480 protein-coding genes, 7 tRNA genes, 1 other RNA gene and 3 pseudogenes (2 of these 491 only partly in view) are annotated in these 440,056 nt (G+C 69.5%); 235 read left to right on the forward strand and 256 right to left on the reverse strand.

Annotated features, from left to right (window positions below):
- A protein-coding gene (locus G9C83_RS04360; protein ID WP_167244886.1) for a 2-oxoacid:acceptor oxidoreductase subunit alpha crosses the window boundary here: on the reverse strand, positions 1–1,286 show its 5' portion. Its footprint begins 457 nt before the window's first position; only the first 1,286 of its 1,743 coding nucleotides appear in the window; its start codon is at positions 1,284–1,286; its stop codon lies beyond the left edge, outside the window.
- 255 nt (positions 1,287–1,541) lie between these two features.
- Between G9C83_RS04360 and G9C83_RS04365 the strand changes: the two genes are divergently transcribed.
- Positions 1,542–2,183 carry an FAD-binding oxidoreductase gene (locus G9C83_RS04365; RefSeq protein WP_167244887.1) on the forward strand — a complete coding sequence of 214 codons (642 nt, stop codon included), beginning with the start codon at positions 1,542–1,544 and terminating at the stop codon, positions 2,181–2,183.
- Positions 2,184–2,295: 112 nt separating this feature from the next.
- A complete protein-coding gene (locus tag G9C83_RS15985) occupies positions 2,296–2,814 on the forward strand; it encodes an NUDIX domain-containing protein (RefSeq protein ID WP_167244888.1) in 519 nt (172 codons plus the stop codon).
- Here the strand turns inward: G9C83_RS15985 and mce are convergent.
- From mce to G9C83_RS04400, 6 genes are all read right to left on the reverse strand, one after another.
- A complete protein-coding gene (gene mce, locus G9C83_RS04375) occupies positions 2,811–3,200 on the reverse strand; it encodes a methylmalonyl-CoA epimerase (protein ID WP_167244889.1) in 390 nt (129 codons plus the stop codon). The genes G9C83_RS15985 and mce overlap by 4 nt on opposite strands.
- Before the next feature lie 46 nt (positions 3,201–3,246).
- Positions 3,247–4,203 (reverse strand): oxidoreductase, encoded by a 957-nt coding sequence (locus G9C83_RS04380; RefSeq protein WP_167244890.1) that lies wholly within the window; start codon positions 4,201–4,203, stop codon positions 3,247–3,249.
- 58 nt (positions 4,204–4,261) lie between these two features.
- On the reverse strand, positions 4,262–5,947 hold the full coding sequence (locus G9C83_RS04385) for a methylmalonyl-CoA mutase family protein (protein ID WP_167244891.1): 1,686 nt from the start codon (positions 5,945–5,947) through the stop codon (positions 4,262–4,264).
- An 81-nt stretch (positions 5,948–6,028) separates the two neighbouring features.
- Positions 6,029–6,610 (reverse strand): GNAT family N-acetyltransferase, encoded by a 582-nt coding sequence (locus G9C83_RS04390; RefSeq protein ID WP_167244892.1) that lies wholly within the window; start codon positions 6,608–6,610, stop codon positions 6,029–6,031.
- Between the two features lie 74 nt (positions 6,611–6,684).
- Positions 6,685–7,746, reverse strand: coding sequence for a zinc-dependent alcohol dehydrogenase family protein (locus tag G9C83_RS04395; protein ID WP_167244893.1), 1,062 nt, complete (start codon positions 7,744–7,746; stop codon positions 6,685–6,687).
- A 60-nt stretch (positions 7,747–7,806) separates the two neighbouring features.
- Positions 7,807–8,988 carry an outer membrane lipoprotein carrier protein LolA gene (locus G9C83_RS04400; protein WP_167244894.1) on the reverse strand — a complete coding sequence of 394 codons (1,182 nt, stop codon included), beginning with the start codon at positions 8,986–8,988 and terminating at the stop codon, positions 7,807–7,809.
- A gap of 107 nt (positions 8,989–9,095) precedes the next feature.
- On the opposite strand from G9C83_RS04400, the gene G9C83_RS04405 reads away from it, so the two are divergent.
- Positions 9,096–11,108, forward strand: a complete 2,013-nt coding sequence (locus G9C83_RS04405; protein WP_167244895.1) for an AMP-binding protein — start codon at positions 9,096–9,098, stop codon at positions 11,106–11,108.
- Positions 11,109–11,117: 9 nt separating this feature from the next.
- On the opposite strand, the gene G9C83_RS04410 is transcribed toward G9C83_RS04405, so the two are convergent.
- The 4 genes from G9C83_RS04410 to G9C83_RS04425 form a co-directional block, all read right to left on the reverse strand.
- Positions 11,118–11,783: a GNAT family protein gene (locus tag G9C83_RS04410; protein ID WP_167244896.1), complete on the reverse strand. Its 666-nt coding sequence runs from the start codon at positions 11,781–11,783 to the stop codon at positions 11,118–11,120.
- On the reverse strand, positions 11,783–12,346 hold the full coding sequence (locus G9C83_RS04415; RefSeq protein ID WP_167244897.1) for a GNAT family protein: 564 nt from the start codon (positions 12,344–12,346) through the stop codon (positions 11,783–11,785). The genes G9C83_RS04410 and G9C83_RS04415 overlap by 1 nt, the downstream gene beginning before the upstream one ends.
- Positions 12,347–12,507: 161 nt before the next feature.
- Complete coding sequence (locus G9C83_RS04420; RefSeq protein WP_167244898.1) at positions 12,508–13,191, reverse strand: long-chain fatty acid--CoA ligase; 684 nt, start codon at positions 13,189–13,191, stop codon at positions 12,508–12,510.
- A 40-nt stretch (positions 13,192–13,231) separates the two neighbouring features.
- Positions 13,232–14,281, reverse strand: coding sequence for a phytoene/squalene synthase family protein (locus G9C83_RS04425; protein WP_167244899.1), 1,050 nt, complete (start codon positions 14,279–14,281; stop codon positions 13,232–13,234).
- Positions 14,282–14,449: 168 nt separating this feature from the next.
- On the opposite strand from G9C83_RS04425, the gene G9C83_RS04430 reads away from it, so the two are divergent.
- Together G9C83_RS04430 and G9C83_RS04435 are read left to right on the forward strand one after the other, a co-directional pair.
- Positions 14,450–15,592, forward strand: a complete 1,143-nt coding sequence (locus tag G9C83_RS04430) for an acyl-CoA dehydrogenase (protein ID WP_167244900.1) — start codon at positions 14,450–14,452, stop codon at positions 15,590–15,592.
- Positions 15,593–15,735: 143 nt separating this feature from the next.
- Positions 15,736–15,987: a hypothetical protein gene (locus G9C83_RS04435; RefSeq protein ID WP_167244901.1), complete on the forward strand. Its 252-nt coding sequence runs from the start codon at positions 15,736–15,738 to the stop codon at positions 15,985–15,987.
- A 99-nt stretch (positions 15,988–16,086) separates the two neighbouring features.
- Here G9C83_RS04435 and G9C83_RS16230 read toward each other — a convergent pair whose 3' ends face one another.
- The 4 genes from G9C83_RS16230 to G9C83_RS04455 all read right to left on the reverse strand — a co-directional run bounded on the left by G9C83_RS16230 (position 16,087) and on the right by G9C83_RS04455 (position 19,146).
- Entirely contained in the window at positions 16,087–17,304 is a 1,218-nt protein-coding gene (locus G9C83_RS16230; protein ID WP_167244902.1) for a DUF418 domain-containing protein, read from the reverse strand.
- A gap of 106 nt (positions 17,305–17,410) precedes the next feature.
- Entirely contained in the window at positions 17,411–17,728 is a 318-nt protein-coding gene (locus G9C83_RS04445) for an AzlD domain-containing protein (protein ID WP_167244903.1), read from the reverse strand.
- Positions 17,718–18,461, reverse strand: a complete 744-nt coding sequence (locus tag G9C83_RS04450) for an AzlC family ABC transporter permease (RefSeq protein WP_167244904.1) — start codon at positions 18,459–18,461, stop codon at positions 17,718–17,720. Before G9C83_RS04450 ends, G9C83_RS04445 begins: the two co-directional genes overlap by 11 nt.
- 79 nt (positions 18,462–18,540) lie before the next feature.
- Complete coding sequence (locus G9C83_RS04455; protein WP_167244905.1) at positions 18,541–19,146, reverse strand: hypothetical protein; 606 nt, start codon at positions 19,144–19,146, stop codon at positions 18,541–18,543.
- A gap of 101 nt (positions 19,147–19,247) precedes the next feature.
- Here G9C83_RS04455 and G9C83_RS04460 point away from each other — a divergent pair, with 101 nt between their 5' ends.
- From G9C83_RS04460 to G9C83_RS04470, 3 genes are read left to right on the forward strand one after another with little or no spacing between them, the layout of a single operon-like run.
- Entirely contained in the window at positions 19,248–19,523 is a 276-nt protein-coding gene (locus G9C83_RS04460; protein WP_167244906.1) for a hypothetical protein, read from the forward strand.
- A 48-nt stretch (positions 19,524–19,571) separates the two neighbouring features.
- Positions 19,572–20,741 (forward strand): thiolase domain-containing protein, encoded by a 1,170-nt coding sequence (locus tag G9C83_RS04465; RefSeq protein WP_167244907.1) that lies wholly within the window; start codon positions 19,572–19,574, stop codon positions 20,739–20,741.
- Positions 20,738–21,133: a Zn-ribbon domain-containing OB-fold protein gene (locus tag G9C83_RS04470; protein ID WP_167244908.1), complete on the forward strand. Its 396-nt coding sequence runs from the start codon at positions 20,738–20,740 to the stop codon at positions 21,131–21,133. The genes G9C83_RS04465 and G9C83_RS04470 overlap by 4 nt, the downstream gene beginning before the upstream one ends.
- Here G9C83_RS04470 and G9C83_RS04475 read toward each other — a convergent pair.
- The 3 genes from G9C83_RS04475 to G9C83_RS04485 are packed head-to-tail and all read right to left on the reverse strand — an operon-like array spanning position 21,110 to position 23,487.
- Complete coding sequence (locus tag G9C83_RS04475) at positions 21,110–22,045, reverse strand: alpha/beta hydrolase (RefSeq protein WP_167244909.1); 936 nt, start codon at positions 22,043–22,045, stop codon at positions 21,110–21,112. The two genes, G9C83_RS04470 and G9C83_RS04475, sit on opposite strands and share 24 nt — an antisense overlap.
- A 43-nt stretch (positions 22,046–22,088) precedes the next feature.
- Entirely contained in the window at positions 22,089–23,069 is a 981-nt protein-coding gene (gene meaB, locus G9C83_RS04480) for a methylmalonyl Co-A mutase-associated GTPase MeaB (protein ID WP_167245681.1), read from the reverse strand.
- Between the two features lies 1 nt (position 23,070).
- Positions 23,071–23,487 (reverse strand): cobalamin B12-binding domain-containing protein, encoded by a 417-nt coding sequence (locus tag G9C83_RS04485; protein WP_167244910.1) that lies wholly within the window; start codon positions 23,485–23,487, stop codon positions 23,071–23,073.
- A gap of 164 nt (positions 23,488–23,651) precedes the next feature.
- Here G9C83_RS04485 and G9C83_RS04490 point away from each other — a divergent pair, with 164 nt between their 5' ends.
- On the forward strand, positions 23,652–24,254 hold the full coding sequence (locus G9C83_RS04490; protein ID WP_167244911.1) for a DUF420 domain-containing protein: 603 nt from the start codon (positions 23,652–23,654) through the stop codon (positions 24,252–24,254).
- A 191-nt stretch (positions 24,255–24,445) separates the two neighbouring features.
- Entirely contained in the window at positions 24,446–24,889 is a 444-nt protein-coding gene (locus tag G9C83_RS04495; protein ID WP_167244912.1) for a hypothetical protein, read from the forward strand.
- Between the two features lie 3 nt (positions 24,890–24,892).
- Here G9C83_RS04495 and G9C83_RS04500 read toward each other — a convergent pair whose 3' ends face one another.
- From G9C83_RS04500 to cyoE, 4 genes are read right to left on the reverse strand one after another with little or no spacing between them, the layout of a single operon-like run.
- A complete protein-coding gene (locus G9C83_RS04500) occupies positions 24,893–25,636 on the reverse strand; it encodes an ABC transporter permease (protein ID WP_167244913.1) in 744 nt (247 codons plus the stop codon).
- Positions 25,633–26,541 carry an ABC transporter ATP-binding protein gene (locus G9C83_RS04505; protein ID WP_167244914.1) on the reverse strand — a complete coding sequence of 303 codons (909 nt, stop codon included), beginning with the start codon at positions 26,539–26,541 and terminating at the stop codon, positions 25,633–25,635. The genes G9C83_RS04500 and G9C83_RS04505 overlap by 4 nt, the downstream gene beginning before the upstream one ends.
- A gap of 49 nt (positions 26,542–26,590) precedes the next feature.
- Positions 26,591–27,247: an ABC transporter ATP-binding protein gene (locus G9C83_RS04510; protein WP_347877773.1), complete on the reverse strand. Its 657-nt coding sequence runs from the start codon at positions 27,245–27,247 to the stop codon at positions 26,591–26,593.
- A complete protein-coding gene (cyoE, locus tag G9C83_RS04515) occupies positions 27,248–28,573 on the reverse strand; it encodes a heme o synthase (protein WP_167245683.1) in 1,326 nt (441 codons plus the stop codon).
- Between the two features lie 158 nt (positions 28,574–28,731).
- Here cyoE and coxB point away from each other — a divergent pair, with 158 nt between their 5' ends.
- Positions 28,732–29,508, forward strand: a complete 777-nt coding sequence (gene coxB / locus G9C83_RS04520) for a cytochrome c oxidase subunit II (protein ID WP_167244915.1) — start codon at positions 28,732–28,734, stop codon at positions 29,506–29,508.
- Between the two features lie 56 nt (positions 29,509–29,564).
- Here coxB and G9C83_RS04525 read toward each other — a convergent pair whose 3' ends face one another.
- The gene (locus G9C83_RS04525) at positions 29,565–30,395 is read right to left on the reverse strand and encodes a biotin--[acetyl-CoA-carboxylase] ligase (protein WP_167244916.1); all 831 of its coding nucleotides are present in this window, start codon (positions 30,393–30,395) and stop codon (positions 29,565–29,567) included.
- Between the two features lie 53 nt (positions 30,396–30,448).
- A complete protein-coding gene (locus tag G9C83_RS04530; protein WP_167244917.1) occupies positions 30,449–31,315 on the reverse strand; it encodes a heme-copper oxidase subunit III in 867 nt (288 codons plus the stop codon).
- Positions 31,316–31,414: 99 nt separating this feature from the next.
- Here G9C83_RS04530 and G9C83_RS04535 point away from each other — a divergent pair, with 99 nt between their 5' ends.
- The 7 genes from G9C83_RS04535 to G9C83_RS04565 all read left to right on the forward strand — a co-directional run bounded on the left by G9C83_RS04535 (position 31,415) and on the right by G9C83_RS04565 (position 36,906).
- Complete coding sequence (locus G9C83_RS04535; protein WP_167244918.1) at positions 31,415–32,788, forward strand: hypothetical protein; 1,374 nt, start codon at positions 31,415–31,417, stop codon at positions 32,786–32,788.
- Positions 32,785–33,042: a C2H2-type zinc finger protein gene (locus G9C83_RS04540; protein ID WP_167244919.1), complete on the forward strand. Its 258-nt coding sequence runs from the start codon at positions 32,785–32,787 to the stop codon at positions 33,040–33,042. Before G9C83_RS04535 ends, G9C83_RS04540 begins: the two co-directional genes overlap by 4 nt.
- 43 nt (positions 33,043–33,085) lie before the next feature.
- Positions 33,086–33,448 carry a hypothetical protein gene (locus tag G9C83_RS04545; protein ID WP_167244920.1) on the forward strand — a complete coding sequence of 121 codons (363 nt, stop codon included), beginning with the start codon at positions 33,086–33,088 and terminating at the stop codon, positions 33,446–33,448.
- A gap of 55 nt (positions 33,449–33,503) precedes the next feature.
- Positions 33,504–33,764 carry a DUF6684 family protein gene (locus G9C83_RS04550; RefSeq protein ID WP_167244921.1) on the forward strand — a complete coding sequence of 87 codons (261 nt, stop codon included), beginning with the start codon at positions 33,504–33,506 and terminating at the stop codon, positions 33,762–33,764.
- Between the two features lie 123 nt (positions 33,765–33,887).
- Positions 33,888–35,621 carry a cytochrome c oxidase subunit I gene (ctaD, locus tag G9C83_RS04555; protein WP_208288415.1) on the forward strand — a complete coding sequence of 578 codons (1,734 nt, stop codon included), beginning with the start codon at positions 33,888–33,890 and terminating at the stop codon, positions 35,619–35,621.
- Positions 35,622–35,789: 168 nt separating this feature from the next.
- Positions 35,790–36,080 (forward strand): hypothetical protein, encoded by a 291-nt coding sequence (locus G9C83_RS04560; RefSeq protein WP_167244922.1) that lies wholly within the window; start codon positions 35,790–35,792, stop codon positions 36,078–36,080.
- Positions 36,081–36,129: 49 nt separating this feature from the next.
- A complete protein-coding gene (locus G9C83_RS04565; protein ID WP_167244923.1) occupies positions 36,130–36,906 on the forward strand; it encodes a GNAT family N-acetyltransferase in 777 nt (258 codons plus the stop codon).
- Here G9C83_RS04565 and G9C83_RS04570 read toward each other — a convergent pair.
- The 17 genes from G9C83_RS04570 to G9C83_RS04650 form a co-directional block, all read right to left on the reverse strand.
- Positions 36,903–38,606 (reverse strand): methylmalonyl-CoA mutase family protein, encoded by a 1,704-nt coding sequence (locus G9C83_RS04570; RefSeq protein WP_167244924.1) that lies wholly within the window; start codon positions 38,604–38,606, stop codon positions 36,903–36,905. The two genes, G9C83_RS04565 and G9C83_RS04570, sit on opposite strands and share 4 nt — an antisense overlap.
- A gap of 68 nt (positions 38,607–38,674) precedes the next feature.
- Positions 38,675–39,478: a CBS domain-containing protein gene (locus tag G9C83_RS04575; protein ID WP_167244925.1), complete on the reverse strand. Its 804-nt coding sequence runs from the start codon at positions 39,476–39,478 to the stop codon at positions 38,675–38,677.
- A gap of 32 nt (positions 39,479–39,510) precedes the next feature.
- Positions 39,511–40,920, reverse strand: a complete 1,410-nt coding sequence (locus G9C83_RS04580) for a DHH family phosphoesterase (RefSeq protein ID WP_167244926.1) — start codon at positions 40,918–40,920, stop codon at positions 39,511–39,513.
- 53 nt (positions 40,921–40,973) lie between these two features.
- Positions 40,974–42,458, reverse strand: a complete 1,485-nt coding sequence (locus tag G9C83_RS04585; protein WP_167244927.1) for an NADH-quinone oxidoreductase subunit N — start codon at positions 42,456–42,458, stop codon at positions 40,974–40,976.
- Positions 42,458–44,008, reverse strand: a complete 1,551-nt coding sequence (locus G9C83_RS04590) for a NuoM family protein (protein WP_167244928.1) — start codon at positions 44,006–44,008, stop codon at positions 42,458–42,460. Before G9C83_RS04590 ends, G9C83_RS04585 begins: the two co-directional genes overlap by 1 nt.
- On the reverse strand, positions 44,009–46,087 hold the full coding sequence (gene nuoL, locus G9C83_RS04595; RefSeq protein ID WP_167244929.1) for an NADH-quinone oxidoreductase subunit L: 2,079 nt from the start codon (positions 46,085–46,087) through the stop codon (positions 44,009–44,011).
- 1 nt (position 46,088) lies between these two features.
- Positions 46,089–46,394, reverse strand: coding sequence for an NADH-quinone oxidoreductase subunit NuoK (gene nuoK, locus G9C83_RS04600; RefSeq protein ID WP_167244930.1), 306 nt, complete (start codon positions 46,392–46,394; stop codon positions 46,089–46,091).
- Positions 46,394–46,708, reverse strand: a complete 315-nt coding sequence (locus tag G9C83_RS04605; protein WP_167244931.1) for a proton-conducting membrane transporter — start codon at positions 46,706–46,708, stop codon at positions 46,394–46,396. The genes nuoK and G9C83_RS04605 overlap by 1 nt, the downstream gene beginning before the upstream one ends.
- Positions 46,705–46,974, reverse strand: coding sequence for an NADH-quinone oxidoreductase subunit J (locus G9C83_RS04610; protein ID WP_167244932.1), 270 nt, complete (start codon positions 46,972–46,974; stop codon positions 46,705–46,707). Before G9C83_RS04610 ends, G9C83_RS04605 begins: the two co-directional genes overlap by 4 nt.
- Before the next feature lie 58 nt (positions 46,975–47,032).
- On the reverse strand, positions 47,033–47,494 hold the full coding sequence (locus tag G9C83_RS04615; RefSeq protein ID WP_167244933.1) for an NADH-quinone oxidoreductase subunit I: 462 nt from the start codon (positions 47,492–47,494) through the stop codon (positions 47,033–47,035).
- Positions 47,491–48,543 (reverse strand): NADH-quinone oxidoreductase subunit H, encoded by a 1,053-nt coding sequence (locus tag G9C83_RS04620; RefSeq protein ID WP_167244934.1) that lies wholly within the window; start codon positions 48,541–48,543, stop codon positions 47,491–47,493. Before G9C83_RS04620 ends, G9C83_RS04615 begins: the two co-directional genes overlap by 4 nt.
- On the reverse strand, positions 48,544–50,220 hold the full coding sequence (locus tag G9C83_RS04625) for an NADH-quinone oxidoreductase subunit D (RefSeq protein WP_167244935.1): 1,677 nt from the start codon (positions 50,218–50,220) through the stop codon (positions 48,544–48,546).
- Positions 50,217–50,924, reverse strand: coding sequence for an NADH-quinone oxidoreductase subunit B (locus G9C83_RS04630; protein ID WP_167244936.1), 708 nt, complete (start codon positions 50,922–50,924; stop codon positions 50,217–50,219). Before G9C83_RS04630 ends, G9C83_RS04625 begins: the two co-directional genes overlap by 4 nt.
- On the reverse strand, positions 50,917–51,318 hold the full coding sequence (locus G9C83_RS04635) for an NADH-quinone oxidoreductase subunit A (protein ID WP_167244937.1): 402 nt from the start codon (positions 51,316–51,318) through the stop codon (positions 50,917–50,919). Before G9C83_RS04635 ends, G9C83_RS04630 begins: the two co-directional genes overlap by 8 nt.
- Positions 51,319–51,451: 133 nt before the next feature.
- Positions 51,452–52,063, reverse strand: coding sequence for a 5-(carboxyamino)imidazole ribonucleotide mutase (gene purE, locus G9C83_RS04640; protein ID WP_167244938.1), 612 nt, complete (start codon positions 52,061–52,063; stop codon positions 51,452–51,454).
- Positions 52,060–53,268, reverse strand: coding sequence for a 5-(carboxyamino)imidazole ribonucleotide synthase (locus tag G9C83_RS04645; protein ID WP_347877787.1), 1,209 nt, complete (start codon positions 53,266–53,268; stop codon positions 52,060–52,062). The genes purE and G9C83_RS04645 overlap by 4 nt, the downstream gene beginning before the upstream one ends.
- 12 nt (positions 53,269–53,280) lie before the next feature.
- Positions 53,281–54,993 (reverse strand): flippase activity-associated protein Agl23, encoded by a 1,713-nt coding sequence (locus G9C83_RS04650; RefSeq protein ID WP_167244940.1) that lies wholly within the window; start codon positions 54,991–54,993, stop codon positions 53,281–53,283.
- A gap of 98 nt (positions 54,994–55,091) precedes the next feature.
- On the opposite strand from G9C83_RS04650, the gene ribH reads away from it, so the two are divergent.
- Both ribH and G9C83_RS04660 read left to right on the forward strand, forming a co-directional pair.
- Positions 55,092–55,493 (forward strand): 6,7-dimethyl-8-ribityllumazine synthase, encoded by a 402-nt coding sequence (ribH, locus tag G9C83_RS04655; protein WP_167244941.1) that lies wholly within the window; start codon positions 55,092–55,094, stop codon positions 55,491–55,493.
- Positions 55,494–55,495: 2 nt separating this feature from the next.
- Positions 55,496–56,638, forward strand: coding sequence for a pyridoxal phosphate-dependent aminotransferase (locus G9C83_RS04660; RefSeq protein ID WP_167244942.1), 1,143 nt, complete (start codon positions 55,496–55,498; stop codon positions 56,636–56,638).
- A gap of 126 nt (positions 56,639–56,764) precedes the next feature.
- On the opposite strand, the gene G9C83_RS04665 is transcribed toward G9C83_RS04660, so the two are convergent.
- The 3 genes from G9C83_RS04665 to G9C83_RS15910 all read right to left on the reverse strand — a co-directional run bounded on the left by G9C83_RS04665 (position 56,765) and on the right by G9C83_RS15910 (position 60,278).
- Positions 56,765–58,018: a Glu/Leu/Phe/Val dehydrogenase gene (locus G9C83_RS04665; protein ID WP_167244943.1), complete on the reverse strand. Its 1,254-nt coding sequence runs from the start codon at positions 58,016–58,018 to the stop codon at positions 56,765–56,767.
- Between the two features lie 70 nt (positions 58,019–58,088).
- Positions 58,089–58,946 carry a CoA ester lyase gene (locus G9C83_RS04670; protein ID WP_167244944.1) on the reverse strand — a complete coding sequence of 286 codons (858 nt, stop codon included), beginning with the start codon at positions 58,944–58,946 and terminating at the stop codon, positions 58,089–58,091.
- A 30-nt stretch (positions 58,947–58,976) separates the two neighbouring features.
- Positions 58,977–60,278, reverse strand: a complete 1,302-nt coding sequence (locus tag G9C83_RS15910) for a PGF-CTERM sorting domain-containing protein (RefSeq protein WP_208288417.1) — start codon at positions 60,276–60,278, stop codon at positions 58,977–58,979.
- 111 nt (positions 60,279–60,389) lie between these two features.
- Between G9C83_RS15910 and G9C83_RS04680 the strand changes: the two genes are divergently transcribed.
- From G9C83_RS04680 to G9C83_RS04690, 3 genes are all read left to right on the forward strand, one after another.
- Positions 60,390–60,854: a MaoC family dehydratase gene (locus tag G9C83_RS04680; RefSeq protein ID WP_167244945.1), complete on the forward strand. Its 465-nt coding sequence runs from the start codon at positions 60,390–60,392 to the stop codon at positions 60,852–60,854.
- A gap of 2 nt (positions 60,855–60,856) precedes the next feature.
- Positions 60,857–61,267, forward strand: a complete 411-nt coding sequence (locus tag G9C83_RS04685; protein ID WP_347877774.1) for a DoxX family membrane protein — start codon at positions 60,857–60,859, stop codon at positions 61,265–61,267.
- Between the two features lie 82 nt (positions 61,268–61,349).
- Entirely contained in the window at positions 61,350–61,724 is a 375-nt protein-coding gene (locus G9C83_RS04690) for a CBS domain-containing protein (protein WP_167244946.1), read from the forward strand.
- An 18-nt stretch (positions 61,725–61,742) separates the two neighbouring features.
- Here the strand turns inward: G9C83_RS04690 and G9C83_RS04695 are convergent, their stop codons facing one another.
- Complete coding sequence (locus tag G9C83_RS04695; RefSeq protein ID WP_167244947.1) at positions 61,743–63,521, reverse strand: acyl-CoA carboxylase subunit beta; 1,779 nt, start codon at positions 63,519–63,521, stop codon at positions 61,743–61,745.
- Between the two features lie 258 nt (positions 63,522–63,779).
- Here G9C83_RS04695 and G9C83_RS04700 point away from each other — a divergent pair, with 258 nt between their 5' ends.
- From G9C83_RS04700 to G9C83_RS04710, 3 genes are all read left to right on the forward strand, one after another.
- Positions 63,780–64,352: a peroxidase-related enzyme gene (locus G9C83_RS04700; RefSeq protein WP_167244948.1), complete on the forward strand. Its 573-nt coding sequence runs from the start codon at positions 63,780–63,782 to the stop codon at positions 64,350–64,352.
- A gap of 79 nt (positions 64,353–64,431) precedes the next feature.
- Entirely contained in the window at positions 64,432–65,607 is a 1,176-nt protein-coding gene (locus G9C83_RS16235; RefSeq protein WP_167244949.1) for a calcium-binding protein, read from the forward strand.
- Positions 65,604–68,051, forward strand: a complete 2,448-nt coding sequence (locus G9C83_RS04710; protein ID WP_167244950.1) for a right-handed parallel beta-helix repeat-containing protein — start codon at positions 65,604–65,606, stop codon at positions 68,049–68,051. Before G9C83_RS16235 ends, G9C83_RS04710 begins: the two co-directional genes overlap by 4 nt.
- A 12-nt stretch (positions 68,052–68,063) precedes the next feature.
- On the opposite strand, the gene G9C83_RS04715 is transcribed toward G9C83_RS04710, so the two are convergent.
- Positions 68,064–68,447 (reverse strand): DUF5518 domain-containing protein, encoded by a 384-nt coding sequence (locus tag G9C83_RS04715; protein ID WP_167244951.1) that lies wholly within the window; start codon positions 68,445–68,447, stop codon positions 68,064–68,066.
- A gap of 92 nt (positions 68,448–68,539) precedes the next feature.
- Positions 68,540–68,857, reverse strand: coding sequence for a hypothetical protein (locus tag G9C83_RS04720; protein WP_167244952.1), 318 nt, complete (start codon positions 68,855–68,857; stop codon positions 68,540–68,542).
- A 401-nt stretch (positions 68,858–69,258) separates the two neighbouring features.
- On the opposite strand from G9C83_RS04720, the gene G9C83_RS04725 reads away from it, so the two are divergent.
- The 3 genes from G9C83_RS04725 to G9C83_RS04735 all read left to right on the forward strand — a co-directional run bounded on the left by G9C83_RS04725 (position 69,259) and on the right by G9C83_RS04735 (position 71,179).
- Complete coding sequence (locus G9C83_RS04725) at positions 69,259–69,681, forward strand: type IV pilin (RefSeq protein ID WP_167244953.1); 423 nt, start codon at positions 69,259–69,261, stop codon at positions 69,679–69,681.
- Between the two features lie 252 nt (positions 69,682–69,933).
- A complete protein-coding gene (locus G9C83_RS04730) occupies positions 69,934–70,293 on the forward strand; it encodes a hypothetical protein (protein WP_167244954.1) in 360 nt (119 codons plus the stop codon).
- A 64-nt stretch (positions 70,294–70,357) separates the two neighbouring features.
- On the forward strand, positions 70,358–71,179 hold the full coding sequence (locus G9C83_RS04735; RefSeq protein ID WP_167244955.1) for an AAC(3) family N-acetyltransferase: 822 nt from the start codon (positions 70,358–70,360) through the stop codon (positions 71,177–71,179).
- A 26-nt stretch (positions 71,180–71,205) separates the two neighbouring features.
- Here G9C83_RS04735 and G9C83_RS04740 read toward each other — a convergent pair whose 3' ends face one another.
- The 7 genes and pseudogenes from G9C83_RS04740 to G9C83_RS04770 all read right to left on the reverse strand — a co-directional run bounded on the left by G9C83_RS04740 (position 71,206) and on the right by G9C83_RS04770 (position 77,574).
- Positions 71,206–71,565 (reverse strand): hypothetical protein, encoded by a 360-nt coding sequence (locus G9C83_RS04740; RefSeq protein WP_167244956.1) that lies wholly within the window; start codon positions 71,563–71,565, stop codon positions 71,206–71,208.
- Positions 71,566–71,784: 219 nt separating this feature from the next.
- Positions 71,785–72,549 (reverse strand): plastocyanin/azurin family copper-binding protein, encoded by a 765-nt coding sequence (locus G9C83_RS04745; protein WP_167244957.1) that lies wholly within the window; start codon positions 72,547–72,549, stop codon positions 71,785–71,787.
- Between the two features lie 24 nt (positions 72,550–72,573).
- The gene (locus tag G9C83_RS04750) at positions 72,574–72,882 is read right to left on the reverse strand and encodes a thioredoxin family protein (protein WP_167244958.1); all 309 of its coding nucleotides are present in this window, start codon (positions 72,880–72,882) and stop codon (positions 72,574–72,576) included.
- 133 nt (positions 72,883–73,015) lie between these two features.
- Positions 73,016–73,164: pseudogene (locus G9C83_RS16240) on the reverse strand (SHOCT domain-containing protein); the annotation flags it as partial.
- Between the two features lie 16 nt (positions 73,165–73,180).
- Positions 73,181–74,593 (reverse strand): multicopper oxidase family protein, encoded by a 1,413-nt coding sequence (locus G9C83_RS04760; RefSeq protein WP_167244959.1) that lies wholly within the window; start codon positions 74,591–74,593, stop codon positions 73,181–73,183.
- Positions 74,583–75,731, reverse strand: coding sequence for an MBL fold metallo-hydrolase (locus tag G9C83_RS04765; RefSeq protein WP_167244960.1), 1,149 nt, complete (start codon positions 75,729–75,731; stop codon positions 74,583–74,585). The genes G9C83_RS04760 and G9C83_RS04765 overlap by 11 nt, the downstream gene beginning before the upstream one ends.
- Before the next feature lie 61 nt (positions 75,732–75,792).
- Positions 75,793–77,574 carry a 5'-nucleotidase C-terminal domain-containing protein gene (locus G9C83_RS04770; protein ID WP_167244961.1) on the reverse strand — a complete coding sequence of 594 codons (1,782 nt, stop codon included), beginning with the start codon at positions 77,572–77,574 and terminating at the stop codon, positions 75,793–75,795.
- Positions 77,575–77,857: 283 nt separating this feature from the next.
- On the opposite strand from G9C83_RS04770, the gene G9C83_RS04775 reads away from it, so the two are divergent.
- Positions 77,858–78,643, forward strand: coding sequence for a sulfite exporter TauE/SafE family protein (locus G9C83_RS04775; protein WP_167244962.1), 786 nt, complete (start codon positions 77,858–77,860; stop codon positions 78,641–78,643).
- 10 nt (positions 78,644–78,653) lie between these two features.
- On the opposite strand, the pseudogene G9C83_RS16245 reads toward G9C83_RS04775, so the two are convergent.
- Positions 78,654–78,848 (reverse strand): annotated as a pseudogene (locus G9C83_RS16245) (hypothetical protein); the annotation flags it as partial.
- Positions 78,849–79,253: 405 nt separating this feature from the next.
- Between G9C83_RS16245 and G9C83_RS04785 the strand changes: the two are divergent.
- Both G9C83_RS04785 and G9C83_RS04790 read left to right on the forward strand, forming a co-directional pair.
- Positions 79,254–79,700 (forward strand): type IV pilin, encoded by a 447-nt coding sequence (locus G9C83_RS04785; RefSeq protein ID WP_167244963.1) that lies wholly within the window; start codon positions 79,254–79,256, stop codon positions 79,698–79,700.
- A gap of 69 nt (positions 79,701–79,769) precedes the next feature.
- Positions 79,770–80,213 (forward strand): hypothetical protein, encoded by a 444-nt coding sequence (locus G9C83_RS04790; RefSeq protein ID WP_167244964.1) that lies wholly within the window; start codon positions 79,770–79,772, stop codon positions 80,211–80,213.
- A gap of 173 nt (positions 80,214–80,386) precedes the next feature.
- On the opposite strand, the gene G9C83_RS04795 is transcribed toward G9C83_RS04790, so the two are convergent.
- Positions 80,387–80,461: transfer RNA gene (locus G9C83_RS04795), tRNA-Arg, on the reverse strand.
- Positions 80,462–80,568: 107 nt separating this feature from the next.
- Here G9C83_RS04795 and G9C83_RS04800 point away from each other — a divergent pair.
- The 3 genes from G9C83_RS04800 to G9C83_RS04810 all read left to right on the forward strand — a co-directional run bounded on the left by G9C83_RS04800 (position 80,569) and on the right by G9C83_RS04810 (position 82,618).
- Complete coding sequence (locus tag G9C83_RS04800; protein ID WP_167244965.1) at positions 80,569–81,408, forward strand: geranylgeranylglycerol-phosphate geranylgeranyltransferase; 840 nt, start codon at positions 80,569–80,571, stop codon at positions 81,406–81,408.
- 120 nt (positions 81,409–81,528) lie between these two features.
- A complete protein-coding gene (locus G9C83_RS04805) occupies positions 81,529–82,176 on the forward strand; it encodes an ATPase domain-containing protein (protein WP_167244966.1) in 648 nt (215 codons plus the stop codon).
- A gap of 31 nt (positions 82,177–82,207) precedes the next feature.
- Positions 82,208–82,618 carry a CoA-binding protein gene (locus tag G9C83_RS04810; protein ID WP_167244967.1) on the forward strand — a complete coding sequence of 137 codons (411 nt, stop codon included), beginning with the start codon at positions 82,208–82,210 and terminating at the stop codon, positions 82,616–82,618.
- 6 nt (positions 82,619–82,624) lie between these two features.
- Here G9C83_RS04810 and G9C83_RS04815 read toward each other — a convergent pair whose 3' ends face one another.
- The 4 genes from G9C83_RS04815 to G9C83_RS16250 form a co-directional block, all read right to left on the reverse strand.
- Entirely contained in the window at positions 82,625–83,284 is a 660-nt protein-coding gene (locus G9C83_RS04815; RefSeq protein ID WP_167244968.1) for an AIM24 family protein, read from the reverse strand.
- A gap of 84 nt (positions 83,285–83,368) precedes the next feature.
- The gene (locus G9C83_RS04820) at positions 83,369–84,349 is read right to left on the reverse strand and encodes a PLP-dependent cysteine synthase family protein (protein ID WP_167244969.1); all 981 of its coding nucleotides are present in this window, start codon (positions 84,347–84,349) and stop codon (positions 83,369–83,371) included.
- Positions 84,350–84,376: 27 nt separating this feature from the next.
- A complete protein-coding gene (locus G9C83_RS04825; RefSeq protein WP_167244970.1) occupies positions 84,377–84,652 on the reverse strand; it encodes a DUF5798 family protein in 276 nt (91 codons plus the stop codon).
- Positions 84,653–84,697: 45 nt separating this feature from the next.
- Complete coding sequence (locus tag G9C83_RS16250) at positions 84,698–85,717, reverse strand: hypothetical protein (RefSeq protein ID WP_167244971.1); 1,020 nt, start codon at positions 85,715–85,717, stop codon at positions 84,698–84,700.
- 104 nt (positions 85,718–85,821) lie between these two features.
- On the opposite strand from G9C83_RS16250, the gene ffs reads away from it, so the two are divergent.
- Positions 85,822–86,133: signal recognition particle sRNA (gene ffs / locus G9C83_RS04835), an RNA gene on the forward strand.
- 129 nt (positions 86,134–86,262) lie between these two features.
- Here the strand turns inward: ffs and G9C83_RS04840 are convergent.
- Both G9C83_RS04840 and G9C83_RS04845 read right to left on the reverse strand, forming a co-directional pair.
- Entirely contained in the window at positions 86,263–86,913 is a 651-nt protein-coding gene (locus G9C83_RS04840; protein ID WP_167244972.1) for a hypothetical protein, read from the reverse strand.
- Complete coding sequence (locus G9C83_RS04845) at positions 86,906–87,787, reverse strand: GAF domain-containing protein (protein ID WP_167244973.1); 882 nt, start codon at positions 87,785–87,787, stop codon at positions 86,906–86,908. Before G9C83_RS04845 ends, G9C83_RS04840 begins: the two co-directional genes overlap by 8 nt.
- Positions 87,788–87,954: 167 nt before the next feature.
- Here G9C83_RS04845 and G9C83_RS04850 point away from each other — a divergent pair, with 167 nt between their 5' ends.
- The 4 genes from G9C83_RS04850 to arsN2 are packed head-to-tail and all read left to right on the forward strand — an operon-like array spanning position 87,955 to position 89,883.
- The gene (locus G9C83_RS04850) at positions 87,955–88,326 is read left to right on the forward strand and encodes a metalloregulator ArsR/SmtB family transcription factor (RefSeq protein ID WP_167244974.1); all 372 of its coding nucleotides are present in this window, start codon (positions 87,955–87,957) and stop codon (positions 88,324–88,326) included.
- Positions 88,319–89,116 carry an arsenite methyltransferase gene (gene arsM / locus G9C83_RS04855; RefSeq protein ID WP_167244975.1) on the forward strand — a complete coding sequence of 266 codons (798 nt, stop codon included), beginning with the start codon at positions 88,319–88,321 and terminating at the stop codon, positions 89,114–89,116. Before G9C83_RS04850 ends, arsM begins: the two co-directional genes overlap by 8 nt.
- 31 nt (positions 89,117–89,147) lie before the next feature.
- Entirely contained in the window at positions 89,148–89,438 is a 291-nt protein-coding gene (locus G9C83_RS04860; protein ID WP_167244976.1) for a hypothetical protein, read from the forward strand.
- A 1-nt stretch (position 89,439) separates the two neighbouring features.
- Positions 89,440–89,883, forward strand: coding sequence for an arsenic resistance N-acetyltransferase ArsN2 (gene arsN2 / locus G9C83_RS04865; protein ID WP_167244977.1), 444 nt, complete (start codon positions 89,440–89,442; stop codon positions 89,881–89,883).
- A gap of 18 nt (positions 89,884–89,901) precedes the next feature.
- On the opposite strand, the gene G9C83_RS04870 is transcribed toward arsN2, so the two are convergent.
- The 3 genes from G9C83_RS04870 to G9C83_RS04880 form a co-directional block, all read right to left on the reverse strand.
- Complete coding sequence (locus G9C83_RS04870) at positions 89,902–90,804, reverse strand: mechanosensitive ion channel family protein (protein ID WP_167244978.1); 903 nt, start codon at positions 90,802–90,804, stop codon at positions 89,902–89,904.
- Positions 90,804–91,046, reverse strand: a complete 243-nt coding sequence (locus tag G9C83_RS04875; RefSeq protein ID WP_167244979.1) for a YhbY family RNA-binding protein — start codon at positions 91,044–91,046, stop codon at positions 90,804–90,806. Before G9C83_RS04875 ends, G9C83_RS04870 begins: the two co-directional genes overlap by 1 nt.
- Before the next feature lie 85 nt (positions 91,047–91,131).
- Complete coding sequence (locus tag G9C83_RS04880; protein WP_167244980.1) at positions 91,132–91,407, reverse strand: ribonuclease P protein component 4; 276 nt, start codon at positions 91,405–91,407, stop codon at positions 91,132–91,134.
- Positions 91,408–91,480: 73 nt separating this feature from the next.
- Between G9C83_RS04880 and G9C83_RS04885 the strand changes: the two genes are divergently transcribed.
- Both G9C83_RS04885 and G9C83_RS04890 read left to right on the forward strand, forming a co-directional pair.
- A complete protein-coding gene (locus G9C83_RS04885) occupies positions 91,481–92,530 on the forward strand; it encodes a glycosyltransferase (RefSeq protein WP_167244981.1) in 1,050 nt (349 codons plus the stop codon).
- Position 92,531: 1 nt separating this feature from the next.
- Positions 92,532–93,644 carry a glycosyltransferase gene (locus G9C83_RS04890; protein ID WP_167244982.1) on the forward strand — a complete coding sequence of 371 codons (1,113 nt, stop codon included), beginning with the start codon at positions 92,532–92,534 and terminating at the stop codon, positions 93,642–93,644.
- Here the strand turns inward: G9C83_RS04890 and G9C83_RS04895 are convergent.
- Both G9C83_RS04895 and G9C83_RS04900 read right to left on the reverse strand, forming a co-directional pair.
- Positions 93,641–94,048, reverse strand: a complete 408-nt coding sequence (locus G9C83_RS04895; RefSeq protein ID WP_167244983.1) for a hypothetical protein — start codon at positions 94,046–94,048, stop codon at positions 93,641–93,643. The two genes, G9C83_RS04890 and G9C83_RS04895, sit on opposite strands and share 4 nt — an antisense overlap.
- A 60-nt stretch (positions 94,049–94,108) precedes the next feature.
- The gene (locus G9C83_RS04900; protein ID WP_167244984.1) at positions 94,109–94,924 is read right to left on the reverse strand and encodes a DUF2797 domain-containing protein; all 816 of its coding nucleotides are present in this window, start codon (positions 94,922–94,924) and stop codon (positions 94,109–94,111) included.
- A gap of 123 nt (positions 94,925–95,047) precedes the next feature.
- Here G9C83_RS04900 and G9C83_RS04905 point away from each other — a divergent pair, with 123 nt between their 5' ends.
- From G9C83_RS04905 to G9C83_RS04950, 10 genes are all read left to right on the forward strand, one after another.
- Positions 95,048–95,662 (forward strand): VOC family protein, encoded by a 615-nt coding sequence (locus tag G9C83_RS04905; RefSeq protein WP_167244985.1) that lies wholly within the window; start codon positions 95,048–95,050, stop codon positions 95,660–95,662.
- A gap of 25 nt (positions 95,663–95,687) precedes the next feature.
- Positions 95,688–96,641, forward strand: a complete 954-nt coding sequence (locus G9C83_RS04910; RefSeq protein WP_167244986.1) for a VOC family protein — start codon at positions 95,688–95,690, stop codon at positions 96,639–96,641.
- On the forward strand, positions 96,634–97,272 hold the full coding sequence (locus G9C83_RS04915; protein WP_167244987.1) for an alpha/beta hydrolase: 639 nt from the start codon (positions 96,634–96,636) through the stop codon (positions 97,270–97,272). The genes G9C83_RS04910 and G9C83_RS04915 overlap by 8 nt, the downstream gene beginning before the upstream one ends.
- A gap of 185 nt (positions 97,273–97,457) precedes the next feature.
- The gene (locus tag G9C83_RS04920) at positions 97,458–97,865 is read left to right on the forward strand and encodes a DoxX family protein (protein ID WP_167244988.1); all 408 of its coding nucleotides are present in this window, start codon (positions 97,458–97,460) and stop codon (positions 97,863–97,865) included.
- A 372-nt stretch (positions 97,866–98,237) separates the two neighbouring features.
- A complete protein-coding gene (locus G9C83_RS04925) occupies positions 98,238–99,629 on the forward strand; it encodes an ammonium transporter (protein WP_167244989.1) in 1,392 nt (463 codons plus the stop codon).
- Positions 99,622–99,975 (forward strand): P-II family nitrogen regulator, encoded by a 354-nt coding sequence (locus G9C83_RS04930; protein ID WP_167244990.1) that lies wholly within the window; start codon positions 99,622–99,624, stop codon positions 99,973–99,975. Before G9C83_RS04925 ends, G9C83_RS04930 begins: the two co-directional genes overlap by 8 nt.
- Positions 99,976–100,099: 124 nt before the next feature.
- The gene (locus tag G9C83_RS04935; RefSeq protein ID WP_167244991.1) at positions 100,100–101,356 is read left to right on the forward strand and encodes a branched-chain amino acid ABC transporter permease; all 1,257 of its coding nucleotides are present in this window, start codon (positions 100,100–100,102) and stop codon (positions 101,354–101,356) included.
- Complete coding sequence (locus tag G9C83_RS04940; protein WP_167244992.1) at positions 101,353–102,690, forward strand: branched-chain amino acid ABC transporter permease; 1,338 nt, start codon at positions 101,353–101,355, stop codon at positions 102,688–102,690. The genes G9C83_RS04935 and G9C83_RS04940 overlap by 4 nt, the downstream gene beginning before the upstream one ends.
- Positions 102,683–103,573 (forward strand): ABC transporter ATP-binding protein, encoded by an 891-nt coding sequence (locus tag G9C83_RS04945; RefSeq protein WP_167244993.1) that lies wholly within the window; start codon positions 102,683–102,685, stop codon positions 103,571–103,573. The genes G9C83_RS04940 and G9C83_RS04945 overlap by 8 nt, the downstream gene beginning before the upstream one ends.
- Complete coding sequence (locus tag G9C83_RS04950; RefSeq protein WP_167244994.1) at positions 103,570–104,319, forward strand: ABC transporter ATP-binding protein; 750 nt, start codon at positions 103,570–103,572, stop codon at positions 104,317–104,319. The genes G9C83_RS04945 and G9C83_RS04950 overlap by 4 nt, the downstream gene beginning before the upstream one ends.
- A 1-nt stretch (position 104,320) precedes the next feature.
- On the opposite strand, the gene G9C83_RS04955 is transcribed toward G9C83_RS04950, so the two are convergent.
- From G9C83_RS04955 to G9C83_RS04970, 4 genes are all read right to left on the reverse strand, one after another.
- Positions 104,321–105,349, reverse strand: coding sequence for a DUF4350 domain-containing protein (locus tag G9C83_RS04955; RefSeq protein WP_167244995.1), 1,029 nt, complete (start codon positions 105,347–105,349; stop codon positions 104,321–104,323).
- Positions 105,336–106,253 carry a S49 family peptidase gene (locus G9C83_RS04960; protein WP_347877775.1) on the reverse strand — a complete coding sequence of 306 codons (918 nt, stop codon included), beginning with the start codon at positions 106,251–106,253 and terminating at the stop codon, positions 105,336–105,338. Before G9C83_RS04960 ends, G9C83_RS04955 begins: the two co-directional genes overlap by 14 nt.
- Entirely contained in the window at positions 106,250–106,882 is a 633-nt protein-coding gene (locus G9C83_RS04965; protein ID WP_167244996.1) for an outer membrane lipoprotein-sorting protein, read from the reverse strand. Before G9C83_RS04965 ends, G9C83_RS04960 begins: the two co-directional genes overlap by 4 nt.
- 130 nt (positions 106,883–107,012) lie before the next feature.
- Positions 107,013–108,320 (reverse strand): ABC transporter substrate-binding protein, encoded by a 1,308-nt coding sequence (locus G9C83_RS04970; RefSeq protein ID WP_167244997.1) that lies wholly within the window; start codon positions 108,318–108,320, stop codon positions 107,013–107,015.
- 181 nt (positions 108,321–108,501) lie between these two features.
- Here G9C83_RS04970 and G9C83_RS04975 point away from each other — a divergent pair, with 181 nt between their 5' ends.
- Positions 108,502–109,842, forward strand: a complete 1,341-nt coding sequence (locus G9C83_RS04975; protein WP_167244998.1) for a phosphoribosylamine--glycine ligase — start codon at positions 108,502–108,504, stop codon at positions 109,840–109,842.
- 7 nt (positions 109,843–109,849) lie between these two features.
- Here the strand turns inward: G9C83_RS04975 and G9C83_RS04980 are convergent, their stop codons facing one another.
- Entirely contained in the window at positions 109,850–110,698 is an 849-nt protein-coding gene (locus tag G9C83_RS04980; protein WP_167244999.1) for a hypothetical protein, read from the reverse strand.
- Positions 110,699–110,828: 130 nt separating this feature from the next.
- Here G9C83_RS04980 and G9C83_RS04985 point away from each other — a divergent pair, with 130 nt between their 5' ends.
- From G9C83_RS04985 to G9C83_RS05005, 5 genes are all read left to right on the forward strand, one after another.
- Positions 110,829–112,010 carry a hypothetical protein gene (locus tag G9C83_RS04985; RefSeq protein WP_167245000.1) on the forward strand — a complete coding sequence of 394 codons (1,182 nt, stop codon included), beginning with the start codon at positions 110,829–110,831 and terminating at the stop codon, positions 112,008–112,010.
- 75 nt (positions 112,011–112,085) lie between these two features.
- Positions 112,086–113,036: a hypothetical protein gene (locus G9C83_RS04990; RefSeq protein ID WP_167245001.1), complete on the forward strand. Its 951-nt coding sequence runs from the start codon at positions 112,086–112,088 to the stop codon at positions 113,034–113,036.
- The gene (locus tag G9C83_RS04995) at positions 113,036–113,317 is read left to right on the forward strand and encodes a sulfurtransferase TusA family protein (RefSeq protein ID WP_167245002.1); all 282 of its coding nucleotides are present in this window, start codon (positions 113,036–113,038) and stop codon (positions 113,315–113,317) included. Before G9C83_RS04990 ends, G9C83_RS04995 begins: the two co-directional genes overlap by 1 nt.
- The gene (locus tag G9C83_RS05000; protein ID WP_167245003.1) at positions 113,310–113,996 is read left to right on the forward strand and encodes a hypothetical protein; all 687 of its coding nucleotides are present in this window, start codon (positions 113,310–113,312) and stop codon (positions 113,994–113,996) included. Before G9C83_RS04995 ends, G9C83_RS05000 begins: the two co-directional genes overlap by 8 nt.
- Before the next feature lie 69 nt (positions 113,997–114,065).
- A complete protein-coding gene (locus tag G9C83_RS05005; protein WP_167245004.1) occupies positions 114,066–115,106 on the forward strand; it encodes an ATP-binding protein in 1,041 nt (346 codons plus the stop codon).
- A gap of 23 nt (positions 115,107–115,129) precedes the next feature.
- Here G9C83_RS05005 and G9C83_RS05010 read toward each other — a convergent pair whose 3' ends face one another.
- The 3 genes from G9C83_RS05010 to mvaD form a co-directional block, all read right to left on the reverse strand.
- Complete coding sequence (locus tag G9C83_RS05010; RefSeq protein WP_167245005.1) at positions 115,130–115,669, reverse strand: response regulator; 540 nt, start codon at positions 115,667–115,669, stop codon at positions 115,130–115,132.
- Positions 115,670–115,837: 168 nt separating this feature from the next.
- A complete protein-coding gene (locus G9C83_RS05015) occupies positions 115,838–116,986 on the reverse strand; it encodes an FAD-dependent oxidoreductase (RefSeq protein ID WP_167245006.1) in 1,149 nt (382 codons plus the stop codon).
- Between the two features lie 42 nt (positions 116,987–117,028).
- On the reverse strand, positions 117,029–118,009 hold the full coding sequence (gene mvaD, locus G9C83_RS05020; RefSeq protein WP_167245007.1) for a phosphomevalonate decarboxylase MvaD: 981 nt from the start codon (positions 118,007–118,009) through the stop codon (positions 117,029–117,031).
- Positions 118,010–118,251: 242 nt separating this feature from the next.
- On the opposite strand from mvaD, the gene nth reads away from it, so the two are divergent.
- Positions 118,252–118,935, forward strand: a complete 684-nt coding sequence (nth, locus tag G9C83_RS05025; RefSeq protein ID WP_167245008.1) for an endonuclease III — start codon at positions 118,252–118,254, stop codon at positions 118,933–118,935.
- Between the two features lie 99 nt (positions 118,936–119,034).
- Positions 119,035–119,715, forward strand: a complete 681-nt coding sequence (locus G9C83_RS05030; RefSeq protein WP_167245009.1) for a helix-turn-helix domain-containing protein — start codon at positions 119,035–119,037, stop codon at positions 119,713–119,715.
- On the opposite strand, the gene G9C83_RS05035 is transcribed toward G9C83_RS05030, so the two are convergent.
- Positions 119,716–120,201: a hypothetical protein gene (locus G9C83_RS05035; RefSeq protein ID WP_167245010.1), complete on the reverse strand. Its 486-nt coding sequence runs from the start codon at positions 120,199–120,201 to the stop codon at positions 119,716–119,718.
- A 144-nt stretch (positions 120,202–120,345) separates the two neighbouring features.
- On the opposite strand from G9C83_RS05035, the gene G9C83_RS05040 reads away from it, so the two are divergent.
- The 9 genes from G9C83_RS05040 to G9C83_RS05080 all read left to right on the forward strand — a co-directional run bounded on the left by G9C83_RS05040 (position 120,346) and on the right by G9C83_RS05080 (position 125,953).
- Positions 120,346–120,780, forward strand: coding sequence for a hypothetical protein (locus G9C83_RS05040; protein WP_167245011.1), 435 nt, complete (start codon positions 120,346–120,348; stop codon positions 120,778–120,780).
- Between the two features lie 40 nt (positions 120,781–120,820).
- Positions 120,821–121,690: a hypothetical protein gene (locus tag G9C83_RS05045; protein ID WP_167245012.1), complete on the forward strand. Its 870-nt coding sequence runs from the start codon at positions 120,821–120,823 to the stop codon at positions 121,688–121,690.
- 85 nt (positions 121,691–121,775) lie between these two features.
- Entirely contained in the window at positions 121,776–122,480 is a 705-nt protein-coding gene (locus G9C83_RS05050) for a plastocyanin/azurin family copper-binding protein (RefSeq protein WP_167245013.1), read from the forward strand.
- Position 122,481: 1 nt separating this feature from the next.
- Complete coding sequence (locus G9C83_RS05055; RefSeq protein ID WP_167245014.1) at positions 122,482–122,868, forward strand: hypothetical protein; 387 nt, start codon at positions 122,482–122,484, stop codon at positions 122,866–122,868.
- Between the two features lie 2 nt (positions 122,869–122,870).
- Positions 122,871–123,704 carry a Rieske 2Fe-2S domain-containing protein gene (locus tag G9C83_RS05060; RefSeq protein WP_167245015.1) on the forward strand — a complete coding sequence of 278 codons (834 nt, stop codon included), beginning with the start codon at positions 122,871–122,873 and terminating at the stop codon, positions 123,702–123,704.
- Entirely contained in the window at positions 123,705–124,517 is an 813-nt protein-coding gene (locus G9C83_RS05065) for a cytochrome bc complex cytochrome b subunit (RefSeq protein ID WP_167245016.1), read from the forward strand. It abuts the gene before it with no gap.
- A gap of 4 nt (positions 124,518–124,521) precedes the next feature.
- Positions 124,522–125,283 carry a cytochrome bc complex cytochrome b subunit gene (locus tag G9C83_RS05070; RefSeq protein ID WP_167245017.1) on the forward strand — a complete coding sequence of 254 codons (762 nt, stop codon included), beginning with the start codon at positions 124,522–124,524 and terminating at the stop codon, positions 125,281–125,283.
- A 123-nt stretch (positions 125,284–125,406) separates the two neighbouring features.
- Positions 125,407–125,700 (forward strand): hypothetical protein, encoded by a 294-nt coding sequence (locus tag G9C83_RS05075; RefSeq protein WP_167245018.1) that lies wholly within the window; start codon positions 125,407–125,409, stop codon positions 125,698–125,700.
- Entirely contained in the window at positions 125,693–125,953 is a 261-nt protein-coding gene (locus G9C83_RS05080; RefSeq protein WP_167245019.1) for a hypothetical protein, read from the forward strand. The genes G9C83_RS05075 and G9C83_RS05080 overlap by 8 nt, the downstream gene beginning before the upstream one ends.
- A 168-nt stretch (positions 125,954–126,121) precedes the next feature.
- Here the strand turns inward: G9C83_RS05080 and G9C83_RS05085 are convergent, their stop codons facing one another.
- From G9C83_RS05085 to G9C83_RS05100, 4 genes are all read right to left on the reverse strand, one after another.
- Positions 126,122–126,562 carry a hypothetical protein gene (locus tag G9C83_RS05085; protein ID WP_167245020.1) on the reverse strand — a complete coding sequence of 147 codons (441 nt, stop codon included), beginning with the start codon at positions 126,560–126,562 and terminating at the stop codon, positions 126,122–126,124.
- 45 nt (positions 126,563–126,607) lie between these two features.
- Entirely contained in the window at positions 126,608–127,396 is a 789-nt protein-coding gene (locus G9C83_RS16255; RefSeq protein ID WP_167245021.1) for an NAD(+)/NADH kinase, read from the reverse strand.
- Positions 127,397–127,477: 81 nt separating this feature from the next.
- Positions 127,478–128,779 (reverse strand): M28 family metallopeptidase, encoded by a 1,302-nt coding sequence (locus tag G9C83_RS05095; RefSeq protein WP_167245022.1) that lies wholly within the window; start codon positions 128,777–128,779, stop codon positions 127,478–127,480.
- 84 nt (positions 128,780–128,863) lie between these two features.
- Positions 128,864–129,121, reverse strand: a complete 258-nt coding sequence (locus tag G9C83_RS05100; RefSeq protein WP_167245023.1) for an MTH865 family protein — start codon at positions 129,119–129,121, stop codon at positions 128,864–128,866.
- A gap of 81 nt (positions 129,122–129,202) precedes the next feature.
- On the opposite strand from G9C83_RS05100, the gene G9C83_RS05105 reads away from it, so the two are divergent.
- A complete protein-coding gene (locus G9C83_RS05105; RefSeq protein WP_347877776.1) occupies positions 129,203–129,937 on the forward strand; it encodes a GNAT family N-acetyltransferase in 735 nt (244 codons plus the stop codon).
- 69 nt (positions 129,938–130,006) lie between these two features.
- Complete coding sequence (locus G9C83_RS05110) at positions 130,007–130,552, forward strand: plastocyanin/azurin family copper-binding protein (protein WP_167245024.1); 546 nt, start codon at positions 130,007–130,009, stop codon at positions 130,550–130,552.
- A 6-nt stretch (positions 130,553–130,558) separates the two neighbouring features.
- Here the strand turns inward: G9C83_RS05110 and G9C83_RS05115 are convergent, their stop codons facing one another.
- Positions 130,559–131,638, reverse strand: coding sequence for a Gfo/Idh/MocA family oxidoreductase (locus G9C83_RS05115; protein WP_167245689.1), 1,080 nt, complete (start codon positions 131,636–131,638; stop codon positions 130,559–130,561).
- Positions 131,639–131,744: 106 nt separating this feature from the next.
- Positions 131,745–132,236, reverse strand: coding sequence for an SRPBCC family protein (locus tag G9C83_RS05120; protein ID WP_167245025.1), 492 nt, complete (start codon positions 132,234–132,236; stop codon positions 131,745–131,747).
- 88 nt (positions 132,237–132,324) lie between these two features.
- Between G9C83_RS05120 and G9C83_RS05125 the strand changes: the two genes are divergently transcribed.
- From G9C83_RS05125 to G9C83_RS05195, 15 genes are all read left to right on the forward strand, one after another.
- Complete coding sequence (locus G9C83_RS05125) at positions 132,325–133,044, forward strand: NAD(P)/FAD-dependent oxidoreductase (protein WP_167245026.1); 720 nt, start codon at positions 132,325–132,327, stop codon at positions 133,042–133,044.
- A 38-nt stretch (positions 133,045–133,082) separates the two neighbouring features.
- Positions 133,083–134,234 carry a bifunctional phosphopantothenoylcysteine decarboxylase/phosphopantothenate--cysteine ligase CoaBC gene (gene coaBC, locus G9C83_RS05130; RefSeq protein ID WP_167245027.1) on the forward strand — a complete coding sequence of 384 codons (1,152 nt, stop codon included), beginning with the start codon at positions 133,083–133,085 and terminating at the stop codon, positions 134,232–134,234.
- 141 nt (positions 134,235–134,375) lie between these two features.
- Complete coding sequence (locus tag G9C83_RS05135; protein ID WP_167245028.1) at positions 134,376–135,416, forward strand: monovalent cation/H+ antiporter subunit E; 1,041 nt, start codon at positions 134,376–134,378, stop codon at positions 135,414–135,416.
- A complete protein-coding gene (locus G9C83_RS05140) occupies positions 135,413–135,688 on the forward strand; it encodes a cation:proton antiporter (protein ID WP_167245029.1) in 276 nt (91 codons plus the stop codon). Before G9C83_RS05135 ends, G9C83_RS05140 begins: the two co-directional genes overlap by 4 nt.
- Complete coding sequence (gene mnhG, locus G9C83_RS05145) at positions 135,685–136,005, forward strand: monovalent cation/H(+) antiporter subunit G (RefSeq protein WP_167245030.1); 321 nt, start codon at positions 135,685–135,687, stop codon at positions 136,003–136,005. The genes G9C83_RS05140 and mnhG overlap by 4 nt, the downstream gene beginning before the upstream one ends.
- Positions 136,002–136,532: a DUF4040 domain-containing protein gene (locus tag G9C83_RS05150; RefSeq protein WP_167245031.1), complete on the forward strand. Its 531-nt coding sequence runs from the start codon at positions 136,002–136,004 to the stop codon at positions 136,530–136,532. The genes mnhG and G9C83_RS05150 overlap by 4 nt, the downstream gene beginning before the upstream one ends.
- Positions 136,529–137,011, forward strand: a complete 483-nt coding sequence (locus G9C83_RS05155) for an MnhB domain-containing protein (RefSeq protein ID WP_167245032.1) — start codon at positions 136,529–136,531, stop codon at positions 137,009–137,011. The genes G9C83_RS05150 and G9C83_RS05155 overlap by 4 nt, the downstream gene beginning before the upstream one ends.
- Positions 137,008–137,364, forward strand: coding sequence for a cation:proton antiporter subunit C (locus tag G9C83_RS05160; RefSeq protein ID WP_167245033.1), 357 nt, complete (start codon positions 137,008–137,010; stop codon positions 137,362–137,364). The genes G9C83_RS05155 and G9C83_RS05160 overlap by 4 nt, the downstream gene beginning before the upstream one ends.
- Positions 137,357–138,838 carry a monovalent cation/H+ antiporter subunit D family protein gene (locus tag G9C83_RS05165; RefSeq protein WP_167245034.1) on the forward strand — a complete coding sequence of 494 codons (1,482 nt, stop codon included), beginning with the start codon at positions 137,357–137,359 and terminating at the stop codon, positions 138,836–138,838. The genes G9C83_RS05160 and G9C83_RS05165 overlap by 8 nt, the downstream gene beginning before the upstream one ends.
- Entirely contained in the window at positions 138,835–140,457 is a 1,623-nt protein-coding gene (locus G9C83_RS05170) for a proton-conducting transporter membrane subunit (protein ID WP_167245035.1), read from the forward strand. Before G9C83_RS05165 ends, G9C83_RS05170 begins: the two co-directional genes overlap by 4 nt.
- The gene (locus G9C83_RS05175; RefSeq protein ID WP_167245036.1) at positions 140,457–142,181 is read left to right on the forward strand and encodes a Na(+)/H(+) antiporter subunit D; all 1,725 of its coding nucleotides are present in this window, start codon (positions 140,457–140,459) and stop codon (positions 142,179–142,181) included. Before G9C83_RS05170 ends, G9C83_RS05175 begins: the two co-directional genes overlap by 1 nt.
- Positions 142,182–142,264: 83 nt before the next feature.
- Entirely contained in the window at positions 142,265–142,831 is a 567-nt protein-coding gene (gene hpt, locus G9C83_RS05180) for a hypoxanthine/guanine phosphoribosyltransferase (protein ID WP_167245037.1), read from the forward strand.
- Between the two features lie 61 nt (positions 142,832–142,892).
- Positions 142,893–143,573, forward strand: coding sequence for a type 1 glutamine amidotransferase domain-containing protein (locus G9C83_RS05185; RefSeq protein WP_167245038.1), 681 nt, complete (start codon positions 142,893–142,895; stop codon positions 143,571–143,573).
- A gap of 69 nt (positions 143,574–143,642) precedes the next feature.
- Positions 143,643–143,717, forward strand: a tRNA-Met gene (locus G9C83_RS05190).
- Between the two features lie 112 nt (positions 143,718–143,829).
- Positions 143,830–146,211, forward strand: coding sequence for a DUF2298 domain-containing protein (locus G9C83_RS05195; RefSeq protein WP_167245039.1), 2,382 nt, complete (start codon positions 143,830–143,832; stop codon positions 146,209–146,211).
- Here the strand turns inward: G9C83_RS05195 and G9C83_RS05200 are convergent.
- Complete coding sequence (locus G9C83_RS05200) at positions 146,208–146,474, reverse strand: HAH_0734 family protein (protein ID WP_167245040.1); 267 nt, start codon at positions 146,472–146,474, stop codon at positions 146,208–146,210. The genes G9C83_RS05195 and G9C83_RS05200 overlap by 4 nt on opposite strands.
- A 276-nt stretch (positions 146,475–146,750) precedes the next feature.
- Between G9C83_RS05200 and G9C83_RS05205 the strand changes: the two genes are divergently transcribed.
- The 9 genes from G9C83_RS05205 to G9C83_RS05245 all read left to right on the forward strand — a co-directional run bounded on the left by G9C83_RS05205 (position 146,751) and on the right by G9C83_RS05245 (position 151,761).
- On the forward strand, positions 146,751–147,404 hold the full coding sequence (locus G9C83_RS05205) for an MBL fold metallo-hydrolase (RefSeq protein ID WP_347877777.1): 654 nt from the start codon (positions 146,751–146,753) through the stop codon (positions 147,402–147,404).
- Positions 147,401–147,664: a hypothetical protein gene (locus G9C83_RS05210; RefSeq protein ID WP_167245041.1), complete on the forward strand. Its 264-nt coding sequence runs from the start codon at positions 147,401–147,403 to the stop codon at positions 147,662–147,664. The genes G9C83_RS05205 and G9C83_RS05210 overlap by 4 nt, the downstream gene beginning before the upstream one ends.
- A 42-nt stretch (positions 147,665–147,706) precedes the next feature.
- Entirely contained in the window at positions 147,707–147,988 is a 282-nt protein-coding gene (locus tag G9C83_RS05215) for a 50S ribosomal protein L44e (protein ID WP_167245042.1), read from the forward strand.
- Between the two features lie 2 nt (positions 147,989–147,990).
- Positions 147,991–148,164 carry a 30S ribosomal protein S27e gene (locus tag G9C83_RS05220; RefSeq protein ID WP_159527421.1) on the forward strand — a complete coding sequence of 58 codons (174 nt, stop codon included), beginning with the start codon at positions 147,991–147,993 and terminating at the stop codon, positions 148,162–148,164.
- A complete protein-coding gene (locus G9C83_RS05225; protein ID WP_167245043.1) occupies positions 148,161–148,961 on the forward strand; it encodes a translation initiation factor IF-2 subunit alpha in 801 nt (266 codons plus the stop codon). Before G9C83_RS05220 ends, G9C83_RS05225 begins: the two co-directional genes overlap by 4 nt.
- A complete protein-coding gene (locus G9C83_RS05230; protein WP_059056254.1) occupies positions 148,958–149,140 on the forward strand; it encodes an RNA-protein complex protein Nop10 in 183 nt (60 codons plus the stop codon). Before G9C83_RS05225 ends, G9C83_RS05230 begins: the two co-directional genes overlap by 4 nt.
- A gap of 4 nt (positions 149,141–149,144) precedes the next feature.
- On the forward strand, positions 149,145–149,900 hold the full coding sequence (locus G9C83_RS05235; RefSeq protein ID WP_167245044.1) for a proteasome assembly chaperone family protein: 756 nt from the start codon (positions 149,145–149,147) through the stop codon (positions 149,898–149,900).
- Positions 149,901–150,185: 285 nt separating this feature from the next.
- A complete protein-coding gene (locus G9C83_RS05240) occupies positions 150,186–151,004 on the forward strand; it encodes a plastocyanin/azurin family copper-binding protein (protein ID WP_167245045.1) in 819 nt (272 codons plus the stop codon).
- A gap of 61 nt (positions 151,005–151,065) precedes the next feature.
- Entirely contained in the window at positions 151,066–151,761 is a 696-nt protein-coding gene (locus tag G9C83_RS05245) for a metallophosphoesterase (RefSeq protein ID WP_167245046.1), read from the forward strand.
- Here the strand turns inward: G9C83_RS05245 and G9C83_RS05250 are convergent.
- Positions 151,753–153,045, reverse strand: a complete 1,293-nt coding sequence (locus G9C83_RS05250) for an NAD(P)/FAD-dependent oxidoreductase (protein ID WP_167245047.1) — start codon at positions 153,043–153,045, stop codon at positions 151,753–151,755. The genes G9C83_RS05245 and G9C83_RS05250 overlap by 9 nt on opposite strands.
- Positions 153,046–153,134: 89 nt before the next feature.
- Between G9C83_RS05250 and G9C83_RS05255 the strand changes: the two genes are divergently transcribed.
- Positions 153,135–154,328, forward strand: a complete 1,194-nt coding sequence (locus tag G9C83_RS05255; protein WP_167245048.1) for a threonine synthase — start codon at positions 153,135–153,137, stop codon at positions 154,326–154,328.
- 145 nt (positions 154,329–154,473) lie between these two features.
- On the opposite strand, the gene G9C83_RS05260 is transcribed toward G9C83_RS05255, so the two are convergent.
- From G9C83_RS05260 to G9C83_RS05270, 3 genes are all read right to left on the reverse strand, one after another.
- Positions 154,474–157,224 carry a TRAP transporter permease gene (locus G9C83_RS05260; RefSeq protein ID WP_167245049.1) on the reverse strand — a complete coding sequence of 917 codons (2,751 nt, stop codon included), beginning with the start codon at positions 157,222–157,224 and terminating at the stop codon, positions 154,474–154,476.
- Complete coding sequence (locus tag G9C83_RS05265) at positions 157,221–157,700, reverse strand: DUF1850 domain-containing protein (RefSeq protein ID WP_347877778.1); 480 nt, start codon at positions 157,698–157,700, stop codon at positions 157,221–157,223. Before G9C83_RS05265 ends, G9C83_RS05260 begins: the two co-directional genes overlap by 4 nt.
- 109 nt (positions 157,701–157,809) lie before the next feature.
- Complete coding sequence (locus tag G9C83_RS05270; RefSeq protein WP_167245050.1) at positions 157,810–158,835, reverse strand: TAXI family TRAP transporter solute-binding subunit; 1,026 nt, start codon at positions 158,833–158,835, stop codon at positions 157,810–157,812.
- Between the two features lie 182 nt (positions 158,836–159,017).
- On the opposite strand from G9C83_RS05270, the gene G9C83_RS05275 reads away from it, so the two are divergent.
- Genes G9C83_RS05275 through G9C83_RS05285 form a run of 3 tightly spaced genes read left to right on the forward strand, consistent with a single transcriptional unit; the run spans position 159,018 to position 161,083 of the window.
- The gene (locus G9C83_RS05275; protein WP_167245051.1) at positions 159,018–159,704 is read left to right on the forward strand and encodes a metal-dependent transcriptional regulator; all 687 of its coding nucleotides are present in this window, start codon (positions 159,018–159,020) and stop codon (positions 159,702–159,704) included.
- Complete coding sequence (locus tag G9C83_RS05280) at positions 159,701–160,411, forward strand: TMEM165/GDT1 family protein (protein WP_167245052.1); 711 nt, start codon at positions 159,701–159,703, stop codon at positions 160,409–160,411. Before G9C83_RS05275 ends, G9C83_RS05280 begins: the two co-directional genes overlap by 4 nt.
- Before the next feature lie 39 nt (positions 160,412–160,450).
- A complete protein-coding gene (locus tag G9C83_RS05285; RefSeq protein ID WP_167245053.1) occupies positions 160,451–161,083 on the forward strand; it encodes a LysE family transporter in 633 nt (210 codons plus the stop codon).
- On the opposite strand, the gene G9C83_RS05290 is transcribed toward G9C83_RS05285, so the two are convergent.
- Together G9C83_RS05290 and G9C83_RS05295 are read right to left on the reverse strand one after the other, a co-directional pair.
- Positions 161,084–161,758, reverse strand: a complete 675-nt coding sequence (locus G9C83_RS05290; protein WP_167245054.1) for an HD domain-containing protein — start codon at positions 161,756–161,758, stop codon at positions 161,084–161,086.
- 105 nt (positions 161,759–161,863) lie between these two features.
- Positions 161,864–162,172: a hypothetical protein gene (locus G9C83_RS05295; RefSeq protein ID WP_167245055.1), complete on the reverse strand. Its 309-nt coding sequence runs from the start codon at positions 162,170–162,172 to the stop codon at positions 161,864–161,866.
- 122 nt (positions 162,173–162,294) lie between these two features.
- Here G9C83_RS05295 and G9C83_RS05300 point away from each other — a divergent pair, with 122 nt between their 5' ends.
- Entirely contained in the window at positions 162,295–162,450 is a 156-nt protein-coding gene (locus G9C83_RS05300) for a hypothetical protein (RefSeq protein WP_167245056.1), read from the forward strand.
- 21 nt (positions 162,451–162,471) lie between these two features.
- Here the strand turns inward: G9C83_RS05300 and G9C83_RS05305 are convergent, their stop codons facing one another.
- From G9C83_RS05305 to G9C83_RS05345, 9 genes are all read right to left on the reverse strand, one after another.
- Positions 162,472–164,448, reverse strand: a complete 1,977-nt coding sequence (locus G9C83_RS05305) for a response regulator (RefSeq protein ID WP_167245057.1) — start codon at positions 164,446–164,448, stop codon at positions 162,472–162,474.
- A gap of 94 nt (positions 164,449–164,542) precedes the next feature.
- Positions 164,543–164,644 (reverse strand) — tRNA-Gln (locus G9C83_RS05310).
- 41 nt (positions 164,645–164,685) lie between these two features.
- A complete protein-coding gene (locus G9C83_RS05315) occupies positions 164,686–165,429 on the reverse strand; it encodes an HNH endonuclease signature motif containing protein (protein ID WP_167245058.1) in 744 nt (247 codons plus the stop codon).
- 51 nt (positions 165,430–165,480) lie between these two features.
- Entirely contained in the window at positions 165,481–165,915 is a 435-nt protein-coding gene (locus G9C83_RS05320) for a metal-dependent transcriptional regulator (protein WP_167245059.1), read from the reverse strand.
- A 37-nt stretch (positions 165,916–165,952) separates the two neighbouring features.
- Complete coding sequence (locus G9C83_RS05325; protein ID WP_167245060.1) at positions 165,953–166,447, reverse strand: ferritin-like domain-containing protein; 495 nt, start codon at positions 166,445–166,447, stop codon at positions 165,953–165,955.
- Positions 166,448–166,564: 117 nt separating this feature from the next.
- Positions 166,565–167,788, reverse strand: coding sequence for a Fe-S cluster assembly protein SufD (gene sufD / locus G9C83_RS05330; RefSeq protein WP_167245061.1), 1,224 nt, complete (start codon positions 167,786–167,788; stop codon positions 166,565–166,567).
- Position 167,789: 1 nt separating this feature from the next.
- On the reverse strand, positions 167,790–169,220 hold the full coding sequence (sufB, locus tag G9C83_RS05335; protein WP_167245062.1) for a Fe-S cluster assembly protein SufB: 1,431 nt from the start codon (positions 169,218–169,220) through the stop codon (positions 167,790–167,792).
- A 9-nt stretch (positions 169,221–169,229) separates the two neighbouring features.
- Complete coding sequence (locus G9C83_RS05340; RefSeq protein ID WP_167245063.1) at positions 169,230–170,138, reverse strand: ABC transporter ATP-binding protein; 909 nt, start codon at positions 170,136–170,138, stop codon at positions 169,230–169,232.
- Positions 170,139–170,281: 143 nt separating this feature from the next.
- Positions 170,282–170,875 (reverse strand): DJ-1/PfpI family protein, encoded by a 594-nt coding sequence (locus tag G9C83_RS05345; RefSeq protein ID WP_167245064.1) that lies wholly within the window; start codon positions 170,873–170,875, stop codon positions 170,282–170,284.
- Positions 170,876–170,960: 85 nt separating this feature from the next.
- On the opposite strand from G9C83_RS05345, the gene G9C83_RS05350 reads away from it, so the two are divergent.
- Positions 170,961–171,704, forward strand: coding sequence for an SDR family oxidoreductase (locus G9C83_RS05350; protein ID WP_167245065.1), 744 nt, complete (start codon positions 170,961–170,963; stop codon positions 171,702–171,704).
- Between the two features lie 157 nt (positions 171,705–171,861).
- Positions 171,862–172,974 carry a glutamate-cysteine ligase family protein gene (locus G9C83_RS05355; RefSeq protein WP_167245066.1) on the forward strand — a complete coding sequence of 371 codons (1,113 nt, stop codon included), beginning with the start codon at positions 171,862–171,864 and terminating at the stop codon, positions 172,972–172,974.
- On the opposite strand, the gene G9C83_RS05360 is transcribed toward G9C83_RS05355, so the two are convergent.
- Positions 172,975–175,710, reverse strand: coding sequence for a DNA-directed DNA polymerase (locus G9C83_RS05360; protein WP_167245067.1), 2,736 nt, complete (start codon positions 175,708–175,710; stop codon positions 172,975–172,977). It lies immediately after the preceding gene.
- Between the two features lie 113 nt (positions 175,711–175,823).
- Between G9C83_RS05360 and G9C83_RS05365 the strand changes: the two genes are divergently transcribed.
- The 3 genes from G9C83_RS05365 to G9C83_RS05375 are packed head-to-tail and all read left to right on the forward strand — an operon-like array spanning position 175,824 to position 176,888.
- Complete coding sequence (locus G9C83_RS05365) at positions 175,824–176,006, forward strand: hypothetical protein (protein ID WP_167245068.1); 183 nt, start codon at positions 175,824–175,826, stop codon at positions 176,004–176,006.
- A gap of 38 nt (positions 176,007–176,044) precedes the next feature.
- Complete coding sequence (locus G9C83_RS05370) at positions 176,045–176,422, forward strand: hypothetical protein (protein ID WP_167245069.1); 378 nt, start codon at positions 176,045–176,047, stop codon at positions 176,420–176,422.
- A gap of 40 nt (positions 176,423–176,462) precedes the next feature.
- Positions 176,463–176,888: a hypothetical protein gene (locus G9C83_RS05375; protein WP_167245070.1), complete on the forward strand. Its 426-nt coding sequence runs from the start codon at positions 176,463–176,465 to the stop codon at positions 176,886–176,888.
- Here the strand turns inward: G9C83_RS05375 and rad50 are convergent.
- The 3 genes from rad50 to G9C83_RS05390 form a co-directional block, all read right to left on the reverse strand.
- Positions 176,885–179,548, reverse strand: a complete 2,664-nt coding sequence (rad50, locus tag G9C83_RS05380; RefSeq protein ID WP_167245071.1) for a DNA double-strand break repair ATPase Rad50 — start codon at positions 179,546–179,548, stop codon at positions 176,885–176,887. The genes G9C83_RS05375 and rad50 overlap by 4 nt on opposite strands.
- Complete coding sequence (mre11, locus tag G9C83_RS16010; RefSeq protein WP_167245072.1) at positions 179,545–180,717, reverse strand: DNA double-strand break repair protein Mre11; 1,173 nt, start codon at positions 180,715–180,717, stop codon at positions 179,545–179,547. The genes rad50 and mre11 overlap by 4 nt, the downstream gene beginning before the upstream one ends.
- 115 nt (positions 180,718–180,832) lie before the next feature.
- A complete protein-coding gene (locus tag G9C83_RS05390; RefSeq protein WP_167245073.1) occupies positions 180,833–181,075 on the reverse strand; it encodes a helix-turn-helix domain-containing protein in 243 nt (80 codons plus the stop codon).
- A gap of 126 nt (positions 181,076–181,201) precedes the next feature.
- Here G9C83_RS05390 and G9C83_RS05395 point away from each other — a divergent pair, with 126 nt between their 5' ends.
- Positions 181,202–182,416, forward strand: a complete 1,215-nt coding sequence (locus tag G9C83_RS05395; protein WP_167245074.1) for a proteasome-activating nucleotidase — start codon at positions 181,202–181,204, stop codon at positions 182,414–182,416.
- A 103-nt stretch (positions 182,417–182,519) separates the two neighbouring features.
- Positions 182,520–183,836, forward strand: a complete 1,317-nt coding sequence (locus G9C83_RS05400) for an MFS transporter (RefSeq protein WP_167245075.1) — start codon at positions 182,520–182,522, stop codon at positions 183,834–183,836.
- Here the strand turns inward: G9C83_RS05400 and G9C83_RS05405 are convergent, their stop codons facing one another.
- Positions 183,837–183,974 carry a hypothetical protein gene (locus tag G9C83_RS05405; RefSeq protein WP_167245076.1) on the reverse strand — a complete coding sequence of 46 codons (138 nt, stop codon included), beginning with the start codon at positions 183,972–183,974 and terminating at the stop codon, positions 183,837–183,839.
- Positions 183,975–184,012: 38 nt separating this feature from the next.
- On the reverse strand, positions 184,013–184,207 hold the full coding sequence (locus G9C83_RS05410; RefSeq protein ID WP_167245077.1) for a DUF5800 family protein: 195 nt from the start codon (positions 184,205–184,207) through the stop codon (positions 184,013–184,015).
- Positions 184,208–184,303: 96 nt separating this feature from the next.
- Here G9C83_RS05410 and G9C83_RS05415 point away from each other — a divergent pair, with 96 nt between their 5' ends.
- A complete protein-coding gene (locus tag G9C83_RS05415) occupies positions 184,304–185,149 on the forward strand; it encodes an acyltransferase (protein ID WP_167245078.1) in 846 nt (281 codons plus the stop codon).
- 104 nt (positions 185,150–185,253) lie between these two features.
- On the opposite strand, the gene G9C83_RS05420 is transcribed toward G9C83_RS05415, so the two are convergent.
- Positions 185,254–186,321: a hemolysin family protein gene (locus tag G9C83_RS05420; protein ID WP_167245079.1), complete on the reverse strand. Its 1,068-nt coding sequence runs from the start codon at positions 186,319–186,321 to the stop codon at positions 185,254–185,256.
- Between the two features lie 94 nt (positions 186,322–186,415).
- Here G9C83_RS05420 and G9C83_RS05425 point away from each other — a divergent pair, with 94 nt between their 5' ends.
- Entirely contained in the window at positions 186,416–187,597 is a 1,182-nt protein-coding gene (locus tag G9C83_RS05425; RefSeq protein WP_167245080.1) for a redox-regulated ATPase YchF, read from the forward strand.
- 30 nt (positions 187,598–187,627) lie between these two features.
- Here the strand turns inward: G9C83_RS05425 and G9C83_RS05430 are convergent, their stop codons facing one another.
- The 4 genes from G9C83_RS05430 to G9C83_RS05445 form a co-directional block, all read right to left on the reverse strand.
- Positions 187,628–188,053, reverse strand: coding sequence for a hypothetical protein (locus G9C83_RS05430; RefSeq protein ID WP_167245081.1), 426 nt, complete (start codon positions 188,051–188,053; stop codon positions 187,628–187,630).
- Positions 188,054–188,172: 119 nt separating this feature from the next.
- Positions 188,173–188,955, reverse strand: coding sequence for a class I SAM-dependent methyltransferase (locus G9C83_RS05435; protein WP_167245082.1), 783 nt, complete (start codon positions 188,953–188,955; stop codon positions 188,173–188,175).
- A 48-nt stretch (positions 188,956–189,003) separates the two neighbouring features.
- Complete coding sequence (locus G9C83_RS05440) at positions 189,004–189,855, reverse strand: UbiA family prenyltransferase (RefSeq protein WP_167245083.1); 852 nt, start codon at positions 189,853–189,855, stop codon at positions 189,004–189,006.
- Positions 189,856–189,925: 70 nt separating this feature from the next.
- Positions 189,926–191,047, reverse strand: a complete 1,122-nt coding sequence (locus tag G9C83_RS05445) for a pyridoxal phosphate-dependent aminotransferase (protein ID WP_167245084.1) — start codon at positions 191,045–191,047, stop codon at positions 189,926–189,928.
- Between the two features lie 103 nt (positions 191,048–191,150).
- On the opposite strand from G9C83_RS05445, the gene G9C83_RS05450 reads away from it, so the two are divergent.
- Entirely contained in the window at positions 191,151–192,179 is a 1,029-nt protein-coding gene (locus G9C83_RS05450) for an LLM class flavin-dependent oxidoreductase (RefSeq protein ID WP_167245085.1), read from the forward strand.
- 7 nt (positions 192,180–192,186) lie between these two features.
- Here G9C83_RS05450 and G9C83_RS16015 read toward each other — a convergent pair whose 3' ends face one another.
- On the reverse strand, positions 192,187–193,800 hold the full coding sequence (locus G9C83_RS16015) for a GAF domain-containing protein (protein WP_347877779.1): 1,614 nt from the start codon (positions 193,798–193,800) through the stop codon (positions 192,187–192,189).
- Positions 193,801–193,849: 49 nt separating this feature from the next.
- Complete coding sequence (locus G9C83_RS05460) at positions 193,850–194,662, reverse strand: HD domain-containing protein (RefSeq protein WP_167245086.1); 813 nt, start codon at positions 194,660–194,662, stop codon at positions 193,850–193,852.
- A 185-nt stretch (positions 194,663–194,847) separates the two neighbouring features.
- Here G9C83_RS05460 and G9C83_RS05465 point away from each other — a divergent pair, with 185 nt between their 5' ends.
- From G9C83_RS05465 to G9C83_RS05475, 3 genes are all read left to right on the forward strand, one after another.
- Positions 194,848–195,177, forward strand: a complete 330-nt coding sequence (locus G9C83_RS05465) for a twin-arginine translocase TatA/TatE family subunit (RefSeq protein ID WP_167245087.1) — start codon at positions 194,848–194,850, stop codon at positions 195,175–195,177.
- A 40-nt stretch (positions 195,178–195,217) separates the two neighbouring features.
- Positions 195,218–195,290: transfer RNA gene (locus G9C83_RS05470), tRNA-Arg, on the forward strand.
- 410 nt (positions 195,291–195,700) lie between these two features.
- Positions 195,701–197,026 (forward strand): archaellin/type IV pilin N-terminal domain-containing protein, encoded by a 1,326-nt coding sequence (locus G9C83_RS05475; RefSeq protein ID WP_167245088.1) that lies wholly within the window; start codon positions 195,701–195,703, stop codon positions 197,024–197,026.
- On the opposite strand, the gene G9C83_RS05480 is transcribed toward G9C83_RS05475, so the two are convergent.
- The 9 genes and pseudogenes from G9C83_RS05480 to G9C83_RS05520 form a co-directional block, all read right to left on the reverse strand.
- Positions 197,027–197,755, reverse strand: a complete 729-nt coding sequence (locus G9C83_RS05480) for a hypothetical protein (RefSeq protein ID WP_167245089.1) — start codon at positions 197,753–197,755, stop codon at positions 197,027–197,029.
- Positions 197,748–198,203, reverse strand: a complete 456-nt coding sequence (locus tag G9C83_RS05485; RefSeq protein WP_167245090.1) for a hypothetical protein — start codon at positions 198,201–198,203, stop codon at positions 197,748–197,750. Before G9C83_RS05485 ends, G9C83_RS05480 begins: the two co-directional genes overlap by 8 nt.
- The gene (locus G9C83_RS05490) at positions 198,191–198,799 is read right to left on the reverse strand and encodes a hypothetical protein (protein ID WP_167245091.1); all 609 of its coding nucleotides are present in this window, start codon (positions 198,797–198,799) and stop codon (positions 198,191–198,193) included. The genes G9C83_RS05485 and G9C83_RS05490 overlap by 13 nt, the downstream gene beginning before the upstream one ends.
- A gap of 1 nt (position 198,800) precedes the next feature.
- Positions 198,801–199,241: a hypothetical protein gene (locus G9C83_RS05495; RefSeq protein WP_167245092.1), complete on the reverse strand. Its 441-nt coding sequence runs from the start codon at positions 199,239–199,241 to the stop codon at positions 198,801–198,803.
- A 2-nt stretch (positions 199,242–199,243) separates the two neighbouring features.
- Complete coding sequence (locus G9C83_RS05500; RefSeq protein WP_167245093.1) at positions 199,244–201,259, reverse strand: type II secretion system F family protein; 2,016 nt, start codon at positions 201,257–201,259, stop codon at positions 199,244–199,246.
- 338 nt (positions 201,260–201,597) lie between these two features.
- A pseudogene (locus tag G9C83_RS05505) lies at positions 201,598–204,108 on the reverse strand (type II/IV secretion system ATPase subunit); the annotation flags it as partial.
- A gap of 198 nt (positions 204,109–204,306) precedes the next feature.
- Positions 204,307–204,873, reverse strand: a complete 567-nt coding sequence (gene hpt, locus G9C83_RS05510) for a hypoxanthine/guanine phosphoribosyltransferase (protein WP_167245094.1) — start codon at positions 204,871–204,873, stop codon at positions 204,307–204,309.
- Positions 204,874–204,912: 39 nt separating this feature from the next.
- Entirely contained in the window at positions 204,913–205,980 is a 1,068-nt protein-coding gene (locus tag G9C83_RS05515; RefSeq protein ID WP_167245095.1) for a hypothetical protein, read from the reverse strand.
- On the reverse strand, positions 205,973–207,244 hold the full coding sequence (locus G9C83_RS05520) for a Tat pathway signal protein (RefSeq protein WP_167245096.1): 1,272 nt from the start codon (positions 207,242–207,244) through the stop codon (positions 205,973–205,975). Before G9C83_RS05520 ends, G9C83_RS05515 begins: the two co-directional genes overlap by 8 nt.
- A 101-nt stretch (positions 207,245–207,345) precedes the next feature.
- Here G9C83_RS05520 and G9C83_RS05525 point away from each other — a divergent pair, with 101 nt between their 5' ends.
- Entirely contained in the window at positions 207,346–208,452 is a 1,107-nt protein-coding gene (locus G9C83_RS05525) for a hypothetical protein (RefSeq protein ID WP_167245097.1), read from the forward strand.
- Here the strand turns inward: G9C83_RS05525 and G9C83_RS05530 are convergent.
- Both G9C83_RS05530 and G9C83_RS05535 read right to left on the reverse strand, forming a co-directional pair.
- The gene (locus G9C83_RS05530) at positions 208,449–208,958 is read right to left on the reverse strand and encodes a winged helix-turn-helix transcriptional regulator (RefSeq protein WP_167245098.1); all 510 of its coding nucleotides are present in this window, start codon (positions 208,956–208,958) and stop codon (positions 208,449–208,451) included. The genes G9C83_RS05525 and G9C83_RS05530 overlap by 4 nt on opposite strands.
- Entirely contained in the window at positions 208,955–209,290 is a 336-nt protein-coding gene (locus G9C83_RS05535; protein WP_167245099.1) for a hypothetical protein, read from the reverse strand. The genes G9C83_RS05530 and G9C83_RS05535 overlap by 4 nt, the downstream gene beginning before the upstream one ends.
- Before the next feature lie 109 nt (positions 209,291–209,399).
- On the opposite strand from G9C83_RS05535, the gene G9C83_RS05540 reads away from it, so the two are divergent.
- The 4 genes from G9C83_RS05540 (at position 209,400) to G9C83_RS05555 (ending at position 212,252) form a co-directional block, all read left to right on the forward strand.
- The gene (locus G9C83_RS05540) at positions 209,400–209,804 is read left to right on the forward strand and encodes a CBS domain-containing protein (protein ID WP_167245100.1); all 405 of its coding nucleotides are present in this window, start codon (positions 209,400–209,402) and stop codon (positions 209,802–209,804) included.
- 98 nt (positions 209,805–209,902) lie between these two features.
- Positions 209,903–210,370: a hypothetical protein gene (locus tag G9C83_RS05545; protein WP_208288424.1), complete on the forward strand. Its 468-nt coding sequence runs from the start codon at positions 209,903–209,905 to the stop codon at positions 210,368–210,370.
- 2 nt (positions 210,371–210,372) lie between these two features.
- The gene (locus G9C83_RS05550) at positions 210,373–211,071 is read left to right on the forward strand and encodes a hypothetical protein (RefSeq protein WP_167245101.1); all 699 of its coding nucleotides are present in this window, start codon (positions 210,373–210,375) and stop codon (positions 211,069–211,071) included.
- Positions 211,071–212,252, forward strand: coding sequence for a PQQ-binding-like beta-propeller repeat protein (locus G9C83_RS05555; RefSeq protein WP_167245102.1), 1,182 nt, complete (start codon positions 211,071–211,073; stop codon positions 212,250–212,252). The genes G9C83_RS05550 and G9C83_RS05555 overlap by 1 nt, the downstream gene beginning before the upstream one ends.
- 32 nt (positions 212,253–212,284) lie before the next feature.
- Here G9C83_RS05555 and G9C83_RS05560 read toward each other — a convergent pair whose 3' ends face one another.
- Both G9C83_RS05560 and G9C83_RS05565 read right to left on the reverse strand, forming a co-directional pair.
- On the reverse strand, positions 212,285–213,484 hold the full coding sequence (locus tag G9C83_RS05560) for an MFS transporter (RefSeq protein WP_167245103.1): 1,200 nt from the start codon (positions 213,482–213,484) through the stop codon (positions 212,285–212,287).
- 307 nt (positions 213,485–213,791) lie between these two features.
- Positions 213,792–213,863 (reverse strand) — tRNA-Ala (locus tag G9C83_RS05565).
- Positions 213,864–214,113: 250 nt separating this feature from the next.
- On the opposite strand from G9C83_RS05565, the gene G9C83_RS05570 reads away from it, so the two are divergent.
- Genes G9C83_RS05570 through G9C83_RS05585 form a run of 4 tightly spaced genes read left to right on the forward strand, consistent with a single transcriptional unit; the run spans position 214,114 to position 216,499 of the window.
- Positions 214,114–214,578: a 30S ribosomal protein S15 gene (locus G9C83_RS05570; protein WP_167245104.1), complete on the forward strand. Its 465-nt coding sequence runs from the start codon at positions 214,114–214,116 to the stop codon at positions 214,576–214,578.
- The gene (locus tag G9C83_RS05575) at positions 214,579–215,643 is read left to right on the forward strand and encodes a hypothetical protein (protein WP_167245105.1); all 1,065 of its coding nucleotides are present in this window, start codon (positions 214,579–214,581) and stop codon (positions 215,641–215,643) included.
- Positions 215,640–215,879, forward strand: coding sequence for a KEOPS complex subunit Pcc1 (locus G9C83_RS05580; RefSeq protein ID WP_167245106.1), 240 nt, complete (start codon positions 215,640–215,642; stop codon positions 215,877–215,879). The genes G9C83_RS05575 and G9C83_RS05580 overlap by 4 nt, the downstream gene beginning before the upstream one ends.
- On the forward strand, positions 215,876–216,499 hold the full coding sequence (locus tag G9C83_RS05585; RefSeq protein WP_167245107.1) for a 30S ribosomal protein S3ae: 624 nt from the start codon (positions 215,876–215,878) through the stop codon (positions 216,497–216,499). The genes G9C83_RS05580 and G9C83_RS05585 overlap by 4 nt, the downstream gene beginning before the upstream one ends.
- Before the next feature lie 58 nt (positions 216,500–216,557).
- Here G9C83_RS05585 and G9C83_RS05590 read toward each other — a convergent pair whose 3' ends face one another.
- Positions 216,558–217,004 carry a plastocyanin/azurin family copper-binding protein gene (locus G9C83_RS05590; RefSeq protein ID WP_167245108.1) on the reverse strand — a complete coding sequence of 149 codons (447 nt, stop codon included), beginning with the start codon at positions 217,002–217,004 and terminating at the stop codon, positions 216,558–216,560.
- 134 nt (positions 217,005–217,138) lie between these two features.
- Between G9C83_RS05590 and G9C83_RS05595 the strand changes: the two genes are divergently transcribed.
- From G9C83_RS05595 to G9C83_RS05605, 3 genes are read left to right on the forward strand one after another with little or no spacing between them, the layout of a single operon-like run.
- Positions 217,139–217,828, forward strand: coding sequence for a protein sorting system archaetidylserine synthase (locus tag G9C83_RS05595; RefSeq protein WP_167245109.1), 690 nt, complete (start codon positions 217,139–217,141; stop codon positions 217,826–217,828).
- Positions 217,829–217,851: 23 nt separating this feature from the next.
- Complete coding sequence (locus G9C83_RS05600) at positions 217,852–219,141, forward strand: HEAT repeat domain-containing protein (RefSeq protein WP_167245110.1); 1,290 nt, start codon at positions 217,852–217,854, stop codon at positions 219,139–219,141.
- Between the two features lie 59 nt (positions 219,142–219,200).
- Positions 219,201–220,808, forward strand: a complete 1,608-nt coding sequence (locus G9C83_RS05605; RefSeq protein WP_167245111.1) for a phospholipase D-like domain-containing protein — start codon at positions 219,201–219,203, stop codon at positions 220,806–220,808.
- Here the strand turns inward: G9C83_RS05605 and G9C83_RS05610 are convergent, their stop codons facing one another.
- A complete protein-coding gene (locus tag G9C83_RS05610; RefSeq protein WP_167245112.1) occupies positions 220,809–222,701 on the reverse strand; it encodes a DHH family phosphoesterase in 1,893 nt (630 codons plus the stop codon).
- A 129-nt stretch (positions 222,702–222,830) separates the two neighbouring features.
- On the opposite strand from G9C83_RS05610, the gene G9C83_RS05615 reads away from it, so the two are divergent.
- Positions 222,831–223,313 (forward strand): Mov34/MPN/PAD-1 family protein, encoded by a 483-nt coding sequence (locus G9C83_RS05615; protein WP_167245113.1) that lies wholly within the window; start codon positions 222,831–222,833, stop codon positions 223,311–223,313.
- Positions 223,310–223,738 (forward strand): adenylyltransferase/cytidyltransferase family protein, encoded by a 429-nt coding sequence (locus G9C83_RS05620; RefSeq protein ID WP_167245114.1) that lies wholly within the window; start codon positions 223,310–223,312, stop codon positions 223,736–223,738. Before G9C83_RS05615 ends, G9C83_RS05620 begins: the two co-directional genes overlap by 4 nt.
- Before the next feature lie 12 nt (positions 223,739–223,750).
- Here the strand turns inward: G9C83_RS05620 and G9C83_RS05625 are convergent, their stop codons facing one another.
- On the reverse strand, positions 223,751–223,939 hold the full coding sequence (locus G9C83_RS05625; protein WP_167245115.1) for a hypothetical protein: 189 nt from the start codon (positions 223,937–223,939) through the stop codon (positions 223,751–223,753).
- Positions 223,940–224,015: 76 nt separating this feature from the next.
- Positions 224,016–225,158, reverse strand: coding sequence for an acyl-CoA dehydrogenase family protein (locus G9C83_RS05630; RefSeq protein WP_167245116.1), 1,143 nt, complete (start codon positions 225,156–225,158; stop codon positions 224,016–224,018).
- Between the two features lie 242 nt (positions 225,159–225,400).
- Between G9C83_RS05630 and G9C83_RS05635 the strand changes: the two genes are divergently transcribed.
- The gene (locus G9C83_RS05635) at positions 225,401–226,252 is read left to right on the forward strand and encodes an RIO1 family regulatory kinase/ATPase (RefSeq protein WP_167245117.1); all 852 of its coding nucleotides are present in this window, start codon (positions 225,401–225,403) and stop codon (positions 226,250–226,252) included.
- 276 nt (positions 226,253–226,528) lie between these two features.
- A complete protein-coding gene (locus G9C83_RS05640; protein WP_167245118.1) occupies positions 226,529–228,043 on the forward strand; it encodes an aldehyde dehydrogenase family protein in 1,515 nt (504 codons plus the stop codon).
- Between the two features lie 261 nt (positions 228,044–228,304).
- Here G9C83_RS05640 and G9C83_RS05645 read toward each other — a convergent pair whose 3' ends face one another.
- Genes G9C83_RS05645 through G9C83_RS05660 form a run of 4 tightly spaced genes read right to left on the reverse strand, consistent with a single transcriptional unit; the run spans position 228,305 to position 230,007 of the window.
- The gene (locus tag G9C83_RS05645) at positions 228,305–229,102 is read right to left on the reverse strand and encodes a carbon-nitrogen family hydrolase (RefSeq protein ID WP_167245119.1); all 798 of its coding nucleotides are present in this window, start codon (positions 229,100–229,102) and stop codon (positions 228,305–228,307) included.
- Between the two features lies 1 nt (position 229,103).
- A complete protein-coding gene (locus G9C83_RS05650) occupies positions 229,104–229,517 on the reverse strand; it encodes an SRPBCC family protein (RefSeq protein ID WP_167245120.1) in 414 nt (137 codons plus the stop codon).
- A 37-nt stretch (positions 229,518–229,554) separates the two neighbouring features.
- Positions 229,555–229,782, reverse strand: a complete 228-nt coding sequence (locus G9C83_RS05655) for a hypothetical protein (protein ID WP_167245121.1) — start codon at positions 229,780–229,782, stop codon at positions 229,555–229,557.
- A 39-nt stretch (positions 229,783–229,821) separates the two neighbouring features.
- The gene (locus G9C83_RS05660; protein ID WP_167245122.1) at positions 229,822–230,007 is read right to left on the reverse strand and encodes a hypothetical protein; all 186 of its coding nucleotides are present in this window, start codon (positions 230,005–230,007) and stop codon (positions 229,822–229,824) included.
- Between the two features lie 93 nt (positions 230,008–230,100).
- On the opposite strand from G9C83_RS05660, the gene G9C83_RS05665 reads away from it, so the two are divergent.
- Complete coding sequence (locus G9C83_RS05665; RefSeq protein WP_167245123.1) at positions 230,101–231,276, forward strand: LEA type 2 family protein; 1,176 nt, start codon at positions 230,101–230,103, stop codon at positions 231,274–231,276.
- A gap of 121 nt (positions 231,277–231,397) precedes the next feature.
- Positions 231,398–231,799: a hypothetical protein gene (locus tag G9C83_RS16260; RefSeq protein ID WP_167245694.1), complete on the forward strand. Its 402-nt coding sequence runs from the start codon at positions 231,398–231,400 to the stop codon at positions 231,797–231,799.
- Between the two features lie 9 nt (positions 231,800–231,808).
- Here the strand turns inward: G9C83_RS16260 and G9C83_RS05675 are convergent, their stop codons facing one another.
- A complete protein-coding gene (locus G9C83_RS05675) occupies positions 231,809–232,837 on the reverse strand; it encodes a phosphate uptake regulator PhoU (protein WP_167245124.1) in 1,029 nt (342 codons plus the stop codon).
- Positions 232,838–232,969: 132 nt separating this feature from the next.
- On the opposite strand from G9C83_RS05675, the gene G9C83_RS05680 reads away from it, so the two are divergent.
- A complete protein-coding gene (locus tag G9C83_RS05680) occupies positions 232,970–233,143 on the forward strand; it encodes a DUF5786 family protein (protein ID WP_167245125.1) in 174 nt (57 codons plus the stop codon).
- A 34-nt stretch (positions 233,144–233,177) separates the two neighbouring features.
- Here G9C83_RS05680 and G9C83_RS05685 read toward each other — a convergent pair whose 3' ends face one another.
- Entirely contained in the window at positions 233,178–234,245 is a 1,068-nt protein-coding gene (locus G9C83_RS05685; RefSeq protein ID WP_167245126.1) for an ATP-NAD kinase family protein, read from the reverse strand.
- Between the two features lie 138 nt (positions 234,246–234,383).
- On the opposite strand from G9C83_RS05685, the gene G9C83_RS05690 reads away from it, so the two are divergent.
- Positions 234,384–234,557: a hypothetical protein gene (locus G9C83_RS05690; protein WP_167245127.1), complete on the forward strand. Its 174-nt coding sequence runs from the start codon at positions 234,384–234,386 to the stop codon at positions 234,555–234,557.
- A 122-nt stretch (positions 234,558–234,679) separates the two neighbouring features.
- Here G9C83_RS05690 and G9C83_RS05695 read toward each other — a convergent pair whose 3' ends face one another.
- The 6 genes from G9C83_RS05695 to G9C83_RS05720 form a co-directional block, all read right to left on the reverse strand.
- Positions 234,680–235,357 carry a molybdopterin-binding protein gene (locus G9C83_RS05695; RefSeq protein ID WP_167245128.1) on the reverse strand — a complete coding sequence of 226 codons (678 nt, stop codon included), beginning with the start codon at positions 235,355–235,357 and terminating at the stop codon, positions 234,680–234,682.
- Positions 235,358–235,396: 39 nt separating this feature from the next.
- On the reverse strand, positions 235,397–236,119 hold the full coding sequence (locus G9C83_RS05700) for a DUF5803 family protein (RefSeq protein WP_167245129.1): 723 nt from the start codon (positions 236,117–236,119) through the stop codon (positions 235,397–235,399).
- A complete protein-coding gene (locus tag G9C83_RS05705; protein ID WP_167245130.1) occupies positions 236,116–236,781 on the reverse strand; it encodes a DUF2110 family protein in 666 nt (221 codons plus the stop codon). The genes G9C83_RS05700 and G9C83_RS05705 overlap by 4 nt, the downstream gene beginning before the upstream one ends.
- Positions 236,781–237,299: a transcription factor E gene (gene tfe / locus G9C83_RS05710; protein ID WP_167245131.1), complete on the reverse strand. Its 519-nt coding sequence runs from the start codon at positions 237,297–237,299 to the stop codon at positions 236,781–236,783. Before tfe ends, G9C83_RS05705 begins: the two co-directional genes overlap by 1 nt.
- A gap of 63 nt (positions 237,300–237,362) precedes the next feature.
- Positions 237,363–238,739, reverse strand: a complete 1,377-nt coding sequence (locus G9C83_RS05715) for an FAD-binding oxidoreductase (protein ID WP_167245132.1) — start codon at positions 238,737–238,739, stop codon at positions 237,363–237,365.
- Positions 238,740–238,788: 49 nt separating this feature from the next.
- Entirely contained in the window at positions 238,789–239,769 is a 981-nt protein-coding gene (locus tag G9C83_RS05720; protein WP_167245133.1) for a bile acid:sodium symporter family protein, read from the reverse strand.
- Positions 239,770–239,910: 141 nt separating this feature from the next.
- Between G9C83_RS05720 and G9C83_RS05725 the strand changes: the two genes are divergently transcribed.
- Entirely contained in the window at positions 239,911–241,602 is a 1,692-nt protein-coding gene (locus G9C83_RS05725) for a formate--tetrahydrofolate ligase (protein WP_167245134.1), read from the forward strand.
- Between the two features lie 3 nt (positions 241,603–241,605).
- On the opposite strand, the gene G9C83_RS05730 is transcribed toward G9C83_RS05725, so the two are convergent.
- Together G9C83_RS05730 and fer are read right to left on the reverse strand one after the other, a co-directional pair.
- Positions 241,606–242,148: a tRNA (cytidine(56)-2'-O)-methyltransferase gene (locus G9C83_RS05730; protein WP_167245135.1), complete on the reverse strand. Its 543-nt coding sequence runs from the start codon at positions 242,146–242,148 to the stop codon at positions 241,606–241,608.
- 42 nt (positions 242,149–242,190) lie between these two features.
- Positions 242,191–242,874: a ferredoxin Fer gene (fer, locus tag G9C83_RS05735; protein WP_167245136.1), complete on the reverse strand. Its 684-nt coding sequence runs from the start codon at positions 242,872–242,874 to the stop codon at positions 242,191–242,193.
- A 92-nt stretch (positions 242,875–242,966) separates the two neighbouring features.
- Here fer and G9C83_RS05740 point away from each other — a divergent pair, with 92 nt between their 5' ends.
- The 3 genes from G9C83_RS05740 to G9C83_RS05750 all read left to right on the forward strand — a co-directional run bounded on the left by G9C83_RS05740 (position 242,967) and on the right by G9C83_RS05750 (position 245,541).
- Positions 242,967–243,848 carry an SDR family NAD(P)-dependent oxidoreductase gene (locus G9C83_RS05740; protein ID WP_167245137.1) on the forward strand — a complete coding sequence of 294 codons (882 nt, stop codon included), beginning with the start codon at positions 242,967–242,969 and terminating at the stop codon, positions 243,846–243,848.
- Positions 243,849–243,890: 42 nt separating this feature from the next.
- Positions 243,891–244,832 (forward strand): NAD-dependent epimerase/dehydratase family protein, encoded by a 942-nt coding sequence (locus G9C83_RS05745; RefSeq protein ID WP_167245138.1) that lies wholly within the window; start codon positions 243,891–243,893, stop codon positions 244,830–244,832.
- A gap of 70 nt (positions 244,833–244,902) precedes the next feature.
- Positions 244,903–245,541, forward strand: coding sequence for a recombinase RecA (locus G9C83_RS05750; RefSeq protein WP_167245139.1), 639 nt, complete (start codon positions 244,903–244,905; stop codon positions 245,539–245,541).
- On the opposite strand, the gene G9C83_RS05755 is transcribed toward G9C83_RS05750, so the two are convergent.
- Positions 245,538–245,966, reverse strand: coding sequence for a hypothetical protein (locus tag G9C83_RS05755; protein ID WP_167245140.1), 429 nt, complete (start codon positions 245,964–245,966; stop codon positions 245,538–245,540). The genes G9C83_RS05750 and G9C83_RS05755 overlap by 4 nt on opposite strands.
- 103 nt (positions 245,967–246,069) lie before the next feature.
- Between G9C83_RS05755 and G9C83_RS05760 the strand changes: the two genes are divergently transcribed.
- Positions 246,070–246,471: a hypothetical protein gene (locus G9C83_RS05760; protein ID WP_167245141.1), complete on the forward strand. Its 402-nt coding sequence runs from the start codon at positions 246,070–246,072 to the stop codon at positions 246,469–246,471.
- 90 nt (positions 246,472–246,561) lie between these two features.
- On the opposite strand, the gene G9C83_RS05765 is transcribed toward G9C83_RS05760, so the two are convergent.
- The gene (locus G9C83_RS05765; protein ID WP_167245142.1) at positions 246,562–247,023 is read right to left on the reverse strand and encodes a hypothetical protein; all 462 of its coding nucleotides are present in this window, start codon (positions 247,021–247,023) and stop codon (positions 246,562–246,564) included.
- 190 nt (positions 247,024–247,213) lie between these two features.
- On the opposite strand from G9C83_RS05765, the gene G9C83_RS05770 reads away from it, so the two are divergent.
- The gene (locus G9C83_RS05770; RefSeq protein WP_167245695.1) at positions 247,214–247,957 is read left to right on the forward strand and encodes a universal stress protein; all 744 of its coding nucleotides are present in this window, start codon (positions 247,214–247,216) and stop codon (positions 247,955–247,957) included.
- Between the two features lie 179 nt (positions 247,958–248,136).
- On the opposite strand, the gene G9C83_RS05775 is transcribed toward G9C83_RS05770, so the two are convergent.
- The 5 genes from G9C83_RS05775 to G9C83_RS05795 form a co-directional block, all read right to left on the reverse strand.
- Positions 248,137–248,319, reverse strand: coding sequence for a hypothetical protein (locus tag G9C83_RS05775; protein ID WP_167245143.1), 183 nt, complete (start codon positions 248,317–248,319; stop codon positions 248,137–248,139).
- Between the two features lie 72 nt (positions 248,320–248,391).
- Complete coding sequence (locus G9C83_RS05780; RefSeq protein ID WP_167245144.1) at positions 248,392–249,399, reverse strand: cytochrome b/b6 domain-containing protein; 1,008 nt, start codon at positions 249,397–249,399, stop codon at positions 248,392–248,394.
- The gene (locus G9C83_RS05785) at positions 249,396–249,830 is read right to left on the reverse strand and encodes a hypothetical protein (RefSeq protein WP_167245145.1); all 435 of its coding nucleotides are present in this window, start codon (positions 249,828–249,830) and stop codon (positions 249,396–249,398) included. Before G9C83_RS05785 ends, G9C83_RS05780 begins: the two co-directional genes overlap by 4 nt.
- Positions 249,830–250,504: a 4Fe-4S dicluster domain-containing protein gene (locus tag G9C83_RS05790; protein WP_167245146.1), complete on the reverse strand. Its 675-nt coding sequence runs from the start codon at positions 250,502–250,504 to the stop codon at positions 249,830–249,832. The genes G9C83_RS05785 and G9C83_RS05790 overlap by 1 nt, the downstream gene beginning before the upstream one ends.
- A 3-nt stretch (positions 250,505–250,507) precedes the next feature.
- Positions 250,508–253,690 (reverse strand): formate dehydrogenase subunit alpha, encoded by a 3,183-nt coding sequence (locus tag G9C83_RS05795; RefSeq protein WP_167245147.1) that lies wholly within the window; start codon positions 253,688–253,690, stop codon positions 250,508–250,510.
- A 171-nt stretch (positions 253,691–253,861) separates the two neighbouring features.
- Between G9C83_RS05795 and G9C83_RS05800 the strand changes: the two genes are divergently transcribed.
- Together G9C83_RS05800 and G9C83_RS05805 are read left to right on the forward strand one after the other, a co-directional pair.
- Entirely contained in the window at positions 253,862–255,949 is a 2,088-nt protein-coding gene (locus G9C83_RS05800) for a hydrogenase iron-sulfur subunit (protein WP_167245148.1), read from the forward strand.
- Positions 255,950–255,951: 2 nt separating this feature from the next.
- Entirely contained in the window at positions 255,952–256,575 is a 624-nt protein-coding gene (locus G9C83_RS05805) for a molecular chaperone TorD family protein (protein ID WP_167245149.1), read from the forward strand.
- 16 nt (positions 256,576–256,591) lie between these two features.
- Here G9C83_RS05805 and G9C83_RS05810 read toward each other — a convergent pair whose 3' ends face one another.
- The 5 genes from G9C83_RS05810 to G9C83_RS05830 all read right to left on the reverse strand — a co-directional run bounded on the left by G9C83_RS05810 (position 256,592) and on the right by G9C83_RS05830 (position 260,001).
- The gene (locus tag G9C83_RS05810) at positions 256,592–256,729 is read right to left on the reverse strand and encodes a hypothetical protein (RefSeq protein ID WP_167245150.1); all 138 of its coding nucleotides are present in this window, start codon (positions 256,727–256,729) and stop codon (positions 256,592–256,594) included.
- A 42-nt stretch (positions 256,730–256,771) separates the two neighbouring features.
- Positions 256,772–257,113, reverse strand: a complete 342-nt coding sequence (locus tag G9C83_RS05815; RefSeq protein ID WP_167245151.1) for a hypothetical protein — start codon at positions 257,111–257,113, stop codon at positions 256,772–256,774.
- A gap of 136 nt (positions 257,114–257,249) precedes the next feature.
- Positions 257,250–257,513 carry a hypothetical protein gene (locus tag G9C83_RS05820; RefSeq protein ID WP_167245152.1) on the reverse strand — a complete coding sequence of 88 codons (264 nt, stop codon included), beginning with the start codon at positions 257,511–257,513 and terminating at the stop codon, positions 257,250–257,252.
- A gap of 65 nt (positions 257,514–257,578) precedes the next feature.
- Entirely contained in the window at positions 257,579–258,274 is a 696-nt protein-coding gene (locus tag G9C83_RS05825; RefSeq protein WP_167245153.1) for a hypothetical protein, read from the reverse strand.
- Positions 258,271–260,001 (reverse strand): aldehyde ferredoxin oxidoreductase C-terminal domain-containing protein, encoded by a 1,731-nt coding sequence (locus tag G9C83_RS05830; RefSeq protein ID WP_167245154.1) that lies wholly within the window; start codon positions 259,999–260,001, stop codon positions 258,271–258,273. Before G9C83_RS05830 ends, G9C83_RS05825 begins: the two co-directional genes overlap by 4 nt.
- A gap of 78 nt (positions 260,002–260,079) precedes the next feature.
- Between G9C83_RS05830 and G9C83_RS05835 the strand changes: the two genes are divergently transcribed.
- A complete protein-coding gene (locus G9C83_RS05835) occupies positions 260,080–260,697 on the forward strand; it encodes a molybdenum cofactor guanylyltransferase (RefSeq protein ID WP_167245155.1) in 618 nt (205 codons plus the stop codon).
- Positions 260,698–260,733: 36 nt separating this feature from the next.
- Here G9C83_RS05835 and G9C83_RS05840 read toward each other — a convergent pair whose 3' ends face one another.
- From G9C83_RS05840 to G9C83_RS05865, 6 genes are all read right to left on the reverse strand, one after another.
- A complete protein-coding gene (locus tag G9C83_RS05840) occupies positions 260,734–261,780 on the reverse strand; it encodes a PAS domain-containing sensor histidine kinase (protein ID WP_167245156.1) in 1,047 nt (348 codons plus the stop codon).
- A 135-nt stretch (positions 261,781–261,915) separates the two neighbouring features.
- Positions 261,916–262,641 (reverse strand): selenium cofactor biosynthesis protein YqeC, encoded by a 726-nt coding sequence (yqeC, locus tag G9C83_RS05845; protein WP_167245157.1) that lies wholly within the window; start codon positions 262,639–262,641, stop codon positions 261,916–261,918.
- The gene (locus tag G9C83_RS05850) at positions 262,642–262,959 is read right to left on the reverse strand and encodes a helix-turn-helix transcriptional regulator (RefSeq protein ID WP_167245158.1); all 318 of its coding nucleotides are present in this window, start codon (positions 262,957–262,959) and stop codon (positions 262,642–262,644) included.
- An 80-nt stretch (positions 262,960–263,039) separates the two neighbouring features.
- The gene (locus tag G9C83_RS05855) at positions 263,040–263,756 is read right to left on the reverse strand and encodes a GAF domain-containing protein (protein WP_167245159.1); all 717 of its coding nucleotides are present in this window, start codon (positions 263,754–263,756) and stop codon (positions 263,040–263,042) included.
- A gap of 35 nt (positions 263,757–263,791) precedes the next feature.
- Positions 263,792–264,046: a DUF2250 domain-containing protein gene (locus G9C83_RS05860; protein ID WP_167245160.1), complete on the reverse strand. Its 255-nt coding sequence runs from the start codon at positions 264,044–264,046 to the stop codon at positions 263,792–263,794.
- A gap of 144 nt (positions 264,047–264,190) precedes the next feature.
- Positions 264,191–264,820 (reverse strand): hypothetical protein, encoded by a 630-nt coding sequence (locus tag G9C83_RS05865; protein WP_167245161.1) that lies wholly within the window; start codon positions 264,818–264,820, stop codon positions 264,191–264,193.
- Positions 264,821–265,161: 341 nt separating this feature from the next.
- Between G9C83_RS05865 and G9C83_RS05870 the strand changes: the two genes are divergently transcribed.
- Entirely contained in the window at positions 265,162–266,799 is a 1,638-nt protein-coding gene (locus G9C83_RS05870) for a MarR family transcriptional regulator (RefSeq protein WP_167245162.1), read from the forward strand.
- Positions 266,800–266,829: 30 nt separating this feature from the next.
- Here G9C83_RS05870 and G9C83_RS05875 read toward each other — a convergent pair whose 3' ends face one another.
- Positions 266,830–267,276 carry a universal stress protein gene (locus G9C83_RS05875; RefSeq protein ID WP_167245163.1) on the reverse strand — a complete coding sequence of 149 codons (447 nt, stop codon included), beginning with the start codon at positions 267,274–267,276 and terminating at the stop codon, positions 266,830–266,832.
- Between the two features lie 98 nt (positions 267,277–267,374).
- On the opposite strand from G9C83_RS05875, the gene G9C83_RS05880 reads away from it, so the two are divergent.
- Both G9C83_RS05880 and G9C83_RS05885 read left to right on the forward strand, forming a co-directional pair.
- Entirely contained in the window at positions 267,375–268,079 is a 705-nt protein-coding gene (locus G9C83_RS05880) for a DICT sensory domain-containing protein (protein WP_167245164.1), read from the forward strand.
- A gap of 42 nt (positions 268,080–268,121) precedes the next feature.
- Complete coding sequence (locus tag G9C83_RS05885; RefSeq protein WP_167245165.1) at positions 268,122–269,342, forward strand: amidohydrolase family protein; 1,221 nt, start codon at positions 268,122–268,124, stop codon at positions 269,340–269,342.
- Here the strand turns inward: G9C83_RS05885 and G9C83_RS05890 are convergent, their stop codons facing one another.
- Entirely contained in the window at positions 269,343–269,645 is a 303-nt protein-coding gene (locus G9C83_RS05890) for a hypothetical protein (RefSeq protein WP_167245166.1), read from the reverse strand.
- Positions 269,646–269,701: 56 nt separating this feature from the next.
- Positions 269,702–269,941 (reverse strand): hypothetical protein, encoded by a 240-nt coding sequence (locus G9C83_RS05895; protein ID WP_167245167.1) that lies wholly within the window; start codon positions 269,939–269,941, stop codon positions 269,702–269,704.
- Between the two features lie 263 nt (positions 269,942–270,204).
- On the opposite strand from G9C83_RS05895, the gene G9C83_RS05900 reads away from it, so the two are divergent.
- Positions 270,205–270,495 carry a hypothetical protein gene (locus tag G9C83_RS05900; RefSeq protein ID WP_167245168.1) on the forward strand — a complete coding sequence of 97 codons (291 nt, stop codon included), beginning with the start codon at positions 270,205–270,207 and terminating at the stop codon, positions 270,493–270,495.
- A 38-nt stretch (positions 270,496–270,533) separates the two neighbouring features.
- The gene (locus G9C83_RS05905) at positions 270,534–270,965 is read left to right on the forward strand and encodes a hypothetical protein (RefSeq protein ID WP_167245169.1); all 432 of its coding nucleotides are present in this window, start codon (positions 270,534–270,536) and stop codon (positions 270,963–270,965) included.
- On the opposite strand, the gene G9C83_RS05910 is transcribed toward G9C83_RS05905, so the two are convergent.
- Complete coding sequence (locus tag G9C83_RS05910; RefSeq protein ID WP_167245170.1) at positions 270,966–271,493, reverse strand: response regulator; 528 nt, start codon at positions 271,491–271,493, stop codon at positions 270,966–270,968.
- A gap of 86 nt (positions 271,494–271,579) precedes the next feature.
- On the reverse strand, positions 271,580–272,164 hold the full coding sequence (locus G9C83_RS05915) for a HalX domain-containing protein (RefSeq protein ID WP_167245171.1): 585 nt from the start codon (positions 272,162–272,164) through the stop codon (positions 271,580–271,582).
- Between the two features lie 339 nt (positions 272,165–272,503).
- Here G9C83_RS05915 and G9C83_RS05920 point away from each other — a divergent pair, with 339 nt between their 5' ends.
- Positions 272,504–273,487: a transcription initiation factor IIB gene (locus G9C83_RS05920; protein WP_167245172.1), complete on the forward strand. Its 984-nt coding sequence runs from the start codon at positions 272,504–272,506 to the stop codon at positions 273,485–273,487.
- Positions 273,488–273,603: 116 nt separating this feature from the next.
- On the opposite strand, the gene G9C83_RS05925 is transcribed toward G9C83_RS05920, so the two are convergent.
- Complete coding sequence (locus G9C83_RS05925) at positions 273,604–274,164, reverse strand: DUF1684 domain-containing protein (protein WP_167245173.1); 561 nt, start codon at positions 274,162–274,164, stop codon at positions 273,604–273,606.
- A gap of 87 nt (positions 274,165–274,251) precedes the next feature.
- On the opposite strand from G9C83_RS05925, the gene rtcA reads away from it, so the two are divergent.
- Entirely contained in the window at positions 274,252–275,271 is a 1,020-nt protein-coding gene (rtcA, locus tag G9C83_RS05930) for an RNA 3'-terminal phosphate cyclase (protein WP_167245174.1), read from the forward strand.
- A 6-nt stretch (positions 275,272–275,277) separates the two neighbouring features.
- Here the strand turns inward: rtcA and G9C83_RS05935 are convergent, their stop codons facing one another.
- The 6 genes from G9C83_RS05935 to G9C83_RS05960 form a co-directional block, all read right to left on the reverse strand.
- Positions 275,278–275,748, reverse strand: coding sequence for a carotenoid biosynthesis protein (locus G9C83_RS05935; protein WP_167245175.1), 471 nt, complete (start codon positions 275,746–275,748; stop codon positions 275,278–275,280).
- A gap of 30 nt (positions 275,749–275,778) precedes the next feature.
- Positions 275,779–276,546, reverse strand: coding sequence for an ABC transporter permease (locus G9C83_RS05940; protein WP_167245176.1), 768 nt, complete (start codon positions 276,544–276,546; stop codon positions 275,779–275,781).
- On the reverse strand, positions 276,543–277,529 hold the full coding sequence (locus tag G9C83_RS05945) for an ABC transporter ATP-binding protein (RefSeq protein ID WP_167245177.1): 987 nt from the start codon (positions 277,527–277,529) through the stop codon (positions 276,543–276,545). The genes G9C83_RS05940 and G9C83_RS05945 overlap by 4 nt, the downstream gene beginning before the upstream one ends.
- Positions 277,530–277,602: 73 nt before the next feature.
- On the reverse strand, positions 277,603–280,284 hold the full coding sequence (gene ppc / locus G9C83_RS05950; protein WP_167245178.1) for a phosphoenolpyruvate carboxylase: 2,682 nt from the start codon (positions 280,282–280,284) through the stop codon (positions 277,603–277,605).
- 81 nt (positions 280,285–280,365) lie between these two features.
- Entirely contained in the window at positions 280,366–281,286 is a 921-nt protein-coding gene (locus G9C83_RS05955) for a hypothetical protein (protein WP_167245179.1), read from the reverse strand.
- Positions 281,287–281,331: 45 nt separating this feature from the next.
- Positions 281,332–282,210 carry a DMT family transporter gene (locus tag G9C83_RS05960; protein ID WP_167245180.1) on the reverse strand — a complete coding sequence of 293 codons (879 nt, stop codon included), beginning with the start codon at positions 282,208–282,210 and terminating at the stop codon, positions 281,332–281,334.
- A gap of 78 nt (positions 282,211–282,288) precedes the next feature.
- Here G9C83_RS05960 and G9C83_RS05965 point away from each other — a divergent pair, with 78 nt between their 5' ends.
- Positions 282,289–283,197 carry a ketopantoate reductase family protein gene (locus G9C83_RS05965; RefSeq protein WP_167245181.1) on the forward strand — a complete coding sequence of 303 codons (909 nt, stop codon included), beginning with the start codon at positions 282,289–282,291 and terminating at the stop codon, positions 283,195–283,197.
- 26 nt (positions 283,198–283,223) lie between these two features.
- Here the strand turns inward: G9C83_RS05965 and G9C83_RS05970 are convergent, their stop codons facing one another.
- The 6 genes from G9C83_RS05970 to G9C83_RS05995 all read right to left on the reverse strand — a co-directional run bounded on the left by G9C83_RS05970 (position 283,224) and on the right by G9C83_RS05995 (position 287,463).
- Entirely contained in the window at positions 283,224–284,489 is a 1,266-nt protein-coding gene (locus tag G9C83_RS05970; protein ID WP_167245182.1) for a hypothetical protein, read from the reverse strand.
- A gap of 163 nt (positions 284,490–284,652) precedes the next feature.
- Positions 284,653–285,261 (reverse strand): DUF6663 family protein, encoded by a 609-nt coding sequence (locus G9C83_RS05975; RefSeq protein ID WP_167245183.1) that lies wholly within the window; start codon positions 285,259–285,261, stop codon positions 284,653–284,655.
- Positions 285,262–285,305: 44 nt separating this feature from the next.
- Positions 285,306–286,247 (reverse strand): helix-turn-helix domain-containing protein, encoded by a 942-nt coding sequence (locus tag G9C83_RS05980; protein ID WP_167245184.1) that lies wholly within the window; start codon positions 286,245–286,247, stop codon positions 285,306–285,308.
- A 56-nt stretch (positions 286,248–286,303) separates the two neighbouring features.
- Entirely contained in the window at positions 286,304–286,807 is a 504-nt protein-coding gene (locus G9C83_RS05985) for a metal-dependent hydrolase (protein ID WP_167245185.1), read from the reverse strand.
- 49 nt (positions 286,808–286,856) lie between these two features.
- On the reverse strand, positions 286,857–287,108 hold the full coding sequence (locus tag G9C83_RS05990; protein ID WP_167245186.1) for a hypothetical protein: 252 nt from the start codon (positions 287,106–287,108) through the stop codon (positions 286,857–286,859).
- A gap of 148 nt (positions 287,109–287,256) precedes the next feature.
- On the reverse strand, positions 287,257–287,463 hold the full coding sequence (locus G9C83_RS05995) for a cold shock domain-containing protein (RefSeq protein ID WP_004595330.1): 207 nt from the start codon (positions 287,461–287,463) through the stop codon (positions 287,257–287,259).
- Between the two features lie 128 nt (positions 287,464–287,591).
- On the opposite strand from G9C83_RS05995, the gene G9C83_RS06000 reads away from it, so the two are divergent.
- Together G9C83_RS06000 and G9C83_RS06005 are read left to right on the forward strand one after the other, a co-directional pair.
- Positions 287,592–288,698, forward strand: a complete 1,107-nt coding sequence (locus G9C83_RS06000; RefSeq protein WP_167245187.1) for a Xaa-Pro peptidase family protein — start codon at positions 287,592–287,594, stop codon at positions 288,696–288,698.
- A gap of 87 nt (positions 288,699–288,785) precedes the next feature.
- Entirely contained in the window at positions 288,786–290,222 is a 1,437-nt protein-coding gene (locus G9C83_RS06005; RefSeq protein WP_167245188.1) for an MATE family efflux transporter, read from the forward strand.
- A gap of 127 nt (positions 290,223–290,349) precedes the next feature.
- Here the strand turns inward: G9C83_RS06005 and G9C83_RS06010 are convergent.
- Positions 290,350–290,423 (reverse strand) — tRNA-Thr (locus G9C83_RS06010).
- A gap of 132 nt (positions 290,424–290,555) precedes the next feature.
- On the opposite strand from G9C83_RS06010, the gene G9C83_RS06015 reads away from it, so the two are divergent.
- Genes G9C83_RS06015 through G9C83_RS06030 form a run of 4 tightly spaced genes read left to right on the forward strand, consistent with a single transcriptional unit; the run spans position 290,556 to position 293,318 of the window.
- On the forward strand, positions 290,556–291,014 hold the full coding sequence (locus G9C83_RS06015; RefSeq protein WP_167245189.1) for a YbhB/YbcL family Raf kinase inhibitor-like protein: 459 nt from the start codon (positions 290,556–290,558) through the stop codon (positions 291,012–291,014).
- A gap of 48 nt (positions 291,015–291,062) precedes the next feature.
- The gene (locus G9C83_RS06020) at positions 291,063–291,734 is read left to right on the forward strand and encodes a phosphoglycolate phosphatase (protein ID WP_167245190.1); all 672 of its coding nucleotides are present in this window, start codon (positions 291,063–291,065) and stop codon (positions 291,732–291,734) included.
- Between the two features lie 37 nt (positions 291,735–291,771).
- Positions 291,772–292,791, forward strand: a complete 1,020-nt coding sequence (locus tag G9C83_RS06025; RefSeq protein WP_167245191.1) for a carbohydrate kinase family protein — start codon at positions 291,772–291,774, stop codon at positions 292,789–292,791.
- A 26-nt stretch (positions 292,792–292,817) separates the two neighbouring features.
- Positions 292,818–293,318, forward strand: coding sequence for a hypothetical protein (locus tag G9C83_RS06030; protein ID WP_167245192.1), 501 nt, complete (start codon positions 292,818–292,820; stop codon positions 293,316–293,318).
- A 3-nt stretch (positions 293,319–293,321) separates the two neighbouring features.
- Here the strand turns inward: G9C83_RS06030 and G9C83_RS06035 are convergent, their stop codons facing one another.
- Positions 293,322–294,068, reverse strand: a complete 747-nt coding sequence (locus tag G9C83_RS06035) for a ribonuclease H-like domain-containing protein (protein WP_167245193.1) — start codon at positions 294,066–294,068, stop codon at positions 293,322–293,324.
- Between the two features lie 52 nt (positions 294,069–294,120).
- Positions 294,121–294,765, reverse strand: a complete 645-nt coding sequence (locus G9C83_RS06040; protein WP_167245194.1) for a helix-turn-helix domain-containing protein — start codon at positions 294,763–294,765, stop codon at positions 294,121–294,123.
- A gap of 309 nt (positions 294,766–295,074) precedes the next feature.
- Between G9C83_RS06040 and G9C83_RS06045 the strand changes: the two genes are divergently transcribed.
- The gene (locus tag G9C83_RS06045; protein WP_167245195.1) at positions 295,075–295,836 is read left to right on the forward strand and encodes an enoyl-CoA hydratase-related protein; all 762 of its coding nucleotides are present in this window, start codon (positions 295,075–295,077) and stop codon (positions 295,834–295,836) included.
- A gap of 48 nt (positions 295,837–295,884) precedes the next feature.
- The gene (locus G9C83_RS06050) at positions 295,885–296,307 is read left to right on the forward strand and encodes a hypothetical protein (RefSeq protein ID WP_167245196.1); all 423 of its coding nucleotides are present in this window, start codon (positions 295,885–295,887) and stop codon (positions 296,305–296,307) included.
- On the opposite strand, the gene G9C83_RS06055 is transcribed toward G9C83_RS06050, so the two are convergent.
- Complete coding sequence (locus G9C83_RS06055) at positions 296,308–296,682, reverse strand: hypothetical protein (protein WP_167245197.1); 375 nt, start codon at positions 296,680–296,682, stop codon at positions 296,308–296,310.
- A 105-nt stretch (positions 296,683–296,787) separates the two neighbouring features.
- Between G9C83_RS06055 and G9C83_RS06060 the strand changes: the two genes are divergently transcribed.
- The 6 genes from G9C83_RS06060 to G9C83_RS06080 all read left to right on the forward strand — a co-directional run bounded on the left by G9C83_RS06060 (position 296,788) and on the right by G9C83_RS06080 (position 302,420).
- Positions 296,788–298,083, forward strand: a complete 1,296-nt coding sequence (locus G9C83_RS06060) for a 5'-deoxyadenosine deaminase (RefSeq protein ID WP_167245198.1) — start codon at positions 296,788–296,790, stop codon at positions 298,081–298,083.
- A 62-nt stretch (positions 298,084–298,145) separates the two neighbouring features.
- Positions 298,146–298,271 (forward strand): hypothetical protein, encoded by a 126-nt coding sequence (locus G9C83_RS16130; RefSeq protein ID WP_279587135.1) that lies wholly within the window; start codon positions 298,146–298,148, stop codon positions 298,269–298,271.
- A gap of 139 nt (positions 298,272–298,410) precedes the next feature.
- Complete coding sequence (locus G9C83_RS06065; protein ID WP_167245199.1) at positions 298,411–299,556, forward strand: hypothetical protein; 1,146 nt, start codon at positions 298,411–298,413, stop codon at positions 299,554–299,556.
- Between the two features lie 93 nt (positions 299,557–299,649).
- Positions 299,650–300,903 (forward strand): Glu/Leu/Phe/Val dehydrogenase, encoded by a 1,254-nt coding sequence (locus G9C83_RS06070; protein WP_167245200.1) that lies wholly within the window; start codon positions 299,650–299,652, stop codon positions 300,901–300,903.
- Positions 300,904–300,996: 93 nt separating this feature from the next.
- Complete coding sequence (locus tag G9C83_RS06075; RefSeq protein WP_167245201.1) at positions 300,997–301,665, forward strand: bacterio-opsin activator domain-containing protein; 669 nt, start codon at positions 300,997–300,999, stop codon at positions 301,663–301,665.
- 137 nt (positions 301,666–301,802) lie between these two features.
- The gene (locus G9C83_RS06080) at positions 301,803–302,420 is read left to right on the forward strand and encodes a response regulator (protein ID WP_167245202.1); all 618 of its coding nucleotides are present in this window, start codon (positions 301,803–301,805) and stop codon (positions 302,418–302,420) included.
- Positions 302,421–302,424: 4 nt separating this feature from the next.
- Here the strand turns inward: G9C83_RS06080 and G9C83_RS06085 are convergent, their stop codons facing one another.
- Entirely contained in the window at positions 302,425–302,628 is a 204-nt protein-coding gene (locus tag G9C83_RS06085) for a hypothetical protein (protein WP_167245203.1), read from the reverse strand.
- An 83-nt stretch (positions 302,629–302,711) separates the two neighbouring features.
- On the opposite strand from G9C83_RS06085, the gene G9C83_RS06090 reads away from it, so the two are divergent.
- Positions 302,712–303,365 (forward strand): methyltransferase domain-containing protein, encoded by a 654-nt coding sequence (locus G9C83_RS06090; RefSeq protein WP_167245204.1) that lies wholly within the window; start codon positions 302,712–302,714, stop codon positions 303,363–303,365.
- On the opposite strand, the gene G9C83_RS06095 is transcribed toward G9C83_RS06090, so the two are convergent.
- Positions 303,366–304,652 (reverse strand): NADH:flavin oxidoreductase, encoded by a 1,287-nt coding sequence (locus G9C83_RS06095; RefSeq protein ID WP_167245205.1) that lies wholly within the window; start codon positions 304,650–304,652, stop codon positions 303,366–303,368. It abuts the gene before it with no gap.
- A 106-nt stretch (positions 304,653–304,758) separates the two neighbouring features.
- On the opposite strand from G9C83_RS06095, the gene G9C83_RS06100 reads away from it, so the two are divergent.
- The 3 genes from G9C83_RS06100 to G9C83_RS06110 all read left to right on the forward strand — a co-directional run bounded on the left by G9C83_RS06100 (position 304,759) and on the right by G9C83_RS06110 (position 307,635).
- Entirely contained in the window at positions 304,759–305,181 is a 423-nt protein-coding gene (locus G9C83_RS06100; RefSeq protein ID WP_167245206.1) for a hypothetical protein, read from the forward strand.
- A 61-nt stretch (positions 305,182–305,242) separates the two neighbouring features.
- Positions 305,243–306,616 (forward strand): NAD(P)/FAD-dependent oxidoreductase, encoded by a 1,374-nt coding sequence (locus G9C83_RS06105; protein WP_167245207.1) that lies wholly within the window; start codon positions 305,243–305,245, stop codon positions 306,614–306,616.
- Between the two features lie 47 nt (positions 306,617–306,663).
- Positions 306,664–307,635: an ornithine cyclodeaminase family protein gene (locus G9C83_RS06110; protein WP_167245208.1), complete on the forward strand. Its 972-nt coding sequence runs from the start codon at positions 306,664–306,666 to the stop codon at positions 307,633–307,635.
- Between the two features lie 3 nt (positions 307,636–307,638).
- On the opposite strand, the gene G9C83_RS06115 is transcribed toward G9C83_RS06110, so the two are convergent.
- On the reverse strand, positions 307,639–308,364 hold the full coding sequence (locus G9C83_RS06115) for a helix-turn-helix domain-containing protein (protein WP_167245209.1): 726 nt from the start codon (positions 308,362–308,364) through the stop codon (positions 307,639–307,641).
- A 103-nt stretch (positions 308,365–308,467) separates the two neighbouring features.
- Between G9C83_RS06115 and G9C83_RS06120 the strand changes: the two genes are divergently transcribed.
- Positions 308,468–309,154, forward strand: coding sequence for an AzlC family ABC transporter permease (locus G9C83_RS06120; RefSeq protein WP_167245210.1), 687 nt, complete (start codon positions 308,468–308,470; stop codon positions 309,152–309,154).
- On the forward strand, positions 309,151–309,468 hold the full coding sequence (locus G9C83_RS06125; RefSeq protein WP_167245211.1) for an AzlD domain-containing protein: 318 nt from the start codon (positions 309,151–309,153) through the stop codon (positions 309,466–309,468). Before G9C83_RS06120 ends, G9C83_RS06125 begins: the two co-directional genes overlap by 4 nt.
- Before the next feature lie 24 nt (positions 309,469–309,492).
- Here the strand turns inward: G9C83_RS06125 and G9C83_RS06130 are convergent, their stop codons facing one another.
- Positions 309,493–311,442 (reverse strand): nitrous oxide reductase accessory protein NosL, encoded by a 1,950-nt coding sequence (locus G9C83_RS06130; RefSeq protein ID WP_167245212.1) that lies wholly within the window; start codon positions 311,440–311,442, stop codon positions 309,493–309,495.
- 75 nt (positions 311,443–311,517) lie between these two features.
- On the opposite strand from G9C83_RS06130, the gene G9C83_RS06135 reads away from it, so the two are divergent.
- Genes G9C83_RS06135 through bcp form a run of 3 tightly spaced genes read left to right on the forward strand, consistent with a single transcriptional unit; the run spans position 311,518 to position 313,590 of the window.
- Positions 311,518–312,285, forward strand: a complete 768-nt coding sequence (locus tag G9C83_RS06135) for an ABC transporter ATP-binding protein (RefSeq protein WP_167245213.1) — start codon at positions 311,518–311,520, stop codon at positions 312,283–312,285.
- On the forward strand, positions 312,278–313,087 hold the full coding sequence (locus tag G9C83_RS06140; RefSeq protein WP_167245214.1) for an ABC transporter permease subunit: 810 nt from the start codon (positions 312,278–312,280) through the stop codon (positions 313,085–313,087). Before G9C83_RS06135 ends, G9C83_RS06140 begins: the two co-directional genes overlap by 8 nt.
- A 47-nt stretch (positions 313,088–313,134) precedes the next feature.
- On the forward strand, positions 313,135–313,590 hold the full coding sequence (gene bcp, locus G9C83_RS06145) for a thioredoxin-dependent thiol peroxidase (RefSeq protein ID WP_167245215.1): 456 nt from the start codon (positions 313,135–313,137) through the stop codon (positions 313,588–313,590).
- Here the strand turns inward: bcp and G9C83_RS06150 are convergent.
- From G9C83_RS06150 to G9C83_RS06170, 5 genes are all read right to left on the reverse strand, one after another.
- Positions 313,587–313,949: a tautomerase family protein gene (locus G9C83_RS06150; protein WP_167245216.1), complete on the reverse strand. Its 363-nt coding sequence runs from the start codon at positions 313,947–313,949 to the stop codon at positions 313,587–313,589. The genes bcp and G9C83_RS06150 overlap by 4 nt on opposite strands.
- 86 nt (positions 313,950–314,035) lie before the next feature.
- Complete coding sequence (locus tag G9C83_RS06155) at positions 314,036–314,692, reverse strand: O-methyltransferase (RefSeq protein ID WP_167245217.1); 657 nt, start codon at positions 314,690–314,692, stop codon at positions 314,036–314,038.
- 91 nt (positions 314,693–314,783) lie between these two features.
- Positions 314,784–315,353, reverse strand: coding sequence for a thioredoxin family protein (locus G9C83_RS06160; RefSeq protein ID WP_167245218.1), 570 nt, complete (start codon positions 315,351–315,353; stop codon positions 314,784–314,786).
- Positions 315,354–315,404: 51 nt separating this feature from the next.
- Positions 315,405–316,352 carry an MBL fold metallo-hydrolase gene (locus G9C83_RS06165; protein WP_167245219.1) on the reverse strand — a complete coding sequence of 316 codons (948 nt, stop codon included), beginning with the start codon at positions 316,350–316,352 and terminating at the stop codon, positions 315,405–315,407.
- Positions 316,353–316,383: 31 nt separating this feature from the next.
- A complete protein-coding gene (locus tag G9C83_RS06170; protein WP_167245220.1) occupies positions 316,384–317,001 on the reverse strand; it encodes a uracil-DNA glycosylase family protein in 618 nt (205 codons plus the stop codon).
- 152 nt (positions 317,002–317,153) lie between these two features.
- Here G9C83_RS06170 and G9C83_RS06175 point away from each other — a divergent pair, with 152 nt between their 5' ends.
- Positions 317,154–317,525 (forward strand): helix-turn-helix domain-containing protein, encoded by a 372-nt coding sequence (locus tag G9C83_RS06175; RefSeq protein WP_167245221.1) that lies wholly within the window; start codon positions 317,154–317,156, stop codon positions 317,523–317,525.
- Positions 317,526–317,577: 52 nt separating this feature from the next.
- On the opposite strand, the gene G9C83_RS06180 is transcribed toward G9C83_RS06175, so the two are convergent.
- The 4 genes from G9C83_RS06180 to G9C83_RS06195 form a co-directional block, all read right to left on the reverse strand.
- A complete protein-coding gene (locus tag G9C83_RS06180; protein ID WP_167245222.1) occupies positions 317,578–317,856 on the reverse strand; it encodes a helix-turn-helix domain-containing protein in 279 nt (92 codons plus the stop codon).
- 142 nt (positions 317,857–317,998) lie between these two features.
- Positions 317,999–318,301 (reverse strand): PadR family transcriptional regulator, encoded by a 303-nt coding sequence (locus G9C83_RS06185; RefSeq protein WP_167245223.1) that lies wholly within the window; start codon positions 318,299–318,301, stop codon positions 317,999–318,001.
- 118 nt (positions 318,302–318,419) lie between these two features.
- Positions 318,420–320,993: a copper-translocating P-type ATPase gene (locus G9C83_RS06190; protein WP_167245224.1), complete on the reverse strand. Its 2,574-nt coding sequence runs from the start codon at positions 320,991–320,993 to the stop codon at positions 318,420–318,422.
- Between the two features lie 108 nt (positions 320,994–321,101).
- Positions 321,102–321,518, reverse strand: a complete 417-nt coding sequence (locus G9C83_RS06195) for a DUF4149 domain-containing protein (protein WP_167245225.1) — start codon at positions 321,516–321,518, stop codon at positions 321,102–321,104.
- A 69-nt stretch (positions 321,519–321,587) separates the two neighbouring features.
- Between G9C83_RS06195 and G9C83_RS06200 the strand changes: the two genes are divergently transcribed.
- A complete protein-coding gene (locus G9C83_RS06200; protein WP_167245226.1) occupies positions 321,588–323,231 on the forward strand; it encodes an NAD-binding protein in 1,644 nt (547 codons plus the stop codon).
- Positions 323,232–323,422: 191 nt separating this feature from the next.
- Positions 323,423–324,079: a hypothetical protein gene (locus G9C83_RS06205; RefSeq protein WP_167245227.1), complete on the forward strand. Its 657-nt coding sequence runs from the start codon at positions 323,423–323,425 to the stop codon at positions 324,077–324,079.
- Here the strand turns inward: G9C83_RS06205 and G9C83_RS06210 are convergent.
- The 7 genes from G9C83_RS06210 to G9C83_RS06240 form a co-directional block, all read right to left on the reverse strand.
- Positions 324,076–324,492 (reverse strand): GIY-YIG nuclease family protein, encoded by a 417-nt coding sequence (locus G9C83_RS06210; RefSeq protein ID WP_167245228.1) that lies wholly within the window; start codon positions 324,490–324,492, stop codon positions 324,076–324,078. The two genes, G9C83_RS06205 and G9C83_RS06210, sit on opposite strands and share 4 nt — an antisense overlap.
- Before the next feature lie 4 nt (positions 324,493–324,496).
- Positions 324,497–325,474 (reverse strand): aldo/keto reductase, encoded by a 978-nt coding sequence (locus G9C83_RS06215; RefSeq protein ID WP_167245229.1) that lies wholly within the window; start codon positions 325,472–325,474, stop codon positions 324,497–324,499.
- A 75-nt stretch (positions 325,475–325,549) separates the two neighbouring features.
- Positions 325,550–326,317, reverse strand: a complete 768-nt coding sequence (locus G9C83_RS06220) for an ArsR family transcriptional regulator (protein WP_167245230.1) — start codon at positions 326,315–326,317, stop codon at positions 325,550–325,552.
- Positions 326,318–326,538: 221 nt separating this feature from the next.
- Positions 326,539–327,228: an SOS response-associated peptidase gene (locus G9C83_RS06225; protein ID WP_167245231.1), complete on the reverse strand. Its 690-nt coding sequence runs from the start codon at positions 327,226–327,228 to the stop codon at positions 326,539–326,541.
- Between the two features lie 29 nt (positions 327,229–327,257).
- Positions 327,258–328,103 (reverse strand): class 1 fructose-bisphosphatase, encoded by an 846-nt coding sequence (locus G9C83_RS06230; protein ID WP_167245232.1) that lies wholly within the window; start codon positions 328,101–328,103, stop codon positions 327,258–327,260.
- Positions 328,103–328,894 (reverse strand): class I fructose-bisphosphate aldolase, encoded by a 792-nt coding sequence (locus tag G9C83_RS06235; protein ID WP_167245233.1) that lies wholly within the window; start codon positions 328,892–328,894, stop codon positions 328,103–328,105. Before G9C83_RS06235 ends, G9C83_RS06230 begins: the two co-directional genes overlap by 1 nt.
- Positions 328,895–328,988: 94 nt before the next feature.
- Complete coding sequence (locus tag G9C83_RS06240) at positions 328,989–329,663, reverse strand: helix-hairpin-helix domain-containing protein (protein ID WP_347877780.1); 675 nt, start codon at positions 329,661–329,663, stop codon at positions 328,989–328,991.
- An 84-nt stretch (positions 329,664–329,747) separates the two neighbouring features.
- Between G9C83_RS06240 and G9C83_RS06245 the strand changes: the two genes are divergently transcribed.
- A complete protein-coding gene (locus tag G9C83_RS06245) occupies positions 329,748–330,605 on the forward strand; it encodes a 3-hydroxybutyryl-CoA dehydrogenase (protein ID WP_167245234.1) in 858 nt (285 codons plus the stop codon).
- A 365-nt stretch (positions 330,606–330,970) separates the two neighbouring features.
- On the opposite strand, the gene dnaJ is transcribed toward G9C83_RS06245, so the two are convergent.
- The 4 genes from dnaJ to G9C83_RS06265 all read right to left on the reverse strand — a co-directional run bounded on the left by dnaJ (position 330,971) and on the right by G9C83_RS06265 (position 337,528).
- Positions 330,971–332,122 (reverse strand): molecular chaperone DnaJ, encoded by a 1,152-nt coding sequence (gene dnaJ, locus G9C83_RS06250; protein ID WP_167245235.1) that lies wholly within the window; start codon positions 332,120–332,122, stop codon positions 330,971–330,973.
- 95 nt (positions 332,123–332,217) lie between these two features.
- A complete protein-coding gene (locus G9C83_RS06255) occupies positions 332,218–334,605 on the reverse strand; it encodes a DUF2298 domain-containing protein (protein ID WP_167245236.1) in 2,388 nt (795 codons plus the stop codon).
- Positions 334,606–334,846: 241 nt separating this feature from the next.
- Positions 334,847–336,736 carry a molecular chaperone DnaK gene (dnaK, locus tag G9C83_RS06260; RefSeq protein WP_167245237.1) on the reverse strand — a complete coding sequence of 630 codons (1,890 nt, stop codon included), beginning with the start codon at positions 336,734–336,736 and terminating at the stop codon, positions 334,847–334,849.
- A 174-nt stretch (positions 336,737–336,910) separates the two neighbouring features.
- Positions 336,911–337,528, reverse strand: coding sequence for a nucleotide exchange factor GrpE (locus tag G9C83_RS06265; RefSeq protein WP_167245238.1), 618 nt, complete (start codon positions 337,526–337,528; stop codon positions 336,911–336,913).
- Positions 337,529–337,590: 62 nt separating this feature from the next.
- Here G9C83_RS06265 and G9C83_RS06270 point away from each other — a divergent pair, with 62 nt between their 5' ends.
- A complete protein-coding gene (locus G9C83_RS06270) occupies positions 337,591–339,030 on the forward strand; it encodes a DEAD/DEAH box helicase family protein (RefSeq protein ID WP_347877788.1) in 1,440 nt (479 codons plus the stop codon).
- Here G9C83_RS06270 and G9C83_RS06275 read toward each other — a convergent pair.
- Positions 339,027–339,374 (reverse strand): hypothetical protein, encoded by a 348-nt coding sequence (locus tag G9C83_RS06275; RefSeq protein ID WP_167245240.1) that lies wholly within the window; start codon positions 339,372–339,374, stop codon positions 339,027–339,029. The genes G9C83_RS06270 and G9C83_RS06275 overlap by 4 nt on opposite strands.
- Before the next feature lie 70 nt (positions 339,375–339,444).
- Here G9C83_RS06275 and G9C83_RS06280 point away from each other — a divergent pair, with 70 nt between their 5' ends.
- Complete coding sequence (locus G9C83_RS06280; protein WP_167245241.1) at positions 339,445–340,953, forward strand: DUF790 family protein; 1,509 nt, start codon at positions 339,445–339,447, stop codon at positions 340,951–340,953.
- A 1-nt stretch (position 340,954) separates the two neighbouring features.
- Here the strand turns inward: G9C83_RS06280 and G9C83_RS06285 are convergent, their stop codons facing one another.
- A complete protein-coding gene (locus G9C83_RS06285; RefSeq protein WP_167245242.1) occupies positions 340,955–341,458 on the reverse strand; it encodes a hypothetical protein in 504 nt (167 codons plus the stop codon).
- The gene (locus G9C83_RS06290) at positions 341,455–342,366 is read right to left on the reverse strand and encodes an RsmB/NOP family class I SAM-dependent RNA methyltransferase (protein WP_167245243.1); all 912 of its coding nucleotides are present in this window, start codon (positions 342,364–342,366) and stop codon (positions 341,455–341,457) included. The genes G9C83_RS06285 and G9C83_RS06290 overlap by 4 nt, the downstream gene beginning before the upstream one ends.
- Positions 342,367–342,462: 96 nt before the next feature.
- Between G9C83_RS06290 and G9C83_RS06295 the strand changes: the two genes are divergently transcribed.
- Complete coding sequence (locus G9C83_RS06295) at positions 342,463–343,209, forward strand: proteasome assembly chaperone family protein (protein ID WP_167245244.1); 747 nt, start codon at positions 342,463–342,465, stop codon at positions 343,207–343,209.
- Between the two features lie 224 nt (positions 343,210–343,433).
- On the opposite strand, the gene G9C83_RS06300 is transcribed toward G9C83_RS06295, so the two are convergent.
- The 8 genes from G9C83_RS06300 to G9C83_RS06335 form a co-directional block, all read right to left on the reverse strand.
- Positions 343,434–343,868: a hypothetical protein gene (locus G9C83_RS06300; RefSeq protein WP_167245245.1), complete on the reverse strand. Its 435-nt coding sequence runs from the start codon at positions 343,866–343,868 to the stop codon at positions 343,434–343,436.
- A 298-nt stretch (positions 343,869–344,166) separates the two neighbouring features.
- Positions 344,167–344,487, reverse strand: a complete 321-nt coding sequence (locus tag G9C83_RS06305; RefSeq protein ID WP_167245246.1) for a HalOD1 output domain-containing protein — start codon at positions 344,485–344,487, stop codon at positions 344,167–344,169.
- A 287-nt stretch (positions 344,488–344,774) separates the two neighbouring features.
- A tRNA-Gly gene (locus G9C83_RS06310) sits at positions 344,775–344,846 on the reverse strand.
- Between the two features lie 93 nt (positions 344,847–344,939).
- Entirely contained in the window at positions 344,940–345,566 is a 627-nt protein-coding gene (locus G9C83_RS06315) for a class I SAM-dependent methyltransferase (RefSeq protein ID WP_167245247.1), read from the reverse strand.
- Between the two features lie 4 nt (positions 345,567–345,570).
- Positions 345,571–347,682: a type II secretion system F family protein gene (locus G9C83_RS06320; RefSeq protein ID WP_167245248.1), complete on the reverse strand. Its 2,112-nt coding sequence runs from the start codon at positions 347,680–347,682 to the stop codon at positions 345,571–345,573.
- Between the two features lies 1 nt (position 347,683).
- Positions 347,684–349,333 (reverse strand): type II/IV secretion system ATPase subunit, encoded by a 1,650-nt coding sequence (locus tag G9C83_RS06325; protein ID WP_167245249.1) that lies wholly within the window; start codon positions 349,331–349,333, stop codon positions 347,684–347,686.
- Positions 349,334–349,385: 52 nt separating this feature from the next.
- Positions 349,386–350,312: a D-2-hydroxyacid dehydrogenase gene (gene ddh, locus G9C83_RS06330; RefSeq protein ID WP_167245250.1), complete on the reverse strand. Its 927-nt coding sequence runs from the start codon at positions 350,310–350,312 to the stop codon at positions 349,386–349,388.
- A 49-nt stretch (positions 350,313–350,361) separates the two neighbouring features.
- Entirely contained in the window at positions 350,362–350,589 is a 228-nt protein-coding gene (locus G9C83_RS06335; protein ID WP_167245251.1) for a hypothetical protein, read from the reverse strand.
- Between the two features lie 82 nt (positions 350,590–350,671).
- Here G9C83_RS06335 and G9C83_RS06340 point away from each other — a divergent pair, with 82 nt between their 5' ends.
- Positions 350,672–350,905, forward strand: a complete 234-nt coding sequence (locus tag G9C83_RS06340; protein ID WP_167245252.1) for a hypothetical protein — start codon at positions 350,672–350,674, stop codon at positions 350,903–350,905.
- 1 nt (position 350,906) lies between these two features.
- On the opposite strand, the gene G9C83_RS06345 is transcribed toward G9C83_RS06340, so the two are convergent.
- A complete protein-coding gene (locus tag G9C83_RS06345) occupies positions 350,907–352,121 on the reverse strand; it encodes a GTP-binding protein (RefSeq protein WP_167245253.1) in 1,215 nt (404 codons plus the stop codon).
- A 105-nt stretch (positions 352,122–352,226) separates the two neighbouring features.
- Here G9C83_RS06345 and G9C83_RS06350 point away from each other — a divergent pair, with 105 nt between their 5' ends.
- The 3 genes from G9C83_RS06350 to G9C83_RS06360 all read left to right on the forward strand — a co-directional run bounded on the left by G9C83_RS06350 (position 352,227) and on the right by G9C83_RS06360 (position 355,534).
- Positions 352,227–352,523: a hypothetical protein gene (locus G9C83_RS06350; protein ID WP_167245254.1), complete on the forward strand. Its 297-nt coding sequence runs from the start codon at positions 352,227–352,229 to the stop codon at positions 352,521–352,523.
- A gap of 70 nt (positions 352,524–352,593) precedes the next feature.
- Positions 352,594–353,568 carry a TRC40/GET3/ArsA family transport-energizing ATPase gene (locus tag G9C83_RS06355; RefSeq protein ID WP_167245255.1) on the forward strand — a complete coding sequence of 325 codons (975 nt, stop codon included), beginning with the start codon at positions 352,594–352,596 and terminating at the stop codon, positions 353,566–353,568.
- 109 nt (positions 353,569–353,677) lie between these two features.
- Positions 353,678–355,534 carry a carbon starvation protein A gene (locus tag G9C83_RS06360; RefSeq protein ID WP_167245256.1) on the forward strand — a complete coding sequence of 619 codons (1,857 nt, stop codon included), beginning with the start codon at positions 353,678–353,680 and terminating at the stop codon, positions 355,532–355,534.
- A gap of 87 nt (positions 355,535–355,621) precedes the next feature.
- On the opposite strand, the gene G9C83_RS06365 is transcribed toward G9C83_RS06360, so the two are convergent.
- The 3 genes from G9C83_RS06365 to G9C83_RS06375 form a co-directional block, all read right to left on the reverse strand.
- Entirely contained in the window at positions 355,622–356,236 is a 615-nt protein-coding gene (locus tag G9C83_RS06365) for a hypothetical protein (protein ID WP_167245257.1), read from the reverse strand.
- Complete coding sequence (locus tag G9C83_RS06370; protein ID WP_167245258.1) at positions 356,229–356,609, reverse strand: cupin domain-containing protein; 381 nt, start codon at positions 356,607–356,609, stop codon at positions 356,229–356,231. Before G9C83_RS06370 ends, G9C83_RS06365 begins: the two co-directional genes overlap by 8 nt.
- Before the next feature lie 66 nt (positions 356,610–356,675).
- Positions 356,676–357,461 carry a helix-turn-helix domain-containing protein gene (locus G9C83_RS06375; protein WP_167245259.1) on the reverse strand — a complete coding sequence of 262 codons (786 nt, stop codon included), beginning with the start codon at positions 357,459–357,461 and terminating at the stop codon, positions 356,676–356,678.
- A gap of 116 nt (positions 357,462–357,577) precedes the next feature.
- Between G9C83_RS06375 and G9C83_RS06380 the strand changes: the two genes are divergently transcribed.
- The 10 genes from G9C83_RS06380 to G9C83_RS06425 all read left to right on the forward strand — a co-directional run bounded on the left by G9C83_RS06380 (position 357,578) and on the right by G9C83_RS06425 (position 368,977).
- Positions 357,578–360,109: an MMPL family transporter gene (locus tag G9C83_RS06380; protein ID WP_167245260.1), complete on the forward strand. Its 2,532-nt coding sequence runs from the start codon at positions 357,578–357,580 to the stop codon at positions 360,107–360,109.
- A gap of 105 nt (positions 360,110–360,214) precedes the next feature.
- Positions 360,215–360,436 carry a hypothetical protein gene (locus tag G9C83_RS06385; RefSeq protein ID WP_167245261.1) on the forward strand — a complete coding sequence of 74 codons (222 nt, stop codon included), beginning with the start codon at positions 360,215–360,217 and terminating at the stop codon, positions 360,434–360,436.
- Between the two features lie 59 nt (positions 360,437–360,495).
- Entirely contained in the window at positions 360,496–360,966 is a 471-nt protein-coding gene (locus G9C83_RS06390) for a DUF5793 family protein (protein WP_167245262.1), read from the forward strand.
- Positions 360,967–361,024: 58 nt separating this feature from the next.
- A complete protein-coding gene (locus G9C83_RS06395; protein WP_167245263.1) occupies positions 361,025–362,383 on the forward strand; it encodes a phosphomannomutase in 1,359 nt (452 codons plus the stop codon).
- 75 nt (positions 362,384–362,458) lie between these two features.
- Entirely contained in the window at positions 362,459–363,607 is a 1,149-nt protein-coding gene (locus G9C83_RS06400; protein WP_167245264.1) for a BMP family protein, read from the forward strand.
- A 40-nt stretch (positions 363,608–363,647) separates the two neighbouring features.
- Entirely contained in the window at positions 363,648–365,219 is a 1,572-nt protein-coding gene (locus G9C83_RS06405; protein ID WP_167245265.1) for an ABC transporter ATP-binding protein, read from the forward strand.
- Positions 365,216–366,502, forward strand: a complete 1,287-nt coding sequence (locus G9C83_RS06410) for an ABC transporter permease (RefSeq protein WP_167245266.1) — start codon at positions 365,216–365,218, stop codon at positions 366,500–366,502. The genes G9C83_RS06405 and G9C83_RS06410 overlap by 4 nt, the downstream gene beginning before the upstream one ends.
- Positions 366,495–367,655, forward strand: a complete 1,161-nt coding sequence (locus tag G9C83_RS06415; protein WP_167245267.1) for an ABC transporter permease — start codon at positions 366,495–366,497, stop codon at positions 367,653–367,655. Before G9C83_RS06410 ends, G9C83_RS06415 begins: the two co-directional genes overlap by 8 nt.
- 45 nt (positions 367,656–367,700) lie before the next feature.
- A complete protein-coding gene (gene cdd / locus G9C83_RS06420; protein ID WP_167245268.1) occupies positions 367,701–368,096 on the forward strand; it encodes a cytidine deaminase in 396 nt (131 codons plus the stop codon).
- A gap of 59 nt (positions 368,097–368,155) precedes the next feature.
- Positions 368,156–368,977 (forward strand): nucleoside phosphorylase, encoded by an 822-nt coding sequence (locus G9C83_RS06425; protein ID WP_167245269.1) that lies wholly within the window; start codon positions 368,156–368,158, stop codon positions 368,975–368,977.
- Between the two features lie 13 nt (positions 368,978–368,990).
- Here the strand turns inward: G9C83_RS06425 and G9C83_RS06430 are convergent, their stop codons facing one another.
- Entirely contained in the window at positions 368,991–369,146 is a 156-nt protein-coding gene (locus G9C83_RS06430; protein WP_167245270.1) for a hypothetical protein, read from the reverse strand.
- 83 nt (positions 369,147–369,229) lie between these two features.
- Between G9C83_RS06430 and G9C83_RS06435 the strand changes: the two genes are divergently transcribed.
- Positions 369,230–369,583, forward strand: coding sequence for a hypothetical protein (locus G9C83_RS06435; RefSeq protein ID WP_167245271.1), 354 nt, complete (start codon positions 369,230–369,232; stop codon positions 369,581–369,583).
- Here G9C83_RS06435 and G9C83_RS06440 read toward each other — a convergent pair.
- Both G9C83_RS06440 and G9C83_RS06445 read right to left on the reverse strand, forming a co-directional pair.
- Positions 369,580–370,746, reverse strand: a complete 1,167-nt coding sequence (locus G9C83_RS06440) for an FAD-dependent oxidoreductase (RefSeq protein WP_167245272.1) — start codon at positions 370,744–370,746, stop codon at positions 369,580–369,582. The genes G9C83_RS06435 and G9C83_RS06440 overlap by 4 nt on opposite strands.
- Before the next feature lie 49 nt (positions 370,747–370,795).
- Entirely contained in the window at positions 370,796–371,329 is a 534-nt protein-coding gene (locus G9C83_RS06445) for an Rrf2 family transcriptional regulator (RefSeq protein ID WP_167245273.1), read from the reverse strand.
- A gap of 101 nt (positions 371,330–371,430) precedes the next feature.
- On the opposite strand from G9C83_RS06445, the gene G9C83_RS06450 reads away from it, so the two are divergent.
- Positions 371,431–372,351, forward strand: a complete 921-nt coding sequence (locus tag G9C83_RS06450) for an NAD-dependent epimerase/dehydratase family protein (protein ID WP_167245274.1) — start codon at positions 371,431–371,433, stop codon at positions 372,349–372,351.
- A gap of 1 nt (position 372,352) precedes the next feature.
- Here the strand turns inward: G9C83_RS06450 and G9C83_RS06455 are convergent, their stop codons facing one another.
- A complete protein-coding gene (locus G9C83_RS06455) occupies positions 372,353–372,673 on the reverse strand; it encodes a hypothetical protein (protein ID WP_167245275.1) in 321 nt (106 codons plus the stop codon).
- A gap of 88 nt (positions 372,674–372,761) precedes the next feature.
- On the opposite strand from G9C83_RS06455, the gene rocF reads away from it, so the two are divergent.
- Positions 372,762–373,667 (forward strand): arginase, encoded by a 906-nt coding sequence (gene rocF / locus G9C83_RS06460; RefSeq protein ID WP_167245276.1) that lies wholly within the window; start codon positions 372,762–372,764, stop codon positions 373,665–373,667.
- Here the strand turns inward: rocF and G9C83_RS06465 are convergent.
- The 3 genes from G9C83_RS06465 to gyrB form a co-directional block, all read right to left on the reverse strand.
- Positions 373,664–373,825 (reverse strand): hypothetical protein, encoded by a 162-nt coding sequence (locus G9C83_RS06465; protein ID WP_167245277.1) that lies wholly within the window; start codon positions 373,823–373,825, stop codon positions 373,664–373,666. The two genes, rocF and G9C83_RS06465, sit on opposite strands and share 4 nt — an antisense overlap.
- Positions 373,826–373,943: 118 nt before the next feature.
- Positions 373,944–376,445, reverse strand: coding sequence for a DNA gyrase subunit A (gyrA, locus tag G9C83_RS06470; RefSeq protein WP_167245278.1), 2,502 nt, complete (start codon positions 376,443–376,445; stop codon positions 373,944–373,946).
- Position 376,446: 1 nt separating this feature from the next.
- Complete coding sequence (gene gyrB / locus G9C83_RS06475; RefSeq protein WP_167245279.1) at positions 376,447–378,366, reverse strand: DNA topoisomerase (ATP-hydrolyzing) subunit B; 1,920 nt, start codon at positions 378,364–378,366, stop codon at positions 376,447–376,449.
- 167 nt (positions 378,367–378,533) lie between these two features.
- On the opposite strand from gyrB, the gene G9C83_RS06480 reads away from it, so the two are divergent.
- From G9C83_RS06480 to G9C83_RS06490, 3 genes are all read left to right on the forward strand, one after another.
- A complete protein-coding gene (locus G9C83_RS06480; protein ID WP_167245280.1) occupies positions 378,534–380,936 on the forward strand; it encodes a DNA topoisomerase VI subunit B in 2,403 nt (800 codons plus the stop codon).
- Entirely contained in the window at positions 380,933–382,042 is a 1,110-nt protein-coding gene (locus G9C83_RS06485) for a DNA topoisomerase IV subunit A (RefSeq protein WP_167245281.1), read from the forward strand. Before G9C83_RS06480 ends, G9C83_RS06485 begins: the two co-directional genes overlap by 4 nt.
- Positions 382,043–382,115: 73 nt before the next feature.
- Entirely contained in the window at positions 382,116–383,300 is a 1,185-nt protein-coding gene (locus G9C83_RS06490; RefSeq protein WP_167245282.1) for an MFS transporter, read from the forward strand.
- On the opposite strand, the gene G9C83_RS06495 is transcribed toward G9C83_RS06490, so the two are convergent.
- Positions 383,297–384,076, reverse strand: coding sequence for an HAD-IIA family hydrolase (locus tag G9C83_RS06495; protein WP_167245283.1), 780 nt, complete (start codon positions 384,074–384,076; stop codon positions 383,297–383,299). The two genes, G9C83_RS06490 and G9C83_RS06495, sit on opposite strands and share 4 nt — an antisense overlap.
- Before the next feature lie 39 nt (positions 384,077–384,115).
- Positions 384,116–385,783: an ATP-dependent DNA ligase LigA gene (gene ligA, locus G9C83_RS06500; protein WP_167245284.1), complete on the reverse strand. Its 1,668-nt coding sequence runs from the start codon at positions 385,781–385,783 to the stop codon at positions 384,116–384,118.
- Positions 385,784–385,877: 94 nt separating this feature from the next.
- On the opposite strand from ligA, the gene G9C83_RS06505 reads away from it, so the two are divergent.
- The gene (locus G9C83_RS06505; protein ID WP_167245285.1) at positions 385,878–387,407 is read left to right on the forward strand and encodes a hypothetical protein; all 1,530 of its coding nucleotides are present in this window, start codon (positions 385,878–385,880) and stop codon (positions 387,405–387,407) included.
- Positions 387,408–387,475: 68 nt separating this feature from the next.
- Here G9C83_RS06505 and psmB read toward each other — a convergent pair whose 3' ends face one another.
- Entirely contained in the window at positions 387,476–388,207 is a 732-nt protein-coding gene (psmB, locus tag G9C83_RS06510; protein WP_167245286.1) for an archaeal proteasome endopeptidase complex subunit beta, read from the reverse strand.
- A 96-nt stretch (positions 388,208–388,303) separates the two neighbouring features.
- Positions 388,304–388,477, reverse strand: a complete 174-nt coding sequence (locus tag G9C83_RS06515; RefSeq protein WP_167245287.1) for a hypothetical protein — start codon at positions 388,475–388,477, stop codon at positions 388,304–388,306.
- A 253-nt stretch (positions 388,478–388,730) separates the two neighbouring features.
- Here G9C83_RS06515 and G9C83_RS06520 point away from each other — a divergent pair, with 253 nt between their 5' ends.
- The 4 genes from G9C83_RS06520 to G9C83_RS06535 are packed head-to-tail and all read left to right on the forward strand — an operon-like array spanning position 388,731 to position 391,204.
- Positions 388,731–389,102 (forward strand): DUF555 domain-containing protein, encoded by a 372-nt coding sequence (locus G9C83_RS06520; protein WP_167245288.1) that lies wholly within the window; start codon positions 388,731–388,733, stop codon positions 389,100–389,102.
- A 41-nt stretch (positions 389,103–389,143) separates the two neighbouring features.
- On the forward strand, positions 389,144–389,683 hold the full coding sequence (locus G9C83_RS06525; protein ID WP_167245289.1) for a CBS domain-containing protein: 540 nt from the start codon (positions 389,144–389,146) through the stop codon (positions 389,681–389,683).
- Entirely contained in the window at positions 389,683–390,396 is a 714-nt protein-coding gene (locus G9C83_RS06530) for a hypothetical protein (RefSeq protein ID WP_167245290.1), read from the forward strand. Before G9C83_RS06525 ends, G9C83_RS06530 begins: the two co-directional genes overlap by 1 nt.
- 28 nt (positions 390,397–390,424) lie before the next feature.
- A complete protein-coding gene (locus G9C83_RS06535; protein ID WP_167245291.1) occupies positions 390,425–391,204 on the forward strand; it encodes an inositol monophosphatase family protein in 780 nt (259 codons plus the stop codon).
- Here the strand turns inward: G9C83_RS06535 and G9C83_RS16135 are convergent.
- The 4 genes from G9C83_RS16135 to G9C83_RS06555 form a co-directional block, all read right to left on the reverse strand.
- Positions 391,201–392,118 (reverse strand): NUDIX domain-containing protein, encoded by a 918-nt coding sequence (locus tag G9C83_RS16135; RefSeq protein ID WP_167245292.1) that lies wholly within the window; start codon positions 392,116–392,118, stop codon positions 391,201–391,203. The two genes, G9C83_RS06535 and G9C83_RS16135, sit on opposite strands and share 4 nt — an antisense overlap.
- A 99-nt stretch (positions 392,119–392,217) precedes the next feature.
- Complete coding sequence (purM, locus tag G9C83_RS06545) at positions 392,218–393,198, reverse strand: phosphoribosylformylglycinamidine cyclo-ligase (RefSeq protein WP_167245293.1); 981 nt, start codon at positions 393,196–393,198, stop codon at positions 392,218–392,220.
- A gap of 53 nt (positions 393,199–393,251) precedes the next feature.
- Positions 393,252–393,842, reverse strand: coding sequence for a metalloprotease (locus tag G9C83_RS06550; protein WP_167245294.1), 591 nt, complete (start codon positions 393,840–393,842; stop codon positions 393,252–393,254).
- Positions 393,839–395,341, reverse strand: a complete 1,503-nt coding sequence (locus tag G9C83_RS06555; RefSeq protein ID WP_167245295.1) for a TraB/GumN family protein — start codon at positions 395,339–395,341, stop codon at positions 393,839–393,841. The genes G9C83_RS06550 and G9C83_RS06555 overlap by 4 nt, the downstream gene beginning before the upstream one ends.
- A 108-nt stretch (positions 395,342–395,449) precedes the next feature.
- On the opposite strand from G9C83_RS06555, the gene G9C83_RS06560 reads away from it, so the two are divergent.
- A complete protein-coding gene (locus tag G9C83_RS06560; protein ID WP_167245296.1) occupies positions 395,450–395,905 on the forward strand; it encodes an acyl-CoA thioesterase in 456 nt (151 codons plus the stop codon).
- A 1-nt stretch (position 395,906) separates the two neighbouring features.
- Here the strand turns inward: G9C83_RS06560 and G9C83_RS06565 are convergent, their stop codons facing one another.
- The gene (locus tag G9C83_RS06565) at positions 395,907–396,053 is read right to left on the reverse strand and encodes a hypothetical protein (RefSeq protein ID WP_167245297.1); all 147 of its coding nucleotides are present in this window, start codon (positions 396,051–396,053) and stop codon (positions 395,907–395,909) included.
- Between the two features lie 21 nt (positions 396,054–396,074).
- Positions 396,075–396,500 carry a hypothetical protein gene (locus tag G9C83_RS06570; RefSeq protein ID WP_167245298.1) on the reverse strand — a complete coding sequence of 142 codons (426 nt, stop codon included), beginning with the start codon at positions 396,498–396,500 and terminating at the stop codon, positions 396,075–396,077.
- 222 nt (positions 396,501–396,722) lie between these two features.
- Between G9C83_RS06570 and G9C83_RS06575 the strand changes: the two genes are divergently transcribed.
- On the forward strand, positions 396,723–397,028 hold the full coding sequence (locus tag G9C83_RS06575) for a hypothetical protein (RefSeq protein WP_167245299.1): 306 nt from the start codon (positions 396,723–396,725) through the stop codon (positions 397,026–397,028).
- A gap of 46 nt (positions 397,029–397,074) precedes the next feature.
- The gene (locus G9C83_RS06580) at positions 397,075–397,524 is read left to right on the forward strand and encodes a hypothetical protein (RefSeq protein WP_167245300.1); all 450 of its coding nucleotides are present in this window, start codon (positions 397,075–397,077) and stop codon (positions 397,522–397,524) included.
- Here the strand turns inward: G9C83_RS06580 and G9C83_RS06585 are convergent.
- The 3 genes from G9C83_RS06585 to gatC form a co-directional block, all read right to left on the reverse strand.
- Entirely contained in the window at positions 397,521–398,618 is a 1,098-nt protein-coding gene (locus G9C83_RS06585; RefSeq protein ID WP_167245301.1) for an alpha/beta hydrolase, read from the reverse strand. The two genes, G9C83_RS06580 and G9C83_RS06585, sit on opposite strands and share 4 nt — an antisense overlap.
- Before the next feature lie 170 nt (positions 398,619–398,788).
- Positions 398,789–400,060, reverse strand: a complete 1,272-nt coding sequence (gene gatA, locus G9C83_RS06590) for an Asp-tRNA(Asn)/Glu-tRNA(Gln) amidotransferase subunit GatA (RefSeq protein WP_167245302.1) — start codon at positions 400,058–400,060, stop codon at positions 398,789–398,791.
- A complete protein-coding gene (gene gatC, locus G9C83_RS06595) occupies positions 400,060–400,335 on the reverse strand; it encodes an Asp-tRNA(Asn)/Glu-tRNA(Gln) amidotransferase subunit GatC (RefSeq protein ID WP_167245303.1) in 276 nt (91 codons plus the stop codon). Before gatC ends, gatA begins: the two co-directional genes overlap by 1 nt.
- Positions 400,336–400,493: 158 nt before the next feature.
- On the opposite strand from gatC, the gene G9C83_RS06600 reads away from it, so the two are divergent.
- Complete coding sequence (locus G9C83_RS06600; RefSeq protein ID WP_167245304.1) at positions 400,494–401,477, forward strand: transcription initiation factor IIB; 984 nt, start codon at positions 400,494–400,496, stop codon at positions 401,475–401,477.
- On the opposite strand, the gene G9C83_RS06605 is transcribed toward G9C83_RS06600, so the two are convergent.
- Complete coding sequence (locus G9C83_RS06605) at positions 401,474–401,689, reverse strand: cation transporter (protein WP_167245305.1); 216 nt, start codon at positions 401,687–401,689, stop codon at positions 401,474–401,476. The genes G9C83_RS06600 and G9C83_RS06605 overlap by 4 nt on opposite strands.
- 190 nt (positions 401,690–401,879) lie before the next feature.
- On the opposite strand from G9C83_RS06605, the gene G9C83_RS06610 reads away from it, so the two are divergent.
- A complete protein-coding gene (locus G9C83_RS06610; RefSeq protein WP_167245306.1) occupies positions 401,880–402,350 on the forward strand; it encodes an NUDIX domain-containing protein in 471 nt (156 codons plus the stop codon).
- Positions 402,351–402,415: 65 nt separating this feature from the next.
- Here G9C83_RS06610 and G9C83_RS06615 read toward each other — a convergent pair whose 3' ends face one another.
- Together G9C83_RS06615 and G9C83_RS06620 are read right to left on the reverse strand one after the other, a co-directional pair.
- Positions 402,416–403,528, reverse strand: coding sequence for an asparagine synthetase B (locus tag G9C83_RS06615; protein WP_167245307.1), 1,113 nt, complete (start codon positions 403,526–403,528; stop codon positions 402,416–402,418).
- 1 nt (position 403,529) lies between these two features.
- On the reverse strand, positions 403,530–404,213 hold the full coding sequence (locus G9C83_RS06620) for a PHP domain-containing protein (protein WP_167245308.1): 684 nt from the start codon (positions 404,211–404,213) through the stop codon (positions 403,530–403,532).
- Between the two features lie 226 nt (positions 404,214–404,439).
- On the opposite strand from G9C83_RS06620, the gene purL reads away from it, so the two are divergent.
- Complete coding sequence (purL, locus tag G9C83_RS06625) at positions 404,440–406,554, forward strand: phosphoribosylformylglycinamidine synthase subunit PurL (RefSeq protein WP_167245309.1); 2,115 nt, start codon at positions 404,440–404,442, stop codon at positions 406,552–406,554.
- Here the strand turns inward: purL and G9C83_RS06630 are convergent.
- Both G9C83_RS06630 and G9C83_RS06635 read right to left on the reverse strand, forming a co-directional pair.
- A complete protein-coding gene (locus G9C83_RS06630; RefSeq protein WP_167245310.1) occupies positions 406,551–406,697 on the reverse strand; it encodes a hypothetical protein in 147 nt (48 codons plus the stop codon). The genes purL and G9C83_RS06630 overlap by 4 nt on opposite strands.
- Before the next feature lie 45 nt (positions 406,698–406,742).
- Positions 406,743–407,183, reverse strand: a complete 441-nt coding sequence (locus G9C83_RS06635) for a universal stress protein (RefSeq protein ID WP_167244081.1) — start codon at positions 407,181–407,183, stop codon at positions 406,743–406,745.
- Positions 407,184–407,346: 163 nt separating this feature from the next.
- Here G9C83_RS06635 and G9C83_RS06640 point away from each other — a divergent pair, with 163 nt between their 5' ends.
- The 4 genes from G9C83_RS06640 to G9C83_RS06655 all read left to right on the forward strand — a co-directional run bounded on the left by G9C83_RS06640 (position 407,347) and on the right by G9C83_RS06655 (position 409,358).
- Positions 407,347–407,487, forward strand: coding sequence for a hypothetical protein (locus tag G9C83_RS06640; RefSeq protein WP_167245311.1), 141 nt, complete (start codon positions 407,347–407,349; stop codon positions 407,485–407,487).
- A gap of 179 nt (positions 407,488–407,666) precedes the next feature.
- Entirely contained in the window at positions 407,667–407,942 is a 276-nt protein-coding gene (locus G9C83_RS06645) for a HalOD1 output domain-containing protein (RefSeq protein WP_167245312.1), read from the forward strand.
- Positions 407,943–408,039: 97 nt separating this feature from the next.
- Complete coding sequence (gene hisF / locus G9C83_RS06650; RefSeq protein ID WP_167245313.1) at positions 408,040–408,852, forward strand: imidazole glycerol phosphate synthase subunit HisF; 813 nt, start codon at positions 408,040–408,042, stop codon at positions 408,850–408,852.
- A 101-nt stretch (positions 408,853–408,953) separates the two neighbouring features.
- Positions 408,954–409,358, forward strand: a complete 405-nt coding sequence (locus tag G9C83_RS06655) for a hypothetical protein (RefSeq protein WP_167245314.1) — start codon at positions 408,954–408,956, stop codon at positions 409,356–409,358.
- Here G9C83_RS06655 and G9C83_RS06660 read toward each other — a convergent pair.
- Positions 409,355–409,639 carry a DNA-directed RNA polymerase subunit L gene (locus tag G9C83_RS06660; protein ID WP_167245315.1) on the reverse strand — a complete coding sequence of 95 codons (285 nt, stop codon included), beginning with the start codon at positions 409,637–409,639 and terminating at the stop codon, positions 409,355–409,357. The genes G9C83_RS06655 and G9C83_RS06660 overlap by 4 nt on opposite strands.
- A gap of 92 nt (positions 409,640–409,731) precedes the next feature.
- Between G9C83_RS06660 and G9C83_RS06665 the strand changes: the two genes are divergently transcribed.
- Positions 409,732–411,501 (forward strand): rhomboid family intramembrane serine protease, encoded by a 1,770-nt coding sequence (locus G9C83_RS06665; RefSeq protein WP_167245316.1) that lies wholly within the window; start codon positions 409,732–409,734, stop codon positions 411,499–411,501.
- Here G9C83_RS06665 and G9C83_RS06670 read toward each other — a convergent pair whose 3' ends face one another.
- Positions 411,502–412,110 (reverse strand): METTL5 family protein, encoded by a 609-nt coding sequence (locus tag G9C83_RS06670; RefSeq protein WP_167245317.1) that lies wholly within the window; start codon positions 412,108–412,110, stop codon positions 411,502–411,504.
- A gap of 53 nt (positions 412,111–412,163) precedes the next feature.
- The gene (locus G9C83_RS06675) at positions 412,164–412,550 is read right to left on the reverse strand and encodes a hypothetical protein (RefSeq protein ID WP_167245318.1); all 387 of its coding nucleotides are present in this window, start codon (positions 412,548–412,550) and stop codon (positions 412,164–412,166) included.
- Between the two features lie 113 nt (positions 412,551–412,663).
- Here G9C83_RS06675 and G9C83_RS06680 point away from each other — a divergent pair, with 113 nt between their 5' ends.
- Positions 412,664–414,871, forward strand: coding sequence for a PAS domain S-box protein (locus tag G9C83_RS06680; protein WP_167245319.1), 2,208 nt, complete (start codon positions 412,664–412,666; stop codon positions 414,869–414,871).
- Between the two features lie 4 nt (positions 414,872–414,875).
- Here G9C83_RS06680 and dph2 read toward each other — a convergent pair whose 3' ends face one another.
- Complete coding sequence (gene dph2, locus G9C83_RS06685) at positions 414,876–415,910, reverse strand: diphthamide biosynthesis enzyme Dph2 (RefSeq protein WP_167245320.1); 1,035 nt, start codon at positions 415,908–415,910, stop codon at positions 414,876–414,878.
- A 163-nt stretch (positions 415,911–416,073) separates the two neighbouring features.
- Here dph2 and G9C83_RS06690 point away from each other — a divergent pair, with 163 nt between their 5' ends.
- From G9C83_RS06690 to G9C83_RS06730, 9 genes are all read left to right on the forward strand, one after another.
- The gene (locus G9C83_RS06690) at positions 416,074–417,198 is read left to right on the forward strand and encodes an extracellular solute-binding protein (protein WP_167245321.1); all 1,125 of its coding nucleotides are present in this window, start codon (positions 416,074–416,076) and stop codon (positions 417,196–417,198) included.
- A gap of 4 nt (positions 417,199–417,202) precedes the next feature.
- Entirely contained in the window at positions 417,203–418,336 is a 1,134-nt protein-coding gene (locus G9C83_RS06695; RefSeq protein WP_167245322.1) for an ABC transporter ATP-binding protein, read from the forward strand.
- A complete protein-coding gene (locus tag G9C83_RS06700; protein ID WP_167245323.1) occupies positions 418,336–419,244 on the forward strand; it encodes an ABC transporter permease in 909 nt (302 codons plus the stop codon). Before G9C83_RS06695 ends, G9C83_RS06700 begins: the two co-directional genes overlap by 1 nt.
- Positions 419,237–420,049: an ABC transporter permease gene (locus G9C83_RS06705; protein ID WP_167245324.1), complete on the forward strand. Its 813-nt coding sequence runs from the start codon at positions 419,237–419,239 to the stop codon at positions 420,047–420,049. Before G9C83_RS06700 ends, G9C83_RS06705 begins: the two co-directional genes overlap by 8 nt.
- Positions 420,050–420,099: 50 nt before the next feature.
- Positions 420,100–420,498, forward strand: coding sequence for a YlbF family regulator (locus G9C83_RS06710; protein ID WP_167245325.1), 399 nt, complete (start codon positions 420,100–420,102; stop codon positions 420,496–420,498).
- Between the two features lie 68 nt (positions 420,499–420,566).
- Positions 420,567–421,409: an MBL fold metallo-hydrolase gene (locus G9C83_RS06715; protein WP_167245326.1), complete on the forward strand. Its 843-nt coding sequence runs from the start codon at positions 420,567–420,569 to the stop codon at positions 421,407–421,409.
- Positions 421,410–421,490: 81 nt separating this feature from the next.
- Positions 421,491–422,861: a hypothetical protein gene (locus G9C83_RS06720; RefSeq protein ID WP_208288431.1), complete on the forward strand. Its 1,371-nt coding sequence runs from the start codon at positions 421,491–421,493 to the stop codon at positions 422,859–422,861.
- 57 nt (positions 422,862–422,918) lie between these two features.
- Positions 422,919–423,827 (forward strand): hypothetical protein, encoded by a 909-nt coding sequence (locus G9C83_RS06725; RefSeq protein ID WP_167245328.1) that lies wholly within the window; start codon positions 422,919–422,921, stop codon positions 423,825–423,827.
- Between the two features lie 69 nt (positions 423,828–423,896).
- Positions 423,897–425,207 carry an MFS transporter gene (locus G9C83_RS06730; RefSeq protein WP_167245329.1) on the forward strand — a complete coding sequence of 437 codons (1,311 nt, stop codon included), beginning with the start codon at positions 423,897–423,899 and terminating at the stop codon, positions 425,205–425,207.
- Here the strand turns inward: G9C83_RS06730 and G9C83_RS06735 are convergent.
- Complete coding sequence (locus G9C83_RS06735; protein WP_167245330.1) at positions 425,204–426,274, reverse strand: fe2+ transport protein; 1,071 nt, start codon at positions 426,272–426,274, stop codon at positions 425,204–425,206. The two genes, G9C83_RS06730 and G9C83_RS06735, sit on opposite strands and share 4 nt — an antisense overlap.
- A 79-nt stretch (positions 426,275–426,353) precedes the next feature.
- Here G9C83_RS06735 and G9C83_RS06740 point away from each other — a divergent pair, with 79 nt between their 5' ends.
- Both G9C83_RS06740 and G9C83_RS06745 read left to right on the forward strand, forming a co-directional pair.
- Positions 426,354–427,310, forward strand: coding sequence for a hypothetical protein (locus tag G9C83_RS06740; RefSeq protein WP_167245331.1), 957 nt, complete (start codon positions 426,354–426,356; stop codon positions 427,308–427,310).
- Positions 427,311–427,357: 47 nt separating this feature from the next.
- Positions 427,358–427,663, forward strand: a complete 306-nt coding sequence (locus G9C83_RS06745) for a putative quinol monooxygenase (protein ID WP_167245332.1) — start codon at positions 427,358–427,360, stop codon at positions 427,661–427,663.
- Here the strand turns inward: G9C83_RS06745 and G9C83_RS06750 are convergent, their stop codons facing one another.
- A complete protein-coding gene (locus tag G9C83_RS06750; protein ID WP_167245333.1) occupies positions 427,664–428,950 on the reverse strand; it encodes a Tat pathway signal protein in 1,287 nt (428 codons plus the stop codon).
- Between the two features lie 182 nt (positions 428,951–429,132).
- Here G9C83_RS06750 and G9C83_RS06755 point away from each other — a divergent pair, with 182 nt between their 5' ends.
- On the forward strand, positions 429,133–430,950 hold the full coding sequence (locus G9C83_RS06755; protein WP_167245334.1) for a glycoside hydrolase family 15 protein: 1,818 nt from the start codon (positions 429,133–429,135) through the stop codon (positions 430,948–430,950).
- Between the two features lie 181 nt (positions 430,951–431,131).
- On the opposite strand, the gene G9C83_RS06760 is transcribed toward G9C83_RS06755, so the two are convergent.
- The 3 genes from G9C83_RS06760 to G9C83_RS06770 form a co-directional block, all read right to left on the reverse strand.
- Positions 431,132–432,175 (reverse strand): tyrosine-type recombinase/integrase, encoded by a 1,044-nt coding sequence (locus tag G9C83_RS06760; protein ID WP_167245335.1) that lies wholly within the window; start codon positions 432,173–432,175, stop codon positions 431,132–431,134.
- Entirely contained in the window at positions 432,172–432,546 is a 375-nt protein-coding gene (locus G9C83_RS06765) for a DUF5805 domain-containing protein (protein WP_167245336.1), read from the reverse strand. Before G9C83_RS06765 ends, G9C83_RS06760 begins: the two co-directional genes overlap by 4 nt.
- A 614-nt stretch (positions 432,547–433,160) precedes the next feature.
- Positions 433,161–433,610: a hypothetical protein gene (locus tag G9C83_RS06770; protein WP_167245337.1), complete on the reverse strand. Its 450-nt coding sequence runs from the start codon at positions 433,608–433,610 to the stop codon at positions 433,161–433,163.
- Positions 433,611–433,919: 309 nt separating this feature from the next.
- Here G9C83_RS06770 and G9C83_RS06775 point away from each other — a divergent pair, with 309 nt between their 5' ends.
- The 6 genes from G9C83_RS06775 (at position 433,920) to G9C83_RS06800 (ending at position 439,556) form a co-directional block, all read left to right on the forward strand.
- Positions 433,920–434,336, forward strand: a complete 417-nt coding sequence (locus G9C83_RS06775; protein ID WP_167245338.1) for an SRPBCC family protein — start codon at positions 433,920–433,922, stop codon at positions 434,334–434,336.
- An 82-nt stretch (positions 434,337–434,418) separates the two neighbouring features.
- Positions 434,419–435,786 carry an arylsulfotransferase family protein gene (locus G9C83_RS06780; RefSeq protein WP_167245339.1) on the forward strand — a complete coding sequence of 456 codons (1,368 nt, stop codon included), beginning with the start codon at positions 434,419–434,421 and terminating at the stop codon, positions 435,784–435,786.
- A gap of 150 nt (positions 435,787–435,936) precedes the next feature.
- Positions 435,937–436,089, forward strand: coding sequence for a hypothetical protein (locus tag G9C83_RS06785; protein WP_167245340.1), 153 nt, complete (start codon positions 435,937–435,939; stop codon positions 436,087–436,089).
- Between the two features lie 4 nt (positions 436,090–436,093).
- On the forward strand, positions 436,094–437,077 hold the full coding sequence (locus G9C83_RS16025) for a plastocyanin/azurin family copper-binding protein (protein ID WP_243837910.1): 984 nt from the start codon (positions 436,094–436,096) through the stop codon (positions 437,075–437,077).
- Position 437,078: 1 nt separating this feature from the next.
- On the forward strand, positions 437,079–438,788 hold the full coding sequence (locus tag G9C83_RS06795; protein ID WP_167245341.1) for a cbb3-type cytochrome c oxidase subunit I: 1,710 nt from the start codon (positions 437,079–437,081) through the stop codon (positions 438,786–438,788).
- A gap of 69 nt (positions 438,789–438,857) precedes the next feature.
- Positions 438,858–439,556, forward strand: a complete 699-nt coding sequence (locus G9C83_RS06800; RefSeq protein ID WP_167245342.1) for a hypothetical protein — start codon at positions 438,858–438,860, stop codon at positions 439,554–439,556.
- Between the two features lies 1 nt (position 439,557).
- Here G9C83_RS06800 and G9C83_RS06805 read toward each other — a convergent pair whose 3' ends face one another.
- Positions 439,558–440,056, reverse strand: partial view of a DMT family transporter gene (locus G9C83_RS06805; RefSeq protein ID WP_167245343.1) — the 3' portion only. The gene runs 431 nt beyond the window's last position; 499 of the gene's 930 nt are visible here — the last part of the coding sequence; its start codon lies beyond the right edge, outside the window; the stop codon is at positions 439,558–439,560.

Here is a 440,056-nt window from a genome sequence, read left to right on the forward strand (position 1 = left end):
CCGCCCTCGGTGCCGGGGACCGCACGCGGGCTGATGCCGTCGGCGGTGGCGGCGTGGGGCTTGAACTGGTCTTTCTCGTTCTGCCACGCGGAGATGTCGTCCTCGTCGACGAGCTTCCCGCGGTCGATTTCGACCTCGTCCATGTCGAACTCCTCGGGCTCGTAGGTGCGTTCGGTGACCGCCAGGGAGAGGTCGGCCGTGAGGTACACCGGGACCTGGTACTTCTCGGCGAGGTTGAACGCCTCGACGGTCTTGTGGAAGCACTCCGCGACGGACGTGGGAGCGAGGACGAACCGCGGCACTTCGCCGTGGCCGCCGTACAGCATCATGTTGAGGTCGCCCTGCTCCTGCTTGGTCGGCATCCCCGTGGAGGGGCCCGAGCGCATGACGTTCGTGATGACCAGCGGCGTCTCGCTGGTGGCGACGAGGCCGAACGTCTCGCTCATCAGGTCGATGCCGGGGCCGGAGGTCGCGGTCATCGCGCGAGCGCCGGCGCGGGCGGCGCCGAGCGCCATGTTGATGGCCGCGAGCTCGTCCTCGGCCTGGACGACGTGGCCGCCGAACTGCTCGATGCGGCCGGTGAGGTACTCCATCACGTCGGTCGCGGGCGTGATGGGGTAGCCGGAGTAGAACCGGCAGCCGCCGGCGATGGCGCCCATGCCGATGGCCTCGTCGCCGTTCAGCAGGACGTAGTCGCTGTCCGTGGTCTCCAGCTCGTAGGGCGTGGAGACGTCGTCGTACTCGTCTTCGACGTACTCGAAGCCGAGCCGGGCGGCCTCCTTGTTGTTCTCGACGATGCTCTCGCCCTTGTCGCCGAAGCGCTTCTCCAGGGACTCGTCGAGGTTCTCGATGGGGAACTCGGTGACCGCGCAGACGGCGCCGAGCGCGACGATGTTGCGCATGATGGCGCCGCCGGCGTCCTCGGCCAGCGACTTCAGCGGGACGTCGAGGCCGACGGTGTCGTCGGGCGCCTCGAAGTCCGAGAACTCGGTGCGGTCGCCGTCGTAGATGATGACGGACTCGTCGTGGAGCTCGTCGATGTTCTCGTCGACGGTTCGTTCGGTGAGTGCGATGAGAACGTCGAGTCGGTCGACGACGCTCTGCACCTCGTCGACGGACGTTCGCACCTTGTAGGCGGTGTAGCCGCCGCGGATACGGGACGCGAAGTCCTTCGACGTGAAGACGTGGCGACCCGCGCGGGACAGCGCCTGCGCGAAGATTTTCCCGGTGGACGCGATTCCATCGCCGGCTTCGCCGCCGATGGCCCAGTTCAGGTCGTCGTGCATGTGACTGTGGGTAGCCGTGCCGCCCGCAAAAAGCCTTCTGAAGGCGTTGGGCCGGCCGAAACGGCGGATTCTCGCCCTGAGAGCGGCAGAACTGTGCATACGTCCATGACAGTCTCCTGTCCCGTGACGGACGATGGTTCCACGCGCGCGTTACGCCCGCGTGTCTACCGCGATTTTTGCGAGCGCACGTGTGTGATTCAGTATCACTCGACCGCGGAAGCGAATCCATTTGGGTGCCGGTCTCGAATCCCGGGTATGGACGAGACAGCAGTGACGGTGCGGGCGGTCCGCGACGTCGGCGCGGACACGGTCGCGGTGACCTTCGACAGCCCGTCCGGGTTCGCGGCCGAACCCGGCCAGTTCGTGCAGGTGTTCGGCGAGTTCGAGGGCGAGCGCGAGGGCCGGTTCTACACGCTCTCCTCGCCGGACGTCGCGGAGACGTTCGAGGTGACGGTCGCGGTCGACCCCGAGGGCACGCTCGGGCCGTGGCTCGCGGCTCGCGAGGAGGGCGACGAGGTCGTCGTCTCGGGGCCGTTCGGCGACGACTTCTACGAGGGCGAGGACGCCGTCGTCGTGCTCGCCGGCGGCCCCGGCGTCGGTCCGGCCGTCGCGGTCGGCGAGCGCGCGCTCGCGGACGGCGCGGACGTCACGGTCGTCTACCAGGACGACCAGCCCGTCCACGAGGACCGCCTCGCGGCGCTGTCGAAGGCCGGCGCGCGCGTCGTCGTCGTCGCCGAGGACGTCGGCGGCGCGGTCCGGTCGCTGACGGGCCCGACCGGCAGCGTGCCGTTCGTCTACGGCTTCTCGGAGTTCTGCGAGGACGCCATCGAGGCGCTGGAGGCCGCCGGCTTCGACACGGACGCCGCGAAGGTCGAGAGCTTCGGGCCGGCACCGTAGCCCGGCGACGCTCCTCGCGGGGTCGTGTTCGACCGGCTACGACCCCGCGAGCGGGCGGCAGCGCTTCCTGGAAGCCAAACGAACTAAACGGGAGGGTTTCTAGAGTCGTCCCGTGTCGTCGCCTAGCGGTCGGGACCGAGTCCGGCAGCGGCTCGCCGGTCTCGAACGGGACTACGGGGAATTCGCCGTCGTCGAGGAGGAGACGGTGGTTCCGCGTCCAGTCTACACGGACTGTCTGCAGGCGGCCGAGGCGGGGTCGCTGGGGGGCGCGCGCGTCGTCGTCCGGCGCGACGACGAGGTGTTGCTCGTTCGCTACCGCGACCAGCCCGAGGCGTGGGACTTCCCCGGCGGGTCGACCGAGCGCGGCGAGACCCACGCCGACACTGCGGCGTTCCGCGTACACGACGACGTCGGGCTGGCGTGCACGCTGACGGGCGTCGAGCGCGCAATCGAGCAGTCGTTCGCGCTCGTCGAGGGCGGGGACGGCGTCACTGGCCTGTGGGTGTTCTTCGAGGCGGAGGCCGACGGCGAGGCGGTTTCGCTGTCCGAGGACGTGCTGGAGGCGCGGTGGTTCGACGCGGCGGACCCGCCCGAGGCTATCGGGCCGCACACTCGCGCGATTCTCGGCTAGTGCTGAACGAACTCCACGAGCGCGCCGCCCGTGTCGCGCGGGTGGAGGAACGCGATGTCGTGGCCCCACGCGCCCTCGCGGGGCTCCTCGTCGATTAGCTCGACACCCGCCTCCCGGGCGGTGTCGAGTGCTGCTTCGATGTCCTCGGTCGCGAGCGCGACGTGGTGGATACCCGAGCCCTCGCGGTCGAGGTACCCGCCGATGTCGGTGTCCTCCTGCACTGGTTCGACGAGCTCGAAGTAGCTGCCCTCGCCGAGTTCGAGGAACACGAACCGGAGACCGTCGAAGGACTCCTCGTGGACGGCCGGCGCGTCGAACAGCGTCCCGTACAGTTCCGCGAGGCCGTCCGCGTCGTCGGTCACGACGCCGATGTGGTCGACGTGCATGCGGGAACGTCGCCCTCGGCCGACTATCAAGCCACCGGCGCGCTCGTCAGCTCCTGTCGGGCGCGGGCAGGTCGAGGGCGACGCCGGTGAGCTCCTCGGAGACCGACCAGAGGCGGCGCGCGGTCGCCTCGTCCCGCGAGCGCTCGCTGGACGCCTGCTCCTCGGGGTGGCCGCGAGCGTTCAGCAGGCCGCCCGGCCCGACGTACTCGCCGCCGTCGACCGACGGGTGCGTGGCGGCGTACAGCAGCGGCCACGCGCCTGCTTCCGCGCTCTGCGCGAGCACGGCGTTGACGGCCTTCATCGCGAGCAGGCGCAGCCGCGACCCGGACTGCTGGGGGCCGCGGAGCTGGAGGTTCGTGGCGGCGAACCCGGGGTGGCAGGCGACGCTGGTGACGCTCGCGTCCGCGGCGCGCAGCCGCCGGTCGAGCTCGTACGCGAACAGCACGTTCGCGAGCTTCGACTGGCCGTAGGCCGCCCACTTGTCGTACTCTGACTCGTGCTGGAGGTCGTCGAAGTCGATCTCGCCGCTCTCGTGGGCCATGCTGGACTGCGTGACGACGCGGGTCCGTCCGCTCGTCTGCCGCAGGACATCCAGCAGCCGGCCGGTGAGCGCGAAGTGCCCGAGGTGGTTGACGCCGAACTGCGTCTCGAAGCCGTCCGCGGTCTCCGAGCGCGGAATCGCCATCACGCCCGCGTTGTTCGCGAGCACGTCCAGGGAGTCGTAGGTCGTCTCGTACCAGTCCGCGAACGCCGCCACCGAGTCGAGGTCCGCGAGGTCGAGTTCGCGGACGGTCAGGGACGCGCCCGGGTACTCGGCTTCGATCTCGCGTTTCGCGTCCCGGCCGCGCTCGACGCTCCGGCACGCCATCACGACGTGCGCGCCGTGGGCCGCGAGCGCTCTCGTCGCTTCGAGGCCGATGCCGCTGTTCGCGCCCGTCACGACGACGTTCCGGCCGGCCTGCGAGTCCATGTCGTCGGCGGTCCAGCCGCTGTCGTCGAACATGTGTTCGACACGACGCGCGAGCCCCATAATACGGCGTGTCGCGGCGAGGGCGACCGCCTCAGAGCGCGGCGCCGGGCTGGTGTTCGCCGAACACGTCCCGGAGCGCGTTACAGATCTCGCCGACGCTCGCGTACGCCTTCACCGCCGTCACGATGTACGGCATCAGGTTCTCGTCGCCCTCGGCGGCGTCTTTGAGGTCTGCGAGCGCCTCTTCGACGGCGGCCTCGTCGCGGTCGTCCTTCACGGACTCGACCTGCTCGACTTTCCGGCGCTCGTCCTCCTCCGTGACCTCCTCGATGTCGACCTCGGGCTCGTCGTCCTCGACCTGGAACTCGTTGACGCCGACGATGACGCGCTCGCCCTCCTCGATCTCCTGCTGGCGCTCGAACGCCACGTCCTGAATCTGGCGCTGCACCCACTGGTCCTCGACTGCCTGCCGCATCCCGCCGCGCTGCTCGACCTCGTCGAGAATCCCGCGGGCCTCTTCCTCGACGTCGTCGGTGAGGCTCTCGACGTAGTAGCTGCCTGCGAGCGGGTCGATGGTGTCCGCCGCGCCGGACTCGTGGGCGAGAATCTGCTGGGTTCGCAGCGCGGTCCGGACGGACTCCTCGGTCGGAATCGAGAGCGCCTCGTCCTTCCCGTTCGTGTGGAGGCTCTGCGTGCCGCCCAGGACTGCGGCCATCGCCTGGTACGCCACGCGCACGATGTTGTTGTCGATCTGCTGGGCGGTCAGCGTCGACCCCGCGGTCTGCGTGTGGAACTTCAGCTGCTTGCTCTTGGGGTTCTCCGCGCCGAAGCGCTCCTCCATAATCTTCGCCCACATCCGGCGGGCGGCGCGGAACTTCGCGACCTCCTCGAAGACGTTGTTGTGGGCGTTGAAGAAGAAGGAGAGCTGGGGCGCGAACTCGTCGACGTCCAGCCCCGCGTCGAGAGCGGTCTCGACGTACTCGATGCCGTCGCCGAGCGTGAACGCCACCTCCTGGGCAGCCGTCGCGCCCGCCTCGCGGATGTGGTAGCCCGAGATCGAGATGGTGTTGAACTTCGGCGTCTCCGCCGCGCAGAACTCGAAGATGTCCGTGATGATGCGCATCGACGGCTCCGGCGGGAAGATGTACGTGTTCCGCGCGATGTACTCCTTGAGGATGTCGTTCTGGATGGTCCCCCGCAGCTCCTCGCGGGGGACGCCCTGCTGGTCGCCGACCGCGATGTACATCGCGAGCAGGACCGCGGCGGGCGCGTTGATGGTCATCGACGTGGACACTTCGTCCAGCGGGATGCCGTCGAAGACCTTCTCGAAGTCGCGGAGCGTGTCGATGGCGACCCCGGACTTCCCCACCTCCCCCTGTGCCATCGCGGCGTCGGAGTCGTAGCCCATCTGGGTCGGCAGGTCGAACGCCATCGACAGCCCGGTCTGGCCCTCGTCGAGGAGGTAGTGGAAGCGCTCGTTGGTCTCCTCGGGAGTGCCGAAGCCCGCGTACTGGCGCATCGTCCACAGGCGCCCGCGGTACATCGTCGGGTAGACGCCGCGCGTGTACGGTTCCTCGCCGGGGAACCCGAGGTCCTCGGTGTAGTCGAGGTCCGCGACGTCCTCCGGGGTGTAGAGGGGGTCGACGGACTGCCCGCCGGTGTCCGTCTCGAACGCCTCCTTTCGCTCACCGAAGCGGTCGAGGGTCGGCGAGAGGGAGTCCTCGTCCCAGTCCTCGCGGGCCTCGCGGATCTCCGCGAGGTCCTCGTCGTCGAACATGACTGGACGGACGCGGGACTGCGCCTTAACGTTTGTACGTTCCCGCGGAGGAACGCCGCCGGCGGCGACTGCCTCGACTCGTCACCCGCCCGTGTCGTACTTGTACGTCGCCGAGTCCGGGTCGATGCCGAAGTCCTCCGCGGACTCCTCGGGCTCGGTGTCCTCGTCGTCGTCGCTCTCGTCGGCGGTGAAGCGCTCCACGAGGCGCTCGGGGATGTCGAAGTCGGCGAAGTCGAGGAAGACGGGGACGGCGTCGGGCTGGTACTCCCGGGTGGCGTCGAGGCGGTCCGGGAGCGGCTCGGGGAGCTCCTCGGCGTCCACGCGCTCGAAGCCGAACTGCGCGAGGTACTCCGGCTCGTCGGTGAGCGCGTACGCCGCCTCGAGCCCCTGTTCGCGGGCGTCCTCCACCAAGTACTCGAGGAGGTGCGCGCCCACGCCGCGGCCGCGCCAGTCCTCCCGCACGCCGATGTTCGTGAACTCGCAGACGCCGTCGCCGTCGCCCGAGTGGACGCGGAGGCGCGCGAACCCCGCGCGCTCGTTGGTCTCGCCGTCGATGGCCAGCACGTAGTCCCGCGACCGGAACGCCGGGTCCTCGAACCCGAACTCGTCGAGGCGGTCGAGCAACCACACCTCCTCGTGTTTCTTCGCGTCGCGGGCGTACATACCCGTACCGTTGCACGGGGGGCCGGAAAAGCGTTTGCGGACTGCCCGATTCGAGCCGCGAGGGGGCGTCGCTCTCAGAAGCTGTCCACGACGGGGATGCCCGAGGTCTCGAAGTCGCTCATGCGTTCGAGCTGTTCCGAGACGCCGGCGAGGTCGACGGTCTCGGAGACCACGCGTCCGGGATCGAGCTTCCCGGCTTCGACCATGCTGAACAGCTCGCCGTAGTCGGAGGGCGCCATCCCGTACGACCCGTAGAACTCGATCTCTTCGAGGACCATCGCGTCCGTCGGCAGCGATATCTCGCCGCGCTCCTCGCTGGTCGTCAGCCCGATCTGGACGTGCTGGCCGCGCGTGCCGAGGCTCCGAATCGCGTTCCGGCAGGTCTCCGCGACGCCGAGCGCGTCCACGGAGACGTCCGCGCCGCCGTCCGTGATATCGATTACTTCCCCGGGCACGTCCTCGACGTCGCTGGCGTTCACCGTGGTCTCGGCGCCGAGGTCGCGGGCGTGGTCGAGCGCGTCCTCGTCGAGGTCGACGGCGACGACGCGGCCGCCGAGCGCGTCCGCGACGTGGACCGCGGAGAGCCCGACGCCGCCGCAGCCGTGGACGGCGACCCAGTCGCCGGGCGCGAGGTCCGCGCGGTGGGCGACGCCGTGGAACGCGGTGGTGAACCGGCAGCCCAGCCCCGCCATCTCGGTGGCGTCGACGCCGTCGGGGAGCGCGATGGCGTTGTGGTCGGCGTACGGCACCGCGAACTCCTCGGCGAACGCGCCCTGCGCGATGGGCGTGAACCCGAGCGGGACGCCGTTCTCGCAGACGTTCCCGCGACCCTGGCGGCAGTGGGGGCACGTGCCGTCGCCGAGCGTGAACGGCACCGCAACTCGGTCGCCTTCGCTGACCGAACTCACGTCCTCGCCGACCTCGACGACGGTGCCGGCGGGCTCGTGGCCGAGAATCTGGCCGGTCGGGGACTGCGCGCCGAGCCAGTCCCAGTCGCCCTGCCAGGCGTGCCAGTCGCTCCGGCAGATGCCGCAGGCCTCCGTCTCCACGACGACGCCGGTCGGGTCTGGCTCGGGCCTGTCGACGTCGCGAATCGAGAGCGGTTCGCCGTATGCGTCGAGGACTGCTGCTCGCATAGCAGCCCGTTCGCGTCACTCACAGTAAATGTTTGGTACGAGTTCGCACACGACGTGGGGCTACTCGCAGCCGGCCGACCGCGCGAACTCCACGAGGAGCGACGCCGGGACGCCCTGCCCGCGGACCGTGTACCGGTACTCGCCGCAGTTCCACGACACCGACGTCGTCGGGCCGTACGTCACCGCGCCCTCGCGGTCGCCGATGGCGACCGTCTCGTCGCCGCTCGCCGGGAACGTCCGGTCGTACTTCGCGAGCGTGACCCGCGCGGTCTCGTTGACGTACCGCAGCCCGACGCCGTGGACGTCGCCGGTCGTCTCGGAGGCGTACGTCAGCCGGAACGACGGCGGCACGTCGGGCGACGGTACGGAGACGTCCGTCGCCTCGCGGAGCGCGCCGACGCTCTCGTAGGCGGTCGTCTCGGGCGTCTCCACGCGCTCGACGGTGGTGTTCCCGGACGGGGCGAATTCGAAGGCGCCCTCGTCGAGGTCGGGGTTCACGGAGACGTTCGAGTACGTTCTCGTCACGGAGACCGGTACGCCGTCGTCGACCCACTCGGTTTGCTGTTTCAGCACGACGAAGTGCTCGGTGTCCACCCACAGCGTCTGCTCGTAGTTCGCGCTGTCGTCCTGCGAGGTCACGCGGAGGACGTACGCCTCGCGGCCGTCGACGCGCTCGGTGCCGTCGTACTCCGCGCCGACCGTCGCGTCCGCGGAGGCGTTCGGTCCGCCGGCGACCCCGGGGACGACGGGCAGCGGCTCGATTTCCGGACTGGACGCCTGCTCGGCCGCCGACCGCTGCGTGACGTTCAACGCGGTGAACAGCCGCTCGACTCGCTCGCCGCGGGCGACCCCGTCCCCGGGCATCTCCGAGAGCGGCACGCGCTTCGCGACGTCGTCGCCGCTGTCGTACATCCACATCACGGACCCGTTCGACACCGTCAGGTCGTATCCGGTCTCGCCGGTGACGACGTGCTCGCGGCGCTGCTCGGTTCCGGGGCGGAAGGCGACGTCGGCGACGGTCCGCGTAGTCTCCCCGCCGCGCCGGACGACGCGCGTCTCGGTCGCGGTCACGCCGTCGACGTCGGCGTGCCTGTCGGCGGCGTCCGTGCCGATGGGCCGGCTGGTCGCCTCCGGCGCGGCCACGAGCCAGAGCGCGCCGGCGACTAGGACGGCCGCGACGACGGCCACCACCACGACAGTCGTCACGCCCGCGCGGTCCGCAGAACGACCGCTCGGCGGCATGTATTGACGGAAGCCAGAACTGGCGTTTCTATAACCCTTCCGGTGTCGCAGCCGACACAGGCAAAAACTGCGAAACACCTTTGCCGGGACCGACAGAGGACCAACACATGGACACCCTCGACGAAGTCGACGAAGTCGTTCACAGGCCCTCCGAGGAGTTCGTCGAGTCCACGAACGTCTGGCAGTTCATGCAGGCGTACGACATCGGCGACTACGACGAGCTCGTCGAGCGCACCACCTCGGACCTCGACTGGTTCTGGGGCGAGCTCCCCGACTACCTCGGCCTGGAGTTCTACGAGGGCTTCGACGAGGTTCGGGACGAGCGCGGGGTGCGACGCGCCCCGGAAGGAGCGAGCGGCGCAGCCGCGAGCCGCGACGGCCCGCAGTTCACGGAGTGGTACCCGGGCGCGGAGCTCAACGTCGCGCACAACACCGTCGACCGTCACGCGCGCGTCGACTCCGGGACGCGGAACCACGTCGCCTGCATCTGGGAGGGCGAGGACGGCGAGGTCCGCCAGCAGACCTACCACGACCTCCACCGGCAGGCCAACAGGGTCGCGAACGCGCTGACCGAGCGCGGCGTCGGCGAGGGCGACACGGTCGCCCTCTACATGCCGATGGTGCCCGAGGTCCAGAGCATCCTCTACGGCGTCTTCAAGGTCGGCGCCGTCGCCGTCCCCATCTTCTCGGGGTTCGGCGTCGACGCCACCGCCACCCGCATCGCGGACGCCGAGTGCTCGGTGCTGTTCACGGGCGACGGCTTCTACCGCCGCGGCGACGAAATCACGCTCAAGGAGACCGCCGACGAGGCCGTCGAGCAGGCCGGCCACGTCGAGCACACCATCGTCTACGATAGACTAGGGGCGGATATCCCGTGGGACGACGACCGTGACGAATGGTGGAGTGACGCCGTCGCGACGCGGGACGACGGCTTCGAGACGCGCGCGATGGACGCCAGCGACCCCTGCATGCTCCTCTATTCGTCGGGGACGACGGGGAAGCCGAAGGGAATCGTGCACACGCACGCCGGCACGCTCGTCCAGCCCGCCAAAGAGATCCACTTCGGGTTCGACCGGAAGCCCGGCGACCGCTTCTTCTGGGTGAGCGACATCGGCTGGATGATGGGGCCGTGGACGCTCGTCGGCAACCACGCGTTCGGCGGCACCATCGTGATGTACGAGGGCGCGCCCGACCACCCCGAACCCGATCGCTTCTGGGAGATGATCGACCGCCACGGCGTCACCCAGTTCGGCATCTCCCCGACCGCGATTCGCGCGCTCCGGAAATATGGAGACGACTGGCTCGAGGGCCACGACCTCTCCAGCCTGCGCCTGCTCGGCTCCACGGGCGAGCCGTGGGACCCCGAGAGCTGGCTGTGGTTCTACGAGCACGTCGGCGGCGGCGAAGCTCCGATCATCAACATCTCCGGGGGCACCGAGGTGTTCGGCTGCTTCCTGATGCCGATGCCCATCCAGTCGCTGAAGCCCTGTACCCTGGGCGGTCCCGGCCTCGGCATGGACATCGACGTCGTCGACGAGGACGGCAACTCCGTCAGGGACGAACACGAGCGCGGCTACCTCGTCGCGCGCTCCTCGAACCCCGCGATGACCAAGAGCCTCTGGAGCGGCGACGAGCGCTACCTCGCGGAGTACTGGTCGCGCTTCGAGGACGTCTGGAACCACGGCGACTGGGCGCAGGTCGACGAGGACGGCTTCTGGTTCCTGCACGGCCGCGCGGACGACGCTATCAACGTCGCCGGGCGGAAGGTCGGCCCCGCCGAGGTGGAGGGCGCGCTCATCGACCACGACGCCGTCAATCAGGCCGCCGCGGTCGGCGTCCCCGACGACACCACCGGGGAGGCCGTCGTCGCGTACGTGATTCTGGAGGACGGCGTCAGCCCGAGCGAGGACCTCCGCGCCGGCCTCCGCGAGCAGGTCGGCGCCGAACTCGGGAAGCCGTTCCGCCCGCGCGAGGTGTTGTTCGTCGACGAGTTCCCGAAGACGCAGTCCGGGAAGATCGTCCGCCGCGCCATCGAAGGCGCGTACACGGGCGAGGACGTCGGCGACCGCTCCAGCATCGAGAACCCCGAAGCCATCGAGGCGCTCGGGGACGCGCGGTAGGGCCGCCCCTCACTCCCACTCGCGGCGCAGCAGGTCGTAGCGCACCTCGTCGTAGTAGTCGCCGTCGATGTACCGCGACTCGCGGCGGCGCGCGACCTGCGTGAACCCCATCGCCTCCAGCAGCCCGCGGGAGGCGTCGTTGAACTCGTAGGCGCCCGCGGTGATGCCGTGGACGTCGAAGTTCTCGAAGACGTAGTCGATGCCCGTCTCCGCCATGTCGCGGCCGTACCCCTCACCGTGGTAGTCGGGGAGCAGCCAGTACGACAGCCACACGCGGTCGCTGCCGACGTTCCGCGCGTTGAAGCTCCCGATGGGCGTCGTCTCCCCGTCGTCGGGACTGCCCCGCGGGGCGTCCTCCTCGTCTCGCGGCTCGTCGCCGTCTTCTCGCGGGCTCGGCCCGCTCGAACGGTCCGAGGGACTCCGTCCCTCGCTGCTCGACTGTTCCGCGGCGGTCGCCGCCGCGCCTTCAACGCACGCGACGAACGTCGCGGTGCGCTCGCTCTCGATCCACTCCTCGATTCCCTCCTCCTGCTGGGCGCTCGAGCGGTGGTGAATCGAGCCCAGCGAGTACCGGATTCGGGGGTCCGTCGAGGCCCGCTGGAGGAACTCGGCGTCGTCGCGCTCGACCGTGCGGAAGACGACGCGGTCGCCCTCCGTGACGACTGGCCCGGGCATTATTCCTCCCACTCCTCGCGGAGCAAGCCGTACTGGATGCCGTCGCGGTACTCGCCGTTCACGAACCGGCGCTCGCGGTCGCGGCCCTCGTTCGTGAACCCGACCGCCTCGAACGCCTCGCGGACGTAGTCGTTGCCCTCCAGCACCTCGGCGCCGACCGTGTGGGCGTCGTACGTCCGGAACAGTCCCTTCAGCGCGAGTTCGAGCGCGGGCGCGCCGTGGCCGTCGCCGCGGTGCTCCTCGGGAGTCCACAGTAGGAGCCGCGGGCGGTCGCGGTCGACGTGGTGGGCGTACACGAACGCCACCGGCGTCGTCTCGTCGTCCTCGGGATGGCCGTAGGGCGTGTCCTCGTCGTCGACGCACGCGAGGTAGGCGGCGTTCGAGTCATCCTCGAGTTCTTCCTCGACGAACTCCTCGACTTCCGCCTCGCTCTTCGGCGTCTGCTCGTGGAGGCTCGTCCGCGCGTAGGGGTCCGTGAACAGCCGCTGGAGGAACGCCGCGTCGTCGCGCTCGACGGTCCGCAGCACGAGGTCGTCGCCGACCTCCAGGACGGGGCCGGGCATCACTCGCTCACCCCCTCCGCGTCGTCGTCGCTGCTCGACTCGGCGTCGGCGAAGCGGCGAGTGTCGTCGCCGCCGTAAATCACGAAACGGGGCATGTCTCCCCCATTTCGCCCCCGGATTAAAGCGATTTCGCGAGAGTGGTATCCACTCGCACTCGCCGGCTACAGGTCGACGCTGCCGGGCGATACGACCCGGTCCTCGGGCGCCTCGTCCGCCGCGACCGCGACCGTTCCCGCCCCGCCGGCGGACGGGAGCAGAATCGACGCGCCGGCGAGCAGCGGCGCGAGCACGCCCGCGACGACGGTGCCCGGGTCGGCGAGCGGCGCACGCAGGGCGACCCGGTCGTTCTCGTCGTACGTCTCGGCGACCCGCTCCGCCGCTGCGACCGCGTCGCCGTGCGCCACTCCCGCGAGCAGTTCCGTCTCGGCGGTCACCGTCGGCTCCGGGAACGTCGGATTCTCGCTCCAGACGTCGCGCTCGAAGTACATCCACGACGGGTCCGCGGGCGGCTCCCCCCAGCCGACGCGCTGGCCGCCCGGCGGCAGGTCGTACTCGCCGAGCTCCGCGGTCGGCCCCGCGAGCACTCGCGCCTCGACGACGCGGTCCGGCCCGAACTCCACGGTCGCGCCGAGCAGCGCCGCGCCGAAGAACGTGTGCAGCGCTGCCGGCGCGGGCACGTCGAGAATCGCGACCCCGGCGCCCTCGCGGACGCCGCGGTGGCGCAGCGCGTTCCCCGTCTTGTACGCCCGCGACCGGAACTCGCGGGCGTCGTGGACGCGGCCGGCGCGAAGGACCGGCCGGTCCGGGTCGTCGAGACTCGCGACGACGTCGGCGACAGTCTCCATGCGAGGAGGTCGCGCCGGCAGGGACTAACGCGTTCCGGGTTCAGGCCAGCGGCCGGGTCGAGATGCGTTCGCGCAGCCGCCCGAGCGCCGACCGGTCGAAGTCCCCCGTGACGCGGGTCAACACCGCGTGGACCTCCGCCCGCGAGACCTTCACGTCGCCGTCCGCGACGACGTCCTCCGGCCGGTCGCGGAGCTCCCGCATCGTCCCGACCGCCAGCAGGTACGGGACCGTCCACGCCGCCACCGTGTTCCCGCGGGTCGTCGGCATCGCCTCCAGCCACCGCTGCGCGCCGTCGGCGTACCCCCGCGCGCGGTCGACGACGCGCTCGACGACGTTCCCCACGCCCTCCGCGTTCGACGGGTCCGCGACTGACTCGGGGTCGACGCCCGCCTCGTCTAACCACGACGCCGGCAGGTAGACGTTGTTCTCCTCGTGGTAGTCCGGGCGCACGTCTTTCGCGACGTTCACGAGCTGGAGGAGCAGCGCGAACGACCGCGCGTGCTCGCGCATCGTCGCCGCGTCCTCGCGACCGGCGTCCGCCGCCAGCAGCTCCGTGACGAGCTCGCCGACGGTCCCAGCGACGTACCAGCAGTACTCTTCCAGCTCCTCGACGGACTGGATGCGGAGCCCGCCGTCGTCGGCGTACCGCTCCACGAACGACGCCATCCCCGTCGTCATCTCGCGGACGGTCGGGCGAATCGCGTCCTGCGCGTCCGCGTCGAGGCTCTCGAACGCCCGCAGCACGCGCGCCGCCTCCGCGACGACCGTCCAGTCTGCGTTCGGGTCCTCGGGCAGATGGGGGTCGACGGCAGCGCGGAACTCCTCGGCGGTCGTCTCGCCGTCTGGGTCCAGCACGCGGTCGTACGTCCGCAGGAGCGCGGCCTGCTCGTCCGGCGGTATCGACGTGGCGTCCTCGACCGTGTCGGCCACCCGGCACAGCAGGTAGCCGACGCAGATTCGGGTCGCCATCGGCTCCTCGAGCGCGTCGACTGTCAACGCGAACGTGCGGGAGACGTCCTGCACGGCGTCGTGACACCACGCGCGCTCGTCGGCCGCGGGCTGGGGGTGCTCGGTGTGGCCTCCGACCATCGCTATACCCCCCATTAAGGGAGCACGCGCAAAAAGGGCCGGGGCCCGGACCGCCGCTCCAACCGCCGTTTTCGTCGGTCCTCGGACGACGTAAACAGTGTCCGTCGGGTGGGCTTCCACCGCCACAAGTATGAGAAAAGTAAAGGAACGACGCGGCAAGATTCCCGCATGGACTTCAGCCTCAGCGACGAGCAGCGCCAGATCGAGGAGATGGTCGCGGAGTTCGTCGACGAGGAAGTGATTCCGCGCGCGTCCGAGATCGACCGCGAGGACGAGTTCCCGCGGGACCTCGTCGACGAGATGAGCGACCTCGGCCTGATGGGGATGCCGTTCCCCGAGGCGTACGACGGCGCGGGACTGGACTATCACTCGTACGCCATCGCGCTCGAAGAGATCTCGCGCGGGAGCGGCGGGCTCGGGACGATCGTCGCGGCGCACACGAGCCTCGCGGGGAACATGCTCTACCAGTACGGCGACGACGACCAGAAGTCCGAGTACCTCGCGGCGATGAATCGCGGCGACGACGTCGGCGCGTTCGCGCTCTCGGAGGCCGGCGCCGGCTCGGACGTCCCGTCGATGGAGACTACTGCCGAACGGGACGGCGACGAGTACGTCGTGAACGGCGGGAAGCTCTGGATTTCGAACGGCAGCGTCGCGGACACGGTGACGCTGTTCGCGAAGACCGACCCCGACGCCGGCCACCAGGGCATCTCCTCGTTCGTCGTCCGCCCGGAGGAGGACGACGGCTTCCACGTCGAGGGCACGGAGGACAAACTCGGCGACAAGGGCTGTCCGACCGCGGAACTCCGCTTCGACGACATGCGCGTCCCCGAGGACCGGCTGCTCGGCGAGGAAGGCGACGGCTTCCGGCACGCGCTCGAAACGCTCAACGGCGGTCGCATCACCATCGCCGCGCGCTCCATCGGCCTCGCGCGCGCCGCCCTCGACGACAGCCTGGAGTACGCGCAGGCCCGCGAGCAGTTCGACCAGCCAATCAGCGACTTCCAGGCGATTCAGCACAAGCTCGCGGACATGGACACGAAGATCCAGTCCGCGGAGCTGCTGATGCACCGCGCCGCGGACAAGAAGATGCGCGGCGAGGACTTCATCAAGGACGCCGCGCAGGCCAAACTCTACGCCTCCGAGATCTCCCGAGAGGTCACCAACGAGGGCATCCAGATTCACGGCGGCTACGGCTACACGAAGGACTTCGCCGTCGAGCGCTACTACCGGGACGCGAAGCTCAACGAGATCTACGAGGGCACCAGCGAAGTGCTCCGGAACACGATTGCTCAGCGGCTCCTGAAGTAGCGGTTAGCTGTCGTCGTCTGTACTGTTCCTTTATTCGGCGTCGAGGGTGAGCAACTGCACAGACGAATCAGTCACTGACAGACCGGCGCCCGCGAGTATCAGATACATAGAATATTTCCGGGAGACGGTGAAAGGACGCCCGTATGTCTGATCGGCCCTCCATTCCGCAGGCACGAGCGGTATCGTCGTACATAGCGGACGGCGCACGTATCGCCGCCATCCTGATCATCTGGGGCGTCATCTCCGCCGTGTTCACGTACGGAGTGAGCGATCTGGGGCTGCCGTTCGAGCGAGTCTGGCTCCAGCTCGGTCAGCTATTCGCCGTGACTGGCGTCCTCAACGCCGTTCTGTATCTCCTGTACCGCACCATCGATTATTGGCGGGAAGCCGCGTAACGCCTTCAGCCGCGGCTGAAGCACCGGTCTGCACAGCGGCCCAGCAGTCCGGCTTTTCGCTCTCTGACGTCCGGCTGAACGACGAAACTGCGCCGAGCGTTACTGCTCGTCCCCGTTTCGCAGTCTGAGCGGCTGGCGCTCGCCGTACGTGAGCGTGCGCCAGAGCCACTCCATCGGGCCGTAGCGGTAGCGCCGCAGCCAGAGCACGGAGAGCACGACCTGCACGACCCAGATGGCGGCGACGACGCCGAGCGCCTCCGCACGACTCACGCGCCCGAACAGACCGAGGCCGTGGCCGTAGAAGATGGTGGTGGCGAGCACGCTCTGGAGGATGTAGTTGCTGAACGCGGTGCGGCCGACGGCGGCCAGCGTGCGAGTCAGGACGCCAGCGGGGCGCCACTGGGCGTACAGCATCACGAGGCCGACGTACGCGAGCGCGAGCGGGATGGCCCCCCAGTAGAAGAACTGCTGCCAGAGCAGGCCCGCGGCCGGCGCCCAGTCGTTCGCCTGGATGTACCAGACGCCGGCGAGCGTCGGTGCGAGGCCGAGCACGCCGCCGGCGACGACGAGCCGGCGGTAGAACCGCGGCGAGCGGTCGTTCGTCAGCACGCCCCAGTCGTACAACGCCATCCCAATGAGCATCGACCCGCCGACGCGCCAGCCCGTGGCCCCGAGGTAGCCGGAAGTCTGGCGGCGGAACGACGACGAGACGCGGTGGTCCATCTGTTCGAGCCAGCCGCCGCGGTAGGTCGCCACCTCCGCGCGGAGCGCGGCCTCCGCGGGCTGCCACGTCTGCGCGAACGACGAGAGGTCCGCGAACAGCGCGGCCCACACCTCCGTGGCCGAGGGGACCGCGAGCAGGCCGAGACCGACGCCGACGAGCCAGCGCGGGGACTCGTCGCGCGCGAACACGACCCAGAACGCGGTGACGCCGTACGCGAACAGGATATCGCCGTACCACAGCAGGTAGGCGTGCGCGAGCCCGAAGACGACGAGCCAGCCCGCGCGCCGGAAGTGCAGGCTGAGCGTCCCGATTTCGTCGCGGTCGCGGGTGCGGGTGAAGAGGACGACGCCGGCGCCGAACAGCATCGTGAACAGCGTGATGAACTTCTGCTCGACGAGGACGTGGCCGGCGAACCACGCCCAGTAGTTCGCGCCCGAGAAGTCGCCGTACGCCGTCGGGTTCAGCAGCACGATCTCGGGCATCGAGAACAGCCGGATGTTGATGACCAGGATGCCGAGCAGGGCGAACCCGCGGAGCGCGTCGAGGCCGACGATGCGCTCGGACGGCGGCGTCGGCCCGCTCTCGGAGCTCACCGCTCGCCCTCCCTCCGTGTTCCCCCGCTGCGTCCGTTCTGCTCCCGGCGGCTCATCTGTCGTCTCTCCAGTCTCGGAGTCGACACAAAAAGTGTGCGAATGCGCGCTACAGGACGCTCCGCGCCGCGGCGACGACGCCGACGCCGACCGCCAGCGACACGAGGAGGTTCCCGGTCTTGCGCGCGACGGCGAGCGTCGCGGCGGCGGCGACCCACTCGGGGAGCCCGCCGTCGGCGAGCGCGGGCGTGACGAACGCGACGACGACCGCGCCCGGGAGCACGTCGATGCCGGCTTCCGCGCGCTCGGAGAGGTCGACGTGGCCGAGCAGCCAGAAGCCGCCCGCCTTCGCCGCGTACGTCACCGCGGCCATCGCGAGAATCACACCGACGACGGCGGGGTCGAGCCGGAGCGCTTCAATCCTCATAGGTCACCACCTCCGCCGCGGCGCCGGCGAGCGCGCCGACGAGGATGTACCACTCGCCGGGCACGACGGCGTTCGTCGCGAGCGCAGCGGCGGCCGCGGCGACCCACGGGCGCAGCGACTCTTTGCCCCCCCAGAAGCCCGCGGCGAGCGTGAGGAACAGCGCGGTCGCGACGAAGTCGAGCCCGTACGTCGCGGGGTCGCCGACGAGGTCCCCCGCGGTCGCACCGACGGCCGTGGAGGCGATCCACAGCAGCCAGAGGACGACGCCGCTGCCGAACAGGAACGCGCCGTTGCGGCTCCCCGACCGCAGCGCGCCGATGGACAGCGCCCAGTTCTCGTCCGCGAAGAAGAACACGCTCCCGTACGCCTCCAGCGGGTCGAGCTGGCCGAGCCACGGCCGCAGCGCCGCGCCCATCAGCACGTACCGGAGGTTCACGAGCAGCGTCGTCGAGACGACCGCGACCACCGGAATCGGGTCCGCCCACAGTTCGACCGCGACGAGCTGGGCGGCGCCCGCGACGACGGTCGCGCTCATCACCGCGGCCTCCGCGACGCTCAGGCCCGCGCGGCGCGCGACCACGCCGAAGACGACGCCGTAGCCCGCGACGCCGACGGCGACCGGGAACCCCGTGACGAACCCCTCGCGGAACCCCGCGGCGGTGAACTCCACGGACTGGACGTCATCGTCTGCGTCCCGTTCGCGGCGCTCGGCGGCCGGTTCGGCTTCAGCCAACGCTACCCCTCCGCGTGACAACTCGCATCGTCGGGAACCAGGGCGCCCGGCGTGAAAACGACTCCGGGAACGACTGCGCTCACTGCGACTGACCGGTCCGCCGGCGGGCCGTCCCACGGTTCCGGGAGACGGCGAGCGCGCCCGCGACGAGGACGACGCCGAGCGCGAGCCCCGCGACGGATTCCAGCGATGTGTGCGCGCCGGTCGCGACGCGGCTCCACACCATCGCGCCGGGGACGACGAGCAGCGCCGCGAACCGCCGGTCGACGGTCGCGAGGTAGACGACCGGGACCGCGGCGTACAGCACGTGGCTCGACACGTCCCACAGCGGGACGACGACGGCGTGGACGACCGACGTCGCGACCAGCAGCAGGCAGTACTCCGGCCCGACGGAGTCGAGGTTCTGGCGCGTCCACGCCAGCCAAATGAGGCCGAATCCGACAATCAATCCGACGCTCGCGTAGAAGTCGTCGCCGCCCGGCACGCCGCCCGCCACGAGGCTCGGGCCGCCAGCGTACACGGCGAACGCGAGCGTCCACCCCGCGAGGACGGCGCCCAGTCGGACCGCGAGCGCGCGCTCGCTCCAGTCCCGGGCGCGCCACTCGTAGGCGACGAGCAGCGCGGTCGCTTCGAGGACGAACAGCTCCGGCGCGAACACCGTCGAGTACAGTCCTGCGAGCCCCATCGCTGTACGCGACGCACTCGCCGCGCAGCCAATAGACGTTGTGGACTCCCGCCGACGGCGGACCCGTCGTGTTTTTCCCCTGCCCGGCCGAATCGCCGACGATGACCGAGGAGACCGCCGAGGACGACGGCGTCACCGCCCGCTACTACGAGACCGACACCGAGCGCGTCCTGGCGTTCGAGCGCGACGGGCAGACCGCCGCGGTCGCGCAGAACGTCGAGGGGTACGCGATGCTGAAGGTCCGCCCGAGCGCCGACGGCGACGAACTGGAACGGTACTACGGCTTCGACATGGCCCTCGACCACGCCGCGGAGCTGCTGGGCGTGCGCCCGAACGACCTCCCGGTGCCGGACGCCGCGGCGGACATGGGGATGTAGGTCCGCGGTCCCCCACACCTTTTCACGCTACTCGGCGAACCACCGGGTATGACGAAGGTTCGAGTCGCGGGCGCCGGGATGACGCCGTTCGGCAGTCACCCCGAGCGCACGACCCGCGACCTGTTCGCGGAGGCCGGCACGAGGGCGCTCGACGACGCCGGCGTCGACCGCGGGGACGTCGAGGCCGTTCACTACGGTAACTTCATGGGCGCGCTGAGCGAGCACCAGGGCCACCAGGGACCGCTCGCGGCGGAGGCACTGGGCGTGCAGGCGCCCGCGACGCGCTACGAGAGCGCGTGCGCGTCCAGCGGCGTCGCGCTCCGGCAGGCCGTCCGCGACGTCCGGAACGGCGAGGCGGACGTGCTCGTGGTCGGCGGCGCCGAGCGCATGACGAACCTCGCGACGGCCGAGTCCACGGAGGTGCTCGCCATCGCCGCCGACGAACTCTACGAGGTGCGCGCGGGCGTCACGTTCCCCGGGGCGTACGCGATGATGGCGGCGGCGTACTTCGAGCAGTTCGGCGGTTCGCGCGAGGATCTCGCGCACGTCGCGGTGAAGAACCACGCGAACGCCGTTGGAAACCACCACGCGCAGTACCAGCGCGAGATCACCGTCGAGGAGGTGCTGGACTCGCCGGCGGTCGCGGACCCGCTACATCTCTACGACGCCTGCCCGATCACGGACGGCGCGAGCGCGGTCGTGCTCGTCAGCGAGGACTACGCAGAGGACAACGGCCTCGACGCGGGTGTCGCCATCACGGGCACCGGCCAGGGCGGCGACCGGATGGCGCTCCAGGACCGTGAGGACGCCGCGACGTCGCCCGCTGCGACGGCGGCCGCCGAGGAAGCCTACGGGGACGCCGGCGTCACTAGCGACGACGTGGACGTCGCAGAGGTCCACGACTGCTTCACCATCGCGGAGGTGCTCGCGCTGGAGTCGCTGGGGTTCTTCGAGACCGGCGAGGGCGTCACCGCCGCTCGCGAGGGCGTGACGACCCGGGACGGCGACCTCCCAGTGAACCTCTCGGGCGGCCTCAAGGCGAAGGGTCACCCGGTCGGCGCGACGGGCACGAGCCAGGTCGCGGAGCTCACGAAGCTGCTGCGCGGCGACCACGTCAACAGCGAGCACGTCCCCGACGCCCGCGTCGGCGTCGCGCACAACGCCGGTGGGACCGTGGCGAGTGCCGTGGTCCACGTCCTCGAAGAGGTGGGAGAATGACCGACACGAGCGAGGAGCGCGTGCGCGACGCGGGCTTCGACGACCTGCTGGACGCGCTCGCCGAGGGCGACGGCTACTATCTGGCGTGCGCGAACGGCCACGGCAGCCTGCCGCCGCGGCGCGTCTGCCCGGAGTGCGGGAGCACGGACCTCGACGAGGAGCCGCTGCCGGAGACCGGCGAGGTGGCGACGTACACGCAGGTCCACGTGCCGGCGCCGTCGTTCGCCGACGACGCGCCGTACGTCACCGCGGTCGTGGACTTCGGACCGGTGCGGCTCACGGGCCAGGTGCTCGCGGACTACGAGGACGTGGAGATCGGCACAGAAGTCGCGCCGACCGTCGGTGAGACGGAGACGAACGGCGAGCGCCTAGTGCGTTTCGAGCTTCGGTAGGTCCTCGCGGACCGCGTCGAGGAACACCTCGGGCTGTTCTGCGTGCGGGAGGAGGCGGGTCTCGTCGACGACGACCAGTCGCGCGTCCGCGCTGTCGGCGATGTCCCGGCCCTCCGCGAGCGTCGTGATCGTGGCCTCCCGGCCCCAGACGATCGTGACGGGGCAGTCGCGGGCGGCGAGTTCGGCGCCGAGGTCGACGTCGGGGTCGAGGAAGCCGCCGGCGAACGACGCGGGCGCGAACCGCGCGCCCGCCTGGTGGGCGGTCCGCCACTGGTAGTCGAGGAGGTCGACGGGGACGCGGTCGGGGTAGTAGAAGCCGTCGCGCTCGTCGAAGTACTTCAGCGACGGCTTCGAGGTGAGCGCGTCGAACGCCGCGGCGCCGGCGACGGGCGACCTGAGGAAGCCCCGTACCCACGGGCGCCGCGGACCGGTGTCCGCGGTCGGGCAGACGAGCAACAAGCCGGCGACGTCGGCTTCGTCGGCCGCTATCGACGCCCACGCGCCCGTCAGTGACGACCCGAGGACCACGGGGTCGTCGGCGACGTCGCCGACGAAGTCCGCGACGAACTCCTCGTACAGCGAGGACGTGTACGCGACGGGCGGCCGGTCGGTCCGCCCGAACCCGGGGAGGTCGGGCGCGATCACGTGGTAGTCGTCGGCGAGCTCGTCGAAGACGCCGGAGAACTCGCGGGAGGACGCGGCCGCGTGGACGCCGTGCAGGCAGACCACGTCGGGGTGGTCGCTGTCGCCGGCTTCGGTGTACGCCACGTCGAACCCGCGCCAGCGATAGGTGTCGTGGGTACCCGGGAGCGCGGGCGGGAGGTCGCCCGCCTTCGCGCGGAGGCCGCGGTTGAGGAGGCCCGCGGCCGCGACGGTGCCGGCAGCGCCAGCGAGTAAGCTGCGAAGTCGCATACCAGCGCGTTCGACAGCCAGTCGCTTAGCCGTTGTGACAGAATCAGTCCCGGCGCTCGTCCAGACAGTCCGCGAGCGGCCCGACGACGTCGTCGGCGACGTCGTACGGCGTCGTCTCGCCCGCGTCGATGCGCTCGACGAGCTGGTCCACGCCGCCGCGCGCGTCGAGCTCGTCCTCGATGAGTTCGCTCGCGTCCTCCCGCAGGAGGTTCCGGAGCTCCTCGGCGTGGCGCTGGTAGCGCTTGTCCTCGCGGCGGCCCGACTCGTCGAGCCAGCCCGCGTGCTCGCCGAGCACGTCGAGGAAGTCACTCACTCCTTCGCCGCTGTTCGCGACCGTCTCGACGACCCGCGGCGTCCAGTCGCCGGGCTCGGCGTCGCGCATGTCGAGCATGTTCTTGAGCTCGGTGACGGTCTTGTCCGCGCCGGCGAGGTCGGCCTTGTTCACGACGAACACGTCCCCGATTTCGAGGATGCCCGCCTTCAGCATCTGGACGTCGTCGCCGGATGACGGTGGCACGAGCACCGCGACCGTGTCCGCGGTCTTCACCACGTCGACCTCGTTCTGGCCGGCGCCCACGGTTTCGATGATGATCTTGTCCTTCCCGAACGCGTCGAGGGCCTTCACGGCGTCCGCGGTCGCGGTCGACAGTCCGCCGAGGCTCCCCCGAGCGGACATCGACCGGAAGAACACGTCCATGTCCGTCGCCGTCGAGGCCATCCGGATGCGGTCGCCGAGCACCGCGCCGCCCGTGAACGGCGACGACGGGTCGACGGCGATGACGCCGACGGTGAGCTCCTGGTCGCGGTACGCCGCCGCCATCTTGTCCACGAGCGTCGACTTCCCGGAGCCCGGGCTGCCCGTGATACCGATCACGTCCGCGTTCCCCGTGTGCGGGTAGAGCGCGGCGACGAGGTCGCGGTAGCCCGACGACCGGTTCTCGATTCGCGTGATGGTGCGCGCGAGCGCCCGGTGTTTCCCGGCGAGCAGCTCGTCGACGAGTTCGGGGGCGTCCTGGGCGGCCATCTCAGTCACGCCGCTTGACGTTCCCCCGGATGAACTCGATGGTCTCCTCCATCGGCGTCCCCGGCCCGAAGATGGCGTCCACGCCAGCCTCCCGCAGGCCGTCGCGGTCCTCGTCGGGGATGATGCCGCCGACGATGATGAGGGTGTCCTCGAAGGCGTCGTACTCCTGTAGGCCCTCGACGATCTTCGGGACGAGCGTGTTGTGCGCGCCCGAGAGGATGGAGATGCCGAGCACGTCGACGTCCTCCTGGACCGTCGCCTGCACGATCTCCTCGGGGGCCTTGTGGAGCCCGGAGTAGATGACCTCGAACCCGGCGTCGCGGAACGCCCGCGTGATGACGTGGGCGCCCCGGTCGTGGCCGTCGAGTCCGACTTTGGCCACCAGGCACCGGATGTTCCGCTGGGATTCGTGGCTCATGTTCGAGAAGTTGCCACATACGCGTTTTACTCTAACGGACTTCTATTACAGTTCTGCTTGCGCTATCCAAACTCCGGTTGCACCACGGCGTCGGCGGTGCGCGGGAACCGGCCCGCGCCACAGGAAACGAAAACGGGTTGGTGGGCGCGTCCCAACCACCGCGCATGACTTCCGTCTCCGAGTACGCGCGAGCCCACCCGCGACGCGTCACCGTCGTCCTCTCGGTCGTCGGGTACGCGCTCGTCGCCGCCGCCTTCTCCGGCGTCGTCCCGCTGTTCCCGCCGCTGTCGGACGAGACCGTGCTCCTGTTCTCGGACGCCATCGCCGTCGTGAACACGCTCGCGCTCACCGCCCTGCTCGCCGGCGCGGTGTTCATCCGCCGCGGCGACGTCGACAAGCACCGGGCCGCCATGCTCACCGCGTTCGCGCTCATCTGCGTGTTCCTCGTGCTCTACCTCTGGAAAGTCGGCGGCGGCTTCGAGAAGTCCATCGTCATCGAGGAAGGCCAGCTCCTCGCCGCTTACGCCGGCATCGTCGAGATTCTCTACCTCCTCATGCTCGCCGTCCACATCTTCCTCTCCGTCGTCGCCGTCCCCGTCGTCCTCTACGCGATTACGCTCGGGCTGACGCACACGCCGGCAGAGCTCCGGGAGACCAGTCACGCCAAGTACGGCCGCATCGCGGTCGCCGCGTGGTCGCTGTCGCTGTTTTTGGGTGTCGTCACCTACTGGATGCTCAACCACGTCTACTCCTGGGTCCCGCGCTAGACCTGTTCCCCAGCGACGCTCGTTCCTCTGACGGCTACGCTTCTTCGAAAGCCCCGGCGGGCTCGCGGTCGCTCGTGGACATATCTGCTCGCTGCGCTCGCAGATAGTGGTCCGCGAGACGACCACGCAAACGCGAGCCCGCCGCCCCTTTCATTCCCACCCTGTGTCGGTTGTCGAGTCGGCAGTAATTCGTGTGTGAACGCGGGGGCATCGACAGCTACTTGCGCGGCGAATTGCGAGAGGACGCCAGCATGGACGGCGACGCGGACGACGAGCAGGTGTGGCGGTGCAAGGCCTGCGGCACCCGGCAGCCCGACCCCGAGCCGCCGTGCGAGCGCTGCTGGAACACGACGTTCGTCTCCGGTGAGGGCGCGGACGACGTCGTCCGGCCGACCGCCGAGCCGTCGCCGGACGCGACCGCGCTCCGCGTCGCGCAAGCGCAGTCCGTCGCCTCGCGCACTGGCGCCGTCGCCGCGGTGCTCGCGGTGCCGCTCGGCGTCTCCCAGTGGGTCCTGTCGGGCGCGCTCGCCGGCCTCGCGTTCACGCTGTGGGTCGGCGTCAGCGCCGTCGCCGTCGCGCTCTTTCTCGTCGCCGGCGTCGCCAAAGCCGCCGACAGCACCGGGTTCGTGGAGTAGCGCTCACTCCGTCCACGGAATCGCGAGCGTGCCGACGGCGAACGCGACCACCGCGAGCACGACGACGACGGCCGCGTTCGTCGTCACGTCCCCGCCCGAGTACGTCGCCGCGCGGACGCCCCGCGCGAAGTACGCGAGCGGCGAGAGGTCGACGACGGGCCGGAACCACGCGGGGAACAGCTCCGGCTGGACGAACGTCTCCGAGAGGAAGAGCACGGGCAAGGCGATGCCGTTGCTCGCGGCGATGGCGCCGTCCTGGCCGTCCGCGTAGCTCCCGATGACCGCGCCGACGCCGCAGAACACCACGGACGTGGCGGGCACGAGCACCGCGAGCCACGGCGAGAGCGCGAACGACGCGCCAGTCGCGAGCAGCGCGACCAGCAGTACGGCCGACGCCGCCGCGATGAGCGCGACGTTCACGAGCGTGTGCGCGGCCAGCCACTCCGCGCGCGTCAGCGGTGTCGTCGACAGCTTCTCGAAGCGGTTCCCCTCGCGGTGGCGCGCGACCGTGCTGCCGACCCGCGACAGCGGCGTGAACAGCACGACGGTCGCGAGGTACGCCGGCACGTAGTACGCGGTCGGCTCCGTGAACAGGCCGCCGCTGCCCGAGGTCGTGCGGACGAGGCCGGCGAAGATGACGATGAGCAACACCGGGAAGAAGAACGTGAAGAACACCGCCGTCCGCCGCCGGAGGAACGTCCGGTAGGTCGCCGTCGCTTCCGCACGAATGCGGGCGAGCCGGCTCATCGCCGCACCTCCGCGCCCTCGACGTCGCCGGCGAGCGCGAGGTACGCGTCCTCGAGCGTCGGCTCGCGCCACGACAGCGCCTCGAAGTCGACGCCGGCGTCGTCGAGCGCCGCGACGACCTCGCCGATGGCCTCTGGCGCGACGCCGGAGAAGACGAGCCCCTCTCGTGTACTCTCGGGGTCGAAGCCCGGCACGTCGGGGGACTCCGCGGATCCCTCCGGGAGTTCGACGACGAGTCGCGGTCGGCCGCCGTGCTCGGCGACCAGTTCTCTGGGGGTCCCGGTCGCGGCGACCTTCCCGTCGGCGAGCAGCGCGACGCGGTCGGCGAGGCGCTCGGCCTCGGCCATGTCGTGCGTGGTGAGGAAGATGGTCGTTCCCGAGTCCGCGAGCCCCTCGAACACGCGCCAGAGCGCGCGCCGCCCCGCGGGGTCGACGGCTGTCGTCGGCTCGTCGAGGAACAGCACGTCCGGGGCGTTCACGAGCGCTGCGGCGACGCACGCGCGGCGCTGTTCGCCGCCCGAGAGGTCGCCGTACCACGTCTCCGTGTCGGGGTCGAGGCCGACCTCCGCGAGCACCGCGTCGGGGTCGCGGGCGTCGTCGTAGAGGCCGGCGTAGTAGCCGACCAGTTCGCCCGCGGTGAGGCGGTCCGGCGGGGAGAAGTCCTGCGGGAGCAGGCCGACGCGCTGGTCGTTGGCCTCGCCTGGCTCGTCGCCGAGCAGTTCCACGCTGCCGCTGTCCGGGTTCGTCGTGCCCGTGAGGCAGCGCACGAGCGTCGTCTTGCCCGCGCCGTTCGGTCCGACGAGCGCGAACACCTCGCCCTCGTCGACGGACAGCGAGACGCCGTCGACCGCGGCGGTGTCGCCGTAGGCCTTGTGTACGTCCTCGGCGACGACTGCGGGAGTCATACCTGGGAGTCGGCGGGCGCGGACGTAAAGCACTGCGGAACGCGGCCGGCTACCGGGTCGGCCGCCAGACGAGCAACAGCACGGAGGAGACGAACACCACGGTGGAGAGGCCGTACGGGTCGTTCTGCGCCGCGGACGCGACCGCTGACGCGCTGCCGAACGCGCCCGTGAACACGGTCGCGGCGACCGGCCACGTACAGCTCACGCACGCGAACAGCCCGAGGAAGCCCGCGGCGCCGGTCTTCGCGGCGTCGAGGACGGTCGCTGCGACGAGGTACGCCAGCGTCGCGTACCCGATCACCTTGAACGGCAGCAGGCTGACGGTGAACCCGGCGCCGCTGTAGAGGAGCGCGGGACCCCAGCCCGGGGAGAGCCACGAGACCCGCGCGCCGAGGTCGGCGCCGTGGAACATGTACAGCCCGCCGACGCCGCCGAGCACGAGGAAGTACGCGAGCGCGACGCCGAGCGCGAGCAGGCGCTGTCGTGGCGGCGCGTCGGGCAAATCCACCCGCCAGGCCGCCCAGATGGAGGCGTTGATCCAGACGAACGGGTACGCCAGCACCACGGGGTCGGTCGCGACCGACGACGCCACCGCGAAGTACAACAGCACGACGGCGAGCTCGCCGTTGAGTATCAGTGCGGCGTACAGCAGCGCCTTCCGCGTCGGCACGAACCGGCCCGGCGAGAGCGACACTGACGCCCCCACTCAGACCACCATCGCGTCCACGACGACCGCCACGAGCAGGCAGCCGAGGTAGGCGTTCGACGCGTGGAACGCGCGCATCGCTGCGCTCCGGTCGCGTTCGCGGTGCAGCCGAACTGCGGCGTACAGGAACACGGCGCCGAAGACGACCGTCGTCGCCGCGTACAGCACGCCGAGGCCGGCGAACTCCGAGAGCGCCACCGCGGAGACGAGCGTCGCGCCGAGGTAGTAGACGATGTGCTTCCGGGTGGTGGATTCGCCGCTGACGACCGGCATCAGCGGGAAGCCGCCGCGCTCGTAGTCGTCCTTGTACGCCAGCGCGAGGTTGTAGAAGTGCGCGGGCGTCCACAGGAAGATGACCGCCGCGAGCGCCAGCCCCGCGACGCCCACGTCGCCGGTGACGGCGGCCCAGCCGATGAGCGCGGGGAGCGCGCCCGCGGCGCCGCCGATGACCGTGCTCTGACGGGTGTTCGGCTTCAGCACGAGCGTGTAGACGACGGAGTAGAACACGATGGCGGTGAACCCGAGCGCCGCGGTCAGCGGGTTCACGCTGTAGAACGCGGCCAGCGACGCCGCTGCCAGCGTCACGCCGAACGCGATCGCGTTGCGCTTCGGGATGCGGTCGTTCGCGAGCGGGCGGTCGTCCGTGCGGGACATCTTCCGGTCCTTCTCGCGTTCGAGCACGTGGTTGAAGGTCCCGGACGCGCCGATGGCGAGCACGCCGCCGCCGAGCGTCAGCGCGATCGTCTCGACGCGGAGGCTCGGACCCGCCGCCAGCGCCATGCCGGCCGCGGCGACCAGGCAGAGCAGCCACATCAGCCGCGGCTTCGTCAGCCGGAAGTACGCGTACGCGGTCGCCAGCGGGCCGGACGCGGGGACGCTGTCGTCGCCGTCGTCGCCTTTCGGCTCGCCCTCCCACTCCACGGAGGGCAGGTGGCCGGTCTGGGCTTCCAGCGTCCACGCGAGCGCGGCGACCAGGCCGGCGAAGATGAGCACGCCGAGCGCGAGGTGCGCGCCGCCGAGCGCGGCCGACCCCGGCGACGTCGCCGTGAGCGCGCCGACCGCCACCTGGACGGGGTAGGCGGCGAGTGCGATGGTGACCGCGGCGCGGACGCGGCCGGAAGTCTCCTGGCGCCACGCCAGCACCGCGGCTGCGAGCACGAGCACGCCGGTGATTACGGCGGCCGTGCGGTGGCCCCAGACGACGGCCAGCGAGACTGAGTCGAGGGCGTACCAGCGTCCGTCGCAGGCCGGCCACGACTGGCACGCCGCGGCCGCGTCCGTCAGTGCGGACGTCGCGCCGACGACGAGCAGCGTGTAGACGCCCATTGCGGCCGCCGCGAGCACCGCCGTGAACCGGTCGGGGATGTTTCGAGTCACGAACGTCTCTCTTCGGGGGGTTACAACGGCTCCCACTTAGCCTGTCCGACTCGCCGACGCCCCGATTCAGCACCTATTTATGGAACCACTCCGAACCACACGACAACATGAGAGGCAAGCGGCTCGCAACCGTTCTCGTCGCCGCCGTCGGCTTCCTCGCCGCGTTCGCGGACCCGGTCGCTGCCCAGCAGTACCAGTCGGTGACCGAGAGTCTCATCCGGAGCCTGAACCGGACGATGCTCGCGGCTGCGCTCCCCATCACCCTGCTCGTCGAGGGCATCCTCGTCTACACGGTGTGGAAGTTCCGGAACAACGACGAAGCGAAGCCGACCAAGGAGAACCGCCGGCTCGAAATCACGTGGACAGTCGCCACCGCCGTCGTCCTCCTGTTCGTCGGCGTCGCGGCGTACGGCGTGATGGCTCAGCCGACCGTCACCGCCACGCAGGCCGACGCCCAGGAAGCGATGGCCGAGGACGACACGGTCGTCGTCGACGCCGTCGGCGTCCAGTGGTTCTGGAACTACGAGTACCCCGAGGAGAACCTCACGGTGAGCTCCGGCACGGCCACCGGTGACGTCGACTACGGCAACCAACCGATGGTGGTCCCGGAGGACACGAAGCTCGTGATACGCACGGAGTCCGCGGACGTGATTCACGCGTTCCACGCGCCCGAAATCGGCCTGAAGGCCGACGCGGTTCCGGGTCAGACCAACTACCTCATCACGGAGGTCAACGAGAAGGGTACCTACCAGCTCTACTGCGCGGAGTTCTGCGGACAGGGCCACTCGGAGATGCTCGGTGAGATCATCGTCGTGGAGGAGGACAAGTACCAGGAGTGGGTCGAGGACCCGGAGAACACGAGCGTCGGCTCCGGCGACAACTGACCGCTCGCAGTTTCTCGCAGTCCACTCGTTCTCGTCGCTGTCTCGCCGCCCCGTAGCTACGCGCGCCGCAGCCGGCTGCACTCGCCTTCGGTCACGTCTACGCGTCCATCGGCCGTCTCGACGACGAGCGCGCCGCGGGACGTGACGCCCGTCGCCTCGCCGACGACAGTCCCGCCGTCGCGGGTCTCGACGCGGACGCGCTTGCCGAGCGTCGCGGAGCGCTCCCGCCACGCGTCCAGCGCGTCCGCGAACCCGTCGTCGGTCGCCACCGTCTCGACCCACGCGAGCAGCCGCTCGTGCAGCGTCGCCGCCACGTCGGTCGCGTCCACGTCGCCGGTCTCTGCCCGGAGTGTCGTCACGTCGCGGTCAACGTCGAGGTCGCCCGGGTCGAGGTCCGCGTTCACGCCGATACCGAGCACCGCGAACGACAGCTCGGCGTCCGCGGGGTCCGTGCCCGGCAGCACCTCGTCGACCGGCTTCCCGGCGACCGGCACTTCGTCGACGACGGCTTCGGTGAGCACGCCGCAGAGCTTCCGCGCGTCGCCGCCGACGACCACGTCGTTCGGCCACTTCAGGTCGACGTCCACGCCGGATTCCTCGGCCGTCTCGGCGGCCGCGAGCCCGCCAGCGAACGTGAGGCGGCCGACGTGGCTCGCGTCGAAACTCGGGCGGACGAGCGTACTCGACCAGACGCCGCCCGGCGGGGACGCCCACGTGTTCCCGGTGCGGCCGCGGCCCGCCGTCTGCTCGTCGGCGACGACGAACGTGCCGTGGGCCGCGCCGTCTCTCCCCTCCGCGCGTGCGATGTCGTTCGTGCTCGGGACCGACTCGCGGTGGACGACGGGCGCGTCCACGAGCGAGCGCAGTCTGTCGGCGTCGACGGTCACGACTCGGCGTTCGCGGCGGACGGCGAAAAAGGACTGCGGTCAGCAGCGGGCGGTTAGAAGCTGACGACGGCGCCCGCGTACAGCACGACGACGAGGAAGATCCAGACGGCGTCGACGAAGTGCCAGTACATCGAGACGGTGGTGACCGAGGTGTCCCGCTCGTGGGAGTACTGGCCCTTGAACGCGCGCACGGTGACGATGGCCAGGAGCACCGCGCCCAGCGAGACGTGGAGGCCGTGGAGGCCGGTCAGCCCGAAGAACGCGCTCTCGAAGACGCCGCCCGAGAGCGTCAGCCCCTCGTGGACGATGAACTCGTAGTACTCGTAGATCTGGCCGCCGATGAACACGACGCCGAGTACGAGCGTCGTGACGAGCAGACCGAGGAACCGCGAGCGGTTCCCCTTCCGCAGCGCGACGTGCGCGAAGTGCATCGTGATACTCGACACCACCAGGATGGCGGTGTTCGCGAGAACGAGCACTCCGAGGAACCCGTCGGGGACGGCGCCGACGGCCTCCGACCACTGGGCGCCAGCGCGGACGAAGAAGTAGTAGACGAACCCGGCGCCGAACGTCGCTATCTCGGTGCCGAGGAACAGTAGCATCCCCCAGCGCAGGGCCTTCCCGCCGGAGCTCTCCCGGCTCCAGAAGTGCTTGACGAAGGCGTGGTAGACCCAGCCGTACAGGCCCGCGAGGAAGACGAAGACGCTCCCCACGAAGACGGCCGGCCCGACCATCGGGCCGACGAATCCAAGCGTGTCGTTCTGTCCCAGGACGTACAGGGCGGCGCCGATGTAGAAGCCCGCGGCGCCGATAGCGGTGACGAACGGCCACCAGCTGGCCTCGCCGAACCCCTTCGGCCAGTCCTCCACGGCCGGCAGGTGGTGGCCGTGGTCCTCGGTCGAGTCGTCCGTGACGGTCATACCAGCGAGTTGCGGGGCGAATACTAAAAACCCATCCAACTCCGTCCGCGCCGGCGCCGTACCGCAATCCTCAGGAGGGGCCGCTGCGAACGCCCGGACATGTCTCGTCGCGGCGCGCGCGCCGTCGGTGGCGTCGTCGGCCTGCTCGCGGTCTGCGGGGTCGCCGTCGCGCACGGCGGCAGCCTCCGAGACGCCAGCGGCCAGGAGCTCGCGGTGCCGACGTGGCTGTTCCTCTCGACGGGCGGCGCCGTCGTCGGCGCGTCGTTCCTGCTCGCGAGCTTCGTCACCGACCGCCGGTTCGTCGCCGCCGTCCACGAGTGGCGCCGCCGCCTCCCGGCACCGCGGCGCGCGCTCGCGTGGGTCGGCCACGCCGTCGGCCTCGCCGGGTTCGGATTCATCCTGCTCACCGGGTTCGTCGGGCCGACGGAGCCGCTGCGGAACGGCGCCATCGTCCTCGTCTGGGTGGGCTGGTGGGCGGCGTTCGCGATGTCCACGTACCTCGTCGGGAACTCGTGGCCCGCGATAAACCCGTTCCGCACGCTGACAGCGCCGCTCGCGCGCGTGCTCGGCGACCGGAGCGTGTCGCTGGCGCCGGGCCGCGCCGCGTGGGCGTCGACGGCGTTCCTGCTCGCGCTCGTCTGGTTCGAGGTGGTCAGCCCGCTCGCCGACGAGCCGCGGCTGCTCGCGGCGGCCGCCGTCGGCTACCTCGCGCTCTCCACTGCCGGCGTCCTCGCGGTCGGCCACGACCAGTGGTTCGCGGAAGTCGCCCCGCTCTCGCGGCTGTTCTCGATGTACGGCTCGGTCGCGCCAATCCAGCGCGCGGACGACGGCCTCGAACTCCGACTGCCCGCGATGCGCCTGACCGACGGCGTCGTCACCACGGACGGCGGGGTCGCGTTCGTCGTCGCGCTCGTCTGGGGGACGACCTACGACGGGTTCGTCGGCACGCCCGCGTGGGCGTCGTTCGCTCGCGCGGCCGTCGACGCCGGCGTTCCCCCACAGCTCCTCTACCCGGCCGCGCTGCTCGTCGGCTTCCTCGCGTTCCATCGGCTGTACTGGTGGGCCGCGCGGAAGGCCCGCGACTTCGCGCCGACGTACACCGAGACAGCGGTGCTCGCGCGCCGGTTCGCGCCGTCGCTGCTCGCCATCGCCGCCGGCTACCACCTCGCGCACTACCTCGTGTACGCGCTGTCGCTGTCCCCGTCGCTGTTCGGCGCGCTGCTCGCGCCGTTGGACCCGCCGGTCGCGCGCACACTCGTACTCCCGTCGTGGCTCTCCGGCGTCGGCGTCGCGACGGTGCTGCTCGGGCACCTGTTCGCCATCTGGGTCGCCCACGCCACCGCCTACGACGAGCTCCCGGGCCGCCTGCAGGCGATCCGCAGCCAGTACGCGCTCACGCTCGTGATGGTGTTCTACACGATGACCAGCCTCTGGATAATCGGCCAGCCCGCCGCCGAACCACCGTTCCTATGACCGGGAAGACTGACGCCCCCGCGGACGCGCCCCGGTGTTCGTACTGCGGCGAGCCGTTCCCCAGCGAGCGCCTGCGCGCGCTCCACCGCGGCCTCGAACACTACGACAGCCTCGGCGACGACGAGCGAGCCGCCTACGAGGACGCCTACCACAGCGAGACCGAGGACATCCGCTCGTTCCGCCTGCGCGCGCTCGTCGTCCTCGTCGCGCTGTACTTCGGCTTCCTGATGACGTACGCCGTGGTCGCCGTCTGAGCGGAAGCGATGGCTTTCTTACCCGTCGTCCCTAACCCCGGGTATGGTCGAGCAAACGGAGCAGGGACTGAGCGACCAGTACCCCCGCGCCAGCCCCTGGCCGATCCCGCTCGTGTTGGGCCTCGTCATCTCCGAACTCGGTATCCTCTTCGACGGCTTCCTCCCCGTCGCCGTCGGCGGGCTGGTGCTGCTCGCGGGCAGCATCGTCGGCATCGTCCGGGAGTCCGGGTTCGCCGCGACGCTGCACCGGCCCGCGTTCGCGGTCGCCGCCGTCTTCGCCGGCCTCGGCGCCGGCCTCTACGCCGGCACGACTGCGACCGCTCGCGCCGCCGCGCTCTCCGGCACCGGCGTCGTCGTCGCCGCTGGCGCAGTCGCCCTGTTCCTCTACGAGACCGGTCGCCTCTGACGGGGCCGCGCTGAATCCTCAAGCTATATTTGTCCGCCGCTCCGACTGTGGGGCAATGAGCTCCACCATCTTCGACAAGGACACCCTCCTCGACCTGACGGTCAACATCGTCCCGCTGGCCATCCTCGGGTTCTTCTTCGTCGGTTTCATCCTCGTGAACCCGTGGGGGGAGAGCGGCATCTCCCTGGAGCGGGTGCTCCAGTTCGGCATCGTCGGCGTGACCTTCATCGGCCTCGCCCACATCACGTACGTCTCCGCCAAACGCATCGAGGCCGGCGACGAGGACGCCGAGCACGACGCCGACGAGCAGCACTGACCGCCCACCGATTCCTGTCGACGTTCCGTCCGTAACTCCGGCGTCACCTCCACTGGTTCTCGGGGCGCGCGTTCGCGCGCCCAATCCTAAGCTTTCTTTACGGTCCGGAACTGACTATCGTCCATGGCCTCGTCATCACTGGTGCTAACCGTGCTGATGGGCGTGCTTCTCGTCGCGGTCGCCGCGTCCCTCGCTCGTCTCGAGGACTGGCGGTCGTACACGCCTCTCAGCGACGTGGGCGGTGCGCTCGGGGAGCGCACCGAACACGGCCACGAAGAGAAGCCGGGCGGCATCGTCCGGTGGCTCACGACAGTCGACCACAAGGACATCGGCATCCTGTACGGCACGTACGGCGCCCTCGCGTTCGTCTGGGGCGGCCTCGCCGTGCTCCTGATGCGCATCGAGCTCGCCGCGCCCGGCAGCGACATCATCAGCGCCTCGTTCTACAACGGCCTGCTGACCAGCCACGGCATCACGATGCTGTTCCTGTTCGGCACGCCGATGATCGCGGCGTTCGGGAACTACTTCATCCCGCTGCTGATCGGCGCCGACGACATGGCGTTCCCGCGCATCAACGCCATCGCGTTCTGGCTGCTGCCGCCGGGCGCCATCCTCGTCTGGTCGGGCTTCCTGCTGCCGAGCGTCGCGACCGCCCAGACCGCGTGGACGATGTACACGCCGCTGTCCATCGAGATGGCCAGCCCCGCGGTCGACATGATGCTGCTCGGCCTCCACCTCACGGGGGTCTCGGCGACGATGGGCGCGATCAACTTCATCGCGACCATCTTCACCGAGCGCGGCGACGACGTCGGCTGGCCGAACCTCGACATCTTCTCGTGGACGATGCTGACGCAGTCGGGGCTGATTCTGTTCGCGTTCCCGCTGCTCGGCAGCGCGCTCATCATGCTGCTGCTCGACCGGAACTTCGGGACGACGTTCTTCACCGTGTCGGGCGGTGACCCCATCCTCTGGCAGCACCTATTCTGGTTCTTCGGCCACCCCGAGGTGTACATCCTCGTGCTGCCGCCGATGGGGCTCGTCAGCCTCATCCTCCCGAAGTTCTCGGGGCGGAAGCTGTTCGGGTTCAAGTTCGTCGTCTACTCCACGCTCGCGATCGGCGTCCTCTCGTTCGGCGTGTGGGCCCACCACATGTTCACCACCGGCATCGACCCCCGCCTCCGGGCGAGCTTCATGGCGGTGTCACTCGCGATTGCGATACCGTCGGCGGTGAAGGTGTTCAACTGGATCACCACCATGTGGAACGGCAAGCTCCGGCTCACCGCGCCGATGCTGTTCTGCATCGGCTTCGTCCAGAACTTCATCATCGGCGGCGTCACCGGCATCTTCCTCGCCGCCATCCCCGTCGACCTCATCCTCCACGACACCTACTACGTCGTCGGCCACTTCCACTTCATCGTCTACGGCGCCATCGGGTTCGCGCTGTTCGCGGGCACCTACTACTGGTTCCCGATGGTCACCGGCCGCATGTACCAGAAGGGCCTCGCGCACGCTCACTTCTGGCTCGGTCTCGTCGGCTCGAACCTCACCTTCCTCGCGATGCTGTGGCTCGGCTACGGCGGCATGCCGCGGCGGTACGCCACCTACCTGCCGCGGTTCCTCACCGCTCACCAGCTCGCGACCGTAGGCGCGTTCCTCATCGCAATCAGTACCCTGTTCTGGGTGTGGAACATGGTCGTCTCCTGGAAGGAGGGGGAGCGCGTCGACTCCGCGGACCCGTGGAACCTCGAGAACACCGACCAGCTCACGAACGACTGGGAGTGGTACGAGACCCAGCGCGACGCTCCGCTCCCGGCGACGGACGGCGGCGAACCCGAGGACGGCCAGTCAGCGGACTGACCCGGTCGCCGGCTCTTTTCGTTACGCGAAGACGAGCACGAAGCCCGTCAGGAACATCAGGAAGGCGATGGCGGCCAGCACGACGAGCATGAGCTCCTTGTCTTCCATACTGTGTCGGTTGGCGCGCAGACCGCAAAAGGCTACCCACTCCGCCGCCTACGGTCGCGCGTGAGCGAACGCGACACGCGCGGCCGGCGAGTGGTGCTGTGGATGTACGTCTCGGCGGTCGCCGTCTCCGGGCTGTTCGGCTACGTTCTCGGCGTCATCGTCTACGGGAACGGCGGTCCCGCCGGCCCGCTCGTCGAAGGGTCGGGCGACGCCGCCGCCGGCTCCGTCGGTCCGATTACGTTCCAGCTGACCGGCCCGAACCTCGCGCTGTTCGGGATGGTCTCGGTCGGGCTCCTGCTCGGCGTCGGCGTGCTCGCCATCGCGTACGTCTCCGAGCGCGCGGACGCTTGACTCGGACTCGCGAGTAGGTATTAGTGGGTGGCGAACGACTACCACGGACATGGACGTCCGCGAGGCAACCCACGACGACGCGAGTGGCATCCGCCGTGTGGCGGAGGCATCCCTCGAAGCGACGTACGCCGGCCAGCTCGGCGACGACATCGTCGACGCGGCCGCCGAGGAGTGGTACGGCGGCGACCGCCTCGACGACCGCCTCGACGCCGACGACGTCGTCTACCTCGTGGTCGTCGACGGCGACGAAGTGGTCGCGTTCTCGGAGAGCGAACTCGACGTCCGCCAGCCCGAGGGCGACGCCAGCGGTTCTTCGGCCGGCGTCGCGGCCATCCAGTGGCTGCACGTCCATCCCGACCACCGCGGCCGCGGGTTCGGCGGCCGGCTGCTCGAACGCACGGAGGCCGCGCTGTTCGAGCGCACTGCGAACCGCGTGGAGGGTCGCGTGCTCGCGGCCAACGAGGAGGGCAACGAGTTCTACCAGGCCAGCGGCTACGCGCGCACCGGCGAACGCACGCTCGACATCGGCGGCGACTCGTACACCGAGCACCTCTACGTGAAGCTCCCTGAGGGCAACGCCGCCGAACTCACCGAAGAACACGAGGTCGAGGACGGCACCGTCTTCGTGGCCTACGACGAGCGCGAGCGCGGCTCCAGAGCGCCGTTCTACGCGGCCTACCGGACGCAGGACCGCCAGCGCCGCTACGGGTTCTACTGCGCGGCCTGCGGGTCACTGGACACGTCGATGAACTCGATGGGGCGCATCCAGTGCGAGTCCTGTGACAACAAGCGGAAGGCGACCCGCTGGGACTCCTCGTACCTCTAAGCGACCGCCGCGGTCTCCTGGTAGCCGCCGAACTCGTCCTCGAACACCTGCATGATCTCGCCCATCGTCGCGTACGCCTTCACCGCGTCGACGATGTACGGGACGGTGTTCTCGTCGCTGCGGACGGCTTCCCGGAGGTCCTCCAGCGCGGCCTCGACGGCGTCGTCGTCGCGCTCGGCTTTGACGTCCTCTAGCCGGCCGAGCTGGCGCTCGCGGGTGGCGTCCTCGTCGACGTGGAGCGTCTCCGGGCTGGTGTCCTCCTCGACCTCGTATTTGTTGACGCCGACGACCGTCTCCTCGCCGTCGTCGACGCGGGACTGGTACTCGTAGGCGGCCTCCTGGATTTCGCGGTGGAAGTACCCCTCCTCGATGCCCGCGAGCACGCCGTCCCGGATCGAGCCGTCGCCCATCGCCTCGATCTCGTCGATGTACGCCATCGCGTCCTCCTCGACCTCGTCGGTGAGCGCCTCGATGGCGAAGCTCCCGCCGAGCGGGTCGACGATGTCGGCGGCGCCGGACTCCTCGGCGATGATCTGCTGGGTGCGCAGCGCCACGCGGACGGCGTCCTCGCTGGGGAGCGCGTGCGCCTCGTCGAAGGAGTTCGTGTGCACGCTCTGGGAACCGCCGAGCACCGCCGCCAGCGCCTGGAGGGTGACGCGGGCGATGTTGTTCTTCGGCTGCTGGGCGGTCAGGCTCTGGCCCGCGGTCTGCGTGTGGAACTTCAGGCGCTTGGAGGCCTCCGCCTCGGCGTCGTAGCGCTCGTCCATCACGCGCGCGTAGATGCGACGGGCGGCGCGGAACTTCGCTATCTCCTCGAAGATGGAGTTGTGGGCGTTGAAGAAGAAGGAGAGCTGGGGCGCGAACTCGTCGACGTCGAGCCCGCGGTCGAGGGCGTCCTCGACGTACGCGAACCCGTCCGCGAGCGTGAACGCGAGCTCCTGGACCGCGGTCGAGCCCGCCTCCCGGATGTGGTAGCCCGAGACCGAGATAGGGTGGAACTTCGGCGTCTCCGCGGCGCAGTACTCCACGACGTCCGTCACCAGATCGAGGCTCGGCTGCGGCGGGACGACCCACTCCTTCTGCGCGATGAACTCCTTGAGCATGTCGTTCTGGAGGGTGCCCCGGAGCTCCTCGCGGGGGACGCCCTGCCGGTCGGCGAGCGCGAGGTACATCGCGTAGATTACGGGCGCGCTCGGGTTGATGGTGAAGCTCGTGGAGACCTCTGCGAGGTCGATGCCGTCGAAGAGGATCTCCATGTCGCGGAGCGTGTCGACGGCGACGCCCTCCTTGCCGACCTCGCCGAGGCTCATCGGGTCGTCGCTGTCCAGGCCCATCAGGGAGGGCATGTCGAACGCCGTCGAGAGGCCGGTCTGGCCCTCGTCGATGAGGTAGTGGAAGCGCTCGTTGGTCTCCTCGGCGGTGCCGAAGCCCGCGAACTGCCGCATCGTCCACGTGCGGCCGCGGTAGCCCGTGGGGTAGACGCCGCGCGTGTACGGGAACTCCCCGGGGAACCCGAGGTCCTCGGTGTAGTCGAGGTCCGCGACGTCCTCTGGGGTGTACAGGCGGTCGACTTCCACGTTGGAGACGGTCGCGAACCGCTCCTTGCGCTCGCCGTACGCGTCCAGTACGGGGTCGAGGCTGTCGTCCTCCCAGTCTTCCCGGGCCTCGCGGATGGCGGCGAGCTCCTCGTCGTCGTACATGCCACCAAATCTTGCCGGGAGAATAATGAAGGAACCGGTTGGACGCGTGACCGAACGCGGCTACCGGCTCACTGCAGGCGCTCGATGGTCTCGACGAGCGGGTGGTGGGCGTAGTCCACGACGTCGATGTCCGAAATCGACTCCAGACCTTCCTTGTCCGCGGTGCGGGCCATCCCGAGGTCGACGCGGCGCTCTAAGGCGATGACGTACGCGTCCATCTCCTCGACGCCGGCGCGCTCGGCCGCCATCACGCGGTGGTGGCCGTCCGCCAGCAGCGTCTCGACGCCGCCGTTGTCGATGACCACTAGCGGCTCCGCGAGCCCGCGCTCGAGTTCGTACTTGCGACCCTCCAGCTCGTCGGCGTACACTTTCCCCTGGGTCGGTACCAGTCCGTCGAGCCCGACGGTGCGGCGCTCCTCGGTCGCCTCGATGCCGTGAATCGTCTCCAGCGTGCGCTTGAGCTTCCCGACTTTCTCCGGGGTGGCGCGCTCGATCTGCGAGCGGATGACGTCGGAGTTCGAGATGATGCCGACGAGGTTGCCCGCGTCGTCGACGACGGGCAGCTTCTGGATGCCCGACCGCAGGATGACGCGGGCCGCGTCGGTCACCTTCATCTCGGGGTGGGCGACGATGAGGTCGCCGCTCATCACCTTGAACACCAGCTCCTCGGGGTCGGCGAGCAACAGGTCGCGCGCGGAGACGAACCCCTCGACGCGCCGGCCCTCGGTCACCGGGAAACCGTTGTGCTCGCTCTCCGAGATGCGGCACGCGACGTCCCGCACGGTGTCGTCCGGGGAGACCGTCGCGACGTCCCGGGTCATGTAGTCGCCGACCGTGGGCTTCGCGCCGTTGTGGTCGAGGGCGGAGTCCATCACGTCCCCGTAGCGCGGCGACCGGGAAAAACTCACCCCCCGCGGATCTCGTCGAAGAAGCGCGTCGCCACCACGTCCTCGACCATCTCCGTGAGCGTGTGCTCGGCGTCCTCGCCGACCTCGTCGAACAGCCCGAGCGGGAGCTGTGCGCCCGCCATGTCGGCGTGGCCGCCCGCGCTCCCCTGGTCGGCGAACGCCGACCGTAGCGCCGCGCCGAGGTCGACGTCGTTGCCACGTGCCCGGGCGGAGACGTAGATGGTGCCCCCCGTGAACCCGTAGACGAACGTCACCGTCACGCCGCGCATCGCGAGCAGCTGGTCGGCGGCCTGCGCGAGCGTGTCGCGGTCCGCGATGGAGCCGACGCAGGACGCCAGCACGGAGCCGTCGAGCTCGCGGTTGCGGATGGCGCGCGCGATGGTGTCCAGGGTGTCCGCGCTCACCGACGGGCTCTCGATGCGCTCCAGGACGTCCGTGTCCGCGCGGCCGAGCAGCCACGCACCCGCCTCGAAGTCCTGGGTCGTGATCTCCCGCGAGAAGTCCTTCGTGTCCACGCGGATGCCGTACAACAGCGCCGTCGCGACCGCCGTCTCGATCTCCAGTCCGAGCCCGCGGACGTACTCCACGAGGATGGTGCTGGCCGCGCCGAGCTCCTCGCGGATGTCCACGAACGACGCCTCCACGTCGCCGCTCGGCGGGTGGTGGTCGACGACGATGTCTACCTCCGTCTCGGGGTCGAGCTGGTCGTTGACGCCGGGCGCGGAGTGGTCGACGAGCGCGATCGCGTCGTGGTCGAGTTCGTCGCCGACCTCCACGTCGGTCACGTCCAGATCGAGGAGGTTGACGAACGCGCGGTTCTCCTGGTGGGAGATCTCCCCGAAGTAACACGCCTCCGTCTCCACGCCGAACTCGTCGGCGATGCGCGCCAGCCCGACGGCCGTCGCGATGGCGTCCGGGTCGGGGTTGTCGTGCATGAACACGCCCAGCGTCCCGTCGATGTCCTGGAGAGTCGCGCGCAACTCCTGGAGGCGCTCGGAGCTGCCCTCGCTCGCGACGTCGTCGACGTGGTCGAGGACCGCCGCGCCCGGGTTGATGACGCGGTCCGCGAGTCCCTCTAGGGCCTCGCGGTCGTCGCTGGTCGCGTCGTACCCGAGGAACGCCACGAGCTCGGCGTCCGGGTACACCTCGCGGGCGGCCGCCGCGGCGAGCCGGTTGGTCGACGCGCTGTCGCTGGCCGCGACGACCACGTCGACGTCGCGGTCCAGGCCGCCGATCGCGTCGGCGTCCGTGACGTCCCGCAGCTCGGCGGCGACCTTCTCGTTGCGTAGCGACTCCACGCGGCTCGCGTCCCCGTCGAGGACGAACAGCTCGCCGGGTCGATCAGCGAGGTCGTCCACGAGTGCGTGGCCCGTCGTGCCGCAGCCGAGCACGAGCCGAGAAACCATTCGTCTACCCAGTTACCTCGCCGATCCGCTAAAAGGTACCGCTGTCCCGCCCGCTACAGCGCGAACAGGACGTCGGCGGCGTGGACCGCGGTCTGCGCGACCGGGTCGAACGCCACCAGCAGGACGACCGTCGCGACCGCCGCCGCGACGACGGCGGTGTAGAGGCCGGTCGGCGTCCCGCGCAGCGTCAGGTCGTCGCTCGGATCCTCGATCCAGATGGCTTTGACGACCCGCGAGTAGTAGTACAGCGACAGCGCGCTGTTGATGGCCGCGATGGCCGCGAGCCACGCGAAGCCGGCCTGGACGGTCCCCGCGAACAGCAGGTACTTCGAGAGGAACCCGCCGCCGACCGGGAGGCCGGCGAGGCTGAACATGAACACGGTCATCGCGACACACGCCACGGGGGCGCGGGTCGCGAGGCCGTTGTAGTCCTCGAACGTCCGGCCGACGTCCCAGTACTCGACGAGCGCGACGAACAGGAACGCGCCCGTGTTCATGAAGCCGTAGACGAGCAGGTGGGTCATCGACGCGCCGAGCACCCACGAGTTCGCGTCGGTCGCGCCGCTCTGGAGCGCCGCGAGCCCCATCAGGACGTAGCCCGCGTGGCCGATGGAGGAGTACGCGAGCATCCGCTTGACCTCGTCCTGGGTGGCGGCCGCGAAGTTACCGAGCGTCATCGTCAGCACCGCCAGCACCGCGAACAGCAGCGACCAGTCGATGGCCACCGCCGCGATCACCTCCAGCGGGAACGCGGTCGTGAACACGCGGAACGCGACCGCGAACCCGGCGGCCTTCGACGCCGACGACAGGAACGCGCTGATCGGCGCGGGCGCGCCCTCGTAGGCCTCCGGCGCCCAGAAGTGGAACGGCACGGAGGCGGTCTTGAACGCGAACCCGCCGGCGACCATCAGTACGCCGAGGCCGAGCACGCCGCCGAACTCGTTGCCGGCGATGGAGGCCGCGATGTCCTCCAGCAGGAGCGTGCCCGTGGTCGCGTACACGAGGCTGATACCGTACGCCAGCACCGCCGAGGACAGCGCGCCGATGAGGAAGTACTTCAGGCCGGCTTCGACGCTGCCGCGGTCGGTCTTCAGGAACGACACGAGCGCGTACGACGGGAGGCTGGAGAGCTCCAGCGCGACGAACGCGGTCACGAGGCTGTTGGCCGACGCCATCAGCGCCATGCCGGTCGCCGCGAGCATCACCAGCGAGTAGTACTCCGCGACGTGCTCCTCGTCCTTGACGTAGTCGTAGCTCGCGACGACCACGAGCGTGGCGACGCTGCCGACGATGAACGCGAAGAACAGGCTCATCGCGTCCACGACGAGCGCGCCGTCGAACTGCACGTAGCGGTAGTCGCCGGTGCCCGACGCGAGGAACCACGCGGCCACGCCTGCCGCGGTGGCGGCGCCGAGCGCGCTCACGCCCGCGAGCAGGCCGTTCTTCCGCACGTCGGGCGCGACGATGTCGATGCCGAACAGCACGATGGCCGTCGCCGCGAGCACCAGCTGGGGCGTCAGCGGCGGCATCTCCACCATCAGAGCTCACCTCCGGTGAGGAAGGCGGTTGCCTCCGGCAGCTGCTCGACCATCGGGTTGACCGCGTCCTGAATCATTCCGTAGAACACCTCGGGAACCGTCCCGAGCACGACGACCAGCACCACCAGCACGACGATGGCGACCGCGTCGTGGGGCGCCGCGGGCACGATGTCGTAGTCCGTGTCCGCGCCGAACGGCCCGAAGAGGACGCGCTGCATCGCGAACAGCAGGTAGCCCGCGACGATGACGATGCCGAACATCGCCAGCGCCGTGAACAGCTGGGCGTACGGGAACGTCGCCTGAATCCCGCCGAGGAAGATGAACAGCTCGCCCGCGAAGCCCGCCATCAGCGGCAGGCCCATGTAGCCGAACGCGGCGGCGACGAACACCGCCGCGGTCACCGGCATCTTGTCCGCGATACCGGAGAGGTCGCCGACCATGCGCGTGTGGGCGACGTTGTAGATGACGCCGACACACATGAACATCAGCCCCGAGATGAGGCCGTGGGCGACCATCTGGAAGGTCGCGCCGCCGAGCCCGTAGTGGTTGTACGCCACGAGCCCGAGCAGCACGTACCCCATCGAGGACACCGAGGAGTACGCGACGATGCGCTTGAGGTCCTGCTGGGCGAGCGCGAGCATCGCGCCGTAGATGACCGACACGACGGCGACGGCGGCGATGAGCACCGCGAAGTCCCGCGCGACGCCCGGCAGCAGCGTGAAGTTGAACCGCAGCAGCGCGTACGTCCCCATCTTCAGGAGCACCCCGGCCAGCATCACGGACGCCGGCGTCGGGGCCTGCACGTGGGCGTCCGGCAGCCACGTGTGCAGGGGGACCATCGGGACCTTCACCGCGAACCCGATGAACATCGCGAAGAACGCGACGACCTTCAGCGTCTCCGCGCCGAGGCCGTACGTCGTCTGGAAGTTACCGGCTTCGAGCGCCGCGGCGACCGTCGGCAGGTCCATCGACTGGATCGGGAGCGCGAACACGAGCGCCACGAACCCGATGAACATCAGGAGGCTGGCGACGTTCGTGTACACGAAGAACTTGATCGCGGCGTACTTCCGCCGCGGGCCGCCCCAGATGCCGATGAGGAAGTACATCGGCACGAGGACGAACTCCCAGAACACGAACCAGACGAAGAAGTCCAGCGCGGTGAACACGCCGAGCAGGCTCCCCAGCATGAACAGCATCAGGGAGTAGAACTGGCTCTGGCGCTCCTGGATCGGCGTCCACGCGCTCAGGATGGCCAGCGACGTCAGCAGCGTCGACAGCACGACCAGCGGCATGCTGATGCCGTCGAGGCCGACGTGCCAGTTGAGCGCGTACGGACCGACGCTGATCCACCGCGCGGTCGTCTCGAACGCGAGCGACCCGCTCTCGAAGAGCGCGTTGCCGCTCCCGTCGAACTGCGCGTACATCCAGAGGCTCCCCGCGGTGGGGAGCAGGCTCAGGGCGAACGCCAGCTTGCCCGCGATTCGGTCGGGCGCGAGCATGACGGCGAACGCCGAGAGGAACGTGACGGCGATGAGTGCTTCAATCAACATTCAGAACCACCCCCCAAGGAGGCCGAAGGCCACCAGGAGCACGACCAGGCTCAGCGACAGCAGGAACGCGTAGTGCGTCACGAGGCCGTCCTGGATCCGCTTGATGCGGCCGCCGGCGAACAGGCTCACGCTGCTGACGCCGTTGACGACGCCGTCGATGATGCCCTGGTCGAACGTGTCGGCGGCGCGGGCGAGCGGCAGCGTGACGCTCTCCGCGAGCCACACCTGGTACTCGTCCTGGTAGTAGTTGTTGTACAGCACGGTCTTCGCGCCGCCGAGCTTCTCGGTGTGCTCGGTCGGCGAGTCGACGTTGTACAGCGCCCACGCGAGGCCGGCGCCGCCGAACGCGAGCGCCAGCGAGACGGCGGCCGGAATCAGCGCGCCGATGTCGGCCGCGTGGTAGCCGGAGAAGTCCTCCAGCAGGTGGTGGTAGTGCTCGTACCCGAGGTTCGCGAACTGACTGCTCTCGGGGATCACCAGCCACTGGTGGAGGTAGTCGATGTGGAGGCCCGTGAGTTCGGCGACCGGCGCCATGTTCACGAGGCCGATGACGGTCGCGAGGATGCCGAGCACGACGAGCGGGAGCTTGACGTTCCAGCGCACGCCGTGGGGGTCGCGGGCGGTGTCGCTGCGGGCGTCGCCGTGGAAGGTGAGGAACACCATCCGGAACGTGTAGAAGCCCGTGAAGAACACCGCGAGCAGCCCCATCGCCCAGCCGGCGAGCAGGATCTGGTTGCCGCCGACGCCGTAGATGAGCGCCTCGTAGAGGATCTCGTCTTTCGACCAGAAGCCCGAGAACGGCACGATGCCGGCCAGCGCGAGGCTGCCGGCGAGGAACGTGTAGTAGGTCACGGGCATCTTCTCCTTGAGGCCGCCCATGTCCCACATGTCCTCGTTGTGATGCATCGCGATGATGACCGACCCGGCGCCGAGGAACAGCAGCGCCTTGAAGAACGCGTGGGTCATCAGGTGGAAGGTCGCGGCGATGTAGCCGCCGGTGCCGAGCCCGAGCATCATGTAGCCGTACTGGCTGATCGTCGAGTACGCCAGCACCTGCTTGAGCTCGTCTTTCACGACGCCCATCGACGCGGCGAACAGCGCGGTGAACCCGCCGATCAGCGCGATGATCGCGAGGACGGTCGGGAGCAGCGCGTAGAAGCCGTACATGCGCGCGACGAGGTAGACGCCGGCCGCCACCATCGTCGCGGCGTGGATGAGCGCGGAGACGGGCGTCGGGCCCTCCATCGCGTCCGGCAGCCACGTGTGCAGCGGGAACTGCGCGGACTTCCCGACGACGCCGCCGAGCACGAGCAGCCCGAGAATCGCGAACCACGTCTGGGCGCCCAGGCCGACCACGTCGAGGAAGCTCCCGACCTGCTCGGGCATCGATCCCTCGCCGCCCGCCGCGGCGAGCGCCTGCTCGGCGAGGTGCGGGAAGCTCTCGACGCCGTCACCGACCGCGACGAAGCGCGCGGTGCCGAACGTCGCGAGGACGCCGACGACGCCGATGAGGAAGAAGTAGTCCCCGAAGCGCGTCACGAGGAACGCCTTCTTCGCGGCGCTCGGCGGGCCGGGCTCGCGGAAGTGGAACCCGATGAGCAGGAACGAGCAGAGCCCGACCAGCTCGAAGAACATGAACGCCATCAGGAGGTTGTCCGCGACGACGAACGACAGCATCGAGAACGTGAACAGGCCGAGGCCGGCGTAGTACCGCGGGAGGCCGGTCTCGCCCTCATCGTTCATGTACCCGAGGCTGAACACGTGCACGAGGACGGCGACCAGGGAGACGATGACCAGCATCATCGCGGACAGCGGGTCCACGAGGATGCCGAAGTGCAGACTGAACGTCTCCTGACCGACGACCCACGTGTAGATGTCCTGCGCGTAGTAGTCGCCGCCGCTGACCGTCAGGAACGCCCAGAGGGACAACAGCAGCGACCCGGCGGTCGCGAGGATGCCGGGAATCGCGCCGCCCTTCGGCAGCAGGCGGGGCGCGAAGTGGCCAACGAGCAGCGCCACGAGGAACGCGGCGAACGGCAGCAGCGGAATCGCGGGCGTGAAGTCCATTGCTCCTACCATCTTACCACCTCATCGTCGTGGCGTTCCGCACGTCGACTTCGTCGAAGTTACGGTACAACACGAGCACGATGCCGAGGCCGATCGCGACCTCGGCGGCCGCCAGCGCCATCACGAACAGGCTGAACACCTGGCCCGTGACGTTGCCGTAGAAGTGCGAGAACGCCACGAGGTTGATGTTCGCGGCGTTCAGCATCAGCTCGACGCTGATGAGGAACATGAGCGCGTTCTCGCGCGTGAGGATGCCGAACACGCCCGTGCAGAACACGGCCGCGGACAGCAGGAGGTAGTACTCGACGGCGACCGCCATTACTCGCCGTCACCTCCTTCGGAGTCGCGGGTCGCCAGCAGCACGGACCCTTCGAGGGCCGCGTCCAGCAGCAGCGCGACGATGATGAACGCGGCGAGGAACCCCTCGCTGCCGGCGGTGTTCTCGCCAGCGACGTCCAGCAGCCCCATCAGCGCGTAGCCGATCGAGGCCGTGATGTTCACGTCCGCGCCGAACCCGACGGCGCCCCCGAACCCGGCGTTGAGGAACACCGCCGCGAACACGACGAACAGCGCCACCGCGACGATGCCCGTCACGAACGTCGACGGGTCGCGGAGCTGCGGTCGCGTCGTCATATGTTGGTCACCTCGCCGATACCTCCCGTTTGACGCGTGAGCATCACTGCGAACGTGATGAGGATGAGGACGCCGCCGACGTAGACGAGAATCTGCATCGCGGCGACGAACTCCGCCTGTAACATCACGTAGTGCACGGCGAAGCTCATCAGTGAGCCGCCGAGCAGCAGCGCGGAGTGCCACACGTCCCGCACCAGGACAGCGCCGAGACTGCACGCTACTGTGAGCAGCGCGAACAGTCCGAACGCGATTGTTGCTGTCGTCATTTCAGTCACCTTGTGGTTCGCAAATACGCCCTTTGTAGGTTTCGAGACGGGCGCGCGACTACTGGTAGTCGACCTCGCCTTCGCCTTCGCCGACCCACGCGCCCCTGTCGGGCTCGCGGGACGCCAGCGGGTCGAGGTCGTTGTACCACGGCACGTTCTTCAGCTGTTCTTTGTTGAACACGAGGTCGTGTTTCGTGTCCCCGGTGAACTCGAAGTTCTCCGTGAGGAGGATCGCGTCCACCGGACAGACCTCCTCGCAGAGCCGGCAGTAGATGCACTGGCCGACGTGGAGGTTGTACTGCTCGCCGTTGCGCTGCTTGTCCGTGACGATCTGGATGGTGTCGTTCGGGCAGACGTTCTCGCACTGGCGACACCAGATGCAGCGCTCCTGGCTGAACTTGTGGATTCCGCGGAAGCGCGGGCTGACTTCGGGCGCTTCCTCCGGGTACTCGACGGTGAACGTGTCGCCGTCGAGTGCGTGTTTCATCGTCGTTGCCATCCCTTTGAGTAGTCCAATCATAGTCCGGTCACCCCGAGGATTACCGCAGTGAGCACGAGATTAGCGAACGAAAGGACCAGCAGGCCCTTCCAGCCGATCTCGATGATCTGGTCGATGCGCACGCGCGGGACCGCCGAGCGGCACCACTGCGTGAAGATGAACACCGCCCAGATCTTGATCGTGAACCAGACGAACCCGGGGAGGAACGGCCCCGAGGGCCCGCCGAGGAACAGCGTCGTCGCGATGGCGCCGCCGAGGAAGATGTGGATGAACTCCCCGAGGTAGAACAGCACGAAGTACACCGAGGAGTACTCCGTCTGGTAGCCGCCGACGATCTCGGTCGGCGCCTCGGGCGTGTCGAACGGGTTCCGCCCGATCTCGGCGAGGTTCGCGATCATGAACAGCACGAACGCGAACGGGTTCACGAACGCGAACCACGCCGGAATCCGGATGCCGGCGACGGTCACCAGTTCCGCGGTCTGGACCGCGACGATCTCGCTCATCTGCAGCGACCCCGTGAACAGCACGACGGAGGCCGCGGTGACGACGAGCGGGATCTCGTAGGCGATGTTCTGCGCGACGGCGCGCAGGCCGCCGAGGAGGCTGTACTTGTTGTTCGACGCGTACCCGCCCATCAGGAGGCCGAGGCTCGCGATCGACGCGATCGCGAACACGAACACGAGTCCGGTCTCGGGGTCCGCGAGGTGGATGCCGCTGCCCATCGGAATCACGGCGAACGCGAGCAGCGCCGACCCCGCGAGCACGAGCGGCGCGATGTCGAACGCGGGCCTGTCGGCCTCCTCGGGGATGATGAGTTCCTTCGAGAGCAGGCGGACGGCGTCGACGATGATGGTCCCGAGCCCCATCGGGCCGATGCGGTTGACGGAGATGCGGTCGGTGAACGCCGCGGTGATCTTCCGCTTCGCCCACGGGCCCGCGAACGCCGTCATCGTCAGCATGATGGTGCCGACGAGCGCGGCCGCCAGCAGCATCGACAGCAGCTCCCCGGCGAGCCCGCCGATGCCCAGGATGTCGTTGATGGTGTCCGGGAGCGGCGTTGCGGTCGACATCTATCGGTCCACCTCCCCGAGAATCACGTCGAGGCTGCCCAGCGTCGCGATGAGGTCGGGGACGTACTCCCCGGTGGACATCTCCTTGAGCGCGGAGAGGTTGCTGAACGCCGGGCTGCGGATCTTGAAGCGCCCGGGCTTGTCGGTGCCGTCGGCGCGGATGTAGATGCCGAGTTCGCCCTTCGCGCCCTCGACGGAGCGGTAGGTCTCCTTGCCGGCCTCCGGCTTGAGGGTGCGGGGGACGTTGGCCTGAATCTCGCGGTCGTCCTCCGGCCAGTCCTCCAGCAGGTCGACGCACTGCTCGATGATGCGGGCGGACTCCTCGATCTCCCGCATGCGGACGAGCAGGCGAGCGAAGTTGTCGCCCCCGTCCTCCGTGACGACGTCCCACTCCAGCTCCTCGTAGTAGCCGTAGGGGTCGTCGCGCCGGATGTCGTAGTCGATGCCGGAGCCGCGGGCGACCGGGCCCGTGACGCCGTAGTCCTTCGCGACTTCGGGGGCGAGGTAGCCGGTGTCGACGCACCGCGACTGGAAGATCTCGTTGGACGTGATGAGGTCGTGGTACTCGTCGAGCTTCGCCGGGAGGTCGTCGAGGAAGTCCCGGACGTTCTCGAAGAACTCCTCGCGGGGCTCGGGGACGTCCCAGACGACCCCGCCCAGCCGGAGGTAGTTGAACATCATCCGCTGGCCGGTGAGGTCCTCCAGGAGGTTCTGGACGATCTCCCGGTCCCGCATCCCGTACATGAAGATGGCGGTGAAGTCGCCGTAGAGGTCCAGCGCGAACGTCGCGGTGGCGAGCAGGTGGCAGGCGATGCGGCAGAGCTCCGAGCCCATCGTCCGGAGCACCTGCGCGTACTCGGGCACCTCGATGTCCGCGAGGTCCTCGGCGGCGCGCGCGTACGCCCACTCGTTGATGATGCCGCCCGGGCCGTAGTCCCAGCGGTCCGGATACGGCATGATCTGGTAGCGGTACGTGCCGTTCTGGGCCATCTGCTCCTCGCAGCGGTGGAGGTAGCCGATGTCGGGGTTGACGTCCGCGACCGTCTCGCCGTCCAGCACCGTCTCGACGTGGAGGACGCCGTGCGTGGCGGGGTGGTGGGGGCCGATGTTGAGGAACATCGTGTCCGAGTCCTCGCCGCCGCGGTAGTCCTCCTCTAGGGGATTCTTGTTCTCGTCGAACGTGACGATCTGGGGCTTGTTCTGGTTGTAGTCCTGCCCGAGCGGGTGGCCCTGCCACGTCTCCGGGAGCAGGATGCGTTCGAGGTTCGGGTGGTCCTCGTACTGGACGCCGACGAGGTCGTAGGCCTCCCGCTCGTGCCAGTCGGCCGTGCGGAACACCGGTTCGGCGCTCTCGCTGACCGGGTTCTCGCGGGGCGTCGGCACGACGACGCTGACCTCGTTGGTCGGGTCGTCGTACTGTTTGAGGTGGTAGATGCTCTCGAAGCGGTCCTCGTGCTCTTCGGCGGTGAGACACGAGAGGTGGTCGAACCCGGCGTCGTCCTTCAGCGTCTGGAGGACGTCCTGGACGGCGTCCGCGCGGACGACGTACGCGGGCGCGTTCAGGTGGTCCTCGCGGTCGAGGACGTGGTCGCCGAGCAGGTCCGCGATGGCGTCGCCGTCGACGTCGCCGGCCTCCGTCGTCGGCGGCTGGACGTTGCGTTTGTCGTACGTGCTCATGGTGAATCAGCCCAGTTGTAGCGCATGACGAGGGTCTCCTCGTCGATCTCGTCGGCGAGCTCCTGGACGAACTCGTCGCGGTCGAGGTCGCCGAACTCCTCGAGCTCGTAGGGTTTCACCGTCACCGGCGCCGCTTCGCCGTTGGCGATGCGCTCCTGGAGCTTCGCGACGCCGTAGACGAGCGCCTCCGGCCGCGGCGGGCAGCCCGGAATCTGGATGTCGACCGGGATGACCTCCTCGGCGCCCTTCACGACGTTGTACCCCTCCTGGAACGGGCCGCCGGAGGCCGTGCAGTTGCCCATGCCGACGACGAACTTCGGCTCGGGCATCTGGTCGTAGACGCGCTTCATGCGCGGGGCGAACTTCGAGACGATGGTCCCCGGCACGATGATGACGTCGGCCTGCCGCGGCGACGCGCGGGGGACGCCCGCGTGGAAGCGGTCGAGGTCGTGCTTGACCGAGTACGTGTGCATCATCTCGATGCTGCAGCACGCGATACCGAACTGCAGCATGAACATGCTCGACCCCCGGACCCAGTTCATGAACTTGTCGAACTTCGTGAGGATGAACGGCGTCGAGCCGAACGCCTCCCGGAGCTTCGAGTTGAACCGGCTGTCGACGCCCTCCCCCATTCGGGCGTCGCGGGTCTCGGTTAGCGGCTCGCTGGCTCCCGTAATGCTGTCGCGTGGTTGGTCACTACTCATGTGTTTTTGCTTGGTACCGCGGTGCCCGCACCCACTGGACGACGCCCTTCCGCCACGCCCACGCGAGCCCGACGACGAGCACGCCGATGAAGACGAGCATCGGCAGCAGCGCGCGAGTCAGGCCGGCGGACTGGACGGCGTCCTGGTAGATAACGGTCCACGGGAAGATGAGAACGGTTTCGATGTCGAACACGAGGAACAGCAGCGCGACCATGTAGTACTGGATGTTGAACTGGACGCGCGCGTTCTTCGTGGGAACTTCGCCACTCTCGTAGGTGGCTCGCTTCCCTTGTTCGGGTACGGTCGGGCGCAGTAGCGAGGACACCATCATCATCGAGACCGGGATGAGGATGCCCACGAGCGCCAACATACCGATGGCGATCCATGGATTCATAGGAGTGTCTCCGTGACGAGCGAGAGTTTGGACCGCACGCCCATAAACGTTGATTTATGCTCGCACGCCCGCACGCGCTGAAATTCCCGAGTTTCAGCCCGACTACGGCAATCGCGGTCGCGGAGGTGAGCGCCTACTCTCGGGTAGCGCGGAACCCCGGCGTCCCGCGTTCGTGGAGTTCGCGAGAGACGCCGGCGACGCCGTCGCTCTGCTCGGCGTGGAGGTCCCGGAGCCGCTGGGCGAGGTCGTCGTCGCTGGTCGCGAGGAACTGCGCGGCCGAGAGGCCGGCGTTGTAGGACTTCCCGGCGTCGACGGCCGTGATCGGCGCACCGGTGGGCATCCCGATGACGGAGTCGACGGACTTCTCCTGGACGGGGACGCCGACGACCGGAATCGGGTACGCCAACGAGGCGGTCATGTTCGGGAGGTCCGCGGACTTCCCGCCGGCGCCGGCGACGATGACGTCGAGGCCGCGGTCGGCGGCGGTCTGCGCGTACGCGTACATGAGGTCCGGCGTCCGGTGGGCGGAGACGACCCACGACTCGAAGGAGTACCCCGACGGCGGGTCGTCGTAGTCGGTGACTTCTTCGAAGCCGAGGTCGGTGAGCGCGTCGTGAGCGCCCGCCATCACGTCGAGGTCGCTGTCGCTGCCCATGACGATGCCCACGTCCGGGGTCTCCTCGCTGGGGCGGTCGCGGTCGGCTTCCGATTCGAACAGGTCGACGAGGTCTTGGACTGTGGTCATTGGTCTGGAGTGAAGGAGAGCGCGTCGCGGGCGGCACGCGCACGCATCAGGAGTTCGCCGCGGTCGTCGCCGCCGACGGTGACGTGCCCCATCTTCCGGAGCGGCCGCACGTCGCGCTTGCCGTACCAGTGGAGCGCGACGCGGTCGTCGCGGAGCGCGCTCGGCACGCCGTCCAGCTCGGCGGGGCGCTCCTCGGCGTCCGGGTCGCCGAGCACGTTCGCCATCACGGTCGGCTGGCGGAGCCCTGTGTCCCCGAGCGGGAGCCCGCAGAGCGCGCGGGCGAACTGCTCGAACTGCGAGGTGTGACAGCCCTCGATGGTGTAGTGCCCGGAGTTGTGCGGCCGTGGCGCCACCTCGTTGACGAGAATTCGGCCGTCGGCCTCGAACAGCTCGACGCCGAAGACGCCGCGGCCGTCGAGTGCGTCGAGGACGTCCCGGGCCACTTCGGTCGCCTCCTCGCGGACGCTCTCGCCGGTGCGCGCGGGCACCACGGACTCGCGGAGAATCTCGGCCTCGTGGACGTTCTCCGCGACGGGGAACGTCGCCGTCTCGCCGTCGCCGCTGGCGGCGATGACCGACAGCTCCCGGTCGAAGTCGACGAGCTCCTCGGCGACCATGTCCCCGATGCCGTCGAACGTCTCCCGGGCCTCCGCGACCGATTCGACGGGCGCGTTCCCGCGGCCGTCGTAGCCGCCGGTGCGCATCTTCAACATCAGCGGCCGACCGAGGTCGTCGAACGCGGCTTCGAGGCCGTCGGCGTCGTCGACCGCGCGGAACGCCGGCACCGGGATGTCGGCGTCGGCGTACGCGCGGTCCTGCACGAGCTTGTCCTGGATCGTCTCCAGCGTCCTCGGGGAGGGGTGGACGGGCACGCCGGTCTCCTCGCTGACGTCGGCGAGCGCCGCGGGGTCCGCGAGCTCGATCTCGTACGTGAGTACGTCCGCGCGTTCGGCGAGCTCGCGGACGGCCTCGTCGTCGTCGAACTCGGCGACGATCTGGTCGGCGGCCGGCGGGCACGCCGGGCAGTCCGGCGTGGGGTCGAGGACGACGACCTCGACGCCCAGCGGGCTCGCGGCCTCGGCGAGCATCCGGCCGAGCTGGCCGCCGCCGACGACCCCGACTGTCGCTCCGGGAACGGGTACCGTCATCACCCGCGACTTCCGCCTACACCTGCATAAGAATTGCCGAACTCGACCGCCTCGTATCCACGTTCGTGGTCAATCCGTGGCGGGTTCGGCGAACCCCTCGGCCTCGGTGTCCACGAACACGACGACGACCGTGTTCCGCGCGGTGAGCTCGTACGTCCACCCCTCGTACTCGTCGCCGAGCTGCTCCCGGACGTCCTCGTAGTGTTCCGCTCGCGTTATCACGACCGGCGCGTCCGTCGTCGCGACGCTGACCGTGTCGTTCTCGGCGGCCGTTTCGGGCGCGGTGAGCCGCGTCGTCGAGTCTGTCACCGCGCCCGCGCGCTCGGTGTACCACGGCAGCGGCAGCCGATTGAACCAGTCCGTCCCCGAGACGCTCGCCGGGTCGGTGGGGTCGTAGTCGGTCGCGACGTGGAAGTGGCTCCCGTAGTAGAGCACGTCGGTGCCGTCGTTCGCGGGCGCGATTCGCTCGACGCGGTCGAGCGTCGCCCGCATGTCGCTGCCCGGCTGGCCGAACTGTACGAGCTCGTTGTCCTGGTCCTGGGGCATCAGGTACGACGTCTCCGCCGTGACCGCGCCCATCTGCGCGACCGCCGCGAGCAGCACGAGCGCGGCGAGCGCGACGCCCACGCGGTCGTCGCTCCGGTAGGCCGAGCGGCCGCGGTCCGCGACGACGCGCACGCCGACCGCTGCGGGAACCGCCATCGGGACGACCGCGTGCACGACCGACCAGTGCCCGGAGATGTCCGTCACGGCGGGGTAGACGATGACGGATGCGATCGCCCAGTAGGCCGCGAACAGCACGAAGTCACGGGGCTCGTCGGCGACGTAGCGCTCCGCGAGGAAGCCGACGACGGCGGCCGCGACGAGCATCAGCGACGCCGCGCCGAGCGTCCGCACCGCGTCCACGAGGAACGCGACGTAGCTGTGCTCGCGGGAGACGCTGCCGCTCGTGCCCCACGTCCCCCAGAACTCCCCCCACGCGCCGGCCGTGCCCGCCGCAATCACTTCGGGGAGCCGCGTCGGATCTCCGAACGCAGCGTAAAACTCCGGTCGCGGCGCGTAGAAGACGACGGTGACGACGAGGAACGCGAGCGCGCCGCCCGCGACGGCGCGCCGCCACGCGAGCAGGCCGCTGCCCACGCTACGGATGCTGTCGTGGAGTTCGCTCTCCCACGACGCGCTGCGCTCGCGGGCCGTGAACAGCCGCTCGTCGAGGAGGAGCGCGCTCGCACCGGCGAACATCCCGACGTAGACGAGCGCGTTCTCCTTCGTGGTGAACGCCAGCCCGAGCACCGCGCCCGCGGCGACGAGGTAGCCGCCGCGGCGGGTGTCGAGCGCGCGCACCGCGAGCCCGAGCGCCGCGAGGCTGAACGCCGCGACGAGCACGTCGTTGCGCATGAACCGCGAGTAGTAGACGAGCACGGGGTTGAGCGCGAGCAGGGCGGCCAGCGCGGCGACTTCCACGTCGTCGAGGCGCGTGCGGAACAGCCACGCCGTCGCGGGCAGCAGGCCGCCGACGAGCGCGACCGGCGCGCGGGCCACGGCGTCACTGGCGCCGAAGACGCCGAACAGCCACTCGTCGACGTGGAAGAGGAACGGGCCGTGGACGATGGCGCGGTACGACCACTCGCCGGACGCGGCGTACTGGAGCACCCAGTAGCCGACGCGCGCCTCGTCCCAGTGGAAGATTCGGTCGCCGAGCGCGACGAACCGCAGCGCGAGCGCGAGCAACACCGCGGCGGCGACGGCTGCGGCGACCCGGCGGCGTCCGTGGGAGGGCATCTCGTTCGCCAAACGGAACGGGGTGCATACAAACCTGTGGGTTCGCGGGAACAGCCCGGAACGGTAGGCCTTTATCCGCCCCGGGAGTGCCAACGAACATGGTAGCGCTCGGGCTCGTCGTTGCGGAGTTCAACCGCAGCGTCACCGAACAGATGGAGTCGGCCGCCCGCGAGACGGCCGCCGACGCGGGCGCCGACGTCGTCGACGTGGTGTCCGTGCCAGGGGCGTACGACGCCCCGCTGGCCGCCGACCGGCTCGCGCGCCGCGACGACGTCGACGCCGTCGCGGTCGTCGGCGCCATCGTCACGGGCGACACCGACCACGACCAGGTCATCGCGCACGCGACCGCCCAGAAGCTCACCGACGTCAGCCTCGACCGCGACACGCCGGTCGCGTTCGGCGTGGCGGGGCCGGGGATGTCGGGGGCGGAGGCGCGCGAACGCGTCGAGAAGGGAGCGGAAGCGGTAGACAGTGCGATTCACCTCGCGGAGGAACTCTAAACATGGACTTCACCGACAGGGTACGACGAGTGGAACCGAGCGCGACGCTCGCGGTCAGCAACCTCGCGAACGAACTCGAAGCCGAGGGCGCGGACGTCATCGACCTCTCGGTCGGCGAACCCGACTTCGACACGCCGCAGAACGTCAAGGACGCCGCCGAGGAGGCGCTGGAAGCCGGCGAGACGGGGTACACGTCCTCGAACGGCATCCCGGCGCTCCGGGAGGCCGTCGCGGCGAAGCTCCGGGACGACGGCATCGACTACGAGGCCGGCAACGTCATCGTGACGCCGGGCGCGAAGCAGGCGCTGTTCGAGACGTTCCAGGCGCTCGCCGACGACGGCGACGAGGTCGTGCTGCTGGACCCGGCGTGGGTGTCCTACGAGGCGATGGCGAAGATCGCCGGCGCGGAGCTCTCCCGCGTGGACCTCGCGCCCCACGACTTCCAGCTGGAGCCGGCGCTCGACGACCTCGAAGCCACCGTCTCCGACGACACGGAGCTGCTGGTCGTGAACTCGCCGAGCAACCCCTCGGGGTCGGTGTACTCCCGGGAGGCGATGGAGGCCGTCCGCGACCTCGCCGTCGAGCACGACGTGACGGTCATCTCGGACGAGATCTACCAGCACATCAACTACGGCCGCGAGCACGTCAGCCTCGCCGCCCTCGACGGGATGTTCGAGCGCACCGTCACCATCAACGGCTTCTCGAAGGCGTACGCGATGACGGGCTGGCGGCTGGGCTATCTCGCGGGGCCCGAGGAGCTGATCGACCAGGCGGGGAAGGTCCACTCCCACTCCGTCTCGTCGGCGACGAACTTCGTCCAGCACGCGGGCGTCGAAGCCCTCCAGAACACCGACGAGTCCGTCGAGGAGATGGTCGAGGCGTTCGAATCCCGTAAAGAGCGCCTGCTCGAACTGTTCGCCGAGCACGGCACGGACGTCCCCGAGCCGGACGGCGCGTTCTACGTGATGGTGCCCGTCGACGAGGACGACGAGCAGTGGTGCAAGGACGCGCTCCGCGACGCCAACGTCGCGACCGTCCCGGGGAGCGCGTTCGGCACGCCGGGCTACGCGCGCATCTCGTACGCGGCGAGCACCGAGCGGCTCGAAGAAGCCGTCGAGCGCCTCGCCGACGAAGGCTACCTGTAGCCCGCTCTGGTTCTCAGTTCTCGTCGACGCTGCCCTCGCGGGCAGCCGCGTCCCCGTCGACGACGGTCGAAGTGTACGTCTGCAGAGGAGAACGGAGGATGTCGGGTCGTGGCGTTCGTCAGTCCGTTACGGCCACGTGCCGCTGCCCTCGTAGGCGTCGACGACGCGCCGGACGGCGACGACGTACGCGGCGGTGCGGAGGTTCGGGACGTCGCTGTCCTCGTAAGCGTCGATCATCGCGTCGAAGGCGTCCGTGATGACCGCCTCCAGCTCCTCGTTGACGCGCTGTTCGGTCCACTGGAAGCGCTGGCGGTTCTGCACCCACTCGAAGTACGAGACGGTGACGCCGCCCGCGTTCGCGAGGATGTCCGGGACGACGTGGACGTTCTTCTCGGTGAGCACGTCGTCGGCGTCCGGCGTGAGCGGACCGTTCGCGGCCTCGACGACGACGTCGGCCTGGACGTCCTCGGCGAGGTCGGCGTCGATCGCGTTCTCCAGGGCGGCGGGTACGAGCAGGTCGACGTCGAGCGTGAGCAGGTCGTCGTTGCCGAACTCCTCGGCGGCGCCGTCGTAGCCGGCGACGCTGCCGGTGTCGCGCTTGAAGTCCTTGACGTGGCGCGTGTCGAACCCCTCGGGGTCGTAGATGGCGCCCGAGGAGTCCGAGACGGCGACGACGTCCGCGCCGAGGTCCTCGATGAGGTTGGCCGCCACGGAGCCCGCGTTCCCGTACCCCTGCACGGCGACAGTCGCGTCCGCCAGGTCCTTGCCGAGGTAGTCGAACACCTCGCGCGCGGCGAACATCGTCGAGCGCCCGGTCGCCTCGACGCGGCCCTTGCTGCCGCCGTTCTCCAGCGCCTTCCCCGTGATGACGCCCGGCGCAGTGGTGTTCTCGAGGGTCTCGTAGGTGTCTTTGATCCAGTTCATCTCCCGCTGGCCCGTGTTCACGTCGGGCGCGGGCACGTCCTTGTCCTCGCCGATGAGCGGGCGGATCTCCGCCGCGAACGACCGCGTGATGCGTTCGAGCTCGCTCTCGGAGTAGTCGCTGGGGTCCAGTTCGATGCCGCCCTTCCCGCCGCCGTACGGGATGTCGACGACGGCGGTCTTGTACACCATCCAGCCCGAGAGCGCCTTCACCTCGGCGCGGTCGACGCCCGGGTGGTAGCGGATGCCGCCCTTGTACGGCCCGCGGTCGCCGTTGAACTGCGACCGGTAGGCGTTGAACGTCTCGACGGAGCCGTCGTCCATCTCCACGGAGAGGGTCATTTCCAGCACTCGCTCGGGTTGTTTGAGGCGTTCGAGGACGTCGTCCCGGACGTCGAGGTGCTCGCTCGCGTCGTCGAGCTGCTCCTGTAGGCTCTCGAACGGGTTGGTTTCGGCCATTAGTGGAGTCGTCTCCGTCGCTCAGCAAAAGCGTGGCGGAACCCTTATCATGATATGCCCGTCGGCGCCGTCAATCGTTACTGTCCGCGGCGCGCGCTCGCGCCAGTATCCGCTCGGCCTGCGCGACCAGCGGCGCGTCCACCATCTCGCCGTCCACGCGGAACACGCCGCGACCCTCCTCGTCGGCTTCTTCTCTCGCTGTCAGCACGCGCTCGGCCCACTCGACGTCCTCGGCGGCGGGCGTGAACGCGTCGTTGACGACTGGGACCTGCCCCGGGTGTATCGCCATCTTCCCGTCGTAGCCGAGCTGCGCGGCGAACGCGGTCTCCTCGGCGAGCCCCTCGGTGTCCTCGATGTCCGTGTACACCGTGTCTATCGCGTCCACGCCCGCTGCTGCCGCGGCGAGCACGACCTCCTCGCGCGCGTGGAGAACCTCTAACCCCTCGTCGGTCCGCGTCGCACCGACGTCCGCGGAGAGGTCCTCCGCGCCGAACAGGAGCGCGTCCGTCGGCCCGGCGTCCGCGATCTCCTCGGCGTGCAGGACGCCGCGCGCGGACTCCACGAGCGCCAGCACCGGTACGTCGTAGCCGCGCTCGTCGAGCAGTCGGCCGAGCGTGTCCACGTTCTCCGCGGAGCGCGCCTTCGGGAGCATCACCGCGTCCAGCCGCGGGTTCTCGCCCGCGATCACGGTCTCTACGTCGGCGCCTGCGCCCGCTCCAACCGGGTTCACGCGCACGCAGACCTCGCAGCCCGGGTCGAACTCTGGGCCCGAGAGCACCGACTGGACCGCCGTCCGCGCCTCCGTCTTCTGCGCCGGCGCCACCGCGTCCTCGAGGTCGAAGACGACGACGTCGGCGCCCGTCCCCGGCGCCTTCCTGAGTAACTCCGGCCGGTCGCCCGGTGAGAACAGCACGCTGCGTCGAGCCATGCCGGGGGGTCGCCCCGGCCGCTTGTATGTCTATCGGCGCACGAGCAGCGCGGCCGCGGCGGCGAGCGCGACGACAGCCGCAACCGTGCCGAATCCGGGCGACTCCGACGGCGTCGAGTTCGCCGTGGTCGCCGGCGCGTCGGTCTGCGTCTGCGTCGGCGTCGGTTCCGCCGTCTCCGTCGCTGTCGGCTCCGCCGTCGCGGTGGCGGTCGTCGTGGTCTCCTCGGTCACGTCCAGCGACGCGGTCACCGCCCCGCCGTCGGTCTGCGGGTTGACGTCGATGCCGACCGAGTAGTCGCCCGCGTCGGGGTTCTGGACGCCCTCGTAGACGACCACGACCTGGTCGCCCTCCTGGAGTTCGTAGTCCCCGTCGAACCCGAACGTCAGCGTCTCGCCGTCGTCGCTCCCGCTGACCTCGCCGAGCGACGCCGCGTACGTCTGGTCGACCGTAGTGTTCGCCGCGTCGTCACCGCGGTCGATGCCGACCGTGACGACGTCGCCCTGGTCGACGTTGCTCACGTCGGTTCCGGTCCCGCTGTAGTTGACTTCGAGCCCGGTCCACGAGGAGTCGCCCAGCTCGGCGTCGACGACGGCTATCGCCGCGTGCGTCGCCGTCTCGTTCGCGGTGTCGGGGCTCGCGCCCACGTACGGCTGGCCGCCTCGCACGAGGCTCACGCCCGAGTCCGAGCCAAACGTCGCGTCGTCAGCGTCGTCCTGCGTGGTTGCGGTCGTGGTCGCCGTGGTCTGCGTAGTGGTCTGGGCCGCAGTCGTCGTGGTCGGCGTCTGCGTGGTGGTCGCTGTCGTGGTCGTCGTGGTGTCCGACTCGATGGACAGCGTCGCGGTGTCGGTCTCGTCGGCGCTCTGGTAGTTCGCGTGTAGCGTCACGTCGTAGTCACCTGCACTCGGGTTCTGGGCGTTCCCGTAGACGACGACGAGTTCGTCGTTCTGCTGGAGGTTGTAGTTGCCGCCGAGGCCGACGTCCAGCGTGTGGCCGTTGTTGTCGGCGCTGACGCTGCTGAGGTCGTCGGAGACGTTGACGTCGATTGTGTCGCCGGGCGAATCGTCACCACGGTCGATGCCAATCTTCGTGACGTCGTTCTGCCCGACGTTGCTCACGTCGGTCGCCTGGTACTCGACCTGGAAGCTCGACCACGACCCACCGACGGCGTTCCCGTCGACGACCACGCTCGCGGTGTGCTCCGCGGTCTCTCCGGGGCTGTTCGGTGAGGCCGTTATCGAGCCAGCCGATGCTGCTGTCGTCACGCCCGCGAAAACCGCGGCCGTGACGACGACGGCTGCCAGTGCCCCTGCACGCAGGTACTGTCCTGACATGTCCGGGTCGACTCACGGAGACGGAAAAACGGTGGTGGCCGAACACCGTCCTAAAAGCCTGACGGCCGCGATTTCGGCGGATTTAAGGATGACGGCCGCGGGCTCTCGTCCATGGCGGGACGCTACTACGAGGAACTCGAGGTCGGCGAGACCATCGAGCACGACAAGCGCCGCACCGTCTCCGAGGCGGACAACCAGCAGTTCTGCGACATGACGATGAACCAGCAGCCGCTGCACCTCGACGCCGAGTTCGCCGCCGACACCCAGTTCGGCGAGCGAATCGTCAACGGCCTCTACACGCTCAGCCTCGCGGTCGGCCTCACCATCCCGGACACCACCGACGGCACCATCGTCGCGAACCTCTCGTACGACGACGTCGAGCACCCGTCGCCCGTGTTCCACGGCGACACTATCCGCGCGCAGTCGACGGTCGCGGACAAGCGCGAGACCAGCGACGGCGAGCGCGGCGTCGTCACGTTCCACGTCGAGGCGTTCGCGGTCAACCGCGACGACGAACTCGTCTGCGAGTTCGACCGCACCGCGCTCCACCACAAGCGCGAGTACGCCGAAGACTGACCGTGCCCGCCAGCGACCGCGCGCGGCGACTCGCCGCTCGCTCGCCGGACCCGGGGACGCTCGCGCGCTGGGGGCTCGGCGCCATGTTGCTCGCGGCGGGCGTCCACAAGCTCCTCGACCCCGGCGCGTGGGCGGTGTACGTCACCGACTGGCTGGCGCCGTGGCTCGTCGTCTCCCCGGTCGCGTTCATGCTCGCGAACGGCGTGCTCGAAGTCTGGTTCGCCGCGCTGCTGCTCGCGGACCGCTACACCGCGTTCGCGGCGCTGGTCGCCGCCGTCTCGCTGCTGGCGACTATCGGCTACCTCGCCGTCGTCTGGGCGACGACGGGACGGTTTGGAGACGTCCTCGCGCGCGACATCGGGCTCGCGGGGCTCGCGCTGGCCGTGCTCGTCGACGCGCTGCGGCGCGAGTGAGCAGGCGCGCGCCGACCGCGGGCCGCGCGCAGGGGGGCTCGGAGGGGGAACTATCTTGGTCGCGGGGTTCGTGGCGTGTGATATGTCTTCTTCCGACAGGCTGACAGTCGAGGACGTGATGTCCACGCCGCTGGAGACGATTAGCGCCGACGCGACGGTGATGGAGGCGGCCCAGCGCATGCGCGCGGAGGACATCAGCGCGCTCGTCGTGACGACGACGCCGCGCGCGATCGTCAGCAGCACGGACGTCCTCGACGCCGTCGCGGAGGGCGAGGACGTCGCCGAACTGCGAGTACGGGACGTGATGACGACCGACGTCGAGACCGCGGCGCCGGACCTCTACATGGAGGAGGTCGCCGCGATGATGACCACGTACGGCATCAAACACCTCCCGGTCGTCGACGACGACTACGTCGGGATGATTTCCTCGACGGACGTCACCGCGCACCTGTCGTAGCCGGTGGACTGCGGGCGGTCAGAGAATCGTGCCGTGTTTCTTCGACGGCCGGTCCTTCTCGACGTCCTCGTAGAAGTCGAAGCGCGCCGCGAGCTCCGCGCGCAGGTCGGACGGCGGGACGATTTCGTCGATGACCGTCTCGCTCGCCATCCGGTGGACGTCGATGTCGCGGCGGTACTCCTCGCGGAGTTCCTGTTCGCGCTGCGCGCGTTCCTCGGGGTCGTCGATGGCGTCGAGCTTGTTCGCGTAGACGGCGTTGATGGCTGCTTCCGGCCCCATGATGCCGATCTCGCCGGAGGGGAGCGCGATGGTGGACTCGGGGTCGTAGGCCGGCCCGGACATGGCGTAGATGCCGGCGCCGTAGGCCTTCCGCACGACCACGGACTGCTTCGGGACGGTGGCCTCGCTGGTGGCGTAGATCATCTTCTTGCCCTTCTCCAGGATGGCGTCTTTCTCCACTTGCGAGCCCGCCATGAAGCCGGGCGTGTCACAGAGGTACAGCAGGGGGATGTTGTACGCGTCGGACTTCCAGACGAACTCCGCGGCCTTCTCGGCGGCGTCCGGGAAGATTGCGCCCGCGCGCTCGGTCGGCTGGTTCGCGACGATACCCACAGTGCGGCCGTCGATGCGCGCGTACCCCGTGAGAATCTCCGGGCCGAACTCCGGCTTCAGTTCGAAGAACGAGCCCGCGTCCACGACGCGCTCGATGAGGTCGCGCATGTCGTACGCGCGGTTCGGCGACTCCGGAATCAGACCGTCGATGCCCTCGGTCGGTTTCGCGGGCGGCTTCGCGGGCTGGTTCGGCGGTTTCTCGTCGCTGTTGTCCGGGAGGTACTGAACCAGGTTCGCGACGAGTTCGCGGGCGTGCTCCTCGTCGCGCGCGACGAGGTCCGCGCTCCCGGACTCGCGGGCGTGGACGTCCGGGCCGCCGAGGTCCTGCATCTCGATCTCCTCGCCGGTGACCATCTTCACCATCCGGGGGCTCGCGATGGCCATCGCGGACATCCCCTCGACCATCACGGTGAAGTCCGCGAATACGGGCGTGTACGCGGCGCCCGCGATGCAGGGTCCGTACAGCACGCAAATCTGGGGGACGCGCCCGGAGAGCCGCGAGTGGTTGAAGTAGTACTTCCCGATGCCCTCGCGGTTCGCGAAGAACCCGGACTGCTGGTCGATGCGGCCCCCGGAGGAGTCCATCAGGTACAGCACCGGCTTGCCGGTCTTGAGCGCGCGCTCCTGCATCCGGAGGAACTTCTCGACGCCGCGCTCGGCCATCGACCCGGCCTTCACGGTGAAGTCGTTCGCCATGAAGTGGACGTCCCGTCCCTCGAAGTCCGCCGCGCCCGTGATGAGGCCGTCTGCGGGCAGGCGGTTGTCCGGGTCGGCCTCGTCGACGTCCGGGCTGTCGGGGTGCCAGGAGTCGAAGTTCGCGAACTTCCCGTCCTCGAACAGGAGGTCGCCGGCGCCGTCCCCGCCATCCTCCCCGAACCAGAGGTCGAGGCGGTCGCGGACGAACAGCTTGTCCTGCTCGCTCAACCGCTCCTTGTACTTCTCGGGGCCGCCTTCGAGGATGTCCGCGATCTCCTCGCGGAGCTTCTCCTCGCGCTCGGTCGGACCGAGGTCGCGGTCGGACTCACGGTCCTCGTCCGTGGAGGGCTCGGGCGCTTCGTGGACGGCTGCGGGCTCGTCGTCGTCACCGAGGTACACTTCCACCTCGTCGGCGACGTGCTCGGCGAGCGCGGCGGCGACCGCCTGCGCCTCCTCGTCGGTCGCGCCGGCACCGATTCGTACCTTCATGGTCTTTCGTGAGTCGCAGTGCGACAAACCGTTTTCCGTTGCGAGCCGCGACGGCCACAAGAATTACGCCGCCTCTCCGCGGACAGATGTCACATGGGCCCCGTGGAACTCCTGCTCGCGCTGCTACTCGCGGTCGTGTTCGCGGCGTTCGCGTACCTCCTCCCGGGCATCGTCGACACGCTGCACTCGTAGCGTCTCCGACGAGGAGGGTGCGAGCGACCCCGCACACCTATTGTTCCGGCCGTCGCGTGCGTACGCATGAGCGAGGACGCGATGCGACGGTTCCCCGTCCCGGACGCCGACGACCTCCCCGAGGACCTCCGCGAGCGAATCGCCGAGGAGACCGAGCGCGCCGGCTTCACGCCGAACGTCTTCGAGGCGTACGCGTACAAGCCCAGCCACTTCCGGGCGTTCTTCGCGTTCCACGACGCGCTCGTCGAGGACACGGCGCTCGCCCGCGAGGAGGTCGAGATGATCACGGTCGCCGTCAGCGGCGCCAACGACTGCCTCTACTGCGTGGTCGCGCACGGCGCGCTCTGCCGCGTCTACGCGGAGGCGCCGAAGCTCGCCGACCAGCTCGCCACCAACCACCGCAGCGCGGACGTCTCCGAGGAGCACCGCGCGATGCTGGACTTCGCCGTGAAGCTCACCGAATCCCCCGAAGCAGTCGGCGACGAGGACGTCCAGGCGCTCCGGGACGCCGGCTTCTCACAGGAGGAGATCTGGGACGTCGCCTCGGTCGCGGCGTTCTTCAACCTCTCGAACCGGATGGCGGTCGTCGCGGACATGCGCCCGAACGACGAGTTCTACGGGATGGGGCGCGGGGAGTGACCTCGGAGCCGGCGGTTGGTAGGATACGCCTACCGCGCGTACCCGTATCTTCAAGTGCGTTACCGCGCGAGAGAGGGACGTGTCTCGGTTATCGACAGCGCTGGCCGTCGCGGTCGCCCTCGTCGCCGTCGCCGCGGCGGCGAGCCCGGTGACCGCGTTCGCGGCCGGCGGCGCCGACGCCGCGACCGTCGAGTCCGGCGTCCTCTCCGTCGACGTGACGGGCGCGGGCGCCGCGACCGAGGTCGACGGCGTCTACTACGTCTGGGCGGACGAGACGGCGACGGTCCGCGTGACCGTCGGCGACTACCTGGACGACTCCGACACCTACTACGCGGACTACGACGTGCGACTGACCCGGAACCGCGACGCCGACTACAGCCAGCCCCGCGAGAACTCGATGGACGTGACGACCGTGACGCTCGGCGAACTGGAGACCACGGACGCCGAGCTCACGCTCGACCCCGACGAGCACGACCTCGACAGGCGGGGATACACGCTGTACGCGAGCATGTACAGCCAGCAGGCCGGCGACGACCCTCGCCGCGACGACCAGGCAATCCCCATCAGGGTCATCGCCAAGGGCGGCGACCTCGACGCGGACGGGCTCTCGAACGCCAACGAGCTCTCGCTGGGCACCGACTTCCGGGACGCGGACACGGACGGCGACGAACTCGAGGACGGCTACGAGGTCCACCAGTTCGGCACGGACCCCCTCGACCCCGACACCGACGACGACGGCGTCCGGGACGACGAGGAGGTCCGCGCGGGCACGAACTACGCGGACCGCGACACGGACGCCGACAGCCTCGACGACCTGTCGGAGATCGCCGGGAACACGTCCGCGACCAAGGCGGACGCCGACCTCGACGGCCTGCCGGACGCGCTCGAACTCGAACTCGGGACCGACCCGAACGACCGCGACACTGACGGCGACGGGCTCACCGACCTGACCGAGTACCGCGACACGGGGACCGACCCGCTCGACGCGGACACCGACGGCGACGGCCTCGAAGACGGCATCGAGCTGCGGCGGTACGGCACCGACCCGACCGCGAGAGACACCGACGCCGACGGCGTCCCGGACGGCGAGGAAGTGCTGCGCGGCACCGACCCGACGTCGCCGAACACTGACGACGCCACCGAGCGCGTCGACGGCGCCGGCGGCCTCGGTGACGCCGCGCTCGCGGACGGCACCGGCGCGCTCGACTGGACGCTGCACTACCCGACCGCGCACCTCCTGCGCGCGCTCACATGACGCTCCGACAGCTGTTCGTCGGCGCGCTCGTCGTACTCGCGGCCGTCGCCGTCGTCGGCGCGGTCGGACCGACGGCCGCGGACTCGCCGACGTACGTCGAGAGCGACGTGACCGAGGACACGACGTGGACGGCCGACGACGGCCCGTACTTCGTCGGCGACGACCTGACGGTGGCCGCGGACGCGACGCTCACCGTCGAGCCCGGCACCCGAGTCAACGTCGGCGAAGAAGTCACGATTACCGTCGAGGGGAGCCTGCTCGCAGCCGGCACGGCGTCCGACCCGATTCAGTTCACGACCGCCGACCCCGCCTCCGACGCGGGCACGTGGGAGACTATCGAGTACGCTGGCGACGGCGACTCCACGCTCCGCCTGGCGCACGCGCTCGTCGAACACGGCGCGACTGCTGTCACGGTGACCTCGAGCGAGGGGTCCGTCGAACTGCGCGACACGACTGTCCGCGAGCACGTTCGGGACGGCGTCTCCGTCCGCACGCGCGAGGGGGCACCGTCGATTCGCATCACGGACTCGCGGTTCACCGACGTCGGGCGCGCGGGCCTCGCGTTCGCCGTCCCCGAGACGGACCCGTACGTCGACGCGGTCCGGCGCGTGCGCGTCGCGAGAACGACGTTCTCGAACACCGGCGCGAACGGCGTGCTCGTGCGCGCCCGCGAGATCTCGGACGTCACCCTGACCGACGTCACGGTCGCGGGGGCTTCCGGTACCGGCGTCGAGTTCGCGACGGAGGCGACGGACGCCCGCCCGAGGTCGACGAGCGGCCACGTCGCCGAGGACGTGACGCTCCGCGGCGTCGCCGTCGAGAACCCGGGCGGCGACGGCGTCGCGTTCCGCGGCGGCGCCCTCGACGACGTGGAAGTCCTCGGCGGCGAAGTCCGGAGCGCTGGCGGACACGGCGTCCACGTCGACGGCGCGACCGACGCCGACCGCGTTCGCTTCGCGGGGAACACCGTCGTCGACTCACAATCCGGGCTCGCCCTCTCGCTCCGGCGGACGACCGGCGGCATCCAGCACGTCGCGCTCGCCGTCGAGAACAACGAGTTCGCGCGCAACGACGGCCACGGCGTCGACGCGTCCGCGGAGTACGTCTTCGTGGACGCCTTCGACGTCCGGAACAACACGCTCGCCGGCAACGGCGACGGCGGCTTCGCGTTCTCCACCCAGCAGGTCGACAACACGGTGCTCGCGGACAACGTCGTCCGCACGAACGGCGGCCCCGGCGTCGAGGTCTCGGCGGTCCGCGTGCGCGGCGTGACTGCGCTCCGGAACCGCCTCGTCGGGAACGCCGAGGACGGGGTCTCCGTCCGCGCGAGCGACCTCCTCGGCGGCGTGAACGTCGGCCGCAACGACGTCTTCGACAACGACGGTTTCGGCATCGCTGTCGAGGGGAGCCGCGCGGCGAGCAAGTCGACGCTCCACAACAACACAATCGCGGGGAACGGCGACGGCGTGCGCGTCGCGGGTCCGACGCCGACGCGGCTGACGAACAACTCCGTCGTGTTGAACACCGCCGACCGCGAGCGTACCGGCGGCGGCGCGGCGACCGCGACCGCGGTCCTCGTCGAGAACGCGCCGAACGTCGAACTCGCGTACAACGACGTCTACGGCCACCTCGTCGGCCTGCGGAGCGACATCGGCAGCGACGCGACGGTCCTCGCCGAGAACAACTACTGGGGCGCGGAGTCCGGGCCGTACCACGAGACGCTCAACCCCGACGGCGGGGGCGACGCCGTTCTCACAGACAGCGGGAAAGCCGACCCCGTCCCGTTCGCCAGTGAGCCGTTCGGTCCACGCTACGAGCGCCCGACCGCGGTGCTCGACGCGAACGAGACGGCCGTCCGGCCCGGCGAGCCGGTCCGTTTCTCCGGCCAGCAGTCCACGGACGACGGTGGAATTGCGAGCTACTCCTTCACCGTCGCCGGCGAAGAGCACAGAACGGGAGCGACTCACGTCGCGGCCTTCGAGGAACCCGGGACGTACGAAGTCACGCTCGCTGTCGAAGACGAGATGGGCGTCCGGAGCCTCAACGACGCGGCCGTGAACGTCACCGTGCAGGAGACAGAGCAGACGACGGCAGCCACGACGACCGCCGACGGAGCGGAGCCGACGACGGTCGCGACGACCGAGCCCGCGGGTCAGAGCGGGGACAGCTCGCTGCTCGAGAGCCTGTTCTCGCTCTGGGGCGGCCTCGGCGGCCTGTTCTACGCGCTCGCGCTCGCGCTCGGCGGCTACGGCACGTGGCTCTCCGTCGGCGGCCGCGAGCCGCCCATGAGCGGGCTGACGATTCACGCGCTGGCGGGGATCGGCGTGGCGACGTGGGCCGTCGCGGGTTTCCTCGGTGACGGCGCGCTGCTCACGTTCGCCGGCGGCGGCGCCGTCGCGTGGGGGAGCGCGACCGCAGCTATCGCCGCCGTCGCCGCGAGGTAGGGCTCGTCGGCGCTACCACTCGGTCCGCACAGAGGCACCGAGGTAGCCGCCGAGCGCACCCAGCCCGAGCGTGTACAGGGCGACGAAGAACACCACGACGAGTCCGAGCACGCCGATGGCTGCCGGTGTGCCGCCGAACCCGAGGAGGAACAGCAGGAAGAACAGCACCAGCGTCACCGGAATGAACATGACGAATCCCGCGATGGCGCCGGCCCGGGCTCCCTCTCTGGGAGTTCCGTTCGTGAGATAGCCGGCGACGCCGCCGCCGAGTACGGTCGCGAACGGGACGAACGAGAGGAACGCGCCGACGAGCCCGCCGAGGACGCCGCTGACTACCGCGCTGAACTCCCGGTCTGTCGCCGACGCGTCGGTCGGCGTGGAGGGGTCGGGGACCACGTCCAGACACACCGAGCGTCGACCGAAGAGCGTTTTGGTCAGCCGGGTAGCCGGAGCCGGTGGTGGTCCCGCGCTGGAGTCGGTGTTTGCGGTTACGACACGTCGGCCTGGATGTCGACGACCGTCCGCGCGGTCTCGAAGATGTCGTCGGCCGCGAGGAACTCCTCGACCGTGTCGAACTCCGCGGGCTCGGTCGGAATCTGGAGTTCGAGCGTCTCGTCGTCGAGTCCGCCCGTGACGCGCGCCAGCGACTGCGTTCCGCCAGCCTGTACGTGGACCACGGCGTTCACCGTGTCGTCGTCGACCTGTACGTGACGGAGTTCTAGCGGGCCGTCCATCCCGCCCTCCTCGTAGTGTAACACCGCGGGCACCGCGTCCATCTGCACCAGCTTCGTTCCGAGCGTGACCATACTGGACGGCGGTCGTACGCCCGGAAAAGCGGTGCGGCTCCCACCCACGCTCCGGTGCACGCCCGGCAGCTTCCCGGCCAGCTTCGCGTGCGGCCGATTCTCACTCCCGGGATTCGGGTAGGCTCGTCCTACTGTTTCGAGGAAACGCCGGGCGTGAGACCGAGCGAACACTTTCCGAGTGGGCGCCGAGAGCCACTCGGTCCGGCGAAACTCCGGGGTAGAACTCGATGCTCCGGCGTCGGTTTTCTTCACGGGTCGCGACTGACGCCGCGGCCGCCTTCACACATCGAACACCCGATAGAAGCCTGTAACGTACGTAACAGCATGCCACAGAGTGTTTATTACAACCGGTCCCCATTTGTTGGTAAGCGCAGCCTACCGAGGCGAGCGCGTGAGCATTCATGAAGGAAATCAGTTTCGAGATCCCCGACCGCGACGAGCGCGGGGTGTCGCCGGTCATCGGCGTCATCCTGATGGTAGCGATCACAGTCATCCTGGCCGCCGTCATCGCGAGCTTCGTGCTCGGGTTCGGTGACAGCGTCAGCGAGAACGTCCAGGCCGGCGCGGACATCAGCCAGACCAACGACGGCAACGCCAGCGTCACCTGGATCAGTGAGGGGAACGCAGAGAGTCTGAACGTCTCTGTTAGCGACGACTCTGTCACGCTCGACCCATCCCCTGGAAACTTGAGTAACGTCGGCGACTCCGTTAGAGTCCAGAACGCGACCGAGACCGACGTGACGGTCACGGTAACCGCAATCGGCAGCGGCGGTTCCCGTACGGTCGTCGCGCAGGAAGAAGTCACCGTCGGCACGGGCAGCTAAACCCCGACGCTCTCTTTCGCGACTTCGCTACGCCGATCAGCGCCGAGTGGAGCGACCGCCCCCAGCGCACCGCGGATCGCTGCTGGCGTGGGAACCTACTGACCTCTCCGGAGCCGTGCCCCCACGGCTGCACCCCGTTACTCGACGCCGAACGACGGACCTGCTGGACGTTGCCGTGGCCCTAACCCGGGAATCTATGAGCGATTCGACAAGCGGGGACTAACAATGCGGGTACCGCCGGAACCGTTCGGTATGGCACTCGTCGACTCGATCGTCGTCTTCGTCGTCAGCCTGCTCGTCGGCGCGCTCGGGATATACGTCGGCGCGCGCGTCATCACCGGATACGACGACTACACGTACGCTATCGTGACCGCGCTTCTGGGGGCGATAATCTGGGGGGTGTTCGGGTTCCTCTTCGGGTGGATTCCGCTCGTCGGTCCGATACTGGTGTTGGTCGCGTACATCGCGCTCATCAACTACCGGTACCCCGGTGGCTGGATGCGCGCCATCCTCATCGCGCTGGTGGCGTGGGTGGCGACGTTCGCCGTCCTGTACGTGCTCGCCGTCGCCGGCATCAGCAACTTCGAGGCCGTCGGCGTCCCCGGAATGTGACGCTGGCACCGACTTCGCCGCGCAGGCGACGAGTTACAGTACTCGGGCGAGGAGGGAGGCCTGTATGAACGACACCGTCCGTCCGGTCCGCGAGCTCCGACGGTGGCGGACCGTCGCCCGGGAAGAGTACACGCGCATGCTGAAAGACCGCGTCAGGGACACGTCCGCCTCCGGCTTCCCGTTCGCGGAGCTCCGGGCGATTCTGGACGACTACGTGGAGAGCGAGATCTTCGTCCACGTCGGCCTGAGCGACGTGAACGCCGCCTTCGGCGGGCGGTCGTACGGGCGGCTGTACGACGAGCTCACGGACCAGTTCGAGAGCGTGCTGGTCCCTGGGTTCACGCCGAGCTTCCGGAATTCGGGCGTCTACCACAAGCAGTTCTCCCGGCCGCAGGTCGGGATGTTCCCCGTCCTGTTCATGGACGACGCCGACTACCGCACGGACGACGCTCTCCACTCGATTCAGGTCGCGGGGGACTACCGCTTCGAGGACTGCAACCACCACGACTCGTTCGGCCCCGACGGCTGTTACGCCAAGATCGACGAGGACAACGTCCTCATCGCGAACATCGGCACGGACCGCCTCGTCTCCACGCAGTACCACTACGTCTCCCTGCAGGCCGACACGCCGTATCACACCGACGAAACCCACTCCGGAGCGATCTACTACGACGAGACCGACCACCGCCGGATCGCCCAGAAGAACGACGCGTTCAGGGGCGTCTACAAGTGGAACCGGTGGAAGATGGAGGACTACCTCGAAGAACAGGGGGTCCTCGAACGGCGCGACCGGAACGGCCTGAAGCTGTCCTTCTTCAGGGCCGGCGACATGCGGGACGCGCTGGAACCGAAAATCGAGCGCGACCCGTACTACATGGTCACCTGAACGCGGGGCGACCGTCGCGAGCAGACTCACTCGGGACTCGGCGTCGATTCGAAGGAGGAGAGTCGGTCGGGCGCGTCGGCGGCCTCGTCGAGCGCGACGACGTTCCGGTCCCGGTCGTAGGCGACGACGTCCGCCTCGGCGAGCCTGGGCACGTGGACGTTCGACAGCGCCAGGAACACGCAGAGCTCGTCGGTTTGGCGAGCCTGGGCGAGCGTCCCGTCGTGCTCGCGGCGAGCGACTTCGGTCGCGAGGTCGGACAGCGGCAGCGAGCCGTGCTCCCGCAGGCAGGCGAGGACGCGCCGGCGGCGCTCGTGGGCGAGGAGGTCCCGGAGGGAGTCGTGGACCCGCGAGCCCGCGGCTTCGCAGTCTGTCTCTCGGTTACTCACACCTCCTCTTCGAGCGACCGCGGGAAACGGGACCTGCCTTCCCAGCAAAGCTCGTTAAATAGGGTGGCGGGCAGGAGGTGTCGCTCGACCTCGTCGTCGGTTTCGGTCACGTCGCGGTCGACGACGGCCTCGCAGCCCGCGAACGTGACCGCTGACGTCCGCGACGGGGGTCACGATTCGGTGCCGAGTCGAAGTCCGGCGAGTTCACCGTGTACGCCCTCACCGAGATGCGTCTTCTCTCTCAGTCTCCAGCCGTTCACGACGCTTCTGGAACTCTTCTTCGTCGAGCTCGCCTCGTGCGTACCGGCGTCGGAGGGTTTCCATCGCGGAATCGTCACGCCGGGACGGCGTGTCACCTCGGCCCAGTGCCCAGTAGAGGAGTCCGCCGGCCAGCCCAAGCATTCCGAGCGCCCCGCCGACGAACGGCAGCCCACCGAACCATCCACCGTTCCGGCCGTTCATCATCCCCGGGCCAGACCCCATCCCCGGACCCATCATTCCGTCGTCGGAGTACCCGTCACCGTCGGTGCTAGATCCATACGCTATCGCGCCCTGTTCGACGATCGCGTCGCTCTCGGGCACGTCACCGTCCGGAATCGGGCTCTCTTCGGCTGGGCCGCCAGGGCTACCGACGACGATGCGGCCGACCATCCCGACTGACTCGTGCGGGATGCAGTAGTAGTCGTACGTGCCCGGTTCTTCGAACGTGTACTCGAAGGTTCCCGACGAGATGGTCCCACTGTCGAACGCGCTGGCGTCGGACGGGATCCGGTTCTCGTAGGCCGTTGCCGAGTGTGCACCGGCCGCTATCTCGAAGCGGACGGTCGTGCCGGGTTCGACGCGGAGGCCGATCGGGTCGAAGTAGTTGTTGCCCATCTTCACGACGGGAGTCTCCTGTGCGCTCGCTGGCTGAGAGAGACCCGTGCTGGCGACTGCGCCGGCACCGAGCACTCCCAGGTACTGACGTCGGCTGTAGTTCGTCATGTGAGTTGCATCGGTCGCTGGTTCTTATCCACGCACGACGTCGACGAGGCGCTGGGCGAATCCAGCCGACTGCCGGGTCGCGCTCTCGATAGCCGACTCCAAGTCGTCCCGGTCGACGATGCCGATGAATTCGGCGGTCTGTTCACCGTTCGCGTAGACGAGTGTCGTCGGCGTCTTCCGGACGCCGTACTCCTCGGCCGTTTCCACGTCTCTCTGGATGTCGACCTCTCGAAACTCGACGTCGGGGTACTCGTCCTCGATGCCGTCGTTTTTCTCCCGCTGCGTCGCGCACGCTCCGCACGTCTCTTGGGTGAAGAGGATGACTTCGGTCACGTAGTACACTACGGTATTGGGACTTAACCACATTACCGTTCAGAATCGTAAGCTGAGAGGGACCCATTCCTTCGATTCGAAGCCACGCTCACACAGGCGGGGGGAGTACGCACCCTGGTGCGTACTCGTTGCTCTACTCCGACCGTTCGAGTCGCTCGCGGCTGGACTCGAACTCTTCGTCAGTGAGATTACCACGAGCGTATGCCGTGCGGAATTCCTCCATCGCGGGGCCCGGGACATCTGCGTTTCGCCCATGCGCCGGAAGACGAGGTAGCCACCGCCGAGGCGGCCAACCTGCTCACTCGACGTATTCCACGACGCGCGCCATCCCCGCGTCGAGATGGTACAGATTGTGACAGTGGAACAACCACCGACCGGGGTTGTCCGCGTGGAAGTCGATCGTCACCTGCCCTCGATGTCCGGGGACGATGACCGTGTCCTTGATCGCGTCGCCGACCTGGAAGAAGTGGCCGTGAAGGTGCATCGGGTGGACGACCGGGCTCTGATTGGTCATCCGAATTCGGACGTGTTCGTCGGGCCGAATCTGGAGCGGGTCGGCGTCCGGGTAGGCCTGCCCGTCTATCGTCCACGTGTACGACCGGCTCCTGCCGCGTGAGAGCGTCAGGTCGAACGTGCGATCCGGCTCTCCACTCACTCCGTCGAGCGAGGAGACCGCCTGCAAGTCCCCGTACTGCAGCCGGTTACTGGCCGACGACGGGCGCTGTGGGCTCCCCCCGCTAGCTGACTCGTACTCGACGATGGCCGTAGCTGGTGGTTCGCTTCCATCGAGCGCATCCGCTCGAACGGCCCACGTGCCCGGGTTCGTCGCCTCGATCACTGCGTCGTAGCGCTCGCCGGACCCGAAGACGAACGAGTCCACGTCGACGGGTTCGACAGGCCGGCCATCGGCGTGAGTCACCGTCATTTCGTGGCCTGCGATTCGTACACCGAAGACTGTCGCGCTGCCGGCGTTCACGAACCGGAGGCGCACCCGCTCTCCCTCTGTCACTTCGAACCTCGGTGGGTCCTCTGGAAGCCGACCGTTGATCAGGAGCCCCTCGTACGGCGGGCGAGTGTCTCCCATCATCCCGCCGCCCCCGCCCATTCCGCCGTCCGAAGGAAGCTCCGGCTCTTCGGGGAGGTAGTCGTCGACGACGACGACGTACTCGCGGTCGTACTCGACGTGTGGGTCGGGCTCTTCGACGATCAGCGGGCCGAGCAACCCCCGGTCGAGCTGGAGCCCAACGTGACTGTGGTAGAAGTACGTCCCCGCGGGTTCGGCACGGAACGTGTACGTGAACGTATCGCCAGGCGCGACCGGGTCCTGCGTCACGTTCGGCACCCCGTCGACCGGGTTCGCGACGGGGACACCGTGCCAGTGAATCGTCGTCCCCGCCTGGAGGCCGTTGGTCAGTTCGACGCTGAGCACGTCACCCTCCTGGACGCGTAGCTCCGGCCCGGGGAATTCGCCCTCGTACAGCCAGTTGGTCGTCGACGTCTCGGGGGCTGGCCGAACGGTTCCGGGCGACGAAGTGAGGCTGACGGACGTATCTGGCTCGGCCGTCACTGTCGAGCGCGGCGGCACCGCCTCTCCCTCACTATCGTCGGTGCCCGGTAGCTGACCGGCACAGCCCGCGAGCGCGCCGAGAGCGGTCGCTCCCGTCAACTGGAGGAGGCCGCGACGGGAGAGCGCGTGTTCTCTACGCGGCACAGTTGTTCGGTCCCAGTTCGAGTTCAGTCGCCTCGTTCTCGTCGTCGACGGTGTCTCTGCCGGTGTTGATGGCGATGACTGACTCGTAGTTCGGGGGTTTCTCCGGGACGTCCTCGGTCAATCGCTCGACGAACGCGCCGCGGTCCAGCCCGAGGAAGCCGAGGTCTTCGCGGAGGTCCCCGAGTCGGGCCTCGAGGGGGTCGCCCGGCGTGCCGTTCTCGTAGCGGCCGTCGCTCGTGACGGTGAGGTGGCCCGGCAGAATCGTCGTGTCGTCTGGGAGGTCGAGGATGGTGTCGTGCAGCGAGTCGTACAGCAGTTCCGCGCCACGGGAGGCGTCGTCTTCGCCGAACTGGAGCTCCGTCCGTCCGACGGAGTCGACGAACAGCGTATCGCCCGTCAACAGGACCTCTCCGTCGACGAGGTAGTTCATCATCTCCGAGGTGTGTCCGGGCGCGTGCATCGCTTCGATCTCGACGTCGCCGACTTCGACGACGTCTCCATCCGATAGCGGGTCGTATTCGTACTCGACGCCGCGCTCGCTGGCCGCGTCGCCGAGGTGGTAGGGTACGCCGACCTCGTCGGCGAGCGCCGGGCTGCCTGAGATGTGGTCGGCGTGGACGTGCGTATCGAGCACACGCGAAATGGAGAGTCCAGCGTTCTGGGCGGCGACTTTGAACTGGTCGGTCTGTCGGGTCGCATCGACCACGACGGCCTCTTCTGCTCGTTCCGAGCCGACGACGTAGCCGAGACAGCCCTTCGCTCGGCGCTGGACCTGCCGGACGACGAGGTCCTCGCTGGCCGTCTCGATGGGGACGACCTCGTAGAGTTTGCTCCACTCCTCCATGCCGCCAGTGACGACCGAGACGTCGTCGTAGCCGTGGTCGTCGAGGTCGAACGCGAACGGCGTCGACGTCAACCCCTTCCCGCAGATAGCGACGACCGGCTGGCCGTCGATCAGTGCGTTCACCTCGTTCAGCCGATCTTCGCTCAGCCCCTCGTCAGGGTCGTACGGAACGTTCTCCGCATCGCGTACGTGCCAGGCCTCGAAGCTGTCTTCGGGGCGTACGTCGATGAGCGTGAACTGTTCGTCGGCGTCGATTCTCTCCGCGAGTTGTTCCGCAGTGATGTTCGTGACCATCGTATCTCTCTTGTATCGTGTCGGGTGTGCCGTCAGTCGGACTTATCGCGTGCGTCGCCGCCTAGCGCGTTCGATTACGCCCCTCTTCGGGGAAAACGTTCCCGCGCGGAACCATGGCTGTCTCGCAGTACGCCTCGCCGTCAGCGTAGTCGACGCCGGGCTGGACGAACGGGTACGGCCCGTCTGCGGGCGTGTTCTGGGCTCGGCCGCCGTCGTCTGCGGTCTCGACCAGCCCCATCACCTCGTAGTCGACGGGCGAGTGGTCCGCGAGGTACTCGGCGATGACGTCGACCGGTATCGTCCCGTCGTCGACCTCGACGTCCTGGAACGGGAACCCGCAGTTGCCGAGGTCGCGTTCGGGGTCGCCGGGCCGGCGGAACGTCGCCACCGAGTACGTCTCTTCCGGGTCGACCGGCTCGCCGTCGACCTGCATCTCGACGAGGCGGCGGCCGCGCTGGGCCGTCGGGTCGACAGTCACCTCGACGTTCGAGGAGAAGTTCCGGACGCGACCGTCCTCCTGGTCGTAGGGGTACGGCGAGAAGTTGTCCTGAAGGAACGCCTCCATGTGGTTCGTGAGTTGCTGGCCGAAGGCGACACCGCGGGCGACGGGCGTCGTCATCGGGAAGAACGTGTACAGCTCGCCGAGTGTGATGTCACCCGGCGGGATGGCAGTCCCGTACCGGAACCCGTGCGAGACGGCGAGGTCGGTGTCGAAGTGAGCGCGGAGCGCGTCGTTGAACAGCGTGTTCCACGCGCTCTCGAGGAAGGACTGCCGGTAGAGCGGGTGCTCCGTCTGGCCGACGACCGTATCCAGCGGACGGTCGACCGTGCCCGCCCCTCGCTCGAACCCCGGGTCGTCCTCGAAGAAGGGCGCACGCACCGATTCGACTGTCTCCGCCGCGTCGGCGTCCGGTTCCGGCGTGTGTTCGCCGCCCTCGGTCAGACAGTAGAGGTGGTGTCGGAACTGTAGCTCGCCGTCCCGAACGCGCAGGTCCACGCGGCCGAGCGCCTCGCCCATGCCGGACTCGACGACGACCGTCTCGGTCTCCTCGACGACGATCGGGTCGTAGGTGTACTCGTGGGTGTGCGCGCTGAACACCACGTCCACGCTCGCAGAGTCCTTGGCCGCCTGGACCATCCACGGGAGGCCGATCTCGGTGACCGCGACCACGACGTCCGCGCCGTCCTCGCGAGCGGCCCGTGCGGACTCCTCGAGGAGTGCGGGGTGCTTGCCGAAGCGGTACTTCCCTTCGGAGAACGCGGGCGCCATCCGGTCGACGTAGACGTTCGTCATGCCGACGACGCCCACGGAGAGGCCACCGACGTCGAGGAGCCGGTAGGCGTCGTACAACCGCTCCTCGGTCTCCCAGTCGTAGAGGTTGTTCGCGAGGACGGGCGCGTCGAGCGCGTCCATCAGTGCCACGAAGTTACCGTCCTCGGCGGCTTCGTTCGAGTAGTCCCAGTTCCCGGGGACGTAGACGTCGGGCGCGAGGTGTTCGTTGATGGGGTCGAGCATCGCTCGCCCGTCGGTGTAGGTGGTCACGGCGGAGCCGTGGAACGTGTCGCCGCTCATGAGCGTACAGACGTCGTGGTGCTCGCGGAGTTCGCCGAGTTTGGCTGCGAGCAGGGGTATCCCGCCGCCGCGCTCGACGACGCGGTCGTCGTCTCCGAAGTCGAAGTCGGGCTTCGACGTCGGATTGTCGTAGTAGACCTGGGAGCGCGGCGTCAGCTGTCCGTGGAGGTCACTGACGTGGGCGAAGACCGCGTCGGGGGGACCCGTACCGTCACTGGCAGGGTCGCCACCGAGGGACGTCCACTCGCCGAGTGCCTTGGTATCGTTCATCGTGGCGGGAGTGTAGATACGCGCTCCTCCTGTTCATGGGTTGTGGCTAGTGTCGGGAATACCGCAAAAGACCGTCTACGTGCCCCGTCTCGCAGAAAACCGGGCGCCACGGCCGAGACACACGCTCCCGGTGGCACACAGACACGCGCTCGGCCCGAGCGAGACCGTGGTATCTGGCCGAGGACGCTCCCTGTCGGTTCCCGGCTGCAAGTACGCTTAGGTGGGAAGCCGTGGTACTCGCTAGCGAGATGCACCGACTGACTCGTTCGCGGAGGCGGTCTCGATGACGGGCGACTGGGTGACGACGGGGTTGTCTGCGGTCGTCATCCTCGTCGCGGCCGCCGTTCACGGCATCGCCGGGTTCGGCTTCGCGCAGGTGTCGATGGGCATAATGCCGCTGTTCCGGTCGCCCTCGAGCGCGTCGATCATCTTCACGGTGACGGCGGTGGTGGCCAACGGCCGCGTCTGGTGGAGCGTCCGCGACGCCTTCGACTGGGAGAAGTGGATCGTCCCCGTCGCCGGCCTCGTCGTCGGGATGCCGCTCGGCATCGTCGTGTTCAGTCGGTTCGACGAGACGCAGATGCGTGTCGCCATCGGGGGCGTCCTCGTGTTGGCCGTCATCATCGTCGGCGCGACCCAGCAACTCGATACCGTCACGGACTGGATCAAGGAGAAGGACTACCGGCCGGGGAAAGTAATCGGCGCGACGGCCGGGCTTTTCGCGGGGATCTTCGGCGGTGCCGTCGCTGTTCCCGGTCCGCCGATGATCGTCTACGGCGCGTTCATGTCGGCCAGCGGGTTCTGGACCGACGAGGAGATGAAGGCCACGTTCACCGCCTTCTTCGGGACGCTCATGCTCTACCGCCTCGGGAGTCTCACCTACACGGGAGACGTGACGACGCCACTGATGATCGAGTCTGTCGTCGCCGTTCCGATGGTGTTCGTCGGCTCCTGGATCGGCGTGTACATCTTCGACAACATCCCCAAGCGCATCTTCCAGTGGCTCGTGCTGGCGCTACTGTCCGTGAACGCGTTCGTCCTCCTGTACACGGCGGTGCCGGAACTCTAACCGCGTTCAGCTACCGCTGGACGAGGGTTCCAGTCTCTCTCTCCCGCGACGCTGATCGTAGCTGAAGAGGCATCGCAACGGTGCTGATACACGAATGTCGCTCGGATAGAGACGTCCGCCCCTGGCGCTCCCGGTACAGGCGGCCACGCTTCTCGAGACCGCTCACCGTCTGACTGACCTCGGTCTTCGAGACGTCCGAGCTATCGACTACTCGCGCCAGTACGTGAATCGACGCGTCCGGGCACTCGCGGACCACGACCTCGTCGAGACCACTGACGACGGCCTCTACCAAATCACAGGACGCGGCCGCGACTAGCTCTCTGGCGAACTCGGCGAAGGCGACACGTCTCGCTGAGTCTGCGACCGACCGGAAAGCTTTCCCAGTCTGGTCGTGGAGTTGAATTTACCTCGGTGAGAGTCCGAGGTGAGTCAGCATCTCGAAGCTGATTTCCTTCACGGGCCGCGGTGCCCCCCGCGGCTTTTCGAAGCGTCAGACGAACGGCTTGCTCCTGTTAGAAGTTCTATTAGACGCCACAGAGGTTTTATTACACCCCAATCTCATTCGTGGATAAGCGCTGGCACATAGTGTCATGCGTGTGTGACGAGAACAATGGAAATCAGCTTCGACATCCCTGACCGAGACGAGCGTGGGGTCTCGCCGGTTATCGGCGTTATCCTGATGGTAGCGATTACAGTCATCCTGGCGGCCGTCATCGCGAGCTTCGTGCTCGGATTCGGTGACAGCGTCAGCGAGAACGTCCAGGCCGGCGCAGATATTAGCGAGAAGGATGATGGTACAGTGGGTGTGACTTGGATTAGTGAGGGGAACGCCGATCACCTGAATGTGTCTGTATCGGATACTACGGACGTTGAATTCTCGAATGGTGATGATGCTTCTGACCCCGACGTTGAACTTCAAAATGTTGGTGACACAGCATCCGTTATCGACAGTTCTGACAGCGATGGCGACCACACAGTGACGGTGACTGTAACGGCCGTTGGTAGCCAGGGTTCACGGACTGTCGTTACACAGGAAGAAGTGACTGTGCGGGACTAGTTAACGCTAATTCCCTTCCTGCTTTCTTCCTTGGGCTAAGTAACGGATGCGCGTCGTCCGACGCACAGCATGGCAGACCCAGACGCATTCAGCCTCCACACGAAGGGAGGCCTCGACCTGCAAGACCTCATCGTCGCACCGCTTTTCAGCCTCGCCGCTGTCGTCGTCACCGGCATTGGCACGTTCACGCTCTTCGGCCACAGCCTCGACCAGACGCTTTGGTCGGGTTTTGGCGTCACGATCAGCGTGGCGTTCATTATTGCCCTCCTCGTGGGGTCGTGGTCGAGCCGGGGACCCGTCACAGTCGAATTCGTACCTGCAGAAGGGGCAGTGCGTGAGTGTGTCGAAGCGCTCGCTCCGCGAGTAAGTCCGGACGCGGAGCTTCACGCCGACCACACAGAAGTTTGGCGCAGAGAATCGCGTGACGGCGCGGGTCGGCAACGGGTTTCCCGTTTGTATCAAGATTCGAGCCCCGAATCCGAATTTGCGATCACAGCGTTTCCGGCAAGGTAAGCGCCGCTAAGGGGTGTTTTGGTGTGTCACCGAATCAAGGGGTTAGGAAGTGGGCGCTGCAGGATCGTGAACCTCCGAAAGACGGTCGCCTCGCTCCGCTCGGCGCTGCGACTCTCGTGGTTCAAATCCTTCGGCCCAGATTTAGCTCGTCACCACAACTCCTCGCAAAATCATGGGCGCTGCAGGATTTGAACCCGCGGCATCTTGGTCCGAAGCCAAGTGCTCTGTCCAAGCTGAGCTAAGCGCCCGGCACGCAAACGTAGACGGAGGCCGGTTTTAAACCCCGTGATTCGGGGCGGGCGCGGGTTCGGCGGTATCGCCTCCTTTATCGGGAGTGGTCCGCGTAAGCGAGGGCATGGGCGTGGCGGCTACAGTACGAGGGTTAGTGGAGCTCACGCGGCCGGTGAACACGGTCGCGGCGGGCGCGTTGACGTTCATCGGGGCGTTCGTCGCGGGCGGGGCGTTCGCGCAGCCGGCGGCGACGGCGGCCGCGGTGGGGGCGACGTGGTTCGCGACGGCGGCGGGGATGGCGATCAACGACTACTTCGACCGGGACATCGACCGCATCAACAACCCGGAGCGCGCGATTCCGCGCGGCGCGGTGTCCGAGCGGGGAGCGCTGGCGTTCAGTGTCGCGCTGTTCGCGGGTGCAGTCGTGCTGGCGGTGCTGTTGCCGCCGCTGGCGCTCGGCATCGCGACGGTGAACCTCCTCGGGCTGGTGACGTACACGAAGTACTTCAAGGGGCTGCCGGGCGCGGGGAACGCGCTTGTGGCCTACCTCGTCGGGAGCACGTTCCTGTTCGGCGCGGCGGCCGTGGGCGACCCGCTGGCTGGCGGCGTGCTCGCCGTGCTGGCGGCGCTGTCGACGTTCACGCGTGAAATCATCAAGGACGTCGAGGACGTCGCAGGCGACCGCGAGGAGGGCTTGCGGACGCTCCCCATCGTCATCGGGGAGCGCCGCGCGCTCGTCCTCGGGACGGTCCTCCTCGTAATCGCGGTCGTCGCGAGCCCGGTGCCGTACCTCGCGGGGACGTTCGGCGTCTGGTACCTCGTGGTGGTGGTGCCCGCAGACGCCATCATGCTGGCGGCGGCGTACCGGAGCTTCGACGACCCGGAGGCGGGTCAACAACTACTCAAGACGGGGACGTTCGTCGCGGCAGCCGCGTTCGTTGTCGGACGGCTCGCGGGGGCGTGACACCGATAATCAAAAGGAATATAAGCGAATCAGCATATCTTTCGGGCAGATGAGAACGGGGGAGCACGACTCGTCGGCACGCCACCCCCCGGTTGCTGTTGGAACGCGAGGGGGGGCGTGATGTACGAGCTTGGCGCGGCCTTCTCGGACGTAGACGTCGACCCGGGGACGAACATCCTCGTGGAGGGACCGCCGATGAGCGGCAAGCGGGACCTCGCGATCGACATCCTAGCCGCGGGTGCGCGCGAGGGAGAGGGGTCCATCGTCGTCTCGACGAAGGACAGCGCGGAGCGGGTCGCGGAGGACTTCTCCGAGCACGTGGGGGACACGGAGCCGCTGCTGGGGATCGTGGACTGCGTCACGAAACAGCAGGGGATGGGGACGGCGACGGAGTCCGAACTCGTCCGGTACGCGTCCTCGCCCGTGGACCTGACCGGTATCGGTATCGAGCTCTCGGAGCTGTTGCGCGCGCTCTACCAGCAGCGCGGCGTCACCCGCAACCGCATCCTCCTGCACTCGCTGTCGACGCTTTTGATGTACTCGGACCTCCAGACGGTGTTCCGGTTCCTGCACGTGTTCACGGGGCGCGTGCAGAGCGCGGACGCGCTCGGCGTGTTCGTCGCCGACTCCAGCGCGCACGACGAGCAGACGGTGAGCACCCTCAAGCAGCTGTTCGACGGTATCGTCACGATTCGCGAGCGCGAGGACGGCGGGTTCGAGGCGCGGCTCGTCGGCCTCGGCGACGGCACCGACTGGCGGGACCTGTAGCTTTTTCGCCGTGGCAGCCGAAACCACGGGTATGCCCGTCGAATCCGACGAGGAACTCGCGGAGATTCTGGACTACGAGCGCGTCGCGGTCGTCGGCTGCTCGTCGACGCAGGGGAAGGCCGCCCACGACATCCCCCAGTACTTGCTCGACCACGGCTACGACGTGATCCCCGTGAACCCGTACGCCGACGAGATATTCGGCCGCGAGGTCTACGACTCCTTATCCGACGTCGAGGAGGACGTCGAGCTCGTGGACGTGTTCCGGCCGAGCGAGGAGGTCGCGGGAATCGTCGACGAGGCGATCGAGCGCGACGACGTCCGGGCAGTGTGGATGCAGCTCGGCATCGAGAACGACGACGCCGCTGCGCGCGCCGAGGAGGCGGGGCTGCGCGTCGTTCAGGACAAGTGCATGAAGGTCGAACACGGCCGACTGAAGGCCTGAACGGCGTTACGTCTGACCGCCTTCCTCGTGGGGCTGGAGGACGACGAACCCCTCGTCGGCGGTGAACTCCATCTGGACGGACTCGCCGGACGTCTGGCCGATCTCGAACGCCTTGTTCACGGAGAACGACGGCGAGAGGCCGTCGCTCCACGCGACCGTCGCGTCCGGGTCGGTCGTCACGGGCGGCGACACGACCAGCGGGTCGCCGTGGGTCGTGACGGCGACTTCTCCGGGGCCGGTGAGGTAGACGTTCGTCAGGCCGCCCGCGGCGGCGCCGGAGAGGCTGCCGATGGTGCTGATCTCGTAGTCGACGTTCGAGTCGAACGCCAGCACGTCGCTGCCGTTGACGGAGATGGACTCGCCGTCGTCGAGTTCGAGCACCTGGACTTTCTTGCTGCGGTCGGCGACGTAGAGGTAGCCGGTCCCTTCGGCGGCCATGACCGGCGTCCCCTCGCTGGTGACGGCCTCTTTCACGAAGCCGGTGAGCCCGCCTTCCGCGGTGGACTTCCCGGTGAACGTCAGTTCGCCGGTGTAGGCGATCATCGAGCCGGCGCGCACCATCACGGTGCCGTCGACCGGGATGCCGAGCAGGCGGTTGTTCTCCTTCTGGAAACCGTCGCTGTCGGGGGCCGATTCGGCGGCCTGGGGGAGCGTCGAGAGGTCCATGAGGGCGTCCGCCGGGTTCTCGGCCGCCCGAGTTATACGCTTCGCCGACTCACGCCCCCTGCGAACGCCGGCCGGCCTCGCCGCTCAGCCCTCCCACTCCTCGTAGCTGCCGTAGACGCCCTTCGAGAGGTATCGCTCGCTGGAGTCCGGGAACACGGTCACGACGCAGTCGTACGGCAACTCGAGTTCGCCGGCCGCGGCGCGCTCCGCGACGTCGAGGGCCGCCAGCGAGTTCGCGGCGGAGCTGGACGCGACGAGGTGGCCTTCCTCGCTGGCGAGGCGCTGCATCTCGGCGTGGGTGTCCTCGTCGGGAATCTGGACGACGTCGTCGACGAACTCGGGGTCGAACAGCTCGTTCGTCGACGGGTCGTGCGTGCCGATGCCCTCGGTCTTGTACTCGGCCTCCTCGGCGTCCTCGCCCTGCGTGGTCGCGTACAGCGACCCCTCGGGTTCGACGGCCGTCACGTGCAACTCGGAGACGTGTTCACGGAGATACCGGCCCGTGCCCATGAGCGTGCCGGCGGTGCCACAGCCCGCGACGAGCGCGCCGACCTCGCCGTCGAGGGCCTCGTGAATCTCGGGGCCCGTGGTCTCGTAGTGGGCTTCTGCGTTCAGTGGGTTCGAGAACTGCTGGGGGACGACCGCGTCGTCCAGTTCCTCGGCGAGCTCGTGCGCGCGGTCGATGGCGCCGCCCATCCCGTCCTCGGTGGGCGTGTTGATGACGTCCGCACCGAGCGCGCGCATCAACTGCTGTTTCTCGACGCTGAAGCGCTCGGGGACGACGAACACCGCGTCCACGCCGAGCTGGCCGGCGGCGACCGCGAACCCGATGCCGGTGTTGCCCGCCGTCGGCTCCACGACGGTGCCGCCCTCCGGGAGCTCACCGGAGTCGAGCATCGCTTCGAGCATGTGCTTCCCGATGCGGTCTTTCACGCTCGCGCCCGGGTTGAACGACTCCAGTTTCGCGTACACCGGGACGTCCTCGGGGGACGCGTGGACGCGCACGAGCGGGGTCTCGCCGACAGTCTCCAGCACGGAGTCCAGCGGCCGCCGGTGGGTGGTCATCTGGCCGGAAATTCTTGCCGGCGTTCTTTAGTCGTTGTCATCCGCACCGTCGCTGCCGGCGTCTCCGACGCGCGCGTCCTCGACGACGGCGTCGACGTCGACGCCGTCCTGTTCGGCGAGCGCTTCGAGGACCGCGCGCTGGGCGGCCACCTCGCGTTCGAGGTCGGCGACGCGTTCGTTGGTCTCCTCGACGGTGTCCGCGAGGTCGTTGACCTGTTCGCGGAGGCGCTCGAAGCGCTCGTAGAGCTTGTCCGCGACCTCCGCGACCTTCTGGAGCTTCTTCGCGGTCGAACCGAATCCCATGGGTGAGCGTACACGTCCGCCCGGGATGACCGTTTCCCTCGGTCGTCAGGCCGGCCACGCGTCCGCGAGTTCCGCGAGGAATTCAGCGTACGCCTCGACCGCCGCGTCCCACTCCTCGCCGCCGCTCCGGCAGGCGTCGGCCAGTTCGTCGAGCCGGTTGCCGTCGTGCTCGGAGGCCAGACACAGCATCTGGAAGGCGGTCGACTCCGCGGGCACCGCGCTGTCGTCGGCCTGACGGACGAGCCGCCGGACTTCCCCGGGGGCCATGTCCATCGTGATTCCCGACCCCGGAATCGTCTTCGACATCTTCGGGTAGCCGTCGAGACCGGGGACCATCCGCGTGAACAGCCCCTCGAAGGCGGGCTCGAACGGCGTCTTCGCGGCGTAGCGCTCGTTCGCGAGCACGAGCGCGTGCTCGTCGACGCCCAGCACGAACACCGTCTGGTCGTAGCCGCCCGCGACGGTCGGGTGGAGGAAGTCGGCGAGACAGAGCAGCTCCGCCGTTCGGCTCCCGAAGTCGGTGCTGTCGGTCGCGTCGTCGTTGGCCTCCCGGTCGCGCTCGTAGGCGTCCCGCAGGGACTGTCTCCACGCCGTCGGCTCCGCGTCGAACTCGGGGCCGTCCCCGGCCTCGAAGTGCGGCGCCAGCCGGAGCGCCGTCTGCATCACGTCGCTGTCGTCGTACTGCGTGCGGACGCCGCCCTCGTAGCCGAGCGAATCGAGGAACGTCCGGTAGTCGTCGGCGAGGTCCCGGACGACGTCGAGGTCGCGGCCGTCCGCGGCGTACTTCTCGTAGTCCGCGAGCAGGAACTGGGTGTCGAACCCGGCCTCGTGGAAGCGCTCGACGGCGTACATCTGCGCGACCGTTCCGACGTGGGGTGTCCCGCTCAGGCCGGCGCTCGCGACGAACAGGGTGTCGTCGCCGGCCTCGCGGAGCGCGTCGGCGTCCGTGGTCGCGGCGAACGCGCGGTCCACGAGTGCCGCCGACACCGAGCCCACGTCGACGTCCGGGCGGTCGTAGTCGAACTCCTCGCGAACGGCGTCGTAGTGCTCACGTAGGGGGGACACGTCCGGCGACTCTACCGCCCGCTCCAAAGTGGTAACGAGCTACGCGGTACCAAGTGGCAAACAACGCGTCCCGAAAGGCCCTTAAGAGGGAGCCGTCTACGTGAAAGTGGACTAGGCCGGGCGGTTTGGCCCCGCCCTCTCCCGCGAGACAGCCATCAGCGGGGGCCGAAATCCGGGGGAGTCCGGTCGACCTGTCCGGGCCCCGGAAGCCAACGTGGAAGCCTCGTCCTTCGGGGACGGCGGTCCGCGGCGCGCACCTGCAGGGGTGTCGTCGTCGCGGTTCGACGGTGCCACTCCGTCAGGCACGGAAGTGAGCAGCGGAGCACCGAACGCTCGTCGCTCGAAGGGTCGCGGGGTGGAGAAGGCGACCGGGACTACCCGGGCTGGAACGCCGGGCCACCTCGGCCCGTCCAACCATTCATACGTACCTTTTTCAGCCGCGAGCCGTCGGCTCGCGGCTGAAAAATCTACGCTAAAAACCGCACAGCGACAGCGAACCGCAGTAACCTTTCGTCGTCGAGCGCCCCACGCGTGCTGTGAGTGTGCTACTCCATCTCCACGTCGAAGCTCACCCAGTCGCGGGACTGGCCGGGGATGCCGCGGGCGCGCAGCTCCTGGCCGGCCTCGGTCTCGCGGACGTCAACGCGCGCCGAGCAGAACTGCGTGAGCGTGCTCACCGTCTGCTCGTCGTGCATCCCGGGGTCGATGCAGAACACGCCGATGCCGTCGACGGCGTCGATGCGGCCGACGAGCGTGTGGACGAACCGCGAGACGGTCTTCAGGTCGCCGAACGACAGCAGCGTCGACACCGAGAACAGGCCCGTGCGAACGCGCTCGACGCCGGACTCCTTGAACGTCCGGTAGACGTCCGAGTACCGCATCCCGATACCGGTCAGGTCCGAGGGGCCGGACACGGGCAGCACCTGCGCGGGCACGCCCTGGTCGTCGTCGCCGACGCAGTCCAGAATCGCCGCGCGGTCCTCGACGAGCTCGAAGCCGCTGCGCGCCCAGTCGTCGGCGATGCGGCCCGCGCGCTGGTTCGTGCTGATGAGGATGGCGCCCTCCTCGCGCGGCCCGGAGAGCATCCGGAAGCCGAGGTGCCGAGCGCCGGCGTGCGGCGGCCCGGCGACGAGCACGGTCGTCCCCGGCCGGAGCGACGTCAGCGGCAGGTCATCGAACGTGTAGTCGTCAGTCATCGCGACCGCCTCGCTGTGCGTCGCGGATTCGCCGGCGCAGCGTCAGCTGGTCCATCGCCTCGCCGCCGAGCATCGACAGCAGCTCGCGGTCGCGCTCGTCGAACGCACGGGGTTCGTCGTCGTAGACGCAGAACGTCCCGATGGCCTGTCCGTCCGGGGTGACGAGGGGCGCACTCGCGTAGAATCGGATGTTCGCGGCGGCCAGTCCCTCGTTGTCCTCGAATCGGGGGTCCTCGGCCACGTCCTCGATGACTGTCACGCTGTCGTCGAGAATCGCGTACGTACAGACGGTGTCCTCGCGGTCCATCGCGTCGAAGGTGATGCCGTGGCAGGCGAGGAACTCCTCGGTGTGGGCGTCGATGAGGCCGACGGCGGCCGCGTCCGCGCCGAACAGCTCGGTCGCGAGCTCCGTCAGGCGGTCCAGGGAACCCCCGAGTTCCGCGGGATCGACGGCGTACTGTTCGAGCGCGGCGACGCGCGCGTCCTCGTCGTCCGGGAGCGGGTACGCGGTGTGGCTGCGGAACGCGAGCGCGTGCTCGACGAGGCCGACGAGCTCCCCGCAGTCGTCGCCGGTCTTCCGGACGTACTCCGCGACGACCGACCCGAACGCGTCGGTGTCGACCTCGTCCAGCGGCGCCGACGTGAACAGCACGCAGGCCGCGTCGGGCGAGCGCTCGCGGACGTCTTCGGCGAGTTCGAGACCGGTGCCGTCGCCGAGGTCGTACTCCGTGACGAGACAGTCTACCGCCGCCCCGTCGAGGCTGTCGCGTGCGGCGCAGAGCGAGCCCGCGTGCTTGACGTCGAAGCCGGCGTCGGTGAGCGCGTCCGCCGTCCGCTCGCGGGCCGCCGCGTCGGGGTCCGCACAGAGAATCATACGCGCACTTGCAAACCCGACCCCGTAAAATTTCGTGCTCGCTGGGCCGGTCAGTGCGCGTCCCGCTCGACTTCGCCCAATCACGTCAACTATCTATATGGTTCGTGCCTGCGCCGCCCCGACCCGAACCATTATATTAGTGTAACCTAATATTAGAGTACACTAAGATGGCGAGCCAAGAACCCACTCCCGCCCCGGCGGACGACACCGAGCGGGCGGCGCCGGGCTGTCGCTCGGTCGCCCACGACCTCTCGGAGGACGCCGTCGCCGCGGACGTCGACGTGCTCGCGGCGCTGGGAAACGACACGCGCTACGAGGCGCTGCGGCTCATCGCGGACGCCGACGACGCGGTCTGCGTCTGCGAGCTCGAACCCGCGCTCGGCGTGAGTCAGGGCGCGGTCAGTCAGGCGCTCTCGCGGCTGTTCAGCGCCGGGCTCGTCGACCGCCGGAAGGACGGCCGGTGGCGGTACTACACCGCGACGCCGCGCGCCGAGCGCCTCCTCGACGTGCTCGACGAGACGAGGGACGTCGATGAGTGACGACGCCCGCTGCGCCGGGAACGACGGGGTCGACGCCACAGAGCAGCGCGCGGCCGTCCGCGAGCGGTACGCCGGCGAGGCGACGGACGCGGGCGGCTGCTGCGGGAGCGACGCCGACGAAGCCGCGCTCGAACGCGGGTACTCTCGGGAGGACGTCGACGCCGTCGAGGCCGGCGCGAACCTCGGGCTGAGCTGCGGGAACCCGACTGCAATCGCGGGCCTCCGGGAGGGCGAGACGGTCCTCGACCTCGGCTCCGGCGGCGGGTTCGACTGCTTCCTCGCGGCCCGCGAGGTCGGCCCCGAGGGCCGGGTAATCGGCGTCGACATGACCCCGGAGATGGTCGAGCGCGCCCGCGAGAACGCCGCCGACAGCGACGCCGACAACGTCGAGTTCCGCCTCGGCGAGATCGAACACCTGCCCGTCGCGGACGCCGCCGTGGACGTCGTCGTCTCGAACTGCGTCGTCAACCTCTCGCCGGACAAACCGCGGGTGTTCCGGGAGGCGTTCCGCGCGCTCCGGCCGGGCGGTCGGCTCGCAATCTCCGACGTGGTGCTGACCGCCGACCTCCCCGATGCCTACCGCGGCGACCCGGACGCCGTCGCCGCCTGCGTCGCCGGCGCGTCCACCATCGACGCGCTCGAAGCGATGCTCGCCGACGCCGGCTTCGAGGCCGTCGACGTCGAGCCGGAGGAGGACAGCGAGACGTTCGTCCGCGAGTGGGACGACGAGCGCGACCCCAGCGAGTACGTCGTCGCCGCCACCATCGAAGCCGAGAAGCCGCCCGCGTAGCGCCACCGGACGCAAAATCGACCTCACGACGATGCCACGCTCACCACGCGACTCTCACGACCGACCGCCGTACCGTCGAATCAGCTGGCGCGACGTCCTCGCGGCGTACGTGCTCGCCGCCGCGATTCCCCTCGCGCTCTGGGCCGCGAGCGCGCCGCTCGCTGCCGGTGCCGGGCTCGCCGTCTCCGGCGTCGGCGTTCTCGGCGCGCGGCGCGCCCGCCGGCTGGCTCGCTGCGTCCGCGACTGCCGCGGGCTCGAACTGGACCTGCCCGGGACGGTCAGCGTGACCGTCACCTGGCGGCAGGACTGCTGTCCCGCCTGAGATGACTGACTCGCTGACCGTCCGGGAGGCCGACGCCGGGGCGATAGAGCGCATCGCCGCGCTGCTCGACGCGAACGACCTCCCGCACCGCGGCCTCGACGAGAGCCCCGGCCGGTTCTTCGCGGGCTACGTCGACGGCGGCCTCGTCGCCGCAGGCGGCGTCGAACTGTGCGGTACCGCCGGCATCCTGCGGTCCGTCGTCGTCGCGGAGTCGCACCGCGGCGAGGGGTTCGGGACGGCGCTCTGCGAGGAAGTCGAGCGAGTCGCGGCCGACGAGGGCGCCGACTCGCTGTACCTGCTGACGACGACCGCGCCCGCGTTCTTCCGCGAGCGCGGCTTCCGGGAGACGCCCCGCGAGAACGCGCCGGACGCAGTCCGCGAGTCGGCGCTGTTCGCCGAGCGCTGCCCGGACTCCGCGACCTGCATGCAGAAGGCGATAGCGTGAACCGGTCCGGCGACCGGGTTAGTCCTGGGCCTGTTCCGCCGACTGCGACCCGTTCTCGAGGTGCTCGGTCGACGCCGCCCCCGAGATGTCGATCTCGCCGTCGAGCGTGCGGATCTGGTAAGGGATGTCGATGCCCGCCTCGTCGAAGCGCTGCTTGACGTTCTGGACGTACTCGCTCTGGGTCTTCACGAAGTCCGACCGGGAGGGATTCCCGATCCAGAACCGCGACTTGAGACCGACGTAGGAGTCCCCGAGCTCCGTCAGGCGCACCGTCACGCCGGGGTCGTCGAGGATGTTCTCGTGGTTCTCGGCCTCCTCGACGATGATCTCGGTGGCCTCGTCGATGTCGTCGTCGTAGCCGATGCCGAACAGGAACTGCTGGCGGAGCTTGTCCTTCGCGACCGGGTTCTTGATGACGTCGTCCGTGAGAATCGAGTTCGGCACCGTCAGCAGCTCGTTGTCGAACGTTCGCACGCGCGTGACGCGGAGGCTGATGTCCTCGACGACGCCCGACTGGTCGTCCCACTCGATCCAGTCGCCGACGCGGAACGGCTCGTCCGTGTAGATGAACACGCCCGCGACGAAGTTCGCGATGACGTCCTGCATCGCGAACCCGATGGCGAGCGTGGCGGCCGCCGCGATGGTCGCCAGGCTCGTCACGAAGCTCCCGTAGCCCGCGAACCCGAACGCCACGGCGACGGCGACGAACAGGATGCCGAAGTTCACGATCTTCTGGAGGGGCTTGCGGGCGTGCTCGTCGAGGCTGCGCCGCCGGAGCACGCGGTCGAACAGCGGCCGCACGACGAGCTTCCCGACCGCGTAGATGGCGACGAACGCCGCGACGAAGTAGAGGAACTGCGTGAGCGCCCCCGCGTACTGCGGCACGAGGTCTTCGAGGAACGGCAGCGGCGCCACTGACATTACTGGTACACCGCCGTGTTGCCCCGCGTCTCCACGACGTCCGCGCCGGTCCGGTCGGCGAGCTCGTCGGCGAGCTCCTCCGTCGAGGTGCCGCCGCGGGCCGCGCGCAGGAATTTCACTTTCACCACGTCGCGGTCGTCGAGCTGGTCCGAGAGCTCGTCGGTGACCGCGTCCACGCCTGCCTTCCCCACCCAGACGGTGACGTCCGCCTCGTGGGCTTTCTTCGCTAGGTCGTCGGACATTCTATCGAGTTTATATGCCGAGGCGCTTTGAAAGTTGTTGCATTGGCGGGCGCGGCCGTTTTCCCGCGAACCGCCGGACGGAGCGCTACTCGTAGGGGTACCGGGCGTGGCTGCCGCAGTCGCAGGTGACGACGACGTGGCCGTCCCGCGTGCGGACGCGGGCGTTCCGGCCGGGAATCAGGTAGGCGTCGCAGGCGTCGCAGGTGAACCGCCGGAACGCCCGGGGGAGCGTGAGGCGGTTGCGTTCGGCGAGCCGACGGGCGAGGCGGACGTACTCGCGGGCGCGGTCGTCGTCGCCCTCGCGGGCAGCGTTCTGCGCGAGAGCGTGAAGTCGCTCGATTCGTTCCGCCGCGAGTTGCATACGTACGCGGGCGAGTGGCCGACGGAAGACAGTTCCGGTAGGGTTATCGGCCGCGGCGGGCTTGCGTCGGGTAATGCGGGCGCTGAACTACCTCGAGTTCGAGGACCGGGTCCGCGGGGGGATGGTGACCGCGACCCGGCAGCAGCGGAAAGCCCTCGCGACGACGGACGTCGAGGTGGTGGAGTCGCCGTGGCGCGCGGGCGACCCGGTGCAGTCGCTGGGCGCCTTGTTCGCCGGCGAGGGGTACTTCGCGGAGTACGACCTCGCGCACTGCAACCTCGTCGGCCCGGGCAGCGTCGCCGTCGCCCGACACGCCGAGCGCAACGACATCCCCCTGATTCTCCACGCCCACGTCACGAAGGAGGACTTCGCGGAGTCCTTCCGCGGGTCGACGAAGGTCGCGCCGGCGCTGGAGCCGTACCTGCGGTGGTTCTACTCGCAGGCCGACCTCGTGCTCTGCCCGAGCGAGTACACGAAGGGCGTCCTCGAATCCTACCCCGTGGACGCGCCCATCCGGCAGATATCGAACGGCGTGGACGTCGAGAGCCTGGCGGGCTACGAGCAGTTCCGCGACGAGACTCGCGAGCGCTTCGACCTCGACGGCATGGTCGTCTACGCGGTCGGCGAAGTGTTCGAGCGGAAGGGGCTCACGACGTTCTGCGAGCTCGCGAAAGCCACCGAGTACGACTTCGCGTGGTTCGGCCCCTACGACGAGGGGCCCCAGGCCGGCAAGGCCACGCGGAAGTGGGTGAACAATCCGCCCGAGAACGTCACGTTCACGGGCTACATGGAGGACAAGCGCGCGGCGTTCGGCGCGGGCGACGTCTACCTCTTCCCGGCGAAGGTCGAGAACCAGGGCATCGCCGTCCTGGAGGCGATGGCCTGCGGGAAGCCCGTGGTCCTCCGGGACATCGACGTGTTCCGGGAGTTCTTCGAGGACGGCGAGGACTGTCTCATGTGTTCGACGTTCGCGGAGTTCCGCGACGCGCTCGAACGGCTCGCCGACGACCCCGAACTCCGCGAGCGGCTCGGCGAGAACGCCCGGGAGACCGCCGAGTCGCACAGCCTCGACCGGGTCGGCGACGAGCTCGAAGCGACCTACCGCGGGCTCGTGGAGGGCTGACGTGAGCGAGCCCCTCCCGACCGTCGCGGCGTTCACGGACTCCTACCTCCCGACGGTCAACGGCGTCACGTACACCGTCTCGACGTGGCACGACCGCTGGCAGTCCCGCGGCGGCGAGATGCCCATCGTCTACCCGCGCGCGGACTACGACTCGGGGCCGTCGGAGTACGCCGCACGCAGCCTGCCGTTCCCGTTCTACGACGGCTACCGGATGGCGCTCCCGACGACGCCCGACGAGGTGCTGAACGGCGACGTCGACGTCGTGCACGCGCACACGCCGTTCGGGCTCGGGCTCGCGGGGCTGCGGTTCGCGAGCAAACACGACCACCCGTTCGTCGCCTCGTACCACACGCCGACCGCGGAGTACGCCAGCTACGTCGTCCCGGACGCCGCCACGGGGCTCGTCCGGAGCGCGAGCGAGCGCTGGGAGCGGTGGTTCCTCGACCACGCCGACCTCGTGTTGACGCCGAGCGAGCGCACCCGCGACCACGTCTGGGACCTCGGCGTCGACGCGCCCGTCGAACCGCTGCCGAACGGCGTCGACGTCGAGCAGTTCCGACCGACCGACCCTACAGAGTTCCTCGCGCGGCACGACCTCGACGGCGACCGGCCGCTCGTCGGGTACACGGGCCGCCACGGGTACGAGAAGTGCCTCCCGGACCTGCTCGCGGCCGCGGATGGCCTCGACGCCACCGTGGTGTTCGGCGGGGACGGGCCCGCGCGGGAGGAGCTCGAAGCCGAGGCCCGCGAGCGCGACGTCGACGTCCGCTTCCTCGGGTTCCTCGACCGCGAGGAGCTGGCGGCGTTCTACTCCGCGCTCGACGCGTTCGCGTTCCCGAGCCCCGTCGAGACGGAGGGCCTGGTCGCGCTGGAGGCCAACGCCTGCGGGACGCCAGTCGCGGGCGTGAACGCGGGCGCGCTCGCGGAGACCATCGACGACGGCGAGACCGGCTACCACTACGAGCGCGGCGACGTCGACGGCTTCCGCGACGCCATCGAGCGCACGCTCGACGAGCGCGACCGGCTCACGGAGAACTGCCTCGCGCGCCGCGACGCCATCAGCGTCGAGCGCGCCATCGACCAGCTAGAAGAGCTCTACCGCGGACTACTCTAGTCCTCGAGCGCGTTCGCGATGCGGTCGAGCTTGTTGTTCGTGCGCTCGACTTCCTTGCGGAGCTGTTCGAGCTCTCGCTCGACCTTCTCGCTGGTGCCGCTGCCGCCGGACTCCTCGCGGGGGTCGCCGCCCATGCCCGGCGGGCCGCCACCGCCGCCCATCATGCCACCCATCATCTGTGCGAACGGGTTGCCGCCGCCACCGCCGCCGCCCATGCCCGGCGGACCGCCTCCGCCGCCGCCCATGGCCTCTTTCATGCGCTCGCGGGGGTCCTCGCCCTCTTCGCCCTCGTCTCGCTCCTCGGCGCGTTCCTGTCGGATCTCCTCGACGCGCTCGCGGAAGGACTTCTCCTCCCCGTCGTCGCCGTTCTCTGCTTCGTTCGTTTCGGGTTCGTCGTCTGCCATACCCACTGGTTCGCCGTCCGCACTGAAAAAAGCCGCTTTCCACTGCGGCCCTCGCCGCTGCTAGAACGCGCCGAGACTCGACTGGCGGTCCCGGCTGCTCGCGCCCTCGGTGACGTCGTACCCGACGAGGTCGCGCATGTCCACGGCGTACGTCGTCCCGCCGCGCTCCAGGGCGAGCACCCGCCCCTTCGTCCCGAGTACCGTCCCAGTGAGCATCGTCTCCGCGACGGGTCGGGCGTCGAAGGGGACGCCGTAGTCGAAGTCGAAGCGCTCGATGGGGTCGTACTCCGCGACGAGCGCGTCCCACGCCGCCTCGTCGACGTCCTCGGCGAACCCTCGGATCTTCGTCGGGACGCGCACGCGGTCGGGAACCGTCTCGGCGATGCCGTACTCGATCTGGCGAGCGCGCTTGCCGTTCTCGACGGTCCGGATGTGGGCCGCGCGGTCCGCGCCCTGCTCGCGCAGCCGCGTGTCCAGCCGCCACGAGCGCGTCACGCCCACCTTGAACGTGTCCGGTGCGAACGCCGCGAGGTAGACGGCGTGCTCCTCGTGGCACGACTCCAGGGGCATCGCGCAGTTCCCGATACAGCGCGCGCACGGCCACGTCGACGTGTGCTCGTCGCAGTACGGCGCGTCCTCGCGCCCGCACGCCTCGTGGACGTCCTCAGAACACTTCGTGTTCTGATGGGCTGGGGAAGACGACTCGGTCGTCTTCCCAACGCCGTCTCTCGTGGCGCCCGCGCAGTGGCGCTCGCCGAGCGTGTACGCCAGCGACTCCCCGGCGACCAGCGGCACGCGCTCGACTTCGCCCCCGCTGGCGACGCGGAGCGCGGCAGCCCCCTCGCCGGGCGTCGTCTCGTACCCCACTACCTGCACGGCCGCCGGTACGCCGGGTCCGAATAAAGCCGTGGCGCTTGCCGTTCGCCCGATAACGCTCGTGCCACCGGGTGACGCCGCCATCCGCGAGCGCTTATCCCGGCGGCCCGTCTAGGTGCGGCCATGGCAGACGAATCCATCCCGGTCTCCGCGGAGGCGCCCGACAGCCCCTTCCGGACCACGGGCACCGACCACATCACCATCTGGGGGAGCAACGCCGAGGACACCATCGCGTTCTACCGCGACCTGCTCGGCATGCCGCTCGTCCTCCGGCAGCCGAACCTCGACGACCCCTCCCAGACGCACCTGTTCTTCGACACCGGCGACGGCCGCATCCTCACCGTCTTCGTCAGCGACGACCGCGCGTCGAACCGCGGCCGCATCCGCACGCAGACAGGCAGCGTCCACCACCTCTCATTCTCCATCGCGGCGGAGGACTTCGAGGACGTGATGCAGGCCCTCGACGAAGCCGGGCACGGCTACAACGTCTTCGACCGCGGCATCTTCTTCTCGCTGTACACCCAGGACAACAACGGCCTCATCATCGAGCTCTCTGCCGACAAGTACGACATCCCGGACGACCGCCGCGGCGAGGTGCTCGCGACCGCCCAGCGCCTCCGCGAGGAGGACGGCGCGGACTTCGCCGAGGACCGCCACATGAAGCAGGCCCTCGAAGAGCTCGGCCTCGACGCCGAGCCCGCGGACCTCCCGGACGCCTCCACCGGCGTCGGCTACTGACCGCCCGACTCGCCGCCCCGCTCTAATGCTCACTGACACGCCCGGCATCCACCACGTCACCGGCATCGTCGAGTCCGCCCAGCGCAACGCCGACTTCTACGTCGGCGTGCTCGGCCTGCGGCTCGTCAAGCGCACCGTCAACCAGGAGGACATGCTGCGCTACCACCTCTTCTACGGGAACGAGACGGGCGAGCCCGGGACCGTGATGACGTGCTTCCCGTTCGCCGACGAGGTGGCGGGCCGCGTCGGCAAACCACAGATTGCGGCGGTGGCGTTCGTCGTGCCGCCGGGGTCGCTGCCGTACTGGCGCGGCCGCCTCGCCGAGCACGGCGTCGACGTCACCGGGACCGACCGCCGATTCGGCGACAGCGTCCTGCGGTTCACGGACCCTGACGGCACGAACGTCGAACTCGTCGAGGGCGAGGCGCCCGTCGAGCCGTGGACCGGCGGCCCCGTCCCCGAGGAGTACGCGATTCGGTGCGTCCACAGCGTCACCGCGCTCCCCACGAACCCGTACACGACCGGCGCGCTGCTGGACACGCTCGGCTTCGCGCTCGTCGGCGAGGAAGCGGGCCGCGGCGAGACCCGGATTCGCTACGAGGCAGGCGGCGAGTACGCCACCGTCGTCGACCTGCTCGACCGGCCGACGACGGAGTTCGGCCGCGAGGGCACGGGCTCGATTCAGCACGTCGCCGTGCGCGCCGACGGCGTCGACGAGCTCTACGAGTGGCACGAGGTCTTCCGGGAGCGCGACCTGAACGTCTCTCGCGTGCGCGACCGCTACTTCTTCCAGTCGCTGTACGTCCGCGAGCCCGGCGGCATCCTCGTGGAGCTCGCGACCGAGGAGCCCGGGCTCGCCGCCGACGAGGCCGTCGGCGAACTCGGCGAGACGCTCGTGCTCCCCGACCAGTTCGTCGAGGACCGCGACCTCATCGAGAGTCAGCTCCCGCCGCTGTCGGTCCCGTACACGGATGACTGACGACCCGCACGGCGACAGACCGGTCGTCACCGCGGGCGCGCCGGCGTCAGCAGCGGACGCCGTCGTCGTCCTGCTGCACGGCCGCGGCGCCACCGCGCAGGGCGTCGTGAACCTCGCGGAGCCGCTGTACCGCCACGGCGTGACGTTCGTCGCGCCCGACGCCGCGCGAAGCCGCTGGTACCCGTACTCGTCGCTCGCGCCCATCGAACGCAACGAGCCGCACGTGTCGTCCGCGCTCGCGGCCGTCGACGGCGTCCTCGACGACGTGCGCGAGTGGGGTGTTCCAATCGAGGACGTGGTCCTCTTCGGGTTCTCGCAGGGCGCGTGTGTCGTCAGCGAGTACGCCGTGCGCACCCCTCGGGAATACGGTGGTGTCGCGGCGCTGAGCGGCGGCTTGCTCGGCGACGAAGTCGGCGACTACGACGGCTCGCTCGACGGTACGCCGGTCTTCCTCGGCGTCGGTGACGAGGACTCGAACGTCCCCGTCGAGCGCGTCCGCGAGACGGCCGCGGTGTTCCGCGGCCTGAACGGGGACGTCACCGAGCGCGTCTACGAGGGCGTCGGTCACGAGGTCACCGACGACGAGTTCGACGTCGTCGGGTCGTGGCTCGACCGTATTCTCGGCGACTGAGTGCCGTCACTTCAGACGGAACACCGGGCGGCGACGCGCGTGTCACCCGGTATCCCGGGCATCGCCGAACGCACAAGTAGGTTCCGACGCGAACCAAGTAACGTTGTGAAAGCTACTATCCAGAGGTCAGCCAACGGGGCTGCATCGCTCGACGACCACGGCGCCGTGACGGAGGTGTCCGTCTGATGACGGCCGCCGACGTCGTCCTGCTGGTGGGCCGCGTGCTGTTCGGCGGCGTCCTCGCGTTCATGGGCCTCAACCACTTCATGCAGCTCGAAGCGATGACCGGCTACGCCCAGCACAAGGGCCTGCCGGCGCCGAAGCTCTCCGTACTCGCGTCCGGACTCGTGCTCGTGCTCGGCGGGCTCTCTGTCGTGATCGGCGTCCTGCCGGTCGTCGGCGCCGCCGCGCTCGCGGCGTTCCTCGTCGTCTCCGCGCTGACGATGCACGACTTCTGGGCGGTCCCCGAGGACCAGCAGCAGGACGAGATGACCGGCTTCCTGAAGAATATCGGCCTCGCGGGCGGCGCGCTCGCCGTCGCCGCGTACGCCACCACCGGGTGGGGGTACAGCGTCGGCGTCTCGTTCTTCTGAGCGGCTCCAGCCGCGGCGCCTACGTCGAACTCGCGCCAGCCCACAGAATCACTCACAAATTTTGCGTTCCTTTCGCGGCGGCGACGTGTGGACTCCCCGATATTTGAGGATAATTTGATGAGCGTGCTATTTTACATCGTAATTCTTTACGACTACGTTGTATCGTCCTTATACACTCACTATACTACTACCAATTCCGCATACGATTAGGCGTTTTATACGTTAGCCTTTTGTGTAGGAGCGTGGTGTCCAGCTACGTGACGGATTCAATGCCCGAACGTGGAGTAATTCCAGAAATTAGTGGCCGCATTACGCACGAACCGCACAGTTCGATGAACGTCGGCGCAACGGCTCGTGGGGAGGTGAGCGGAGATGCTTGAGGGGGCACTGCTCGCTCAGGCAGACGCCGGGACCCTCGTCAACGGCGTCAACACGGTCTGGACGCTCGTCGTCTGCTTCCTCATCTTCTTCATGCAGCCCGGGTTCGCGCTGCTGGAGGCGGGACAGGTCCGCGCGAAGAACGTCGCGAACGTCCTCATGAAGAACCTCATGGACTGGGGGATGGGCGTCATCGCGTTCTTCGCGCTCGGCATGGGCGTCTCCGCGCTCGCGGGCGTCCTCACCACGCCCGGCGCCGAGGTGAGCATCTCCTCGGCGTTCTCGTACGTCAACGACGACGGCTCCTGGGTCGGCTGGCTGTTCAGCGCGGTGTTCGCGATGACCGCCGCCACCATCGTCAGCGGCGCCGTCGCCGAGCGCATCAAGTTCAAGGCGTACGTGTTCTACTCCATCGGCCTCACGGCGTTCATCTACCCGGTCATCTCCGGGTTCGCGTGGGGCGGTAACGGCCTGCTGTCGAGCGCCGGCTACCTCGGCCAGGCGATCGGCGTCGGCTTCCTCGACTTCGCCGGCGCGACCGTCGTCCACATGCTCGGCGGCGTCGCCGGCCTCGTCGGCGCGTACATGGTCGGCCCGCGCCGCGGCCGCTACGACGCAGACGGCAACAGCCAGCCCATCCCCGGGCACTCCATCACGCTCGCCGTCCTGGGGACGTTCATCCTCGCGTTCGGCTGGTACGGCTTCAACGTCGGCACGCAGGCAGCGGTGCTCAGCGTCACCGAGGGCGGCGCGCTCGCGTTCAACGGCGCGGCGCTCGGCCGGGTCGCGCTGAACACCACGCTCGGCATGGGCGGCGGCGCGGTCGCCGCGGCCATCGTGACCGGCTGGTCCGACGGCAAGCCCGACCCGCTGTTCACCGCGAGCGGCCTGCTGGCCGGCCTCGTCGCCGTCACGGGCGCCGTCCCCCACGTCACGTGGGTCGGCGGCCTCGTGCTCGGCGCAATCGGCGGCGCGCAGGCGCCCATCGTCTACCGGTGGGTCACTGACTCGCTGAAAGTCGACGACGTCGCGGCCGTCTTCCCGGTCCACGGGAGCGCCGGCGCCATCGGCACGCTGCTGATTCCGGTGTTCGCGGTCGACGGCTTCTCGGCGTCGCAGCTCGCGATGCAGGCGGCGGGCATCGCGGTCATCGTCGTCTGGACGGTCGCCACGACCGCGGTCGTGTTCAAACTCGCGGACGTCGTCGTCGGCCTGCGTCCCGACGAGGACGACGAGGACCTCGGGCTCGACCGCAGCGAGCACGGCTACACCGCGTACCCCGAGTTCGTGGACACCGCCGGCGACGGCGGCGTCACGGTCTCCAGCGGCGGCGGGGAACCGGGTGCGATGGCTACCGACGGTAGCGGGGTGACTGACGATGACTGAGAGCGACATCGAACTCGTGATGGCGGTGATTCGGCCGGACAAGCTCTCGGAAGCGAAGCAGGCGCTCGCGGAGGTGGGCGCGCCCAGTCTGACGGTGACGGACGTCAGCGGGCGCGGCAGCCAGCCCGCGATGACCGAGCAGTGGCGCGGCGAGGAGTACACCGTCGACCTCCACCAGAAGGTCAAAATCGAGTGCGTCGTCTCGGACATCCCCGCGGAGGACGTCGCGGAGGCGCTCCGCGAGGCCGCGCATACGGGTGAGCCGGGCGACGGCAAGATATTCGTGATCCCGGTCGCGGAGGCCTACCAGATTCGCACCGGCGACGTCGGCATCGACGCGGTCTGACCGCCGGCCCCGACTCGTTTCTCGCGTAGCCCCCGACAGCGGCGCCCCGATCGCAAATTCTGCCACGTCGAACGGGGGGTTTATTTATCGTTCCGTGTCTGAGCGTACCACGAGAGATACACACATGGAAGCGAATGTAACAGTCGAACGCGGCCTCCGGACCGCCCGGGAGCGCCCGGGCGTCGCCCTCGTCTGGGCGCTCGCCGCCGTCCTCTTCTTGGACCTGCTCGCGAAGCTCGCGGGCGTCTCGCTCGGACCGTTCGAGACCCCGTGGTTCGCGCTCTGGTTCGGCGGCGACCTGCCGCTCAGTCGGCTCGCGAGCTTCGTGTGGGACGGCGTCGTCATCGGCGCCATCATCGGCCTCGCGAGCATCGGCCTGTCCCTGACGTACAGCATCCTCAACTTCGCGAACTTCGCGCACGGCGACTACCTCACGGTCGGCGCGTTCTCCGGGTGGGCGGTGACGTACGTCATCGCCGGCATTGGCGGCCTCCTCGCGCTCGCCGAGACCGCCATCAACGCCCTCACGGGCCTCGGGCAGTCCAGGATGGGGGACGCCGACCTCGTCTCGCTCGTGCTGCTCCGGACGCCGCCGCTGGACGCCGGCGCGAACATCTGGCTGTCCCCCGCGGCCATCGTCGTCGGGCTCGTCGTCGCCGCGGGCGTCACGGTCGCCGCCGCGCTCGTCCTCGACCGGTTCGTCTACCGGCCGATGCGGGACGCCGACGGCATCTCCCTGCTCATCGCGTCTATCGGCGTGGCGTTCATGCTCCGGTACCTCGTCGCGTTCGTGTTCGGGAACAGCCGCCGCATCGTCACGTCCACGGAGCAGCTCCCGTCGCTGAACGTCGCGGAGACGGTCACCGGCGCACTGCCGTTCCTCGGGCCGGCTCGCGGGTCGCTCATTATCGACCTCCACGAGGTCACGCTCGTCGCCGTCTCGGTCGTGCTGATGCTCGGCCTCCACTTCCTCCTCCAGCGCACGAAGCTCGGGAAGGCGATGCGCGCGATGGCGGACAACCGCGCGCTCGCGCAGGTCACGGGCATCCCGACCGAGCGCGTCATCAGGTCCACGTGGGTCATCGGCGCCGGCCTCACGGGCGCCGCGGGCTTCCTGCTCGTGCTCTCGCAGGGCGGGCTCGGCTTCCAGACCGGCTGGCTGCTCCTGTTGCTCATCTTCGCGGCGGTCATCATGGGCGGCATCGGCTCTATCTACGGCGCCATCGCGGGCGGGCTCGTCATCGGGCTCGCGAGCCGCGTGTCGCTGATCTGGCTGCAGGGCGACCTCTCGTCGTTCGCGCGCCCGACCGCGTTCGCGCTCATGATTCTCATCCTCCTCTTCCGCCCGTCGGGCATCTTCGGGGGGGTGAAGACCGCATGAGCGAGACCGCCGCGCGGGACACCCTCGAGCCGCTCCGCAAGCTGTTCGCGTACGACGCCGCGAAGGTCGCCGCGATGTTCCTCGGCATCTGGGTGCTGTTCTACGTGTTCGGCACCCAGCTCGGCTACGGGAACAACGGCCTGCTCGCGCTCGTGCGCCGCGTGACGTTCCTCGCGGGCGTCTACGGCATCGTCGTGCTCGCGCTGAACATCCAGTGGGGGTACGCGGGCCTGTTCAACATCGGCGTCGCGGGCTTCATGGCGGTCGGCGCGTACACCGCCGCGATGCTGTCCAGTTCGCCCGCGGGCGCGCCCGCGGGTCTCGGCCTTCCGCTGCCGGTCGGCATCCTCGGCGGGATGCTCGCGGCGACCGTCGTCGGGCTCGTCGCGGCGCTGCCGGCGCTCCGCCTCAAAGCCGACTACCTCGCCATCGTCACGGTCGCGCTCTCCGAGATCATCCGCATCGTCTACAACACGCCCGCGTTCGCCGACATCACGGGCGGCGCGAGCGGATTCGACAACCTCCCGACGAGCCCCGTGAACACGCTGCTGTTGAGCGACCCCTCGAGCACCATCTCGGAGCCGACAGCCGTCGGCGAGGCGGTGTTCTCGTTCTTCTCCGGGTTCGGCATCCAGCGCTTCACCGCTATCAACACCGTCTACACTGTCGGCGTGCTGGTGGCGCTGCTACTCGTCTACCTGATTCTGGAGCGCGCCGGGAAGTCCCCGTACGGCCGCGTGCTGAAGGCCATCCGGGAGGACGAGACGGCCGCGCAGTCGCTGGGCAAGGACACCCAGAACTTCAAGGTGCGCGCGTTCGCGCTCGGCTGCGGGCTGATGGGGCTGGCGGGCATCCTCTGGTTCGCGATGGGGCCGCGGGCCTCGATCACGCCCGTCACCTTCCGGCCGAACATCACGTTCTACATCTTCATCGCGCTCATCATCGGCGGCGCCGGCTCGAACACGGGCAGCGTGCTCGGCGGCGCGCTGTTCGCGAGCCTGCTGTTCGAGGCGCCGCCGGTCGTCCGCAACCTCATCACGGACGCCTTCGACGTCTCTGCGGACCCCGCGAACCTCATCGAGGCGCTCGCGCCGGTCGCCAGCGGCGAACTCGCGCCGCTGGCCGGGTTCCTGCTGAACAACATCGACACGCTCCGGTTCATCGGGATGGGGCTGCTGCTCGTGATACTCGTCCAGCGCCGCCCGGACGGCCTGCTCGGCGCGCGCAAGGAGACCGCTGCGGGCGTCTCGCTGGGCGCGGACACGCGGCCGAGCCGCGACACCGACGCCTCGGACGTGGCCGCCGACGCCACCGGAGGTGGTGCCGATGACTGACGGGACCGACGGCATCGCCGACGCCGAAGTCCCCGACGACGCGGACGTTCCCGAGGACATCGAGCCGGAGTCCGCGGACTCCGAGATCGAGGAGGGCGCGAAGGAAGTCCCGCGCGGCCTCCCGCTCAGAGTCGAGGGCCTGCGCAAGGAGTTCGGCGGCATCACGGCCGTCGACGGCGCGTCCTTCGAAGTCGAAGAGGGGTCGCTGACCGGCCTCATCGGGCCGAACGGCGCCGGGAAGTCGACGACGTTCAACTGCATCACGGGCGTCCACGACGCGACCACGGGCGACGTCTACTTCCGCGGCGAGGAGATCACGGGCCTGCAGCCCCACGACATCGCCCAGCGCGGGCTCGTGCGGACGTTCCAGATCGCGCGCGAGCTCGACGAGATGACCGTCCTCGAGAACGTGATGCTCGCGCCCGGCGGCCAGGGCGGCGAGTCCATCACGCGGTCGGTCGTCCCCGGACTGCGCAGCCAGGTCGTCGAGGAGGAACGCGACCTCCGCGACGAGGCCTGGGAGACACTGGAGTTCTTCGAGCTCGACCACCTCGCGACCGAGTACGCGGGCAACCTCTCGGGCGGCCAGCGCAAGCTCCTCGAACTGGCGCGCGCGCTGATGACCGACCCCGACGTGATGTTGCTCGACGAGCCGTTCGCGGGCGTCAACCCCACCTTAGAGGAGAAGCTCCTCGACCGCATCCACGACCTCCGCGAGCAGGGACTGACCTTCCTGCTCGTCGAACACGACATGGACCTCATCATGGAGAACTGCGAGCACGTCATCGTCATGCACCAGGGGCGGGTTCTCGACGAGGGACCGCCCGAGCGGATACAGAACAACGAGGAAGTCATCGAGGCCTACCTCGGGGGCGAGGTATGAGCCAGCACGCCTCCCGGGAGGCCGCGCTCCCCGACGACGAGTCGGGTATCCTCGCGGTGCGGGACCTCGACGCGGGCTACGGCGACCTCCAGGTGCTCTCCGACGTCGACCTCGACGTCCGCGACGGCGAGTACGTCACCATCGTCGGGCCGAACGGCGCCGGGAAGTCCACCGTGATGAAGTCGGTCTTCGGGCTGACGACGTACATGGGCGGCTCGATCACGTTCCAGGGCGACCCCATCCACGAGCTCCCGCCCGAGGAGATCATCCACGAGGGCATCGGCTACGTCCCCCAGAACGAGAACGTGTTCGCGGGGCTCTCGGTGCGCGAGAACCTCGAGATGGGCGCGTACATCCTCGACGAGGTGCCCGAGGACCGCGTCCGCGACGTCTACGACCGCTTCCCGATTCTCGAAGAGCGCTCCACGCAGAAGGCCGGGTCGCTGTCCGGCGGCCAGCAGCAGATGCTCGCGATGGGGCGCGCGCTCATGCTCGACCCCGACCTGCTCCTCCTGGACGAGCCGTCGGCTGGGCTCGCGCCGGACCTCGTCGAGGAGATGTTCGACCGCATCGACCGAATCAACGGCGACGGGACCTCGGTGCTGATGGTCGAGCAGAACGCCAAAGAAGCGTTACGGCGCTGCGACCGCGGCTACGTCCTCGTCAACGGCGAGAACAGCTACATGGACGACGGGGACGTCCTCCTCGACGACGAGGAAGTCCGCCAGCAGTTCCTCGGCGGGTAGCTCAGACGGTCGCGAACGTCGAGCCGTTCGTTCCGCCGGGCTGGCCGCCCGGCTGACCGGCCGCGCCGCCGTTGCTCGGCGCGCCCGCTTCTTTGTCTCCGGTCACGAGGAACGCCGCGACGTTGCTCAGCAGCGCGTCGTTGTCGCCAGCGGTCGCGACGCCGGACGTCATGAAGTCGGTGTCGCCGACCGCGAGCACGTTCCCGTTGCGCGCGGCGACCGCGTACGTCCCCGCGTCGCGCGTCGAGGACAGCGACACGTCGCTCGCGGAGAGCACGGCCTCCGCGTCCCCGCCCGTCGTCACGGGCGTGGCGTCCTGGAGGACCGCGTCTCCGACGCCCTCGGCGACGCCGCTGTCGCCGCCGCCGTAGACGGCTCGGAAGTTGTTCGCGTTCTCGGCCATGTCGTAGAGGTAGCCGTCACCGAACGACACGCCGAACGCGGACGCGAGGTTCGTCGGCTGGCCGCCCGCCGACGTCGTCCCGCCGGACGACAGCCCGGGTATCGAGACCGTCGACGTCGACGTGCCCGTCGCCGGCGGCTCCGCGGCGAGCAGCACGCGGCCGCCCGCGTCCTCGAACGCCTCGACGCCGGCGACCTCGTTGGGCGTGTACGCCGTCGCGGGGCTCGCGACGACCAGCGCGTCCGCGCCGCGCAGCGTCTCGTTGAACGCCGCGCCCGGCTTCGCGCCGATGGACGACGTCCCGCTGCCGCCGCTCACGCGGACCTCGTGGCCCGCGGCGACGAGCGCGTCGACGAGCGGCTGAATCGCGTCCTCGCTGACGCCGTTGCCGTGGCTCACGTCCACCACGACGACCTTCGAGTCGTCGCTCTCGGGCGCGGTGACGTCGCCGCCGTCCTCGACGGGTTCGGCGACGAGCGCGTTCGTGTCGTACGCCGGCGCGTCCGGCGCGTCCGAGGACTGCGACTGGGCGTCCAGCAGCGGGCCGCCCGCGAACGCCGCCGCGACGACGACCGCCGCCACCACGGCGACGACCCCAGCGGGGCGAGCCACCTCACGCACTCGCATTCGCGGTCACCCCCGTTCCGGCGGCCTGCGTCTCGATCGTCCCGTGCAGCATCAGGTACTGGACGGTGTCGACGCCGCGGTACTCGAACACCTGCTCGGTTGTCGCGTCCGCGGGCTCGCCGTCCGCCGACAGCCCGAGCTGTGAGAGCACGGACAGCTGGGGCGCTTCCATGCGGACGACCTCGTAGTCGTCGAGGCCGGCGTCGTCGGCCGCCGCTCCGATGGCGGTGTCGACGCCGCCGATTTCGTCCGCCATCCCGTTCTCGACGCCGGTGGCGCCCGCGTACACCTTCGCGTGCGAGACTTCCGCCCGCGTCAGCTCGATGCGGTCGCCGCGCTCCGCGAACACGGAGCCGACGAACGCGCGTCGCAGCGTCTCCACGCGCTGGCGGACCTCCTGGGAAGTCGAGCCCGACCCCTTGTCGGGGCCGGTGACGACCTCGCCGGCAGGCACGCCCTCAGACGGCATGGTCGCGCGGACGCCGACGCTCCCGACGACCGACGCCGGCGTGACGTAGATGTCGTCGGCGGGCAGCGACGCGTAGTACGACCCCGAGGCCGCGGTGCCGGTGACGCTCGCCACCACGGGCATCTCGCCGGCGGTGCGTTTCACCGCGAGGTAGAGCTGTTCGCTCGCCGCAGCGGTGCCGCCGGGGCTGTCCACGTCCAGTACGACCGCCCGGATGGAGTCGTTCTGGCGGGCCTCCCGGAGGTCGTCGACGACCGAGCTCGCGGTGTCGCCGGTGATGGAGCCGTGGAGCTCCACGACCGCGACGGTGCCGTCCGGCTGGGTGGCGTAGCTCCACGCCTGCGGCGCGAACGCCACGCCGACGACGACGCCGACCACGACGAGCACGATTGTCGCGCCGCCCACGCTCCCGCGCGCCGAGCCGTCCGCAGTCACGCGGACACCTCCGCGCTCGCGGACGCGTTCTCGTAGAGGGTCACGTCGTCGTACGTGACCGTGACGGAGGCCGGCTGGCCGCCCGCGGTCGTCCAGGACGTGACGACCTTCAACGGGATCTCCCGGTCGAGGTCGACCCACACCGTCCGCGTCAGGTTCTGCGCGTCAGTGGCGTTCGACTCGGGGGACAGCTCGACGACGGCCGTCCGGTGGCCGTCGTAGGTCGTCACGCGCTCGACGGAGACGTCGCTCGTGCGTACGAGCGCTTCCGCGAGCGCGCCGTAGCTATCCGCCGCCGGCGCGTCGACCCCGGCCGCACCGAAGACCGGACCGTCTGCGGAGCCGGTGGCTGTCTCGCCGGCGTACGGGCCGGCCGTGTACCTTACCTCTCGCTGTTCGCCGCGGACTGCGACGCTCGCGCGCGCCTCGCTGACGCTGTCGCCGACGGAGACCGTCCGCGTGATAGTCGCGTCGTAGCCGTTCAGGGCGGCGTACCGCTGTTCGACCGTGTCCCCGACCGCGTCGGCGTCGACGGAGCCGTCGGCTGACAACCCCGCGGAACAGCCCGCGGTCAGGGTGATGACTGCGAGGGCGACGACAGTCGCCGCTCGCCTTCGTGTGACTTGCATGTCTCTCCGGGCTGGCGTACTCCCGTGGGTGACTAAACACGGGGGCGGCGTTCGCAAGCGGCGAGAACCCCCGCATCGAGCCGGGCGGAGCTGCCGCTATCGGCCGTTGCGTCGAAAGAAGGGGTAGCGTTCAGTTCGCGGAGAACTCGATCTCCGAGAGGGTCTCGATGCCGCCGCCCTCCTGGAAGCCGAAGTGCTCGTAGGTCGCGGCCGCGAGGTCGCCGTTCTCGTCGAAGTCGACCGCGCTGGACGCGCCCACGTACTGGATTTCGGTCCCCTCGGCGGCCATCTCCAGGCCCTCGGCGAGCGTGCTCGGCGTGACCTCCTCGCCGCCGGGGTTCGCGACGTTCTGCATCTCCTGGGCGATAGCGGCGCCGTCGTTCTCGCCGGCGGCGGCGTTCGCGAGCAGGCAGGTCGCGGTGGCGTCGAACGCCTGCGCGGTGAACACGCCGGGCTCCTCGCCGTACTCGTTCTGGTACTGCTCGTCGAAGAACTCCCGTCCCGGGCCGGCCGCCAGCGGCGCCGTGCCCGTGACGTTGTCGAGGGGGTTGCCGACGTCGGCCGGCAGGCTCGACGAGCGCAGGCCGTCCGTGACGAGAATCGGGACGTCCGAGTCGAAGTCCGAGTAGAAGTCACGGAACAGCTGGATGCCGCTCTCCGGGTAGCCGATGACGACGACGACGTCGGGGTTGTCGTTGAGCGCCTGCGAGATGCGCGAGGTGTACGACGACTGCCCCTTCTGGAAGGACACTTCCTGGTAGACCTGCCCGTCCTGGTCCTGGAACGCCGAGTTGAAGCTCTCGGAGAGCAGCTGCCCGTAGGAGTTGTTCACGTACATCGTCGCGGCCGTCGAGGCCTGGTGTTCCTCGGTGGCGACCTGTGCGAGCACCTGGCCCTGGAGCGCGTCGGTCGGCGCGGTCCGGTAGATGAGGCCGTTGTCCTCCAAGTCGGTGATGTCGGGGGACGTGCTCGCGGGCGAGCAGCCGACCATTCCCGAGGGGACGAAGACGTTCTCCGCGACGGAGATGGTGACCTCCGAGGACGCCGCACCCGTGACCGCCGGGTAGCCGCCGTTGCGTAGCGTCTGTGCCGCGGACTGGGCGGCGTTCGGGTCGGTCTGGGTGTCCTGCACGGAGAAGTCGAGCTCGAAGTCGGTCTCGCCTTCGAGGACGGTCTGGGGGAGGACGGCGCCGTCGCGGATGGGGCCGCCGAGGTCGCCGAGGTCCCCGGTCGTCGGCAGGAGGACGCCCTGCATGAGCGTCCGGCTGCTGCCGCCGCCCCCGCTGTCCCCGCTCGTGGTCGTGTCGCCGCCGCCGCCACTGGTCGTCGTGCTGTCGCCGTCGCCGTCCCCGTCGCCGCCGGCACAGCCGGCGAGCCCGGCGATCCCTGCGGCACCGAGGCCGCGAATGACGTCGCGCCGATTGACTCTTGATGGCATACCCCGTATTAACAAAGAGCTGGTATAAATGCATTCCGACTATGACACCTTTCACCCCACATGTTCGGGATTCGCCGCGTGCGCGTCCATCAACCGCCTACGTGACTTCTGGATGGGATGAAACGTTCTGTGCCAACGGGCCGGACAGCAGCCTTTTGCGTACACCGGGAGACGGGCGGGTATGGAACCGAGGAACGTCCTGTTCGTCTCTGCGGACGCCGCGCTCGTCGGTGACGTCGCCTGGCAGGTCCACGAAGAGGGCCACGACGTCAAGTACTACATCGAGGCCGACTCCGACCAGGAGATCGCGGACGGCTTCGTCCCGAAGAGCGACGACTGGCGAGCGGACGTCGACTGGGCGGACGTCGTCGTTTTCGACGATATCTGGGTCGGGGATAGTGTCGGCACTGGAGCACTCGCGGAAGAACTGCGAGCGGACGGCCACGCGGTCGTCGGCGGCACGCCGAACACCGACCGGCTGGAGGAGGACCGCGGGTACGCGATGGAAGTGCTGGAGGAGAACGGCGTGAACACCATCGAGCACGAGGAGTTCACTGACTTCCAGGCGGGCATCCAGCACGTCCGGGAGAACCCCGGACCGTACGTCGTGAAGCCGCTCGGCGAGGTCCAGAACGTCAAGCGGCTGCTGTACGTCGGCAACGACGCCGACGGCAGCGACGTCATCGACGTGCTGCGCGCGTACGAGAAGGCGTGGGGCCACCGCATGAAGGGGTTCCAGCTCCAGCGCAAGGTCGAGGGCGTCGAGGTCGCGGTCTGCGGGTTCTTCAACGGGAACGAGTTCGTCGAGCCCGTGAACTTCAACTTCGAGCACAAGCGGCTGTTCCCCGGGAACATCGGCCCCTCGACGGGGGAGATGGGGACGAGCATGTTCTGGTCGCGGCGCAACGACCTCTTCGAGCGCACGCTCGGGCGACTGGAGGGGTGGCTCGCCGACGAGGGCTACGTCGGCAGCATCGACCTCAACTGCATCGTCAACGGCACCGGCGTCTACCCGCTGGAGTTCACGCCGCGCTTCGGCTACCCCACAATCACCCTCCAGGAGGAGGCCATCGAGTCCTCCACGGGGGAGTTCTTCTACGACCTCGCGAACGGCCGCGACCCCGAGTTCGACGTCCACGACGGCTACCAGGTCGGCGTGCGCGTCGTGCTGCCGCCGTTCCCCTTCGACGACGAGGCGACATACGACGAGAACTCTCGGAACGCCGCCATCGTGTTCGCCTCCGACGAGGACGGCGGTGCGACCACGCCGCCGCCCGGCGTGCACATCGAGGATGCTAAACGGGTGAACGGCCAGTGGCGCGTCGCCGGCGAGTCCGGGATGCCGCTGGTCGTCACCGGGAAAGGCGAGACGATGCAGGAAGCCCAACAGCAGGCCTACGAGCGCGTCGAGGACGTGCTCGTCCCGAACCTCTACTACCGCGACGACATCGGCGACCGCTGGGTGGAGGGCGACGGCGACCGGCTGCAGGCCTGGGACTACCTCGGGCCCGCCGGCGAATAACCGGGGGTCAGCCGTCCGGCCACACGGCGAGCAGGCCGTCCGGGAACTGCGCGAGCGTCGGCGCCGCGTCGCCCCCGAACGCGGTGTGGACGAACGCCTGCCAGAGCACGCGCTCGGCGTACGGCCGAGCGCCGAGTTCGACGCCGAGTGCCGCGGCGACCGCGTCCTCGCCGACGGTCGGCCCCGGCTCGACGGCCAGTTCGCGGGGCGCGTCGTCGAGGTCGAGCCCGAACGACGGGAACAGCCGGTAGGTCGCGTCGACGGCCGGGTGGTAGAACGCGCGCTCGCCGGGATACCGCACGGTCAGCACCGGCGTCGCCGCGGTGGGCTCCCCGTCGACGGGCTGGACTCGCCGCTCGCCCAGTGGGAGTTCCCGGCGCTCGCCGCGCTCGACGCGGTACGTCTCGCCGGGCGCGGAGACGACGGCTGCCGCGCCGTCGACGCGCTCGACAGACACGTCCGGAGCGACGCCGCCCGCGAGTTCGGTTTCCGTGGAGTCGCCGCCGACGGTTCCCTCGACGACGACCGTCTGGCCCCCGTCGGCCACGAGCCCCGGCGCAACCGTCTCACCCGCGGTCGCCGGCTGCACGCGGTACGGGGTCGCGCAGACGTGCGCCCACTCGCCGGCCGGCGGTGCCGCGGCGTCGAGAACGGACCGCCAGTAGAAGACGCGGTCCTCGCCGCCGCAGGCGTAGGGGACGGCCTCCGGGAAGAACGCGCCGCCGAACCGCGTCGCGTCCAGCCCCCGGAACTCCAGGACGGCTTCCAGGTAGCGGACGTCGCGTCGGACCGGCGGGGCGCGCTCGGTCGTGGACGCGCGCGTCCACTCGACTGCGTCGCGCGTGGAACTGTCCATCGCGTGGACGTACGCCGCCGCCGCGCAAAGACCTGCGTCCGGAGATGTTCGGGAGACTGCGAACAACTCCCGCACTGGACGGAACATGTTCGTCGCAGGCGTCTCTACGTCCCGGACCGTCAATTCGCGTGTGGCCGCGACTCGCTCCGGCGTCGGACGGTGGACGCGCCTGTTCACTCTGGCGGGGCTCGCGTTCCTCCTGCTCTGGCGGGTCGGCCTGCTCGTCGGTATCCCTGCGCGCAGCGCCGTCCACCTCGCCGTCCTCGGGTTCGTCCTCCACGTCGTCTTCGGGCACGCGTACCTCCTCGTCCCGGCGTACTTCGGCCGCGTCCACTCGCCGAGTCGCGCCCCCAGACTCCACCTCGCGCTCTCCGCAACGGGAGCGACCCTGCTCGCGGCCAGCTACCTTCCCGTCGTCCCGACCCGAGCGGGTCTCGCGGGCGCGCTCCTGTGGGCCGCGGGCGTGGTCGTCTTCGCCGCGTCGCTGGCGCGGGCGCTCCACGGCGTCGTCCGGGAGAGAGACGTCTTCGCGGACGCGTCGAATTCCGCCGAACGCGCCGCAGTACTCGTCGTCCCCGTCCCCTTCCTCTACCTGCTCGTCGGGACGTACGACCTGCTCGCCGCTCGAACTGCGGTGCCCGCTCTGCTCGCCGCTTCGCCGGCCGCCGTCTCGCACCTGTTCGCCGCCGGCGTCGCCGCGCTCCTCGTGTTCGTGCTCGGCGTTCGCTTACTCCCGCGGTTCCTCGGCACGGACCCGCTCGCCGCGCCGTCCGTGTTCGTGCTCGCCGCGGGCAGCGTCGGCCCCGGCCTGCTCGCGCGCTCGCTGTGGGGCGGCTGGCTGTTCCGCGCCGCCGCAGCCATCGAAGGAGTAGCCGTCGTCACGTTCTTCGCGCACGCGGCAGTCCTGTTCGCGCGCTCGGACCGGCGGCGCGTCGGCCTCTACGCCATCCTCGCGGGACTCGGCGCCGGCGCCGTCGCGGTCGGAGTCGCTGCGAGCGTCGCTGCTGGCTGGCTCTCGCCGGCGCGCATCGTCGCTCACCCGGCCGTCGCGCTCGGCGGGTTCCTCGCCGTCACCGTCGGCGGGTTCCTCGTCCAGTTCTACCCCGCGAGCGCGGGGAACTTCCCCGGATGCAGCGACACCGCGGTCGGCGTTGCACTCGGCGCGCTCCTCTGCGGCGTGCTCGTCGAGGCGGGCGCGCTCGCGGTCGGGAACCCCGCTGCCGTTACGAGCGGTCGCGTGCTCGCTGCCGCCGGCGCCGTCGGACTCGCGTACGTGGTCGGCGGTGTCGTGGTCGCGCTCGCAGCCCGCTGAGACGTGGCCGAACATGTCCGCACACAGCGCTTAGTTTAGGCATGCCTAATCGCCGGGTGAGGTGTTCCAGCTGCGATGGCAGACGTGACCCACGAGACGGTCGGCTCGGCCGCCGACGAGCTGTTCGACAAGTACCTGCTCCCGAAAGCCGCGCTGACCATCATCCTCGCGGCGTCGCTCGTCGGCACCGCGCTCAGCCTCGACCTCACCGGTCAGTGGTCCGCGCTGCTCGTCGCCGCGAAGTGGGGGTACTTCGTCGCACTGGGCGTCCTGCTCGGCGGCCTGCTGTGGAAGCACGGCTTCGTCCGGCCGGGCGACGTCGACGCCGCGGCGGACTACTGCGCGGAGATGTACCGCCGCTTCGACCGCATCGCCGCCGTCGCGCTCGCAGTCGTCGCAGCCGCCGGCATCGCGGTGCTCGCCGTCGCGTACGCCGATGCCCCGCTCGCGCTGCGCGCGGGACTCGCCGTCACGCTGGGCGGTACCGTCGCTGCCGCCGTCGTGGACACGCTCCACGACGCGCCCGCCCCGGAGCGCTTCCGCACGCCCGCCGGCGTGCTCGCGCTCGTCGGGTCCGTGCTCGCCGTCGTGCTCTCCGCCGCCGCGGACGTCGCGCTCGCCGGGGGTGGGACGGTCCCGGCGGCCTCCCGAGCGATTCACCTGCTCGCGTTCGCGGCGTGGGTCGGCGGCGCCGTCTGGAACATCTTCGTCGCCGTGCCGACCGGCCAGCTCCGCCCCACGCCGGCCGTCGTGCAGGCAGCCGGCGAGCAGCTCGAACGCTTCCGGTGGACGGTGCGGTTCGTCATCCCGACGCTCGTGCTCACCGGCGCCTACCAGGCCGTCGACGCGCTCGGCACCAACGTCGGCACGTACGTCGGAACGACCGCCGGCCTCGCGGTCCTCGCGAAACTCGGGTTCGTCGCCGTCCTGTTCGGCATCTTCCTCACGTGCCCGATGTGGCGCGCGTGCTCGCCCATCGACGGCGTCTGCGACCTCGCGGAGATGGACGGGGAGGTGGGCGACTGATGGCGGTCCCCGACGTCCCCGACACCGCGCCCGACGCCGACCCCGACCACACCGTCGACAACCGCGGCCGCGGCTGCGCGAACGGCATCGTACGCGTCCAGCGCGCGCTCGAAGACCTCTCCCCGGGCTCGGTCCTCGAAATCAAGAGCACCGACCGGCGCGCGAAGACCGAGTACCCGAAGCTCGCCGCCGAGACCCCCCACGACCTCCTCGCAGTCGTCGAGGAGCGCCGCCGCGTCCTCCGCAAGCAGTACACCACCTACCTCGAAATCCATGAGTGACCTCGTCGACCCGACACCACCGACCAGCGGCACCGCACGCACCAACTGGCACCACCTCGCGGACGCCGACCCCATCGAACTCCGGGACCCGCTCGCGGAACTACTGGGCGTCGTCCCCGACGGCGAGCCCGTCGCCGTCGGCTTCCCCGACGTGGTGCTCGCCGCGGGACACGCCTGCCCCACCGTCTCCGGTGCGTACCGCTCGACCCAGCTCGCGCTCGACGACCTCTACGGAGACGAACTGCCCGTACGAAGCGACATCGAAGTCACCGTAGGCGGCGAGCCCGACGACCACGGGCTCGGCCCGATGGCGAACGTCGTCAGTCACCTCACCGGCGCCGACCGCGAGACCGGGTTCGCGGGGTTCGGCGGCTACGGCGGCCGCGAGGACCTGCTGTCGTTCGAGCCGCTCGACGGCCCCGGCCGGACGTTCGAGTTCCGGCGCCGGGACACCGACGAGGCAGTCCGCGTCTCGTTCGCGCCACACGCAGCCGGCATCTCCCCGCCCGGCGAGGGCGAGACCAGCGTCACGGACACCATCCCGAAGCTCGTCGCGGGCGAAGCGACCGACGCCGAACGCGGGGAGTTCCACGAGCAGTGGCACGACCGCGTCCAGCGCATCCTCGACGCCGAACCCGGCGAGGACAGCCCGTTCACGCTCCGGTACCCCGAGAGCTGAACCGCCTGCGCTGCCGTTCTCCCCGCGCCGACCGCAAAAACCTAAGGCCGTTTCTCTGGATGCGCTCGTATGGGGAGTTTGCGACGACAGCTACCAGTCGCCGTCGTGGTGGGGCTCGCGCTGGGTCTGCTCGCCACCTCGGCCGCCCACCACGCCAGCGAAGTCACTCGCATCAACCACACGAGCGGGCCGCTCTCCGCGTTCGCTGTGGACGCCGTCCCCGCGCTCATCTTGCTGTCCGCGGCCTACTGGTTGCACAACACGCCCTTCGGCGCGAGACACCGCTGGCTCGTCGTCGCCTGGTCGACCGCGGGGACCGTCGTTTTCACCGGCGTCACCGCCGCAACTATCGCCATCCGCGAGTTCGAGGGACGGAGCGTCACGGAGCCGGCGTTCCCGCTGCTCGTGGACGCCGGCGTCGGTGCCGTCGCCGGGTTCGCCGCGGGCGTCTTCTACGTCCGCGCGCAGCGTGACGCCGAGCGCGCCCGCCGCGCCCGCCACGCGTTCTCGCTCGTCAACGACGTGCTCCGCCACGACGTCCGGAACAGCCTCGGCGTCGTCCGCGGGCACACCGAGATGGTCGCTGAATCGACTGACGACGAGGACGTCGAAGCCCGCGCGAACACGATCCGCGAGCAGACCGACGACGCACTCGACCGCATCGAGAACGCCGACATCATCGCGCGGACCATCAGCGACGACGCCGCCCTCGGACCCGTCGACCTCGCCGCCGTCGCGGAGACAGTCGCCGAACGCGTCGCGAACGCCTACTCCGTCACCGTCGCCACCGACCTCCCCGAGAACGCAGACGTCCGCGCGAACGACGCCGTCCGATCGGTGGTCGACAACCTCGTGGAGAACGCCGCCGAACACAACGACGCCGACGACCCCCGCGTGACGGTCGCCGTCGACCTCCGCGAAGACGCCGTTCGGCTCGAAGTCCGGGACAACGGCCCGGGCGTCCCCGACGACGTGCTCGCGGACGCCGACGGCGGCCTCGACCTCGTGGCGACGCTCGTCGACCACTACGGCGGCGAACTCCACGTCTCCGAGAACGAGCCCCGCGGAACCGTGTTCGCCGTCGACCTCCCGCGAGCCGGCGTGGACTGAACACTCTCCGTTCTCCGGCGCGCCTACCGGTTCGCGTCCTCGACGACCTGCAGCAGTTCGCCCATCTCGGCGTCGGCGCCGGGCTGCTCGGACGCCTGCTCGCGGACGCGCTCTAGCTCCTCCTGCAGTCGCTGGAACCGCTCGTCGTCCACGAGTTCGGCCTCGTCGTATCGCGCCTCTAGCTCGGCCACTTTCGAGCTCAGCGCGTACATCGCCCGCAGCTCTCGGGTGTAGTCAGCGCGCTCGAAGAGCTCCTCGGTGGCGTCGACGACTTCCTCGCGGTCCACGGGCTTCTCGAGGTACATGTCGTAATCGAGGTCGACGACGTCGAGGTCCGGCTCCAGGGCGGTCACCAGCGCGACGCGTGCGTCGCCGTCGCGCTCCCGGATTCGTCGGAGCGTCTCGTCGCCGGAGCAGTCTGACAGCCGGCGGTCGAGCAGCACGGCGTCGACGTGCGGGCCGTACCTACGGAGGGCCTCCTCGCCGTCCGTCGCCACGACCGCGTTCCAGTGCTGGTCCAGCCAGCGGCCGACGGAGGCCGCGAACTCGTCCTCGTCGTCCACTACGAGAACAGTGTGTTCACCGTCCAATGCATCCGACTTGTCCCGTGACGACCTGCTTCCGTTAGTTTGCGTCGGGGCGTCCGGGCTCGCGGAACTGTCGGCTGTCATACGATTAGGGTGAAGCCGACTCCGTAAAACAGGAGTGGCCGTGAAGTTACATGCGGCCCACTACTCGCGGTCCCCGGCCGCGCCGAACTCCTCGCTGAGCAGCGCGACTGCCTCGCGGGCGCCGCCCGCGGCCGCGAGGTAGCTCGCCCCGACGCCGGATTTCGCCGCCCTCGCCGCGGTCCCACGGAACACGGTCGGGCCGACCTGCGCGACTGCGCCGTCCCCGACGCTCACCAGCCAGCCCGGCGAGTCGAACGTGTACTGCTCCAGCCGCGGCCGGAAGCCGTCTTCGTGCTCGCGGGCGTCCGCGACGAGCGTCTCTACGTTCCGCGCCGCGACTCTCGCCTCGCGGACGGCCGCCTGCGCGGACGCCGGAACGGCCGCCCCCTCGCTGTCGACGACCCGCGCCGCGTCTCCGACGGCGACGGTGCGGTCGTCCACGGAGAAGTCCGCGCGGACGTCCACGCGCTCCCCGTCGAGGGCGTCCGGGCCGCGGATGCCGCCAGTCCACACGAACACGTCGTACGGCACGTCGCCGCTCTCGGTCTCGACGGCCTCGTCAGTCGCTCGCGAGACAGTGACACCGGTGCGCACGTCGACGCCCTCGCGGTCGAGCTCGTCGCGGACCGCCCGCTGGAAGCGCTCCGGGAACGACGGCGCTACCGAGTCGAGCTGTTCGAGCAACACCACGTCGACGGCGGCGTTCTCTTCCCGCGCGAACGCCGCGAGTTCGCCCGCAGTCTGCACGCCGGAGAGGCCGGCGCCACCGACGACGACCGTGCCGCCGCCGGATTCGGCGAGCGCCTCGAACTCGCTCCGAATCTGCGAGGCGTCCGACAGCCGCTTCAACGGGACCGCGTGCTCCTCGACGCCCGGCAGCCCGTAGAACGCCGACGCCGCGCCGAGACAGACCGCCGCCACGTCGTATTCGAGACTGGTGCCGTCCGCGAGCGCGATTTCCCGAGCGTCCCGGTCGACGGACTCCACGGTCGCGACCTCCACGCGCGTCCGGTCGAAGATGTCGTCCAGCGGCACGACGATGTCGCCGGCGAACTCCGGGCGGCGAATCGCGCGGTGGAGCTCGTGCTGGACCAGGTGTTCGCCGGTCTCGTCGACCACCACGAGGTCGACGTCGGCCGGCAGCCTGTCTTCCAGTTTGTCGGTCAGGACGACGCCCGCGTAGCCACCGCCGAGCACGACGACGCGCATGCCCGGTGGTACGCGACCCAGCGCCAAAACCGTACTCGCCGATTAGAACAGCGCGTCGCTCTCGTCGAGCACCGTCGCGGGGCCGCCGACCTCCCAGACGTCCGTCTCGACGCCGCAGTCCGCGATTGCCTCTTCGACCTCGTCGGCGTACTCGGCGCGCGTGTTCACGTAGACGGTCGCGCCGGTGTCCGTCGAGAAGTACGCGGGGACGCCCTCCTCGCTGCGGAGCTCTCGGACGGCGTCGAACACCTCGATGGTGTCCGGCTTCCAGTACACCCACCCCGACGGGCCGGTCATCGTCGTCGCGGCCAGCGACAGCGAGTCGTGTTCGGCGGTCTCGAACACGCGCTCGAAGTCGCCCTCGCGGAGGGCGTCCCGCGCCTCCGCCAGTTGCGCGTGGATGTGCGAGAGGCGGGCCTCGAACATGTGGCTGTCCGCGGCCTCGGCGTGCGCGTGCCCGGTCTCCTTGTACGAGGGGACTTTCGCGATGACGATGCGGAGGTCGTCGACGAACTCCTCGGGGACGTCGAGGCGCTCGCTCCGGCAGTCCTCGTCGTTCAGGCCCGTGTGGAGGTCGGAGAAGCCGCCCGTGACCGCGCGCGCCGCGGACGCAGACCCGCGCCGCGCGATGGTCGAGATCTCGGGCAGCGAGAGGTCGAGGCCGGCGGCCTCGGTGGCCGCGCGAGCGAGCGCCGCGAACCCGGACGCCGACGACCCGAGGCCGATGTTCGACTGGAAGTTGTTCACGCTCTCGACGTGCACGCGGTGGTCGACGCCCGCGCGCTCGCGCACCTCGTCGACGACCTTCCGGATGCGGTCGGCGCCCGAGCCGTCCTCGACCTCGCCGTCGATGACGTAGGTGTCCTCGTCGCGCTCGGGGTCGAACTCGACGGTCGTCGTCGTGTTGCTCGGCGCGGTGCAGACGCTGATAGAGTCGTGGTAGGGGAGTCGGAGCTGCTCGTCTCGCATCCCGTGGTACTTCACGATGCCCTGAATCGGGTGGGCTCGCGCGGTCGCTTTCATACCCCGACGGGGGTCTGTCGCGCGCATAAACGTCCCGGAAGCCGGCCGGCGCTCGCGCTATCCGGGCCGGGAGTTGGGGCTGACAGGCGGCACGCTGGAGCGAGTACGGCAGGACGGCGTGCCGCGCTCCCGCGGACGCCCTGCCGCCGCAGTCACGTCACGCGGTGTCTTGCTCCCGGCCCCGTATTTGAACGTTCGCCCGGTTCCGTTACAGGGAAAGGCGCGCCGTCCGAGGTCCGGGTATGGGAACGCCGCTGGACACGCGCGAGGCACAGGTCGAGGAGGTCATCGACCGCCTCAGCGACGAGTACCCCGACCCCGAGATCTCGCTGAACTTCTCGAACCGCCTCGAACTGCTGGTCGCCGTGATTCTCTCCGCGCAGTGCACCGACGAGCGCGTGAACAAGGAGACCGCCCACCTCTTCGAGACGTACGAGTCCGTCGAGGACTACGCGAACGCCGACGAGGAGGAGCTCGCAGAGGACCTGAACTCCATCACGTACTACAACAGCAAGGCCGGCTACATCAAGAGCGCCGCGCAGTCGATGGTCGAGGAGCACGACGGCGAGGTGCCGGACACGATGAGCGAGCTCACCGACCTCTCGGGCGTCGGCCGGAAGACCGCGAACGTCGTGCTCCAGCACGGCCACGACATCACGGAGGGCATCGTCGTGGACACGCACGTCCAGCGCATCTCGCGGCGCCTCGGCATCACCGAGGAGGAGCGCCCGGAGGCCATCGAGGAAGACCTGATGCCGGTCGTCCCGCGCGAGCACTGGAAGAACTACACGCACTGGCTCATCAGCCACGGCCGCGACACGTGCACCGCGCGCAACCCCGACTGCGCGGACTGCGTCCTCGAAGACGTCTGTCCGTCCTCGAAGCTCGACAGCGACGTCGACCTCGCGGACGGCAGCGAGTGGTAGCGCGGCGGTAAGCGAGCGTTTGGCTCCCGCTCGGCGGACTCAAATCGCGGCTTTAGCTTTAGGAGGTGCTTTGAAGGAGCGACGTGTAGCCCAGCGTAGATGGCTGGGAACCGCCTACTCCCGTCGCGTTCGACAGTCGAGCGCGGCGACGGCTCGCGAGTCGTCGGCATCCGCGAGGACGCCGCCGACGAGGTGTTCGAGGCGCTGTCCTCGAGCACCGCTCGCGAGATTCTCGCCGCACTGTACGAGGAGCCCGACACCGCCTCCAGCGTCGCTGAGGACTGCGATACGTCGCTCCAGAACGCGACCTACCACCTCGAGAAGCTCGTGGACGCGGACCTCGTGGAGGTCGCGGACACGTGGTACTCCGAGCAGGGCCGCGAGATGAAGGTGTACGCGCCCGCCTCCGAGTCGCTGGTCGTGTTCGCGGCCGACGAGGCGTCGAAGCCGTCGCTGAAGGAACGCCTCATGCGCGTGCTCGGCGCGGTCGGCGTGCTCGGCGTCGCGAGTCTCGTCGTCCAGCGGCTGTTCGGGGGGCGGGGCGCGCCGACGGAGTACCAGAGCAGCGGCGACGGCGGCGCGGGCGCGGCCGCGACCACCGAGGGCGGCGACGTCGGCATCATGAACGAGCAGGTCACGGAGACGGCCAACGCGACCACGACGGTCGCCGAGAGCGCGCAGTCGACCGCGCAGGGACTCCCGCCGGGCGCGCTGTTCTTCGCCGGCGGGCTGCTCGTGCTCGCGATCGTCGTCGGGTACGTCTGGTACCGGGGCCGGTAGTCAGAACTCCGTCCGGTACTTCATCACGAACCGCGCGACGCCGAGCACCCACGCCGCGAGCCAGCAGAGCACGTAGCCGACGACGCCGGCGCGCAGCCGGAGCCGCCACGCGCTCATGTTCTCGTGAATCTCGTCGAGGTCGACGTCCTGATCGGGGTCGTTGTAGAGGTTGTACTCGCGTTTCGCGCGCAGGATGGGGACGATGCCGGTGAGCGCGAACGCCAGCAGCGCGTACGCCTGCACGCCGAAGAACGCGTGTAGCACCGCGAACCCGCCGAGCTGGTCGAACAGCTGCGGGACCATCCAGACGACGACCGGGACGGTGTTGAGCGCGAGCCCGACGAAGATGTACGAGAGGTGGTGCCTGAGCGTCCCCCACGTGACGGTCTCGGCGTCGATGATGATCCACGCGCCGTAGAGGTAGCACGGGAAGCTCGCGGTGACCAGCACCGCGGCGACGCTCGCCACCGTCACGTCCTCGACCATGCCGAGCGATTCGCCCGGCGCGACTAAACGGGTTCGGCTTCTCCCGGACGGCGAAAACGTCGCGACGACCACACCGCCGAGCAAGCAGCTGTCGACGTTTCAGCCTGCACAAGACGTTTACCGGCTTCTCGCGCAGACCGAGGTATGTCTCCGACGCGCATCGCGGCCGTCGCCCTCCTCGTCGCCGTCGCGGGCTGTACCGGCCTCGCACCGCCTGACGGTGCGGGGACGACCGTACCCGCGACCGCACCGACCACCGAAGAGCCGACCGCCGAGACGACCCAGCCGCACACCGGCGTCGGCACTTCCCACGCGCCTGACCACCTGACCGTGCGCGCTGGCGCGGGCGTCGAGAACGTCACTGTGACGCTGGCGCCCGACGGAGACGACGGGACCCACGGGGTTCCGGCTGGCCGCGAGGTCGACCTCACGCGCGAGGTTCACGACCGCGGCCACGACGTCCACGTCGTCGTCGAGCGCGGCGGCGAAGTCGTCTACGAGGCGGATGTCCTCGGGTACGAGTACCACAGGGTGACCGTCGACCAGAACGACACCGACGTCACGATGTCTGTCGTGTAGGTCGGAAGCGTTTACCCGCTTCGCGCGCAACGCCGACGTGATGACAGACTCCAACGCCGGCGGGGACGAGCCGTCCGCGCCGGACGAGGAGCCCGACGCCGAGACGCCGGCGGAACTCCGCGAGCAGGTCGAGTCGGAGTACGACTTCGAGGAGTTCGGCCCGCGCGAGATGGCCGAGATGTCCGCCGAGGAGTGGGACGCCGCCTTCGACCCCGACACGTGGATCACGGGCGAGCGGCTGCTCGACCGCGTCGAGGACGACCTCCGGCACCGCGTCGCCACTCGGGACGTGTTCGCGGTCGTCGAGCGCGACAGCATCGACGGCGAACCGGTCGTGCTCGCGTACTCCGACGAGGGGTACGCGGTCGTCTACGCCGACGGTACCGTCGAGGGCCGCGGCACCGTCCTCCGGGACGTGAAGCCGACGGTCGCGCTCTGCTCGATGGACGACTACGACGTCCCGGACGCCCCCGAGAGCGCGGGCCTCCCGGACCCCCAGGAGGTCCCCGAGGGGAGCGGCGGCCTCGGTACGACGCTGCTCCAGTACATCGGCCTCGCGCAGGTCGTCGTCGGCGTCGTCCTCTTCCTCTCGCCGTTCGTGTACGACCCGCTCGTGCGCACGTGCGACCCGGTCGCTCCGGGGTCGACCGCGCGCGCCTGCTCGATTGGTGGGACGGCCCTGGAGCTGTACCCGCTCGGCGACTCCGCCATCATCGCCGCCATCGCTGGCGTCGGGTTCGTGCTGTTCGGGGCGCTGATGCTGGTCGTCGTCGCGAACGCCCGGCTGTCCGACCGCTTCCGCTCCGAGGAGTTCCGCAACCGCCTGCGCTCGGCCGGACTCGGCGACGGCGAGCGACCGTCGTTCGTGCCCGAGACGGACAGCCGCCGGGACCGCTCGGACGGCCCCTGAACGCCGTCTGAGCCCCGGTACCGCGGGTCTCCTCCCGGACAGCCATCGGTGGGTTTATGCGGATGCCATCCTGATTCAGGACTGTATGAAGAGGCGGGACTTTCTGAAGATTGCGACCGGTTCGGCCGGCGGCGCTGCAGCCATCGGCGCAGCCGGCGCTCGGTCGTCCTCCACGTCCGCCGCCGTCCAGGAGGGCGAAGGGAACAACACGACCTCCGGGAACGGCACCGCCGAGAACGGGACTGCACAGAACGGCACGGAGCAGTCCGGCGACGGCGAGGGCGAGAGCGGGGACGGTGAACTCCCGGGCGCTGGGACGACGAAGACCGTCACGGTCGGTCCCGGCGGAAACAACGTCTTCGAACCCGAGACCGTCTACATCCAGCCGGGAGCGACGGTCGAGTGGGTCTGGGACTCCGACGGCCACAACGTCGCACCCGACGGCATCCCGGACGGCGCCAGCTGGGAGGGCCACGAGCCCATCGAGAACAGCGGGTTCGAGTACAGCCACACGTTCGAGGGGCCGACCGGCGAGTACAACTACGTCTGCACGCCGCACGCCCAACTCGGCATGGTTGGTACTGTGGTCGTCAACGAGAGCGGACAGGCACCCAGTGGCGGAGGCGAAGGCGGCGCAGCCGGGCCCGACCCCCACGACATGGGGGTTCCGTTCCACCCGCACTTCGTGGGCATCGCGACCATCCTGATGATGCTCGTCTCGCTCGTCTACACGTTCTTCGTCCTCAAGTACGGCGAATCGTCGAACGCGAGCGCACCCAACAAGCAATAATATGTCCTCGAAAGGCTCCAACTACGGCGACATCCACCGGTACGAGCCCGCGCGCGAGAGCACGGCGGCCGCGATCGCCATCGTGTTGCTGACGCTCGTGGAGATCGCGTTCGTGGCGGTGTTCGCGTACGGCCTCATCACCGGCTGGGGCGTCGACCCCGTCGGGAACATGTACCTCGGGTTCCTCCTCGCGGCGATCTTCATCGACCTCTCGTTCGTCCTCCTCCTCTACCGCAAGGAGTTCCTGCCGGACGTGATGATCGTGAAGAAGCGCCGCCGCAAGTGGGAGGACCTCTACGTCCGCGAGGACCAGGCCGACGGCGTCTCCGCGGTCGGCGACGTGGCTGAACAGTTCAAGAAGGCAGTTTACCCCTACTACAAGAAGTAACAATGTCTGACAAGTACCCAGAGAGTTCGGGACGCCGCCGGTTCGTCAAAGGCGTCGTCGGCAGTGCGGGCGTCGCCGGCATCGGCACTGCCGGCGTCGCCAGCATCGACATGGTCACCAACCAGTCGGGGTCCGGCGGCGGCCAGACGACGTACTTCGGCGTCGAGAACACCGGCGGGCCGGCCCCGCGTGCGATGCCGATGGTCCCCATCGAAATCGACGACGAGGGGTACCTCCGCGGCGTCTACCCCGAAATCCAGGAAGTCGAACAGCAGGGCCAGACCGTCGAGGTCGCCCGCGAAGACCTCGGCGGCATCACGTACGCCACGGACTGGTTCCAGTACTGCGGCATTCAGGACTACCAGGGCCTCCAGCCGAGCTACGACGGCGACAACTACTTCCGGTACGCCGGCGGCGCCAGCTCCTACGACTGGCAGCCGTCCTCGGGCCAGGTCCACGTCGACGACTTCTCCGACTACGACACGTGGGAGAACGACTACGGCGAGGGCGCCATCGGGAAGCCGGCGTCGGTCACGTGGCGCTCCCAGGACACCGACAACTCGATTCCGGTGCAGGTCATCCGGAGCACGCTCCTTGAGGACGCCGTCGCGAACGCCGACGGCGAGGTCGGCGACTGGCTGGACGCGGCGACCACGGACGGCTTCATGGCGTTCCTCAACAAGTGCACGCACTACTGCTGTGTCCCCGGCTACCGAACCTCGAACTACGAGGGTGCCGGCGACAAGATTTACTGCGCGTGCCACCAATCTGTGTACGACCCGTACAGCATCGTCAAGCGCAGCTTCACGGCGTACCCGCGCCCGGAGGACGGATAGATGAGCGTCGAACGCAAGGACGACCACGACCACGACGCGTGGCTGGAGGAGAAAGACCTCACGCCCATCGAGCAGACGTTCCTCACGACGCTCGTCTGGCTCGACAAGCGGCTGCGGCTCGTCGACTACCTCGAGCTGCTGGAGTCGCTTTACTACCGGGTCAACCTCCAGATGCCGAAGAGCCACACCGAGCAGTACAACCTCGACAACAAGTTCTGGTACTGGTACCCGCTGTACTCGCTGGGGTTCTTCTCGACGGTGGCGTACATCGTCGCGGCGATATCCGGCGCGTTACTCGGGTTCTACTACTCGCCGTCGACGGCCGCCGGCGCCGTCGACATCGAGGGTGCGACGGTCGCGTACAGCACCATCACCGTCATCATGACCGAGTTGAACTTCGGGTTCTTCATGCGGTCGCTCCACCGGTGGGCGGCGCAGGTGATGACCGCCGCGGTGTTCCTCCACATGCTGCGCGTCTACTTCACGGGCGCGTACAAGGAGCCCCGCGAGGTCAACTGGATCATCGGCATCATCCTGCTCAGCCTCACGATGGTCTTCGGGTACACTGGCTACCTGCTCCCGTGGGACCAGCTCGCGTACTGGGCCGGCCAGATTGGCGTCGAGATGGCGCTCTCGATTCCGCTCATCGGCGAATGGGTCGCACAGCTCGTGTTCGGTGGCTTCTCGCTCGGCCAGCCGACACTCCAACGCATGTACATCATCCACGTGTTCCTGCTCCCGTTCGTGGTGACGACGGTCATCGCCATCCACCTCGGACTGGTCTGGATGCAGGGCATCGCGGAACCCCACTAGAACAATGGCAGACGAACCCAACGACGACGCGGCGCGCACCGACGGCACGGGCATCGTTCCGCCGGACGACGAGACGCCGACGTGGCGCGAACGCAAGGAACGCACCACGGGGCTCTCCCGGCTGACGTACGAGTACTTCGAGCGCTCCCGGCGCGAGGACCAGGACCTCCGCGAGGAGTCCGACTACGTGGAACGCGACGTGCTCGCGTTCCCCGTCTGGCCTCACGAGCTCATCCGGAACCTCGCGCTCACGAGCTTCTTCGTCGGGATGATCTTCTTCCTGGCGGCGACGCTGCCGCCCCACCTGGGGGCGCCGGCGAACCCGAGCCAGACGCCGAGTATCATCCTGCCGGACTGGTACCTCTACTGGTCGTTCGGCCTGCTGAAGCTCGGTCCGCTGAACCCCGACCTCGCCATCCTCGGCGGGGACAAACTGATGGCCGACCGCACGTACGGCGTGCTCGCGAACGTCGTGGTAGTCGGGTTCATCGCCATCGTGCCGTTCCTCAACAAGGGGAGCGCGCGCCGTCCCGTCGAGCAGCCGTTCTGGGCGGCCGTCGGCGTCATGGGCGTCGTCTTCGCGGTGCTCATCAGCGCGCTGTCCATCAAGAACCTCACCCCCATCGACCCGCACCTGCTGTTCGACCTGACGTTCCTCGTCCCGCCGGTCGCGGGCGGTATCGCGTACGCGATATTCAAGACGATGCGCGAGGGGTACATGTACGACCTCAACCGCCGGTACTACAAGCTCCGCCCGCCGAAGTAACCGGTTTCTCGTCCCGCCTCGACGCCGCTCTTCGCTCGTTTTGCTCTCCTCCGTTCACCTACCCGGCGCCGCCGCTCGTGTCGACCGCGAGAGTGAAGTGTCGGCCGGACGTTCCTCCGACTAATGGGTGACGACGAACGCGGCCGGGAGGTGGTCGTGCCCGACCGGCTGTACAAGTCAGTGACCGTCTTCTCCACGCTGTTCGCCATCGTCGCCGTCGTCCTCGGGTTCGTCTCGCTGGACTCGGCGACGAACGCGGGCCGCGCTGCGCCGAGCGAGGTGAACGTCGTGCTCGCCGTCCTCGGCGTCGGGCTCATCGCAGCGGGCGGTCTCGTGTACGCGTTCTCCTCGCGGTTCCGCGCCAGCGGAATGGCAAAGGATAAAGACAGCGGCGACGAACCTTCAGATAATGGCTGACGAGTTCGCGAAAGGGCTCGGCCTGTTGACGGGCGCGGGCCTCATCTGGATGGTGCTTGCGGGCTGGTACAAGACGCCGAGTTTCACCGGTGCACAGCTCACGGGCGCGCCGCCGAGCGACCTCTCGATGCTCGGCGAGCTCGCGGTGATACTGCTCGAGTCGATGTTCTGGCTGGCGGTCTTCGGCGCCATCCTGTTCTGGGTCGGCGTGCCGCTCGGCCGCGAGGCGTACGCGCGAGTGTCCGGCGAGTAACCGGCGACCGTTCTTCTTCCGCCCGAGTCACCAGCGGTAGCGCGCTCGATTCGACAGCGAGTGCTCCGCGTCTCGGTCGGCAGTCGGGCGGAGCGACGGCGAGAACAGCGGGGGTTCGACGTCGACGCGTCGCTCGCTCGGAAGAGAACGCGAGAGGAGAGGGCCGCCTCAGACGACCTGCGCCCAGTACGGCTTGATGAGGAAGAACACCGAGAGGTAGGCGGCGTACAGGAACGTGAACGCCGCGGCGACGAGCGCGCCCTTCGGGGCTTCGAGGTCGTAGCCCTCGCGCGCTTCGACCTTGCGGGCTTCGACCTCGAAGAAGTCAGCGATGAACGTGCTGAGCACGAGAATGGACAGCACCATCCCGCTGTGGTGGTGCAGGGTCAGGTAGTAGAAGCTCAGCAGGACGAGCCCCCACGTCGTGAACGCGTGGAACGGGTGCCAGGAGATGGCGTCCGCGCCGTCCTCGGCCTGCTGCTCGTGGGCAGCGTGGGCGACGCGCCGGCTGACGAAGTTCAACACGACCATGAGCAACACGACGTACTCGATGTAGGGCGCGAGTATCGCGTCGAGTGGCCCGAAGAGCGTGACCGATGGAACTGCCATAGGCGTTGCTCGGTCTGTCGCGGTATTATGTCTTTTCCAATGCGCTCACGCGAAACCCGCGGGTCGAGACGCCGCGACGACCGCGACTTCGAACGGGGCCCCCCAGTCGAGTTCGACGGGGACGCCGGGCTCGGCGAGTCCGTGCTCGCGACCGTCGACGAGTAGTGCGACGTCGGCGTCCTCGCGGACGACCTCCAGCGACGCCGGCGCGTCGAGCACCCACTGCGTGCGCTCGACGCGGAACGGTGAGATGGGGACGACTGCGAGCGCGCCGGCGTCCGCGGACAGCAGCGGCCCGCCGGCGTCCGCAGCGTACCCGTGGCTGCCCGCGGGCGTCGCGACGACGACGCCGTCCGCGCGCACCTCGTCCACGCTGCGGCCGCGCGTGGCGACCGCGTACTCGGAGATGCGCGCTGGTTCGTCGGTCACGAGCATCACGTCCGCGAGCGCGCGCACGTCCGCCTCGCCGGCGGTGACCGACAGCGTCGGCCGCTCGCGGACCTCGTAGTCGCCGGCCGCGAGCGCGGTGAGCGCGTCCGGGAGGTCGTCTCGTTCGACCCCACCGTACTCGCGGCCCGCGGCGACCGGGAGCACGGACGTGCTGCCGGGCCGCTCGGCGTGCTGCCCGCTCGTGGATGCGGACGCGGCGGTCTGGTGGACGCCGACACCGGCGGCGAGCGCGTCGAGGACCGCGGCCTCCCCGATGGCGGCGACGACGTCGACCGCGCTCTCGTCGAGCGCGGCCTCGCCGGTTACCGCCTCGCTGCCGGCGTCCCGTATCGCGTCCGCGGCGCCGTCCGCGCCGTCGCCGAGCACGCCGACGCGCGCGGTCACCGCGCCACCCCGCGCCGAGTCGTCTCGCTCATCGTCGGAACGCGGGGCCGGCAGTCGCAAAAAGGCTACGGGCTGGGCGCGTCAGTACGGCCAGTCGCCGGTGATCTTCATGCCCTCCGCGAGGTCCTCGGCTTCGAGGGCGGCGGCGACGTCGGCCTCGCTGGCGTGCGCGACGGCGAACCCGTCGTCGGCGAGTTCGACGGCGAGCGCCGTGAGCAGAATCGCCTGCTCGCGGAACGTCCGGGCCTCCAGCTTGTCGAGCGTGTCGGCGTGCGTGTGTCCCCAACCGCGGCCCGCGCCGTCGGTCTGGCTGGTGACGTGGTAGCCGGGGACGCCGTGCTGGACGTACTCCCAGTGGTCGGAGTGGGGCCCCATCTCGGGCGTGATGGAGACTGGATGGTCGAAGCGGTCGGCGACCTCGCGGACGGCGTCGCCGAGCGCGTCGAAGTGGTGCGTGTAGAACTCGAGCGTGCGCCCGGCGACGACGCCGTCGAGGTTCAGCACCGCGCGGACGTCGTCGCGGTCGCGGTTCGCGGCGTCGTACGCGGCTCCGACGAGGCCGACCTCTTCGGCGCCGAAGCAGACGAAGCGCACCTGCGTGTCGAGTTCGTCCTCGCGGTCGGCGAGCGCGTGCGCGAGCTCGACGACCATCGCCGTTCCCGCGCCGTTGTCCATCGCGCCCTCCGCGATGTCGTGGGCGTCGACGTGGCTCGTCACGAGCAGCTCCTCGTCCGTCTCCGGGCCGAGGGTCGCGTGGACGTTCTGGCTCGTCGCGTCTCCGACCTCGGCGCTCACGGAGACGCCGACCGTCTCCCCGTCGTACTTCCGGCCGAGGCGCGCGCCGACCTCCTTGGAGACGCCGACGGCGGGAACCTCGCCGAGCGGCTGCTCGCTGGTGCCCACGCTTCCCGTCGGCGGGAGCCGGCCTTCGACGTGATTCCGGTAGACGAACGCCGCGGCGCCAGCCTCGACGGCGTGGTAGTACTTCTCTCGCCGGTGGAGGTAGCGGTCGTACCAGCCCGGGACGTCGGAGGCCACCATCACCACTTTGCCGTCGAGGTCGGTCTCCTCGAAGTCGTTCGGGAGGCCGTAGCCGAGGTCGACGAACTCCCCGGCGACGTCGCCGTTCGGGCTGCGCGGCAGGGCGATGCACTCCTCGGCGCCGGCGGGCGTCTCGACGGCGCTGTCGCCGCGCGTCCAGCCCTGGATCTCGAACTCGTCGAGGGCGGCGTCCCCACAGGCCGCCGCGAGCGCGTCCCGCGTGGCTTCCGCGGCCTCGCGCTCGCCCGGCGTCCCCGCCATCCTGTCGCGGACGTCCACGAGGGCCTCGAGGTGGCGCCAGCCGGTGTCGCTGGTGAACACGTCGCCAATCCAGTCAGTCATGGTCGACCGGACGCCGACCACGCCGTAAGTCGTTTCGGAAGGAGAAATCGCAGCGGGGCGCGCGTGCAGCGCGCCGACTCTCGTTTACAGGTCGCCTTCGTCCTTCAGCCCCTCGATGACGTCGTCGACGAGGGACTCGGGGTCGTCGTAGGGGAACTCGGCGCGGCTGGAGAGCTTCGTCGCGAGCTCCATCGCCGTGAACGACTTGTCCCCGGCCTCGAACGTCGTCGACGGGCCGTTCGGGAGCGCGGGAACGAGGCCCATCTGGTTCTTCACGGGGTAGTCGGCGCCCGAGAACGCATCGAGGAGTTCCTGACGGAGTTCAGCTTCGACGTCTGCCATGTCTAAACGTGGACAGCCACTGGGCAAAAGGGTTCTGGAACCCTCGACGCCGTGCGGAGAGTTTCCTCGGTGGTTCCCGTGGTGGCCCGCCGCGACGCGACCCTCTGGGGCAGCGAGGAGTACGCGCTCCGCCGCTCGCCTTATCAACACCCCCACATCTTCGGCTCGCAGTTGAAGGGGACTCCGGCCGTCGGTTCGAGTATGACTCCGGACGCCCGCGAAACGGGCGCGTCCTGCAGCGCGTGGGACAACTCCCGCTGCGAGGGGACGGCGTACTGCCAGCCGCGCTGCCCGCGCGTCTTCGACGACGACGGCCGCGCCTACGTCGTGCGTCCGGTCGCCGACGGCGATCGAGAGCCGCTGCTCGACATGTACGACGTGATGGACCTGGCGTCGACGACGCTCGGCCTGCCGCCGCGGACCCGCGAGCGGACGGAGCGGTGGCTGGACGGCCTCGCGGGCGACGGCCTCGACCTCCTCGCCATCTCCGGGGACCGCGTTCTCGGGCACGTCGCCGCCGCGCCCGTGAGCGCCGACGACCGCGAACTCGTGGTGTTCGTCCACCCCGACGAGCGCGGCCGCGGCGTCGGCACCGAGCTCCTCAAGCAGCTCGTCGCGTACGCCGACGCTGACGGCTGCGAGTCGCTGGTCCTGACCGTCGACAGCGACAACGAGCGCGCCGTCCACGTCTACGACAACCTCGGGTTCGACGTCGCCGAGCGGCTGCGCCGCGAGCTCACGATGACACTCGACCTCGACGCGGCGATCGCCGAGCGCGTGCAGGCGCCCCCAGCCGAGCGCGCTGACGACGCCTGAGTCGGCACGCCGTCCTCCGGGGCGTTCCAAACCAAAGTATTCAGTACCCGGTACCCCCTAGCCCCGGGCATGAACTCCGATGCAGACGAGCGGGTGACGCGCCGCAGGTTCCTCCGCGCGGGCGCCGGCGCCGCAGCTGCGGGAGTCGCCGCGACCGGGACGGCCGCCGCACAGGAAGACGGCGGACCGACTGTCGTCACCGTCGGGCCGGGCGGCAGCAACGTCTTCGAGCCCGAGACGGCGTACGTCCAGCCGGGCGGTACCGTCCGCTGGGTGTGGGACAGCAGCGGCCACAACGTCGTCGCGGAGTCGACGCCGTCGGGCTCCGACTGGAGCGGCCACGAGCCCCTCGAAGACTCCGGCTTCGAGTACGAGCACACCTTCGAGACGGAGGGGACCTACGAGTACGTCTGCACGCCGCACGCCGCCCTCGGCATGGAGGGCGTCATCGAGGTCACGGAGAACCCGCCGGAGAACACCGGCTTCCAGTCCATCCTCCCGGACAGCGCGAAGAACCTCGCCGTCGCCGGCACCGGCACGATGGCGTCCGTGCTCGGCCTGACCTACCTCTTCATGCGGTACGGCGGCGACTACGAGGGCGACCTCGACGAGTAACGCTTCTCAGACCGTCACCCACTCGCGGCGGTCGTCGCTGCGCTCGACGGCGTCCAGCAGCCGCTGGGCCGCGAGGCCGTCCGCGAAGTCGGGCGCGAACTCGCCGTCGCCCACGATAGCGGACAGGAACTCGCTGTTCTCGTGGACGAACGTGTGCTCCCAGCCGAGCACGTGACCGGCCGGCCACCAGTGCTCGCCGTAGGGGTCGTCGTCGTCGGTGACGAGCACGCGCTCGAACCCGCGGCCGTCACCGCGGTGGACCTCCAGTTCGTTGAGCCGCTCCAGGTCGAAACGCACCGCGCCGTCGGAGCCGTCGATTTCGAACGTGTGCCCGTTCTTCCGGCCGGCCGCGTACCGCGTCGCCTCGAACGTCCCCATCGCGCCGTTCGCGAACTCCGCGTGCGCGGCGAACGCGTCGTCGACGGTGACTGGGCGCGGCTCGCTCTCGCCCTCGGGGACGCGCTCGTCGACGAACGTCTCGCGGTGGCCGCTGACGGCCTCGACGTCGCCGACGAGGAAGCGCGCGAGGTCGAAGCTGTGCGCGCCGAGGTCGCCGAGCGCGCCCGACCCTGCGGAGTCGGCGTCCAGCCGCCACGTCCACGGCGCGTCCGCGTCCGTCAGCCAGTCCTGGAGGTAGCGGAATCGCACGTGGCGTATCTCGCCGAGTGCGCCGTCTTCGACGAGCTGTTTGGCGTACTGAATCGCGGGCACGAACCGGTAGTTGAAGCCGGTGGCGGCGACGGCGTCGCTGTCGGCGGCCGCCTCAACCATCCGCTCGGCGCCCTCGACGGTCGGCGCGAGCGGCTTCTCGCAGAGCACGTGGACGCCCGCGTCGAGCGCCGCGACGGAGGGCTCCACGTGGACGCTGTTCGGGCCGAGGTTGTAGAAGACGTCCACGTCGTCGATTGCGTCCCGCCAGTCCGTCGCCACGCGGTCGAAGCCGAGGCGGTCGGCGGCCTCTCGGGCGGCCGTCTCGTTCCGGCCGACGAGCACGTCCAGCGAGACCTCGGGGGCGTCCGGGAAGAACTGCGGGAGCGTGCGGAGCGCGTTCGCGTGCGCGTCCCCCATGAACCCGTACCCGAGCATCCCTACCGAGAGCGGTTCGTCGGTCACTGCCCCGAGCACCTCCCCACACTTCCGTCGCGTCGTGTCATAGACGCGAGTTCACTCGCCGCCGGATAAACGTTGCCGGTCAGTAGGTTTCGACGTCGAGTTCGACCGGCCGGCGTTCGCCCTCCAGGTCGGCGACGACGCGCTCGACGACGCGCTCGCCCTCCTCGATTACCTTGTCGACGACCTTGTCGACCACCATCTCCAGCGACACGAGCGCGGGCAGGTTGAGTACGCCCTTCGCACTCCCCTTGTCGTACGTGACGACGAACGTCACCCGCGAGCCCTCGTCGGTCTCGGCGACCTCCCAGCGGCCGTGGGCGTCGATGCCGTCCACGAGCTCCCAGTCGATTCGCTCCGGTTCCTCGGTGTCGGTCACGCGCGAGCGGACCGTGTGCGACAGTTTCCACCACGCGAACGTCAGCTCGTACTCCGTGCCCGAGCCGCCCTCGCCGTGCTGGGTGACGGACTCCAGGTACTCGGAGTACTTGGCGTACCGCGGGAAGCCCGCGACGAACGCGTACGCTTCCTCGGGCGGCACGCGGACGTCCGTGCTCACTTCGACCGTGTTCACACCCCGCCTTCGACACACAGCGGGAAATGTCTACTGAGGCGACGGATGGACCGCGGCGTTTGTAACGGTCCGGCGCTAACCGCCGGCCATGACGGAGAACGTCGCCGTGGTCGGTGGCGGGCCCGCGGGCCTGACCGCCGCCATCTACACCGCACGCGCCGGCCTCGACACGACTGTCTACGACGCCGGCGAGCCGATTCTCGCGCGCAACGCCCACCTGGAGAACGTCCCCGGCTTCCCCGCGGGCGTGAACGCCCGGACGTTCCTCGACGCGACGCGCCAGCAGGCCGAGGAGGCGGGCGTGGAGTTCGTCGAGGCGAACGTCGAACGCGTCGAGGAGGCCGACGACGAATTCCGCGTCGAGACGGACGCCGCGGGCGCTGCCACCGCGGACTTCGTCGTCGCGGCGTCGTGGCCCGACATCACCTATCTCGACGGGTTCGAGCTGTCCCGCATCGACCGCGGGTCGAAGACGATGCTCGACGTCGACGAGTTCGGGCGCACGGACGTCGACGGCGTCTACGCCGCCGGCCGCGTCGCCCGGCAGTACCACCAGACCGTCGTCGCGGCCGGCCACGGCGCTACTGTGGGGCTCACGGTCGTCGAGGACAGCGACGTCGCGTTCTACCACGACTGGGTCGCCCCGGAGGGCTACTTCACAGGCCGCGACCGCGACGTGCCGCCGGGGTGCGAGGAGATCGACGAGGACGAACGCCGCGAGCGCGAGCGGGAGAGCCTCGAAGCGCTCGCCGCGCTCTCGCCCGCGGAGCCGCCGACGATGCACCCGAGCGTCGCGGACGACGACTGACCAGCCTATTTATAGTCGGGAGCGCGAACCCTCGGTGAATGCTCTCCGGAGTGAACGTCGCCCTCGGGGTCACGGGCAGCATCGCGGCGGTGAAGGTCGTGGAACTCGCCCACGAGCTCCGCCGCCGCGGCGCGAGCGTGCGGGCCGTGACGACCGAGAGCGCGCGGGGCATCGTCCATCCGTGGGCGGTCGAGTTCGCGACGGACAACCCCGTCGTCACCGAGATTACGGGTAGCGTCGAGCACGTCGAGCTCTGCGGCCGCGACGGCTGGGCGGACGTCTTCCTCGTCGCGCCGGCGACCGCGAACACGGTCGGGAAGATCGCGGGCGCGATCGACGACACGCCCGTGACGACGTGCGCGACGACCGCGCTCGGCGCCGACGTGCCCGTCGTAATCGCGCCCGCGATGCACGAGCCGATGTACGACCACCCCGGGGTTCTGGACGCCATCGAGCGCGTGGAGTCGTGGGGCGTCGACTTCGTCGACCCGCGCGTCGAGGAGGGGAAAGCGAAAATCGCGACCGAGGAAGCCATCGTCCTCGACACCGCGCGGGCCGCCGGCGAGACGCCGCTCGACGGCGAGCACGTGGTCGTCACTAGCGGCGCGACCAGCGAGCCGATCGACCCCGTGCGCGTGCTCACGAACCGCGCGTCGGGCCGGACGGGGCGCGCCATCGCCGCGGGCTGTTACGTCCGCGGTGCCGACGTCACGCTCGTCCACGACGGCGGCAACGTCCCGTACGCGGACACCGTCGAGGTCGAGACCGCCGAGGAGATGCTGGCGGCGACCCGGGAGGCGTGCGCTGACGCCGACGCCCTGGTTTCGGCGGCCGCCGTCAGCGACTACACCGTGGACGCCAGCGACGAGAAGATCCGCTCCGGGCAGGAGCTCACGCTCGACCTGGAGCCGACGCCGAAACTCATCGACGAACTCCGGGACGACCACCCCGACCTCCCCATCGTCGGGTTCAAGGCCGAGACCTCGGGGGACGACGCCGCGATGGTCGACGCCGCGCGCGAGACGCTCGAACGCGTCGACCTCTCGTTCGTCGTCGCGAACGACGCCAGCGTGATGGGCGACGCGGACACTCGCGTGCTGTTCGTCACCCGCGAGGACGCCACCGAGTTCGTCGGCAGCAAGCGCGCGCTCGGCCTGCGAATCGCCGACGACCTCGCCGCCCTCGACTGACAGCCACCGGACGGTTTCGCCGGTAGCACCACCGCAAACCGAAGGTATCATCATACGGCGAACCCACTCGCCGAACACGAAAATGACGATAGCTACGCGGCCGCGGACGGCGCCGTGGCGCGAACCACGGGGGGTGACCTGATGGGCGACGGCGACCTGCTCGTTCCGGTCGGCGACTCGGTGACGGTCCGGAAGACGGTCGCGTACGTCGCCGAGCGCGCGGCCGACGCGCCGGGACGGCCGACGCTGCACTTCGTCTACCCGGTCTCAGAGCGCTTCGACACCGGCGACGACCACGCCGAGACCGCCGAGGGCGAGGACCTCCTCGAACGCATCGAGGTGTGGGTCGAGGAGGACCTCTCCGAGGAGGCCAGCGCGGTCGACGTCCGGACGGCGACCGTGGGCCGTGACGAGTACCTCTTCAACCCCAGCGACTACGCGGACGTGCTCGTCGACTACGCCGACGCACACGGCGTCGACACGGTCGTCCTCGACCCCGAGTACAACCCGCTCGGGATGGCGCCGCTGCTCCCGCCGCTGGAGCGCGAACTCGAGGCCGCCGGGCTCGACGTCGACCTCGCGCCCGTCGAGCGGCCGACCCGCCGCAGCCCGCTCACGCGGGCCGCCGGCCTCGGCCAGTTCGTTCTGCTGTTCTGTTCGACGTACGCGTTCTACCTGCTCGTGTCGGGGACGCTCTCGACGTTCGACCTCGCGACCGGCGCCATCAGCGCGGGTGTCGTCTCGGCAATCCTCTGGCACATCGCCACGCGCGGCCGCGTCGACCCGCGACGGATCGCCGGCCGGGTCGCCCGGCTCGCGGTGTACGCCCCGTACCTGCTGTGGGAGATCGCGAAGGCGAACATCGACATCGCCCGCGTCGTCCTCCACCCGAAGCTCCCCATCGACCCGCGGATGGTGGAGTTCGACGCCGCGGTGTGGTCGGAGCTCCCCGCGGCGACGCTCGCGAACAGCATCACGCTCACGCCCGGGACGCTCACCGTCGACGTCACGCAGCGCCACTTCACGGTCCACAGCCTCACGAAGGGGGCCCGCGAGGACCTGCTCGACGGCGCGCTCGAACGCGCGGTCCGGTTCGTCTTCTACGGCCGGAGCGCCATGCGCCTCGCCAGCCCCGCCGAGCGCGGCGAAACCGCCGACGACACTGAGGGTGAGAACGCGTGACGCTCGTCAACGAAATCCTGTTCGGCGGCGTCGCGGCGTTCCTCGTGCTCTCGCTGGTCGTCGTCTACCGCGTCGTGCGCGGCCCGACGATGCAGGACCGGGTCATCGCGGTGAACGCCATCGGGACGAACATCGTCGTCATCATCGCGGTCCTCGCCGCGGCGACCGATAGCCCGTCGATGCTCGACATCGCCATCGTGTACGCGCTGCTGAACTTCCTGATGAGCATCGCCATCTCGAAGTTCACCGTCGAGCGGGGTGGTGTGCTGTGACGCCGCTGGAGATCGCCGTGCTCGCGCTCGTCGCGGGCGGCGTGTTCTTCACCCTCGTCGCGGCCGTCGGGCTGCTCCGGCTGCCCGACGTCTACACGCGCACCCACGCCGCCTCGAAGAGCGACACGCTCGGCGCCGCACTCACGCTCGCCGCGGTCGCGCTCACGTTCGGCGCCGACCTCTCCAGCGTGAAAGCCGCGCTGCTCCTCGTCTTCATGTTCATCACGAACCCGACCGCGGCCCACGCCATCGCGCGGGCCGCCGCCGACCAGGGCATCGACCCGTGGACCACCGACGACGAGGGGGGTGCCGAATGAACGTCGAACTCCCGCTGCTGGCGTTCGTGCTCGGCACCGCGCTCGCGACCGCCGTCCTCCGTGACGTCCTCGGCGCCATCATCGCGTTCGCGACGTACAGCCTCGCCATCGCCGTCGTCTGGGTCGTCCTGCAGGCGCCCGACGTCGCGCTCACCGAGGCCGCGGTCGGCGCCGGCGTCACCACCGTCCTCTTCCTGTTGACCATCGCGAAGACGGTGCGGCCGTCGGGCGACCGCGTGCTCGAACGGCTACACTGGCCGGCGCTCGGCGTCTCGGTACTCCTGGTCGCGGTGCTCGCGACCACGCTCGGCGCGCTCCCCGCGGTCGGCGACCCGAACTCCACCGTCATCACCTCGGAGGTGACGCAGTACTACCTCGCGAACGCGTACGAGGAAGCCGGCGTGCAGAACGCCGTCACCGCGGTGCTCGCGAGCTACCGCGGGTTCGACACCCTCGGGGAGGCGGTCGTCGTCTACTCCGCCGGCGTCGGCCTGCTGGTCGTCCTCGGCAGGGAGGTGTTCGCATGAGCGACGCCGAAGCGGAGAACCTGGACACCGTCGACGACCGCGGCTCGTACGTCGAGAGCCCGATCATCATGGCGACGGTGCGCGTCGTCGCGCCGTTCGTGTTCACGTACGGCCTCTACCTGATGTTCCACGGCGCCGACTCCTCCGGCGGCGGGTTCCAGGGCGGCGTCGTCGTCGCCACCGTGATGTTGATGCTCGGCATCGCGTTCGGCATCGACCCGCTCCGCGAGTGGGTTCGCCCGGCGACGCTCGTCGTCATCGTCTCGCTGGGCGTCGGCGCGTTCCTCGCAATCGGGTTCGCGACGATGCTCCCGCCGTTCGACGGCGCGTTCCTCGAGTACCTCGCGTTCGGCTTCCACCACGACAGCAAGTACGGCATCGAAGCGGTCGAACTGTTCATCGGCGTCATCGTCGCCAGCACCATCACCGGCCTCTTCTTCGCCATCGACGCCGGCAAGGAGGGAGGTGACAACGAATGATAGACATACTCGTCACTCGCGACTACTACTTCGCGGCGTTCCTGCTGCTCGGCATCGGGACGTACGTGATGATCGCGTCCCAGAACCTCGTGAAGAAAGTCATCGGCATGAACCTCTTCCAGACGGGCATCTTCCTGTTCTTCATCGCGTCGGCGTACGTGGAGGGCGGCACGTCGCCCGTGCTGACGGGCAGCGAGCCGTTCGTCAGCCCGCTGCCGCACGTACTCATCCTCACCGCTATCGTCGTCGGCGTGGCGCTGACGGCGGTCGCGCTCGGGATGATCGTCCGCATCTACGCGGAGTACGGCACGCTCACCGAGGACACCATCGAGGAGGTGCGTGGCAGTGAGTGACCTCGCCCCCCTCACGGTCGCCGTCCCCATCCTCGCGTCCGTAGTCGCGCTGCTCGCGGGGCTCGTGCGCTCGCGCAGCGGGTGGGCGGTCGCGCTCGTCGCGTCCGTCGCCCAGCTCGCAATCGCTCTCCAGCTCGCGGCTATCGCGTTCTCCGAGGGCACCATCCGGTACGTCGTCGGCGGCTTCGAGGTGCCGTACGGCATCGAGCTCGTCGTCGACGGCCTCACCGCGACGATGCTCGCGCTCGTCGCGGTCGTCTCGCTGGGCGTGCTCGCGTACGCCCGCAGGGCCGGCCCGCGGGGGAACCCGTTCTACGCGGTGTACCTGCTGCTGGTCGCCGGGCTGAGCGGGATGAGCGTCACCGGCGACCTGTTCAACATGTACGTCTTCCTCGAGATCACGGGGCTGGCGGCGTACGTGCTCGTCGCCAGCGGCGACCGCGGGCGGTCGGCGCTCGCGGCGCTGAAGTACCTGCTCGTCGGCACGGTCGGCGCGTCCCTGTTCCTGCTCGGCATCGGGTACGCGTACATCGACACCGGCACGCTGAACATGGTCGACATTGGGTCGAAGCTCGGCGACGCCGACCCCGTGCTCGTCCACGGCGCGTTCGCGCTCATCGTCGTCGGCCTGTTCATCAAGGTCGCCGTGTTCCCGCTGCACACGTGGCAGCCCGACGCGTACGCCGGCGCGCCGGACAGCGTGAGCGCGTTCATCTCCGCGCTCGTCTCCACGGTCGCGGCGTACGCGCTGCTGCGCATCGTCTACACCGTCTTCGGCGCCGGCTTCGTCGACGCCAACGAGCTCGGGACCGCCATCCTCGTCGCGGGCGCGACGGTCAGCATCGTCGTCGGCAGCCTGCTGGCGGTCTCCCAGTCCGAGGTCAAGCGGATGCTCGCGTACTCCTCGGTCTCCCAGTTCGGGCTGGTCGTCGCCGGCATCGCCATCGGGAACGTCACCGCGCTCACGGGCGCGGTCGTCCACCTCGTCGGCCACGCCATCATGAAGGGCGGGCTGTTCCTCACCGCGGGGCTGCTCGCCTCCGAGACCGGCGCGCGCCGCGTCGACGAGTTCGAGGGTCTCGTCCAGAAATCGCCGGTCGGCGCGGGCGCGTTCGCCGTGCTCGCGTTCGCGATGGTGGGCGTCCCGCCGACCATCGGGTTCGCCGGCAAGTGGTACATCGCGGTCGGCGCCGCCGAGTCCGGCTCGTGGGCGCTGCTCGCGGTCATCGTCGCGAGCACGCTGCTCACGCTCGCGTACTTCGCGCGGCTCGTCGAGCGCATGTTCTTCCGCGAGCCGAGCGTCGACCCCGCGGCCGAACCGGTCGCGGACGGCGGCGCGGAGACGCCCGAAAGCGTCTCCGCGGGGATGTACGTGTCCGTCGTCGCCGCGGCCGTGCTCGCGGTGGCGCTCGGATTCGCGGTCTTCGGCTACGGTGAACACCTCCAACCAACCATCGAGGCACTCCTCTCATGACTGAAATCACTTCCATCCGGCCACTCGCTGCGGTGCTCGTGTCGGCCGTCGCGGTCGTCCCGATTCTGGCGTCCCGCGACCGCCCGAACGTCCGCGAGGCGTGGACCGTGCTGGCGGCGCTGGCGAAGTTCGGGCTGGTGGCGAGCATGGTGCCCGCCGTCCTCGCCGGCGACGTCTACGCCACCAAACTCGGGCAGTTCGTCCCGTACGTCGAGTTCACGCTGCGCGCGGACGCCCTCGGCCTGCTGTTCGCGTTCCTCGCGAGCACCCTGTGGGTGGTCACGAGCTTCTACAGCATCGGCTACATGCGCGGGCTCGACGAGGGCCACCAGACGCGGTACTTCGCGGCGTTCGCCGCCAGCGTCTCCTCCGCCGTGGGGGTCGCGTTCGCGTCGAACCTCGTCGTCCTCTACGTGTTCTACGAGCTGCTGACGGTCGCGACGTACCCGCTGGTCGCCCACGACGGCACCGACGAGGCGCGCGCCGCCGGCCGCAAGTACCTCGCGTACACGTTCGGCGGCGGCGTCGCCGTGCTCGCGGGCACGCTGCTGGTCGTCTACCTCACCGGGACGACGACGTTCACCGCGGGCGGCATCGCCGCACTCGCGAACGCGGACCCGACGCTCGCCCGCGCGGCGTTCGCGCTGCTCGTCACCGGGTTCGGCGTGAAGGCGGCGCTGATGCCGCTGCACTCGTGGCTGCCCGACGCGATGGTCGCGCCGACGCCCGTCTCCGGGCTGCTGCACGCGGTCGCGGTCGTCAAGTCCGGCGTGTTCGGCGTCGCGCGCGTCCTGCTGGACGTGTTCGGCATCGACCTCGTCGCAGCCCTCGACGTCGGCACTCTACTGGCGGTGGTCGCCGCGTTCACGCTCGTCACCGCGAGCGTCATCGCGCTCCGACAGGACAACCTCAAACGCCGGCTCGCGTTCTCGACGGTGAGCCAGCTATCCTACATCGTGCTCGGTGTCGCCGTCGGCGCCTCCGCGGCGGGCGGCGACGCCGCACGCTGGGCGCTCATCGGCGGGCTCCTGCACATCCCCGCGCACGCCTTCATGAAACTCACCCTGTTCTTCTGCGCGGGCGCGATTCACGTCGAGACCCACACCGACGACATCTCGGACATGGCGGGCATCGGCCGCCGGATGCCGCTCACGATGGGCGCGTTCGCCGTCGCCGCCGCCGGCATGGCCGGCATCCCGATGGTCGCCGGGTTCGTGAGCAAGTACTACCTGCTCATCGGCACCGTCGCCACCGGCGACGTCGTGTTCACGACCGCGCTGCTGCTGTCCGGGGTGCTCAACATCGCGTACTTCTGGCCGGTCGTCTACACCGCGTTCTTCGAGACGGCCGAAGACTCCGACGAGAAACCGCTCGTCTCGGGCGTGTTCGGCGGCCGGTTCGCCCGCGGGGCACGCACGGACGGCGGGCACGCCGACGACCACGGCCCGTTCGAACGCCGCGCGGCGAACGGCGCGGAGTCGACGTGGTTCATGCTCGGGCCGATCCTGTTCGCGGCCGCGGGCTCCGTCGCGCTCGGCGTCGTGCCGGACGCCGCCGTGTTCCTGCAGATCGTGCGTGAAGCGGTTTCGACGGCCACGGCCATGGGGGTGGCGGGCTGATGGCCCCCATCGTCCCGCCGTTCGTCCCCATCCTGCTGGCGGCGATTCTGCTGCCCATCGTCGGGCGCCGCGCCGGCCACGCGTTCGGCGTGCTCGCGACCGTTGCCATCATCCCGTACGTCTGGCTCGTGCCCGAGGGCGCGTACTTCCCGGTCCAGCTGTTCGGGTTCGACGCGTACCTGTTCAACGTCGACGCGTTCTCCCGCATCATGGGGCTGTCGTACGGCGTCATCGGCTCCGCGGGCGCGCTGTACTCGTACGCCAGCGACGCCGACGCGATGCAGACCGCGTACGCGCTCGGCTACGTCGGCACCAGCGCCGGCGCCGTCTTCGGCGGCGACTGGCTCACGCTCATCTTCTTCTGGGAGCTGATGGCCGTCACCAGCACGCTGCTCGTCTGGCACCACGGGGGCCTCGCGGTCCGCGCGGGCTTCCGGTACGCGCTCGCGCACGGCATCAGCGGCACGCTGCTGCTCGCCGCCATCGTCTGGCACTTCGTCGAGACCGGGACGTTCCTGTTCGCCTCGGTCCCCGGCGGCCCCGAGGCCGCGGGGATGGCGGGCGCCGTCGCGCCGCTGCTCGCCGTCGTCGGCATCGGCATCAACGGCGGGTTCGTCGGGCTGCACGCGTGGATCCCCGACACGTACCCGCGGCCCCACATCGCCGCGAGCGTCTTCCTCAGCGTCTTCACCACGAAGACGGCCGTCTACGGGCTCTATCGGGCGTTCCCCGACGGCCACATCGCCATCGCGTTCATGGGCGGCGCGATGGCCGTCTTCGGCGCGACGATGGCGCTCCTCCAGAACGACATGCGCCGGCTGCTGTCCTACCACATCCAATCCCAGGCCGGCTACATGGTCGCCGGCGTCGGCCTCAGCGGCGCGCTCGCGACCGCCGGCGCGTTCGGCCACGTGTTCAACAACTTCCTCTACAAGAGCCTGCTGTTCATGATCGCCGGCGTGGTCATCTACCGCACCGGCGAGGAGAGCCTGAAGAAGGTCGGCGGGCTCGCCAGCGAGATGCCCGTCACGACGCTGGCGTTCGCCATCGCCGCGCTGTCCATCGCCGGCTTCCCCGGGTTCAACGGCTTCGTCTCGAAGGGGATGGTCATCGCAGCCGCCCACTACAAGCACATCGATATCCTGTGGTACCTGCTGCTGGCGGGCGGCGTCGGCACGTTCCTCTCCTTCATCAAGTTCGGCTACTACGCGTTCCTCCACGGTGAGTACGACGGCGACGTGCTCGACGCGAACCGCGGGCAGAGCGTCGCGATGCTCTCTCTGTCCGCGCTCTGCGTGTTGTTCGGCGTCTACCCGCCCGCGATGTTCGCCGTCGTGCCGTTCGGCGCCGAACTCGACTTCCACGTGTTCACCGTCGGCCACCTCCAGGAGGGCTTCGGCCTCGCGGCGGCCGGGGTCATCGGCTTCGCCATCCTCAAGAAGCCGCTGAAGAAGATTGGCCGCGTCCCCGACGTCGACCGCCTGTACAACCCCGTGCTCTTCTACGGCACGCGGTACTTCGTCGTCGGCGTCACCGAACTGTACGCCGCCGTCGACCGCGCGGTCGTGCGCGCATCGAAGGCGTCGGTCGCGGCGGCCAAGGCTCCGGACGCCGTCGTCGGGCGACTCGCCGAGAGCGACCGCGTCTCCCTGCGCGCGGACATGAGCGCGAGCATCCTGCTCGTGGTCGTCGTCGTCGCCGTCGCGCTCGCGCTCCTGCTGTAAGCGCGGCCCCCTCGTTCCCCGTCTGCGTTCGCGTCGTCGGCCTCGTTCCGTCACCTTTTATTCGCGGCGCAAGTACTTCCTGCATGGATAGGCTCAAGCAGTCGCTGCTCGACGCGCCCATCATCGAGAAAGACGGGTACCACTACTTCGTCCACCCAATCAGCGACGGCGTCCCGGTGCTCGAACCCGGCCTCCTCCGGGAGATCGTCATCCGCATCATCCGGAAGGCCGAGCTCGAAGACGTCGACAAGATCGTGACGCCCGCCGCGATGGGCATCCACATCTCTACTGCGGTCTCGCTGATGACCGACATCCCGCTGGTCGTCATCCGCAAGCGCGAGTACGGCCTCCCCGGCGAAGTCGGCCTCCACCAGGAGACCGGCTACTCCGAGAACGAGATGTACATCAACGACGTCAGCGAGGGCGACCGCGTGCTCGTCCTCGACGACGTGCTCTCGACGGGCGGGACGCTGCTGTCGATTACGACTGCCCTCGACGACATCGGCGCGGACGTCGCCGACGTCGTCGCGGTCATCAAGAAGACCGGCCCGAACGAGCTCGAGGAGAGCGGCGTCGACGTGAAGACGCTCATCAACGTCGACGTGCAGGACGGCGACGTCGTCATCGTCGACGAGCACGGCGACGGGTAGACACCCGGCGGAACTCGCGGACGGAAGAGGCCTTTTCCCCCTGCCGCGCGTTCACCCGAACATGCCGTCTGCACTATTCGTCGTCAGCGAAGAAGGCTACTGGGGAGAGGAGTGCGTCGAGCCGCTCACCACCCTCGACAGCGAGGGCTTCGACATCACGGTCGCGACGCCGAGCGGGTCGCCGCCGGTGCTCGACGAGCGCTCGGCGGACCCCGAGAACGTCGGCGAGGAGACCGCCGAGTGGGTACGAGACGTCCACGAGAACGACGAGCGCCTCAACGACCCGGTCTCCGTCACCGAGGTCGAGGCCGCGGACTACGACACCGTCGTGTTCCCGGGCGGCCACGGCACCGAGTGGGACGTCAATCAGGACGTCGACGCCCGCCGTCTCCTCCGGAACGCCGTGGAGGGCGACAGCGAGAAGGCGCTGGTCGTCTGTCACGCGGCCGGTATCCTCGCGTTCACGCGGGACAGCGACGGCGGCTTCCTCGTCGACGGCCGCGACGTCACCGGCTTCCCGAACGAGTGGGAGGAAGGCATCGTCGACGACCACGACCGGATGCCCGACGGCCGCAAGCTCCCGTACTGGGTCGCCGACGAGGTCGAGGCCGCGGGCGGCAACTGGGACGCCGAACTCGACGCCGACACGAGCGTCACCGTCGACGGTGACCTCGTGACCGCGCGGGGCCCCGAGTCCTCCAGCGCGGCCGCCGAGACGCTGCTCGACGAACTCGACGCGTAATTGGCGGGAACTCCCACACGGCGTCCGAAACAGAACCCTTAACTGCGACACCGGGCTACGATGAATCGCAGCGGGATGGGATAGCCAGGAGATTCCGCCGGGCTCATAACCCGGAGATCGGTGGTTCAAATCCACTTCCCGCTACTCCTCTGATACTCACCTCTCGTAGCGTCGCCTCCGTGCGACGCGTCTCGTGAGTTACTGTGAGCGAACGGAACCCGAAAGCGTTTGGCGGCGGCCACGCACGGTTGCACCGATGGAGTACGGCGTCGTCCTGAAGTGGTGGCTGCTCTACCAGGCGCTGCTGGTCGTCGGGCTGCCGTTCGCGGCGCGGCTGCTGCCGGACGCGCCGGACCGCGGGGCGTCGCTGGCGGTGCCGACGGCGGTGGTGTTGCTCGCGGTGCCGACGCTGTGGGTCGGTCAGTTGGCGTTCGGCCTGTGGGTAGTCGTCGGTGTCGCGGTCGCACTGGTCGCGGCGTCGGCGTGGCTGGCGCGCGGCGGCGTCGACGTGCCGACGCGCCCGCTCGCGGAGGTCGTCGCGGTGTTCACTGCGGCGTTCCTGTTCCTGGTAGCGATTCGTGCGGCCGCCGACGGCGTCCACCCGTACGGCGGGGAGAAGTTCCTCGACTTCGGGCTGTTGCAGAGCCTGCTGCGGGCCGACCGGCTGCCGCCGCAGGACTTCTGGTTCGCGGGCGAGCGCGTGGTGTACTACTACGGCGGCCACCTGATGGCCGCGATGCTCGCACTCGTGTCCGGGACGAGCGGGCGGTACGCGTACGACCCGGCGCTCGCGGGGTTCTACGCGATGGCGGTGACGGCGGCGTACGGGCTCGCGAGCACGATTACCGCGGGCCGGTTCGACGCCGACCCCGTGGAGAACTCGACGGCGCTCGGTGTCGCGGGCGTCGCGTTCGCGGTGCTGCTGGTCGCGCTGGGCGTGCCGTGGTACTACGTCGCCGCGCCGGCGGCGTTCGCGGCGGCCGTCCTGACCGGGTCGACTCGCGTCCGGGCGGGGATTCTGGCGGCGTTCGTCTACGGGTTCGCGAGCAACCTCGTGACGCCCGTTCGCCTGCTCGCCGGGACGTTCGACGTGGTGCGGCGCGCGGTCGCGGCTGCGGGCATCAAGTCCGACCTCGCGCCCGCGATTTCGGTCGAGGAGTTCGACATGTGGCACGCGAGCCGCGTGGTGGAGACGGGCATCAACGAGTTCCCGCTGTTCGCGTACCTGAACGGCGACCTGCACGCGCACATGATGAGCGTCGCGGTGCTGTTCCTCGCCGTCGGGGTCGGGCTGGCGTACGCGCGGACGCCCGCCACCGAGCGGCGCCGGCGGCTGGCGCTGCTGTTCGGCGGCTTCCCGGTGACGGCGGCCGCGATTCTGACGGTGAACACGTGGAGCTTCCCCGCGGTCGCGGGCGTGGCGATGCTGAGCGTCGCGCTCGCGGACGCCGACCCGCGGACGCTGCTCCCGGAGTCCGTCGCGACACGCGCGGAGCGGTCGAATTCCGCGGTCCAGGAACTCCAGCGCGTGCTGCTGGCGGTCGTGGCTGCGGTCGTCGTCGCCGTGCTGGGGCTCGCCGTGGCGTGGCCGTTCGTCCGGTCCGTCCTGCTGTCGGGCGCGAGCAACCAGCACCCGGCGGCGTTCCCCGCGCCGACGAAGCTCGGCGCGTTCCTGCTCGTGCACGGTCTGTTCCTCGTCTCGTTCGGCGCGTACCTCGTCTCCCGGGTCGCCCGCGACGGCTCGGACTGGGCGGCCGCGGGGCTGGCTGCCGTCGCGCTGGTGCTGTTCGCGGCGACGTTCGACCCCGTGATCGCGGGCGTCCGCGTGGGAATCGTCGCGGTGCTGCTCGCGGGGCCGCTGCTCGCGGGCGCGTGGCTGTTACGGCGACGCGACGCCGTCGGCTTCGAGGGCGTGCTCGTGGTCGCTGGCACCGGGCTCGTCGTCCTCGTGGAGTACGTCTACATCGCTGACGCGGCGTCCTACGAGCGCTTCAACACGATCTTCAAGGTGTACGCGCAGGTGTGGGCGCTCTGGTCTGTGCCCGCGGGCGTCGCGCTCGCGGTGCTCGCTTCGCGGACGCCGGACGCGTCACGCCTGCGCTCCGTGGGCGGCGCGGCGCTCGCCGTCGTCCTCGTCGTGTCGGCGTCCGTCTACGGCGGGCTGGCGCTCGCGGCGCACGCGAACAGCGCGGACGACGCGACGCTCGACGCCTTCGAGCACGTCGACGACGAGCGCCCCGACGAGGGCGCCGCTATCGAGTGGCTGAACGACAGGCCGGACCAGCCCCACATCGTCTCCGCGCCCGGGTCGCCGTACTCGTGGCAGAACCCCGCGTCGAGTCTCACCGGGATTCCGACCGTCGCGGGCTGGTCCCACGCCGCCAACTACCACAGCCAGGCGGCCTACGAGACTCGGGTCAACGACGTCCGCGTCGTCTACGAGACGGACGACCCGGTCTCGCGGGCCGTCGTCCTCCGGAAGCACGACGTGCGCTACGTCTGGGTCGGACCGATAGAGACCGACCGCTACGACGTCCGCGTCAGCGAGGAAGAACCGGGAATCAGCGTCGCGTTCTCGAACGAGAACGTCACCGTCTACGAGGTCGAGCAGTCGGAACTCGTCGAGCAGGAGAGCTAAACCGCGAGGTCGCCGGCGCGCTTGACGACTTCGATGTCCTCGGCGTCCGCGGTTTCGACGTCGAGCCAGTGCGGGACGAAGTTGCGCTTCTCGTAGTCCTCGAATTCGTCCTCGTCGCCGATGACACACCACAGCTGCACCTCGTCGGGGCCGTGCCAGTCGCCGTTCCGGGTCACCTGGAAGAGGTGTTTCTCCTCGCCGTCGTACTCGATGATGCCGTCGCGGCGCACGCCGGGGTCCCCGTGGATGATGAGGCGCTTCATGGCTGCGGGTTCGGAGAGTAGCGGATTAAACGCTTCGAAGCGGGGCGTCGCGACGGCTCTCCCGAAGCCGGCGTCGACATCGTTCGTCGCCGTGTGCCTCACCGTTCGCCGACCGGACGCGTCGTCCGGGAGTCCCCGCTTATACGTATCCCCGCCGAACGAGGAACGCGTAGCCGTGACACCCACGCACCACCACGCCGGCGCGCCACCGTCGAATCCCGGTATCGGACCGACGGCGACCCGTCCGACCAGCGGCGGCTCGCTCCGGGGGTCTTCGTGACCGACGGTATTCGGGAGGTTGCGCCGGACGTCTACGACCTCACGCTCGAACGCGGCGACGCGCGCTATCGGGCGTTCCTCGTCGACGGCGCGACGCCGACGCTCGTGGACTGCGGGTTCGACCGGACGACGGACGCGCTGTTCGACTCCCTCGACGCCCTCGGTGTGGCACCGGACCGGCTAGTCGTCACGCACGCCCACCCGGATCACAGCGGCGGCGTCGACGCCGTCGTCGACCGCTTCGGCCTGGAGACGTACCTGCCGGCGGAGTCCACGCACGACTTCGAGAACGAGCCCGACCGGCGGTACGGCCACGGTGACAGCGTCGGTCCGTTCGAGGCGGTGCACGTCCCGGGTCACACGTGCGACAACTACGCGCTCGTCGACGAGTCGAGAGCGGTCGCGATTCTGGGCGACGCCGCCATCGGCGCCGATTGGCGGGGCCTCCCCGCGGGCTACTTCGTGCTCGTGGAGGGTATCTACTCGAACGACCTGCGCGCCGCCGAACGCAACCTCGAACGGCTGCAAGCGTACGACTTCGACGTCGGACTCGTCTTCCACGGAAGTCACGTCCACGAGGACGCGCGCGAGAAGCTCGACGCGTTCGTCGACTTCCCCGGAAAGCCCGAGCGCTGGCCCGACGAGGAGTGACCGCCGGAGATAGCGCTGCCGTCTGTCACCCGCTCGCGTCGAGGGCTGCGCCGAGCCAGCACGCCGGCGAGCGGGGCGACGACGGCGAACGTCCGGACGTGTGCGGCGAGCAGCCCGGCGACGAGCGTGAGTGTGACAGCCAGCGCAACTGCGTAGAGGGCGAGTGTGCGACGCCGGATCACAGCGGCTCGTCGTCGACGGCCGCCAAAAACCTGTACGCGGGATGGGATGTCCCGTCCGCGAAACCAAACGGATTTTAAGCGACCGCGTGTAAGCGAGAGACAACAGAGCTGATTTAGCCTATGGAGATGCCACGCCGATTCAACAGCTACTGCCCGCACTGTGACGAACACAACCAGATCGAGGTCGAGAAGGTCCGCACCGGCCGCTCGTCCGGCATGAAGTGGGACGCTCGCCGCACGAAGCGCGCGAACGGCACCATCGGGAACCACGGCCGCTTCTCGAAGGTCCCGGTCGGCAACAAGCCGACGAAGAAGACGGACCTCAAGTACCGCTGCAACGAGTGCGGTAACGCCCACCTCCGCGAGGGATGGCGCACCGGCCGTCTCACCCTTCAGGACTAACGATGGCGGGAGGATTCTTCAAGGTCGAGTGTCCGGACTGCGAGAACGAACAGGTCGTCTTCGGGAAGGCCTCCTCGGAGGTCGCCTGCGCCGTCTGCGGAACGACGCTCGCGCGTCCGACCGGCGGTGAGGCGGAGTTCACGGGCGAGGTCGTCGAGACCGTCGAGGCGAGATGAAGTACGTCGGCTGGCCCGAGGAGGGCGAACTCGTCGTCGGCAAGGTCGACGACATCGAGGACTTCGGCGTGTTCGTCGACCTCGAAGAGTACGAGGACAAGCGCGGCCTCGTGCACGTCAGCGAAGTGGCCAGCGGCTGGATCAAGAACGTTCGCGACCACGTCAACGAGGACCAGACCGTCGTCGCGAAGGTGCTGGACGTCGACGAGTCCGCCCAGCAGATCGACCTCTCGCTGAAGGACGTCAACGACCACCAGCGCTCGGACGCGATTCAGGACTGGAAGAACGAGCAGAAGGCCGACAAGTGGCTGACGCTGGCGTTCGGCGAGGACATGGCCGACGACCAGTTCCGCCGCATCGCCAACGAGCTGCTCTCGGAGTTCGGCACCCTCTACGAGGGGTTCGAGCAGGCGGCGATTCACGGGTACGAGGCCCTCGAATCGACGGACCTCGACGACGACGAGCAGGAAGCCATCGTCGAGACGGCCCGCGACAACGTCTCCGTGCCGTACGTCACCGTCACGGGGTACGTGACGCTGACGTCGCCCGATTCGGACGGCGTCGACGACGTGAAGGAGGCGCTACAGGCCGCCGAGGGCAACGGCGAGGTGCCCGACGAGGCCGACCTCGACGTGACGTACGTCGGCGCGCCCGAGTACCGGATTCGGGTGCAGGCGCCGAACTACAAGACCGCCGAGGACCAGCTTGAGGCCGCCGGCGCCCGCGCGGTCGAGGAGATCGACGCGCAGGGCGGCGACGGGAACTTCCACCGCGAGCGCCAGCTCGACGAGGAATGAAGTCAGACATCCGGGTGTGTTCGGCGTGGCGCGAGCGCCACGACCGCCCGGTGTACACGCTTTCTGCGGAGTGTCCCGACTGCGGAGCCGACGCCGTCAACAGCGCGCCGGCGCCGTTCGACCCCGAGGACCCCCACGGGCGGTACCGACGCGCTCTTAAGGAGCGCAGCCGCCCCTAGGGTTATGGACGAAATCGACATCGCGTGGGAGTCAGAGCCGGAGCTGGACGACCCCGTGTTCGTCGAGGGTCTGCCCGGCGTCGGGCACGTCGGGAAGCTCGTCGCCGAGCACGTCGTCGAGGAGGCCGACAGCGAACTCGTCGCGCGCGTGCACAGCGAGCACTTCCCGCCGCAGGTCACCGTGGGCGACGACAGCGTCGCGGCGCTCGCGCACGCCGAGATTCACGCCGTCGACACGGAGGGCCGGGACCTGCTCGTGCTCACCGGGAACCACCAGGCCCAGGACAACGTCGGCCACTACCGCGTCAGCGAGGCGTTCCTCGACGTCGCGGAGGACTTCGGCGCGAGCGAGCTGTACGCACTCGGCGGCGTTCCCACGGGGGAGCTCGTCGAGGAACACGACGTCATCGGCGCCGTCTCCGAGGACGACCTCAAGGACCGCCTCGAAGAAGCGGGCGTGGAGTTCCGCAGCGAGGAGCCCGCGGGCGGCATCGTCGGCTCCAGCGGCCTCCTGCTCGGCCTCGGCGGCCGCCGCGGGTTCGACGCGGCGTGCCTGATGGGCGAGACGTCGGGCTACCTCGTCGACCCGAAGGCCGCGAAGGCCGTGCTCGCCGTCCTGGAGGACCTGCTCGGCTTCGACCTCGACGAGGAGGCCCTCGACGACCGCGCCGACGAGATGGAGGAGGTCGTCAGCCGCCTCCGCGAGATGGAGGAGAGCCCGAGCCCCGGCGGCGAGGAAGACCTCCGGTACATCGGCTGACGCGCCGCAGTCGGAGTTGGTGACGGGGGCGGTGCCGTGTCACCTGTAGTGACTCGGAGTCCTGACGGCCGCCAGTCAGAAATGCTCGCCTTCTATCGGCGGTGAATTGGGAATGTGTGGCCTGTACGCCGCAGTCACGCAATCGCCTCGCTCCTTGTGTTACCGGGAGCGCCGCCCGAAAGTGTGGGTTTGATTAGGTTACTCGCAGTCGCGTTTCCGTCGGCGTCCCGCCTGCCGAATTTTAGGACGAATAACATTTTTGCCGGGGGTCGACGTTCTAGCGGGATGTCCCGAAACCACGACGAACCCACTGGCGACGCGGACCGGACGCTCGGAGACTGGACACGTCGAACAGTACTCAAACTCACCGGCGGCGGCGTCGCGCTCGGCGCGTTCGCCGGCGGCAACGCCCTCGCCCAGCAAGACGACGGCGAGGGAGACGGTGGCGGTTCGAGCAGCGGCGAAGAGAGTCAAGAGGACGGAACCGACGACAGCGCGCTCGTCGACGACCTCGTCGACCCGACGTGGGGGTACCCGCTCGCGGCCGACGAAACCGACAGCGTCGGTGTCGAGTACGTCGTCGAGATGGTCACCGAAGAGGGGGACGGCGCGCACGAGAACTTCCCGGCCGACCCGTCGAGCGGCGACTCGGCCCCGTTTGAGTTCTACTTCGACCCCGTCGGCGTCCGACTCGACCCGGGGACGGTCGTCAAGTTCGTCTCGACGGCGGGCGAGCACACCGCGACGGCGTTCCACGAGAAGTACACCAACCCCGTGTTGTCGGTCCCGACGCGGATTCCCGACGACGTCCCCGGGTTCACGTCTCCGCCAATCGTGGGCGGCGAAGCGTGGCTCTACCAGTTCGAGACGAGGGGCGTCTACGACGTCCTCTGTCTCCCGCACCTCGGACTGGGGATGGTGATGCGGGCCGTCGTCTTCGACCCCGAGGAGGACGACGCCGAGGACGACGCGTTCGCCGCGCCGGACGCCGGGGACCTCCCGCCGAACGTCCAGCAGGTGTTCGACGCGCCCGAACTCGATCCGGCGAACATCGTGGACGAGGGGTCGGTCGCGTGGGCGGACCTCACGCTGGGGGGCGAGTAGCCGCCCCGGTGTCGGTCCGCTGACCGCTGGACCTAACCCCGAGTAGCGCGGACTCCGTGGCGTGAGCGACACTCCGTCGTGGCTGACGTTCGGCGAGCGCGCCGCGTACCTGCCGGAGGCGGACGCGCTCGTGCTCGCGGACGTCCACGTCGGCCGGGACGCCGCTTCACAGGTCGAGCTCCCGCTGGGGGAGCGCGCGGACCTCCTCGAACGGCTCGACGCCCTCCTCGCCCAGTTCGAGCCGTCGACGGTCGCCGTCGCGGGCGACCTCCTGCACGTCCGCGGGAGCGTTCCGGACGGCGTCCAGGAGACAGTGGAGGCAATCGAGGCGGCCGTGGCCGACGCGGGCGCCGACCTCCGCGTCGTGCGCGGGAACCACGACACGATGGCAGACGCGGTCGGCGTCGACGCCGAGGAGTGCGCCGAACTCGCGGACGGCACGGTCGTCTGGCACGGCCACGACGACCCGCCCGTGGACGGCGCGCGCTACGTCGTGGGCCACGAGCACCCCGCGGTCGAAATCGAGGGCACCCGCCACCCGTGTTTCCTCTACGGCCCGCGCCAGCACGAGGGCCGCGACGTGGTCGTGCTGCCCGCGTTCACGCGGCTCGCGGCGGGCACGCTCGTGAACGGCCTGGAGCGCAACGACTCGCTGTCCTCGATGCTCGCGGACCCGGACGGCTTCCGGCCCGTGGTCGTCAGCGAGGGGGAGACGCTGGCGTTCCCCGCGCTCGGCGAGCTCCGCGGCCTACTGTAGGTCCGCGGCGACCGCGTCCGCCGCCGCTTTGCCGCTCTCCAGCGCGCCGTTGATGGAGGAGTCGTGGGTGTAGTCGCCGGCGAGGTAGACGGCGCCGTCCGGGTCGCGGACGTCCGGCAGGCGCTCGTGGACGCCCGGCGGCTGGGCGAACTGCGCGAACGAGAGGCGGTCAGTACGGAGCAACTCGAAGTCCCCGAGCGACGCGGCCGGGTACCACGCCGCGAGCGCCTCCCGCGTTCGCGTCTGGAGGTCGCCGTCGGACTCCGGACGCACGTCGTCGCCGGCGCTCTCGTGGCCGACCGTGGTCGCGGCGACGAGCGCACGGCCCTCGGGCGCGTACTCGGGCGCGACGCCGGATAGCGGCGCGACCGTCGTCGGCACCTCCCCGCCCGCGTTCAGGTGGATGCGGTCGCTGTCCGCGAGCGGGTGGCCCGCCGGCACCGCGAAGTACTGGGTGACGCAGCCGCGGCCCTCGGTCGGAACCGCCTCGACGTCCGTGAGCTCCCGGCTCGACTTCGGGTCGGCGGCGACCACGACGGCGCCAGCCTCGACCGTCTCGCCGGGAATCTGCACCGACACGGAGCCGTCCCCGGGCTCGACGCGTTCGACTGGCGTCTCGGTGACGACGCGCGCGTCCTGCCGGACCGCGCGGTCGGCGAGCTGGCGCGTGATAGTTCCCATCCCGTCGGCGGGGACGACGGTCTTCCCCTCGGAGAGCATCTTGAACGTGAACTCGAAGACGCGCTTGGAGGTGTCGAGTCCGGTGTCGAGCGTGATGCCGCCGTAGAACGGGCGGACGAATCGCTCGACGTAGCGCTCGGAGAACCCGCGCGCGTACAGGTGCTGCTCGATAGTCGCATCCGGTTCGGCGAAGATCTCGTCGACGGACTTCGCCTTGAGGTCCGCGCGCAGGCGGAGCGTGCGGAGCTTGTCCGTCGTCGAGACCTCCGTGTTGAGCACGGACTCCGCGAGCGCGGTCGGCTCTCGCAGCGGGTCCGCGAGCACGGAGCGCCGGTCGCCGCGACAGATCGTCGCGCCCGGGGAGAACGCCCGCAGGTCGAGCGCGTCGAAGTCGAGTTCGCGCTTCGCCGCGGGGTAGGCCGTGAACAGCACCTGGAACCCGCGGTCGAAGACGTAGCCGTCGCTGCGCCGCGAGCGCACGCGCCCGCCGACGTCCTCGCGCCGCTCGAACAGCGTCACGTCGAAACCCTCGGCGGCGAGCCTCCGCCCAGCTGTGAGGCCCGCGAGCCCGCCGCCGACGACCACCACCCGGGAGTCGGTCATGTGCGGGAGTTCGCCCGCGGCCGCCAAGAAACGATGGGCTCCAGTCTGGAAGGGACAGGGCTTTTCTCGCCCCCCGCGAAGGCCCACGCATGGAGACGACGCCGGCCTTCGAGGGGCTTCGGTGCGTAGACTGCGAGGAGACGTTCGACCCGGAGGAAGCGACCCACCGCTGTCCGGACTGCGGCGGTATCCTCGATCCGACGTACGACTACGATAGCCTCGACGTCACCCGGGAGACGTTCGAGTCGCGGCCCTTCGACTCGATGTGGCGCTACGAGGAGCTGCTGCCGTTCGCGCGGGACTCGGCCGTGTCGATGGGCGAGGGCGCGACCGCGCTCGTCGAGTGCCCGACGCTGGCCGACGAGATGGGCGTCGGCGCGGTCTACCTCAAGGACGAGGGACGCAACCCGACGGGGACGTTCAAGGACCGCGGGCAGACGGTCGCGATGACCGCAGCCGCCCAGCACGGCGCCAGCGACGTTGCGCTCGCGTCCGCGGGCAACGCCGGGCAGTCGGCGGCCGCGTACGCGGGCCGCGCGGGCATCGACTCTCACGTCTTCCTGCCGTCCCGCGCGGGGTTCACGAACAAGGCGATGGTGAACGTCCACGGCGGCGACATGACGGTCGTCGAGGGCCGCATCGGCGACGCGGGCGCCGCCTACGACGACGCGATGGACGAGCACGACGACTGGTACTCGGTGAAGACGTTCGTGACGCCGTACCGCCACGAGGGCAAGAAGACGATGTACTACGAGACGGTCGAACAGCTCGACTGGGAGGTCCCGGACCACGTCGTCTACCCGACCGGCGGCGGCGTCGGCCTCGTCGGGATGCACAAGGCCGCCGAGGAGCTCCGCGACCTCGGGCTGACCGACGAGACTCCCGCGATGTACGCCGCGCAGGCGGAGGGCTGCGCGCCGATCGTCCGCGCGTTCCAGGAGGGCCGGGACGTCCACGAGCCGTGGGACACGCCGGACACTATCTGTGGCGGCATCGAGATTCCCGACCCGGGCGCGAGCCCGTGGATTCTGGACGCGCTCCGCGAGAGCGACGGCGGCGCGGTCGCGACCAGCGACGAGGAGATTCTGGACGCCGCGACGACGGTCGCGGCTCACGAGGGCCTGGAGATGGGCGCGACGTGCGCGGCCGCGGCCTCGGGCGCGTCCGCGCTCGCCGACGACGGCGCGTTCGGCGAGGACGACACCGTCGTCCTGCTGAACACGGGCACCGCGAACAAGGACGCCGACGTGCTCCGCTCGCACCTCATGAGCAAGGGCATCTGAGGGCGACCGGGCGCTCGGACGAGCGACGAACCGACGTCGGAGCGGTGCGCTCCGCGTGACGGGAAGCGTTTCTCTCGGGTGACTGCACTAACGGGCACGGTGTCCCGACAGCCTCTCGTAAAACGGTCGGCGTGACCGCGAGCGGTCAGGTCGACGCCGCTTCGGGCGTCCGCTCCGCCGAACCCAGCTCTCGCCTGTTCTTCAGCGTGAGCGCGACGAACAGCAGGAGGCCGACGCCCCGGAGCGTCAGGTCCAGCAGTAGCGCGTCGACCGACACCGTGACGCCGACGAGGCCGAGCACGTCGAAGACCGACGTCGAGAGGAGGGCGGGCGCCATGAGGAGGAGCGAGCTGAGCGCGAAGCCCGCCCGCTCGAGCCGGTCGACGTCCGTGTACAGCGTGCCGATGACGGTCGCACCGAGGGCGACGACGCCGAGGAAGACGCCGGCGATCGGCACCAGAATCTCGGGCACGGAGTACGACAGCTCCGTGAGGTCGGCGAAGTTGACCACGCGGTACTGCTCCCGAATCGGCAAGTCGGCGGCGTTCGCCTTCTCCCTGAGGAGGACGATGCCGGGCGCGAGCACGAAGGCGAAGGGGACGATTGCCTTGTTCAGCGACAGCGAGAACGCCTTCACCCCGGTCTCGAACGGGTCGGACTTCGCGACGCCGCTCGCGGCGTAGGCTGCGACGGCCACCGGCGGCGTGATGTCGGCGATGACGCCGAAGTAGAGGATGAACAGGTGTGCGGCCAGCAGCGGGATACCGAACTCCACGAGCGGCGTCGCGAGCATCGAGATGAGGATGATGTACGTCACCGTCGTCGGCATCCCCATCCCGAGGATGATGCTCGCGACGGCGGTGACGAGTAACATCACCACGATCGAGCCGCCGGAGAGCGCGAGCAGCAGCGACGTGAGGTTCGGTCCGAGGCCGGAGACGCTGATGACGCCCGGGATGATGCCGGCGGCGGCGACCGCGATGACGACCGGGACGGCCGTCCGCGCGCCCTCGTCCATCGACTTGACGACGAAGGTGCCGATTCGGAACAGCTGATTCTCGCCGAGGTCGCGGTCAGTGCGCTCGCCGGCCGATTCGGCTGCGTTCTGTACGGTCGGGTTCAGGTCGAGCAACGACGACTGCACGTCCGCGTGGTACAGCATCGTCACGGCGCCGGCGAGCATCGCGTACCAGCCGACGCGCGGGCCGACGATTGCGGCCGCCTCCTCGAGGGGGACGCCCGCACCGCCGGCACCGCCGAGGAAGCCCGTGACCGGAACACCGGCGACGACGAAACTCAGGAGGTCGGCGCCGGCGATGACGGCCAGCGACCCGAACAGGAAGGCACGCGTCTGCTTGCTGTAGGCCGCGATGAACGTGATGAGGGCGACGAGCGCGACGAGCGTGAACCACGCCGAGCGGGACACGGAGAGCCGCTCGATGATGAGGTAGTACAGCAGCAGGAAGATCGGGACGAGGTAGAACCAGCCGCGCTTCAGGTGCTCGCGCATGGTCGCGGTTTCGAGGTCCTCGACGCCGCCGATGCCCTCCTGGACGGCTTTCAGGTGGACCATCACCCAGACCCCGAAGAAGAACACGATCGCCGGGACGGTCGCGAGGATGATGATCTCGCGGAACGGCGTCGCGGTGTACTGGACCATCAGGAACGCCGCCGCGCCCATCACGGGCGGGAGAATCTGGCCGCCGGAGGACGCCGAAGACTCGACGGCGCCGGAGAACTCCGGCGAGTACCCGGAGCGTTTCATCAGCGGGATGGTGAACGCGCCGGTAGTGACTGTGTTCGCGATCGACGACCCCGAAATCGTGCCCATGAAGCCGCTCGCGAGGATGCTCGCCTTCGCGGGCCCGCCCTTGCGCTTGCCGGTCGCGGCGTACGCGAGGTCGATGAACCACTGGCCGGCGCCGCTCATCTCCAGGAACGAGCCGAACAGGATGAAGATGTAGATGAAGCTCACGGAGACCGTCACCGGAATCCCGAAGACGCCGTTCTCCGTGTTGTACCAGAGGTTCTGCACGATGTCCGGCCAGGTCAGCTGGGGGATCGCCAGGAGGCCGAGGAACGGCGTGTCGCCGCTGATGAGGTATCCCCAGCGGGCGTACACGATGAACGTCGCGACGATGATCATCAGCGGCAGGCCGAGCGTCCGGCGAGTGGCTTCGAGGACCAGGAGGATGCCGATCGCCCCGAGCAGCATCGCGTACGAGTACTCACTGATGAAGGGGACGCCGCCGAGGACCGGTTCGAGGAACGGGTACACGCCCGTGACCGGGCGGCCGGACTCGAGCCCGAACACGCGCATGTCCTGTATCTCCGAGAACTCCGTGAGGAAGTACAGCGCGGTGAGCACCGCGAAGCCCATACAGACCACGTCGAAGGGCGTGACACGACTTCGGTCGGGATCGACGAACGCCCAGCGAGCGGCGCCACGGACTCCGTCGAGCGCCCGTGACGCCGGGTTCGATCGGCCCAGCCGCGACGTCGCAGCGTCCATTCCGGAGCCCAGGCGACTGGAGATGCGCCCGTCGCCCATCGACGCGGGGAACATCAGGAACGTGAGCACCAGCGCGAACGCGACGTGGACCGCGTTCGCCTGCAGGAGCTGTAGCCCCACCTCGACGCTGTCGAGGACCGGGATGGGAACGTTGCCGAGTACCGGGAGCGAGATGCTGCCCAGCGCCGGGAGCGGGATTGTGATGTAGAAGCCCTGTGCCGCCAGGAACAGCTGAAACACAGAGAAGAGAATCCCGATCGCCGAGACGGCGAGGGCGGCGAGCCCCTTCAGCGACCGTCGGCGTTCGATCTCGTCGATGAGCTCGTCGGCTTCTTCTCTGGAAAGCTCCGCGTCGTCACCGCCGTCTGGGTTGTTCGTGCTCATAGGAGTACATCAGTTAGCGTCCGTCGTTCGACGTGAATGCGCACGTCACTCGCGTTCGTCTTCGACACCAGGTCAATCCGTCGGTCGTCGACGATCAACGTGTGGTTCGCGATCCGGCCGGGCGAGACCGACAGCGACTCGAGGGTCATGATCGGTTCCGGCGGGTCGTAGACGAACGTTCCGTTGACGTTCGTGACGTTGACCCGTGACGGGAGCCCCCAGCCGTAGGATTCGAACTCCATTCGCGTGTTGGCGAGCGTCCCACCGTCGACGCGATACACGTCGTTGACTGGCGTCTTCTCGACGCTGTGCATGTACCGTAGTTCGACGGTGCTGCCGGTCTCGACGGGCTCCGTGACGTACCGCTCGCCCGTGTCGACGTCCTCGACGACGAGCACTTGGCCGGTCGAGACACCTGCTGCTACGCCGGCGAGTGCGACCAGTAGCGCGACGAGTACGGCGACGACCGCGACCACGAACCGTTTGCGTCGAAGGATTCGGTGAATCACGATGGGAAGTGGAGGAGCTCGTTACTGCGGCATCGGGGACGATGCGAGAGTCGATACCGTGCTCGCTGTCGTCAGTCTACGCGTCGAAGTACGTCGCCGCACCCTCGTGGAGCTCGATGGACATCCCGTCCTGTGCGCTGTCGGCGGAGATGAAGTCCGTCTTGATGGAGAGCTCGTCGACGTTGTCGAAGATCGCTGCGGTGACCGTCTCGACGGTGTCGGCGGGCACGTCCGAGTGCGTGGCGATCATCGCCTGCACGGCGACGGTCTCGACGTCCTCGTCGACGCCGGTGTACGTCCCACCGGGGATCGTGTCGTCGGCGAACCACGAGGCGGCGTCCTTGACGGCCTGGCGGTTCTCGCCCTGGATCGGGACGATCTGGACGTCGTTCGTGTTCGCGAGGTCCTCGATCGCACCGACCGGCCAGCCGCCGACGACGAACGCTGCGTCGATGTCGCCGTTCGCGAGCTGTTCGGACGCCTGCGAGAAGCCGGCGTTCTGCTCGTTGTAGTCGGTGATGCCGACCGCTTCCAGGATCTGGTTCGCGTTGACCTGCGTCCCGGAGCCGAGGTCGCCGGTGTTGATCGTCGCTCCGCTGAGGTCGCTCAGCGACTCGATGCCGGTGTCCTGGAGCGTCACGACGGTGATCGTTTCGGGGTACAGCGTCGCGACGCCCTGGAGGTTCTCGATCGCGTTGTCCTGGAACGTGTCGATGCCCGTCCCGTTCTTCGCGAAGTACGCGACGTCGTTCTGGATGAGCGCGAAGTCGGCGGAGCCGTCCGCGAGACTCCCGACGTTCTCGACGCTGGCGCCCGTCGACTGGACGTTCAGCGAGTAGTCGGTGTTCGCCTCGACGATGGTCTTGATCTCGTTCGAGAGCGGGTAGTACGTGCCACCGGTACCGCCGGCGTGCCAGCTCAGGCGGTTGCTGCCGCCGTTCCCGCCTCCGCTCTCGGTCGTCGTCGTGTCGCCGTTGCCGTCGCTATCTCCGTCGCCATCGCCGTCGCCGTCGCCGCCGTTTCCGCTACAGCCAGCGAGGGCTGCGACACCAGCAATACCTGTCGCTTCGAGGAACCGCCGACGCGTCTTTTCGGATGACATACTGTCACATAAGTCGTCCGCGGGGTTTATATTACTGTCGAGTGTAGCTCGTTAAGGTTTGGATGATGTTACCAATCCACCCCCAAAACCCACACACGTACAGTAAAAAACCCATCTCGCCGGATCTCGCAGTTGGCCACCGCCAACTATATAATTAGACGCGTCTAATCACCTGGTAACGAATGCTCTCCGACGTGATGGAGGACTACCTCAAGGCCGTCTACGCGCTCGAACGCGAGCACGGCCCGCCGGTGAAGACCTCCGCCATCGCCGACTACCTCGACGTCACGCCGCCGACAGTCACCAGCATGGTCGAAAAACTGGAAGAGCGCGGCCTCCTCGCCCGCGAGAAGTACAAGGGCGTCGAGCTCACGCCCGAGGGCGAAACCGTCGCGCTCGAAGTGCTGCGCCACCACCGGCTGCTGGAGGCGTTCCTCGCGGACCATCTCGACTACTCGTTCGACGAGGTCCACGACGAGGCCGACGCGCTCGAACACCACATCAGCGAGGAGTTCGAGCGCCGCCTCGCCCGGAAGCTCGACGACCCCACCGTCGACCCGCACGGCGACCCGATCCCCGGCGCGGACCTCGAGCCCCCGGAGCACCCCGAGACCGCCGCGCTCGCCGACCACGAAGCCGGCGACCGCGTCGTCGTCGCGCAGGTCGACGACCGCAACTCCGAGGAGTTGCGCTACCTGCGGGACGCCGGCATCGAGCCCGGCACCGAACTCGCCGTCCGCGAGCACGCGCCCATCGGACTCTTCGTCGTCGACGTCGACGGCGACGACGTCCACCTCCCGGACCGCGTCGCGGCCGCGATTCGCGTGCGCGCAGTCGACGCGCCCGCCGGCGAGGTGACGCGTCCGTGACCGGCTTCGCGGAGCTCGCGGCCATCGCGTTCGCCGCACAGCTCGCGGTCCTCCCCGGCGAGAAAGTCCAGTTCATCATCGCGGGGCTGTCCACGCAGTACGACCCCCGCGTCGTCGTCGCCGCCGCGGCCACCGCGTTCGGCATCTGGACCGCAATCGAAATCGCCGTCGGGAGCGCGCTCCAGAGCGCACTCCCCGGCGTCTACCTCGACGCCTTCACCGGCGGGCTGTTCTTCGTCTTCGGGGTGCTGTTGTTGCGCTCGATGCCCGCCGACGGCAACCCCGGACCGATGACCAGCGACGGCGGCATCGTCTCGCTCGGCGGGCGCTTCGAGCAGGCCACGATTCTGGGCAGAGACGTCCCGACGTACTTCGGCGGCTTCCTCCCCATCTTCGCGATGATGTTCGCCGGCGAGTTCGGCGACAAGACCCAGCTGGTCACCATCGGGCTCGCAGCCCAGTACGGCGCCCGGCCCGCCATCTGGGCGGGCGAGATGGCCGCCATCGTCCCGGTCAGCCTGCTGAACGCGATGTTCTTCGCGCGGTTCTCCCGGAGCTTCGACGCCCGCCGCGCACACATGGCGGCGGCCGCCCTGTTCTTCTTCTTCGCGGGAGACGTCGCGCTCCAGTTGCTGTTCGACGTCTCCGTCTGGGAGGAAATCGTCGGCGCCGTCGCCCGCGCGCTCCCCGCCACGTTACTGCCGTAACCGGCGGGCTTTAGTCGTCGACGGGGACTACTCGCTTTCGTGTTCGACGCGCTCGTCTCCGTCGCCGCCGGCCTCGTCCTCGGCCTCTCGCTGGCGGCGCCGCCCGGCCCGATGAACGCCGTCATCGCGGAGGAAGCCGTCACTCGGGGCTGGCGCGCCGGCTTCTCCGCGGGCCTCGGCGCGATGACCGCCGACGCGTGCTTCTTCGTGCTCGCGCTCGTCGGCGTCGTCGCGTTCATCGAGGACGCCCCCACCGTCAAGACGCTCATGGTCGGCGTCGGCGGCGTGCTGATGCTGTACTACGCGTACGGCGCCTACCGGGACGCCGGCTCGTTCTCCGACGCCGACCCCGCAGAGGGCCGCGGGTTCCGGAAGGCGTTCGTGCTCGCGCTCACCAACCCCTACCAGGTGACGTGGTGGCTGACCGCCGGCGTCGGCCTGCTCAACCCCGGCGAGATATCGGCGTTCGGCCTGCAGCTGTCCGCGGCGAACGGTGCGCTCACCATCGCGGGGTTCTTCGCCGGCATCCTCGTCTGGGTCGCGGGGTTCCCGGCGTCGCTGCGCGCGGCCGGCGAGCGCGTCGACGCGTTCGGCACCGTCGTCGCGTACGCCAGCGCGGCGGTGCTGGCGCTGTTCGGACTCACGTTCCTGAAAACGGCCGCGGGACTGTAGCTACTCGCGCATCCCGGGGACTTCCTCTTCGAGCCACTCCCGGAACCACCGCACGCGCTTGATGCGCTGGTGGGCGATGGACTCGGCGGTGTCGCTCTCCACGCGCTCGGCGGCGTTCTCGCCGCGTTCGAGCACGCGGTCGATCATCTCCGCGGCGTCGACGTGCGTGCGGGCCTCGTAGCCCATCCGCAGTAACATGAGTGCCGCGCCGTTCGCGCCCGCCTTGTCGAGGACGTCGGCCTCGATGAGACACCGCGTCTCCAGCGGGAGCTCCGAGAGGTCGCCCTGGTAGGAGTGGTCGGTGATGGCGGCACACACCTGCTCGACGAACGACGGCGCGAAGTCGCCGTGGGTCTCCAGGTACTTCCGGGCGATACGCGCGCCCTCATCGGCGTGTTCCTCCTGGTCGGCTTCCAGCTTCGCGATGTCGTGGAACAGCGCCGCGACGCGGACCACGTCGACGTCCGCGCCCTCCTCGCTGGCGATGCGTTCGCCGATGTCGACGACGTTCCGGATGTGCGTGAAGCGGTACTCCGCGGAGTGCCACGGGTACCACCGCATCCGGCCGCCGTCGTCCTCGTTCTCGACGCTCGCCTCGAGGTAGTCGCGGACGAACGCGGCCATCTCGTCGAACTGGTGCTCGGAGACCGGCGACTCCTTTATCTCGACGCCCACGATTTCACCTCCGTTTGCCGGCGTACACGTACGGTCATTACTACAACGAAGGCCTGTTTCTCTCTTTAGCCTTTTGCAGACGCACGCCTCTGAACGACCCCCGCGTCAGTCGAGGTCGTAGTCGGCGACCGCGGACTCGCAGTCACGCATCGCGTCGAAGCGCTCCTCGTCGGGGTCCTCGATGGCGACGGACTCGACCTCCAGCCAGCCGCCGTCGTACACCAGTCCCGTCACCCAGTCATCCGTCCCGAGGATGATACGTTCGGTGATGACGACGGGCTCGCGGGTGTCGGCCTCGACGGCCTCCTCGCGGTCGACGGGCACCACCAGCGAGAACGCGTCGGCGTGGTTGAGCGCGGTGACCTCCTGCTGGCGGAGCGGGCGGTCCGGCAGCGACTCCAGCGTATCGCTCATACCGCACGCAGGCGGGCGCGACGGTTAGGCCGTTCGCTCCGGCGGCGCCACCCATATTTATTCGACCCGATAAAATACACACACAAAACATATATACTGACACTCCATCGCCTCGAAACGAGATGCCGCTCTGCAAGAACTGCGAGTCGTTCGTCACGAAGGACTACGCCCGCGTGTTCACGCCCCCGGGCGTCGAGCAGCCCCGCGTCTGCCCGGACTGTCCGGACATGGTACGCGACGGCGCGGACGTCCGCGAGGCTCGCGCGACCCGATCGTAACGCCGACGAACACCCGTTCCGCTACGCCTGCCGCGATTCGACCGCGTCCGCGAATTCGACGCCCGTGATCTCGAAGCGCGTCCCACCACCTCTCCCGTCCGCCACCGCGACCGCCCAGCCGTGCGCGTCGGCGATCTCCTCCACGATGGGCAGGCCGAACCCGGTGCCGTGCTCGCTGTTCGTGTACCCGTGCTCGAACACCTTCTCGCGCTCTTCGGTGGGGATACCGGGGCCGTCGTCCGCGACGTAGAAGCCGTCGGCGTCGTCGAGCGCGCCGACGCGGACGGTGACGCCCTCGCCCGCGTGCTCCACGGCGTCCTCGGAACGCTGCGCGTTCCGTTCGACTGTCGAACCGTGTTCGACAGCATCCTGCCGAGTCTGCGAGTCAGGGTCCGTGGAGCCGTGCTCCACGGCGTTCCGGAAGAGGTTCTGGAACACCCGATGGAGGCGGTCGCCGTCGCAGCGGACCGCGAACTCGTCGACGACATCGAGCGTGGCAGCCTCGCTCCCGACGCGTTCCCAGCACTGCCGGGCGACGTCCGCGACCGCGACCCGCTCACGGTCGGACACCGTCTGGCCCTCGTGGGCGAGCGTGAGCGTGTCCTCGATGAGCGTCTCCATGCGCTCCAGCGACTCCGCGACCGCCGCGAGGTGCTCGCCGTCGCCGCCCTCCCGAGCGAGCTCCAGCCGCCCCGAGGCCACGTTCAGCGGCGTGCGGAGGTCGTGGCTGATGATGGTGGCGAACTCCTCTAAGCGCTCGTTCTGGCGTTCGAGCTCCTCGGTTCGCTCGCGCAGCCGGCGCTCGGACTCCAGCCGCGACAGCGCCTCCCGCGCGTGGCCCGCGAGCAGCTCGGCGAGCTCGCGGTCCGTCGCGTCGAACGCGCCCGTCTCCCGAGAGACCGCCTGGAACGTCCCGATGTCCGCGAGGGGCGTCGTCAAGGCCGCCCGGTACTCGGGATCCGCGGGCGTGATCTCGTACTCCCGGAGGTCGTCCGCGACGATCGTCTCCTGGCGCCGGTACGCACGCGTCGCGAACGTGTCCTCGTCCAGCGGCGTCACCTCCCAGTAGCCCTCCGTGTCCGTGTCCAGCGACCACGCCGCCTGCACCAGCGCGTCGCCCTCGTGGATGTCCACCGCTACCAGGTCGAAGTCCAGGATGTCCTCCGCCGCGTCCACGAGAATATCGTACACCTCGTCCTCCGTGTCCGCGGCCTCCAGGTCCGTCGCGGCGTCGTGCAGCGCCGCCAGCGCCTGGCCGCGCTCCCGGTGCTCCGTGATGTCCCGCACCGTGCAGACGAGTTCGTCGTCGTCGGTCACCGCCAGCGTGTGGTCCTCGACGAACGTCTCGCCGTCCGCCCGGACGCCCGTCGTCTGCCCGCTCCACGTCCCCTCCTCACGGACCTGCGGGAGGACCTCGTCCTCCACGCTCGCCACCGCCTCGTCGGGGTACAGCATCTCCCAGTGCTCGCCCACCATCTCCTGAGAGTCGTAGCCGTAGAGGTCGGCGTACGCCTCGTTCACGTAGATGAACTCGCCGTCCGCGTCGAGGATGCTGATGCCCTCCTCGGCGGCCTCGATGGCGTCGAGCTGGCGCTGGCGGTGGGACTTCGCGCGCGCCGTGTCCACGTAGTTCAGCACGCGGTTCGCGAGAATCGTGTACTGGTCGGTGCCCGCCTCCTTCTGGAGGTAGTCGGTCGCGCCCGCGGAGATGGCCTCGCTGGCGACTTCCTCGCTGCCCTTCCCCGTGAACAGGATGAAGGGGAGGTCCGGGTTCCGCGAGCGGACGTCCTCGAGGAACTCGATGCCGTTCCGCCCCGGCATGTCGAAGTCGGAGACCACGCAGTCGACGTCGTCCTCGTTCAGCACCGCACACCCTTCGTCCGCGTCCGACGCGGTCACGACCTCGATGCGGTCGTCCTCGCGTTCGAGGAACTCGCCCGCCATCTCCGCGAACCCCGACTCGTCGTCGACGTGGAGCACGCGGATCTCGTCGGTCATTACGCCCCGTAGCGCTTCGAGATTAACGGGTCTATCGGTTCACGTAGGCGTGTCGGCACCCCTGAAGCCAGAGGAAATGTAAAAATTCCTACAGTAGTCCCGGGCGGATTCGAACCGCCGTCATAGGCTGTCTTCCCGGCACGCAAACCCGTACCGGTCCAAAGGCCCATATGATTGGCCACTACACCACGGGACTGCGTACGACGGTAGTCTATGGTGCCACAATAAGATTGCTTTTTACGAACTTCGTGAGGGAAGAGTCGCGTCGCCGTCCTCGATACGACGGTGGCAGGAACGACAGAGACAGATTACGTTGTCCAAGTAGTGAGCGTCCGCTGGATTCTCGAAATCACGAACGCGCTCGATGTGGTGAACGTCCGGCTTCCGACCTGACTCTTCGACCCCCGCACCACAATTTTGGCACTCGTAGTTGTCACGCTCTAACGCTGCCCGCCGCACTTTCCACCACGAGGACCCGTATGGGAACGTGCCACCTTCCCATTGATGATGAGATTCCCCGACGACGTTCTCCGACAGCCACTCGCCGTAGCAGTCGAGATTACAGAACGAACCGTAGGACGTTGAATCGACGCGCGACGGGTGTCTCTCTAGCGTCGAACCACAGTGCTCGCACTCGACTTCGACGTTCGACACGGCTGATTCCTCGTGTGGTAGTAGTCCGTCTGCCTCGGCAACGCACGTCGAACAGTACACACCGTCCTTGTTCGAGGGGTAGTACTCGAAGGAGTCGCCGCACTGCTCGCATTCCGTCGTCTCTTTCGCGCCAGAGTAGTTCCCGTTCTTCTCGCCTGACTGGGTGTAACAGTCCTCGCAGTACGTGCGACGCGACTTCGGGTCGTAGAACTCGGTACCGCAGTCCGCACACGTTCGGTTCGGTAGCGGTTCGTCGTGGACCTTCGTGTGGTGCTGGCGCATCCCCCGCTCGGTCGAGAGCCCCTTGCCACAGGTCGGACACTCCATACCGACGCCACACGCGGACCCGACTAGAACGTTAGCCCACTTAAAGAACGGTCAGTCGTCGGCCTCGATGCGGTCCTCGGCGAGTAGGCCGCAGGCGTCGTCCTCGGCGTCGAAGCACTCCGGGCACTCGGGCTCGCGGTCGATGATCATGTCGAGGCGGTCGGCGACCGTCTCGTCGATGACGGGCTCGAGCTGGCGGGCTTCCGCGCGGAAGTCGTCGACGTCGAGGACGTTCGCGAGGAAGCGCTCGAGGATGCAGTACGTCTGCAGCGCCTCGCGAGCGCGGGCTTCGCCGTCGTCCGTGACGGTCGCGCCCTTGTACTTCTCGTGGGCGACGAGCCCGCGGTCCTCGAGTTTCCCCACCATCTCGTTGACGCTCGCGGGGCTGACGCCGAGGCGGTCGGCGAGCTCGCCGGTCGCCGCCGGGCCGTCCTCGAGCTGCTGGACGAGGAAGATCGTCTTCAGGTACTGGTCGGCAGTGTTCACGCGACACACCTCCGCCGTTGAGTGAGTTGTTCCGTGCTCATGCGCGGGCCTCCATCAGTTTCGCGACTTCTTCGACGCCCTCGGCCTCCGCGTGGCGAATCTCGCGGAGCACCGCCAGCAGTTCCTCGCGGTCGACGCCGAACGACGCGGAGCCGGACTCGACGGCGTCCACGAGGTCGTCGTAGAACTTGTACGCGGTCTCCTCGCCGTGGAGCTGGTCGTAGAGCACGCCGTCGAAGTCCTCCGGACCGGTCTGGCCGTAGCTCTGCGCGACCAGGTCCTTGACGTCCTCGAAGGGGATGCTGTCGGCGTCGAGGGCCGCGACGAGCTCTTCGAGCTGCCGGCGGTGCTCGGCGGACTCCTCGCTGGCCGCCGAGAGCAGCGCCTCGATGGCGTCGTCGCGCTCGTCCTCGGGCAGCGACTGGTAGTGGCGGTGCGCGCGCGCCTCGACGACCTCCTCTAACACGATGCCGATCTGGAGGAGGCGGGCGAGCTGGTCGTCGGAGTCGACGCGTGCCGCGACCGTGCTCACGGCGCACACCTCGACGGCTGTACTCCGGTCATGCTACCCGTAACTGAGAGAGAAGCGGACTTAAACCGTTCCCTCCGGCCGCGGATTCCGGGGGACGGAAGTGAGTGCTGTGAGCGCTTACTGGAGGCGCTCGTGGATGCGCTGCTGGAGGTCCTCGCGGAGCTCCTCGACCTCGACCTCCTCGAGGACGGGGACGAAGAAGCCCTCGACGAGCATGTCGGTGGCTTCCTGCTCGGGGAGGCCGCGGTTCCGCATGTAGAACAGGTCCTCGCTGTCGATCTGACCGACAGTCGCGGAGTGGCTGGCCTCCGTGTCGTGGTTGTTGATGATGAGCTTCGGGGAGGCGTCGGCCTCGCTGTCGTCGCTCAACATCAGGGTGTTCTCGCGCTGGTAGCTGGAGGTGTCCCACGCGTCGGCGCCGACGTCCTGGACGCCCTCGTAGACGGAGCGCGCCTCGTCGTCGATGACGCCGCGCGTGACGAGGTCGGCGGTCGTGTGCTCGGCGCGGTGGTAGACCTTCGACTCGAGGTCGAAGTGCTGGTCCTCGTGGCCGAAGAACGCGCCGACGATGCTCGTCTCGCTGGAGTCGCCGTTCAGGTTCGTGGTGACGGCGGTCTTCGTCAGCCGGCTGCCGAGGTTCCCCTCGATCCAGTTGACCGTGCTGTAGGTGTCGGCGTCGCCGCGCTTGACGGTGTAGTTGTACGTGTCCTCGTCGAAGTCCTGCAGGCTGCCGTACTGGACGTACGAGTTCTCGCCCGCGTCGACCTCGACGATGCCGGAGTAGTACCGGCCGTCGGGCGCGTCGGCGGCGTCGTCGGCCGTGTCCTGCCGCTCCAGAATCGTCACGGAGGCGTTCTTCTCGGTGACGACGAGCGTGTAGTTGAACAGCGACCGGGAGGTCATCGACGTCCGAATCGTCACGTCCTCGGCGTCGACGCCCTCGGGCACGTGGACGACCGTACCGGTCGTGAACAGCGCCGTCGACAGGGCCGTGAGGCGGTTCTCCTGCGGGCCGACGACGCTGCCGAAGTGCTCTTCGACGAGCTCGGCGAGGTCGTCGTCCTGCAGGGCGTCGTGGAACGACGCGATCTCGACGTTGTCCGGGCCGACCTGGTCTTTCTCCTCGGTCTGGCCGAGCGGGTCGACGAGCGCCTCGAAGTCGAGTTCTTCGAGGTGCGTCCACTTCCGGCCGGGCGTCTCGATGACGCTCGGGTAGTCGAGGTCCTCGAGCGCGTCGAGGGCGTCCAGGCGGGTCTGGAGCAGCCACTCGGGCTCGTCGCGCTCGTCGGCGAGCTGCCGTACCGTCGCTTCGCTGATGTCCGTGTGCAGTTGCGTGCTCATGTTATCCGAGGCTCCCCTCCATCTCGAGTTCGATGAGGCGGTTGAGCTCGACCGCGTACTCGATGGGCAGTTCCTCCGTGATGGGCTCGATGAAGCCCGCGACGATCATCTGCTTGGCGTCGTCGTCGTCGAGGCCGCGGCTCTGGAGGTAGAAGACGTCCTCGTCGCCGATCTTCCCGACGGTCGCCTCGTGGGCGACGTCCACCTTCGACTCGTTGATCTCCATGTACGGCATGGTGTCGCTGGTGGACTCGTTGTCGAACATCAGCGCGTCGCACTCCACGGACGTCGAGGAGTCCTCGGCGCCGTCGGCGATGTGGACGAGGCCGCGGTAGTTCGTGCGGCCGCCGTCCTTGCTGATGGACTTGGACTCGATGGTCGACGCGGTGTCGGGCGCGTTGTGGTAGACCTTCGCGCCGGTGTCGATGTCCTGGCCCTCGCCCGCGAACGCGATGGAGATCTGGTTCGCGGTCGCGCCCCGTCCCTTCAGAATCGAGGACGGGTACAGCATCGTCGCCTTCGACCCCATGGAACCGGAGACCCACTCCATGGTGCCGTTCTCCTCGACGATGGCGCGCTTCGTGTTGAGGTTGAACGTGTTCTTCGACCAGTTCTGCACGGTCGAGTACTGCACGTGGGCGTCCTCCTTGACGAACACTTCGACGCCGCCGGAGTGGAGGTTGTGGGTGCCGTACTTCGGGGCCGAACAGCCCTCGATGTAGTGGACCTCACTGCCCTCCTCGGCGATGATGAGCGTGTGCTCGAACTGGCCCATGCCCTCGGAGTTCATCCGGAAGTACGCCTGCACGGGCATGTTCACCGTCACGTCCTCGGGGACGTAGACGAAGCTGCCGCCGGACCAGACGGCGCCGTGGAGCGCCGCGAACTTGTTGTCGCTCGGGGGGACGCACTTCGTCATGAAGTGCTCCTTGACGAGCTCCTCGTGCTCCTGGACGGCCTCGTCCATGTTGCAGAAGACGACGCCCTTCTCCTCCCAGCGCTCCTGCATGTTCTGGTAGACGACCTCGGACTCGTACTGGGCGCCGACGCCGGAGAGCGCCTCGCGCTCGGCCTCGGGGATGCCCAGCTGTTCGAACGTGTCCTGGATCTCGTCCGGGAGGTCCTCCCAGTTGTCCGCGCCGGCGCGCTTGTCGACGTCGGGACGGATGTACGGGATGATCTCCTCGACGTCGAGCTCCGAGAGGTCGGGCTGGCCCGGCCAGCCGGTCGGCATCGGCATCTTCTTGTACTGCTCGAGGGCGCGGAGGCGCCGCTCGAGCATCCAGTCGGGCTCGTCCTTGTCCTCGGAGATGAGTCGGATGGTCTCCTCGGTGAGCCCCTTCTCGGACTTGAAGGCGGACTTCTCCTCCTTCTTGAATTCGAATCGGGCCTCGGTGTCGGTTTCTTCTAAGTGGTCTTGGTCTGAGCTCATGGTTGTGGTTTACGCGGTCTCGTAGACCTGCTCGCGCACCCAGTCGTACCCCTTGTCTTCGAGCTTCTCGGCGAGCTCTGCGTCGCCCTCCATGACGACTTCGCCGTCGAGCATGATGTGGACGCGGTCGGGTTCGACGTAGTCGAGGATGCGCTGGTAGTGGGTGATCTGGAGGATACCCGTGTCCTGTTCGTCGCGGAGCGCGTTGATGCCCTTCGCGACGTCCTGCAGGCGGTCGATGTCGAGCCCGGAGTCGATCTCGTCGAGGACGGCGATCGACGGCTCGAGGATGGCGGCCTGGAGGACCTCGTTCTGCTTCTTCTCGCCGCCGGAGAAGCCGGCGTTGAGGTAGCGGTTCGCGAAGGACTCGTCCATGTCGAGGAGCTCCATCTTCTCGGAGAGCATCTCCTGGAACTCGGCGACGCCGACGTCGCCCTCGTCGGCGGGCCCCTCCATCGGGGAGGTCTCGTAGCCCGCGTCCTCGTCGTCTTCTTCCTCGTCCTCACCGAAGAGCAGCTCCTCGCGCTCTTCGAGCTTCGCGTTGAGCGCGGTGCGGAGGAAGTTCACGAGCGTGACGCCTTCGATTTCCGCGGGGTACTGGAAGCCGAGGTAGATGCCGAGCGCGGCGCGCTCGTTCGGCTCCAGTTCGAGGAGATCCCACGTCTCGGCGTCCTCCGGGACCACTTCGAGGTCGTCGAAGTCGTCGTCTTCGAGGTGGAGCAGCACTTCGCCCTCGGTGACCTCGTAGGCCGGGTGGCCGGCGATGATCTTCGACGTCGTGGACTTGCCCGAGCCGTTCGGGCCCATCAGAGCGTGGATTTCGCCCGACGGGATTTCGAGGTCGACGCCCTCGAGAATCTCTTCACCGCCCTCTTCTGCGACTTTCGCGTGTACGTTTTTGAGTTCGAGCGTAGCCATTGCCTCAGTCGTCTGTAGGGAAGGGGCTTGGACGCATAACGGTTACGGAATTCCCGGGTTCCGGTTCCGAATTAGGAAAAAACAGTTTTCGTTTGGGAAAACCTAAATCGAGTTTCTTCGGGCTCGGTGCCCCTCTACGCTGGTCAGTCGTCGGCGGGAACCTCCTCGCCGTGTTGCACTTCCGTCCCGAGCAGGTCGAGGAACTGGGCGATCCACTCGGGGTGGTCCGGCCACGCCTGCGCAGTCACGAGGTTTCCGTCCGTCGTCACCTCGTCGACCCACGTGCAGCCGGCGCCCTCACACTCCGCTCGCACCGCGGGATACGACGTCATCTCGTAGCCGTCTAGCACGTCCGCAGCGGCCAGAATCTGCGGACCGTGGCACAGCGTCGCCACGGGCTTGTCCTCCTCGAAGAAGTGCCGGACCGTCTCGATGACCTCGTCGTACGTCCGCAGGTACTCCGGTGCCCGACCGCCCGGCACCACGAGACCGTCGTAGTCCGCCGGGTCGACCTCCTCGAGGGTCGCGGTCAACTCAAAGTCGTGGCCGCGCTCTTCGAGGTACGTCTGGTCGCCGCGGAAGTCGTGGATCGCGGTCTTCACGCTGTCGCCCGCTTCCTTCTCGGGGCAGACGGCGTCGACCTCGTGGCCGACCGCCTGCAGCGCCTGGAACGGTACCATGATCTCGAGGTCCTCGCCGAAGTCGCCGACAACCATCAGCAGGTTCTTGCCAGTCATTGTCTCCCGGTATTCTGTTGGCGCTCGTCGGGCATAACTGTTCGCTGGGCGAACTATCAAGCCGGTCGGGTCCGAGTCCACACACATGGTCTCAGCACGACTCGACGACCAGGTTGCCATCGTCACCGGCGCCAGCAGCGGCATCGGCGAAGCCACCGCCCGCATCCTCGCCAGGGACGGCGCCGACGTCGTTCTCGCCGCGCGGCGCCGCGGCGAGCTCGAAGCCGTCGCCGACGACGTGGCCGACGAGCACGGCGTCGACGCGCACGTCGTCCCGACGGACGTCACGAACGAGGACGAGGTCGAAGCGCTCGTCGACGCCACCTGCGAGGAGTTCGGCGGCGTGGACGCGCTCGTGAACAACGCCGGGCTCGGCGTCGGCGGCGACGTCGAGGACCTCTCCACGGACGGGTACCGACAGATGATGGACGTGAACTGCGACGGCATGTTCTTCGCGACGCGGGCGGCGCTCCCGCACCTCCGCGAGGCCGACGGCAACCTCGTCTTCGTCGGCAGCTTCGCCGGCCAGTACCCGCGGCCGTCCAACCCCGTCTACGCTGCCACGAAGTGGTGGACGCGCGGGTTCGCGCACAGCGTCGAGGCTGCCGTCGGCGACGACGGCGTCGCGGTCACCGTCGTCAACCCGACGGAGGTCCGCACGGAGTTCGGCAGCGAGGACGGCACCGCCTTCGAGGAGACGTTCGACCCCGGCGAGGTCACCGAGCCAGAGGAGATTGCGGAGGCGATCGCGTTCGCGGCCCGCCAGGAGGCGCCGACGACGACCAGCGAGATCGACGTCTACCGCCGCGACAAGTTCGCGCACTTCTGAGCGCCCTCCCGCGCTCGGTTTCTGTACGAACGCCCAGTGATTCCCGCCCCGGGAAACCTTCTTGTAGGAATTTGTTCAACGTTATCACGTAACACGGTACTCGTACCGGTGACGCTGCGAGGGGACCGCCGACAGACCGCGACCACACCACACACCCGTGCCACCACCCGACTCTGCGCCGACGCGCCGGAGCATCGAGGTCGAGTACTGGGTCGTCGACGACGACGGGCGGCTCACCGAGCCCGGCGAGCTGACGGACGCGATCCCGGGCGCCGAGCGCGAGTTCGTCGAGCCGGTGCTCGAAATCAAGACCAGTCCCTGCGAGAGCACGTCCGAGCTACGGGGGGAGCTGTTCGACCGCGTCGGCTCGGTCCTGCGGCGCGCGGACGACCTCGGCAAGCACCTCGTGCCGCTCGCCACCCCGCTCGTGGACGCCGACCTCCGCGACCTGCCGAGCGAGCGGACGCGCATCCAGCGCCGCGCGGTCGGTGACGCCTTCGAGTACGTCCGTCACTGCGCGGGCACCCACGTCCACGTCGAACAGCGGCCGGGCAGCGAGGTCGAACAGTTCAACGCGCTCGTCGCTGTCGACCCAGCGCTCGCGCTCGTCAACTCCGCGCCGCAGTTCCGCGGACGACCGGAGGCGGCCGGCGCGCGCTCGAAGCTCTACCGGCGGCGGGCGTACGACGACCTCCCGCAGCAGGGCCGCCTCTGGCCGTACCTCGACGACACCAGCGAGTGGGCCGCCCGCCTCGACGGCTGCTACGAGTCGTTCGTCGCCGCGGCGGTCGACGGTGGCGTCGACCGGGAGGCGGTCGAGTCGACGTTCGAGCCGGAGAGCGCCGCGTGGACGCCCGTGAAGTTCCGGGAGGCGTTCGGCACCGTCGAGTGGCGGTCCGCCGACACCGCGCTCCCGAGCGAGGTCGTCCGGCTCGCCGACGACGTGGTCGGCGTCGTCGAGCGAGCCTGCGAGGACGGCCTGCGAACGGGCGGGAAAGTCGCGCGCGTCACCGGCGACGGCGTCGTCGCGCCCGAGTTCGCCGTCGTGCAGGAGCGCGTCGAGGACGCGATACGCGACGGCCTCGACTCGGACGCGGTCCGCTCGTACCTCCAGCGGCTGGGCTTCGACGTGACGGCCTACGAGCCGGCGACGCAGGAACTCCAGGAAGAAGGAGCGCTCACCGGGGAGCGGGCGCGAGAGCTCCGCCTCGAACACGCCGAGCGGCTCGAACGCGACGTCCGGCGCGCGCGGTCGGTCAGCGACGACTAGTCACATGAAGCTCCCGAGGCCGGTCTGGGTCTGCCCGCTCTTGACCTCGTCCCAGGAGATGTCCAGCGCCTCGAGGATGCGCTCGATGGGGCCCTTGAGGGTCTTCTCCAGCATCACGTCGTAGTCGATCTCGAACGCCTCGGGGAGCTGGTCGGCGTACTCGTAGCAGATGACGTCGTGGTCGGTCTTGAACTCCACGTAGAGGGGGTCGTCCCGCAGGTCCGGGTTCTCGCCCTCCAGTTCGCGGAAGAAGTCCGGGTGGACCTTCCGGAGGTAGACGCGCTTGGGCTTCGAGCCGCGCTGGAAGTTCGTGCCGAGCAGGAGGTTCGCGTACTTCGCGCCCCGCACCTGCGCGGTGTCCGTGTCGTAGTTGTCGAGGCACTTGCCGATGCCGCCCGGGATGCCGATGTCGTCGAGGTCGACGGCGCCGTCCTGGTACTCCTCGATGACGTCGTGGACGTACTCCTCGACGGCGTCGACGTCGCCCTCCTTGACGATGAGCTCGATGACGCGCTTCTGGACGCGCTTCGTGATGGGCGCGATGTCCGAGCGCTGGTACTCGAAGCCCGTGATGTCGATGTCGTCGACGTCCTTGCCCTCCTTCCAGACGATGTGGCCGGCGTACCGCTTCTTCTTGCCCGCCTGGAAGAACCGGCGGTAGAGCTTCTCGAACTCGATCTGGAAGCGGTGTTCGTCGGCGTTGAGCTCTTCGCTGGCGAACTCGTCGTAGGCCGCGTTGATGTGGTCCTCGATGTCGAAGGACGCCTCGATGGCCTCCTCCTTCGAGAGGTCCGGTCCGAGCTCCAGCATCACCGAGTCGGTGTCGCCGTACGCCACCTCGTGGCCGATGTCGTTGGCGGCCTCCTCCGTGAACGAGATGACTTCGCGGCCGGTCGCGGTGACCGCGGCGCCCATCTCCTTGTCGTAGAGCCGGAAGCGCTCCCAGCCCAGCACGCCGTAGAGGCTGTTCATGATGACCTTCACTGCGGCCTGCTGGCGGTCGTAGCGGTCGTAGGCTTCGCTGTCCGGGTCGTGGTCGTTGCGTGCGGCCTTCTTCTGCTCGCGCTCCGCGAGCGTCTCGTCGATGATCTCGCGGATGATGCCGTCCGGCTCCTTCCGGAAGTGCGTGCCGTTGGGCGCGCGGTACGTCTCCCCGTCGTAGCTCTCGGGGTCGACTTTGGTCTCGGGTGAGGCGTTCGTCGTCACCATGCACATCGGGTAGAGGCTCTTCAGGTCGAGCACGGTGACGTTCTCGCGGACGCCCGTGATGGGGTCGAAGACGGCGCCGCCCTCGTAGTCCTCGGACTCCTGCTGGCCCTTCGACGGCAGCACGAACCGGCCGTACGCCTTGTGCAGGATGTACAGGTCGACCGCGTCCCCGGGCGTGGTGGCGTCCTCGAGCTTGCAGCCGACGAACTCCGCGACCTCCTTCCAGAACGGGACGATGTTCTGCTTGCGGTCGATTTCCACGCAGAGCTCCACGTCCCTGACGTTGTACTCCAGCAGGCGCTCGGGGTCGTCCTCCCAGAGGTCGCCGATGTCGCCCGTGTACCGCTCCTTCCCGGCGTCGAGTTCCTTCTCGCCGACCGCGTCCAGCCGGTAGGAGTCCAGCTCGGAGCGCTGCATCCGCTGGTAGCCGTACAGCAGGTCGAAGACCACGCGGCCCTTGATGTTCGGGCCGCCCCAGCCCGACGTCCACACCTCACCGACCCGCGAGAGCCTGTCCGAGTCGATGTCGTGCTCGCCGTACGAGCCGAGTTCGTCCAGCCGGTCGACGTAGTAGGGGGCGTCGAAGTCGTCGAAGTTCCAGCCCGTGAGCACGTCCGGGTCCGTCTCCTCGAGGTAGTCGAGGAACGCCTCGTGCATCGCCTCCTCGCTGTCGAACGCCCGTACTTCGAGGTCTGCGCCGTCGTCCATCAGGTCGTGGTCGACGAGCGCCTCGGGCGACGGCGCGGTCGCCTCGGGCGCCTCGTACAGCCACGCGATGTACTCGTCGTCGTAGGAGTCGTGGCTGGTCAGGCAGACGATGGGCTCCTCGCCGTCCTCCGGGAAGCCGGAGCGGTCGTCGACCTCGATGTCGAAGGTGTTGACGCGCACGTCGGCGTCCACGTCGCAGGTCTCGATCTCGTCGTGGTGGACGTAGACGGCGCCGTCGTCGGCGCGGCGCTCGGGCACGCGCAGCCCGCTCGTGATGTCCTTGTCGATGAGCAGGCGGTTCGGGAACAGGATGTCCGCCTCGTAGTGCTCGAAGCGGTCGCGGATGTTCCCGACGTCGCGCGGCGTCCGGCCGAAGATCTTCGTGAGCTTCTCGCCCCGGATGGACTCGTAGGGCTCGCCGTTCTCGTCGGTCTCCTCGGAGCCCGTGATGACGTCGTCGGTGAGGTCGTCCTCGTCGAGGCTCTCGGTCGGCGCGTAGAAGTACGGCCGGAACCCGTGCACGCGGACGTGCTCGGCGGTGTTGTCGGCGGTGCGGCCGAACACGTGGACGACGGGGCGCTCGCGGTCGCCCTCGCCCTCGACGGTGTAGTCGACCTGCGTCACCATCAGTTCGACGTCGCCGTCGACGTCCGGGAGCGCGTCCGCCTCCGCGGAGACGATCTCGTTCACCACGGGGTCGCCGTCGCCCGCGACTACTTCCGCTTCCGCGCGGACCGTGTCGTCGGGGACGCTCTCCGACGCGTCTCCGTCGGCGTCGGCCCCCTCGTGCATGAACTCGGAGAGGTCCGTGTCTTCCATTGCGCGATAGTTCGGCCCTGCCGCCTAAAAACTCGCCCTTCCGGTCGGCGAAATCGGCCACCGGGAGAAGGCTTATGGTATGATACGTCTTACCACGATTCGAGGTGACAGACGTGACTGACCACGCAGCGGGTGACGCGCACCGCAACGACGTCTCGCAGCTGCCCGAAGCAGCAGACGCCCGAGAGACAGTCGAGTCCTACGACACAGAGGACGGCGTCGTATTCTACGACGCCGACAATCCGCTCGCGTGGCTCAAAGCCACGAACGCGACGTCGCTGGGCGACGTGCTCTGATAGGCAACGCTTTTCTCCGCCACCGCCGTTTTCCGCACGTGTTCGACGAAGAGGACGCGGACGGCGACCACGACTTCCTCGACGAGGAACCCAGCGAGGCCGAACAGGAGCTCGCGCCCGAGGTCGACGTCCCGTCCGTCGACGCGCCCACGGTCCCCGACGGCTCGGACGCACCGGCTCCGCTCCGCCGGAAGTTCTGGACGCTCGTCGCCACGTTCAACGTCGCGCTGCTCGCCGTCAGTCTCGGCCTGATGTTCGTCGCGTTCCGCGGCCGCTGGCAGTACGGCGGCGCCGCAGTGATTCTCGGCCTCGTGCTGTTCGCGTTCGGCTACCGCCGCTACCAGCGCTACACCAGCGAGGACGCCGACGAGACGAGCGACGACGGGGACAGCGACACCAGCGACGGCGACGACTGAGCCCGGAAGGCCTAACGCCCCGGAACCGCTCGTTTCCCACATGCGCACGGTCCGCGACGGCGACGGCCGCCGCTACCTCCTCCTCAAACAGAGCAGCGACAGCAGCCTCGTCCGCGACCCCGAGACCGGCGACGAGCGCCACGTCCCCAACGACGACCTCGAACCCGCGGACGGCGAGGGGCCGCTGGACGCGCTCGCGAGTGCGGTTCCCGAGCCCGCGCGCCGCGTCGTCACCGCCTGCCACGACGACTGGCACCTCGGGCTGCTCGTCCACCTCGCAGACGGCGGGCCGCTCGCCGCCCGCGAACTGCTCGGCGCGTCCGACGCCTGCGAGAGCGACCTCGTCGGCGCCGTCACCGAACTCCGCGCCGCCGGCCTCGTCGAGGAAGCGACGGTCAACGGCGAGCGCGGCTACCGGCTCACGGAACTGGGGAGCGAGGGAATCGAAGACCTCCGCGGGGATTAGTCTGCGAGCGCTTCCTCGGGGTCCCGGACCACGCGCGAGCGGTTCGACGTCGCGTCTTTCTCCACGCGTACCACGTCGTCGGCGGCGTCCACGAGCTCGTCGTCGTGGCTCACCACGACGATCTGCTCGACGCCCATGCGGCGCATCTGCTCGACGAGCTCCACGAGCTGGGAGACGTGCCCGGAGTCGAGGAACACCGTGGGCTCGTCGAGGATGAGCGGCGGGAGCGGCGCCTCGCCGTCGATGCCCTCCGCGAGCAGCCGGTAGATGGCACAACGCAGGCTGAGGTTGAACAGCGCGCGCTCGCCTCCGGAGAGCTGCTCGGGTTCGAGGGGCTCGCCGTCCTTCTGGTAGACAGTGAGCTCGTAGTCCCCCGAGAGCTCGATGCGGGCGTACGAGTCGTTCTGGTAGACCAATTCGAACGTCTCGTTCAGCAGCCGTTCGAGCTTCGCGACGTTCTGCTGGCGGAGCTCCGCGCGCAGGTCGCCGTACATCGATTCCAGCTCCGAGACCTCCTCGTGAATCTCCCGGAGCTCGTCGAGACGCGCGGCCACCGTCTCGCGCTGGTCGCGGAGCTCTTCTAACTCCTCGATGGCGTTCTCCGCGGCGCCAATCTTCCCCTGTAAGTCGTCGCGGCGCTCGCGGAGGTCCTCCAGCTCGGGCTCGACCTGTTCGAGGTAGTCCTCCGCGCGCTGCTTGTCCTCCTTCGCCGCCTCGATGCGGTCCTCGTCGAACTCCGCTTCGAGGGTCTGCTTGCGCTCGCGGAGGTCGCCGAGCCTGTCCCGGCGCTCGTCGTTCCGGTCGTCGAGGTCCGCGCGCTTCTCCGCCAGCTGGTCGGCGGACTCGCGGTGGCTGGCGGCTTCGTCCAGCACGTCCGCGAGGTCGTCGAGGCGCTCGATGCGCTCCTTCAGCGCGGACTGCTCGGCGTTCAGCTCCGCGAGCGCCTCGCGCTTGTCCTCGGCCTGCTCGCGCTTCGATTCCGCCTCTTCGCGGGCGTCCTCGGCCTCGGCTTCGAGGTCGTCGGCTTCCTCGCGCTTCTCCGCCGCCGCCGCTCTGGCTTCGCTCGCGGCATTCTCGCGGTCGTCGCGGCGCTCGACGGCGCGCTCGCGGTCGCGTTCGAGGTCCGCGACCTCCCGTTCGCGCTCCACGAGGTCCTCGGTGCGGTCGATGCGCGCGGTGACGTCCTCGACGTCTTCCTCGACGGTCTCCAGTTCGGCTTCGAGGTCCGCGACGCGCGCTCGGTACTCCTCGACGCCCTCGACGTGCGGCGACCCCTCGACGGGCTGGCCGCACTCGGGGCACTTCCCGGCGTCGAGTAGCTCCTCGGCCTCCTCGACGCGGTCCTCGGCGGACTGGAGGTCCGCGCGCACGCCCTCGCGTCGCTCGCGGAGGTCGTCGAGGTCCGCGTTCAGCGATTCGAGGTGCGCTTCCGCGTTCCCGAACGCGATAGGGGCGTCCTCGAAGGCCGCCTTCGCCGCCTCGATTTCCGCGTCCAGCTCCTCGATTCGCTCGACGGCCTCCTCGTGTTCGTCTTCGAGGTCGTCGGCGTCGGCTTCGAGGTCGTCGGCCTCCTCGCGGAGATTCTCGGCGCGAGTTTCGAGGTCCTCGGCGCGCTCGGCGGCGTTGTCGGCCTCCGTCGAGAGCTTCGACACCTCGGGCGCGACCTCGGAGACGCGCTCGGTCACGTCCTCGCGCTCGGCCGCGACCTCCTCGCGCTTGGCCGCGGCGGCCTCGGCGTCGGCCTCTTCGAGTCCAGTTTCCGCGACCAGCTCCTCGGCCTCGGCTTCGAGGTCGTCGGCGCGCTCGCGGTGCTCGCTGACCTCCTCGGCGAGGCCTTCGCGTTCGCTCTCGGTCTCCGCGATGGCCTCGCGGACCTCGGCTATCGTCTCCTCGACGTCTTCGAGCTCCGCGCGCTTCTCCTCGTAGGACTCCAGCACGCTCTCGGCGTCTTCGAGGGTCTCGCGGGCGGTGTCGCGCTGCTGCTCGTAGTTCTCGATGTCCTCGGTGACGTCCGCGAGCTCTGACTTCAGGTTCGCCAGTTTGTCGTGGGGGTTCTCGGCTTCCTTCGCCTCGATCTGCTCGTCGAGCTGGTCGAGCTTCCCCGCGACGTTGCTCTCGACGTCCTCCACGCCGAGCCGGGCGTCCCCGGCGCGCTGGCGGTAGTCCTCGAGCTTCCCGAGCTGGAGCAGGTCGTCGAGCATGTCTTGGCGCGTGCTCGGCGACGCGTTGATGAGCTTGTTCACCTCGCCCTGCCGGACGTACGCGCAGTTCACGAACGCCTCCGCGTCCATCCGCAGCAGGTCGCCGACGTACTCCTCGACGTCAGTGACGCCGTCGATGCTCCCCGAGGGTGTCTCCAGCGTGCAGTCCGGCGTGGACGCGCGCTCGCCCGTGTTCCGGACGCGGCGGTGAATGTGATAGTCGTTGCCCGCGTGCGTGAACCAGAGGTCGATTTCCGCCTCCTCCGCGCCGATGGTGACGATCTCGTCCAGCGTCTTGTCCAGCGCGCTCGCGCCGTACAGCGCGAAGAAGCACGCCTCCAGCAGGCTGGACTTCCCGCTGCCGTTCAGTCCGTGAATGACCGTGACCCCGCGGTCGAGGCGCACGTCGGCGTCCTCGTAGCACTTGAAGTTCTTCAGGGAGACGCGCGTGAACCTCACGAGAAGTCCTCCATGGTGGTTGCCTGCGCTCGGCCGGCCGGTTCGTCCTCGCCGTCGGTGTCTGCCTCCTCGGCCGCCTCGTCCTCGAGGACATCCTCGACGCGCCGTTTCACGCGCTCGCGGACGTTCGAGTCCGCCACGTCGAGGTCGCGGACCGTGTCGTCGATGTCGAGGCTCGCCTCGCCGAGCCCCATCTCGCGGACGCGCTCGCGGACCGCCTCGTCGGGGTCCGCGAACGACACCTCGACGTCCTCCTCGGCCTCGACCTCCCGGCGGTCGTTGACCCGGGTGAGCAGCGCGCCGCGCTCGTCCCCGAAGCGCTCGACCTCCGCGGGCGTCACGGTGTCGCCGTCGCCCTCGACGGTGACGACGACGACGGCGTCCTCGACGTCGCGCTCCCGGACGCGCTCGCGGACGTACTCGGTGCCGTCCTCCGGCCCGAGGTCGACGTCCACGAACACGAAGTCCCGCGTCTCGATTCCTTTCCGGGAGATGGCGACGTCGCCGTCGTCGAACTCCACGACGTTGTAGCCGCGGGGGTCGCGCTCGCTGGCGCTCGCGCGCTCGGTGGACCCGCAGTACGTGATCCACGTGTCGCCGACCTGCGCGGTGTCGGCGGCGTGGTTGTCGCCGAGCAGGACGGCGTCGAAGTCGACGTTCGACTCGCCGAGTACCGTATCGAGGTCCCAGTTGGCGTGCGCGAACGGCGTGAACAGGCCGTGGGAGACGAGCGCGGCGTGCTCGGCGTCCGGCTCGTCGAACTCGTAGTCGAGGGCGGGGCGCTTGGACTCGGGGACGTAGTCGAGCCCGTAGAACGCGGTGTCGCCGACGCGGCGACCGCTCTCGTCGAGGCGCTCGGCGAGTCCTAGCGTCTCGAAGAGGTCGAGCCACTGGGCGTCCCGCGTGCCCTCGTGGTTGCCGACGATGGCGAGGAACGGGATGCCGGCGTCGCGGAGCGGCCGTAGCGCGTCGATGGTGCCGAGAATGTCCCGGAGGCCGGGGCGGCGGTCGTGGTAGAGGTCGCCGGCGTGGACGACGGCGTCGACGTCCGCCTCGACGGCGTCCTCGACGACCGCCTCGAAGGCGTTGAGGAAGTCACGGCGGCGCTCGGGGGAGTGGTACTGGCGGTAGCCCAGGTGGGTGTCCCCCGTGTGGATGACGCGAACCATTGCTGTGAAACTGTAGCGCTACGCCGGATAAAGGTTCGGCGCTTCCGGGGACGAGTCGGGGGACTGCAGGACGGGAGCCGGCACAGCAGGATGGGCGCGGAGGGCGACGCCTCGCTCAGGCGAGCGTGTAGATGCGCTTGCGGGCGTCCGAGAACGAGAAGCGGGACTCGACGACGTCCTGCTCCTCGAGGCGGGTGAGCGCGTAGCGGACGGTGCGGGCGGGCAGCAGCGTCTCCTCGGCGAGCTCGCTCTGCGTGAGGGTGTCGTTGTACTCCAGCACTTTCGCGACGAGCTTCGCGCTCGGCGGCAGGTCTTCGAGTGCTTCGACCGTGTCTCCGTCCATTGCGGTGGCGCTCATACCCACCCGTACTGAATGCACTTAGATAATGCTTTCGCTATCGAAAATGCACAATGGTTATTGACAGGCCTCCGAGAATGTGGGTCACCCGAAGCCTCTTATGAACTAGCACCCTACTCAGTAGTGATGACTGAGACCGCAGAGGACGCCGAGCTGCCCTACGACGACGGCGCCTCTCTCCAGGAGAAGATCGAGGCGCTCGAGGAGCAGCTCTCCGCCCTCGAGGACGAGAACGAGGAGATGCGGGACCGCCTGCTCGACGCCAACGCAGAGAACAACAAGTACCAGCAGAAGCTCGAGCGGCTCTCCCACGAGAACAAGAAGCTCAAGCAGTCGCCGCTGTTCGTCGCCACCGTCCAGGAGCTCAACGACGAGGGCGCCATCATCAAACAGCACGGCAACAACCAGGAGGCCCTCACCGAGGTCACCGACGACCTCCGCGAGGACCTCGAGCCCGGCGCGCGCGTCGCCGTCAACAACTCTCTCTCGATCGTCGAGCGCCTCGACGACGAGGCCGACGTCCGCGCCCGCGTCATGGAAGTCGACGAGTCCCCCGACGTCGGCTACGAGGACATCGGCGGCCTCGACGACCAGCTCCGGGAGGTCCGCGAGACCGTCGAACTCCCGATGAAGGAGCCCGAGATGTTCGACACCGTCGGCATCGACCCGCCGAGCGGCGTGCTCCTGCACGGCCCGCCGGGCACCGGGAAGACCCTGATGGCGAAGGCCGTCGCCGCCCAGACCGACGCGACGTTCATCAAGATGGCCGGCAGCGAGCTCGTCCACAAGTTCATCGGCGAGGGCGCGAAGCTCGTCCGCGACCTCTTCCAGGTCGCGCGCGACCACGAGCCCGCCGTCGTCTTCATCGACGAGATCGACGCCATCGCTTCCAAGCGCACGGACTCGAAGACGTCCGGCGACGCGGAAGTCCAGCGGACGATGATGCAACTGCTCTCCGAGATGGACGGCTTCGACGAGCGCGGCGACATCCGCATCATCGCGGCGACGAACCGCTTCGACATGCTCGACCGCGCCATCCTCCGCCCCGGCCGCTTCGACCGCCTCATCGAGGTGCCGAACCCCGACGAGACCGGCCGCGAGAAGATCTTCCGCATCCACACGCGGGGCATGAACCTCTCGGAGGACGTCGACTTCACGCGCCTCGCCGCCGAGACCGACGACAAGTCCGGCGCGGACGTCGCCGCCATCTGCACGGAGGCCGGCATGTTCGCCATCCGCGACGACCGCGAGGAGATCACGATGCAGGACTTCGAGAACGCCCTGGAGAAGCTCGAACAGGACACCGACGCCAGCGCCGAACCCTCGCGCACGTTCGCGTAACGGCGTTCGCACCCTCGTTCTCTCCTCGCCGCTCCGGCTCGTAGCGTAGCCGCCGCCTTCGTTGGCCCGAGAACGTTTCCGGTTCCGTCCTGTCTGTGCGGCCGTGGCATCGACGAGCGCTGCGACGGCTGCCGACGCGGCCCCGGGAGACGCGCGTCGCGCGGTCGCCGTGGTCGTCGGCGTGGTGTTCATCGACCTGCTCGGGTTCGGCATCATCATCCCCGTCCTCCCGTTCTACGTGCGCTCGTTCGGCGTCAGCGACGTCTTCATCGGACTGCTCGCGGCGTCGTACTCGCTGGCGCAGTTCTCCGCCGCGCCCGTCCTCGGGCGCGTCTCCGACGAGCGCGGCCGCCGTCCCGTCCTGATGCTGTCGGTCGGCGTCGCGGGCGTCGCGTGGCTCGTGTTCGGCTTCGCTTCGGAAGTCGGGGACGCAGTCGGGACGACGGCCGGCCTCGCGGTGCTGTTCGGCGCGCGGCTGCTCGCTGGCGGCGCGGGCGGGAACATCTCGGCGGCGCAGGCGTACATCGCGGACGTGACGCCGCCGGAGCGCCGCGCCGGCGCGCTCGGGCTCGTCGGCGCCGCGTTCGGCCTCGGGTTCGTGTTCGGGCCCGCCGTCGGCGGTCTGCTCGCCAGCGAGACGGCGGTGTCGGCCGCACGCGCCGCTCTCCCCGCGTTCGTCCCCGTCACCCAGTTCTCGCTGCCGTGCTTCGCCGCCGCCGGCTTCTCGTTCCTCGCGCTGCTGGCCGCCGCGGTCGTGCTCGAAGAACCGGAGCGAACGCGCGGCCCCGCGGCGCGGACGACGTTCGTCGCGCAGTTCCGCTCGGCACTCGCCGACGCCGACCTCCGGCCGCTGGTCGTCTCCTTCTTCCTGACGTCGCTGGCGTTCACCGGCATCACGGTGATGTTCGTGCCGTTCGTCGCCGACTTCTTCGGCTACGGCGCGACGGAGGCCGCGATGTTCCTCGCGTACATCGGCGCGCTCGGTATCGTGAACCAGGGCGTCCTCGTCGGCGCGCTCTCCCGGCGCTTCGGCCCCCGGCGCGTCGCTCGGGCGGGCGTCGTCTCGCTGTTCCTCGCGCTGCTCGTGCTCGCGGTCTCCCCGCTCGCCGGCACGCGCGCGCTGACCGCCGACGGGCCCGCGTGGCTGACCTCTGGGTTGGTCGTGTTGCTCGCGTTCGGCGCGCTGGTGTCGTTCGGGAACGGCGCCATCACGGTCGGGCTGGCGACGCTGGTCTCCGGGGCGGCGTCGACGGACACGCAGGGGTCGTCGTTCGGCGTCACGCAGAGCGCGGGGAGCCTCGGGCGGACCGTCGGCCCGCCGCTGGCCGCCGCCGCGTACGTCGTCGTCTACTGGTCGCCGTTCGTCGCGGGCGCGCTGCTGCTGGTGCCGGTCGGCGTCCTGCTGCGGACGCGGGCGTAGCTACAGCAGCGTGAACGCCGCGTACGGCACGAGGAACAGCAGGACGGTCATCACGGCGAGGACGAGGCCGTAGCTCGCGAACGTGGCCAGCGCGGTCACCCACGAGGGGTGCTCGAAGTCGGGGAGCGCCGCGGTCATACTCGCACGTCGCGGCGCCGCGACCTAAAAGTTCGCGTCTACACGATGTCGCCGATGCGCCGGGGCTCCCCGGACAGCGACGGGTCGTCCTCCACGAGCTTGAGCACCTCGTGGTCGGTGACCTCGTGGTAGTCCTTCTGTGTGGCCTCCTCGATGAGCGTCCGCTCCATCCTGAACTCGGTGCCTTCGTAGACGACGTCGACGCCGTCGTCTTCGAACGAGAGCGCAGTCATACCCGCCGGTAGGCGACAGCCGGACAAAAGTCCGCCGTCCGACGCCCGGCGTGCGTTCTCGCGGGGTTTATTGGCGTGCGGGGTATTTGGACGGGTGTGCTCGGCCCGAACCCGATAGACGAACTCGTCGTGCCAGACGGTACCACCGTACAGGAGCACGACGTCGTGGTCGACGGCGACGTGCTCGTCGGCGGGCAGTCCACCGTCGAACTCGGGGTTCGCGGCCGCAGCGTCGTCGCGGGCGAACGGGTTTCGTTCGCGGGCGACATCGAGGCCGACGGCGACTGCCGGCTGGATATGTGGTGCGACGTCGACGGGAACGTCCTCGCCAGCGAGGACGCCTACCTCGGCGAGCGCGTCCACATTACCGGCCGGCTGGTCGTCGGCGGTGACCTCGATATCGGCGACGACGTCGACATCGAGGAGGGGTTCGAGGCCTCGGGCTGGATCGTCATCCGGAACCCGATGCCCACGATCACGTTCTTCGTCGTCTACCTCACCCACCTCCTGCAGATCGGCGAGGAGGAGGAGGCCGAGGAGCTCGCCGCCGAATTCGCCGCAGACGGCGACGCTCAGCCGCTGACGATTCCGCGCTCGGGCAGCGTCTCCGACGACGCGTGGCGGGTGTCGACGCCCGCGACCATCGGCGACGGCTGCCGGCTGCACGGGAACATCCGCGCGACCAGCATCGACGTCGGCGCGGAGAACAACATCTTCGGCAGCCTGCGTGCCCAGGACGACGTCAGCGTCGACTCGGACACGAAGATTCACGGCGACGTCACCACACGCGACGGCGACGTGCGCATCGAAGCCGACGCCACCGTCCTCGGCGACGTCTCCGGGCAGGACGTCCACGTCCACCCGGACGCCGACGTGGACGGCGTCATCCGGGCCCGCGGCGAGATGCACCTCGGCAGCCGCGCGGACCGCGACCCCGAATAGTTCAGTCGGTTTCTCGACCTGTCCCGGGCCGCCGGCTACCCGCTCGTCGGTCGCTCCCTCCTGTTCCTCGCGATTGGAAGCGCCCCGACGTGCCAGCGCGCCGATTAACTCTCGCGCTCGTCGTCGAACGGGTCCTCGACCTCGCCGGCGATGGCTTCCAGCGCGTCCGTGACCGTGACGAGCCCGACGACGCGGTCGTCCTCGTCGGTGACGAACGCCAGCTCCTGGCGTTCCGACTGGAAGCGGTCGATGGCGTCACTGACGGGTAGCGACGCCGGGAGCGTCATCGGCGGCTGGGCGACGTCCCCGAGCGTGTCCTCGCCCGACCGGAGGTCGTCGAGGTCGCGGAACACCTCCGGCAGGTAGACGATGCCGCGGAAGTCGTCCAGGGTCTCGCCGACCAGCGGGTACCGGACGTGGGGGGTCTCGCTCATCCGTTCGAGGTTCTCCTCGAGGCCGACTGCCGCCGACAGCGCGACCACGTCGTCGGCGTCGACCATCACGCTCTCGACGGGCATCTGGTCGATGTCGAGCGCGCCCAGGACTTCCTCGCGGCGCTCCCGGGAGAGGTCGGACTCGCCGAGCACGGACCCGAGGCGGTTCCGGAGGTCGGCGCGCGACTCGATGACGTCCTCCTCGGTTTCGAGCCACGCGCCCGTCATCTCGACGCCGAACAGCTTCAGCGTGGCCTTCGCGATGCCGTCGCCGAGCTTGATGATCGGCGAGATGGCGAAGTGGAACCAGTACAGCGGCCCGGCGCCGTACTTGGAGACGAACCGCGAGCGCTCCACGCCGAGGTAGGTCGGCGTCTGTTCGCCGTGCGTGAGGTGGACGAGGTTGATGATGAGGAACGCGAGGACGGCGCCGCCGCCGACCGAGGCAAGCACGGTGTTCCGGAACACCGGCTCGAAGATGGCCGCGAGCGCCGGCTCGGCGACGATACCGACCGCAATCGAGGACGCCGTGATGCCGACTTGACACGTGGTGAGGTAGAGTTCGAGGTCGTTGGTCATCTCCCACGCGCGCTCCAGGGAGGGGTTGCCGTCGACGAACTCCGCCTCGGTGAACTGGCGGGCGCGAGTCAGCGCGAACTCGATTGCGACGAAGAAGCCGTTCGCGAGAATCAGCCCGATCCCCGCGACGAGGCGGATCGTGACCTCTAGGGTGTTCATCGTCCGGTGGTTCCGCTGGACGCCGAATATCCCTTGTGGTGGCGCGGGTCGCCGGACCGAAAGCCATTCTTCCGCGCTCGCGCTACCCCGTGGTATGCTCTCTATCGCGCTTGCCGGGAAGCCGAACGCCGGCAAGTCGACGTTCTACACCGCCGCGACGCGCTCGGAGGTGGACGTCGCGAACTACCCGTTCACCACTATCGACGCGAACCGGGGCGTGACCCACGTTCGCACAGAGTGTCCGTGTCTGGAGCGCGAGGAGCGCTGCGGCCACGAGCACTGCCACGACGGCAAGCGCTACGTCCCCGTCGAACTGCTGGACGTGGCGGGCCTCGTACCGGGCGCCCACGAGGGCCGGGGCCTCGGCAACCAGTTCCTCGACGAGCTGTCGAACGCGGACGTCATCGTGAACGTCGTCGACGCGTCGGGCGCGACCGACGAGGAGGGAGAACCGGTCGAAATCGGCGAGCACGACCCCATCGAGGACATCGACTTCGTCGAGGAGGAGATGGACCTCTGGCTGGCGGGCATCGTCGAGGACAACTGGGAGAGCGTCGAGCGGGCGTCCCGGTCGCCGGGATTCGACATCGAGGAGGCCGTCACGGACATGATGACGGGCTTCGGTGCGAGCGAGTACCAGGTCGCGGGCGTCCTCCGGGACATCGACTACCCCGAGGACCCGATCCAGTGGACCGACGAGGACCGCGAGGCGCTCGCCCGAGGGGTCCGCGAACGCACGAAGCCCATCGTCGTCGTCGCGAACAAGGTCGACGTCGCGCCCGAGGAGAACGTCCAGCGACTGCTCGACCTCGACAAGCCCGTGGTTCCCGCGACCGCGCAGGGCGAGCTCGCGCTCCGCCGCGGCGTCGACGCGGGCTTCCTCGACTACGACCCCGGCGACGAGGACTTCGAGGTGACGGGCGAGGTCAGCGACGGCCAGCGCGACGCCCTCGACGACCTCCGCGAGACGATGGCCGAGTACGGCGGCACGGGCGTCCAGGCGGCGCTGAACCACGCGGTCTACGACCTGCTCGACATGGTCACCGCGTACCCCGTGCAGGACCAGTCGAAGTGGACCGACGCGAAGGGCAACGTCCTCCCCGACGCGTTCCTCTTAGAGAACGGCTCGACGCCCGTGGACCTCGCGTACGCCGTCCACTCGGACATCGGCGACGGCTACCTCCACGCGGTGAACGCCAAGACGAACCGGGAGGTCGGCGAGAGCTACGAACTGGAGGAGGGCGACGTCGTGAAGATCGTCTCCACCGCGAAGTAGCGGAACCGGTCGGGCAGTCTTCAGCCGGACTTACGACTCGTCCGGGGTGAGCGACAACCCCAGCTGGTCGCAGACGTCTTCGAGCACGGACACCACGGACTTACTCTGGGCCGATTCCGAACCCCAGTCCCACCTCAGTGAACTCAACCCGGTCGCGCCGCCGCCGACTATCACCGTCACGGACGCCCGGTCGCTGGCTTCCTGCTCGAAGACAATCGTCGTTTGGAGGTCCGAGTTCGTCCGGAGGTAGTACTGCTCCACGACGATGACTTCGAACCCGTCGCCGGCGTGTCTCAGTACGGATGTCGCGTCCCGCTCCTCCGAGTCCCCGTACAGTGACCCGCCCAGCTGTACCGTTTTCTCGTCTCTCTCGCCGGCCCGACGGAGCTCGTCGTACAGTGAGTCCGGTAGCTCTCCGACCGCCGTTCCGCGTACTTCCAGCGCCTTCCGATTCATTGCCACTGCGTTCCATCCATACTGGGGTAAAACCACCTCCCTCGTTGCGAATCGGCTCACGGAGCGGCCGAACGTTGCGAACGTTCACTCAGCGTGCCGACTGAAGAACCCGTATCCCGCTACTCGCTGGCCGACGCGACGAACGCGCCGGCGACGCGGTCGACTTCGAACGCGTCGTCGCCGGTTCTCTCGCGGAACGCGTCCTCCAGCGCGAACGCGTCCGCGCCCTCGAAGCCGGGCAGCGAGAGCAGGTACGCGACCACCGGCTCCGGCTTCGTGATGCGGAGCGTGTGCTCGACGTCCCGGCGCTCGACGTCCGAGAACGCCTCACGGAGCTGTGCGGCGCCGTTCTCCAGCGTGAACCCCGACGCGTCCGGGAGCGTCCCGTACGACTCGGCGACGTCGAACACCTCCCGCAGGTCGGCCTCGCCGTTCGCCGCGGCGTACAGCGTCCCGTCGGCCTTCAGCACGCGCCGGATTTCTCGCAGGGCCTGTTCGCGGTCGGCGTCCGTGAGGTGCGAGAGCACGAAGTGCGCCGTCACGGCGTCGAACGTGTCCTCGGGGTACGGAATCTCGCGGGCGTCGACGGCGTCGAAGTCGAACTCGCGGTCGACGTCCTCCAGGGCCTCCATCGCGTCCATCACCATCCCCGGGTAGTTGTCCGTCACCGTGACGTCCCAGCCCGCGGGAATCCGGTCGGCGTTGGCGGTCCAGAGCGCGCCGTGGCCGGCGCCCAGCGACAGCACCGTCGCATTCTCGGGCAGGTCGAACTGGTCGAACAGCCACTCGTGGACGGATTTCTCGGCGGTCGAGAAGCGCGCGTGCAAGACCTGTCGGGCGGCGAGGTTCGACGCGTCCGCGTACTGGTCGGCGAGCGCGTCGTCGTCCTGCCAGGCGTCCATGGCCGGTCTGTCGCCGCGCCCGCCCTTCAGAACACCGCTCTCGCCCGGCTACGAGAGCGGGCGGAACCACACCGCCGCGACCAGCACCGCGAGGAAGACGTAGCAGCCCCGCACGAGCAGCATCGTCGCGATAGTGGGGTCGGCGCGCGCCGCGAACGCCGCGACCACGGCGAACGCGGCCACGGCGACGACGGCGCTCGGCGGGAACACCGAGAGCGCGGCGAGCGCCGCGACGGCGACCATCGCGGCCGCCATCAGGCCGTACGCGAGCCGGCGCGCGCCCGGCTTCCCGAGCACGACGGCGACGCTGCGCTTCCCGATGGAGCTGTCGTAGTCGTAGTCCTGGGCGTCGTCGACGACCTTCACGCCGGAGAGCAACACGAGCAGCACGCCCGCGAACGCCACCGGCCGGACGGCCAGCGACCCGACCTGCGCGTAGTAGCCGCCGAGCAGCGAGACCGCGATGCCGAGCGGGTAGCCCGTCGTCGTCGTCACGGGGTTCGTGTCGAGCTGGGGCGCGTGGTGGTACGCGATGAGCCACGCGGGCACGGCGAGCGCGGCCGCGCCCGGTCCGACGAGCCACCAGAGCGCGGCGGCACACGCGAAGAACGCCACGGACGCTGCGCGGATGGCGACCCGACAGCCCGCGGCGGTGAGCGGGTGGTCGTCGTCCTCGCCGCGCACGTGGAAGTCCACGAAGCCGTCCTTCACGTGCGCCGTGTAGACAGCGAAGAACATAGCGGCGACGTGGACGCCCGCGACGCCCAGCGAGAACTCGCCGGCGAGCACGGCGCCGAACCCCGACGCCGCCAGCGGCGGCAGCATGAAGACCGGGTGGATCTGGGACGTCAGCGCCGCGGCCGTCGCGCGAGCCCCCTCGCCGTGGCGTGCCACGTGCATACACACACCAACGGCCGCGTGCCGCATAACTGTCAGGGCACGAACCACCCGGGGTCCAGCGGAGCCGCCGTTACCGCAGGGCGTTCGTCGCCGCGCGCATCACGTCCAGCGCCTCGCGGAGCTGCTCGGTGTCCGTCGCGTACGAGATGCGGGCGTACCCCTCGCCGTGCTCGCCGAACGCGTCACCGGGCACGACGACGACGCCGCGGTCGAGCACCTCGTCGACCCAGCCCTCGGGCACCTTCGGCATCGCGTAGAACGCGCCCTCCGGTTTGGGGACGTCCAGCCCCATGTCTTCGAGGCCGTCGAGCACGAGGTCGCGGCGCTCCTCGAAGGACGCCACCATCTCGCCGACGACGTCCTGCGGGCCCGTGAGCGCGGCCTCGGCGGCGTACTGGGCGGGCGCGCTCGCGCAGGCCTGCGAGTACTGGTGGACGCGCAGCATCCGCTCGGCGCGGCGCTCGCTGGCGGCGACCCAGCCGAGCCGCCACCCCGTCATCGAGTACGTCTTCGAGCACGCGTTCACCACGACGACGTTGTCCGTCTCCGCGAACTCCAGCGGCGAGCGGTGCTCGCCGTCGAAGACGATGTGCTCGTACACCTCGTCGGAGATACAGAGCACGTCGTGCTCGTCGGCGATGCGCGCGAACTCCCGCATGTCCTCCGGGGACTGTACCGCGCCCGTCGGGTTCGCGGGCGAGTTCACGACGAACGCCGCGGTGTCCTCGGTGATGTGCTCCTCGACGGTCGCGGGGTCGAGCGTGAGGTCCTCGCGCAGCGGCAGGCCGACCGGCTCGCCGCCCGCGATTCGCGTGAGCGCGTCGTAGGAGACGAACCCCGGGTCCGGGAACAGCACTTCCTCGCCGGCGTCGACGTGGGCCTCCAGCGCGAGGTGGAGCGCCTCGCTCCCGCCGGACGTCGCAATCACGCCCTCCGGTGCCACGTCGACGCCGTTGTCGCGGGCGTGCTTCTGGACGATGGCGTCCACGAGGTCGGGCGTCCCGCGGTTGGACGTGTACGCGTCCGCCTTCCCCGCCTCGATGGCGTCGACGGCGGCCTGCCGTGCGTGCTCGGGCGTCGGGAAGTCGGGCTGGCCGAGTCCGAGGTTGATGGCGTCCTCGCCGGCCGCCTCGAACACTTCCCGGATGCCGCTGATGGAGATGGCTTCGACTCGCTGGGAGAACTCCGTCATACGTTCGAGCGGTACTGCGGCCGCCATAACTCTACTCCTGTCGACCCGCCACGAGGACTGCTGGGAGCCGAACCGTTTTCTCCCGCAGACCACGAACCAGCGTATGGACCTCTCTGTCGTCGACCTCTCTCCGGTCCCCGACGGCGGCACCGCGACGGACGCCTATGCGAACACCGTCGAAGCCGCCCAGCAGGCCGAACGGCTCGGCTACGAGCGCTTCTGGGTCGCCGAACACCACGGCATGGGCGACACGCTCGCCGGGACGACCCCCGAAGTCTTGCTCGGCCACCTCGCCGCCGAGACGGAGTCGATTCGGCTGGGCTCGGGCGCGGTGCTGCTCAACCACTACAGCCCGTTCAAGGTCGCCGAGCAGTTCGGCGCGCTGGACGCGCTCGCGCCCGGCCGGGTCGACGCCGGGCTCGGCCGCGCGAACGGCTCCCCCGAAGTCGACCGCGCGCTCGGCACCGAGCGCCACGTCCGCAACCCCGACGAGGACCACCGCGAGAAGATTGAGGCCGTCGTCAACCACCTCTACGACGACTACCCGGAGGGCCACGCGTACGCGGACATCGAGATTCCGCGCTCCGCCGGAGAGCCGCCCGTCCCGTGGGTGCTCGGCTCCAGCCCGTCGAGCGCGGAGATCGCGGGAAAACTCGGGCTGCGCTACTGCTTCGCGGCGTTCATCCGCCCGCAGTTCGCCGCCCACGCGATCGAGACGTACCGCGAGCACTTCCGACCCGGACCGCTGGCGGGCAGCGTCGACGAACCCGAGGTGATGGTCGCGCTCAACGCCGTCTGCGCGGAATCCGACGAGGACGCCGCGCGGCTGCGGGCGACCGCCGAAGCGTCGTTCCAGCGCATGAAACGCGGCGTCACCGGCACCGCGCCCGCCGTCGAGGAAGCCATCGACGAGCTCGGCGGCGTCCCCGAGCCGACTCCCGAGACGCTCGACAGCGGCGAGTGGCCGCGCGCCATCTCCGGCAGCCCGGAGACGCTGAACGGGCTGTTCGAACAGCTCTCAGACCGAGTCGGCGCCGACGAGCTGATGGTCCAGCACGTCGTCGCCGACCACGACGACGCGCTCCGCTCGCACGAACTCATCGCCGACGGCGTCGGACTCTCGCCGCGCTGACGAATATCTAGGTTTCCGACGCCGTGCGCTCCTCGACGGGACCGGCCTCCATTTCGGCGCCCGTGAACTCGAAGCGCGCACCTCCCGTTTCGCTCTCGGTGACGCGGACGTCCCAGCCGTGGGCGTCCGCGATGCTCCGCACGATGTTCAGCCCGAAGCCCGTCCCGTCCGCGGCCGTCGAGAACCCCGCGTCGAACACCTCTCCGCGGTCGCTATCGGGGATTCCGGGGCCGTCGTCCGCGACGTAGAAGCCGCCGTCGAGTTCGCCGACTGTCACGGAGACATCGTCGTTCGTGTGCTCGACTGCATTCCGGAAGAGGTTCTCGAACAGCTCTCGAACGCGGCTCTCGTCGCCGGCCACCGGCCCCAGCGACGCCGCCACGTCGAGTGTCGCGTCCTCGGTCGCGGTCGTCTGCCACGCGCCGGCCGCGACCTCGCGGAGGTCGACGCTCGCGAACTCGCTGACGCGCTGGCCGGTCCGCGCGAGCGTCAGGACGTCCTCGACGAGCTCGTTCATCCGGTCGAGCGCCCGGGACGCCCGCTGGAGCGCCTCGCTGTCCCGCTCGGTGCGCGCCAGCTCCACCGACCCTTCCGCGACGTTCAGCGGGTTGCGGAGGTCGTGACTGAGCACGCTCGCGAACTCCTCCAGCCGGTCGTTCTGGGTGGCAAGCTCGCTCTCCCGGTGGCGCAGTTGCTCGCGCGCATCGAGGGACGTCACCGCGTGCCCGATGGTTTCCCCCAGCTCCGTCAGGATTTCCCGCTCGCGCTCGTCGAAGACGTACGAGCGGTTCGCGTACACGCTCAGGACGCCGTAGACGGCGCCGTCGTCGACGATCGGGACGACCGCCACCGACTCGACGCCGTGGGACTCGAAGAGGTGGTGCCACGGCTCCATCGACGGGTCCGCGAAGACGTCCTGCGAGCACTGTATCTCGCCGGTGCGGACGGCGCGCCCGCCCGGCCCCCGCCCCAGCGGTTCGTCCTCGTCGAGCGTGACGACGACCGACTCGTAGTACTCGTCGTCCAGCCCCGCCCACACGTCCGGCGTGACTTCGTCGTCGCCGGGCTCACAGCGACCGATCCACGCCGACTCGTAGAGGACGGACTGCTGGAGGCGTTCGCAGACCCGGCGCTCAAGTTCGTCGCGGTCGTCCGCGTCGACGACCTCCCTGGTGGCGATGCGGAGCGTGTCGTTGATGCGGTTCAGCTGGTCGACCTGGACCTGCTGCCGGCGGTGGCCCGCGTCGTGGACGCCCACCAAGAACCCGACGAGTCCGCCGAGCGTCGCGGCGTTCAGCACCGTCAACGCGGTGTTCGGTGGCAGCGGCCCGACGACCAGCACGCTCGCGAACAGCCACGCCGTCGCCGCTGCGAGCACGACCACGCCGACGCCGACCCACGCCAGCACGCGCGGAACGAACTGCTCGGCGACGACCTCGCCGCGAGCGAGTCGCACGCCCGCGACGACCACGGCCGCGGCCAACAGTGCTGGAACGGCCCCGTTCACGAGAACGCGCGCCGGCTCGCCCCACAGCACGGCGACTGTCCGCGCGTGGAACGCGACGAGGGCGAGCCCGAGCGCCGCGACGGCGACGCCGCCCGCCCGCCCGGAGACTGACACGATTATGCCTCCCGTTCGCCCGGGCGGGACAAGAGTCTACCCCCTGTCCTCACAGCTCGATGCGCTCGACGAGCTGGTCGCTGTCGCCGCCCGTGTTCAGCGCGACGATGCGGACGTCGTCCTCCAGGCGGGACTCGTGGAGCTTCTCCTTCAGGAGGTTGTCCACCTGGTAGACGCCCGCCGCGTTCCGCATCTCGATCTCCACGAGCACCGGGCGGTCGTCGCCGTCCTGGAGGGTGACCGACTCGATGGCCTGACTGGAGATGGTGTTGATGCCGCGGCCGCCGCGCTCGTACGGCAGCCGCGACCGCCCGTACTCCATGTCCAGGCCGTCCGCCACCCGGATGACCCCCGCCTCCGTCGTCAGCGGCGTCTCCGCCGTGTGGTGGCAGAGAATCGCGTGCAGCACCTCGCCCTTCACCCGGACGACCTCTTCCGTTTCGTAGAACTCGTCGAGCACGCGGTCGAGGACGTCCGACGCGAGCGGGATCGAGTAGTAGGGGTGGGCGTCCCGGTGGACGACGTGCCCGATGTCGTGCAGCGTCGCCGCGAGCGCGATGATGACCGCCTCGTCGGCTTCCTCCAGGCCCTGGTCGGCCGCGCCGTTGAACTCGACACCGCCGCGCTTCAGGAGGTCGTACAGCGTGAGCGCACGGTTCCGGACGATCTCGATGTGTTTCTTCCCGTGGTCGTTGTACCCCTTCCGGTTCACCGGGTTCACGTTCTGGGCCTCTAGGTACGTCGTAATCTCGCGGTCCTCGGTGACGAACTCGAGCACACGGTTCAGGCGCTCGTCGGGGAACGCGTGGTCCCCCTCGGGGTCGTACTTTCGACTGGAGCCGGACGGCGTGGCGTCGCTCATGACTCGAACGTTCGCGCGCCGGCGTGAAAAGTTGCCATGGCGGCCGCCTGCCGACCGCGGCGACCCCCTGTCCCCGGCCAGTAGGTTCCCAGGTAGAGACACGCTGGCACCCGGGTGGAGACGTTCCTACGGGGCTGAAAGGAGCATAAAGCCTATAATTGCGACAGGGCTACCAACGAATAGCGATGTTCACCAGCACCCCCCTGTTCATCGGCGGTCTGCCGGGCGGCATGGAGTGGGCAGTCATCCTGCTCATCGCCGTGCTCCTGTTCGGCGCGAACAAGATCCCGAAGCTCGCTCGCTCCAGCGGCGAAGCAATCGGCGAGTTCCAGAAGGGCCGCGAGGAAGTCGAACAGGAACTCCAGGAGATGCGCGACGGCGCCGACCCGACTGCCGAGGACGACAACCTCGACTCCGACACCACGCTCGATTCCGACACCACGCTCGACTCCGACACCACCACGGAGACGACCACGGACTCGGACACCGACTCCGAGACGCCGGCCGGAAACTAGCGTAACGGTTTTTCTCTGCCCCGCCCTCTCCCGACGTAGAGGGCGTGTGGCCAAGCGGATACGGCGAGAGGTTCCTAACCTCTAGATCGCGGGTTCGAGTCCCGCCACGCCCGTTTTCTGCCGAGCGAAGCGAGGCGAAAACGGGCAGGGGCTCGAATCCTGCCAGTCGCGCACAGCGAACGGAGTGAGCGAGCACGTCTGGCTCCGGTTCGAGTCCCGCCACGCCCGCTCGTTCACTTCGTTCACTCGCGGGCATGACGTACCTCGCGAACGCGGAGCGTTCGCTCAGTCCCGCCACGCCCGTTCACTCGCTCGCGCTCGTTCGCGGGCGTGGCGTTATCTCGCTCGCTGCGCTCGCGAGACTCCCGCCACGCCCTCCCTCCGACGCCTGTTCCAATGCTGGAGAGATAGCTGAGCTAATTGCGATTTCACTACGTTTGGTTACCAGATACGTACGTGTTCGTGGTCGCTCGCCGACAGCCCCCCGTCAGGTTCTTGCCGGTTACCCGCCAAGCGGGGAGGCATGGACGCGCGCGGGCAGACTGAGGTCGTGGGGGTGGTGTTGCTGCTCGCCATCACCATCGCCGGAGTCGGGGCCATCGTCGCAGTGGGCGGCAGCGCGCTGGAGACGGCGCAAGACCAGTCGTCGGTCCAGCGCGCCGAGCAGTCGATGAGTCTCTTCGACGCGCGCAGCGCGCTCGTCGCGCTCGGGCGGACCGACGGCCAGTCGCTGTCGCTGGCGAACTCCGAGCGCGGCAGCTACGAGGTGCGGCCGGACACGGGACGCATGGTCGTCGTGAAAGAGACCGACGACAACTCGACCGAGTACCTGAACACGACGCTCGGGTCCGTGGTCTACGCGAACGGCGACAGCGAGGTCGCCTACCAGGGCGGCGGGGTGTGGCGGTCGCGGGGCGCGGGCGCGGAGATGGTGTCGCCGCCGGAGTTCAACTACCAGGACGCGACGCTCACGCTCCCCGTGATTCGCGTGACCGGCGGCGAGACGACGGCCGCTGGCGCGCCGACCGCGCGCGTGACGCGCAACGACGCCGAGTCGAACCGCTCGGTGTTCCCGGGGCCGGGGCGGTCGAACCCCCTGGAGAACGGCACCGTCACCGTCGCCGTGGAGAGCGAGTACTACCGGGGCTGGGCGTCGTTCTTCCGCTCGCGGACGACCGGGAACGTCACCGTCGTCGACAGCGAGAACCGCGTCGAACTGGAACTGCTCGCGCGCGGGTCGGGCGGCCAGTTCACGCTCGAAGAGACGCCCCTGGAGCTGCGCGGGCTCGCGGGCGAGGACCCCGTGGAGTCGCTGACGTTCACGCTGGAGCCGAACAAGAACTCCGACTTCAGCGACCTCCACTGGACGCTCGTCGCCGACGACGGCGGCTCCAAGCGCTTCGAGTTCGACATCCAGGGCGCGAACCTCTGCAACGACAATCAGCCCGAGGTCACGCTGGAGTACACGGACGGCGGGACAACTCACACGTGGACGGGCGACGACCGCTTCTCGGAGACCGACTCGACGTACGCGTACAGCTGTGACGACGACGACACGCCGACGATGCACCTCGACCTGACGGGGGACACGAACCTGACCTACCAGGGCGACGGGTCGCCGCCGACCGCGGACAACGCAACGGGCACGCTCGTGAACTACGCGCTCGGCGAGATGGGGCCGAACGTCGACCTGACGGTGCTCTCGAAGGGCAAGGAGAATCCACCCGGGAACTCCGGGAGCACGGACCTCGACGCGTCGACGGGCGAACTGGAGTACAACTCTTCCGGGGAGCGCGTCGTCACGTTCCTCCACGTCACGGAGAACGCCGTGAACGTGACCGTCGAGTAGTCAGTCCATGCTGACGTCGACGTAGACGCCCTGTACGTACACTTCGTCGCCCGGGAGTGGGCACTCCACTTCGCCGGTGCGGCCGTCAGCGGGGCCATCACAGTTCGTGCCGAGCTCTTCCTCTAGGTACCGCTCCCAGGCGGCGGCCCGCGGCGACGTCACGGTGAGGTTCGCGGGCGTGGAGAAGCGCTCGACGTCGCGGGAACTGACTGCTGTCCGGACGAGCAGTCGGCGCGTGTTGTCCGTCGCTGCCTCCCGGCTAGCGGCTTCGGTGGCGACGACGGGGACGAGCGTGCGGTCGCCGGCGGCGACGCGCGGCCGCTCGAACATCACGGCGCGGTCGCCGTACTCGCGGAACAGCGCGCCGTTCGCGTACACCAGCCTGTCGCCGTCGTCCGCGCGGTAGACGATCGGCTCGACGGTCGCCTCGTAGAACCGCCCGCTGTCCGTGGAGACGTTGAACGAGACCGGGTCCGCGAACCCGAGCGCGCCGTCCGAAAGCAGTACTTCCGTGGTGCGACTGGGCGCGCCGCGGACCGCGAGGTCCTCGACGTTCGAGTCGAGCACGTCGAACGCGCGCTCGGTGTTCGAGAACTGCTGGGCGTCGCGCGCGCTGGTGAGCGCGTCGAAGCCGCCGACGTAGACGACCGCGACCGTCGCGACGATGACGCCGAACACGAGCACGAACCCGAGCGTGTCGCTGACCGCGCGGCGAGTGTCGTTACGCATCTTCGACCTCCAGACGACTCCCGTCGTAGACGACGACGAAGTCGCCGCCGGAGACGGTGGCGTTCTCGACGGGCACCTCGGTGTGGTACTCGACGGTGATCGTGACGTCGGAGCGCGCGCGGTCGAGAACGACGGTGTCGTCCCCGGACTCGTTCACGGCGACGTCGTACCGGAGGCCCGCGACGTTCGGCGGCGCCTCGACGACGTACTCGACGCTGCCGCCGTCGCTGGCGCGCGCGAGCCGGTCGGCGGCCGCGAGGTCCGCGGCGACGCGGTCGCCGACGACGCGGAGCTCCGTCTCGACGGCGCGGTCGCGCTGGGTCTCCACGAGCGAGCCCGCGGAGAACAGCAGCATCGTCACGAGGATGGCGGCGACCCCGACGTTGAGCACGTAGCCCAGCGCCGTCGAGACGCCGCGGTCGTCGCGACGCAAGCTCACATCCGCCATACGACCACCTCCACTTCCACGACCGCGTACGAGTGGCCGGGCGCGTTCGGCGCGAAGTACCGCTCGTCCGCCGCGTCGTCGACGTCCGCGAGCGTCTCGTCGGTCGGGGCGAGTTCAGCGCCGTCGCGCTCGGTCGTCGACTGGTTGTCGTACAGCGTGACCAGCCGCGTCGCGGCGACGGCGTCCGCGCTCGGCTGCCCGTGGTAGACCAGCCGGCGGACGCGGCGCTCGCCCGCGTCGTTCACGTAGTAGACGTTGACGTTGTACGCGACGGCGCGCTCGCCGAACGTCTCCTCGACGGCCAGCAGGAACGACACCTCGTGTTCGGGGTCGCCGACGTAGTAGCCGTTCGCGTCGGCGTCCACGAACGACGCGCCGGTGCCGTTCCAGAAGCGCAGCGTCCGCGAGAGGTTGCCGTTCGAGCGTTCGGTCTCCAGCAGCCCGGAGGCGGCGCGCTCGTGCTGGGTCTCGATGTGCTGGCTGGCGGTGCTCGCGGTCAGCGGCGTCACCGCTGTCGCCTGAATCGTGAACGCGACGGTCGCGACGATCAGCAGCGAGGCCGCGACGCCCTCCAGGGTGTGCGCTTGCGCCCGCACGCTACCACACCCTCACGACGAGTTCGAGGCGGTCGCCGCCGACGGCCACGGTCCGCCACGCGACGGTGGTGTCCGCGTCCTCGGGGACTGTCCGGCCGGTCGCGGCGCGCACGTCCCCCTCCCCGACGGTCGTGACGTTACCCTCGGTGTCCTCGATGGTGACGTTCACCGCCTTGTAGCCGCGGAGCGGGAGTTCCGCGACTTCGCCGTTCTCGAAGAACGCGGCGGTCCGCTCCGCGTCGAGGCTGTACGGGCTGTCCGTCGACCCGAGGCGGTCGGTCGCGAGGTCGTCGGCGATGCGGTTCGCGGACACGGGGTCGCCGACGTCCGGGTCGGCGAACGGCGTGATGATGCCGGGGACGAACGCGAACGCGAACGCCACGGTCACGAGGAAGACGCTGACCCCGACCGCGAAGTCCATGGTGGTCTGTGCGCGGGCCATGGTCACGCGAAGGAGAACGCTATCAGCGCGACGGTCGGCAGTATCACCGCGAACTTCACGCCCGAGAGCAGGTCCGCGTCCCGGATGTAGCCCGCGACGAACCCGGAGATGATGCCCTGCATCGTGACCGCGTGGAAGAACATCATCCCCAGCTTCTCGGTGTCGATGTTCCCGCCGAAGCTCACCTGGTTGCTCGCGCCCTCCGCGGCGCCCGCCGTCGACGTCTCCAGTCCGCTCATCGTGCCGAGGAACTTCACCTGCAGGATGACCATCACGGCCAGCAGCGTGAGGTACGTCATCACGATGATGACGACCTGCATGCGGGCCCGCGACCGCCGCTCGCGCTCGATGTCGTCCTGGTTCTCGCTGGCCTGCGCGGCCGTCGACAGCACCGCCGTGATCTGGCTGGAGGCCTCCTGAGCCTTCGAGATGAGCTTCACGGTGCGGGCGAGCCGCGGGATGTGGTACTTGTTGTTGAACTCGACGAGCGCGCGCTTCAGGCTCGTGCCGTAGTTGACCTTCGCGTACATCACCTCGAACTCGTGGCCGAGCTTCCCGCTCGTGGTGTCCGAGACGGCGCCGATGGACTCCAGAATCGTCATCCCGGTGTCGTTCGCGGAGGAGAGCTTCCGGAGGTTGTCCGAGAGCTTGTTCGTGATGCGGCGCCGCGAGCGCACGTTCCACTCGCGGAACACCGCCAGCGGGATGCCGATCAGGTACAGCGGCAGGTAGACGTAGAGGAACGTCCCCCAGATCGGCGCCTCGACCATCCCGTCGAGGCTGGTCGGCGCGACCCCCGCGAGCACCGTGTTCGTGAGCAGTACGACCGTCACGGGGACGGTGAACGCGAGCGTGAACAGGGGGTTGTTCCGGAAGAAGCGCGCGGGGTGGCGCATCAGCTGTTTCGTCTCGTAGGTGCCCTCGCGGCGCTTCACGCGGTCGAAGACCGAGTACTCGCCGACGAAGCGCTCGACCAGCCCGAGGCTGAGCAGGCCGGGCTCGCGGCGGCCGTCGTCGCCGTCGTCGAACTCCAGGTAGCCGTCCCCGATCTCGTCCTGTTTGACCGTGGAGACGAGCACGAGGAACCCCAGCCCGACGATCGGCGTGAGCACGTAGACGGTGGCGTACAGCAGCCGCATCTGGGCCTGCCCGAGCATGCTCATGATGACGAGGATGATGATGAGCAACAGCGGGAACAGGGACAGCGTCATGTACATCTCGCCGAACAGCTCCAGCGTGTCGAGCGTGAGCTCCTGTTGCTGTTTGGCGGTGCGCATGTGCTTGTCCTTCTTGTCCGAGAGGAACTCCGTCATGTCACCGCCGGAGTTGATGATGGAGAGCATGTCCGTCAGAAACTGGCTGAGCTCGTCGCTCGGCGTCTCCATCGAGCGATTCCGCACCGCCGTCCGGTAGTCCGTGTCGAAGTACTCGGTCTCCTGGACGATGCTGCGGAACTCCATGGCGACCTCGCCGTACGTGTCGTCGGCCTTCGCCATCGCCTCCAGAATCTCCAGCTGGTTCATCCCGCCGATGGAGAGCGCGTACATGAAGGAGACGGCGTCCGGCAGCAGCATGTTGATCTCGCGCTCCCGGCTGCTCGACCGCATGTACGGCACCGAGAGCAGCCCGCCGAACCCTGCAGCGAACCCGAGCAGGCCGAAGACGAGCCCGGTGACGACGACGAGCGCGGGAATCTTCAGCGCCTGCACGATGGCCAGGAGCGTCTCGTTCGGCACGGGGACGCCGATGAGCGTCTCCGTCTCCACGAGCCCCGTGTAGAAGAGCCCGTAGCCGAGCGCGAGCCCGAGCAGCCACAGCACGACGCCGACGGCGACGCCCACGCCGATGGCCCGCGAGACGAACAGCTCCACGGGGTCGTCCATGCGCGCTTCCGCGAGCTTCGTCTCCACGTCCGCGACGAAGTCGCTGCCGTCGCTGAACGCCCACTGGTAGACCGGGAAGAACGCGTCCGCGATCGAGTCCGCGCCCTCCCCGAACGCCTGCGACCCCGTGCTCATTCGGTTCCCTCCTCGCGCTCGCTCGCCGGCTCGCCGCCGTCCGTCGCCTCGCCGTCCGGCTCACTGTCCGTGGGCGCCGCCGGTTCGAAGCTCCCGAACCCGTCGTCGGTGTCGTCGACGCGCACGACGGCCGCGTCGAGGTCGTCGTCGGCGAACGGGTCCGGCGACGGCTCGGTGTCGGGTTCGGATGCGGGCGCGGTTTCGTCGCCGTCCGCCGACGCGCGCTCGCTGCCGGGCGCGAACTCCGCGTCGGTCACGCGCTCGATGGCGGCTTCGAGGTCGTCCGGGTCGAGGCCGCGGGCCTCCGCGACCACGTCCTGGTCGGCGGCGTCGGGCGCCAGCGCGGACGCCAGCGAGTCCGGCACTTCGTCCTCGTACTCCGCGAGCACGCCGCCGTCTCCCCGCGCGGTCTCGAGGATGCCCTCGGCCTCTTCGAGCACGCTCTCGGAGGGGTCGGGGCGGGGGACCATCGCCTCCTTGTCCGGGTCGACGTCGATGAGCACGCTCTCCATCCCGCGGAGGTCTTCGAGCGCGTCCTCCAGCTGGTCGTTCGCGACGAGCGTGAGGATGGTGTCGGGGTCGTTGATGTACGCCTGCGCGGTCGCCGCGACCTGGGCGTACTCGTTGAGGCCCTGCTCGATGAGGTACGCCAGCAGGACGCGGCGCTCCTGGAGCTGGCGGTCGAGCTCCTGCTGGGTCCACCCGCGGTCGAACTTGATGTCCTCCAGCGTCGAGGAGTCCGCCGTCTGGCGGTAGGTGTCGTCCTCGGGCTCCCACTGGAACACGTCGTTGACGTTGATCTCGTCGTTCTCGGGGTCGTAGCGGTTGATCTCCGTGATGGAGCGGTTGCGCCGGACCTTCTGTCCCCTGACCCGCGTCTGGGACTGCACGGAGACGAGGTCGAGCGCCGTGAACAGCGTCTTCGAGACGTTGATGGGCTCCGTGGTGAAGCGCTTGAGGACCTCGCCGACGTTGTCCGCGTGGAAGGTGGTGTACGTGGTGTGGCCGGTGGACATCACCTGGAAGAGCGTGCGGCCCTCCTCGCCGCGCACCTCGCCCATCACGATGTAGTCGGGGCGCTGGCGGAGCGCGGCCTCCAGCAGGTCGAACTCGTCGATGTCGCCGGTCTCGTCCTCGCCGAAGCTCGGGCGGGTGACGCTGGCGATCCAGTTGCGCTGCGGGAGCTCGACCTCGCGGGTGTCCTCGATGGAGACGATCTTCGCGTTGCTCGGGATGAACAGCGAGACGGCGTTCAGGCTCGTGGTCTTCCCGGACGCCGTGCCGCCCGCGAACACGAGGCTCTTGTGGGACTCGATGCAGAGCCAGAGGAACGCCATCTCGTCGAGGCTGAACGTCTGCCAGTTCACGAGGTCAACGGGGGTGAACGGCACGTCCTTGAACTGGCGGATAGTGTAGTTGGTGCCGTGGTCGCTGACTTCCTGGCCGAGCGTGAGCTGGGCGCGGGAGCCGTCGCGGAGCGTGGCGTCGACCTGCGGCTGGCGCTTCGAGATGCCCTTCCCGGAGCGCTGGGCGAGCTTCACGACGAAGTCGTCGAGGCTCTCGCGGCCGTGGTAGACGTTCGTGATGAGGTTCTCGTAGTCGGTGTGGTAGACGAACACCGGCGAGTCGTAGCCGTCGCAGGAGATGTCCTCGACGTTGATGTCGTGTTTGATGCCGTCGATGCGCTCGTAGCCGATGAAGTTCCGCTGGAGGACGTACAGCAGCGTCTCCACCTGGTACTGCGTGAGCGCGTCCGGGTCCTCCGCGAGCACCGCGGGCTCCGGGCGCGCCATGATGCCGTCGAGGTGGCCGTCGTCGCTCTCGGTTGGGAGCTCGCCGCGGCCGATAGCTGCCAACAGCTTGTCGACGAGCGACTGCTCTCGCCCGACGGGGCCGTCGTAGAGGTCGTAGCGGTCGAGCAGCTTTCGCGTCTCGCGCTCGATGACGCCGCGGCGCTCGGGGTCGTCGCCGGCCGCCGAGACGTCGTCGCTGGCGTACTTGATGGCGGTGCGGAGCTTCTCCGTGAGGAACTCCTGGAGGTCCGTCTCGATGGGGTTGCGGTACGGCTCCACGAGGTAGTACTTCTTCTCGTTCTCGCGGTCGGAGTGGAAGATGACGACGAACGCGTACGGCTTGTTCACCCAGTAGCGCTCCACCTCTCGGAAGTGCCGTTTCTTCTCCATCGGCACGGCCTTCTCCAGGTCGTAGCGGTTCGCGATGGTCGTCTGGCCCGCTACGGTGGAGAAGAACGCGTCCTCGTCCATCTCCTCGCGGATGTCGACGGTTCGCTCGTCTTCGAGGTCGAGCATGCTGTCGGCGGCTCCGTCTTTCACGGACAGCCAGTGCTCGACGTCGTCGGGGTCGAAGCCGAGGTACTCCACGGGGTCGAACCGGACGATGTCGCCGTCGTCGTCGCGGGGCCGCGTCCAGTCGTTCTCGCCGACGTAGTAGTACTCTCGCTTGAAGTGCTCCCACATCCAGTCGTCTTTCACCACGGGCGTCGTCTCGGGGTCGGTGAACTCGTCGAAGTAGTCGTGGAAGTTGCTCGCGCGCCGCGCCGCCGTCGCGAGCACGCCGCCTTTCTCCTCGGGGTCGAAGCCGAGGTCGTCGCTCGGGTCAGCGTCCACGGCGTCCCACTTCGGCTCCGGCGGGTCCGCGCCGAGTTCGTCCCAGTCCGGGTACGGCGGCCCGACCTCCTCGTCGTCCGGCGTGTCGGTGGCCGCGAGCTCGTGCCGGACGCGCTCGCGGCGCTCGCGCACGCGGTCGGCGGCGTCGCCGTCGCCGTACTCCTCCAGATAGTCCACCCAGGAGTAGTCGCCGACCGTCGCGCCGCCGTCCGCGAGTTCGATCGCGGGCGTGAGGTGTCGCCAGTCGAAGTCGCGGCCCCGCTCGCTCAGTGTGCCCTCCGCTGGTGTGTCGTCGGTGCCGCCGCTGGCGGTCGCCCCGCCGGCCCCGGCATCGTCGCCTGCCATTGGGGGGTACTGGCCGGGCAGCCGCAAAAACCCTTGCGACCGATTACCACGGGAGTTGACAGGAGCGCGGCCGTGCTACCGGTACTCGTCCACGACCGTCACTTCGCCGTCCGCGACCTCGATGTCCACGAGCGCGGTGACGTCGTGGGGCGAGTCCGCCATCGCGCTCGCCGAGCCGACCTTCCGGATGACCACCACGACGTCCGCGATTTCCGCGCCGATGTCGTCGAGGGCGTCCGTGAGCGCGCGCAGCGTCCCGCCGGTCGACAGCAGGTCGTCCAGCACGAGCACGCGGTCGCCCTCGCTGACGTCGTTGACGTACATCTCGCTCTCCGAGTAGCCGGTCTCCTGGTGAACCTCGACCTCGCCCGGCAGCCCGTACTCGCGCTTGCGCACGACCGTCACGGGGAGGTCGGTCTGGAGGCTCACCGCCGTCGAGATGTGGATGCCCATCGCCTCCGGCGTCACGATCTTGTCCACGTCTTCGAGGTCCGCGACGCGCGTGATGCCGACGACGACCTCCCGCAGCAGCGCGGGGTCGAGCATCGGCACGCCGTTGCTGATTGGGAGGACGACGTACTCGTAGCCGCCGTCCTTCTCGATGACGGGCGCCCGCTGGAAGGACTCGCGTAACCGCTCCATACCCCGGGTTCGCCCGCCGAGCCAAAAGGATAGCGGGTCTCAGACCGACACGTCAGAGAACTCGAAGAACGCCGTCTCGTAGCCCTCGTGGCGGGAGACCTGCGGCGGCGTGTCGACGCTCACGGTCGCGTTCTCGACTCCCTCACCAGTGGAGACGACGGCGCCGTAGTGGTAGCCGATGTCGGCATCGAGCGTCGGTTCGAGGTCGTTATCGAAGACCCGTTCGCCGCCCGCGTCGACGGTCGCCGACAGCGAGGCGTCCGGGAGCACGAAGTCGTTGTGCGGCGTGCGCAGCGACGCCGCGACGTACGTCTCGCCGTCGCCGGCCGCGAGGTCCCCGAACTCGCTCGTGGTCCCGACGACCAGCTCGGCGCCGCCCGTCTCGCCGCGCCCCAGCACGGAAATCGGGAACGAGTCCTCCGGAGGCGCCTGTGACAGTCCGACGCTCTCCATTTCCATCGGCTCGACCGCGCCCTCGCTGCCCTCGCGGTCCGCGGGGATGTCCTCGAAGGAGAGCTCGTCGAGGGCGCTCCTGTCGAACGTGAACGAGAAGCCGAACTCCACGGGGTCAGTGGCGACCGACTCGCCGCTCGACCGCCGCGTCGACGACGGGACCACTCGGACCGTCACGTCGTAGTTGCCCTCGGGGCCGAGCGAGACGTTGTCGCCGTGGTGGACGCCCATCCGCTGGGAGAGCATCTGCCACGGCGTCACCGTCGAGCGCTCGCCGTCCGGGTCGGTGTACTCGACCTCCGGGCTGGCGGTCGGGAGCGCGGTCCCCGTCTCGGCGTCCCAGACCGAGGCCATCAGGTGGACGTCGTCCTCGCCGCGGACGTTCACGCGGTCGGTGTCCGCGTCCCGGACGAGCCAGAACCGGTGCGGGAACGTGTACGTCAGGGCGCACGCGTACCGTCCCCGGGTCTCCATTCCCGCCATCTCCATCCCCTCGACGTGCGAGGGAACGTACGCCGCGTTCGGGCGGTCGTCGGGGAGCGGCGGCTCGCGGCTCGCGCGCTCGGTTTCGAGGAAGCTCAGGCAGCCCGCGGTCGCACCGAGGCCCGCGGCCCCCGTCGCCGCGAGGAACGCGCGCCGGCTCGACTCACGCATCGCTGCCCTCCGGTGTGGGGAGCGCGCGGGTCGACCGCGGCGGCAGCAGGTAGTTGCCGCGGTGCGTGACCGAGAGGTACTGCCGGATGCCGTTGTTGCGCTTGCGCCCGACCGGCGTCTCGCCGCTGACCTCGTCGCCGTTCATCGCCTCGCGGGTGCGCTCGAAGGCCGCAATCTCGCGCTGGAGCGCGAGGAAGTGGACGCCAGCGTGGCCGCCGTCCGTCGAGTCGAAGTCCCGGCGGAGGATGACCGGGCGGCCGTCCTCGCGGACGCGCTGGAGCTTCTGGGAGTGCCCGACGACGCCGCGGTCTTCGCCCGTCTCCACGGGGTCGCCGCAGTCGTCCATCCCGGGGTCGGTGCCGAGGTTCCCGCCGGTTCCCTCGACGGCGCCGCTGTCGGCGTGCGCGGGACAGAACATCTGTGCGACTCTGGACTCGCGGTCGTCCTGCTCGTACCACTGCGTGAGGTTCAGGTCGATGTGAGAGGCGTGCTGGGTGGTGCCGCCCGCGAACGGCCCGGACTGGATGGTGACGCGGTCCTCGGTCGCCTGGCTCTTCTCGAAGTCCGACTCGAAGCCCATGTAGAACGGCGCGTCCTCCGGCACCGGCTCGGAGTCAGGCACGCCGTCCGTGTCCTGATTCTCGGCGGGCAGGCCCTCGCCGACGAATCCGGAGCGGCGGTCCGCGACCGAGAACACGTCCGCGAGCGCCGCGTCGACGTCGACGCCGTTTGCGGTGTCGCGGTTCCCGCGCACCGCCTCCTCGGCTTCGAGGACGGCGCTGGCGTGGTCGCTGGCGAGGTGGAGGATGGCGTCGGGCGTGTCCAGCGCGGGATCTTCGAAGTCCGAGAGCGAGCGCGGCTCCGGCAGGTGGACGGACTCCGGGAGCTCGGAATCGAAGCGGTCGAAGTACACCGGCGAGTAGCCCAGCGTCGCGAGCACGCCGTCGTTCGAGCGCTCGTAGGCGCGTTCGAGGACGCGGAGCGCGGCCTCGACGGTCTCGCGGTCGTCCGCTGTGGGCGTGTCGTCGAGGTCGAGGTGGACGAGCGCGTGGTGGCGCGGCGGCACGACGTTGCCCGCGTCGTCCCGCGAGAGGACGTCGTTCCACGCGTGCTGGCGCTCGGGCAGCGACGACGGGTCGTCGACGCCCGACGGGACGTCGACCTCCTCGCGCTCCATGCAGGCCGCGAGCGCGCTCGCGCCGCCGATGGCGACCGCGGACTTCAGGAACGCGCGGCGGCTCACGCCGCGGGAATCGGGGAGCATGCACGGGGGTAACGGCTTCCCGCGAAAAGCCGTTCTGGTGCGGTCGTCGAATTCGACGCGCGTACCAGAACCCGCAAGCCGCTCCGCGCGAACACCCGAGTATGCACCCCCTCCGCGCCGCCGGACGCACCGGCGGCTTCGCCCTCACAGCGGCCGCGTTCGTCGGCACGGGCGCGGCTCACTCCGGCACCACGCACGCCGGGACGCCGCACTGGCTACTGTTCGTGCTCGCGCTCGCCGGTCTCGGCGCCGCGGCCGTCACCGTCGCCGCCTACCGCCGCGGTAGCGTCGGCGGTACGACCGCCGCAGTCGTCGGGCTCGCCGCCGCGCTCGTCGGCGGCTTCGGGCTCGTCGGGCTCGTCGAACTGCAAGTCGTCGCCGACACCGGCCCGGAGATTCACGACGTCTACCCGACGCTGAGCTTCGCCGTCGGCGCCGCGATGGCCGTCGGCAGCCTCGTCGTCGGTCGGCTCTGGTGGCCGGACCGCCCCCGGTACGCGGGCCTCGGCCTGCTACTCGCGGCGTGGGTCGTCTACCCCGTCGCGATGCCGAACGGCGGCACTTACCACCCGCTCGGGTACGTGGTCGTCGCGGCCGTCCTCCTCGCGGTCGCGTACGTCCTCTGGCGGGACGCGTGGGGCGTCGTCCAGAGCCTGCGCCGCGACCGCCGGCCCCTCGGCGCTGGGCTCGTCGCCGGCGGGCTGTTCGCCGTGTTCTTCGCGTTCTCCGCGGGCACCATCTCGTTCAACCCCGACGCCGGTATCGGCGCGCCGACCGAGGCGACCGTGCTGTTCCTGCCGATCGCCGACCCGCTGGTGGCGTGGCCGGCAGTCGAGTTCGTCTTCCCCTCGATTCCGCTGGCGGGGTTCGTCTCCGTCGGGACGGTCGCGCTGCTGACGCTGCTCGGGAGTCTCGTCGCCGTCAACGTCGGCGTGCTCGTCCAGCAGTCCCGGGCCGACAGCGCGGCCAGCGGCAGCACGTCCGCGCTCGGGATGGCCGCGACGACCGGCGCGACCGCGTGCTGCTGCTGTGCGCCCGCGTTCTACGGCGTGCTCTCGGTCGTCTTCGGCGCCGCCGCGACGCCCGCGTACTGGGCGTTCCTCGACCCCTCCTCGCCCGTCGGCGGCGTGTTCTTCGCGGTGAGCGTGCTGCTGCTGGTCGGGAGCGTCGTGCGCGCCACGGGCGGCGGCCAGTCGATTGCGGCCTAGTCGAGCAGGTCGTCGAGCAGGCGCTCGAAGCGGTCGACGAACCGGTCGGCGGTCGACGGGTCGACGGCCGCGAGCAGCCGGACAGTGTCCTCGGGACGCGCGAGCGCGAGCGTGACGCGGTTGCGCTCGTCGCGGCGCTTCTCCACGACGCCGCGCTCGGTGAGCGCGTCCAGGTGGTGTTCGAGCGTCGAGCGCGCGACGCCGACGCCTTCGGCCACGTCCGCGGGGCTGGACGGTCCCTCGTCGAGGAGGTAGTAGAGCGCGTCGCGGGCGGTTTCGCGGCGCGCGAGCGCGAGGACGCCGCGCTCCCAGTCGCCGTACTCCGGCGGGAAGTAGTGCGTGCGCCCGGAGACGCGCTCGACGGCGAGGTCGCCGGCTCGAACCAGCCGGCGGACGTGGTGCTGGACCTGCCCGGGGGCGAGGTCCGTGGTCCGGACGACCGCGTTGAAGTGGACGCCGGGGTCGTCCCGGACGCGCGCCGCGATGCGGTCCCGGGCGTCGCTCACCGCCGGTCACCTCCTGCGGGCGTCCGGGAGACCGAGCGCGCGTACCAGACCGCCGCGATGACGAGCCCCGCCATCGCGACGTCGAGGCCGTGTTCGAGGACGTGGTGGACGTCACCCGCGAGCAGGCCGCCGACGCTCGCCCCCGCGACCACCGAGCGCGCCAGCAGCGTGGCGAGTGCGAGCGCGACAAGCAGGTACGGCCGCGAGCGCCGGCGCAGGAACGCCGCCAGCGCTGCGCCCGTGAGCACGGCCGACGCCACGCCCGCGGCGGCGAGCGCGAGCACAAGCGGGACGTCCAAGCCCGCGGTCTGTGCGTGCGCGACGGGAATCACGCTCGACAGTTAGCAGTCGGCACGTGTAGGTGTTCGGTTCGCCGCCTCCGTACGCCGTGATAACACGACAACGGGCAATGCTTAACAACCGCCGCGGTAATTCTTCGGTATGGACGATATTTTCGTCGGCCGCCTGATGTCGGACGGCCTCCACACGGTGACGCCGGACACGTTCGTCGAAGACGCTGCGGAGCTCATGCTCGACGAGGGTATCGGCTCGGTCGTCGTCGTCGACGAGGACGGCCACCTCGAAGGCATCCTCACCAACACCGACTTCGTCACCATCGTCGCGAAGAGCAAGCCGAAGGCCCGCACCACCGTCGAGCGCTACATGACCACCGACGTCGTCACCGCGGGCGTCCAGGACTCCATCCGCGACGTCGCCGACGCGATGATCGAACGGGGCTTCCACCACATGCCCGTCGTCGACGACGACGGCACCGCCATCGGCATGATCACCACGACGGACCTCGCGTCCTACATCTCCACCGTCCAGACGCCCAGTCCCGCCTGACACGGCGCCCGGATCGCCTCGACGCCTCGAACCACCCGCGGGCGTCAGGGTTGCCGCTTTCGCGACTGTTATCTGCGCGGTTCGGCGACGATTCGTGCGTGAAGACACGGACGCTCGCGTGCGATTTCGACGACGCGCGACTGCTGGTGAAGGGCGCCCTGGAGTTCGTCGAGGGCGTCGAGACCTACTACGAGGAGGCCGAGGGGGTCGTCGTCGCGAAGACCGGATTCCGGTTCGGCGTGCTCACCTCCAGTTACGGCGAGACCATCACCGTGCAACTGCGCGCGGTCGACGACGAGACTACCGAGGTCACGGTCGTCGCCGAGAAGAACGTCGGCCTCGACGTCGGCGCGAACCCCGAGAAGTTCGTGCTGGCGTTCCTCGACCGGCTCGACGCGCTCGCGGACTCCCCGATGGAGGACGCCGTCGCCGTCGTGGACGACCGCACCCGCGACGGCACCAAGGAGGTCGCGGACCCGAGCCAGCAGGCCGACGGGACCACCGTCCTCGCGGTCGTCCTCGCCGCCATCTTCGCGTTCTTCCTGCTGACAATCCTCGCCATCTGACTATGTCACTGAAAACACTCGGCGCCGCGGGACTGGTTCTCGCGGTCCTGCTGTTCCTGCTCGCGGCCGCCCAGCCAGCGACCGTCTCGGAGTCCTCGACGGCGTGCGTCGACTCGACGTACTACCAGGACTGCTCGACGGTCAGCTACGAACGCCCGAACCCCCAGCGCGCCCAGCTCTTCTCCGCCGCCGGCGTCGTCTTCGTGCTGAGTCTCGTCACGTACGGCGTCGGCGCCGCGCGCTCCTCCGGGGACGGCTCGGGAGGCGGTGACGGCCCACAGCCCGGGACGGCCTCCGTCGACTCGGGCGGCACCGACACGCTCCGCGAACAGCTCGCAGCCCGCCAGTCCGAACGCGGGGACGACGCGGTGAACGCGGAGGCGACCACGGGAGCGGCCGAGCGAGCGCACTCGCCACCGGCAGCCGGAACGGCGGCCGCCGAATCGGAGCCCGAATCCAGTGAGCTGGCGGGCGCCGACGCCGAATACGGACGAGACAGAGACGCGCTCGTCTCGCCGACCGCCGGGGTCGTCGGGAGCGCGCTCGCCAGCGCGTTCGTCCTGAGCTGGCTGGTCGACTGGGTGACGTACGTCGACAGCGCGGTCGCACAAACGCTGCTGTTCGCGCTGTTCGCCGTGCCCGGCGTCGCCCTCTACCACCGGTACGGCGGCGCCGGCCGCACGCCGGAGGTGAACGACTGATGGACCGCCGTTCGTTCCTGCGGTCGATGGGACTCGGCGTCGGCGCGAGCGCGCTCGTCGGCGCGTCCCCGCTCAACCCCCTCGATTCGCGGCCGGCACCCGACTCGTCGACCGACACGACCCCGGAGCCGACCTCGACGACCACGGCGGAGCCGACGACCGCCGCGCCCCCCGAGCACTACCGCTGGACCCGCGACCTCTACGGGACGGTCCGCGGACTGGTCACGGACGGCGCGGGCGAAGAGCTGTACGTCTCCATCGGGCGCAACGTCTACCGGCTCGCCGCCGACAGCGGAGACGTCGACTGGCAGGCCGAGTCCGAGCAGACCGTCGAAGCGCCGGTCGCGCTCGGCGAGTCCGCCGCGTTCGCGGTCGGCGACGAGGGGCGGCTGCTCTCGATCGCTCGATCGTCCGGCGACCGGAACTGGTTCGAGGACGTCTACGTGTACCGGGCGGCGCGACCGCGCGTCTACGACGGCACCGTCGTCGTGCTCGGCCAGCGCGTCCACGGCTTCGAAGCCGACTCCGGCGACCACCAGTGGCAGTCCGAACAGACGTTCACGACGCCGGGCGCGCTCCGTGACGACGGGTTCCTCTACGTCGGCTCCGGGCGCACGTTCGCGAAACTCGACCTCGCGGACGGCTCGACGGTCTGGGAGTGGGACGACCGCGACCACCTCGACATGCCGAACGCGGGCTTCCGCCTCGACGCCGACCGCGGGCTCCTCTACGCGACGTACAACGGCACGCTGTTCGCCGTCGAGACCGAGACCGGCGACGTCGCCTGGCAGGCCGACGGCAACTACGTCCGCGCGCTCGACCTGTACGGCGACTACCTCCTCACCGTCACGGAGACCGACGCGGACAACACGAAGTTCTCCGCCATCGACCTCGACGAGCCCGCGGTCGCGTACGAGCAGATCGCGCCGCTTGACGTCGACGGCTGGTCGTACGGCCGCGTGACGACGTCGCTGGCGGCCCACGACTCGTACGCAGTCGCCGGCACCGACACCGGCCACCTCGTCGCGCTCGACGCCGCGTCCGGCCGCCTCGTCGGCGCGACGGCCGTCGCCGAGGACTCGCTCGCTCGCCTCCACGTCGACGGCGACGCCGCGTTCGTCTCCGGCAGCGGGTTCCTGCGCAGCGTCGACCTCGCGACCGCGAGTCTCACGGACACCTGAGCCGGGACCCGGAGAGAGCCGAGGAGGAGCCATCAGTCGCCGTCGGTGACGAGCAGCCAGACGGCGAGCGCGGCGGCGAGCGCGAGCGAGACGAACAGCACGCCGAACGCCGTGCGGAACCCCGCGTCCTCGGAGACCACTCCGACCACGGCGGGTGCGACGGCGCCCGCGCCCATCAGGATCGTGCGCGCGACGCCGAGGCCGCCGCCCGCCAGCGAGTCTGGCACCACGTCGACGAGGTAGACGCCGCGCACGGGCCGGAAACCGTGGCTCCCGAGGCCGAACGCGACGACGGTCGCGCCGAGCACGACCGGCGAGCGCCCGGCGACGAGCAGCCCCAGCAGGCCGCCGGTCGCGAGCGCGAGCGTGCCGACGACGACCGCGAGCGGGCTGAATCGGTCGCTCAGCTCGCCCGTGGTGAGCTGGACGAGACTGACCGCGAACAGCACGCTGTACAGCAGGCTCGCGGTGGCGCTGTCGAGACCCGCTGCGTCCGCGAGGTACAGCGGGAGGAACGCCACGACGCCGTTGTACGCGAACGAGAACCCGACGGTGACCAGCAGGAACACGGCGAAGCGGCGGTCCGCGAGCAGCGCGCGGTAGTCGGCGAGCGCGATTGTCCCCTCCTCGCTCGCGTTCTCGGGCGTCTCGGCGTCGTCGCGCCTGCCGGCGTCGTCGGGCGTCCGCAGCCAGAACGCGCTCGCGAGAACGAGCGCCAGTACGCCGGCGCCGAGGAAGAGCGCGCGCCACCCCGGGTCGTCCGCGACCGCGACGACGACCGCCGGCGCGACCACGCCCCCGAACGCTCCGAACGTGTCGTGGACGCCGAGCGCGCGCCCGCGCCGCGACGGGTACAGCGTCGACAGCAAGTCCACCGCGACCGTCTTGTGGACGCCCGTCCCGAACCCCACGAGCACCATCCCGCCGACCAGCACCGCCAGCGGCACCGGCGCAGCCAGCACCAGCGCCGCCACCCCCGTCACTGCCACGCCCCCGGCGACGACGCGGGCCGGTCCGAGGCGGTCGGCGACCACGCCCGCCGGGAACTGCAGGAGCGCGTACACCAGCATCATCGTCGTGAACGCTGCGCCCAGCACGCCGTTCGAGACACCGTAGAGGCTCCGCAACTGCGGGAACAGCGGCGGGAACGCGTACCGCAGGAACTTCGCGAGGAACCAGACGCCGGCGGTCAGCAACAGGATGTCGAAGCCGGGCCGGGTCTGGTCGGTCATCGCGTGCCCTCGTCGTTGGAGGGTCGGCGGCAAAATACATCGGGGGTTACGGACTCTACCAGTGAAAACGATTGTAGCCACGTTACACAATCACAGTGTAGGCTCGTCGGGACCGGTCGAAACCGAAGGGTTCGCGAGGGCCGCAGCCTGGCTTCGCTCGTCTGCGGGATTTGAACCCGGAACCAGACGTTCCTGCTCGCTTCGCTGCGCGGGCTGCGACTGGTAGGGCTTCAAATCCCGACTTCGCCACTACGAACCAGTCACCGCGAGCGACACACCAGTCGCTCGCGGGTGACGTCGGTAGAAGTGGACTCGTCGGGATTTGAACCCGAGGCCTTCCCCGTGCCAGGGGGATGATCTACCACTGATCTACGAGCCCTCGAACGCAGTCACACGTTGCCCGGGGTCGTTGATAAACCCCGCGATTCGCGGGCAGGCGGCCGTGCGGAGAGATGGAAACCCTTTACGTCCCCGAGCGTGTTCTCGCCTGTAGGGAACCACACGGCCGTAGATCCGACTGCGCGCCGCGGGCTTGACGCGTCTCGCGTCCGCCGGCGGGGCTTGGGACTGCGGTAGTGTTCCGGCACCGTCTGGTGCCGTCAGCGTTTCGTGTAGTTCCAATCCGAACAATGGCACGAATGCACACGCGCCGCCGTGGGTCGTCCGGCTCGGACCGCCCGGCGGCAGACGAACCACCGGAGTGGAGCGACGTAGACGAGGAAGCAATCGAGGACCGCGTGGTGGAGCTCGCCGAACAGGGGCACGACCCCTCGCAGATCGGCCTGAAGCTCCGCGACGAGGGCGTGCAGGGCACGCCCGTCCCGGACGTGAAGCTGGCGACGGGGAAGAAGGTCACCGAGATTCTGGAGGAGAACGACGCCGAGCCCGAGCTCCCGGAGGACTTCCGTAACCTCCTGGAGAAGGCGGTTCGGCTGCGCGAGCACGTCCAGGAGAACGGGCAGGACCACCAGAACAAGCGCGCGCTGCAGAACACGGAGTCGAAGCTCCGTCGGCTCGCCAACTACTACCGCGGCGACGAGCTCGACCAGGACTTCAAGTACTCCTACGAGAAGGCGAAGGAGCTCCTCGAATAGATGGCGACGACGGGACGCACTGCGGCCGCGACCGAGCCCGACGCCGAGTCGGTGCTGAGCGACGCGGACTTCGTTCGCGTGGCGGCGGCGCCGACCGGCGGGAGCATCGCGGCGGCTGCGATGCTCGCCGACGCGTGCGAGGAGCGCGGCGTGCCGTACCAGGTGCGCGCGACTCGCGGCACGCCGGACTCGGAGGCGGCCGATGCGTCCCTCGTGGCAGTCGGCGTCGAGTCGCCGGCGGCCGACGCGGTGTTCGCAGAAGACGCGCCGAACGCGGCGTTCGACGCGGCACGAGCGGTCGGCGCGGACCCCGACCCGGTGCTCGCGTTCGCGGGCGCGCTCGCAGACGGCATCGAGCCGTCCGAGGACGTCCGAGACACCGCGGACCTGACGCGGCGGCCGGGCGTCGGGATTCCGACCGCGGACCTCGCGGCGGGCCTGGCGCACTCGACGCGCGTCCACGCGTCGTTCTCCGGGGACGAGCAGGCGGCGGGCGCGACGCTCGCCGAACTCGGCCTCCCGCCGGAGCTCGACGAGGCGGCGCGACGCAGACTCGCGTCCGTCGTCGCGCTCGACGCGACCGACGCCGGGACGGCTCGCGCCGCGGACAGCGTCGCAGGCGTGCTCCGCCCGCACGAGACGCCCGACGGCCCCTTCGAGACGGTCGAGGGGTACGCGGACGTGCTCGGTGCGCTGGCGTGGGCGGCGCCCGGACTGGGCGTCGCGCTGGCGCTCGGCGCGGTCGACTCGCCGGCTGCGCTGGACGCGTGGCGCGACCACGCGAAAGCGGCGCACGCGGCGGTCCGGCGCGCGGACCCGTCGCGGTACAGCGCGGTCGAGGTCGTCGAGGCCGACGCCGCGCAGCCGACCGTCGCGCGGCTCGTTCGGGACTACCGCGCCCGCGAGCCCGCGGTGCTCGTCGTCGGCGACGACACCGGCGCACTCGCGACGACGGACGCGGACGCCCGCGACGTCCTCCCGAACGGCGCGGGGACGTCGACGCTAGCCGTCGCGGACGCCGAACACGAAGCCGACCTCGTGGAGACAGTGCGGGGTGCGCTATGACGCGGGCGGCGACGATTCGCACCGAGGTACCGGACCCCGGACTCGTCGCGGCCGCGGTCCGCCCCGACAACACCGCCGAGATGGACACGCGAGTCGAGGACGGCGGTGTCGTCACGCGCATCGAGCGCGACGACACCGGCGGCCTCCAGTCGACGGTCGACGACTACGTCGTGAACGTCACGGTGGCGACCGAAGTTGCACAGCACGCGAACCGACACACGACACACGAATCATGAGCGAACGTTCCGTATCCAAGCAGAACCAGGAGAAACGGTGGTACACCGTGCTCGCGCCGGAGGAGTTCGACCGGCAGGAGCTCGGCGAGACGCCCGCCGACGAGCCAGAACAGATCTACGACCGAACCATCGAGACGACGCTCGACGAACTCGTCGACGGCGGCGAGAACAACGTCAAGCTCACCTTCCAGGTGAACGACGTCGGCAGCGACACCGCCTCTACCGAGTTCGTCAAGCACGAGCTCACGCGCGACTACAAGCGTAGCCTCGTGCGCCGCGGCTCCTCGAAGATCGGCGTGACCATCACGGTCCTCACGACGGACGACTACCGCTTGAAGGTCCAGCCGGTCGCGTACACCACGAAGCAGGCCGACCAGAGCCAGCAGAAGGCCATCCGCCGAACGATGATCGACCTCGTGGAGGAGGCCGGCGAGGACCGCACGTTCGAGGCCCTCATCGACTCCATCATCGAGGGCCGGCTGTCCTCGGCGATCTACGACGAGGCGAACACGATCTACCCGCTCCGCCGCGTGGAAGTCCAGAAGACGACGCTCGAAGCGCCGCCCGAGGAAGTCCACGAGGAGGAAGAGACGTCGGTCGGCGTCGAGGACGACGCCTAACCGCTCGCGTCACATCAACACTTTTCGCGAAAACGTCGCCGCGCAGTCGCAGGTATCGTCACTCGGTGACGACGACTTTCCCGACCATCCCAGCGCTCTCGTGGGGGATGCAGACGTAGTAGTAGTCGCCGGGCACCTCGAAGGTGTGCTCGTAGGTCTCGCTCGGGCGGACGATGCCGCCGCCGTCGATGCTCTGCTCCCACGCCTCGCGGGCGGCCTGCTCGCTCTCGAAGCCGCCGGACGCCCAGTAGTCGGCGCCCTCGGGGAGGCCGTCGTCGTAGGCGGTGACGGTGTGGTTCCGGGAGCCCGTGTTCGCCCAGACGACGGTGTCGCCGACGGCGGCCTCGAACGTCGGGACGTCCGCGCCCTCGACGGCTGGCTCGGGGACGAACGCGTTCGACTGCATGCCGATGTCGTACTCGGAGTCGGACAGCGACGGGCCGACGCAGCCGGCCAGCGCCGCGGTCGCGGAAGCTCCTGCGGCGAGGAACGCCCGGCGTTGCATGGTCGACACTCGGACCGTCCGGCATTTATACGGCGCGGTCCGGGCCCGTGGCGCGGGAACGCGCGACGCCACCGCCCTCGCGCGGGCGGGTGCGGATGTAAACACGTAAAGGCGCCTGCCGAGATGCGTGGAACATGCAGCCCCGCTTCGTCGGCCGGTTGGGCGTCGCGGACGCCGTGACCGCGGCGAACGCGGCGCTCGGCTTCGTGGCGGTGGTCGCGGCCACCGTCGACGTCGCGCTCGCCGCGCGCCTCGTGCTGCTCGCGGCCATCGCGGACGGCCTCGACGGCGTGCTCGCCCGGCGGTACGGCGGGACGCCGGCCGGCGAACACCTCGACTCGCTCGCGGACGTGGCGTCGTTCGGCGTCGCGCCCGCGTTCCTCGCCGCCGCCGTCGCGGGGAACGCCTGGGGGTACGACAGCGCGTGGGGCGGCGTCGCGCTCGCGGTCTGTGCGCTGTTCGTCGCCGCGGGCGTCGTTCGCCTCGGCCTCTACACCGCCTACGACACGGGCAACGCCCACACGGAGGGCGTGCCGACGACGCTCGCGGCGACCCTTCTCGCTGCGGGCGTACTCGCCGGAATCAGCGACCCGACCGTGGTCGTCGCGTCCATCGCAGTGCTCACCGTGTTGATGCTGTCGCCGGTCACGTACCCGGACCTCTACTCGCGGGACGCGCTCGCGATGGGCGCCCTGCAGGCGGCCGCGGTGCTCGCGCCGGCCGTCGTCTCGCGGGTGTTCCCGCGGGCGCTGCTGGCGTGGGCGTGCGCGTACCTCCTGCTCGCGCCGCGGTTCTACTGGCGGGGCGAAGGGAAACGCTCATAGGCGCGCTGGCGGAACCAATTGGTATGAGCGACGGGGACGAGGAACCCGAGGAGTCGGCCGACGCGCCGGCCCCGGACGTGGACGTAGAAACGCTTCAGGAGCGTCTCGACGACGCCGAGGCCATCCTCGAAGACGCCGAGACCGAGGCGGACCTCGACGACGCCGAAGCCGTCCTCGACGGCGTCGAGTCCGACCTCGAAGCGGCGGACCTCCCGGAACCCGACGAGGACGACGAGGAGGACCCCGCGGACGAGGTCGAGTCCCGGCTGTCGGCGCTCCGCGACGACCTCGAAGCCCAGCGCGGGCCGTACGCCGAGGACGTCGTCACGGACGTCGAGGACGCACAGTCGACGATCACGTCGACGCAGTGGACCGAGAAAGGCGAAGACCAGCTCCAGGACGCCGTCGACGACTACCTCGACGAGGCCGGGGACGTGCTCGACGAGACGTTCACGGGCGCCGAGACCGCCGACCCCGAGGCGCTCGCTTCGGACCTCGACCAGGTCGCCGAGGCCATCGAAGCCGCGGACCTCGACCCGGACGAGGACACCGAGACGATCGAGGCGCTCGTCGAGGTGACCGATGGCTTCCTCGCTGGCGTCGAGGACGCCCAGGAGTGGGACGACCTCTCGGTCCGCCAGAAGCTCCGTGCGGAGGGCTTCTACGACGTCATCAACCAGAAGCACAAGGACTACCCGCCGGAGTGGACGGCGCTCAAGCAGTGGGAGCAGCGCGCGAACGTCGAGATGGTGCTGCTCTGCCTGGAGCACCTCGGCGACTCCGACTTCATGGAGCGCCACTGCATGGAGTCGCTCAAGCGCATCGGCAGCGCGGACGCCCTCGACGAGGTCGGCGAGCGCGCCGCGCGCCGCGACCTGCTGGCGGTCGAGATCGTCGGCCGCATCGGCAGCGAGGACGGCATCGAGCACGTCGTCGACTTCGTGGACGCCGACGGCAACCCCGAACTCCGGAAGACCGCGCTGAAGTCCCTCGGCGAGATCGGTAGCGAGGATGCCACCCAGGAAGTCGCCGACCAGCTCGTCGCGGACAACGACAGCGTGCGTTCTCGTGCGGCACGCTCGCTCGGCCTCATCGGCGACACGCGCGCCATCGACCCGCTCACTGACGTGCTCGCCGACGACGACAGCCACACGGTCCGCGCGTCGGCGGCGTGGGCGCTCGTCCAGATCGGCACCGAGCGCGCGCTCGAAGCCGCCGCCGAGTACGCCGACGACCGCTCGTTCCTCGTCGAGAAGGAGGCCCAGCGCGCCGCCGACGCCCTCGACTCCGACGCCGCCGAAGCCGCTGCGTAACGCCGTTCTCCTCGACTCGTCCCCGAACTTCAAGTGCGAAGCCGGGACCAGCCCGTGGCGTGCTCGTGCGCCTCGCGGTCGCCGCGCTGCTCGCCACGGCCACTATCACGGCCGTCGCGCCGAACCCCGCCAGCGACGGCGACGCCGGCGAGTTCGTCACCGTCCGCTTCGACGAGCCGACCGACACTACGGGCTGGACGCTCGCCGACGACAACGACGCCGCCGCGCTCCCGAACCGCACGCTCTCCGGTACCGTCGCGCTCTCCACTGACCCGGCGGCCGCGCGCGAGCGCACCGACCACCGGGTCGTCGGTCTGAACGGCTCGCTCGCGCTCTCGAACGCGGGCGAGCGCGTCGAACTCCGCGCCGGAAACCGGACCGTGGACGCGCTCGCGTACCCGAGCGCTCCCACCGCGGAACGGTGGGACGGCGGCGAGTGGACGCCGCTGGGCGCGTCCTCGTTCGCGCCGGTCGAAGCAGCGAACGCGTCCGTGTCGGCGTTCGCGCTCCCCGACTCCCCGGGCCCGCCGCTGGACGTCCTCGAATCCGCGGACAGCCGGCTCTACCTCGCCGGCTACACGTTCACGTCAGCTCGCGCGACTCGCGCGCTCGTCGCGGCCGCCGAACGCGGCGTGGACGTACGCGTGCTCGTCGAGGGTGGTGTCGCGGGCGGCGCGCCCAGTCCCGAGGACGACAGGCTCGACGTGCTCGCCGCCGCGGGCGTGGACGTGCGCGTGCTCGACGGCGAGCGCGCGCGGTACAGCTTCCACCACGCCAAGTACGCCGTCGCCGACGACCGCGCAGTCGTGCTCTCGGAGAACTGGAAGCCGTCCGGCAGCGGCGGCCACGGCAACCGCGGCTGGGGCGTCGCTGTGACAGACCCGCGGGTCGCCGACCACCTCGCGAGGGTGTTCCGCGCCGACACCGAGTGGGCAGACGCCGAACCGTGGGACGCGGTCCGCGAGAACTTCACCGTCGTCGACGGCGATCCCGCGACCGAGTCGTATCCAACTCGGTTTCCGACGGTCGACGCGGAGGCCGACCGCGTCCGCGTGCTGGTCGCACCGGACAACGCTCGTCGTGGCGTCCGCGAGCTCGTCGCGTCCGCCGACGAGTCGCTGGTCGTCCAGCAGGCCAGCCTCGACCCCAACAGCGCGTTCACCGACTGGACCGTCGACGCCGCACGCCGCGGCGTCCGCGTGCGCGTGCTGCTCTCCGGGAAGTGGTACGCCCGCGACGGGAATCGGAACACGACCGAGCGCCTGAACCGAATCGCGGCCGCGGAGGGACTGGACCTCGAAGCCGAGTTGGCGGAGCCGCGCTCGCGCTACGAGGAAGTCCACGTGAAGGGCGCCGTCGTGGACGGCGAGCGCGCGCTCGTCGGCAGCCTGAACTGGAACGAGCACGCCGCCACGGAGAACCGGGAAGTCGTCGTCGTGGTCGAGGACGACGCGGTCGCGACGTACTTCGGGAGGGCGTTCCGCGCGGACTGGCGCGGCGGCGCGTGGCGGTTGCCGGTCGGGCTCGCGGCCGTCGTCGCAGCGGCCGCGATCGCGGTCGCGGGCTGTGCGCGCCGCATCGAGTTCGGCGCGGACTCCGAAGCAGGCAGAGACGGGTTCTGGCAGGACCAGCGAGGAGAGAGAAGAGATGGGGAACGGGAGCGCTGACTACCGCTTCGGGGCGCTGTGGAGCTCCTCGTCGAGTTCGGCGTCCGCCATCTTCTCGATGAGGGATTCGAGGACTTCCTCGCGCATCCCGGGGACGAAGCGGATGGAGCCGACGACGAGGTGGCCGCCGCCGGAGACGCCTGCACCCGGCAGCTCCTCGTTGAGGTCCTCGACCATCGTCGGGATGTCGAGGCGCACGCCGTCGCTGCGCAGGACGGCGAAGTCCGGGCCGTAGCCGATGGTGATGACGGGTTCGCCGGTCTCCTCGACCTTGCGGTCGTGGATCTCGCCGGTCGTCTTCCCGGGCGCGGGGTACGTGAACCGGTGGGCGTGGTTCTCCACGTCGATGCGGTAGAGGTTCGCGCCGTTCGCGACGCGCTCGTGCTCGACGTGCGAGGACGCGGCGTCGAGCTGTTCGGTGACGTCCTCGGCGGCGCGGTTCGCGAGGAACGGCACGAGTTCGCGGTGGCGCTCCTCGTCGCCGTCGACGTTCAGCACGTCGTTGATGAGCTGCGTGCCGGGGTCGTAGCGAAGCATGTACGCCTCGTAGTCGAGGGCCTCGCTGATGTGCTGGAGGAACTCCTCGTCGTAGCCGGCCTCGCGGGCGAGCTCGAGGTAGTCGGCCATCTCCGTGGCCTTCGAGCGGTCCGAGAGCCCCGCGACCGCGGGGACGTGTTCGAGCTCCTCGGTGAGCCCGGGGTAGATCATGCGCGCGAGCTCCACGCAGAGCATCCCCGTGGTGATGCGGTAGTCCTCGCCGTGGAGGTACGGGTTGACGTGCTCCTCGACGAGCGGGTCCACCGCCTCGGGGTCGGGGTGGTGGTGGTCGACGACGACGATGGGGATGTCGTAGCTGTCGAGGGCCCTGTAGGCGGGCGTGTCCTCCTCGGTGCTACCGTTGTCCAGCATGAGCAGGAGGGGGAGCTTCTGGCCGTGGCGCGCGCGGTCCTCCAGCGCGAAGTTCAGGTCGCGGGTGGCGTCCTCCATCTCGTAGTACGGCGCCTTGCTGGGGAGGCGCTTGAGGAGGTGGCGCGCGGCGTCGGCGTCCTGGTGGGCGTCCTCGATGAACTGCGTGAGCGCGTACTGGACGGGGACGGCCGCGCACATGCCGTCGCCGTCGGCGTGGTGGCGCATCCGAATCGGGCGGCCTTCGAGGACCGCGCGGCGGAGCGTGCGCGCGACCGAGCGGAGTTCGGGGAGCATGCCTTCGAGGGCCGGCCAGTCGACGAGCGGGTCGACGTCCAGCGGCTCGGCCCGCTCGGCGAGCGCGGCGTCCAGCCGGCCCGCGACGTCCGCGGCGTCCTCGTCGTCGAGCACTTCGATGCTCGCGACCTCGATCTGGTAGGTTCCCTCGCGCTCCTCGACGTCGCCCTCGACGTGGACGAGGTCACCGACTTCGACGACGGGGTGGGCGCGGACGCCCGCGGCCTCGAAGGCCGTACAGGGGACGGCGCTGGTCTCGTCGCGCACGCGGAAGATGGTCGGGCCCGCAGTCTGCTTGATCTGGACGACTTCCCCCTCGACGTGGACGGTCTCGCCGACGCGGTCGCCGACCGTCTCGGCGTCCGTGCGGTCGTAGCTGTGCGCGCGTTCGACGGTCTCGTAGTCGTCGAGGCTCGCGAGCTCGAAGCTCAGGTCGCCGTTGTCCCGGACTTCGGTGAGCTTCACGACGGCGTCGTCGTCGACGGCGAGGTCGCGGTCGCCGTCGAACGTGGACTCGTGGACGAGCCCGGAGACGTGCTCGGAGAGGTCGACGAAGACGCCGTAGTCGACGACGCCGTTCACGGTCGCGTGGTAGTACTCGTCGGGTTCGACCTCCTGGGAGGTACACGCGGAGTGGAGGTCGACGACGACCGGGCGGTCGCCCGCGTCGTCGGCTGAAACGTCAGTCATCTTTGCCGTCAATTCGGCGTCTGCGTTTTTAACCCTTTTCAAGGCCGTCTCGCGGGCGAACGCGGCGCTCGCCCGGTCGCCCAGCGGCGTTCCGGAAGCCTCAACAGTCGCCGCCGCGGACTACCGAGTATGCTGTTCGGCGGGCGTCCCGACGTGGTCGGCATCGCGCGGGAAGCCCTAGAGTTCGCGATGGAAGCGGCCGAGGACAGCCACCCCAACGAGTACCTCGGCCTGCTCCGCGGGACGCCCGCGAAAGAGTTCGACGCCGGCCCCGACGACGGCTACATCGTCACGGACGTCCTGATGGTCCCCGGCACGGAGACCAACCCCGTGAGCGCGACGTTCAACTCCAGTCAGGTCCCCAACGACTTCCGCACCGTCGGGAGCGTCCACTCCCACCCCAACGGCGTGCTCGCGCCCTCTGACGCCGACCGCGCGACGTTCGGTCGCGGCGACGTCCACGTCATCCTCGGCGCGCCCTATGACCCGAACTCGTGGCGCGCGTTCGACCACGAGGGCGAACCACGGAGTCTCGACGTCTACGACGTCCCGCTCCCCGAACCCGAATCGTTTTTCGACTTCACGCAGGAAGACCTCGACGAGGAACTGTGAGACGAGTCGTCGCGCAGGGGACTTTCGACTTACTCCACCCCGGCCACGTACACTACTTAGAGGACGCGGCGGCGATGGGTGACGAACTGCACGTCATCGTCGCGCGCCGCGAGAACGTCACGCACAAGGAACCGCCGGTGCTCCCGAACCGCCAGCGCCGCGACGTCGTCGCCGCCCTCGACGCGGTCGACGACGCCCGCGTCGGCCACCCCTCGGACATCTTCGCGCCCATCGAGGACATCGACCCGGACGTCATCGCGCTCGGCTTCGACCAGCACCACGACGACGACGCCATCGAGAGCGAGCTCGCCGACCGCGGTATCGACTGCACGGTCGAACGAGCGTCCGGCCGCGAGAAGCGCTACGACGGCGAACTGCTCTCGACGGGCGACATCATCGACAGGATTCTCGAGCAGCGCGCCTGAGGTTCGGCGGCGTCAGCTCCGCTTCTTCAGCGCGTCTTCGGCCTGCTGGATGTACTCCTCGGCCGTCTCGATCGCTTCCTCTTTCTTCCCGGACGCCTCCCGTTTCGCTTCCGCCAGCTCCTCGCGGAGCTCGTCCGTGGCGCGCCGGACGGCGTCCGTGCTCCACGTCTCGTCGCTCTCGGGAGTCGTGTCTCGGGACATTGCGGACGGCGATGAGACGGGCCTCGGAAAAGAATCTGGTGGCGGACGCGGGCTGCCAGTCGCGGCTGCAGGGCGTTCAGAGTCCCAGTTCACGTCCGATGACGAGGTGCTGAATCTCGCTGGTGCCTTCGCCGATTTCCATCAGCTTGGCGTCGCGGAAGAACCGCTGGGGCGCGAAGTCAGTGGTGTAGCCGTAGCCGCCGAGCGTCTGGACGGCGTCCTCGGCGACCTCGCGGGCGGCCTCGCTGGCGTCGAGTTTCGCGAGCGCGGACTCCTTCGTGACGGGTTCGCCGTTGTCGTAGCGAGTGGCGGCCTTGTGTGTGAGCAGGCGCGCGCGCTCGGTCTTCCGGTGCATGTCCACGAGCTTGTCGCGGATGGCGTCGAACTCCGAGATGGGCTGGCCGAACTGCTCGCGCTCGACGGCGTACTCCCTGGCGGCCTCGAAGGCGCCCTGCGCGAGCCCGGTGGAGAGCGCGGCGATGGAGATGCGGCCGCCGTCGAGGGTCTTCTTCGTCTGCTCCCACCCCTCGCCCTCCTCGCCGAGCAGGCGGTCCGCGGGGATGCGGCAGTCGTCGAACTGAATCTCGCAGGTCGGGGAGGCGTTCAGCCCCATCTTCTCCCACTCGGTCGTGACCTCGAAGCCGTCGTCCTCGTCGGGGTCGACGATGAACGTGGAGATGCCGCCGTAGCCCGCGTCCGGGTCCGTGACCGCCTTCACGAGCACGCTGCCCGCGACGGACGCGTTCGTGATGAACTGCTTGGTGCCGTCGAGCACGTACTCGTCGCCGTCCCTCTCCGCCGTGGTGTCCATGTCGCTGGCGTCGCTGCCGCTGTCGGGTTCGGTGAGTGCCCACGAACCGAGGTACTCGCCTTCCGCGAGCGGACGCAGCCAGCGCTCCTTCTGCTCGTCGGTGCCGAACAGCTCGATGGGCTTCGACGCCAGCGAGACGTGCGCCGCGAACGACAGTCCGATAGAGCCCGAGACCCGGCCGAGCTCCTCCGTGACGAGCGCGTACATGAGCTGGTCGCCGCCGAGCCCGCCGTACTCCTCGCTGACGGGCACGCCCATCATGTCGAGGTCCGCGAGCTCCTCGAACACCTCCGCGGGGAAGCGGTGTTCCTCTTCGATGTCCCACGCGATGGGCTCGATTTCCGCCTCCGCGAACTCCCGGACGGTGTCCCGAACCATCCGGTGTTCGTCGGGAAGGTCGAAGTCCATACTGCAAGCTTTGCCACCGACCGCATAAACACACCGGAACGACCGTGAAAGACTCCTCTCCTGCCGGGCGTGTCCTGTTCCGGCCACGCCGCTCGCCGCACAGTGGGCTCGCCACGACGTGCTCTCCTGCGGTCGAGCACGCGGCTCACGCATCGCTTCGCTCCGCGTTCGCCGTAACGTGGCCTCGCTGCGCTCGGCCACGCGCCCGCTGGAAATTTATTCGCGCGGCCCGTCTCGTCGGTGTGAGCATTCGCCGGTTCGTCCGCGGGACCGTCCCGTGGGGCTCCCTGGAGGCCGTCGCTCGCGAGGTCGCCGAGCGCTACGACCAGGAGGAAGTCCGGGTGACGTTCCTGGAGACGGACAACTGGCTGTCGACGCCGTGCGTCGTCAACGACCGGTGGTTCGTGAAAGTCGTCTCCGGGCAGAACGCACTCGTCCACGCGCTGTTCACGGGCGCGCGCAACCTCGGCGCGTTCTCCAGCGGCCGCGAGGGGTTCTTCGAGCCGTTCGACGGCCCAGTCGAGATGGCCGAACACGAGCTCGAAGCCACGCGGAAGCTCCAGAGCATCGGCGTGAACGCGCCCGACCCCGTCGAGTCGTTCGAGGTGGACGGCCTCGGCGTGCTCGTCTTGGAGTACCTCCCGGAGTTCCGGCCGCTCGACGACCTCCCCGTCGAGGACGTCGAGGCGTACGCGCCCGACCTGTTCCGCGCGCTCGCGGCGATGCACGAGAACGGCGTCGCACACGGCGACCTGCGCGGGGAGAACGTCCTCGTCTACGACGGCGAGCTGTTCTTCATCGACGCGACGAACGTCGCCGGCGACGGCCTGGAGGGCGCCCGCGCGTACGACCTGGCGTGCGCGCTGGCGGCGCTCGAACCGATTCTCGGCGCGAGCACGGTCGTCCGAATCGCCCTCGACGCCTACGAGACCGAGGAGAATCCGCGAACGCGGACGGACAACGCCGGGGCGCTGCTAGACGCCCAGGACTTCCTGAGCTTCATCCAGATCCGCCCCGACCACGACTTCGACAACGCCGCGCTCGCCGGCGAAATCGAGAAGACCGCGAGCGGGTGCGACGAGGCGACGCGCTGACCTCGATCGAACTCGGGGGGCGCTCGTTGCTCGCCTCGTTCCCACCGGTCTCGTCGCCGCTCTCCTGACTCTCGGTGTCCACGGACTCCTCGCAGGGGAGGGGTTCGTCCAGCGGCGCGTCACTGCGAGGAACGAGCGCCTGTCCCGGCGTGAAATTCGACGACGAACAGTTTCGACGCACGGCGGGCCACTGCGAGGCCGACCGCCGCGGCCGAGCGGGCCGAACCCGTCCATGGGAGGTGTACCTTTTTCACCGCTGCGCGCGCAGTTTTTGCCATGACGTACCAGCACTACATCGACGGCGAGTGGGTCGACGGTCACGGCTCGGAGACCTTCGAGAGCCGGAACCCCGCGAACGGGGAGACGCTCGGGGACTTCCAGCAGGGCACCGAGGAGGACGTCCAGGAGGCAATCGCGGCCGCGGACGCCGTAGAGGAGGAGTGGCAGTCGATGTCCCGCATCGACCGCGCGGAGTACCTCTGGGACATCTACAACGAGCTCAAGGACCGCCACCAGGAGCTCGGCGAAGTCGTGACCAAGGAGTGCGGCAAGGAGATCAGCGAGGGGAAAGCCGACGTCGCCGAGGCCTGGCACATGGTCGAGTGGGCGGCCGGCGACGCCCGCCACCCGAAGGGCGACATCGTCCCCTCCGAGATTCCGAGCAAGGACGCCTACATGCGGCGGAAGCCGCGCGGCGTCGTCGGCTGCATCACGCCGTGGAACTTCCCGGTCGCGATTCCGTTCTGGCACATGGCCGTCTCGCTCGTGGAGGGCAACACCGTCGTCTGGAAGCCCGCCGAGCAGACGCCGTGGTGCGGCCAGATCATCGCGGAGATGTTCGAGGACGCCGGCATCCCGGACGGCGTGTTCAACATGGTCCAGGGCTTCGGCGACGCGGGCGCGGCCATCGTCGACGACGACCGCGTCGACACCGTCCTGTTCACCGGCTCCGCGGAGGTCGGCCAGCAGATCGCCCAGGAAGTCGCCGAGGACCCCGGCAAGCTCGCCGCGTGTGAGATGGGCGGGAAGAACGGCATCGTCGTCACGGAGGAGGCGGACCTCGACATCGCCGTCCACTCCGCGGTGATGTCCTCGTTCAAGACGACCGGCCAGCGCTGTGTCTCCAGCGAGCGCCTCATCGTCCACGAGGACCTCTACGACGAGTTCAAGGAGCGCTTCGTGGAGGTCGCCGAGAAGGTCGCGGTCGGCGACCCGCTGGACGACTCGACGTTCATGGGGCCCGCCATCGAGCCCGACCACGTCGAGAAGATCCAGAAGTACAACGACCTCGCCCGCGAGGAAGCCGAAAACGTCCTCGTCGACCGCACGGAGCTCGACGACGGCGAGATTCCCGACGGCCACGAGGACGGCCACTGGGTCGGCCCGTTCGTCTACGAGGTCGACTACGACCCGAACCTCCGCTGCATCAAAGAGGAGGTGTTCGGCCCGCACGTCGCGCTCATCGAGTACTCCGGCGACATCGAGCGCGCGGTCGAGATCCACAACGACACCCCGTACGGGCTCGCCGGCGCCATCATCAGCGAGGACTACCGGCAGATCAACTACTACCGCGACAACGCCGAGGTCGGTCTGTCGTACGGCAACCTCCCATGTATCGGCGCGGAGGTCCAGCTGCCGTTCGGCGGCGTGAAGAAGTCCGGCAACGGCTATCCGAGCGCCCGCGAGGTCATCGAGGCCGTCACCGAGCGCACCGCGTGGACGCTCAACAACAGCAAGGACATCGAGATGGCGCAGGGCCTCTCGGCGGACATCAAGACCCAGGACGACTGAAGCGGCCGCCCCTCCACGTTCTTTCTTCGAGGCGCCCAGCCGCGGCTGTCGAGTGTGAAAGTGGGAGAGGAGGCGGAAGGGGTGGCGGATTTGGTCCCGCTGACTGCGGCCGCGGGCCGGGGACGCGGCCGCGCCGGCGGACGCGGAGCGGACGTGGACGCGTTGTCTTGCCGGTGCGACGAGAAAAGCGTCGACTACCGGCACGCGGTAGTAGCGCGCCGCGGCACTTAAACTCACGTATCCCGGTGACCGGGTTCCGCTTCAGGCCCGTCGGTCGTCGAGCGCGGGGAACTCCTCGCGGACGGTCGCGACGCGCTCGGGGTCGAGGTCGGCGTACACGATACCGGGCTCGTCGCCCGTGCTCGCGACCGCGGTGCCCCACGGGTCGTAGACGGTCGAGCGGCCGAGCAGCCGCGCGTCCTCGAAGTCGCCGCTGCCGTTGACCGCGGCGACGTACGCGAGGTTCTCGACCGCGCGCGCCTGCGGCAGCAGCTTCCAGTGCTCGACGCGCGGATACGGCCACGCCGACGGGACGAGCAGGAGGTCGACGCCGCGCTCGACGAGGCTACGGTAGAGCTCCGGGAACCGGAGGTCGTAGCAGGTCGTGACCGCCGCCGTGAACCCGCCGAGTTCGGCGGTCGGGACGGCTTCGCCCGGGGTGAGTAGCTGGGCTTCGGCGGACTCGTAGCCGAACAGGTGGTGTTTTCGGTACGCGAGCAGGCGCTCGCCGTCCGCGTCGAACAGCACGCTCGTGTTCGCGAGGCCGTCCTCCGCGGGGCCGCCGTCGGTCGCCGAGAGGTCCTCGACGACGCTGCCCGCCAGCAGCGCGACGCCCTCCTCGACGGCCGCGTCCCGGACCGCCGACAGCGAGGGGCCGTCGAGCGGTTCGGCGTCGCGCTGGTAGGCGTCGAACGCGAAGAATCCGACGTTGAACAGCTCCGGCAGGCAGACGAGGTCCGCGCCCTCGCCGGCGGCCTCCCGGACGGCGTCGACGGCGCGCTCGACGTTCGCATCCACCGCCGCGCCCTCGACACCGATCTGGGCGAGCGCGACGCGCATCTCAGGCCTCCGCCTCCAGGGCGTCCTGCAGGCCGCCGAGTTCGTCGTCGAGGTTCCGCTCGAAGAACCGCTCGACGCCCGGCACCTTCCCGTCGACGACGAACCGGTTGGTCACCCGCGAGCCGCCGTTCGCGGACGCCACTTCGTGCTCGCCCGTGACGTCGAAGATGCGGGACTGGCCGACGAACTTCACGTACCGCGGCGGGTCCACGTCGACGTCGCGGGTCTCGACCTGGATCGTGCTCCGCACCACCGGAATCGGGAGGCGGACGTGCCAGGTCGTCGTGTCGCCGTCGCGCTCGTAGCTGTCCACGACGCTGATTGCGCCCGCGCGCTGCTCCGGGTCCGAGATGAACGCCCACACGTCCTCGGGAGAGACCGACACCTCGAACGTCCGCTCGACCCGAACTGTCATACGCGGAGTTGTCCGCCCGCCAGCAAAAAGCCGCCGATTACGCGGGTTCGACGCGCCACGTCGTCGACTTCGAGCGGCTCCACTTCTCGATGTCGACGTCCTCGGTCTTCTCCGCGAGCTCGGGGAGCCGCACACCGACCTGCTTCGAGGAGAGCCCGAGGTGGTTCGCGATGTTCTTCGCGCGGAAGTACCGCTCGCCCTTCTCGACGCTCTCGTGGAGGAACTCCAGGATTCGGCGTTCCTCGTCGGTGTATTCGTCAGTCATTACCTAGAATCTACGCTCCTCGCCGGTTTATCGCTTTTGCTACCCCCAGGCGTGGATGGCGGCGACGCACAGCGCCGACAGCGTGACGGCGCCGGCGAAGCCGAGTGCGGTCTGGAACTGTCCTGGCGCGACGAGCGTGTACGCCGCCGCGGCGACGGCGAGCAGGCCGAGCGCGAGGCCGACGCCGACGCTCATGTCCGTCTCCTGGGTTGACCCAGTCGTCATGCCTGGGGGTTGCGTCGGGGGTCCCTTAACTGGTTCTACTCGGAGCAGTCCCGGGCCAACAGACTTTCAACGCGGAAGCGCTCGCAGTCCAGCATGGACGTGCGCGCGCTGTTGTTCGGGAGCACACTCCGAATCGCCGTGACCGTCGTCGCCGGCTTCGCGCTGGCGGTCGGCGGCGCGTTCTTCGCGGGCGCGCTCGGCGTGCCGAGCGTCGAACAGGTCGACAACCGCTTCGGGGCGGTCGACGACACGCGGACCGAGATCGAGACCGACGTCGTCGTGCACAACCCGAACCCGGTCGGCGTCCGGCTCGGGGACACGAGCGTGAACTACACGGTGTCGATGAACGACGTGGAGATGGCCCAGGGGAGCAAGGACGGCGTCGGCATCGGCGCCGGGAACTCCACGGTGAACCTGACGACGGACCTCCGGAACGAGCGCATCCCGCCGTGGTGGGTGAGCCACGTGCGCAACGGCGAGCGCACGGACCTCTCGGTGACAGCGACCGCGCACTCCGGGCTCGTCGGGCGGTCGGCGACGTTCCAGGCCGCCGACCGCACCATCGAGACGGACCTCATCGGGCAGTTCAACTCCAGCGAGGACCGTCCCGTGAACGCGGACATGGCGCTCGTCGACGACCCCGTGGCCATCATCCGGCAGACGAACGCCTCGTGGGGCACGGTCACCGAGGAGGAGACGCCCATCGAGTTGGAGTTCGGCGTCTACAACCCCAAGGCCTCGCCGCTGGTCGTCTCGAACATCGGCTACAACATCACGATGAACGGCGTGCCAGTCGGCGACGGCGAGACCGCGGAGACCGAGTCCATCCCGGGGAAGACCTACCGCGTCGTGGAGACGCCGACGGCCATCGACAACCAGAACCTCGACGAGTGGTGGGTGACCCACGTCGAGAACGACCAGACGACGGAGCTCCGCATCGACTTCTACGCGGAGATCGAGCCGCCGGGCTCCTCGGAGACGATTCGCGTGCCGCTTGAGGACCTGACGTACACGCGCACCATCGAGACCGACATGTTCGGGACGAAAGGCGAGACGAACGCCGGTGCGGGCGGCGACACCGACGGGAGCGAGACGACCACCGAGAGCGGGACGACGAGGGAGGAAAGCACGACGAACGGCACGACGAGCGACGAGACGACAACCGAGGACAGCACCACGACCGAGGAGAGTTCGACTACCGAGAGCGGAACGACGGACGACAGTACGACGACCGACGACGGCCTGCTCCCGCGCGTCGCCCGCGCCTGAGCGCCACAGCGAGTGACGCGGTCGCACGGGTGGGACAGATTTTTACGCGGCGACTCGCTTCTCTCGAACATGAACCGGAGTACCCAGGCTCCTGGTCGAGTTCTCCGACTGTGAACAGTCCATCGCCGTCGAGCCAGACGGCGGCGATATCCGGGTCACCGTCGGCGGCGAAACCATCGAGCTCTCCCGCGAGCACGCCGCCGAGCTGCGGGACGCCGTCGGTGACGCGCTGACGAGACGCGAGGAATTCTTCCGCACCGCCTACGAGCACCGCGAGGACGGCAGCTACGTCGTCGAGCGCCGCAGCGCGGACTCGTCGGGCAACTCCACCGTCTTCGACAGCTTCGCGGACGTCCGCCGGCTGTTCGAGCGGCTGCCCGAGACGTTCGGCGCCGAGGACCTCTCGGCGGCCGGCGTCACGGGGTCGCGGCGCCACATGCTCGTGCGGCACTTCGCCGAACACCCGGAGTTCGCGTGCACGCTCGCCTCGCGCAACCCACTGGAGGCGGAGAAGACGGGGTGAACGCCGCGCTCAGTTGATGGTCGTGTGCGCGGACTGCTCGTTGAGCGCGAGGTTCGCGGCGATTTCGGCGTTCCGCATCGCGTACTGGGCGGTCTGCTGGAGGCTCACGAGCACCTCCCGGACTTCCAGGAGGTCGTCGTTTCCCATCTCCGGGAGGTCCGCGAGGATGTCGCCCTCGCGGTCGCCGAGCTCCGCGAACAGGTCCCGGACCTCGACGGTGGCGTCGTAGTTTCGGGTGACGACCGCCTCGACGGCCGCGGCCGTAATCTCGTCGACCTGGTCGGTGAACTCCCGGATGCGCCGCATCGTCGACTGGTCGACGTCGAGGCTGTTGCCCTCCGCGTCGAGGACGATCTCCGCGATGTCCTCGGCGTTGTCCGCGGTGAGCTCCAGGTTCTTCGCGACGGAGCGGTAGCCGATGAGCGGGAAGCCGTCGTCGAGGCCGACGGCGCGCGCGAGGTTCGGGTTCTGGTAGGCGGTGAAGATGAGCCGGAGCAGCAACACGAAGATCTTGTTCGCCTGGCGTTCGCGGTTGAGCGCGCGCTGAGCCATGTCTGGGCTGCCGTGCGCGAGCGCCTTCACGGCCTCCTCGCGCATCGTCGAGCCCGTGCTCTCCAGCCGTTCGAGGAGGTTGTCGAGGTCGAAGTCCTCGGGGTCGACCGAGCAGCGGATGGTGATGCGTTCGGGGGTCTCCTCGACGACGCCGAGGCCCATGAGCTGCGTCTCGGCCTTGTAGACGGCGTTGATGTGCTCGGAGTCGAGGGCGTCCTCGCTCTCGACGTGGATGACGCGGCGGCCGAGGACGTACTGGCCGACGATGGCGCGCTCGACGGCGTCGGCGTCGAAGTTCTCGGTGTGAATCGTGGCTTCCGTCTCCTCGCCGTGCGCGGACTCTGGGGTGACCGTCAGCGAGCCCTTCCCGCTCTCGCGGACGGTGACCTCGTCGCCCTTCTCGACGTCCTGCTTGCGCGCCCACTCCGCGGGCAGCGTCATCGCGAGCGTCGAGGGACCGAGCCGCTGGACTTTCCGGGTTTCCATACGTCCGGAAGGCACTGGAATGGCCTTAATCTTACTCCTCTCTCCTTATACTCGCCTTAAGGTAGGTTCGTTGACCTGGGGGCGAGGGCGGAATCCGGGAGGCTTTTGCCGGCGCCGCCCTTTCAGTTAGGCATGGGTTTTGGTAGCTACGACGAGTCCGAGCAGAAAGACCAGAGCGTGGACACGGACGACGACCGCGGGGTCAACGTCCACGAGAACGACCACGACGGGGACGTGAGCTTCGACACCGACGCCGACAGCGACGAACTCATCAACCAGCTCCAGTCGATGAAAGACGACGACTAACCCGGACCCGACGACTCTCTCTCGGCTCTGCTTCCTACACGACTTTCATCATCCGTTCTTCGAACCGCCCGGTCCTGACTTTCGTCCAGCCGCGCAGCGACTCGTCGACGCCCTCGTCGCCCGTGTCCACCCGAAGCACGCCCGTCTCGTCGAGTTTCCGGGGCGACGCCACGACGCGTACTTCGCTCCGCTCGATGACAGCCGGGGAAATCTGGTGGTTGCCGCGCCCGAACACGAACCCCTGTCCGCCGATGGGCGACACGAGAATCACGTTCTCGTCGCCGAGCGCAGCCAGAATCTCGTCCTCGCTGCCGTCCCGCACGACGAGTTCGCCGTCCCGGTAGACGTCCACGCCGAGCGGCGACCCGTCGACGCCCAGCGCGTCCGCGACGTCGCCGAGCGTGCCGCCCGGACCGAGCACGTACGTCACGCCGGGCTCGACCGCGTCGGCGACGGCCTCCGCGAGCGCGTCCGTGCTGCCCGCGTGGACCTGCTTGGCGGACTGGAGGTCTTCTGCGACCGGTACCTCGACGACTCCCCGCAGGCGCGTGCGTACCTCGCCGCCGCGGTACGCGTCCTCGTCGATGTCGTTGACCTCCCGCGTCTCGGTGTCCTCGAACGCCGCCGCGACTCGGCCCGCGGCCTCCGGGCGCACCGCGAACACCGACGAGTACACTTTCACGCCCGCGGGCACGCCCAGCACGGGGATGTCCGCGTCGAGCTCGTCGAGCGCGCTGGCGACGTCCGTCGCGGTGCCGTCGCCGCCGACGAACAGAATCAGGTCGACGCCGCGCTCGGCGAACGCGCGCACCGCCGCTCGCGTGTCCGCCGCAGTCGTCTCCTCGCCCTCGGGTTCGCCGACGACTTCCGGGTCGAATCCCGCAGCCCTTCCTTCCTCGGCGCCCATCTCGCCGCCGTACGCGAGGATTTCGATGTCGGGCGCGCGCTCCCGGAGCGCTTCGAGGGCGTCCCGCGCACGTTCCGGCGCCCGCGGCTCCGCACCGCGTTCGCGGGCTTCTTCGACCTTCCCGTCGGTCCCCTTCAGGCCGACGCGACCGCCCATCCCCGCGATGGGGTTCACGACGACGCCGACAGTTCGCATACCCGAACTTGGGCGTTCCCGCCGAAAAGCCGTGCGGTCGGGCGCTTCGAAACGTACATGAGCGCGCAACGAACCCGGTAGGACGATGCCGACCCCCGACAGGAATCCCTCTACGACCTCGGGACTCTCCACGCGACCGTGCGGCTGTTCGACACCGGTGTCGTCGTCCACGTCCCGACGAGCGACCGCTCGGGGTACCTCGTTTCGCTCGACGGGGGCGCCGACACGACCGGGCGGGGAGTGGTCGCCGTCGTCCGCGACGCGGTCGGGAACGAACAATTAAGGCCGCCCCGCGGGAACGGTCGACCATGAGCCTCCTGTTGAGTGCCGCGGAGGGCACTGCGTTGCCCATCGGCGTCGTCGGATGGACCGTGACGATTCTCGGACTCGCAATTACGGCCGCGTGGCTCGCCTACCTCTACCGGTAGCCCGAGTCAGACGCGTTCCCGGAACCAGTCGGCGGCCTCGCGGGCCGTCTCCGGGTCCTCGTGCTGTATCTTCACGCGCACACCGTCGCCCGGGTAGCTGCCGACGGTGACGCCGAACTCCGCCTGGATCTCGTCCAGCGGGTCGATCAGCGAGCTCTCCGGGGCGTCGACGTGGACGAACTCTACGTGGCTGGCCGTCCCGTCGAACTCCTCGGCGACGGACTCGAACATCGACTTCATCTCGTCCGGGACGCCCGGGAGCACGTAGACGTTCTCGACGACTGCGCCCGGCGCGACGCCCTCGTCGTTCTCCAGCAGCCGCGCGCCCGCCGGGAGCGACGCCGTGCCGTCCGTGAGGTCGGCGAACTGGTAGCCGTCGTGGGACTCGAAGTACGCCACCGCGTCGTCGTGCTGGACGACCTCGCGGTCGAACGCCGCCGCCACCCCGTCCAGCGTCACGTCGTCGTGGGTCGGACCGACGCCGCCCGTGACGACGACCGCGTCGTAGCGGTCGGCGAGCGTCGCCACTTCGGTCGCGATGTCGCCGCGCTCGTCGGGAACGACGACGACGCGCTCGACGGTCGCGCCGCGCTCGGTGAGCCGCGCGCCCAGCCACGTCGCGTTCGTGTTCTCCGTGTCGCCGACGAGCAGCTCGTCGCCGACCGTGACCACCGCTACCTGCATACCCACGCGTAAGCGGCGGGGCGGGAAAAGGGAACGGGGTTACTTCTCGTAGTCGAGGCCGGACTGCTCGCGCTCGCGTTCGAGCCGCCGGATGCGCAGCCGGTAGTAGACGACGCCGCCGACAGTGAGCACGCCGAGCACCGCGAGGATCGCGGCGAAGATCTGGAGGTCGCGCTGGAGGTAGTACTCCACGCTGATGGTGGCACTGGACAGCGAATCCCACGCCAGGTGGACGCGGTTGTCCTCGACGGACTTCTCGTAGCCGCCCGGCGAGACGTCCCCGAACACCGGGAACGAGACGCGCATCCCCGGCGGCAGCACGACCTCGTGGGACCCCTCGAAGTCGAGGGGGGCGCTCACCGACCGGGAGCCCGCGGGCGCGCTGTACGCGAACGTGCCGTTCTCGGCGGGCAGGTCGACGACGGTGCGCTGGTTCTGCGTGGAGACGCCGATGGCGTCGGCGCCGACGACGGTGCCGTTCTCGTAGCGGAACTGCACCGCCGAGATCGGGAGCGGGTTCCGGCCGCCGAACCCGCTCGTCGACGCGAGGCGGACGCGCTCGGTGTCGTTGACGTCCGCGACGGTCTGGTACTGTTCGCCCGTGACGGTCACCGTGACGTCGGCGTCCCCCTCCCAGTCGTAGGTCGCGTTCTGTTCGAGTTGCTGGTCGCTGGGCGCGGGCGTGCCGCCGAGCCCGGTGCCGGCGCAGCCGGCGAGCACGGCGAGGAGGAGGACGCCGACCGCCAGCTTGAGTTTGCTCATGGAACGACTGCGAGCAGCTCCGAGGGGAGGTACTCTCCGATGGCCGCGAGCAGCCCCGGCGGGTCCGTGTCCTCGCGGCAGACGATGCTCTGTTCGAGCAGGCCGAGGCGTTCGACCGTGACGATGTCGCGGGCGTGGCCGGCGCGGTTGACCGTCGCGCGAACCTCGCCGCGGGTCGCGCTGTTGACGTTCAGCCGGCCGGTGCCCCGCGTCCAGTCGTAGAGCCGGTCGCGCTCGTCGTCGGCGAGCGCGGGCGTGTCGCCGTACGTGAACCGCAGGGGAACGTGCTGGACGAGTCCGAACCGCTCGCGAATCTGGGCGGGCGACCCCGGGCCGAGTCCGAGTTCGTCGGCGGGCACGAGTACTTCCTCGCCCGCGTCGAGCACGAACCCGTCGTCGTCCCAGGACTCAAGCGTGCCGACGTACGTCTCGCCGTCCTCGAAGCCCGCCGTGATTTCGCCCCACGTCTCCGCGAGAACGTTCCGCGCGGCGACCTCGTCGGGGCCCTCCAGGGTCACGGTCGGGAAGTCGTCGTGGCGCACCCCGACGTCGAAGTCGACGTCGAGGTCGCCGACGTCGTTGTCGACCTGCGAGGTGAGGCTGTCGAGCGCGCGCTCGCGCGCCTCTCCCTCGACGTACAGCTTGGTCGCGAGGACGACCATCAGGCCCTCACGCCGAGTTCCGAGCGGAGGTTCTCGATGCGCTCGTCCATCGCCTCGACGAGGTCGGTGTTCTCCATCGCCTCGACGGGCGACCCGCACTCGGGACACTCGAAGCCGAGGTCCATCGCTTCGCCGAACTCGAAGCGAATCGAGCACACCTCACAGAGGTAGAACTCGTTGTTCAGCTCGTACTCGCGGCGCTCGGCGAGCGCCTCCAGCAGGCGGTCCATCTCCTCGCGGAGGTTCTCGGGGACGTTGTCGTACTCGAACGTCCAGAGGTACGTGAGCCAGCCGGAGTCCTCGTCGCGGACGCGGCGGTAGGTCGCGAGGTCGTTCTCGTAGAGGATGAACAGCGCCCGGCGCACGTCGTTCAGTTCGAGCCCGAGCCGCTCGGCGAGCTCCTCGTCGGTCACTTCGCCGTCCGGCGGGGACACCGCCACCGGCATCCCCTTCGGACCGACCAGCTCGTGGAGGTACTTCTGAACCACGGGGTCGTCGAGTAGCTCCTCAAAAGCCATTGGGTGAAAAGGGGTCCGCGCCGGCATTAAGTCTTGTCACTCCCCCGTCTGACGGTCGCGCCGTCAGTCCTCGGGCAGCACCTTTCCGGGGTTGAGCACGCCGTTCGGGTCGAAGCACTCCTTCACGCGACCCATCAGGTCGACCGCGCCGTCGCCGTGCTCGGAGCGGACGAACTTCCGCTTCGTGTTCCCGATGCCGTGCTCGGCCGTACACGTGCCGCCCAGCTCGATGGCTCGCCCGACGATGTCCTCGGCGACCGCCTCGCCGCGTCCGACCATCTCGGCGTCCGCGGGGTCGACGAGCACGTCGAAGTGGACGTTGCCGTCGCCGACGTGTCCGAACGACGGCGCGAGCAGGTCCGCCTCGGCGGCGCGCTCGTGGATGTACGCCACCAGCTCCGTGAACTCGCTCGGCGGCACCGCGACGTCCCCGGAGTGCGCGGACACGAGGTCGGGGTCGTGCTGGACGGTGGCCTCCGGGAGCTCCTCCCGCAACTCCCAGAGCTCGCTCATCTCCGCTTCGCCGACGGTCTCGAACGAGATGGGGTCGTGGTCGGCGAACACGCCCTCGCAGAACTCGATCTCCGCATCGACGCCGTGGTTGCGGTGGAACTCCAGGAACACCATCGGGCGGTCGGGCAGGTCGGTTCCCAGGAAGTCGTTGGTGATGCGCGCGCAGTGCTCGTCGACGAGCTCCATCGACGCCACGTCGACGCCCGAGCGCCGGGCGTCCGCGACCGCGGCCGCGGCGTCCGCGACGGACTCGAAGACCGCGCGCCCGCCGCGAATCTGCTCGGGGATGCCGGCGGTTTCGAGCGTGACTCGCGTCACCACCGCGAGCGTCCCCTCGCTGCCGACGACGAGGTCCCGGAGGTTGTACCCCGAGGAAGACTTCACCGCGCGCGTGCCCGCCGTGAAGACGGTGCCGTCGCCGGCGACGGCCTCGATCTCCCGCACCCAGTCGCCGACCGTCCCGTACTTTACCGTGCGCCGGCCGGAGGCGTCCGTCGACACCATCCCGCCGACCGACGCCATCGCGCCCGACGTCGGCAGCGGCGGGAAGAACTGGCCGTAGCGCTCGACCGCCTCGTCCACGTCGGTCCCGACGACGCCCGGCTGGACATCCACCTGGAAGTCGTCCGGGCGCGCGTCCAGAATCTCGTCCATCCGCGTCGTGTCGAGGCTCACGCCGCCCCGCGCGGGGACGGCGTTGCCGGCGACGCCCGTGCCGGCGCCGTACGGCGTCACGGGCACGCCTGCTTCGTTCGCGCGTTCGAGCACGGCGGCGACATCCTCGGTCGACTCCGGCCAGACGACCGCGCCCGGCGTGACGCCGTCCTCGTCCGCGGTTCCCCAGTCAGTCGACCGCTGGGACCGGTCCGCGCCCGCGACTGACCACTGGTCGGCGGCGAGCGGCAGTGACTCGCAGAACTCCTGCATACCCGGTGTCTGTCCGGCTCCCAGTTAAGCGGTCGGTCGCCGGCAGCGGTCAGTCCGCCGCCGCAGCGCCGGCGTCAGCGGTCCGGTCGTCCTGCCACGTGAAGTAGCTCGCGAGCGCGGGGCCGCTGACGTTGTGCCAGACGCTGAACAGCGCGGGGATGAGCGCGGCCGCCGGCTCGAACAGCGACGCCGCGAGCGCCACCGCGAGTCCGCTGTTCTGGAGACCGACCTCGAACGTCGTCGTGCGAACGCGATCCTCGGACATGCCGAACGCGCGACCGACGCCGTAGCCCGCGCCGAGGCCGATGCCGTTGTGGATGACGACTGCGGCCAGCACGAGCGCGCCTGCGGTGAGGATGTTGTCGACGTTCGCGCCGACGACGCCGGCGACGATGGCGACGATGGCGACGACGCTAATCACGGGGAAGACGTCGACGCCGACCGCCGCGGCCTTCGGCGAGTAGCGGTCGAGGACGTACCGGATCCCGAACCCGAGCACGACCGGGATGATGACGATCTGGACGATGCTCGTGAACATCTCCACGAACGTCACGTCGATGGCCTCTCCGAGGATGAACAGCGTCCACGCGGGCATCACGATGGGCGCTGCGAGCGTCGTCACCGTCGTGATAGCGACCGACAGCGCGACGTCGCCGCGCCCGAGGTACGTCATCACGTTCGACGCCGTCCCCCCGGGCGCCGCGCCGACGAGGATGAGGCCGACGCCGACGGCGTCCGGCAGGTCGAAAATCAGGTAGAGCGCGTACGCCGCCAGCGGCATCACGAGCCACTGCGTGACCGCGCCGATGCCGACGTCGACGGGGCGCTCGACGAGCCGCTGGAAGTCCTCGGGCTGGAGGGTCAGCCCCATCCCGAGCATGATGATGCCGAGCAGGGGGTTGACGTAGTCCAGCACCGGGACGAACGTGTTGGGGTAGACGAGCGCGAGGCCCGCCGCCGCGATCACCCAGACGACGAAGTACTTGCTCGCGACCTGTGCCGTCCGCGAGATTCCACCACTGACACTCATACGCAGACCGCGGCGGTCCGCGGAAAGAAAGCTTCGCCTACTGGCAGTATTGCGGCACGTTCTCACCGACTGGGGCCGCCCGTTCTCAGTCGACGGCAACCGCGGCAGCGTTTGAAGGCGTCCCGGAGTCGAGTACCGAACATGACCGACACTGCCAGCACGCGCGCGCTCGACCGGAGTGACGCCGAGATCGCCCGGGCGACGGAGAAGCGCCCCATCGAGGACGTCGCGTCCGACCTGGGGCTCGGTGCGGACGACTTCGACCGTGTCGGCCGATACAAGGCGAAACTCGCCCACGACGTCGTCGAACGCGCGAGCGACGAGCAGACCGACGGCGACCTCGTGCTCGTGACCGCGATGACGCCGACGCCGCCCGGGGAGGGCAAGACCGTGACGACGATCGGACTCGCCCAGTCGCTCGACGCGGCCGGCGAGCGCAGCGTCGCGGCGATCCGCGAACCGTCGCTCGGCCCGATATTCGGCCTGAAGGGCGGCGCGACGGGCGGCGGCCGCGCGCAGGTCGTCCCGATGGAGGACGTCAACCTCCACTTCACGGGCGACCTCCACGCGATCACGGCCGCCCACAACCTCGTCGCCGCCGCGCTCGACAACCGTCTCTACCGCGGGAACGACCTCGACGTCGACGTCAACGAGGTCGCGTGGCCGCGCGCGCTCGACGTCGACGACCGCGCGCTGCGGAACGTCGTGGTCGGGCTCGGCGGCTCCGGCAACGGCGTCCCGCGAGAGTCCGAGTTCGTCATCACGGCCGCCTCGGAGCTGATGGCGGTGCTCGGGCTCGCCGACGACCTCGCCGACCTCCGCGAGCGCGTCGGCCGCGTCGTCGTCGCCTACGACAGCGACGAGAAGCCGGTCACCGTGGGAGACCTCGGCGTCACCGGCGCCGTCACCGCGCTGCTCCGGGACGCCGTCCGCCCGAACCTCGTCCAGACGCTCTCCGGCACGCCCGCGCTCGTCCACGGCGGCCCGTTCGCGAACATCGCCCACGGGACGAACACGCTCGTCGCGGACCGCGTCGGGCTGTCGCTGGCGGACTTCGTCGTCACGGAGGCCGGCTTCGGCGCTGACCTCGGCGCCGAGAAGTTCTTCGACATCGTCGGCCGCCGGGGCGTTCAGCCGGACGCCGTCGTCCTCGTCGCCACCGTCCGCGCGCTCAAACACCACGGGACCGACGGGGCTGGGGTCGACGGCGAGGACGTCGCGGCGACCCGCGCGGGCTTCCCGAACCTCGACCACCACGTCGGCGTCCTCCGCCGTTTCGGCGCCGAGCCGGTCGTCGCGCTCAACCGGTTCCCGGGGGACACCGACGCCGAGCTGGCGGCCGTCCGCGACCACTGCGAGGACCTCGGTGTCCGCGTCGCCGTCTCGGACGTCTATCGGCGGGGCGCCGAGGGCGGTGCGGAGCTGGCGCGGGCGGTCCGCGAGGCGGCCGCCGAGCCCGGCGACCCGTCCCCGCTCTACGACCTGGACGCGTCGCTCGCGGAGAAAATCGAGACCGTGGCGACGGACGTCTACGGCGCCAGCGGCGTGACGTTCACCGCCGACGCCGAGTCCGACCTCGAGCGGCTCGCCGACCACGGGTTCGGCGACCTCCCGGTGTGCGTCTCGAAAGTCCCCGGGTCGCTGTCCGACGACCCCGACCGGCTCGGCGTTCCCGAGGACTGGTCGCTCACGGTCCGGGCGCTGTACCCGTCCGCGGGCGCCGGGTTCGTCGTCGCGCTGACCGGGGACGTGCTGACGATGCCGGGGCTGCCGTCGGAGCCGGCCGCGGAAGCGATCGACGTCGACGAGGACGGCAACGTCACTGGGCTCTGACCGTCACTCCGCGTCGACGTCCTCGACGCGCTTCCCGAGCGCCTGCGGAATCACGCGGCGCTCGGCGTTCTCGTACTCCTGTTCGAGCTCGCGGCCGTCGAAGAGGCGGTCGAGGAACACCGCCAGTCCGGCCACCTCCGAGTGGGGCTGGTTCGTGACGCCGACGTTCCAGTCCGCGTGCTCGTACACGTCGAAGGGGACTTTCTCCCCGCCGACGACCACGAGCAGCGGCTCGTCCTCGCGGGCGTCGCGAATCTCCCTCTCGACGTCCTGGACGCGCTCGCCGTACATCGTGAGGTGGACGACGACGCCGTCCCAGTCCCGGATGAACGCGTCCAGCTGGTCGGTGAGTTCGACATCGAACGGCCCGCCGAAGCGCTCCGTGATGTCCGCGACCGTCTCCTCGGACTGCCCGGCGTTGCCCGGGAAGACGACGCGGTCCGCGCCGAGCGCGCGCGCCGTCAGCCCGACGTGCGTGGTCATGCGGTCGTCGCGGCCCGGCCGGTGGCCGTACCGCAGCACCGCGACCTCTGGCTCTCCGTGCATACGCTCGGACAGTCGGCCCGCGGGGGTACGCGTTTCGACTCGTCAGTCGTCGGCGTGCGCGAGCTCGAAGGGGTACGGCGGCAGCCGCAGGTCCTCCAGCTCGGGGAGGTGTTTGACGTTGTAGACGACCTGCATCTCCTCGGTCGCGGGGATGCCGTTACAGGACAGCCGGATGTCCCGGGCGACCAGCTCCGGGGAGAGGATGTGGTCGGTCGGCTGGGAGAGGTCGCCCTCCACGACGACGACCGCGCAGTTCGCGCACGCGCCGCCGCGGCACGCGTACGGCCACGCGAACCCGCGGTCCTCGGCGGCCTCCAAAAGCGACTCGCCGGGCTGGACGTCGAACTCGCCGTGGTTCACCGGGTCGAGGCCGGCGGCGGCCGCGCGCTCGAAGAGGTCCTCGTCGTCGAGCGCCCACCCGTGGTCGTCGAGCACCGCGTAGTTCAGGTACTCGACGTGGCTCTCCTCCCACGGCCGGAAGTCGCGGTCCTGGCCGACGTCGTAGCCCGCGGGCTCGCTCTCGAAGCCCGCCTCGGTCGCGACGTCCGTGCTCGACTCGGCGTCGTCGCTGGTGACCCTCTCGTAGGCCGCGCGCACCAGCTGGAACTCCGCCGCGGAGCCGCCCTGGTCGGGGTGGGCGTCCTTGACGCGCTCGCGGTACGCTCGCTTGATCTCCCCCTCGGAGGCGTCCTCGTCGACCCCGAGCACGTCGAAGGGGGAATCCATACCTATCAGGATGGGCCAGAGCTTCAAAAGTCTCTCCGCGGGCGCGGGCGTTGCCGGATTGATTTATGGCGCGGCCGTCCGAATCCCCGGGTATGGTTCGGCCCGAAGCCGCCGCGGGGGTCGCCGACCGGGACCGCTCGGGGACGACCGCGCTCGTGACCGGCGCGACCAGCGGCGTCGGCCGCGAGGTGGCGCTCGCGCTCGCCCGCCTCGGCGCCGACGTCTACGTCCACGGCCGTGACCGCGACCGCGGCGAGGAAGTCGCCAGCCGGCTCCGCGAGCACGGCGCAGACGCGCGGTTCTTCCGGGCGGACTTCCTCGACCTCGGGCAGGTCGAGAACCTCGCCGAGCGCGTCGCGGGCCGCGTCGACGAGCTCGACGTGCTCGTGAACAACGCCGGCGCGCACTTCGAGACGGGCGCGCTCACGGACGCCGGCGTCGAGCGGACGTTCCACGCGAACCACCTCGCGCCGTTCCTGCTCACGAACCGCCTCCGGGACGCGCTCGCCGACGGCGGCCGCGTCGTCACCGTCGCCTCCGAAGTCCACCGGCGCGCGGGCCTCTCGCTGTCGGGCGTCGAGTCGGTCGACGACTACGACGGATTCGCGGCGTACTCGCGGTCGAAGCTCGCGAACGTCCTGTTCACCCGGGAGCTCGCCCGCCGGCTCGACGGCCCGGCGGCGAACGCCTGCCACCCGGGATTCGTGCCGTCCAGCGGCCTCTGGCGGAACGCCTCGCTGCCCGTTCGAGCCGTGATGCGCGTGCTGTCCGCCGTGCCGCGCCGACTGACGTTCGGCGTCGTGGACTCGTCCGCCTCGGCCGCCGTCACGCCGACGTACCTCGCCGCGGGCGACGTGGACGCGACGGGGGAGTACTACGAGGACTGCGAGCGGGCGACCCCCGCGAAGCAGGCGACCGACGACGAACTCGCGGCGCGACTCTGGGCGTGGAGCGCCGAACGCGTCGACCTGTGAAAAGTCGGAAAGCACTTGCGGGCAGCCGTGATGCCGTCCAGTATGGAGCTCTCAGGAAAGCGCGTCGTCGTGACGGGCGCGGCCGGGCTCGTCGGCTCGCACCTCGCCGACGCCCTCGCGGCCGACAACGACGTGCTCGCGGTGGACAACCTCTCGAAGGGGACCCGTGACCGCGTGCCCGACGGCGTCGAGTTCAGGAAAGCGGACGTACGCGACCCCGAGGACGTCGCGGACGTAATCACGCAGGACGTCGACATCGTCTTCCACTTCGCGGCGTACACGGACACCAACTACGGCGAACCCCGCCAGCTGTTCGAGGAGAACACGGAGATGACGTACAACGTCCTCGAACGGATGCGCGAGGTCGGCGTCGACCACCTCGCGTTCACGTCCTCCTCGACGGTCTACGGCGAGGCGCCGATGCCGACCCCGGAGGACTACGCGCCCCTCGAACCCATCTCCGTCTACGGCGCGAGCAAGCTCGCGGACGAAGGCTTGATCTCGACGTACGCGAACTCCTACGGCGTCCAGTCGTGGGTGTACCGCTTCGCGAACATCGTCGGGCCGCGCCAGCGCGGCAACGTCGTCCCGGACTTCATCGAGAAGCTGCTCGACGACCCGGAGACGCTGACCATCCTCGGTGACGGCCGCCAGGAGAAGTCCTACATGCACGTCGAGGAGTGCGTCGACGCCATGACCCACGTCATCGAGCACGCGGACGACGACTACAACGTCTACAACCTCGGCACGCGCACCACCACGTCGGTCAACCGCATCGCCGACATCGTCGCAGACGAGCTGGGCGTCGACCCCGACTACGAGTACACCGGCGGCGACCGCGGCTGGACCGGCGACGTCCCGAAGATGCGCCTCTCCATCGAGAAGCTCGCGGCGCTCGGCTGGGAGCCCGACCAGTCCAGCGACGAGGCCGTCCGAACGGCCGCTCGCGGCCTCGTCGAGGAGCTGCGCGCGGAGCGACAGTAGGCCGTTTGTCGTACTCCTGGTTACAGCTCGGGAACAAGCCCTATGTCGGAGCGGCGACCAAGCCAGTACGATGGGCTACGACGTCGCTGCATTCCTCCCGATCGAGGAGGTGCCCGAGGGGACGAACCTCCTCGTCGGCGGGCCGCCGCTGACGGGGAAACGCGAGCTCGCGCTCTCGCTGGTCGACGACGGCTGCGAGCGCGACGAGGGCGGCATCGTCGTCGGCACCCACGACAGCACGAAGACCGTCCGCAAGCGCGCGCCGAACGTCTGGGAGCAGGTGAAGAACGGCCGCGCCGGCGTCGTCGACTGCGTCACCCGCCAGCGCGGCGAGTCGGTCCGCGACCAGGAGCTCGTGAAGTACGTCTCCTCGCCCGGCGACGTCACCGACATGGGCATCCGGCTGGGCGGCATCTTCCAGCGCCTCGGACGGAACTGCGAGCAGGTCCGCTTCGACGTCTCCACCATCTCGACGATGCTGATGTACGCCGACACGCGCCGCGTCTACCGGTTCCTCCACGTCTTCTCCGGCCACGTCGAGCGGCTGGACTGGCTCGGACTCGGCGTCCTCGACACCAGCAACCGCGAGAGCTTCGACACGCTCGCGCCGCTGTACGACGGCATGATTCAGACGCGCAGCGAAGACGACGGCCGCGAGCTGCGCGTGGTCGGCCTCGGGAACTCGCCGACCGAGTGGGTGTCCTACTAGCTGAACTCCTCGGCGAACTCGTCGACGTCGTCGTCGGGGTCGCCGTGGTCCTCGATGTTCTCCTCGACGAACTCCAGGAGGCCGTCGACGAGCGTCCCGGTGTCCTCGATGGACTCCCGGTCGAACGCGACGATGATCCCCGCCCACTCGTCGAGGGGTACCTGGATGACGACGACCTCGTGGAACCACCGGACGGTCGCGTCGAGGTGGCCGAACCGCGAGAACTCCGGCTGTTCGAGCGGGTCGTCGAAGCCCTTCAGGACGAAGTGCTTGGCCATCTCCTCGAACTCGTCGTCCGTGTACGACTTCTCGATCTCCCGGTGTCGGAAGACGGTGTCGTAGTCGTCGCCCTCGTAGTGGACGGCAGCCAGCAGGGCGCCGGCGTCGAGCTCGCGCAGGTGACTGGCGAGCGATTCGGCGGGCATGGCCCACCGTTGTCCCGCACGCGTGGTTAATCTTCCGTCGGGAGCGGCGGCGAATCGCCCGCACAGCCGAAGGTTCAAGCCGCCGTCGGACCTTCGGTCGCGCATGCGAATCGAACTGCGGGTGTGCAAGCACTGCTACGAGGGAGAACACGGAAACCCGGAGAAGACCGCCGTGACGACGGACATGGTGGAGATCGCGCGCCGCGTCCGCGAGTACAAGGACCTCATCGGTCTGGACGCGCTGTACGTGACGATGGTCGAGGAGGGCGACCCCGGCGGCGCAGAGGAGCTGCCCGCCATCGTCGCGCACCTCCAGCACGACCAGGTGAACCTCGCGGACACCCAGCTCGTGATGGAGGACGACGACGGCAACATGCTCGTCTACCCGGAGCCCGAGGACATCCTCGACGTGCTCACGCGGAACATCGACCAGATCAGCCAGCAGACCCGCCAGGACGTCACCGTCGAGCTCTCCGAGGAGTCCGCGGAACTGCTGACCGCGTAGTACCCTCACGATACTACCCGCCGGACACTGAGGGGGAGTCCCTGGAAAGCCGACTACTACAGTTCCGCTGTCGAAGGGCGCCCGCGTCGTTCAGTAGCCGTCTTTGTTGCGCTCCGCGTGCAGGTACCACAGGACTTCGTCGACCTGTTTCCCCTTCGATATCGCTAACGCGAGCGACACACCGCCCGACGCGTGGACGGCGAGGACCTGCTGTTGCCTCCAGTACGCGAATCCGATTATCCCCAGTGCCACTAGGAGAACGATAAACCCGGCACCGGGGCCTTGGGTCATCGCGAAGAGGCCGAGGAGGCCGAGTACAGCACCGGCGACGATGAGTGGAATCGACACGCTCGATCCGTACTCGATCGAGCTAATTTTCTCGTGTGGGACGTCCTTGAACGTGAACCCCCCACTGACGCGCGTCTCCTGGATTACCCGTTGATTCGTTACGAACCAATGGGTGACGCCGTACCCGAGTCGTGATTTGAGCCAGTTGACGAAGCCGGTCGGTCGAAACCGCAGCGAATACGAGATCTCCTCGTCGTCGACCATGTAGTTCCGGACTCGTCGTTCCGCCTCCGACGAAGACTCCCGCCGTTGTTCTGTAACCGACATCCAAACGTCGAACGACGGTAATATCAGAAAAACGTTTGGTAAGGTGGCTGTACAGTCCACCGGCTTTATGTCGGCGCGCGCCCACTCTCGTAACCAGTCCACTCACACCCGACTGGATGTTCAGACAATGGTCGACAGACCCAGCATCTTGCTCCCGTTACGTGTTCTCGAGGGAGACTCGATTCCAGAAGGCGTCCCCGAACTCCTCGCGAACGCACACGTCGTCCTGCTCGGCTACCACGTCGTCCCAGACCAGACGGCGACCGAGCAGGCCCGAGACCAGTTCGGAGACCAAGCCACCCGCCGTCTCGACGACTTCACGGCGATACTCGAGCACGCGGGGGCGACAGTCGAATCCCAGCTCGTCTTCACCCACGACGGACAGACGACGATCGATCGAGTGGTGGGCGAGCACGACTGCCTCGCGGTACTGGTCGCGAACGCGACGAGACCGGTGGAGAGTATACTCGTCGGGGTCCGCGGGGTCGCCGGAGTCGATCGGTTTGTCCGCCTGGTTTCGGGGCTGTTCGCGACGATCGACGTCAACGTGACGCTGTACCACGTCGCTGGAGCGGACGAAACCGACGCGGACGTGCAGACGCTGCTCGACGGGATCGCGACTCGGCTTTCCGACGAGGGCATCTCTCCGGACGCGATCGACGTACAGATCTCGCGTGGCGGCACTCCCCGAGAGATGATCGTCGATGCGTCCGACACCTACGACGCGATCGTTATGGGAGAATCGGATCCATCGGTGGCGACGTTCCTGTTCGGGATGACTGCCGACCAGGTCGCCAAGCAGTTCCTGGGCCCGGTGTTCGTGATTCAGCACGGGGAACTGGACGACACCGAGGAGACGGAGACCGAGTGAGCACTCCAGCGAACCGATCGCGTAAGCGTGTGAGTCGGCCGATCACCGCGATACCTGATTCCTCTGTGCTGAACGGACGTTTCACGCCCGCCGTCGGATAACGAAACCGCGGCGGCAACGACTGCGGTGGAAACTGTGTCGATACGACCTGTTTCTCACGAGCGATTGGACGAGCGACGTTAGTTCAGCAGCGGCCACGCCAGCAGCGCGATGAACGCCGTCACCGCGACCGCGCGGAGCAGGTCCGAGGTCGTTGAGACGCCGTCGTCGAGGTCGCGGCCGACCCACCAGACGGTGAAGACGCCGCCGATTGCGACCACCAGTGCGAGCAGCACGTACGCCACGTTCAGTATCCCAGCCATGCTGCCCGTTACCGCGACGAGCGACTTAAACCAACCGGCTGCCGTCGAAAGAATAGCGCGACTCGGCGGCGGTCAGTTCTCGCTCCGGGGCTCTCCGCCGTCGGCCGCGGTCTCGCGCTCGGTCTCGGCGGCGACCTGGCGCTCGTAGCGAGCGCGCAGGATGTTGCCGTACGTCGACAGCACGACGCCGAGCAGCAGCACGAGCATTCCGATGTTGATACCGATGGTGAGCAGGACGCTCGACGGGCCGCCACCCACCGCCAGCTCGCTGGGCACCGGGTAGCCGGAGTCGAAGATGCTCCCGAGGAGGACGCTCACGATGCCGATGACGACCGCCGCTCCAGCGAGGTTCACCGCCCAATTCCAGGACGGCCGCAGCGAGAGCAGTTCGATGCCCGTGCCCTCGTGGTCGTCGTCGTGGTCCTCGTGGGGCATCATCGACTTCGGCACGAACGCCTTCATCTCCACCGGGTAGAACGCGGGGTGGAACCCGTGCTCGAAGATGTGGAAGATGACGCCCATCACCATCACGACGCCGAGCAGGCCGTGGAACGTGACGAACGCGGTGGCGGCGGCCTTCGTCTGGAAGAACTGCGCGGCGCCGACCTTGCTCCAGATGAGCAGCCCGGAGATCATCAGGAGCACGAGCTCGACGGTGAAGATCCAGACGACGCCCTTCCCGACGTACGACAGCAGCGGGACCTCGTCGGACTCGTAGCCCGCGAACTGGCGCGCGTTCGGGTGCCGTTCGTCGGCGCGCCCGAGCACGAACTGGACGTCCTGGACGAACGCCTTCGCGTCCGTCGGCGTCGGCAGGACGGCCTTGAAGTTCTTCCGGCGGCCCGGCCCGATGAGCATCAGCGTCACCCAGAAGACGGTGAGCACGATGAGCCCGACGCCCGCGATGCGGTGGAGCGCGAGCACGCCCGTGTTGCCGCCCATGAACTCCACCATCCACCAGAGCTCGTCGTTGAACATCACGGAGTAGCCCGTGAAGAACAGCAGGAACACGTCCAGCGCCAGCAGCGAGTGGAAGTACGTGGTGACGCGCGTGAACTTCCCGTGGTCCATGTTCGTCACGCGCTCTCACCTCCGCTGTCGGCGTCGCGGCCGCCGTCCGCGGTGGCCCCTGCGGGCACCGTGGTGGTCTCGGCGGACTCGTTGGCGACCTCCGCGGGCTCGTCGTGGTCCCGCATGCGCGCGCCGAGGCGCCGGAACGCGCCCCAGTGGACGAACACCATCACGAGGATGAACACGCCCATCAGCACGTCGACTGCGTGGATGACGGTGATGAGCGCACCGAACAGGGGGTCGGCCTGCCCGGCCGCGAAGTCCGCGCCGACGCCGCCGCCCTCGACGGTGGGGTTGACGCGGTACAGGGTCTCGAAGCTCGTGTCGAACGTCGAGCCGAAGAACCAGACGGACGCGGCTGCGACGACGATGCCGACGACGGCGCTGACCGCGACGGCAAGCGCCTCGGAGATGCCGCGTGCGTCGTCGCGACGGGGCATTACTCGAACACCTCCGCGTCCTCGCCGAAGATGACCGACATGGCCTCGTCGTTGAAGAACGGGTCGCGGTCCCGCTTGTCGAGCTCGTCGGCGATCTGGCCGGGCTGACCGACGAGGATGGCGTCGGTCGCGCACTCGTCGGCGCACGCCGGACCCTTCCCGACGTCCTGGCGCTCCTCGCACATCGTACACTTGTCCATCACGCCGCCGGAGCCGACGACCGCGTTCCCGCCGTCGTCCTCGTCGGGGAACTGCGGGGCGCCGAACGGACACGCCGACAGGCAGTACTGGCAGCCGACGCAGAGGTCGTCGGTGACCTGCACGAAGTCGTCGTCGTTCTTCTGGAGCGCGTCGGTCGGACAGACGGACACGCAGGGCGCGTTCTCGCAGTGGTAACACTGCATCGGGATGGCGGTCTCGCCGGGGAACGCGCCGTCGTCGAGGGCCTGCGAGCTGTTGGCGTTGTAGCCGTCGTCGGCCTGCTGGCCCTCGAACATCGTCGAGATGCTGATACGCTGTTCCTCCGGGCCGATGTCCCACGTGCGCTTGCACGCGACGACACAGCCGCCGCAGTCGATACAGGCCTCGACGTCGGGGAAGATGCGCGCACCATCGCCGGTGCTGATGACCCCCTGGCTCAAGACCTCACGCTGTGATTGTTGATTCGATGACATTGGTCACTGAACGGGTTTGTTCTCCCGGACGTCGAAGTCCTTCTGTCGGCCGATGTCGTTCTCGTCCTGGGGGAACGAGAACTCCGACAGGTCGACGTCCATGTTGAGTTCGTCGACGACGTCCTGGGTGGCTTTCCGGATGCGGGCCATCGCGGCCTTCGTCTCCTGCATCTGCGTCTCGACGTCGTAGCCCGGCGACGTGATGGAGTTCACGCTGTCGCCGATGGCGAACGGCGCCATGCCGTCCGGGTACTCGTCGAGCAGGCTCTCGCCCTGGAAGATGCCGCCCCAGTGGTACGGGAGGAACGTCTCCTCCGCGTTCGGCCGGTGGGTGACGCGCGCCTTCACGAGCACCGACCCGCGGTTGGTCGTCTCCACCACCACAAGGTCGCCGCCGTCCACGCCGAGGTCCTCGGCCATGTCCGGGTGAATCTCGGCGTACATGTGCGGCTGGAGGTCGGCCGTGAAGATGTTCGACCGTGTCTCCGAGCCGCCGCCCTGGTGCTCGACCTGGCGGCCGGTCGTCATGATGGTGTCGATGGCGCCGTCGGCCTCGCTCAGGCGGTTCATCGCGCGGCGCTGGACCTCGCTGTTGTTCTGGTCGAGGCGGTAGACGTTGCGCTGCTGGCCGTTCGACGGCCACTCCTCGACGAGGTCCGGCTCCGGGCTCTCGATCGGCTCCCGGTGGACCGGCGTGGTGTCGAGGAAGTTCCACACGACCGCTCGCGCCCGACCGCGCCCCGTCGGCGGGTCCGGCTGCGGGTTGTCGAACTGCTGCCAGAAGTCGAGGTCGAAGTCGTACTCGTCGCGCTCGTTCAGCGCTCGTGCGGCGTCGAACGGCGAGCGGTCCTCGCGGAGCGCGTACTCGAACGGCAGCGACAGCGCCGATGGGTTGTCGAGGTCCTCCGGGAACGTCGTCGCGAACCCGGGGTACTCCGGAACGCCCTCGATCTCGCCCGCGTACCAGTCCGGGGAGAACGACGCCCGGAGCATGTTCAGACCTTCCTCGCCCTCCTGGTCGTAGGTCTCCTGGAGCGGGTACTCCTTGTCCACGTCCATCGACGCCCACTCCTCGGGCGTCGGCGCCTGCGTGCCCCACCGCGAGCGGAAGTCCTGTCCGCCCTCGCGGGGGTCGACCTCGTCGGTCCACAGGATCGGCGTGCCCGGGTGTCCGTCACCCCAGCACGGCCACGGCAGGCTCCAGTAGTCGCCGCTCACCGGGAGCTCCGAGTCGTGGCACTTCGTGTCCTCCGGGGAGAACGCGTAGTCGTACTCGCGGTGCTGCTGGAGGCGCTCGGGGCTCTGCTGGTAGCCGATGGTCCGCACGCCGAGGTTGATCTCCCGCAGCGCCTCCTCGTACGTGGACTTCCCGTTGAACATCTCGGGGCCCGAACCCCAGTCGAAGTGCTCGCCGAAGCCGAGGCGGTCGGCCAGCTCCTGCATGATCTGCATGTCCGGCTTCGCCTCGTGGCTCGGCGGCCGCACGGGCTCGCTCCACTGCACCGCGCGGTGGGAGTTCGTGACCGAGCGGTAGTGCTCGTACTGGCTGGCCGCCGGCAGCAGGATGACACCGTCCTCGCGGTCCGGGAGCACGGACGCCAGCGACGGGAACAGGTCCACGACGACCAGCAGGTCGAGCTCCTCCATCGCCTGCCGCATCCGCGGCATCTCCGAGATGGAGTTCGAGGAGTGCCCCCAGAAGAACGCCGCTTTCACGGGGTTCTCCTGGTAGATCGGCGATTCGAGCAGCCGGTCCTCCTGGTCGAGGGCCGCTTCGAACCAGCGGGCGACCGTCAGCCCGTTCTGGTACATCAGCGAGCGGTCCTCCTCGGAGGCGTTCGCGTCGCCGCCCTGCTGCTCGTACAGCTCCGGCGGCATCGTCTCGAACTTCTCGTAGAGGTCCTGGAAGCTGACGTCGCCCGAGGTGGTCGGCGTCTGGTTCCAGACGTCCGCCCAGTACTCCCAGGAGCCGCGGCTGGAGACGCCGTAGTACCCGGGGAGGATGTGGCTGGCGACGCCGAGGTCGGTCGCACCCTGGACGTTCGCGTGCCCGCGCATCACCTGGAGGCCGCCGCCGGAGTGGGCGGCGCTGCCCGAGGCGAGGCTGGTCAGCGCGTACGACCGGATGTTCTGCGTGCCGTTGTTGTGCTGGGTGCCGCCCATCGCCCACTCGATCTGGACGTTGGGCTTGTTCTCGATGATGAGGTCGCCGAGTTCGCGGACGCGGTCCGCGCTGATCCACGTGATCTCCTCGACGGTCTCGGGGTCGTAGTCGTCGAGGTCGCCCTCGACGTCGGGCCACCCCTGGACGCGCTCCTCGAGCATCTGGTCGTCGAGTTCGCCCTGCTCGCGGAGGTACCGGATGAGCCCCATCATCAGGGCGACGTCCGTGCCGGGACGCAGCCGGAAGAACTCGTCGGCGTGCGCCGACGTCTTCGTGTACCGGGGGTCGACGGAGACGACCGTGCCGCCGCGGGCCTGCCCCTCGAGGATGTGCTGCATCGCGATGGGGTGGGCCTCCGCGGGGTTCTGCCCGATGATGATGTTGAGGTCGAAGTTCCGGTAGTCGTTGACCGTGTTCGTCATCGCCCCGTACCCCCACGTGTTCGCGAGGCCGGAGACGGTAGTGGAGTGACAGATGCGGGCCTGGTGGTCGATGTTGTTCGTGCCCATGAAGGAGGCGAGCTTGCGGGACGCGTACGCCTCCTCGTTGCAGTGGTGGGCGCTCCCGAGGAACATCAGGCTGTCGCGGCCGTACTCCTCCCAGATGCGCTCGAGCTCCTCCGTGATGTGGGAGTACGCCTCGTCCCACGAGATCTTCTTCCACTCGCCGTCTTCCTTCCGCATCGGGTGTTTCAGACGTCGCTCGGAGTGCTCGCTGCCGTAGATAGCTGCCCCTTTCGAGCAGAGCGACCCGTTGTTGATCGGGTTCTCGTGCCAGGACTCCTGACCGACGAAAGCGTTACCTTCACGTTCCCCGCGGAACCCACATCCGACCGCACAGAAGTTACAGACGGTCTTCGTGAGGGTCGAGTCGTCGCCGGAGACGTCCGTTCCGTCGGTTTCGCCGTCCTGAGCGAGCGTCTGGCCGGTTATCCCGCCGCCGAGGGCGAGCCCGCCCGCGAGGGCGCTCGCCTTCATGAACGAACGGCGGTCTAGGTCCAGAGAGACCGGTTGTGTACTCATGGTATAAAGCCTGTCACCGTGTAACACGATTTATTACGCAGGAGCTACTTTAGTGTTCCCTCCTGGGGCCGCTATTCTGACCTCACAATCCCCGGAAGGAGTCGGGTCATGTAAGCAGTAATTAACGTGTATCCGCAACCCCTTTCGGTGGTCGCACGTAACGGAGACTGAATGAACGTCGGGGCGTTCGTCTGTGGCTGCGGCGGGTCGGTCGACCTCGACCTCGAGGGCGTCCGAGAGGGCGTCCGGGACGTCGACGTCGTCGCCAGCGGCTCGAAGCTCTGCACGGAGGGCTTGCCGAAGGTGCGACACGTCGTCGAGGAGTACGACCTCGACCACCTGATAGTCACGGCCGAGAGCGACAACTGCAAGCAACGGTACCGGACGGTGCTCGACGACGCCGGCCTCCACCCGGAGGCGATTTCGTTCGTGAACCACCGCGAGCGCGGCGCGTGGGTCCACGACGAGGCGGACGCGACCGACCTCGTGGCCCGGAAGATCAACGCCGCCTACGCGGGGCTCCGCGAGGAGGCGCCGCCGCGCAGCGTCTCCCGCGAAGCGGGCGACGACGTGGTCGTCGTCGGCGACCCGGCGGCCGCCGAAGCGCTCGCGGACACCGCGGACGTCACGCTGCTCGCGGACGGAGAGGACTTCGCGGACGCCGACCACGACCTCCGGGACGTCACACTCGCTCGTGGCCGCGTCACGGACGTCGACGGCGTCTACGGCGAGTTCGAACTCCAGGTGGAGGCCGGCGTCACCGAGGACTGCATCGACTGCATGGAGTGCGTCAAGCAGGGCCCCGACGAGTACGTCACGAGCAAGCCCGTCGACGTGCTTCCGGGCGCACCGAACGGCGACTGGGTGGACTGCTGTCCCACGGACGCCATCCACCCCGAGGAGCGCACCATCGAAGCGGACCAGGTGGTCTACCCGGACGCCTCCCGGGAGACCCGCGGCGGCCGAATGGGATTCTACACGGGCCCCGTCGACGCCGCCACGGTCGCGGCGGTCGAGGACCTGCTCGGCGGCATCGAGAAGCCGCAGTTCCTCGACGTGGAGATGGACGTCTGTGCGGCCGGCGGGTCGAGCCAGCAAGGCTGCACGGCGTGCTCTGACGCGTGCCCGCACGGCGCCGTCTCCCGCCCGACCGTCGACAGCGTGGAGTTCGACGAGGTGGCCTGCGAGGGCTGCGGCGCGTGTACGAGCGCGTGCCCGACGGGTGCGGTCCGAGCCCGCGAGCCGTCGAACGAGCGCATCGCCCGCGAGGTCGAGTCGCTGCTCGTCGAGAACGACGACTCCGGCCTGCTGTCCTCGTCGGACGGCATCGAGACCGGCGTCGTCGCGTTCGTCTGCGACGAGCGCGCGTCCCGGGCGCTCGACGAGTACGGCCGGTACGCCCGCCAGCACGGCGGCATCGAGTACCCGCCGCTGCTCCCCGTCGAGGTGCCCTGCGCGGACACCGTCGGCGAAGCCCACGTCCTGCACGCGCTCGCCGCGGGCGCCGACGGCGTCGCCATCGTCGGCTGTGGCGGCGAGTGTCTGCACTCCGGCCCGGACCCGAAGGCCGAACTCGTGAAGCGCCTGAACCGCGCGACCAACGACCTCGGGCTCGGCCACCGCACCGCGTTCTTCGCGCCCGAGCCCGGCGAGCCGGAGGCGTTCGTCGAGGACGTCAGCCGGTTCGTCGAGCTCGGCCTCGACCCGTCGCCCGTGCCGACCGGCCACGAGGCCGAGGGCGTCGCGGACCCGACGACCGCAAACCCCGAGTACAACACCCACGACTGGGCGCTGGAGAGCGTGCGGGCTATCCTCCCGCACGTCGACGCCCGGGACGTTATCCGCGGCCTAGAGTCGTTCGGCCGCGTCGAGGTCAACGAGGACTGCACGTTCACGCCGACGTGCTCGAACCTCTGCCCGACGGACGCCCTCCGCCGCGAGGAAGCCGGTCTGGAGTTCAACCACGAGCGCTGCGTGAACTGCGGGCTCTGCGAGGAGGGCTGCGTCGAGGACGCCATCTACGTCGACGGCGGCCTCGAAGTCGACCTGCTCCCCGAGCACAACGACGGCGACGCGTGGACGACCGTCGCTGACGGCGAGATGCGGGAGTGCCGCAACTGCGGGAAGCCGTTCACCAGCGAGGCCTCGGCACAGAAGATCAGCGAAGAAGTCGGGGACGTCGTCGCGGGCATCGCGCCCGACGCCGACGTCTTCGAGTACTGCGGCGACTGCCGCGCGAAACTCGTCTACGACAGATAACCATGAGCTTGGACCAGCAGGCACTCTACGACGCGCGACTCGAACTCGTCGACTACCTGATCGACGCACTCTACGACACCCCCGACGAGGCGTTCGTCGAACGCCTCCTCGACGGCGGCCTCGACACGCCCGCCGACTCCATCAACGACGACCTCGACACGGGCTTCGAGTACCTCCACGAGTTCGTCGAGGCGAACGACGGCCGCGACCCCGAAACGGTCACCGACGAGCTCGCCAAGGAGTTCACGCGAGTGTTCGTCGGGCCGCGGCCGCCCGTCCAGCCCCACGAGACGTACCACCGTGAGGACACGGACTTCCTCTCCTCCGGGCTCGCGGAGGTCGAAGCGAGCTACGGCGCGGCGGGCTGGAAGGTCCCGGAGTCGGTCAGCGAGGAAGCCGACTACGTCGGCGTCGAACTCCTGTTCCTGCGGAATCTCTTGCGCCGCCAGCAGGCCGGCGAGGAGGAAGCCGTCGGCTTCGAGCGCGTGTTCCTCGACGAGCACTTCTCGACGTGGCTGGACGACCTCCTCGCGGACGTCGGCGACGCCACCGACGAGCCGTTCTACCTCGCCGCGGTACACGTGCTCCGCGGGTTCGTCGAGTTCGAACGCGACCTCGTCGCGTAGGAGAAAACGCGGAGAACTACTCGTCGTCTTCGTCGGCCGGGTCCGCCTCGGCGTCGTTGATCTCGCCGGGGGCGACGGCGTGGTCCGTGACGTCCTCGCCCTTGTACTGCATCGCGCGGCCGTTCGGCCGCCAGCCGGTGTCCTTGTGTGCCATACGCTGCCGTAGAGCGGGGGGCGTGGAAAACGTTGCGGTCAGCTACTCGGTCGGCGGCGCGTTCGGCGGGCGCTCCTCGTCCGCGTAGTTGTCGAGGAACACCGTCGCGAACAGGTCGGCGTGCATCGCGAGCACGTCCGCCGGGTCGATGCCCGCCCGCGACGCCTGCTCGTCGAGGAACGCCGCGAGGTCGTCGCTGGGCTCGTAGGTGACCGTCTCGCCGTCGACCTCGAACTCCACCTCCTGGCGGCCGGAGACGAGGTGTTCGACCTCCAGCAGCGCCTGCTCGACTTTCGTCTCCAGGGCGTCCTCGCGGTCGGTCATGCGCTTCTCGGCCCACTCGTCGGCGGCCGCGAGCAGCCTGTCGCTGGCGTCGAACTGCATCAGAAGCTCAACCCCTCCCCCTCGAAGGCGACCTGCCACGTGGTCACTTCCTCGCAGACGGGACACTGCCGGGTCGTCGCGTTCGTCTCGCAGCCGGGCAGGCGAGTCATGTTCTCGCACTGCGCGCACTCGTACATCATCGCGGCGGGAACGACTCGGGCGCGGGCTCGGTCTCGCCCATCTCGCCGTAGACGTACGCCACGCTGAGCGCGAACCCGAGCAGCACCAGCACGCCGACGGCGCCGCCGACGAACGCCTGGCCCGTGAACGGCCCGCTCGCGCCGGCGTACGCGTCCATGAGGTTCGTGACGTTGATCGCGGTCACGATTGTCCACAGCAACACCAGCAGGGCGGCGACCGGCAGCCACCCCATCTGGCCGATCGAATCTCGGAGACTCATACCCACGGGGATGGACTCTCGCGTAAAAAATCATTCCCCCGCGCCCGCTACGTGTCGGCGCGCCGTCAGTCGACGAGCTCCCAGCCGGCGCTCTCCGCGGCGTCCGCCAGCGGGACGAACTCCCAGCCCGCCTCCTCGGCGATCCACTCCTCGCCCTCCGTGCCGACGACGACCACCCGCTCGGAGTAGAACATCGAGTGCTCGTCGATGGCCGCGAGCCGCTCGGCCGGGCCGTCCCCGGAGCCGTTGAAGAAGTCGATGTCGAGCTGGTACTCCCGGAGGAAGGAGTTGATGGCGTGGGCGGGCACGTCCCCCACGAGGCCGATCCAGTCCGACCACTCGTTGGTCTCCGCGAGCGCGATGCGCGGGTCCTCGAAGCGCTGGACGGCGTCGTACGTGTACGCGGTCGCCATGTCGTCGACACCGCCGCCGTGCGGGCCGCTCGCCTCCGGGGCTTCCGCGCGGTCCGCTGCGGGCCCGGCGCCGCCGCCCGCGCCGCCGCGCTCCTTCGGGATGCCGGCGGGACTGTCCGAGGACTCGTAGGGGACGTGCGGGATGCGGTCGCCCTGCGAGTCGCCAGCGGGCTCGCCTTCGTCCTCGCTGGCCGAGCCGGCTTCGGTGCCGCCGGCGGTCGACGACTCGCCGCCGAGGTCGCCGTCGATGTCCTCGGAGTCGTCGTTCCGCCACAGCCAGTCGCCCTCGTTGCCCGCTTCGTCCTCGGTCTCCACCTCGACGTCGTCCAGATTGATTCGTTCGGTCACTGTGTAGCCTCCGTCAGGTCCAGTCGCTGCAGGGTCTCCTCGGTCGGAATCCCGTCGCCGTTCCAGCCGCGGGCGTCGTAGTACGCGTCCAGCATCCCCTCGAAGCGCTCCCGGTCGACGGCCGCGCCCTCCGCTGGGCCGTCCGGCAGCGGCACCGTCATCGCCTCCGGGAGCGCGTCCGCGCGCCGGTCGTGGCCCTCGCGGACGTTGAACAGCCGCGTGAGGTTCCAGACGCGCTCGCCGAGTACGGCCAGCGACTCCGCGGTCGCGTCCACGCCCGCGGCGCGCAGCCAGCGCGCGCCCCGCTCGGGCGCCGCCTCGCCGGCGAAGTCGTCGGCGACCAGGCACCACCGCGCGCTCCGGCTGTTCTGCTCGTCGACCACCGCGCGCACGCGGTCTGCGTCGCTCCAGGACTCCGCGGCGACCGCGGCGTCCTCGATGGGACGGGCCCGGCGGTGGCACGCGCCGCGATCGCTGGTCGCGTACGCGAGCGCCATCGCGGGGGCCGCCCGCGGGTCGTACGTCGGCAGCTCCATCGCCTTCACCGCGGGGATGAGCTGCTCGAACCCGAGGCGGTCGGCGGCCGCGACGACGCCGTCTGCGAGCGCGTCACCGAGGTCCGTCTCGCGGGTCGCGACCTCGCGAATGAGCCGGCGCGCGCCCTCGGGGTCGCCGAAGTCGACGTTCCTGTCGAGGTCGCCGCGCTCGCTCGCCCGCGCCGCGAACGCGACCGCGCTCCCGGCGCTGATGACGTCCACGCCGAGCCGGTCGCAGAGCCCGCCGAGTTCCGCCACCGCGTCGAAGTCGCCGATGCCGAGGCCGGCGCCCAGCGAGATGGACGCCGCGCCCCGCGGCACCGTCTCGCCGTCGCCGTCCGGCACGCGGAACCCGCCCGGAACGGCCTCGTCGGGACGCTCCCGGCCGACGCTCGCCTCGCGGACGGCCTCGATGCCGACGTCGTCGGCGCCGTCGAACGTGCCGGACTGCCAGCCCCGCGTGGGGAGCGCGCCGACCTCGTCAGCGAAGTCGACGGACTCCAGGGTCTCGCTGGCGGCCTGCCAGCGGCCGACCTCGGCGTCCGCGAACTCCTCGGCGGCGTCGGCCAGCTCCGGGGGCGTCTCGGGCGGGTCGCCGCGCGCGACGACGGCCTTCAGGCCCTTCGCGCCCATCACGGCGCCGGCGCCGCCGCGGCCCGCGTGGTGGTCGCCGCCGTCCGTCGCCACCGTCGCGAACCGGACGCCGTGCTCGCCCGCGGGACCGACGCACGCGACAGCGGAGTCGGGGTACTCCGCGGCGGTTTCGGCTGCGTCCATGCCGGCGAGCTCCGGCGCGTCCTCGATGTGTGCGGTGCCGTCCTCCACGACGAGCACGCCCGGCTCGTCGCGCTCGCCTTCGATTAGCACGAGCAGGCAGTCGTCGAGGCTGCCCGCGAGCCGCGCGGCGAAGTCGCCGCCGGCGTACGAGTCCAGGAAGGCGTCCGTGAGCGGGGACTTCGTCACGACCGCGAACCGGGGCTCGCCGGGCGCGCGCCCCGTCAGGGGTCCGACCGCGAACGCGAGCACGTTCCCGGGGCCGAGCGGGTCGACGCCCGCGTCGGTGTCCGCGAGGAGGTAGCGCGCGGCCAGCCCCTTCCCGCCGACGTAGCGCTCGCGCCACTCTCGGCGTATCTCCTCGCGCGACACGGCGCCGTCGCCGAGCCGCACGCGCAACACGTGGTCCCCAACCATGCCCGAGCCCAACGGTTGCGTGGGGTTAAGCGTTGCCGCTCCGGAGCGTTCAAGCGACTGGCGAGCCGACGTTCCCTCGTGCGCTCTGCAGTCGTGCTCGCGGGCGGCCGCTCGACCCGCTACGGCGACGGCGACAAGGCGCTGGCGGACCTCGCCGGCACGCCGATGCTCCGCCGGGTCGCCGACCGCCTCGCCGACGCCACCGACGAGCTCGTGGTGAATTGCCGGGACGACCAGCGCGAGGCCCACCGCGCTGCCCTCGACGGCTACCCGAACCCCGTCCGGGTCGCAGAGGACCCGGAGCCCGACGAGGGTCCGATGGCGGGCATCGCCGCCGGGCTCCGCGAAGCCCGCGGCGAGTACGCGCTCGTCGTCGCCTGCGACATGCCGTTCGTCGACCCCGCGGTCGTCGACCTGCTGTTCGACCGCGCCGCCGGTCGGGACGCCGCCGTCCCCGAGATGGACGACGGCTGGTACCAGACGACGCAGGCGGTCTACCGCGCGGACGCGATGGCCGCCGCCTGCGAAGACGCCCTCGAACGCGGCGACCGGAAGATCCTCGCGCCGCTCGAATCGCTGGACTGGGCCGCCGTTCCCGAGCCCGACGTGGCGGCGGCCGGCGACCTCGACTCCTTCGAGAATCTCAACACCCGCGAGGCCATCGGGGACGCGGCTGAGCGGTTCACCCGGGAGTAGTCGCTTCGCTCTCCCGGACTGGTCGGACTGAACGAGTCAGGCCGCTCTGGGGAGCGTGACCGAGAAGACGCTGCCCGTCGGCTCGTTGTCCTCGATCTCGACCTCGCCGTCGTACTGGTCGACCAGCGTCCGGACGAGGTACATGCCCATCCCGGTGCCCGTGCTGCCGAGACCCCGCTCGCCCTGCTCGAAGACCAACTGCTTCTGGTGGGCGGGGACTCCCGGGCCGTTGTCCGCGACGTGTACCGTGGCAGTGTCGTCAGTGGTCTCGCAGCGAATCTCGACGACGGGGTCGTCCTTGTCGTTGTGCTGGACCGCGTTGTTCAGGAGGTTCCGGAAGACGGAGCCGAGCAGCTCGTTCGCCGTCACCCGGACGTCCGGGATCTCGCCGTCGACGACGAACTCGGCCTCCGGGAACGACTCGCGCCGCACTTCGACGACGTGCCGGAGCGTCTCGCGGAGCGAAACCGGGTGCGTGTCGAGGTCGCCGTCGTCGGTCACCGTCTGCGCGTACTCGCCGGCGACCTCCGTGAGTTCGTGGACGTGTCTGCCCGCGGTCACGATCCGCTGGAGGTAGGGTCGGCCCTCGTCGTCGACGTGGTCTCCGAGCAGGTCCGCCCACCCGAGCACGACGTTGACGTCGTTGCGGATGTCGTGGCGGAGAATCCGGTTGAGCGCGTCCAGCTCGTTCTCGCGGCGCTTCTGCTCGGTGATGTCCGTCGAGATGCCGATGACCGTGGAGACGTTGCCGTCGTCGTCGCGGACCGGAATCTGCTGGTTCTGCAGCCACCGCACCGACCCGTCCGGCCGGACGATGCGGCCCTCGTACGAGTTCGCGATTTCGTCCGGGTCGGACTGCTCCATGTTCGCGCGAACGCGCTCGCGGTCGTCGGGGTGAATCGTCTCCACGAGGCGCGACGGGTCGTCCTCGATTTCCTCGGCCGGGATGCCCCAGATCTCCTCGAACCCGTCGCTGATGTAGTCGAATCGGTCCCGTCCGGACGTGAACCAGACCGCGACGCCGTCGAGGTGGTCGACCAGCGACTGGAAGCTCTCCTGCCGGTCGAGCAGTTCGGTCCCCATACTGTCTGTAAGTGATGAACGGCACATAAACACCCACACACTTTCCTTCGTTGACACGTGTGTCGGCCGGCACGGGCGCTAGAGTCGCCGCTGCGGGCTTCGTTCCGCGTGAGAAACACGACGACGGGGTAACGGCTACGGCGAGACGACGCGCTTCACCGGGTCGTCAGCTTTCAGCGAGGTGACGACGACCTTCGGCACGTCCGCGCGCTCGTGGACGCCCGCGGCGATCTCCTCGGCTGTCTCGACGAGCGCGGCGTCGTCGGCCATGTTCACGAGCGGAATCACCGTGGCTCCCTCCGGGATTCCCTTCATCCCACCGTCGGAGTGGGCGAGCACCGTCGCGACGTCCTCGGCACGGATCTCGTCGCCCACGGAGCGGCCGGTGATGGCTGCGACGCGCTCGGGACGGTGGGCGACGCCCTCGTCGAGCGGCTCGCCGACCGACCGCACGCTCGCAATCGGCACCACGACGTCCGCGCACCCCGGAATCTGGGGTTCGTGATCGCCTGGCGCCTTCACGCGGCGGGTGCGCGCGCCGTCGGCCTTCACGAGCACGGCGTCAGCGCCCGCGTCGGCGAGACTCGCGATTTCCGCTGGCTCGTAGCCGCGGTACCGGTCCTCGCGCTCGCGCTCCGGGACGACCCCGACCGGCCACTCCGCGGTCTCGCGGACGACGGTCGCCGGGTCGTCGGTGACGACGACCCGCGAGACGTGTTCGTCGAAGATCGGGATGCGGACGGTCGCGGTGACTGCGGCGCGCTCGACGCGGCCCGCGAGCGCGTACAGGAGCGATTTCTTCCCGCCCGCGCCGACCGCGCAGACGACCCCCTCGGCGTCGACGGCGTCAACGAGGTCCATTCAGTTCGCGAGGAGGAGGTGCTCGTCGTCCAGTTCCTCGACGGCCTCGTCGACGTATCGGTTCTCCCACTTGCGGCGCGCGCGCAGCTCGCGGTCGCCGCGCTGCGTGAGCGCGTACTCGTTGGTGCGCTCGTCGCGCTGGCGCTTCTCCACGAGCCCCTTCTCGACGAGCGTGTCGAGGTTCGGGTAGAGGCGGCCGTGGTTGATGTCCGCCTCGTAGTACTGTTCGAGTTCGGCCTTGATGTCGAGGCCGTTCGGTTCGTCCAGTCCCGCCGTGACGGCGAGGAGGTCGCGCTGGAAGCCGGTGAGGTCGTCCATCGTCCTGCTTACAGCGTCGGTCGGTACTGTATTAAGCCCGGTGGCCACGCCGTCGGCGAGAACGAGCAGCGCCGCTTCGCTCACGCCTCGACGCGGGGCGGTGTGAGGAGGTCCGAGTCGGCGAGCGCGGCGCACGCCCCGGCGATGGCGAGCACGCGCTCGTCGGTGAAGAAGTCGGGCTCGTGGGCCTCGGCGTCGACGATGCCGACGACGTCGTCGCCGACGAGGATGGGACAGCAGAACTCGCTGCGGACGCTGTCGTCGCACTCGTAGTACGGGCCGTCGTACTCCTCGACGTCGTCGACGAGCACGGCCTCGCCAGTGAGCCCGACGGTGGTGTTGTTCGAGCGCTCGGCGAACGCTTCGGTGAGCGGGAACTCGGCGCGCGAGGGGTCGCCGACGTAGGCTTCCTTCACGAGCACTTCCTCGCCGTCGGAGTCGGTGGCGCGGCGGTAGACGCCGAGCCAGTCCGGGTTCGTCTCCTCGGCGAGCCGGCGGACGGTCTCGTCGAGCGCGACCAGGCGCGCGGTGTTCGGGTGGTCGCGGAGGCGCTCGGGCTCGTACTCCAGCCCGCAGATGGGCGCGAGGTTGTACGGCTCGTCGGCGAGACCCACACCACAGGAACCGTCCGGTCCGAGCTCGGGCACGGGGTAGACGTAGCAGTCTTCGACGGTATCGGCGTCGACGGTGGCGTGCGGGGGGCGCGCGACGAGCGCCGCGCCGCGTTCGGCGGCGCTCGTGTCGCCGTCGGCGTACTCCGGGAGGCCCACGGCCCGGAGGTAGGACTCGTGGTTCATACTACGGCGTTGGGGGTGGGGACGTATAGGGCCGTTCACTCGGGCAAGATCCCGGCGTCGAGCGCGCGCTCGCCGCGCTCGGTCACCCGGTAGACCACTTCTCCGGTGACGGCTTCGACGAGGCCGCGCTCGGCCAGCACCTCGAAGCGGGACTCGACGTACGGCGTGTGCATGCCGATGCGGTTCGCGACGATGGCGGGGTACTCGGGTTCGCGGTCCGCGAGGAACGCCAGGATGGTGGCGTCCGCGGGCCGACTCCACGCTGGTTGGCTGGGCGCTGCCTCGTGCATACGGCTGTATGGTACTTGATAGCACATAACACTATTGCCGAAATGGCCGACACTCACTTGCAGTCCAGCGGCTGGCCAGTCTCCCAGTGAGGCGAGAAAACTGGTGCTCCGGGGAGTTACGCGTGACGGACCAGCGGGGCCGCGTCAGGCCGTGGTTTCGGTGGTCGTCTCGTTACCGGCGGCGTCCTCGGTGGTCGTCTCGTCGCCGACACCGCTGCTGTCGTTCGTCTCGTTACCGCTGCTGTCGTTCGTGTCGCTGCCGACGAGGTTGTCGTCAGTCGTTTCGTTGCCGGCAGTGTCCCCGGTGGTGGTTTCGTTCGTGTCGCCTGCTGTGGTCTCGTTCGTGTCGTCCGCCGGCGCGCCCGCCGCGCCGTCGTCGGTCGTCTCGTTCGTGCCGGCTTCGGTGGTCGTCTCGTTCATCCCGTCGTCAGTGGTCGTCTCGTCGCCCACACCTGCAGCGTCGTCTTCAGTCGTCGCGTTCACGCCGTCCTCGGTCGTGGTCTCGTTCATTCCAGCGTCAGTCGTCGTCTCGTTCATGCCGGCCTCGGTGGTCGTCTCGTCCGCGCCGGCTTCAGTCGTCGTCTCGGTCATGTCGCCTTCGGTCGTCGCGTCGCCCGCGCCCATACCGTCTTCAGTCGTCCCGGCAACGCCGCCGTCTGTGCCGTTCTCGGCGCCGTCACCGCCGTCGCCGCCCGGGCCGGCGCAGCCGGCCACGAGTAGCAGTCCGACGACGAACACTGCCGCGAGCGATTTCCGTGATGGTGTCCATCTCATGACGCGTCTCGACGTGGGGCCGAGAGCCGCGTAAAAGCCCTAACCCGTTCCGGACGTTTCGGGTCTGCAGGGGCCTGACGCGACCGTTTCGACAGTTTCGGCGGCGATTAATCGACCGCTTCGACGCCGACGGGGAGCGAGTCCCGAGGAGACGCCGGAACGACGCTGTTCGGATCGCCCTCGCTCGCTGGGAGTGGTCGCCAGTAACGCGCGCTTACGTATCAACCGACATTCATTACCACGAGTACGAGACGTATAATAACGAGTGGGGGGGTCGTAGGTCGGGCAGAGCCCATGGAAACTGAGCTTCTGTCTCGACCGCCGTGCCCGGTGGCCGCCAGATGAACCGACGAACGCTCGCCCGGCTCGCGGCGTGTCTCGTCTTCGCGAGCGCGGTCGTCGCCGGGTCGGCGGCACCGGTCGCGGCCCAGCCCGGGGTGCAGGCGGTCGAGTACACGGGAGACAGCGACGTCCCGGACGACCAGACGTCGCTGACGCTGTGGCGCTCGGGTCCCCACCAGTTCGACGTCACGGTCGCCGGAGCGGGCAACGACAGCAGCGGCCGGGCGTGTCTCGTCGCGCAGCCCGTCGACGGCAACGAGAGCCAGGAGCTGGCCTGCGAGTCCTTCCAGGTGCCGGCGAACGGGACGACGACGGTCACGGTCGGCGTCTCCGAGTGGCCGGCGGAGCTCACCGGCCAGCAGGAGGTGCGCGTCGAACTCCGGTCGGCGGAGGACTCGCGGTTGCTCGCGGCGTCGTCGTTCGGCGCGACCGTCATCGAGCGGGACGGCGACGTCGACGGCGACGGCCTGACGAACGAGCAGGAGGTCGAGGTCGGGTCCAGCTTCCGCGTGCCCGACACGGACGGCGACGGGCTCGACGACGGCGAGGAGGTCGAGACGTACGGCACCGACCCGACGAGCGAGGACACGGACGGCGACGGGCTCGACGACGCCGCCGAAGTCGAGGAGCACGACACCGACCCGACGGCAGCCGACTCCGACGACGACGGGCTCTCGGACGCACGCGAACTCGAAGTCGGCACGAACCCGACGCGGGCGGACACTGACGGCGACGGCCTCGACGACGGCGAGGAGGTCAACACCTACCAGACCGACCCGACTAACCCGGACACGGACGACGACGGGCTCGACGACGCCGCCGAAGTCGAGGAGCACGACACCGACCCGACGAGCGGCGATACGGACGACGACGGCCTCGCGGACAACCTCGAAGTGAACACGTACGGCACGGACCCGAACAAGGTCGACACCGACGAGGACGGCCTCGACGACGCCGCCGAAGTCGAGGAGCACGGCACTGACCCGACTGACCCCGACACGGACGACGACGGCCTCGACGACGCTGCCGAAGTGAACACGTACGGCACGAACCCGAGCGAGGCGGACACGGACGACGACGGCCTCGACGACGGCGAGGAAGTCAACACTTACCAGACCGACCCGACTGACCCGGACACGGACGGCGACGGCCAGAACGACCTCGCGGAGGTCCGCGCCGAGGAGTCCGGTCGCATCCCGCTGTGGGTGCTCGGACTCGCGGGCGTCGCCACCCTCGCCGCGACTTACGTCGTTGCGTCTTACCGTCTCGACGGCGTCTCGCTCGTCGACGTCTGGGCTCGGCTCCCGACGCCCGACGAGTCGAGCGGCGGTACGGCCGCCACGACCAGCCCCGAGAGCGAGAACGCCGGGCGGAGCTCCGGGGGTTCGGAGTCGACGGAGGACGTGGCGGTGGAGTTCCTCTCCGCGGAGGAGCACGTCGTGAAGCTCCTCGAGGACAACGGCGGCCGGATGCAGCAGTCGAACATCGTCGAGGAGACCGGGTGGTCGAAGGCCAAGACCAGCCGCGTGCTCTCGGAGATGGCCGACGAGGGCGAGGTCGTGAAGATACAGCTCGGCCGCGGGAACGTCGTCTCCCTGCCCGGGGAGCTCCCGCCCGGCGTCGACCCGCCGGAGTGATCGCGTCCCCGCCCGAGGGGGTCGAGCTTCTCAGGTCGTGACGACGGTGACAGCGCCGTCGAACTCGAGGATGATGCGCTGGGTGACGTCCCCGAAGATGGCCTTCCCGGCCGGGGAGCGCTTGCGGCCCGCCACGAAGACGTGGTCGGCGTCGCGCTCCTCCGCCAGGGACAGCACCTCGTCGCCCAGATCGCCGAGGCGACCGACCGGCTCGTAGGCGACGTCGACACCGTCGAGGACGTCGCGGCCGACGTCCTTCGCGTACTTCTCGGCGCCGTCGAGTGCCTCGTCGACGGTGTAGTTGACGTCGAGGCTCGGGACGCTCATCATCGACTCGCGGCGCTCGGCGTACTCGTCGTCGGTGGTCACGTGGACCAGCAGTAGCTCGGCGTCCACGCCCGCTGCGAGCTCGCCCGCCTCCCGGACGAGGGACTTCGCGGAGTCGGACGCGTCGACGACTGCGATGGCGCGCTCCATGTGTCACCGCGCTCGCCCTCGTCGCTTAAATACCGTGGTGATCCGGGCTAGCACACGGCAGCCGAACGTCTTTGTACGAGGGGGCGGACGCTCGGAGTATGAGCCTCCGCGAGGTGGTCGCGACGGTCCGGGGGCGCGAGAAGACGCTCACGGTGTACACGAACCCCGGCACGAGCGTCGTGCCGGAGCTCCGGGAGTACTTCGCGTCCCAGAACGTCGCCATCGAGGACGCCGACGCCGGCAGCGACCCCGAGCACGCGGTGCTCTCGGACGACGGCGAGTTCCTCACCGCGGTCGGCATCGACGCGCTCCGGTCGCTGACCGACGGGTCCCCACGGGACGTCGGCGAGGAAGCGGCGTACAGCCGGCTGCTCTCGCGCCTCGACCGCACGACGTTCACCTCGTACAGCCGCCGCCAGATGCTCGAAGCCACCCGCGAAATCGAGGACCGCGCGTGGCGCACGCGGGACGGCCGCCTGTACGCGGGCTTCCAGCGCGCGTCGAACTTCGCGGGCGAACGCGACACCTACGCCCGCCTCGCCGCCACGGACCTCGACGTCCACGTCTACGGCCTCCCGGACGCGACCGTCGACGTGCCCGACGGCGTCACGTTCCACGGTGCCGCGATTCCCGACGTCGCGTCGTCGTGGTTCGTCGTCTTCGACGGCGGCGACGACCCACGGCAGGCGTGCGCGCTGCTCGCGACCGAGCGCGAGGACGGCTTCTACGGCTTCTGGACGTACGACGCGGCGCTCGTCGACGACGCGCTCGACGCGCTCGGCGTGGCCCGCATCTCGGCGTAAGCCGAGGGTAACGCTTTCCTCGTGGCGTGCGAAGCAGCCGACATGAGAGTGTTCGACGCAGCACGACTCGTCGACGGCCGCCGCGACGAGGCCCTCGACGACGCCCGCCTCGTCGTCGACGACGACGGCACGGTTGCGGCGGCCGGCCCGCGCGAGGGCGTCGACGCGCCGCCCGAGGCCGACCGCGTCGAGTTCCCGGAGTCGACCGTCGTCCCGGGGTTCGTCGACGCCCACGTCCACCTGCAGGGCGCCCGCTCGATGGACGTCGCCGACTGGACGACCACACCGGACTCGCTGGCCGCCGCGCGCGCCACGGCTGACTTGCGGTCGCTGGCCCGCGCCGGGTTCACGAGCGTCCGCGACCTCGGCAGCACCGTCGGGCCCGGCCTCCGCGAGGCGGTCCGCGAGGGCGAAGTCACGGGGCCGCGCGTGTTCACGAGCGGTCGCGCTATCTCTCAGACGGGCGGCCACGGCGACGTCCACGGCCTCCCGCACGAGTGGGTGGCGGACGGCACGCCGCTGTCCACGCTCGCGGACGGCACCGACGAGTGCCGTCGGGAGGCCCGCAAGCGCGTGCGGGACGGCGTCGACTGCCTGAAGATCATGACCACGGGCGGCGTGCTGAGCGAGCGCGACGCCCCGGACAGCCGGCAGTTCACGGACGACGAAATTCGCGCGATGACCCGGGAGGCCGACCGCGCGGGCGTCCAGACCGCCGCCCACGCCCAGGGGACCGCGGGCATCGAAGCAGCGCTCCGGAACGGCGTCTCGACGGTCGAGCACGGCTTCTACCTCGACGGCGACTGCATCGACCTCCTGAAGGAGTGCGGCGGCACGTTCGTCCCGACGCTCTCGATCATGTACCGCATCACGGAGCGCGGCGACGAGTACGGCGTCCCCGAGTGGGGCCTGGAGAAAGCCCGCGAGGCCCGCGAAGCCCACGTCGAGGCCGTCGAGCGCGCGTACGAGGCGAACGCCGCGGTCGCCGCTGGCACGGACTTCATGGGGCCGGAGCTGGTCCCGCACGGCGAGAACGCCCTGGAGATGGAGCTGCTCGTCGAGGAGATCGGGTTCTCGGAGATGGACGCGCTCCAGGCGGGCACGCGGGTCGCCGCGCGCACGCTCCCCCGGAACGACGTCGGCACGCTCACCGAGGGCGCCCGCGCGGACTTCGCGGTCCTCGGCGGCGACCCGCTGGCGGACATCTCGGCGGTCCGGCGCGTCGAGGAGACGTACGTAGACGGCCAGCGGATGGACGCCTGACTACTCGTACTGCCGGGACTTCCTCGCCGTCGCGAACGCGACGCCGAGCACCGCGACCGCGTACGCTCCCACGACGGCGCTGCTCGTCCAGTCGAACGTCTCCAGCGCGCCGAACGCGAGCGTCAACAACCCGAAAACGGACAGCGACAGCCCGAGCACGCGGGCCAGCGCCGCGGGGTCGGCCGCCGCGTCGGCGTCGTACAGCGGCACCGCGTCCATCGCCTCCCGGTCGCGCAGCCACAGCCCCGCGGCGACCAGCGCGACACCGAGGACGCCGTACAGCGCGCCAGCGACCACTCCCATACGTCGTTTCTCCCGGACGCCGGGCTTAACGTTTCTGCTGTTACACGAAGCCGCGGTCAGCCCTGGTCGGCGGTGCCGCGGTCGTTCACGAACCCGGTCTTGAACGCGATCCAGCCGAGCACGCTGATGAACAGAATCGGCGGGAGGATGACGAACCCCCACAGGGGGTTCAGCCCCCAGATCAGCAGCAGAACGACGTCCGCGATGCCCAGCAGGAGAAACGGGAGGATGGCGAGGAACGCGCGCCGCCGGCTCCCGCCGGCCTCGTCCGTCGGCGTCGGTATCGGCGCGTCCATACCCGGCAGTTCGGACGGCGCCACCAAAAGCCCACTCTTTGCGCGCTCGCCCCGGCGGCTCGTCGCTCGTGTCAGGATTCCCAGCCGCGGGAGTTCGAGACGGCGTCGTGAGCGACGGCGAACCGCCGCGCTTAGCGGACGGAACGTGGCGGTTCGATCGCCGCCTGCTTGCAGGGGGCGTTCGTCTGTAGTTTGTAACTACGCCGGCGCGCACAACTCGCCCCAACCGTCTTCCGTCGTCGACTGTTCCGTTCGGAGACGAGATGTCCCGGTTCGACTCGGACCACGCGTACCGCGACGCGGAGGCAGGCGACACCGCAGCCATCGGACGGCTCCTCGAACGCTACGCGGTCCCGGTGAAGGTCGCCGCGTTCTACGCGGTCGTGCTCGCAGCGGGCGTCGGGACGCGCCGGCTCGTCGACGGCCCGAACCTGGAGCTCCTGCTCTCCATCGGCATCTGGTTCACCATCATCTTCGCGGCCTGCACCGCGCTGCTCGGCGGCGTCGTCAAGGCCGCCGCTGCCGTCCAGCGGTACCGGCACAGCCCCGCGTAGCCGACCGGCTTTTACGCGCGAGCGACCTCAGTCCGCGTATGCCCGACTACGTCTCCGAGGAGACCGTCGAGACGGTGACGGGGACCGTCGCGCGCGCCGGCGGCACGCGGCGCCACGAACTCCGGCTGCCCGCGGACGCGGCCGCCGACTTTCCGGACGGTGACGTCGTCCGCGTCGTCGTCGACGGCAGCGAGTACCACGCCCAGCTCCGCCACACCGACAGCGGCGAACCCGTGATTCGCGGCGCGTACGACTCGCCGTCGCTGGCCCGCGACCCCGGGAGCGCGACGAACCGGCTCGCCGCGTGGCTGGACGCGGGCCCGCTCGAAGCGGGTCGCTCGGTCCACGTCGACGTCGTCGAACCCGGATTCAAGTACGGCGTGCGCGCGCCCGGCGAGTCCGCGACGTACGCGGCGCCGGACCCGCCGGACGACAGCCTCTCGGCCATCGCGGAGTCGCTCGGCGAGTAGCTACCGGAGGTCCCGGAACACGACGCGGTAGTCCCGCTCGTCGAAGCCGTCCGCGATGTCGTCGACGCGCTCGCGGAGTTCCCGCACGCGCTCGGCAGCCCCATTCTCGCCCCCGGCGCGCCGCTCGCAGGCCTCGTGGAACGCCTCCACCGCGTCCGCGTACGCCGACAGCGCTAGCAGGCGTTCGACGACGCCGGTGAGCTCCTCGCCCGACACGGGCTTCTGGACGTACGCGTCGTAGCCGAGCCCGACGACGTCCTCGTCGGGTTCGTTCGCCGTCACCATCGCCACCCGGCAGTCGTAGCCCGCCTCCCGGATGCGTTCGAGCACCTCGTCGCCGGAGACGTCCGGCATGTCGCGGTCGAGGAGCACGACCTCGACGTCCGCGGAGACGGCTTCGAGCGCGCGCTCGCCGCCGGCTGCGGTCCGGACGTCGTACCGGTCGCCGAGCCGGTGCTCGTAGACGTCGAGGTAGTCCCGCAGGTCGTCGACGGCGAGCACGGTCGCGCCCTCGCGGCCACCGCTCATGATTGTCGTTCTGACAGCGTGTAGCGTCCGCTGTAAGTGTTGTCCCACTCCGGCCGGCAGCCCGTGATTCCGAGGCGGGCGCCGAATCAGTCGACCCTGCAGTTCGCGTCGGGGACGTCGCGGAACGCCACGCGGAAGTCGTCGAACCCGAAGCCGTCGACGGTGTCGTCGATTCGGTCGCGCAGCTCCTGGATGCGCGCGACGACCTCCTGGTAGGACTCGTCGAGCTCGACGTCGCCGTCCTCGGCTTCGGATTCGAGGAGCGCGCGCTTCGAGGCGAGCGAGTACAGCTCCTGGAGTCGGTCGTCGTACGTCGCGCGGTCGAGCAGCGTGTCGACGACATCGTGGAGCTCGCTCTGCTCGACGGGCTTGACGAGGTACTCGTCGAAGCCGAGTTCGACGACGTCCGTGCTCGGGCGGACGCCCGTGACCATCGCCACCCGGCAGTCGTACCCGGCGCGCCGGATGCGGTCGAGGACTTCCTCGCCGGAGAGCCCGGGCATCCGCCGGTCGAGCAGCACGACGTCGACCCGCTCGTCGAGCGTCTCCAGGGCGGCCTCGCCGGTGGTGGCGGTCTCGACGGCGTACCGCTCGGCCAGCCACGCGGCGTACACGTCGGTGAGCGCTTCGTCGTCGTCGACCACCAGCACGCGAGCCCCGTCGTCAGTCATGGCGTGGGAGGGTTCTGTGCTGTATCGATAGTCAGCCGGGTTAAAGGTTTCTCCAGTGAGGGCGCCGGATACAAAATACGCCGGACGCGGAGGCCGTGACACGCCGTACCACCGAAACCCTTTTTACTACACGTCCTACCCTCCGGTTACCGACGATAAATAGTTAGGTTAGCCCAAAAGTAGGAAATTGTCGCTCCTTCTGGCCTGTAGAGCTATCTGAGAGTGTGTCAATAGTACGCAAAACCGCGAAAAGTTTAAGTATGTGTCGCTCCTATCCAGTAGTACAGTAAGCCGGGTAGAGACTGCCGTCGCCCTCCGACCCGGCTCTCCACCACCATCATGAGTGACACCACAATCCGAACGTACTCCAGTGACCGAACGCGGACCGACGAAGAGACAGAGACCGAGGTAGAGACCTCGAACGACGAGACCGTCAGCTGCCCCGAGTGTGGCGGCCGCGTCGTCAACGACGAGGAGCACGGGGAGTCCGTCTGTGCGGACTGCGGCCTCGTCATCGAGGAGGACAGCATCGACCGCGGGCCGGAGTGGCGCGCGTTCAACTCCAACGAGAAAGACCAGAAGAGCCGTGTGGGCGCCCCGACGACGAACATGATGCACGACAAGGGGCTGTCGACGAACATCGGCTGGCAGGACAAGGACGCGTACGGCAACTCGCTGTCCAGCAATCAGCGCCAGAAGATGCAGCGCCTCCGCAAGTGGAACGAGCGCTTCCGCACCCGGAACAGCAAGGAGCGCAACCTCAAGCAGGCGCTCGGCGAGATCGAACGCATGTCCTCGGCGCTCGGCCTCCCGAAGGAGGTCCGCGAGACGGCGTCGGTCATCTACCGCCGCGCCCTCAGCGAGGACCTCCTCCCCGGCCGCAGCATCGAGGGTGTCGCCACGAGCGCGCTGTACGCCGCCGCCCGCCAGATGCAGACGCCGCGCTCGATCGACGAAGTCGCGAACGTCAGCCGCATCGACGCGATGGAGTTCAAGCGCACGTACCGCTACATCGTCCGCGAGCTCGGCCTCGAAGTCGCGCCCGCCGACCCCGCGAGCTACGTGCCGCGGTTCGCGTCCGAGCTCGACCTCCCGGACGAGGTCGAGCGCCGCGCCCGCGAACTCCTCGACAACGCGAAGGAGGACGGCGTCACGAGCGGGAAGTCTCCGGTCGGACTGGCCGCCGCGGCCATCTACGCCGCCAGCCTGCTCACCAACCACAAGGTGACCCAGAGCGAGGTCAGCGACGTCACGGACGTCAGCGAGGTCACCATCCGGAACCGCTACCAGGAGCTGCTCGAAGCCACGGAAGTCGCCGCGTAAGGCGACCCGAGCCGGTCACTGGTGGTGCGTTCCGACGGCGTTTTTCACGTTTTCACGCTGCCTAGCCGCAGCTCGCGACGTTTCACGCTGCTCCCGACGTAGCCGACGGCTCGCGCTCAGCTCTCGTAGGCTCTCTCGCCCGCGTCGACGGCCGCGTCGAGGCGGTTGTCCGCCGGCGGGAGCGCACACGCGAACTGGTCGGCGTACGCGCAGAAGGGGTTGTACGCGAGGTTGAAGTCCACGACGACGTCGTCGCCCTGCTCGGCGTCCGCGGCGTCGACGTCGAGGTAGCGGCCGCGGTGGTACGTCTCGTCGCCGTTCGTCTCGTCGGCGAACGGCACGAACAGCGAGTCCTCGCCCTCGACGCGGAACGCGGCGAGCGTGCGGTGCTCGCCCGCGAGGTCGAACCCGAGCACGCCGACGCGCTCGTACTCCGCGGACGGCCCCTGCGTCGTCTCCAGGGAGACGGTCTCCGTGGACTGCGCGCGGCCGAACCGCGCGACCACGCGGTAGTCGGGGTCCGGCTCGAAGTACGCGAGGCCGTCGAAGCGCTCGCGGTCGCCGACCGGAATCGGCGACTGCGGGTGCTCGCCGAAGAACTCGTCTTTCTCCGCGCGGAACTCGCGGACGCGCTCGCGCCACGCCGACTCGTCGAAACCCGGCTCGTCGGCACTCATGTCGGATGCTGCGGGCGGGAGGGCCGTAACTGTGGCGACTCGTCTGGGTGACGAATCCCTTTTGTCGTCCGGCCGTCTCGTACCAATATGAACATTCTCGACGGGGGAGAGGGCGGCGGCCAGCTCGTCCGTACTGCTCTCTCGCTGTCCGCGGTCACAGGCGAACCGTTCCGGATGCGACACGTCCGGCGCGCTCGCGCGAACCCGGGCTTGCAGGCCCAGCACTGCGCGGCGATCGAGGCCGTCGCGGCCGTCTGCAACGCCGAGACAGGCGGCGTCGAGGTCGGCTCCGAGTCGTTCACCTTCGAGCCCGGCGAGGACCTCGACGAAGACCTCGACGAGGAAGAACAGGGCGTCCTCGGCGGCAGCGTCTCCGTGGAGGTCGGTACGGCTGGCAGCGTCCCGCTGGTCTTCGACGCGCTGCTCCCGGCCGCCGTCGCGCTCGACGAGTCGTTCACGGCGCGCCTCGAAGGCGGCACGGACGCGAAGTGGGCGCCGCCGTTCGACTACTTCCGGCACGTCAAGCTCCCCGTACTGGAGGCCCACGGCCTCGAAGCGGACGTAGACCTCGACCGACGCGGCTTCTACCCGCGCGGCGGCGGGAAGGCGACACTCACTATCGAACCCTCCACGCTCGACTCGTTCGACCTCACGGAGCGCGGCGAGCGCGAGTCTCTGACCGCGTACTCCGTCGCCGAGGAGTCCGAGGACGAGGACGACGTCGCCGAGCGCCAGGCCGAGGCCGCGCCCGAGGACGCGACCGTGAACACGGAGTACACGGCCGCGGACTGCTCGGGGTCGGCGTTCGTGCTCGCGGCGGAGTACGAGCACTCGAACGCGGGCTTCGCGGAGCTCGGCGAGATGGGCGTCGAGCCCGAGACCGTCGGCGAGAACGCCGTCGAGCGCTTCGAGGCGTTCGAGGACGGCGACGCCGCGGTTGACGAGTACCTCGCCGACCAGCTGCTGCCGTTCGTCGCGCTCGCGGGCGGTGAGATTCGCGCGCCCGAAGTGACCTCGCACGTCGAGACGTGCATCGACCTCCTCGGGGAGTTCGGCTACGAGGTCGACGTCGAAGAGGACGGCGACACCGTCCTGCTGTCGGCGTAACTCCTTCTACAGCACGACGTTCGCGAGCCCGGCCGTGGCGGCGCTAATCGCGAGCCAGCCGGCGAAGTTCCACCACGGCACGTCGCGGACGCGCGGCCCCGGTAAACTGTCGGTGTACGTCCAGTGGCCCTCGGCGACGCCGCGGTGGTCGACGAGCACGTCGTAGCCCGTGGCGAGCACGGCCGCGAGCGCGACCGCCGGCCAGCCCTCGGTGACGAGCAGCGCGGCGCGGAACGCGACGTAGACGGCGCCCGTCCAGCCGAACAGGACGTACAGCGGCACCCCGAGCAGTTTGGGGCCGACGTGGTGTTCGAGCCAGCCCGCGTCGACGACGGCGGCCTCGGCGACGAACGCGATAGCGGCGCCGCCCCCGAAGAACGCGAGGACGGCGGCCGTCGGCCACGTGAACGCTGCGTGTGCGAGCGCGACGAGACCGACCGCGACGGTGCTGGCGGCGAACGCGCGGTCGCTCGGCATGCGGGAAGCGACGGCGACCGCGGGGAAAAGCTAGTCGGTGAGGCCGTAGCCGCGACGGAACAGCCAGATGTCGACTGCGACGACGGCGACGGTGAGCGCGGAGAGCACGACGAGCGCGGTGTCCGGCTGGATGTCGGAGACGCCGATGATGCCGTAGCGCACGCCGTTGACCATGTACACCATCGGGTTCAGGTAGCTCGCGGCGCGTGCGAGCCCCGAGAGCGCGTCCAGCGAGTAGAACACGCCGCCGAAGAACACGAGCGGCCGGAGGATGAACTGGTTGAGCACCGTGAGGTGGTCCCAGTCCTCCGCGGCGAGGCCGCCGACCACGCCGAACGCCGCGAACAGCGTCGTGATGACGACGAGGAACGCCGCCGCGTAGAACGGGTGGGCGAGCGTCCGGACGGGCGTGAACAGCGCGCCGATGACGCCGATGAGGATGCCGATGAGGATGCCGCGCAGCGCCGAGGCGACGACGTACGCGATCACCATCTCCCAGTACGCCATCGGGCTGGTGAGCGCCTCGTCGATGTACTCGTTCCAGCGGCCGTGGAAGATGGAAAAGGAGGCGTTCTCGAAGGCGTTCGAGACGGCGCCCAGCACCGCGAGCCCGGGGAGGATGAACTGGATGTAGGGGACGCCGCCGATGTCGCTGATGCGCGCGCCGAGGATGACGCCGAACACGCTGAAGTAGAGGACGTTCGTGACGAACGGCGGCAGGAACGTGTTGTACGGCCGCCGCACGAAGCGCAGGATCTCGCGGCGCGTCAGCGCCTTCAGCCCCGTCGAGAACCTCACGGCGCCACCTCCTGTTTCTCGCTCTCGTCGCCGTCGTGGTCCCCGCTGCTGCCGTCGGTTGCGTCGCCGCTCGTGCGCGTGATGTCCACGAAGACGTCTTCGAGGCTGGTGCGCGCGACGTTCACGTCCTCGACGCGGTGGCCGGCAGCCTCCAGCTGGCGCACCGCGACCGGGACGGCCTCGCTGCCGCTGCTCGCGCGCAGCGTGACGGTCTGGCCGTCCGCGACGACGTTGTCGATTCGGTCGTCCTCGATTGCGGGAGTCCCCGCGGGCGCGGCGTCGAGCGTGAGCGTCACCTCGTCGGTGCCGCGCTCGGTGAGGTCGTCGGGGGTCGCGACCGTCACTTTGCGCCCGGAGTCGATAATGGCGACCTGGTCGCAGAGCCGTTCGGCCTCCTCGATGTAGTGCGTGGTGAGGAGGATGGTGGTGCCGTCGTCGTTCAGTCCGCTGATGACGTCCCAGAGGTCGTGGCGGAGCTCCACGTCCACCCCGGCGGTGGGCTCGTCGAGGATGAGCAGGTCGGGGTCCGTGACCATCGCCCGCGCGAGCATGAACCGGCGCTTCATCCCGCCGGAGAGCCAGTCGAAGCGGGTCTCGGCTTTCCCGTCCAGCCCCACGGTTTCGAGCGCTTCGGCGGCGCGCTCTGCGGCCTCCTCGTCGGAGATCCCGTGGTAGCCGGCCTTGTGCATCAGGACCTCTCGGATGGGGAAGAACCGGTCGACGTTGAACTCCTGGGGCGCGAGCCCGATGGCGTCGCGGGCCTCACGGTAGTCGTCCTCGACGTCGTGGCCGAACACTTCGGCGGTCCCGCTGGTCTTGCGCGCGAGCCCCACGAGCGTCTCGATGAACGTCGTCTTCCCCGCGCCGTTCGGCCCGAGCAGCCCGAAAAAGGACCCCTCGGGTACGGACAGCGAGAGGCCGTCGAGCGCCCGCACGTCCCCGTACTCCTTCACGAGGTCGTCGGTGCGTATCGCTGGCGGCATTTGGCGAGTCGAAGGCGGGTCGCGCGGTTAAGGCCACGGAAGTCGGCGGGCTCCGCACCCGGCTGCCCTCCGCTCAGCCAGTGTTCTGCATGCCCGCCGCGACACCCATCACGGAGAGCCGGAGCGCGCGCTCGGCGGTCGGGCCGCGGTCGTCGCGGTCGAGCAGCTCCACCTGCAGGAAGTTCAGCGGGTCGACGTAGGGGTTCCGGCGGTCGAGGCTCTCGCGGAGCCACGCGCGGTCGACGAGGTCGTCGCGGCCCGTCACCGACAGCACCGCCTCGCGGGCGCGCTCGTACTCGTCGTCGATGCGCGGCTGGAAGCGCTCGCGGAGGTCGTCCGGCGCCAGCGCGGCGTACTCCGCGGTGATCTCGGGCTCGCTGCGCGCGAGCGACAGCGCGGCGTTGTCCAGCGTCGTGCGGAAGAACGGCCACTCCTCGTACATCTCCGCGAGGAGCACGTCGTCGTCGCAGGCCGCCAGCCCCGCGCCGAGGCCGTACCAGCCCGGAATCACGCACCGCGTCTGCGTCCACGAGAACACCCACGGAATCGCGCGGAGGTCCTCGACGGCGCGCTCGCCCGTCCGCGAGGCGGGCCGGGACCCGAGGTTGAGGTCCTCGACGACGTCGATGGGCGTCACCGCCTCGAAGTACGAGACGAACCCCTCGGAGTCGAGGAGGTCGCGGTACGCCTCGCGGGCGGCCTCGGCCATCTCCGCCATCGCGTCGACCCACTCGTCGGGGACGTCCGGGTCGTCCTCGGCGACGGCGGCGTGCCGCGCCCGTACCTGGGCGTTCAGCATCTGTTCGAGTTCGCGCTCCGCGATGCGGGGGTTGCCGTACGTCTCCGCGATGGACTCGCCCTGCTGGGTGAACTTCACGTCGCCCGCGACCGTCTCCTTCGGAAGCGCGAGCAGCGCCTCGTTCATCGGGCCGCCGCCCCGCGAGATGGAGCCGCCCCGGCCGTGGAAGAACCGGACGTCGACGCCGTGGTCCTCGCAGATGGCGGCGAGGGTGCGCTGCGCGCGGTCGAGCTGCCAGTTCGCCGCGAGGAAGCCGTTCTCCTTGTTGGAGTCCGAGTACCCCAGCATGATCTCCTGGGTCCCCCCGCGACCCTCCACGAGCGCGCCGTAGGCGTCGTTCTCGAACAGCGTCCCCAAGATGTCGCGGGCGTTCGACAGTGCCGACCGCGTTTCGAGGAGCGGAACGACGTCGAGGCCGGCGTGGTCGGGCAGCGCGAGCACGCCCGCCTGGTCGGCGAGGAAGACGACCTCCAGCACGTGGCTCGGCTCCTCGGTCATGCTGATGCAGTACGCGTCGATGGCGTCGACGCCGTACTCGCGGTGCCAGTCCGCGAGCGCGTCGAAGCGTCCGAGTACGCGCGCCGTCTCGTCGTCTACGTCCTCGGTGTCTCCGAGGTCCAGCACGGGCTCGTCCTGCAGCACGGCCTCGGTGAGGAACTCGACGCGCTCGTCCTCGCTCATCCCGGCGTAGTCGACGCCCTCGCGGGCGAGCGCCTCGCCGACGGCGTGCGTGTGCTTCTCGCGGTGGTCGCGGAGGTCCAGCGCCGCGAGGTGGAAGCCGAACGTCTCCACGCGCCGGGCGAGCGGCGCGACGTGCTCGTCGGCGACCTTGCCGAGGCCCGCGTCCCGGAGGCCGACTTCGAGCGCGCGGACGTCGCCGAGCAGGCGCTCGGCGTCCTCGTAGCCGCCCGGCCGCACGTCGGTCACGCGGTCGACGCGCTCGCGGACCACGGCGACGACCTGCCGGAACAGCTCGTCCGGGTAGCGCTCGGCGACCTGTTCGACGACCCGTGGCACGTCATCACGAGCAGCGTCGAGCAGGTCGGCGGCAGCCTCGCTATCGACGCGCGTACCGTCCATCGAGAGCGCGCCGAGCAGGTCGTCCAGGTCGTCGACGTAGCGCTCGGTGACGAGCCGGCGCTGCCGGTCGAGCACGCGCTCCGTCGTCTCGGTGGTGACGTAGGGGTTGCCGTCGCGGTCGGAGCCCGCCCACGACCGGAACGACAGCACCTGTGGGACCTCGGGCGGGTCGTCGTAGCGTTCCGCGAGCGCGCGGTCGAGTTCCTCGTACACCTCGGGGACGACGTCGTAGACCGCGTTCGCGAGGTAGAACTGGACGTCCCGGGCCTCGTCGAACGGCGTCGGCTGGCGCTCGCGGACCCGCCGCGTCGTCCACAGCGCCTCGACGTTCGCCTCGATGCGGCGCCACTCGCGCTCCCGTTCCCGGGGCGTGAGCCGTCGCTCGTCCAGCCCTTCGAGCAGTTCGCGAATGCGGTGCAGGTGAGCCTTGACGGTCTTCCGGCGGGCCTCGGTCGGGTGGGCGGTGAACGTCGGGACGACGCGCACGTCGTCGAGCACGCTCGCGACCTCGTCGGCGCTCGCGCCCGATTCGGCGAGCGCGTCGACGGCGCCCGCCACGCTGTCCGAGAGCGTTCCCTCGCTGCCGCTGCGCCGGAGTGCGCGGACGCGCTCGCGCTCCTCCGCGAGGTTCACGAGCTCGAAGTAGCCCGCGAACGCCCGCGAGAGCTCCTCGTAGCCGTCCACGTCGGCGTTCGCGACGACTTCGCGGAGCGCCTCGCGGTCGTCGCTGTCGCCGCGCCGGTAGTCGATTGCGGCTGTGCGCGCCGCCTCTACGGCGTCGTAGGCGGCCGCGGACTCGTGTGCGTGCATCGCGTCGCCGAGCGTCGCGCCGAGCTCGCGGACGTCCTCCCGGACGTCTCTGCCGTGCAATTCCATACCACGTTACTCCGGGCGCGGGTATTTCAACGCCTAGGGAGGAGCGAAACTTGCCACTCGCCTCCGAGTAAGTTTTTCGGGCTACTCTGCGGGACTCGTCCACGGCGCCGCGGCGGGCGAGCCCTCCGGCGCCACGGAGACGTTCGTCTCGTAGGTCACGCGGTCGTTCTGGACCGCGACGCTCACGTTCGCGCGGTAGAGCGCGGGCGCCGTCGTCGGCGAGCCGTTCTCGGGGGCCTCGTAGTCGTCGCCGTCGACGCTCGCGTTTTTCACGATGAACCCGTACTTCCCACCCGCCTCCCCACCGTTCTCGATTCGGACGTCGTAGCCCGCGCTCACGTTCTCGGCGAACGTCCACCCCGGAACCCGCGTCCCGTTCACTGTGCCCTCGGTGACGTCGACCGCGACAGTGTCCGACGCGACGGTCTCCGACGCGAGCGGACTCGTCTCGTTTCTGACTTCCACGACCGTGTCCGACCCGGCGTCCGCGATTTCGACGCGCCACTCCGTCGCGCCGTCGGAGACGTTCACGGTCAGCGGGTCGCTGCTCGTCGGCGTGACGACCATCTCGAACCGCCGCGTCTCCTCGACGTCCGCCGCGGCTGTCCAGTCGCCGACGCCGCTCGCGTTCGAGAAGTTCCGCTCGTCGGACTGCGCGATACGGGTCCCCGGCTCGGTGCTCACGACTTCCGCGTGCGTGACCGTGCCGCCGCTCGCCGCGAGCAGCGACGCGTTCGCGTCCCACGTCGCGACGCTCGCGTTCAGCGCGCTCTCCAGGCTCGCGTCGTCGCTGTCGTTGTACGCGTTCGTCTCCGCGAGCAGGCCGCCGACGCCCGCCTCGACGGCGCGCTCGTGGCCGACCACGTCGTCGGTCTCGGCGTGGTTCCGCGTGGCGAGGTTCTCCGTGAACACGACCGCGTTCAACACCAGCGCGAGCACCACGAACGCGAGCGCGAGCCCGAGGCCCGCGACGAGCAGCAGCTGGCCGCGCCGGTCGTCCATGTCTCGCGGAGAAGCGGCCGGGCTACAAAAGGATTGCCGCACGCCCTACCCCGTCCGTGCGGTGCTCACGAGGCCGACGCCGACGCCCATCAGCGCGCCGCCGACGGCGAACCCCGGACCGAGTGACTCCCCCAGGAGGAGTGCGCCGAGCGCGCCGCCGACCACGGGCTGCGCGAAGAAGCACGCCGCGACCACCGTCGCCGTGGTGCGCTCGATGCCGCGGTACCAGAGGAACCACGCGGCCGCCGTGCTCGCGATACCGAGGTACGCGACGGCGCCCACGACGCCCGGCGTCAACGGCACGGACGCGCCCGTCACCGCGAGCTCGATCGCGGCGAGCACGGCGAGCACTGGGACGGCGGCGAGCGAACTGTACGTCGCGGCGACGAGCGCGCCGTGCTTGCGGACGAGGCGCGCGCCGTCGACGGTGTACGCCGCCCACGCCGCGCTCGCGACGAACAGGACGGCGACGCCGAGCGCGCTCCCGCCGCCGATGGAGAGCCCGTACTGGCCGACGACGACGAGCGCGGTGCCGACGCCCGCGAGCACCATCCCGGACGTCGACCGCCACGTCAATCGCTCGTCGAGCATCGTCACGCCGAGCAGCAGCGTGAACACCGGCGTCACCATCGTCAGCAGCGACCCCTGGCTGGCGGTCGTGAGGTCGGTGCCGACGAACTGGGTCGCGAGCGTGAGCGCCACCCACGCGCCAAGCCGCAGGAAGCCGCGGCGGTCGCGACTGGAGAACGAGGCCGACGTGCCGGCGACGCGGAGCGCGGCGTAGAGCGCGAGGGCGCCGACGGCGATGCGGAAGAACGACAGCGTCAACGGCGGTACGGACGCGAACCCCCACTTGCTGACGACGTACATGCCGCCCCAGAGGGCGGCGGCGGCCAGCGGCGGGGCGGCGTCGCGGAGGCCCATACTCCTCTCGCCGCGGGCCGCGTCCAAAGACCCACCGAACCCCGGGAGGCTTTACCAGCACCCGTCCTACCGCCGGCCATGCGAGTCGTCGTGCTCGGCGCGGGGTCGCTGGGATCGCTGCTCGCGGGGTCGCTAGCCGGTACGCGCGCGGACGTGACGCTGCTCGGCCGGGCCAGCGACCACGTCGAGCGCGTCCGCGACCGGGGACTCGAAATCGCTCGTCCGGACGGTAGCGAGCAGACGGTCCCGCTGGACGTCGCGACCGACGGAGCCGCAGCCTCGGACGCCGACCTCCTCGTCGTCTGCGTGAAGAGCTACGACACCAACGAGGCGGTCGCGAGCGTGGCGCCCCACCTCGACGGCGCGGACGTGCTCACGCTCCAGAACGGCCTCGGAAACGCCGAGACCACCGCCGAGCACGTCCCGCGGGAGCGCGTAATTGCGGGCACGACGAGCCACGGCGCGACGCTCGAAGGGGCCGGACGCGTCCGTCACGCTGGCCGCGGGAACACCACTATCGGACGGTACTTCGCGGCCAACGACGCGGGCGTCACGGCCGCAGCGGAGTGCCTGACCGCGGCCGGCATCGAGACGACAGTCGTGGAGGACGCCGAGTCGGCGGTGTGGACGAAGGTGCTCGTGAACGCGGGCATCAACGCGGCGACGGCGCTCGCGCGCGTACCGAACGGCGCGCTCGTCGACACCGAGAGCGGCGAGCGCGTGCTCCGCCGGGCCGTCGAGGAGGGCGTCGCGGTCGCTCGCGCGGAGGGCGTCGGAGTCCCCGACGACGTCGTCGAGCGCACGCGCGAGGTGGCCGAGCGCACGGCGACGAACCGCTCGTCGATGCGGCAGGACACAGAGCGCGGCGGGCGGACGGAAATCGAGGCGCTGAACGGCGAACTCGCGCGCCGAGCGGCCGACCACGGAATCGCCGCGCCGGTCAACGAGACGCTCGCGGACCTGGTTCGGCTCGCGGAAGAAGGGTAGCAGCGGCCCGGACGGGCCACGGAGCGTCAGTCGCGCTCGTCGCGCGTGATCTCGTAGGAGAACTGCATCGCGTTCTCCGGCATGATTCTCACCGACCACGACCCCGCCTCGGGGTCGTCGAGCCGGTACTCGAACGTCTGGCTCTCGCCGCCGCTGGCGTACGTGCCGTCGGACGACGCGCGCTGGCGCGCGCCGCCGAGGTCGACGCTACCGCGGTTCGTGACGCTGACGCGCTCGGCGTCGACTTCGGTGCCGTCGGGCGCGACGAACGTCACGTCGAAGCTCGCCGGGTCGCTGTCCGCGCTCCGGTAGCGGCTCGCGGACACGTCCAGGGTCACGTTCTCGGCGTCCTCGTTCACCTCGAAGGCCGTCTCGAAGGGCTCCTCGGGCTGGGTCCACACCTGGAATCTGACGCTGACGCGCTGCCAGTGCGAGGAGCGCTCGGGGCGCGCCGGGTCCTTCAGGCCGAGGTCGAGCTCTGCGCGGTAGTCGCCGCGGTCCGCGTCGTCGGGCGGCGTGACAGTGACCTCGATCGTCTCCGTCTCGCCCGGATCTATCTCGCCGGGCGCGTCGATGTCGGCCCACGAGCGGTCGAGCGCGTCGCGGTCATCGTACGGCCGGTAGCGGTCCCCGGTGACGAGTTCGGGGTTCACCGGGACGGCCTGCTCGCCGGTGTTCTTCACGACGAACTCGCGGGTGAACGAGTCGCCGGCCTGCACCTGGGAGTGCATGTACGTGTCCGAGACGACGCGCACCGTGGGCTCCTGCCAGACCTCGACGTTCAGGGTGACGCCGTTGACGGGCTGTTCGGGACGGCCGGGATACGAAATCCGCTCGTCCGTGAGCGCGATTTCGCCGGCGTACCGGTTGATTTCGGCGTCGTCCGGGACGGAGACGGTGACGTCGAACTCGCGCTCCTCGCCGGCGTCGAGCTCGAGGTCCGAGGCCTCGATGGACACCCACTCGGACTTCACGGGCCGCTCGCCGCGCGGCGGCACGAACAGCTCCGGCGAGAGCTCGACGGCCTCGTCCTCGCCGTTCTCGACGGTTATCGTGACGGTCTCGCTCCCCCCGGGCTGGAGGCGGACGTTCCGGTACTGGTCGTCGACGTACAGTCGCGTGTAGTTGGTCTCGCCGTCCGACTGGGACTGTGCGGTCCCGGACCCGGACGCGTCGGGGGTCGCGGTCGAGTCGGCGGCGGGGCTGTTCGGCTGTGCGAGTGCGGTCGCGCCCGCTGCCGAGACGACGAGGACGGCGGTGAGCGCGACGGCGGTGATCGTTCGTGCGTTCATGTGTGGCTGCCAGTCCCGGCAGCGCTGTCGCTACGCCGCAGCACCGATGGAGGCTCGCGGGGACCAGCGTCGGGACTGTCGACTGTCCGACTATTAGTAGTTCGGTTGGGTAAAACGGCCGTAGAACGCGGGACAGGGTTTATGTACCGGGCGCCCGCTCGCGTCAGGCTTCCGAGGGACGGGGGCAGTCGTAGGTGTCCCGGACGGTGTCGGCGAGCACCGAGTGCTTGTGCAACACGAGGTAGACGACGACGAAGTCGTGTTCGAGCGGCCGGAAGACGAACACCTCGTGGTCGCAGTCCTCCTCCTGGTCGAGGCGGTCGACGAGCGGCTCCAGCGGGAGCGCGCCCGTGCGAATCTCCTCGAAGACGTCCCGCTCGCCGGACTGCTCGGCGAACGCGTAGACCGCGCCGTTTGGCTCGCCGTCCGCGCTGAACGTCGGGCGGCCCTGCACGCTCGCGCCGTCCTGGTGGGCCTGCTCCATCGTGTCGAGGGCGGCCTCGAAGAGCCCCGTGACGGCGTCGGCGTACGAGAACAGCGTGCGCTTGCGGACGTCGAGGTCGACGAAGCGGGCGTCGCCGTCGTCCCACGCGAGCGTCGCGTCGACGAGGTACCCGGGGCGGAGCGCGTCCACGTCGTCCGCGAGGTCGTCGTAGCCGGCTGCGGCGACCCGCACGGGCTCGTGGTCGGCCCGGTCGAGCAACAGGAGGTCGTCGCCGCGCTCGGGCGCCGCGCCCAGCACGCGGAACGTGCTCTCCGTCGTGGTCTCCATGCGGCGTGATTGCGCGCGAGAAGGGATAAGGCCGTTCGTCTCGGTCAGTCGGCGGAGACGCGCCCCGCGTCGTCGTCGGCGTCAGCGCAGCGGCGCTCCGTGTCGAGAATTCGGAGGTCGCCGTCGAGCGTGACGTCCATCGCCTCGCCGCCCAGCGTGATCGTCACGGTCACGCGCGTCGGGTCCGCGTCGTACGCGGTCGTCTCGTCGGTGACACACCAGGGGAGCGTCCAGTGTTTGCGCGCGTCGAGTTCGACGCCGTGCTCGGCGTGGAACGCGACCACGCTGGAGGCGTCGAGCAGCGACAGCCCGACAGGCGACGAGATGGTGTGCTGGCACTGCCCGCACGTGTGGTCGACGCGCACGTCGAGGCCGAGCACGTCCTCGTCGTCCGGGACGACGGCGGTGTCGACGCGGCCGCCGCACTCCGGGCAGACGCCGTCGGCGGCCAGGCAGTGGAGGTGGCGGACGCGCTGGTCGAACGCCGCCTCGATCTCCTCGGTCGTGCGGTCGCGGAGCCCGCCCGGCGGGAACGCGTACCGGCCGTACACGGACTCGCAGTCCTCGCAGTGGACGGTGAGCCGCTCGTCGGCGTACGCGGCCCCCAGCGAGCCCCCGCAGTCGAAGCACTCGCCGGTGACGGGGAACTCCAGGGTGACGCGCTCGGTGAACGTCCCCGCGAGGATGGCGCGCACGACCTTCTCGCCGGCGTACTGGAACTCGTAGCCGCCCTCGACCTGGCGCACGAAGTGGTCGGTGAGCTTCGAGAGGTGGTAGTTGAACTGCGCGCTGTCCCGCATCCCCACGCGCTTGCGGAGGTCGGAGAACGCGACCGGCTGGTCGGGCGCGAGCCACAGCTCCTGGAGGATGGTGATTCGGGTCTCGTTCCCGAGCAGCGCGAACGCCTCCGCGGGCGGCAGGCTGTCGTCGAGGCCGCCGTCCGGGCCGAGGGGCGCGCCGTCGAGTGGGGTGTCGGAGCCGCTCATGTGCGTTCGTAGGCGGACGTTCCGGATAAACGCTCGCAAAAATTCGATTATGTAAATCAGGCGATAGGACTGGCGAGCACCGCGGCGACGGCCGTCGCGAACACGCCGAGGGCGAACAGCCCGACGTTCCAGACCGTGCTGTCTGCGGGCGTCAGGCCGAGCGAGTACCGCTCGCCGGACAGCGGCCACAGCGCGGCGACGCCCATCGGCGTGAGCGCGTCCGCCAGCAGGTGGGCGAGGACCGCGAACGCCGCCGCGCCGCCCGCACCCGCCGCGAGTTCGACTGCCCGGTCGGGCGCGAGCGCGAGCCCCGACGGCCCCGCGACGAGCCACGCGGCGCCCCCGACGGCCCCGCCGACGACGATGGCGAACAGCAGCGTGTGCGTGACGCCACGGTGGTCGATTAACGGCACGTCGTGGTCCGCGTCGGGCAGCGGCGTCAGCGCGAGCACGATTCCCAGTCCCGCCGCGGCCGCGACGACGCGGCCGACAGCGGTCAGCGCGTACAGCACCGGTGCGTACGCGAGCAGCGCGACGCCGTAGTGACCACTCCGGTACACATCCGCCCGTCTCCTCCGAGCAAGTAGAGCGTTCCGGGACTGGTCCGGCTCAGGGCCGCCGCACGAGCAGCACCGCGCCGGCGACGAACGCCAGCAGGTACGCCGGGTGGCCCTGCGCGTACGCCACTACTTCGGGGACGGCCGTGCTCACGTCCCCGGTCGCGACCGCCGCGTCGAACGACTGCCCGGGCGACTGCGCCCACAGCGCGAAGTGCGCGACCGCCGCCGCGCCGAACACGAGCCCGGTTAGCTGGTACGGTCGCCCCGCGACTGCGTCCCCGAGTGACTCCGTGATACCCATACGACAACGACGGTGTCACTACTAGAAAAACCATCCGTAGTGAAGTGGTAACTACTCGGTCATAATTACAGCCGCGAGAGCCCGGGCTACGCGACGTAGCTTCCGGAGAACTGCAGGTCGTCCGTCGCGTCAGCGACTGACGAGTGTCTTAGTTGCGGACGAGGTTCGTCGCGCGCGGTCCCTTCGGGGAAGACTCGATGTCGAACTCGACTTCCTGGCCCTCTTCGAGGTCCGGCCCACCGACGTCCTCCATGTGGAAGAACACGTCCTCGTCGTCGTCAAGGTCGCCGTCGTCAGTCGAAATGAAACCGTAGCCGCCCGTGTCGTTGAAGAAATCAACCTTACCGTTTGCCATTGCAAACAGACGTAGGGGCCGTCCCGGGATAACAGTTCCGAGGGTCGGAGTACCACGACCCACGACCCCGGAACCGTCGCGAGTCCGGACCCGAACGACTGTTGGGGCCGGCCCGCGAACCCCCGGACATGAGCGCCTTCGAGGAGCGCACGCGCCGCTGCCAGCAGCGCCTCCGGGAGCGCGGCGCCGGCGGCGTCGTCCTGTTCCCGAGCCAGAACTGCTACTACCTCGGCGGGTTCAGCGAGGAGCCCGGCGAGCGCCACCTGTTCCTGTTCGTGCCCGCGGAGGGCGACCCGGCGTTCGTCGCGCCCGAGCTGTACGACGAGCAGCTCCGCGAGGCGACGTGGGTCGAGGACGTCCGGCTCTGGAGCGACGCCGAGGACCCCACCGGACTCGTCGCCGAGACCGCCGCCGACCTCGGGATGGCCGACGGCGAACTGCTCGTGGACCCGACGATGTGGGCGCGCTTCACGCAGGACCTCCGCGCTGCGCTCCCGGACGCGACGTGGGGGCTCGCGGACGAGGTGCTCGGGCCGCTGCGCGTGCGGAAGGACGACGCCGAACTGGACGCGCTCCGTAGCGCCGCCGACGCCGCGGACGCCGCGATGAACGACGTCCGTGACCTCGGTGCAGACGCTATCGGGATGACCGAGCGCGAACTCGCGGAGTTCGCCGCGGACCGCCTCGCCGCGCACGGCGGCGACGGGACGTCCTTCGAGACCATCGTCGGCAGCGGCCCGAACGGCGCGAAGCCACACCACCACCGCGCGGACCGCGAAGTCGAGCGCGGCGACCCGGTCGTCTTCGACTTCGGGACGCGCGTCGACGGCTACCCGAGCGACCAGACGCGGACGATCGTCTTCGCTGGAGACCCGCCCGCGGCGTTCGAACGCGTCCACGACGTCGTCCGCGAGGCACAGCAGGCCGCCGTCGACGCGGTCGAACCCGGCGTCCCCGCCGAGGACGTCGATGCCGCTGCGCGGGAGGTCATCGAGGACGCCGGCTACGGCGACGAATTCATCCACCGCACCGGACACGGCGTCGGGCTCGACGTCCACGAGGAGCCGTACGTCGTCGGGGGCAACGACCGCCCGCTGGAGGGAGGGATGGTGTTCTCGATCGAGCCCGGCGTCTACCTCGACGGCGAGTTCGGCGTCCGCATCGAGGACCTCGTCGCCGTCACCGCCGACGGCTGCGAGCGCCTCAACGACACTGACCGCGGCTGGCGCGTGTAACGCGGCCGGTTCGCGCCCGGCCCGCACCGGTGTTTCGTTCCGAAATGGCTGCGTTTTTGTCCGTCCCGCCCGGACCACGAGCCAGTCGTGGTCCCGAACCCGTTCAGCCGCCTGCTCCGCGAAATCGGGCTCGCGCTGGCGCGCCTCGGCCTCATCTCCGAGGAGCGCGCCCGCCGCACGTCCGAGCTCGCGTGGCCGCGCATCGTCACCGGCGTCGCGCGCATGTCCAAGAGCGCCGCGGACGTCGCGATGGTGGGCGTGGCGCTCGGGAGCGCCGCCATCGCCGGCGTCGGGTTCGCGGGCCCGTTCTGGGGTGCCGCGTTCAGTCTCGGCGGCGGCCTCGCCGCGGGCACCATCGCGCTCGTCTCCCAGCGGTTCAGCGCCGAAGCCTACGACGAACTCGGGCAGGCCATCCGGTCGAGCACCGCGCTCGTGTTCGCCGCGACGCTCCCCGTCGCCGCGCTGTTCTACCTCTTCCCCGCGCAGCTCATCGGCCTGATGACGAACGACCCGGTCGCTATTCAGTACGGCGCGGACTACCTCCGCGTGCTCGCGTTCGGCGTGCCGTTCGCCGGGCTCAACCTCGTCGGCAGCCGCGCGCTCATCGGCGCCGACGACGCGTGGACCGCGATGGTGCTGCGCGCGGGCGGCGCCGTCGTCAACGTCGGCCTGAACGCCGTGTTCATCTTCGTGCTCGGGTGGGGCGTCGCGGGCGCCGCGCTCGGCACCGTCGTCAGCAACGTCGTCGTCGTCGCGGCGTTCGTCGCCGGCATCACGCGCGGCCGCCTCCCGCTCGTCGGCCCGTTCCCCGTCACCATCTCTCCGGTGGGCCGGTACTGGGACCGCGAGACGTGCCGGGACGTCGTCACCATCGGTCTCCCCGTCGTCGGCCGGAACTCCGTCTGGACGGGCGCGCGCTTCCCGCTGCTCGCGTTCGTCGGCCTGCTCGGCTCCGAGGTGGTCGCGGCGTACGTCGTCACGCGGCGCATCTGGGGCATCATGAACGCCCCCGGGTGGGGATTCGGCCTCGCCGCGTCCAGCCTCGTCGGGCAGGAGCTCGGCCAGGGCGACGAAACCACTGCGGAGTCCTACGGCCGCGAGATCGTCGTGTTCTCCGTCGCCACGTACGCGCTGTTCGCCGCGCTCGTCGCCGTCTTCGCCCGCGACATCGTCGTGCTGTTCGTCGACGACCCCACCTCCGGGAGCGTCCCCATCGCCGTCGGGATGGTGTACGCGGCGTCGCTGGCAATCGTCCCGCAGGGCGTCACGAGCGCCGTCGCGGGCGCGCTCGACGCCACCGGCGACACCCGCTGGCCGTTCTACAGCCGCGTGTTCGGGATGTTCGGGCTCGCCATTCCCCTGGTGTACCTCGGCGCGACCACGAGTCTCGGCATCCTCGGGGTCTACCTCGCGTTCTTCGGCGAGACGGTCGCGCCCGCCGTCATCAACTACTACCGGTTCGCCACCGGCAAGTGGAAGGCCATCAGCCGCGGGTACCGGCCCGAAGCCGCCGCCGACGACTGAACTCGGGACCCGTCGAAGCGCGCCCGCTCGACTCTGTATCCCTCTGGCGAGCCATCACACGGCAGCACGCCCGGTAGCGTCGCTGCGAGAACGGAGAGCGGGAGTCGAGAGCGAAAAATCGGGGGAGAGCCGTGGGGGGGATTCGAACCCCCGACCGGTCGATTACAAATCGACTGCTCTGGCCAGCTGAGCTACCACGGCGCGGTCGACAGGACAACGTACAGCCAACGCCGAAATAACCCCTTTGATACCCGCCGACTTCGCCGCCCTCGCGGCGGCGAGCTTTTTGTGGGGTCGGGCCGACAGTTATCCCATGTTACGGAGTGGTCGCGCGTGAGCCTCCGGCTGTCGAGTCCGGCGTTCGCGGACGGCGAGCGGATTCCCGAGCGGTACGGTCACGGCGTCGAGAACGTGAACCCGCCGCTGCGCATCGAGGGCGTCCCCGAGGACGCGGAGACGCTCGCGCTCGTGGTGGACGACCCGGGCGCCCTCGACCCGGCGGGGAAGGTCTGGGACCACTGGACGGCGTGGAACGTCCCGGCGAGCGTCGAGGAGATACCCGAGGACTGGGACGCGACCACCGACGGCGCCAGCGAGGGGACGAACGACTTCGGGGAGCGCGGGTACGGCGGGCCGGCGCCGCCGGACCGCGAGCACACGTACCGTTTCAGGCTGTTCGCGCTCGACGCGGACCTCGACCTCCCCGAGTCCGCGGGCCGCGAGGACGTCGAGGACGCCGTCGACGGCCACGTCCTCGACGAGGCGCTGCTCGAAGGGACGTACGCACCGTAGTTGCCGCGAAGAGCACGGCCTTTACGCGCGCAGTGCCTGCGCTCGCGCATGGTCGCGCCGCTGGCCGTCGACATCGACGGCACGCTGAGTCGCCCGGACCGCTCCATCGACAGCCGCGTGCTGGACGTCCTCCGGGAGTGGGACGCGCCGGTCGTCGTCGCCACCGGGAAGGCGCTGCCGTACCCGGTCGCGCTCTGCCAGTTCGTCGGCGTTCCGGAGCGCGTCATCGCGGAGAACGGCGGCGTCGCGTACGTCGACGACGAGCTGTTCTACCTCGGCGACAGGGACGCCGCGGCGGCCGTCCGGGAGGCGTTCGCGGACGAGGGCTTCGACCTCGGGTGGGGTGACGCGGACCTCGTGAACCGCTGGCGGGAGACCGAGCTCGCGGTCAACCGCGAACAGCCCCTGGACGTGCTCACCGCCCTCGCCGACGAGTACGGCCTGAGCGTCGTCGACACCGGATTCGCGTACCACGTGAAGGCCGCCGAACCGAGCAAGGGCGCGGCGCTGGCCGTGGTCGCGGAAGAGCTCGGCTACGAACCGGGGGACTTCGCGGCGGTCGGTGACTCCGAGAACGACGTGGAGCTGTTCGAGGCCGCGGGCGAGTCGTACGCCGTCGCGAACGCCGACGACGCCGCGAAGGCCGCCGCGGACGCCGTGCTCGACGCGTCGAACGCGGACGGCTTCCTCGAAGCGACGCGGCGAATCCGCGGCGAGTAGCCCCGACCGTTTAGTGGCGGCGGGCGAACCACGAGACATGGACCTGGCAGCGCGGCTCGCGGACGCGCCCTCGCCGACGGTGACGCTGCTGCCGGACGGCAGCGTCGACCGCCGATTCGGCGTGCTCGACCGCGAGCACGCCCCGGAGAGCCGCGCGGCGTTCGTCGAGCGGTTGTCGAGCGGCCAGCGCTCGTTCGTCACGGAACACCGCGGTGTCGAGCCCGGCGGCCAGGCGGTGAACGCGGCGATGCAGGCGCACGCCCTCGACGCCGACGCCACGCTCTACGGCCACCTCGACCACGACGTGTTCGGCGTGCTCGACGTCGAAGCGCACTCGATGGGCGCGCCCGCGTCCGTGAACGTCTACGAGTTCGAGGACGCCGCGATGATGCTGACGACGGAGTCGACGGACATCCGCACGTGGTCGTACGACGACCTCGCCGCGGCCGGCGGCGCGACGGCGTTGGACGCCGACGCCGTCGTCTGGACGAACTGGGCGTCGCTCCCGAACGCCACCAGCGCGCTCCGCCGTGCGGCCGACGGACCGGGCGACGGCGGCGTGTTCGTTCTCGACCCCGGTGGCGTGGCGGTCCGGACGCCCGACGACCGGACGACCTTCTTGGACGTACTCGGCGACCTCGCGGACCGCTACGAGGTCGCGTTGAGCGTGAACGACGACGAGCTCGCGTCGCTGGCGGCCGCGGCGGGCATCGAAGGAAGCGTCCCGGAGGCGGCGCGCGAGCTCCGGGAGCGCGCGGGGATCGCCGCGGTCGTGATGCACGGCGAAGAGCGTGCGGTCGCCGCGACCCGCGGAGACGCGCTCTCGGTCCCGAACTTCGGGGTGGACGCGGTGAGCCGGTTCACGGGGGGCGGCGACCGGTTCTCCGCGGCGCTCGGGTTCGCGCGGGCCTGCGAGTGGCCGTGGCGGCCGGCGCTCCGGTTCGCGAACGCGTGCGCGTCCCACTACGTCGCGACGGGGCTGACCGGCGATCGCGCGGCCGTCGCGGAGTACGCCGCGGAGGCAGTCCCGGAGACTGACGGAAGCCGCAACGATTAATCGGGGAGGTTCCGTAGGCGGTCGCGATGAGCGGTGACGCGGCGCGTCTCTCCGGTCCTTCGGTCGGAGGGGCGCGCGAGGGCACGACGCTCGTTCTCGGGGAGACTAGCCACGACGACGCCTGTCGCGGGCTCGCGGGTGACGGGTCGCCGCGCGCGTACCGAGTCCGCGCGGTGCTCGACGGCGGCCGGCGCTGCGCGAGCACGGACGACCTCTACGACACGGGCGTCTACGACGGCCTCGACCTCCCGGACGCGGGCGTCGCCGTCTCGGACGCGGTCGCGAACCTCGACGCGCCCGTGGGATCGTCGGACCGGCTAGTCGTCTGCCTGGACGGCCTGCCGCGGCCGGACGACGCCGCGGGCCGCGAGCGCCTCGTCCAGTTCCTGCACGCGGTCACGCACCGCGTCTGCGACGCGAACGGCCGCTGTCACGCCCACCTCGCGGTCGACGCGGACGACGACCTCGCCGCGGTCGTCGCGCCGCTGTTCGAGAGCGTCGTGGACGCGGAGAAACGCGAGTCCTGACGGTCAGGCGTGCGGCTCGAAGACTTCTTCGTGGAGCCGGCCCGCGACCGTGTCGAGTAGCGTCTGGAGGTTCTGCGCGTCGTAGCGGTTGTACTCGACGAGCCTGTCGAGGGCGGCCTCGTCGCCGTCCTCGTAGCGGTGCCAGAGCCGCACCGCCTCGCGGCCGTCGACGTCCATGCCGCCGCGGTCCACGCCGAGGTCCTTCTCGACCTGCTTCAGGCCGCCCGTGAGGTCGAGCCGCCGGCAGAGGTACATCAGGTCGAGGTGCGGTGTGTCGACGGTGAGGTCGTAGTTGTGTTCGAGGAACGGCTGGTCGAAGCGCTTCCCGTTGAACGAGACGACCAGCGAGGCGTCCAGGAGGTCCGCGAGGTTCTCGCTCGTGAGGTCGTCGCCGCGCACGAGCGTCTCCGTGCTGCCGCCGTGGTGGACGCTCACCGTCGTCACGTCGCTTCCGCGCTTGTCGAGGCCGGTGGTCTCGATGTCGAAGAACGCGACGTCGCCGGCGACGTTCTCGTAGAGCCGCCAGAGCGCGTTGTTCGGGAACGCCTCCGCGAAGAAGCGGGTGTCGCCGGCGTCGAGCGCCGCGCGGGCGTCCTCGATGAACGAGTGGACGTTCGCTGCGGTCGTCTCGCCGACGCCCGGGGCGCTGGCGTTGAAGTCGTCCCAGTGGGTGACGCCGTGCTGCCAGAGCCGGCGCTCCGTGGTCTCGCCGACGCCGGGGGCGGGGATGAACGAGTTCTCGGCGCGCATACCACCCGGTGGGTGCCGTCGGTACAAAGGCGTCGCGGTCCGGCGGTCGCGGCTACTGGTCGAACGCGGTCCGGACGAACGCGGCGACGCCGCGGCGGAGGCGCTCGCTGACCGCCTGCGCGGAGACGCCGAGCTCGTCGGCGACCTCGGACAGGGACGCCTCCCGGGGGACGTCGTAGTACCCCATCTCGACGGCGGTGACGAGCGCCTCGCGCTGCTTCGCGGAGAGCCCGTTCTGGTCGCCGTAGACGGGCGCGGAGTCGCTGTAGACGCCGCGCAGCGTGACGTCGACGCCGCGGGCCTCGGCACGCGGCTGGAACGTCGAGAGGCTCTCGCGGTCCGGGAAGCGCAGGCGCGCGTCGACGCCGTCCGCCGACGACGTGACGCCGAGCCGCGAGGCCTCCATGCGGTCGTCGATGGGGTACAGGGTGACGGGCGTCGCGTCGCTGATTTCCACGCGGTAGAGCCGCCGGTCGCCGGCGTCCTCGACGAGTGCGGCGTCGTCGACTGTGTCGTCGTCCTCGACGGCGACCTCGAAGTCGTCGAGGTCGCCGTCGAACGCCCACACGAACAGCACGGGCTCGTCGGGGTCCTCGGCGACGGCCTGCTCGACGTCGAGGCAGACGCCGCTCTCTTCGAGGGACGGCATCAGCGGCAGCCCCGGGTGACGGAACGTGAATTCGGCGATGACCCCCACGTACCGAATCAGGGACCCCGACACGTATACATCAATCGGTTGTTATTATATGTGATAACGCACTTCGCCGAGTGACGGGGAGTGTCAGAGGCACGTCCACGAACTGCCGCCGGGGCAGCCGTGGACGTGAAACCGTCGTACTGCGACGGCCTTGGGTCGCTGGCATGGCCAGTAATGGGTTTAAATCAGGTCGGAGAGTATAGCACACGTGTCGCTGCACCTAACTGTACAGTGCGTGGATAGGACGCCGAATTCGGCGGTCGGCCGGCCCGGCGAACGCTTACGGGGGGTCGGTGTGACGGCTCACGCATGCGCGCAGACACCCGAGACGGAGTCCGGTACCTCACGCTCGACCGACCCGAGGCGAAGAACGCACTCACGGCCGAGGACGCCGCCGCGCTCGCCGACGAACTGGACGTCCTCGACCCCGACGAGCACGACGCGGCCGTGCTGCGCGGCGAGGGCGACGCGTTCTGTGCGGGCGGCGACGTCGCTTCGATGGCCGACAAGGATCTGGACGCCCGCGAGTACTACGAGCACCTCGCGGCGACGTTCGGCCGCCTCACCGAGGCCGCCATGGAGTCCCGCGTCCCGCTCGTCGCGCGCGTCGACGGCGACGCGGTCGGCGCGGGGCTCTCGCTCGCCGCGCTCGCGGACTTCGCGTACGCCGTCCCCGACGCCCGCTTCTCGTGTGCGTTCGTCCGCGTCGGCCTCGTCCCCGACACCGGCGGGAGCTTCCTCCTCCCGCACCTCGTCGGCCTCCGTCAGGCCAAGCGCCTCGCGTTCACCGCGGAGTTCGTGGACGCCGCGGAAGCCGCGGACCTCGGGCTCGTGAATCGCGCGGTCCCGGAGTCCGAACTCGACGACGCCGTCGACGAACTGCTCGACGTCTTACGTGCGCGGCCGACTCGGACTGTCGGCGCGATTCGGCAGGCGTTCCACGACAATCTCGGCCGCGAGTGGGACGACGCCCTCGACCACGAGAACCTCCTCCAGAGCCAGCTGTCCGACACCGCCGAGCACGAGGAGGGCGTCGCCGCGTTCCTCGACGGCCGCGAACCCGAGTTCTGAGCCGCCGCGGGCGGAAGCCTTCAGTCGCTCGGGCGCCTACACGTCGCCGTGCGCCGAATCGCGCTCGCCGTCGCCGCCGGCGTCCTCGCGCAGGCCGCGCTCCTCGCGGCCGTCTCGGGGATGCCACACCACCACCCGAGCACGGGGACGCTCGCGTTCCGCGTGGTCGCCATCGGCGCCGTCGGCGGGTTCGTGGCCGCAGTCGCTGCCGGCGACGCACCGTACCGGACGGGCGTCGCGAGCGGGACCATCACCGGAATCGGGTTCGGTGTCGCCTTCTGGTGGTTGCTCTTCTACGGCGACACGGTCGGCGTCTTCCACCACGTCCACTACGCGCTCGCGACGACGCCCGCGCTCGTCGATCTCGGCGCGGTCGCGCCGGAACTCGTCGGTGCCGCGGTCGCGCTCGTCGTCGCCGCGGCGTTCGCAGCGGGCGGCGTCCTCGGCGGGTACGCGGCCAGCCGCCGCTGACTACGTCGCGGTGCGGGACGCGACCAGCGCCAGCAGCCACGTGAGGACGAATCCGGTGACTGTCCCGGCGGGCTCGCCGGCGACCGACCGAACGGCGGTCGCCACCAGCAAGTAGCACGCGACGACCACGACGCAGGCAGCGAGCGCCCACGCGACGCCCGCGAGGTGGGAGTCGACGGTTTCCATCCACGAGTCGGTGTAGACGTTCGGAACGGCGACGCCCGCGAGCATCACGACGGCGAACGCGTCCCGCTCGACCGCCACGTGCGAGAACGCGAGCGCACCGCCGGCGGCGAGCGCGACGACGACGGCGGTGGCCGTGACGGCGAACTCCACGCTGACGAGCCACGACCGGAAGCGCGAGAGCGCACTCATACCCTGTCGTTTCGGGCTGCGGGCTTGAACGTAGCGGCGAGTCGCACGCGGTGAGCGGGCGAACCGCAACGCGTTAGGGGCGGAGGCGTCGTACGTGGTGACGGTATGACGCTACTGTGCGCCGACGCGGTCGTCTGCGACGCCGAGCGGGTCGTCAGCGACGGGGCTGTCGTCGTGGAGGGCGACCGCGTCGCGGCCGTCGGCGACCGCGGCGAGCTGGCGGACGCGTACCCGGACCACGAGCGCGTCGAGTGCGACCTGCTCGCGCCGGGGCTGGTCGGCGCGCACGTCCACTCCGTGCAGAGTCTCGGGCGCGGCATCGCCGACGACGAGGAGCTACTGGACTGGCTGTTCGACCACGTGCTCCCGATGGAGGCGTCGATGGGCGCCGACGAGATGCGCGCGGCCGCCGACCTCGCGTACCTCGAACTGATCGAGTCGGGGACGACGACGGCCGTCGACCACCTCTCGGTCGCGCACGCCGACGAGGCGTTCGAGGCCGCGGCGGACGCCGGCGTGCGCGCGCTGATGGGGAAGGTCCTGATGGACAAGGACTCCCCGGACGGCCTCATCGAGGATACGGACCACGCGCTCGCGGAGACCGAACGGCTCGTCGAAGAGTACGACGGCATCCGCGACGGCCGCATCCGGTACGCCGTCACCCCTCGGTTCGCCGTCTCGTGCACGGAGGAGTGCCTGCGTGGCTGCCGGGATATCGCCGACGAGTACGGCGTGCGCATCCACACGCACGCCAGCGAGAACCGCGGCGAGATCGAGACCGTCGAGGACGAGACGGGGATGCGGAACGTCCACTGGCTCGACGAAGTCGGGCTGACGGGGGAGGACGTCGTGCTCGCGCACTGCGTGTGGACCGACGAGACCGAGCGCGAGGTGCTCGCCGAGACGGGCACGCACGTCACGCACTGCCCGTCCTCGAACATGAAGCTCGCGTCCGGCGTCGCGCCCGTCCGCGACTACCTCGACCGCGGCATCAACGTCGCGCTCGGCAACGACGGCCCGCCCTGTAACAACACGCTGGACGCGTTCACGGAGATGCGCCAGGCCAGCCTCCTCGGGAAGGTCGAGGAGCTCGACCCGACCGCGATTCCCGCGCGCACCGTCTTCGAGATGGCGACCCGGAACGGCGCGGAAGCCGCGGGCTTCGAGACCGTCGGCAAACTCCGGGAGGGATGGACCGCCGATATCGTCGGCCTCGCGACGGACAACGCGCGGTCGACGCCGATTCACGACCCGTACTCCCACCTCGCGTTCGCGGCCCACGGCGACGACGTGACGCTCACGATGGTCGACGGCGAGGTGCTCTACCGCGAGGGCGAGCACGTCCGCCTCGACGACGCGGGCATCCGCGAGCGCGCACGGGAGTTCGCCGAAGCGTACTGACTGTTCGCCCGGGAACCCGGCACCACGCTTTTCGGCGGGGCGGACGAACCCTCGAACGTAGTATGCCCGACAGCGACCCGGTTCAGTGTCCGATCTGCGGCTGGACGGGGCACGCCCGCGACCTCGACGACGCCTCGCGGTCGGCGTGCCCGGCGTGCGGCGAGCCCGTCGACGCGCCGTCGGCGTGACCGTTCCGCCCGAACTCCTCTCATTTCTACTCCGCCCGGGGCTGGCTCCGCCGTCGGCCTCCGCCGAGACGCCGGAAGCGAGTGACACGACGGCTGCGGCGATAACAACGTTTTCAAGCGCACCGGCCCAGGTGAGCGTATGGACCGCGGTCTGGCGTGTTGGGTGGCCGGGTTGCTCGTCGTCGCGGCTGTCGCCGCGCCAGCGGCGGGAGCCGGTGCGCCGGACGGCCCGTTCGGCGTGGCACAGGAGGAGTTCGACCCGGATAGCGTCACGCTGTCGGCGGCGCTCGAGGACGACGGGAGCGCCGCGTGGTCGTTCAAGTATCGAATGGAACTCGCGACGGACAACGAAACCGAGGCGTTCGAGGACCTCCGGGCAGATATCGAGGAGAACCAGTCGGCGTACGCCGACCGGTTCCGCGAGCGCATCGAGTCGACGGTGGCCTCCGCGGAGAACGCCACTGGCCGCGAGATGCGCGTGGAGAACGTCTCGGTCCGGGCGTACGAGCAGTCCGGGGGAGAGTTCAGCGACTCCTACGGATTCGTGGAGTACACCTTCGAGTGGGCCGGCTTCGCGGCCGTCGAGGACGACCGAATCGCCGCCGGGGACGCCCTCGAGGGCTTCTACCTGAACGGGGAGACGTCACTGCGTTTCTCGTGGGAGGACGGCTATGCGGCGACCGACGTCGACCCGGCGGCCGACGATTCGGCGTCGACGTACGTGCAGTGGAGCGGCGAGCGGGAGTTCGCCGGCGACGAGCCGCGCCTCGTCCTCGAACCCACCGACCCGACGACGAGTGACGCCGGTGAGACGACGACGGCCGCGTCGAGCGGCGAGAGCAGCGTCGTGCTGCCCGCGCTGGTCGGCGCGCTCGTGGCCGCTATCGTGGTGGGCGCCGCGGGCTGGCTGTACGTGCGCCGCGACGGCGACGAGGACGCAGGAGGAAGCGGCCCTGCGACCGACAGCGGCCCGGACGACGACGACGCTGGCGGCGGTGCTGGCGCCGCAGGTTCGGCTGGCGCGGCCGGTGCAGCGGGCGCGGCCGAGGAGTCCGACGCCGAGCCGCCCGAGGAGCTGTTGAGCAACGAGGAGCGCGTGAAGAAGTTCCTGCGCGATCAGGGCGGCCGCGCGAAACAGCAGGACGTCGTGGACGCGATGGGGTGGACGGAGGCGAAGACCAGCCAGGTCGTCAAGGACATGCGCGAGAGCGACGAGCTGGAGTCGTTCCGCATCGGCCGCGAGAACGTCCTGAAGCTCCCGGACGCCGACATCGCCGAGGAGTAGCGCGCCGGAACCGCGGAAGTCGGACGCCAAGGCGTGCCACGGCAGCCGCGATGCGGCACCTCCTTATGCGGTGCGAGTAAATATTGCCTCATCATGACCGAGACCGGTCCCCTCGACAACATGCTCGCGCAGATGGAGCAGGCCCGGGAGTACGTCGACATCGACGACGGCATCTTCGAGCGCCTGAAGTACCCCGAGCGGACGCTCTCCGTGAGCCTCCCCGTGCGGATGGACGACGGCTCCGTGGAGGTATTCGACGCGTACCGCTGCCAGTTCGACGGCGCGCGCGGCCCGTTCAAGGGCGGCATCCGCTTCCACCCGACGGTCTCCGAGGAGGAGGTGCAGGCGCTGGCGGGCTGGATGACGTGGAAGACGGCGCTGGTCGACCTGCCGTTCGGCGGCGCGAAGGGCGGCATCATCTGCCAGCCGAAGGAGCTCTCGCAGTCCGAAATCGAGCAGCTCACGCGCCGCTACACGGAGGGCATCCGGCGCATCATCGGCCCGGACACGGACATCCCGGCGCCGGACGTGAACACGAACCCGCGCACGATGGCGTGGATCATGGACACCTACTCCGTCTACCAGGGCTACGCCGTCCCCGAGATCGTCACGGGGAAGCCGCTGGAAGTCGGCGGCACCGCGGGCCGCGTCGAGGCGACCGGTCGCGGCGTCACCATCATCACCGAGGAGACGTTCGAGTACCTCGGGACCGACGTCGCGCAGGCGGACGTCGCGATTCAGGGGTTCGGGAACGTCGGCAGCGTCACCGCGCGGCTGCTCCACGAACGCGGCGCGAACGTGGTCGCCGTCTCGGACGTCACGGGCGCCGTCTACGACCCGAGCGGCCTCGACGTCCCCGACGTCAGCGCCTACGTCGAGAACAACGACGGCCGTCTGGAGGGCTACCCGGACGCCGAGTTCATCACCAACGACGACCTCCTGACGCTGGACGTGGACGCGCTCATCCCGGCGGCCATCGAGGACGTCATCACCGTCGACGTCGCCGACCGTCTGGAAGCCGACGTGGTCGTAGAGGCCGCGAACGGTCCGACGACGTTCGACGCGGCCGCGGTCCTGCGCGACCGCGACGTGCCCGTGGTGCCGGACATTCTCGCGAACGCGGGCGGCGTCATCGTCTCCTACCTCGAGTGGGTGCAGAACAGCCAGCAGTACTCCTGGGAGCTCGAGGAGGTCAACCGCGACCTCGAAGCGCGCCTGACCGAGGCGTTCGACGAGATGCTCGCGGCCTACGAGGGGAAGGACATCCCGGACCTGCGGACGGCGGCGTACACCATCGCGCTCGAACGCACCGCGGACGCCCACGAGTACCGCGGCCTGTTCCCCTGACGCGCTCCGGACTGCTGGCGTCACCAGACGCGTCGGGCGGTCGGACAACAGTGAAGTACCTTTGTTCGTATTCGTTACGGAACGAGTGTTTGGATGGACACCGACCACGCCGCGTTCGCCGAACTCGACTTCGAGACGGACGACGCGTCGTACCCGTCGGTCCGGCTCTCGCGGGCGCTGAACTGCCGGCTGGAACTGCTGGAGTTCGTGCGGACCGACGACGGCCCGGTGTCGTTCGTGCGGCTGTTCGACAACTCCGCCGACGACCTCGCCGACCGCGCGACCGGCCTCGACGCCGGCGTGGACGGCCTCGCGGTCGTCGGCGACGAGGTGATCGCGCGGTTCTCGCCGTCCGAATCCGTCGTCGAGACGCTGGCCCTGCACGGTGTGCTCACGCAGTCCGCGACCACCGGCGACGGCGTCGCTCGCGTCACCGCGGTGCTGTCCGGGAGCACCGACCCGCGGCGGGCCGTCGAGGCCGTCCGGGACGCCCACCCGTCGGTGTCGCTCGTCGGGAAGCGCCACCGCGACGTCGTCGCACCGCTCGTCACGCAGGCGGGCGCGCGGTCGCTGTTCGACGACCTGCTGACCGACCGCCAGTGGGAGGCGGTGCGGCTCGCCTACGAGCGGGGCTACTTCGACGAGCCGCGGGCGTGCTCGCAGACCGAGCTCGCGGACGCGATGGACATCTCCCAGAAGACGTTCAGCCAGCACCTGGGGGCCGCCCAGCGGAAGCTCCTCGGCGTCGTGTTCGACCAGTAACAGAAACTCCGCGTCGACGTCTAGCACGCCGGATTCTACCGTGTTCGTCGGTGTCACGGTTCACATCACTACAACGAGGTACGAGGACTATCCCGCCGGCGCTCCCAGACGGAGTATGTTCGAGACGCGAGTGGACGATGCCTGAGCCGGGCGCACGCTCGGATTCCGCTGACGCCGCGCGCGACGACGCGACCGTGCTCGTCGTCGAAGACGAGCGCGCGCTCGCCGCCCTCTACGAGGAGTGGCTCGCCGACGAGTACGAAGTCCGCACCGCTCACGCGGGCCGGGACGCCCTCGACAGGCTCGACGACGCAGTCGACGTGGTGCTGCTCGACCGGCGGCTGCCCGGCCTCTCCGGCAGGGAAGTCCTCGGCGAGATTCGCGACCGCGGCGACAGCTGTCAGGTCGCGATGGTGACCGCCGTCGAGCCGGGCGTCGACGTCCTCGAGATGGGCTTCGACGACTACCTCACGAAGCCCGCGACCCGCGCGGACGTCCGGCGGCTGGTGTCGGCGCTGGTCGACCGCAAGCAGTACGACGTCTGCGTCCAGCGGTACTTCCGACTGCTGTCGAAGCGCGCCGCCCTGGAGCGCGAGCACGGCGACCTCGCTGACCGCCCCGAGTACGACGACCTCCGGGCGGACATCGCGGCAATCGAGGCCGAGCTCGGCGGCCTCGTCGAGGAGTTCTCCGTCGCGGACTTCGACGCGCAGTTCCGTTCGCTCCCGTCGGCGTCTGGCGCGGCCGACGACTGACGACTCACGCGCGCCGGGTGTACTGCGTGAGCGCGAACGTCGCGAGCACGAGCGCGCCGAACGCGCAGACCGCGAACCAGAGGCCCGCGACCTGCGGCCCGTCCGCGATGCGGGGTGCGAGCAGCCAGGCTCCCGTGACGACGGCGGCGAAGACGAGCGCGTACACGTACGCTCGCACGAAGTCGTAGGCGACCCGCACGCGGTCCATACCCCGCGAACTACTGTCGAACGACTTAGGTGTTCGGGTGGGCCGCCCCCGGCTTTTAGCACGCGGAGGCCCAACCCGGGAGCGTGAGCACCGAAGACGTGCAGGCGTTCTACGGCCAGTGGGCGCGCGCCTACGACTGGCTCTGCCGGCTGCTCCCGGGCGTCCAGCGCCTGCGCCGCGCCGCCGTTGCCGCGCTCGAAATCGACGCCGGCGACACGGTCGTCGACCTCGGCTGCGGCACTGGCGCGAACCTCGCGCTCCTCCGGGAGCGCGTCGGCCCGGACGGCGCCGTCGTCGGCGTCGACCTGACGCGGGGGATGCTCGGCGTGGCCGCGCGCCGCGTCGAGCGCCACGGCTGGGAGAACGTCCACCTCGTCCGCGGGGACGCCGCGCGACCGCCCGTCGACGGCGTCGACGCCGTGCTCGGCTCGTTCGTGGTCGGCCTGCTCGCCGATCCCGGAGCGGCGGTCGAGCGCTGGGTCGACCGTGTCGTGCCGGGCGGCCGCGTGGCCGTCCTAGAGGCGGGCCGGAGCCGCCACCCGCACGCCCGCCACCTGAACTGGGCGTTCGACGAGTTCGTCGCCGCGGGCGCGCCGAGCGGCGGCCGGGACGCGCCCTCGCGGACGCTCGACGACCGCATCGAAGCCGCGCGTGACGCCCTCGCCGAGAACGCGAGCCTCACGCGCGACGAGCGCCGGGCAGCCGGCTTCGTGCGGGTGTTCGCCGCCGACGTCTGATCACTCGCGCCCGTAAGCGCCCTCGCGCTCGCGCCGGCCGCGCTCGGCGAGCACGGACGGCGTCCGGCAGACGCCGGGTTCGCCCGCGGCCTGCGGGACGACGCAGTTGTTGCAGCTCTCGCAGGCGACCCCGCCGTCCCCCGAGAGGAGCCGCGCGGGCAGCCGGGGCTCCGCGTAGAACGGCCGGCCGACGCCGACGAGGTCGCAGGCGTCCCCGAGCAAGTCGTCGACGCGCTCGCGCTCGCGCACGCCGCCCTCTAGCAAGACGGGGACGTCGACGCGCTCGCGGACGCGCCGGCAGAGGTCGGCGTTCCACGCGTGCTCGAACTCCGCCCGTCGGGCCTGCAGGCGGTTCGCGGCGGCGACCAGCCGCGCGCGCCAGGCGCTTCCGAACGCCTCGGCGTACCCCGACTGGAACTGGCTGTCCCGCCACGCGCGCTCGGGGTACGCGCCCTTCACGAGGTGCGCGTCCCAGAACACGCTCCCGGAGACCGGGACGACGGCGTCGAAGCCGGCGTCGGCGGCCCGCTCGCAGAGTGCCACGCAGTCCTCGGCCGTGAGGTGGCGGCGAATCCCGGGCTGGGCCTCGGTCTCCGCCGGGATCTTCGTGATGACCGGGACGTCGGTGCGGGCGCGAATCTCGTCGTGGACGAGTTCGAGGAACCGGAAGCCGTCCGCGAACTCGTCGCTCCGGCGGTTGTAGAACGGGGAGAGGAACTGCTGGACGATGCCCATGTTCGCGCCCGCGACGTGGATGCCGTGGTAGCCCGCGGCCGCGAGCCGCTCGGCGGCGCGCCCGAAGTCCGCCGCGAGGCCGTACACCTCGTCGGTGGAGAGCACGCGCGGCGAGAGGTCCAGAAAGCCCGCGCGGGCGGCGAGCCGGAGCGGGAGCGGCGGCCGCGAAACCGCCAACTGGTCGTAGTCGGGGTGGGCGTCGCGGTAGCCGGCGTGCCAGATCTCCATCGACCGCAGGCCGCCGTGCTCCAGTTGCGCGAACACGCGGCCGCCGTGCGCCTCGATGGCTTCCGGGACCGGCGACAGCGTCTCGACGAACGCGCCGTCGTGGACGCGCGTCATGTTCGGCGCGGCGCACCCGCTCTCGCCGCGGACGACGGTCGCGCCCTGACAGACCAGGCCGGCGCCCGCTGCTGCCGCGGGTTCGAGGTCCGCGCGCAGCACGTCGGCGGTGTCCGCGTCGGTGCCCGCGCACTCCAGCAGCGGCGCGCGGTACAGCCGATTCCGGAGGGTGACGCCGCCGACGTCCACCGGGTCGTCGAGGCGCGACATACCGGAGGTGTCGGGCGGCGCGCGCTTGAACGTGTGGGCAGTGCCGTCGTCGACCGTGGCCTCGCCGACGCGTGGATTCAAGTCGACGCCCCGCGACGAGTCGACTGTGCCCTCCCCGTCCCGCCGCGGCCTCCTCCGGTCGCTCGCCCCGCTCCCCGCGCTCGCCGCGGCCGCCGGCTGTACCGCGCTCGACTCGCCGTCGAAGACGTCGCTCCGGGAGCTGTACGCCGTCAACGGCCGCGAGACGGCGCACGCGCTTCACGTCCGGGTCTCCGCGGACGACGAACGCGTCCTCGAGACCAGCGTGGAACTACCGCCCGGCGGGCGGGAGCGACTCGACTGCGCGTGGCCGACCGACGCGCGCTCGTACACGCTCGCCGCCTCGGCCGACGGCGCAGACTGGCACCGACACACCGTCGCGAGCGGCGACGACGAGTGTCTCACCGCGGAACTCGTCGCCGGCGAGAACGACGTCGCCTTCGGGACGTTCGACCAGTGTCCGACCGGCATCGGCGAGTCGTGTCGCTGACCCGGTCGGCGTCGCCGGAAAACTCGAAGCACTTTAACGCCGCCGGGGTAACGGGGGAAATATGACTGACGTAGACGTGGCCATCGTGGGCGGCGGGCCGGCGGGGTCGGCAGCCGCGTACGCGGCCGCCGACCGGGACGCGGACGCCGTCGTCTACGAGAAGGGCGTGCCGCGGGCCGACCGCGACCGCCTCGGGCCGGACTCGACGGACGCCGCCGGCTTCCTCGACTACTGGCTGGAGGTCGCGGACCTCGACTTCGCGGACATCCCCGAGGACGTGATCGAGCAGCGGCTCTCCGGCGCCGAGTTCATCGGCCCCGAGGAGAACGTGGTCGTCGACCGCACCGGCATCGACGCCGACTACGACGGCTTCGGGTTCACGTTCCACCGCGCGAAGTTCGACGACTGGCTCCGCGACCGCGCCGAGGACGCGGGCGCCGACTACGTCGCCGGTACGAGCGTGAAGCGTGTCGACTCGGACCTCTCGGGCGGCCACGAGCACACGCTCACGCTCGGGGACGGCGAGGAGGTCACCGCGGAGTACCTCGTGCTCGCGGACGGCCCGCAGCGCCAGATCACGATGCGCGTGCTCGACCCGCTGCTGCCCGAGGGCAAGCGCGCCAGCGAGGTGCTCAGCCCGCCGTCGGCGAACCACATCGCGTACCAGGAGTACCGCCGCTTCCCCGAGGAGCTGTTCGACGCGGACACGCTGAAGTTCTGGTGGGGCTGGATGCCAGGCGAGACCGCCTACCCGTGGGTGTTCCCGAACCGCGACGGCGTCGCGCGCGTCGGCCTCACGATGCCCATCGGGATGGACGTCGACGACTTCGACAAAAGCGAGTGGCGCCTGCTCCGCGAGGACGACGAGCGCATCCCCTCGGGGAAGGTGTACCTCCGACGGCTCCTCGAAGAGCTCTACGGCGACGAGTACGACGTCGACGAGGACTTCCCGCTCGTGGAGGGACACGGGAAGTCGAACAGCACGGAGACGTACGCCATCTCCTCGACGCGGCCCATCGAGTCCCCGACCGAGGCCGGCATCGCGGTCGTCGGCGGCGCGATGGGCGCGACGTCGTCGTTCCACGAGGGCGGCGACCACGTCGCCCACCGCACCGGGAAGCTCGCCGGCCGCCTCGCCGCTGAGGGCAACCTCGGGGAGTACAACGACGCGTGGCACGACGCCATCGGCGACGAGATCCGGCGGAACGTCGCGATGGCCGACGTCGTCGGCGAGTACGGCCCCGACGACTGGGACAAGACCATCCGCATCACCCGGCAGATGCTCGAATCCAGCGACAGCGGGAAGATCATCTCGAAGTCGAACGCGCGCTCGGCCGCGGGCGGCCTCCGCCTCTACACGAAGTACAGGCGCGCGAAGTTCCGCTACCGGAAGCGCAAGTACGCCCAGATTCGCGAGGGCGACTACTCGTTCTGACCCGGAGCCCCCGAAACCATAACTCGGTCGCCCGCCTGGCGACTGGCATGGTGCTCGTACTCTCGGACGCGAACGTCGGCGACCTCCTCGACCTCGGCGCGCTGGCGCCGGTCGTCGAGCGCGCGCTCGTCGAACAGGGCGCCGGCAACGTCGAACGCCCGGAGCGCCCGCACTACCCGGTCGGCGAGGGCCTGGAGTCGCCGGACGAGTTCGGCACGGGGCTCGCGATGCCGGCGTACGTCCACGGCGAGCCGTACTTCGCGACGAAGCTCGTCGGCGTCCACCCCGACAACCCCGAGCGCGGCCTCCCGACGATTCACGCCCAGATCGTGGTCGCGGACGCCCGCACCGGCGAGCCGAAGGCGTTCCTGAACGGCGAGCGCGTCACGAACGCGCGCACCGGCTGCATCGGCGGGCTCGCGGCCCGCGAACTCGCCGTCGAGCCCGTCCGGCTGGGCGTGCTCGGCGCGGGCGCGCAGGCGCGCTGGCAGACCCGCGCCATCGACGCGCTCACCGACGTCGAACGCGTCTCCGTCTACTCGCCCAGCGACTCCCGGGAGGCGTGCGCGAGCGACCTCCGCGAGCGCGGCATCGACGCCACCGCCGTCGACTCCGCGAGCGCCGCCGTCGCGGACGCGAACGTCGTCGTCACCGCGACCACGAGCGACGAGCCCGTGTTCGCTGCTGCGGACCTCCAGCCCGGAACGCTGGTCGTCGCCGTCGGCGCGTTCAACGCCGAGATGCAGGAACTCGAGCCCGAGACGTTCGACCGCGCGGCCCGCGTGTTCGCCGACGTCCCCGAGGAGGTCGCGGCTATCGGCGACCTCACCGCGACGGGCCTCGACGAGGACGACCTGATTCCGCTCTCGGACGCGCTCGGCGGCGAGGCGGGCCGCGAGACCGACGACGAGATTCTCGTCGTGGAGAGCGTCGGCTCCGCGGTGCTGGACGCCGCGGCCGCCGCCCACGTCTACGACGCCGCCGTCGACGCCGGCGCCGGGACGGACGTGGCGTTCTGAGCGTTAGCGCGCTCCGCCGTCGCCGAGCAGCTTCGACTCGGCCTTCCGGAGGTGTTCGAGCAGCGTCGTCTTCGAGATGTCGAACTCCGCCGCGAGCTCCCGGGTCGACGTCTCCCGCGGCCACTCGTAGTAGCCGTGCTTGCGCGCCGTCTCGTACACCTCGCGCTGCTTCTGCGTGAGCGCGTCGTCGCGTCGACGCCGCGGCGCCGTCCCCCCGACCGAGCCGATGCTCTCGACGGCGATCTCGGCGCCGGCCTGCTCGCGGATGTCGTCCAGGGCCGCCTCGATCTCCGCCCGCCCGCCGGCGTACCGGACGTGCCACTCCTCGCGCCCGCCCTCGATTCGCCCGGGTTCGGCGTGGACGAAGCCGTGTTCGAGCAGCAGCGGGCAGATCATCTCCGTGGGGTCGTGTTCGAGGAAGAACTCCCGCGTGACGGCGTCCGGCGCGATTCGCGGCCGCCGCGTGTCGAACTGCGCCTGGAGCTCCTGGACCGTCTCCGTCAGCGGCGACGCCTCGATGGCGTCGAGCAGCGCCTCGACCTCCGCCTCCGTCTCGCCGTACGCCGTGAACAGCCCGTTGCTCTCGTCGTCGCCCATCGTGGGCGCGTCGTAGACGGCGTGGGCGAGCACGCCGCCGGAGTTGCGCTCGGTCGCCTGAATCGCCCAGCAGTTCGGGTGCCAGAGGTCGAGCCGCAGCCTCGTGCCGGCGCCCGCGCTCTCGTCGCTCATACCTCGACTTGGGGGCCGACGGGCTTGGAGTTGACTGTTCACGCGGCGAACGGCGACCGACCCGCCGGAACGTTAAAGCGGGCGTCACCGCCTTCTCCGACCAGTGACCCAGCGCGAGGACTTCGTCGCCGGCCTGCGGGACTCGCTGCCGACGCTCCCGGCGAACGTGCCGTTCGGGTTCGTCGTCGGCGCGGCGGCCGTTCAGGTGGGCTTCGGGGACGTGCAGACGGTCGCGATGTCCGCCGCGGTGTTCGGCGGCGCGTCCCAGCTCGCGGCCATCGACCTCGTCGGCAGCGGCGCGCCGCTCGCCGTCGTCGTCCTCACCGCGGTCGTGGTGAACCTCCGGTACACGATGTACAGCGCCGCCATCGCCCCGCACTTCCGGCGGCTCCCCGAGCGGTGGCGGCTCGTCTGCGCGCAGTTCCTCATCGACGCGACGTTCGCCCTCGCCGTCACAGAGTACGAGCGCAGCGAGGACACCGACCGGCTCGCGTACTACCTCGGGGTCGCGCTCGCCATCTACCTGACGTACGTCGGCGGGACGGTCGCGGGCGTCGCGTTCGGCAACCGGATGCCCGCCGGCCTCCAGCTCGACTTCGCGATTCCGCTGTTGTTCCTCGCGCTGCTGGTCCCCTCCATCACGGACGAACCGACCGCCGTCGCGGCCGCGGTCGGCGGGTTCGTCGCGGTCGCGGCCGCGGGCGCGCCGATGAACCTCGGCATCATCGCCGCCGGGCTCTCGGGCGTGGTCACCGCGGTCGCCGCGAGCGAGACGGGGGTGGGCCAGTGAACCTCTGGCTGGTCGTCGTCGCGGCCGCGGTCGGCACGTACCTCCTCCGCGTGTCGTTCGTCGCGCTGTTCGGCCGCCTCGACGACGTGCCGCCGCGCGCGAAGCGCGTGCTCTCGTTTGTCCCGCCGGCCGTGCTCGCCGCGCTCGTCCTCCCGGAGCTCGTGCTCAGCGACGGCGCGCTCGCCGTCTCGCTCGGCAACGACCGCCTGCTCGCCGGCGTCGTCGCGGCCGTCGTGGCGTGGCGCACCGAGGACATGCTCGCCACCGTCGGCGTCGGGATGGCGGCGCTGTACGCGCTCTCGCTGGTCCCGTAGCCGAGCGGGCCGCGTCACTGTGACTCACGGGTCGTAGTCCCAATCGTCGTCGTCCTCGTACCGGCCGGGGCCGCGGCGCGTTTCCGCCAGGCGCTCCAGGACCGCGGGTCGGATCGGCTCCGCGCTCGGGCGTTCGTCCGCCACGCCGCCGGCCCGGAGCCCGGGGACGGTGCGCTGTAACTGCTGGAGCATCTGTAGCGCGGGCGCCCTCGCGAGCGTCGGCGCCCCCGCGCCCCGCTCGGCGACGGCGCCGACCGGGCCGGTCGCGCTGAACGGCCGCGAGAGGTAGCCGTCGCCGTCCGCGTCAACGCCCGGCGCGCCTCGCCAGTAGTTCCCGTTCCAGACGTGCAACACGTTGTACCGCGTCGTCTCCGCGTACCGCTGGTTGTACGCGACGTCGTTGGCGGTGACGTCGTTCGTCGGGAACAGCGACATCACGCGGACGCCGACGCGGTTGAACGCGAGCACGTTCCGCCGGTAGACGGCGAACTGCCCCTGGACGGCCAGTCCGTTGCGGTTGTGCGTCAGGACGTTGTCCGCGACGTAGCTCGAGCGCCCGTACACGAGGACGCCGTTCCGACTGTTCTCGATGTCGTTGCCCGTGACGACGTTCCCGTTCGACCGGTCGTGGACGTAGACGCCGACCCACGTGTCCCGGATGTCGTTGTCCGCGGCGAACGCGCCCTGCGCGTACACGCTGAACACGCCGACCATCATCCCCTCCATCGACGTGTTCCGGACGGCGAACGAGTCCGTGTCGTGGGCCCACACCCCGACCTTCCCGCCGTAGAACGTCGAGTTCTCGACGACCGCGGGCGCGCCGAGCACGGCGACGCCGAGGAAGCCGTCCTCCCAGTCCTCGGTCCCGACCACGGTGAGGTTCGAGACCGAGAGGTTCGGGCTGTTGCGCGCGATGACGCCGTTCGCGTCGGTGGTCACGCGGACGTCCGAGACGAGCGACGCCGCGGACTCGTCGAAGACGACGCCCGCGTCGCCGTACCCGTGCGTCGTCCAGTAGTCGTGCCGGAACGACTCGTTGCCGACGGGGACAGCGGTCACGTTCGCGGGGTCGCGCGAGCGGACGGGCCCGACGCCCGACACCGAGAGGTCCGCGAGCGCGACGCGGGACGCGTTCACGTCGAAGACGCTCCCGTTCCCGTCGCCCGCGACCCGCGTCAGGTTCGCGCCGGCGCCGCGAATCGTGACCGGCTTCTCGACGCGGACGTCCCGCACGGAGTGGTTGCCCGCAGCGAGCCTGACGGTGGTGTTCGGCGGCGCGTCGCGGACGGCCGCCGCGAGGGAGTCGTTCGCCCCGACGGTCGCGGAGACCGGGCGGTCGAGGAGCCGGGTGGCGCGCTCGACGGTCCCGTCCGAGGCCTCGCGCCGCCGGTCCTCGACGCGCTCCCACTCGGCCGGCGTCCGCCCCGCGGCGCCGAACGACAGCTCCGCTACGGCGGCCCACCGCTCGACGCGGCCGCCGTGGTCGTCGGCGAACGCGGCGGCGTCCGCGCGCTCCGAGAACGGCACGACGGCCCGGTCGCGAGTCGGCGTCCGGGCGTCGCTCCCGACGACGAAGTAGGCGTCCGCCGCGGCCACCCAGCCGTGCTCGCGGTCCGTCGACATCCGCAGCAGGCCGTCGTCCCCGACCGAGAGGTCGGTCCCAGAGAAGTCCGAGACGTACACCGCCATCGGTCGACCCAGTTCGCGTTCCGTGTTCGCCTGCAGGCCCGAGACCAGCGACGCCACCCCGTAGTAGCCGACCGCGTACCGGTACTGCGTGAAGAACACCTGGCCCTTCGGGAGGACGAGCGAGGATTCGTGGGCGCGCACGACGACGCTCTCCGGGGCGCCCGTGGACCGCGTGTCCTCCATCGGGACCGCGGCCACTCGCGTGTCGCCGCCCTGCACGGCGAACGGCGCGAGCACGCCGGCGACCACCAGCAGGCCCGCGATGGCCACGGTCAGGAATCGCATACGGGAGCGAACGTAGCCAGCGACCAAGAATCGTCCGGCAGTAGACTTTTGCGATGGCCGTCGAACCGGTACGGTATGGGCGGAGGGAACGCACCTGCCGGCGACGAGGAGGCGGAGCGCAGCGGGCGGGACGCGGTCGCGTCCGTCTCCGACCTCTCGAAGTCGTTCGGGGACGTCGACGTCCTCGATGCGGTCTCGTTCTCGCTGCCGGCGAACGCCACGACGGCCGTCGTCGGCCCGAACGGCTGCGGGAAGACGACGCTCGTCGAACTGCTCACGGGCGTCGAGTCGCCGACCGCGGGCGACGTGACGCTCTCCCCGTCGGGCGAGCGCCCGGTCGGCTACCTCCCGCAGGCGCCGCGGTTCCAGCCCTCGGCGACCGTCCGCGAGACGGTCGCGTTCTACGCGCGGCTGCTCTCGACGGACGTCGACCCCGACGCCGCGCTCGACACCGTCGGCCTCCGGGAGGCGGCGGACCGCCGGACGGACGCGCTCTCCGGGGGGATGCGCCGGCTCCTCGGCATCGCGGTCGGCCTCCTGGGGTCGCCGCCGCTGGTCGTGCTCGACGAGCCGACCAGCGGCCTCGATCCGACGATGACCCGCTACGTCTTCGACGTCGTCACCGACCTGTCGGCGGCCGGCCAGTCGGTCGTGTTCACGACGCACGACCTGTCGCGGGCGGCCGCCGCGGACCACCTCCTGGTGCTGGCCGAGGGCGGCGTCGTCGCCGAGGGCGCGCCCGATGACGTGGTCGCGGAGTCCGGTACCGACTCGCTGGCGGACGCCTTCGACGCCGCGACCGGCGGCCGCGAGGTCTCCCCGGCGGGTGGTAGCGGTGAGTGACCGCACCGAGCAGTTCACCGCGGTCTTCGAGCGGGAGCTCCGGTCGCTCGCTCGCTCGCGGTCGGTGTGGGTGGTCGTCGCGGGCTTCGCGGGCGTGCTGTTGGCGGTCGCGGCACTCGCCGGCCGGTCGGGGTACGTGCCGCTGGTGCTCGCGCTGCTCACGCCGGCCGAGGTGGCGGTCCCGGTGATCGCGGTCGCGCTGGGGTACCGGGCGGTGCTCGGCGACCGGCTGCGGGGCGAGCTGGCGGTCCTGAAGACGTTCCCGGTCACGCCGCTGCGGTACGGACTGGGCGTCTACTGCGGCCGGTTCGCCGTGGTGGTCGTCGCCGTGGTCGGGACGCTGGCCGCGGCGGCCGCGGTCGTGCCGCTGCTCGGCCCGGAGTCGGGGACGCTCGCGCAGACGCAGGGCCTGGACTCGCCGGTCTACTACGCGCGGTTCGTCGCGCTGACGGTCGTCTTCGCCGCGGTCCTGCTGGCGGTGACGATGCTGGTGTCGTCGCTCGCGCGGACGGCGCGCCGGGGGTTCGTTCTCGCTGTCGCGTCGCTGCTGGTGCTCGTCGCGGGGTTCGACCTGGTCGTCGTCGCGGGCGTCGGCCGCGGCTGGATCGCCGAGCGCGGACTCTCGGTCGCGCTCGCCGCCAGCCCACTGAGCGCGTACCGCGGGCTCGTGTTGTCGTACGCCGTCGAGCCCGCGGTGACGATGCCGGTGCGGGCCGCGTCGCCGGTCGCGAGCTGGCTGTCGCTGGCCGTGTGGCTGTCGCTGTCGCTGCTGACGGCGTCCGGGCTCACCGGCGTCGAGTGACCGCGCCGTACCGTAACCACTTCGGTGCGGCGGGCGAAACGCGAACCATGCTCTCGGAAGGAGACGCCGCGCCCGGCTTCGAGCTGCCCAACCAGGACGGCGACACCGTGTCGCTGTCGGACTACGACGGCCAGTACGCCGTCGTCTACTTCTACCCGCGCGCCGACACCCCCGGCTGCACGACCCAGGCCTGTAGCTTCCGCGACAACTGGGACGAGTACGCGGACCGCGACGTCCCCGTGCTCGGTATCAGCGACGACCCCGTCGAGGACCTCGCGGACTTCGCGGCGAAGTACGACCTCCCGTTCGACCTGCTCAGCGACACGGACGGCGCGGTCGCGACCGCGTACGACTCCTACGGCGAGAAGAACGTCTTCGGGAACGAGGTCGTCGGCACGTTCCGGAACACGTTCGTCGTCGGACCGGACGGCGATGTCGTCGCCGTCTTCGAGGGTGTCGACCCCGAGGAGCACGCCGAGGAAGTCCTCGACGTCATCGATTAACTCCAATCGCCGCCGACGCGCTCGACGCCCTGCATCTGCGCGCCCGCGTGCTCGGTGAACACGACCTTCAGATTCTCGTCGGGGACGCCGAACCGCTCGGCGGCCTCGTCCATCACCGCGGTCGCGAACGCCCGCTTCGTCGCTCCGTCTCGGCCCGCCCGGACGTCCGCCGAGCAGAACACCTGCCCGCCCTCGACTGCGCGGCCGAGCGAGAGGTGTCCGTCGTCGCGCACGACGACCGCGACGTACGACCGGTCGGCGTCCATCGTCTCGACGTACAGGTCGGTGACGGCGTCGGCGAACGCGTCTGCCTCGGCGTCGGATACCGGGAAGTCGGTGTCGAACTGGAGCAGTGGCACGACCGACCGTCCGTTCGCGACCCCGGAATCTCTGTCGGTGATCGGAGCGCGTCTGTCCTGCTGGCGTCCCGCGACTGACGCACCCGCTATCGCTTCACGCTGATCGCGACGCCCTCGCCGAGCGGCACGAACGCCGTCTCGAAGTCCGGGTCGCCGCGGACGTGCTCGATGTAGTCCGCGACGCCCTCCGTGTGGTCGTCGACCGGTTCGTCGCCCTGCAGCGCCGCGGTCACGTCCGCTGGCTCGACGGGGCCGGCCATCATGTTGTCCGCGACGACGACGCCGCCGTCCGCGAGCTTCCCGCGGGCGTCCTCGAAGGCGTCGACGTACTCGGTCTTGCCGTGGTCGAGCAGCACGACGTCGAACGGACCGTCGTAGCGCTCGAATAGCTCCATCGCGTCCCCCGCCTCGTAGCGGACGGTCGCGTCCTCGTCCTGCCTGCCGAGGAATTCCCGGGCCGTCTCGAGGTTCCCCTCGTCGTAGTCCGTGAGCACGAGTTCGCCGTCCGCGGGGAGCACGGTGCGGAACCACGCGCCCGAGTAGCCGTACCCCGACCCGAACTCGAAGACGCGCTCCGCGCCCGCGAGCGTCGCCACCACGCCCAGGAGGTGGCCGACGTCCGGCCCGACGATGGGGAAGTCCTCGCTGCGGCCGTACTCGGTCATCTCCTGGAGCAGTTCGGAGGGCTCGGGGTTCGCGGCGTCGAGGAAGGCGTCTGCGGTGTCGCTCAGCACGTCGTTCATGGCCGCGACGACGGGAGCGCGGCCCATAGCCGTACCGGACTCCGGCGGGACCCGTCGCGCTGGACCGGCCCGCTCGCGCGGTGACCGTCCGCTACGCGTCGGTCCACTTGATGGAGCAGCCGCGGGACGGCCGCCACTCCTTCTCGACGGGCTCGCCGGCGAGGATGCTGTCGATGGCGTCGCGGACGTCGCCGCCCGGCCGCGTCGGCTCGTCGTCCGGATTCAGGGCGTCGTCGAGGCGGCCGTTGTAGACGACTTCGAAGCCGTCCCCGGTGTTCCGCAGGAGGAACGGGTCCGGGGTGCAGACCGCGCCGTACGCGCGAGCGACCTCCTGCGATTCGTCGCGGAGGTAGGCGTCGTACTGGACGGTGCCGTCCTCCACTAACTCCCGCATCCGCTCGAAGGAGTCGTCGGGGTACTCGTCGGCGTCGTTCGGGTTGATGCCGACGACCGCGGCGTCGTCGTAGTCCGCCGCGACGTCGTTCAGCACGTCGAACTTCGCCTGCGCGTACGGACAGTGGTTACACGTGAACACCAGCAGGACCGCCTCGTGGTCGGCGAGGTCGTCGAGGCCGTACGTCTCGCCGTCCGTCCCCCGCAGCTCGAAGTCGGGCGCGGGGTCGCCGGCTTCGAGTTCGGTCTCGGATTCCATCTCGACCATACGTGAGCGATAGCGTGCGAGCGGCAAAGTAGGTCGGGTTGCGGCACGCCCTCAGCCGGGCACGTAGCCGTCTTCGGTCTCGGCGAGGACGCCCTCGCGGACGAGGTGGTCGAGGTGCGCGAACGCCTCGCCGGGACCGTGGAGGACGTGGATGCCGGACAGCGAGCCGAACAGTGCCGCGCTGACCTCCCACGCGGTCGCCGGCGCGAGGTCCGCGACGGCCTCCTCGACGCGGGCGGTGCGCTCCTCGTGGTGGGCGGCGATGTCGCGGGCGCGCTCGCTCGGCGCGAAAATCGGGCCGCGGTGGCCGGGCCACGCGCGGTCCAGATCCAGCGACTGCACGCGTTCGAGGCTGTCGAGATACTGGGCGAGCGGGCGCTCGACGCGGACGTCAGCGCCGCCGACGTTCGGCGTGTACTTCGGCAGCACTGCGTCTCCGACGAACGCCTCGCGGCGGCCGCCGCGCTCGACGACGTACGCCACGAGCCCGGCGGCGTGCCCGGGGAGGTGGACGACTTCGGCCTCGTACCTCCCGAGCGCGACCGTGTCGCCGTCGGTGAGTTCCGTCACGTCCGCCGGGTCGCCGCGGAGGCCGCGGTGCTCGTCGTTGAACGCGAGCAGTCCCTCGCGCTCGTCGTCGGGCAGCCCCCAGTCGTAGAGCGCGGCCTCCTGTGCGTCGTAGAGGTCCTCGCGTGCGCTCCCGCGCTGCGCGACGAGGTCCGCGTCGGCTTCGTGGACGAAGACGTCCGCGCCGCTCTCGGCCTGCACGGCGCCGGCGAGTCCCGCGTGGTCGTGGTGCCAGTGCGTGAGCAGTACGCGGTCGAGGGCCGCGAGCGCGACGCCGACGCCGTCGAGCGCGTCCCGGAGCTCGGCGTCCACGCCCGGTGTCGCGACGCCGGTGTCCACGAGCGTCGTCGGCGCGTCCGCGTCGCCGTCTCCGAGGACGTAGACGCTGTTGCGCCCCTCGAAGGCGGTGTTCGACAGCTGGATGTGGTGCACGCTCCCGGCTACGCGAGTGCCCGACAAAGAGCTACCTGACGCGGTAGGACTCGGGGCCGACGAGGAACCGCCCGAGGTCGGCCTCGCGCTCGTAGTTCGTCTCCCGGAGGTCGCACAGCGCGTCGACGTACGCGGCCTCGTCTTCGTCGGTCCACGCCGCGGGGTCGAGCGCGGGCACGACCAGCCAGCCGCTGCCGTGGAGTTCCTCGCCGTGAACGTCCGCGAGGTCGACGCCGTCGGCGACGATGGCGGTGTAGTTCTCGAGGACGTGGCGGGTCGCGCGCTCGCCGACCGGCAGCAGGACGTGCGCGGTGATGGCGCGCAGCTCCGCGTCGAAGAACGGCTCCATCTCCGTGTACTCGCGCTCGCTCGGTTCGCCGTCCGGGACGCAGGCGTGGAGGTACGACAGGAACAGCTCGACCGGCTCGCCGTCGCCGTCGAGCAGCCCCGCGGCCGTCAGCGCGCGCCGGAAGCGCTCCGCCGCGGGCGTCCCCGTGAACGGCACGCCCTCGTCGGCGCCGCCGTGGACGCCCGGGTGGTCGCCGACGACGTGGAAGTCCGCGTTCGCGTCGCCGTACCCGGGGACGAACGAGTCGCACGGCGGCTGCATGCCGAACGGGTTGCTCGTACGGTCCGTGACGTTCTGCACGCCACGCCGTACGCGGCACCGGGACTTAAGCGGCGCGAGACGCCTCGGGCGACGCTGTCGGGGGAGCGGACGCGGGCATACCGGGTCGCTTACGGAATCGTAACGGGATATCGTTAGGTAGCCTTAACTGGCCGTCGTCCCAACCGGAGCCCATGAGCGAAAGCGAGCAGTTGCCCGCGTGGTGTCCCGGTGACGGCTGGTGTTCGATTACCGCGACGGCGTCCCTCGTCGGGAAGAAGTGGCACCCCGTCATCATCCACCGGCTGCTCGAAGACGGCCCGCTGGGGTTCAACGCGCTCCAGGAGGAGGTCGACGGCATCTCCAGCAAGGTGCTGTCCGAGAGCCTCGACGACTTGGAAGAGAAACAGCTCGTCTCCCGGACCATCGTCAGTGAGAAGCCCGTGCGCGTCGAGTACGCGCTCACTGACCTCGGGCAGTCCCTCGAACCGGTCGTGACCGCGCTCGCGGAGTGGGGGGAACAGCACCTCGACCCGGTCGAGGAAGAGGCGTCGTCTATCGTCTAAGCGGCCGCAGCGCTACTCGGTAGCGACAGTCGGAAAGCGACGACCGGACGAGTTAGTCGAGGACGACTTCGGCTTCCTGCTCGCGCTCGGCCTCCTCGTCGTCCTCGTCGATGGACAGCCGGTAGAGGTTCTGTCGGGCGTCCGGGATGTAGATGTCCTTCTCCACGATGTCGGCCTCCTGCAAGCGGTCGAGGGCGTCCCGGACGGTGCGCTGGGACAGCCGCGAGTTCTCCACGATCTGTTTCTGTGTGAGCCCGCCGTTGTACTCCAGCACTTTCAGGACGAGTTTGGCGCTCGGGGGGAGGTCCTGAACGAGTTCGTCGGTCGTCATCTACTACACACCAAGTACGCCACCCCCTTTAGCGCTCGGTAACGGACGTGTGAGCCAGTTACCGTCGGGTAACCGGCCCCCGCGTTCGACGGGGGTTTCGGTGGTCGGAGGGCGGGGCAGCGGAGTGGTCCGACCGGCGGCCTCAGACGGTGTCGGCTTCCACGCCGGCGGTGTACTGGCGCTTCCACTCGATGACGTCCCGGACGGCCTCGCGGCCCGCGTCAGTGATGCGGTAGTAGTTCGTGCGCTCGTCGCGCTCGCCCTTCTCGACGAGGCCGCGCTCGGCCAGCGAGTCGAGGTTCTGGTAGACGCGCGCGTGCAGTACGTCCGAACCGTAGTACGTCTCGAGTTCCGACTGGATCTCCATGCCCTTCGGCTCGTCGAGCCCGCAGAGCACGCAGAGGATGTCCCGCTGGAAGCCCGTTGTCTCGTCTCGCTGTTCCATGGCGTACCCCGGAACGTCTAAAATTATAACTATTTCGACGCTAAGTTAACGCCGCCGCTCTCTCGACGCACCGCCCAAAGAAATCGATAGCCGGTCTCCCGGCCGAACGGCGGCGCGATTATCGACCGAACAGGCGATAATCTTCGTCCGGCGTGTACCGCCTGAACAGCAGGCTGTTCGTGAGCACGCTCACGCTGGAGACGGCCATCGCGGCGGCCGCCAGCACCGGCTGGAGCAGCCCGAGGGAGGCCAGCGGAATCATCGCGGTGTTGTAGCCGAGCGCCCAGAAGAGGTTCTGCTTGATCTTCGAGAGCGTCCCCTCGCTGACGCGGATGGCCTTCACGACGTCGTAGGGGTCGTCGCGCATCAGCGTGACGTCCGCGGCCTCGATGGCGACGTCGGTGCCGGAGCCGATGGCGACGCCGACGTACGCGGAGGCGAGCGCGGGCGCGTCGTTGACGCCGTCACCGACCATCATCGCCTGCGTGCCGTCCGCCTGGATGTCCTCGACGGCGTCGGCTTTCTCGTCGGGGAGCACGCTCGCCCGGACGTTGTCGGGGTCGACGCCGACGCGCTCGGCGACCGCGCGCGCGGTGCGCTCGTTGTCGCCCGTAATCATGTGGACGTCGACGCCGCGCTCGCGGAGCTCCGCGACGGCGCGCTCGGACGTCTCCTTGACGGTGTCGGCGTCCGCGACGACGCCCGCGAGGCGCCCGTCGACGGCGACCAGCATCGCGGTCTTCCCCTCGCGTTCGAGGCGCTCCATGTCGTCGGCGGCGGGCGAGACGTCGACGCCCGCGTCTTCGAGGAGCTTCCGGTTGCCGACGAGCACCTCGCGGCCGTCGACAGTCGCTTTCACGCCCTGCCCGGGGACGTTCTCGAAGTCCTCGGGCTCGCCGACGTCGACGCCGCGCTCGCGAGCGCCGTCGACGATGGCGGCGCCGAGCGGGTGCTCGCTGCCGGACTCGGCGGACGCCGCCATCCGCAGGACGAACGACTCGTCGACCTCGGGCGCGGCGAGCGCGCCGCCGTCGGCCGCCGCAGCCGGCTCGCCGTCGTCGACGACGACCACGTCAGTGAGCTCCATCTCGCCGGTAGTGAGCGTGCCTGTCTTGTCGAAGACGACCGTGTCGACGTCGCGGACGCGCTCGAGCACGTCGCCGCCCTTGAACAGGACGCCGTTCTGCGCGCCGATGCTCGTGCCGACCATCGTCGCCGCGGGCGTCGCGAGGCCGAGCGCGCAGGGGCACGCGATGAGCACCGCGGACGCGAACACGACGACGCTGAACTCCAGGACGCCGACCGCCGCGGGACCGCCGACGACCACGCCCCACAGCGGGAGCGCCTGCACGACGCCCGCCAGCGTCTCGGGGAACGCGTACCAGACGACCGCCCAGAGGACCGCGTTGGCGATGACCGCGGGCACGAAGTACGAGGAGATGCGGTCCGCGACGTTCTGAATCTCGGGCTGGCGGGATTGGGCCTCCTTGACCGTCTCGACGATCTGCTGGATGGCCGTGTCCTCGCCGACCTTCGTCGCCTCCACGACGAGCACGCCGTTCTCGTTGACCGTCGACCCCACCACCTCGTCGCCGGGTTCCTTCGAGACGGGGACGGACTCCCCCGTCACCATCGACTCGTCGACCGCGGACTCGCCGTCGACGACGACGCCGTCGGTCGGAATCTTCTCCCCGGGCCGGACCTTCATCCGGTCGCCGACTTCGACCTCGGAGAGCGGCACTTCTTCTTCGCTGCCGTCCTCGTCGACGAGCGTCGCGGTGTCGGCCTCCATCTCGAGGAGCTTCCGGAGCGCGTCGCTCGCCTGGCTCTTCGAGCGCGCTTCGAGGTAGTTCCCGAGGGTGATGAACACGAGGATGAGCGCCGCCGTGTCGAAGTAGAGGCCGGCCTCGGGCAGCACGCCCGCCAGCGAGACGAGGGAGTAGACGTACGCCGTCGTGGAGCCGAGCGCGATGAGCACGTCCATGTTCGCCGTCCGGTTCTTCACGAGCGCCTTGTAGGAGTTCTCGAGGAACTCCCGGCCGAGCACGACGTAGACGGGCGTCGCGAGCAGGAACTCCACCCAGCCGAAGCGCGCCCCGAAGACGGTCTCCGGGAGGACGCCGCCGCCGAGCAGGTGGGTCTCGACGACGAAGAACAACAGCGGCGCTGACAGCAGCGCGCCGAACAGCGTGAGGTTGCGCTGGCGGCGCGTCTCCTCGTCGCGCGCTCGGTCGGCGGCGCTGCGCTCGTCGCCGTCGTCTCCGCCCTCGTCCTCGCGGACGGGCGTGTAGCCGGCGTCCTCGATGGCCTCGTAGACGGCGTCGAGGTCGGCCTCTGCGGGGTTGTACCGGACCGTCGTCTCGTCGGTCGCGTAGTTCGCGTCCACGGCGACGACGCCCGGCAGGTCGCCGACGGCGTCTTCGATGGTCGCCGCGCAGTTCGCGCACGTCATGTCCGTCACCGACACGGTCACTTCCTCGGCGACCGGGTCGTAGCCGGCGTCCTCGATGGCCGCGTAGATGGCGCCGAGGGACGTCTCCGCCGGGTCGTAGTGGACGGTGCCGCCGTCCGTCGCGAAGTTCACGTCGGCGTCGTGGACGCCGTCGAGGGCCGTGACCGACTCCGTCACGGTCGACGCGCAGTTCGCACACGTCATCCCCGAGACGTCGATGTGTGTCTGGCGCTCTGTCATTGGTAGTTACTACGGCCTAACCGTTCAAGCGACTTGCCGCTTCGAATACGAACTCTGAGGAGGTGCGTATTTTCGAATCCAAAGTGAATCGCGGCGGCCGCCGATGGGTCACAGGTGGAGAACGGCGAACGCCGCGACGAGCCCGGCGAGCGCGACGAGATTCAGACCGACGGACTGCTTGTGGTAGCGCGCGAACGCGTCCGAGCCCGCTTCCTCCATCTCCGGAATCAGCTTGTAGCGCGCGTAGAGGTTCGCGAGGAACGCCGCGACGACGCCGAGGTCCGCGACCAGCGGCGGCTCCGGGACGTCCGCGACGACGGGGCCGGCCGCCCACACGACCAGCGCGACGGCGCCCATCCAGACGCCGAACGAGTAGTACCGCGGGAAGACGACGTTCACGGCGTCGCCGGCGCGGTCCTCGCCGAGCTCGTCGAACAGGGCGGGCGCGGCGACGAACGAGAAGAACACGATGCTGCCGAGCCACATCCCCAGCGCGGCGTGTACGAGCAGGGCGGAGACGCTCATGGCGGCCCCTCGTCGTCCAGCCATCTGAACGTTCGGGTTTTAAGCCTCGGGGACGGCTACCTGTTCGTCATGTCGAGACAGGAGCGCCGCGTGCTCGCGTACGCCGGCCTCCTCGCCGCCGTCGCCGCGACGTACACCGTCGCGTTCAAGCACGGGATGGCGTTCTTCGAGGGGCGCGAGGTGACGTACGTCGAGTCCCTCCAGTTCGTCGGTCAGACGTTCACCACGACTGGCTACGGCGAGTACGCGCCGTGGGAGTCGAACGTGATGCTGCTGACCGTGGTCGTGATGCAGCTCAGCGGCGTCTTCCTCATCTTCCTGACGCTGCCGCTGTTCGTCGTGCCGTGGATAGAGGACCGCCTCGAAGTGGAGCCGCCGCGCAGCGTCGACCTCGACGACCACGTCGTCATCTGCGGGTTCGGCGCCCGCGACAAGACGCTCGCGGCGGAACTAGACGCGCAGGGCGTCGAGTACGTCGTCCTCACGGACGACCGCGAGACTGCGCTGTCGTTGCACGAGAACGGCTGGCGCGCCGTCCACGGCGACCCCGAGACCGCGTCCGGGCTGGAGCGCGTGGACGTCGGGGACGCCCGAACGGTCGTCCTCGACGAGAGCGACGAACGTAACGCCACCATCGCGCTCACGGTGACGGACATCGCGCCCGACGTCCAGACCGTCTGCTTCGTGGAGGACCCGTCGCTGGCGGAGTATCTGGAGTACGCGGGCGCCGACCGCGTGCTCGGCCCGCGCTCGCTACTCGGCCGGAGCCTCGCGCGCAACGTCACGAACGCGGTCACGTCGCGACTCGGCGAAGCCGTCGAAATCGGCGACGACTTCGAGATCGTGGAGATGCCGATCCAGTACGGCAGCGACCTCGACGGTGCCACGCTCGGCGAGACGGCCCTCCTCGAACCGGGCGGCGTGAACGCGGTGGGCGCGTGGTTCGCCGGCGAGTACGTCGGCTCGCCGTCCCCGGACCGGGAGCTCACGCGGAACACCGTCCTGCTGGTCGCGGGCCGCGAGCGAGACCTCGAAGCGTTCGAGGAGCGCACGCTCGCCGCGCACGACGCCGCGGACCGCGGACACGTCGTCGTCGCGGGGTACGGCGAGGTCGGCTCGACGGTGCGCGCAGCCCTCGACGAAGCGGGTATCGAGACGACCGTCGTGGACGTCGAGGACCGCCCGGGCGTGGACGTCGTCGGGGACGCGATGGAAGGGAGCACGCTGCGCGACGCCGACATCGGGGACGCGAGCGCGCTCGTGCTCGCGCTCGGCGACGACACGTCGACGGTGTTCGCGACGCTGGTCGCCCGCGAGGCCAGCGAGCGCGTGGAGATTCTCTGCCGCGCGAACGACGTCGAGAGCGCGCGGAAGCTGTACGCGGCGGGCGCGGACTACGTGCTGTCGCTGGCGACCGTCGCCGGGCGGATGCTCGCCCAGACCATCCTCGCCGAGGACGTGATGGCCCTCGACAAGCAGATCGACGTCGTGCGGACGGAAGCGCCCGCGCTCGTCGGCCAGACGCTCGCGGGGGCGGACGTCCGCGCGCGCACCGGCTGCACGGTGGTCGCGGTCCAGCGGGACGACGAGGTGATCTCTCGGCCGGACGCCGACTTCCGCGTCCGCGAGGGGGACGCGCTCGTTGTGGTGGGCGCGGACGCTGACGTCGCGCGGTTCAACGAGGTCGCGGGCGTCCACGCGGGGCCGCCGTGAGGCCGAACACACCGGCGAACATGTGATATTTCGATATGTTCCGGTCGCGGGCGGGAAACCTGCCCGGGGCGCCCGGCCATCGCTCCCCGTAAACCGGCGAGGAAGCGCCTATCCCGCACATACTTATGTATATCCGTCCAAGCACGGGCAAGCGGAACGGGCCGCGGTAGTGTCGGTTTCGCCCACTAACAATGACGTACAACGTCGACGGGGTGCTCCCGGCCGAGCTCGTCTCGGAGTTCGACGACGGCACGAACCTCCTGCTGAGCGGGCCGGCGATGTCCGGGAAGCGCGACCTCCTCCTGTCACTGCTCGCGCGCGGCGACGCCGACGGCGACGGCGCCGTCATCGTCACGTCCCGCGACCCGGCGGAGGAGATCGCCGCCGAGTACGCCGACGCGGTCGGCGGGGACCCCGGCTTCCTCCGCGTGCTCGACTGCGTCAGCGCCCAGAGCGGCGGCGCCACCGACGCCGACGACACCCACTACGTCTCCTCGCCGGGTGACCTCACCGGCATGGGCATCGAGTTCTCGGAGGTCGCGCGCGGCGCCGCGGACGCGGGCGTCGGCCGCCTCCGGGTGGGTTTCGACTCGCTGTCCCCGATTTTGATGTACGTCGACCTCCAGCGGCTGTTCCGGTTCCTCCACGTGTTCACGAGCCAGATACAGTCACAGGGCTGGCTCGGCGTGTTCTCGGTCGACCCGGAGAGCCACGACGACAAGACCGTCAACACCATCAGCCAGCTGTTCGACGGCGTCGTCGACGTCCGCGCGAACGACGGCGTCAGCGAGGTCCGCGTTCGCGGCGTCACCGACGGCCCCACCGAGTGGACGCGCGTCGAAGCCTAAACCCGGCGGTCGTGGCGTTCGGCGGCGACCGTCTCGACAGCCTCTCGACCTGCACCGTACGCGAGGTGCGTCCCGCAGTCGCAGTCCGACGCGCCCAGTCCCGGGACTGGCACTGCAGCGTCGTTCAGCGCGCGAGCGGTCTCGCACTCGACGTCCGCCTCGTCGGTCACGTAGACGGCCGCAACCCGCGTCTCCGGGTGGCCGAGCAGGTAGTCGACGTGCCAGTGGCGGGCGTCGCGCTCGCCGGCCGCGAGTTCGCGGTGGCGGTCGACGCGCCCCAAGCCGCCGCTACCGAACGCCGACCCCGTATACGCGTACCAGCCCGCGTCGAGGTCGTACTCGCCCTTCGCGCCGAACGCCACGGTCGCCGCCTCGGCGAGTTCGACGAGCAGCGTGTACGTGCCCGAGCTCATCGCGTCACTCGTGGCCGGAGACGGGGACCGGCTCGTAGGGCTCCTCGAGGTACTCGATATCCGAGTCCGAGAGGTCGATGTCGAGCGCCTCGACGGCCTGTTCGAGGTGCTCGACGCTCGTCGTGCCGACGATTGGCGCGTCCACCCAGTCCTTGTGGAACAGCCACGAGAGCGCTATCTGGGCCATCTCGACGTCCTTCTCGGCGGCGAGCTCCTGCACGCGCTCGTTGACTTCCGCGCCGCCGCCCGAGCGGTACGGGTGCTCGTACATGCTCTCCTCGGCCTCGCCGCGGGCCGTCGCGTCGATGTCCTCGTGGGGGCGCGTGAGGTAGCCGCGCGCGAGCGGCGACCACGGAATGACGCCCACGCCTTCCTTCTGGCAGAGCGGCAGCATCTCGCGCTCCTCCTCCCGGTAGACGAGGTTGTAGTGGTTCTGCATCGTGACGAAGCGCTCGTAGCCCTCGCGCTCGCTCGTGCGGAGCGCGTCCGCGAACTGGTGGGCCCACTGCGAGGAGGTCCCGATATACCGGGCTTTCCCGCGCCGCACCGCGTCCGTGAGCGCCGCGAGCGTCTCGTCGACGGGCGTGTCGTAGTCCCAGCGGTGGGTCTGGTAGAGGTCCACGGTGTCCATCCGCAGCCGCTCCAGGGAGTTGTCCAGTTCCTGCTCGATGGCCTTCCGGGAGAGCCCGCCGGAGTTCGGGTTTCCGTCGTCCATCTGGAAGAAGCCCTTCGTCGCGACGACGTGCTCGTCGCGGTCGTACTCCGCGAGGACGTTCCCGAGCACGCGCTCGCTCTCGCCCTTCGAGTACATGTTCGCGGTGTCGAAGAAGTTCACCCCGAGTTCGATAGCGCGCTCGATGATGGGCCGGGACTCCTCCTCGTCTAACACCCACGGCCGCCACTCCGGGGACCCGAAGCTCATGCAGCCGAGACAGATCCGCGATACCTCCATCCCCGTGTCGCCGAGCGTGGTGTACTCCATGCGGGAGACGTCGGCCGCGTGGGTGTTAGTGGTTTGCCAGCCGGCAGTCGCGCTCCCGGCGCCCGCCGGCCGCTGTCACTGCTGGAGCGGCTCCGCGTCCGCTCGGAGACGCTCGTAGACGTCTTCGGCCCACCGAACCGCGCGCCGTCCGTCGTTCCGGAGTACGCCAGCGAGCCCGCGGTCGTCGTAGACGAGCGCGCAGACGACCGTGGAGTCGGGCTGCTCGACGAGCACGAGCGCGTAGTCGAGGGTTTCGTTCGCCCGGCGCAGCGTCAGCCGGCCCGTGTCGAGGCAGGCTCCCACAGCGTCGGCGTGCGTCGAGACGAGTTCGTCCAGCGCCGCCGGCGCGACGGTGAGGTCGACGGGGACCTCGTCGTCGACGATGCGCTCGCGGAACCGCGGGACGTTCTCGTCGAGGACCGCGGGCACGAACCCGCGGACTGCCGTCGCGTCTTCCAGTACCGACTGGTACGCGAGGTACGGCCGCTGGGGTGCGACGGGGTCCGGCCGGACGACGTTCGCGCCCCGGAGCAGCGCGCCGTCGAGGGGCTCGTCCGCAGGCAGCGGGTCGAGCACGCCGCTGACGTCGTCGAGCGCGTCCAGCGTCGCGGTGAACTGCTCGTAGGCGTCGAACGCGAGCCGTCCCTGCGGGGTGAGCGACACGCCGCCGTCGCGTGCGACGAACCCCGCGGCTTCGAGGTCTCGGACCGCGCGGTCGACCGTCGACCGGGACACCGACTGGGAGACAGCCAGCTCCTGTTTCGTTCGCGCGTCGTCCCGGAGCGAGCGCAGCAGCTCCGCGCGCCGAGCGAGTAGGGGCACCGCGTCGCCGGTGTCCATCATCGTCTCACCGAATGGGTACCCGTTGGCGGCTCATCGTATATAAATGACCGCCAATGTTATGTCGGTCTACCGGCGGGTGGGTAGCACTGCAAGCGGTAATGTGAAGCCCCTCGCGTAGCGACTGCCACTTGCTGGTGTACGAACACCGGCTGTGCCTCTGACACGCTCCGCCCGCCGGCGTCTGCCGGCGGGTATCGGAGCGATCGACCGAAACCCGCGAGCTACGCTACCGACTCCACGAGCTCCGGCCGGTCGTTCGACGGGTCGTTGACCGCCCGCGACACCGGCCACGCCCGCAGTTCCACGTCGCCCGGTTCGAGCAGGCCGCTGGGGTCGTCTTCGGCCAGCCACCGCTCGCCCGCCTCGCGGCCGAGGACGACGGCCATCCGGTGGTGGTACTCCGCGAGGAAGTCGTTCGGCTCGGTCGTCACGATAGTAAAGGACTGCACGGGTTCGGGGTCCCGGCTCGGGCCGCCCTCCCCGAACTCCCCCAGCCCGGTCTGCTTCTGCTCGGGCGTCCACGTCTCCCACAACCCCGCGAGCAGGAGCGGTCGGCCGTCCGCCCGCGAGACGAAGTACGGCTGCTTGCCGTCGCCGGTTTCGGTCCACTCGTAGAAGCCGTCCGCGGGCACCAGACACCGCCGCTGCCGGTACGCCTCCTCGAACAGCCGGCTCTCCGTCAGCGACTCCGCGCGGGCGTTTATCGGGTCCGGGCCCTCCCGCGGGCCGTCCGACCACGACGGCACCAGCCCCCAGCGCGCCGTCGAGAGCGCCGTCGGTTCGGCGTCCAGAATCACCGGGAGGTCCTCCGACGGCGCGGCGTTGTACGTCGCCTCGTAGCTCGCGTCCTCCAGCCCGAACTCCGCCGCGAGGTCCGCGGGGTCGCTGAACAGCGCGTACCGGCCACACATACGCGACGAGAGGGGCCGGGCCGTAAAAGTCAGTCCGGTAGCGCGGCCTCCAGGTCGTCGACGACGGACTGGGTCCCGACGAACGTCGGCGTCCGCTCGTGGACGTCGTCCGGATCGACGTCCAGCAGCGACTGCGAGCCGTCCGTGGACGCGCCGCCCGCCTGCTCGACGACGTACGCGATCGGCATCGACTCGAAGAGCGCGCGCAGCTTCCCCTCCGGTCGGGACTGCAGGCCCGGGTAGCCGAAGACGCCGCCGTACGTCAGCACCTGGTTCACGTCCGCGATCATCGCGCCGCCGTACCGGAGCTTCAGGTCGTCTTCGACGTCACGGACGTACGATTCGAACTCCTCGGTCCAGTCCGGTACGCGCCCGCCGAACCCGTAGACGACTGGGTCGTCCGGGACTTCCACGTTACCGAGGTCCGTACGACCGTCGGCCTCCACGAGGTACTCCGTGACGTCGCCGTCCCGGGCGACGGTCATCGTCGTAATCGGGCCGTACAGCACGAACCCCGCCGCCACGAGGCTCCGGCCCGACGCCGGCACCGCCTCGTCGTAGACGCCGAGCACCGTCCCGCAGGGGTTGTTCGACTTCACGTTCGAGGAACCGTCCAGCGGGTCGATCGCGACCGCGTACCCGTCGTCGGCGTCGCCCACCACCTCGACGTCCTCGCGCTCCTCGCTGGCGTACCAGTTCACGCCGTCCAGGTCCGCGAGGCGCTCGAACAGCACGTCGTCGGCCCACACGTCCGCTTCCAGCTGTTCGTCCCCGGAGACGTTCTCCGTGGCCGCCTTCGCGCGGCGCTCCGGCAGCCCCTCGCGAATCTCGGGCGCCGCGTCCGCGACGACGTCGAAGACGCTGTCGACGACCATCAGATTCTGTCGAGCGCCTCGTCGACGCTCGCCTCCTCGTAGATGACGGCTTCGAGCGCGTCGAGGAACGGCTCCGGCTGCTCGCGCTGCCAGACGTTCCGACCGACCGCCAGCCCGACGGCGCCCGCGTCGATGGCGCCCTTCACGGACTCGAGGAAGTCGCGGTCGCTGGTCTTCGACCCGCCGGACATCACGACGTCCGTCGCCCCCGCCATGTCCACGGCGAACGACATCGCGTCCGAGCTCCCGGGGTACTTCACCTTCGCGATGTCGGCGCCGAGTTCCAGCGCCTGCCGCGCCGCGTACGCGATGGTGTCCGGGGACGTGTCGTCTTTGAGGCCCTGCCCGCGCGGGTACGACCACATCACGACCGGGAGGTCGTGTTCGCGGGCGGCCTCCTGGGCTTTCCGGAACTCCTCGGCCATCTCGACCTCGTGATTCGACCCGCCGTACAGCGTGAACCCGACGGCGTCCGCGCCGACCTCCGCAGCGTAGTCGACCGACCAGTTCACCGCGGAGTCCGGTTCGCCCATCCAGAGGTTCGACGTGCCGTTGAGCTTCGCGAGCAGGTTCACGTCGTCCTCGTAGGACGGGTAGTACGCCTCCGCGACGCCCTTCTGGACGGCCATCGCGGACACCGCGTCGTGGGCCGCGATGTCCCAGACCGTCCCGGGGTCCATCGTCTCGGGCACTTCCTCGAAGTCCACGGGCCCGTGTTCGAGGCCGTGGTCGTACGCGAGAATCAGTACTTTCCCATCGCGCGAAATCGGAGAGTCCTCGAAGGGGCGCATCATCAGAACGTGCAACGAGGACGCATAAGTGTCTAACTGTCCGCGAGGGCGCGCGAACCCCACGAATTCCGTACTTTGACTACACTCCGAGTAACTACTGGTCGTGGTCGGCGGCCGCGCGCTTCCACGCCGCGATACGCTCCTCGTCGACGCCCAGCGAGTCCGCGACGTGCTCGACGTGTGCGGTCGCGAGACTGCGGACCGACGTGACGCCCGCGCGAGCCAGCAGGTTCGCGGCCGACTCGTCGACGCCGTCGACGGCGGTCACGGGCGTCGGCGTCGACTGCTCGCGCCACGCCGCCTCGTCGCGCTCCGGCGACGGCTCGCTGTCCTCGCCGTTCGGCCACGACCGCTCGCGCCACGCCGACTCCTCGGCGGCCTCGTCGCCGCCCTCGACGTCGCTCGAGCTCGCCGACTGACGCTGCCACGCCGACTCCTCGGCGGCCGCGTCACCGCTGCCGTCCGCGGACGCCTCGTCGTCGCCGTAGCTCGCGGCCACCCACTCGCGCTCCTCGTCGTGGAGGCCGCGAACCTGCTCGGCGCGCCTGTCGAGGTCTTCGCCGCCCGAGAACGACCACTGGAGGGAGTGCTCGCGCCGGATGCGCGCGGCGACCCCGGGGTTGACGCCGGCCTCGACGAGCTCGGCGTGCGAGACAGACTTCGCTGCGAGGTCGTCTGCGTCGATGCCGGCCGCCGCGAGGACGTCTGCCGTCGCTGGGCCGACGAACTTCAGCGACAGCAGCCCGTCGTCCGCGTCCTCGTCTCCCACAGTTGCTGGAGGGAAGCCCCCGGAGGTGCTTGAGTGTTTCCACGTTCCGGCATTCTTAGGTGAACGCCCGCCGCAGTCGGAACTATGGACCTCCGAGACATCGACACCGTGGGCGTCGTCGGCGCCGGCACGATGGGCGCCGGCATCGCGCAGGTCGCCGCGACCGCGGGCTACGACGTGGTGATGCGGGACATCGAGACGGAGCTCGTCGAGGACGGCTTCGACCGCATCGAGGACTCCCTCGACCGCTTCGTCGAGAAGGACGAAATCGGGACGGACGAGCGCGAGGCCATCCTCGACCGCATCGCCGGGACGACCGAACTCGCGGACCTCGCGGACGCGGACCTCGTCGTGGAGGCCGCCGTCGAGAACATGGACGTCAAGCAGGACATCTTCGCGGATCTCGACGACGAACTCGCCGAGGGTGTCCCGCTCGCGACGAACACGTCGACGCTCTCGATCACGACTATCGCGTCCGCGACCGAGCGCGAGGACCGCGTCGTCGGCCTCCACTTCATGAACCCCGTACCCGTGATGAAGGGCGTCGAGGTCGTCGTCGGCGAGAAGACCAGCGAGGCGGCCGTCGAGCTCGCGCACGACTTCGCCGAAGACCTCGGCAAGGAGACGTGGGAGTCCGACGACAAGCCCGGGTTCGTGACGAACCGCGTGCTGATGCCGTGGATCAACGAGGGCATCCGCGCGTTCGACGAGGGCGTCGCGACGAAGGAGGACCTCGACAAGGGGATGCGACTCGGCACGAACGTCCCGATGGGGCCGCTCGAACTCGCCGACCACATCGGCCTCGACGTCTGTCTGGACGCCAGCCGGACGCTGCACGAGGAGCTCGGTGACCGCTACAAGCCCGCGTACCTCCTCAAGCGCAAGGTCGACGCCGGCGACCTCGGCAAGAAGACCGGGAAGGGCTTCTACGAGTACGAGTAGGGCTGACAGGCGGCACCACGAACCGACCGGGACTGCCGCGCTCCTGCCTCCCCCGGCCGCCCATTCGTCAGGTCATGCGCCGGGTTGGTCCCGGCTTCCTACTTGAACCTACGCAGATAGAGGCGTGTCCGCAGTCGAGAAACCGAGAGCAAGCATCCGCGAGCCGAGCGGCTCGAAGTTCTCGTGAGCGAAGCGAACGAGAGCCCGCGAGACCGAAGGTCTCGCTAAGAGCCCGAGGCGAGCGGTTCACCGAGCGCGAACGCAGTGAGCGCTCGGGCCGACGAGCGACCGTAGGGAGCGAGGAGTGCTTTTGGTGTCGGTTTTGCCGAGGGCGCGCGGAGCGCGCCCGCAGCGCAAAAGCGCCCCTAGAAGGAGTTCTTCAGTTTCTCGAAGAAGCCCTGGTCGACGTCGATTTCTTCGCCGCCGGCTTCCGCGAACTGCTCGAGGGCTTCGCGCTGTTCGTCGTTGAGCGATTCGGGCGTGACCACCTGGACGGTGACGTAGAGGTCGCCGTGGCCGCGGCCGCGGAGGTGGGGCATCCCCTTGCCCTGGAGGCGGAAGGTCTCGCCGCTCTGGGTGCCGGCGTCGAGGTCGAAGGTGGCGCCGCCGTCGAGTGTGGGGACTTCGATTTCGGCACCGAAGACGGCCTGCGGGAAGGAGACGGCGTGGCGGTGGTGGAGGTCGTCGCCGTCGCGCTCGAAGTCCGGGTGGTCCTCGACTTCGACTTCGACGAGGAGGTCGCCGTTGCGGGCGCCGCGGTCGCCGGGCGCGCCCTCGCCGTCCATGCGGAGCGTCTGTCCGGTGCGGATGCCGGCGGGGACGTCGACGGTGAGCGTGGCGCGCTCGCGGACCTGTCCCTGGCCGCTGCACGTCGAGCACGTCTCCGAGTAGAGTTCGCCGTCGCCGCCGCAGCGAGAACACTCCTGGGTCTGCTGGACGCGGCCGAGCGGCGTCTGGCGGACCTGCGTGACCTGCCCCTGGCCGTCGCACTGCGGGCACGTGCGTACGTCTGCGTCGTCGGGGTAGCCCGCGCCGTCGCAGTCCGGGCACTCCTCGGGCCGGCGGACCGTGACCTGCTTCTGGACGCCCTCGTAGGCCTCTTCGAGGGAGATGGAGAGCCGGGTGCGGAGGTCGCGGCCCTGCTGGGGGCCCTGTCCGCCGCGGCCGCCGCCACCGAAGAACTGGTCGAAGATGTCGCCCATACCGCCCGCGCCGCCGCCGGCACCGCCGAACGGGCCGCCGCCCATCCCGCCGGCACCTGCGCCGCCACCACCACCGCCGCCGCGTTTCTCGGCTTCCGTGTAGCGCTCGTGGCCGAGCTGGTCGTAGCGCTGGCGCTTCTCCTCGTCGGTGAGGACGTCCTTGGCCTTCTGTATCTTCCGGAACTTCTCCTCGGCGTCCGGGTCGTCGTTGACGTCCGGGTGGTACTCCGAGACCTTCTCGCGGTACGCCCGCTTGATTTCGTCCTCGGAGGCGTCCCGGGAGACGCCGAGTGCGTCGTAGAAGTCCTCGCTCATTCGTTACGCGTACGTATCCCGTTGAGACACTTGAAACGCCCGCTTGCCGGCGTTGGGCGCGTCGACGCGGGAAAATCGGGGCCCGGTCAGGTAGGCTACTCGTCGGATTCGCCGGCGAGGTCGTCGTGGTCGACCTCGTAGACGGTGACGGCGTCGTTGGCGTACGCGCGTTCGATTCCGGGGTCGTCGGCGAGCGCGGCGACGTCGTACTCTTCGCGCTCCAGCGGCCCGACCCAGACGTACTGGACGTCGTACTTGTCGAGCAGCACCGCCCGCGAGCGGGCGTCCGTCGTCTCGTAGAGGACCCCTACGTCGCTGACGCGCTGGTAGTACGGCTCGTCGCCCCGGTAGCCGGTCTCGTGGAACCAGCCCGCGACCGTCGGCAGGCCGGTGAGCGTGGAGACGGGGTTCTGCCAGCCGCGGCTCTGCCCGGGCTTCTCGACGAACGGCGGCGTCCCCGTCTCGCGCTCCATCCAGAGCACGGACTGCGTGGTGCTCACCTCGTCCTCGAACCACTCCATCGCCGCGACCTGCTGCGGGTGCGCGCTCCGGTGTTCGGCGTACCCGTCCAGCGAGGGCTCCACGCCCGCCTGGTACGGTTCGACGACGTCCGAGGCGACGACGAGCGGCGCGAACAGCGCGGACGACACCAGCACGAGCGCGAGCACGACGGAGACGACGGCGGTCCCAGTTGCGGCGCCGCTCGACCGAATCTCGGAGGGTGAGGGAGCGGCAGCCCGAACGTCGCCGAGGAGGATGGCGGCGATAGGCCCGGCGGCGAGCCCGCAGAACACCCACCCCTGGATGGCGACCTTCAGCGTGGTGTTCCAGCGCGCGAGCTCGAACGGGTGGACCCTGGCGTGGACGAGCTCCATCGCGAGCACGAGGCCCACGCCAGCGACGATCAGCATCGCTTCGAAGCCCGCGGACTCCCGGAAGCGCATCGCGAGCCACGCGCCCGCGACGACCGGCAGCAGGACGACGATGGCGCCGAGGTCCCCGACGAGCGCGCCGACTGCGACGACGACTGCGACCGCGGCGAGCGCCTCCAGCGCGTCGGCGCCCTCACTGTCCTCTAGGGCGGTGAGCCGCGTGAACAGGTACGTCGCGAACAGCGCGAGCAAGGCACCGTAGATGAGCAGTACGCCCGCAGCGGTCGTGCGCGGCGGGAACAGCCCGATGCCCTCGTTCGGCGGCACGCTCGCGAGCAGGAACGGCGACGCGAGCGCGTACCCGACGGCGCCGACGCCCGCCGCGACCACGGCTGCGAGCACGGTCCGCCACGCTTCCGCGAGCACTAGCGATACGCGCGAGCGCTCCGGGTCGGGCGCGACGGCGCGGAGCCGGTCCGCGACACGTCCCGGGAGTAGCGTCGCGGGGTGCGGGCCGGCGTAGACGGCCGCGAGCCACGCCATCCCGACCGCGCTCGGCAGCGACCACGTGTTCGTCACGCCGAAGTAGCCCGCGACCGCGCCGAGGCCGCCGAACAGCAGGCCGGCGCGGCGCTTGCGTGCGGTCGCCGGTGCCTGCACGTACGCGTACGCCAGCGCCGCCGCCAGCACGAGGAACCCCGTCGTCACCGTGTGGCCGTGCATGTCCGCCTTCACGAACGAGTACAGCGGGAACTCCTGGAGCGTCCCCTCGACGACGTAGCGAGTGTCCCACCACCCCCACGAGGACAGCGACGACTGCTCGAACAGAATCTGGGGGTAGTCCGCGCGGTTCACGTTGAACGCCGTCCGGCCCCACTTCACGGCGAGGTCGCGGGGCAGCTGCCCGAGCGCGAACCGAACGATAGTGACGGCGTTCCCGGCGAACGCCACGAAGAACACGCCGAGCGCGCCGCCGAGGCGCCGCGAGTAGCCGCGGTCGCGCGTGATCCAGCCGCACAGCGAGTACGCGCCCACGACGAGCGTCCCGAAGTAGCCCGCGAGCGCGACGTTGTGGACGTACTCCACGCTCGTGTCCGTGAGGAACGCCGCGACCGCGTTGAACACCGGGAGCCCGTAGTAGTAGCGCACCGGCTTCCCCGCGTACCACATGTCCTCGGGCGGAAGCGTCTCCGCGCGCAGCACCGCGTTCAACAGTCCGGTGTGGAGGAACTTCTCGCCGCCCCAGCCGCTCATCACGGGGTTCATCGAGCGCAGCGCGAGCACGAACCCGAAGCCCGCGGCGAACACCGCGAACGCGCCCGCGACCCGATTCCAGTCGTAGTCCGCGAGCCCGCGCCGCCGCGCGAGCACGTGCCCCGCGGCGCCGAGCGCGAGCAGGACCGCGACGCTCGCGAGCGCAGTCCACGGTCCGAAGCTGAACTGCCCGACGTAGAACGCGACCATCGTGACGACGAGCGTGGCGACGGGAATCGCGAACCCGGCGCCGTCGTCGGGCGCGGACGGGAACAGCAGCCGCGCGATGGGCAGCGCGGCCACCAGGAACGCGCCGTACAGCACTAGCCAGCGGAGGACCACGGCGGCGTCCGACATACCAAAGTGGGGCACGACGCCGCGCATAAACCTTCTGTCCTCCCGACAGCGCGCGCTACGGGAGCGAGCGAATGGTAGGAGAAGCGGTCCGCGAGGGGGCCGAGAACAGCGTTCGGTTACGCGTTAGTGTTACTCGTCCGCGTCGTCGTCTCCACTTCGAGAACCTCGCTGCGCTCGGTCTCGAAACACCGGGAGACTCGCTCCGCTTGTCTCCCGTGCCGAAGAAGACAGCGAGTCGCGTTTACTCCTCGCTGTCTTCCTCGACGTCTTCGAAGTCGGCGTCGACGAACTCCTCGTCGTCGGCGTCGCCGCCCGCACCGGGGCCGGCGCCGCCCATGCCGCCCATGCCGGCGCCAGCAGCGCCCGCACCGCCTGCGGCGCCCGCCTGGGCCTCCTGCTGGTAGGCCTGCTTGCCGATCTCCTGCAGGGTCTTGCTGAGGGACTCGGTGGCTTCTTCGAGCTCGTCGGGGTCGACGTCGTCCTCGTCGAGGAGCTCCTGGACGTTCTCGATCTCCTCGTTCACGTCCGCTTCGAGGTCGTCGTCGACGAGCTCCTCGTTCTCCTCGAGGAGGTTGTTCGCGCGCTGAATCGCGGTCTCGGCGTCGTTGCGCGCCTCGATGCGCTCGCGGCGCTGCTCGTCCTCCTCGGCGTGCTGTTCGGCCTCCTCCTGCATCTGCTCGATCTCGTCGTCGCTGAGGCCGACGCCGCCCTCGATGGTGATGGACTCGGCGTTCCCGGAGCCCTTGTCCTCGGCTTCGACGTTCACGATGCCGTCGGCGTCGATCTCGAACGTGACCTCGATTTCGGGGGTGCCCGCGGGCGCCGGCGGGATGCCCGTGAGGTGGAAGTCACCGAGCAGTTCGTTCTCCTCGGCGATCTCGCGCTCGCCCTGGAAGACGCGGATCTGGACGCTCGTCTGGTTGTCCGCGGCGGTCGTGAACACCTTCGACGCGGTCGTCGGGATGGCGGTGTTCTTCTCGATGAGACGCTCGAACAGTCCGCCCTTCACCTCGATACCGAGGCTGAGGGGCGTGACGTCGACGAGCACGATGTCGTCGACTTCGCCGGAGAGCACGCCGCCCTGGACGGCCGCGCCGAGCGCGACGGCCTCGTCGGGGTTGACGTTCTTCTTCGGCTCCTGACCGACGAGCTCCTCGACTTGCTCCTGGACCTGGGGCATCCGCGTGGAGCCGCCGACTAGGATGACTTCGTCGATGTCGCCCTTGTCGAGGTCGGCGTCTTCGAGGGCCTGCTCTGTCGGGCCGACGGTGCGCTCGATGAGGTCCTCGGTGAGGCTCTCGAACTTCGCGCGCGTGATGTCCTGTTCGAGGTGGACGGGGCCGGAGTCGGTCGCGGTGACGAACGGGAGGTTGACGGTCGTCTCCTTCCGGGAGGAGAGTTCGATTTTCGCCTCCTCGGCGGCGTCTTTGAGCCGCTGGAGGGCCTGCTCGTCGTCGCGCAGGTCGATGCCGTGGTCGTTCTCGAACTCGTCGGCGAGGTAGTCGATGATGGCTTCGTCCCAGTCGTCGCCGCCGAGGTCGTTGTCGCCGTTGGTCGCGACGACCTCGTAGACGCCGCCGCCGAGGTCGAGAATGGAGACGTCGAAGGTGCCGCCGCCGAGGTCGTAGACGAGGACGGTCTGGTCTTGGTCCTCGTCGAGGCCGTACGCCATCGACGCCGCGGTCGGCTCGTTGACGATGCGCTCGACCTCGAAGCCCGCGATCTCGCCGGCGTCCTTGGTCGCCTGGCGCTGCTTGTCGTTGAAGTACGCGGGCACGGTGATGACGGCCTTCTCGACGTCCTGCCCGAGGTACTCCTCGGCGTCGTGCTTGATCTTCTGGAGGATCATCGCCGAGATCTGCTCGGGCGTGTACTCCTCGCCGTCGAGTTCGACCGTGTAGTCCTCGCCCATGTGGCGCTTGATGGACGCGACGGTCTGCTCGGAGTTCTGGACGGCCTGGTTCTTCGCGGGTTTGCCGATGAGCCGCTCGCCCTCGTCGAACGCGACCACCGACGGCGTGGTGCGGTCGCCCTCGCTGTTGACGATGATTTCGGGGTCCCCGCCCTCCATCACCGCGAACGCGCTGTTCGTGGTGCCGAGGTCGATGCCCAGAATCTTCTCACTTGCCATGTTACCCGTTTCTAAGCCGCGTTTTCCCTTTAAGCCTTGCTAGTGAGACGGAGTACCACGAACGAGCGGGTCGACGCAGTCTTGCGGTTTTCCGAACGGTCGGAAAAACGGGCCGGCGGATTTATGACGAACCGGTCGTCAATCGGTCGCCACGCCGCCGAAATATCGTCCGCGTTACTCGTCGCGCTCTTCGCCCGCGCCGTCGCTCGACCCCTCGCTCACGGTGACCTGCGCGGGCCGGAGCACTTTCCCGCCCATCTCGTAGCCCGAGCGGTAGACGTCCGCGACGGTGCCCTCGGGCTGGTCGCTGTCCACGCGCATCATCACCTCGTGGCGCTGCGCGTCGACGTCCTCGCCCGCGGACGGCGAGATCTCGGAGACGCCCTCCGCGTCGAGCACGCGGTCGAACTCCTTGCGCGTGAGCTTCACGCCCTCGCGGAGGCTGTCCACGTCCCCGGACTCCTCGTCGAGCGCGCGACCGAGGTTGTCCCGCACGTCCAGCAGGCGCTCCACGAGGTCCTCCGTCGCGCGCTCCCGGATGTCCTCCTGTCGCTGCTTCGCGCGCTGTTTGTAGTTCTGGAAGTCCGCCTGCTTGGCCTGCAAGCGCTCGGTGAGGTCGTCGACCTCTGCCTCCGCGTCGGCGAGGTCGCGTTCGAGTTCCTCGACGCGTTCTTCGAGGCCGGCGACCTCGTCGCCGAGTTCCTCGTCGTGCTCGCGGACGCGCTCGGCCAGCGACTCCCCGCTGGCGTCCTCCGCGTCGGCGTCGGCAGCCTGCTCGGCGTCGTTGCTCATGTGCGTCAGAAACGGATACTCGCGTTTACGGATTTCGGGACGGCCCGGGGTCCGACGGCTACATAGGAGTCGGTGCGCTACCCCAGCGCGTGACAGTCCGGTTGCGGTTCGAGGACGGTACGCTCCGCGTCGAGCACGACGGCGGCGGTCCGCCCACCGGCGGCGTCGCCAGCCTGCCCGGCGTCGAGTACGACGACCGCACGGAGACGGGGCGAGCGCCAGCGATGGCGTACGCGGACCTCGTCGCCTACCTCGATTCGCGCGGGATTCCCTACGAGGACGACGCGCTCCACGCCGACAGCCTCGACGTCGAATCCGCGTACGAGCTCCGGGACTACCAGCAGGACGCCCTCGACGCGTGGACCGAGAACGACCGTCGAGGTGTGCTCGAACTCCCGACCGGCTCCGGGAAGACGGTCATCGGCCTGAAGGCCATCGAGGCGGTCGGCCGGTCGGCGCTCGTCGTCGTCCCCACAATCGACCTGCTGACGCAGTGGAGGCGCGAGCTCTCTCGAGAGTTCGACTGCGAAATCGGCCAACTGGGCGGCGGCGAGCAGGTCGTCGCCCCCATCACGGTCGCGACGTACGACTCCGCGTACCTGCGCGCGGACGACCTCGGAGACCGCTTCGGGCTCGTGATCTTCGACGAGGTCCACCACCTCGGCGGCGAGGAGTTCCAGAACATCGCGCGCCTGCTCGCCGCCCCCGCCCGGCTCGGGCTCACCGCGACGTTCGAGCGCCCCGACAACGCCCACGAGACCGTCGCGGACCTCGTCGGGGACGTCGTCTACCGGCTCTCCGCCGACGACCTCGCGGGCGAGCACCTCGCCGAGTACGACGTCAAGCGCCTCGAAGTCCCGCTCACCGACGCGGAGCGCGAGCGCTACGAGGACGCCCAGGGGACGTTCACGGAGTACCTCAAGCAGTCGAACGTCCAGCTGCGCTCGGGCAGCGACTACCAGGAGCTCGTGAAGCGCTCCGGGTCGGACCCGCGGGCCCGCGAGGCCCTGCTCGCGAAACAGCGCGCGCGCCGCATCGTCCGCGAGAGCGACGCGAAAGTCCAGCGACTCGAAGCGCTGCTGGACCGCCACCGCGACGACCGCGTCATCGTGTTCGCGGCCTCGACCGACCTCGTCTACCGGCTCTCCGAGCGCTTCCTGCTCCCCGCGATCACCCACGAGACGGGTACGAGCGAGCGCCGGGACGTCCTCGAGAAGTTCCGGGACGGCGACTACTCGCGGGTCGTCACCGCGAACGTCCTCGACGAGGGCGTGGACGTGCCGGACGCGAACGTCGCGGTGGTGTTCGCGGGCAGCGGCAGCGAGCGCGAGTTCACACAGCGGCTCGGCCGCGTGCTGCGCCCGAAATCTGACGGGGTCTCCGAGTCCGTGGACTCGGAGGCACGAGAGGCGACGCAGTCGTCTCTCGGTGGGCGCGCGCTGCTGTACGAGCTCGTGAGCGCGGACACCGCCGAGGAGCGCGTCGCGGACCGCCGCCGCTAGTCCTCCACGAGGTCGGTGTCCCAGTTGATGCTCGACCCGCTACCGTACTCGACGTCGAACGCGACGCGCACGACGGTCGTCTCGTTCGCAGCGAGCGTGACGTCCTGTTCTCGCGCGTAGGACTCGTCGTCGACCTCGACGGTGACGTACAGCGTGCCCGACGCCTCGCGCCCGGAGGGGTTGCTGACGGTGACCGCGATGGCGACGTTGCCGCCGTCGCTCTCCTCGTAGCCCGAGTCGGCGACCGTCAGCCCGGCCTCGCCGTCGCCGGTGCGCAGGCAGCCCGCGAGGGGGAGGGCGACGCCCGCGGCGGCAGTCCGTCGGAGCAGCGTCCGCCGGTTCATACGCGTCGGTCCCGGCGTACCGGCAAGAATCTTCTGTATCCTTTTGTGCGCGCGCCGCCAACCCGGGAGCGTGCTGACGAAGGACCTCCTGCGGGTGTCCCGGGCGGGCGGCGGCTACCAGCCGCAGTTCGCTGGGGAGGGCGACGAGGCGCTCGCGGCGCGCGTGCTCGGGACGTTCCAGGGGCACGTCGGCCAGGAGCGCGCCGAACTCCGGGAGTCCCTGACGGAGTTGGAGCGGGAGGCCGAGGACTTCAAGCTCGTCCGGGGATTCGCGCACCTCGTCGAGCGCGACGCCGCCTTCGAGGTCGAGTCCGCCGTCGACCCGCGGTCGGCACGCCGCGCCGCGTTCGCGGCGGCCGAGGACGTCGGCGTCGTCCACGCGGACGAGCGCGAATCAGCGCTCGCGGCGGCCGCAGCGGGCTTCCCCGGGGACGTGACGCCCGACGAGCTCGCGGACTCGCTGTACGCCGACCGCGAGACCCGCGAAGTCCTGACGGAGGTCTCGGCCCGCTGGACGCCCGAATCGCTGGTCGCCCAGTACAACCTCTCGCTGGCGCAGACCGCGCTGTTCGACGCGACCGAGATGCGCGTGCGCTCCTCGGACCCGCGGCGGCTGGTCTCCGCGGTGAAGCGCCTCGGCCTGCTGTACGAGGTAATTCCAGTGCAGGGCGGCGACGGCCGCGAGGTCGTGCTCACGGGCCCGGACGCGCTGTTCCAGCGCTCGCGGCGGTACGGCACGCGGTTCGCGCGCGTGCTTCGGACGGTCGCGAAGGGCGACGACTGGGAAGTCGAGGCCACCATCGACGACCGCGGCCGCGAGCGCCTGCTCGAACTCTCCGCGGGCGACCTCGACGTGCCCGACGCCGACCCCGTGACCGACGTGGCGTACGACAGCGGCGTCGAGCGCGAGTTCGCCGCGCGCTTCCAGTCCCTCGATTTGGACTGGGAGCTCGTCCGCGAGCCCGACGTGCTCGCGGCGGGCGACCGCCTGATGGTGCCGGACTTCGCGTTCGACTACGCGTTCGGCGGCGAGCGCGTCTACTTCGAAATCATGGGCTTCTGGACGCCCGAGTACGTCGAGAAGAAGCTCTCCCAGCTGGACGCCACCGACGAGACCCTGCTGGTCGCCGTGGACGCCAGCCTCGGCGTCGGCGAGGACGTCGCCGCGCGCGACCACCGGGTCGTCGAGTACACGGGCTCCGTGCGCGTGAAGGACGTCGTGGACGCGCTCCGCGACCTCGAATCCGACCTCGTCGCCGAATCCGCGGCCGACCTCCCCGACGAACTCGCGCCCGAGGACGACGTGCTCACGCTCGCGGCCCTCGCGGCGTCCCGCGGCGTCAGCGAGGACGCAATCGAGGACATCGACTTCCCCGAGCACGAACTCGTGGGCCGCACGCTCGTCCGTCCCCACGTCTTGGACGCCGTGGCCGCGGAACTGGAGGCGGGGATGTCGCGGGACGACGCCGAGGCAGTCGCCGAGAACTACGGCGTGGACGACGCGAGCGCGCTGTTCTCCCGGCTCGGCTACCGCGTGGAGTGGGAGGGGTTGAGCGGCGGCACGCTGCGCGAGAAGTGACTCAGAGGTCCCGGCGGTGGCCCTTCGGCACCATCGACTTGAGGTCGCCGTACGTGTAGAGACCGACGCCGATGGGCTCGACGCCGCCCGCGAGCTCGTGGGCGACGACGAGGTACCCCCAGTCGCCGTCCCACTCGACTTCCTGTTCCTCGCCGGCGACGAAGCGCTTCGCGCGCTCGTCGTCGAGCACGATGACGTTCTGTTCGGCCTCGCGGCCGAACCGCTGGACGGCGTCAGTCGTTGGCTTCCAGTGCTCCTGGCGCGTACGTAGGAGCTTGAGGCCAAGCGCCTCCACGGGGACGGGGCCGTCGAGGTCGTACGGGAGCGCCCACACCTTCCCCTTGCCCTTCTCCCAGAGCGTGTAGCCGTCGAAGGTGTCCTCGGGGACGTCGAAGCGGTCGACCCACCAGTCCACGACGGCCTCCCGGGACGGCCGGCCCGCGACCTCGCGGTCGTCGTCGGTCGCGGGCAGGCGGTCGAACTGGTGGCTGACGTTCTCGCTCATGCGGTCACCTCCAGTTTCGCGGTGAAGAACCCGCCCGTGTCGTTGTGGTGGGGGTAGTACCGTCGCGCCTCCGCCAGCGAGTCGTCGTAGGACTCGCCGTCCCACTCCGTGAGCCCCTCCACGGAGTCGAGCCCGGTGTCGAACTCGACGAGCCGGCAGGCGCCCTCGTCGAGGACGGTGTCGACGACGCCCTCGTTCTCCTCGGGCGCGAACGTGCACGTCGAGTAGACGACGGTGCCGCCCTCGCGAGTGAGTTCGACGGCCCGCGAGAGGATGTCCGACTGGAGCGCCGCGAGGTTCCGGCTGGCGGACGCGCCCGCTCCTTCGAGGGCGTCCGGGTTCTTCCGAATCGTGCCCTCGCAGGTGCAGGGCGCGTCGACGAGCGCGTGGTCGAAGGCGTCCACGTTCGGGAACGCGTCCAGGGTCGTCCGGCGCGCGTCGCCGTTCGTGACGGCAGCGCTCGTGACGCCGAGGCGGTCGCAGTTCCCGCGGAGCGCAGACAAGCGCCCGAGGTTGTCGTCGTTCGCGACGACCAGCCCCTCGTCGTCGATTTCGGCGGCGAGCTGGGTGGTCTTCCCGCCGGGCGCCGCGCAGGCGTCCCACACCACGTCCCCGGACTCGGGCGACAGCACCGCTGGCGGCACCGACGAGACCTCTTCCTGGCCGTGTATCCAGCCGTGGACGTACGGCCACGTGTTCCCGGGCTTGTCCGTGTCGACTTCCAGCACCCCGGGGTGCCAGTCCCGGCGCTCCACGCCGACGCCCGCCTCCCCCAAGGCCTCGACGGCGCGGTCCGGCGTCGCCTTGATGGGGTTGACGCGGACCGTCGTCGGCAGCGGGCGCTCGCAGGCGTCGAGGAACGCCGCGAAGTCGTCGATGATCGGCTCGTATCGCGAGAGCGCGTCCATTGCCCTCTCGTAGACCGGACGGGCGCTTGTGGGTTACGCTCGGGGGCGAGGCGGCCAGCCCCCGCGTTTATGCCGCTTCCGGGCGTCGTTCTCGGCATGGCACGCGTCCGACTCAAGACGGAGTTCGACCTCGACTCCCCCGCGCTCGTGGAGGGGCTTCCGGGCGTCGGCCTCGTCGGCAAGATCGCGACCGACCACCTCGTCGACGCCTTCGGGATGGAGTACGTCGCGAGCATCGACTGCAGCAACGTCCCCCGGGTCGCCGTCTACGACGAGGGCGAGCGCGACGTCCTCCCGCCCGTACGGCTGTACGCCGACGAGGAGCGCGACCTGCTCGCGCTCCAGTCCGACGTCCCACTGACCCGCGACGGGGGCGGCGAGTTCGCGGACTGCATCACGGAGTGGATCGCTGACAACGACGTCACGCCGCTGTACCTCAGCGGCCTCCCCGTCCAGGACCTCGACCCCGCGACCGTCCCGGAGGTGTTCGGCATCGCCAGCGGGACCGCCGGCGAGTGGCTCGACGAGGAGGACATCGGCACACCCCCGGAGCGCGGCCTCGTCGGCGGACCGACCGGCGCGCTCGTCAACCGCGCCGCCGAGGAGGGTCTCGACGCCGTCAGCCTCGTCGTGGAGTCCGACCCCCAGTTCCCCGACCCCGCCGCCGCCAAGCGCCTCCTCGACGGAGCCATCGGCCCGATGACCGGCGTCGACATCCCCACGGACGACCTCGTCGAGCGCGCCGAGGAGATCCGCGAGCAGAAAGAGCGCCTCGCCAAGCGCATGCAGGAGGCCGAAGAGGAGGAGTCCACGCAGGCGAAGCCGATGCGGATGTTCCAGTAGCTAGCGGGCACCGTCGCCACCCGCTGCCCCCTTCTCTATCCCGACACGTAGCGGCACCCTCAAGATGCGAGGACTCCTCCCTTCCGGGAAGCAGCCGATGGACTCAGCCGACCCTCTGGTAGTGCTCTGTGTCGACGACGACCCGGAGCTATCGACGCGTACGGCGACCGGCGCCACCGACGCCGTCGCGCGCATCGACGACGGCGGCGTCGACGGCGTCGTCTTCAGGCGTCGACGTGGCCGGTGTGCGCTTCCCCCTGGCCGTCCGTGGCGCCGCCCGCTGTCCCGAGCACCGCCTGCACTCGCTCGTCGCTCGTCGCTCGCACGAGGATCTCGTCGCCCGTCTCGAAGTCGAGGACGCCGATGTCCGCGAGCTTCGGGACGTGCGAGTGGTACAGCGACGTCCGGCACTGCTCGCGCTCCGCGTCGGTCACGCGCTCCGGGCACTTGTCCTGCTCCCACGCGACGACGCCCGTCGCGAGTTCGGCCAGGGTCTGCTCGCCATCCTCGGCGAGCGCGTGGAGGACGTACCGCCGCCGGGAGTGCTGCAGCGCGCGGAATACGTCGCTGAGTACTAGCCCGGACTGGGTCGACCCGTCAGCGCCGGAGTTGGCGGGCATGTCCGGGATTCCGTCGACCGAGGCGTCGTTTTCGACCATACAGTTCCCCAGGGTGGGTGTACGGAAAGCGTCGCTGTCTAACTGTGTAGGCACTCTTGGGACTGGCTCTGCGAGAAGTGTGAAATCAGGGGGATAGAGGGTTACGGGCGGTTTCTGCGTTGTCGACCGGAGTACGCGAAGAAGCCGCGGCACGCGCGGACCGTCAGCGACCTCGAGAAGTCCACGGGGAGATAACGCGCAGTGGGAGCGGCGCACGGGCTTCTCAACTGGTCGATTTCCCACGACTCCCGAAAATGTGGCTCTCAGCGAAGATTTCTCCGAGGAAGCTACGCGGCGTTCACCGTTCTTCGGGTGGCTTGTCTGGGGGTGGTCGAATGCAGATGACGCCGTCGCCGTGGACTGTCACCTCGTAGCCGGCGTACGTCACCGAGTCGTACAGCTCGCCGAGTGCTGCATCAGTTATCGTCACGTCGGCTAGCGCTTCGAATTCGTGGGGGCCGATGTCGTGGTACACAGGGGGCAACTCTACCGGGCGCGTTTTCGAGATCGTCGCAACGGCGGAGACGACGTCGATGGGGACGGAATCGGGGTGGCTCGCGATTCTCGCCCAATAGGTGTCCGTTTCGGCGTCGTAGTGGAGCGTCTCTCGTCCGTCCATCTCACTCCACTCGGTATCTGCTACATCGGGTGGCAGCGGGAGCGCGTGTGGTTCCGGCGGTATCGGTGTCTGTCCTCTATTCCCCATGCTTGATTGTGATGGACCACACTCGAATGAACCCCTGACATTTTGACCGTCTATCGGTTTAGGATAACCTGAGTAAGTCGGAGCGTCTCTGCGGCGGTATTCAAAAGGAACTGTAGAGCTGCTGGAGAGTGAGAAATGCACCGACCGGGAGTGAGCAGTCCGGCGGACTGCGAACATCGGTCGGAAACGACCGCGGGGAGTGCACCGACCGGGATTTGAACCCGGGCCATGAGCTTGGAAGGCTCAGGTCCTAGCCACTAGACCATCGGTGCGCTGCGCTTCGCTTGCGCACCGTGACTCGCGAATCCGTCGGATTCGCTCACCACCGGTGCTCACTCTCACTTCCGCCCGGTCGCTTAAGGGCGTTACTCTTCGCTGTGGACGACCGCGTAACAGTTCCCGCTGGAGACGAACGACTCGGCGACGGCGAGCGCGCTCTCCCGGAGGTCCGCGCGGAACTCCCCGGGGTCGTAGACGTGGTAGAACCGCGGGACGGTCTCGCCGCCGGGGAGCGTCCAGTCGACGGCGGTGTCGAATCCCTCTTCCTCCGAAAACCGGTCGTGTTCGGTGCTCCACGCGCTGACGAGCGCGGCGCCGGACGTCGAGAGCACGCGCGCGAGTTCGTCAAGGCTGGCGACGCGCGCGCCGCGACTGCGGAGGTGGTGGAGGGTGGCGACGTACACCGCGAGGTCCGCGACGCCGTCGCGAAGCGGGAGGCGTTCCGCGTCGCCGGCGACGAGGTCGGCGTCGAATTCGCGGTCGGCGGCGCGCTCCCGGGCGGTGGCGAGGAGCCCGCGGCTGGCGTCCACGCCGACGGCGCGGTCCGCGCGCGCCGCGAGTAGTTCCGTGTGGCGGCCGTTCCCGCAGCCGACGTCCACGGCGACGCCGCCGCTTCGACCGTCGAGGAACTCCTCGACTTCCGGCCAGGGGTACTCGCGGGTCTTCGCGAAGTGCTCGGCGATGCGGTCGTACGTGTGGTGGACGTCCGTCACGGAATCACCCGAGCAGGAGGAACGTGCCGTACGCGAGCGCGAGCATCACGGTGGCGTGCTTCGCGCCGGCTTTCACGCTCCCCTGTCCCATCTGTCCCGCCACGAGCCCCGAGCAGACCGCCTGCACGAGCCCGGTGTGGAAGAACACGAGGCTGTAGGCGTCCTTCGTCGCCTGCGTGAGCTGGGCGGTCCGGGAGAACGCGCCCGAGCCGCCGCCACCCGGGAGCTGGTCGGTGGAGCCGGCGGCGTCCACCACCGGGATGTTCGGGATGAAGATGACGTCGAGGGCGACGATGATGGCGAGGAACACGAAGAACGCGATGTAGATGACGACGAGGTACGTCAGTAGCTCGCTGCGCCGGTCGCGTTCGAGGCGCCGCGTCGCCTTCGCCTCGTTGGCGGCGATGCGCAGCACGGGCCCGAGGTCGCCGCTGGCGTGCATCGCGTTCGTCGTCAGCGTCACCACCCGCGAGATGGCGGGGGTGTCCGTGCGTTCGCGGAACCGGCCGAGGGCGTGCTCGATGCGGGCGCCCCACTGGACGTCCGCCCACGTGCGTTCGAGTTCCGTGGAGAGCGCGCCGAGGTCGCTGCCGACGACGCGACCGAAGCTCTCGACGACCGACATGCCGGCCTCGTTCGTGGACGCGAACCGGTCGAGGAAGTCCGGGACGCCCGCCTCGATGGCCTTCACGCGACGGCGGTGGAACTCGTACGCGACGGTGAACGTCCCGAGCACGAACAGCGCCGCGTGGACGACCGGGTCGTCGTACGCCGTGAGGTCCGTGACGCCGGCCGTCGCGAGCGGCCACCACCGCGCGAGCAGGTAGAGCGCGGCCAGCGGCGTCGTCGCGTACAGGAGCACCGCCGGGGACTCCCGGATCACTGACAGCGGGTTCCGGAGGCGGTAGAGAATCGGTCGTAGACGCTCGTATACGTCGATGCGCTCGCGGTTGAGCGCGGTCGACGCGCTCGCCGTCTGGCCGCCGTCCGTGCGGGCGTCCGCAGCGCGCGGGATGGACTGGAAGCGCACGTTGGCCTCCGAGTCTGGCTCCTCGGGGCTGGACGTGCCGCCGGTCGCGGTGTCCGTGATGCTGTCGAGGTAGACGACGAACCCCGCGGTCGCCATCGGGAGCAGCAGGTACGCGGTGAACTGCAGGAAGCCGAGTGTGTCCGAGAGCGTCAGCCCGACGACGACAAGGATGGTGATGAGGAACAGCGGGCCGGCGACCAGCAGCGTGACGTACGCTTCCGCGAGCGTCGCGAGCAGTTCGAGGAACTGCTCCTGCTGGGCTTCCGCCTCCTCGGCGTAGTAGTCGTACTGGCGCTTGAGGAACCCGGGGAGGTCGCGGCCGCTCCGGAGGACGCTCGTGAGGTTCTCCGCGAACTCCGAGAGCTCCTCGCTGGGCGTGCGCTCGCCGAGGCGTTCGAGCGCGCGCAGGATGTCCGCGCCGTAGAGGTCGACGTCCTTCACCGCGACCGCCATCTCCTCGGCGCTCTCCCCGTACACTTCGCGGTTGCGCGCGAGAATCCGCAGCACCTCGGGGAGCGCCATCCCGCTGCGCGAGAGCGCGTACATGAACGCGACCGTGCGCTCCATCGACGCGTCGATGCGGCGCGCGCGCTCGCCGGCCCGGTAGCTCGGCATCGACCACCGGAACTGGTAGGTGCCGTACGCCGCGAGCACGCCCAGCGTCGCTCCGGAGACGACGAACAGCCCGAACAGCGCGCCCGGGGTGAACCCCGCGGGGCCGTCCACGAACAGCGCGCGCACGGCCGCCGGGAACTGCGACTGGAGGTCCTCGCCGGCGTTCCCGAGCCCGACGAGCACGCCCGCGACGAGGTAGACGCCGAGGATGCTGCCCGCGAGCGCCGCGACGGTCGCGTAGCAGAGCGTCCGCGCGGCGTACACGCGGTACGTCTGCGGGACGTGTGCGCCCCGGAGCGCGTCCACCTGCGTCGGGTTGACCTTCCGGCGGCGGCTCGCGAACCCGCCGAACGCCGCCAGCGACACCCGGGAGACGAGCCTGTCTATCGGCCGGAAGAGTGGCGCCGCGGCGAGCGCGAACAGGACGCCGAGCACGGCGGCCAGCGGCGCGAAGGCGAGCGGCGAGACCATCTTACTCGCCGACACCCGGCGCGTTCACCGCGACGTCCTCGTCGAGCTCCGCGCGGATGCGGTCGACGACCCGCTCTGGGTCGGCGTAGTACTCGTTGACGACGGCCGTGAACTGCCGGTAGTCGGTGACGTCCTTCTCCGTGAGGTACTGGAGGACGCGCTTGCGGTTCCGCAGCTCGCGCAGCAGCTCGCCCCGCGACCAGCCGCGCTCGTCGCGGATCTCGTCGAGCACCGCGGAGTCGCGCTGCTCGAAGTCGTCGTTCGCGGGGTTCCACTCGAACGCCGTCGAGTAGTCGAGGTCGCCCGTGCGCTGGTCGATGCCCTCGATCTCCGCGATGACGCGGTTCCGGCGGACGCGTTCCTCGCCGACGTGCGTGAGCGTCTGCACGCAGAGGATGTCGAGGCTCTGAATCATCGCTCGCGGGACGTTGATAGGGTCGTTCTCCAGGCGGTTGATGACAGTCTGGACGCTGTCGGCGTGCATCGTCGAGTACGTCGTGTGCCCGGTGTTCATCGCCTGGAACAGCGTCATCGCCTCGTCGCCGCGCACCTCGCCGACGATGATGTACTCGGGGCGGTGGCGGAGCGCCGACCGCAGCAGGTCGTACATCGTGATGTCCTCGCCCTCGCCGATGGACTCCCGGGTCACCGAGGAGAGCCAGTTCTCGTGGAACAGCGTCAGCTCGCGGGTGTCCTCGATGGTGAGCACCTTCGAGCGCGGCGGCACGAACATCGAGATGGCGTTCATCGACGTCGTCTTCCCGGACGCGGTGCCGCCCGCGAACAGCAGGCTCTTGTTGGACTCGATGGCGAGCCAGAGGTACGCCATCTGGTCGAGGTCGAACGTGTTGTAGTCGACGAGCGTCGCGGGCGTGAACGGGTCCTCGCTGTACTTCCGGATCGTGAACGCCGACCCGCGCGGGGTGACCTCCTCGCCGAGCGCGAGCTCCGCGCGGGAGCCGTCAGGCAGTGTGGTCTCCGTGACGGGGTCGCCGATGGAGATGTGTCGGCCCGACTGCTGGGCGAGCCGCACCACGAACCCGTCGAGCTCCTCCTGCTCGTAGGTGACGTTCGTCTCGACGTCCGTGTACTGGTCGTGGTAGACGAACAGCGGCACCTCGTAGCCGTCGCAGGAGATGTCCTCGATGTGGGGGTCCCGCATCAGCGGGTCGAGCTTCTCGAACCCCTCGAACGCGCGGTGGAGGTAGTAGAACAGCCGGTAGAACGCGTTCGGGTCGACCTCGACGCCGTACTCCTCGAGCAGCCGCTTCATCTGGCGCTTGAGCACGTCCTCTGGGTCCTCGGGCTCGTACTCGGCGTCGTAGATGAGCGCGTCCCGGATGTCGTCGTACAGCGTCTCCAGGAGGTCGCGCTCGAAGTCGTCGAGGGCGGGCTCGACGACGTGGTAGCGGTACTCGTCGTTGACGTCGTCGTGGCCGACGAACACGAACGCGTACGGCGCGTGCACCCAGTAGCGGTCGACCTCCTCGTAGCCGTCCAGGCCGTCGAACTCGACGAGCGGGCCGTGGGCGGCGGGGTCGTACTCGACGAGGTCGACCGCGGACCCGCGGACCACGTCGACGACGCGCTCGGCGCGCTGCCGCACGTCCTCGAACCGGCGTTCGACGTCCGCGAGGAAGTCGGTGGGCATCGATTACTACCTCCACCTTCGCCCGCGTCAACTTAAAGCCTGTCTGCCGGCCCTACACCACGCCGTTCGCGAGGCGTGCGCCGTCCGCGATGCGCCGGACGTTCTCCCGGACGAGCGCCGCCATCCGTTTCGGGTAGTCGCGGGTCGCGGCGGCCGCGTGCGGCGTCACCACCACCTCGTCCATCTCCCAGAGCGGCGAGTCCTCGGGCAGCGGCTCCGCCTCGAAGACGTCGAGCGCAGCGCCCGCCAGTCCGTCGGATTGGAGCGCAGCCACGAGCGCGTCCTGGTCGACGACCGGGCCGCGCGCGACGTTCACGAGCACCGCGTCGTCGCGCATCGCGTCGAGCTCCGCTTCGCCGATCAAGCCCTCCGTCTCGTCGGTCAGTGGCACCGCGAGCGCGACGAAGCGCGCGTCCGCGACGGCCTCGTGGAGGTCGCCACTCGGGTAGACGGTGTCGACGTGGTCGACGGGGACCGGCGTGCGTTTGACGCCCGTGACGTCCATGCCGAGCGCGTCCGCCCGCGTTGCGATGCCCTGGCCGAGCGTGCCGAGGCCGACGACGCAGACGGAGGAGCCGTCGAGGGTGAACGGCGCGTCCCACGCCGGCCACTCCCAGTGCTTCTCGGCCTGCTGGCTGCGATACTCGTGGAGCCGGCGGGCGAACGACAGCATGTAGCCGGCGACCGTCTCGCCGACGCTGTCGCCGTGCGTGCCCGTGCTGTTCGTCAGCCGGATTCCCGCGGCCTCCAGGTCGTCGAACGGGAACCTGTCGACGCCGGACTGCACGGAGTGAATCCACTCCAGGCCGTTGTCGAGGAACGCGTCCTCGTACTTGAACGTCACGAGCGCGTCGACGCCGTCGAGCTCCTCGGTGGAAACCACGACCACGTCGGCGTCGACGTCTTCGAGTTCGTCGCACAGCACCGCCGGCGGGAACAGCGTCTCGACGGACGTGTGAACCCCGATGCGCGTCACCATGCGCGAGGGGTTCCCGTGCCTGCTTCTACAGTGTGTCGGTGCCGGCGGCTCACCGCGTCGCGACGTACGAGACGGTGAAGACGAGCACGGCCGCCGTCGCCACGTTCACGAGCGTGAACTCCGCCGCGCCGATGAACTCCAGGCCGCCGACGATGACGAGCGCGAACGTCGTCGACAGCACCGCGTTGATCCCCTGTACGACCCACGGGTTCCCGGAGGAGTGCTCGGCCGCCTCGCTGAACCCCTCGCCGTCGCCCGCGTCGCTGTCCTCGCTCATACCTCGAATCGCGGGAACGGGGGAACTTAGCTCTTGGCCGCGCCGACCGTGGAGCTAAGTTCGTCGAGTGCCAAGCCCGATCATGGGCATCATTGACACGGTATCGTCGGCGCTCTCGACCGACGCCGAGAACGACGACGTCGACGTCGACGCGTCCCGTGGCGCGTACTGGTGCGACGACTGCGGCGTCCGCGTCCGCGACGTCAACGTCGACGAGGAGGGCTTCGACCGCGACGCCGAGGGCGCGCCGCTGTGCCCGGACTGCGGCGACGCGATGCGCTTCGAGCGCGCGTACGAGGACGGCTGCGCCTGCTGACTCACTCGGCCGCCGCGGGCTCGGGTTCCCGTAGGACCGCCGCTGCTTCGTTCTCCGTGCCGAACGGTCCGTCCGGCAGTGCTTCGACGTCTGCCCACTCCTCCTCGGTGACGAGCGCGTCGTCCAGCCGCTCGCGGAGCGCGTCCTCGTCGAAGCCCGTGCCGATGACGACGTACTCCGTGCGGCGGTCGCCGTGCTCGTCGTCCCACTCCAGGTTCGGCCGGTTCGACCGGTAGAGGTCCTGTTCGACCTCCGGGAGCGACGCAATCCAGGGGCCGCGTGCGGTCACGCGAACTGACTCCCCGGCCTGCCCGACGGTCTGCCGGAACTCGCTGCCCGCGACCCACAGCGTCCCCTTCGAGCGCACGACGCCCTCGGGGAGCGTCCGCAGCACGTCCGCGATTCGCTCGGGGTGGAACGGCCGCCGCTGCCGGTACGTGAACGACGACACGCCGTACACCTCGTCCGGGTGGCGGTGGCCGTGGTGGTCGTCCTCGCCGTGGTCCTCGTCGAGCGCGCGCTTCCAGCCGGGGAGGTCGCCGACCTCGCGCTCGTCGAAGCGCTCGACGTCCAGCAGCCACGACGGGTCGACCTCGGAGAACGACGTCCGGACGGTGTCCGCGTCCGGCTGGAGCGCGCGCACCAGCGCCTCGGCCTCGTCGAGCTCGTCGTCCGTACAGAGGTCGGCCTTGTTCAGCACGACGGCGTTCGACACCTCGATCTGTTCGACGAGCAGGTCCGACAGCGGCCGGTCGTCCTCCTCGGCGGCGGTGCGTTCGGGCGTCCCCTCGCCGCCGAACGTGTCCACGAGCAGCCGGCTGTCCACGACCGTCACGAGCCCGTTCACGCGGTACTTCGCGGCCACTCGGGACTCCGTGGTGAACAGCCGCGCGACCGGTGCGGGCTCCGAGATGCCCGAGGACTCCACGACGAGGTGGTCGAACTCGCGGTCGTTCGCGAGCCGCACCACCGCGGTCTCGAGGTCGTCCTGGAGCTCGCAGCAGATGCAGCCGTTCGACAGCTCCGTGACGCCGCCCGCGACGTCGAGTTCCGAGCCCTCCGCGACGAGCTCCGCGTCGACGTTCACGTCGCCCATGTCGTTGACGAGGACGGCGACGTCGCGGCCCGCCGAGTTCGACAGCAGGTGGTTCAGCAGCGTCGTCTTCCCGGCACCGAGACTCCCCGAGAGCACCGTCACCGGAATTCCGTCGGCCATGCGTGTGAGTTCGTAGCAGGCGCCTTCAACCCCGCGTTTCCCGGAGTCGCTCGCCGCGGCGGGACCGCGAGGGCTTTTACCGCGTGAGTACCTACCACTCGGACGATGAACGTCGCCGACCGGATCGCGGCCTACCGGGAGGCCGTCGAGGAGTGGCTCCGAGGCCTCTACCACGGCATGATCAGCCACCCGGCCTACGAGAAGATCGAGAAGGAGGCCGAGGACGCCGAGGACGCGTTCCTGCTCGCGTGCTTCCCGGACGCGTTCGGCATCCCGTCGCCCGTCTCGTACTACACCGCCGAACTGCTGCCGTACATCGAAGACGAGTTCGAAGCGTGGGAGCGCCGCCTCTGGGACCGACAGACGCTGCTCGAACGCAAGGGCCAACAGTACCACTTCTGATGACCGCGACTACTACGCCTCGACCGTTTGCACAGCCAGTGATTGCCCACCCGACCGTGGGTGGTTCGCAGTGAAACCGTTCGTGTTCTTCGGCGGGAAGGGCGGCGTCGGGAAGACGACCGTCTCGTGCGCGTACGCACGCAAGTGCGCCGACGCAGGCGTCGAGACGCTCGTCGTCTCCACGGACCCCGCCCACTCCGTCTCGGACGTCTTCGACCAGCGCTTCGACGACACTCCCCAACCAGTGGAGGGCGTCGACGGACTCTCCGCGCTCGAAATCGACCCCGAGGAGGAGGTTACCGCGCACCTCGACGACATCCGCAACCGCCTCTCCGACCAGGTGTCGGCGGCGATGGTCAACGAGATCAACAAGCAACTGGAGATGGCCCACCAGACGCCCGGCGCCTACGAGTCCGCGCTGTTCGACCGCTTCGTCGAGGTGATGCGCGAGAGCGACCCCTACGACCGCGTCGTCTTCGACACCGCGCCCACGGGGTCGACGCTGCGGCTGCTCGGCCTCCCGGAGTTCCTCGAATCCTGGGTGGACCGCCTGATGCACAAGCGCCGGCAGAGCATCGACCTCTTCGAGAAGGCCGCCGTCGGGAACAACGAGCCGCGACGCGTGATGGACGGCGACCCGGTGCTCGCGCGCCTCCAGGAGCGCAAGGAGTTCTTCGAGTACGCGGGCGGCGCGCTCCGCGAGGACGCCGCGTTCTTCCTCGTGTTGAACCCCGACCAGCTCTCGGTCAACGAGACCGAGCGCGCCATCGGCGACATGGACGACGAGGGACTGGAAGTCCGCGGGCTCGTCGCGAACAAGCTCACGCCGTCCCCGGACGACGACGAGAACGGCCGCGGCGCGCGCTACCTCCGGGACCGCGTTGAGACGGAGAACGAGCGACTCGCGACCGTCCGGGAGACCCTGGACCCGCCGCTGGTCGCGGAGATCGAGTCCCGGACGCGCGAAGTGAAAGGCGACCTGCTCGCGGACGTCGCGGCGGAACTCGACGTCGAGGTCGCCGTCGAGGAACCCGCGTTCGTCTGACCGGTCGGTCTCACGTCCTCCAGCGATTATTTCGCCTCTCGAGCCACTCATTAAGAGCCGAACGCTTAAGTGCCCGTTCGGCAATCAGTGTCACGAAGGTACATTACAAATGACACAGGTGATATGGATCGTGGCGGCTGTGCTCGTCACCTTCACGTTGGGGTACGTGGGGTACTCGAAGTACCTCTCGCGATTCGTCGAAATCGACGACTCGCGCGAGACGCCCGCCCACAAGTACGAAGACGGTCAGGAGTACGTACCGGCCAAGAAACCAGTGCTGCTCGGCCACCACTTCTCGAGCATCGCCGGCGGCGCGCCCATCGTCGGCCCGATCACGGCCGGCGCCATCTGGGGGTGGGTGCCCGCCCTCGCGTGGGTCGCCATCGGCAACCCGCTGATGGGCGCCGTCCACGACTTCGTCTCGCTGTCCGGGTCGATGCGACACGAGGGGAAGTCCATCGGCTACATCATCGGCGAGTACGTCGGCGAGCGCGGGAAGGACATGCTGCTGTGGTTCGCGTTCCTCACCATCATCCTCGTGGTCGCGGTGTTCGCGCTCGTCGTGGGCATCGTGCTGAACGCGTACCCGTCTGCAGCCACCGCGAGCTTCGTCTACATCGGGCTCGCCGTGCTGTTCGGCATCTACCTCTACCAGCTCGACGGCCCGTTCATCCCCGGCACCGTCGTGTTCGTCGCGGGCGTGTTCGCGGGCGTCTGGCTCGGCATCCAGTACCCGTTCGCGCTGTTCGAGCTGGCGGGCGACGCAGCCCACCCCGCGGGCACGTTCGTGCTGTTCAGCGGTAGTACGGGCTCGTGGGTTCCAGGCGCGGGCGCGCTCGGCGGCAACACCGCTGCGTGGGTACCCGTGATTCTGGTGTACGCCGCGGTCGCCAGTGCGCTGCCCGTCTGGACGCTGCTCCAGCCCCGCGACTACCTCTCGTCGTTCCTGCTGTACGCGGGCGTCGGCGGCGCGCTCCTCGCCATCATCGTCGGGACGCTGCTCAACACGTCCGCCGAACCGCTCGTCATCGACAGCAGTATCGGGGCGTTCCAAGGGTTCTTCGGGGTCGAAAGCCGCGCCCCCTACCCGCTGTTCCCGATGCTGTTCGTCACCATCGCCTGCGGGACCATCAGCGGGTTCCACTCGCTGGTCTCCTCCGGGACCACCGCCAAACAGCTGAACAAGGAGAGCGACGCCCGCCTCATCGGCTACGGCGGCATGCTCGGTGAGGGCCTGCTCGCCTCGGTGGCGCTGTCCGCGCTCGCCGTCGCCGGATTCGCCTCCGACGCCGCGGGCGGCGGCATCGGCGGCGCGCTCCCGAACTTCGCCGCGGGCGGCGGCACCATCCTCACGAGCCTCGGCATCCCCGCCGAGTACGGCGGTCCGTTCATGGCGCTCGTGCTCGTGAGCTTCCTGCTGACCTCCACTGACACGGCCGCGCGGCTCGGCCGCTACATGATGGAGGAGATCGTCGGCACGCAGGGTAGCGGCACCACGACCGGCTTCTCGGGCGGCGTCGGCTCGTTCGCCCGCGGCCGGTACACGAACCCCGCCGTCCAGTGCGTGCTCGCGTACGTGCTGGTCATCTCCGGCGAGTGGGCGACGCTGTGGGCGCTGTTCGGCAGCGCGAACCAGCTGCTCGCCGCGCTCGCGCTGCTGACCGCCACCGTCTGGCTCGCCAACTGGGACGAGACCAAGCAGCTCGTCTCCACGGGCGTGCCGATGGCCGTCATGGTCGTCATCACGGTGATCGCGCTGGCGTTCCTGTCGGGCTACCAGTGGCTGTACGTCGGCCTGATTCAGGGCGGCGCCGGCGGTATCGGCGGCCAGATTTCGATGGCCGTCCGCATCGTGCTCGCCGTTGTGCTCGTCTACCTCGCGCTGTCGCTGGTGCGCATCGGCTACGGCAACATCAGCAGCTCGCAGGGCGGCCGCGAGCCCGCGGCGGAACCGAGCGACGACTGACTGCCCCTGCGGTCCCCAACTTCCTCTCCCTCTCGAACACGCTGTAGCCGCGGCTGTGTCGCTCGTCCCTGCGAGAGAAGCGGGGCGCTACGTCCAGAAGCGCTTCGCGAACCGCGAGAGGAAGCCCTCCGGCTCGGGTTCGAGGTCGCCCCAGAGCGCGAACGCGTTCGCGACGTCCGCCTCTTCGCTGGCGACCGCGTCCTCGTCGTGGGGGGCGACGACGACGAGGTTCACCTCGTAGCGGCCGTAGTAGCCGTACTTCAGTAGCGTCCTGTCGCGGAACTCCTCGACGAACGACGCGACCGAGTCGGGGATCTCGTCGGCGACGAGCACGAACGTGAAGTTCGTCTCGTAGTGCTCCTCGTCGGCGACGATCCAGTCGTCGGCGAGGTTGTGGCCGAACTCCACGAGCGCTTCGAGGTCCGCGACGGTCGGCCGGTCGGTCCGGCGCGCGAACACGTACTCTTCGGTCTCGTGGTCGGCGTAGCTCAGCGCGGGGTGGAAGAACTGTTTCTGGTTGCGGACGCGGAACTCGCCGTAGAGGTCGAAGCGCTCCCCGCGAACGGCGCGGTCGCGCTCGAGGTCGTAGCTGTACATCAGCCGGTCGCTGACGCGGTCGAAGTACTCGTCGTCCCACGTCGGCACGTTCTCCCGAATCTCCGCGGGGAGGTCGGCGGGGTCCGGGGCGTCGGTCTCAGTCATCTTCGGGGTCGTACGCGACCGCGTCGTCAGACGCGGGGGGCGCGCCGACGGCCAGCAGTTCGACGCGCTCGTCGGCGTCCTCGGGGTTGTGCGCGCGCTGCGGGCTCTCGGGGTCGACCGCGAACAGGTGTCCCTCCGGCACCTCGTACGTCTCCTCGGGCGTCTCCACGAACAGCGTCCCCGAGAGCACGAAGAACGCCTCCTCCTGGGTCTCGTGGTAGTGGTACGCCAGCGGCACCTGCTCGCCGGGCTCCGCGCGGAACAGGTTCACCGCCATGTTGTCGAGGTCGCCGGCGTCGGTCAGCGAGTGGTACTCGCAGGGCCGGCCCTCCGGCACTTCGACGTCGTCCGGGTCGACGATTCGGTATCCCATGCCTGTAGATACCACACGCGGGTTAAAAGCCCGTCGCGTCCGCGTCACTCCGCCAGCGGCCAGCGGTCAGGCGTCGCCCGGCGGTCCCTCGGCGGCGTCCTCGATGCCGGCCTGCATGCCCGCGTGGACGAACCGCGCGAGGATGTGGCCGATGCTCGTGTTCGCCGTCCACATCGCCACCTCGTCGAACGGCTCGGCGTGGTCCTCGTGGGTCGGCACCGACAGCAGCACCGTGGCGTCGTCCACGAGCAGCGTGCGGCCGGCGTATCCCGAGTCACCGCTCGCCGGCGAGTACACGACGTCGACGCCGCCGCTGATTCGGTCCCGGAGCGCGCCGTCGCCGGTGACGACGGTGACGTCGACGCCCTCGGTCGTGCGTTCTTCGAGCGCCGCGAGGACGTCGGGGCGGAGGTCGCCGTCGCTCGCCCCGACGAGCAGAACGTCGCTCGACGCGTCCGCGACGAGCGTGACCATCCGGTCCTGAATCGGGTCGTGGCCGCGCAGCGTCGCGACCGCGCTCTCGTCGGCGTGGCCCGCGCTGTCCTCGTGGACGGCGTCGAGGTGTTCGAACGCGCGCTCGTGCTGGCGTTCGATGCGTTCGCGGAGCTGCTCGCGCGCCCGTTCGAGGCTGACCGGCCGGTACTCCTTCGGCGAGGACTCCACGACCTCCACGAGCCCGCGGGTCGCGAGGTCGTCGGCCGCGCCGTACACCTGCGACCGGGGCACTTCCGAGATGCGCGCGACCTCCTGGGCGGTCCCGCTGCCGAGCCGCTGGAGCGCGACGAACACCCGCGCCTCGTAGTTCGCGAGCCCGAGCTCCCGCAGCGCGTCGACCGCCTCGTGTGCGCTCATTCCTCGTGTCGCCCGTGGCGGCCCCGTGCGAAAGACGTTTCGCCCGACTCCGCCACCGGACTCGTGTTGTACTATTCTACAAACGCTTATTAGGTGTCCTGTGGACGGTCCACGTAATGACAGATGGACTCACCGACGAGTACGCGTCGCTGCTCGCCGCGTACAGTCGGTACGTCGTCGTCGCGCTGCTGCTCGCGTCCGCGGTGATGGGCGTCAGCGCGAGCGGCGTCGACGGCGACCTCACGATCTCGAGCTTCGGCGGCGACTCCGAGGCGGCCCAGAAGCTCGACTACGTCCGCGAGAACTTCGAGACGGGCGACCGGAACACGACCTCGATGCAGGTCGTCGTGCGCGGCGACGACGTGCTCTCGAAGGCCTCGCTGCTGGAGACGCTGCGGTTCCAGCGCGCGCTCCGCGAGAACGACACCGTCGCCGCCACGCTGCGCGAGCGCCAGCCCACGGTCGGCGTCGGCACCCTCGTCGCGACGGCCGCCGTCCACGCCGCCCACGACGGCGACGGCCCGCCGCCCCAGCCGTCTCTCGACGAGCAGATCGCGCAACTGGAGTCGATGTCGGCGGCGGAGGTCGAGGCGACCGTCGCCGCCGTGCTCGACCCCGACCGCGAGCGCGCGGGCGGCGTGAACCCCTACACGCTGCTGGCGACCGACTACGAGCCCGGGAGCACGTCGGCGTCAGCACGCGTCGTCTTCGTGTTCCAGGCGACCGACGGCGGCGACGCGCTCTCGGACGCCGTCGTCGACGCGCAACTCGACACGCGGGCCATCGCCGGGGACACCGTCCAGACCGGGGACGCGTTCGTGTTCGGCGCGGGCATCGTCGACGAGGAGTCCAGTCGCGCGACCGGCGAGAGCTTCGCGGTCATCTCGCCCGCGGCGCTCCTGCTGATCCTCGGCGTGCTCGGCGTCGCCTACCGGGACGTCGTCGACGTCGCGCTCGCGCTCGCCGGGACGCTGCTGACGCTCGTCTGGATGGCGGGGTTCATGGGGTGGGCGGACATCGGCGTCACCCAGATTCTCATCGCCGTCCCGTTCCTGCTCGTCGGGCTGTCGATCGACTACGCGCTCCACGTCGTCATGCGGTACCGGGAGGCCCGCGAGGCCGACTCCGACCGCGGGCCGCGCGAGGGGATGCGCGTCGGCCTCGCGGGCGTCGTCGTCGCGCTCGTCGCCACGTCGTTCACGACCGCCGTCGGGTTCCTCTCGAACGTCGTCAGTCCCATCGGCGCCATCGCGGAGTTCGGGCTGGTGAGCGCGGCCGGCATCGTCTCCGCGTTCGTCGTGTTCGGCGCGCTCGTCCCCGCCGCCAAAATCGAAGCCGACGCGCTCCTCGAACGGTTCGGTTTCGACCGCCGGAAGCGCGCGTTCGGCACGAGCGGCGTCGCCGAGCGCGTCGTCGGCGTCGGCACCACGGTCGCACGGCGCGCCCCCGTCGCAATCGTCGTGGTCGCGCTGCTCGTGAGCGCGGGCGGCGGGTACGCCGCGACCGACATCGACACGTCCGTCGACCAGGTGGACTTCCTGCCGCGGGACTCCCCGGCGTGGATGGACTCGCTGCCCGGGCCGTTCGCGCCCGGCGACTACCAGATCCGGGAGAACACGGTGTTCCTCAACGACAACTTCGCGCAGTCCCGGGACAGGACGACAGTGCACGTGCTCGTCGAGGGCTCCGTCACCGACCCGGGGACGCTGGACAGAATCGAGGCGGGGGAGGCCGCGGTCGCGAACACGACGTCCGCCGTCGAGCTCGCGGACGGCAGCCCGGACCTCGACAGCCCCGTGACGGCGATTCGCGCGACCGCCGCCGAGAACGAGACGTTCGCGACCGTCGTCGCGGACGCCGACACGGACGGCGACGGAATCCCCGACGAGAACCTCGAACAGGTCTACGACGCGCTGTTCGCCGCCGCGCCCGACCGCGCCGGCGCCGTCCTCGACCGCGCTGACGGCGAGTACCGCGCCGCCGACGTCCGCGTGACCGTGTCCGCGAGCGCGCCCACGAGCACCATCACCACGGAGATGCGCGGCGTCGCCGACACTGTCCGCGGCGACGGAGCGCTCACCGTCACTGCAACCGGTCCGCCGATCGTCGACGAGGTCGTCCAGTCGGCGCTGCTGCGGACGCTCGTGGAGTCGTTCCTGCTGACGCTCGGCGTCATCCTCGCGTTCCTCACCGCGCTGTTCTACTGGCGCCACGACGCCGCCGCCCTCGGCGCCGTGACGATGGTGCCGGTGGTCGCCGCGCTCGGCTGGATTCTCGGCGCGATGTACCTCCTCGGTATCCCGTTCACCACGGAGACCGCGGTCATCGCGAGTATCGCCATCGGCCTCGGCGTCGACTACGCGATCCACGTCAGCGAGCGGTTCCTCGACGAACTCGGCGGCACCGCGGGCGTCTACGAGGCCCTCGACGCCACCGTCTCCGGGACCGGCGGCGCGCTCCTCGCGAGCGCGCTCTCGACCGCGGGCGGGTTCGGCGTGCTCGTCTTCGCGCTCGTGCCGTCGCTGCGGCGGTTCGGCGCCGTCACCGGTACCGCAATCGTGTTCGCGTTCGTCGCGAGCGTGCTCGTGCTCCCGAGCCTGCTGTCGCTGTGGTACCGGTACGCCGGCGTCCACCGCGCCGAGGCGTAGCCGGCGAGCGCTCGGTGTCGCTGCCGGTCTCCACTGCACGCAGCGACGGCGTGTGCGGCCGTCGTCGGCGGCAGAATTATGCCCGTTCGCGTGCGACTAGAACCCATGACAGAGAAGCAGCCGACCGAGGCGTGCGGGCGCTGTTCGATGACCACCGTGGTGGACGCGGTGGACGCGAACAGCGAGGACGGCCTCCGGGACCCGTTCGGCGACGAGCGCATCGAGGTCGAGGAGTCGGCGGTCCGACGCGTGTCGCCGGTCGCGTGGATGCAGAACGCGACCTCGCGCCTGAACGCGGCCGTCAAGCGGTTCACGTACGGCCAGTGAGAGACACCTGCACGGGGCGTTACGTTCATTTCCCCGTCCGCCGTACCTACTCGTAGGGAATGCGCCGGGATTACTTCGAACTGGACGTCGCGAACGTCGACTGGGTCGAGGAGGACGCCGACCCCGAGAAGCCGAACGTCACCATCGAGTTCACGGGCGCGGCCGCGGAACTCGAAGACCGACTCACGGACCGGGAGGGCAACCGCCTCGACGCCAGCGAGACAGACGCCACGTTCCGGCTGACCGACGACGTGGACGACCCGAACGCCGGTGGCGTCGTCGCCGTCACGAACCGCATCACCGGGGAGTTCGTCCTCGAACTCAACCAGGACGCCGACGACGTCCTGAAGTTCGTGCGCGCGGCCCGCCGGTACGGCGAGGCGACGGGCGACGACGGCCAGTACCGCGTCGAGATCCGCGTCGACGGCGAACAGCTCGTCGTCTACGAGAAGTCGACGTTCCTCGTCTACAGCGCCGACGGCGACCTCCTGCGCAGCCACAGCCTCATCCCGAGCGGCATCGAGCTCTGAGTTCTCCGCTCGGGTGCGAACAGCGGAACCTAAGTGAGCGCGGTCGTTCAGCCCGCGTATGGACCTCTTCGGTACGGCAGGGATTCGAGGGAGCGCGGCCGCCGACGTGACCCCGGAGCTGGCGGTCGCGGTCGGCGCCGCGGCCGGCGCGGACGCCAGCGACGACGACGAGGAGTTCGTGGTCGCGCGGGACGGCCGGGAGACGGGGTCGGCGCTCGCGGCGGCGATGAGCGCCGGCCTGCAGAGCGGCGGGATGCGCGTGCTGGACGCGGGCGTGCTGCCGACGCCGGCGCTCGCGTACGCGTCGCGGGGCCGCCGCGGCGTCCAGCTGACCGCGAGCCACAACCCGCCGGAGGACAACGGCATCAAGCTGTTCGTGGACGGCTCCGAGTACGACCGGGAGCAAGAGCGCGCCATCGAGGAGCGCGCGGACGGCGACCCCGAGTACGCGTCGTGGGACGACTGGGGGGACACCGAGTCCATCGACGTGCTTTCAGACTACCGCGAAGCGGTCGCGGAGTACGCCGGCGAGCACGGCGCGCCCCTCGACGGGCTGACGGTCGCGGTGGACTGCGGGAACGGCGTCGCGAGCCTCGCCACTCCGCAGGTGCTGCGCGAGCTCGGCGCGCACGTCGTCACGCTGAACGCGAACGTCGACGGCCACTTCCCCGGCCGGCCGAGCAAGCCGACGCCGGAGACCATCGGCGACCTGATGGCCTTCGTCGCGGCGGGCGACGCCGCGTTCGGCATCGCGCACGACGGTGACGCCGACCGCATCGTCGTCGTGGACGGCGACGGCGAAGTCGTCCACGAGGACACCGTCGTCGCGATTCTCGCCGAGCACTACACGCGGGACAGCGAGAGCGACGACCCCGTGGTCGTCACGACGCCGAACGCCTCCGCCCGCATCGACGAGCGCGTCGCCGACGCGGGCGGTCGCGTCGAGCGCGTGCGCCTCGGCGCGCTCCACGAGGGCATCGCGGCGGCGGAAGCCGGCGGCGGCGACGTCGCGTTCGCCGCGGAGCCGTGGAAGCACGTCCACACCGCGTTCGGCGGCTGGATCGACGGTGTCACCTCGGCAGCCGTGCTCAGTCGTCTCGTCGCGGACGCCGACGGGCTCGCGGCGCTGCGCGAGCCGGTGACCGAGCGGCCGTACCGGAAGGTCAGCGTCGACTGTCCGGACGCCGCGAAGGCGACCGTGATGGAACAGCTCGGCGGCGACCTGCCCGCCGCGTTCCCGGACGCCGACGTCGACACCGAGTACGGCGTCCGCCTGGAGTTCCCGGACGCGTCGTGGACGCTCGTGCGCCCGAGCGGCACCGAGCCGTACGTCCGCGTGTACGCCGAGAGCGACGACGTCGACGCGCTCGTCGACGAGGTCGCGGACGTCGTCGAGGCCGCCGTTGACGGCGCCTGAGTCGGGTTAGGCGGCTCACAGGTCGGGTAGACAACGACGCATTTATGCTGGTACGTCCGTGCCTTACAGGCAACTATGTCTGATTTCGAACGGCGCGAATTCATCAAGGCCACGGCCGGTGTCGGCGCTGTCGGTCTCGCCGGAATTGCGGGCTGTACGGGGGGACCGTCCGGGGACGGCGACGAGACGGAGACCACCGAGGACGCGGGCGGCGACGGCACGACCGAGGACTCGGAGGGGACGACGTCCGCGGGGGACACCACGAACGTCGGGATGGTGTACGCGACCGGCGGGCTCGGCGACGGGTCGTTCAACGACCAGGCGCAGACGGGCATCCAGCAGGCCGCCGAGGAGTACAACGTCGAGTACAGCGAGTCCCAGCCGGACGAGGTCGCGCAGTTCAGCGACTACCAGCAGCAGTACGCGAGTTCCACCGACCCCGACTACGACCTCGTCTCCTGCATCGGCTTCCTGCAGGCAGACTCGCTCTCGGAGACCGCGGCGAACTATCCCGACCAGAACTTCCAGATCGTCGACAGCACCGTCGACGAGCCGAACGTCGGTAGCTACGTGTTCCGCGAACACGAGGGCTCGTACCTCGTCGGCGTGCTCGCCGGCCACCTCACGACGATGGACTTCAGCGCCGGCGCGGGCTCCACGACGTCCGACTCCACGAACGTCGGCTTCGTCGGCGGCGTCGAGAGCTCGCTCATCCAGAAGTTCGAGGCCGGCTTCGTCGCGGGCGTGAAGGCGGCCAACGACGACGTCGACGTCCAGACGTCGTACGTCGGTAGCTTCAACGACACCACGGCGGGCCAGGAGGCCGCGCTCTCGATGTACAACTCCGGTAGCGACATCGTCTTCCACGCGGCCGGCAACACCGGCACCGGCGTCTTCCAGGCCGCCCAGGACAAGGGCCGGTTCGCCATCGGCGTCGACCGCGACCAGTCCGTCACGAAGGACAACTACGCGGACGTCATCCTCGCGAGCATGGTCAAGCGCGTCGACACCGCCGTCTACAACGCCGTCGAGGCGACCGTCAACGGCGAGTTCCAGGGCGGCGAGACCACCACGCTCGGTCTCGACGACGACGGCGTCGCCTGCGTCTACGGCCAGCAGCTCGGCTCCGAGATCCCCGAGGACGTCAAGACGGCGGTCAGCGACGCCCGCCAGAGCATCATCGACGGCGACACCTCCGTACCACAGTCCCCGTCCGGCGAGTAACTGTCGGCGCCTAGCGCACCACAACCACATTCTGCACGCAATGACGCAAACGGATACGGCCGTCCGACTAGAAGCAATCACGAAACGGTTCCCGGGCGTCGTCGCGAACGACGCCGTCGACCTCCCGGTCGAGCGCGGCTCCGTGCACGCGCTGCTCGGGGAGAACGGCGCGGGCAAGACGACGCTGATGAACGTCCTCTACGGGCTCTACAAGCCGGACGGGGGCCGCATCGTCGTCGACGGCGAGCCCCGGACGTTCGACTCGCCGCGGGACGCCATCGACGCCGGCATCGGGATGATCCACCAGCACTTCATGCTGGTGGACACGATGACGGTCTCGGAGAACATCGCGCTCGGCAACGAACCCCGGAAGTGGGGCGGGCTCGCCGTCGACCGCGACGCCGCGCGCCGGGAGGTCGTCGAGCTCAGCGAGCGCTACGGGTTCGACGTCGACCCCGACCAGGTCGTCGCGGACGCGAGCGTCGGCGTCCAGCAGCGCGTCGAGATTCTGAAGGCGCTGTACCGCGGCGCGGACGTGCTCATCCTCGACGAGCCGACGGCCGTGCTCACGCCCCAGGAGGTCGAGGACCTCTTCGACGTCCTCGACGAGCTCACCGACGAGGGGAAGACGGTCATCTTCATCACGCACAAGCTCGGCGAGGCGATGCACGCCGCCGACGACATCACCGTCCTCCGGGACGGGGAGAACGTCGGCACCGTGGACGCCGACGGGACCAGCCGGGAGGAGCTCGCGGAACTGATGGTCGGCCGCGAGGTCGTCCTCGACGTCGAGTCGCCCCCGGCGGACGTCGGCGACACCGTCCTCGACGTGGACTCGCTGTCCGTGCTCGACGACCGTGAGGTCCCCGCGGTCACTGACGTCACCTTCGAGGTCAACGAGGGCGAGGTGTTCGGCATCGCGGGCGTCGACGGCAACGGCCAGGCCGAACTCGTGGAAGCCATCACGGGCCTCCGGGATCCCGAAGCCGGCGACGTCGTCTTCGACGGCGAGGACCTCGCCGGCGTCTCCCGGCGCGACCGCATCGACGCCGGGATGGCGTACATCCCCGAGGACCGCCAGGAGCGCGGCCTCGTGATGGACTTCGACCTCGTGGAGAACGGCATCCTCGGCAGCCAGCACAGCGCGCCGTTCGCGTCCCGCAGCGCCATCGACTGGGACGAATCCCGGGCACACGCCGAGCGCGTCGTCGAGGAGTACGACGTGCGGCCGCCGAACGCGGACAACGAGGCCGTCTCGCTGTCCGGCGGCAACCAGCAGAAGTTCATCGTCGGCCGCGAGTTCGAGCGCGACCCGCGGCTGGTCGTCGCCACGCACCCGACCCGCGGCGTCGACATCGGCTCCCAGGAGTTCATCCACGACCGCCTGCTCGAACTCCGCGACGAGGGACGGGGCGTGCTGCTCGTCTCCTCGAAGCTCGACGAAGTCCAGGGGCTCTCCGACCGGCTCGCGGTGATGCACGACGGCGACCTGATGGCCGTCGTCGACCCGGACGGAATCACCGAAGAAGAACTCGGGCTGCTGATGGCGGGCGAGTACCCGGAGGGGTACGAGCCGCGTAGCGAGCGCGACGCCACGGGGGTGGTGCAGTGAGCGCCGCCGACCGAGCCCGCGGACTGCTCGGGCGGCTCGTCCGGGCGTCGGCGTTCGAGCGGTTCCTCATCAGCGCGTCCGCGCTCTTGCTGTCCGTGTTCATCGGCGGTCTCATCATCCTCGCGGCCGGCCGGATGACCGACTGCTCGAGCGCCGCGTACACGCTCGCGTTCCCCGGGAAGTTCGTCACGCAGTTCGTCGGCGGCGAGGCGCTGTTCGCGATGGGGTTCTGCTACGACCCGTTCGCGGTGTACGACCTGCTGTTCCTCGGCGCGTTCGGCGACCTGCTGAGCAACCCGATCAACGGCCAGTTCGCCACCACCGTCGCGGAGACCACGATTCTCATGTTCACGGGGGTCGCGGTCGCGGTGGCGTTCCGCGCGGACATCTTCAACATCGGGGTGCAGGGTCAGCTCGTCGTCGGCGCGCTCACCACGGGCGTCGTGCTCGTGTACGCCGCGCCGCCGCTGGCCGGCCTCGGCGCGCTCGCGACCGTCGTCCTGCTCCCGCTCGGTCTGCTGCTCGGCGCCATCGCGGGCGGCGTCTACGCCGCGATCCCGGGCGCACTGAAGGCGTACGCGGACGCCAACGAAGTCATCACAACGATCATGCTGAACTTCGTCGCCACCTCTATCGCCCTGTTCCTCGTCTCCCGAGAGAGCTACTTCAAGGACCCCGAGAGCTTCGCGAGCCAGACCGTCGGACTGCCCGACGTCGCGATGTTCCCGAGCGTCCTGTTCCGGCCGCGGGACGACGTCTCGCTGCTCGCGGTCGTGTTCGCCGTCGCCGTGCTCGTCGGCATCTGGTACCTCCTCCAGCACACGCCGTTCGGCTACGACCTGCGCACGAGCGGGCTCCAGCCGGACGCCGCCGAGTACGGCGGCGTCGACGCCGACCGCACTATCGTCACCAGCATGACGCTGTCGGGCGCGCTCGCCGGCATCGGCGGCGCCGTCTACGTGCTGATGGTGCTCGGGAACTTCCAGACGGGCGTGCCGTCGTACGGCTTCGACGGCATCACCGTCTCCATCCTCGCGGGGAACAACCCGCTCGGCGTCGGCTTCGCCGCGCTCCTCTTCGGCGTGCTGAAGAGCGGGTCCATCGTCGTGCAGGTCGGCTCGAACGTCCCGCCGACGCTCGTCGGCGTGCTCCGCGGGCTCATCATCCTGTTCGTCGCGATGCCGGAGTTCTTCCGGATGCTCGGCAAGCGGTTCGGGTCGTTCCAGCCGGCCGGCGAGCAACCGGTCGCCGCCGACGGCGCCGGAGGTGGGAGCGATGAGTGACTGGCTGCCCGGCGGCCCGGACCGCAGCATCGCCGCCGACACCTACGACTGGCTGTTCGCCGGCCGCGGCCGCGTCCAGCAGGCGGTCATCGCGGTGGTACTGGCTGCCGTCGTCGGCCTCGTCGCCGCCGGCGCGTTCGCGCCCCAGTCGAACGCCGGACGGCTGTTCGACGTGCTCACGGCGAGTTCCACGCTCGCGGCGACGCTGCGGCTGTCGGTCCCCATCGCGTTCGCCGCGCTCGGCGGCATCTTCGCGGAGAAGTCCGGCGTCATCAACATCGGCCTCGAGGGACTGCTCATCATCGCCGCGTTCGTCGGCGTCTGGGGGACCCAGACCACGGGCAGCGTCTGGTACGGCCTGCTCGGCGGCGTCGTCGCGAGCACGCTGCTCGCGGCGCTGTTCGCCGTCGTCTGCATCGAGTTCCGCGCCGACCAGATCATCGCGGGGCTGGCGGTGTGGCTCATCGCGCTCGGGCTCGCACCGTTCCTCTCCTCGGTCATCTACGGCTCGAAGAACACCCCGAGCGTCTCGACGTTCCCGACGCTCCCGGAGATGGGCATCCCGTTCGTCTCCGAGTTCGTCACGACGCCGCTCCCGCTCGTGAACACGGCGCTGGTCGACGTGCCGTTCTTCGGCGCGCTGTTCGACGCCGGCCCGCCCGTCTACCTGATGTTCGTCGCGGTCGCGCTGTCGTGGTACACCCTCAACCGCACCGCGTTCGGGCGCTGGGTCGTCGCCAGCGGCGAGAACCCGAAGGCGCTGGACACGGCTGGCGTGAACGTCCACCGCGTCCGGTACGCGGCCGTCCTGCTCTCGGGCGTGCTCGCGGGCGTCGGCGGCGCCGCGCTCGCACTGGGCGTCGGCCAGTTCACGGGTAACGGCCCGACGATGGTCAACGGCAAGGGGTTCATCGCCATCGTGGCGTACCTCTTCGGGAACTACCACCCGGTCGGCGCGCTCGGCTCGACGATGCTGTTCGCGGGCCTCGACGCCACCCAGCTCACGCTGCAAGCACGGGACGTCTTCCAGGTGCCCGCAGAACTGGTGCGCACCATCCCGTACGTCACCGTCATCATCGTGCTCGCGCTGTTCGGCCGCACGCGCCTGCCGTCGGCGGCGGGCGACCACTACGAGTCCGGCGAGGACGAGTAGCCCGAACGCGGCGGCTTTTTGTCGCGGCTCGCCGAACCCGGTAGTATGGACGACGACGAACTGCTGGACGCCGCACGCGACGCCTTAGCGGAAGCCTACGTGCCGTACTCGGAGTACCCCGTGGGAGCCGCCATCGAAACCGCCGACGGCGAGGTGTACGTCGGCACGAACGTCGAGAACGCGAACTTCTCGAACAGCCTCCACGCCGAGGAGGTCGCGGTCGGTTCGGCGGTCCGGGACGGCCACCGCGAGTTCGCGAAAGTCGTCGTCACGTCCGCGGAGCGGGACGCCGTCACGCCCTGCGGGATGTGCCGGCAGACGCTCGCGGAGTTCTGTGACGACGACGTGCCCGTGCTCTGTGACACCGGCGACGGCTTCGAGCGCTACACGATCGGCGAGCTCATCCCGGACACCATCACGCCCGAGATGCTCGGGCACTGAACGCGCGCCGGCTCCCGAAACGGCAAGACCCTTTGCCCCTGGCCGGCGAATCCGGTGGCATGCCTGGCGACAGCGAGGACCCCAACGACGAGGTCCAGTACCACGTCGAACTCTCCGAAGGCGACGTCGCGTCCAGCGTCCTGCTCCCGGGGAATCCCGAGCGCCTCGACAAGATCACGCCGCTGTGGGACGACCACGACGAGGTCGCCCACCACCGCGAGTACCGCACCGCCACCGGCAGCTACGACGGCACGCCCATCTCGGTCACCTCCACGGGCATCGGCTCGCCGTCCGCCGCCATCGCGGTCGAGGAGCTCGCGCGCATCGGCGTGGACACGTTCATCCGCGTGGGCTCCTGTGGCGCCCTCCAGGCGGAGATGGAGCCCGGCGACCTCGTCATCACGCGGGGCGCGGTCCGACAGGAGGGCACCAGCGACGAGTACGTCCGCGAGGACTACCCCGCGGTCGCCGACCACGAGGTCGTCGCCGCGCTCGTCGCCGCCGCCGAGCGCCTCGGCCACGACTACCACGTCGGCCTCACGATGAGCTCGGACTCCTTCTACGCGGGGCAGGGCCGCCCCGGCTTCGAGGGGTTCGAGGCCGCCGGCAGCGACGACCTCATCGCGGAGCTGAAGGACGCGAACGTCGCGAACGTCGAGATGGAGGCGTCGGCGATCCTCACGCTCGCGAACGTCTACGGGCTGCGCGCCGGCGCGGTCTGCTCGGTGTTCGCGAACCGCGAGACCGGCGAGTTCCTCACCGAGGGCGAGACCAACGCCGCGGAGACCGCGAGCCTCGCGGTCCACCTGCTCGCGAAGATGGACGAGCAGAAGGCGGAAGCCGGCGTGGACAAGTGGCACGCCGGGCTGAGCCTGGAGTAGCGACGCGGCCGACTCACTCCTCGTCCCGGGAGTCCCCGGAGAGGAAGACGCTCTCGTCGCCGCCGTGGAAGCGGTCGAGCGCGCGCATCGTGCCGACGTAGGACCCGATTGCGATCACGGTGACTGCGGCGAGGAGGACGAACCCGTACCAGACCAGTTGGGCGGCCATGCGAGCCCGGACGCCGGCGGGCGCCTTGAAGGTTCGGCGCCCGTTCCCGGAAACGCTAAACCCGGCGGCGCTCTGGTCGGCGTATGCGACCCATCTGGGACGACGACGGCCTCGCACCCGCGTTCGTGACGGCGTTCGAGGAGTGGGCGACGCGCAACGGCGGAGAGATCGAGGAGTCGACGGACACCACGCTGTTCTGCGAGTTCCCGCCGACCGACGACCAGATTCGGCTGCGCGTCGGCCTCTACGAGGCCGGCGGCCGGCACCGCCTGCGCTTCGACACGGTGCGCGAGGAAGTGGAGCTGAAGCTGCTCACGAAGTTCGAGACGACCGACAGCAAGCTCATCCTGCAGTCGGACAAGGCCAGCCGCACGTTCCAGCTGGACGTGCAGGCCGGCGAGTGGCGCATCCAGAAGCGTCCGGTCGCGGACGTCTAGAGCGCGTCCCAGGCCTTCATCGCGCGGGACCACGACGTGATCTTCGCGATCCAGCGCGCGGCCGCGCTCTTCTTCAGCATCTTCGCGGGCGTGCCGTTGAACGTCCGCACGGGCGCCGAGAACCCGCTGACCTCGACGTCGTGGGCGATGGCGGCCTCGCCGATGGAGACCAGCGTCCCCTGGTCGTCGTACGTCCACGCGCGCAGCGGGCGGTCGTCGATGGCGCGCGCGATGTTCTCCGCGGCGACGTCGGCGGCCTGCCAGGCGGCCTGCGCGGTCGGCGGCGCGGGCTCGTCGCCCTGGTCGACGAGCGAACAGTCCCCGACAGCGAACACGCGCTCGTCCTCCGTCTGGAGGTTCGAGGACGCCTGCAGGCGGTTGTGCTCGGCGTCTAGGTCCACGTCCGCGAGCTCGCTCGGGCCCGTGACGCCGCCCGTCCAGACGAACACGTCGTAGGACAGCGCCTCGCGCTCGTCGAACTCGATCTCGTCTTCCGTGGCGGCGACGATGGGGTCGTCGGTGAGAATCTCGATGTCGCGGTTCTCGATCTGGTGGCGGAGCGCGCCCTGGATCTCGCTGTCGCCCGGCGGGAAGATCTCGGGCAGCGCCTCCACGAGCACGACGTCGATGGGGGCGTTGTGGCGGTCGCGGAACTCCGCGAGCTCGCCCGCGGTCTGGATGCCGGAGAGGCCGGCGCCGCCGACGACCACTTTCGCGGGGTTCTCGCGGGTCGCGTCCCGGGCGGCGGTCTTGACGTCCTCGTGGATGCCGAGCGCGTCGTCGAGGTTCTTCAGCGTGTGCGGGTGCTCGCCCATCCCGTCGATGCCGTAGGTCGCCGTCTCGGAGCCGATGCCGACCAGGAGGTAGTCGTAGTCGACGTCGTCGCCGTCGGCGAGTTCGACGGTGCGGTCGTCGGTGTCGACGTCGACGACCTCGTCGTGGACGAACCGCGTGCCGCGGGACTTGATGTCCTCGACGGGGATCGAGATCTTGTCCTCGACCGCGGGGTCTCGGATGATGCGGTGGGACTCGTGGAGGACGAGGTGGTAGTCCGTCTCGGACACCCAGACGAGCTCCGTCTCCGGGCCGAGTTCTTCTTCCAGCTTCGTGACGGCGCCGGCGCCGGCGTACCCGGCACCGAGAACGACGACTCTCGTTGTCATAGTAACGTGTGCGTGGGCCGACGATACAAAGGCTTTGGAACGCTCGGCGTCAGTGCTCGGGTTCCTCGGCGGGCGCCTCCATCGAGTCGATCTTCAGGATGAGAATGTTCGCCGTGTCGTCTTTGCCGTCCAGGGTCCCCTCGATGACGAGCTTCGACAGCGGCGTCGGGCCGACGGTGACGCTGTCGCCCTCGTGGAACGCCCGGATGGAGCCGCGGAGGTGGATCTCCGCGCGGCAGAGCTCGGGGTGGTGGACGCTGGTCAGACCGACCTCCTCGACGTTCGCGTCCTCGACGAGTTCGCCCTCGTGTCGGACCGGGACCTCCGCGGTGGTGTCGAGCTTCTGGATTTCGAGCGCCTCGTAGGCGTTGACGGTCGGCTTGTAGCCGCCCTTCGGGCCGGGGACGCCCTCGACGAGCTGGAGCGCTTTCAGGCTCTGCATCTGGTTCCGGATGGTGCCCGGGTTTCGGTCGACCTCCTCGGCGATGTCCTCGCCCTTGACGGCCTGCTCGCGCTCCGTGTAGAGGTCTACGAGCGCGCGCAGTATCGTCTTCTGGCTGGAGGTCAGTTCAATCGATGACATACGACTGGTTTGGCCGGTGTTTTCCATAAATCCCCCGATGGGGAGACTGCGGGACGCGCCGAAACGATGGGTTTTACGGCGCGTCGCGCGACTCACCGCGCATGGACGGAAACCGCGTTCTGGTGACCGGCGGCGCGGGGTTCATCGGGTCGAACCTCGCGAACCACCTGGCCGCCGACAACGACGTCGTCGCTCTCGACAACGGCTACCTCGGCACCCCTGAGAACCTCTCCGAGGACGTCGAGTACGTGGAGGCGGACGTCCTCGACGACGACCTCCCGACCGACGTCGACGTCGTCTTCCACCTCGCTGCGCTGTCCTCCCGGCAGATGCTCGAAGAGAACCCCCGCGAGGGCGCCCGCGTCAACATCGAGGGGTTCGTGAACGTCGTCGAGCAGGCCCGCGACGACGGCTGCGACACCGTCGTCTACGCCTCGACGTCGTCGGCGTACGGCAGCCGCACGGAGCCCAGCCCCGAGGACATGGACCTGGAGGCCGCGACGGGGTACGACGCGTCGATGCTCGGCCGGGAGCGCTACGCCGAGTACTACAACGACTTCTACGACGACCTCTCGTGTGCGGGGATGCGCTTCTTCTCGGTCTACCAGGGTTACGGCGGCAACGAGGCCCACAAGGGCGAGTACGCGAACACCGTCTCGCAGTTCGCGGACAAGATCGCGAACGGCGAGTCCCCCGTGCTGTGGGGCGACGGCTCTCAGACTCGTGACTTCACGCACGTCGACGACATCGTGCGCGGGCTCGTGACGACCGCCGACCACGAGCTCGCCGGCGTCTACAACCTCGGGACGGGCGACCCGTACTCGTTCAACGAGATGGTCGAGCTCATCAACAACATCCTCGGCACGGACGTCGAGCCCGAGTACGAGCCGATTCCGCTGGAGAACTACGTCCACGACACGTGCGCCGACATCTCCAAGATTCACGAGGCGACCGGCTGGGAGCCCCAGATCTCCTTCGAGGAGGGCGTCGAGCGCGTCTGCGAGCCGTACCTCGACGACTGAGCTACCGGCGGACGAGGTCCCACGCTACCAGCTTCGTCGCGACGAGCGTCGACGCGACGACCGTCCCGCCGAGGAAGAGACCGGCCGCGTACACCGACCCCGCGAACGGCAGGAGTTCGCGGGGGAAGTAGACGTACGCCCACGCGGCGACGGCCGCGTAGCAGGCTATCGGTACGAGCAGAACGGCCGCTCGCTGCGGGCCCAGTCGCTGCAGGTCGCCGTACGTGCGGTCGTGCCAGGGATCTCCCGTGAGCGGCAGCCACGCCAGCCAGCCCACCAGCCGGAACCCGAGGTACCGGAGCTGTCGGCGTTTGGAGGGCACACGCTCACGTCTGTCGTTTCCGACATAAGCGCTTCGCCGGCCGGCGCGTATCCGCACCCACTAAGGGCCGGTCGCCGTAGCTGTCTGCATGTCTCGAACTGTCCACGTCATCGGCGCCCCGATGGACTACGGCGCGGACCGACGCGGCGTCGACATGGGGCCGTCGGCGATCCGGTACGCCGACCTCGCGAGCGGACTCGAAGCGGCGGACGTCGACGCCGTCGACACGGGCGACCTGCTCGTGCCGCGCGCCGAGGAGCGCGACGCGAACGGCGGGAACGCGAAGTTCCTCGACGAGATCGAGGACGTCTGTATCCGGCTCGCCGACGAGGTCGCGGGCACCATCGACGACGGCGCGTTCCCGCTCGTGCTCGGCGGCGACCACGCGGTCGCCATCGGGTCGCTGGCCGGGAGCGCCCGCGACGCCGAAATCGGCGCGCTCTGGCTGGACGCCCACGGCGACTTCAACACTCCTTCGTCCTCGCCGAGCGGGAACGTCCACGGGATGCCGCTCGCGGCGGCGCTCGGGCGCGGCGAGTTCGCGGACACGGAGTGGGCGAACGCCACCGGCCTCCGCGAGGAGAACGTCGCGCTCGTCGGCCTCCGCAAGCTCGACGACTACGAGCGCGAGGCCATCCGCGACAGCGAGATGACCGCCTACACGATGAGCGACATCGACGAGCGCGGCGTCACCAGCGTCATCGACGACGCCCTCGACGTCGTCACCGCGGGCACCGACGGCGTCCACGTCTCGCTGGACCTCGACTGGCTCGACCCCCACGAGGCGCCCGGCGTCGGGACGCCCGTCCGCGGCGGTGCGACCTACCGCGAGGCCCACGCGGCGCTGGAGGCCATCGCACAGCGGGACGAGAACGTGGACTGCCTGCGGTCGCTGGAGGTCGTGGAAGTGAACCCGATTCTCGACGAGTCCAACCGCACCGCCGACATCGCCGCCGAGCTCGCCGCGAGCGCGCTCGGCAAGCGGATCCTCTAGAGCGCGGCGGTCGCCACCGCGTACACGAGTCCGGCGGCGGCCGCGGCCAGCGCCACGTGCCCGAGTGCGCCGAACGCCACCGCGGCGCCGGCCAGCACTCTGTCTGCGATTCCGAGCTCTTCACCGAACACCGCCCGTTCGCGTTCTGCGACGGCCATTGTTCTTCACCTACTTCGAGGTAGGCCGTCCGGGGGGACAATCCCCCGGGGCGGTTCCAGTGAACTCACAACCGCTCCCAGTCTCCGGGAACCCGCGAAAATATTTACCGGGGGAGCGCTACTCCGCGTCCTCGTCCGCGTCGCCTTCGTCGCTGTCCTCGCTCGGGCGGTAGACGGAGACGTCGGCGACCTCGTCGCCTTCCTCGACGTCCATCACCTTCACGCCCTTCGTGTTCCGGCCGACCGTCGAGATCTCGTCGACGGGGAGCCGGATGATCTGCCCGTCGGCGCTCATCGCGACGAGGTTGTCGTCGTCGCTGACCGTGTCAAGGGAGACGACGCTGCCGTTCCGGTCGCCGGTCTTGATGTCCACGAGCCCCTTCCCGTTCCGGGACTGCTTGCGGTACTCCGACAGGGGCGTGCGCTTCCCGTAGCCGAACTCGGTGACCGTCAGCAGGGTGCGCTCGTCGTCGGGTTCGACCTGCGCGAGGCCCGCGACCCGGTCGTCGCCCTCGAGGTCCATCCCGCGGACGCCGCGGGCGTTCCGGCCCATCGCGCGGACGTCCGTCTCGTCGAAGCGAATCGCCATCCCGTCCTCGCTGCCGAGCACGACGTCGTGGCTGCCGTCCGTGACCTCCACGTCCGCGAGCTCGTCGCCGTCCTCGAGGCTGATGGCGATGATGCCCGTCGAGCGGATGTTCTCGAACTCGCCGACAGTCGTGCGTTTGACGTAGCCGTGGCGGGTCGCCATCGTGAGGTACTCCTCGTCGGACTCGAAGTCGAGGTCGTCGTCCGTGACGACCGCCGAGATCTCCTCGCCGTCGTCGAGGTCGAGGATGTTCACGGCGGAGGTGCCCCGCGCCGTTCGGGACATCTCCGGCACCTGGTGGACCTTCAGGCGGTAGACCTGGCCCTGGTTCGTGAAGCAGAGCAGGTAGTCGTGCGTGCTCGCGGTGAACACCGCGGAGACGCGGTCCTCGTCCTTGAGGTCCGTGCCGATGATGCCCTTCCCGCCGCGGTGCTGGGCGTCGAACGTGTCGGCGGGCACGCGCTTGATGTAGTCGCTCTCCGTGAGCACCACGACGACGTCCTCCTCGGGGATGAGGTCCTCGTCGGTGACCGTGCCGGTGTCTTCGATGAACGACGTGCGGCGCTCGTCGGCGTACTCCTCCTTGATGTCCCGGAGCTCGTCCTTGATGACCGAGAGGAGCTCCTCCTCGCTGCCGAGAATCTCCTCTAAGCGCTCGATGCGGGCGGTGACCTCCTCGTACTCGGACTCGATTTCGGCGGCCTCCATCGACGTGAGGCTGCCGAGCTGCATCCGCACGATGTGGTCGGCCTGCGCCTGCGTGAACCCGAAACCGTCCTTGAGCGCCTCCTTGGCGTCGTCGCGGTCCTCGGCGTTCTGGATGGTCTCGACCACGTCGTCGGCCTGCTCTAAGGCCTTCAGGCGGCCTTCGAGGATGTGCGCGCGGTCCTCGGCCTCCGCGAGGTCGTGCTCGGAGCGCCGCCGCACCACTTCCTTGCGGTGGGCGACGTACTCCTCGAGCATCTCCTTGAGCGTGAGGACCTTCGGCTGGCCGTCCACGAGCGCGAGGTTGATGACGCCGAACGTCCGCTCGAGGTGGGACTCCAGGAGGTGGTTCTCGACGACGTCCGTGTTCGCGTTCCGCTTGAGTTCGACGACGATGCGGATGCCGTTCCGGTCGGACTCGTCGCGGAGGTCGCGCACGCCGTCGAGGTCGCCGTCGCGGACGTCGTCCGCGATGCGCTCGACGAGCTTCGACTTGTTCTGCTGGTAGGGCAGCTCCGTGATGACGATGCTGTCACTGGAGTCGCCCTCTTCGACGTGGTACTCGGCGCGCATCCGGACGCGGCCGCGGCCCGTCTGGTAGGCCTGCTTGACGTCCGAGCGCCCGACGATGTTCCCCGCGGTCGGGAAGTCCGGCCCCTTCACGTGGTCCATCAGGTCGACGACCGTGCAGTCGGGGTTGTCGATGAGGTGGACGGTGGCGTCGATGACCTCGCCGAGGTTGTGCGGCGGGACGTTCGTCGACATCCCGACCGCGATGCCCGACGAGCCGTTGACGAGCAGGTTCGGGAACGCCGACGGCAGCACGTCCGGCTCGGTCAGGCGGTCGTCGTAGTTCGGCTGGAAGTCGACGGTGTCCTTCTCGATGTCCGTCAGCAGCTCCTCCGCGATGGGCGCCATGCGGGCCTCCGTGTACCGCATGGCCGCCGCGGGGTCGCCGTCGACGCTGCCGAAGTTCCCCTGGCCGTCGACGAGCGGGTACCGCATCGAGAAGTCCTGGGCCATCCGCACGAGCGCGTCGTAGATAGCGGAGTCGCCGTGCGGGTGGTAGTCGCCCATCGTGTCCCCGACGATGTTCGAGGACTTCCGGTGGCTGGAGCCACTGGAGACGCCCGCCTCGTGCATCGCGTAGAGGATGCGTCGGTGGACGGGCTTGAGGCCGTCCCGGACGTCCGGGAGCGCCCGTCCCGCGATGACGCTCATCGCGTAGTCGATGTACGACTGCTCCATCTCCTCGTCCACGCGGACGTTCTTCACGCGGTCCGCGACCTCCTCGGGTGCGTCTGGGTCTGGTGCTTCCGAACTCATGTTAGATGTCCACCCACTCTGCGTCCGTGGCGTGGTCTTGGATGAATTTCTTGCGCGGCTCGACGGCGTCCCCCATCAGCACGGAGAACATCTTGTCGGCCGCCGCGGCGTCGTCGACGGTGATGCGTTTCAGGATACGGTTCTCGGGGTCCATCGTGGTGTCCCAGAGCTGCTGGGGGTTCATCTCCCCGAGACCCTTGAAGCGCTGGACCTGCGTCGGGTTGCCGTTGCACTTCTCCTCGATAATCCGTTCGCGTTCCTCCTCGGTCATCGCGTCGTACGTCTCCCCGCGGTACCGGATGCGGTACAGCGGCGGCTGGGCGGCGTACACGTAGCCGGCCTCCAGCAGCGGCTTCATGTGCCGGTAGAAGAACGTCAGCAGGAGCGTGCGGATGTGCGCGCCGTCGACGTCGGCGTCGGTCATCATCACGATGTTCTTGTACCGGATATCGTCGATGTCGAACTCGTCGCCGATGCCGGTGCCCAGCGCCGTGATGATGTGTCGAATCTCGTCGTGTTCGAGAATCCGGTCGAGGCGGTGTTTCTCGACGTTCAGAATCTTCCCGCCGAGCGGGAGAATCGCCTGGAACTCCGGATTGCGGCCCTGCTTGGCGGAGCCGCCCGCGGAGTCGCCCTCCACGATGAACAGCTCCGCGTCGTCGGGGTCTTTCGTCTGGCAGTCCGCGAGCTTCCCCGGCAGGCTCGTCGAGGACAGCGCGCTCTTGCGGCGCGTGAGCTCCTCGGCCTTCTTCGCGGCCTTCCGGGCCTTCGCGGCCTCGACGGCCTTCTGGACGACGGCTTCCGCGGTGTCCGGGTGCTCCTCGAAGTACGTGCCCAGTCCCTCGTGGACCGTCCCCTCGACGATGCCCCGCACCTCGCTGTTGCCGAGTTTCGTCTTCGTCTGGCCCTCGAACTGCGGGTCGGGGTGCTTCACGGAGATGACCGCGGTGAGGCCCTCGCGGATGTCCTCGCCCGTGAGGTTCTCGCCGTCGAGCTCGCCGAGCAGGTCGTTCTCGTTGGCGTAGTCGTTGACGGTGCGGGTGAGCGCCGTCTTGAACCCCGTGAGGTGGGTGCCGCCCTCGCGGGTGTTGATGTTGTTCGCGAAGGCGTGCGTCGAGGACTGGAGGTCGTCGGTCGCCTGCATCGCGATTTCGACCTGGATGCCGTCCTCGGCGCTCTCGAAGTAAATGACGTCCTCGTGGAGTGCCTGGCGGCTCTCGTTGAGGTATTTGACGAACTCCCGGATGCCGCCCTCGTACTCGAACGTCGAGGACTGCGACTCGTCGCCGCGCTCGTCGGTGAGCGTGATCTCGACGCCGGAGTTCAGGAACGCGAGCTCCCGGAGCCGGGATTCGAGCGTGGAGTAGTCGAACTCCGTCGTCTCGAAGATCTCGGTGTCCGGCCGGAACCGGATCAGCGTCCCGGTCTCGTCGTCGCCGACGTCGTCGATGCGTTCGAGGTCGGTGACGGGCTCGCCGCGCTCGAACTTCTCGCGGTACTTCCCGCCGTCGCGGGAGACCTCGACCGCGAGGCGTTCGGAGAGCGCGTTCACGACGGAGACGCCGACGCCGTGGAGGCCGCCGGAGACCTGGTAGGACTTCCCGTCGAACTTCCCGCCGGCGTGCAGGACGGTGAGGATGACCTCGACCGCCGGCCGGTCGTACTCCTCGTGGGTGTCTATCGGGATGCCGCGACCGTCGTCGGACACGCTGACGGAGCCGTCGTCGTGGAGCGTGACCTCGATTTTGTCGCAGTGTCCCGCGAGCGCTTCGTCGATGGAGTTGTCCACGACCTCGTAGACGAGATGGTGGAGACCGCGGGCGTCAGTGGAACCGATGTACATCGCCGGCCGCTTCTGGACGGCTTCGAGGCCCTCCAGAACCTGGATTTGGCCAGCGCTGTACTCGCTTTGGTCAGACATGAACGTTAGCACCCTCTAATCCCCCCGGCGGTAAAAAAGACTCGCACGCGTGCGCGCGAAGCCCGCCCGGCTCGTCTCCGGCGCGTCCGCCGTCGACGCGTCCAGTTTCACTTTCACCACGCACACCGCTGGGGTTTTACCCTCCTGGCGGGAAGTAACGCCACCGAATGACGTCCTTCCAGTCGACACTCGGCGAGGAGGAAGGCATCGCGGAGGAGCTCGCCGCGAGCCAGCGGGAGATCTCCATCGCCGAGTTCTTCGAGAAGAACAAGCACATGCTCGGCTTCGACTCCGGGGCCCGAGGGCTGGTGACGGCCGTCAAGGAGGCCGTCGACAACGCCCTCGACGCCACCGAGGAGGCCGGCATCCTCCCCGACATCTACGTCGAAATCGAGGAGGGCCGGGACTACTACACCCTCGTCGTCGAGGACAACGGGCCGGGCATCACGAAAGAACAGATCCCGAAGATCTTCGGGAAACTGCTGTACGGGTCACGCTTCCACGCCCGCGAGCAGTCCCGCGGCCAGCAGGGCATCGGCATCTCCGCGGCCGTCCTCTACAGCCAGCTCACCTCCGGGAAGCCGGTGCGCATCGAGAGCCGCACGCAGGATTCGGGCGTGTCGAACTACTACGAGCTCATCATCGACACGGACACCAACGAGCCCGAAATCAGCGTGGAGGAGGAGCTCTCCGCGGGCGAGAGCGACCTCCGAGGGACGCACGGCACGCGCATCGAGATGGACATGGAGGCGAACATGCGCGCCCGCGGCCAGCTCCACGACTACGTCAAGCACACCGCGGTCGTCAACCCCCACGCGCGCATCGAGCTCCAGGAGCCGAAGGGCGAGATCAAGGCCGAGCGCGCCGAGGGCGCCGGCCTCCCCGAGGAGACCGAGGAGATCCGCCCCCACCCGCACGGCGTCGAGCTCGGGACGCTCATCAAGATGCTCGGCGAGACCGACTCCCACTCGATTTCGGGATTCCTCCAGTCGGAGTTCACTCGCGTCGGGAAGAAGACCGCCGACGGCATCGTGGACGCGTTCCGCGACCGCCACTACGGCCGCGAGGTGCGCTGGCGGCCGCCCGGAATCGACTCGGAGACGGACCTCGAGGCCGCCGTCGTCGACGCCGTCTCGAACAAGGGCGCCGACGACACCGCGGCGTTCGCCGAGCGCGTCGCCGACGCCGTCGAGGACGCCGAGTGGGTCGCCTACTCCGAGCTCGAAGACCTGGTCGCCGACGCCGCCGCCGAAGCAGAGGAAGCCTCCGGCAAGACGTTCGGCGACACCGTCCGGGGGCACGTCGTCGACGCGGTGTGGGACGCGCTCACCGAGGACCGCGCGGCCGACGTCTTCCTCGCCGTGGACGAAGCGACGACCACGCAGAAGGACGACGCGACCGTCCGCGGGCTCGCCGAGCGCATCGCCGACAAGTTCGGCGCGGACACGCCCCGAGACCGCGTCACGCGCGACCGGCTCGGCGAGTTCGTCTACCGCGCCGCGGAGATGACCGAGGAAGTCCAGGACGCGACCGTCGGCGAGACCGCCCGCGAGAACGTCGTCGAGGCGCTCTGGACCGACATGGCGACGGTGCCCGACGACCCGCCGAAGACGAAGGACGTGGCGGGCGACCGCGACACCGCCAGCGAGCTGCTGGACGCGATGGCGAGCGTCGACGTGATGGCGCCACCGACGTCCTGTCTCTCGCCCATCCAGGCCGACCTCGTGGAGGCCGGCCTCCGCAAGGAGTTCGACGCGGAGTTCTACTCGGCGGCCACCCGCGACGCCGAAGTCCACGGCGGCGACCCGTTCATCGTCGAGGCCGGCATCGCGTACGGCGGCGAGCTCGAAGACCAGGGCGGCGTCGACCTGCTGCGGTTCGCGAACCGCGTGCCGCTGGTCTACCAGCGCGGGGCCTGTGCGACGACGAACGTCGTCAAGGACATCGGCTGGCGGAACTACAACCTCGACCAGCCCGGCGGCAGCGGCCTCCCGCAGGGCCCCGCGGTCATCATGGTCCACGTCGCCTCGACGAACGTGCCGTTCACCAGCGAGTCCAAGGACGCCGTCGCGTCCGTCGAGGAGATCGAGGACGAGATCGAGCTCGCGGTCCGCGAGGCAGCCCGCGACCTCAAGTCCTTCCTCAACAAGCGCCAGTCGATGCGGAAACGCCAGCAGAAGCAGAGCGTCATCATGGACATCCTCCCGACGATGGCGGAGAAGGTCTCGGACATGACGGGTAACGACGACCTCGCCGTCGACGACTCGCTGGCGCGCATCATGAACAACGTCCTCGTCGAGCGCGAAATCGAGGACGGCGAGGTGACGCTGCGCGTCGAGAACCACGGCAGCACGTCCGCGGACGTCGACGTCACCGACATCGTCACCGCCGAGCCCGCCGACGCCTCCGACGGCAACGTCGTGGAGATGGACGGCGAGTGGTTCGTGAAGTGGTCGCCGTCGGTCGCCGGCGACGAGACCGCCGAGCTGACGTACAGCGTGGACGACGACGCGGAGTTCGACCTCTCCGTGCAGGGCGTCGAGGACGCCCGCCTGACTGTCAACCAATGAGCGACGCAAACACCCCAGACACGCCGAAAGGCGACGACGCCCGCGACCAGCTCGTCGAGCTGGCCGAACAGTTCTACGACCAGTTCGAGCGCGGCGACATCCCGCGGATGACGCTGCCGACGCGCTCGAAGTCGAACATCGAGTACGACGAAGACTCGGACGTGTGGGTGTACGGCGACCGCACGAGCACCCGCTCCGCGAACTCCGTGCGGGGCGCCCGGAAGCTCCTGAAGTCCGTCTACACCATCGACTTCCTCGCCCAGCAGCTCGACGAGAACCGGTCGTCGACGCTGCGTGAACTGTACTACCTCTCGGAGTCCTGGGACGAGGAGGAGGCGCAGTTCAACGACCAGAGCGAGTCCGACAAGCTCGTCGAGGACCTCGAGATCGTCTCCGGTGTCAAGCGCGAGGACTTCCACATGCGCCCCGAGGAGTCCGGCGCGAAGGTGATGGGGCCGCTGCTGCTGCGCGAGCAGACCAACCGCGGCGACCGCGAGATCCACTGCCAGGACGACGTCGGGCAGGGCGGCTACCAGATTCCGAACAACCCCGACACCATCGAGTTCCTGGAGTGCGACGCCGACTTCGTCATGTGCGTGGAGACCGGCGGCATGCGCGACCGCCTCGTGGAGAACGGCTTCGACGACGAGTACGACTGCCTCGTCGTCCACCTCGGCGGCCAGCCCGCGCGGGCGACCCGCCGGCTCACCAAGCGCCTCCACGACGAACTCGACCTGCCGATCACCGTGTTCACTGACGGCGACCCGTGGTCGTACCGCATCTTCGGCTCCGTCTCGTACGGCTCCATCAAGTCCGCGCACCTCTCGGAGTACCTCGCCACGCCGCAGGCCCAGTTCGTCGGCATCCGCCCGCAGGACATCGTCGACTACGACCTGCCGACGGACCCGCTGTCGGACTCCGACGTGAACGCCCTCGAGTCCGAGCTGGAGGACCCGCGCTTCCAGAGCGACTTCTGGACCGAACAGATCGAGCTCCAGCTCGACATCGACAAGAAGGCCGAACAGCAGGCGCTGGCCTCCCGCGGCCTCGACTTCGTGACGGACACCTACCTGCCCGAGCGCCTCACCGAGATGGGCGTCATCTAGTCGGGCGGTCTCAGTTCTGCGGCGGATTGCCGCGTGGGATAGAGGCAAGGGAGTGCAGTAGCACGTCCGTCTCATGGACTCCCGCCCGGCGCTCTCCGAGCACCCGCTCGTGGTCGCCTGCGTCCTCGGGACCGCGGTCGCCTCGGGCGCCTACGAGATCGTCCCCGCGAGCACCACGCCCGTGCTCGTCGACCAGCTCGGCGCGAGCGCCGCGGAAGTGAACTGGCTCGTGAGCGTGATGCTCGGCGTCGCCGTCGTCGCGAGCGTCCCCGCGGGCGCAGTCGTCGACCGCTTCGGCGCGCCGCGGAGCTTCGCGTTCGCGACCGGCGTCTTCCTCGTCGGCGGCGTCGCGAGCTGGCAGTTCGCCCGGCGGGGCGCCTACTGGCCGGTGCTGTGGGCGCGCGTCGTCGCCGGCCTCGGGTTCGTGCTCGTCTGGAACACCGGCCTCACGGTGTTCGGGCAGTTCCGGAACGCCGCGACCGCGACGGGGCTGTTCACCGCCAGCGGCCCCGTCGGGTTCGCGGTCGGCCACCTCACCGGTCCGACGCTCGCCGCCGAGTTCGGCGCGCCCGCCGTCTTCCTCGTCTACCCGGCGTTCTTCGTGCCCGCGCTCGCCGGCATCCTCGTCTTCTGGCCGTCGGAGCTCTCCGGCGGCGGCACGGGCGAACTCCCCTCCCTGTCGAGCGTGCTCGGCGTCGCGCGCGACCGCGGCGTCCTGCTGGTCTGCGCGCTCGGGTTCGTCTCGTACTCGCTGTACCTCTTCGTGAACTCCTGGGTGCCGACGTACCTCACCGCGGAGCTGTCGCTGTCGCTCGCGCAGAGCGGCGCGCTCACCGCGACGTTCCCGCTCATCGGCGCCGCAGCCCGCGCGAGCGGTGGCGTCGTCACCGACCGGCTGTTCGGCGGGCGCGCCCGCCCCGTCGTGCTCGCGTCGCTGGTCGTCTCCGGCGTCGCGCTCGCCGGCATCGCGCTCTCGTCGACGTACCTCGTGGTCGCGGCGTTCCTGCTGGTCGGCGGCTACTTCGTCCAGCTGAGCCTCGGGCTGTTCTACGGCGTCGTCCCCGGCATCGTCGACGACGCCGACGTCACCACCGCGGTCGCGCTGCTCACGAGCCTCGGCCTGTTCGGCGCGTTCAGCGCGCCCCTCATCGCCGGCGAACTCATCCAGGCGACCGGCGCGTACGCCGCCGCGTTCGGCTACGCGCTCGCGCTCACTGTCGCCGGGCTCGTGTTCGCGGTGGCGTACTTCCACGACTAGCCGAACAGCGCGGGGACGTCCGCCAGCGAGTCGCAGACGTGGTCGGGCTGGACGTCGCTGTCAGCGAGGTCGTCGTCGCCGCTGACGCCCGTGCGCACCAGGACCGTGGTCATGCCCGTGCGCTCGCCCATCGCGACGTCCGTGTCGAGGCGGTCGCCGACGAGCACGCACTCGTCGCTCGACACGCCGATGCGGTCGGCCGCGAGTCGCGCGGTCGTCGCCGACGGCTTCCCCAGCACGGCGTCCGGCTCTCGGCCGGTGACGCCCGCGACCGCGCGGATGATGGCCCCCGAGCCGGGCGAAGGGCCGCGCTCGGTGGGAATCGTGCGGTCGCGGTCGGTGCCGACGAACGCCGTCTCGTCGTCGAGCGCGTCGAGGGCGGCCTGCAGGTCGCGGTAGTGGAAGTCGCGGTGGTAGCCCGCGACGACCACGTCTGCGGCCCCGGGTTCCTCGGCCAGCGCGAGGTCGGCGTCCCGGAGCTGGTCGACGATGGACGCCTCCGCGATGGGGAAGACGGCTTCGTCGGCGTGGTTCTCGCGGAGGTACGCGACCGTCGCGTCCGTCGACGTGAGCACGTCCCCGACGGTGGCGTCGATGCCGAGGTCCCGCAGCCGCGCGGCGTACTCGCGGGGCGGAACCGTGGGGTTGTTCGTCAGGAAGAGCACGCGGTCGACGCGCTCCCGGAGCGCCGCGATTGCGTCTCGGGCGCCGGGAATCAGCGTCTCGCCGCGAACGACGGTGCCGTCGAGGTCCACGACGGCGCCACGAGCGTCCATGCCGGCGGTTGGGCGGCGGGGCTGTTCAAGCCACCGCAGTCAGCCCTGCTGCTCGGCGAGGCGCTCGACGCGCTCGATGGTGTCCGCGGTCTCCGGGGTCTTGTCCTCGCGGACGGTGACGAACCGCGGGAACCGGAGCGCGTACCCCGAGTCGTACGTCGGCGACGTCTGAATCTCCTCGTAGCCCACCTCGAAGACGACCGCCGGTTCGAGGTCGACTTCCTGGCCGTCCTCCGCGCGGATGTAGGGTTCCAGCAGCTCGGTGAGGTCCGCGAGCTCCTCGTCCGTGATGCCGGTCGCGACCTTCCCGATGGTCGCGAACTCCCCGGTCTCCTCGTCGCGGGCGGACAGCAGAAAGGTTCCGAGGAACGACGCGCGCCGCCCCTCGCCCCACTCCGCGCCCGTCACGACCAAATCGAGGGTCTCCACGTCGGGCTTTCGCTTCAGCCAGTGTTTCCCGCGGTCCCCGGGCGTGTACGCCGCGTCCGGGTCCTTCAGCATGATACCCTCGTGGCCGTCCTCCAGGGCGTCCTCCTCGAAGTCGGCGATTTCGTCGGCGTCGCCCGTGACGAGCAGCTCCGAGACCGCGGACTCGTCGCCGACGACGGCCCGCAGGCGCTCGTGGCGCTCCCGGAACGGCGCCTCCAAGAGGTCCTCCCCTCCCGCGTGCAGGCAGTCGAACGCGTTCAGTTCGACGCGGATCTCGTCGCGCATCTCCGCGACGTCGTGCTTCCGGCGGAAGCGCTTCAGAATCTCCTGGAACGGCAGCGGGCTGCCGTCGTCGTCGACCGCGACCGCCTCGCCGTCCAGAATCGCGGGCGCCGCGACGTGCTCCTCGACGAACTCGACGAGTTCGGGGAGCGCGTCCGTCACCGACTCCATGTTCCGCGAGTACAGCGACACCTCGTCGCCGTCCCAGTGGACCTGGACGCGCGCGCCGTCGAACTTCGTCTCGACGGCCGCCTCCTCCCATTCGTCGAGGGCGTCCGTGACGGTGCCCGCCTGCGCGAGCATCGCCTGCACGGGTCGCCCGACCTCCAGGTGCATCGCGTCGAGGCCGTCCACGCCCTCGTCGCGGGCGGTCTCTGCCACGAGTCCGTAGTCGTTCGACACCTGGAGCGCGCGCTCCGTCGCCTCTACGGGTACGTCGAACGCCGCCGCGACGGCGTCCCGGACCGCGCCCTCGCCGACGCCGATGCGCATCTCCCCGAGCACGAGCCGCGCGAGGTACCGCGCCTCCTCGCCCGAACAGTCGTTGAACAGCCCGAACAGCAGCGTGACCTTCTCGTCCTGGCTGCCGTCGCCAGCCGCGTCCGCGAGCGCGGTCAGGTCCTCGTACACCGCGGCGACCGTCAGGCCGTCGTCGGCGTCCCCGCCCGCGAACGCGCCCAGCCCGGCCTGCCCGCCGAGGTCGAGGTCCGCCGCCACCTCGCCGATGTCGCCCGTCTCCGCGAGGCGCTCTTCGACGTCCTCGACGCCGACGTTCGTCGACGCCGCGCGGGCGAGCGCCTCGTAGCAGAGCCGCGGCCCGACGGCGAGTTTCGTCTCCGAGTGCGCCGGGAACACCCGCCCCTGCACGAACCGCGCGACGACGTCGAGGTCGTCGCCCGCCTCGCCGAACAGGTCCGCGACCTTCGCGACGACGTCGAGGTCCGCGTCCGTCGCCTCCACGTCGGCGGCGTGCGCGGCGAACGAGCCGAACTCCATCACCGTCCGGTAGCCGGCTCCCCCAGTTAAAACGCGCGAAGCGCGGCGGCCCACCCACCGCGCTTATTAGTCGCCCGGCGACAAACCCCACGACATGCCAGGCCCGGACCTCGTGGATCGAGTGGGTGACGTCCTCGACGTGGACGCCGAGGAGTTCCAGCGGCACGTCCGCGAGGACGCCGAGGTCGTCAAACAGGAGATCGCCGCAGGCACCTTCGACAACCCCCAGGCCATCGTCGGCCTGGAGTACGAGTTCTACGCGGTCAACGACGAGGGGTCGCTCGCGCGCGTCCCCCGCCGCGTCCTGGAATTCGTCGGCTTCGAGAAGGAGCTCGGCCTCCACAACGCCGAGATGACGACGAGCCCGCAGCCGCTGAACGAGCACGGCCTCCGCGCCCAGGAGATGGAGGTCCGCGCGAACCTCGACGCCGCCGAGGAGCCGATGGCCGCGGAGGGGCTGCACCTCGTCAGCGACGGCATGTGGACGATTCCGCCGGAGGGCGAGACGGCCCGGGGGTACCTCACGGACAGCGTGGAGCGCGACGGCGCCGAGATCGCGACCAACATGTCGGCGTCTGCGCGCTACCACGCGATGGCGAACACCGACCAGCCCGCCGGAATGGGACTCGACGCGCCCCACGTCTCCCTGGAGGCGGACACGGTGATGCCGGAGGCGCTCATCACGTCCATCCAGCCGCACTACCAGGTCCCGCAGGCCGTCGACCTGCCGACGTACTTCCGGTACGCGGTCCGGTTCGCCGGGCCGCTGCTCGCGCTCTGTGTGAACTCGCCGGTGTTCCCGCCGGACCTCTACGACGAGGACGCCGAACCCGAGGAGATTCTCGTCGACGGCTGGCAGGAGTCCCGAATCGACGTCTTCGAGACGGTGCTGAACGTCCCCGGCGAGTCCGAGAAGGTGCGCTTCCCCGAGGACTTCTCGAGCGCCGCGGACGCCGTCGATCAGGTCGCGACCGACAACACCATCGTCCCGATGCCGGTCTCGAAGGGCGGCCGCTTCGACGACGAGTTCGCGCACTGGCGGCGCAAGCACGGCACGTTCTGGCGGTGGGTGCGGCCGGTGTTCGGCGGGTCCTCGAAGGAGGACGCCAACGCCCGCATCGAGTTCCGTCCCATCGCGGGCCAGCCGACGGTCCGGGACACCATCGCGGTGCAGGCGGCGTTCGCGGGACTGCTGGAGAACCTCCCGCGGACCGAACACCCGCTCTACGACCTCGACTGGGAGGACGCCCGGGAGAGCTTCTACGAGGCCGCGCGGAACGGCCTCGACGGCGACCTCGCGTGGATCACCGCGGACGGCGACCGCGTCGACGACACCGAGGAGATCTACGTCGACCTCTTCGAGCAAGCGGAGGCCGGACTGCGCCGTCGCGGGCTCTCCGAGGAGGAAGCGGCGAAGTACCTGTGGCCGCTCCGCCAGCGCGCCCGCCACGAGACCACGCCCGCGTCCTGGAAGCGCGACCGGATCCGGAGCGCGCTCTACGACGGCAACACCTTCGAGAACGCCGTCTACGCGATGCAGTGCGAGTACTTCGAGAACCAGCGCGAGACGCTGCTCTCGGGGAGCTTCGCGGACTGGCTCGGACGCGGCGACGGTCTCGACTGAGCGGCCGGCCGGCTACACAGCGTCGAGAGAACCGGAGAACGGGAGAGAATCGCAGCCGGCCGAGCCGATTACAGGACGTCTTCGACGTCCTTGTGGCCGATGATCTCGACGTCGTTCCGCGTGATCTTCGTGACGTGGATGCCGTTGCCGGACGCGGTGTCGCGCTCGCTCGCGGAGTCGATGGCGCGCGCGGCGACCTCGACGGCCTCGTCGAAGGAGATGTCCTCGTGGTAGTCCTGTTCGAGCACGCCGAGCGCGTACGGCATGCCGGAGCCCTGCGCGGTGTACTTGTCCGAGAGGGAGCTACCGGACGGGTCGAGGCTGTAGACGTGGCCGCCCTCGTCGTCGACGCCGCCGAGGATCGGGACGACGCGGAAGAACGGGCCGCCGCGGAGGAGGTTCGACGCCATCGTCGCGAGCGCGTTGATGTTCATGTACTCGCCGCGGCGGGCCTCGTAGAGGTTCGCCTCGGCGCGCAGCGAGCGGATGAAGCTCTGGGCGCCGCCGACGGAGCCGGACATCGAGAGCGCGGCGTTGGGCTGGATCTCCTCGACCTTCTGGACGTCCTTGTTGGAGACGACGCGGCCGCCGAGGCTCGCGCGCATGTCGGAGGCCATCACGACGCCGTCGTCGGTGGTGAGCCCGACGATGGTGGTGCCGGTCTTGTTCACGTACTCGTCGTCGGCCTGCGAGCGGTCGTTGTCGGGGAGGGAGCCGACTTCCGGCTCGTAGGGGTTCTGGGTGCCGCCGAACCGCGCCTGGTTCCGGGCGAACTCCGAGCCGTCGTTGCTGTTGAACATTACCAGACGTTACCAGTCGGGCACGGATAAAACCATCTTTTCCGGGGATTCGGACCACGGGATAATCGCACGGTAGCGGTCGTCTGCGCCGCGTCTTCAGTTCGCGGCGTGGGCCTCGTAGGCCTGTTCGGTGCGCTCGACGACGCGGTGGACGGGCAGCGTGACGCCGGCCTGCCGGACGAGGACTGCGACGGGCAGCAGCGCGATGCCCAGCGCGAGGGCGGACTGGTACAGCGTGAACAGCGCGAGTCGGGTGGTGCGGTCGAGCATCGGGATGGTCTGCCTCAGGACACACCCATATAAATGTCTTCCGACGGGTCGGATGGGCCGAACCCGGCGCAGTCGTGCGGTTTCTCGGTTCGGCGACTTCCGGCGCCCGCAGACCCCCGAACCCCGTAGCGAGGCGTAGCGGTTCCGTCGCTGTCCGGACACCACTCCGTAAGTTATGGCGACGTTTCCAGTCACGTCCGGCCCACAGGGTCGAAACCGCAAAGCACGACATTCCGCGCCTCGATGAACGAGTATGAGCAACTACGTCGTTGCGATGGAAGCCGCGTGGCTGGTGCGTGACGTCGAGAACTCCGACGACGCCATCGGCGTCGCCGTGAGCGAAGCCGGCAAACGACTGAACGACAAGGACCTCGACTACGTGGAGGTCGAGGCCGGGGTCACGACGTGTCCCGCGTGCGCGGAGCCCCTGGACGCCGCGTTCCTCGCGGCGAACACCGCGCTCGTCGGGCTCGTCCTCGAGCTCACGGTGTTCAACGCGGACAGCGTCGAGCACGCCGAGCGCATCGCGAAGAGCGAGGTCGGCGGCGCGCTCCGCGACGTCCCCCTCGAAGTCATCGAGGTCGTCGAGGAGGACGGCGAGGAGGCCGAGACCGAGGACGCGTGACCTCCCGAAACTTTATTAATAACTCCTGGTAATTGCGGCGTATGCGTCTCCCGACGCCGAAGGACCTCCGCGAGCGCCGCACCTCGCTGGAACTCACGCAGAGCGAGCTCGCCGAGCGAGCGGGCGTCTCACAGCCGCTCATCGCCCGCATCGAGGGCGGTGACGTCGACCCGCGACTGTCGACGCTGCGCCGCATCGTCGAAGCGCTCGACGAAGCCGAGGGTGACGTCGTCCGCGCGAAGACCCTGATGCACGAGGACGTCATCAGCGTCGCGCCCGACGACGCCGTCAGCGACGCCGTCGAGAAGATGCAGAACGCCGGCTACTCCCAGCTCCCGGTCATCACGAACGGCGTCCCCGTCGGCTCCATCAGCGACAGCGACGTCGTCCACGCCGGCGAGGACGTCGGCGACCACCCCGTCCGGGACGTGATGAGCGAGAGCTTCCCGACCGTCTCCGAGGACGCCACGCTCGACGAGATTTCGAGCCTGCTGGACCACTACAAGGCCGTGATGGTCACCCACGACGGCGAGACGGTCGGCATCATCACGCAGGCCGACGTCGCCGCCCGCATCAGCTGATGCCCGACGAGTCGACGGACGAGACATCGAGTGACGAGACACCTCCAGACAACCGAGGGGACGAGGACGACGAGCGCATCGACGAGCGCGTCGTCGTCGTAGGTTCCGTTGCACTCTTCGCGGTGCCGGCGGCGATGGCCGCCCTTCTCCCGTACATCGACTTCCCCGCGTGGGCGTTGCGTAGCTCCCCAGCGCTCGCTCCCGCTGCCATCACCCTGTACTGGTTTCTCACGAGGCCCGAAGACGACGAACGGACCGACGGAACGGGGTCCAGCGAAGAGGGAACCGACCCGGAGCTGGAGCTCGTGAGCGCGAATTACAAGATGTTCAGCAAGCAGGCGATGTACCGCGACCGTCTGCTGATGCGTGCGAACTACTTCTCCGTCGCGGTCGTCGGCGTGCTGGTCAACATCTTCCTCCGGACCGGCCCCCAGTTCCGGCCCGCAGTTGCCATGATCGGTGCGACGAGCGCGTACGCCTTCTGGCTGGCTACCGAGTCCTACAAGGGGGCACGGGACGAGCTGAACGAGGAGATCAGGACCTTCGAGGATACTTGGCAGGAGTTGTCTGTCGTCGAGACGTACGACACGCGCGAGCGATCGCCCGTCGGGAAGCGGAGCCTCTCGTCGTACTTCGTCGGGCTCCAGATTGCGACGACGGCGCTGTGGGTGGTCGTCTACGTCGGGTACACGAGCTACCTCGCGTACTTATAACCGCGCTCGCCCAACGACTATTCGACAGATGATAGACCTCCACGAAGCGCTGGAGACCGCCGCCGAAGCCGCTCGTCTGGCCGGTGACTTCCAGCGCTCCGCCTTCACCGAAGACCACGACACCGATTACAAGGGTCCCGGCGACCCTGTTTCTGAAGTCGACCTCGAATCGGAACGTCGTATTCTCAAACACCTCACGGACGCGTACCCTTCGCACGGGATTCTCTCCGAGGAGGACGGCGGGGTCGGCAACCAAGACGTCCGCTGGGTCGTCGACCCGCTGGACGGCACGTCGAACTATCTCCGCGGGCTCCCGGACTTCTGCGTGTCCATCGCACTCGAAGTCGAGGGGACCCTGCGGGCGGGCGTCGTCTACCGTCCGATGAGTGACGACATGTACGCCGCCACGCTCTCGGGAGACTCCACTACCGCGAGCGTCGCGCTCGAACCCGCCGAGACGACCGACCCGGAGAGCGCGCTCGTTTCCCTCCCGTACTCCTCGTCGCGGGCCGGCCGCGACGACGTCTGGGCGGTCCACCGGGCGTTCGGTTCGACGGTCGAAGGCATCCGCTCGACTGGCTCCGGAGCGCTCGACCTCGCGCACGTCGCCGCCGGGCACACCGATGCCGCCTGCGGGTTCAACCAGAGCCTCTGGGACCGAGCGGCGGGAGAAGTTCTGGTCGAGGCCGCGGGGGGAACGTTGACCGATCACACCGGCGGCGAGAATCACGACGGTGACTTCCTAGCGTCTAACGGCCACCTCCACGGAACGCTCGTCGACTGCATTCCGGACCGAAGCGTGGACTAAGCGGGTTCGAGGACTATCTCGGAGTACTCGGAAAGTGTGCGGTCGAACCACTCCTCGCCGACCTCACGCCGACCGAGCAGCAACACCATCAGCAGCGACTTGTGCGACATCCCGTCGAAGCGTTCGGTGGGGACTCTCTCGGGCGCCGCGGTCGCGGTTCCGTCGACGGCGAGTTCGACTAGCCCGTCGAGCGCTGCTTCGGTGAGCGGCACGAACACGAACTCGGTGAACTCGTCTGCGTCCGGTGCTCGTCGCGCCGTCCGCAGGACCGACGAAGCGCTCTCGTCGACGTAGACCACGGAGAACAGCGCCGGGTTCAGGTGCGATTCGGGGGACGTATCCTCGAAAACGCCGAGACAACGGACTCGATTGCCGTCGGCCATCACGCCGAGTTCCTCCTGTAGCTCGCGACCCACGATTGCACGAGTCGGTTCAGCGTCGCCGTCTCGGAAGTCGTGGTTCCTGTCTAGGTAGCCGCTACCCGGGAAGGAGAGAAACGGGCCGCGGTCCGCCTGGGGTGGCTTGACTCCGAGGAGCACCTGTCCGTCGGCGACGACAGCCACGAACGACGAGAGCAGGTGGACCGACTCGGTCAACTGCCGCCGTCCATCGTCCGTGAGTTGGTCGGCATCGAACCGGGGGCTCTCGGCGACAGTGAGGCGGCGCAGATAGTGGTCCCTGAATCGAGTAGGTCCGACGTGGATTCGAGTGTCGTCGACGCCCCGAAGATTGAGACTGGGGCCGTCGTGGAGGTTATCGTCGCCGTGGACGAGCGACGCCCACGCCTCCTCGACGACGGCGGCGTCTCCGTCGGGAATCGAGTACGTCGCGTCCGGGTCGAAGGACCACTCAACGGTATCGGGCGGAACGCCCGCCACACCGAAGTCGCCCCAGCGGTGAAACGAGAAGCTCACACGGGGCTGTGGTCTGTCAGACCCTATAGAGATGTGGGTCGCTCTTCCACCCCGGTGTGCGCCGTGGACCGGTTCCGAACGTGGCGTTATCAGTTCGGGTCAGAGTTCGAGGCCGCGGACTGCCACGTGGGAACCAGCTTCGACACGCCCGATCCGCTCGCCGTCAGTCGCGGCCACGAGCGCGTCGGCGTCCGCGGGGTCGACGGCGGCGACGAACCCGGTGCCCATGTTGAACGTGCGGTGCATCTCCTCGTCGCTGACGTTGCCCGCGTCCTGCACGAAGTCGAAGACGTCCTGCGCCGGGAACGGGTCCGTGACCTCGTAGCGGAACGCGCCCATGCGTTCGAGGTTCGTCCAGCCGCCCCCGGTGACGTGGGCCGCCGCGTGCACGTCGTATTCGTGCAGCGCATCGAGCAGGTACGTGTAGATGCGGGTCGGCTCCAGCAGCGCCTCCCCAACTGTCTCGTAGCCGTCGCCGGGGAACGGCTCGTCGAAGCCGCCGGCGCGGTCGGCTGCCTCCCGCGCGAGCGTGAGGCCGTTCGAGTGGATGCCCGACGACGGGAAGCCGACGAGCACGTCGCCCGCCTCGGCTTCTCCCGGGAGCAGGTCGTCGTCGGTCGCGACGCCCGCGACCGTGCCCGCGAGGTCGAAGTCGTTCACGACTTCCGGCATGACGGCTGTCTCGCCGCCGACGAGCGCCACGCCCGCTTCCTCCGCGCCGGCAGCCAAGCCCTCGCCCAGTTCGGCGGCGCGGTCCTCGTCGGGCACGTCGACCGCGAGGTAGTCCACGAACGCCGCGGGCTCGACGCCCGCCGCCACGAGGTCGTTGACGTTCATCGCGATGCAGTCGATGCCCACCGTCGAGTAGTCGTCGAGGGCGACCGCCACGAGCAGTTTCGTGCCGACGCCGTCGGTCGCGAGCGCGAGGTACTGGTCGCCGAGGTCCACCAATCCGGCGTACTCGGTGGTGTCCCCGACCTCGGAGACCGCGGAGACGAGCGCCGCGGTCGCCGCCTCGCTGTCCTCGATGTCCACGCCCGCCTCGGAGTACGTGAGTTCGTCGTCGCTCCCGTCGCTCATACACGAGCGTGCGCATCTCGGGGCGAAAAGCGTGCCGGTCTATGCGCGGACGACTATATCCCGAAGAAGAACAAAAGCGCCGGCCCGATGGTGACGACCGCGGCGGCCGCGTACACCGTCTTGTTCCACTGCAGGACCGTCGCGCCGTCCAGCGGCCCGAACGGGATCATGTTGAACCCGGCGAGCAGCACGTTGATGAACAGGCCCCGCCAGCCGATGTCGGGCGCGACGACGAACACGCCCAGCGAGACGACTGCGAGCGCGACGTTCGTCAGCGGGCCGGCGAGCGCGATGAGGCCGTGCTCGCGGGGCGTGATGCGGCCGCGGTGGTGGACCGCGCCCGGCGCCGCGAACAGGAACCCCGCGAAGCCGCCCGCCACCGCGAGCGCGAGCATCCCGAAGTCCGCGCGGAACTCCGCGTGCTGGCCGAAGTGCACCGCGACCACCTTGTGCGCGAGCTCGTGCAGGAGGAACGCCACGCCGACCGTCGCGAGACTCAGCGCGAACTCCTCGGCGAACAGCCGGCTCGCCAGCACGTCCATCACGTTCGTCGCCGAAATCGGGACGTACAGCAGGCTGAACGCCAGCCCGAGCGCCAGCCACGCGACGAGGAGGTCCCGGAGCTCCCGGCTGCTGAAGTTCACCGTACCAGCCCCCAGATCGCGTCGGCGCTGTTCTGCGCGCCGCGGACCATCGCGTCGCTGACCGCGCCGACGCTGTCGAAGGGCCCACCGATGAGCGGCAGCACGACGAACGGGAACAGGACGCTCGCGACGATGCTGCCGACGTTCGTCATCGCGACCACCGCGATGAGCCGGAACAGCGGCACTTCCACCATCTGCCCGAGCAGGTCCCGGATCGGCGTCTCCTGGTCGTCCAGTAGCTCGTTCAGCGTGCCGATGTCGGCGACGCGCACGGAGAGGTAACGCAGCTCCACGTAGCCCGCGAACCACCCGGGCGCGAGCAGCGGGTTGATGCTGGTCAGCCACGCCACCGCGCCGCCGACGCCCGCGCTCGTCCAGTGCGCGCCCGCGAGCTTCGCCGCGCCCATCGAGATTATCCCGTTGAACAGAAACCACGCGCCGAACACCTGCAGGAGGACGGTGTTGTCGACGCCCGCCATCACGAGCAGCACGAAGAACGCGAGGAAGCCGACCGTGATCAGCAGGCCGAAGAGCTTGGCCGCCGAGAAGCGCTTCTTCCGCGTGCCCGTCAGGGACTCCATCGGCGGGAGCTCCTCGGGGTGGTCGAGGTAGCGCTCGACGCCCTCGCGGTGGCCGGCGCCCAGCACCGCGACGACGTGCTTGCCCTGCGCGCGGAGCGCGACGAGGTTGTGCGCGATGAACGCGTCGCGCTCGTCGATGAGCGCTTCTGCGCCCGCGGGGCTGAAGCGCCGGAACTCCTCCATCATCGCGGAGACCACGTCCGCGTCCGTCAGGTCGTCCATCGAGAACTCTTCGACGTCCTCCTCGGGCGCCGAACGCGCGAACAGCACTGCGAACACGGCGCCGAGCACGAGCGCGCCCGCGACCGCGAACAGCACGGCTTCCGCGAGCCCCGCCAGCAACACCAGCACCGTCCCCGCGACGCCGGCCGCGGGCGGCGGCGGAATCAGGAACGGTCCGGCGACGAACTCCGCGGCGACGCCGACGACGAACCCGAAGAACGCGCCGACGCCCAGTCCGAGCGTCCGGCTGTCGGTCACGCCGAGCGCGAGCTCGCCGACCAGCCGGAGCTTCTCGACGGCGGTCATGCGCGCCCAGAAGCGCTGAATCGTCACCTGGATGTCGCGGTCGACGAGCGCGACGTCCGCGCCGGTGCGCTCGGCGGCGTCGATGCCCGCCTTCATGTCCGCGCCCGGCTCGATGCCGAACTGCTCGCCGAGGCGCTTCTGGACGTACGACAAAAGCCAGTACGCCAGAAACTGGAACGCCATGCTCCCCTTCAGGAGGTCGCTGGCCTCCAGGTCCTCGGGCGTCCCGCCCTGCATCTGGCGGTACCGGCCCTCGTCGAGTTCGACCGCGACAGTGTCGGGATTCTCTTCCTCGACGACGCGCTCGACCTCCTCGACGCTGTCCGCGGAGACGTGGGCGGTCCCGACGACGCGCACGGACCCCTCGCTCGCCGCGGATTCCTCGCTCATTGACTCGACGTTAGTCGTGGCGGCCTTACGCTTGTCGAAAGCCCGACGAGCGACGGCGCGTCGTCGCCACTCGGAAGGATTGAAGCCCCGGCCCGTAGAACCACGAGTATGCCCGAATCGTCGCGCCTGATGGACTCGTACACGGAGATGACCGAGCTGCTGTTGCCCAACGACACGAACAACCTGGGGCGCGCGCTCGGGGGCGCGGTCCTCCACTGGATGGACATCTGTGCGGCCATCGCGTCGATGCGGTTCTCCGGCCGGCAGTGTGTCACCGCGTCGATGGACCACGTCGACTTCATCGCGCCCATCGAGATGGGCGAGGTCGCGGTCGTGGAGGCGTTCGTCTTCGACGTCGGGAAGTCCAGCATCGAGGTGAAAGTCGAAGTCCGCGCGGAGGACCCCGTGGAGGGAACCGAGCGCAAGACCACGACCTCGTTTTTCACGTTCGTCGCGCTCGACGACGACGGCAACCCCACGGAAGTGCCGCGACTGGACTGCGAGACGGAGGCCGAGGAGGCGCTCCGGCAGGAGGCCCTCGAGGCGCACGCCGAACAGCAGTAGCCTAGTCGAGGCGCGGCACGTCGACGGTGACGACGGCGCCGGTCGGCTCGTTGTCCGCGAACGCCAGCGGCAGGAAGGTCGGGGACACCGCCCACGCGAGCGCGACGACGGCGGTGTTGACGACGAGGACGTCCTTGAGACGGTGCATCTGGTCGCCGGGCTGGGGGAGCTAGTCGGTCGCGTACAGCACCCAGAAGCCGCCCGGCAACAGCGCGAGCGGCCCGCCGAGCATCGAGACCGCGAGCGCCGTGCCGTACGCCGCCGCGGCCGCGACGTACAGCGCGTCGCGGTGCCGTCGCACGAACGCGGCCTGCGCGAGCTTGTCGACGGCGTCGTCGTCCACGTCGGCGATGCGGTCGTTCGCGTAGACGGCGAACGTGACGAGGCCGACGACGAGCGGTGCCGGGCTCAACGGCAGCGACAGCACCGCCATCGCGATGCCGACCTCGACCACGGTGATTACGGAGAGGTACGCAGAGCTGTACACCAGCGTGTTCCAGAGCCGTTTCGCGCCCGCGAGAACGCGGGCGAGCTGTGCGAGCAACCACGTCGGTCCGCCGGGGAGGGTCCGCCGGCGATTTCGTTCCTGTGACATCGTTGGGTTGTCGCCCGGCGACGCCGCCGGGCTGACGCGGGATGCCACGCCCGAAACCGCCTTATTATTATACCCGTTTCATAACTTATAAAACTAGAAAATAATCGGTCCGGGCCCGTACGCGACGACGCGGGCCGTCCCGGATACGGTGCTGAGACGGTCGCGCGCGTACTGAACGACCCCCCACGTTTATTCGCTCGCTCGCCGTTGTCTACGAGAACGATGACAGAGCACGCGAAATCCCTCCTGCGAGAAATCGACGAGACCGCCGCGGACGTCTTCGACCTCGCGGACCGGAGGCGAGCGAAGGAGCGGGCCGGCTCCCGCCGCGACGCGTACGAGAAGGGGTTCAACGAGGTCCAGAGCCTCGCCGGGAAGCCGCAGGCCCGCGAGCTCGCGGAGTGGATCCAGTCCGAGATGCGCGAGCGCGAGGCGTTCCCGTCGGCCCGCAACGTCCGCCAGCAGGGCGCGAAAATCTGCCGGGAGAGCGGCCACGAGGTCTCGACGAACGACTGGCTCGGCGCGTAGCCGGGACACGCGCAGGTTTTTCCCGAGCGACCACCAATCTCCGCTCGTGACACTCGACGCGCCCGCACCCGACCCGCCCGAGCTGGAGGGCGACCCCGACGAGTACGACGACGTCACCGTCCAGGGAACGGACTACCACCGCGACGACCTCCAGGAGTTCCTGGAAGCCGGCGCGTGGGAGGAGGCCTTCGAGTCGTGGGCCGCGGAGACGGACCTCGACCGCGAGGCGTTCGACGTCGCCGTCGACCTCGGACTGTTCGACGAGTTCGACTTCTTCTGGGACGACTTCGCGGACCGCGTCGGCTACCACGCGCCCGGCCTCCCGGAGAACTGGCGCGAGCGCGACATCCACCCCGACCTGGAGTCGTGGGAGACGGTCTCCGCTATCAACGCGTCGCTGGCGGAGCTCGGCGCGGAAGTTTCGAACCTCCTCAAGGCGGAGTACGTCGACTGGGAGGCCGAGTACGACGCGCCCGACGACCTCCCGGACTTCTAGTTCGAGAGCGTGCGGTCGAGGAACTGCTCGATGACTTTCGGGCCGGCGGGCGGCCCGTTCGAGACGCGCTCTTTCAGTTTCCCGTCCCCAGGAGTGCACTTCGCCTTCGTAATCGTCTGATCGACGGTCGGCTTCTGGGTGAGCCCGTCGAACCCGAACCCGTGGCCAAGGTCGTGGAGTTCGTAGTACGTCGTATCGACGCAAGCCTCGCTCAGTGCATCGTAGAGGATTGTGCTCTGCTGGTACGGGACGGTGACGTCCTGCCGTCCGTGCATGAGGAGGAACGGCGGGTCGTCGGGGTCGACGTACGTTATCGGGTCGGCTCGTTCGACCAGTTCCTCGTTCTCCGTAATCTGGCCGCCGACGAGCAGTGACTCCGGCGAGTTCGGCGCGTCGTGGCTGAATCCTTTCCCGTCCAGTTGCGGGTCCATCTTGAGAAAGTCGGTCGGCGTGTACCAGCCGACGACAGCCTGCACACGGCCGGACTCCCCCGGGTAGACGGTCTTCTCAATGTCGTAGACGTCGCCCTCGATTTCCTCCACGTCGCCGGCCGTCCCGGCGAGGACGGCGAGGTGCGACCCGGAGGAACTCCCCCAGGTCGCGACCCGTTCCGGGTCGAGATTGTACTCGTCGGCGTGTCCGCGCAACCACCGAATCGCCGCCTTCACGTCGACGATGTGGTCCGGGAACGTACCTCTCGGAACGGGGTTGTCTGGCGACGGGCTGATTATCGGGTCGACGTCTTCCGGAATTTCGGAGAGCCGGTGGTCTACCGTCGCCATCGCGTAGCCGCGGCTGACGAAGTACTCCTCAAGGTCCGGCGTGTCCTTCCGCGTGTTCACGAGCCAGCCGCCGCCGTGGACGAAGACCACGAGCGGTGTCGGCTCTTCGCTGTCTGGAAGGTACAGGTCGAGTTTGAGTTCGCCGCTATCGCGCTCGGCGTACGTCAGTCCCTCGTGGAACGTGACGTCGCTACTCGGCGTCGGTGTGTCCGACTGCGCGAACGCGCTTCCCGGGAGTGTCAGTGCTGCTGCGGCGGCGCCGGCGGTGCTGAGGAACTGCCGGCGAGTCGTCAGTGTATACTTCCTGGCCATTGTCGACGCCTGCCACTCGTCACCCACCGATAATTGTTAAACGGCGAGTAACGCCGCCAAGATGCCAGTATCTGTCCGTCCGCTGGATTCGGGCAGCGCCCGCAACGAAGAAGAGATACGGTACGCCGCGCGGGTACTGAGCGCAAACCGTGGGCGACAGCGCGAACTGCTCAGTTCTCGACCGCTGCGGCGGCGTTGATAATCGTCTCCTCGCCGAACGCGGGGCCGACAAGCTGGAGGCCGACCGGGAGGCCATCAGCTTCGCCCGCGGGCACCGAGATGGCGGGGAGGTTCGCGAGGTTCACGGGCGTCGTGTTCGCGTCCGCGAGGTACATCTTCAGCGGGTCGTCGAGGCTCTCGCCGAGCTCCGGCGGGAGAATCGGCATCGTGGGGGACGCGAGCACGTCGACGTCCTCGAAGGCCTCGTCGAAGTCCTGTTTCACCCACGCGCGGGCCTCCTGGGCCTGCTTGTAGTACTTGTCGTGGTAGCCCGCCGACAGCGCGTACGTCCCGAGGAGGATGCGGCGCTTGACCTCGTCGCCGAACCCCTCCGAGCGCGCCTCGGAGAACGTCTCGTTCCAGTTGCCGTCGTAGCCGCCCGAATTCCCGTAGCGCACGCCGTCGAAGCGCGCGAGGTTCGAGGACGCCTCGCTCATCGCGATGACGTAGTACGCCGCGACGGCGTACTCGACGGAGGGCAGGCTGACCTCCTCGACGGTCGCGCCCTGCTCGCGGAGGTCGTCGATGGCTTCCTCGAACGTCTCCACGACCGCGTCCTCCGCGCCCTCGACGAGCTCCGTGGGGACGCCGATCGTCAGGCCGTCGACGTCGCCGTCGGCGGCGCTCGCGAAGTCCGTGTCCGCCCCTTCCTCGCGGGTGGTGCCGTCGCGCTCGTCCGGGCCCGCGATGACGTCGAGGAGCGCTGCGGCGTCCTCGACGGTCGGTGCGATGGGCCCGATCTGTTCGAGGCTGTTCGCGTACGCGACCAGCCCGTACCGGGAGACGAGGCCGTACGTCGGCTTGATGCCGACGACGCCGCAGAACGCGGCCGGACACCGAATCGACCCGCCGGTGTCCGTGCCGAGCGCGAGGTCCGCGTCGCCCGCGGCGACAGCCGCCGCGCTCCCGCCGGAGGAGCCGCCGGGGACGTGGTCCTCGTCGACGGGGTTCTTCACGGGACCGAAGTACGACGTCTCCGTGGTCGTCCCCATCCCGAACTCGTCCATGTTCGCCTTCCCCGGGATGGTCGCGCCCGCGTCCTTCAGGCGCTCGACGACGGTGGCGTCGTACGGCGGCACGTAGTCCTCGAGCATCTTCGACCCACAGGTCGTGCGCACGCCCTCCGTGGAGATGTTGTCCTTGACGGCGACGGTCCGCCCGGCGAGCGGGCCGTCCTCGCTGCCCTCGATTTCCTCGTCGGTGATGTACGCGTTCAGGCTCATCACGACACCTTCGGGCCCTTGAAGCGGCCGTCCTCGCTGTCGTCGGCGTTCTGCAGCGCCTCGTCCTGGCTGAGGCTGTCCTCGACCTCGTCGCTGCGCATCACGTTCACGAGGTCGGGCTCGGCGTCGACCTCGGGGACCTCGTCGAGAGCCTCGAAGTGTTCGAGGATGTCGCCGAACTGGTCGGCGAACTGCGCGACCTCCTCGTCGTCGAGGTCCACCCGCGCGAGGTCCGCGACGTGCTCGACCTCGTCGGCGTCCACAGAATCGCTCATGTCTCCGGAATTGTGGCTGGCGTCGGTAAGCGTTTCGATGCCTCACGCGGCCGGTTCGCGTGCAACCGTCTGCCACAGTCCTTTTGTGCGGTCGGCCCCTGCTTACGTACGTATTAGACGTTTTCGCGACCACAGAACCCGCCCCTCCCCAATCTCCCATGAGTGACAGAACGCGGACCCGAGACGAGCGCGAGACCGCCCGCGAGGAAACAGCGGAGCGCGAGGAGCACGAGGAATCGGAGTTACACTGTCCGGAGTGCGGCGGCGACCTGGTCGTCGACGACGAGCGCGGGGAGACGGTCTGCGAGGACTGCGGGCTCGTCGTCGAGGAGGACAGCATCGACCGCGGGCCGGAGTGGCGCGCGTTCGGCAGCAAGGAGAACGACCAGAAGAGCCGGGTGGGCGCCCCGACGACGAACATGATGCACGACAAGGGGCTGTCGACGAACATCGGCTGGCAGGACAAGGACGCCTACGGGAACAGCCTCTCGTCGAACCAGCGCCAGAAGATGCAGCGCCTCCGCAAGTGGAACGAGCGCTTCCGCACTCGTACCTCCAAGGAGCGCAACCTCAAGCAGGCGCTCGGCGAGATCGAACGCATGGCGTCCGCGCTCGGCCTCCCGAAGAACGTCCGGGAGACTGCGTCCGTAATCTATCGCCGCGCGCTCGACGAGGACCTCCTGCCCGGCCGCTCTATCGAGGGTGTCGCCACGAGCGCGCTGTACGCCGCCGCCAGGCAGGCGAACACGCCCCGCAGCCTCGACGAGGTCGCGAACGTCAGCCGCGTCGACCGCGACGAGATCGCGCGCACGTACCGCTACGTCGCCCGCGAGCTCGGCCTCGAAGTCGCGCCCACCGACCCCACGAGCTACGTCCCGCGGTTCTGCTCCGAACTCGGCCTCCCGGACGAGGTCGAGCGCCGCGCCCGCGAGCTCCTCGGGAGCGCCCAGGAAGCCGGCCTCTACTCCGGGAAGTCGCCCGTAGGGCTGGCCGCCGCCGCAGTGTACGCCGCCAGCCTGCTCTCGAACGAGCGCGTCACCCAGAGTCAGGTCAGCGACGTCGCGAACGTCAGCGAGGTCACTATCCGGAACCGCTACCACGAGATTCTGGAGGCCGGCGGCGAGCCGAACGTCGAAGCCTAGTCTTCGACGTCGTAGCCGAGCTCCTCGACCGTCTGTTCGATCTCCTCAGCGGAGACGAGCGCCTCGCCGTGCCGCACGACGACCTCGCCGGTCTCGTCGTCGACGGTGACCAGTTGGATGCCCTCCTTCTCGTGGAGCGCGTTCTCGATTTCCTCGCCGTCGCTCGTCGACTCCACGCCCGCGGCCGTGAACGTCGTGCGGCTATTCGCCATCCGCTTCCTCCCCCGATTGCCGGACAGTCAATTGCACACGACGACGTTCGTGCATCTGCGTGTTAGCCCTTGGGGCGCCCGTAGCTGCCGAATAGCTTCGTCTATCGACCCGCTCGTTTTCACGTGATTACCAGCCACGCGTCACCTGGAGACCGAACCCCATTAGGCCGGGTACCTCCTCCCGGAGCGTATGGAGACGACGCGTCACTTCACCGCGACCGTCTACGTCGTCAACGACGGCGCGACGGCGCTCCACGAGCACGACCGGCTCGGCATCACGATTCCCCCGGGCGGGCACGTCGACCGCGACGAACTCCCGCACGAGGCGGGCAAGCGCGAGGTGCGCGAGGAGACCGGCCTGGACCCGACGCTGCTCGGCGAGGCGCCCGACGTCCCCGCGCCCGACGGGTTCGCGCTGCCGTCGCCGCGCTACCAGCTGTGCTACGACATCAACGTTCAGGAGGACGGTAGCGTCGGCCACCAGCACATCGACCACGTCTACTTCGCGACGGTCCCCTCGCGGGACGTCGACCCCGCGGACGGCGAAGCGAGCGTCGACGTCTGGGAGTGGTACGACCCCGCCGACCTCCGCGAGAGCGACCTCGACGCCGACACCGTCCAGATAGCGCTGGAAGCCATCGACGAAGCCGAGTCTGCCTGAGAACACCCAGCTCGCGGCTGCGCCGCTCACTCAGTCCGTGGACTCCCTCTGGTCGTCCACACGGCTCACGGGTCGCTCGGCTCCTCGCTCGCACTGTCTGTGGCCTCCCGTTGGTCGACCACACGGCTCTCTACGTACTTCGTGACGTGGTCGTCCATCCGGCGCTTGAAGCCCGCCCGTCGGGCGAGCCGGTCGACCTCGCGGGCGACGAGGCTGCCGTACTGGACGGCCTTCTTCTCGCGGTCGCAGACCGCGTCGGGCAGCCGGTCGCGGGCCGCCTCGCGGAGCGCGCGCTTCTGGACGTCGCCCGAGACCAGCCACTCCTCGGGGAGTTCGAGCGCAGCGCGCACGACGTCGTCGTGGAGCAGCGGCGTCACCGGTTCGACGCCCGCCGCGCGAACCGCGCGCACGTCCCGTTCCAGTTGCTCGGGCAGCGTCTCCAGCACCTCTCGCCGCGCGCCCCGAATCGTGTCCGCGTCCGTCCGCGGGTCGTCCGGCGCCGCGGCGACTTTCGCGTAGCCGCCGAACAGCTCGTCCGCGCCCTGCCCGAGCGCCAGCCGGGAGAAGCCGTCCGCAGCCACTCGTTCTGCGACGAGGTAGAGCGGGAGCGCGATCTGGACGGCCATCGCGTTCGTGCGGTCGATTGCCCGCGCCACTTCGGGGACCGCGGCCTCGATGTCGTCGAGTGTCACCTCGTGGACGCGGAGGTCGTCGCTGCGCCCCATCGCGGCCGCGGACTCGCGGGCCGCTTCGATGTCCGCGCAGCCCTCGTAGCCGACGACGTACAGCGGCGCGTCGAGGTCGGCGGCGACGAGCGCGGAGTCCACGCCGCCCGAGAACGCAACCGCGAGGTCGTCGTCCGGCACGTCGAGCGCGCCGTCCAGCGCGTCGCGAACGCTCCCGACCGGGTCGTCGTCGCTCGCGGGCGGGTCGGGGAGCCGCCACGCGCGCCGCGTCTCGCCGTCTTCGCCGACGTGGCCGGCGGGCAGCAGCGTCGGGTCGGCGAGGTCGTCGGGGCTGCGGCTCCACGCGTCGCCGTCGTAGTAACAGAGGTCGCGGCCGAGCACGTCCCGGACGAGCCGGCCGTCCGGGAGCCGGCCCGCGAAGCCGTCCGCGCCCGGGAGCGGATTGCCGTCGGCGAGGGCTTCGCGGACGGTCGCCGCGAGCGCGTCGTCCATCCTAGAAGAACTCGCCGAGGCGGTTCTTCACGCGGCGCTTCGCGCCGCCGGCGGCCTGCCGGAAGCTGATGTGCCACGGCGTGCGCTTGCCCTCGACGCTCGTCCGCCCCTCGCGGATGGCGTCGAGGATGCCCTCCAGGGACTGCTCGTCTGCGCCGACGCGGGTGACCGCCTGCCCCACCATCTCGGCGATGTGGGCGTCGCTGCCGGCGGTCATCGGGAGGTCGTGGGTGCGCGCGAAGCGCTCGGCCTTCCGGTTCGCGCGGCCGGTCAGCAGCCGCGAGTTGTACACCTCGATGGCGTCCGCGGACGCGAGCTCGCCGTCCGTGATGTTCGGCGCGACGCCGCTGCGCGAGGACTGGAACGGATGGGGCACGACGGCGAGCCCGCCCCGGTCGCGGATGGCGTCGACGGTCTCGCCGAACGGCAGGTGGGAGGGGACTTCTTCGTCGACGCCGATGGCGAGCACGTGGCCGTCGGCGCTGGTCACCTCCATCCCCGGGATGCCGACGAGCCCGTACTCCTCGGCGAGCTCGGCCGCCCGCAGGCTCGCCTCGAACTCGTCGTGGTCGGTGACCGCGAGCGCGTCGAGCCCCACCGCCTGCGCCTGCTCGAGGAGCATCTCGACGGGGTCCCGGCCGTCGTAGGAGAGCTCGGAGTGCGCGTGGAGTTCGACCGAAAGCACGCGTCGTCATTGCCCGGGGGTGGGCAAAAGCGCCCCGGTCCGGACCCGCCGCGAGCGCCCTAGCGGCGGGCGGCCAGCAGCGCGGCACTGGGGTCTGTGAGCACGAGCGCCGCGTTCCGAGTGTCGCCGCTGGAACAGCGAAACCCGGGCCGACGCGAACCCGAATGTTGCCCACGTCCGTGCACATAGAAACGACTAAACCGCCGTAGGAGAACCAAGAAGGTGAATGCCACTCGCCGACTCGGACCGACGCCTCGTCGAAGCGGAGCTCGGCCGCGACCCGACGCGGGCGGAGGCCGCGCTGTTCGAGAACCTCTGGAGCGAGCACTGCGCGTACCGCTCCTCTCGGCCGCTGCTGTCCGCGTTCACCACCGACAGCGACGACGTCGTCGTCGGGCCGGGCGACGACGCCGCGGTCGTCTCCGTCCCCGGTACGGACCAACTCGTGACGTTCGGCGTCGAGAGCCACAACCACCCCTCGTACGTCGACCCCTACGACGGCGCCGCCACGGGCGTCGGCGGCATCGTCCGCGACACGCTCTCGATGGGGGCGTACCCGATAGCGCTCGCGGACGCGCTGTACTTCGGCGGCTTCGACCGCGACCACTCCCGGTACCTCCTCGACGGCGTCGTCGAGGGTATCAGCGACTACGGGAACGCCATCGGCGTCCCCACCGTGACGGGGAGCACGCAGTTCCACGACGGCTACGAGGGCAACCCGCTCGTGAACGTCGCGTGCGTCGGCCTCGTCACCGAGGACCGCCTCGTCACGGCCGCCGCGAAAGAACCCGGGAACAAGCTCGTGCTCGTCGGGAACGCAACGGGCCGGGACGGTCTCGGCGGCGCGAGCTTCGCAAGCGAGGACCTCGCGGAGGACGCCGAGACCGAGGACCGGCCCGCGGTCCAGGTTGGCGACCCGTACACGGAGAAGCTCCTCGTGGAGGCCAACGAGGCGCTCGTCGACGAGGACCTCCTGCTGGCCGCCCGCGACCTCGGCGCGGCCGGGCTGGGCGGCGCGTCCTCGGAGATGGTCGCGCAGGGCGGCCTCGGCGCGCGCATCGACCTGGCGAACGTCCACCAGCGCGAACCGAACATGAACGCGCTCGAAATCCTGCTCGCCGAGTCCCAGGAGCGGATGTGCTACGAGGTCCGCCCGGAGGACGTCGAGCGCGTCGCGGAGATCGCGGACCGCTTCGACCTCGGCTGCTCGGTCATCGGCGAGGTGACCGAGGGGAACTACGTCTGCGAGTTCGAGGGCGAGACGGTCGTTGACGCGCCCGCGGAGTTCCTCGCGGACGGCGCGCCGATGAACGACCTCGAGCGCGAGGAGCCGAGCGAGCGCGACACCGACCTGCCGGACGTCGGAGTCGGCGAGGCGTTCGACGCGGTGCTGTCGAGCCCGAACACGGCGAGCAAGCGCTGGGTGTACCGCCAGTACGACCACGAGGTCGGTAACCGCACGCTCCGCCGGCCCGGCGAGGACGCCGCCGAACTCGCGCTCCACGAAGTAGCTGAGGCGGGCGGCGAGGAGACGGCGCTCGCGTTTTCGGCGGGCGCGAACCCGAACTGGACGGCGGCGTCGCCGTACCGCGGCGCGTACGCGACGGCCGTGGAGAACGCGACGAACCTCGCGGCCGTCGGCGCCGAGCCGCTCGCGGCGGTGGACTGCCTGAACGGCGGGAACCCCGAGAAGCCGGACGTCTACGGCGGCTTCGCGTCGGCTGTCGACGGTCTCGCGGACGGCTGCCGCGCGGTCGACGCGCCGGTCGTCGGCGGGAACGTCAGCCTCTACAACGACTCCGCTGCGGGCCCCGTACCGCCGACGCCGACGCTCGCGATGCTCGGCGTCCGGGCGGGCTACGACGCGCCCGGAATGGCAGTCGCGGGAGAGGGCGACCTCGTGCTCGTCGGCGGGCACGACGAGACGCTCGGCGGGAGCGAGTACCTCGCGCAGTTCGACGGCAGCGCGCCGTTCCCCGACGTCGAGTCCGAGGGCGTCGCCGGGGTCCGGACGGCCGCGGCACACGACGCGACGCTCGCGGTCCACGACGTCAGCGACGGCGGGCTCGCGGTCACGCTCGCCGAGATGGTCGGCGAGGACGCGGGGGTCGACGCCGAAGTGCCGAGCGTCGGCGCGCTGTTCTCCGAGGCGCCGGGGCGCGCGGTCGTGGAGACGACCGACGCCGACGTGCTCCGGGAGGCCGTGGACGCGCCCGTGGTCGACCTCGGCGAAGCGACGGCCGACGGCGCGCTCGCGCTCGGCGTGGCCGGCGAGTCCGTGAACTACGAGCACGAGGAGATCGCGGACGCGCGGCGCGTCCTCGAACGCGAACTCGACTAGAAGAACGCGGGCAGCAGGTACGCGACCGCGAGGCCGACGAGCAGTACGATGAAGCCGGTGCCGACGTGGCTAGTGGAGTACTCCTGCATCGGTGACGTGACGCGGCCCGCGTCCCCGTGGTCGTCGTGAGCGTGGTCGGACATACGCGGCGGTTGGATGTGCCCTCACTTGGCAGTACCGAACCGGCGCTACTGGTCGCGGGGATGGCGGACGATGTGGACGTCGTAGCGGTCGTCCGAGGAGACGGTCTGGCCGACGGAGCTGATGCCGCCGACCATCCGGCCGGCGTTGTCGCTGCCGATGAACACGACCGACGCGTCGCGCTCGACGGCGAGCTCGCGAATCGCGCGACTCACGCGGCCGCGGGGCGCGTACCTGTCGACGACCCGGTACGCGAACCCCGCACTCGGGTCGAGGTCGGTCACGATGGCCTGGAGGTTCGCGGTGACTCGCTCGACCGAGAACTCCGTGTCGCCGCCGAGCCACCCGCGCTCGCGGGCTTTCTTCGCGTCGCGCGGAACCGCGGTGACCGCGACGACGTCCTCGTCGACGGTGGTCGCGAACCGGGTTGCGCGGTCGAGGGCGGCCCGCGAGAGCGGCGAGTTGTCGAACGCGACGACGAACGTCATGTCAGCGGCTCTTGTTCGCAGGGGGTGAAACCACTATCGACTCCCCCGACTGCTCGTACCCGGTCCGGCCCGCCGCTGCCGGCGCGCTGTCACTCCCTTGGTGACAGTGAGTAACTGAGAGAACGCGCGACCTATCCGTCCGTGCGGCCTCCTGCCCGACACCATGACACCGCCAGCTGAGGCCGACGAGTCGCGAACGGAGTACGGAATCACGGACGAGGACGCTGAGCAGATCGGCCGGTACCTGGCGAAACGCCCCCACGAGCGCACCGTCGACGACCTCCGGCCGCCCGCCGACGACTGAGTCAGTACCGGTAACGGTCAGTCTCTCGGGCTCGGAGGAGATTCGACCGCCGCACTGTGGGACGCCCCAAACTGCGTTCGAGCGGGACCGCGCTCCGACTCTCCGGAACGGGCACGGGCGGGCAGCGTCCCGAACGGAACCGCCACATGAACTTTACCGAGGCGTCCGCATTATAGCGTATGGCTGAACCGACGGAAGACAACATCATCCACCGGGAGCTGGACACGGACGCGGAGAACCCCGCAGTCGAAATCGCGGAGCTCGTCGCCGACGTCGAGGGCACGGACACGACCGAGCTGCCGGCGATGTACGACATCGCCGACCACGTTCTCGACCACCTGTTCTCGACGCCGCCGGCGCCGGAAGCCCAGTTCAAGGTCAGCTTCAGCTACGAGGGGTACCGCATCACGGTCGAACAGAACGGCGCCGCGGAGCTCATCGACACCGAAACCTGAGGAACGAGCCGGGACGGACAGCGGGAGGTGAGTGTCCCGACGGCGTGTCCGCGTTCGGACTGTTTTTGTGGGGGCGGACCCTACTCGTCGCTATCACATGGCTTTGACTAAGCGCGTCATCCCGTGCGTCGACGTCGACGTCGACGACGACGGGAACGCCGCCGTCTACACGGGCGTGAACTTCGAAGACCTCGAATACACGGGCGACCCCGTGGAGATGGCCAAACGGTACAACGAGGCGGGCGCCGACGAGTTCGTCTTCCTCGACATCACGGCGAGCGCGGAGGGCCGGGAGACGATGCTGAGCGTCGTCGAGCGCGTCGCCGACGAGGTGTTCATCCCGCTGACAGTCGGCGGCGGCATCCGTGACACCGACGACATCAAGGAGACGCTGCGCGCGGGCGCCGACAAGGTCTCCATCAACACGGGCGCCATCGAACGCCCGGAGCTCATCACGGAGGGCGCGCGGGCGTTCGGCAACCAGTGCATCGTCATCAGCGTGGACGCGCGCCGGCGCTTCGACGAGGACGGCGAGCACTACGAGCAGGTCGACGGCGAGTCCTGCTGGTTCGAGGCGACCGTGAAAGGCGGCCGCGAGGGCACCGGCATCGACGTCGTCGAGTGGGCGGCGGAGGCCGAGCGCCGCGGCGCCGGCGAGCTGTTCGTGAACTCCATCGACGCCGACGGCACGAAGGACGGCTACGACCTCCCGCTGACGGGTGCGGTCTGTGACGCCGTCTCCACGCCGGTCATCGCGTCCTCCGGCTGTGGCTCCCCGCAGGACATGGTGGAGGCGTTCGACGTCGGCGCGGACGCCGCGCTCGCGGCGTCGATCTTCCACTACGGCGAGTACACCATCGAGGAGACCAAGCAGTACCTCGACGACCACGACGTTCCGGTCCGCTACTGACCGCAAGCTAGTCGCCGGTGAACTTTCGGGAGTTTGTTTCGCGGCGCTGTAACTGTAAACGCTACGAATGATTTATCATACGGGTCGTTGAGAATAACCGTATGCCCTACTCTGGTGCGTCCGGGCCGGGGGACCCGGGACCTGCCCAGTGCTCGGACGACGGACCGCTCGACGCCGGGCGGGCCGCCGTCGAAGCCGTCGAGTGCGACTCGGCGCGCTTCGTGAGCCTGGCGCACGCGTCCGGCGGCCTCCAGCCCACGTATCTCGTGTTGACGAACAGCGACCGCGAGGCGACGCGGCTCTCGGCGACAGACGTGCTGTCGGTACCCGAGATCCAGAACGCGATCGCGTACTTCGGCGAGGAGACCGACAGCGTCCGCGTCCGCACACAGCCCGGTCGCCGCAAGGCGTTAGAAGAACACGTCGACGCGCTGGCCGAGCGCAGTCAGGCGCCGGCCTTCGAGTTCGCGAATCGCCGCTTCGAGCTGTCCGTCGTCGCCGGTTAGGCCGCCGCCTCGAACGCGTCCGCGAAGTCCCGGAGCTCGTCGCCCATCCGGCCGGCCGCCGACTCCAGCGCGCTCAGCGGGTCGGCGCCGTCCTCGGTCTTGATGGTGAGCACCGGCTCCGTCTGACCGCCGGACTGCTCGGGGTTCACGTCGTACGAGGCCGCGGTGACGCCCTCGGTCTCGAGGAGCGCGCCCTTCAGCCCGTTCATGAACGTGTGGTCCTCCCCGCTAATCTCGATCGTGAGTTCCGCGTCTCCCTTCTCGATGACCCGCAGTTCCATGCGACGTGGTTCGCCCGTATCGCGTTTCAACGTTTCGAAGCGTCGGTTCGCGGGCGGACGGTTTATGCCATCGGGGCCAGCCATCTTCCCGTATGAACGTCTCGCCGGTGGTCGTCGTCGCCGCGGCGACGGTCGCCGTCCTCGCAGCGACCGCCGCCGTCCCACGGTACCGTCGCCTCGGACCGCTCGCTCGCGCCGCGCCGCTCGGCGTCCTCCTCGGCATCGCCGCCGCCGCGGCGCTGGAAACCGTCGGCGTCTGGAGCGCGGCCGCGTACGCCGCCGTCGTCGCGCTACTCGCGACCGGCGCGGCCGTGATGTCGGTCGGCGAGGGACGCGCGGTCGTCCGGCGCGTCCGTAGCCGGCTGCTGTTCGGCGTCCCGTGGGGGACGCTCGCCGTCGTCGCGGGCGTCGCCGCGTTCTACCTCGTCGTCCAGTTCGGCGCGGCGGGGTCGCCGCTGGTCGTGCCGTTCGTCTCGTGGTCGTACTTCTACCCGCTCGGGACGGTCACGTCCGCGTTCGCGCACGCCAGCCTCGGCCACGTCACCGGGAACCTGCTCGGGACAGTCGCGCTCGCGCCGCTCGCGGAGTACGCGTTCTCGCACTACCCGACGGAGCGCGGCGAGTCGTCGTTCGGCTCGTGGACGACGAACCCCTACGTCCGGGCGTTCGTACTGTTCCCCGCGGGTGTCCTCGCGCTGGGACTGCTCACGGGCGTGTTCTCCTGGGGCGCGACCATCGGCTTCTCCGGCGTCGTCTACGCGTTCGCCGGGTTCGCGCTCGTGCGCTTCCCGCTGGCGACTGTGCTCGCGGTGTCCGCGCGCGAACTGCTCTCCTTGCTCTGGTCGGTCCTCCAGAACCCGATCACGTACGCCTCCGCGTCCTCGTCGTTCTCGGCGCCGTGGTGGGCCGGCGTCTCCGTGCAGGGCCACCTCTTCGGCTTCCTCGCCGGCGCGGTGCTGGCGGCCGCGCTCGTCGCCCGCCGCGACCGCGGACCGTCTGCGGCCCGCGTCTGGTTCGGCGCCGTCGTGCTCGGCGCGTCGATGTCGCTGTGGGCGGTGTGGTGGTACGGCGGCGTCGACGAGTACGTGCTGTTCCGCGCGCTCGGGCTGTTGCTCGTCGCCACGCTCGCCGTCCTGCTGACCGCCGCCGTGCGCGCTGACGCGGCCACCCTCGTCCGCGACGTCTCCACGCGGAAGGTCGCGTTCGCGCTGCTGCTGTTGCCGGTCGTGACGATGTCGCTGGTCGCCGTCCCGGTGAACCTCACCACCGTCGCGGACGCCGACCTCCCCGGCGATCCCGTGGAAGTCCGGGGCTACGAGGTGACGTACGCCGAGGACGTCACGAACGAGCGCGTCGCTGGCGTCGACCTGCCGTACGGGAGCGAGGCGACGAACGTCTCGGCGAGCGGCGTCATCGTCGCGAACGACGGCCGCGACATCTGGACGGAGGAGGTGAGCGCGAGCAGACTCGGGTTCTACGGCGACCAGACCGTCACCGTGGGCGGCGTCGGCTGGAAGGAGACGGTCGGCGTCCACCGCCGCGGCTGGGTGCCCGCGGGCGGGGACGCCGTCTACAACGTCTACGTGACGCCGCCGGACGAGTCGACGAGGCACGTCTACAGCTCCGAGGGCTCGACGGCCGACCCCGTCGTCGGCGGCCGGGCGGTGCGCGTGGACGCCGCTGGCGGCGGATTCGGGCTGGAGGTCCTGCGGAACGACACGGTCGTCGAGACCGTCGAGCTCCCGCGGGGCAACGAGTCCGTCGACGCGGGCGGGCTGACGTTCGCGCGGAACGAGAGCCGCGTGCTCGCGGCGTACGGCAACACTACCGTAACGATCGCGACCGAGGAGTCCTACGAGTAGTCACCACTCGATGCGGAACGCCTCGACGTCGAGGCGCTCGCGCTCGCTCGTGTGGAAGTCGAACTGGCGGGCGACGTCCAACTCGGCGGCGAACGCGTGCGTGACCTCGCCGCCTCCGTCGGCCGCGAACGACTCCACGAACGACTGGCTGCCCGCGTTGTGAATCGAGTACGAGACGCTCGCGACGTCGGCGGTGGCCGCGAGGAACGCGCGGTCGGCGTGTTCGCTGCCGCGCTGCGCGCCGAACGGCGGGTTCATCACGACCGTGTCGACGCTCGCCAGCGGCGGCCGCGTGGCGTCTCCGAGCAGCCAGTCGACGGCGACGCCAGGGTCGACGCGCGCCTCGTTCTCGCGCGCGACGGCGAGCGCTTCGCGGTCCCGTTCGACGGCGAGGACGCGCGCGGGCTCCCGGGTGGCGGCGCCGAGCGCGAGTATCCCCGTGCCGGTGCCGAGGTCGGCGACCGTGCGGCCGGCGAGGTCGCCGTGGAGGTCTGCGAGGTGGAGGAGGTGGGCGGCGAGGTCCGCGGGCGTCGGGTACTGTTCGAGCGCGGCGCTCGGGTCGCGGAACCCCTCGACCGCGGCCAGTCGCTGTTCGAGCGCGCGTTTCACGTCCGCAGCGAGGGCTCGGGGAGCGAAGAAAGCTACGTCACGCAGCCGGTCCGTCAGTTCAGTGAGAGGCCGTTGACGTCGACGGCGAGGCCGTCGCGGCGCGCGCGCTCGGCGACGGCGGAGAGGGCGGGACGGACTTTCTCCGGGGCGGCGGCCTCGCGGACGTCGACAGTGAGGCGGTTCGCGCCGAGGAAGGAGGCGTTCTCGACGAGGTCGCGGAGGCGGTCGGCCTCGCGCTGGGTGGCGAGCGAGCAGTCCTCGTCGAAGGCGGCGTCCACGGTGACTTCGGCGGGAACGTAGCCCTCGTCGGCGAGGTCGTCGGCGAACGCGCGGAGGTCCTCGCGGGACGCGTCCGCGATGGCGCCGGCGTCGACGGCCACGGGCGTTGAGTCGGTGGGTCGACAGCCCTCGACGGGGCCGGACTGGCGTGACGTGCTCATGCTACCTCACCATACATGGTAGAAATACAAAAAGGTTTGTTAATGCACAGTAGTAATTTTCCGGGCGGCCGGCAACCCCGTCGTTATTTGCTGAGATAGTCCCATGCGAGCGTATGGACGTCGGTACGAGCGCGACGACCGAGCCGATACGCGTCCTCCACGTCGACGACGACGAGTCGTTCGGTGAACTCGCCCGCACGTACCTCGAACGCGTCGACGACTGTCTCGACGTCACCACCGCGACCAGCACGACGACCGCCCTCGGCGCCCTCGACGGCCACGACTGCGTCGTCTCCGACTACGACATGCCCGAGCAGAACGGCATCGAGTTCCTCGAACGCGTCCGCGACGAGCGCCCCGAGCTGCCGTTCATCCTCTTCACCGGGAAAGGCAGCGAGGAGGTCGCCAGCGACGCCATCTCCGCGGGCGTCACCGACTACCTCCAGAAGGAAGTCGGCACCGACCAGTACACCGTGCTCGCGAACCGCATCCGGAACGCCGTCGAGCGCCGGCGCTCCGAGCGCGCGCTCGACGAGCACAACCGCCGCCTGCAGACGCTCATCAGCAACCTCCCCGGGATGGTGTACCGCTGCCGGAACGAGCCCGGCTGGCCGATGGAGTTCGTCGGCGGCGAGTGCGAGCAGCTCACCGGCTACCCCGCCGCCGCACTGGAAGCCGGCGACGCCGTCTGGGGCGAGGACGTCATCCACCCCGACGACCGCGACGGGATGTGGACGACCGTGCAGAGCGCCATCGACACCGGCGACCCCTTCGAGGTCACGTACCGCGTCGTGACGCGGGGCGGCGACACGAAGGTCGTCTGGGAGCGCGGGCGCGGCATCCGCGACGGTGACGGCGGTGTCGAGGCCATCGAGGGGTTCATCACGGACGTCACCGACCAGCGCCGCCGCCAGCGCCGCCTCGAACGCACCTCCGAGCGCTTCGAGGCGCTGTTCGAGAACTCCCCGGACATGGTGAACATCCACGACGCCGACGGCGCCATCGTCGACGCCAACCAGCGGTTCTGCGAGGAACTCGGCTACGACCGCGCCGACGTCGTCGGGATGCGCGTCTGGGACGTCGACACGGAGGCCGACCCGGAGGGGGTCGCGTCGATGGAGGCCGAGATGGAACGCGGCGACGTGCGGCGCTTCGACGCGGAGTTCGAGCGCAGCGACGGCTCGACGTTCCCCGTCGAAGTCCACCTCGCGCAACTGGAGGTCGGCGGCGAGCGCCAGTACCTCGCCATCAGCCGCGACGTCACCGAACGCAGGGAACGCGAGGCCGAACTCCGGCGGCTGAAACGCCAGTACGAGACGGTCTTCGAGAACGCCCAGGACGGCCTGTTCCTCCTGGAGGTCGTCGGGGACGACGACGACGTGGAGTTCGTCTACCGCCAGCTCAACCCCGCCCACGAGGCGATGAGCGGGCTGTCCGCCGAGAGCCTCGTCGGGAAGACCGAGCACGAGGCGTTCCACTCGGCGCTCGGCGACCAGACCACCTCCCACCACCGCCGGTGCTACGAGCGCCGCGAGCCCGTGGAGTTCGAGGAGGTGTTCGAGTTCCCCGCCGGCGACATCGTCGTCTCGGGCACCGTCTCGCCGGTCGTCGTCGACGGCGAGGTCACCCACCTCGTCGGCGTCACGCGGGACGTCACGGAGTTCAAGGAACGCGAGCGCGCGCTCCGCCGGGAACGCGACCGCCTGGAGGAGTTCGCGGACATCCTCAGCCACGACCTCCGCAACCCCCTGAACGTCGCGCAGGGGAACCTCGAGCTCGCCCGCCGAGAGGTGGACGCCGACCACCTCGACACCGTCGCGAACGCCCACGAGCGGATGCGGACGCTCATCGACGACGTGCTCGCGCTCGCCCGCCAGGACGGCACCGTCACCGACCTCGAGGACGTCGCGCTAGACCGCGCGGCCAAGCGCGCGTGGTCCACGGTCGCGACGGGCGACGCCGCGCTCGCAATCGAGAGCGAGCAGGTCGTCCGCGCCGACGAAGGCCGGCTCGTACAACTGTTCGAGAACCTCTTCAGAAACGCGGTAGAGCACGCTCCCGAGAACCCGGACGACTCCGTCACGGTCCGCGTCGGAGACGTAGACGGCGGCTTCTACGTCGAGGACGACGGGTTCGGCATCCCGGAAGAGGAGCGCGGGCGCGTCTTCGAATCCGGCTACTCCACCGCCGACGGCGGGACGGGTCTCGGGCTGACGATCGTCTCGGAACTCGCCGCCGCGCACGGCTGGGACGTGGCAGTCACCGAGGGAACTGACGAGGGGACGAGAATCGAAGTCACGGGCGTCGAGCCCGCCGAGTGAGCGGCTACCAGGTGCCGTGGAAGGTGTCGAAGGAGAGGTCTTCGAGGGGCTTGTTCCCCACCGCGATCTCGTACTCGCCGGGCGTCAGCATCGGCTTGTGGAACTGCGGGCCGTCGTCCGTCGTGATGCGCGGGCAGCCCGTGTTCACGAACGCGTCCATGTCGAAGTTCCGGAGGCGGTCCGGGGTGACCTCGTCCATCGTGATGAGGTAGGCGTTGTCGTTGTTCTCCACGATCTCGTTGGCCTGGTCCCAGCGGCCCTGTCCGATCTTCGTGCAGAAGATGACGCCCCACTTCTCGGCGTCCATCGCCTTGTGGACGGTGGCGTAACGCTGCTTCAGGAACTTCTCCGTGTCCGCGACGGACACCGAGTTGTTCACCGGGTCCGCGATGACGACCTTCTTGTCGGGGTGCTCCATCGCGAGGCCGAGCGGGTGGAACTTCCCGCCGCCGACGTACAGCACCTGGTCGGCGTCGATGTCCGCGCTCGCGTAGTTACAGCCCAGGACCTGGCCCTCGTGGGTGAGGCGGTCGTCGCCCTTCCGCGTGTGGACGTCGAAGCCGCGCTCGGTCAGCCACTCCTTCATCTCCCCGAAGAGGTTCATGTGCTGGGCGGTCGTGACGAGGCCGACGTCCCCGACCTCCAGCTCTTCGAGGGACTGCTCCATGATGGGCTCGACGTCGACGTTCGAGAACAGCGGCACGTAGATGATCTTCTCGGACTCCTTCATCGGGGAGTGCCCGAAGTGGACGAAGACGTCCGTCCGCCGCATCATGTACGTGTCCAGGTCGCAGGCGCCGTAACACGGCTGGCCGGAGATGAGGACGCGCGTGTCCTCGGGCAGCAGCTTCCGGAGGTCGTCCGCGACCCCGGGCGCGCTGCGCTTCAGCCCCTCGGGGAACTGCAGACCGACCTTCTCCGCGTCGCGCTCCTCGACCGCTTCCACGATGCGGTCGAGCTCGTAGTCCCACGTCCGGTCGTGTTTCAGGGAGAGCCCCGTGTTCCGGAGGTCTCCGGAGGTCCGCTCCTGCTGACTCATTGAGACGCCGTACGCTGTCACGCCGTTTAACGTCGGCGCTTCCCCCTCCCGCTCGGTCACGGCACCAGACGGAGCGAGACGCCCGAAACTCCTTGTTGTGGACTCTCATGAAGGGGTGCCGATGCCATCACTGTTTTATGTCGCACTTCGTTTGAGCCCGGGTATGTCAGGCAACGGCCTGGACAACACGGGCGAGAATCGAGACACTAGACACAGCTCTGCGAGCCGCCGAGCGTTCCTCGGTGCGGCCGGGACCGCCGGCGCGAGCGCGCTCGCGGGCTGCACGGGAATGCTCGGTGGAAGCGGCGGACCGACGACGCTCCGCGTGACGGTCTGGAGCGGCAACTACGTCGAGCGCTTCGAGGAAGCCATCCGCCCCATCTTCGAGTCCCGGTTCGACGCCGAACTCGAGCTGGTCTCCGGGTGGAACTCGCTGCTCGCGAAGATCAAGTCTGCGCCCGCCGACGACCCGCCGTTCGACGTGACGGTCGCGTGCGAACCAATCTACTACAACGGCCGCACGCAGGACCTCTTCGAGGAGCTCCGCTACGAGGACCACATCCCCAACATCGACAACGTCATCCAGCACTACAAGGACATCCGTCCGCACTCCCACGGCGCCCCCGTCGACGGCGCGCCGCTGAGCATCCTCTACGACACGGACCTCGACGAGCCCGTGGAGACGTGGAGCGACTTCACCGACTCCGTCGTCCAGCAGTCCGACGGCGTCGGCGTCGACTCCGGGTTCTGGATCTACCCGCTGCTCGCCGCGGGCGTCGGCACGGACGCCGCACCCGGCGCACAGGAGCTCTACGAGGAACAGCACCACGACGCCCTCGTGGACACCATCGAGGCGTGGCCCGTCGAGGGGTGGGCGTCCTCCGGGACGGACATCTGGCAGCAGTTCCAGAACGGCATCATCGACGCCGCCCAGTGGTACTTCGACCAGGTCTACTACGACATGGAAGACCACCCGAACGTCGAGTTCTCGATGCCCGAGCAGAACGCCGGCTGGATGAACAACTGGGCGGTCGTCCGCGGCACTGACAAGCGCCGGCTCGGCGAGGAGTTCATCAACATGCTCCTCGACCCCGAAGTCCAGAGCAAGTGGGCCGAGGACCACCCGCTGTTCTTCACCACGTCGGACATGTCCTACCCCGACGACCTCGCCCAGTACCTCCCGACCACCGCGGAGGAGGCCCAGCAGTGGTCCATCCCGCAGTGGGAGGAGGTCGCTCCGCACTCGGCGAAGTTCTCTGACAAGTTCAAGCAGATGAAGAACCAGTAAGGCGATGGCTTCTGTAACACTCGCTGACCTGACCAAAGAGTACGGTGACCTGACCGCCGTGGACGGCCTCGACCTCGACGTCGACGACGGCGAGCTGCTGTGTCTGCTCGGCCCGTCGGGCTGTGGGAAGTCCACGACCCTGCGGATGCTCGGCGGCCTCGAGACGCCGACTGACGGCGACGTCTACATCGGCGACGAACGCGTCACCGACGAACCGCCGTACGAGCGGGCCACCTCGACGGTGTTCCAGTCCTGGGCGCTGTTCCCGCACAAGAGCGTCCTCGAGAACGTCGCGTTCGGCCTGAAGATGGACGGCGTCGACGAGAACGAGCGCAACGAACGCGCCCGCGAGGTCCTCGACGTCGTCGAGATGGGGGAGTTCGCGGACGCCGACCCCGGAGACCTCTCCGGCGGCCAGAAGCAGCGCGTCGCGCTCGCGCGCTCGCTCGCCATCGAGCCGGACGTCCTCCTGCTCGACGAGCCGCTGTCGAACCTCGACAAGCGGCTCCGCGAGCAGATGCAGCTCGAACTCCGCAACATCCACGACGAGGTCGAGACGACGTTCGTCCACGTCACCCACGACCAGAACGAGGCGTTCACGCTCGCGGACAGCATCGCCATCATGAACGACGGTGACGTCGAGCAGGTCGGCGAGCCACGGGAAGTGTACGACGACCCGGTGAGCCTCTTCGTCGAGGAGTTCCTCGGGGACACGAACCTCGTGGACGCCCGCGTGGCGACGGAGATCGACGGCGGCGTCGTCGCCGCCACCGAGTTCGACGAGGAGATCGAGGTGCCGACGCCGGGCGGCGACGTCGGGCCCGGCGACCCACTGACCATCTCGTTCCGCCCCGAAGAACTCGACGTCTCCCGGGTCGCCGCCGACGGCGGCCAGTCCGCCAAACCGGTCGAGACTGGGGACGTGACGACCTCCCTCGAGGGCACCGTCACGGACGTCCTCTATCGCGGGTCGTCGGTCCGGTTCTACGTCCAGATCGGGGAGACGAGCGTCTTCTTCGAGCAGAGCGTCGGGGACCAGACGGACTTCGAGGTCGGCGACTCCGTCGTCGTCTCGTGGGACCCCGCGGACCTGCTCGTCTTCTCGGAGGGTGAACGCCTCGGGCGAGGTGGGACGTGATGGGCGCGCTGGCCGACGAGTCGATGTTCGCGTGGTTCGGCGAACGCATCAAGAGCCGAGACCCCACGTCGGTGTTCCTGCTCGCGCCGCTCGCGGCCTTCGAGCTGGTGTTCTTCGTCGTCCCCTTCCTCATCCTCGTCCGGATGAGCCTCAACAGCCAGCCCGAGACGGGGTTCTACGAGACCGGCTGGACGCTCGCCGCCTACGGAGACATCCTCGCGTCGGACCTCTACCAGCAGATGATCCTGTTCTCGTTCAAGCTCGGCGTCATCGCGACCGTGACGGCGGTGGTGCTCGCGCTGTTCTACGCGTACGCCGCCTACCGCGCCGACGGCTTGACGAAGTCCGTACTGCTGTTCTCGGTCATTCTCCCGCTGCTGACGACGCTGGTCGTGAAGACGTACGCGTGGCGGCCGCTGCTCGCGCCGAACGGCGTGCTCAACGACTTCCTCCTCTCGGCGGGGCTCGTCGGGAGTCGCATCCAGTTCGCGCCCTCGATGTTCGGCACCGTCGTCGGGCAGGTGTACATCGTGTTCCCGTACGCCGTCCTCGCCATCTACAGCGTGCTCTCGACGCTGGACTGGGACGTCGTCGAAGCCGCGCGGGACCTCGGCGCGTCCCGGCCACGGTCGTTCGTCGAAGTCGTCCTCCCCGAAGTCCTCCCCGGCGTCGCCGTCGCGACCGTCGTCTCGTTCGCGTGGAGCGTCGGCGCGTACGCGGCCCCCTCGCAGCTCGGGACGGGCTCCCAGACCACCTTCGCCATGGAGATCGGGAACCTCATGCTCACGAACTTCAACTGGCCGCTCGGCGCGGCGTTCGCCCTCCTGATGCTGGCCGCGATGCTGGCGGCGTCGCTGGCCGTGATTCGCCTGCTCACCGGGTCCGTGGGAGGTGTCCAAGATGTCTGACGTCGTCTCCCGCGAACGCGTCGAGGACGCCCTGTTCCGCGCGGGCTACTGGCTCGTGTTCGCCGTCCTCATGCTGCCCATCGTCGTCGTCTTCGTGACGTCGTTCCAGCAGTCGTCGTACCTGACGTTCCCGCCCAGCGGCTACACCCTGGAGTGGTACGCGACGTTCTTCGGTAGTGAGGAGTGGCTCGGCGCCGTCCGCGACAGCCTCCTCATCGGCGTCGGTTCGTCCCTGCTCGCGACCGTCCTCGGCGTCACGGGGTCGCTGGCAGTCCAGCGCTCGGACTCGCGGGCAGCGAAACTCCTCCCGCCGATCGTCTTGCTGCCGCTGCTCGTCCCGCCGGTCGTGCTCGGGCTCACCCTGCTCATCTACTTCAACCGAATCGGGCTCACGAACAGCTACGTCAACATCGTCGTCGCACACGCGCTGTGGGCGACGCCGCTCGTGTTCTTCATCATGCAGTCCGTGTTCGCGCGCTTCGACTGGAGCCTCCGCGACGCCGGCATGGACCTCGGCGCGCGTCCCGGTCGCGTCTTCTACCACGTCATCCTGCCGAACGTCCGGAGCGGCGTCGTCATCTCCACGGTCGTGGCGTTCATCGTCAGCCTCCAGGAGTTCATCATGGCGCTGTTCCTGAAGTCCTTCGAGGTCCAGACCGTGCCAGTGCTCGCGTGGACCTCCCTCCAGTCCTCGCTCACGCCGATGGTCAGCGTCGTCTCCGCGTTCCTCGTGCTCGCGTCCGTCGTCGGCGTGTTGCTCTCGGCGGCCGTGATGAACCTCGAGTGGCTGGCCGAACAGCTGTAGCCGCCCCCGCTTCCGGCAGCTTCAAACCCCGCGAGCGCCAACCGCGAGACATGAGCGTCGACTCCGACTCCGCGACCGCCACCGGCACCTCGAAGGCCGACGACCTCGCGCGCCAGCTCGGCGAAGCCATCACGGACACGCCCGAGTACCAGCGCTACGAGGAGACGAAGGCCGCGGTCGAGGACAGCGAGGAAGTCCAGGAGCGCATCAGCGAGTTCGAGGACCTCCGCCAGGAGTTCATGCTCGCGCGCCAGACCGGCGACGCCACCCAGCAGGACGTCGAGAAGGTCGAAGACGCCCAAAAGCGCCTCCACGAACACCCCGTGATGGCCGAGTACCTCGACGCCCAGGACGAACTGGAAGCCAAGTTCGAGCTCCTCAACGACCTGATCTCGGAGCCGCTGGCCGTCGACTTCGTCGGCGAGTCCGGCGCCTGCTGTCAGGACTGACTCCCCTTCTTCGCCGCGCCGTCGCGCGACCCCGGAACGTTTAGGAGCCGACCGAGAGACCTACCGGTATGGTCCACTCCGACTGGGGCGACTGGCTCCCCACCGCCGTCGAGGACGCGGCGCCCGAGGGGGTCGCCGTCTGGTATCTCGGCTGCAACGGTTTCGTGCTGAAGGGCTCTGACGGGACGACGCTGTTCGTCGACCCGTACCTCGGCACGGGCGACCCGCCGCGCACGACCCGCATGATTCCGGTGCCGTTCAATCCGCGGGACGTCACCGAGGCGGACGCCGTGCTCGCAACGCACGAGCACACCGACCACGTCCACGGCCCGAGTCAGGCGCCGATTCTCGCCGAAACCGGCGCCGCGTTCTACGCGCCCGACGACTCCGTGGCGGTCGCGCGCGGCGAGGAGGCGTGGGACGACAACTACGCCGTCGACACCGACCAGTACGAGGAAGTCGTCGAGGGCGACAGCTTCGAGGTCGGCGAGTTCACGGTCCACGTCGAGCCCGCGCACGACCCGGACGCCACTCACCCCGTCTCGTACGTCTTCGAGCACGACGCGGGCACGATTTTCCACGGCGGCGACACCAAGCCGAGCGACGAGTTCGCCGAACTCGGCGCGGCGTACGACATCGACCTCGGGATTCTGGCGTTCGGGACAGTCGGGAACATTCCCGACAAGCAGACTCGCGAGCCGAAGCGCACGCGCTGGTACAACGACGAGAACCAGATCGTCGAGGCCGCCAGCAACCTTCAGGTCGACCGCCTGCTGCCTTCCCACTGGGACATGTGGAAGGGCCTGACGGCGGATCCGACCGCCCTCCACCACCACGTCCGGAGCTTCGAGTCCCCTCGTTCGCTCGAGATCGCGGAAATCGGCGACCGCGTGGACGTGACAGGGAAGTAACGTTCCCCTGCGAGCGGCGGGTAATTTAAGTCTCCGTCCGCGTAGGTGGGGGTATGCACGACCCACACGCGGGTGGTTCCAGTGAGTGACGAGACGGTCGTCGAGACCGACGGCGTCGCGGTGAGCAAGTTCTTCAACGCCGAGGACTTCCCCGTGCCCGCAGTCGCCTTCGACGTCGACTCCTCGCGGGACGACGCGGTCACCCTCCGCATCGTCGACGAGATTCCCGACGAGTTCGGCATCGACCAGATCGGGTTCCACCCCGAGTACGGCAGCGAGCACTGGACGGCCAGCGGCGACGGCGTCGTCCGGTTCGAGCGCGAGATCGACGCCGGCGAGACGTTCACCACCGTCTACGGCGTGCGCATGGAGGACGGCCAGGACGAGACGCCGTTCCTCTCCGCGCCGACCGTCGAACTCGACGGCGAGGACATCGGCGACGTCGTCCCGCCGGAGTCCACGTCGGTCGTCCGCGAGCTCGCGGGCGGCGAGCGCGACACGGTCCCCGGTCTCGAAGACGACGGCGAGGAGGCCGGCCTGGAGGCCGACATCGAGGGCAGCATCGAGTCCCTCGAAGAGGAGGACGCCGAAATCCTCGAGGGCGACGTCGACATCGGCGCCGACGACGAGCCGGAGTCGGAGCCCGAGCCCGAGCCCGCTCCTGAGGCGGCGTCGAACGCGAGCGAGGAAGCCGAGGGGGGCTTCGAGGAGGAGCCGCCGACCGAGCCCGAGGCCGAGGGCTTCGGCGCCGAGCAGCCCGACCCGCCCGCGGCTGACGCCGAGGAGCTGAACGAGCCCGAGGCGCAGGGCTTCGACGGCGACGACGCCGACGAGTCCGGCGAAACGGCCGCCGAGCCCGCAGCCGTCGGCTTCGACGCGGGCGACGTGGCCGGCGCGCTCGCGGAGGCCATCCGGAACGACGAGGTCAGCGACGACGACCTCGCGACGTTCGAGGAGGCGTTCGGCGGCGTGCCGAACAGCACCGAGGTCGAGATCGACCACCTCCAGAGCCGCGTCTCCGAACTGGAGGCGTACACGGACGCCTTAGAGGAGTTCCTCGACGAGGAGGGCACCGCCCAGCAGCTCGTCAGCGACGTCGAGAGCGAGGTGTCCTCGCTGTCCGCGGAGCTCGCGGACCTCGGCGACGAGCTCGCGGAAGTGGAGGCGAGCGTCGAGGACGCCGCCGGCGACCGCGAGGAGCTCCGCGAGCGCGTCGCGGACGTGGAAGCCGACGTGGGCGCGATAGACGACCTCCGCGAGGACGTCGAGCGCGTCCGCGGGGACGTCGACGCCCTCGACGAGCGCCTCGAAGACACCGAGGAGGACGTCATGGCGGTCGACGAGCTCGAGGGCGACCTCGAGGACGTCTCCGAGGACCTCGACGACCTGGAGGACCACGTCGACGACATCGAGGAGTGGCGCGACCAGCTCTCGGACGTCTTCGGCACGTAACCCCGGCTCTTCTCCCGAATCACAACGGTTTTCGGCGCGCGCCGGCTCTCTCCGACAATGACAGCGCCGGTGCGCGTCGCCGTCCCGCGGAAGGGGCGGCCGCTGGAAGCCGTGCTCGACAGATTCGCCGCTCGCGCCGACGCGACCGCGGTCGCCGACGAGGTGGCCTCGACGCTCCGCTACGAGAAGGCCGTCACGAAGGACGAACAGGACGCCGAGCGGGGCGTCTACGACCGCCTCGCCGCGTACAGCGAGCCCGAAGACCCCCGCCGGCCGGACTTCACGCTGCTGCGGGACGCCCGCGCGGGCAAACCCCGGCGCGTCGTCTTCGATTCGCTGACCCTCGACGTCGGGGGGACGCCCGTCCAGCTCGTCGGCCGCGAGGAGCCGTTCCGCGCGCTCCGCACCCACGAGTTCGCGCTCGGGTTCGACAGCGCCGACCTCGTGCTCGAGGAGGTCGTCCAACTGGAGCCCGAGCCGCTCTCGACCATCGCGGACCTGAACGACCGCATCGACCCCCACGACACGGACGTGCGCGTGATTTCGGGGCTCGGCGACACTGTCCACCACACGCTGCTGGCGACGCCCGCCGCCCGGCAGTCGGTCGGTGCCGACGACCTCGACCGCGCGTTCCTCGCGGCCTACGAGGGCGACGTCTGCATCAGCCCGCGGTACGAGCGCCTCGTGCGCGCGGTTCTCGGCACGGACACCACGCAGGGCATCGAGTTCGTCTACCCGGACGCGGGCCGCGAGGAGGAGGCCGCCATCGCGGACGTCGGCGTCGGCGTCTACCTCACGGTCACGGGGTCGACCGCCCGCGAGCACGGCCTCGAAGTCGGCGAGCGCCTGTTCCCCAGCGAGACGGTGCTCATGGAGAACCAGTCAGAGGCCGGCAGCGACGACGTCGAGGCCGTCAAGCGCGCGCTCGCGACCGACGCCGAGGAGACCGCGATTCCCCCGCAGTAGCCGTCCGCTGACCGCGCTGGTCGCCGTGCCGTACTGTTATCTGCGAACCCCTCGAACCGCCGCGTAGCTATGGGTGACGACCGCCGCTCGGTCGACCCGGGCGCGCCGTTCCGGCAGCTCGCGTCGATGGAGCGGGACGTGCTCGTGCTCTCGGTGGCGATGTTCGCGTTCAGCCTCGGCTTCCAGATGACCAGCCGGTACGTCCCCCGGTACATGAGCGTGCTCGGCGCCGGAGCGGGCGTCATCGGGCTCTACGGCAGCCTCGGCAACCTCGTCAGCGCCGTCTACCCGTACCCGGGCGGCGCCGTCTCGGACCGCCTCGGCTCGCGGCGCGCGCTCACCGCGTTCGGCCTCGTCTCCGCGCTCGGGTTCCTCTTCTGGCTGCTCGCCCCGCGACTCGGCACGCTCGAGGTCGGCCCGGTCGCGGTGCCGCCGTGGGCGTGGATCTTCGCCGGCCTGTTCCTCACGCAGGCCTGGAAGTCGTTCGGCCTCGGCGCGACGTTCGCCGTCGTCAAGCAGAGCGTCCCGAACGCCGAGCTCGCCGCCGGGTTCGCGAGCACGGAGACGTTCCGCCGGGTCGGCTTCCTCGTCGGGCCGCTGCTCGCCTCGGGGTTCATCGCGTACGCCGGCGACTTCACGCTCGGCTTCCAGTGGGTGCTCGCGGCCGCCGTCGCGTTCGCCGCCGCCGGCACCGCCGTCCAGCACGTCCTCTACGACCCCGCGGGCGACAGCATCGGCGACGAGTTCGAGGGCGTCCGGCAGGTCGTCGCCGACCTGCGTGGGCTCCCCGCGGAACTCCGGCCGCTGCTGGTCGCGGACGTGCTCGTGCGGTTCGCGAACGGGATGGCGTACGTGTTCTTCGTCATCGTCGTCACGGAGTTCCTGGGCGGCGACGGCGTCGGCTTCGCGGGCTTCGGCGTCTCCCTGAGCCCGGAGGCGTTCTTCGGCGTGCTGCTCGGCGTCGAGATGTTCGTCGCCCTGCTGTCGATGCTCCCGGTCTCGCGGCTCGCCGAGCGCGTCGGCCTCAAGCCCGTCATCGCCGCGGGGTTCGCCGTGTACGCGACGTTCCCCGTCCTCCTCATCAACGCGCCCGCCGACCAGTGGGCGCTCGTCGCGCTGTTCGCGTACTCCGGCCTGCGGTTCGCCGGCCTCCCCGCCCACAAGGCGATGATTGTCGGGCCCGCCGAGAACGAAGCGGGCGGCCGCGTCACCGGGACGTACTACCTCGTGCGGAACGCCGTCAGCATCCCGAGCACCGCGCTCGGCGGCGCCGTCTACGCGGTCTCGCCGACGCTGTCGTTCACGCTCGCGACCGCCGTCGGCCTCGTCGGCACCGGCTACTTCCTCGCGTTCGGTCGGGAGTTCGACGCGTACGCCTAGAGCGTCAGCGTCACGGACTCGGTGTCGAGAAACGCCGTCTCGTAGCCCTCGTGGCGGCCGACCTGCGGCGGCTGGCGCACCGAGAGCGTGAGGTCGTCGCCGTCCTCGACGCTCGGCACCGCGGCACCGAGGTGGAGGCCGAGGTCCGGGCTGAGCGTGCGCGACAGCGTCCCGTCGTAGACCGTCTCGCCGTCGCGTTCGAGCGTCGCGTCCAGCGCCATCGCCGAGAGCTCGTAGCCGTTGTACCGCGTGCGCGCCGACACCGCGAGGTACGCGTCCTCGGGGCTCCCGACGCGCTCCGCGGACGCGAGGTCGGTGACGACGAAGTAGGCGTCGTCGATGGCTGCGGTGCCGCGTACCGCCCCCGGGAGGTCGTCGCGAGCGGGCGCGAACGACTTCGGGTAGCTGGTCTCGCGCGGCGCGAGCGCGCCCGGTTCGCCGGCCTGCTCGATCGGCGAGGAGCCGACCCGCGCCCGCGTCTCCTCGGTGAACTCCACGGTCATCTCGGCGGTCTCGACGCTGTCGAAGCGCCCCTCGAAGGCGCCCGTCTTGCGGGGGGCGGTGGCGCCGATGGAGACGGTCGCGGTGTACGTGCCGTCGCCGTCGAGGCTGAAGTTGTCTCCGTAGTGCGAGCCCATCGGCTGGGAGAGCATCGGGTAGAGCACTTCCTGCGCGAGGAACTCGCCGCGCTCTAGCTCCACGGAGACGGCCGCAGCCGGCAGCACGGTGTCCGTCTCGTCGTCCCAGACGACCGCCATCAGATGGACGTCGTCCTCCGGGCTCTTCGCGGTCTTCGAGACGTCCTCGTTGGTCAGCGTCCAGAACGTGTGCGGCACCGTGAACAGCAACGCGACCGTGTAGTCGTCGACGGTCGTCGTCCCCTGCATCGCCATCCGCTCCTCGAAGGACTGCACGTAGACGCCGTCGGGCTTCTCGGCCGTCGTCTGCGTCGGTTCGGTCGTCGCTGGCGGTTCGGTCGTGGCGTCGTCGGTGGCGTCGCTCGCGCAGCCGGCGAGGAGGGCGGTGGAGGCGAGCGACCCGAGCGCGAGGAACCGTCGGCGGCGCATACGCCCAACGGCGGCCGGCGGGACAATAGAGTTCCCGGTCTCCAGAAGCGTTAACCCCGCTTGCCGGGTAGACGCGGGCATGCGACGCGCCGCCATCGCCGCCCTCCTCGCGGTCGCGCTCGTGGCGTCCGCGGCCCCCGCCGCCGGCCACGGCAACCACGTCGAAGTGGACAGCCAGCGCTCGACGGACGGCACCGTCGTCGTGGAGGCCGTCCGCCCGCTCACGGACGGCTTCCTCGTCCTCCACCGCGCCACCGGCGACGGCGAAGTCGGCGAGCCAATCGGCCACACGGACGTCCGGATGGACGACGGCTTCCAGCAGGGCGTGCCCGTCGAGATGGACGACGACGCGTGGGCCGACTGGCCCGAGAACGGCACGCTGTGGGTCGTCTTCCACGCGGATAGCGACGACAACGGCGAGTTCGACCCCGGGACGGACGAGCGCGCGTCGGCGTTCGGCGCGTCGACCGGGCAGGCCGTGACCGTCGCGAAGAGCGACGAGCCGGCGAGCGTACTCGCAGAGCGCGAGGGCGCACAGCAGACCGCGTCCGCGACCGCGACCGTCTCACGGGCCGTGCTCCCCGAAGACGGCTTCCTCGTGCTCCGCACGGACTCGGGCACTGACGGCCGCGTCGTCGCTACGAGAGCGCTCGAACGGGGCGCTCACGAGAACGTCAGCGTGGACTTCGACCCGTCGGCGTTCCCCCAGAATCGCTCGACCGTCGGCCTCTACGCGCAACTGTACACCGACGACGGCGACGGAGAGTTCTCCGAGGGCGACCAGCTCGTGCGGGCCGGCGACAGCCCCGTGAGCTCGTACTTCCTCGTCTGGCAGGTCGACGAAGCGACTGCGACGACCGGCCCCGTCGTCCAGACGCCCGGTGACGACGGCGACGTCGTCACGCCGACCGAGACCAGCGACGCGACGACGAGCGAGCCCGACACGAACGAATCCGACGCGACCGTCCCGGGCTACGGCGTCGTCCACGCCGTCGTCGCCGCCGCGCTCGCAGCCGTTCTGCTCGCGCGGCACTGAGTGTCGCTACCCAGACTTACTTCGGCCCGCCCGCGGTACGTTGACGCGTGATCGTACTCCACGCGACCTTCCCGATCAACCCGGAGCGCCGCGAGGACGCGCTCGAACTCGCCGACCACCTCGTCGAACAGTCGAACGAGGAGGCGGGAGTCATCGACTACCGCGCCGCCGTCGATGTCCAGGACGAGCACGTGATTCGGTTCTTCGAGCAGTACGAGGACGCGGCCGCCGTGGACGCCCACGAGGAGAGCGAGCACTTCCAGCGCTTCGAGGACGAGCTCCCCGACCTGCTCGCGGGCGAGCCCGAGGTCCTGCAGTTCGACGTCGACGACGTCACCGAACTCGGCCTGTAGTCACGGGTCGGGCGCGGGGAGCGCGCGCAGCTCGCGGGGCGGCACGAGGAAGTAGCCGCGGCGCCGCGCGAAGACGTACTCGAGGATGCCGTTGTTGACGCGCTGGCGGACCGCCGGCGACGAGTCAACGAGGTCCGTGCCGTTCATCGCGCGGCGAACGTCCTCGAACGTCGATATCTCGCGCTGGAGCGACGGGAAGTGGAGGCTCGCGACCTCGCGGTCGGAGCCGACGTCGTCCGTGGACTCGAAGTGCCGGCGGAGCACGCGCACGTTCCCGTCGGCGTCGCGGTTCGAGCGCGCGGCCTTCTGGGCGTGCCCGACGCGGCCGTACTCGCGGGCGTGAGCCTCGACGTCGTCGACGTACTCGTCGATGCGGCTGTCCGCGCCGAGGTTGTTCCCGACGCCCTCGACGAGGCCGTCGGCGGCGTGGCCGGGGCTGAACAGCTCCGTCACGCGCTCCTCGTAGCCCTGTTCGACGTACCAGTCGTCGAGGCGCTGGCGGAGGTTCGAGACGACCTTCGTCGTGCCGCCAGCGAACGGCGCGGACTCGATGGTGACGTAGTCCTCGGTCGCCTGATTCTCCCGGAAGCCAGCCGTGAACCCCATGAACAGCGGCGCGTCCTCGGGCACTGGATTCGTGTCCGGGACGCCGTCCGCGTCCTGGCGCTCGGCGGGCATCCCCGCACCGACGAACCCGGTCCGTCGCGACTCGACGGACAGCGCGTCCGTCAGCGGCTCTGCGTCGACGCCGTTCGCTTCGTCAGTCTGCCCCGTGAGCGCGTGTTCGGCTTCGAGGACGACGTCCGCGCGGTCGCTGGCGAGGTGGACGAGCGCGTCCTGGGTGTCGAAGACCGGGTCCTCGAACGGCGACAGCGGCGCCGGCTCCGGGAGGTCGACGTTCACGGGCGCGGCGTCGAAGCGCTCGAAGTACGCCCGCGAGTACGCCACCGAGAACAGCAGGCCGTCGCTCGACCACTCGTAGGCCTCGTCGAGCACGGCGAGCGCGCGCTCGACGGTCTCTCGGTCGGCCTCCGTCGGCGGGCCGTCGCGGTCCAGCGATAGGTAGAGGAGGGTCTGGTGGCGCGGCAGTTCGACGTTCCCGTAGTCGTCGGTGCGGACGTGGTCGTTCCACGCGTGCTGGCGGGCGGGCTTCGAACCGGGGGAGCCGGTCGGCGGGCCGTCGTCGGGCGCGAGGTCGACGCAGGCGGCGAGGGCGGTCGTGGTGCCGGCGGCGACCGCGGCCTTCAGGACGTCCCGCCGCGACCGGCCGTCGGAGGGGGACGGCATTCGACTGCGGCTTGGGCGCGGCGGGGCTTGGGTGTTGCCGTTACTGGACGTCCGAGCTCGACGCGCCGTTCAGGAAGGAGACCGTGGCGGCGCCGAGCGCGAGGTCGAGGACGGCGACTGACGGCTCCCCGGCTGGCGTCCCCGCCCTCGGAAGTTATGGACGAACCGCCCGTACGTCCCGTATGGGGTACGCGCCGATAGAGAACTACGGCCTCGTCGGGAATCTCGAAACGTGCGCACTGGTCGGCGACGACGGCTCCGTCGACTGGTGTTGTTTCCCGCACCTGGAATCCGGGAGCGTGTTCGCCGCGATTCTCGACGACGAGACGGGCGGCCACTTCGACGTCCGGCCCAGCGGCGCCTTCGAGTCCGAGCAGTCGTACGTCGAGCGGACCAACGTCCTCGAGACGACGTTCTCCGTGGACGGCGGCGAGGCCGTGCTGACGGACTTCATGCCGGTCAGGCACGCCCGGTCGGCGACGACGCTCGCCACGCCGGCGCTCGTCAGGCGGGTCGCGTGCACGAGCGGAGCCGTCGAACTCGACGTGGAGTTCCGCCCGCGCTTCGACTACGCGCGCGCCGAGACCGTCCTCGAACCGACCGACTACGGCGTCGCTGCGCGCGCCGGCGGCGACCAGCTCAACCTCCACAGGTCGCTGTCCGTCGACCAGGACGCGGACGTCGCGCACACGACGCTCGCGCTCGACGAGGGCGACTCCGTCTGGTACCTCGCCCAGTACGGCCAGCCGGAACGAGAGTTCCCGTCCTACGAGGAGCTCCACGACGATACGGTGCGGTACTGGCACAGCTGGCTGCGCGGCTGTCGAAACGAGCGGGAAGCCGCCGACAGCTGGTCGGCTGCCGCGGTCCGTTCGCTGCTCGTGCTGCGGCTGCTCATCCACCAGCCGACCGGCGCCATCGCCGCCGCACCGACGACGTCGCTCCCGGAGGAAGTCGGCGGCGTCCGCAACTGGGACTACCGGTTCAGCTGGCTGCGGGACTCCGCGCTCACCATCCGGACGCTCGTCCGCATGGGGTGCCGGGAGGAAGCCCGCGGGTTCGTCGAGTGGTGCCGCAACATCATGTACCAGGGCGACCCCAGCGACGCCGCCCGGCCGTTCTACCACCCCCTGTACGGCCTCCACGGAGAGACCGACATCGTGGAGGAAGTGATTCCGAACCTCGAAGGCTACCGCGAGTCCGCGCCCGTTCGCGTCGGGAACGCCGCCGTCGACCAGCGCCAGCTCGACGTCTACGGGGAGCTCGTCCTCGCGATCTACGAGATGGCCCGCTATCAGGAGGTCGTCACCGACCGGCTCTGGGATACCGTGACGGACATCGTGGAGTACGTCTGCGAGGCCTGGACGGAGCCCGACAGCGGCATCTGGGAGGTCCGCAGCGAGCCCCGGCACTTCGTCCACTCGAAGGTGATGTGCTGGGTCGCCGTCGACCGCGCCATCAGAATCGCCACTCGGAGGGGCTTCGACGCGCCCGTCGAGACCTGGACGGACGAGCGCGCGGAGATCAAGGCGGCGATTCTCGACCGCGGCTACGACGAGGACCGCGGGTCGTTCGTGCGGGCGTTCGGGTCGGAGCAGCTCGACGCGGTCGCGCTCCGCATGTCGATTCTGGAGTTCCTGCCGCCCGACGACCCCCGCATCGTGAGCACCATCGAGACTATCCGCGACAAGCTCGCGACGGAGGACGGGCTCGTGTACCGCTACTTCGGGGAGGACGGCATTCCCGGGCACGAGAACCCGTTCGTGCTGTGCTCGTTCTGGCTCGTGCAGTCGCTGTTCCGCGCGGGCCGCGAAGACGAGGCCGAAACGGTCTACGAGAACGTGATGGAGTACGTCTCCCCGCTCGGTCTGTTCGCCGAGGAGATCGAGCCGGAGACGGGCGAACACCGGGGGAACTTCCCGCAGGCGTTCAGCCACATCGGGCTCGTCCAGTGCGCCCGTCACTTCCACACCTCCCAGGACGCCGACGTTCCCGAGTGACTCCCCAGAAGCCAGCCGAAACGCGGCGGCTGGTCGCGTTACCGAACACCTTATCGTCGTCTCTCCGCCCGTACAGGCGACAACGAGGGTGTTACGTGGACAGTACTGAGGGGGAGACGCGGTCGCCCGAACCACCAATTTCTATATTGCATCATACGATTTACGCGTTGGTTTTCGAGCGTTACGTCAGCGAGTAGATGTAGTCCAGGTAGACGCGACGGACCCGGTCGCCCCAGTTGTGGGTGTACGTGTCGATGACGTCGTCGGCGACGTCCCCGCGGAGGTACTTCACGATGCCGCGGTCTCCGGTCCTGTCCCGGAGGTGCGTAGTGAAGAAGTGCCGGAAGTAGTGGGGCGTGACGTTCTCCGCGGCGTCCGCGCCGCTACGGTACCAGCCCTCGCGTTCGGCGTGCTCGCGCACCGCCGAGCGCACCATCTCCGGCGTGAGCCGCTGTCCCCACGCGTCTCGCGTACTCGCGAACAGGGGCTCCGCGGGGGACGGCGTGTCTGGTCGAATCGCCAGCCAGCGCACGAGCGCGGCCTTCAGCTCTCCGTCCACGGGGACGAGCGTCGCGCGTTTGCGCTTGTTCGAGGCCGTCCGCTCCTCGCCGTTCGCGACCTCACCGCGGCTCACGTCCGGGTCGACGAACAACGTGTCCGGGTGCCCCTCGAGCTGCGGCCGCGTCCCGAGGTCGTAGGCCTCGCTCACTCGCGGTTCGTCCAGCGCGACGTCCCGGAGGTCGAGGTTGCAGAGCTCGCCCACCCGGACCCCGGTCTTCAGCAGCGTCAGCATGACTGCGCGGTCGAGCGGGTGCGTGACGCCGTCGACGAACGCCCGCATCCCCGGAATCGAGATCTCCCGCCGCGTCGGGTCCGTGTCGATGGCTTCGTCCATCTCCTGGGTGACCAGCGTCATCGGGTTGCCGTCGAACTCCCCGACCTGAGTCATGTAGCCGTAGAACCGGTTCAGGTAGGAGGCGTACGTCGCGACCGTGCTGTCCGCGTGGTCGCCGCGGAGCTCGTGCACCCACGCCAGGCAGTCCCGGCGGTCTGCCTCCGCGGGCGTCGTCGCTGTCTCGGCGAGGAACGCCTCGAACTCCCGGAGGACGCGCCCGTAGGCCTCGCACGTCCGCTCGGACTTTCCGTGGTAGGACATGTCTTCGAGGAAGTACTCGATCGGGTCCTCGACGCCTCCGCCCCGGGACCGGCCCGCGCGCTCGCTCATCGGTCGCCCCGCAGCACGTAGCCGTTCTCACGGGGGTCGTGGCGAATCCGGCCGGCGTCCTCTAGTTCCTGGACGGTCTCGTAGAGCCTGTCCTCGAAGTCCCCGGAGAGCTCGGCGACCAGTTCGTCCCACGACAGCACTCCCTCGGAGAGCGAATCGAGGACCCGGTCTTCGAGGCCGCTCCCCCCAGGGGTAGCGTCCCCAGAACCACCTTCCTCGCGGCCGGTCAGGAACCCTCGCCGCCCGGCCTGTACCATCGTCCTGAGGTACTCGCTCTGGGACATGTCCAGCTCGTCGGCGTGCTCGCTCCACCGCTCTTTCTGCTCTGTCGGCACGTACGTCTTCGCGACTGCGCGGTCCTCGCCGGCCATGCTCGTCGGATTTCACCCCGCGCACTTCAGTGTTCCCCTACAAGTGATAAGGGCATTTATCACTCTGGACGAGGCCTGTTCTGGTGCCAATGTGGTGCTACTATTCTTGATTATTTCGCTTCTTGCACCTTCTAGAATGATATTCGACCTCTACATGTAGTGCTGGATTCCGTGATAAGGATAATCCACGGGCGGAGTCTCTCTTCGGTCTCTGCACAGATCACGTCCAACTTTGACGGGGCCGCGACTGGCGTTCCACTCCGAGGCGGGACCGTTGTTGTAGAAGTCCTCCTTCGTATCCGGGATGCTGCTTCAGCAACTGCTCGCAGTTCCCTGGCGACGACGGGCAGCCCTACGATTGCATCTTCGGCCCCCGGGCTGTTCGATCTACTGTCAGGCGCGACACGCGAGCGTGTAGGAGGCTACCTCTACTCACGGGTGAAGAACCGAGGAAGCCGGAATCAGTCGGTCCCACCCACAGATGATAGCGGGAGGCGACTGCACGGTGGCTACTCGGCGGCGCCTCGCGCTCACGACGAGACACGGGGCTGTTCCGCTCGCCGGCAGCCCCGAGAGGAGACGCGTCTCGGTTGTGATATTCGTGGCCGAATCGGTCACCCGCTGATGCTCGATCCGTCGTCTCGGCGCTCGTCCGAAGTCGACGCGCCCGGCACTCTTCGATAGGGGCGTCGAGTTCGTCGTCGTGGACCGTCACGAGGACGTTCGACTTCGTGTTGGACCTGTACACGGCGAGCGGAAACGACGCGAGGCTCGACGGGGGCTTTCTCGACGAACACGTCGAACGAACTCCCCTCGGGCTCGTCGATTCGGGACAGGATGTCGCGGTGGTCGTCCGCGGGAACGTCGACCGTCCCGGAGATGGGCGTGGACTCCCCGATTATCCCGGCCGTGACCGCCAGCCCGGCGTTGGCTACGTCGACGAAGGTCAGGTTCGCGACGGCGCGGGAGACGAGTTCGGTGCTCGTGTGGGTCCCGTCGTCGTCAGTAAGACAGTCAGTGAAGACGGGTGGGGCGGCCGCACTGGCCGTCTGCCGGTGGGGCACACCCTGAGCGCCTTCGCGGGCCGACGAATACCTCGTTGAGCGTACTGTTCGTCACTGACTACCAAGACACCTCGGCCGCGATGTGAACGAATAAATCAAATGCAGCTATATCAATTTAGGGCGCGTGTTCGGACCTATCGTGTCGCACCGGCGCCGGATTCCGTCGTTTCATCACCTCACGCGCTACGGTCTCTACCGAGCGTTTGCTCGGAGCGTGGCGAGCGCGCGGACGCGCCCGGGACGGGTAGACGTTCCCGGAGGCTGGGACCGAGGGAAACCCGCTTTTCCGCGGCGAGCGAACGCGCTCGCATGAACGACGTCACGGAGACGCGGCGAATCGCGGCGCCGCCCGCGGCCGTCGAGGACGCCACGACGGACCTCGAAGCGTTCGTGCGCTCGGCGGGCTTCGACGAGGTCGACGTCGACGGGGAGACGATTCGCGTCGCGAACAGCGTGGGTATCGCGGACATCGTACTGGAACTGGAAGTCGTCGACCGGGAGGGCGCGGCGCTCGCGTACGAGCAGCGCGAGGGGATCTTCGGGCAGATGTGGACGAGCTACGCCGTCGAGGCGCGCGCGGACGGCGAGGAGTCCGAAGTAATTGCGCAGACGGCGTTCTCGCTGGACGTCCCCGTCGTCGGCGACGTGCTGGACGCGACGCTCATCGAGCGCCAGCGCCGCAAGGAACTGCGCGCGCAACTCGACTGGCTGGAGGCGGAGACGTAACAGCAGTTGCTATCGCGACTTCGAAACACCTGGTATAGAACTCGTAAATACGCCTTTTGTAAAGTATCCTGAACTGACGTGTATGCGCACCACGACGGCGTTCAGGGTCGTGTTCGCCTCGGCCATCCTCGTGTCGTCGGCCCTCCTCGTCGCCTCCGCGGTTCCCACAACCGCCGAGAACACGGACGAACAGACCCAATCCGACTGGAGTCTCACCGTCGCCGACGGGTACAACACGAGCAACCCCGGCGAGCGGACCACCGTCGTCACCGCACACGTCACCGGCGGCGACATCTGGCAGTACTCCCTGAACGGCACACTGCTGTACCACGACGACACCCACGACGCCTACTGGGACGTCGACCCGGTCCCCAACGAGTCGAACTCGGTCGTGTACGTCGCCACCGACGAAGTCCACAACGAGTCGCTGTGTGACCCCGTCGGCGACGACGAGTCCTGCTACCGCCAGATCATCGAGCGCGCGAACCTCACGACCGGCGAGACCGAGGTGCTGTACTCGCGCGTGGACCCGACGGACTACCGGCAGTGGCACGACGCCGACCGGGTCGGCGACTCGCGGTACGTCGTCGGGGACATGCACGCCGACGAGGTGTTCGTCGTGAACACCACCACCGGCATCGTCACGTGGGAGTGGAACATGCAGAACCACTTCTCGCTCGATTCGGGCGGGCAGTACCCCGACGACTGGGCGCACATCAACGACGTCGAGCAGCTCGAAGACGGGCGCATCATGGTGAGTCCCCGCAACCACGACCAGGTGATCTTCCTCGACCCAGAGACCGGCCTCCAGGAAAACTGGACGATCGGCGCGGACGACCGCTTCAGCGTGCTCGACGGCCAGCACAACCCGGACTACTTCGACGAGTCCGCGGGCGGGCCCGCCGTGTTGATCGCGGACTCGAACAACAACCGCACCATCGAGTACGCGCGGACCGAAGCCGGCGGCTGGGAGCAGTCCTGGGTGTGGCAGGACGAGCGGCTCACGTGGCCGCGCGACGCGGACCGACTGCCGAACGGCCACACGCTCATCACCGACACCAGGGGCGGGCGAGTCGTCGAGATAAACGAACAGGGGGAGGTCGTGTGGAACCTGACCCGTGTGGGCCACAGCGAGGGCGGGTACGCGGCGTACGAGGCCGAGCGACTGAACACGGGTGACGAGAGCGCCGGCGGTGAGAGCGCCGCCTCACTCGGTCTGACCTCGCGAACCGCCCAGGACGACGAGGACAGCGCCGCGAGAGACGCGAACGCCTCGGACGCCGGACTCGTACCCGAGAGCGTCTCGAACACCGCCAGTGGCGTCGTCCAGGCGCTGCTCGGCCTCCCCGCCTGGGTGCTGCTCGCGACCATCGCCGCCACCGCGCTGGCGTGGTTCGGCGTCGAACTGTGGCACGACGACGGCGCCATCCAGGGCGCCCCAAGACGATAGAACGGCGGCTCCCGGAAATCGGGTAGCGGCCTGTACCGGCCGACAGTTTCGTTCTCGACTCCGAATAGAGCGACCCGTTGTCAGCTACTGGTAACCCTGACGAACGCGTTCGGGGCAACTTCCTCCGGGGGTGCGCGACGACGCTCGACTATGTCCAGTGACACGACCGACGGGGACAGCCCGCCGTGGCCCCAACAGCTCCTCGACAGCGAGTGGCTGCTGGCGGGCGCGGCCATCCTGTACTTCATGGTCTCGTACGTCCTGTGGGGTGTAATCGACATCTTCACCGTTCCCGCGGGGTGACACGATGGGCGACGACGATCACTCCCCGCTCGACTCCCCGGAGGGCGACTGGTGGAATCAGTCGGTCAACCGCCGGGAGTCCATCTGGCTGGGCATCTCGGGCGCGTGGGCGGTGTCGCTGTTCGGCTGGATGGTCGGCTGGACGCAGTTCGGCGAGCAGAACCAGACCGGCGAGACCTACGAGGTGACCACGGAGCGCTACCGCCAGAAGGTCCAGTCGTTCAAGGACTCGGCGGGCGCGCTCGACGTGGACGGCGAGGAACTGCTCGTGCCGGACGGAAACGACGTCTACGTCGGCGCGCTCCAGTGGGGCTGGGACGGCCTCCCGGTCGTGCTGCGCCCGGGCGAGACGTACAAGTTCCACCTCGGCTCCTACGACGTCCAGCACGGGTTCGGCGTGCGCCCGGAGGGCAACCTCAGCAAGCAGATTTCCCTCCAGATTCTCCCCGGCTACGAGTGGGTGCTGGAGATGTCCTTCGACGAGACCGGCACCTACCACGTCGTCTGTAACGAGTTCTGTGGCGTCGGCCACCGCTCGATGCACGGCACGTTCGTCGTGCGCGACCACGAGCCGGTCGAGACCGGCAGCAGCAACTCGGGCGAGGAATCCGGCGCCGCCTACGACGGCTGGTTCACGAGCGACGCGCGCGGCGGCGCGACCGAGACTTTCGAGGGCTCGCCGACGGACGCCACCGACCAGAGCGAGGTCACCGTCGACGTCGGCGCGGAGGGGAACGGCGGGCCGTACGCGTTCGGCCCGACCGCCGTCCAGGTGTCCTCGGGGACGACGGTGAACTTCGAGTGGGTCTCGGACAACCACAACGTCCTCGTGGAGTCCCAGCCCGACGGCGCGGGCTGGCAGGGCGTCGAGTCCTTCGAGAACGAGGGGTACAGCGACTCGGTCACGTTCGAGGAACGGGGCGTCTACACGTACTACTGCGAGCCCCACCTCGGCATGGGGATGAAGGGCGTCGTGGAGGTGGTCTGAGATGTTCGGATTGAGCACGTTCGAGTACGACAGCGACGGCTTCCGGGAGTGTGGCGTCACGGGGCTCACGATTCACAAGTCCGCCGAGGACCTCGTGAAACTGTTCGGCGTCACCGCCATCGTCTCGCTGGCGGTCGGCGGCGCGTTCGCGCTCACGGTCGCGATGACCCGCTGGGAGGCGATCGGCTTCCTCGACCCCGGGCAGTACTACCGGTTCACGAGCCTGCACGCGTGGTTCATGATCCTGTTCTGGATGGTGTTCATGGAGATCGCCATCCTCTACGTCGGCGGGCCGTTCGTGCTCGGCCGCCGGCTCTCCGTCCCGAAACTCGGCTGGGCGGGCTACGGCATCATGGTGCTCGGCGGCGGCCTCGCCGTCTACAGCATCGCGACGTACGAACTCCCGAACCAGGCGCCGTTCTACACGTCGTACGTCCCGCTGCCGTCGCCCGCGCCGTACTTCGCGGGCGCCGTCCTCTTCCTGCTGGGTGCGCTCGTCGCCGCCGTCCCGTTCTTCGTGACGCTCTGGCACGAGAAACGCGAGCACCCGAGCAAGACGCTGCCGCTCATCACGTTCGGTGCGTTCATCACCGCCGTCATCGCGCTGGAGGCGCTCGTCGGCGGCATCACCGCGCTCGTCCCCGCGTTCCTCTGGCGCGTCGGCTTCCTCGAACACCTCGACGCGGCGTGGTACCGCCAGATGTTCTGGACCATCGGTCACGGCAGCCAGCAGATCAACCTCCTCGCGATGATCACGGTCTGGTACTTCATGACCCACGTCGTCGGGGGCGCCGAGGTCGCCTCCGAGAAGATCTCCCGCATCGCGTTCGTGCTCTACCTCTTCTTCATCAACCTCGGCGCCGCCCACCACCTGATGTCCGACCCCGCGCTGTCGTCGTCGTGGCGCATGTGGAACACCTCCTACGCCGCGTACGGCGCGGTCGTCGCGTCGATGATTCACGCGTTCGCCATCCCGGCGGGCCTCGAAGCCGGTCGCCGGCGGAAGGGCGCGGGCGGCGGCCTCTTCGGCTGGCTGTGGTCCGCCCCCTGGAAGGACCCCGGGTTCTCCTCGACGATTCTGTCCATCATCCTGTTCGGCTTCCTCGGCGGCATCACCGGCGTGATGATGGGCCAGATGCAGCTCAACATGAGCTGGCACAACAACCTCGCCGTCCCCGGGCACTTCCACGCCACCGTCGTCACCGGCACCACGCTCGCGTTCATGGGGCTCGCGTACTACGTCCTCAGACTCGTGTTCGGTCGCGACTGGATCGGCGGCATCCTCGCGTCGATCCAGCCGTTCTTCTACGCCGGCGCGATGGCCGTCGTCTGCCTCATGATGATGTACCTCGGCCTCCTCTTCGGCGTGCCGCGGCGCCACCCCTCCGTGATGGACATCCCCGGGACCGCGTTCGACTTCTCGCCGTCGGCGCCGTTCTTCGCGGTGTTCGGCGTCGCCGCCATCCTCTCCGTCGTCGGCGGCGCGCTGTTCGTCGTGATCGCGGTCGGCACGCTGGTCGCCGGCGACAGCTTCGACGGCGGCCCCCTCGTCGACGACCCCGCGCTCACCGCGGACGGCGGCGACGGCGAGGTCCACGAGCAGAGCATGCGCGGGACGTTCGCGCTCACGCTCGTGTTCCTCGCCGTCTTCGTCGTGCTGTACGCGCTGAACTGGTTCCTGCTCTCGAACGTCTGGCAGATCGGGCCCTGACTCCCGCAAATATATTCGGGACAACCCCCACCCGGTCCGCTCGCGAATCTCCACGCAAGGTGATGCGCCGTGTCTAACAGGTCCGAGCGGGCGTCGCCGTTCTCGGGCGCCATCGCGAGCGCGGTCGGCAGCGGCTGGCGGGCCGCGAAGACCGTCTACTACGCGAACTCGGTGAGCTGGCGGGTGTTGAAGAGCGGCGCGCTCCTCTTCCTGGGCTTCTTCCTCTGGGCGGGGTCGAACGTCCTCGAGTCGTACGTGGACTGGGGGTTTCTCGACTACACGATGGCGTACGGGTTCGTGGTGCTGTTCTACGGGCCGATCCACCACGTCGTCGTGATTCCGCTGGCGCTCCGGTGGCGGCGGTCGTCGGGGCTGCGCCAGCGCGTCGGGAAGCGGCTCCCGACGGCGATGCTCGCGGTGTTCCTCGCGGTCGTGCTCGTCGCCGGGACGTTCCCCGCGGGCGCGATGACCGTGGACTTCGGGTCGGCGATGACCGCCGACGGTGCGCCGGACGCCCAGCCGGAGCTGGCGTGCTCGGAGACGGCAGGCGGCGACGCGGTGGCCTGCGAGGTGACGAACGCCGAAGGCGTCGACCGCGTCGTCGTCACCACCGGGAGCGGCACGGAGCTGCGAGCCGTCGAGGACCCGCCGTACGACTTCACCGTCCGGAAGGACGAGATCGAGGCGACGATGGACACCAAGCAGTTCACCGTCCACTTCTACGACGAGCACGGCGACCTCCTCCGGCGGTACACCCACCGGCTCTGAGCTAGTCGGCGGCGTCGACGTCGCGGTCGGCGGCGCGCCGGAGTTCCGCGCGCAGCGCCCGCCACTTCGCGGCGACGAACCCCGCGAGGATGAACGCGAACCCGGTGACGGTCGCGGGCGTCACTTCCTGGCCGAGGACGAGCCAGCCCGCCAGCGCCGCGAACACGGGAATCACGTACTCGATGAAGCTCATCTCGATGGGGCCGAGGTCGTCCAGCAGCGTGAAGTACAGCAGGAAGCCGCCGACGCCGGCGATGGCGGAGAGGTACGCGACGGCGCCGAGCGCTGACGGCGTCCACGTCGCGTCCGCGAACGACTGGCCGGGCAGCGCGAGCACGGCGGCGTGGAGGACGACGGCGCCGACGGCCATCATCCACGCCTGCGTGGAGAGGAACGGCATCGAGGGCGAGCGGCTGTGGGTGACGACCGCGGCGACGGCGAACGCGAGCGCGGACGCGAGCACGAGCGAGACCCCGAGCACGCTGTCCGCGAGGTTCGTG

Origin of the sequence: Halobacterium sp. R2-5 (genome assembly GCF_011734195.1) — an archaeon.
Lineage (GTDB): Archaea > Halobacteriota > Halobacteria > Halobacteriales > Halobacteriaceae > Halobacterium.

Coding starts and splice junctions, on each gene's coding strand:
- G9C83_RS04700 (WP_167244948.1), top strand. CDS start 63,780: ATGAGCGAGGACGCGATGCGACGGTTCCCCGTCCCGGACGCCGACGAC.
- G9C83_RS04665 (WP_167244943.1), bottom strand. CDS start 58,018: ATGGCCGAAACCAACCCGTTCGAGAGCCTACAGGAGCAGCTCGACGAC.
- G9C83_RS05340 (WP_167245063.1), bottom strand. CDS start 170,138: ATGGCTACGCTCGAACTCAAAAACGTACACGCGAAAGTCGCAGAAGAG.
- G9C83_RS06530 (WP_167245290.1), top strand. CDS start 389,683: ATGCCCGACGAGTCGACGGACGAGACATCGAGTGACGAGACACCTCCA.
- G9C83_RS05855 (WP_167245159.1), bottom strand. CDS start 263,756: ATGAACCACGAGTCCTACCTCCGGGCCGTGGGCCTCCCGGAGTACGCC.
- G9C83_RS05655 (WP_167245121.1), bottom strand. CDS start 229,782: ATGACTGACGAATACACCGACGAGGAACGCCGAATCCTGGAGTTCCTC.
- G9C83_RS05865 (WP_167245161.1), bottom strand. CDS start 264,820: ATGAGATGGACACCATCACGGAAATCGCTCGCGGCAGTGTTCGTCGTC.
- G9C83_RS05925 (WP_167245173.1), bottom strand. CDS start 274,164: ATGAGTGCCGACGAGCCGGGTTTCGACGAGTCGGCGTGGCGCGAGCGC.
- mre11 (WP_167245072.1), bottom strand. CDS start 180,717: ATGGTTCGCGTCATCCACACGGGGGACACCCACCTGGGCTACCGCCAG.
- G9C83_RS05390 (WP_167245073.1), bottom strand. CDS start 181,075: ATGAGCGCCACCGCAATGGACGGAGACACGGTCGAAGCACTCGAAGAC.
- tfe (WP_167245131.1), bottom strand. CDS start 237,299: ATGGCTTTTGAGGAGCTACTCGACGACCCCGTGGTTCAGAAGTACCTC.
- G9C83_RS06525 (WP_167245289.1), top strand. CDS start 389,144: ATGCGTCTCCCGACGCCGAAGGACCTCCGCGAGCGCCGCACCTCGCTG.
- G9C83_RS06405 (WP_167245265.1), top strand. CDS start 363,648: ATGACGCAAACGGATACGGCCGTCCGACTAGAAGCAATCACGAAACGG.
- G9C83_RS06030 (WP_167245192.1), top strand. CDS start 292,818: ATGAGCGGTGACGCGGCGCGTCTCTCCGGTCCTTCGGTCGGAGGGGCG.
- G9C83_RS04565 (WP_167244923.1), top strand. CDS start 36,130: ATGGACGTCCGCGAGGCAACCCACGACGACGCGAGTGGCATCCGCCGT.
- G9C83_RS05155 (WP_167245032.1), top strand. CDS start 136,529: ATGAGCGACGCCGAAGCGGAGAACCTGGACACCGTCGACGACCGCGGC.
- cdd (WP_167245268.1), top strand. CDS start 367,701: ATGGACGACGACGAACTGCTGGACGCCGCACGCGACGCCTTAGCGGAA.
- G9C83_RS05075 (WP_167245018.1), top strand. CDS start 125,407: ATGGGTGACGACGAACGCGGCCGGGAGGTGGTCGTGCCCGACCGGCTG.
- rtcA (WP_167245174.1), top strand. CDS start 274,252: ATGAACATTCTCGACGGGGGAGAGGGCGGCGGCCAGCTCGTCCGTACT.
- G9C83_RS04915 (WP_167244987.1), top strand. CDS start 96,634: ATGACTGACGACCCGCACGGCGACAGACCGGTCGTCACCGCGGGCGCG.
- G9C83_RS06190 (WP_167245224.1), bottom strand. CDS start 320,993: ATGACAGAGCGCCAGACACACATCGACGTCTCGGGGATGACGTGTGCG.
- G9C83_RS06560 (WP_167245296.1), top strand. CDS start 395,450: ATGCCCGAATCGTCGCGCCTGATGGACTCGTACACGGAGATGACCGAG.
- G9C83_RS04790 (WP_167244964.1), top strand. CDS start 79,770: ATGGCAGACCCAGACGCATTCAGCCTCCACACGAAGGGAGGCCTCGAC.
- G9C83_RS05475 (WP_167245088.1), top strand. CDS start 195,701: ATGGACGCGCGCGGGCAGACTGAGGTCGTGGGGGTGGTGTTGCTGCTC.
- G9C83_RS04620 (WP_167244934.1), bottom strand. CDS start 48,543: ATGTCGACCGCAACGCCGCTCCCGGACACCATCAACGACATCCTGGGC.
- G9C83_RS06075 (WP_167245201.1), top strand. CDS start 300,997: ATGGACACCGACCACGCCGCGTTCGCCGAACTCGACTTCGAGACGGAC.
- G9C83_RS06730 (WP_167245329.1), top strand. CDS start 423,897: ATGGGTGACGACCGCCGCTCGGTCGACCCGGGCGCGCCGTTCCGGCAG.
- G9C83_RS05050 (WP_167245013.1), top strand. CDS start 121,776: ATGAAGAGGCGGGACTTTCTGAAGATTGCGACCGGTTCGGCCGGCGGC.
- G9C83_RS04625 (WP_167244935.1), bottom strand. CDS start 50,220: ATGAGCACGTACGACAAACGCAACGTCCAGCCGCCGACGACGGAGGCC.
- dph2 (WP_167245320.1), bottom strand. CDS start 415,910: ATGAGTCAGCAGGAGCGGACCTCCGGAGACCTCCGGAACACGGGGCTC.
- G9C83_RS04500 (WP_167244913.1), bottom strand. CDS start 25,636: ATGAGCCGGCTCGCCCGCATTCGTGCGGAAGCGACGGCGACCTACCGG.
- G9C83_RS05900 (WP_167245168.1), top strand. CDS start 270,205: ATGTCCCGGTTCGACTCGGACCACGCGTACCGCGACGCGGAGGCAGGC.
- G9C83_RS06130 (WP_167245212.1), bottom strand. CDS start 311,442: ATGCGATTCCTGACCGTGGCCATCGCGGGCCTGCTGGTGGTCGCCGGC.
- gatC (WP_167245303.1), bottom strand. CDS start 400,335: ATGAGCGATTCTGTGGACGCCGACGAGGTCGAGCACGTCGCGGACCTC.
- G9C83_RS04910 (WP_167244986.1), top strand. CDS start 95,688: ATGCTCACTGACACGCCCGGCATCCACCACGTCACCGGCATCGTCGAG.
- G9C83_RS04800 (WP_167244965.1), top strand. CDS start 80,569: ATGGGCGTGGCGGCTACAGTACGAGGGTTAGTGGAGCTCACGCGGCCG.
- G9C83_RS05580 (WP_167245106.1), top strand. CDS start 215,640: ATGACGCGGGCGGCGACGATTCGCACCGAGGTACCGGACCCCGGACTC.
- G9C83_RS06200 (WP_167245226.1), top strand. CDS start 321,588: ATGTCGAGACAGGAGCGCCGCGTGCTCGCGTACGCCGGCCTCCTCGCC.
- G9C83_RS06180 (WP_167245222.1), bottom strand. CDS start 317,856: ATGACGACCGACGAACTCGTTCAGGACCTCCCCCCGAGCGCCAAACTC.
- G9C83_RS06445 (WP_167245273.1), bottom strand. CDS start 371,329: ATGTCATCGATTGAACTGACCTCCAGCCAGAAGACGATACTGCGCGCG.
- G9C83_RS04430 (WP_167244900.1), top strand. CDS start 14,450: ATGGACTTCAGCCTCAGCGACGAGCAGCGCCAGATCGAGGAGATGGTC.
- G9C83_RS06185 (WP_167245223.1), bottom strand. CDS start 318,301: ATGGAACAGCGAGACGAGACAACGGGCTTCCAGCGGGACATCCTCTGC.
- G9C83_RS06215 (WP_167245229.1), bottom strand. CDS start 325,474: ATGGAGTACACCACGCTCGGCGACACGGGGATGGAGGTATCGCGGATC.
- G9C83_RS06275 (WP_167245240.1), bottom strand. CDS start 339,374: ATGAACCGGCGGACGCTGCTCCGACGGACTGCCGCCGCGGGCGTCGCC.
- G9C83_RS05700 (WP_167245129.1), bottom strand. CDS start 236,119: ATGAGCAAACTCAAGCTGGCGGTCGGCGTCCTCCTCCTCGCCGTGCTC.
- G9C83_RS04765 (WP_167244960.1), bottom strand. CDS start 75,731: ATGGTCACGAACATCACTGCGGAACAACTCGCGGAGAGAATCGACGCC.
- G9C83_RS04415 (WP_167244897.1), bottom strand. CDS start 12,346: ATGCCCGGCCCCGTCCTGGAGGTCGGCGACGACCTCGTGCTGCGGACC.
- G9C83_RS06210 (WP_167245228.1), bottom strand. CDS start 324,492: ATGAGCTCGGGCACGTACACGCTGCTCGTCGAACTCGCCGAGGCGGCG.
- G9C83_RS05230 (WP_059056254.1), top strand. CDS start 148,958: ATGAAGTCAGACATCCGGGTGTGTTCGGCGTGGCGCGAGCGCCACGAC.
- G9C83_RS06035 (WP_167245193.1), bottom strand. CDS start 294,068: ATGCGCGCCGAGAACTCGTTCATCCCCGCCCCCGGCGTCGGCGAGACC.
- G9C83_RS05425 (WP_167245080.1), top strand. CDS start 186,416: ATGCTCTCTATCGCGCTTGCCGGGAAGCCGAACGCCGGCAAGTCGACG.
- G9C83_RS04550 (WP_167244921.1), top strand. CDS start 33,504: ATGAGCTCCACCATCTTCGACAAGGACACCCTCCTCGACCTGACGGTC.
- ddh (WP_167245250.1), bottom strand. CDS start 350,312: ATGGTGACGCGCATCGGGGTTCACACGTCCGTCGAGACGCTGTTCCCG.
- G9C83_RS06395 (WP_167245263.1), top strand. CDS start 361,025: ATGGACCTCTTCGGTACGGCAGGGATTCGAGGGAGCGCGGCCGCCGAC.
- G9C83_RS05705 (WP_167245130.1), bottom strand. CDS start 236,781: ATGGTCGTCCTCGCGACCAAGCTGTACGTCGAGGGAGAGGCGCGCGAG.
- G9C83_RS05755 (WP_167245140.1), bottom strand. CDS start 245,966: ATGCCCGCCGAATCGCTCGCCAGTCACCTGCGCGAGCTCGACGCCGGC.
- nuoK (WP_167244930.1), bottom strand. CDS start 46,394: ATGGCGGTCGCCGTCGAGTACTACCTCCTGCTGTCCGCGGCCGTGTTC.
- G9C83_RS06695 (WP_167245322.1), top strand. CDS start 417,203: ATGGCTTCTGTAACACTCGCTGACCTGACCAAAGAGTACGGTGACCTG.
- G9C83_RS04385 (WP_167244891.1), bottom strand. CDS start 5,947: ATGTTCGACGACGAGGACCTCGCGGAGATCCGCGAGGCCCGCGAGGAC.
- G9C83_RS05195 (WP_167245039.1), top strand. CDS start 143,830: ATGGAGTACGGCGTCGTCCTGAAGTGGTGGCTGCTCTACCAGGCGCTG.
- ligA (WP_167245284.1), bottom strand. CDS start 385,783: ATGGAGTTCGGCTCGTTCGCCGCGCACGCCGCCGACGTGGAGGCGACG.
- G9C83_RS06350 (WP_167245254.1), top strand. CDS start 352,227: ATGAACGTCGCCGACCGGATCGCGGCCTACCGGGAGGCCGTCGAGGAG.
- nth (WP_167245008.1), top strand. CDS start 118,252: ATGGGAACGCCGCTGGACACGCGCGAGGCACAGGTCGAGGAGGTCATC.
- G9C83_RS06370 (WP_167245258.1), bottom strand. CDS start 356,609: ATGGGATACCGAATCGTCGACCCGGACGACGTCGAAGTGCCGGAGGGC.
- dnaJ (WP_167245235.1), bottom strand. CDS start 332,122: ATGAGCGAGGACTTCTACGACGCACTCGGCGTCTCCCGGGACGCCTCC.
- G9C83_RS04885 (WP_167244981.1), top strand. CDS start 91,481: ATGCGGGCGCTGAACTACCTCGAGTTCGAGGACCGGGTCCGCGGGGGG.
- G9C83_RS04615 (WP_167244933.1), bottom strand. CDS start 47,494: ATGATTGGACTACTCAAAGGGATGGCAACGACGATGAAACACGCACTC.
- hpt (WP_167245037.1), top strand. CDS start 142,265: ATGGATAGGCTCAAGCAGTCGCTGCTCGACGCGCCCATCATCGAGAAA.
- G9C83_RS04545 (WP_167244920.1), top strand. CDS start 33,086: ATGGTCGAGCAAACGGAGCAGGGACTGAGCGACCAGTACCCCCGCGCC.
- G9C83_RS05685 (WP_167245126.1), bottom strand. CDS start 234,245: ATGCGAACTGTCGGCGTCGTCGTGAACCCCATCGCGGGGATGGGCGGT.
- G9C83_RS06675 (WP_167245318.1), bottom strand. CDS start 412,550: ATGAGCACGTCACGCCAGTCCGGCCCCGTCGAGGGCTGTCGACCCACC.
- G9C83_RS04395 (WP_167244893.1), bottom strand. CDS start 7,746: ATGCGAGCAGCAGTCCTCGACGCATACGGCGAACCGCTCTCGATTCGC.
- mvaD (WP_167245007.1), bottom strand. CDS start 118,009: ATGAAAGCGACCGCGCGAGCCCACCCGATTCAGGGCATCGTGAAGTAC.
- G9C83_RS05185 (WP_167245038.1), top strand. CDS start 142,893: ATGCCGTCTGCACTATTCGTCGTCAGCGAAGAAGGCTACTGGGGAGAG.
- G9C83_RS04970 (WP_167244997.1), bottom strand. CDS start 108,320: ATGCCATCAAGAGTCAATCGGCGCGACGTCATTCGCGGCCTCGGTGCC.
- G9C83_RS16025 (WP_243837910.1), top strand. CDS start 436,094: ATGGGCGACGACGATCACTCCCCGCTCGACTCCCCGGAGGGCGACTGG.
- G9C83_RS04770 (WP_167244961.1), bottom strand. CDS start 77,574: ATGAACGATACCAAGGCACTCGGCGAGTGGACGTCCCTCGGTGGCGAC.
- hpt (WP_167245094.1), bottom strand. CDS start 204,873: ATGGAGCGGTTACGCGAGTCCTTCCAGCGGGCGCCCGTCATCGAGAAG.
- G9C83_RS06440 (WP_167245272.1), bottom strand. CDS start 370,746: ATGACAACGAGAGTCGTCGTTCTCGGTGCCGGGTACGCCGGCGCCGGC.
- G9C83_RS05595 (WP_167245109.1), top strand. CDS start 217,139: ATGCAGCCCCGCTTCGTCGGCCGGTTGGGCGTCGCGGACGCCGTGACC.
- G9C83_RS05970 (WP_167245182.1), bottom strand. CDS start 284,489: ATGAACGCACGAACGATCACCGCCGTCGCGCTCACCGCCGTCCTCGTC.
- dnaK (WP_167245237.1), bottom strand. CDS start 336,736: ATGGCAAGTGAGAAGATTCTGGGCATCGACCTCGGCACCACGAACAGC.
- G9C83_RS04650 (WP_167244940.1), bottom strand. CDS start 54,993: ATGCCCTCCCACGGACGCCGCCGGGTCGCCGCAGCCGTCGCCGCCGCG.
- G9C83_RS05125 (WP_167245026.1), top strand. CDS start 132,325: ATGACGGAGAACGTCGCCGTGGTCGGTGGCGGGCCCGCGGGCCTGACC.
- G9C83_RS04425 (WP_167244899.1), bottom strand. CDS start 14,281: ATGGTCGGAGGCCACACCGAGCACCCCCAGCCCGCGGCCGACGAGCGC.
- G9C83_RS05035 (WP_167245010.1), bottom strand. CDS start 120,201: ATGGTCGAGGACGTGACGGTGGCGAGCGTCGCCGCGGTGCTGGTCACC.
- G9C83_RS04775 (WP_167244962.1), top strand. CDS start 77,858: ATGACGGGCGACTGGGTGACGACGGGGTTGTCTGCGGTCGTCATCCTC.
- G9C83_RS05055 (WP_167245014.1), top strand. CDS start 122,482: ATGTCCTCGAAAGGCTCCAACTACGGCGACATCCACCGGTACGAGCCC.
- G9C83_RS05250 (WP_167245047.1), bottom strand. CDS start 153,045: ATGACCGACTCCCGGGTGGTGGTCGTCGGCGGCGGGCTCGCGGGCCTC.
- G9C83_RS05850 (WP_167245158.1), bottom strand. CDS start 262,959: ATGGACGACCTCACCGGCTTCCAGCGCGACCTCCTCGCCGTCACGGCG.
- G9C83_RS05465 (WP_167245087.1), top strand. CDS start 194,848: ATGTTCACCAGCACCCCCCTGTTCATCGGCGGTCTGCCGGGCGGCATG.
- G9C83_RS04540 (WP_167244919.1), top strand. CDS start 32,785: ATGACCGGGAAGACTGACGCCCCCGCGGACGCGCCCCGGTGTTCGTAC.
- psmB (WP_167245286.1), bottom strand. CDS start 388,207: ATGTTCAACAGCAACGACGGCTCGGAGTTCGCCCGGAACCAGGCGCGG.
- G9C83_RS06450 (WP_167245274.1), top strand. CDS start 371,431: ATGGACGGAAACCGCGTTCTGGTGACCGGCGGCGCGGGGTTCATCGGG.
- G9C83_RS05750 (WP_167245139.1), top strand. CDS start 244,903: ATGGGCTACGACGTCGCTGCATTCCTCCCGATCGAGGAGGTGCCCGAG.
- G9C83_RS06095 (WP_167245205.1), bottom strand. CDS start 304,652: ATGTCGCGCCTCGACGACCCGGTGGACGTCGGCGGCGTCACCCTCCGG.
- G9C83_RS04630 (WP_167244936.1), bottom strand. CDS start 50,924: ATGAGTAGTGACCAACCACGCGACAGCATTACGGGAGCCAGCGAGCCG.
- G9C83_RS05410 (WP_167245077.1), bottom strand. CDS start 184,207: ATGACTGCGCTCTCGTTCGAAGACGACGGCGTCGACGTCGTCTACGAA.
- G9C83_RS06485 (WP_167245281.1), top strand. CDS start 380,933: ATGAGCGACGCAAACACCCCAGACACGCCGAAAGGCGACGACGCCCGC.
- G9C83_RS06325 (WP_167245249.1), bottom strand. CDS start 349,333: ATGCCCACCGACTTCCTCGCGGACGTCGAACGCCGGTTCGAGGACGTG.
- G9C83_RS06160 (WP_167245218.1), bottom strand. CDS start 315,353: ATGGTCGAGATGGAATCCGAGACCGAACTCGAAGCCGGCGACCCCGCG.
- G9C83_RS06765 (WP_167245336.1), bottom strand. CDS start 432,546: ATGGCCGGCGAGGACCGCGCAGTCGCGAAGACGTACGTGCCGACAGAG.
- G9C83_RS04410 (WP_167244896.1), bottom strand. CDS start 11,783: ATGCCCGGGCCAGTCGTCACGGAGGGCGACCGCGTCGTCTTCCGCACG.
- G9C83_RS05315 (WP_167245058.1), bottom strand. CDS start 165,429: ATGGAGTGTCCGACCTGTGGCAAGGGGCTCTCGACCGAGCGGGGGATG.
- G9C83_RS04475 (WP_167244909.1), bottom strand. CDS start 22,045: ATGCGACTTCGCAGCTTACTCGCTGGCGCTGCCGGCACCGTCGCGGCC.
- G9C83_RS05820 (WP_167245152.1), bottom strand. CDS start 257,513: ATGAGTCTCCGAGATTCGATCGGCCAGATGGGGTGGCTGCCGGTCGCC.
- G9C83_RS05420 (WP_167245079.1), bottom strand. CDS start 186,321: ATGAACACCCTAGAGGTCACGATCCGCCTCGTCGCGGGGATCGGGCTG.
- G9C83_RS05520 (WP_167245096.1), bottom strand. CDS start 207,244: ATGCTCCCCGATTCCCGCGGCGTGAGCCGCCGCGCGTTCCTGAAGTCC.
- G9C83_RS05590 (WP_167245108.1), bottom strand. CDS start 217,004: ATGCAACGCCGGGCGTTCCTCGCCGCAGGAGCTTCCGCGACCGCGGCG.
- G9C83_RS05560 (WP_167245103.1), bottom strand. CDS start 213,484: ATGACCGACCAGACCCGGCCCGGCTTCGACATCCTGTTGCTGACCGCC.
- G9C83_RS06565 (WP_167245297.1), bottom strand. CDS start 396,053: ATGCACCGTCTCAAGGACGTCCTCGTCGTCAACACCGCCGTCGTCGCG.
- bcp (WP_167245215.1), top strand. CDS start 313,135: ATGCTCTCGGAAGGAGACGCCGCGCCCGGCTTCGAGCTGCCCAACCAG.
- gatA (WP_167245302.1), bottom strand. CDS start 400,060: ATGAGCCTGAACGCGTACATCACCGACGAGGAAATCGAGGGCAGCGAG.
- G9C83_RS06570 (WP_167245298.1), bottom strand. CDS start 396,500: ATGTCACAGGAACGAAATCGCCGGCGGACCCTCCCCGGCGGACCGACG.
- G9C83_RS16130 (WP_279587135.1), top strand. CDS start 298,146: ATGCCCGACAGCGACCCGGTTCAGTGTCCGATCTGCGGCTGGACGGGG.
- G9C83_RS05760 (WP_167245141.1), top strand. CDS start 246,070: ATGCGAATCGAACTGCGGGTGTGCAAGCACTGCTACGAGGGAGAACAC.
- G9C83_RS04570 (WP_167244924.1), bottom strand. CDS start 38,606: ATGTACGACGACGAGGAGCTCGCCGCCATCCGCGAGGCCCGGGAAGAC.
- G9C83_RS06415 (WP_167245267.1), top strand. CDS start 366,495: ATGAGTGACTGGCTGCCCGGCGGCCCGGACCGCAGCATCGCCGCCGAC.
- G9C83_RS04380 (WP_167244890.1), bottom strand. CDS start 4,203: ATGTTCGACGACAGCGGCTGGACCGCCGACGACATGGACTCGCAGGCC.
- G9C83_RS06335 (WP_167245251.1), bottom strand. CDS start 350,589: ATGAGCGAGGACAGCGACGCGGGCGACGGCGAGGGGTTCAGCGAGGCG.
- G9C83_RS05640 (WP_167245118.1), top strand. CDS start 226,529: ATGACGTACCAGCACTACATCGACGGCGAGTGGGTCGACGGTCACGGC.
- purL (WP_167245309.1), top strand. CDS start 404,440: ATGCCACTCGCCGACTCGGACCGACGCCTCGTCGAAGCGGAGCTCGGC.
- G9C83_RS05270 (WP_167245050.1), bottom strand. CDS start 158,835: ATGTCATCCGAAAAGACGCGTCGGCGGTTCCTCGAAGCGACAGGTATT.
- G9C83_RS05345 (WP_167245064.1), bottom strand. CDS start 170,875: ATGACTGGCAAGAACCTGCTGATGGTTGTCGGCGACTTCGGCGAGGAC.
- G9C83_RS06725 (WP_167245328.1), top strand. CDS start 422,919: ATGACAGCGCCGGTGCGCGTCGCCGTCCCGCGGAAGGGGCGGCCGCTG.
- G9C83_RS06345 (WP_167245253.1), bottom strand. CDS start 352,121: ATGGCCGACGGAATTCCGGTGACGGTGCTCTCGGGGAGTCTCGGTGCC.
- G9C83_RS06635 (WP_167244081.1), bottom strand. CDS start 407,183: ATGACGTTCGTCGTCGCGTTCGACAACTCGCCGCTCTCGCGGGCCGCC.
- G9C83_RS04505 (WP_167244914.1), bottom strand. CDS start 26,541: ATGACTCCCGCAGTCGTCGCCGAGGACGTACACAAGGCCTACGGCGAC.
- G9C83_RS06085 (WP_167245203.1), bottom strand. CDS start 302,628: ATGGACCGCGTGCGGGTCGCCTACGACTTCGTGCGAGCGTACGTGTAC.
- G9C83_RS06425 (WP_167245269.1), top strand. CDS start 368,156: ATGCCTGGCGACAGCGAGGACCCCAACGACGAGGTCCAGTACCACGTC.
- G9C83_RS05830 (WP_167245154.1), bottom strand. CDS start 260,001: ATGGTTGGGGACCACGTGTTGCGCGTGCGGCTCGGCGACGGCGCCGTG.
- G9C83_RS04840 (WP_167244972.1), bottom strand. CDS start 86,913: ATGACTGACGACTACACGTTCGATGACCTGCCGCTGACGTCGCTCCGG.
- sufB (WP_167245062.1), bottom strand. CDS start 169,220: ATGAGCTCAGACCAAGACCACTTAGAAGAAACCGACACCGAGGCCCGA.
- G9C83_RS06340 (WP_167245252.1), top strand. CDS start 350,672: ATGGGCATCATTGACACGGTATCGTCGGCGCTCTCGACCGACGCCGAG.
- G9C83_RS06515 (WP_167245287.1), bottom strand. CDS start 388,477: ATGCTCGACCGCACCACCCGACTCGCGCTGTTCACGCTGTACCAGTCC.
- G9C83_RS06155 (WP_167245217.1), bottom strand. CDS start 314,692: ATGAACGACGTGCTGAGCGACACCGCAGACGCCTTCCTCGACGCCGCG.
- G9C83_RS06735 (WP_167245330.1), bottom strand. CDS start 426,274: ATGCGCCGCCGACGGTTCCTCGCGCTCGGGTCGCTCGCCTCCACCGCC.
- G9C83_RS04575 (WP_167244925.1), bottom strand. CDS start 39,478: ATGGACTCCGCCCTCGACCACAACGGCGCGAAGCCCACGGTCGGCGAC.
- G9C83_RS05375 (WP_167245070.1), top strand. CDS start 176,463: ATGCGCACGGTCCGCGACGGCGACGGCCGCCGCTACCTCCTCCTCAAA.
- G9C83_RS05150 (WP_167245031.1), top strand. CDS start 136,002: ATGAACGTCGAACTCCCGCTGCTGGCGTTCGTGCTCGGCACCGCGCTC.
- G9C83_RS04660 (WP_167244942.1), top strand. CDS start 55,496: ATGGACTTCACCGACAGGGTACGACGAGTGGAACCGAGCGCGACGCTC.
- G9C83_RS06645 (WP_167245312.1), top strand. CDS start 407,667: ATGGCTGAACCGACGGAAGACAACATCATCCACCGGGAGCTGGACACG.
- G9C83_RS06615 (WP_167245307.1), bottom strand. CDS start 403,528: ATGGACGACGCGCTCGCGGCGACCGTCCGCGAAGCCCTCGCCGACGGC.
- arsM (WP_167244975.1), top strand. CDS start 88,319: ATGAGTGACGACGCCCGCTGCGCCGGGAACGACGGGGTCGACGCCACA.
- G9C83_RS05890 (WP_167245166.1), bottom strand. CDS start 269,645: ATGGGAGTGGTCGCTGGCGCGCTGTACGGCGTCCTCGGTGTCGCGCTG.
- G9C83_RS05615 (WP_167245113.1), top strand. CDS start 222,831: ATGCTGTTCGGCGGGCGTCCCGACGTGGTCGGCATCGCGCGGGAAGCC.
- G9C83_RS05485 (WP_167245090.1), bottom strand. CDS start 198,203: ATGGCGGATGTGAGCTTGCGTCGCGACGACCGCGGCGTCTCGACGGCG.
- G9C83_RS06110 (WP_167245208.1), top strand. CDS start 306,664: ATGGTGCTCGTACTCTCGGACGCGAACGTCGGCGACCTCCTCGACCTC.
- G9C83_RS05495 (WP_167245092.1), bottom strand. CDS start 199,241: ATGGCCCGCGCACAGACCACCATGGACTTCGCGGTCGGGGTCAGCGTC.
- G9C83_RS05440 (WP_167245083.1), bottom strand. CDS start 189,855: ATGCACGTGGCACGCCACGGCGAGGGGGCTCGCGCGACGGCCGCGGCG.
- G9C83_RS04965 (WP_167244996.1), bottom strand. CDS start 106,882: ATGCAAGTCACACGAAGGCGAGCGGCGACTGTCGTCGCCCTCGCAGTC.
- G9C83_RS04720 (WP_167244952.1), bottom strand. CDS start 68,857: ATGGTCACGCTCGGAACGAAGCTGGTGCAGATGGACGCGGTGCCCGCG.
- G9C83_RS06435 (WP_167245271.1), top strand. CDS start 369,230: ATGCGACCCATCTGGGACGACGACGGCCTCGCACCCGCGTTCGTGACG.
- G9C83_RS06195 (WP_167245225.1), bottom strand. CDS start 321,518: ATGAGCGTCTCCGCCCTGCTCGTACACGCCGCGCTGGGGATGTGGCTC.
- G9C83_RS05895 (WP_167245167.1), bottom strand. CDS start 269,941: ATGGACGCGCCGATACCGACGCCGACGGACGAGGCCGGCGGGAGCCGG.
- G9C83_RS05630 (WP_167245116.1), bottom strand. CDS start 225,158: ATGGACTTCGACCTTCCCGACGAACACCGGATGGTTCGGGACACCGTC.
- G9C83_RS05645 (WP_167245119.1), bottom strand. CDS start 229,102: ATGCGCGTCGCGCTCGCCCAGATCGGTGTCGAGGGCGCGGCGGTGGAT.
- G9C83_RS06655 (WP_167245314.1), top strand. CDS start 408,954: ATGCCCTACTCTGGTGCGTCCGGGCCGGGGGACCCGGGACCTGCCCAG.
- G9C83_RS06055 (WP_167245197.1), bottom strand. CDS start 296,682: ATGAGTGCGCTCTCGCGCTTCCGGTCGTGGCTCGTCAGCGTGGAGTTC.
- G9C83_RS06660 (WP_167245315.1), bottom strand. CDS start 409,639: ATGGAACTGCGGGTCATCGAGAAGGGAGACGCGGAACTCACGATCGAG.
- G9C83_RS05650 (WP_167245120.1), bottom strand. CDS start 229,517: ATGACAGTTCGGGTCGAGCGGACGTTCGAGGTGTCGGTCTCTCCCGAG.
- G9C83_RS05030 (WP_167245009.1), top strand. CDS start 119,035: ATGGCTGGGAACCGCCTACTCCCGTCGCGTTCGACAGTCGAGCGCGGC.
- G9C83_RS04845 (WP_167244973.1), bottom strand. CDS start 87,787: ATGATTCTCTGTGCGGACCCCGACGCGGCGGCCCGCGAGCGGACGGCG.
- G9C83_RS05275 (WP_167245051.1), top strand. CDS start 159,018: ATGCTCTCCGACGTGATGGAGGACTACCTCAAGGCCGTCTACGCGCTC.
- G9C83_RS04955 (WP_167244995.1), bottom strand. CDS start 105,349: ATGCGAGTGCGTGAGGTGGCTCGCCCCGCTGGGGTCGTCGCCGTGGTG.
- G9C83_RS06690 (WP_167245321.1), top strand. CDS start 416,074: ATGTCAGGCAACGGCCTGGACAACACGGGCGAGAATCGAGACACTAGA.
- G9C83_RS05775 (WP_167245143.1), bottom strand. CDS start 248,319: ATGGCTGGGATACTGAACGTGGCGTACGTGCTGCTCGCACTGGTGGTC.
- G9C83_RS04880 (WP_167244980.1), bottom strand. CDS start 91,407: ATGCAACTCGCGGCGGAACGAATCGAGCGACTTCACGCTCTCGCGCAG.
- G9C83_RS06105 (WP_167245207.1), top strand. CDS start 305,243: ATGACTGACGTAGACGTGGCCATCGTGGGCGGCGGGCCGGCGGGGTCG.
- G9C83_RS05110 (WP_167245024.1), top strand. CDS start 130,007: ATGAACTCCGATGCAGACGAGCGGGTGACGCGCCGCAGGTTCCTCCGC.
- G9C83_RS05875 (WP_167245163.1), bottom strand. CDS start 267,276: ATGGAGCGCGCCATCGCAGTCGTCGACGCGTCCGACTCCGCGAAGTCC.
- G9C83_RS04530 (WP_167244917.1), bottom strand. CDS start 31,315: ATGACCGTCACGGACGACTCGACCGAGGACCACGGCCACCACCTGCCG.
- G9C83_RS06080 (WP_167245202.1), top strand. CDS start 301,803: ATGCCTGAGCCGGGCGCACGCTCGGATTCCGCTGACGCCGCGCGCGAC.
- G9C83_RS04940 (WP_167244992.1), top strand. CDS start 101,353: ATGAGCGAGACCGCCGCGCGGGACACCCTCGAGCCGCTCCGCAAGCTG.
- G9C83_RS05540 (WP_167245100.1), top strand. CDS start 209,400: ATGGACGATATTTTCGTCGGCCGCCTGATGTCGGACGGCCTCCACACG.
- G9C83_RS04580 (WP_167244926.1), bottom strand. CDS start 40,920: ATGGTTTCTCGGCTCGTGCTCGGCTGCGGCACGACGGGCCACGCACTC.
- ctaD (WP_208288415.1), top strand. CDS start 33,888: ATGGCCTCGTCATCACTGGTGCTAACCGTGCTGATGGGCGTGCTTCTC.
- G9C83_RS05480 (WP_167245089.1), bottom strand. CDS start 197,755: ATGCGTAACGACACTCGCCGCGCGGTCAGCGACACGCTCGGGTTCGTG.
- G9C83_RS04585 (WP_167244927.1), bottom strand. CDS start 42,458: ATGGTGGAGATGCCGCCGCTGACGCCCCAGCTGGTGCTCGCGGCGACG.
- G9C83_RS06220 (WP_167245230.1), bottom strand. CDS start 326,317: ATGATGGACACCGGCGACGCGGTGCCCCTACTCGCTCGGCGCGCGGAG.
- G9C83_RS05095 (WP_167245022.1), bottom strand. CDS start 128,779: ATGACTGACTGGATTGGCGACGTGTTCACCAGCGACACCGGCTGGCGC.
- G9C83_RS05665 (WP_167245123.1), top strand. CDS start 230,101: ATGGACGTGCGCGCGCTGTTGTTCGGGAGCACACTCCGAATCGCCGTG.
- G9C83_RS04690 (WP_167244946.1), top strand. CDS start 61,350: ATGTCTTCTTCCGACAGGCTGACAGTCGAGGACGTGATGTCCACGCCG.
- G9C83_RS06680 (WP_167245319.1), top strand. CDS start 412,664: ATGGACGTCGGTACGAGCGCGACGACCGAGCCGATACGCGTCCTCCAC.
- G9C83_RS05680 (WP_167245125.1), top strand. CDS start 232,970: ATGGGTTTTGGTAGCTACGACGAGTCCGAGCAGAAAGACCAGAGCGTG.
- ribH (WP_167244941.1), top strand. CDS start 55,092: ATGGTAGCGCTCGGGCTCGTCGTTGCGGAGTTCAACCGCAGCGTCACC.
- G9C83_RS04400 (WP_167244894.1), bottom strand. CDS start 8,988: ATGCCGCCGAGCGGTCGTTCTGCGGACCGCGCGGGCGTGACGACTGTC.
- G9C83_RS05795 (WP_167245147.1), bottom strand. CDS start 253,690: ATGAGTACACAACCGGTCTCTCTGGACCTAGACCGCCGTTCGTTCATG.
- G9C83_RS05040 (WP_167245011.1), top strand. CDS start 120,346: ATGTCTCCGACGCGCATCGCGGCCGTCGCCCTCCTCGTCGCCGTCGCG.
- G9C83_RS05815 (WP_167245151.1), bottom strand. CDS start 257,113: ATGCAGTTCGACGCCAGCGACAGGCTGCTCGCGGCCGCCGACGAGTGG.
- G9C83_RS06665 (WP_167245316.1), top strand. CDS start 409,732: ATGAACGTCTCGCCGGTGGTCGTCGTCGCCGCGGCGACGGTCGCCGTC.
- G9C83_RS04725 (WP_167244953.1), top strand. CDS start 69,259: ATGAAGGAAATCAGTTTCGAGATCCCCGACCGCGACGAGCGCGGGGTG.
- G9C83_RS04810 (WP_167244967.1), top strand. CDS start 82,208: ATGCCCGTCGAATCCGACGAGGAACTCGCGGAGATTCTGGACTACGAG.
- G9C83_RS05805 (WP_167245149.1), top strand. CDS start 255,952: ATGAGCTTGGACCAGCAGGCACTCTACGACGCGCGACTCGAACTCGTC.
- G9C83_RS05350 (WP_167245065.1), top strand. CDS start 170,961: ATGGTCTCAGCACGACTCGACGACCAGGTTGCCATCGTCACCGGCGCC.
- G9C83_RS06375 (WP_167245259.1), bottom strand. CDS start 357,461: ATGAGCGCACACGAGGCGGTCGACGCGCTGCGGGAGCTCGGGCTCGCG.
- G9C83_RS05430 (WP_167245081.1), bottom strand. CDS start 188,053: ATGAATCGGAAGGCGCTGGAAGTACGCGGAACGGCGGTCGGAGAGCTA.
- G9C83_RS05070 (WP_167245017.1), top strand. CDS start 124,522: ATGGCAGACGAACCCAACGACGACGCGGCGCGCACCGACGGCACGGGC.
- G9C83_RS05015 (WP_167245006.1), bottom strand. CDS start 116,986: ATGCGCGTCGTCGTGCTCGGCGGTGGCTACGCGGGCGTCGTCCTGACC.
- G9C83_RS05935 (WP_167245175.1), bottom strand. CDS start 275,748: ATGCCGAGCGACCGCGCGTTCGCCGCCAGCACCGTCGCGGTCGGTCTC.
- sufD (WP_167245061.1), bottom strand. CDS start 167,788: ATGAGCACGCAACTGCACACGGACATCAGCGAAGCGACGGTACGGCAG.
- G9C83_RS04490 (WP_167244911.1), top strand. CDS start 23,652: ATGACTTCCGTCTCCGAGTACGCGCGAGCCCACCCGCGACGCGTCACC.
- meaB (WP_167245681.1), bottom strand. CDS start 23,069: ATGGCCGCCCAGGACGCCCCCGAACTCGTCGACGAGCTGCTCGCCGGG.
- G9C83_RS06520 (WP_167245288.1), top strand. CDS start 388,731: ATGAGCAACTACGTCGTTGCGATGGAAGCCGCGTGGCTGGTGCGTGAC.
- fer (WP_167245136.1), bottom strand. CDS start 242,874: ATGGATTCCCCCTTCGACGTGCTCGGGGTCGACGAGGACGCCTCCGAG.
- G9C83_RS05910 (WP_167245170.1), bottom strand. CDS start 271,493: ATGAGCGGTGGCCGCGAGGGCGCGACCGTGCTCGCCGTCGACGACCTG.
- G9C83_RS05625 (WP_167245115.1), bottom strand. CDS start 223,939: ATGTCCCGAGACACGACTCCCGAGAGCGACGAGACGTGGAGCACGGAC.
- G9C83_RS05610 (WP_167245112.1), bottom strand. CDS start 222,701: ATGACTGACGTTTCAGCCGACGACGCGGGCGACCGCCCGGTCGTCGTC.
- G9C83_RS05435 (WP_167245082.1), bottom strand. CDS start 188,955: ATGGACGCCTGGCAGGACGACGACGCGCTCGCCGACCAGTACGCGGAC.
- G9C83_RS06705 (WP_167245324.1), top strand. CDS start 419,237: ATGTCTGACGTCGTCTCCCGCGAACGCGTCGAGGACGCCCTGTTCCGC.
- G9C83_RS05225 (WP_167245043.1), top strand. CDS start 148,161: ATGAAGTACGTCGGCTGGCCCGAGGAGGGCGAACTCGTCGTCGGCAAG.
- G9C83_RS06305 (WP_167245246.1), bottom strand. CDS start 344,487: ATGGACGGACGAGAGACGCTCCACTACGACGCCGAAACGGACACCTAT.
- G9C83_RS05405 (WP_167245076.1), bottom strand. CDS start 183,974: ATGACCGCGGCGCTCCCCGACTTCGAGCACCCCTCGTGGGTGACCGCG.
- G9C83_RS05870 (WP_167245162.1), top strand. CDS start 265,162: ATGAACCGACGAACGCTCGCCCGGCTCGCGGCGTGTCTCGTCTTCGCG.
- G9C83_RS05885 (WP_167245165.1), top strand. CDS start 268,122: ATGAGAGTGTTCGACGCAGCACGACTCGTCGACGGCCGCCGCGACGAG.
- G9C83_RS05725 (WP_167245134.1), top strand. CDS start 239,911: ATGACCGACACTGCCAGCACGCGCGCGCTCGACCGGAGTGACGCCGAG.
- G9C83_RS04670 (WP_167244944.1), bottom strand. CDS start 58,946: ATGGCTCGACGCAGCGTGCTGTTCTCACCGGGCGACCGGCCGGAGTTA.
- G9C83_RS04710 (WP_167244950.1), top strand. CDS start 65,604: ATGACGCTCCGACAGCTGTTCGTCGGCGCGCTCGTCGTACTCGCGGCC.
- G9C83_RS05005 (WP_167245004.1), top strand. CDS start 114,066: ATGGGGAGTTTGCGACGACAGCTACCAGTCGCCGTCGTGGTGGGGCTC.
- G9C83_RS05960 (WP_167245180.1), bottom strand. CDS start 282,210: ATGGGCCTCCGCGACGCCGCCCCGCCGCTGGCCGCCGCCGCCCTCTGG.
- nuoL (WP_167244929.1), bottom strand. CDS start 46,087: ATGGTAGGAGCAATGGACTTCACGCCCGCGATTCCGCTGCTGCCGTTC.
- G9C83_RS06400 (WP_167245264.1), top strand. CDS start 362,459: ATGTCTGATTTCGAACGGCGCGAATTCATCAAGGCCACGGCCGGTGTC.
- G9C83_RS04870 (WP_167244978.1), bottom strand. CDS start 90,804: ATGTCAGTGGCGCCGCTGCCGTTCCTCGAAGACCTCGTGCCGCAGTAC.
- G9C83_RS04785 (WP_167244963.1), top strand. CDS start 79,254: ATGGAAATCAGCTTCGACATCCCTGACCGAGACGAGCGTGGGGTCTCG.
- G9C83_RS05395 (WP_167245074.1), top strand. CDS start 181,202: ATGACTGAGACCGCAGAGGACGCCGAGCTGCCCTACGACGACGGCGCC.
- G9C83_RS05555 (WP_167245102.1), top strand. CDS start 211,071: ATGGACCGCCGTTCGTTCCTGCGGTCGATGGGACTCGGCGTCGGCGCG.
- G9C83_RS04405 (WP_167244895.1), top strand. CDS start 9,096: ATGGACACCCTCGACGAAGTCGACGAAGTCGTTCACAGGCCCTCCGAG.
- G9C83_RS04535 (WP_167244918.1), top strand. CDS start 31,415: ATGTCTCGTCGCGGCGCGCGCGCCGTCGGTGGCGTCGTCGGCCTGCTC.
- G9C83_RS06045 (WP_167245195.1), top strand. CDS start 295,075: ATGCGCGCAGACACCCGAGACGGAGTCCGGTACCTCACGCTCGACCGA.
- G9C83_RS06780 (WP_167245339.1), top strand. CDS start 434,419: ATGCGCACCACGACGGCGTTCAGGGTCGTGTTCGCCTCGGCCATCCTC.
- G9C83_RS06555 (WP_167245295.1), bottom strand. CDS start 395,341: ATGAGCGAGGAATCCGCGGCGAGCGAGGGGTCCGTGCGCGTCGTCGGG.
- G9C83_RS05720 (WP_167245133.1), bottom strand. CDS start 239,769: ATGAGTGTCAGTGGTGGAATCTCGCGGACGGCACAGGTCGCGAGCAAG.
- G9C83_RS05255 (WP_167245048.1), top strand. CDS start 153,135: ATGGAGACGACGCCGGCCTTCGAGGGGCTTCGGTGCGTAGACTGCGAG.
- G9C83_RS05000 (WP_167245003.1), top strand. CDS start 113,310: ATGAGTGACCTCGTCGACCCGACACCACCGACCAGCGGCACCGCACGC.
- G9C83_RS04610 (WP_167244932.1), bottom strand. CDS start 46,974: ATGACGACAGCAACAATCGCGTTCGGACTGTTCGCGCTGCTCACAGTA.
- yqeC (WP_167245157.1), bottom strand. CDS start 262,641: ATGGACCTCGTTGACGCCGTCGACGCCGAGGGGGTCGTCTGCGCGGTC.
- G9C83_RS05445 (WP_167245084.1), bottom strand. CDS start 191,047: ATGACGGAGTTCTCCCAGCGAGTCGAAGCCATCTCCATCAGCGGCATC.
- G9C83_RS05980 (WP_167245184.1), bottom strand. CDS start 286,247: ATGAGCGGCTCCGACACCCCACTCGACGGCGCGCCCCTCGGCCCGGAC.
- G9C83_RS04745 (WP_167244957.1), bottom strand. CDS start 72,549: ATGACGAACTACAGCCGACGTCAGTACCTGGGAGTGCTCGGTGCCGGC.
- G9C83_RS06300 (WP_167245245.1), bottom strand. CDS start 343,868: ATGGTCGAAAACGACGCCTCGGTCGACGGAATCCCGGACATGCCCGCC.
- G9C83_RS05945 (WP_167245177.1), bottom strand. CDS start 277,529: ATGCCGCCAGCGATACGCACCGACGACCTCGTGAAGGAGTACGGGGAC.
- G9C83_RS06640 (WP_167245311.1), top strand. CDS start 407,347: ATGACACCGCCAGCTGAGGCCGACGAGTCGCGAACGGAGTACGGAATC.
- G9C83_RS04420 (WP_167244898.1), bottom strand. CDS start 13,191: ATGGAGACTGTCGCCGACGTCGTCGCGAGTCTCGACGACCCGGACCGG.
- G9C83_RS04925 (WP_167244989.1), top strand. CDS start 98,238: ATGCTTGAGGGGGCACTGCTCGCTCAGGCAGACGCCGGGACCCTCGTC.
- G9C83_RS05240 (WP_167245045.1), top strand. CDS start 150,186: ATGTCCCGAAACCACGACGAACCCACTGGCGACGCGGACCGGACGCTC.
- G9C83_RS06065 (WP_167245199.1), top strand. CDS start 298,411: ATGGACCGCGGTCTGGCGTGTTGGGTGGCCGGGTTGCTCGTCGTCGCG.
- G9C83_RS06365 (WP_167245257.1), bottom strand. CDS start 356,236: ATGACTGAGACCGACGCCCCGGACCCCGCCGACCTCCCCGCGGAGATT.
- G9C83_RS04730 (WP_167244954.1), top strand. CDS start 69,934: ATGGCACTCGTCGACTCGATCGTCGTCTTCGTCGTCAGCCTGCTCGTC.
- G9C83_RS06380 (WP_167245260.1), top strand. CDS start 357,578: ATGACAGATGGACTCACCGACGAGTACGCGTCGCTGCTCGCCGCGTAC.
- G9C83_RS04920 (WP_167244988.1), top strand. CDS start 97,458: ATGACGGCCGCCGACGTCGTCCTGCTGGTGGGCCGCGTGCTGTTCGGC.
- G9C83_RS06575 (WP_167245299.1), top strand. CDS start 396,723: ATGACAGAGCACGCGAAATCCCTCCTGCGAGAAATCGACGAGACCGCC.
- G9C83_RS05100 (WP_167245023.1), bottom strand. CDS start 129,121: ATGGCAGACGTCGAAGCTGAACTCCGTCAGGAACTCCTCGATGCGTTC.
- G9C83_RS05975 (WP_167245183.1), bottom strand. CDS start 285,261: ATGGAGACCACGACGGAGAGCACGTTCCGCGTGCTGGGCGCGGCGCCC.
- G9C83_RS04895 (WP_167244983.1), bottom strand. CDS start 94,048: ATGGCAGACGACGAACCCGAAACGAACGAAGCAGAGAACGGCGACGAC.
- G9C83_RS04470 (WP_167244908.1), top strand. CDS start 20,738: ATGACCGACACGAGCGAGGAGCGCGTGCGCGACGCGGGCTTCGACGAC.
- G9C83_RS04460 (WP_167244906.1), top strand. CDS start 19,248: ATGACCGAGGAGACCGCCGAGGACGACGGCGTCACCGCCCGCTACTAC.
- G9C83_RS05915 (WP_167245171.1), bottom strand. CDS start 272,164: ATGACTGACGACGGGGCTCGCGTGCTGGTGGTCGACGACGACGAAGCG.
- mce (WP_167244889.1), bottom strand. CDS start 3,200: ATGCACGTCGACCACATCGGCGTCGTGACCGACGACGCGGACGGCCTC.
- G9C83_RS04435 (WP_167244901.1), top strand. CDS start 15,736: ATGTCTGATCGGCCCTCCATTCCGCAGGCACGAGCGGTATCGTCGTAC.
- G9C83_RS05160 (WP_167245033.1), top strand. CDS start 137,008: ATGATAGACATACTCGTCACTCGCGACTACTACTTCGCGGCGTTCCTG.
- G9C83_RS05175 (WP_167245036.1), top strand. CDS start 140,457: ATGGCCCCCATCGTCCCGCCGTTCGTCCCCATCCTGCTGGCGGCGATT.
- G9C83_RS05550 (WP_167245101.1), top strand. CDS start 210,373: ATGTCACTGAAAACACTCGGCGCCGCGGGACTGGTTCTCGCGGTCCTG.
- purM (WP_167245293.1), bottom strand. CDS start 393,198: ATGAGCGACGGGAGCGACGACGAACTCACGTACTCCGAGGCGGGCGTG.
- G9C83_RS05135 (WP_167245028.1), top strand. CDS start 134,376: ATGGGCGACGGCGACCTGCTCGTTCCGGTCGGCGACTCGGTGACGGTC.
- G9C83_RS04825 (WP_167244970.1), bottom strand. CDS start 84,652: ATGGGATTCGGTTCGACCGCGAAGAAGCTCCAGAAGGTCGCGGAGGTC.
- G9C83_RS15910 (WP_208288417.1), bottom strand. CDS start 60,278: ATGTCAGGACAGTACCTGCGTGCAGGGGCACTGGCAGCCGTCGTCGTC.
- G9C83_RS05450 (WP_167245085.1), top strand. CDS start 191,151: ATGGACCTCTCTGTCGTCGACCTCTCTCCGGTCCCCGACGGCGGCACC.
- G9C83_RS04935 (WP_167244991.1), top strand. CDS start 100,100: ATGGAAGCGAATGTAACAGTCGAACGCGGCCTCCGGACCGCCCGGGAG.
- G9C83_RS04390 (WP_167244892.1), bottom strand. CDS start 6,610: ATGTACGCCCGCGACGCGAAGAAACACGAGGAGGTGTGGTTGCTCGAC.
- G9C83_RS05955 (WP_167245179.1), bottom strand. CDS start 281,286: ATGGACGACCGGCGCGGCCAGCTGCTGCTCGTCGCGGGCCTCGGGCTC.
- G9C83_RS05785 (WP_167245145.1), bottom strand. CDS start 249,830: ATGCCCCGTCGCGACGACGCACGCGGCATCTCCGAGGCGCTTGCCGTC.
- G9C83_RS05695 (WP_167245128.1), bottom strand. CDS start 235,357: ATGCAGGTAGCGGTGGTCACGGTCGGCGACGAGCTGCTCGTCGGCGAC.
- G9C83_RS06265 (WP_167245238.1), bottom strand. CDS start 337,528: ATGAGCAACGACGCCGAGCAGGCTGCCGACGCCGACGCGGAGGACGCC.
- G9C83_RS04805 (WP_167244966.1), top strand. CDS start 81,529: ATGTACGAGCTTGGCGCGGCCTTCTCGGACGTAGACGTCGACCCGGGG.
- rocF (WP_167245276.1), top strand. CDS start 372,762: ATGTCTCGAACTGTCCACGTCATCGGCGCCCCGATGGACTACGGCGCG.
- G9C83_RS05740 (WP_167245137.1), top strand. CDS start 242,967: ATGGTTCGGCCCGAAGCCGCCGCGGGGGTCGCCGACCGGGACCGCTCG.
- G9C83_RS06135 (WP_167245213.1), top strand. CDS start 311,518: ATGGGCGGAGGGAACGCACCTGCCGGCGACGAGGAGGCGGAGCGCAGC.
- G9C83_RS04590 (WP_167244928.1), bottom strand. CDS start 44,008: ATGTTGATTGAAGCACTCATCGCCGTCACGTTCCTCTCGGCGTTCGCC.
- G9C83_RS06290 (WP_167245243.1), bottom strand. CDS start 342,366: ATGGACGCGCTCTCGCGATACGAGCCGATCATCGACGACTTCGCGGCG.
- G9C83_RS05920 (WP_167245172.1), top strand. CDS start 272,504: ATGAGTGACACCACAATCCGAACGTACTCCAGTGACCGAACGCGGACC.
- G9C83_RS05905 (WP_167245169.1), top strand. CDS start 270,534: ATGCCCGACTACGTCTCCGAGGAGACCGTCGAGACGGTGACGGGGACC.
- G9C83_RS04980 (WP_167244999.1), bottom strand. CDS start 110,698: ATGGACAGTTCCACGCGCGACGCAGTCGAGTGGACGCGCGCGTCCACG.
- G9C83_RS06390 (WP_167245262.1), top strand. CDS start 360,496: ATGCGCCGGGATTACTTCGAACTGGACGTCGCGAACGTCGACTGGGTC.
- G9C83_RS04975 (WP_167244998.1), top strand. CDS start 108,502: ATGGAACCGAGGAACGTCCTGTTCGTCTCTGCGGACGCCGCGCTCGTC.
- G9C83_RS05515 (WP_167245095.1), bottom strand. CDS start 205,980: ATGCGTGAGTCGAGCCGGCGCGCGTTCCTCGCGGCGACGGGGGCCGCG.
- G9C83_RS06490 (WP_167245282.1), top strand. CDS start 382,116: ATGGACTCCCGCCCGGCGCTCTCCGAGCACCCGCTCGTGGTCGCCTGC.
- G9C83_RS05060 (WP_167245015.1), top strand. CDS start 122,871: ATGTCTGACAAGTACCCAGAGAGTTCGGGACGCCGCCGGTTCGTCAAA.
- G9C83_RS06610 (WP_167245306.1), top strand. CDS start 401,880: ATGGAGACGACGCGTCACTTCACCGCGACCGTCTACGTCGTCAACGAC.
- gyrA (WP_167245278.1), bottom strand. CDS start 376,445: ATGAGTTCGGAAGCACCAGACCCAGACGCACCCGAGGAGGTCGCGGAC.
- G9C83_RS05765 (WP_167245142.1), bottom strand. CDS start 247,023: ATGGTCGACGACGAGGAGATCTCGTATTCGCTGCGGTTTCGACCGACC.
- G9C83_RS06430 (WP_167245270.1), bottom strand. CDS start 369,146: ATGGCCGCCCAACTGGTCTGGTACGGGTTCGTCCTCCTCGCCGCAGTC.
- G9C83_RS06115 (WP_167245209.1), bottom strand. CDS start 308,364: ATGAGCGACGAGAGCGCGGGCGCCGGCACGAGGCTGCGGCTCGACCTC.
- G9C83_RS04990 (WP_167245001.1), top strand. CDS start 112,086: ATGGCAGACGTGACCCACGAGACGGTCGGCTCGGCCGCCGACGAGCTG.
- G9C83_RS06600 (WP_167245304.1), top strand. CDS start 400,494: ATGAGTGACAGAACGCGGACCCGAGACGAGCGCGAGACCGCCCGCGAG.
- G9C83_RS06700 (WP_167245323.1), top strand. CDS start 418,336: ATGGGCGCGCTGGCCGACGAGTCGATGTTCGCGTGGTTCGGCGAACGC.
- G9C83_RS06495 (WP_167245283.1), bottom strand. CDS start 384,076: ATGGACGCTCGTGGCGCCGTCGTGGACCTCGACGGCACCGTCGTTCGC.
- G9C83_RS06000 (WP_167245187.1), top strand. CDS start 287,592: ATGAGCGCCTTCGAGGAGCGCACGCGCCGCTGCCAGCAGCGCCTCCGG.
- G9C83_RS05115 (WP_167245689.1), bottom strand. CDS start 131,638: ATGCTCGGGTACGGGTTCATGGGGGACGCGCACGCGAACGCGCTCCGC.
- G9C83_RS05675 (WP_167245124.1), bottom strand. CDS start 232,837: ATGGAAACCCGGAAAGTCCAGCGGCTCGGTCCCTCGACGCTCGCGATG.
- G9C83_RS04695 (WP_167244947.1), bottom strand. CDS start 63,521: ATGAAGGTACGAATCGGTGCCGGCGCGACCGACGAGGAGGCGCAGGCG.
- G9C83_RS06360 (WP_167245256.1), top strand. CDS start 353,678: ATGACACAGGTGATATGGATCGTGGCGGCTGTGCTCGTCACCTTCACG.
- G9C83_RS05990 (WP_167245186.1), bottom strand. CDS start 287,108: ATGGGTATCACGGAGTCACTCGGGGACGCAGTCGCGGGGCGACCGTAC.
- G9C83_RS06320 (WP_167245248.1), bottom strand. CDS start 347,682: ATGGTCTCGCCGCTCGCCTTCGCGCCGCTGGCCGCCGTGCTCGGCGTC.
- G9C83_RS04850 (WP_167244974.1), top strand. CDS start 87,955: ATGGCGAGCCAAGAACCCACTCCCGCCCCGGCGGACGACACCGAGCGG.
- G9C83_RS06175 (WP_167245221.1), top strand. CDS start 317,154: ATGAGCGAAAGCGAGCAGTTGCCCGCGTGGTGTCCCGGTGACGGCTGG.
- G9C83_RS05045 (WP_167245012.1), top strand. CDS start 120,821: ATGACAGACTCCAACGCCGGCGGGGACGAGCCGTCCGCGCCGGACGAG.
- G9C83_RS05525 (WP_167245097.1), top strand. CDS start 207,346: ATGCACCCCCTCCGCGCCGCCGGACGCACCGGCGGCTTCGCCCTCACA.
- G9C83_RS06255 (WP_167245236.1), bottom strand. CDS start 334,605: ATGTCGGACGCCGCCGTGGTCCTCCGCTGGCTAGTGCTGTACGGCGCG.
- G9C83_RS05200 (WP_167245040.1), bottom strand. CDS start 146,474: ATGAAGCGCCTCATCATCCACGGGGACCCCGGCGTGCGCCGCGACGGC.
- G9C83_RS04950 (WP_167244994.1), top strand. CDS start 103,570: ATGAGCCAGCACGCCTCCCGGGAGGCCGCGCTCCCCGACGACGAGTCG.
- G9C83_RS06025 (WP_167245191.1), top strand. CDS start 291,772: ATGGACCTGGCAGCGCGGCTCGCGGACGCGCCCTCGCCGACGGTGACG.
- G9C83_RS05790 (WP_167245146.1), bottom strand. CDS start 250,504: ATGTCATCGAATCAACAATCACAGCGTGAGGTCTTGAGCCAGGGGGTC.
- G9C83_RS04485 (WP_167244910.1), bottom strand. CDS start 23,487: ATGAGCCACGAATCCCAGCGGAACATCCGGTGCCTGGTGGCCAAAGTC.
- G9C83_RS06715 (WP_167245326.1), top strand. CDS start 420,567: ATGGTCCACTCCGACTGGGGCGACTGGCTCCCCACCGCCGTCGAGGAC.
- G9C83_RS04605 (WP_167244931.1), bottom strand. CDS start 46,708: ATGACGACGCGACCGCAGCTCCGCGACCCGTCGACGTTCGTGACGGGC.
- G9C83_RS06225 (WP_167245231.1), bottom strand. CDS start 327,228: ATGTGTGGCCGGTACGCGCTGTTCAGCGACCCCGCGGACCTCGCGGCG.
- G9C83_RS04860 (WP_167244976.1), top strand. CDS start 89,148: ATGCCACGCTCACCACGCGACTCTCACGACCGACCGCCGTACCGTCGA.
- G9C83_RS05235 (WP_167245044.1), top strand. CDS start 149,145: ATGGACGAAATCGACATCGCGTGGGAGTCAGAGCCGGAGCTGGACGAC.
- G9C83_RS04455 (WP_167244905.1), bottom strand. CDS start 19,146: ATGGGGCTCGCAGGACTGTACTCGACGGTGTTCGCGCCGGAGCTGTTC.
- cyoE (WP_167245683.1), bottom strand. CDS start 28,573: ATGGGCGTCTACACGCTGCTCGTCGTCGGCGCGACGTCCGCACTGACG.
- G9C83_RS05730 (WP_167245135.1), bottom strand. CDS start 242,148: ATGCACGGAGAGCCAGAGGTCGCGGTGCTGCGGTACGGCCACCGGCCG.
- G9C83_RS04465 (WP_167244907.1), top strand. CDS start 19,572: ATGACGAAGGTTCGAGTCGCGGGCGCCGGGATGACGCCGTTCGGCAGT.
- G9C83_RS05295 (WP_167245055.1), bottom strand. CDS start 162,172: ATGAGCGATACGCTGGAGTCGCTGCCGGACCGCCCGCTCCGCCAGCAG.
- G9C83_RS04905 (WP_167244985.1), top strand. CDS start 95,048: ATGGCAGACGAATCCATCCCGGTCTCCGCGGAGGCGCCCGACAGCCCC.
- G9C83_RS06750 (WP_167245333.1), bottom strand. CDS start 428,950: ATGCCGTCCCCCTCCGACGGCCGGTCGCGGCGGGACGTCCTGAAGGCC.
- G9C83_RS06465 (WP_167245277.1), bottom strand. CDS start 373,825: ATGGCCGTCGCAGAACGCGAACGGGCGGTGTTCGGTGAAGAGCTCGGA.
- hisF (WP_167245313.1), top strand. CDS start 408,040: ATGGCTTTGACTAAGCGCGTCATCCCGTGCGTCGACGTCGACGTCGAC.
- G9C83_RS06480 (WP_167245280.1), top strand. CDS start 378,534: ATGACGTCCTTCCAGTCGACACTCGGCGAGGAGGAAGGCATCGCGGAG.
- G9C83_RS05170 (WP_167245035.1), top strand. CDS start 138,835: ATGACTGAAATCACTTCCATCCGGCCACTCGCTGCGGTGCTCGTGTCG.
- G9C83_RS05840 (WP_167245156.1), bottom strand. CDS start 261,780: ATGGGGACCGAACTGCTCGACCGGCAGGAGAGCTTCCAGTCGCTGGTC.
- G9C83_RS04875 (WP_167244979.1), bottom strand. CDS start 91,046: ATGTCCGACGACCTAGCGAAGAAAGCCCACGAGGCGGACGTCACCGTC.
- G9C83_RS05575 (WP_167245105.1), top strand. CDS start 214,579: ATGGCGACGACGGGACGCACTGCGGCCGCGACCGAGCCCGACGCCGAG.
- G9C83_RS04365 (WP_167244887.1), top strand. CDS start 1,542: ATGGACGAGACAGCAGTGACGGTGCGGGCGGTCCGCGACGTCGGCGCG.
- G9C83_RS06285 (WP_167245242.1), bottom strand. CDS start 341,458: ATGAGCGAGAACGTCAGCCACCAGTTCGACCGCCTGCCCGCGACCGAC.
- G9C83_RS05220 (WP_159527421.1), top strand. CDS start 147,991: ATGGCGGGAGGATTCTTCAAGGTCGAGTGTCCGGACTGCGAGAACGAA.
- G9C83_RS05800 (WP_167245148.1), top strand. CDS start 253,862: ATGAACGTCGGGGCGTTCGTCTGTGGCTGCGGCGGGTCGGTCGACCTC.
- purE (WP_167244938.1), bottom strand. CDS start 52,063: ATGACCACAGTCCAAGACCTCGTCGACCTGTTCGAATCGGAAGCCGAC.
- G9C83_RS05500 (WP_167245093.1), bottom strand. CDS start 201,259: ATGAGCACGGGGTCGCAGGCGTTCGGGGAGGGCGCGGACTCGATCGCG.
- G9C83_RS06020 (WP_167245190.1), top strand. CDS start 291,063: ATGGTCGCGCCGCTGGCCGTCGACATCGACGGCACGCTGAGTCGCCCG.
- G9C83_RS06785 (WP_167245340.1), top strand. CDS start 435,937: ATGTCCAGTGACACGACCGACGGGGACAGCCCGCCGTGGCCCCAACAG.
- G9C83_RS06795 (WP_167245341.1), top strand. CDS start 437,079: ATGTTCGGATTGAGCACGTTCGAGTACGACAGCGACGGCTTCCGGGAG.
- G9C83_RS05810 (WP_167245150.1), bottom strand. CDS start 256,729: ATGGCACACAAGGACACCGGCTGGCGGCCGAACGGCCGCGCGATGCAG.
- G9C83_RS06245 (WP_167245234.1), top strand. CDS start 329,748: ATGGACCTCCGAGACATCGACACCGTGGGCGTCGTCGGCGCCGGCACG.
- G9C83_RS05585 (WP_167245107.1), top strand. CDS start 215,876: ATGAGCGAACGTTCCGTATCCAAGCAGAACCAGGAGAAACGGTGGTAC.
- G9C83_RS06205 (WP_167245227.1), top strand. CDS start 323,423: ATGACGTACAACGTCGACGGGGTGCTCCCGGCCGAGCTCGTCTCGGAG.
- G9C83_RS05995 (WP_004595330.1), bottom strand. CDS start 287,463: ATGGCAAACGGTAAGGTTGATTTCTTCAACGACACGGGCGGCTACGGT.
- gyrB (WP_167245279.1), bottom strand. CDS start 378,366: ATGTCTGACCAAAGCGAGTACAGCGCTGGCCAAATCCAGGTTCTGGAG.
- G9C83_RS06630 (WP_167245310.1), bottom strand. CDS start 406,697: ATGTCCGACCACGCTCACGACGACCACGGGGACGCGGGCCGCGTCACG.
- G9C83_RS05305 (WP_167245057.1), bottom strand. CDS start 164,448: ATGACCGACGAGATCCGCGTGCTCCACGTCGACGACGAGTCGGGGTTC.
- coaBC (WP_167245027.1), top strand. CDS start 133,083: ATGCTCTCCGGAGTGAACGTCGCCCTCGGGGTCACGGGCAGCATCGCG.
- G9C83_RS05080 (WP_167245019.1), top strand. CDS start 125,693: ATGGCTGACGAGTTCGCGAAAGGGCTCGGCCTGTTGACGGGCGCGGGC.
- coxB (WP_167244915.1), top strand. CDS start 28,732: ATGAGAGGCAAGCGGCTCGCAACCGTTCTCGTCGCCGCCGTCGGCTTC.
- G9C83_RS06710 (WP_167245325.1), top strand. CDS start 420,100: ATGAGCGTCGACTCCGACTCCGCGACCGCCACCGGCACCTCGAAGGCC.
- G9C83_RS05300 (WP_167245056.1), top strand. CDS start 162,295: ATGCCGCTCTGCAAGAACTGCGAGTCGTTCGTCACGAAGGACTACGCC.
- G9C83_RS04995 (WP_167245002.1), top strand. CDS start 113,036: ATGGCGGTCCCCGACGTCCCCGACACCGCGCCCGACGCCGACCCCGAC.
- G9C83_RS04680 (WP_167244945.1), top strand. CDS start 60,390: ATGGCGGGACGCTACTACGAGGAACTCGAGGTCGGCGAGACCATCGAG.
- G9C83_RS06760 (WP_167245335.1), bottom strand. CDS start 432,175: ATGAGCGAGCGCGCGGGCCGGTCCCGGGGCGGAGGCGTCGAGGACCCG.
- G9C83_RS05260 (WP_167245049.1), bottom strand. CDS start 157,224: ATGAGCACGAACAACCCAGACGGCGGTGACGACGCGGAGCTTTCCAGA.
- G9C83_RS06775 (WP_167245338.1), top strand. CDS start 433,920: ATGAACGACGTCACGGAGACGCGGCGAATCGCGGCGCCGCCCGCGGCC.
- G9C83_RS06295 (WP_167245244.1), top strand. CDS start 342,463: ATGGCACGCGTCCGACTCAAGACGGAGTTCGACCTCGACTCCCCCGCG.
- ppc (WP_167245178.1), bottom strand. CDS start 280,284: ATGGAATTGCACGGCAGAGACGTCCGGGAGGACGTCCGCGAGCTCGGC.
- G9C83_RS06385 (WP_167245261.1), top strand. CDS start 360,215: ATGACAGAGAAGCAGCCGACCGAGGCGTGCGGGCGCTGTTCGATGACC.
- G9C83_RS05085 (WP_167245020.1), bottom strand. CDS start 126,562: ATGGCAGTTCCATCGGTCACGCTCTTCGGGCCACTCGACGCGATACTC.
- G9C83_RS06060 (WP_167245198.1), top strand. CDS start 296,788: ATGACGCTACTGTGCGCCGACGCGGTCGTCTGCGACGCCGAGCGGGTC.
- G9C83_RS05215 (WP_167245042.1), top strand. CDS start 147,707: ATGGAGATGCCACGCCGATTCAACAGCTACTGCCCGCACTGTGACGAA.
- G9C83_RS05360 (WP_167245067.1), bottom strand. CDS start 175,710: ATGGAAGACACGGACCTCTCCGAGTTCATGCACGAGGGGGCCGACGCC.
- G9C83_RS05460 (WP_167245086.1), bottom strand. CDS start 194,662: ATGAGCGACGCCACGCCGTCCGGCTCCAGTCGAAAGTACGACCCCGAG.
- G9C83_RS05660 (WP_167245122.1), bottom strand. CDS start 230,007: ATGACGACTGGGTCAACCCAGGAGACGGACATGAGCGTCGGCGTCGGC.
- G9C83_RS05770 (WP_167245695.1), top strand. CDS start 247,214: ATGGTCGACAGACCCAGCATCTTGCTCCCGTTACGTGTTCTCGAGGGA.
- G9C83_RS04820 (WP_167244969.1), bottom strand. CDS start 84,349: ATGACCACCCACCGGCGGCCGCTGGACTCCGTGCTGGAGACTGTCGGC.
- G9C83_RS06235 (WP_167245233.1), bottom strand. CDS start 328,894: ATGCGCCCCTTCGAGGACTCTCCGATTTCGCGCGATGGGAAAGTACTG.
- G9C83_RS06755 (WP_167245334.1), top strand. CDS start 429,133: ATGGGGTACGCGCCGATAGAGAACTACGGCCTCGTCGGGAATCTCGAA.
- G9C83_RS06605 (WP_167245305.1), bottom strand. CDS start 401,689: ATGGCGAATAGCCGCACGACGTTCACGGCCGCGGGCGTGGAGTCGACG.
- G9C83_RS06585 (WP_167245301.1), bottom strand. CDS start 398,618: ATGGCCAGGAAGTATACACTGACGACTCGCCGGCAGTTCCTCAGCACC.
- G9C83_RS06070 (WP_167245200.1), top strand. CDS start 299,650: ATGACCGAGACCGGTCCCCTCGACAACATGCTCGCGCAGATGGAGCAG.
- G9C83_RS06230 (WP_167245232.1), bottom strand. CDS start 328,103: ATGGTCGTCGACAGCGTCTTCGACGTCGTCGCGGACGCGGCGCCCGAG.
- G9C83_RS05965 (WP_167245181.1), top strand. CDS start 282,289: ATGCGAGTCGTCGTGCTCGGCGCGGGGTCGCTGGGATCGCTGCTCGCG.
- G9C83_RS05570 (WP_167245104.1), top strand. CDS start 214,114: ATGGCACGAATGCACACGCGCCGCCGTGGGTCGTCCGGCTCGGACCGC.
- G9C83_RS04445 (WP_167244903.1), bottom strand. CDS start 17,728: ATGAGGATTGAAGCGCTCCGGCTCGACCCCGCCGTCGTCGGTGTGATT.
- G9C83_RS06535 (WP_167245291.1), top strand. CDS start 390,425: ATGATAGACCTCCACGAAGCGCTGGAGACCGCCGCCGAAGCCGCTCGT.
- G9C83_RS05860 (WP_167245160.1), bottom strand. CDS start 264,046: ATGCACGAGGCAGCGCCCAGCCAACCAGCGTGGAGTCGGCCCGCGGAC.
- G9C83_RS05745 (WP_167245138.1), top strand. CDS start 243,891: ATGGAGCTCTCAGGAAAGCGCGTCGTCGTGACGGGCGCGGCCGGGCTC.
- G9C83_RS06740 (WP_167245331.1), top strand. CDS start 426,354: ATGCGACGCGCCGCCATCGCCGCCCTCCTCGCGGTCGCGCTCGTGGCG.
- G9C83_RS05600 (WP_167245110.1), top strand. CDS start 217,852: ATGAGCGACGGGGACGAGGAACCCGAGGAGTCGGCCGACGCGCCGGCC.
- G9C83_RS06505 (WP_167245285.1), top strand. CDS start 385,878: ATGCCAGGCCCGGACCTCGTGGATCGAGTGGGTGACGTCCTCGACGTG.
- G9C83_RS04945 (WP_167244993.1), top strand. CDS start 102,683: ATGACTGACGGGACCGACGGCATCGCCGACGCCGAAGTCCCCGACGAC.
- G9C83_RS05065 (WP_167245016.1), top strand. CDS start 123,705: ATGAGCGTCGAACGCAAGGACGACCACGACCACGACGCGTGGCTGGAG.
- G9C83_RS05715 (WP_167245132.1), bottom strand. CDS start 238,739: ATGCAGGAGTTCTGCGAGTCACTGCCGCTCGCCGCCGACCAGTGGTCA.
- G9C83_RS05880 (WP_167245164.1), top strand. CDS start 267,375: ATGAGCCTCCGCGAGGTGGTCGCGACGGTCCGGGGGCGCGAGAAGACG.
- G9C83_RS04635 (WP_167244937.1), bottom strand. CDS start 51,318: ATGAATCCATGGATCGCCATCGGTATGTTGGCGCTCGTGGGCATCCTC.
- G9C83_RS04815 (WP_167244968.1), bottom strand. CDS start 83,284: ATGGACCTCTCGACGCTCCCCCAGGCCGCCGAATCGGCCCCCGACAGC.
- G9C83_RS04735 (WP_167244955.1), top strand. CDS start 70,358: ATGAACGACACCGTCCGTCCGGTCCGCGAGCTCCGACGGTGGCGGACC.
- G9C83_RS04930 (WP_167244990.1), top strand. CDS start 99,622: ATGACTGAGAGCGACATCGAACTCGTGATGGCGGTGATTCGGCCGGAC.
- arsN2 (WP_167244977.1), top strand. CDS start 89,440: ATGACTGACTCGCTGACCGTCCGGGAGGCCGACGCCGGGGCGATAGAG.